This is a genomic window from Bosea sp. NBC_00550 (assembly GCF_026020075.1).
In the GTDB taxonomy this organism is placed as follows: domain Bacteria; phylum Pseudomonadota; class Alphaproteobacteria; order Rhizobiales; family Beijerinckiaceae; genus Allobosea.
Window position 1 is genome coordinate 3,406,399 of the sequence record NZ_CP102772.1, and the last position, 451,781, is coordinate 3,858,179.

The following is a 451,781-nucleotide window of genomic DNA, read 5'->3' on the forward strand; positions in this document are numbered from 1 at the left end:
GGAATTGACGACGCCCAGCACGGCGGCCGGCAGCAGGAGATGCCGCAGCCGCTCGGCGAAGCCGGCCTCCGGCGCGCCATAGCCGGCGACCGGGAACCAGCCGAGCTTGACCGCGAAGAGCTGGATGAAGATCAGCCCGAGCCAGAAGCTCGGAATATTCGCCGCCAGCATCGCAAGGCCGCTGACGGCCTGATCGACCGCGCGACCGCGCCAGACCGCCGAGGCGATGCCGGCGGGAATGCCGATCGCCGCCGCGATGGCGAGCGAGAACATGGCGAGGAAGAAGGTCGGCTCGGCGCGCTCGAAGAGCGCTTGCGTCACCGGCCGCTGCAGGAAGATCGACTGGCCGAGATTGCCGCTCGCGACCTCCTTCAGCCAGAGGAAGAACTGCAGCAGCAGCGGCTTGTCGAGGCCATAGGCGGCGCGCAGCCGCGCGATGTCATCGGCCGTGGCCTGATCGCCCAGCATCAAGGCGGCCGGATCGCCCGGCGCCAGCCGCGTCAGGAAGAACACCAGCGCGGCGACGATGAGGAGCACGAGCAGCAGGCCGGTGAACCGGCGCCCGATATGCGCGAGCATCGGATACGCTCCGTTTGCAGGAAGCAGGCGTGTCGGGGAGTGAGTTCCGGCGCAGTGTGTGCCGCGCCGGTCTCTCTCTAGTGCGGGTGATGCCGAGAGCCGGTTACTTGGCCAGGCTGACGTTCCAGAAGGACGGCCAGGGCATGGCGGCGAAGTCGTTCATCTTGGCCGAGGCGCCGGAAAGCGCGCCGAAATTGCCGGCACGGATATAGGGCACCTCGTCATAGACGACCTGCTGGACCTTGCCCCAGAGCGCGCCGCGCTTGGCCGGGTCGGGCTCCGCGTTGAAGGCGGCAAGCGCCGCATCCTTCGCCGGGCTCGACCACCAGCCGGGGGCGCCTTCGCCCAGCTGCGGCGGCGACAGCATCGGCTCGGGCAGGAAGGCCGAGTGCGTGATGTAGATGTCCCAAAGCGCCGCGTCGCCGCGACGCTGGATCAGTGTCGCCCAATCGACGACGTCGAGCTGCACCTTGAAGCCCGCCGCCTTCATCTGCTCGGCCATCACCAGCGCCATGCGGTGATGGAAGTCGTACTGCTTGGAATTGAGGATGCGGATCGGCGTGCCGTCATACTTCGCCTCGGCCAGCAGCTTCTTGGCGCCGGCGACGTCGGCCTTGCTGTACTTGTCCTTGCCCGCTTCCGAGAAGAAGGGCGAACCCTTGGGGAAGTGCTCGGCGGCGGTTGCGAAGAACTTCGGCTCGCCGAAGCCGGCCATCAGCACCTCTTCGAGATCGAGCGCCATCTGGAAGGCCTGACGGACCTTCAGATCGGCCATCGGCCCCTGCTTGGTGTTGGTCGGGAAATAGGGGAAGCCGAAGGGCATGGTCAGCACAGCGCGCGCTGCGCTGGCGGCAGACAGCTTCTTGAAGCTCTCGACCGGGAGCTGGTCGGAGAACTGATACTGGCCGGCGATCACGCCTTCGAGGCGGGTATTGGCGTTGGGCACCGGGATGAAGCGCAGCTCGTCGATCTTCGCTTCGCGCTTCCCGGCATAGCCGGAGGCCGGCTCGCTGCGCGAGGCATAGCCCTCGTGCTTGACCAGCACGACGAACTGGTCGGGCTTGCGCTCGCGGAACTTGTAGGGGCCAGTGCCGACGAATTCGGTCAGCGGGTTGGCGATCGATTCCTTCGCCATGATCGCGGCGAAGCCCGACGGCAGCGCCAGATGCGCCAGCAGCGCCGGCTCGACCTTGTTCAGGACGATCTCGACCGTCGTCGGCCCCTTCGCCGTCAGGCTGGCGAGGCTCTTCGCCAGCCCCTTGCCGCGCGGCGTCATGTCGAACCAGCGCTTCAGCGAGGCGACGACGTCCTCGGCATCGAGGTCGCGGCCGTTATGGAGCTTCACGCCCTTGCGCAGCTCGATCGTATAGGTCTTGCCGTCGGCCGAGACCGTGGGCAGCGCCGCGGCCAGCATGGGCTGCGTCGCCCAGTTGGCGTCGAAGGTGAACAGCGGCTCGTAGACATGCTGCATGATCGTGCCGACGAGGTCGGCGGTCGATGCCATCGGATCGAGCGACTGCGGCTCGCCGACCATGGCGAGGTTCGCACTCGATGCGCCCTGGGCCCAGCCTGCAACCGGAGCCAGCATGGTCGAGGCCGCGAGACCGGCCGCAAGCCCACCGAGGCCACGCCGCGTCAGGGCAGCGCGAGAGAAGGAATTGGTCTGCATGGTCACTCCCCAGATGAAACCGCTCTTAGCGGCGTTATGAAATTTTATTACGGATTATTTAGCCCAGCCAATTCGACGTGGCAACCTCGTGGTCGCAGCAGCCGCGCAGAATTGGCTTTAAACCAGAGAGGATCGCGTATGTGGTGCGATGCGGCCAGCGAAGAGCATGTAATTTAATTGCAAATCTGTCGCCGATCGAAAAGATATCGGCGCCCCGGCTGGGATGAATTGCCAGTTCTGTCGCTGGTCAGGCCGTGTCGATGCGGGCAGCCGCGAAGCGCTCGCGCAGCCAGGCCGCAGCCGGCCCACAGGGGCGCTGTTTGTGCCAGACCATCTCCAGCGCCACCGGAAGATCGAAATTATCGAACTGCAGGTCGGGCGTGACGAGATCGGCCGCCACCGGCGAATGCTCGATGACGTAGCTGGAGACGAAGGCCCAGCCGATGCCCTGCTTCACCAGTTGCAGGATGACCCAATGGCTTTCGACCCACCAGACCTCGGCCGCGACACGCAGGCGCTGCTTCTCCGGGCCGTCGCCGCGTGCCGCGACGAGGATCTGCCGATGTCGCTTGAGCTCTTCCCAGTCGACGCGGGTGCCGGCGAGCGGATGCCCCTTGCCGCAGACGAGCTTGATCGGCACCCAGCCGACGGTCTGGAAGCCGAGTTCCGGCGGCAGCACCTCCTGGCGCCACATCACCCCGATATCGGCCTGCCCCGCCAGAACGAGCTGGCTGACATCCTCCATCAGCGGGAACAGCAGCTCCAGCTCGACATGCGGGAACTGCCGCGCGAAATCCGCAAAGAGCGTACCCAGCAGATGTTCGGGATAAAGCTCGTCGATGGCGACGACGAGCCGCGTCTCGACATGGGCCTCGAAACCGCTGGCGACGCCGACCAGATGTTCGCGCCGGTCGAGGATCACCCTGGCTTCCCGCAACAGGCGCTCGCCCGCAGCCGTCAGCACAGGGTTGCGGCCCGCCCGGCTGAACAATGCGATTCCGAGATCATCCTCGAGATTGGCGACCTGCGTGCTGACCGCGGATTGCGCCTTGCGCAGAACCCGGCCGGCCGCGGAGAACGAACCATGTTCGGCCGCCGTGACGAAGGCTTCCAGCTGCTCGAAGGAAACACCCATCTATCTGATATCCAGATATCATCTAACTTGAGATACGTAGATTTGGAGATAGAAGACACGCCGTCAACAAGAACGGCAGGTTGTTTCATATGTCGATGCGCTCCTTTCCCGACCGGGTTCGCCATGCGCTCCTGTTCGAAGCGATCGGGCTGGCACTGGTGATTCCGGGCGGGGCTCAGCTTTTCGGCCTCCCCGCCACGCATATGGGCGTGATCGGCGTCGGCTCGGCGACGGTCGCGACGATCTGGAACTTCGTCTTCAATCTCGGCTTCGACCACGCCATGCACCACCTCGTCGGGCATACCCGCAAGAATGTCGCGACGCGCGTCCTGCATGTGCTGCTGTTCGAGGGCGGCCTGCTCCTGCTGCTCTTGCCGCCGATCGCCTGGTATCTCGGCATGAGCCTGTGGCAGACCTTCGTGATGGACCTCGCCATCGTCGTCTTCTACGTGGTCTACGCTTTCCTGTTCAATCTGGCCTATGACCGCGCCTTCCCGATCCCGTCACCGGCGCGGATGGCAGTCGCCTGAGCGCCCCCGGCAGCGAGCCCGTTTTTCTTCGAAGGCAGGGCTACCCATGCATCCCACCCATGGACATTCGCGGGCGATCGTATTCTGATCGGCGCCGGAAACTTTTGGCCCGTCCACCGCGACGGCCGGGCCATCGAAGCGAATGCCGCGGCGCCAAGCCGCGCCTATGGAGGATCGATGACGCACAAGATCTATGACAGCCCTTCGGCTGCATTGGAGGGGCTGCTTTTTGACGGGATGACGATCATGTCGGGCGGCTTCGGGCTGTCGGGCAACCCCGAGAGCCTGATTCCGCAGATTCGCGATTCCGGGGTGAAGAACCTGACGGTGATCTCGAACAATGCCGGCGCCGACGGCTTCGGCCTGTGGATGCTGCTGCAGACCCGGCAGGTCAAGAAGATGATCGCGTCCTATGTCGGCGAGAACAAGCTCTTCGAGCAGCAATATCTCGCCGGCGAGCTCGAGCTCGAGCTCAATCCGCAGGGCACGCTGGCCGAGCGCATCCGCGCCGGTGGCGCCGGCATCCCGGCCTTCTACACCAAGACCGGCGTCGGCACGGTGGTCGCCGAGGGCAAGCCGGTCGAGGAGTTCGATGGCCAGCTCTATGTCCGCGAGACCTGGCTCCGTGCCGACCTCGCCATCGTCAAGGCCTGGAAGGCCGACACCGCCGGCAATCTCGTCTACCGGCGCACCGCCCGCAACTTCAACCCGAACATGGCGACGGCCGGCAAGGTGACGGTCGTCGAGGTCGAGGAGATCGTGTCGGTCGGTTCGCTCGATCCCGAGGCGATCCACACCCCCGGCATTTATGTCGACCGCATCATCAAGAGCACGATCAACGAGAAGAAGATCGAGAAGCTGACCGAGCGCAAGAGGGAGGCGGCATAATGGCCTGGACCCGCGAAGAGGTGGCCGCCCGCGCCGCCAAGGAGCTGAAGGACGGCTTCTACGTGAATCTCGGCATCGGCATCCCCACGCTGGTGGCGAACTACATTCCCGATGGCGTCGACGTGACGCTGCAGTCGGAGAACGGCCTGCTCGGCATCGGCCCCTTCCCCTATGAGGGCGAGGCCGATCCCGACCTGATCAATGCCGGCAAGCAGACGATCACGGCGCTGCCGAGCTCCAGCTTCTTCTCCTCGGCCGACAGCTTCGCGATGATCCGCGGCGGCCATATCGACCTGACCATCCTCGGCGCCATGGAAGTGGCTGCCAATGGCGACATCGCCAACTGGACCATTCCCGGCAAGATGGTGAAGGGCATGGGCGGGGCGATGGATCTCGTCGCCGGCGTCAAGAAGGTCATCGTCGTGATGGATCACGCCAACAAGGCGGGCGAATCCAAGGTGCTGGAGCGCTGCTCGCTGCCGCTGACCGGTGCCGGCGTTGTCGATCTCATCATCACCGATCTCTGCGTCATGAGCTGTGACAAGGCCAATGGCGGCGGGTTGACGCTGATCGAGCTCGCGCCGGGCGTCGACCTCGCCGAGGTCAAGGCCAAGACGGGCGCTCCCTTCGCCGTCGCGCCGTCGCTCGCCAAGGCCGCGTGACCGGGCTCCTCCGCAGCAGGCCGGCGACAACCAAAGCGATGCTGGCCGTGTTCTCGGACACGGCCACATTGCGTCATGCGTTGGCCTTCGAGGCTGAGCTTGCGCGCGCCGAAGCCGCCGAAGGGCTGATCGGCCCGGCACAGGTCGAGGCGATCGCAAGGCTTTGCGCGGACATCGCGATCGACCCCGCCGAGCTCGCCGATGAGGCGGCGCTCGCCGGCACGCTCGCGATCCCGCTGGTGGCGCGGCTGCGCGCCGCCCTGCCGGATGCGGCAGCAGCCAAGGCCCTGCACAAGGGCGCAACCAGCCAGGACGTCGCGGATACCGTCCTCGCCTGCCAGATCCGTGCCGCAAGCGAACTGCTCGACGGCGATCTCGACCGCGTCGCGACGGCGCTCGCCGCGCTGGCGCAACGCCACGCAACAACCCCGGCCATCGGCCGCACCCTGCTGCAGGACGCGCTGCCGATCGGCTTCGGCCTGCGCATCGCGCATTGGCAGGCTGGTGTCAGTGAGGCCGCCGCCCGCCTGCGCGGCGAAGTCGCGACCGGAGCGACACTGCAATTCGGCGGTGCCGCAGGAAGCCGCGCCGGCCTCGATGGCAAGGGCGCCGCTGTGGCCGCGCGCCTCGCCGCTGCGCTTGGCCTGCCCGATGCGGCACCCTGGCACGCCCGTCGCGGTGGCGTCGCCGGCATCGCGACTGCCCTTGCCGTCACCATCGGCGCGCTCGGCAAGATGGCGCGCGACGTCTCGCTTCTGGCGCAGAATGGTGTCGGCGAGGCGCGCGAGCCGGCGGTCACGGGACGCGGCGGCTCTTCCGCGATGGCGCACAAACGCAATCCCACAGGCTGCCAGGTCGCACTTTCGGCCGCCATGCGCGCGCCCGGCCTGATCGCCGGCATCCTCGCCGGCCTTCCCGCCGAACAGGAACGCGGGCTCGGCGGCTGGCAGGCCGAAGGACCGGCCCTGGCCGAGCTTTTCCTGCTGGCGGCGGGCGCAGCCGAAGCCATGGCGACGGTCGCGGAAGGCCTGGAGATCGACGAAGCCGCCATCGCCCGCAATCTCGCGGCAGCGGAGGTCGGCACCGATATCGGCGAGAGCGAAATGCTTGTCGCAGCTCTGCTCGTGCCGCGCACCTGAAGGACGATTCCATGCCTTTCGCAGTCAGCAACGGCGCCCGCATCTATTGGAAACTCGAAGGTGCCGACGACAAGCCGGCGCTCGTGCTGCTGAATTCGATCGGCACCGACCTCTCGCTCTGGGATGCGGCGATGCCCGCCTTGCTCGCGGCCTTCCGCGTGCTGCGGCTCGACGCGCGTGGCCATGGCGCATCCGACGCCCCTGACGGCGACTACACGCTCGCCCAGCTCGCCGGCGATGCCGTGGCCGCAATGGACGCCGCCGGCCTCGACAAGGCCGCGATTGCCGGTGTCTCGCTCGGCGGCATGATCGCGATGGAGCTGGCGTTGACCCGGCCGGAACGCGTCTCGGCGCTGGCGCTGATCTGCACCTCGGCGACCATGGACCGGGCGGCATGGCAGGACCGCATCAACAAGGTCCGCACTGGGGGCACGGCGGCGATCGCCGACCTCGCCATGCAGCGCTTCCTCTCGCCAGCCTTCACGGCAGGCCAGCCCGCCATTGCCGAAAGCGTCAGGCGCAGCCTCGTCGGAATGGCGCGCGAAGGCTATGCGGGCGCCGGCGCCGCGATCCGCGACATGGACCTGATCGGCCGTCTCAGCCACCTCGCCTGTCCGACGCTGATCGTCGTCGGCGAGCGCGACGTCTCGACGCCCTTCGCCGGCCATGGCGAGAACCTCGTCGCCGCCATTCCCGCTGCGCAACTAGCGCGGCTCGATTGCGGCCACCTCGCCCCGCTCGAAGCCCCCGCCGCTCTGGCCGGCGCGTTGCGCGGCTTCCTGTCGCCTGGCCCCGATGTCGCGGATGCCGCCGATGCCCTGTTCGAGGCCGGGCTGAAGAACCGCCGCCGCGTGCTCGGCGACGCGTGGGTCGACCGGTCGCTCGCCGGCCGCACGCCCTTCAACGCCGAATTCCAGGCGATGATCACCCGCATCGCCTGGCAGGAGATCTGGAGCCGGCCGGGCCTCGACGACCGCACGCGGCGCCTGCTGGTCATCGCCATCACCGCGAGCCTCGGCCGCTGGGAGGAGTTCCGCCTCCATGTCCGCGCCGGGCTAACGCGCGGCGGCTTCACGCAGGACGACCTCAAGGAAGTGCTGATGCAGACGGCGATCTATGCCGGCGTCCCAGCCGGGAACACCGCCTTCGCCGAAGCCGCGGCGGTGATGAAGGGGATTGAGGCCGCGGGCTGACGGCCTCAGAGGCTGTCTGGCCGCTCAGGTCTTCGCCCGGTAGTCCGAGGGCGACACGCCCGCGCGCTTGGCGAAGAAGCGCGAGAAATAGGCCGGATCGGCGAAGCCCAGCCGGAAAGAAATCTGCGAGATCGTCATCGCGGTGTAGACCAGATCGCGCCGTGCCTCGATCATCAGCCTGTCCTGGATCACGCGCGCGGCGGAATGGCCGAGCAATTCCCGGCAGCTGCGCGACAGATGCGGCGCCGATGCGCCCAGCGCGCGCGCATAATCGGTGAGCGTGTCATGCTGCTGGAAGCGCGTCTCGACCCGCTCGACGAAGCGGCGCACGAGGCCGGCGCGCGCGTCCCTCGCCGGCTCTGCGCCAGCCTTGACGCCGCGCATTGCGCGCACGAACCAGGATGCAATGAGATCGGCATAGGCGCCGAGCGCGAACTCGCGCACCGGCAGGTTCGCGGAGAATTCGCTCATCGCCAGCCGCATGAGAGCCAGCAGCCCGACGAACTCCGCACCATCCGCCGGCACATGCAGCACCGCCGCGGCGCCGAGCAGGGCTCCCGCTTCCGGCTCACTGCCGAACAGGCGCTTCAGCGACGTCGCGGCCGCGCTGGCGACGAAGCCATCGGTCCCGTCGAGGAACGCGAATTCGTGGATGGTCGAGGGCGGCAACAACAGCACCGATCCTGGCGACAGATGATGGTCGCGGCCATCGACGCGTGTCCGGCCGCCCCCTTGCGCCACGAGGAAGAACTGGAACAGGTCGTGATGCAGATGCGGCTGGATCGTCCAGCCATGCAGCGAGCTGCGCGCCATGATCGGCTCGATGTGCAGCGCATCGGGGAAGCGGTCGCTCAGGCGCTCGCCATAGAGCCAATAAGCGGGGACGGTTCTGCCGGGCATCCAAGGCCTCAGGATCGATTAGTCCAAGACACTGCGCGAATCCTCCATTCCGTCAACTGGCTTTAATAGCTTAGCTGTGCCTTGCGGATCGAACGGTGCAAATCGGCGCTTCGCGGGAGGTCAATAACAATGCGAACGCAGGTCGCCATCATCGGCGCCGGCCCTGCCGGCCTGCTGCTCGGACAGCTTCTGTCGCGTGCCGGTATCGACAATGTCATCCTCGAGCGGCGCAGCGTCGACTACGTGCTGTCGCGCATCCGTGCCGGCGTGCTCGAACAGGGCATGGTCGATCTCCTGCACGAGGCCGGCGTCGGCGAGCGGCTCGATCAGGAGGGCCTGGTTCATGACGGCTTTTCGCTCGCATTCGGCGGCGCGCTCCATCGCATCGATCTGAAACAGCTGAGCGGGGGCAGGACGGTCACCGTCTACGGCCAGACCGAGGTGACGCGCGACCTCGTCGAAGCCCGGCAGGCGCTCGGCCATCCGACGATCTACGAGGCCGAGGATGTCGCCTTGCACGACATCGATACCGCTTCGCCGCGCGTGACCTTCCGGGCGAACGGGCAGGCCCAGGAATTGCGCTGCGATTTCATCGCCGGCTGCGACGGCTATCACGGGGTTTCGCGCGCCTCCGTCCCGCCGGCCGCGCTGCAGGGCTTCGAGCGAATCTATCCCTTCGGCTGGCTCGGCCTGCTGGTCGACCGTCCGCCGGCGGCGCATGAGCTGGTATATGCCAACCACGAGCGGGGCTTCGCCCTGTGCTCGATGCGCTCGGCCGAGCGCAGCCGCTACTACATCCAGGTCCCGTTGGAGGAGCGCGTCGAGAACTGGTCGGACGAGGCCTTCTTCGACGAGCTGCGCCGGCGCCTGCCGGCCGAGGTGGCCGATACGGTGACCGCCGGCCCTTCGCTCGAAAAGAGCATCGCCCCCCTGCGAAGCTTCGTCGCCGAGCCGATGCGCCACGGCCAGCTGTTCCTGGCCGGCGATGCCGCCCATATCGTGCCGCCGACCGGGGCTAAGGGCCTCAATCTGGCCGCGAGCGACGTGCGCTATCTCTTCGACGCCCTGCGCGAGCACTATCGCGACGGTTCGGATGCCGGTCTCGCAGCCTATTCGGCTCGAGCTCTCGCCCGCGTCTGGAAGGCGGAACGTTTCTCCTGGTGGATGACGAACCTGTTGCACCGCTTCCCCGAGCGTGACGGCTTCGACCAGCGCATCCAGCAGGCGGAGTTCGATTATCTGATTCACTCGCGCGCGGCTGCCACCGCCGTCGCCGAGAACTATGCCGGCCTGCCCTATTGAGAGCCTTGCGGCAGGGCGGAAATTGCGTTGGTGATAACAAGAGGCCCGGCGCCATGGCGGCAACCGGCCCGAACAGCTAGAGCATCGATCCGCGCAAAGCGCTTGCGGGATCGCCAGCAGCATTGGGAGGAGACGTAGATGAGCAAGGGATTGTTGGGCAGGCTGCTGCCCGCGGGCGCGCTGGCTGTCGCGGCAGCGCTGACGCTGAGCGCCGCATCGGCCGATACCATCAAGGTCGGCATCATCGGGCCGTTTTCCGGCCCCTTCGCCCTGCAGGGTAAGAATTTCCAGGCCGGTGCCGAGGCCTGGCTGGCGCAGAACGGCAAGTCCGTCGCCGGCCACGACATCGAGCTGGTCTATCGCGACCTGCCGACGGCCAACCCGCAGCAGGCCCGCGCCTTGGCGCAGGAGCTGATCGTCCGTGACAAGGTGCAGTATCTCGGCGGCGTCTATTTCACGCCGGATGCGATGGCGATCACGCCGCTACTGAAGCAGGGCAACGTCCCGCTGGTGATCTTCAACGCCGCGACCTCGGCGATCATGACCTCCTCGCCGCTGGTGGTGCGGACCTCCTTCACCACGGCGCAGACCGCGACCCCGATCGGCAAGGCCGCCGTCGAGCGCGGCATCAAGAAATTCGTCTCGGTCGTCACCGATTACGGCCCGGGCGTCGATGCCGAAGGCGCCTTCAAGAAGGCGATCGAGGCGGCGGGCGGCGAAGTCGCCGAATCGATCCGCATGCCCCTCAACACCACCGAATTCAGCCCGATCATGCAGCGCATCCGCGATGCCGGCGCGCAGGGCGTCTTCGCCTTCCTGCCCTCTGGCCCGCCGACGCTCGGCTTCGTCAAGGCCTTCAGCGACACCGGCCTGAAGCAGGCGGGCGTCAAGCTCTTCGCCACCGGCGACCTGACACAGGAATCCGATCTGCCGGCTCTGGGCGAAGCCGCTTCCGGCATGGTGACCTCCTTCCACTATGCCGTCTCGCACGACTCGGAGATCAACAAGCGCTTCGTCGCCGCCGCCGACAAGGCGATCGGCGCGCCCGATCTGCTCTCCTTCCCGGCCGTCGGAGCCTATGACGGCCTGTTCGTGATCTCCAAGATGATCGCGGCGACCGGTGGCAAGCAGGATGCCGAGAAGGCGGTCGAGGCGGTGAAGGGCCTCGCCTGGGAAAGCCCGCGCGGGCCGGTCAAGATCGACCCCGAGACCCGCCACGTCACGCAGACCATCTATCTGCGCGAGGTCGCCAAGGATGCGCAGGGCCGCTGGATCAACCGGGAGATCGCCAGCTTCCCGGACCAGAAGGACCCTGGCCTAGCGAAGTGAGCACGTCATTCTCGCTTGAACCGCGCCGTCATTCTCGGTCTTGACCCGAGAATCCCCGCCCGGAAGAGGCTCTGGCGCCTCTTCTTCATGAGATGCTCGGGTCAAGCCCGAGCATGACGGCGGCTTTCCCCGCCATGCGCCGCGCCAGGCAGCAACGAGGCCCGCAGATGCAGACCGCGCTTAGCATCGCCATGGACGCTTTCGCCTATGGCATGGCGCTGTTCATCATCTGCATCGGCCTGTCGCTGACGATGGGGCTGATGCGGGTGGTCAATCTCGCGCATGGCGCCTTCGCCATGATCGGCGGCTATATCGCCTCCTATGCGGCGCGCGATCTCGGCCTCGGCTACGGCTTCGCCATCATCCTCGCCATGGTCGGCACGGTGCTGATCGCCGTGCCGCTGGAACGCCTGCTCTATCGCCGCATCTATGATCGGAGCGAGCTCTCGCAGGTGCTGATGACGATCGGCATCACCTTCTGCGTCATTGGCATCACCAACTATTTCTTCGGCCCGACGCTGAAGACGATCCCCCTACCGGCGGACCTCGCCCGGCCGATCGATCTCGGCTTCCGCAGCATCGCCGGCCATCGGCTCTTCGTCATCGTGAGTGGCCTCGTCGTCGCCGGAGGGTTGTGGTTCCTGATCGAACGCACCGGCTTCGGCATCCATCTGCGCGCTGCCGTCGAGAATGCGCCCATGGCGCGCGCGCTCGGCGTTCGCACCGAGATCATCTATGCCGCGAGCTTCGCGCTGGCGATCGGGCTCGCGGCCTTCGGCGGCGTGGTCGGCGCCGAATTCCTGCCGATCGAGCCCTATTACGCCCTGCGCTACATGGTGACCTTCCTCGTCGTCGTCTCGGTCGGCGGCGCGGGCTCGATCCCCGGCGCGCTCGCCGCCTGCCTGCTGCTGGGCGCAATCGACGTCACCGGCCGCTATCTCGTGCCGGAATTCGGCAATTTCTTCTTCTATCTCGCGGTGATCCTGGTGGTCTGCGCCTTCCCGCGCGGCCTGATGGGGCGGGCGCAGTAGAATGACGGATGTCCTGCCCCCACGCACTGCCGCGTCCCGAACCCATTCGCTCAGCCGCGACCTCCTCGGCCTCGGCCTGATCGCGCTGGTCGGCCTCGGCGGCTATGTACTCTTCCCCGACAATCTCGCCTTCCTGACCCGCGTCATCTCGGTGGCGCTGCTGGTGCTCTCGCTCGACCTGATCATCGGCTATTGCGGCATCGCCTCGCTCGGACAGGGCGCGCTCTATGGCGCGGGCGCCTACGCCGCCGGCATCGCCTGCGTCCACGGCATCACCGAGCCCTTTCTGCTCGTCCTGATCGGCGCCGCCGCGGGCGCCGTCATGGGCTTGCTCATGGGCACCGTGATGCTGCGCGCCCACGGCCTGCCGCAACTCGTGCTCTCGATCGCCATCGTCCAACTCCTGCACGAGGCCGCCAACAAGGCCTCGTCGCTCACCGGCGGCAGCGACGGCCTCTCCGGCATGGTGCCCGCCCCGCTCTTCGGCATCTTCGAATTCGATCTCTGGGGCCGCAGCGCCTATTTCTTCGGGCTCGCGCTGCTGCTCGTCGTATTCGCGGCGCTGCGCTTCATCGTGCATTCGCCCTTCGGCATGGTCTGCCGCGGCCTCAAGGAAGACCCGCTGCGCATCAGCGCGCTCGGCATCTTCGCCTTCCCCGTGCTGCTCAAGATGTTCGTGATTTCCGGCGCGGTCGCCGGTATGGGCGGCGCGCTCGCGGCGATCGCGACCCAGGTCGTCGGCCTCGACAGCGTGAGCTTCGAGATTTCGGCCAACGCTCTCGTCATGCTGGTGCTGGGCGGCATCGGCAGCCTCTACGGAGCGCTGATCGGCACGGTAATCTTCATGGCGCTCGAACATATCGTCTCCGCCATCAACCCCTTCCACTGGATGACGCTGGTCGGCGCCGTCCTGATCGCCATCGTGCTGTTCGCCCCGCGCGGGCTTTCGGGATCGCTGGACGAGCTGGCTCGGCTGCTGACGCGCCGACGCTGGGGGGCAGGCCGATGACCGCCCTGTTCGAGGTTTCGCATCTCTCGAAGCAATTCGGCGGGCTCAAGGTCAATCACGACCTTTCCCTCGCGATGGCCGCGGGCGAGCGGCTGGCGCTGATCGGCCCGAACGGGGCCGGCAAGACCACCTTCGTCAACCTCGTCACCGGTCGCATCCCGCCAAGTGCCGGCAGCGTCCGTCTCGCGGGGGAGGACATCACCGCGCTCGGCGCCGTCAAGCGGGTCAGGCGCGGGCTCGTCCGCACCTTCCAGGTCACGCGCCTCTTCCCGGACATGACGCCCGAAGAGCACGTCGTCATGACCATCCTGCAGCGGCTCGGCCGCGCGACCCGCATCTTCGCACGCTTCCATGGCGATTCCGAAGCGCGTGACGAGGCCGCCGACATTCTCGCGACGCTCGGGCTCACCGAGGTCTCCGGCCGCAAGGTCGCGACCATCGCCTATGGCCAGCAGCGCCTGCTCGAAATCGCCATCGCGCTGGCGCAGCGCCCGAAGGTGCTGCTGCTCGACGAGCCGGCGGCCGGCGTGCCCTCCGCCGACACACCACGCATCGAGGAGGCGCTGGCCCGCCTGCCGCCCTCGCTCGCCGTGCTGATGATCGAGCACGACATGGACCTCGTCTTCCGCTTCGCGAAGCGGGTCGTGGTGCTGGCGGCGGGCGAGCTCATCTTCCAGGGCCTGCCGGCCGATGTCGCCAGGGACCCCAAGGTCCGTGAAGCCTATCTCGGGAACTACGCGCATGCCGGCAGCCACGCTTGACGTCCGCGCCCTGAGCGCCGGCTACGGCCAGACCCATGTGCTGGAGGATGTCTCGTTCTCCGTGCCTGCGGGCGGGCGCCTGTCCATCCTCGGCCGCAATGGCATGGGCAAGACCACGCTGATGGCGAGCCTGATGGGGCTGACGCGCCGCTATGCCGGCAGCATCAGCCTCGGCGGCGCCGATATCACCGCGTTCGGCACCGCCGCCCGCGCCCATAGCGGCATCGGCCTCGTCCCGCAGACCCGCGAAATCTTCAAGGGCCTGACGGTGGAGGAGAACCTCTTCGCCGGGCTCAAAGGTCGCCCGCGCAGCGCGATCGAGGAGGCCTATTCGCTGTTTCCGCGCCTGCAGGAACGCCGCCGCAATCTCGGCTCCCAACTCTCGGGCGGCGAGCAGCAGATGCTGGCGACGGCGCGCACCATCCTTGGCCAGCCCTCGGTGCTGCTGCTCGACGAGCCGCTGGAGGGGCTGGCCCCGGTGATCTGCGACATGCTGATGGAGGCCTTCACCCGGCTCGCCGGCAGCGGCGCGATGACGATCCTCTTCGTCGAGCAGCGCCTGGAGAGCGCCCTCCACTTTGCCGAAGATATCATTGTCCTCGAACGCGGACGGATCGTCTGGTCGGGCAAGCCGGCCGCGCTACGCGCCGATGCCGAGGTGCTCGAACGCTATGTCGGCGTCGGCGGGCTGCACTGAGCCGCTGAAGCCTCACACCACCAGATCGCGCTCCGGCACCGGCTCGCCGCGCGAAACGCGCGCCATGTTGTCGAACATCCGCTTCACGGTCGGCGCGAAATTATCGGCGGCCATCGCGGCGAGATGCGGCGTCACCACGAGATTATCGAGCGTCAGGAGCTCGCTGTCGGCCGGCAGCGGCTCGATCGAGAACACGTCCATCGCCGCGCCGGCAATCTCCCGCGCCCGCAGCGCCGCGACGAGATCGGCCTCGTTGACCACGCCGCCACGCGCGACATTGACCAGCACCGCCGTCTTCTTCATCGCCTTGAACGCTGCCGCATCGATCAGATTGGTCGTCTCCGGCGTCAGCGGGCAATGCAGCGAGACCATGTCGGACTGCGCCAGAATGTCCGGCAGCGATGCATGCCGGACGCCGAGCGCCGCTTCCGCCTCAGCGTCGAGCGGCTGGCGCTTGCTGTAGAGGATCGTGCAGCCGAAGCCCTTGAGCAGCTTCGCCAGATTCTGGCCGATCGCGCCGAAGCCGACGATGCCGACCGTCTTGCCCGAGAGCATGAAGGGATCGCCCGGCAGCTTGCCGGTCGCCCAATGCCCCTGCTTCAGCTCGGCATGACCATAGCCGATGAAGCGCAGCGCCGAGAGCGCCAACCCCAGCGCGAACTCGGCCACCGGCACGGAATTGGAACCGGTGGTGCGCGCCACGGTGATGCCGAGATCCTTTGCAGCGGCAATGTCGATATTGTCGTAGCCGACGCCCCATTTATGCAGCAGCTTCAGCTTCCTCGCTGCGCCCAGCACCTCCCGCGAGACGCCGACCTGGCCCGAGATCGCGTAATCGGCCTCGGCGATGATCTGCTTCATATGGTCGTCGCCGCGCGCCGTGCCGTGGGTGAACACGAAGCCGGGCGGGAGCAGCGCCCGCATGCGCTCGGCGCGCTCGGGGCTGGTCATGTCGAGGAGGACGATGGTCTCGGGCATTGAATTTTCCGGGAATACGGTCAGATGGTGAAGCGTGCGCCGGCACGGGCAAGCCCGCCCGAGATGGCAACCGGCGTGCCATCGGCGCGCCAGCAGGCGGCCCCGGTCAGCGTGCCATCCGCATTGAAGGCGATGGCGTTCATGCCGCCTGCGACGCGCGGCGAGCGCACGACGCGATGGCCGCGTGCCGCGAGTTCCTGTGCCACCGCCTCGGGGATGGCTTCCTCGAGTTCGAGCACGCCGCCCTCGGTCCAGACGCGCGGCGCCTCGACCGCCTCCTGCAAGGTCATGCGATGGTCGATCAGGTTGACGATCGCCTGCAATGCGGAGGGAAAGATGCGCAGCGCCCCCGGCAGGCCGAGCGCGAAGGCGAGCCTGCCCTCCTTCAGTGCCATCATCGGCGCCATCGAGGTGAAAACCCGCTTGCCCGGCGCGATCGAAAGCGCCCGACCGGGATGCGGATCGAAGTTGAACATGTAGTTGTTGGCGATCATCCCGGTGCCGGGAATCTGGACGCAGGCGCCGAACAGCCCGTTGATCGTCTGCGTCGCGCTGACGACGTTGCCCTGTGCATCGGCCACGGTGACATGGGTCGTATCGGCGGATTCGCCGCCTGACAGTCCGGCCGTCCAGCTTTTCGCCTCGCCCATCGCGATCAGGGCACGGCGCTCGTTCGCATAGGCCTTGTCGATCAGCTTGTTGACCGGGACTTTGACGAAGGCCGGATCGGCGGTTGCTACGGCCCGGTCGGCGAAGGCGATCTTCAGCGCCTCGGCCAGCAGATGCACCGCGTCAGTCGAACCGAAGCCGAGGGCGCCGATATCGTAGCCTTCGAGGATGTTGAGCATCTGCGTGATGTGCACGCCGGAGGAAGAAGGCGGCGGGGGGCCGACGATCTCGTAGCCGCGATAGGAGCCGCGAATGGGCTCGCGCAATTCGATGCGGTAATTGGCAAGATCAGCCTGATCGATCAGCCCGGCATTCGCCGCCATGTAGTCTGTCAGCGCCCGGCCGAGCCGCCCGCCATAGAGCGCCTGCGGCCCTTCTGCCGCGATCAGCCTCAGGCTCGCGGCATAGTCTGACTGGACCAGCCTTGCGCCGGGCTGGAGCGGCTGGCCGCCCGGCAGCAGCATCGCCGCAAGCCCCGGATCGCGGGCGAGATCGCCCGCATTGTCGGTGATGCAGTTCGAGAGATAGGGCGTGACGACGAAGCCGCGCTCCGCCAGCCCGATGGCCGGCTGCAGCACCTCGGCCAGCGGCAGCGTGCCGAAACGCGCCAACACCTCGCACCAGCCCTTCAGCGCGCCGGGTACGGCGACCGCCTTCGCGCCGACCACATTCTCCCGGTCGCGCGTATCGCGCTGCTTGCCGATCTCGTCTGAGAGGCAATCGTACATGTCCGCCGTCGCATGGCCCGGCGCTGTCGAGAGATTGTCGATCACGACATGGCGGCCATCGACGAGGCGGATATGGCTCAGGCCGCCGCCGAGGATGCCGACCATCATCGGTTCCACCACCGTCAACGCGAACAGCGAGGCGACCGCGGCGTCGATCGCATTGCCACCGGCTAGCAGCATCTGCGCGCCCGCCGCCGAGGCGAGCGGATGATTGGTGACGACCATCCCGCGCGAGCCGGTGGCCGGCTTCTTCTCGCAGGTGAAAGAGGCGATGCGGGGCGGCGGAGCGGAAACGTTCATGGGCGGCACATCAACGCTTTTGCGGCCCGACGTCGAGCCTCTTCTTCGGCATGCGCGCCATGTTCGGACCACTCACCCACAATTGGCGGCCCTGTGCCGGCAACGCTTGACAAGGCAGGGGCCGAGGCCCCACCTAAACCCTGTTCCCAGGGGGGCCTCGCTAGGAGGCTGAGATTCCGCCCGCGGGGCTTTCGAGCTCGGCAACGCGGTGACCCTCCGAACCTGATCCGGATCATACCGGCGTAGGGATGCGGGACAGGCGGCCATCGAGGCCCCGATTCCAGCTGCGCATGTGGTCCTCATCGCGATCGATTCCGTCCGGGCAAGCCGGCGGGTCGGGCAGGAGCGGGCTTAAGATGACGCAAGCCGAGATCATCGACGCGCTGTTGGCGTTCATCGCGCTCCCCGATGCGTCGGATGCCGAATTCGAGGCGATGGCGCTGAAGGTCTTCGCGTATCAGTTCCGCAACAACGAGCCCTACAAGCGCTTCTGCCTGCAGCGCGGCCGCACGCCGCTCTCCGTCAGGCGCTGGCGCGACATCCCGGCCGTGCCGATCACGGCCTTCAAGGATCTGACGCTGAGCTGCAGCCCGCCGGAAGCGGCCGAGCGCGTTTTCATGACCAGCGGCACGACGCAAGGGATACGCGGCCGCAGCTACCACCCGACGCTCGCCGTCTGGAGCCGCTCGATGCTGGTGAACTTCCGTGAGCGTTTCATGCGCGGCCGCGAGCGCATCCGCATGGGCATCCTCTTCCCCGACGAAGCCGCCCTGCCGAACTCCTCGCTCGCCTGCTATCTCTCGCTCGCCCGTCGCGAATGCGGCACGTCGGATTCCGAGGTGTTCATCGGCTCGTCGGGTCTCGACCTCGACGGCCTTTTGTCGGCGCTGGAGCAAGCGGAGAAGAGCGGCGAGCCCTATGCCCTGCTCGGCGCGAGCTATTCCTTCGCTCCCGTGCTGGACGCGCTCGCGGCGACCGGCCGGCGCTTCGCCCTGCCCGAAGGCAGCCTCATCCTCGACACCGGCGGCTTCAAGGGCCAGTCGCGCGAGCTGGGACTCGACGAGTTCTACGACGGTCTTAGCCTCGCCTTGGGCGTGCCCCGCTCGTCCTGCATCAACATGTACGGCATGACCGAGTTGAGCTCGCAGCTCTACGACGACGGCAATGCGATCTGCCCGTCGGTGAAATCCGGCCCGCACTGGATCCGCAGCCGCGTCGTCGATCCGCTGACCGGCACCGACCTGCCCGAGGGCGAGCGCGGCGTGATCGTCCATCACGACCTCGCGCATTTCAACTGCGTCTCGGCGATCCTGACCGAGGACGCCGGCGAGATCGTCCCGGGTGGATTCAGGCTGCTCGGCCGGGTCGATGGCGAGGCCTCCAAGGGTTGCTCGGTCGCGGTCGCCGAATTCCTGGCCGCAGCGCGAGGCTGATACGGTGATCGAATATGCGGGCCATCTGCCGGGCCTGAATCGCGAGGCGCTGCGCTGGCGCGAAGTCAGCTATAGCGCCTGGGGCGAGAGCGCGACCATCGCGCTGCCGGAGCTGGACGAGGCTCAGGCGGCTGCTCTCTGCGACCATGTGCGCAGCAATGCCCGCGCCCGGCTGAAGCGGATGGACACCGCGCGCATCGTCGCAGCGATCGACGCCGCCATTGCCCGCCTGCTCGACCGCGAGCATCCGCTGCGGCGCAAGGCCGAGCACCTTCTGCCGATCATCACCGGCTACGACCGCGAGACGGTGCGTCTCGGCCTCACGAGTTATCTGAAGACCTTCCGGCGCCCGCAGCTCCTGCGCTTCCTGGCCGAGGATTTCGCCAATCCCGCCATGCTGGACGGCTTCCAGCCGACGCCCAAGGGCGGCTACCTGCGCGCTCACGGCCCGGAGCTGCTGCTGCATGTCTGGGCCGGCAACGTGCCGGCGCTCTCGCTCTGGAGCCTGATCTGCGGGCTTCTGGTCAAGGCCGGCACGATCGGCAAACTCGCCTCGGCCGAGCCGCTGACGGCGGGCTGGTTTGCGGGCCTGATCGCCGAGATAGACCCCGAACTCGGCGAATGCCTCGCCATCACCTGGTGGAAGGGTGGCGAAGCGCCTGCCGAACCAATTTTCCTGCGCGCGGCCGACACCGTCATGGCCTATGGCGGCAACGATACGCTCACGGCGCTGCGCGCCAAGCTGCCGATCACCACGCGCTTCCTGCCGCATGGCCACAAGATCGGCTTCGGCGTCGTCGCGCGCGAAGCGCTCGACAGCCGCAGGGCACCCGCGCTGGCCCGCCTCGCCGCTCATGACGCCGCCCGCTACGAGCAGCAGGGCTGCTATTCCCCACAGATGCTTTTCGTCGAGCGCGGCGGGCGGGTTTCGCCAGCCGAATTCGCGCGCCATGTCGCGCAGGAACTGGCCGCCCTCGCCCATCGCCACCCCCGTCGCACGCTTTCGCCGGCCGAATCCGCCTCCATCACGGCCTGGCGCAGCGCGCAGGAGATGGGCGCACTGAAAGGCGCCGCAGAACTCCTTGGCGAGCCCACCGATTCGTGGAGCGTCGCCCATGTCGAGACGCCCGAGGACCTGAGTCCGACAGGCCTCAACCGCACGCTCAAACTGGTTTCGGTCGACAGCCTCGACGAGATCCCGGCCCTCGTCGCGCCCTATCGCAACTTCCTGCAGACGGCCGGGATAGCGGCGGCGCCGGAGAGGTTGTTCCAGCTCGCGGAGCAGTTTGCTGAGGTCGGCGTCACCCGCATCGCCCCGTTCGGCCGCATGGCGGCCCCGGAGGCCGGCTGGCACCATGACGGGCGCTTCAGCCTGCTCGACTTGGTCACCCTGACCGAGATCGAGCACGGCGCTGAAGCCGCGGCAGAAGGGTTCGCGCCCTATGTCGACTGACCCCACCACCCCCGGCTTCGTCGCGATCGAGCGGGTCGCCTTCCGTTATGACGCGGGCGGCCCGGCCATCGTCGACGGCGTCGACTGGATCAACCCGCGCGGCGAGATCCATTGCCTGCTCGGCCGCAGCGGCTGCGGCAAGACCACGTTGCTCAAGCTCGCCGCCGGCTTGCTCGTGCCGAGCGAGGGCGCCATCCGCATTGGCGGCGAGGCGCTGCATGGCCCGAGCCTCCGCGCCGGCTTCGTCTTCCAGGCCCCGACCCTGCTCGACTGGCTGAGCACTCTCGACAATGTCCTGCTGCCGATCTCGCTGAAGCGCCGCCCCACCGTCGCCGATAAGGATGCTGCGTTCGACCTGCTTGAGCGTGTCGGCCTCGCAGATTTCTCTAGCCGCCGCCCCACCGAACTCTCCGGGGGCCAGCAGAGCCGCGTCGCCGTCGCCCGCGCGCTGATCGGCGAACCGGATTTGCTGCTGCTCGACGAGCCCTTCGCGGCACTCGATGCCCTGACCCGCGAGGAATTGCAGGATGATTTGCTGCGGCTCTGCGCGCTCCACGGCACGACGGCGCTCTTCGTCACCCATGATATCGCCGAGGCCGTCTATCTCGCCGACAAGGTCGCGGTGATGGCGGCGGGCCGCCTCACCCATGCGCGCCGAATCGAGCTGCCGCGCCCGCGCCATCGCGACATGCGCTATGCACCCACGTTCACGGCGGCTTGCCGCGAACTGCGCGACGCCATGGATGGCGAAACCGGGGCTATCGCAAGCCGGAGGCCGGCCGCATGACCGCGCGCCTCCCCTCCCTCTTGCTGCTTCTCGCCCTGCTCGCCGGCTGGGAAGCCTGGTGCCGGCTCGGCGGGCTCTCCGCCCTCGTCCTGCCACCACCCTCGGCCGTGCTGGCGACACTGTGGAGCGAGATCGCCACCGGCCGGCTCTGGCCGCATCTCGCCGTCACGGCCACGGAGATGGCGCTGGGACTCGGCATCGGCACCATCGTCGGCCTCGGCGTCGGCATCCTGCTCGCGGAAGTCCCCATGCTCGGGCGCCTGCTGCACCCCTATGTGCTGGCGAGCCAGCTCGTGCCCAAGCTCGCGCTCGGTCCGCTCTTCATCATCTGGTTCGGCTTCGGCATGACGCCAACCGTCGTCATCACCGCGCTGATCTGCTTCTTCCCGCTGATGGAGAACACGCTGACCGGGTTGACCGAGGTCGATCCGGCCCGGCGCGAACTCTTCCGCATGCTCCGCGCCAGCCGCTTGCAGACCCTGCTGCGCCTGAAGCTGCCGGCGGCGCTACCCGTCATCATGGCGGGCCTGCGCGTCGCAGTCGTGCTCGCGCTGGTCGGCGCGGTGGTCGGCGAGTTCATCGGCGGGCGCGTCGGGCTGGGCGCCTCGATCATCGCCGCCCAGAGCGTGATGGATTCGAGCCTGATCTTCGCGCTCTTCGTCGTGATCACCGCACTCGGAATGCTGCTCTACGAGGCCGTGCGCGTGCTGGAGCGCCGCGTCCTGCATCGCTTCTCGAAAGGTTAGACCATGGCCATCTTCCCTGCTCTTGCTCGTATTCTCAGAACAGGGCTCGTCATCCCGGCCGCAGCGAAGCGGAGCGCCGGGATCCATCGCAGGGCTCCGCGCTCTACGATGGATCCCGGATCTGCGCGGCTTCGCCGCTTGTCCGGGATGACGGCGAGCGTAGCGGCAGCGGTCGCGCTCTTGCTGTCCGCTTGGACTTCGCCTCAGGCCCAACCCTTGGAGAAATTCACCATCGCCGGCTGGAGCCAGCCGATCAGCGAGATCACCAACCTGCTCGCCGAGCCGGACAAGGGCTTCTTCAAGGCCAAGGGCATCGCGCTCGACTATGTGCCCGGCAATGGCGGCGGAGCGGCGATTCAGAACATGCTGAGCGGCCAGGCCGACATCGCCTTCACCGACCCCGCCTCGCTCTATCTCGCGCTCGACAAGGGCGAGAAGCTGGTCGCGATCTACAACATCTATCCGCAGAACGTCTTCAACGTCGTCGCGCCGAAGGCGAGCGGCATCCGCTCGGCAGCCGATCTCAAGGGCAAGCGCATCGGCGTCTACAGCCTCGCCAGCGGCACCTATCAGAACCTCCTCGTACTGCTGCATCAGGTCGGGCTCGGCGAGAAGGACGTGACAGTCCAGGTCGCCGGCTTGCTCAACTTCGCGCCGCTGATGCAGGGGCAGCTCGACGCCACCGCCGCGACTGATACCGGTCTGCTCGTCGCCCGCGCCAAGGGGCTGGGCGAGGTCGACGTGATCGAGGTCCGCGACCAGCTCAACCTGCCGAGCGATCTCTTTGTCGTGACGCAGGCGACCTATGAAGCGAAGAAGCCGCTACTGAAGCGATTCCTCGCCGCCTATCGCGACTCGGCCGCCTGGATGATCGCCAAGCCCGAGGAGGCTGCCCGCCTCGCCCTCACCCGCGCCATCAACGGCCGAGATGAGGCGGTCAATCTCGAGATCATCAAGCTGCGCAACCGCTCCAGCGTCTCCCCGACGACCGAGCGCGAAGGCCTCGGCCGCTTCGATCTCGAAGCCCTGCAAAAGGGCGCCGACACCTTCCGCAGCCTCGGGCTGATCGCCCGCCCGCTCGACATGAAGGAGATCGTGAAGAGCGATCTCATCCCGCAGAAGGACGGCATGCCGTGAAATTCCGCGACCGCGCCATCCTCGTCACCGGCGCCAGCCGCGGCATCGGGGCCGCGATCGCGAAGGCCTTCGCCGCCGAGGGCGGCATCGTCATCGTCAATTACCTCCGCAACGACGAGGCCGCCGCAGCTGTCGCAGCGGAATGCCGCGCGCTCGGCGGCGAGGCGCTCGCCATCGCGGCCGACGTGACCTCTCCCGAGGCGGTCGTGGCAATGGCCGAGCGCATCTCGGAGGAGGTCGGCCGGCTCGATGTCGTCGTCAACAATGCCTTTGCACCGTATCGCTTCGACCCCGACAATCGCGCCCGCTTCTGGGAGACGCCCTGGGAGGCATACGGCCAGCAATTCGACGGCGCGGTGAAGGCCGCCTACACGGTCTGCCGGGCGATGCTGCCCTTGCTCCAGCGCCGCAGCGGCGCCAGCATCGTCAACATCGCGAGCGACCTCGTGGCGCGCCCGAGCATCCCCTATCACGACTACACCACCGCCAAGGCCGCGCTGATCGGCTTCAGCCGCAATCTGGCTGTTGATCTCGGCCCGCTCGGCATCCGGGTGAACTGCGTCGCTCCCGGTCTGGTCTACCCAACCGATGCGAGCGCTTCGACCAAGGAAGAGGTCCGCGAAATTCTGATAGCGCAGACGCCGCTGCGCCGCATCGCGACGCCGGCGGATGTGGCGGGCCCCGTGCTCTTCCTCGCCAGCGACTGGAGCGGCTTCGTCACCGGCCAGACGCTGCATGTCGATGGCGGGCTGGTGATGAGCTGATTCGCAGCGCCGCTAGCTGGGAACCACACCGTCATTCCGAGGCTTCGCGTCAGCGAAGAGCCCGGAACCCCCATGACCACGACATCGCGGGGGGAATCGAAGCGGCAGCCGCCACCCTTGTCCAGCCGCGACGGTGTTCATGGGTTCCGGGCTCATGCCTGCGGCATGCCCCGGAATGACGGCCTCGTTCAAGGCGATCCCGGCGCCGACGCTGCCGGCGGCGTGCCATGCGTATGGAAGCTCTCGATCGTCTTGAGCCCCCAGGCCTGGCCCTTCTTCCGTTCGGTCTCGGTCCAGGTCACGGTCTGCCAGTCCGGATCAAGGATCAGGCGCGCGCCGGCATTGGCGATCTCGACGCGGTTGCCGGCGGGCTCGTAGACATAGAGGAAGAAGGTCTGCTGCACCGCATGCTTGTGCGGGCCGGTCTCGATGAAGACGCCGTTCTCCAGGAAGAGATCGGCCGCCTCCAGGATGTGCTCGCGCTGGTCCACCGCATAGGTGACATGGTGGAAGCGCCCCTGCGCCGGCGTGTGGTCGCGCGTATAGGCGATGTCGTAGCTCTTGTTGTTGACGGTGAACCAGCAGCCGCCGACCTCGCCCGAATCCAGCACGATCTGCTCGGTGACGCGGCTGCCCAGCGCCTTCGGCATGAAGTCGCGGATCACCGCGACATCCTGCGCGAGCAGGTTGAGATGGTCGAGCCGGCGCACCGCGCAACCGCGGCCATGGTTGCGCTGCGCCTGGTTCTTCAGCGCCGGCCGCTCCGCTTCGGGAGCGACATACTTGTTCGTCTCGAAATAGATCTCGAAGACGTGGTTGTCGGGATCGCGGAAGCGATAGGCGCGGCCATGGCCGAGATCGCCCTCGCTCCAGCCGATGCCGGCCCCCATCGCCTCGATCGCGGCGACGCGGCGCAGGAGCGCTGCCTCGCTCGAGGCGCGGTAACCGATATGACCGACCCCGGTGTTATTTGAAGCGGTGAGCTTCAGCGTGTGGAACTCGTAATCGTCCCAGGCGCGCAGATAGACGGAATCGCCCTCCCGCCCACTCTCCGTCAATCCGAAGATGTTGACGAAGAAATCGAGGCTGGCCTCGGGCTTGTTGGTGAAGAGCTCGACATGGCCGAGATGAGCGACGTCGAAACAGGGCTCGCTGCTCATCCCCAGACTTCCCTGGCGGTTTCGAGGATGCGCGAGAGCTTGGCCCATTGCTCGTCCTCGGCCAGCACATTGCCTTCCTCGGTCGAGGCGAAGCCGCATTGCGGCGACAGGCAGAGCTGTTCCAGCGGGGCGAAATTCGCGGCTTCCTCGATGCGGCGCTTGAGATTGTCCTTGCTCTCGACCGAACCGAACTTTGAGGTCACGAGGCCGAGCACGACGTGCTTGTCGCCCTTGGGCAGGAAGCGCAGCGGCTCGAAGCCGCCGGAGCGGTCGTCGTCCCATTCCATGAAATAGCCGTCGACATCGATCTGGTTGAAGACGAGATCGGCCACCGGCTCGTAGCCGCCCGAGGCGATGAAGGTCGATTTGAAATTGCCGCGGCAGGTATGGGTGGTGATCTGCATGTCGGCAGGCTTGGCCTTCAGTGCGGCGTTAAGCACGTCGCGATAGATGAAGATGAGCTTGTCCGGGTCGTCGCCGCGCTCTGCCAGCATCTTGCGCTGCTCGGGATCGCAGAAATAGGACAGGCTGGTGTCGTCGAGCTGCAGATAGCGGCAGCCGGCATCGTAGAAGGCCTTGATCGCCTTGGCGTAGGCCTTGCCCAGATCGTCGTAGTAATCCTCCATCTTGAGATAGGCGCTCGGGTCGACCGCTTTCCGTCCGCCGCGGTAGTGCAGCATCGACGGGCTCGGAATGGTCATCTTCGGCACGCGGCTGGTGACCGACGCCAGGAACTTGAAATGCTGGAGATGCGGATGGTCGGCCGGGAAATCCAGCTTGCCGGTCACGCGGATGCCATGCCCCTTGGTGGCGACGCCCTTGAACTGAATCCCTGCGTCGGTCTCGTAGGTCGTGACGCCGTCCAAGCCGTCGAGGAAGTCGAAATGCCAGAAGGCGCGGCGATACTCGCCGTCGGTCACCGCCTGCAGGCCGATCTCCTCCTGCTTCTTGACGAGCTTCCTGATCTCCTCGTCCTCGATCGTGGTGAGCTCCGGATGGCTCATCTCGCCGGCGGCGACCTTGGCGCGGGCTTCCTTGACGGGCGCGCTACGCAGCAGGCTGCCCACCATATCGCCCCGGAACGGCGGCTTCTGTCTCTGGGTCATGTCTTGTCCTCCCGGTTCTTGATGGTCAGGCCGCGGCGGCGAGGCCGAGGTGATGTTCGAGCCGCTGCGGCTCGGCGATGAGCGTAGCACTGCGTTCCGCCAGGACCACGCGGCCGCGTTCGAGGACGATGGCGTCGTCCGTCAGCTCGAGGATCTTGCGCGCATGTTGCTCGATCACGATGGCGGAGAGCCCTTCGTCGCGGAACAGCGCCTTCAACGCCCGCAGCAGTTCCTCGACGATGATCGGCGCCAGCCCCTCGGTCGGCTCGTCGAGCAGCAATAGCTTAGGGTTGAGCATCAGCGCCCGGCCGATCGCCAGCATCTGCTGCTCGCCGCCGGAAAGCTGGTTGCCGAGATTGGCTTTGCGCTCGGCGAGGCGTGGAAACATCCGGAAGACGCGGGCGGTATCCCATGGCCCCGGACGCGCGACGGCGGTCAGGTTTTCCAGCACGGTCAGCGACTTGAAGATGTTGCGCTCCTGCGGCACCCAGCCGATGCCGGCCTGCGCTCGCTGTTCGGGCGAGACGCTGGTGAGATCACGCCCGGCGAGCACGATCCGCCCGCCACGCCGGCGCGTGACGCCGATGATGCTGTTGACCAGCGTCGTCTTGCCGACGCCGTTGCGGCCGAGCAGCGCAAGCGAATGCCCCTCCGCCAGCGTGAGGTCGATGTCGAACAGCACCTGCGCCTCGCCATAACCGGCGCACAGCTTCTCGATCTGCAGGAGTTCAGACATGGGCGCCCTCGCCGAGATAGGCGGCACGCACGGCCGGATCATGCGCCATCTCGTCCGGAGTTCCCTCCGCCAGAACCCGGCCATTGACCAGCACGGTGATCCGCGTCGCGAAGCGGAAGACGAGGTCCATGTCGTGCTCGATCAGCAGCACGGAGACGTCGTCGGGCAATTCGGCGACCGTCTGCATCAATTCGCGGCGCTCGGCTTCCGGCACGCCGGCCGCCGGCTCGTCGAGCAGCAGAACCGACGGCCTCGCGGCAAAGGAGGCGGCGATCTCGATCTGGCGCTGCTTGCCATAGGGCAGCGTCGCGATGCGGCTATCCATGATGTCGTCGAGCCTGAAGCGGGTCAGGATCTCGGCGGTCTCAGCCACGAGATCGGGATCGCGATCCAGCGCGCGGAAAGGATGCGTGCCCCGGCCGAGCCGCTCGGAGGTGACCAGCGCGATCATCTCCAGCGGCGTCATCGTAGCGAAGAGCTGGTTGATCTGGAAGGTGCGGGCGAGCCCGCGCTTCACCCGCGCCTCGCGCGGCAGCTTCGTGATGTCCTCGCCCATCAGTTCGACACGGCCCGATGTCGGCCGCAGCACGCCGGTGAGCTGGTTGACGAAGGTGGTCTTGCCGGCGCCGTTCGGCCCGATCAGCGCGTGGCGCGCGCCGCGCTCGAGAGTGAAGTCGACATGATCCGTGGCGGTGTTGCCGCCGAAGCTCTTGTAGAGGTCGAAAGTCTGGAGCGCGATCGTCATTGCGCCCCTCCCCGCCCGAACCGGGCGAAGCGTCCGGCGATCTTCTTGATCGCCCCATGGATCATCTCGCGCCCGCCGAGCACGAACAGCACCAGGAAGAGCCCGATCCAGAACATCCAGTATTGCGGGGTGAAGCTCGCGATCACGTCCTGCAGCAGCTTGAAGGCGATCGCGCCGACCAGCCCGCCATAGAGATAGCCGGCGCCACCGATGATCAGCACGAGCATCAGATCGGCCGAGCGGTGGAAGTCGAGCACGTCGAGCGAGACGAACTGCGTGGTCTGGGCGAGCAGCGCGCCCGCCGCCCCGGCATAGGCCGCCGCGAGCGCGTAGGCCGCGGCGAGGCGCCGGCCGTTCGGCACGCCCGAGGCCGAGGCGCGCAGCGGGTTGTCCCGCACCGCGCGCAGGCTCAAGCCGAAGGGCGAATGCATCACCCGCCGCGCGATCAGGAACAGCAGGAAAAGCACCGAGAGCGAATAGAGATACGCCGTGCGGCCGAAGATATCGAAGCCGAACAGCCCGAGCACCGGCGCCATCATGATGCCCTGCAGGCCGTCCGCGCCGCCGGTCAGAGAGCCGAAGGAGTTCGCCAGCTCGTAGAGGATGAGCGCGACGCCGAGCGTGATCATCAGCCGGGTGAGATCGGTGCCGCGCAGCACGAGCGGGCTGGTGACGAGGCCGAGCAGCCCCGCCGCACCCATGCCGACGGCAAGCCCGGCCAGCGGATCGGCTGTGACGTATTTGGCAGTGAGCCCTGCCGCATAGGCGCCCATGCCGAGGAAGGCCGCGTGCCCCAGCGAAACGATGCCGGCATAGCCGAGGATCAGGTCCAGCGAGAGGGCGAACAGCGCGAGGATCGCGATCTCGTTGAGCAGCAGCAGATTGCGCGGGAACAGCAGGAAAGCCGCGAAGGCCAGCACCCAGAAGGCGATCTCCGCCGGATGCCAGCGCCGCGAGGCGTACAGAGCCTGCCGGACGCGCGTCTCGAACGTGCCGGCGCTCATGCCCGCGCCCTCGCGAAGAGCCCGTGCGGCCGGGTGATCAGCAGCACCACCATCAGCGCGTAGATGATGAAGGCGCCGACCTGCGGCACGAGGTACTTGCCGACCACATCGGCGACGCCGAGCAGCATGGCGGCGAAGAACGGCCCGGTGATGCTCGAGGTGCCGCCGACCGTCACCACGATCAGGAAATAGATCATGAACTTCAGCGGAAAGCTGGGATCGAGCCCCATCAGCTCGATGCCAAGCGCGCCACCCAATCCGGCGAGCCCCGATCCCAGCGCAAAGGTCAGCGCGAACAGCCGGTTCACGGGAATGCCCAAGCCGCGCGCCACGCGGGCGTCATCCACCGCGGCCCGCAACCGACTGCCGAAGCGGGTGCGAGTGAAGCCCCATTGCAGCGAGAACGCCAGCAGACCGCAGACCGCGATCACGAAGAGCCGGTAGCGGCCGATGCCGATGCCGGCGATCTCGAAGCGCCCCTGCAGCCAGCCCGGCAGCCGAATGAACTGCTGGGTCGAGCCCATCAGCCAGTCGGTGCCTGCCACCGCCATGAAGACCAGCCCGATCGAGAACATCACCTGGTCGAGATGGCTTTTGGCGTACATGGGCCGGTAGATCAGCCGCTCCAGCACGATCCCGACCAGCGCCGCCGCGAGGAAGGCGAGCGGCAGGCTCGCCAGGAACGGCAGGCCGAGCCGCTGCATCGCCAGCACGGCGACATAGCCGCCGAGCATCGCGAAGGCGCCATGAGCGAGGTTGACGAAGTTCATCAACCCCATCGTCACGGACAACCCGCAACCGAGGACGAAGAGCACCATCCCATAGGCGATGCCGTCGAACAGGATGGTCAGCATGCGCTTCGATCCGGGCTGGCTGTCTGGCCCGTCACTTGCGGGCCTTCACCGGGTCCTTGACGTCCTTGATCGTCGCGAACTCGACATTGTGCAGCTCGGAGCCCACCTTCTGCGTCTTGCGGACGTAGATGTTCTGGATGATGTCGCGCGTGTCGGGGTCGATCTTGATCGGCCCGCGCGGGCTTTCCCAGGCCGCGCCCTTCATCGCCGCGATCAGCTTCTCGCCATCGGAATCGCCCTTGGTCGCCTTGAGCGCCTCCGCGATGAGCCGCATGCCGTCATAGCCGCCGACCGCCATGAAATTCGGCCGCATGCCGGGATTGGCCTTCTGGAAAGCCTCGACGAAGGCCTTGTTGGCGGGGCTGTCATGGGCGACCGAGTAGTGATGCGTGGTGATCGCGCCGACAGCGACATCGCCGATGCCTTCGAGGATGTCGTCATCGACGACGTCGCCGGGGCCGATCAGCTTGACGCCGGCCTTGTCCAGCCCGCGCTCGACGAACTGCTTCATGAACTGCGCGCCGGTCCCCGAGGGCACGAAGACGAAGAGCGCATCCGGCTTGGCTTCCGAGACGCGCTGCAGGAAGGGCGCGAAATCGGGGTTGCGCAGCGGCACGCGCACGCTCTCGACCGTGCCGCCCGCCGCCTTGAACTTCGCCGCGAAGGAGGTCTCGGCGTCGATGCCCGGCCCGTAATCGGTCACGACCGTGAAGACCTTCTTGATGCCGTTGGCCGCGGCCCAGTCGGCCATCGGCTCGGAGGCCTGCGGCAGGGTGAAGGATGTCCGCACGATGAAGGGCGAGGCTTCGGTGATCGACGCGGTCGCCGCGGCCATGACGACCTCCGGCACTTTCGCCTGCGTCGCGATCTGTGCCGTCGCCATGGCGAGCGGCGTCAGCCCGAAGCCGGCGAGAACCGCGACCTTGTCGTTGACGACCAGTTCCTGCGCCAGGCGGCGCGTCGCATCGGCATTGCCGGCGTCGTCCTTGAGGATCACCTCGAGCTTTCGCCCGCCATGAACCGCGCCCTCCTTGGCGAGGAAGAGCTTCACCGCCGCGTCGATCTGCCGGCCGGTCGAGGCGAAGGGCCCGGTCATCGGCAGGATCAAGCCGATTTTCACTGCCTCCTGCGCCAGCGCCGCGCCGCCGGCCGTGGCCGCCAGCGTGAAGCCGAGAATTCCACCCAGAACTGTCCTGCGATGCGTCATGTCGTTCCTCCCGAGATGCTTGTGGTCCCCTTGGCGGGGCTTTGCTTCTGTTTATTCGTCTTCGTCGTCGCGATAGACGAGGCCAGCCTTGGCGAGGCCTTCGCGCATAGCGTACATGTCCAGCCCGAGTTCGCCAGAGGCGAGGCGCCTGCGCTTCTCCTCCTCCGCTGCCTCTCGCTTGCGGCCGGCGGCGGCCACGGCCTCGGCATCGCGGCGCGGCACCACGACCACGCCATCGTCGTCCGCGACGATCACGTCGCCGGGATGGACCAACGCCCCCGCGCAGACCACCGGCACGTTGACCGAACCCAGCGTCGCCTTGACCGTGCCCTTGGCCGAGATCGCTCGCGACCAGACCGGAAAGCCCATCTCGGTCAGCACGCGCACGTCGCGCACGCCGGCATCGATGACGAGGCCGACACCGCCGCGCGCCTTCAGCGAGGTGGCGAGCAAATCGCCGAACATGCCGTCGGTGTTGTCGGTGGTGCAGGCGACGACGAGCACGTCGCCCGGCTGCACCTGCTCGATCGCGACATGGATCATCCAGTTGTCGCCGGGCTGTGCGAGCACCGTCACCGCCCCGCCGGCGATCTGCGCGCCGGCATAGATCGGCCGCATATAGGGCTTCATCAGCCCGCTCCGGCCCATCGCCTCATGCGTGGTCGAGACGCCGAGTTCTCCGAGATCGGCCATTGCGGCGGCAGGCGCGCGCTTCTTCGTGCGGATGACGACGGGGGTCATGCCAGCGCCTCCAGCGCTTCCGGGAAGAGCCGCTGATAGGCCTCGCCATAGGTCATCGCCTTGCCGGAGTTCCGGCCGCCCTGCATGCCGCGATTGAGCGCGACGCGGGTGTAGTATTCCCAGAGATGCTTCTGCGCGGCGAGGATCTCGAAGGCCTTGCGCTTGGTTTCCCAGACCTCGTCGATGTTGAGGATGACGTTCGGCTTGAAATTGCACTGCTCGGGCTGGTGCGGCTCGAACAGGAAGATCGGCGGGGCGGCATAGGCGCGCTCCGGATCGGGCTTGTGGCCGGCGGCCTGCGCGATGATGCGCGCCTCCTGCGCGAAGCGGGCCGCCTCGGGATGGTCGAAATTGTAGGGGTCTTCAAGCGCATGGGTCAGCACGAAGCTCGGATTGAGTTCGTGGAAGATGTCGATGGCGCGGTCCAGCATCTCGGGCGTGGTCCGCAGCGGATAGTCCCCGGCATCCATGAACTCGATCTCGGCGCCGAGCATAGCAGCTGCAGCTTCAGCCTCCTCGCGGCGCTGTGCCTTGACATCCTCCATCCTGACGCCGGCCTTCTTCCAGGCGAACTGGCTCTCGCCGCGCTCGCCATAGGACAGGCAGAGGATCTTCACGCGCATCCCGCGCTTCGCATGCAGCGCGATAGCGCCGCCGGCCCGCCAGACGAAATCGCCCGGATGCGCCGTGATCACCAGACCCGTCTTCTGCGTGTTGGCCATCGCCAGTCAGTCCTCTCGTCTCATTCGGCCGCGTGACGGGCGCTGCCCGCATGCGCCGCCATGACGCTCGCCGGCACGAAGGCGCGGCCTTCCATCAGGATGCGCGCAGTGCGCAGCAATCCGGCCCGCTCGATCGCCGGCCGCTCCGACGTCCCGCCGACCGTCAGCGTCACCGTGAATTCGCCCGTCGGATGCTCGACCGAGAGCGAGCGCTCACGGCCTTCAGGCATCACCACGACGGAAGCCGCGGGCGAGCCCGGCAAGGCGGCGGCAGTCGCCACCGTCACCGCCGCGAAGACGCCGATCGAGGCGTGGCATTCATGCGGGATGAAGCTGCGCGTGCAGATCGAACCGCCGGCAGCCGGCGGCGCGACGAGCGCGATCTTCGGCACGACCTTCTTCGCGACCTCGCCGAGATTCATCAGTGGCCCTGCGGCGATCCTGATGCGCTCGATCCGTGCTTTCAGCTCTATGTCCTTGTCCAGCTGCTCGCGCGGCTCATAGCCGCTGCACCCGACATCGACCGCCCGCATCACGATCACCGGCATGCCGTTGTCGATCAGCGTGCACGGCACGCCATCGATCTCATCGACCACGTTGCCGGTCGGCAGCAGCGCGCCGCAAACCGAGCCCTCGGCATCGAGGAAGCTGATATCGATCGGCGCCGAGGTGCCCGGCACGCCATCGATGCGCGCACTGCCCTCGGTGCTCGCCTCGCCATCCGGCGTGTCCATCGTCAGATCGGCGATGGTGCCGGTGTTGATCGTGCGGACGCGGATGGTCGTGCGCGCGCCGCTCGCCTTCACCAGGCCGCGCGCCAGCGCGAAGGGCCCGATCCCGGCGAGGATGTTGCCGCAATTCGGCGTCGTATCGACTTGCGCCGTCTCGATGCCGACCTGCGCGAACAGGAAATCGATGTCGCAGCCCGGCTCGTCAGATTTCGAAACGATCGCCACCTTGCTCGTCAGAGGATGAGCCCCGCCGAGCCCGTCGACCTGCCGCTTGTCGGGCGAGCCCATCACCGCGAGCAGGAAGACATCGCGCGCGGCCACATCGGCCGGCAGGTCGTCGCGCAGGAAATAGGCCCCCTTCGAGGTGCCACCGCGGATCAACATGCAGGGAACGGCGATCTGGCTCATCGCCTCACTCCGATGCCTTGATGCCGGCGCGCGTGATCACGTCGCGCCACAGCGCCAGCTCCGAAGCGATCAACTTGCCGAAGCCATCCGGCGACTCGGGCCGAGCGATCGCACCGTCGCGGGCCAGGGCAGCGGCGAAATCGGGCTGGCCGAGCAGCGCATTGATCTCGCGGTTGAGCCGATCGACGATCGCACGCGGCGTCTTGGCGGGCGCCACCACGCCGTACCACTGCACCGCCTCGAAATCCGGCAGACCGCTCTCGGCCAGCGTCGGCAACTCAGGCGCGAAGCCGACGCGCTCGCGGCTGGCGACGCCGAGCACCCTGAGCTGTCCGCCCTCGGACAGCGGCAGCACGGCCGGGCCGCCGGTCAGCGTGAACTGCACATTGCCGGCGACGAGGTCGTTTACCGAAGGCGCCGTGCCGCGATAGGGCACGTGCACGGCCTCGATACCGGCGCGATAGGTCAGATAGGCCGTTGCGATATGGGCCGCGCTGCCCTGCCCGCCCGAGCTGTAGTTCAGCTTGCCGGGATTTGCCTTGGCGTAGGCCACGAACTCACCGAGCGTCTTGGCCGGCAGCTTCGGATTGATCGCCAGGATGTTCGGCACCATCGCGACAAGCGGGACCGGCTGGAAATCCTTGACCGGGTCATAGGGCACATTGGGATATAGCGCGGGCGCGAAGGCGAGCGTCCCGATATGCCCCATCATCAGCGTATGGCCATCGGGCTCGGACTTCGCGACTTGGCCCGCCGCCGTCATGCCGCCGGCCCCCGGCCGGTTCTCGATAACGAAGCCCTTGCCCGGGATCGCGCGTTCCAGCTTGGCGGCGATCAAGCGCGCCAGCACGTCGGTGCTGCCGCCGGGGGTGAAGGGCACGACGAGGCGGATGATCTGGCTCGGCCATTCGGCCCGGGCTTGCGTCGGTGCCAAGCCGGAGAGCCCGGCCGTGCCGAGGCCGGCAAGAACGGAGCGGCGATCGGGCTGCATCAGGCGCCTCCCTTGCGGCGTGCCCCGCGCTGCTGCGCATCGGCGACGGCACTGGCGAGGCCGGGCGCCAGCCCGGCAGCCGCGAGCATCTCCGCCGCCTCGCGCATCTCGGCCGCACGGCGCACGCCATGGGTCGCGACGCGTTCGCGCATGTCGGATGCGAGCGCATGGAAATCGATCGAGGGGAAGGTGGCGTGCAGGCTCGCGAAGACCGGGTCCTTGACGTCCCATGCCTCGCAGGAGGCGGCGCAATCGACCATCAACGCCTCCAGCCCCTTGATGACGATGCTGCGGCAGAGCTTCATCGCCGATGCGCGGCCAAAGACTTCCGAAACCGGCGTCAGGCTCATGCCTAACCCGTTGAGCGCCTCGGCCGCCGCCTGCGCCTTCGGACCGCCGGCGAGGATCGGCACCTTGAGGCCGGGCTTCAACACTGGCGCCATCACGGCCGCCTCGACATAATCGGCGCCGCTGGCTTCCACCGCCTTGGCGGCGCGCTGCTTGGTCGAGGGTGCCGCCGAATTCACGTCGACGAAGATCTGGCCGGGCCTGAGCCAGCGCGCGGCCTCGGCAGCCACCGCCTCCGCACGATCGGCTGTCACCGCCGAGAAGACGAAGGACGCGCGCGCGCCGGCTTCCGCCGGTGACGCACCGCAGGTCACGCCGATCTGGCTCGCCGCATCCTCCAGCCGCCGTCCCGCCCCGCTGCCGAAAAGCAGATCATAGGCGCGGATTCCGGCAGCGCCATGGGCCAGCAGGCCGCGCGAAAAGCTCTGCCCGACCTCGCCAAATCCGATGAATGCGATCGTCGCCGGTGTCGAACCAGCCATCGTCGCCACTCCCTGCGCGTTTCTTCCCGCAGCAAGGGTGGAACAGGCTCATTGCTTCATCAAATGATAAGAATGCAGCGATTGATTAATTTCATTCATCTCATCGCGGCGAGACCGATCGCTTCAGCGCCTGGCTCAACAGCGAGAGAAGATCGCGCGCCGCCGGGCGCAGCGGCACGGTCTTTCGTGTGATGATGCCGAGCGTGCGCGTCACCGCCGGCGCGCGCAGCTGCACGGCGACGAGTTCGCCGTCATCGACAGCGTCGAGCGCGAACTGCGGCACGATCGCATAGCCGATGCGGGAGCGCACGAGACTGACGGCGGTGACGACCCGCTGCACCTCGTAGCGCCAGGTCAGGCTCTCGCGCCGCGCCCCCAGCGCATCGTCGATCAGGATGCGATTGCCGGTCTCGGCGCTGATGCGCACCAACGGCTCGCCCTGCAGCTGGGCCCAGGTCAGAGACGACGCCTGTGCCAGCGGCATGCTGCGATGGCTGACCAGCACGAAAGGCTCCTTCACGACCGGCTTCAGCTCCAGATCCCAGCGATTCGCCGCGACGATGGTGACACCGAACTCCGCCTCGCCGGACTGGACCTTCTCGGCGATCTCCGAAGCCGAATTGTCGTGGATCCTCACCCCAATGCCGGGATGGCGCTTCGCGAAGGCTGCAATCACCGGCGGCATGCAATGGACGGCGACCGTCGGCAGGCAGCCGACGGAGACCTGCTCGTCGCCCTCGCGGACATCGACCCTGACCTCGTCGAGCGCGGATCCGAGATCCTCGAAGATGCGGCGCGCCCGCGGAAGCAACGTCGTGCCGGCGGCGGTCAGCGAGACCTGACGCGTGGTGCGCAGGAACAGCGGCGTGCCCAGCGATTCCTCGAGCTTGCGGATGCGGTGGCTGAGAGCGGTCTGCGACAGGTTCAGATGCGACGCCGCGGCGCGGAAGCTGCCGCGCTCCGCGATGCTGATGAAGGCCTGAAGCCCGAGAACATCCACGCGCATTGGATTGTCTGACCCCTGCATGGCGACCGCTGACGGAAAAGCGATCCCCACCGGTACCAGCAAGCTCCCGGCTTACAAACACCTCGCTTTTCTAATCGCCGAGCTGCCGGATCCAGCCGATCTGCCGGTCGATGCAGCGCTCACGCTCGTAACCGGCGACGACCGTCTCACGTGCGGCCCGCCTTAGAGACCGCGTCGACAAGGGATGGGACAGCGCCTGCTCGATGCGCTGCGCCAGCAATCGCTCGTTGTGAAACGGCGTGAGCAACCCGTTGACCCCGTCACGAATCACCTCCTTCACCGGGTCGGTGTCCGATCCGACGACGAGGCAGCCGCAGGCCATCGCCTCGAGCAACGACCATGACAGCACGAAGGGAACGGTGAGATAGACATGGGCTGCCGAAACCTGGAACAGCCGGATCAGGCTCTCATAAGGCAGCCAGGGAATATGGATGACCCGATCGGCCAGGCCGGTTTCCGCGCACATCGCATCGCGCCAGCTCGACCCGTCGCTGCGTGGGCGCCCATAGCCCGAGCCATCGCCGCCGACCGCCACGAATATCAGGTCCGGATAGCGCTCGGCCAGGATCGCGGCGGCGCGCATGAACTGGGGATAGCCGCGATAGGGATCGAGATCGCGCGCCACGAAGGTGACGACCGGCGCACCCGATGAGAGCACGCGGCCATCGGGAAGCGCGAAGGAAGCCTGCGCATCGGGCCGGCAGAACGCCGTGTCGACCCCGTCATGGCAGACCGCGATGCGCTTGCGATAAGCCGCCGGATATTGCTGCCGCTGCCACTGCGTCGGAGCATAGGCCGCGTCGAGCGCATCGAGAGCGAGAAGCTGAGCAGCGTTGCGCATGCGGACGCGGTGGCGCTCCTCTGCCGGAATCGGCTCGGCCGTACCGAAATCCAGATCCGACCCGACGCTGCGATAATAATATTCGCAATAGCCGATCAGCGCCGCATTCGGCAGCGCGTCGCGGGCGAACAGCATCCCGCCCCAGCCGATATGTCCGAGGACGACATCGGGCGGATCGCTGTGTTTCAGGCGTTCCATCAACCCTGCAACCGCCTCGCCCGTCCGCAGATGATATTCGGTGGCGGCGAGCGCGGCATGCCGCGTCGACGTCTCCTCCACCGAATAGACGAGCTGGCTGACGCCCGGCTGCTCCTGCGCCGGGCGTTCCGTGATCAGCGTGACCTCGTCACCCTGGGCGACGAGGCTCGCGATCAGAGCAGCGAATTGACCAGATCCTGCGCGATGAACGAATAGGACATGCATGATGCGAGCAGGACCCCGCCATAACGGAGTGCGTCGTTCCACCACTGCTCGAGCTGGCGCAGGGTTTCATGGGTGGTGTTGAGATCGGTGTCGCGATTGCTTTCGAGGCGCTGGCCGACCTGGCTGGCTTCGTCGAGCAGACGTAGCCGCTCGCACAGCATCTGCCCCTTCAGGGAGAGAGATATCCGCGCCTGCCGGCGATCCCGCGGCGAGGCGCCACGGTCGAGATAGCCGCTTTCGACCAGCTGCTTGAGATTGTAGGACGCATTGGACCCCCCATAATGTCCGCGGTCCAGCAGATCGCGGACCGCGATCTCGCCCTGCCCGATCGTCATCAGGACCATCACCTGTGATGGCGAGATGTCGTCGATGCCGAGCTTGGTCAGCTCGAGGCGCAGATAATCCAGAAAGCGCCGGCTGACGCGTTCGACGACCCGCGCCAGGTCGAACGGGGAAATTCTGCGGTCGGGCCCCTCGTCGAGGTCGTCCGAACCGTTGGCCTGATGGTGGCCGTTCAAGGATCTGCCTAGGAATTGCTCGCCGCCATGCAATTTGAAGTGCATCCCTTACTCCGCCTGATCGAAAATTGAACAATCCACCCGTTTTGATCCCCTTCGCTCCTTAGAGCCTATAGGCAAAGCACATGCCACATACATTGGCTAACAATTAAGATTGCATCAATCCAGATATGACCGGAAACTAATTCGAAATTCAAAGTTTTGCATAGTTTTGCCCCATTTGCTTTCTTCCGACTCAATGGATTAGCGTTCTAATCTGTCATAATCTTGACACTCGTTCCGTATCACGTTTGCCTTGCTGATAGCGGGCATGCTTGCGGCGGCCGCTGTGTCGCTTCCCCGCGCCAAATTCTCACTCCTGGAGACATGCATGAAGGCGGTGAAGCCAGCGTCCGACGTTCTGATACGGAGTCTCCAGCGGTCCTTCGTCGGCGGCCTCGGCTATGCGGCGTTCCTCAGCCTCTGCGTGAATCTGCTGCTGCTGACCGTGCCGCTCTTCATGATGCAGGTTCAGGATCGGGTGATCGTCAGCCATAGCTACGACACGCTCACGATGCTGCTCGTCATCGCAGTCGGGGCGCTCGCCCTCTATGGAACGGTCGAGTTCATCCGCTCCCTGACTTTCCAGACGATGGCGAGCATTTTTGCACGCCGGCTCAATCTGCCGGCATTGCAGGCAGCCGTGAGCTCATCGCTGGAGCAGGGCTCCGGCCAGGCGACCCAGGCGATTCGCGACCTCAACGATATCCGCTTCTTCATCGCCAGTTCCGCGATCGCGACCCCGCTGGAGGCGGCCTGGTCGCCGGTCTTCCTCGCCGTCCTGTTCGCGCTCCACCCGGTCTACGGGCTGGTCGGCGTGGCCTCGCTGATCATCCTGCTCCTGCTCGGCGTGATGTCGGACATGCTGACCCGCAGGGTGCTCAAGGAGGCGAACGAGGCCGGCGTCGCCAGCATCAACGAAGTCGGCGCCAGCCTGCGCCATGCCGAGACGATCGAGGCCATGGGCATGCTGCCCGCTTTGTCCCGGCGCTGGCGCGCCCAGCAGCTGGCGATGATCGAGCAGCTCGACATGGGCACGCGCCGCGGCAAGTTCATCGCTGCGTTGACCCGCTCCTCACGCATGACGATGCAGCTGGCCGTCTATGCGACAGGCGCGGTGCTGATCATCCGCAACGAAGTCACCGCGGGCACGCTGATGGCCGCCAGCATCCTGCTCGGCAGGTTGCTCGCGCCGTTTGATTCGATGATCACGGACTGGCGGCAATGGGTCCTGGCCGCCGCCGCCTGGAAGCGCGTACGCGAACTCGTTCTCTCGCGCACCTCGCAGCGCCAGACGGTGCCGACCCCGGCCTGCCAGGGCGATCTCGTGGTCGACCGCGTCGTCTTCGCGCCGTCGGGCTCGGAGCAGACGGTGATCAAGAGCGTCTCCTTCTCGCTCGAGCCGGGCGAGGTGCTCGGCATCGTCGGCCCGTCCGGCGCCGGAAAATCGACGCTGGCGCGGCTGCTCGTCGGCGTCCTCAAGCCCAATGTCGGCGGCGTCTATCTCGACGGCCACAACACCTTCCTGTGGGAGCGCGGCTCCTTCGGCGCCATGGTCGGCTATCTCCCGCAATCGGTCTCGCTGCTGAACGGCACGATCGCCGAGAACATCGCCCGCATGCGCGAGCCCGATCCCCACGCCATTCTGGAGGCCGCCCGCATCGCCGGGGTGCACGAGCTGATCGGCCGGCTGCCGCTCGGCTACGACACCAATGTCGCGGACAGCGATTTCAACCTCTCGGGCGGCCAACGTCAGCGGATCGGCCTGGCGCGGGCGCTCTACGGCTCGCCGCGCCTCATCGTGCTCGACGAGCCCAACGCCAATCTCGATGCTGAGGGCGAACAGAGCCTGATCCGCGCCATCGCCGCCGCACGCGAGAGCGGCGCGATCGTCGTGCTGATCGCCCATCGTCCCTCGGTGATGCAGGTCGTCGACAAGCTCCTCGTGCTGCGCGAAGGCCGGGTGCAGCAATTCGGCCCGCGCGCCGCCATCGCCGGCATGATCACGCCCGGTGGCCGCGTCGAGATGGAGCCCACCGCCAACGCGCCGTCCGCACCGACCCCGATTCGCGAGGTGAAGGCATGACCGGACGTTCCCTGATCAAGCGCCCCGAGCATGCGCTCGTGGCGCAGGCGGAGCCGGAGACAGAGGACGAGCGCGTCCCGAGCCTGCGCAGCCTCGTGCTGGCAGGCGTCACGGCGATCGGCGTCGGCTTCGGCGGCTTCGGCGCCTGGGCAGTGACCGCGCAGCTCGACAATGCCGCCGTCGCGACGGGAATCGTCGCGGTCGACAGCAAGCGCAAGACCGTCAGCCATCTCGAGGGCGGCATTCTCAAGACCCTGCTGAAAGCCGAGGGCGAGCGGGTCGCCAGGGACGAGCCGCTGCTGCGGCTGGAGGATGCCCGCGCCCGCGCCGAGCTGCAGCAATTGCAGGCCAAGCGCATCGGCCTGGACGTCAAGCTCGCCCGGCTGCGGGCCGAGCAGACGGAGGCGAACGAGGTCGCCTTTCCAGAGGACATCGAGCGGATGGTGACGCCGATCGCGCGCGAGGTGCTGCGGGCCGAGCGCGGATTGTTCAAGTCGCGCGCCCAGGTCCACAACGGCAAGGTTCACATCCAGCAGCGCGTCATCGAGCAGCACCAGGCCGAGGCCGAGGCGCTGAAGGCGCAGATCGACGCGACCAACCACCAGCGCTCGCTGATCGACGACGAGGTCCGCACGGTCGGCGAGCTCTATGAGAAGCGCTACGCCAAGCGCAGCCAGCTCGTCGAGCTGCAGACCAAGCAGAGCGAGCTTTCCGGCCGGGCCGGCGAATTCGCCGCGCGCAAGGCCAAGGCCGAGCAGGCCGTGGCCGGCGCCAATCTGGAGATCCTGTCGATCAGCCTGGAACGCCAGAACGATATCGCCAAGGAGATCCAGGAAGCGCAGCTGATGCTGTCGGAAGTCACCGAGCGCATCGTCCAGGCCGAGGACGTGCTCCGCCGGCTGATCGTGACCGCGCCGCAGGAAGGCATCGTCGCGAATATCCGGATGCGGACGGCCGGCAGCGTGATTGCGGCCGGCGAGGCGATCCTCGACATCGTGCCGGAGAACGAGCCCCTGATCGTCGAGGCCAAGGTCGATCCGCGCGACATCGATGCGGTTCGCGTCGGCTCCGGCACGCGCGTTCGCCTGACCGCCTTCAACTCGCGCCTGCTGCCGCCGCTGCAGGCCAAGGTGACCTATGTCGCCCCCGACCAGCTCGTCGACGAGAAGACCGGCGTGCCCTATTTCGTGGTGCGCGCCGAGATCGATCCCGAGAGCCTGCGCGCCTACAAGGTCCCGCTCCATGCCGGGATGACCGCGGAGGTCATGATCGTCAACGGCGCACGCCGGGCGGTGGACTATCTGATCTCGCCCTTCACCGACAGCTTCAATCGTGCTTTCCGCGAGGACTGACCGGGCGCGGCGCGGCATCGACCGCGGCGGCATCTCGTACGCTCGACTTCATATTTCAATTTTGGAAGTATATTCACGCAATCATCGAAAGAATAATCTTTATAAAATAAAGGCTAAACTGTGCTGCATCGCAAAATCGTCACAATAAAAGCCTTGCTGCATCGCACTCATTGAGTAATTCTTAGATCGTCGAGCGACAGCATGACTATGCGGAGCTGTCGGAACCGTTCCTGAACTTCCATTTTCGGCGGCTTCGCCGCCAAGGGGTTCGGGTTCACCAGATCGCCTAGGAGGTGCCGGATGGCGACGATCGAAGGAAGTGCATTCGACGACTTTTTGATTGGAAGTCGATTCAGCGACGTGATCCTCGCCGGAGCGGGTGATGACATCGTCAAGGGCGGGGATCAGGTCGATTCGCTCTTCGGCGAAGAGGGCAACGATCTGCTCTACGGCGACGGCGGCAACGATGCCCTGTTCGGCGGCGAGGGTGACGATATCCTCTTCGGCGGGCTCGGCGACGATGTCCTGTCGGGCGACGCAGGGAACGATTCCCTGTTCGGCGGAGAGGGCAACGACGTGCTCACCGGCGGCGCCGGTGACGACATCCTGCGCGGTAACGCCGGCGACGACGTCCTGATCGGCGGCGAAGGCGACGACATCCTGCAGGGCGGTCCGGGTGACGACATCCTGCAGGGCGGCATCGGCAACGATGTCCTCCAGGGCGGCGATGGCGCCGACGTCCTCTACGGCGGTGCCGGCGACGACATCCTGCAGGGCGGCGCGGGCGACGACCTGCTGTTCGGCGGTGCCGGCAACGATACGCTGCATGGCGGCGCCGGAAGCGACGTCTTCGTCTTCGCCGGCGGCGGCGGCAACGACGTCGTCCTCGATTTCGAGGCCGGCTCGGACATCCTGCAGATCGCGTCCGACATCAACGGCACCGGTGTGGCCTCTGCCGAGGACGTGGCTGCGCGTGCGACCTCGGTCGGCGGCAACACCGTCATCGACCTCGGCCATGGCGACACCCTGACGCTCGTCGGCGTGTCGGCCGAAGACGTCCAGGCCGATCCGAACTCGTACTTCTCAGTCGCCTGATCGATCCAGAGTTCCGTCCGCCCGGCTGGAAACGGCCGGGCGGGCAGAATCCGTGCCCGATCTCCGTTCTGCAGCAACGCTCCCCGGGAAAGTGGCCTCCGCTTTCGCGAGGTGCGCCCCCAGGACCCTCCGTGCCGCAGGGATGCCTCCATGCTTTCACTTGCGCCCGTCACCATGGCCGTGACTGCCCCGACCCAGCTTGAGCTCCACCGCCTCGGCGGCTCGGTCTTCCTGCTCTGCTGGACGCTGGAGGCCTCGCCCTTCGGCAAGCCGTCGATTGCGCTGACGGGAGGCGGCCGTCGTCTTGCGGCGGCATCGGTCTCGCTGGGATTGCGCGATGGCCGCGAACGGCTCGCGATCGCCTTCCGCTCGTCGGGCCATGACAACATCGTCGCGACCCTGTCCGACCACGGCCCGCAGGGCGATGTCACAGCAGCATTCGACCCGGCGCTCGTCCATGGGCTGGTCGATCCCCGCGAACTTCTGAAGGAGCTCGCGCCGCAGGCTCGGCTGACATTGGCCAATGCACTCGTGCGGGCTTGGCCGCCTCTGTTCGGCCTCTCCGCCATTCCGAATTACCTGTCCTTTCTGCGCCAGCTTCTGCTGACCCTGTTTCCGAAGCCCGCCGCGATGCAGCCGACCGCGGCGCTCGTCGAGGGCCGGTGGCTGTTCGAGACCATCGTCCCGGCCGATTTCGGCGAATTGCGCACGGCCTCGCGCCTCGACGGCGCCGGCCTCGCCCGCCTCGACCTCGGCTCACGCCTCGGCACGCCCGATCGCAGCGGCAAGCGCGAGCTTCACCTCGTGCTGGAAGAGCCGCCCATTCGCGGCGGCGGATTGCTGATCCTCCAGGGCGAACGCTCTCTCGTCGTCCGCGCTCTCCCTGGGCGGCAGGCGGCGCCGTCGCTCGGCCGCTGGTGGGCCGGCAAGGCGGCGAGCCGCGACGGCCTGCGCAACTGGGTGGTCGAGCAGCTCGCGGGTTTGTCCGAGCAGGGCCGGCTGCTGGCCGTCGAGATGCAGCGCCGGGTTCCGCTCGCCGTCCAGCATGTCCGCCGGAACGACGATCTCCCGGCCGCCGAGCTCGATCTGGCGGTCTGCAACGGCGCCGGCCTGCTGATCGGCGGCTGGCTGCGCGATCCCGACGATCTGCTCGAGGAGGTGCTGCTGCATCGCGGCGCCGGCGAGCCGATCGCCATGCTCTCGCGCCTGCAACGCTTTCCGGTGCGCTTGCCAACGGGCGCGGAAGGCGAGACGCGCGCCGCCACGGGCTTCGCCGCCTTCGCCTCGGACTATGCCGCCGGCGCGCCGGTGCTGCAGCCGCGCTGCGAGATCAAGCTGAAATCCGGCACGACGCTGACGCTGCGCCCGCCGGTGCAGCCGGCCGACGCGACGACGATCCGCGCCAAGGCGCTGTCGGCGATCCCGCCGCAATACCTGACATCCGCGATGCTGGAGGCGACGCTCGCCCCGATCCTCGCCGCCTGCCAGGACGAGTTGCGGGAAAACCGGCCGGAGCCTGTGGTCAAGGATTACGGGCGGGCGACGGCAAGGCCGAAGGCCTCGGTCGTGATCCCGCTCTACCGCGTTTACGATTTCCTGCGCGTGCAGGTCTCCGCCTTCGCCGGCGATCCCTGGTTCGTCGAGAATGCCGAGCTGATCTACGTGCTCGATTCACCCGAGCACGAGGCGGAGGTCGCCCATCTCCTCGGCGGGCTGTTCCTCGCCTACGGCCTGCCGATGCGGCTCGTGGTGATGGGGCGCAACGGCGGCTTCTCGGCAGCCTGCAATGCCGGCGCCCGGCAGGGCCGCGGCGAGGCGCTCGCCTTGGTCAATTCCGATGTGATCCCCGCCGAAAACGGCTGGCTGCCGGCCCTGATCGAGAAACTCGACCGGCGCGGCCGGGTCGGCGCCGTCGGGCCCAAGCTGCTCTATGACGACGGCTCGCTGCAGCACGCCGGGCTTTACTTCAAGCGCGACAGTAAAGGCACCTGGCTCAACCACCATTACTTCAAGGGCATGCCGGGCGGCTATGCGCCGGCCAATGTCGAGCGCCCGGTGCCTGGCGTCACCGGCGCCTGCATCGTCATCTCGCAGGCGCTGTTCACCGAGCTCGGCGGTTTCGACGAGAGCTATGTGATCGGCGACTACGAGGACAGCGATCTCTGCCTCAAGGTCCGCCGCGCCGGCTTCGGCATCGTCTATGCGCCCGGTGTCGCGCTCTATCATCTCGAGCGGCAGTCCATCGCCCGCAGCGTCGACTACACGCGCGGCGCTGCCTCCCAGCACAATGCCTGGCTGCAAACGCGGCGCTGGGACGCGCAGATCGATGCGCTGATGCAGGCCTTCGAGACCTCGGCGGCGGAGCCCGCGCTCCACGAGCCGGCTCCGAGCGAGCCGAATCTCGCCCCCCGCTTCACCTTCAGGAGAGCGACCGCGGCATGACGGCAATGACGGCCTTGAGACAGATCGCGCCCGAGCCGGCGCCCGCGAGCGGCCCTGCGGGGCCGGAACTCGACTGGCTGCTGGCCTCGCTGCAGACCAACCGCTTCATGCCGCACCCGCCGCCGGATTCGATCTTCGTCGGCGATGGCGACTATCGCGCCATCGGCGCCGAATTCCTCGGCCATTTCATCCGCATCGGCCGTTTGCAGCCGCACGAGCGGGTCTTCGACATCGGCTGCGGCATCGGCCGCATGGCCGTGCCGCTGACGCAATATCTCGACCCCGCACGGGGCAGCTATGACGGCGTCGACCCGGTGATGGAAGGCATTCTCTGGTGCGCCCAGACGATCACGCCGGCCTATCCGCGCTTCCGCTTCCAGCGCCTCGACATCGCCCATCCCCTCTACAACCCGCAGGGCTCGCTGCCGGGCATCGAGGTCCGTTTCGGCTTCGCCAACGGCAGCTTCGATTTCATCACGATGATCTCGGTCGCCACGCATCTGCCGCCCGACGAACTCGTGGTCTATCTGCAGGAGGCCGCGCGCCTGCTGGCGCCGGGCGGGCGCCTCTTCCTGACCGCCTTCGCCATCGATGGCAGCACCGGGCTGGAACGCCTGTCGTTCAAGCGCTGGCAGGACGGGCCGGGCTGGTACGCCATCGACGAGGCGCCGCTTGCCGCTGCCGGCATCGATACGGCCTTCCTGCTGGAGCAGGCGGCGCAGGCCGGGCTCACCGTCGAGAACCTGCGGCCGGGCCATTGGCGCGGCATCAGCGCGGCGCATTACCAGGACGTGCTGATCGCGACGAAACCGGGGGGCGGCCGATGACCCGCCGCATCCTCGTCGTCGCGCACAACCACCCCGAGCTGCATCCCGGCGGGACAGAGATCTTCGCGCATGACCTGGCGGGCGCCTATCGCGAGCAGGGCTGCGAGGTGCTCTTTCTCGGCGCCACCAATGCGATCCACCGCCAGCCCCATCCCGGCACCGCGCTGCAATCCGTCGGCGAGGATGTCGTGCTCTGGAGCGGGCATTTCGACCGCTTCCACCTGAGTCAGATCGACCATTACGGCACGCTGCAGGACCTCGGAACGTTGCTGAACGAGTTCCGGCCGGACGTAATCCATGTCCATCATCTCGTGCTGATCGGGGCGGAGTTCCTGACGCTGGCGCGCCGGCTGCTGCCGGAGGCGGCGATCGTGATGACGCTGCACGACTATTATTCGATCTGCCACCATGACGGGCTGATGGTGCGGCCCGGCGACCGGCAGCGCTGCTCGGGCGCCTCCCCCGCCGGCTGCCATGGCTGCTTTCCCGAGATCGGCTCCGACCGCTTCCTGCTGCGCGAGCGCTTCATCAAGACGCATCTCGCCGCGGTCGACCGCTTCGTCGCTCCCAGCCGCTTCCTGCGCCAGCGCTACGCCGACTGGGGCCTGCCGGCCGAGAAGATCGAGGTCATCGCCAATGCGCGCCCGGCCCAGGAGCCGGCTCCGCATCGGGACGGCGCGGAACGGCGCGTCAGCTTCGGCTATTTCGGCAATCTCAACCCCTGGAAGGGCGTGCTGCCGCTGCTGCAGGCGGCGCGGCTGCTGCGCGCAGCCGGGGACAAGGATTTCTCGCTGCGCATCCATGGCGGTGCACCGTTCCAGAGCGAAGCCTTCACCACGGCGCTCGACGCCGCCCTCGCTACGACCGAAGGCGTCGTCACCCATTGCGGCCCCTATCGCCGCCAAGAGGTGCCGGCGCTGATGGCCGAGGTCGACTGGGTGGTGATGCCCTCGATCTGGTGGGAGAACGCGCCGCTCGTCATCCAGGAGGCGTTCCAGCATCGCCGGCCGCTGATCGTCAGCAATATCGGCGGCATGGCCGAGATGGTGCGCGACGAGATCGACGGGCTCCATGTCCGGCCGGGCGACCCGGCCGCGCTTGCCCGCGCGATGCGCCGGGCGATGGACGAGGACGGTCTCTGGCAGCGCCTCGTCGACGGCATCGCCGCGCAGCCTTCGCTCGCCGAATGCGCCGGCCGCCATCTCGCCCTCTTCGATAGCCTCAAGCTTGCGGAGGCCGCATGACCACAGCGCCCCAACAGGACAACGAAATCCGCCTGCCGCGCGTTGATTCGCCGGCCATCAACCCGGCGCGGCTGAACGGACGGGTCGACGCCCTCGACGGCAACCGCCTGCATGGCTGGATCTGGGACGAAACCCGCCCGGACCAGCCGATGACGGTGAAGCTCTATTGCGACGGCAAGCTCGCCCGCGAGATCAAGGCCGACCAGAGCCGCATCGATTTGCGCCGCAACGGCATCGGCGACGGCAAGCACGCCTTCTCGATGGAGCTCGACGACGCGCTGGTCGCGGCGCGCGCGCGCCTTACGGTCATCGGCGTCTCGCCGACGACCGGGACCCAGTTGGAGCTGCGTCTGCCGGCAGCGGACGAGCTGGCGGCGGAGGCGGCGATCGCCGTGCCGCTCGCGCGCTTCTTCGACAAGGTCGAGGTACTGATCGCGCTGAACCGGCGCGGGCAGCTCGCCCAGAAGGATCTGAGCGAGAAGCTCGATCGCATCGCCGCGCGTCTCGAAGAGAGCCACGCGCTTGCCGAGGCCGCCAAGATGGATGCCGAGACGCAGAGCGAGATCGCGCGGCGCCTCGGCGAGCTCGACGTCTTCCAGCTCCGCTTCGACGGCACGCTCCGCGCCTTCGACGAACGCCTGACCGCCATTCGCAAGGAGGCCCGCGCGCCGCTGCGGCAGGTCACCGTGATCCTCGGCTTCCTGTCGGGGCTCGCCGCCGTGATGTCCTTCGTCACGCTCGCCGTCACGATCTGGGGAGGCTGACGATGAGCGAGGTCATCGTTCCCGAAAGGACTGCCATCAGCCCGGCTCCGACCATCGCCTGGACGCCGCTCGGCGAGAACGCCATCCTCGTCCGCAGCGCCTGCGACGCGATTCCCGCGAAGGTCCCGGTCGCGGTCGACGGCAATCCGCGCAACCGCGCACAGACCATGGTCCTGAGCTGGCGCCGGCCCCAGGCCGAGTCCTCGGCGGCGACCGGCTTCCTTTGCCTCGCCCCGGCGCCGACCGTCGACAAGGATGGAAACGGCGCGCTCCTGATCGGCCGCCCCGGCCGTCCCCTGCGCCTGATCCTGGCGCCGAAGCCGCTGCCGCTGCAGGCCTTCCTGTCCGAGCTCGCCGAGGACGCCGGCCAGGCCTTTCCGAGCGTCGTCGACGGCCTGCTCGAAGTGCTGTTGACCGGCGCCGCCAATCCGCGCCGCCTGCGGGCGGTCGCCATGCTCCTGCAGACCGTCGCCCGGCCGGGCGGCTTCGTCGAGGTGATGGGTTCGCTCGATGGCGACGGCATCTTCCTGCAGGGCTGGACCTCCCATTTCGCGGCCGGGCGGATCAAGCTCCTGATCGCGCATGGCGGCCTCTCCCCCGCCAATCTGGAAGCGGGAACCTTCGAGCGCGACGATCTCGGCGAGGGCGCCCGCGGTTTCTACGGCCTGCTCGAGGATTGCCACGCTCAGCATCCCGGCGAGATCGAGCGGCTGTATTTCCGCGGCAATGACGGCTGGCGCGCGCTCGAGGTCTATGAGCGCTACGTCCTGCTCGACCCGATCACCGTCCCCGGCCATCTGCGCGACGGCTTGCAGCGCGGCACGGCCCCGCAGGCCACCGCGGACAAGCTGCGCCGCGCCTCCCAGCGCTTCGATGGCCGCGACACCGTCTGCCTGCTCGACGATCCCGTGCGCGCCGGCATCGACGCCGTGACCATCGTCGAGAACACCGGCGTCCTGATCATCGGCTGGCTCTTCGATCCCGAGCGCAGGGTCGATGCCGTCACGCTGCGCAGCGGCAGCCAGTCCTGCGCCGTCGACCGGCTCTGGACGCGCGTGCAGCGACCGGACGTGACCGCGGCCTTCATGGAGGACCCGCGCTTCGGCCCGGCCCTGGCCTCGCGGCGCAACAGCCACGGCTTCATCGTCTTCGCGCCGAAGCTCGTGCCGGAACCCGGCCAGCCGCTCCACCTCGCCTTCGAGGTCCAGGGCACCGGCCCGGCCTTCCTCCCGCTCGAACCCAATCGCGGCCAGGCGCGGCGCACGCTGGAACGCATCCTCGGCCTGCTCGACCCGCGCTCCTCGACCGCGAGCGCCGTGGTCGAACGCCAGATCGCGCCAGCGCTGCAGGCGGCGGAGATCGCGCCGCCACGCGCCGTCGAAACCGTCGATGTCGGCGCCTTCGATCCGGAGGCGGCGCTCGGCCTCGTTGTCGGACTCGACCACCGCCACCGCGAATTGTCGGCGCTTTTCGCGCTGATGGCGATGGATCCCGAGGTCCGGCCCCTGCCGATCGTGCTTGCGGCACCCTCCGAGAGCTTCGACCGCGTCGGCGCCGAGGCCCGCCGGCTCGCGCGCTTCTACGGGCTCTCGGTGCGCCTCGTCGCCGTCGAGGGTGTCGAGGATGCCTGCGACGCGCTGGAGGCCGGCGTCCGCGCCTGCCGCTTCCAGACGGTGGCGATGTTGTCGGGCGCCGCGCAGATCAGGATGCCCGGCTGGCTCGGCAGGCTCGAACGGGCCTATCGCGCCCGCGGCGGCCAATGCGTCGCCAGCCCGACGCTGCTCTTCGAGGACGATTCCATCCGCTGGGCCGGCGCCTGGCTGGAGGGCGAAGGCGCAAGCCGGCGCATCGCCAATCGCTTCGTCGGCTATCCGCTGGAGGCGGTCGGCAATCTCGGCCCAATGGAGGTCGCAGCGGGAGCGAGCGAATGCTGCGTGCTCTCGCGAGCCGCCTTCGTCGAGGTCGGCGGTTTCGCGCGCAATTATTTCACCACGGCGGAGAAAGGGCTCGATCTCTGCCTCAAGCTCAGGATGGCGGGATCGCCCTCGCTCTGGGTGCCGGAGGTCGAGGTCTACGCGGTCGATGACGGCGACATGGCGACGCCGCATGTCGGCACCCTCGCCCAGCTCGCCGACCGCACGAGTTTCGACCGGCGCTGGGCGCTCGCCATCTCCAACATGAAAGGCTGAGGATGCGGGTTCTCGTAATATCCCACGGCCATCCCTCGCTCTCGCTAGGCGGCGCGGAGATGGCGTCCTACAACCTGCACAAGGGTCTGCAGGCCAGCACCGACGTCGATTCCCACTACCTCGCCCGCATCGGTGCGCCGACGCCCCGCCATGCCGGCACGGCGCTGATGAGCCTGCGGCAGCGCGGCGGCGAGTTGCTCTACTACGCCGAGGATTACGACCACTTCCTGATCTCCAACCGCGCGACGGAAGAGATCGAGCGCGATTTCGTGCGCGTCCTGAACGATTTGAAGCCGGACGTCGTGCATTTCCACCATTTCATCGGGCTCGGGCTCGAATGCCTGTTCGCGGTGCGCGACACCCTGCCGGACGCCCTGATCGTCGTGACCTTCCACGAATATCTCAGCATCTGCCACCACCACGGCCAGATGGTGAAGACCGGCGCCTTCAAGCTCTGCTACCGGTCCTCGCCGACCGACTGCAACGCCTGCTTCCCGGACATCTCGCCGGCCCGCTTCCTGGCGCGCGAGACCTTCATCAAGGGCATGCTGGGCCTCGCCGACCACTTCGTCTCGCCAAGCCGCTTCCTCGCCGACCGCTTCACCGACTGGGGCCTGGCCGAGGAGCGCTTCTCGGTGATCGAGAACGGCATCGACGTCGCCGCGCCCGCCCCGCCGCGCGCCCTGCCCGAGGGCAAGACGCGGCGCTCGCGCTTCGCCTATTTCGGCCAGCTCACGCCCTACAAGGGCGCCGACGTGCTGATCGACGCGGTGACCCGCATTCCCGATTCGCTCTGGGACGACGATGCGATCCTGCTGGTCTATGGCGGCAACCTCGAACGCCAGCCGCAGGCCTATCAGGACAAGTTCGCCAAGCTGGTCGAGAGCGCCGGGCGCCGCGTCCGCTTCTGCGGCGCCTTCCAGAACCACGAGATGCCGAACCTGATGCGCTCGGTCGACTGGGTGGTGATGCCTTCGGTCTGGTGGGAGAACTCGCCGATCGTCATCCAGGAGGCGTTCTTCCACGGGCGCCCGATCCTGGCGAGCAATCTCGGCGGCATGGCCGAGAAGATCACCGACGAGGTCGACGGCCTGCATTTCCGCTCCGGCAGCCCGGAGGATCTCGTCGACTGCATGACCCGCGCGCTGACCGAGCCGAAGCTCTGGGACCGGCTGCGCGGCGGCATCAAGCGCCCGCTCAGCCATGTCGAATGCGCCGGAACGCATCTCGAGCTCTATCGCCGCCTCATCGCCGAACGGGGTCAGCCAGCGCCGGTGCGGCGCGACGCCGCCGCGATGATCGCCTGAAGCCAACAGCACCATAAAACAGGGGAGAACCGAACCATGGCCCGCATCCTCGTCATCAGCCCGTCCGGGGAGGTCTACGACCACGACAATGTGCGCTGGTATCGCTATGCCGATCTCGCCAGCCATATCGAGCACTATCACAACATCGGCGACGCCTTCGTCTTCGATTCCTCGCTCAAGCTTCTGAATTTCGAGAAGCTCGACGAGCTGCCGATCGCCCATGTCGATCCGGCCGCGATCGACCGCTTCAATGCCGAATACGACTACGTCTTCCTGCGCGGCTCGAACTACATCCACGCGCAGATGAACTGGTCGCGCACGGCCGAGGTGCTGCGCCGCCTCAAACTGCCGGTCATCGCTTTCGGCATCGGCGCGCAGGCCCCCGTCAGCGGCAAGCTCGAACTCAGCGAAGACACCAAGACCGTCCTCAAGCTGATCTCCGATTCCACCGCTTCGCTCGGGGTGCGCGGCACCTATTCGGCCGAAGTGCTCAACGATCTCGGCATCCGCAATGTCCGCATCATCGGCTGCCCGACGGCGTTCCGGAACAACAATCCCGACCTCGCCATCCGCCTGCCCGCGCTGGAACAGGTCAAGACGGCTGGTGTCACGCTGCGGCGCGAGGTCTCCAAGACCTATGCCCAGGACATCAAGCGCTACCTCACCTTCCACCGCTCGCTGGTGAAGGCGATGGCCGACCGTTTCGAGGTCACGCTGATGTCGCAGGGCGAGGTCGAGGAGAAGAAGCTCGCGCTCGGCACACCCGAGCAGAAGGCGCAAGCCATGGCGGCGCTGCGCGACAACGCTTGGGCGCGCGACTGGTATCTCGATGAGCAGGTCGAGGGGCTCTACCAGAGCCGCATGTTCTATTCCGACGTGGTCGCCGAATATGAGCGGCTGGTGCGCGGGCTCGACCTTGTCCTCGGCTACCGGCTGCACGGCAACCTGATGGCGCTCGCCAACGGCACGCCCTCGATCTACTTCACCTATGACAGCCGCACCGTCGAATTCGCGGATACCTTCAAGATCCCGAGCGTCGACGTCTTCTCGGGCCAGGACTTCAGGCTCGAGGATTATTGGGAGCAGTCACGCTTCGACCGCTTCAACGCGGCTTACGCCCAGGTCTACGGGCGGATGCGCGACTTCCTGGTCGAGAACCGCGTCGACAATAAGATGGCGGGCCGCGCGGCTGCGGAGCCGCAGCGGAAGGTGGCATGAGGACCGCCCGCAGCCTCCCACGCGCGGCGCTGCTCCTCGCGACGCTGCTGCCCGCCTCGTTCGCCGGTGCCGCGGAAGGCCCGCGCTACCGGCTGGAGATCGCCCCCGGCGCGCAGGAGGAGACGGTCTTCGACTGGTCGAAGGAGCGCTGCCAGGAATGGCACATCCCTGACGCGCCGCTGCGCGCCTTCCGGGACGACAAGGGCGAAGTCGTCGCCTTCGCCAGCCACCATCGCAACCGCGCGCTAATTGGCAACGGGCTCGACCGCATCAAGACCACCTGCGCGATCTCCTTCGAGGCGAAGAACAGCGCCGATCCCAGCCAGTTCAGCGACATGAGCTGGATCGCCGCGACCTGGACCAAGGACGGGCGCGACGTCTACGCGCTGATGCATGACGAGTATCACGCCGACCGCCACCCCGGCGCCTGCAAGTTCAAGGACGGCATGGCCTGCTGGTACAACGTCGTGACGGCGGCGCGCTCCGGCGACGGTGGCGCAAGCTTCAAGGTCGACGATCCGCCCACCGTCGTCGCCGCCCCGGCCTTCCGGCAGGAAGTCGGGCAGGGCCGTCATCGAGGCTTCTTCAACCCCTCCAACATCGTCGAGAAGGACGGCGCCTGGTATGCGCTGATCGCGACGACCGGCGGCGAGGGCCAGAAGGGCGGCACCTGCCTCTACCGCACGACCGATATCACTGATGCGAAGGCCTGGCGCGCCTTCGACGGGCAGGATTTCACCGTTCCGGCCGTCGACCCCTACCGTCAGGACACCGCGCAGGCAAAGCCCTGCCAGCCGCTGAAGGTGCTGCCGACGACGGTCGGCTCGGTGACGCGCCACGAGGCGAGCGGATTATGGCTCTCCATCTTCCATCTCGGCCCAGACGCGAAGCAGGGCGTTGCCGGCGGCCGCGTCGCCTATAGCTGGTCGAAGGACCTGAGGAACTGGTCTCCGCTGCAGACCCTGCTCACCCATCCGACGATGTGGAGCAAGGATTGCGGCGACAGCGTGCGCTACGCCTATGGCGCCGTCGCCGACCCCGCCTCGCCCTCGCGCAATTTCGAGACGACGGGCGATGAGCCCTACCTGTTCATGACCAAGATGCACGTCACCGGCTGCAAGATGGGGCCGCAGCGCGACCTCGTCCGCATCAAGGTCCGTATCGTGAAAGAGACACCATGAACGCGCCTGCTCACGATTTCACCGCCAGCCAGACCGTGCAGACCATGAAGATCCTGCGTGCGACCACCGAAGAGGTGGTCGTGCTCGTTGCCCGCGAACCGGGCGGAGGCTGGCCGTCCCTGAGGCTCCTGCTCGACGGGCAGGACTACGCCACGATCCATCCAGGCGCCCTCGTCACCGGCGACGCGACCGTCGCCGAGATCGCGATCCCGCTGCCCGCCCTGCCCGAGACGCGGCTGCGTGCCATTGCGGTCGCCGATGCGCGCACCGGCGCGCTGGCCCCCGGCTCGGAGCTGCGCCCGGTCGCGACGGCGAAGAACCTGCGGGCCCTCGTCATCTATCCCGCCGGCGAGGTCTACGAACACGACAAGGTGCGCTGGTATCGCGCCCCGCTGGAGCGGCTGCTCGCCGACTATTTCAACATCGGCGACATGATCGTCTTCGACTCCACGCTCAAACTGCTGCGCTATGCGCATCTCGAGCCGATGAAGATCATGAACCCGACCGAGGCCGACATCGAGCGCTATGCGAGCGATTTCGATTTCGTCTTCGTGCGCGGCTCGAACTTCATCCACGAGAAGATGGAGTGGTTCAAGGCCGTCGAGGTGCTGGAGAAGGTCAAGCTGCCGGTCTACGCCATCGGCGTCGGCGCACAGGCCAGCCAGAACCGCGCAATCGAGCTGTCCGAGGCCTCGAAGCGCTTCTGGCAGATCGTAGGAGACCGCTCTGCGGCCATCGGCGTGCGCGGCGCCTTCAGCGCCGAGACGCTCCGCCGCAACGGCATCGGCAATGTCGAGGTCGTCGGCTGCCCCTCGATCTTCCGCACCCGCAACCGCGACCTGCATATCCGCGTCCCCGATCAGCGCGAGATCCGCAAGGTCGCCTTCAGCCTGCGTCGCGAGGCCGACAAGAGCTACACGGTCGATCCGGAAGCCTATCTGCGCAACCAACGCGCCGCCCTGCTCAAGGTCGACGGCCAGAGCGAGATGGTGATGTCCTCCCATGGCGAGCAGGAGGAGAAGGCCTTCTTCCTGCGCGACGAGGAAGCGAAGGAGAAGGCCATCGCCGAATTCGCCAGGACCGGCTGGTGGGACGGCCCCGACGACCGACGCATGCGCGAGATCTACGAGCGCAAGCTCTTCACCTTCTTCGACGTCGAGGATTACGACCGCTTCGCGCAGAGCGTCGACCTCGCGGTCGGCTACCGCGTCCACGGCGTGCTGCCGGCCGTCGCACACGGAGTGCCGGGCGTTCTGGTCGCCTACGACACGCGCAGCCAGGAACTGGCGGAGACGCTGAAGATCCCGGTCGTGCCCGAGGAGGCGCTGGCAGAGGGCGGTTGGCGCGCGGTCTATCGCGAGGCGGCGCTGAACGGGCTCGCGAAGTCCTATGCGGCCTCCTACGACCGGATGCGGGCCTTCCTCGACCATAACGGCGTCCCACACCGGATGTGATCGGCGGAGACCAGCGATGAAGAAGGTCGCCGTGGTGACGATGCAGTACAACGAGGCGTTCTACGTCTCGCGCTGGATCGAGTATTATTCCGGGCTCGTCGGGCGCGAGAACCTCTATGTCGTCGATCACGACAGCGACGAGGAAATCCGCGAGACCCTGCAGGGGGTCAGCGTCGTGCGCTATCCCCGCTCTGCGCTGGACGATCAGGAGCGCGCACGCTTCATCTCGAAGCTCGTCGGTGCGCTGCTCGAACTCTACGAAACCGTGATCTATTGCGATTGCGACGAGTTCATCAGCCATGATCCCCGCCGTTTCGAGAGCTTCGGCGACTGGCTGGATGCCACAGATTTCGAGCACGCGACCTGCATCGGCTTCAACGTGACGCCGATGTTGCAGGAGGAGAACGCGGCTCTGCTCGACGGCCCGGTGCTGCGCCAGCGCGGCCATGTCCGCTTCGTCTCGCCGATGTGCAAGACGCTGATCGTGCGCAAGCCTGTGCGCTGGGGCGGCGGCTTCCACCACGCCAACCGCCCGCCGCATTTCTCCGGCGCCTATCTGTTCCACCTGAAATACGCCGATCTCGGCGAGCGCGTGCACCGGCAATCCCTGACGCGCGGGCTCGACTTCGCCCAGGCCGATCAGGGCCACCACCAGCGCAATAGCGATCTCGATCTGCTCAACCTCTACCGCAGCTTCGACAGGCTGGAACGCCGGGAGTGGGAGGACGAGGCGATCGAGCGCTACTGCCAAAGCTTCATCGAGGGCATCAAGCCCTCGGAGCGCGGCGGCGAGGTCGGGACGATGTATGTCGCGCCGCTCGACATCGCCGGCGGCGAAGCCTGGCGATTGCCCGACAGCTTCCGCGGCTTGTTCTGACGCGGACGCCGCAGGCGGTATCCCGATCTCAGGCGACCGCGGGGCTTGAGGGCGGAGCGCTCTGGGCGGCCTGCGCACCATGCAGGCTGCGATAGCGCCCGTCCTTGCGGGCGAGCAGCTGGGCGTGGCTGCCCTGCTCGACGACGTGCCCGTTCTCGACCACGACGATCCGATCGGCATTGGCGATGGTGGCGAGCCGGTGCGCGATCACCAGCGTGGTCCGGCCGCGCGAGAGTTCCGCCAGCGATTGCTGGATCGCCTTCTCGGTCTCGGTGTCGAGCGCCGAGGTCGCCTCGTCGAGGATCAGGATCGGCGGGTTCTTCAGGAAGATGCGGGCGATGGCGAGGCGCTGCTTCTGGCCGCCGGAGAGCTTGACGCCGCGCTCGCCGATCACCGTGTCGAGGCCCTGCGGCAGCGCCGCGATCACGCCGTCGAGCCGGGCGCGGCGGGCCGCCTCGACGATCTCATCCTCGGTCGCGTCCAGCCGGCCATAGGCGATGTTGTCGCGGATCGAGCCGGCGAACAGGAAGACGTCCTGCTGCACGATGCCGATATTGGAACGCAGCGACTTCAGCGTCATGTCGCGGATGTCGATGCCGTCGATCAGGATCGCGCCGCCCGAGACCTCGTAGAAGCGCGGCAGCAGCGAGCAGATCGTGGTCTTGCCCGCGCCGGAGGGACCGACGAAAGCGATCGTCTCGCCGGCGCGGATATCGAGGCTGAGATCGGCGAAGACCGGCCTCTCCGCACTGTACCCGAACCGTACGTCGCGATAGGCGATGTCGCCCTTCAGCCGCTGGATCGGATTGGCGCCGGGCCGATCGGCGACATCCGGCCGTGTTTCGAGGAAGGCGAGATAGCGCTGGAAGCCGGCGATGCCCTTCGGATAGCTCTCGATCACCGCGTTGATCTTGTCGACCGGGCGGAAGAACACGCCGACCAGCAGCAGGAAGCCGACGAAGCCACCCGCCGACAGCTCGCCGCGCACCACGAACCACCCGCCCGCCAGCATCACCACGACCTGCACGAAGCGCATCGAGAGATAGGAGAGCGAGGTCGACGCCGCCATCAGCTTGTAGGCCTGGAGCTTGGTGTCACGGTAATGGCGGTTGCTCTCGGCGAAGAGCCGGCGCTCGTGATCCTCGTTGGCGAAGGCCTGGACGACGCGGATGCCGCCGACATTCTCTTCGATGCGGGCGTTGAAGTCCCCGACCCGGCCGTAGAGCGCGTGCCAGTTCGTGGTCATGCGGCTGCCGTAGCGGATAGTGACGAACGCCGTGAGCGGCACGACGAGCGCGGTGATGATGGCGAGCGGGGCGTGCACCCACATCATCAGCGCGAAGGCGCCGATCAGCGTCATCACCGCGATGAACAGGTCTTCCGGGCCGTGATGGGCGACCTCGCCGATCTCCTCGAGATCCTTGGTCAGCCGTGCCACGAGATGGCCGGTCTTCTGGTTGTCGAAGAAGCCGAAGGAGAGCTTCTGGAGGTGGTCGAAGGCCTTGGCGCGCATCTCGGTCTCGATGCCGATGCCGAGCATGTGGCCCCAATAGGTGACCACGACCTGAAGGCCCGCGCTGGCCAGATACGCGACGAACAGGACGGCACCGGCGATGGCGATCATGCCGATCTCGCCGGTCGGCAGCAGCCGGTCGATGAACAGCGTCACCGCGACAGGAAAAGCGAGTTCGAGCAGGCCGGCCGCGACCGCGCAGCAGAAATCCAGCAGGAAAAGGCCACGATGCGGCCGATAATAGGCGGCGAACCGCTTGATCAGATCCATGTCGGTCTCCGCGGCGATCGCGCTCAGGCTGGCAGGGCGATCGGACGCTGTGTCTGCGGATGGGCGATGACGCTCATGTCGACGCCGTAGATACGGGCAAGCTGCTCGGAGGTCATCACGTCCTCGGGCGTTCCCCTGACGATCATCCTGCCGGAATGCAGCGCGATGATCTCGTCGCAGAATCGCGCCGCCATATTGACGTCGTGCAGCACGACGATGACGCCGAGCCCCCGATCAGCGGAAAGCTTGTGCACCAGAGACAGCACCTCGATCTGATGGGCGATGTCGAGGGCCGAGGTCGGCTCGTCGAGGAGCAGGCACTCGGCATCCTGGGCGACCAGCATGGCGAGCCAGACGCGCTGGCGCTCGCCGCCCGAAAGCGTGTCGACCAGCCGGTCTGCGAAGCGCTCGACATCCGTCAGCACCATGGCTTCAGCGACCTTCTCGCGATCCTTGGCGCCGAAGCGGCCGAGCGCGCCATGCCAGGGATAGCGGCCGAGCGCGACGAGTTCCTTGACCAGCAGCCCGGACGAGGGCGGCGTCTGCTGCGGCAGATAGGCGACCTTGCGCGCAAAGGCGCGGCCGTTCCAGGCATCGAGCGCCTTGCCTTCGAACCGGATCGCCCCGCCCGAGGGCGCCTGCTGGCGCGCCAGAAGCTTGAGCAGCGTCGACTTGCCCGAGCCGTTATGACCGATCAGCCCGATGACGCGCTGCGTCGGCAGCGACAATGTCAGCGGCTCCAGCAGCACGCGGCCCGGTACGCTGAACGTCAAACCCTCCAGCTCGAAGAGATCGCCCTGGCCGCCTGACAAGGAAACGCTCCCCGCCATCGACAGAGCTTGCGCTGCCAGAAGGCCGTCGCCGTGCGGAAATGCGGAAGCCTTGCTCTCCATGATCGAACTCGCCTTCGGGGGGTCGCTGGGGTTTCAGCCGTTGCGCCTCGCCCTACACCGCCGCGGCCGATGGCGGAAGTAGGGTGTTCCATTTCAGAATCGCATTGTCCGGTCCGGCCATGCGCCGGTCACCGTGTGCAGGGCTCTCGCGTACGGAACGCAAGAAAGGCCTGCGACAGATTGCCCGCCTCAGCCGAGCAGCGCCGAGCCCTGCACCGTGCCGCGCCGCCACGCGGCCGGCGTCTCGCCGACCATGCGCCGGAAGACGCGGGTGAAATGTGCCTGGTCGGAAAAGCCTGCTTCCACCGCCACCTCCGTCAGCGACCTGTCGCCGGCAGCAAGCAGGCGCTGGCCGCGCTCGATCCTGGCCTTGAGCTGCCACTGATGCGGCGGCAGCCCGGTCGAGGCCTTGAAGGCGTGGCTGAAATGCGATTGCGACAGGCCGACGAGCTCGGCGAGGTCCTGCAGGCGGATCGTGCCCGCCGCATGCTGGGTGATGTAGTCGGTCGCCGCCTTGAGCTGCCAGCTCGCCAACGGGGTCCTGCGGCGCGGCGCGCTGCCGCGCACGCCCAGCAGATCGATCAGCACGGCCAGAACCAGCCCGTCGCCATAGAGATCGTGCCGCCCATGGGGTTCGGCGCATTCGCCCGCGATGAGCCGGGCCAGCGTCTGGATACGCTCGTTCGAGAACATGATCCGCGGCTGCGTCAGCAGGTCGGGCGACAGGGCCTCCCCGAGGCGCTCGCTCACCTCGGCCGCATCGAAATGCAGATCGAGATGGCGGATGCGCATGCGCTGCTGCGTGTGCCCCCAGACCGGCACGCCGGCCGGCATGAAGCTGATCGAATGCGCCCGCCCCCGGCTGGAGACGCCGGGCTCCGATGCGTTCAGCCGCGTCTCGAAATTGCCCCCGACCTTGTCGAGCACCACGAACAGGCGCGGATGCTCCGAGACATACTCGCCTTTCGCCCCGGCCTGGCATTCCGCCTGCCAGAGATCGGCGACGACGCCGTTCCAGACGCGGTATTTGAGCGAGCCGATCACGCTGATGCCTTCGCGGACCGAATGCATGCGTGGCTGGAAACCCATATCTGCCTCTCCGATGGCCGGGCACTTGCGCCGCGGTGCGTGATCGAAATGCAACGCGAAGACCGCAATTGTACCTGCACGCCCAGAAACGTTCAATGCATCACAGGAACGATCAATCCAGAATTTCGCAACGATGATACGGCACATCGTGAAGCAGTGCCCCGATTTTGAATGGTTCTAAATTCAACCAATTCTGCTGAGGCACTCAATATTGGGGCTTGAACCGGTTATGTGCTATTTTACGAATATGAAGAGCCATTTTATTCTTTGCTCGACTGCATCGCTCGCAGCGCTCCTTTACGGCGGCGCGGCGCTCGCTCAAACCCCACCGGGGCCGACGGTCCAGCTCGACACCATCACGGTCGAAGGCCAGGCCGACACCGCGGCGGGGCCTGTCAACGGCTATGTCGCAACGCGCTCGGCCACGGGCTCGAAGGACAACACCCCGATCATCGCGATTCCGCAGGCCGTCTCCGTGGTCGGCCGCGAGGAGATCGACGATCGCAAGGCCCTCAAGGTCGATGAAGCCCTGCGCTACACAGCCGGCGTCGCCGCGCAGACCTTCGGGCCCGATCCCGATACCGACTGGTTCTACATCCGCGGCTTCCAGGCGACGCAGACCGGCGTCTTCATGGACGGCCTCCAGCTCTATTCCTACGGCTTCGGCGGCTTCCAGATCGACCCGTTCCTGCTCGAGCGCGTCGAGGTCCTGAAGGGCCCGGCCTCCGTGCTCTATGGCGGCGCCAATCCGGGCGGCATCATCAACCTCGTCAGCAAGCGCCCGAACGGCAAGAACTTCGGCAATGTCGAGGTCGGCATCAATAATTTCGGCAACGCCTATGTCGGCATCGATGTCGGCGTCAGCGACAAGAAGGGCATCTGGAGCACGCGCCTGACGGGCAGACTCTCGGGCGGCGACCAGTACACCGACTATTCCAAGGATTTCCGCGGCGTGATCATGCCGCAGATCACCTACCAGCCGACCGGCGCCACCCGTTTCACCGCCTACGGTATGTACGCGGCGCTCGATCAGGTCCGTGTCGGCGGCGGCTTCCTGCCCTATGTCGGCACGGTGGTGAACGCGCCCTTCGGCAAGATCCGCCGCGACGCCTTCTTCGGCGAGCCGGCGATCGACGATCAGGAGCGCACCCAGACGCTCGTCGGCTACGAGTTCCAGCACCAGTTCGCCAACAACTGGAACTTCACGCAGAACCTGCGCTACGGCGTGATGACGGGCTCGCAGCTCGGCCCCTACGGCTACGGCTACTTCGCTCCGGATTCGCCCTTCGGCAATCGCTTCCAGCCGGTGGGGCCGGACTACCAGCTCTACCGCATCGGCTTCCAGGAGCGGACGCGGGTCAGGACGTTCACGGTCGACAACCGCATCGACGGCAAGGTCGATACCGGACCGCTGCAGCATTCGCTGCTGTTCGGCGTCGACTACAGATACTTCAACATCGACCACACGCAGGCTTCGGGCGGCGCCACGCCGATCAGTGTGACCAACCCGATCTACGGCGCACCGCAGGGCATGCCCGGCGTCTATCTCGACCAGGACCTGAAGCATCATCAGCTCGGCTTCTACGCGCAGGACCAGATCCGCTTCGGCGGCGGCTGGCTGCTGACGCTGAACGGCCGCTACGACTATGTCGACAAGAAGTCGGTCAGCGCGCCCGGGCTACTATTCTCGCCGAGCTACGAGAAAGAGGAGGCCGCCTGGAGCGGCCGCGCCGGCCTCGCCTATGAATTCGCCAACGGGCTGACCCCCTATGCCAGCGTCGCAACCTTCTTCAACCCGGTCTTCGACGCGAACCCGAACCTCACCGGCGGAGCGGCCCAGCCCTTCCGTCCGGAAGAGGGCCGGCAGTTCGAGGCCGGCGTGAAGTACAAGCCGACCTTCATGGACGCGCTGCTCACGGCCTCGGTCTTCCACCTCACCAAGCAGAACGTGCTGAACCCGGCGCCGACGGCGATCAATCTCTTTGCCCAGCAGCAGCTCGGCGAAGTGACGTCGCGCGGCGTCGAGTTCGAGGCCAAGGCCAACGTCACCAAGGACCTGAAGCTGCTCGCCTCCTTCACCGCCTTCGACCTGAAGACGACCAAGGACACCCGCCCGTTGCTCGTCGGCAAGACGCCGATCGTCGTCCCGGAGGTCACCGCTTCGGCCTGGCTCGACTACACCGTGCCGGAAGGCTTCTTCAAAGGCGTCGGGCTCGGCGCCGGCGTGCGCTATGTCGGCCGCTCCTTCGCCGATGCCGAGAACACGCTGAAGGTGCCGGCCGCGACCCTCGTCGATGCCGCGATCCGCTACCAGATCGGCAACTGGGGCATGGCGGTCAACGTCACCAACCTCTTCGACAAGACCTATGTGAAGAGCTGCAACGGCTATTCCGGCTGCGGCTACGGCGATGCGCGCACCGTCACCGTCTCGGCGAATTACCGCTGGTAAGGGCACCATCAACCACCCAAGGCCGCAGCCACCCGCTGCGGCCTTGGGGCTGTGCTCGAACACATTGAATTTTCACGGAACCGCGCCGTCATCCCGGGCTTGACCCGGGATCCATGCCGGGTTTCTCAAGAGATCGTCAGGCATGGATCCCGGGTCTCCGCTTCGCCGCGTCCGGGATGACATGCGTTTCAATCAAAACGCAGCACGCACTAGACCCTGATAGATGATCGCCCTCCCTCCATTCCCGACACGACGCGGCGCACTCGCGCTTCTCGCGGCTGCGGGCCTGCCGCTGCCGGCCCGGGCGGCCGGCCTGCGCGTCGCAACCGTGGACTGGTCGGTGCTGGAGACATTGCTCGCGCTCGAAGCTCCCCCGGTCGCCGCACCGGAATTGCGGCAGTTCCGCGAGGTCGCGGTCGAGCCGGAGGTGCCGGCAGGGGTCACCGATCTCGGCCTGCGCGGCACCGTCAACTTCGAATTGCTGCTGCTGTCGCGACCGGAGCTGATCTACTCGTCCAGCTTCTATGTCTCGTCCGAACCACGTTTGCGTCGGATCGCGCCGGTCGAGAGCTTCTCGATCTATGCGCCGGGGCGAGCCCCCTATGAGCCGGCGGTCGCCATGACTCGCAGCATCGGCGAGCGCCTCGGCATCGCCGCCGGGGCCGAGCGCTACATCGCCGAGACCGAGGCCGAACTCGCGGCCCTGCGCGAACGGCTGAAGCCCCATGCCGCGCGCCCGGTGATCCCGGTCAATCTCGGCGACACCAGGCATTTCCGCGTCTTCGGCGCCGACAGCATGTTCGGCGAAGTGCTGACGCGTCTCGGCCTCGCCAACGCCTGGACGGACCAGACGAGCTATTCCGCCATGGCGCCGATCGGCCTCGAGGCGCTCGTTCGCATGCCCGATGCCTTCGTCGCGCTGATCCCGCCGGTGCCGCCCGGCGCGATGCGCACGCTCGCGGCCAGCGCCTTCTGGAACGCCCTGCCCAATCTCCGCGACGGGCGATTGCTGGAGCTCGGCTCGATCAATCCCTATGGTGGCCTGCCCGCGGCACGGCGCTTCGCGCGGCTGCTGGCAGAGGCTTTGCTCAAGGCGGAGACGGCGCGTGGCTGAAGCCGTCCAGCCCGCGCGGCCGCTGCGGAAAGGCCATCCCGGCGCCTGGCTCCTGGCCGCGCTGACAGCGGCAGCGCTCCTCGCCACCGTCGTGGCCACGCGGCCGCCGCTGCCCGGCTCGCCGGAGCTCGCCCGGGCACTCGAAAACATCCTGCTCTGGCAAAGCCTGATGCCGCGCGCCGTCACGGCGCTGATATGCGGCGCCGCGCTCGGGCTCGCCGGCATGCTGCTGCAGCGCGTTTTGCGCAACCCGATCGCCGACGCCTCGACGCTAGGTGTCGCCTCCGGCGCGCAGCTCGCGCTCACCATCGCCACGGCCTATGCACCCGCATTGATCGCCTTCTCGCGCGAAGGCGTCGCGCTGGTCGGCGCCATCGTCGCGGTCGCCCTCGTCCTCGGCCTGAGCTGGCGCCGCGGTCTCGACCCGATGACCGTGGTGCTCTCGGGCATGGTGGTCTCGCTGGTCTCGGCGGCGGCAAGCGCGACCGTCATCCTCGCCAAGGGCGAATATGTGCTGTCGCTCTTCATCTGGGGCGCCGGCTCGCTCAACCAGCAGAGCTGGGATGTGGCTCTGGCGCTCGGCCCGCGCTTTCTGCTGAGCGCGCTTGCCGCCGCGCTGCTGCTTCGCCCCCTCGCCTTGCTGGGGCTCGACGAGGATATGGCCCGCAGCCTCGGCCTCGCCCTGCATGCCACCCGCCTCGCCGTGCTCGGCATCGCCATCTGGCTCGCGGCCAGCGTCACGGCCGAGGTCGGCGTGATCGGCTTCGTCGGACTGGCCGCACCGGCACTCGCCCGTGAACTCGGCGCCCGTACGCCGCGCCAGATGCTGCTCGCGGCGCCCACGCTCGGCGCGCTGCTCCTGTCGATCACCGACAGCGCCGTGCAGCTGCTGGGCTCCGGCTTCAACGACCTCGCCCCGACCGGCGCCGCGACCGCCCTGTTCGGTGGGCCTTTGCTGCTGTGGCTGATGCGGCGCGTCCCGCCTGCCCTGCCGCCTCAGGCAACCGACGCCGTGCCGGGCGCCGACCGAACCTCGAGATCGTTCCGGGCTCTCGCGCCGCTTGCCGCGCTCATCATGGCGGTCGCTGCGCTCGGCCTTGTTCTCGGGCGCGGACCTGACGGGTGGGGCCTCGCGGCCGGCCCGCTCTTCTGGGAGCTGCTGCCCTTCCGCGGCCCGCGTCTCGTCGCAGCCGGAACAGCGGGCGCATTGCTCGGCGCTGCCGGCTGCCTGATGCAGCGCCTCACCGCCAATCCGCTCGCGGGACCCGAAGTGCTCGGCGTCAGCGCCGGTGGCGGCGTCGGGTTGCTGCTTGCGCTCAGCCTATTGCCGGCGAGTCCCTTTGCGATGCTGGCCGGCATCGCGGGCGGCTCGCTCGCCGTGCTCCTGGTCATGCTGCTCTTCGCCGCGCGCCCGGGGGTCGGGCCGCAACGCCTGCTGCTCGCCGGCATCGCCATGGGCGCGCTCTGCATGGCCGTGGTCTCGACCGCGATGGCTCAGGGCGATCTGCGCGCCTACATGCTGCTGGTCTGGCTGTCGGGCTCGACCAACCGCGCCGGCGAAGTCGAGGCCTGGACCGGCCTCATCGCCTGCATCGTGCTGATCGCGCCGCTCCTGCTCGCGGTGCGCTGGCTCGACCTGCTGCCGCTGGGAGAGGCGACGAGCCGCAGCCTCGGCCTGCCGGTCGAGCGCAGCCGGCTCTATCTCGCCGCGCTGGCTGCCCTGATGACGGCGGTCGCGTCGCTTCTGGTCGGACCGTTGAGCCTGATCGGGCTCATCGCCCCGCACCTCGCCCGTCTCGCCGGTTTCGCGCGCAGCCGCGACCAGTTGCTCGCGTCGGTCCTGATCGGCTGCGGCGTGATGATCCTCGCAGATTGGCTCGCGCGGCTCGTCGCTTTCCCCTATCAGGTGCCCGTCGGGCTGTTCGCCGCGCTGATCGGCGGCCCCTATCTGGTCTGGCTGCTGAACCGCGGAGGAAGCCGGCATGGCTGATGAGATCGAGCTCCATGCGAGCGCGCGCGTCGTGCTGGCCGATCCGATGGCCGTGCTCGATCGCGTCTGCGCTCATTTCACCGAGCACGGCAGCGTGACACGCCACCCGGAGGGCGCTCGTCTCGACGGCCCCTATGGCTCGGTCGAGATCGAGGTCGCCGACGGCGCGCTGGACCTGTCCGTGACCAGCGCGAACGAGACCTATCTCTTCGTCGTCAAATCCTCGGTCGCCGAGCATCTGTTCGAGTTCGCCGCGGGAGAAGCGTTCGAGCTGAGCTGGCAGGGGGATATCCCCGCGCAGATGCAGATCCCCTATTTCCGCGAGGCGGTGGTGCGCAGCGCCCATGACATCACGCCGACGATGCGGCGCGTCGTCTTGGCCTGCGAGGACACCGCGCATTTCGAAAGCGGCGGCCTGCATGTCCGGGTCCTGATCCCACCGCCGGGGCGCGCGCCGGTCTGGCCGAGCGCGGGGGCCGACAGCCGTGTCATCTGGCCGGAAGGCGAGGACGAACTGGTGAAGCGGGTCTACACCATCCGCGCCATCGACCATCAGCGCAGGGAGTTGACCGTTGACGTCGTGCTGCACGACGATTCGCCAGGCTCGGTCTGGGCGCGCAACGCAGGGGCCGGCGACCGTGTCGGCCTGCTCGGACCGGGCGGCGGCGACGTCGCGCCGGCCGACTGGTATCTGCTCTGCGGGGACGAGACCGCCCTGCCGGCGATCGCGCGCATCGCCACCTCGCTGCCCGCCACCGCCCGCGCGGCGGTGGTGATCGAGGTCGCCGACGGGGCCGAGGAGCAGGAAATCCTGTCCGACGCCGCAATCGAGGTCATCTGGCTGCATCGCAACGGCGCATCGGCCGGCTCGACGGATCTGCTGCCTGACGCTGTCCGCTCGATCGCGCTGCCGGAGAGCGGCGACCCGTTCGTCTTCGCGGGCTGCGAGCAGGCTGCCGCGCGCGCCATCCGCAAGCATCTGCGCCAAGAGCGCAAACTGCCGAAGGACCGCCATCTCGTCGCGGCCTATTGGCGCCGCGGCCATTCCGACGTGCACGACCACGGCGATTGAGAGCCCCGCCGGCCGCGCCCCGTAACGGGTACGAGGCCGGCCAGACCCTCGGTCGGTCGAGGCGCGGATCGGAGAGAGCGGCCGTCAGGCCGCCTTTTTGCCCGCGTCGAACGGGATCTCGATGTCGACAGCCAGCGTCGAGACCTGAGCGCCGCGTTCCATGCGGACGCTGACCTTCTCGTCGTCGACCTGCATGTGCTTCGAGATCGCGCGCAGGATTTCATCCCTGAGCTTGGTGACGAGGTCGGAGTCGCCGACGGCGGCGCGCTCATGCGCCAGCAGCACCTGCAGTCGCTCGCGCGCAGCCGGGGCCGACTGGGAGCGGGAGAAAAGACGGAGCAGGTTCATGCCGCTTTCCTTCCGAAGAACTTGCCGAAGAAGCCGCGCTTCTCCCCGGGGATGGTGATCGGCAGGGCCTCGCCCTTGAGCCGGCGCGCCGCTTCGAAATAGGCGATCGCCGGCGCGCTGCGCTCGTCCGCCAGCGTGACGGGAGAGCCGACGTTCGACGCCCGCAACACGTCCATGCTTTCCGGAACGATGCCGAGCAGCGGAATCGACAGGATTTCGAGGACGTCGTCCACCTTCAGCATGTCGCCGCGCTCGGCCCTGACGGGGTCGTAGCGGGTGAGGAGCAGATGCTTCTCCATGCGCTCGCCGTTCTCGGCCTTGAGCGTCTTGGAATCGAGCAGGCCGATGATGCGGTCGGAATCGCGCACCGAAGAGACTTCCGGATTGGTGACGACGATGGCGATATCGGCATGGCGCATCGCCAGCGTCGCGCCGCGCTCGATGCCGGCCGGGCTGTCGCAGATCACCCAGTCGAACGAATGCTTAAGGGCGCCGATGACCGCCTCGACGCCCTGCGCCGTCAGGTTGTCCTTATCGCGCGTCTGCGAGGCCGGCAGCAGGTAGAGCGTCTCGAGCCGCTTGTCGCGGATCAGCGCCTGGGTCAACTTGGCTTCGCCCTGGATCACGTTGACGAGGTCGTAGACCACACGCCGTTCGGCGCCCATGACCAGGTCCAGATTGCGCAGGCCGACGTCGAAATCGACGACCACGACCTTCTCGCCGTTCTGGGCGAGGGCTGCGCCAAGCGCCGCCGACGACGTCGTCTTGCCGACGCCGCCTTTGCCCGATGTGACCACGATGACCTTGCCCATTGACCTCTCCTGTTGATGTGGACGCGCCTTAGGCGAGTGATCCGACCTTGAAACTGTCGCCTTCCAGCCAGAACTGGACGGCCTTCCCGCGCAGGTCCGTTTCCAGGTCCTCGGCCGTCTTGTAGTAGCCGTCGATCGCGACGAGCTCGGCTTCGAGCTTGCGGCAGAAGATGCGCGCCGAGGCGTTGCCCATCGTTCCGGCCATGGCCCGGCCCCGCAGCGTGCCGTAGATGTGGATCGAGCCACCCGCGATGACCTCGGCCCCCGAGGCGACCGAGCCGACGATGGTCACGTCGCCTTCGGTGAAGATCACCGACTGGCCGGAACGGACGGGTTGGGTCACGACCAGGGAAGGCGCCGCCTTCGGCATTGGCATGGCCGGCGGGGCGGCGCTCTCGGGCGCATGAGGCTGGCCGCCCTCTTCCGCCGCGGGCACCTCGATATCCGAAGTCGGGCGGCCATCCGTCATCGCCGGCGGCAGATCCGCCCCGAGCAGCGAGGGGCGCGCGCCCTCGATGCCCATGATCCGCACGTTGCGGGTGCCGAGCCTGTCGATCAGGTCACGAAGCTGGGGACGGTCGACATCCAGCCCGGTGATGTCGAGGACCACCGGCCGCCGCATGAAGAAGCCGGTCGAGCGCGAGGCCAGGTCGTCGAGCCGCACCAGCCAGTCTTCGAAGGGAAGCTCCGGGGTCAGCGACAGCGCAAGGAAGCTGCGCCCCTTGAGACGAATGGGTCGGGGTTGGGTTAACACGCCGGTCATCTTGGTAAATTTTCGGTTTCTTCGGTGTATCGAGCGTATGGTTAACAAGCGGTAAACCGCTGGCTCGTATCCACGGGAGAAGCCGACGGCATGCGCCGGACCGTCCGGCCGAGGCCGGGGGCAAGAGCCGCTCGTTGCGCGCGACGGCGGCCTGAGTTTCAGCCGGAATTCGCCTGGGATAACCCGCTTATTCCGCCGGAGCGGCCGTCTCCGACGCTCCCTGCGCGAGACAGTAGAACGCCAGCGAAGCAAGCCAGACGATCAGGCCGAACACGGCGGCGCCAGCCAGGACCAATCCGAACCCGCCCTGCGCATGCAGGAGCGCCAGCATCGGAACGACGAAACCGCTCACGGTGAAGCCGAGGAAATATCGCACGCTGAACGCCTTGGCGCGGTGCTGGGCCGGCACGTAGCGGGCGACCATCGCATCGTTGACGACGACCTGCCCGTAGATCGCGGCGATCGTCAGAACGAGGCCGACCAGCAGCAGCAGGCCCTGCGTCGTGGCCGCGATCACAAGGCCGAGCGGCTGGAAGAGAGCAAGGCCGACGAACAGCGAAGGCAGCGTATAACCGTCCACCAATCGGCCCATCAGCCACTGCATTCCGGCCCCGAACACGAAGACCAGTGTCGCCAGGGAGCCGATGAGCGCCAGCGGCAGGTCGAGGCCGAGCCGTTCGTCGATGACTTTCGGCAGCGCGATCGTGGTGATGTTGAAGGTCATGCCGCCGGCGATGACCGCGACGGCGAACACGGCGAGAAGCGCCAGCGGACGGCTGACCGGGATGAGCTCGGTCTTCCCGGTCCGGCTCGCATGTGGCGTCCCGTCACCGGGAACGAGCGCGATGAAGGCCGCTCCAAGCGCGAGGCAGACGAGGCCGGGCAGCACGAAGGCAGCGCGCCAGCCGAGGCTTGCCGCCAGAAGGGCGGTGACGCCGGCCGCCGAAGCCGCGCCGAGATTGCCCCAGACCGCGTTGATCCCGAGATCGCGCCCGAGCTGGCGGGCATGATTGACCAGCATCGTCGAGCCGACCGGGTGATAGATCGCCGATGCCACGCCGAGCACGAGCAGCCAGGCCGCGAAGGCCGTCGGCCCGTTCGCGCTGGCGACGCCGAGGCAGGAAACCCCATAGCCGAGGAAGAACACGGCGAGCATGTTGCGCCGGCCGAAGCGATCCGAAAGCCATCCCATCGGCAGGGAACACAGGCCGAAGGCGACGAAGGCGCCCGTCGCAAGCCCGATGAGCTCGGCGTAGCTCAGGCCGGTCTGCGCCGCGATGGCGATCACGGCCGTCGGATAGATCAGCAGCACGAAATGATCGAGTGCATGCGCGGCATTGACGAAGAGGAGCGTTCGCTTGGACAGCGTCTCGGGGCTCATGGGCATGCTCTTGGCGGCGACGGACTCTTCTACCTTGACCCGCTGCGCCCGTCGGGCCGTTATTCGGCATGATCGGGCCAAAAGGAGCGCGCCCATGCGGAGCGAAAGCGACGCCTATCAAACGGTTCCGCGCGCAGTCGCCGTCATGCCCAGGACCTATGAGGCGGGCGCGAGCACCGGCTGGCACAGTCATCCGCGCGCCCAATTGCTCTACGCCACCACCGGCTTGACGCTGGTGACGGCGGAGGACGGCACCTGGATTCTGCCCGCGCGCCATGCGCTGTGGATTCCGCCGGGGCTTTCCCATGAGGTGAGAATGCACGGGCAGGTTTCGATGTGTTCGGCCTATATCGCGCCCGAAGCCGTCGGAATTCTGCCGAAGGGCTGTCGTGTGCTTGAGGTGACGCCGCTGCTTGCTTCCTCGCTGGTGGCACTGGCGGCCGAGCTCCTCCTCTATGACGAAGGCGGGCGCGGCGGACATCTCGCTGCGCTGATCCTGGACGAGATCGCACGTGCCCCCGAAACACCTCTGACCTTGCCTCTGCCGCGAGATCCGCGATTGCGGCGTGTCTGCGATGCACTGCTGAAGGACCCCGCCTCGAACCTCGATCTCGACGACTGGGCCCAGCGCGCGGGAGCAAGCCGGCGCACGCTGACCCGCAGTTTCCGCGCGGATACCGGCATGAGCTTCGGCGAATGGCGGACACGCATGCGCGTGGTGCGCGCGCTGGCTATGGCGACGGATGGCAGCCCTCCGCACCGCATCGCCCGCGCCGTCGGCTATGCCGATCTGCGGGCGCTGCGCACAGCCGCCTCGCGGGTCCTTGGCAGCGCAGACCTGTCCTGGTGAACAGAGCCGGCCTGCTTTCCGAGAGAACTAGCCGGGCTTCTTGAGGTCGATCACCTTGATGGTTCCGCTAGGCTCGCGCTCGGGAACCTCGCCGCCTCCGATTTCGACGGTGCCGGAGTGGTGCTTCTCGGCAGCAAGGCCTTCGGAGTCGCGCGGTTCATAGGGCGCATGTGGACCGGTCGGGTGAGCCGAGCGCGGGTTTGGGCCGGCTCGATGCTCGTTCTCCTCCCCGGGTTGCCCGGGGCGCCGAGCCGTCGAGTAGCCCGCGGGCGTATCGGTTTTGCGGTCTCGATCGATGTTCATGGGTTCACTCCTCCCAGAGTCGAACCTCCGCATCCGGATCAAGTTCCAGCATGGCGGCAGCAACCCTCCGGCTTGCAGCCCCAAGCCCGCCATTGGCGGATGGCTGACGTCCGCTGCGGTGCTCAGGAGAGGGCTCATTGTTTCAAATGATTATAAACTGAGCGATAATAATTGACAGCCGTGACCCATGGGAATCTAACGCCGGCCCATCGCGCAATCTGTATTGGCAGGAGAAGGTCGCCATGAGGTCCTATTCGTCCCTCGCTCTTCGAATTGGTGTTCTCGCCATCTCCCTCGCTGCGGCGGGCGCGGTTAGTGCCCAGGATGGCATCACGGTCTACAACGCCCAGCACGCCAGCCTGACCCAGGCCTGGGCCGATGGCTTCACCAAGGAGACCGGGATCAAGGTCACGATCCGCAAGGGCTCCGACACCGAACTCGCCAACCAGATCGTCCAGGAGGGCGCCTCCTCCCCCGCCGACGTCTTCGTCACCGAAAACTCTCCGGCCATGGTGCTGGTCGAGAAGGCCGGCCTGTTCGAGGCGCTGCCCAAGGACATCCTCGATCAGGTGCCGGCCCAGTTCCGCCCCACGAGCGGGCGCTGGACGGGCGTCGCCGCGCGCAGCACCGTCTTCGCCTATGACAAGCGCAAGCTGAAGGAAGCCGACCTGCCGAAGTCGATGCTCGACCTCGCCGATGCGAAGTGGAAGGGCCGCTGGGCGGCTTCGCCGTCGGGCGCCGATTTCCAGGCGATCGTCGGCGCGCTTCTCGTCCTCAAGGGCGAGAAGATCACCGCCGACTGGCTCAAGGCCATGAAGGAAAACTCCAGCGCCTATCGCGGCAACAGCGTCGCCATGAAGGGCGTGAACGCCGGCGAGGTCGAAGGCGCGGTGATCTACCACTACTACTTCTTCGGCGACCAGGCGAAGACGGCCGAGAACAGCAGCAACGTCTCCCTGCACTATTTCCGCAACCAGGATCCCGGCGCTTTCCTGAGCACGTCGGGCGCCGGCGTTCTCGAATCCAGCAAGCACAAGAAGGAGGCCGAAGCCTTCGTGAAATGGATGGGCGGCAAGCATGGGCAGGCCGTCCTGCGCGACGGCGATTCCTTCGAATACGCCATCGGCAACGGCGAGGCCTCCAATCCGAAGCTGGAGCCGATCGCCAAGCTCGACGCGCCGAAGGTCGAGCCTTCGCAGCTCGACAGCAAGAAGGTCACCGAGTTGATGACCGCTGCCGGCCTGCTCTGACGCAATTGTGCCGGCTGATGGCGTGTGCGAGAGCCCCTCGCACGCGCCTTCTCCCATGACCGTTTCGCTTTCCCTCGACACGCCGGCTCTGCCGGTCTTGCCGCTCAGGCGGCAGCGCCATCTCGCCGGCCGGGCGACGCTGCTGCTCGCCGGCGCCGTCTCGCTATGCGCGCTGCTGCCGCTCGGGTTCATCGCGTGGATTGCGATCGAGACAGGCTGGCAGACGGCCTTCGCCCTGATCTGGCGCCCCCGTGTCGGCGAATTGCTCGTCGACACGCTGCTGCTCGAACTGTGCACGCTGCCACCCGCAATCCTGCTCGCGGTCGCGCTGGCCTGGCTCACCGAGCGCAGCGACATGCCGGGAGCCAAGTTCTTCTCCTGGCTCACCGTCGCGCCGCTCGCCGTGCCCGCCTTCGTCCAGTCCTATGCCTGGTTCAGCCTGCTGCCCCGCTTTCACGGGCTGCCGGCGGCGGTGCTGGTGTCCGTCCTCGCCTATCTGCCGTTCCTTTATCTGCCCGTCGCCGCGCAACTGCGCCGGATCGATCCTGCGCTCGAGCATGCCGCCGCCTCGCTCGGGCAGTCTCCGTCTCGCGTGTTCATGAGGGTGGTCCTGCCGCAGCTGCGGCTCGCCATCTGCGGCGGCAGCCTTCTCGTCGGGCTGCATCTGCTGGCCGAATACGGGCTCTACGCGATGATCCGCTTCGACACCTTCACCACCGCGATCATTGATCAGTTCCAGTCGAGCTATAACGGCCCGGCAGCGAACATGCTCGCGGGCGTGCTGGTTCTGAACTGCTTCGGACTGATCGGGCTCGAATGGGTGCTGCGCGGCAACGCGCGCTATGCCCGGCTCGGTTCCGGCGCGCCGCGTCCCGCCCCGCCGCAAGGGCTCGGAGCCTGGCGGGTCCCGGCGCTCGCGCTGCCGCTCGCCTTCGCCGCGCTCAGTCTCGGCGTGCCCATGCTGACGCTCTCCCGCTGGCTCATGGTGGCGGGAGACGATGTCTGGCGGCAGGATGCGCTGGCCGCATCCCTCGCCGGGACATTGGGCTATGCCGGTCTCGGGGCGCTGGCGACCGTGGCGGCCGCACTGCCGATGGCCTGGCTGTCGGTACGCGCCCCCGGCCGCGCAACCCGTTTCCTGGAGAGCTGCCACAGCTATCTAGGTGCACTCCCGGGCGTCGTGGTGGCGCTGGCCCTCGTCACGGTGACGGTGCGCATCGCCCTGCCGCTCTACCAGACGGTCGCGACCGTGATCCTCGCCTATATCCTGATGTTCCTGCCGCGTGCGCTGGTGGGGCTGCGTGCCGGCATCGCGCAAGTGCCGGTCGAGCTGGAGCGGGCTGCGATGTCGCTTGGCCGCAGCCCGGCGCGAGCCCTTCTCGCGGTGACGCTGCCGCTAGCGGCGCCCGGAGTTGCCGCTGCGATGGCGCTGGTGGCGATGGGCGTGGCGACGGAGCTGACGGCCACGTTGCTGCTGGCGCCCAACGGCACCAGCACGCTGGCGACCGAGTTCTGGGCGCTGACAAGCGAACTCGACTATGCGAAGGCCGCGCCCTATGCCGTCCTGATGATCCTCCTGTCGCTGCCGATGACCGCGCTGCTGCACGCTCAGGCCCGCAAATCCCTCGGCTCATGACCCAGCTCGTCATTTCGGATGTCTCGAAGCGTTATGGCGCGATAGCGGCGCTGGACCGCGTGTCCCTCTCCGTGGCGGCGGGCAGCCGTGTCGCCATCGTCGGCCCTTCCGGCTCGGGCAAGACGACGCTGCTGCGCGTCATCGCCGGTTTCGAGGCTCCCGATACCGGCCGGGTGACGCTCGACGGGCAGACCCTGGCCGACGGACCGGCGATCGCGCCCGCGCACCGGCGCCGGATCGGCTATGTCGCTCAGGACGGGGCGCTGTTTCCGCATCTCGACGTCGCCGGCAACCTCGGCTTCGGCATCCCGCGGACCGAGCCGGACCGGGCGACCCGATTGCGTGAACTGATGGAGCTCGTCGAGCTCGATACCGCGATGCTCACCCGCCGGCCGCATGAGCTCTCGGGAGGACAGCAGCAGCGTGTCGCGCTCGCCCGGGCGCTCGCCCGGAAGCCGATCCTGATGCTCCTCGACGAACCGTTTTCCGCGCTCGATACGGGGCTGCGCGAGAATGTCCGGCAGGCTGTGGCACGCGTGCTGGCCCAGGCCGGAATCACGACGATCCTGGTCACGCACGATCAGGCCGAGGCTCTGTCCTTTGCCGATCAGCTCGCGGTCATGCGTGAAGGCCGCCTGGTGCAATCGGGCAGGCCGACCGAGCTCTATTGGCATCCGATGGATGTCGACACCGCGCTGTTCCTCGGCAACGCCGTCCTGCTCGAAGCCGAGATCGGAGGCGGCACCGTCACCTGCGGGCTGGGCAAGCTCCCAGCGGAGACGGGGGACCGCCGCGGAAGAGGCGTCATCATGCTCAGGCCCGAGCAGTTCCAGCTTTCGCTGGAGGGCTCGGGTCCTGAAGCTCATGTCGAGAACGTCTCTTTCCAGGGTGCCCAATGCACCGTGACGCTGCGGGTACATCACGGGGCGGAGGCGATCAGCTTCACCGCACAGGTTTCGAGTGTCGATCAGCCGCAGATCGGAGAGACCGTTTCGATATCGGTAAGAGGGGCAGCGTTTCTGTTGCCCCCCACCGTCTAGGGTCTCGATCGCAAACGTCCGCTCTCAGCCAGCGCGGCAATGATGTAGGGCCGGCGTCGGTCGGTAAATTACGAATTCAATACCGACCGCAATCCTACGATACGACCACCGAAGCGTAGGTATGCATCAGGATTTTTCCATCGCGTATGAGAAATGTATCGGTAGCGAAGGGCACGAAAGGTTTCGCATTCCAGGTAATGAACGCGTATTCGCCATCACAAACCTTGCTTTCGAGGACATAGGCGTCCCAGAATGCAGGCGCCGCACTATCGATGAACCCTTGGAAAAACAAGCGCAACTCCGCAAGGCCGCGAATGGCGCCCTTCGACGTGATCACCACTGATTCATCCGTATAGTCGGCAAGAACCTCGTCCACGCCCGCAGCAAACGCGCCCATATGATGTTCCAGGACTTTCCTGGACATCGATGTCACATCAGAATGGTCTATCGTCATCGAATACTCTCCGGTTATTCTGGTTGGGGCGGCGTAAAAGCACACCGAAATTTGCGAGATAAATATGTAATTTACAGAATCGAATAAGAAATTCGTATTATGAGTAAATCAGTCGATATACTTTATTTAGCAATTCCATTGCCATTTTATTACAGGGACTCGGGCTCATATTGAGAACAGATACGACGCCCCCCGAACAAAAATCTTCTGAAACTGTAGAACGCTACGCGTAAGAAGGTGTCTCAGGTCGACGCTATCTGACCTATATGCTTTGGAGAATCCGCCGGCGACGTAAGGGCGCAAGCACATTGACCTCAAGCGCGCCGACAGTTGTCGCCGCCAGCGCCGCGATGCAGACCGAGAGCTTGGAGTATTCCTCCATCACCCCTTCGATCTGAATGGCGTGTATCGCGCCGGCGCCGACAACAGCCACCGCCAGTACGCTGTGAAGGATGCGCCAGAGCCGATAGCCAAACCGTAGCAAACGCCGGGTCGCCACCAGCACGGCCATCAGCACCAGGCACCACAGGCTGATCACTCCGTAGAGCGAGAACGGCGTCGGTGCGACCAGCAGCAGCGCATCGGTCATGTCGTCCGGGCTGTAGGCGTAGAGCGCACCGACATGCAATGCCACCACGGCGACGATCGCTATTCCGCCCCAGCGGTGCCAATGGACGCCCTCTCTCGCCGCAAGCAGCGGCGGTGCGGCCGCCATCAGCAGCGGCTGAACGAACAGCAGGCATAGCGCCACCACCCCGGCCATGCCGCCCATGATCCAAAGCATCTCTCGCCCGCCCTGCAGCGGATTTGCCGCGGCGGCGATGACCGGCGCTGCGGCAATGCCCACCACCACGATCCATGCTGCAATGCGGCGCCCGTCAACTCCGGCGCGGCCCATTCAAAACCTCCGGCGCGAGGACAAAATCGGCCGTGATGCTCGTATCATGCCGACTGTTCAATACGGGTCGCAGGAACAGCGTCGCAAAGCCGGGGTCGTCATAGGCAATATGAATGTGCGGCTGTCCGAACTGGGGAACTATCGGCGAAATCTCAAGCCGGTAGCCGCCATCCGCCCCCGTCATGACGCTGCCGCGGTTGCTTGCAACCCGCTCCCCGCCGCGCTCGGTGGCGGCCCAGATCTGGATCCGGACATTGGGCAGAGGCGCGCCATCGCCCGCCCTGCGAACCACGCCCGACGCGACGAAGCCGGTGCCGAGATTCCGCACCACCGGCGCGTTCGGAACGTAGTTATTGGAGCCGCCGGGCATCGTCTCGGTTGGGGAAAACGTGCTGCTCACCGACGACTGCGCAATGGCGGATGTGAAGGAGCGCGGCAGCAATCCCGCAGCCCCCACGGCGGCCGCGCCCGCGAGAACAGCTCTACGATCGATGATCTTGCCGGTCATTGTCTGCTCCTTCAAACGTTTTGAATGTCTGCAGCCCTCCCCTTGGCGAGAAGGTTCCCGGGCGCCTCCTGCCGGCGGACGACCAGGGCGTCGGTTCCGCATTCAGCGAGAGCCGAGCTGACGAAGGAATGCGGCCCGCCGGATAACCGATCGGGGAATGATCTGACTTAAATTATCATATATCATATTTCTTTTTATACGGACTGCAAGCGAAAAAATTCTGTTCCTCGCCGAGATCGGTTGGATGGGTCGCGTTGACGGAAAAGGTGGCAAGTCTGAGATCAGCTGCTTGGCCTGCGCTTCCACCGCAGCAGGCCTTGGATGAGCGACCATAGGCCGGTTCGGCGCGCGCTATTCCCGAATTCGCTTCCCAACTGATGCGAAGCCTCGCCTGCTTCCGGGCATGACAGGGCCTCTGCAAGCTCCGGTGTGAAGGCCGTCACGTTTCGGCCCAACCGGAGATAGGAACATGCAGGTCAAGGCAGCCGTCTTGCGGCAGATGAACATCCCAGGGCCTTATGCCCAGAGCCGGCCGATCGTGATCGAAACGATCGACCTGGCCCCGCCGGGACCCGGCGAAGTGCAGGTCCGCATCGGAGCAGCAGGCCTTTGCCATTCCGACCTTTCCGTCATCAACGGCGACCGGCCCCGTCCCATGCCGATGGCCCTGGGGCACGAGGCCGCCGGCGTGGTCGAAGCGCTGGGCGAGGGCGTCGACGATCTTGAGCCCGGAGACCACGTCGTCATGGTCTTCATGCCGAGTTGTGGCCATTGCCGTCCCTGCGCTGAGGGACGTCCGGCCCTGTGTGAACCGGGAGCCGTCGCGAACGCAGCAGGTACGTTGATCGGTGGCTCGGTCCGGTTGAGCGGCAGTGGCGAGAGAATTCATCACCATCTCGGCGTTTCAGCCTTCGCCGAGCATGCGGTCGTATCCCGTAACTCTCTCGTGAAGATCGACCGCGACCTTCCTTTCGTCGAAGCCGCGCTGTTTGGTTGCGCGGTGCTGACCGGTGTCGGCGCGGTCGTGAATACGGCGAGGGTTCGAATGGGATCTACGGCAGTCGTGATCGGCCTCGGTGGTGTCGGCCTCGCATCAGTCCTGGGAGCGCGGGCTGCGGGCGCCAGCAAGATCGTCGCAGTCGATCTCTCGCCCGAGAAGCTTGCGCTAGCCAAGGAGCTGGGGGCGACCGCGGTGGTCAATGGCCGCGACGAGGATGCTGTTGAGCAGGTTCGCGAATGGACCGGAGGCGGAGCCGACTATGCTTTCGAGATGGCGGGTTCGATCCGCGCCCTCGACAACGCCTTCAAGATGACGAAGCGGGGTGGCACGACGGTGACGGCGGGGCTGCCGCCACCCGGTTCCGCGCTGGCGGTGAATGTGGTGCAGATGGTCGGCGAGGAACGCACCCTGAAGGGCAGCTATATTGGCACCTGCGTACCCGTCCGAGACATTCCGCGCTTCGTCGACCTTTATCGCGACGGGCGCCTCCCCGTGAACAAGTTGCTCAGCGGCAAGCTGAAAATTGAAGACATCAACGAAGGCTTCGACCGGCTGCATGATGGCAGCGCGGTGCGCCAAGTCATCGAATTCTAACGCTATAAAAAACTCCTGCCGATCCTCGAGCATTGGCAATGCGGGAACGGCATGCGCCCCGCTGCAACCGACACTCCACCAACCCGTGTGCGCTCGTCGGCCACGGCGGCATTCGTGGCTGTGCGCACGGCGCTCGGTTCTTGCCGGAATCCGCGCTTCGTATCCTCGGTCGCCGATGCCGTGGTCACCGGCTCGATGCCGATTCCGCTGGTGAAAGCCGGGCTTCCGTCCGGTCTTCGCCACCGGCGCCGCGAGGATGATCCCGCGCCGGGCTAGCGACTGATCATCTGTGCTTTCGGTTCTCAAATCCTGTTCGTCGCCACCTCATTCTGCCTGCGACTCGACGGGCCTAGGTTCGCTGCGGACCAGGCGCCGCTCAGCAAGGCGCCAGATGCAAAGGACTTCGCCATGGCCCCGACGCACCAACGCAAAAAGCTTGTAGAGGCGGCCCCTCACGCCGCCTTTGACCTCACTGAAATCATCACGACTTTCCCGGAGACTGCGGAATCGCTCCTCGTCGATGCGCGGCTGACCGACGAGGACGAAGCGAGCGCGCGCGTCTTCCGCGTTTATCGCCCTACGCCAGCGCATTACCACGCGACCTGCGACGAGTACCTGATCGTGCTGTCGGGCCGCGGGCGCTTCTTCATGGGCGAGCGCGAGCCCTTTGAAGTCGGCCCTGGCCAGATGCTGTTCTTCAAGAAGGGCACGGTGCACGGCATGCCCGAGATCATCGAGCACCCGCTGTTCATGGTTTCGGTGGATACGCCGCGCCGCGAACCGAGCGACATCATCTTTGTCGAACCGGCGGATGGAACGCCCGCCGGTTTCATTCAGCCGAAATCGTAAGGGGGCGATGATGAACAAGGGTCAATTGGAAACGGTCGCCATCTTTCCCGACGAGCGGCCGGGCAACCCGACGGTGATGCGCGACGGGCGGGTTCTGGTCTCCATCTCGGCGATCATCGCTCCCGAATTCGCGGTTCGGGCCATCGCAAGCGACGGCAACCACACCCCCTATCCCGATGAGTTCTGGGCCGGCAAGCCACGGCCCGATGGCCGAGGGATGGCTGGCGTAATTGGCATTCGGGCGGATGCGGACGGCATCGTCTGGATGCTCGATCTCGGTGATCGCACTCACCAGCCGAAGCTCGTCGGCTGGAATGATTACGAGAACCGACTTCACAAGGTGATTGTCCTGCCGCAAAACGTCCTGCGGCCGAGTTCCTTCGCCCAGGATTTCGTCATCGATCGCCGCCGCCGGCGCATCTACATCGCCGACATGACGTTGAATCCAGGCGGGGCCAGCGACTACCCGGCGATCATCGTTGTTGATCTCGATACCGGCCTGTCCCGGCGCATGCTCGAGGCGCACCCCACGCTGATGCCCAGCGAAGACCCGGTGCGGGTCGACGGCAAGACGATATCGCTTCGAATGGCGGACGGCGAACTCGTTCCCTATCGCTACGGGCTCAACCCGATCGCGATGGATCCCCTTGGGAAATGGGTTTATTTCGGCGCGATGTCAGGAACGTCCGTCCATCGGATCCCTGCCGACGCACTGGCTGACGAAAGCGACGTCGCGGCGCTCGCGGCGCAGATGGAGTACTGGTGCGCCAAACCGCGCTGTGACGGCTTCGACGTCGACGCCCTCGGCAACATCTATGTGACCGATGTCGAGAACAGCGCGATTGGATTGGCCTCGCCCATGGGCTACTCGATCCTCGCTCAAGATCGCGACCGGCTCGCTTGGCCCGACGGGGTCGAACTCGATAGCGAAGGACGCTGGCTCTACATTACCGCCAATCAATTGCATCGCCTCCCCGTCCTCAATGGCGGCGTGGATGAAAGCTCCCCGCCGTTCCGCCTGCTGCGCATCCGCGTCGATGCGCCGATGAAAGCCGAGAAGGTGGCCTGATCGTCACCTTCGACCACACGGCTTCACACGGGAAGATCGTGGCGAGCTTTGGCCGAAAGAGCGGGCGGTTCAGCCCGTTTTGAAAAGGAAAGAGCGATGATCGAGGTGAGGGTTTCCGTCGCGATTGCCGCATCCGCGGAACGCGTCTGGTCCATGGGCGGGTTCGACTTCCTGCCCCGCTGGCTGAATATGGTCATCAGCAGCGAGCTTAGCGACGGTGGGCGTGTTCGCCGGCTTGTAACCTCGAACGGCGCGACAATTGTCGAACGACTGCTGGAATTCAGCCAGACCGAGCACCGCTACAGCTATGCTCACCTCGACAGTCCGGACCCGGTATCGGGCTATGTCGGTGTCATGTCTGTCCGCGACGAGGAAGGCGGAGCGGTAGCAACCTGGTCGAGCAGCTTCAGCCCGATAGGTATCAGTCCGACCGAGGCCATCGCACGCTACGAAACGGTCTATCGCGAGGGCCTGGCGGCGCTGAAACAGCTTATCGAGCAGGGCTGACCGAGCCGCCGGCGGAGGCCGGCGCGCGTCCGTTCGCCATGAAGGCCTGCAGCCGCGGCACCATGAAATCGAGGAAGGCGCGCACGCGTTGCGGCACGCGCTGCCCGCCAAGATAAAGGGCATGGACCTCCTCGAAATCGGCCGTGGCAGGATCCGCGAGCACTTCGACAAGACGTCCGGCGGCGAGGTCGGGATCGACATGGAAGTCGGCCAGCCGTGCCAACCCCACGCCTTGGAGCGCCATCTGACGGACGGTCTCCCCGTTATTGGCGAGGAGACTGCCGCGAACCAACCGGTCAACGATATGCCCGTGTTGCCGAACGGGCCAGACCGGAGCCGCTCGCCGGAAATTGAAACCAAGGCAGTTATGCCCGTCGAGATCTTCGACCGTGAGGGGCACGCCGTGCTTTTCGAGGTAAGCTGGAGCGGCAACGATCCGCCGGGAGGCAGAGCCGATTTTGCGCGCCATCAAATTCGAGTCGGGCAGCACCCCGACGCGGAATGCGATGTCAGTCCGATCGAGATAGAGATCGACGATCTCGTCCGAGAGGGAGACATCCACGATGATGTTGGGATGTGCCTCCCAGAATGCCGGCAGCAGCGGCACCAATCCGTGCACTCCGAAAGCGACCGACACGTTGACGCGCACAGTGCCGCTGGCGTGACCCGCCCCCTGCGCGAGCTCGCGTTCGATATCGTTGAGCTCCGCGAGCAAGGCGCTGCTGCGCTCATAATAGAGCCGCCCCTCGTCAGTGAGCGAAAGGCGCCGCGTCGAGCGTTCGACGAGTCGCACGCCGAGCCGGTCCTCGATCCTGCCAATGAGCTTGCTCACCGTGGATGGCGTCGTCAGCAACTGCCGTGCAGCCTCGGAAAAGCTGCCGGCTTCAACAACCCGCAGGAAGACCTGCATCTCGCCTGCCCGGTTGTCCATGCGCTCGCCTTTGAAATTGAATCACAGATTAGATGAAGCGTGAGCGGATTATCAAGCAGGCGCCCCACCGCCATCTTGCAGGGCCAGGCGACATCGAGCCGCCATTTCCAATCCGATGAGGATTCTAGAGATGAGCAAATTGTTTGAGCCCTTCGCCATGCGCGGCCATACGCTCTCGAACCGCATCGCGATGGCCCCCATGACCCGGTCGCGAAACCCGGACGGCATCGCCAACGATCTCACTGCGCAGTATTACCGCCAGCGCGCGGGCGCCGGCCTGATTGTCACCGAGGGAACCCCGATCTCGCCCTCCGCCGAGGGATTCCTCTTCATCCCCGGCATCTACACGAGCCAGCAGGTCGCCGGGTGGCGCCGGGTGACCGAGGCGGTGCATGAAGAGGGTGGCACCATCTTTGCCCAGCTATGGCATGTCGGGCGGGTCAGCCATGTTTCCAATCAGCGGGGCGGCATCGCGCCGGTCAGTTCGACCGCACAGATCGCGCGCAACTCGCAGGCTTGGGGTCTGACCGCTGATGGCACGCCCGGCGCTGTCGACGTATCGCAGCCGCGCGCACTGTCGATAGAGGAGGTAGGAGGCGTCATTGCGGATTTCGCCAAGGCAGCACGCAATTCGATCGATGCGGGCTTCGACGGAGTCGAACTTCACGGCGCCAATGGTTATCTCATCGAGCAGTTTCTGAACCCGCTGGTGAATGACCGCACCGATGCCTATCGAGGTGACACGCTCGAAGGCCGCGTCCGCTTCCTGGTCGAAGCTGTCGACGCCGTCATCGAGTCGATTGGCCCCGAGCGGACGGCAATACGCCTCTCGCCCTATGGCGGCCTCTTCGACATGGGACAGTACCCGGAGATCGAAGAGACCTATCTGCACATCGCCGACGAACTCTCGAAACGAAACATCGCCTATGTCCATTTCATGGACCAGCGCTCGCGAGGGAGCTCGCCTATCCCGGCAGGCTTTCTGGCGAAATTCCGGGCCCGCTTTCGAGGCACGCTCGTGCTCGCCGGCGGGATGACCAGGGAGCTGGCCGAACGTTACATTGCGGAGGGGCTGATCGATATCGCCGCGTTCGGCGAACCCTTTATCGCCAACCCCGATCTGGTCGAGCGGCTGCGCAACGATTGGCCGCTTGTCACGCCTGATCGCGAGCTCAGCTACGGCGGCGGCGCGCGCGGCTACACCGACTACCCGACCTACGAAGACGCGAAAGTCGCCTGAGCCCGTGCCGCCTCGACGCCGGCCAGGATCGGACCCAATGCAAGGACAAATCCAGTGAAGATTTTCGTTACCGGTGCGAGCGGGTATATCGGCGGAGCGGTCGCCACATCGCTCGCCTCCCAAGGCCATCAGGTGCGCGGTCTCGTGCGGAGCGCGAGCAAGGCGGACAGCGTCCTCGCCAAGGGCATCGTGCCCGTCCTCGGTACGCTCGACGATCCCGAGCTGCTTGCGGCCGAGGCAACGGCCGCGGATGCCGTGGTCAACGCTGCCGACAGCGACCATAGAGGTGCGGTCGAAGCCTTGCTCTCGGGCCTCGCCGGATCGGGCAAGCCTTTCATCCATACAAGCGGTACCAGCCTCGTCGGCGATGAGGCGATGGGCGAGCCTTCGGACGCCACCTTCACGGAGGAGACGCCGGTCAAGCCTGAGCCCGACAAGGAGCCTCGTGTCGCGCTCAACCAGCTGATCGTCGATGCGGCCCCCGGGGTGCGTTCGATCGTATTGTGCAACAGTCTGATCTATGGCCACACGTTCGGCCCGCCGGCACAAAGCGTGCAGATCCCGCCCCTCGTCGCGCAGGCGAAGGAAAGCGGCATCCCCCGCTACATCGGGCGCGGGCTTAACGTCTGGTCGAACGTTCATATTGCCGACATGGCCGAGCTCTATATCCTGGCGCTCGAAAAGGCGCCGGCCGGCAGCTTCTACTATGTCGAGAATGGCGAGGCAGCCTTCGGTGATCTCGTCCGTGCGATCGGAAGTACGCTCAAGCTCGCCCCGGCACAGTCCTGGTCGGCGCAGGAGGCAATCGCGAAATGGGGCCGGGAGCTTGCTGTCTTCGCGCTCGGCTCGAATAGCCGCGTCCGTGCCGCGAAGGCCCGCAAGGAGTTCGGCTGGAAGCCAAGGTACGGTTCGGTGATCGAGTGGATCGAGAACGATTTCGTGCGCCCCTGACCTCGCGATCACAACGAGCAACGTGTCCTCCAGCCTGCGAGCGCTCACCCCCACGAGAAGCATAAGGTGACATAATACTCCGGCTCCCAAACTTCGCCTCTGAACGCCGGGCTGGCCGCAATTCAGGAACTCGACGCCGGCAGCCTCCAGCGCGATCTGGACCTTGCGGACAGCAAACCGGGATAGCCCTGACGCTCGCTTGCACCTCCTCAGCTCTCTTGCGGAAACAGCAGATAGAGGGGCACCTGCGGATGGCCACTGACGATTTCGACCGATCTGAAATAACCGCTTTGCGAGCTTTGATACTGGCCGTAGCAAAACGATTCGCAGCGTCAAAGCGTTCGCCGCATGATGAGTGCTAATTCTGCACTCCCAATCCCGCGACGCGCTAAAAGCGATTTCCGCGAAGGACAAGGATTTCGACGCCGAAGAAGTCCTGGACGACATCTTTATGCGCGTGGATCACGTGCTTTCCCAGGTGAGCCAGCCACGGGGGCGTTCAGTGCGTAGGGACTGAAATCCGAATGCAGCCCTATAGAGCCGTTTCCGTCCGAACTGATTTGCGTTTACTGTTGGGGTATGTTGGGTACCGCGGCCAATGACGCCGCAGCCTCAACAAGATCAGCTATTTATACGAAAGCCTTGGTGGAGCTGAGGGGATTCGAACCCCTGACCTCTGCAGTGCGATTGCAGCGCTCTCCCATCTGAGCTACAGCCCCAAGGCGCTGGCCTTCTAGGCCGTGCGCCGCGTGGATGTCAATCACCTCCGCCATCTGTTTTGGCGCCGGCGGACGATATTCCGCGACACCTTTCCGAAAAGGCCCAAGAGGAAGATCGATGCGTGCCGTTCTCGACGTGGTTCTGCTCGCCCTGCAGATCTATGTGTGGATTTTGATCGCCTCGGCGGTGCTGAGCTGGCTGATCGCCTTCAATGTCATCAACACCCGCAACCAGTTCGTCGCGACCATCTGGGACGCGCTCTACCGCGTCACGGAGCCGGCCCTGCGCCCGATCCGCGAGCGCCTGCCGAATCTCGGCGGCATCGACATCTCGCCGATCATCCTGCTGCTGATCATCTACTTCATCCAGAGCGTGATCGTCCGCTACATCTACCCGAACGTGTTCTGACGGCGTCTGCCCTGCGCGCCGCGCGGCTCCCCGGCTTCCACGACGCATTCGACGGCGCCGCGGCCGGCATGCAGTATGGCGACCTCCACAATCGATCGAGGTCGCCCGCATGGCCGCAGCCGCTCGCCCCTATCGCAGCCAGAACTGGGTTCTGACCAAGCCGGCCGCCCGCGGCAGGCACGGCATCGTCGTCTCGCAGAGCCGCGAGGCGGCCGAGGCCGGAACGGCGATCCTCGAGCAGGGCGGCAATGCCGCCGACGCAGCGGTCGCGGCCTGCTTCGCGCTCGCAGCGGTCGAACCCTGGAACAGCGGCCTCGGCGGTATCGGCTTCGCGGTGGTGCTGAAGGCTGGGGAAGGCCGAGCGCAGGTCGTCGATTTCGGCCCTGTCGCGCCACGCCGCGCCGATCCCGCCGATTACCCCCTCACGGGCGAGATGAAGAAGGACCTCTTCACCTGGCCGGAGGTGGTCGGCGACCGCAACATCCACGGCCCCCTCTCCTTCTGCATCCCGTCCTCGGTCGCCGGCTATGCCAAGCTCAAGCAGGCCTTCGGCTCAGCGCTGCCGCTGGCCGATATCCTGCAGCCCGCGATCGCGCTCGCCCGGCGCGGCCTGCCCGCGGATTGGTACACGACGCTGAAGATCGCCTCCTCCGCCGCGGTGCTGCGGCTCTATGAGGAGAGCGCGCGCATCTACCTGCCCGGCGGCCTGCCGCCGGTGCCGCCCTATCAGGGCTCGCCCGGCTTCATGACGCTCGGCAAGCTGCCGGAGACCCTCGAACACCTCGCCAGAGCCGGCCTCGACGACTTCTACAGCGGCGATCTCGCCCGCCGGCTCGCTGCGGACATCGCCGCCGCTGGTGGGGTCGTGGACGAGCAGGATCTGGCGGGTTGCAAGGCCGAGCTGCGCGAGGCGCCGACGATCGACTGGCGCGGCAGCCACGTCGTCCATACGGCCGGCGGCCTCACCGCGGCGCCGACGCTCGAGCGCGTGGTAGCCGGCATGGCCGATGCGCCGATCGATGGCGACGGCCCTTCGGCCGTCTGGTTCGCGCAGCTCTCCCGCGTCATGCGAGAGGCCTATCGCGAACGCCTCGACGGCCTTGGCGCCGCCACCACGGCCAAGGAACCGGGCGACACCTGCACCACGCACCTCACCGTGGTCGACGGCGAGGGCAATCTCGTCACCGTCACCACGACGCTGCTCTCCTCGATGGGCAGCCGCGTCGTGCTGCCGGGCACCGGCGTGCTGATGAACAACGGCATGATGTGGTTCGATCCGCGCCCCGGCAGCGCCAATGCGATCGCGCCCGGCGCCCGCCCGCTCTGCAACATGTGCCCGGTCGTGGTGACGCCCAGGGATGGCGGCTGGCCGCGTCTCGCCGCCGGCTCCTCCGGCGGGCGTCGCATCCTCGCCAGCGTCTACCAGACCCTCGCCTGGCAGCTCGATTTCGGCATGGATACCGAAGCGACGGCGCACCAGCAGCGCATCGACGTCTCCGGCCCCGACTCGACCAGCGCAGATCTGCGACTGCCCGCCGAGACGCTGGCGGCGCTGGAGCAGGCTGGCCCGACGACCCTCGTCGAGCATGCCGTGCTGCCGATCAACTTCGCCTGCCCGAACTTCATCCGGGTCTACCGTGACGGCGCCGAAGGCTCGAGCGACGCCGCCTCACCCTGGTCGGCGGCAGTCGCGGCACAGCACTGAAGCACCGAAGGCGGCACGGGATGGGACGTACCCGCCCCTGCCGCGAACCGCCCGGAGACCGTCCGGCCACTCGCTGCGGGAGTCGAATGGCGGCGTTTTCGAGAACCGGAGCGGAGCGTACATCAGTACGTGAGCACCGGAAGCGCAGAAAACGCCGTCAGGCGACCGCCGCAGTAGAGTTGCCGGACGGTCTCAGACCCGCTTCAAGCCCCAGGGATAGGGCGCGGAGCCTGGCAGCATGCCGGTCAGGTTCTTGCGATAGGCGGTGCGGATGACGAACTGGCCGAGCGGGATCGTCCCGCATTCTTCCAGCGCCAGCCGGCCGAGATCGACCGCCGTCTTCTTTTGCGCGGCCTCATCGGGCGCATAGAGCCACTGCTCGGCCAGTTCCTCGGCCTTGTCGCTCTTCCACCAGCCGAACCAGCCCTTGTCGCCCTGGCCGCGCACAAGGTTCGACAGCGCCGGGTTGCCCCAGCCGATTGCCGCGCCGGTGGTGTGGAAGATGCTCCAGCCGCCCTTCTCGACGCCCTCGCGGCTGTTGCGGCGCTGGATCACCGTACCCCAGTCGCTCGCCGCCATCTCCACGTTCATGCCGAGTTGCTTGAGCAGTTCGTAGGTCACCTCGCCGAGCGGCCCGATATCCGGGAAGTCGGTCGGATTGATGATGACGACCTTCTCGCCATTGTAGCCGGACTCCTTCAGCGCGGCCTTGGCCTTCTCGATGCTGCCCGGCATCAGATCTTCCTGCTCGCCCGTGTAGTACGGCGTGCCGCGCCACCAGAGATTGCGGCAGACCTGCCAGGTCGAGGTATCGTCGCCCTGGGCGGCGCGCATATAGTCTTCCTGCTTCACCGCCATGCGGACGGCGGCACGCACCTTCGGGTTGTTGAAGGGTGGCTGCAGATGGTTCAGCCGGATGATGGCGCCGCGCCCGGCCTTGTCGATGATCTCGCGCTTGATGTCGGGGCTCTGGGCCAGCATCGGCTGCAGATCGGCGAGCGGACGCTCCCACCAATCGACCTCGCCCGTCGTCAGGGCCGCGGCGGAGGTCGCCGGATCGGGCAGGATGTGCCACTCGATCCGCTTGAAGTTCGCGACCTTGCCGCCGGCATTGCGGCTCGGCGCCTCGCTGCGCGGCTTGTAGCCGTCGAACTTCTCGTAGACCACGCGGCTGCCGGTGACATATTCGCCGGGGACGAATTTGTAGGGGCCGGAGCCGACCATCTCCGTCACCTGCTTGGTGGCGTCGGTCTGGGCCAGCCGCTCCGGCATGATGAAGGGCGGGTTGTCCGCCTTGGAGAGCAGGTCCAGCATCATCGGGAAGGGTCGGGTCAACTTGATCTCGATGGTGCGTTCGTCGGGCGCGCTCCAGGCTTCGACGACCTTGGTCAGGAGCTGCCCGTATGGATCACGCTGGCACCAGCGCTTCATGCTCTGGATGCAGTCGGCCGGCTTGACCGGGGCGCCGTCATGGAAGGCGAGCCCCTCGCGCAGCTTGATGCGCCAGGTCTTGCCGTCGGCCGAGATCTCGTGGCCCTCGGCCATCTGCGGCTGCGGCTTGAGGTCGAGATCGCCGCCATAGAGCGTGTCGAAGACGAAATAGCCGTGGTTGTTGGTCACGGTCGCCGTCGTCCAGATCGGATCGAGTGCCGTCAGGTTGGCCTGTGGCACGAACTTCAGGGTCGTGGCGCTCTGCGCGGCGGCGGACCGCGTCAGGCTCGGGCCGGCGATGCCCAGCGCGGCCGTCCCCGTGAGAAAATCGCGACGCTTCATGCTTGCTCTCCCCTTTTTCTGGTTGATGATTGTGTCCGTTCAGGCGAAGCCCATGAAATTCGGGCTCTCGCTGATCGGCCGGGCCTTGGCGAGCCTGGCGAGGTCCGGCACCGGCCGCGCCGTCAGCGGGTCGCCTGCCAGCGCCGCCTCCAGCGCGGCGGCCACCGCCAGCACCTTGGCATCGCCGCCACGCGGCCCGACGATCTGGAGCCCGAAGGGCATGCCGTTGCGGTCGAGCCCGACCGGCAGCGAGATCGCCGGGTGTCCGACGATGGTCACGGCATAGGCCAGCGCCAGCCAGTGGAAATAGGTCCGCGTCGCCCTGCCGTCGATCTCGGCGGGGAAGAGCTCGGTCCAGGGACGCGGGCTCAACGTCACCGCCGGCGAGAGGATGACGTCGTAGCGCTCGAAGAACTGCTGCCAGCGCTGGTAGATCGCCGTCTGCTGCTTCAGCGCCCGCGTAACGTCGAGGGCCGAATAGCCCAGGCCTTCCTCGACATTGGCCCGCACATTAGGCCCGACCATGTCCGGCGTGTCGCGCACCTTGTCGAGATGGCCGGCGAGGAAGCCGACCGCACGCAGGATCTCGAAGACCTCGTCGGTGCCGTCGCAATCCGGCGTGGCTTCTTCGGCGGCGTGGAAGAGATGGCTGAACGCCCCGGCCTTCTCGGCGAAGACGTCCTTGATATGCCGCTCCGTCGGGGCGAAGCCGAAATCGGGCGTCAGCGCCACCTTGAGCGAGGCGAGATCGATGGCATCGGGTCGGGCGAAATCCTGCGGCCGGCGGATCGTCTGGCCATGCACGGTCGTGGCGAGCGGATCGGCACCGTTGTCGGAGACCATGGAGGAAAGCAGCAGGCAGAGATCGGGCACATTGCGCGCCATCGGCCCGAGCACCGGAAGCGGATACCAGCCGAGCGCCCGCTTCTCGCTCGGCACGAGGCCCGGCGTCGGGCGGAAGCCGACGATGCCGTTGAAGGCCGCCGGATTGCGCAGCGAACCGCCCGTGTCGGAGCCGGTGGCGATCGGCACCATGCCCGTCGCCAGCGCCACGCCCGAGCCGCCGGAGGAGCCGGCCGCGCTCTTCGACGGATCGAAGGGGTTGCCCGTCGCGCCGTAGACGGCATTGCGGGTATTGGCCCCGGCGCCCCATTCGGGCGTGTTGGTCTTGCCGGCGATGATCGCGCCGGCCTTGCGCACCGAGGCGACGATCAGCTGGTCTTCCTTCGGTACGAAATCGCGATAGAGCGCGCTGCCATAGGTGGTGCGCAGTCCCGCGGTGTTTTCGAGATCCTTGATCCCGACCGGCAGGCCGTGCAGAGCGCCCAGCGCATCGCCGCGCGCCGTCGCTTCGTCGGCCTCGGCGGCCGCCTTGCGTGCCGCCTCGTCGTCCCGCGCCACCATCGCGTTCACCGCCGGATCGACCTCGTCCATGCGGCGGATGCAGCTTTCGAGCAGTTCGCGGGCGGAAAGCTTCCGGGCGCCGATGAGGGCGCGCGCGGCGACGGCGCTGAGATCGCAAGGTTCGGTCAAGGCGGGTGTCTCCGTTGCGCAGGCGCCTTGGCAAGCGTTATGCCGCACAGGGCGCAGGCAGCCAGACTAGGCGACGCGACCGGTATGTCCATGACCCGGCGGCGCATGGCTGCCCCTTCCCGACGAGAGGGCCGAAGAGAGAGCCGATGAGCGATCCGACCAGCCGTCCCTGGCGGGAAACAGGCGAAGGCGTCAGCCTGACCGTCAGGCTGACGCCGCGCGGCGGCCGCGATGCGTTAGATGGTGTCGAGACCCTGGCCGATGGTCGCTCCGTGCTGAAGGCGCGCGTCCGGGCAGCACCGACGGAGGGTGAGGCGAACGCCGCCCTCATCCTGCTTTTGTCGGGTGAACTCAGGCTGCCGCGTTCGCAGATCGCCATCGTCGCCGGCGCCAGCGCGCGGCTGAAGACCGTGCTGCTGCGGGGTGAGCCGCGCACGCTCGTCTCCGTGCTCGAAGCGCGGATTTGCGGCGGCCGATAGGCGCTCGCCCGTATCGCACCGCAACATCGACTTGACGAAGCCCGCGCTTTCCTGTTCGAGAAGAGCCATGGAAAAGCCTGCAGAGCCGTTCCCGCAGCGCCTGACGGAAGGCTATCGGACCTTCCTCGACGACCGTTTTCTCCGCGAAAAGGGCCGATACGAAGAACTTGGCGAACACGGCCAGACGCCGAAGATCATGCTGATCGGCTGCTGCGACTCGCGCGTTTCGCCGGAAGTCATCTTCGATGCGCGGCCGGGCGAGATGTTCGTCGCCCGCAACATCGCCAATCTCGTGCCGCCCTTCCAGCCGGACAACCAGCTCCACGGCACGTCGGCCGCGCTGGAATATGCCGTGCAGGCGCTCAAGGTCCAGCATATCGTCGTGCTCGGCCATGGCCGCTGCGGCGGCATCCGCGCCTTCGCCGACGACAGCCAGGAAGCGCTCTCGCCCGGCGACTTCATCGGCAAATGGATCACCCTGATCGGCCCGGCGGCCGAGCGCACCGGCGGGCGCGGCCGCAACGAGAGCTTCGACGGCTACCTGCACCGGCTTGAACTGGCTTCGGTCCAGCAATCGCTCGACAATCTCCGCACTTTCCCTTGCGTCCAGATCCTCGAAAGCAAGGGCAGGCTGCACCTGCACGGCGCCTATTTCGCGGTCGCCACGGGTGTGCTGATGATCCTCGATCCCGCGACCGGCCAGTTCATCCCGGCCGTCGGCGAGATGCCCCGGCGCGTCCAGCAGATCCGCTGCTCTGAGGCGTGAGCGCTGTACGTCATGCGCGGGCTTGACCCGAGCATCTCGGAAACCAGCTTCTCTCGTCCCGATATCTCGGGTCTACGCTTCGCTCCGCCCGAGAATGACGCGGCGGCGGCCGTGCCTCACTCGCCATCCGCCAGCGGATGGAGATCCCGCACCATGCTCTTCAACCGCTCGTCGAGGACATGGGTGTAGATCTGGGTCGTCGCGATGTCGGCATGCCCTAGCAGTTCCTGCACCACCCTGAGGTCGGCGCCGTTCTGCAGCAGATGGCTCGCGAAGGCATGACGCAGCACATGCGGGCTGAGCGCCGCGGCCGAGAAGCCCGCCGCCCCGCCGAGCACCTTGAGATCGCGCGCGAAGACCTGCCGCGTCAGGTGGCCGCTTTCGCCATCCGACGGGAAGAGCCAACGCCCATCGGTCTCGCCCGCTTCCGTCAGCGCCTCCAGCCACTCGCGTGCAGCCTGCCTCGCCGCCTCGTTCAGCGGCACCAGCCGTTCCTTGTCGCCCTTGCCGCGCACGATCAGGAAGCGCTCGCGTGTCGTCGCGGCCGATCGCGGCAGCGCGATCAGCTCGGAAACACGCAGGCCCGTGGCGTAGAGCATCTCGACGAGGCAGCGCATTCGCAGCGCCTTCAGCCGGGCCGCCTTGGTCAGCCCCTCCCGCGAACACGCCGCCCGGGCGGTTTCGAGAAGCCGGTCGACATCGCCGACCGAGGCCACCTTCGGCAGGGGCCGCCCCTGGCGGGGGCCCGAGATCGCGGCGGAGGGGTCGGTTCCCGCCAACCCCTCGGTATAGAGAAAGCGATGGAACTGCCGCACGGCGGAAAGCCGCCGCGCCGCCGACGAAGCCTTGAGCCCGCGCGCCGAGAGATCGGCGAGCCAGCCGCGGATATCCTCCGCCGTGGCATCGGCCACGGCCTTGTTCGCAAGGAAGCCGAGATAATCCTCGACATCGCGCTCATAGGCTTCGAGCGTATTGCGCGCCGCGCCGCGCTCGGCCGCCAGCATGTCGAGGTAAGCGTTCAGCCGCTGGCGCGACAGCCGGCTCATTTCGGCTGAAGCTTCGAGGGCGGCACGATCTCGACCATCTCGCGCTGCACCGGCTGGACGAAGGTCACGAGCGCCACCATGCCCCCGAAGACCAGACCGGCGATGACCGCGACGAAGACGAGGAAACGGAATAACGTCGGCACTTCGGGCGAACTCTTGCAATCGCGCGATCTTGGGCCAGCCGACTATCCGCGATGCCGCCCGCGCCGCGCAAGGGCAGGCAGGCCACAGCCCCGCGCAAAGCGCGGCAAAACCATGACGGAGGCATGACGCGGCCGGCGCCTGCGTGCTACAGCGTGCCGAGGAAATAAGATCGATGACTGCCGCCGCCACAATCACCGCCCCGGATACGGCCGATCTCCGCGCTGCTCTCGGCGGCCGCGCCATCGTGCTCGTCGGGATGATGGGCTCCGGCAAGAGTTCTGTCGGGCGCCGGCTCGCCAGCCGCCTCGGCATGCCCTTCGTCGACGCCGATACCGAGATCGAGACGGCGGCGGGCATGACGATCCCCGAGATCTTCGCGCAGCGCGGCGAGGCCGAGTTCCGCGATGGCGAGCGCCGCGTCATCAGCCGCATTCTCACGACCCGCGCGCCGCTCGTGCTCGCGACCGGCGGCGGGGCCTTCATGAATGCCGAAACGCGCGAGCGCATCAGGCAGCTCGGCGTTTCGGTCTGGCTCAAGGCCGAGCCCGATGTCCTGATGCGCCGCGTCCGCAAGCGCTCCAACCGCCCGCTGCTTCAGACGACCGACCCCGAGGCGACCCTGCGCCGGATGCTGGCCGATCGCGAGCCCGTCTACGCGCTTGCCGACCTGACGATCCAGTCGAGCGACGAGCCTCACGAACTCGTGGTCGGCGAAACCATTGCCGCATTGGGCGGCTATCTGCGCCTGACGGCCGGAGAAGACACGCCATGAACGCCACCCTGACCGAGAAGGCCGGCGCGCGGATCACCGTCCCCGTCGCGCTGGAGGGCCGCGCCTACGACATCCATATCGGCCGCCACCAGCTCTGCGAGGCCGCCGCCTTGATCGCGGCCTTCGCGCCCGGCGCCAAGGCCGCCCTCGTCACAGATACCAGCGTCGCCGCCCTGCACGGCGCCGCCTTCGAGGCCTGCCTGCACCAGGAAGGCATCACGTCGAGCCGCATCACCATCCCGCCGGGAGAAGGCTCGAAATCCTATGCCCAGTTCATCGCGCTCTGCGATGCCCTGCTGGCGGCGAAGATAGAACGCAACGACCTCGTCATCGCCTTCGGCGGCGGCGTCGTCGGCGATCTCACCGGCTTCGCGGCAGCGGTGCTGCGGCGCGGCGTCCGCTTCATCCAGGTGCCGACCACGCTGCTCTCGCAGGTCGATTCCTCGGTCGGCGGCAAGACCGGCATTAACTCGCCATATGGCAAGAACCTGATCGGCGCCTTCCACCAGCCGGCGCTGGTCGTCGCCGACACCGCCCTCCTCGACACGCTGAGCGAGCGCGAGTTCAAGGCCGGCTACGCCGAGGTCGTGAAATACGGGCTGATCGACGACCCCGTCTTCTTCGACTGGTGCGAGGCGAACTGGAGCCGCGTTATCGCCGGCGGCCCGGAGCGTGACCATGCCGTCGCCGTCTCCTGCCGCGCCAAGGCGGCGATCGTGGCCCGCGACGAGCGCGAGGAGGGCGACCGCGCGCTCCTCAATCTCGGCCACACCTTCGCCCATGCGCTGGAGCGCCTGACCAACTACGATTCCGCGCGCCTCGTCCATGGGGAGGCCGTCGCCATCGGTCTGGCGCTCGCTTTCCGCTTCTCGCAGCGCCTCGGGCTCTGCCCGGGCCAGGATGCCGGGCGGGTCGCGCGCCATCTCGACCATGTCGGCCTGCCCAGCCGTTTGCAGCAGGTGCCGGGTGGGGCGGGAAGCGCCGAGGAGATCGTCAACGCCATGGCGCAGGACAAGAAGGTCAAGCGCGGCGTCCTGACCTTCATCCTCGCCCGCGGCATCGGCAAGAGCTTCATCGCGCCGGGTGTCGCGGCGGAGGAAGTGCGCGGCTTCATCGAGACCGAGCTCGCTTCGCACGGCTGATCGAAACGGATCAGGCAAGACCGGCCTTGGCGAGGAAATCGGTCGCGCGATAGCCGGCCTCCACGCCCTTCACGATCATCGCCATACTGAGCGAGTTCTCCGTCCGCAGCGGCAGGATTTCGCGATAGCCGGGCGAGTCGTACCAGGCGCGCGCCCGCTCCAGATCGGGAAAGGCGATGATGACGAGATCGCCGGGCCATGGCCCCTCGATGATCTCCGGCGTCGCGCCATGGATCAGGAAACGGCCCTCATAGGGAACAAGCGTCGCATCGATGCGCCGGATGTAGTCGATGATCTCCGGGCCGAGCCGGACTTCCTGCAGGTGGGCGATGGCATAGGCGGTCATGGTCCTCTCCGTCGAAGGGCCGCTCGAAAGCCGGCCGTTGCGGAGGACCATGACGTCGCAGATGGCGCGGGTCGATTACCTGCGGGGTTATCGCTTGCCCGTCAGGGGCTGAACACCAGCACGAGGAAGACGAAGAACACGGCGAGATGCACCGCGCCCTCCAGCATGGTGGTGCGCGTGCCAGTGAAGGTCAGCGTCGAGAGCAGCAGGGTCATGGCGGCGATCACCATGTTCGTCGCCGACAGGCCGAGCACCACCGGCTGGCCGGTGAAGACGCCGATCAGCAGCACCGCGGGCACCGTCATGCCCAGCGTCGAGGCGGCCGCACCCAGGCAGAGATTGACCGCGCGCTGCAGCTGATTGGCGGTGATCGCCTTGAGCGCGGCAATGCATTCCGGCGTGAACACCACCATCGCGATCAGGATGCCGCCGAGCGCGGCGGGCGCGCCGAGCTTGGCGATGCCGAAGTCGAGCACCGCCGCCAGGCTCTTCGAGAGGATGACGATCGGCAGGATATTGGCGAGCAGCAGCCCGACATGCGGCAGGATTTCGCGTGCGGAAGAAGACTCCTCCTCGACGCCGGCAGCCGCGACCGGCTTGCCGTCCTCCTCCGGCTCGCGGAAGAACATGCTGTGCCGCCCCGTCTGGAGCGCGAGGAAGGCGCCGTAGAGCGCGACCGTGAAGATCGAGAAGGCGATGGCCTGGAAGGAGGTCAGCGTGCCGTCCGGCGTCGAGGTCGTGAAGTTCGGCAGGAAGAGCGGGATCACCGTCAGCGGGATGATTACGGCCAGATAGGACGTGGCGCCCTTCAGGTTGTAGCGCTGCTGGAAATGCCTCAGGCCGCCGATCAGCAGGCCGATGCCGACCACGCCGTTGAGCACGATCATCAGCACCGCGAACATCGTGTCGCGGCCGAGCGTCGGCGCCCCCTTCGCGCCGAGCATGACGGCGCCGACCAGCGCCACCTCGATGATGACGATCGAGAGGGTCAGGATCAGTGTGCCATAGGGCTCGCCCAACCTGTCGGCCAGGTCCTCGGCCTCGTGCACGACGCCGAAGGACGACCAGATGATGACGCCGAGCAACCAGAGGAAAACGAGCAGGGACGGCAACGGCGCGCCGAGCTGACCGAGCAGAGTGTCGCCGAACAGCAGGAATACGGCAACCGAAGCCCAGGCACAGGCAAGGCGAAGGATCATCATCGTCGTCGTCACACGGAAGTTCGTTGCGGAAAGGGTGTGACCTACATAAGCGGGAAAGGCGACGCTGGTGCAACGCCTGACATCGACGCAGGGCCCTCGACGAACGATTTCTCGCGTTCAGCCCGGCAGAAGCGTCAACCCGGCAGGATCTTCTGCGCCAGCGGGCTCGCCGCCCCTTCCGCGAGCGGGGCCGGCTTGTCGCTGACGAGATACTGCGCCCGCGCCAGCGCCGCGAAGCGCCCGCCCTTGGCGACGAGCTCGTCGAAGGTGCCCATCTCCTCGACCTGCCCATGCTCGAAGACGAGGATGCGATCGGCGTTGCGGATCGTGGCGAGGCGATGCGCGATGACGAAGGTGGTGCGATCCTTCATCACCTCCTCCAGCGCCTTCTGCAGCTTGACCTCGGTGGCGGCATCGAGCGCCGAGGTGGCCTCGTCGAGGATCAGGATCGGCGGGTTCTTGAGGAGCGCGCGCGCGATCGAAAGCCGTTGGCGCTCGCCGCCTGACAGCGTCCGGCCGCGCTCGCCGACGAGCGTGTCGAGCCCATCCGTCTGGCGGGCCATCACCTCGCTCGCCTGCGCCCGGTCGAGCGCCTGCATCAGCTCGGCGTCGGTGGCGTCCGGCTTGCCCACGAGCAGGTTCTCGCGGATCGAACGGGCGAACAGCATCGGCTCCTGGAAGACGACGCCGATATTGCGCCGGAGCGACAGCAGGGAGATCTCGCGGATATCCAGACCATCGACCGTGATCCGCCCCGATTGCGGGTCGAAGGCCCGGTGCAGCAGGCCAAGCGTGGTCGACTTGCCCGAGCCGGTCGAGCCGACGACGGCGATCGTCTCGCCGGGCCTGACCGCGAAGGAGACGTCGCGGACCGCCGCGCGCTTGCCATCATAGGAGAAGGAGACGTCCTCGAAGGAGACGGCGCCCTGGAGCCGGCCGGGATCCTTGGCGCTCGGCAGGTCGCGCACGGTCGGCGGCGTGTCGAGCACCTCGAAGAACTCCCGCATCTTCGGCGCCTGCATGAAGATGAAGTTCACGAAGGCGACGATCTGCTCGAGACGCCCGACCAGCATGGTGGCGAAGCCCATGAAGGTGACGATCTCGCCGACGGTCGTCTGGCCATGCATCAGCAGCCAGGTGCCGACGACGAAGATCGCGAGCACTGTCAGCGTCGCCGAGGCCCGCGTCGCGACCGTCGCCATCGCCCACCAGGACAAAACCGGCAGCTGCGCCTCCAGCAGGCTGCTGATGGTGCTGCGCAGCCCCCGCACTTCCGCCTCGATGCGAGTGAAGCTCTGGATCACCGGCACGTTGCCGAGCGCATCGGAGGCACGTTCGGCGAGGTTCGAATGATAGGCCTCGACATTGCGCTGGAGTTGGTCGGTCTTGCGCAGCACGAAGGCGGTCAGCGAGCCGAACAGCAGCACGAGGCAGATCAGCAGCAGGCCGAGCTGCCAGTTCTTCCAGACCGTGAAGGGCAAGAGCACGAACAGCGCGACGATCGAGGCGCAGTGCTCGCGGAAGAAGGAGAGCCACAGCGCCCACATCGCGCTCGTGCCGTCGAGCATCACCTTGAGCACGCGGCCGGAATGGGTCTGCGTGTGATAGGCGAGCGGCAAGGTGAGCGCGTGCTCGAAATAGCGCGCCATCACGGCAAGCCGGCTGCGATGGGCGAGCTTGTCGGCATTGAGCGCGACGAAGACCCCGACGCCGATATTGGCGAGGCCGAAGCCGGCCCAGGCGAAGATCAGCAGGTTGATGCTGCTCCAGGTCAGTGAGCCGCCCGACGTCTGGATCGTGGTCAGCCGGTCGATCAGCGCGCCGAACAGCATCGGCTCGGCGAAGGCGACCGCCGCCAGCAGGACGTTGGCCAGCGCCAGGACGATGCCCAGCCGCCTTTCCGGGCCGAGTTCGCCGAGGACACGGGCATAGAGCGTGAAGAGCGACATCGGCCGATTCTTAACGGAGCGTTTCGCCGGGGCAAGCGTCTCAACCTTAACGCTTCGTTCAAACCACACATCTTATGGTTTCCGCACTGCGAAAAGCCCCGGCTCGCGATCCCGGAGCATCGCGCGCATCAGGGTGCTCTTATGGATCTCGCCACCGGCGCAGGCATTCTGGGGGGCATCGCGACAATCGTCGCGCTGATCATGATCGACGGCGGTAATTTCGCTGCCTATTGGGACAAGCACGCCGCGATCATCATCTTCGGCGGCGCCAGTGCGGCCACCATGCTGCGCTTTCCCTTTTCGGTGATCGCGCACGGCCTGCCGATGGGCGTCCGCTTCGCCTTCACCATGCGTTCGATCCATCCGCGCGAGCTGATCGACGAGATCACGCGCGTCGCCGAGATCGCCCGCAAGAGCGGCCCGGTCGCGCTCGAGAACGTCGAGGTCTCCGACCCATTCCTCGCCCAGGGGCTGCGCTACATCGCCGACGGCTACGACAAGGACTTCATCCGCGACACGATGGAGCGCGACCGCGACAACTTCCTGCAGCGGCTCGACGAAGGCTCCAAGGTCTACCGCGCCATCGGCGACTGCGCACCGGCCTGGGGCATGATCGGCACGATTCTCGGCATGGTCACGATGTTCGCCAACATGTCCGACCCCTCCAAGCTCGGCCCGGCCATGGCGACGGCGCTGCTGGCGACGCTCTACGGCGCCATGGTCGCCAACATGTTCACGCTGCCGATCGCCGACAAGCTGCACATCAAGCTTGAGGAGGAGGAGATCTCCCGCACGCTGATCATCGACGGCGTGCTGCAGATGCGCGACGCCAAGAGCCCGACGCTGGTGCGCGAGATGCTGCTGGCCTATCTGCCCGATCACCATCGCGCAGAGATGGCGCAAGCGGCATGACCGGGCTCTAGGCCATGGCGAAGAAGAAACGCGGCGGCCACGGCGGCCACGGCTGGTTCGTGACCTTCGCCGACCTGATGGCGCTGCTGATGGCGTTCTTCGTCATGGTCGCCGCCTATTCGAGCCAGGACAAGCAGAAGCTCCAGATCGTCGCCGGCTCGATGCGCGAAGCCTTCGGCACGCAGAGCGACGTTCGCCTCGCCGGCATCGTCGAACGCGACGGCATCCCGACCAAGAGCCATATCAAGAACGCCCATATCCGCCCTCTCGAGGACGCGACGGACACGCCCGGGCCCAGCCAGCACAACCAGAAGGACGACGGCTTGATGTCGGCGACCTTCGACCGCGGCTTCGCGCTGGCCGCCGCCTCGCTCAGGCAGGCGCTGCGCGACATGCCGGAGATCGCCGAAATCTCGCGCAACGTCCTCGTCGAGGTCACCGAGGCTGGCGTCGACATCCAGCTCGTCGATCAGGAGGGCCGCGCCATGTTCGCCGAGGGCTCCGCCCAGCCCAACGAGCGCATGCGCAAGGTCCTGGCCGCCGTCGCCCCGACGCTGCGGCGCATGCCGAACAAGATCGCGATCTCCGGCCACAGCGCGACGCCGCGGCCGGGTGCGGTGCCCGAGGGCGATCTCTGGGGGCTCTCGATCGGCCGCGCCAATGCAGTCCGCGAAATCCTCGCCAATGCCGGCATGCCGAGCGAGCGCTTCTCGTCCGTCACCGGCAAGGGCGACACCGAGCCGCTGATCAAGGACAATCCCTACCTGCCCTATAACCGCCGCGTCGGCATCGTGCTGAAGGCCGAAGCGCCGGCCATCCCGAACGGCTTGAAGCCCTGATAAGGCACGTCATGCTCGGGCTCGACCCGAGCATCTCATGACGAGAAGGTGCCTGTTTCCGAGATGCTCGGGTCAAGCCGAGCATGACGAAGCGCCTCGGCCAGCGCCTCCGCCGTCACCTCGGCCATGGCCATCTGCAGCTTGTAAGCCCGGGTCTTCTCACCGGGCTTCATCACCAGGATCACCGTCTCGCTGCCGGGGCAGGCAGGATCGGCGCAGATGATCTCGTTGACGGCGATCGCGGTCGCCTCGGCCAGGCCGAGCATCTCTCTGACCTGTACCTTCAAGCGCTCGGCCACAGCCTTCGCTTCGGCCTTCGCTTCGCCGCCCTTTCGGGTATCGGGCTTGCCGAAGAGACCGAAGCGCACGGGTCTCAGCTCGGCAGCACGAGCACGCCCGCTGCGCCATCCTCGGCGCCGAAGGCGAGGCGCTTGCCGCCCTTGTCCCAGGCGAAAGCGCTGATGCCGCTGTCGCGCACGGCCGGTCGCACCAGCAACTCGGAGCCATCGGTCAGCCGCACCAGCAGGATACAGCCGTCGTCATAGCCGATCGCCAGAACCAGCGCGCCGGGATGGAAGGCGACGCGGGTGACGCGCGCATGGCGCACGCCGCATTCGCGCGGCGCCTTGCCCTGCGGCCCGTCGCCCTGAAACGGCCAGACGATCGCGCCGTCCGCGCCACTGGAGGCGAGCCAGAGCCCGTCATGCGACCAGGACAGCGAACGCGGCTTGGCCGGATAGCCGGTCATCCGCATATGCCCGGGCTTGTCGCCGAGCTTCCAGCCATGCAGCGCATTCTCCTGCATCGAGCTGACGACGAAGCGCCCGTCCGGGGACCAGGCGACATCGAGATGCGAACCCTTCCATTCCAGGAATTCCGGCTTCGCCTCGGTGTTGGGATACCAGAGCGAGACACCGTTCATCTGGGCGATGGCGAGGCGATAGCCCTTCGGCGCGAAGACGAGGCCCTGCGGCGTGCTCGCCGCTTCCAATGTGCGCACGCGGCCCTTCTCGTCGCGGGCATGCACGCTCTTGCCAGTGTTCCAGGCGAGATTGCCGGAGGCCGAGAGCGTGATCGCATCGATCCAGCGCCGCTTCGGGTCCTTCGCCAGCTCTTCCGGCTCGCCTTCGATGCGGGTTGCGACGACGCGCCCGTCATCGCCGCCGGTGATGAGCCGCTCGCCATCGCCCGTCGCCGACAGGATACCGCCGGCATGCGCCTCGACGCTGTCCGTCGTGCCGTCGCGCCAGCGCAGCACGCGCCCGTCGGCGAGCGCGAAGGCAAGGCCCTGCTTCAACCAGCGGATGGCGACGACATGGGTCTCGGCCGCGATGGGCGTGACATGCTCGCGCAGCGAGACGGTTTGGGCGATGGTGCTCATGCGGCCGGTCTAGCGCAGCTCGTTATCCGTGAAAACCACTGCGTCATCCCGGGTGACCGAAGGGAAACCCGGGATCCATGCCCCAGCGCTTCCGATGAAGGCTCAGGCATGGATCCCGGATCGGCGCAGCTTCGCTGCTGGTCCGGGATGACGACGGCGAGAATTGAGGCCTCAAGCCGCGCAGGCTTCAAACCCCTTGCGCAACTCATTCTCGTTGAGACCGCGCCCGATGAAGACGAGGCGGCTCTCGCGCTTCTCGCCATCCTTCCAGTCGCGCTGGAGATCGCCGTCGAGGATCATGTGCACGCCCTGGAAGACGAAGCGGCGCGGTTCGTCCTTGAAGGCGAGGATGCCCTTGGAGCGCAGGATGTTCGGTCCCTGGATCTGGGTGAGGTCATTGATCCACGGCATGAACTTCTCGGGATCGACCTCGCCCGGCACGGTCAGCGAGATCGAGCGGATATCCTCGGCATGATGATGGTGATGGCCGGATTCGAGGAAGTCAGGCTCGATGTCGAGAATGCGGTCGAGATCGAAGGCGTTGCGGTCGAGCAGTTGGTCGATCGCCACGTCGCAACGCTCGGCCTTGTGCAGCTTGGCATAGGGGTTGATCTTGCGGATTTGCGCCTCGACCTCTGCCAGTTCCTCGGCCGAGACGAGATCGGTCTTGTTGAGGATGATGACGTCGGCGAAGGCGATCTGGTTCTTGGCCTCCGGCGCGTCCTTCAGCCGGTCTTTCAGCCACTTCGCGTCGGTCACGGTGACGACGGCGTCGAGCCGGGTCGCGTCGCCGACATCCTGGTCGACGAAGAAGGTCTGGGCGACCGGCGCGGGATCGGCGAGACCGGTGGTCTCGACGATGATCGCGTCGAACTTGCCCTTGCGCTTCATCAGCCCGTCGAGAATGCGGATCAAATCGCCGCGCACGGTGCAGCAGATGCAGCCGTTGTTCATCTCGAAGATTTCCTCGTCGGCACCGACGATCAGGTCGCCATCGATGCCGGCCTCGCCGAACTCGTTGACGATGACGGCGAACTTCTTGCCGTGGTCCTCGGTCAGGATGCGGTTGAGGAGCGTGGTCTTGCCGGCGCCCAGATAGCCGGTGAGCACCGTGACGGGGATTTTCTCGGACATGACTTGACCTGAATGGCTGCGACGCTAGCGACGGCGCCGCCCGGTCAAGCCGGGCCGGCGGTCAGCGCCTTCTCGATCTCGCTTATATTGTGCTTCATCATCCGGATGTAAGTCCCCGCCGGACCCGACGCGTCGGACAGCGCATCCGAATAGAGCCGGCCGCCGACCTTGGCCCCGCTTTCCCGCGCGATCTGCTCGACGAGGCGGGGATTGGTGACGTTTTCGAGGAAGACGGCCGGGATCTTCTGCCCCTTCACCTGCCGGATGATGCGGGCGACGTCCCTGGCCGAGGCCTCGGCTTCGGTCGAGACGCCCTGCGGCGCGATGAAGGCGATGCCGTAGGCCTTGACGAAATAGCCGAAGGCATCATGCGTGGTGATCGCCTTGCGCCGGTCGGCGGGGATGCGGGCGACAGCCGCCTTCACCTCGCCTTCGAGCGTATTGAGCTCGGCCAGATAGGCCGCGGCATTGGCCTCGTAATTCGCCTTGCCCGCCGGATCGGCCGCGCTCAGCGCATCGCGGATATTGGCGACATAGAGCTTTGCATTGGCGATGTTCTGCCAGGCATGCGGATCGTCATGGCCATGCGCATGCGCCGGACCGCCCTTGCCCTTGTCGTCATGGTCGTCATCCGCCTCGAGCGGCGTGATGCCCTTGGTCGCTTCGAAGAGCGTGGCCTTCGTGCCCGAGGATTTGACGAGGCGCGGCAGCCAGCCCTCGAAATGCAGCCCGTTGACCACGACGAGCTTCGCGCCCGCCATCGCCTTGGCATCGCCCGGCGTCGGCGAATAGACATGCGCATCGCCGTCCGGGCCGACGAGAGTCGTCACGCTGACGCGCTCGCCGCCGATCTGCCGGACGAAGTCGCCCAGGATCGAGAAGCTCGCCACCACCGGCAGCTTCTCCTGCGCGAAAGCGCCGAAGGGCGCGGCGACTGCGGTCAGCCCCACGACAAGCCCGGCGATGAGGGCGCGACGGTTAGGCATCGAAGGTCTCCGCAAATGAAACGATATAACGTTTCTATCTCTGGAGATGGGCGCGAGGCAAGAGGCGGCGCGCAAGTCCGTCCTGCGATCCGAACAGGAGCGAACCGAGATAGATCGCGCCCGCCGCCAGGATGACGGAGGGACCGGCCGGCAGGCTGGAGCCCGCCGCATAAGACAGGACGAGACCGACATAGCCGGAAACCATGCCGAAACCGGCGGCGAGCAGCAGCAGTCTGGTGATATCCGCCGTCCAGAAGCGCGCCGCCGCGGCCGGCAGCATCATCATCCCGACGGCCAGCAATGTGCCCAGCGCATGGAAGCCCGCGACGAGGTTGAGCACGACGAGGGCGAGGAAGGTCAGGTGCACGATGCCGCCGGAGCGGCTGACCGAGCGCAGGAAGCCGGGATCGACGCATTCCAGCACCAGCGGCCGGTAGAGCGCCGCGAGCGTCAACAGAGAGATGGTGGCGACGCTGGCGAGCAGGATCAGCACCTGGTCGTCGAGCGCTAGCACATTGCCGAACAGCACATGCAGCAGGTCGATGGCCGAGCCGCGCAGCGAGACGATGGTAACGCCGAGCGCGAGCGAGATCAGGTAGAAGGCCGCGAGCGAGGCGTCCTCCTTGAGCACCGTCGCCCGCGCCACCGCGCCGGCCGCCAGCGCCACGGCGAAACCGGCCGCGAGACCGCCGATCGTCATCGCCGGCAGCGAGAACCCCGCGACGAGATAACCCAGCGCCGCGCCGGGCAGGATGGCATGCGCCATAGCATCGCCGGTCAGGCTCATCCGCCGGAGCATCAGGAAGACGCCGATCGGCGCGCCCGAGACCGACAGCGCCACGACGCCGACCAGGGCGCGGCGCATGAAGTCGAATTCGGCGAAGGGGCCGATGAGGAGATCGTAGAGCATTGGCCCGATCTGTACGTTCAGGCAGCGTCGCGCTGGCAGGGAGCGGCGTGGCTGTCGAAGGATTCGACCATGCGCCGCGCCCTCAGCAGGTTCTCCGCCGTCAGCACCGCGCCGGTCTCGCCCCAGGCGACGGCCTCGCGCGCCAGCAACAAGGTCCGCGGAAAGGCCTGCCGCACCGTCTCGATATCGTGCAGCACCGCCACGACCGTGCGGTTCTCGCCATGCCAGCGCCTCACCAGATCGAGCAGATCGGCGGTGGTGCGCGCATCGATGGCGGTGAAGGGTTCGTCGAGCAGGATGACGTCGGCATCCTGCAGCAGCAGGCGTGCGAACAGCGCGCGCTGCATCTGGCCGCCTGACAAAGTCCCGATCGGCCGGCGCTCGAAGCCGGTCAGGCCCACCGCCGCGATGGCATCGTCGATCTTCTGAGCCGCCCCGGCGCCGATGCGCCCGAAGAGGCCGGCGCGGTTCCACAGCCCCATGGCGACGAGGTCGTAGACATGGATCGGGAAGGAGCGGTCGAGATCGGCCGATTGCGGCAGGTAGGCGAGGCGCTTGCCCTTGGCGAGCGCGATGCCGCCAGACAGCGGCGCGAGCGCGCCCGCGATGCCTTTGAGCAGCGTCGATTTGCCGGCCCCGTTCGGCCCGACGATGGCGGTGAGGCTGCCGGTTTCGATCTCACCCGAAAGGTGATGCACCGCCGGATGACGGTCATATCCCAGCGTCAGATCTGTCAGGCGGATGGCGGACATCGAACGCAACTCGATCAGAGGATGACGGCCAGCGTCGCCAGCCACAGCACGGCGACGATGAGCGCCGCGAAACCAAGTCGCGCCGGCGCGGAAAGCCGCAGCAGCGAGAAACCGGGCTCGATCGCAACGGCATGCGAGTGATTGTGACTCTGCGACGGCATATGCACTGCTATAATATTACATTCGCCGCGGCGCAATGGCGGTCTGCCGGGCTGCCCCGACATTACAGCGAAAACGCTTGCATCAAGCGAGGTTTTGTACTCTATCTGTTCTAGTTGGCCGGGGGGGCTTATCATGACGTTGCCGGTGCTTGCGGTCGCGGGCGCGACCTTGCGGATCTCGGGCGCTTTCTGCTGCGCCATCCCTTGATGGTTCTGGTCGTGACGATATGCACGATCCCGATCCACCATCGGCTCGTGCTGGTGGAACGGGCGGGACAAGACGCGCCATGCTCGAAAACTTCGCGACATCGTGGCTTCTGAACGTTTCGTCGACGATCCTCTGGCTGCCGCTCTGCGTCCTTGCAGTACGGGAGGTCATCCTGGGACGGAACGTGGATTTCCGGATCGGCCGGCCTTCATTCGCGACTTTGCGGTACGGCGCCTATAACGTCGTGGCGCTCTCGGCCATGCTGGTGATTTCAAGCGACGTTCCAGCATCTTCGGTCATCATGGCTGCGAAGTTGGTTTTCGCGATAGCGTTGGCCTGGGTCCTGCTGAGGACGACGCTGGCATTCAGCGCCCTGGCGCTCGGCAGGCAGGATCTCGGCCTCGCCCAGTCCATCGCGAGAACGGGTGGGCTGACATGGCAGCTCCTGGCCATCGTCGTCTTGCCGGTGGCCGCGACGATGGCGTGCATCTTCGCGATCATGATCACCATGACGGACGTCTTGGATGCCGTCGACGGCGACGCCTATATCTACCTGCTCGCCTTCGCGGGTGTCGCAAGCGAACTCGGCGTTCTCGGAATCGCGATCGCGGGGGCGCATGTCTATCGCCTGCTCGAAGCTGGAGTTCCTCAGAACGGCAGGTACTGATAAAGCCAGGTCTCGGTCAGCACCGTATCGCCGGCCTTGAGATAGCAGCGCATCTCGACCGGATCATTGCCATCGACGGTGAGGTCGAACTGGGCGCGCCAGTGCCCGGGGACATCGTCCGGCACGGCCTCGGCGAAGATGTAGGAGAACGAGCCGCGCGAGGCCGAGAGCACCACCTCGGGCTTCACGCCGAAGGGAATGCTTTCCAGCGCCGGACCGAGAAACTCGACCATGAACTTGCGCACGCCCTTGGGGCGCGTCGTGCCGGGCTGGCCGCCATTGCCCAGGCGCGTCGCCACGACCCGGCCGAGCGAGGTCGGGAACGGCTCGTCCGCCATCCAGTGCAGCTTGTAGCGGTAATTATAGGCGCTCCCGGCCCTGGCAGGAGCCTCTGGCACCCACATCGCGACGATATTGTCGTGGATCTCGTCGTCGGTCGGGATCTCGATGAGCTGGACCGAGCCTTTGCCCCACTCCCCTTGCGTCTCGACCCAGAGGCTCGGGCGGCGCTCATAGAACACGCCGTCGAGGTAGTGGCCGACTTCGCGGTCGCGCTGCATAAGGCCGAAACCGCGCGGATTATTGTCGACGAAGGCCGAGGCCGTCGTGCGCGAGGGGTTGTTGAGCGGCCGCCAGGCGCGCTCGCCAGAACCGGTCCAGAGCGCGAGCCCGTCGGAATCATGCACCTCCGGGCGCCAGTCGACGGCGGTGCTCTTCGCCGTCTCGGAATACCAGTACATCGAGGTCAGAGGGGAGATGCCGAGGCGCTCGACATCCTTGCGCAGGTTCAGCGCGACCTCGATCTCCATGGTGACGCCCTTGCCGCGATGCATGCGGAAGCGATAGGCGCCGGCCACGCTCGGCCCCGAGAGCAGCGCATAAACCACGACATATTCGGCGCCGTCCTGCGGCGTTTCCAGCCAGATATGGGTGAAGTCCGGGAACTCCTCGGACCGCCCCGCGACCGCAGGGTCGATGGCGAGCCCGCGCGCCGAGAGCCCATACTGGTAGAGCTCGCCGATCGCCCGGAAATAGGAGGCGCCCAGGAAGGCGACCCAGTCGTTCTTCTTCCAGTCCAGCGTCTCGCCCTTGCGCCCGGGATGGCCGCTGCGGCTTTCCTGGAAGCGGAAGCCGGCAAATCCGGCGCCGGTCGGCAATTCGCGCGCCGGCGAGTCTACCGGCATCTCGAAATAGCTCTCATCGTAGACGATCTCGCGCGCCTTGCCGCCCTCGACGACATGCATGCGCACCGGCTTCTGGAAGTAGCGGCCGAGATGGAAGAAGGTCACCGGCCAGGGCGACGGGCCGTTCGCCCACAGCGCCATCTCGGGCTTGAACCTGATCTTGCCGTGCGCATCGTAATCGATCCGCTGAAGCACGTCCGGGCGCGGGCTCGGCGGCGCCTCATAGGGCTGCGCGGCCATCTGCTTCGCCCGCGCCTTCAGCGCCTCGAAGGTGAAATCCTGCGCCTGGCTGAGCTTCAGCCCCTGCTGCGCCAGCGCCTCCGGCGAGAAACCAAGCGCGGCCAGCGTCGCTGTCGCGCTCGCGCCAGCGAGAAGAGTCCGTCGATCGAGGCGAAACCTTTGGCTGCTGCCCTGCCCGGCGCGGTCCTGCATGTCGATCCTGATCTCTCTCGGTCCCAATGCCCGGCTAGCCTGTCCCAGGGGCAAGGGCAACCGCGCGAGGCCAGAGATAGTCAGCCAATCATGGCGAAACCAGTCCGGCCGTTGGGCTAAAGACGGAAAGCTCGGGTTGCCCGAACGCTTCCCCTTTCCCTGGCAGCATGCTCTAAAAATGCGACAACCGGCCGCATGAGCCGGAACGCATCTAGGGAGTCATCATGAGAATGCTGTTTCGCGGCCGGCACCTCGCCGGCCTTGCTGCCGCTGTCGCGCTCGCTGCCGCCCCGGTCGCCGCGAGCGCCCAGGAATTCATCAACATCCTGACCGGCGGCACCTCGGGCGTCTATTATCCGATGGGCGTCGCGCTCTCGAAGATCTACGGCGAGAAGATCCAGAACGTGCGGCCGACCGTCCAGGCGACCAAGGCCTCGGTCGAGAACCTCGTGCTGCTCCAGCAGGGCCGTGGCGAGATCGCCTTCACTCTGGGCGATTCGCTCGACGCCGCCTGGAAGGGCGATGAGGAAGCCGGCTTCAAGACGCCGCTGAAGAAGCTGCGCGGCATCACCGCGATCTATCCGAATTTCGTCCAGATCGTCGCCTCGAAGGAGAGCGGCATCAAGACGCTGGCCGATCTCAAGGGCAAGCGCCTCTCGGTCGGGGCGCCGAAATCCGGCACCGAGCTCAATGCCCGCGCCATCCTCGCCGCCGCCGGCATCACCTACAAGGATCTCGGCAAGATCGAATATCTGCCCTTCGCCGAATCGGTGGAGCTGATGAAGAACCGCCAGCTCGACGCCACGCTGCAATCAGCCGGCCTCGGCGTCGCCTCGCTGCGCGACCTCGCGACCTCGGTCGAGATCAACGTCGTCGAGGTGCCGAAGGCGGTCATCGACAAGGCCGGCCCGCCCTTCATCAGCGCCCCGATCCCGGCCAACACCTATACCGGCCAGACCAGCGACGTGAACACGGCCGCCGTGGTCAACTACCTCGTCACCCATGAGGGCGTGAAGGAAGAGCTGGTCTACCAGCTGACGAAGAACGTCTTCGAGAATCTGGGCGATCTCGCCGCCTCGCACTCGGCCGGCAAGGACATCAAGCTGGAGAAGGCACTCGACGGCATGCCGATCCCGCTCCACCCCGGCGCAGCCCGCTATCTCAAGGAAAAGGGCCTGAAGGTCGGTTCGTAAGACGCGCCATCCCGTGCGCGCTGCAGCGTGCAACGCTGCGGCGCGGACACGGGACCGTGTGACCGGAAGGCACCTCGTCTCAAAGACGATCCCGCATCTGCGCCGCGGCACTGACGTGCCGCAGCGCGTGCGGGATGACACAATGACACCGCCAGGACTTCGAACATGGCCACCGCCGATACCGACCAGTTGGAAGCCCTCTCCGGCGCCACCCCAGTCCCGATCGAGCATCCCGATCTCGACAATTTCGAGCATGGCTTCCCGCCCGGCTTCGGGCCGGGCGGCTGGGGGCTGGTGGCCTACGGCCTCGCCCTCGCCTTCGCCGCCTTCCAGATCGCGATCTCGGCCTGGAATTTCCTGCCGAGCCAGGCGGCGCGCGGCGTCCATGTCGGCTTCCTGCTGCTGCTCTCCTTCGGCCTCGTCGCCAATTTCCGGGCGAAGGACACGCCCGGCCGGCTGCTCGGCTGGGCGCTCGGCATCGTCGGCTTCGGCGTCGGCCTCTATCAGTGGATCTTCTACGCCGACCTGATCCTGCGCGACGGCGATCCCTCGACGCTGGACCTCGTCGTCGGCACGCTGCTGATCATCCTGATCTTCGAGGCGGCGCGCCGGCTGATGGGCAACGCCCTGCCGATCATGTGCGGCGTCTGCCTGCTCTACTGGTTCTTCGGCCAGTATCTGCCGGCGCCGTTCAACCATCGCGGCTATGGCTTTGACCAGATCATCGGCCACCTCTCCTTCGGCACCGAGGGCTTCTACGGCACGCCGATCTACGTCTCCGCGACCTATATCTTCCTCTTCATCGTCTTCGGCTCCTTCCTCGAGAAGGCCGGCATGATCCATCTCTTCAACGATGTCTCGCTCGGCATCTTCGGCGGCACGCGCGGCGGTCCCGCCAAGGTGGCGGTGTTCTCGTCGGGCCTGATGGGCATGATCTCCGGCTCCGGCGTCGCCAATGTCGTCACCGTCGGCCAGTTCACCATTCCGCTGATGATCAAGTTCGGCTACCGGCGCGCCTTCGCCGCCGGCGTGGAGGCCACCGCCTCGATGGGCGGGCAGATCATGCCGCCGGTGATGGGCGCCGTCGCCTTCATCATGGCCGAGACGCTGGGCGTCCCCTATGCCGAGATCGTCAAGGCGGCGGCGATCCCTGCCGTGCTCTATTTCGCCTCGGCCTTCTGGATGGTGCATCTCGAGGCCGGCAAGTATGGCCTCAGGGGCATCGAGCGCGCGCTGCTGCCGAGCCCGCTCAAGGCCCTGCGCGAGCGCTGGTATCTCGCCCTGCCGCTCGCCGTGCTGATCTTCATGCTGTTCCACGGCTTCACGCCGCTCTTCGCCGGCACGATGGGCCTGGCGCTGACGGTCGGCCTGCTCCTCGGCGCCGGCATCACCGCCGGCTTCACCACGCAGACGCTGCGCATCATCTTCTGGGTCGGACTCGGACTGATCGCCGCCGCGCTCTTCCGCGACGGCATGGACATCCGCATCGTCGCCGGGCTGATCGCGGTGCTGATCCTGCTGAACGCCTTCACCCTCGGCGGACGCGCGACGCTGGCGATCAGCCGCGATGCGCTCGCCGACAGTGCCAAGACCGCTTTGCCGGTCGGCATAGCCTGCGCCATCGTCGGCACCATCATCGGCCTGATGACGCAGACCGGCATCGGCACCACCTTCGGCGCCTGGATCATCGGGCTCGGCCAGCACAGCCTGTTCCTGGCGCTTATCCTGACCATGATCCTGTCGATCCTGCTCGGCACCGGCATCCCGACGATCCCGACCTACATCATCGTCGCGGCGCTCGCGGCTCCCGCGCTGGAAAAGCTCGGCGTGCCGCTGATCGTCAGCCACATGTTCGCCTTCTACTACGGCATCATGGCCGATCTCTCGCCGCCAGTGGCGCTGGCAGCGCTGGCCGCCGCGCCGATCGCCAAGGAGAACCCCGACAAGATCGGCTGGGAGGCGATGCGCGTCGCGCTCGCGGGCTACGTCATCCCCTTCATCGCCGTCTATTCGCCGGCGCTGATGCTGCAGAACGGCGACCCGATGGCGGCCGTGATCGGTTTCTGGCCTGCGGTCGTCTACGCCACCTTCAAGGCGACGGTCGCCATCGGCCTCTTCGGCATGGTCGCGATCGGCTACCTGTTCGGGCGGCTGAGCCTGATCGAGCGGGTGCTGTCCTTCGGCGCAGCGGTGCTGCTGTTCGGCGAGTTCAGCTATAGCGACCCGCTCGGCTACGCGCTGGGAGCTGCCATCGTGCTGCGGCACTGGTTCGCGGCGCGCAAGGCCGAGACCGCCGCCGCATGAGCCTGTGCCTCGCGGCCGGCGCGCTCGTGGTCGTGCTCGGCCATGGCGAGATCACGCTCGGCTGGCGCCATTCGGTGCAGAAGACGCTGTGGGAAGAGGTCTGGCGCGAGACACCGGCCGGTCTCGAACTCGCGGAAGCGCGCATCGAAGGCTCGGGCGCCGGCATGGACCCGCCGGAGGGCGCCCGCCTGATCGACGGTTTCTGGCGCTGGCATCCGGCGTTGCCGCCGCTCAAGGAGGTGGTGATGCGCCGCTCAGGCGCCACGGCCGACTGGCGCATCTGCATCGCCGGCCAGTGCCGCCCGATGGGCGACTACCTGCCGGCGGACGCTGACCCGGTCACGCTGAAGCTCTGCGAGTAGAGGCCGTCATTCTCGGGCGAAGCGAAGCGCAGACCCGAGAATCTCAGGACGAGAAGAAGCTGGTTTCCGAGATGCTCGGGTCAAGCCCGAGCATGACGCAAGCTCAGTCGACGTCCGTCAGATGCTCGATCTTGAGCATGCGGCGCATCAGGTTGAGCATCCCATAGGCCGCGAAGACCGAGAAGATCGCCATCATGATGTATTCGAAGATGGTGCCGAGATCGAAAAGGCCTGCCAGCGCCCAGCCGGCCGCCAGGGCCACGCCGAACAATTCGACGGCGATCAGGATCCCGAACGAGGTCACCATGACCAGGTTGCGCCAGTTCGTGTGCCGTCCGGCCATGCTGTCCTTCCTTCGAGCGCGAGCACCTCAAGCGGTCATGCGCTGCACGCACCTAGCGGAGCTTGCCGCGCCATGCAACAAAATCGCGCCAGCCGACCAGATGGGCATGGCTTCGGAGATTGAAAAGCCCTGATGCGCGAAACGCCAGTCTTCGCTTCGGCCGCGGTCGCCGCGCCTCACCGCCTCGCCTCGGAGGCCGGGCGCGCCATTTTGGCCGAAGGCGGCAACGCCATCGAGGCCATGGTCGCGATGGCCGCCACGATCGCCGTGGTCTACCCCCATATGAACGGCATCGGCGGCGACGGTTTCTGGCTGGTGCACGAACCCGGCGGGCGGATGCACGGCATCGAAGCCTGCGGCCCGGCGGGCTCCCTCGCCACCATCGAGCATTATCGCCGCCGTGACTACGACGTCATTCCCTCGCGGGGGCCGGAAGCGGCTCTCACGGTCGCCGGAGCCATCGGCGGCTGGCAGCTCGCGCTCGACCTTTCCCGTTCGCTGGGCGGGCGCCTGCCCCTGCGCGACCTGCTCCTCGATGCCATCGGCCATGGCCGCGAGGGCTATGAGATCTCCGGCTCCGAGCTCGGCAACCAGCCCAACGAGCTGGACGCGCTGAAGGCCGCGCCCGGCTTCTTGCCCGCCTTCTGGATCGATGGCGCGCCGCCGAAGCCCGGCGCTCGCCGCAAGCCGGAGACCTTGGCCGCGACGCTGCAGCAGCTCGCCGATGCCGGCCTCGACGATTTCTACCGCGGCGATGTCGGCCATGAGATCGCCGCCGATCTCGAGCGCATGGGTGCACCGATCGCCCGCGCCGATCTCGATCGCTACCGCGCCCGGAGCGTCGCGCCACTGGCACTGAAGCTGCCCGGCCTCATGGTCTACAACCTGCCGCCGCCGACGCAGGGACTGGCCTCCCTGCTCATCCTCGGCATCTTCGAGCGGCTCGGCCCGGTGAAGCTCGACAGCTTCGAGCATCATCACGGGCTGATCGAGGCGACGAAGCGCGCCTTCGCCATCCGCGACCGCTACGTCACCGACCCGACCCAGCTCGATCATCCCCCAGCCGATTTCCTGAGCGACGCCGCTCTGGCGCGCGAGGCGGCCGCCATCGACAGGAAGCGGGCGGCGAAACTGCCGCTGCGCAACGGCGACGGCGACACGGTCTGGATGGGCGCCATCGACGCCAACGGCCTCGCCGTCTCCTACATCCAGTCGATCTATTGGGAGTACGGCTCCGGCTGCGTCCTGCCGCGCACCGGCATCCATTGGCAGAACCGCGGCGTCTCCTTCTCGCTGGACAAGAAGGCGGCCAATCCGCTGGCGCCCGGCCGCAAGCCCTTCCACACGTTGAACCCCGCCCTTGCCGGTTTCGCCGACGGCCGCATCCTGCCCTATGGCTCGATGGGCGGCGACGGCCAGCCGCAGTTCCAGGCGCAGATCCTGTCGCGCTACCGCGCCGGCCAGAACCTCGCCACGGCCGTGGACGCGCCGCGCTGGCTCTTCGGCAAGACCTGGGGCGCCAGCTCGACCAGCCTCAAATTCGAGAGCCGCTTCGAATCGTCGCTGCTGGAGCGGCTCGACGCCGCCGGCCATCCGATCACCGAGACCGGCCAGGCCTATTCAGAAGGCTTCGGCCATGCCGGCATGCTGGTGAAGCACGCCAAGGGCCATGTCGAGGCGGTGCATGATCCGCGCTCCGACGGCGATTCCAGGGGGATCTGACGCCAGATGACTTTCGACGATCCGTTCCGCTGTTTCGTCCCTTATCCCGACGCGCCGGTGAAGCATGCCGTCGCCGGGCCCCTCGCCGGGCTGACTCTGGCGGTGAAGGATCTCTTCGACGTCAAGGGCTATCCGACCGGGGCCGGCTCGCCGCTCGTGCTCGCGCAGTCCGGCATCAAGACGAAGACCGCGCCGATCGTGAAGGACCTGCTCCAGGCCGGCGCCCGCTTCGTCGGCAAAACCCATACGGACGAGCTCGCCTTCTCGCTCAACGGCCAGAACGCGCATTTCGGCTCGCCCATCAATCCCGCCGCGCCCGAGCGTATCACCGGCGGCTCCTCCTGCGGCTCGATGGCGGCCGTGGCGGGGCGCCTCGCCGATATCGGGCTGGGCTCGGACACCGGCGGCTCGGTGCGTGCGCCGGCGAGCTATGGCGGCCTCTTCGGCATCCGCCCCACTCATGGCCGGCTCTCGCTGAAGCGAAGCTGGCCACTGGCCGAAAGCCTCGACACGCCCGGCTGGTTCGCCCGTGACGGTGACGTTTTCGCCCGCGTCGCCAATGTGCTGCTTGGTCTGGACCGGACCGAACTGCCGGAAACCCCGCGCCTGCTGCTCGCCGACGACATGTTCGCCCAGGCCGTGCCTGAAGCCGAGACGATCCTGCGCAACGTCGTGCAGCGGGCGATTCCCACGCTCGGCCAGCCCGAGGGCGTCAAGCTCGTCCGCGACCTCGACCCGCTCTACTGGGCCTTCCGCTGGATCCAGGGCCGCGAGGCCTGGATCGCCGACGGCGCCATGATCGAGCGCTTCGCCCCGCCGCTCGGGCCGGGCGTGAAGGAGCGCTTCGCCTTCTCGAAGGCGGTGACCGACGCCGAATATGCCAGGGGCGAGGCCACTCGCAAGACCTTCCGCGCCAAGCTCTCGCGGCTGCTGGCGCAGGACGGCGTGCTGATCCTGCCGACCATGCCGGACGTCGCGCCGCTGATCGGTGCGAAGGAGTCGGAGCTTGAGGATTTCCGCAACCGGGCGCTGCGGCTGCTCTGTCTCTCCGGCCTTTCAGGCTTTCCGCAGGTCACCATCCCCGTGGCGCAGCGCGAGGGTGCCCCGCTCGGCCTGTCGCTGATAGGCCCGAAGGGCTCCGACCGGTCGCTCGTCGCCTTCGCCGTGCGCTACGAGCAAGCCGCCCGCATCCGGATCGCCTGAGAGGAGGTCGCCATGAGCGGACACCACCATGATCACGACCACAGCCACGACAACCACTTCACCGCCATCGAGGCGCGGGTGAAGGCGTTGGAGACGCTGATGGTCGAGAAGGGCTATGTCGATCCCGCCGCGCTCGACGCCATCATCGAGACCTACGAGACCAAGGTCGGCCCGCGCGACGGGGCCCGCATCGTCGCCAGGGCCTGGACGGACCCGGCCTATGCCGATCGCCTCAAGGCTGATGGCACGGCGGCGGCCGCCGAACTCGGCTATGGCGGGCGCGGCGGCGAGCACATCGTCGCCTGCTTCAACACCCCCGAGCAGCACAACCTCATCGTCTGCACGCTGTGCTCCTGCTATCCTTGGCCGGTGCTGGGGCTGCCGCCGGTCTGGTACAAATCCCCGCCCTATCGCGCCAAGGCGGTGATCGACCCGCGCGGCACCATCGCCGATTTCGGCGTGACGTTGCCGGAGAACCAGCGCATCCGCGTCTGGGATTCGACCGCCGAAACCCGCTTCATCGTCATCCCCCTGCGCCCGGCCGGCACCGAGGGCTGGAGCGAGGAAAAGCTGGCGAGCATCGTCAGCCGCGATTCGATGATCGGGACCGGCCTGCCCCACTTGGAGGATGCGGCGGAGGGCACAGCATGAACAGCGCCCATGACCTCGGCGGCCAGATGGCCTTCGGCCCTGTCGTGCCGGAGCCGAACGAGCCGGTCTTCCACGGCGACTGGGAAAAGCGCGTCCTTGCGATCAACGTCGCGGCCGGCGCCATGGGCGCCTGGTCGATCGACGAGATCCGCCACGCCCGCGAGAGCCTGCCGCCGGCGCAGTATCTCTCCTCGACCTATTACGAGATCTGGCTCGCCGCGCTCGACAAGGTGCTGGTCAAGCACGGCTTCCTCACAGCCAAAGAGCTCGCCTCCGGCAAGCCTGCGCCAGAGCGCCGCGAGCCGAAGCGCGTGCTCAAGGGCGAGGAGGTCGCTGGCGTGCTCCGCCGCGGCTTCCCCTATGAGCGCGAACCCAAGGCACCTGCGCGTTTCGCCGTCGGCGACAAGGTCCGCACCATCGTGATGCACCCGCAGCACCACACCCGCCTGCCGCGCTATGCCCGCGGCAAGGAAGGCCTGATCGAGCGCGTCACCGGCTGCCATGTCTTCCCGGATACGGGCGCCCAAGGGCAACCCGAGACGGCGCAGTGGCTCTACACCGTCGTCTTCGACGGCCGCGCACTCTGGGGCCGCGACGCCGATCCCACCTCCACCGTCAGCATCGAGGCCTGGGAGAGCTATCTTGAGCCGGCCTGAGACCGATCTGGCGCAGGCATTGGCCGCCGATACGCCGATCCCGCGCGATGCCGAGGGTCCGATCTTCGCCGAGCCCTGGCAGGCCCAGGCCTTCGCTCTTGTCGTCGCGCTCCAGAACAGGGGCGTCTTCACCGCCGATGAATGGGCGCAGGCTCTCGGTGCCGAAATCCGCGAGGCGCTCGCTGCCGGCGGCTGCCGTGACGGCTCGGATTATTACGAGCGCTGGTGCGAGGCGCTGGAGCATCTGCTGATCGAGAAGGGCCTCGCCTCGCATGACGGCGTCGATGCGCTCGCTGCCTCCTGGGCCCGCGCCGCCGAGGCGACGCCGCACGGCAAGCCGATCCTGCTGGAAAATGATCCGCAGCGTCAGACGGAAGCGCCATCGATCAGGTAAAGCGTTATAATCGGAGAGAACGCCGACAGGGCGTCGTCACAACCTGGGAGAACCCCGATGAAGACGCGCCTTGCCGCCGGGCTGCTCGCCGCCGCCCTCATGTCCTGGGGCTCCGCTCTGGCCGCCGATCCCGCACTCAACGACGCGATCCCGAAGCTGACTCGCGCGACGCCATGGCAGCAGAAGGCGGCGATAACCCTGCAGTTCCCGACCTTCCACCCGCAGGGCATGGTCAAGATCGGCGACGCCTTCTTCGTCTCCTCCGTCGACATCCGCAAGCCGACGACGCGCTTCCCGACTCCGCAGGGCGGCTATGACCGCGACACCGGCGAAGGCGTGGGCCATCTCTTCAAGGTCGATGCCGAAGGCCGCCTTCTGGCCGATCTCACGCTTGGCGAGGGCTCGATCTACCACCCCGGCGGAATCGACTTCGACGGCCAGCATATCTGGGTGCCCGTCGCCGAGTACCGGCCCAATAGCCAGTCGATCATCTACAAGGTCGACCCGGCGACGATGAAGGCCACCGAGGTGTTCCGCTTCAAGGACCATATCGGCGGCATCGTCCACAACACCGACGACAAATCGCTGCACGGCGTCAGCTGGGGCTCGCGTCGCTTCTACAAATGGCCGCTCGACACCGAGGACAAGGTGACCAATGCCGGAACGCCGCCGGAGCAGCTGCGCGTGCCCAACCCCGCGCTCTATATCGACTATCAGGATTGCCACTTCCTCGGTCGCAGCAGGATGCTCTGCGCCGGCCTCAACACCTACCGGACAGCACCGGATGCCCCGGTCTTCCGGCTTGGCGGGTTCGAGATCGTCGATTTGCGCGACAACCGACCGGTCTACCAGCTCCCGATCGAGCTCTGGTCGCCATCCGGGTTGCCGATGACGCAGAATCCGTTCTGGGTCGAGCCCGCCGGTCAGGGCGTGCGCGCCTACTTCATGCCGGATGACGACAAGTCGACGCTCTTCGTTTACGAGGCGGCGCCGTAGCGCTCAGCCTCCCATCCCGCCGACCCACAGGCCGGTGAAGAGCGCCGTGCCCAGCACGGCGACGAAGGCGGCGGCGAGGAGTTCGAGTCCGGCAATCAATCGCGCCGAGCGCAGGCTGCCGCCGCCGGCGAATTTCAGCGCCGCGAACTTGAAGAAGACGGCGAAGGCGGCAAGCGCCCCTGTGGTGATCGCCGTGCCCAGCGCCATTGCGAAAGTCGCGGCGACACCAGCCCAGAACAACCCCTGCGAGGCTGCGAAGACGAGGATGATCAGCGCCCCCGCGCAAGGGCGCGAACCCGCCGCCAGCACGACGCCGGCCATGTCGCGCCAGCCCGCGAGCCGCGCGACCGCATCGGCGTCCGGCATATGGACGTGGTCGCAGGCCGCCGGATCATGCGCGGACGCACCGGCTTCGAGCCCGACCAAGGCTCCCGCCTTCCGCCAGAGCATCAGGAACCCGACCAGCGCAACCAGCAGGAAGCTGCCCTGCTCGATCATGCTCGTCGCCGCGTTCATCTGCATGGCCGTGATCCTCAGCAGAAGCGTCGCCACGGCCACGATCGCGATCGCGACGACAGCCTGCAGCAGCGCCGCGGCGAAGCTCAGGCCGAGCCCCCGCTTCAGGCTGCGATTGTCGGCGACGATATAGCCGGAGATCACCGCCTTGCCGTGACCCGGCCCGGCCGCGTGGAAGACGCCGTAACCGAAGGAGAGCCCGAGCAGCCCCCATAACGCCCCCGGCGCCGTCGCGATCGCCTTCAGCGTCGCCGTCAGCTCGCGATAGAAGCTCGATTGCCAGGCGATGAGCAAAGCGCCGAAGCCGGTCGTCGAGGGCAGTGCCTCGCGCGGCAGGGCCGTGCCGAAAGGATTGCGCGGCGGAGGTGGAGGCGGCGGGCTCACCGCCGCTATCGCCATCGCCAAGGCGGTCAGCACACCGGCGACCAGCAGCAGCGCCAGCACGCAGGCGATCAGCCTGCGCGGCAGCAGAGCGCCGGCAGGGCGAGCGGTTTCGGCCGGCGTCAGGGACATGCAACCAGCGCCCGCGTCGTCACCTCAAGCCCGCTGACATCCGGCGTCGCGGTGATATCGGCCTCGGCGAGGCGCTTCTGGGTGGCATCGTCGAGCTTGGGCGGCCGGTTGACGCGCACCACGCAGCCCTGCGGCGCGTCCTTGGTGACGACCGCATCCGGGGCATCCACGATGGTGAAGGCAACGAAATAGGTGGGGTCGCCGATCTCGATGCCGAAGGAGCGCGCCTTCGACGGACTTTTCAGCGGCAGCGTGTAGACCAGCGTCAGGATCTTGTTTTCATAGGACATCACCTGCTCGCCCGGCGCGCCGAACTCCTGTTTCCGGCCGTTGAGCTTGGCGGCCGTGAAGAACTCGACATCCGGCAGCGATTCGACATTGATCTTGGCGAGTTCGGAGAGTTCGTCCGAGGTCAGCTTGCCATCGCCGTTCTTGTCGAGACCCTGGGTGATATAGGCCGAATAGGCCTCGTCGAAGCTCCAGTGATGCCGGATCGCCCGAACAGAGCCGTCCGGAGCAAAGACGATCTCGGCCTTGGCATTGACGAAGACATGCGGATGCGCCGCCGCCGGCCCCGCCATGGCGGCCAGCAGGAGCCCGGTCAGGGCTGTCAGATAGGCGCGTCGCATCATGGGCGAACCCCTCCAAGCTCCGGCACGCCGGGCGGATCATGACCGATCGTCAACGGCCACGACGACAGGCGTGCGACCGCGCGAACAGCCATCCCCGCCAAACGGGGCCAAATCGCGGCGCCTTCCGCATGACGCGCTTCGGCCGTTCCCGCAAGCCTCTGGACGCAGCCCCGAAAACTGGAATGATACCAAGTTGATTGACCGCCTCCAGCCGATATGTCAGCGTTGCTGACATATTTGCCGCGATGACGGCAGAGCACGAGGCCGGAACAACCGGCCCGTCGGCGGGAACGACGATCCGGGAGGCCGATCATGGCCGAGACACCGCGGAAATCCGGCACCGAGGCGGGCGCGCTGCGCCAGATCGGACTGCGCGAAGTCGCGCTCGACGACAAATACGACCTCGACAAGCGCGAAGTCTTCCTCACCGGCACCCAAGCGGTCGCCCGCATGCTGCTGATGCAGCGCGAGCGGGACCGGCGCGCCGGGCTCGATACCGCCGGCTTCGTCTCGGGCTATCGCGGCTCCCCGCTCGGCGGCCTCGACCAGCAGTTGATGCGCGCGGCCAAGCCGCTCAAGGCGGCCAACATCGTCTTCCAGCCCGGCCTGAACGAGGACCTCGCCGCCACCGCCATCTGGGGCACGCAGCAGGCCGGCTTGAGCGGCGAAGGCAAGCATGACGGCGTCTTCGCGCTCTGGTACGGCAAGGGCCCGGGCGTCGACCGCTCCGGCGACGTCCTGCGCCATGGCAACATGGCCGGCACCGCTCCCCATGGCGGCGTGATCTGCCTGATGGGCGACGACCATACCGCCGAATCCTCGACCAACGCCCACCAGACCGAATTCGTCCTCGTCGACCGGATGATGCCGATCCTCAACCCGGCCGGGGTGCAGGAGATCATCGACTACAGCCTGCACGGCATCGCGCTCTCGCGCTTCGCCTCGGTCTGGGTCGGCATCAAATGCGTCAAGGACAACATCGAATCGACGGCCTCGATCGATGGCTCGCTCGACCGCGTCACGATCGTCGCGCCGACCGATTTCGTCCCGCCGCCGAGCGGCCTCGCCATCCGCCGCGAGCTCGATTTCGTCGAGCAGGAGCGCCGGCTCCATCTCTACAAGCGCGACGCGATGCTGGCCTATCTGCGCGCCAACAAGCTGAACCGCATCGTCACCCATGGCGGGAAGAAGCCGCGCATCGGCATCGCCACGGTCGGGAAATCCTATCTCGACGTGCGCCAGGCCATGGAGGATCTCGGCATCGACGAGGTCCGCGCCAACGATCTCGGCATCCGCCTGTTCAAGCTCGCCTGCCCCTGGCCGATCGACCCGGCCGAGCTGAAGGCCTTCGCCAAAGGCCTCGACCTGATCATGGTGGTCGAGGAGAAGCGCTCGCTGATCGAGGTGCAGGTCCGCGAAGAGCTTTACGGCGCCAAGCACCAGCCGATGGTGATCGGCAAGAAGGATGAGAAGGGCGACTGGCTTTTCCCCGTCCATGGCGCACTCGACCCGAACGACATCGCCATCGCGCTCGGCGGCCGCATCCTGCAATACCGCGACGATCCCGGCCTGCGCGCCCGGCTGGAGGAGATCGCCCAGGCGCAGGGCCGCCTCGCCGAGGCGCAGGAGATCGCGAAGCGCACGCCCTATTTCTGCTCGGGCTGCCCGCACAACTCCTCGACCGTCGTGCCCGAGGGCTCGCGCGCCTATGCCGGCATCGGCTGCCACTACATGGTGCAGTGGATGGACCGCGACACCGCCGGCTTCACCCAGATGGGCGGCGAAGGCGCGAACTGGGTCGGCGAAGCCCCGTTCTCGACCCGCAGCCATGTCTTCCAGAATCTCGGCGACGGCACCTATACCCATTCCGGCTCGCTCGCGATCCGCTGGGCGGTCGCGAGCGGCGTCACCATCACCTACAAGCTGCTCTACAACGACGCCGTCGCCATGACCGGCGGCCAGCAGGCCGAAGGCCATCTCTCTCCCGACCAGATGGCGCGGCAGGTTGCGGCCGAGGGCGTGCAGCGCATCGCCGTCGTCAGCGACGACCCCGGCAAATACCCGCCCGGCACGCAATGGCCTGCCGGCACGACGCTGCACCACCGCGACGAACTCGACGCCGTCCAGCGCGAATTGGCGGTAGCGTCGGGCGTCTCGCTTTTGCTCTACGACCAGACCTGCGCCACCGAGAAGCGGCGGCGGCGCAAGCGCGGCGCCTACCCTGATCCCGACAAGCGCGTCCTCATCAACGAGCTGGTCTGCGAGGGTTGCGGCGATTGCGGCGTGCAGTCGAACTGCGTCTCGGTGCAGCCGCTCGAGACTGAGTTCGGGCGCAAGCGCCAGATCGACCAGTCGAACTGCAATAAGGATTTCTCCTGCCTCAAGGGCTTCTGCCCGTCCTTCGTCACCGTCCACGGCGCGCGGCCGAAGAAGGCCGATCCGCTCAAGCTCGATGCCGGCATGCTCGGCCAGGACGATTTGCCGGAACCCGTCGTGCCGGCGCTCGACCGCAGCTTCGCGGTGATCGTCACCGGCGTCGGCGGCACCGGCGTCGTCACTATAGGTGCCATCCTCGGCATGGCCGCGCATCTCGAAGGCAAGGGCTGCGGCATGATCGACATGGCCGGCCTTGCGCAAAAGGGCGGCGCCGTCTTCAGCCACGTCAAGCTCGCCCCCCGGCCCGACGACATCCACGCCATCCGTGTCGCCGCCGGCCAGGCCGATCTCGTCCTAGGCTGCGACCTCACCGTCACCGGCTCGAAGAAGGTGCTCGGCGCGATCCGGCCGGAGCGCGGCATGGTCATCGTCAACACCGCCGAGAGCCTGCCCGGCGATTTCACCCGCAACGCCGATTTCTCGCTGCCGACCGAGCGGCTGAAACGCGCCATCCTCTCGGCGGCCGGGCGCGACCGGACCCATTTCCTCGATGCCACGGCAGCTGCAGTCGCCTTCCTCGGCAATGCCATCGCCGCCAACATGTTCATGCTCGGCCATGCCTGGCAGCTCGGCACGGTGCCCCTCTCCCGCGAGTCGTTGCTCAGGGCGATCGAACTCAACGGCGAGGCCGTCGCCATGAACCGGCAGGCCTTCGAGCTCGGCCGCCGCGCCGCGCATGATCCGGACGCGCTGATGGAATTGCTGGCGCCGAACCGGGCGGCGACGCCCGCCCGCGAGCTTTCGCACACGCTCGAAGAGATCATCGCCCGCCGCGTCGCCCACCTCACCGCCTATCAGAACGCCGCCTATGCGGCGCGCTACCGCCATCTCGTCGCCCGCGTGCAGACCCGGGAGGCTGCGATGGCGCCCGGCCAGTCCGCGCTCGGCGAAACGGTCGCGCGCTACCTCTTCAAGCTGATGGCCTACAAGGACGAGTACGAAGTCGCCCGCCTCTACAGCGACGGCACCTTCCGCAGGCAGGTCGCAGCGACCTTCGAGGCCGACGGCGCGGACGGCAAGCCGTTGCGCTACGAGTTCCATCTCGCCCCGCCGCTGCTGGGCAGGCGCGACCCGAACACCGGCCTGCCGCGCAAAATCAGCTTCGGCCCGTGGATGATGGGCGCCTTCGGGCTTCTGGCAAGGCTCAAGGGCCTGCGCGGCACCGCCCTGGACCCCTTCGGCTACACGCAGGAGCGCCGCACGGAGCGCAGCCTGATCACGGACTACGAAACCCTGCTGAGCGAGCTGCTGACACGGCTTTCCCCGGAGAACCATGCACTCTGCGTCGCGCTCGCCGCGATCCCGGAGAAGATCCGCGGCTTCGGCCACGTCAAGGAGCGGCATCTGAACGCCGCGAAGGCCGAGCAGGCGGAGTTGCTGACCCAGTTGCGCGATGGACCGCCGGCCACGGCCCTACCGCAGGCGGCGGAGTAGCGCGCCGCTCCGCCTCGTCATGCTCGGGCTCGACCCGAGCATCTCGTGACAAGGAGGCTCCTGAGCCTCTTCCTGAAGGAGATTCTCGAGTCTACGCTCCGCTTCGCCCGAGAATGACGCCACGCCGCCCGAAGCCTGCCCCTTGCGAACCCGGACAGCCGCCATCTTGATCACCCCCGAGGAACTGCGCGCCATCGCCTCCTGGTCCCGCGACCTGTCGCAAGACGAGTTCGAGGAGGCGCGGCGCGGCATTTCCTTCAAGAGCTACGGCAAGGGCGCCTCGATCTGCCATGTCGGCGACCGGTTGGAATCCTGGACCGGCGTCGCCGAGGGGCTGGTCAAGATGGCGACCACGTCCAAGGCCGGGAAATCGGCGACGCTAGCCGGCCTGCGCGCCGGCGCCTGGTTCGGCGAGGGCACCGTGATCAAGGCCGAGCCGAGACGCTACGAATTGGTGGCGCTGCGCGAGTCGCGGATCGCCCTGATGCGCCGCTCGACCTTCCTCTGGCTGTTCGAGCATTCGGCGGCCTTCAACCGCTTCCTCGTCCACCAGTTCAACGAGCGCCTCGCCCAGTTCATCTCGCTCGCCGAGACCGAGCGCACGCTCGATTCCACCGGCCGCCTCGCCCGCAATCTCGCCTGGCTGTTCAACCCGACCCTCTACCCCGATCTCGGCCGCACCCTGGCGATATCGCAGGAGGAGCTCGGCATGCTCGCCGGCATCTCCAGGCAGATGGCCAATCAGGGTCTGGCGAAGCTCGCCGATCTCGGCATGATCGAGATCGGCCATGGCAGCATCACCATCCGCGACCTCAACAAGCTGACCCGCTACGAAGGTTGAGACGTCCTTCACGGCACCAATCCGCACTTCGCGCGTTGCCTTTCTCGAACAGCCCCGAGCTGAGTAAAGGAACGACGCGATGTTTGGCTTCTTCGACACGCTCATGAAACGGGTCAACGACCAGGCCGCCGAATACGCCGCCGCCCAGTCGAAGGTCGCGAGCCGCGCATGGGAAGGTTGGTTCGACCCCTTCCATGTCCTTCAACCGGCAAAGGTCACTGCCGAGCGCCCGATGCGTGGCAAGGCATCCCGCAGCGAACCCGCAGCGCGGGGCGGCCGGTCTTTCTGAACGGCAGCCAACCCAGCCGTTCAGGCTTTGTTGGGCCGAGGACTGGTCTGATCGGGTTCATCAACCGAAGGAGACGACCATGCGTAGCTTCCTGATGGCCGCCGGCCTCGCCCTCGCCGCGATCGCGGCAACGCCAGCCGGCGCGACGACCCCGTCCATTGCACAGACCGAAGCGCTGGACAGGCTGCCCGCCGAATATACTCGCCACACCCGCGAGCACCGCGAGTGGGAAATCCAGCACAACATGGAGCGGCAGCAGCGCCGTGACTACTATCGTCAAGGCCGTGGCTATGACCGCGGCTACGGCTATGAGCGCCGCTATGGCGGTCCGCCGCCGCATGCTCCGGCCTATGGCTACCGCCGGAACTATTACGAGCGTTACTGACCCTCGCCGCCGTCCTGGCCCGCCCGCAGTTCGTCCGAGCTGCGGGCGGTTTTTTTGCGTAAGACTTTCGTTGCACGCAATAGCGACGTGCCGCCGCCCTGCCGGCAGCGCCAGAAATCACGGTAAATTGAACGAGATCTGGGGCGAAACTCGGGGCAGCAGTCGCTGAGCAGACTTCGGCGGGATAATAGTCACCAAAAGACGAATTGTCTGTCAAGCGGGTCCTTGCGAAGATGATGGCCGCCTGCAAGTCTTGCATGACAACGAGACCGGAAACCGGCTCACAGGAAGCTGCCACGACGCATGGCGGCTCGTCAGGGGAGAACGCAATCGTGGCAAGCGGCACCGCCGGCCAGGCGGATACCTTTCCGAAATTGCTGTTGCGCAATGCCAGGGAGCGCGCCTCGCGGGTCGCGTTTCGTCACAAGGATCTCGGGATCTGGCAGTCCTGGAACTGGGCCGAGGTGGCTGAGCACGTCCGCAATTTCGCCAAGGGGCTGCAGGATCTCGGGCTGAAGCGCGGCGAGAAGGTCGCGATCATCGGCTACAACCGGCCGCGGCTGTACTGGTCGATGTGCGCGGCGCAGTGGATCGGCGCCATCCCCGTGCCGGTCTACGCCGATGGCGTCGCCGAGGAGATGGCCTATGTCCTCGACCATGCCGAGGCCGTCTTCGCCGTGGTGCAGGACCAGGAGCAGGTCGACAAGCTGCTCTCCATCGCCGACCGGCTGCCGCATCTCAGGCACATGCTCTATGACGAGCCGCGCGGCCTGCGCGACTACGACCACACCAAGCTTCACGCCATCGAGACGGTGATCCAGGCCGGCGCGAAGGCGCTTCAGGACCAGCAGGCCGAGGCCACGCTCGCCCGCGAGATGGAGCAGGGCAAGGGCTCCGACCTCGGCATCATCCTCTACACCTCCGGCACCACCGGGCGCCCCAAGGGCGTGATGCTCAGCCACTACAACGTCATCGTCGCCGCCGAGATCGGCTGCGGCTTCGATGGGCTGAACGAGAGGGACGAGGTCATCGCCTATCTGCCGATCGCCTGGGTCGGCGACCACATCTTCTCCTACGCGCAGGCGATGCTGGCCGGTTTCTGCGTCAACTGCCCGGAAAGCCCGGACACCGTCATCGACGACCGCCGCGAGGTCGGCACCACCTATGCCTTCGCCCCACCGCGCGTCTTCGAGAACATGCTGACCCTCACCATGGTGCGCATGGAGGATGCGAGCGCCCTGAAGCGCAAGGCGTTCCATTACTTCCTCGGCGTCGCCAAGCAATACGGCGAGAAGATCCTGAACGGCGAGAGCGTGCCGCTGAAGGGCCGGCTGCTCTACAAGCTCGGCGACATGCTGGTCTACGGCCCGCTGCGCAATCGCTTCGGCCTGACCAACATCAAGGTCGGCTACACCGCCGGCGAGGCCATCGGCCCCGAGCTCTTCCGCTTCTACCGCTCGATCGGCGTCAACCTGAAGCAGCTCTACGGCCAGACCGAGGCCGGGGTGTACATCACCATGCAGCCCAACGGCGAGATCAAGGCCGATACGGTCGGCAAGCCGGCGCCGCTGGTCGAGATCCGCATCGACGACAATGGCGAGGTGCTCTACCGCTCGCCCTCCATCTTCGGCGGCTACTACAAGGACCCGGACAAGACCGCCGAGACGATGACGGCCGACGGCTATGTCCGCTCCGGTGATGCCGGCTTCTTCGACGAGGGCGGCCACCTCAAGATCATCGACCGGGCCAAGGATGTCGGCAAGCTCAACAGCGGCGACCTCTTCCCGCCGAAATACATCGAGAACAAGCTGAAGTTCTATCCGAACATCAAGGAGGTCGTGGCCTTCGGCCAGGGCCGCGACTATGCCACCGTCGCGCTCAATATCGACCTCACCGCCGTCGGCAACTGGGCCGAGCGCAACAACGTGGTCTATGCCTCCTATCAGGAACTGGCCGGCCACGATCTCGTCTACGACATGATCGCCAAGCACGTCGACGAGGTGAACCGCTCGCTTGCCGGCGAGCCGATGATGGGCGGCGCTCAGATCAAGCGCTTCCTCATCCTGCACAAGGAACTCGATGCCGACGACGGCGAATTGACCCGCACCCAGAAGGTCCGCCGCGGCTTCATCGCCGAGCGCTACGCGCCGCTGGTTGCCGCGCTCTATGACGGATCGGAAGCGGCGGATATCTCGACGGAAGTGACCTTCGAGGACGGCCGCAAGGGTGCCATCTCGGCCCGCGTCAAGGTGCGCGACGCCACTCTCTATCCGGTGGCTCCGCAGGAGGCGCCGGCAGCGGCGAAGGCGGCATGAACGCGGAGCCGATGAACGTGACGGGCACCCCCATCAGCGCCAAGGGCGAAACCCTGCTCTCGGTCGAGAACATCTCGCTGCGCTTCGGCGGCGTGAAGGCGATCACCGACGTCTCCTTCGACATCCGCAAGGGCGAGATCCGGGCCATCATCGGCCCCAACGGCGCCGGCAAGACCTCGATGCTCAACTGCATCAACGGCTTCTACCAGCCGCAGGAAGGCCAGATCGTCTTCAAGGGCGAGCGCCGCGCCAAGATGCGCCCGCATCGCGCCGCCGCCGGCGGCATCGCCCGCACCTTCCAGAACGTCGCGCTGTTCAAGGGTATGTCGACGCTCGACAACATCATGACCGGCCGCACCCTCAAGATGAAGAAGGGCTTCTTCTGGCAGGCTTTGCGCCACGGCCCGGCGATGCAGGAGGAGATCGAGCATCGCCGCGTCGTCGAGGACATCATCGACTTCCTGCAGATCGAGCACATCCGCAAGCTGCCGGTCGGCAAGCTGCCCTACGGCCTGCAGAAGCGCGTCGAGCTCGGCCGCGCGCTGGCGATGGAGCCCGAGTTGCTTCTGCTCGACGAGCCGATGGCCGGCATGAACCTCGAGGAGAAGGAGGACATGTGCCGCTTCATCCTCGACGTGAACAACCAGTTCGGCACGACGATTGCGCTGATCGAGCACGATATGGGCGTGGTCATGGACCTCTCCGACCGCGTCGTCGTGCTCGAATACGGCCGCAAGATCGCCGACGGCACACCCGACGAGGTCAAGGCCAACCAGCGCGTCATCGACGCCTATCTGGGAGTGGCGCACTGATGACAGCTCTCCCCCTCTTTCTCAGCCCTCATCCTGAGGAGCGCTCCGCAGGAGCGCGTCTCGAAGGATGCTCCAGTGGGCTCTTCCCGCGCGAGCTGAACCATCCTTCGAGACGCCGCTTCGCGGCTCCTCAGGATGAGGGCTCGTTTGTGTTGCCGATAATCTGGAAGGCGCAGCCATGAGCGACGTCGCCACCCGCCCCGCGCCGAGCCTTCTTGCCAATCCCTGGATCAAGGCCGGCCTGATCCTCGCCGCCATCGTGATCGCCGCGATCGTCGGCGCGCGGCTCGACGGCTCCGGCACGCTTCATGCCATCTTCGTCGATCCGTTCCAGCAGATGGCGCAGGCGCCCGACCTGCTCGTGCAGACGATCTGGGAGGGCCTCGTCTCCGGCGTGCTCTACGCCCTGATCGCGCTCGGCTTCGTCCTGATCTTCAAGGCGTCGGGCGTGTTCAACTTCGCCCAGGGCATCATGGTGGTGTTCGCGGCGCTGACGCTGGTCGGCCTCTACGAGAAGGGCGTGCCGGCCTTCCTTGCCGTCATCATCACGCTCGGCGTCATGTTCGCGCTGGCCGTCACCATCGAGCGCGTGGTGCTGCGGCCCCTGGTCAACCAGCCCGACATCATCCTGTTCATGGCGACCTTCGGCATCACCTATTTCCTGATCGGCTTCGGCGAAGCCCTGTTTGGCGGCAATCCCAAGCAGATGATCGCCGACCAGCTTTATCTGCCCAAGGGCGCGCTCGATCTGCAGATTCTGGGCGGACTGGTCTCGCTGCAGAAGATCGACATCGCCGCCGCGATCATCGCCTCGCTGATGATCGCTGCGCTTGCCGCCTTCTTCCAGTACACCCGCATCGGGCGCGCGCTGCGGGCCGTCGCCGATAGCCACAAGGCGGCGCTCTCGGTCGGCATTTCGCTCAACCAGATCTGGGTCATCGTCTGGTTCACCGCCGGCATCGTGGCGCTGATCACCGGCATCATGTGGGGCGCGCGCTCGGACGTCTCCTTCGCGCTCGAGATCGTCGCGCTGAAGGCGCTGCCGGTGCTGATCCTCGGCGGCTTCACCTCAATCCCGGGCGCCATCGTCGGCGGGCTCATCATCGGCATCGGCGAGAAGCTCGGCGAGTTCTACTGGGGCCCGCTGATCGGCGGCGGCATCGAGAGCTGGCTCGCCTATTTCATTGCGCTGGGCTTCCTGCTGTTCAGGCCTCAGGGCCTGTTCGGCGACAAGATCATCGAGAGGATCTGACGGCGATGCGGACGAACCTCTCCGTCATTCCAGGGCGATCCGCAGGATCGAGCCCGGAACCCATAAACGCAGGTGGCGCCGGCAAAGGCGCGACCTCCTCGCAGCCGACAATGTTCATGGATTCCAGGCTCGGCGCTTCGCGTCGCCCCGGAATGACGGTGTAACCATGCTCTACCGCGAGGCCGGCCAGTACAAATCGACCTATTCCGCCGACATGGCCGTCTTCCCCCTGCGGGAAGACCGGATCGGGCTCGGCATCATCCTGGCGATCGCGCTCGTCGCGATCCCCTTCTTCGGCAGCGACTTCTTCATCGCCTCGGTGATGATCCCCTTCCTGGTCTTCTCGCTCGCCGCGATCGGGCTCAACATCCTCACCGGCTATACCGGGCTGATCTCGCTCGGCACCGCCGCCTTCATGGGTGTCGGCGCCTATGCCTGCTACAAGCTGACGACCGTCTTCCCGAACGTGAACATCATCGTCCTGATTCTCGTCTCCGGGCTGTTCTCTGCCGGCATCGGCGTGCTCTTCGGCCTGCCCTCGCTGCGCATCAAGGGCTTCTATCTCGCCGTCGCGACGCTCGCCGCGCAGTTCTTCCTGCAATGGGCCTTCGTGCGCGTGCCCTGGCTGTTCAACTACAATGCCTCCGGCGCCATCGAGGTGCCGCAGCGCACGCTCTTCGGCATCCCGCTCACCGGCGCCTCCGCCACGCCCGAGACGCGCTATTTCGTCTGCCTCGGCCTCGTCGTGGTGCTGACCTGGTTCGCCTCGAACCTGGTGCATGGCAAGCTGGGCCGGTCGTGGATGGCCGTGCGCGACATGGACATCGCCGCCGAGCTGATGGGCATCAAGCTGCTCAACGCCAAGCTGATGGCCTTCGCCGTCTCGTCCTATTTCGCCGGCGTCGCCGGGGCGATGATGATCTTCCTCTGGTACGGCGGCGGCGAGGCGGCAGACGTGTTCTCGATCCGCCTCTCCTTCAACATCCTGTTCATGGTCATCATCGGCGGCCTGGGCTCGCTGATCGGCTCCTTCTTCGGCGCGGCCTTCCTCTCGATCCTGCCGACGGCGCTGAAATTCGGCCTGCCGGCGCTCGGTGTCCCGATCGCGGGCGCCGCCGCCGAGCATGTCACCTTCATGGTGGTCGGCGCGCTGATCATCCTCTTCCTGATCGTCGAGCCGCACGGCCTCGCCCGGCTCTGGCAGATCGGGAAGCAGAAATTGCGCACATGGCCCTTCCCTTACTGAATCGGCCCTTGCCCTATTGAGGCTCAAGGGAAGGCCCAAGAAACGACCGGCGACATCGAAGCGCCGGCGCATAAAGACCGATCCGACAGCAGTCTGGTCGGGAGGAAACGAACGGAGGAAGTCCATGAAGACCAGCAATCTGATGAAGGGCGCGGCATTCGGAGCCCTGCTCGCGGCGGCCGGCGCGGTCGCCCCGGCTGCGGCGCAGGACAGCGTCTACTTCGCCAACAACGCCTATCGCACCGGCCCCTTCTCGGGTTCCGGCATCCCGATCGGCGACGGCATGCGTGACTACATCACCATGATCAATGAGCGCGACGGCGGCGTGAACGGCGTCAAGATCGTCTACGAGGAGTGCGAGACCGGCTACGACACCAAGAAGTCGATCGAGTGCTACGAGCAGGCCAAATCGAAGAACACGATCGTCTACTCGCCCTGGTCGACCGGGGCTACGCTCGCCGCGATCCCGCGCGCCCATGTCGACAAGATCCCGATCCTGTCGATGGCCTATGGCCTTTCGGCTTCGGCGGATGGTACCGCCTTCCCCTGGGTGTTCATTCCGCCCTTCACTTATTGGGACGGCGCTTCGCTGATGGTGAAGCACATGGCCGCCGAACTCGGCGGCATGGACAAGCTCAAGGGCAAGAAGCTCGGCCTGATCCATCTCGATGCGCCCTTCGGCAAGGAGCCTATCCCGGTGCTCGAGAACCTCGCCAAGAAGTACGGGTTCGAGGTCAAGCTCTATCCGGTTGCCGCCGCCGACATGCAGAACCAGGGCTCGCTTTGGCTCTCGATCCGCCGCGACCGGCCCGACTACCTCTACAACCAGGGCTGGGGCGCGATGAACCCGACCGCGGTCAAGGAGGCGATCAAAAACAACTTCCCGATCAACAAGCTGGTCGGCGTCTGGTGGGCCGGCGGTGACGACGACGCGCGCGCCGGCGGGCCGGAGGCGAAGGGCTACAAGTCGCTCAACCTGAATGCGGCCGGCACCAATTTCCCGGCGATTCAGGACATCCAGAAGTATGTCGTGGAGAAGGGCAAGAGCCTCGCGCCGAAGGATAAGGTCGGCGAGAACCTCTATAACCGCGGCGTCTACAACTCGATGCTCGTGGTCGAGGCGATGCGCAATGCCCAGAAGCTGACCGGCAAGAAGGTCGTCACCTCAGAGGACATGCGCCGCGGCCTGGAAACCCTCAACATCACCGAGGCCAGGCTGAAGGAAATCGGCATGGAAGGCTTCGCCACGCCGACCACGATCTCCTGCACCGACCATTCCGGCCACAGCAAGGCCTATGTCGCGGAGTGGGACGGTACGAAATGGACCAAGAAGGGCGACTGGCTCGAACCCCTCAAGGAGGAGGTCCGGCCGCTGATCGAGGCCAACGCCAAGGACTACACCGAAAAGGCCGGCACCTGGCCGAAGCGGACCGAGTCCTGCGAGAAGTCATCCTGATCTGACGAGGCGCCGCGGCTCCCTTCTCCCCTTGCGGGAGAAGAGAGCTCGGCGAAGCCGAGACGGATGAGGGGTCGCGCGTCCTTGGACGTTTGCGACTCTCCACGAGAAATCCCGACGCGCAGCGCGACCCCTCATCCGGCGCTGCGCGCCACCTTCTCCCGCAAGGGAAGAAGGGGAGGAGCTGCGATGTCCACCGCCACCCTCGAAAAACCCGCCGCTGCGACCGCGAGCGACACCATCCTGTCGCTCAACAATATCGAGGTCATCTACGACCATGTCGTGCTGGTGCTGAAGGGCGTCTCGCTCACCGTGCCGCGCCAGGGCATCGTCGCGATCCTCGGTGCCAACGGCGCCGGCAAGACCACGACGCTGAAGGCAATCTCCAACCTGCTCAAGGCCGAGCGCGGCGAGGTCACCAAGGGCTCAATCGTGTTCGACGGCGAGCGCGTCGACAAGCTGTCGCCGAACGAGCTCGTCAAGCGAGGCTGCATCCAGGTGATGGAAGGCCGGCACTGCTTCGGCCATCTCTCGATCGAGGAAAACCTGCTGACCGGCGCCTTCACACGCCGCGACGGCAACGCCGCGATCAAGCGCGACCTCGAGAAGATCTACGAGCTGTTCCCGCGCCTCAAGCAGCGGCGCAATTCGCAGGCCGGCTACACCTCCGGCGGCGAGCAGCAGATGTGCGCGGTCGGCCGCGCCATGATGTCGAAGCCGAAGATGATCCTGCTCGACGAGCCCTCGATGGGGCTCGCCCCGCAGATCGTCGAGGAGATCTTCGAGATCGTGCGCCGCCTCAACGCCGAGGACGGCGTCTCCTTTCTCGTCGCCGAGCAGAACACCAACATGGCGCTGCGCTACGCCACCTATGGCTACATCATGGAGACCGGCCGCGTCGTCATGGACGGCGAGGCCAAGATGCTGCGCGAGAACGAGGACGTGAAGGAATTCTACCTTGGCGTCGCCGAGGGCAACAAGAAGTCCTTCCGCGAGGTGAAGAGCTACAAGCGCCGCAAGCGCTGGCTCTCGTGACCGGCCGCATGTCTCCTGGACCATGTCATCCCGGACAAGCGGCGAAGCCGCGCCGATCCGGGATCCATGCCGGAGCATTGCTGAAAAGAGTTCAGGCATGGATCCCAGGTTTACGCTTCGCTTCGCCCGGGATGACCACGCTGGTTCATAGTTGATCTGAGGACGCTTCGATGACCGAGCATTACGACGCGCTCGAAACCCGCTCGGCGGACGAACGCGAGGCCGATCTCTTCGCGCGGCTGCCGAAGCTGATCGCCGCCGCCATCGACGCTCCGGCCTATGCCGAGCGCCTGCGCGGCGTCGACCCCTCCTCCATCACCGACCGCAAGGCACTGGCGCGCCTGCCCGTGCTGCGCAAGTCCGATCTGCCCGCGCTTCAGAAGGAGGCGCTGCCTTTCGGCGGCCTCGTCGCGGCCTCGCCCGGCTCCTTCGGCCGGCTCTTCACCTCGCCCGGCCCGATCTTCGAGCCCGAGGGCACTGCCGCCGACGCCTGGAATGCCGCGCGCGGTCTCCATGCCGCCGGGTTCCGGCCGGGCGACATCGTGTTGAACACGCTGAGCTATCACCTGACGCCGGGCGGATTCATCATGGATTCCGCCGCCCGCGCCGTCGGCTGCGCCGTGATCCCGGCCGGGCCCGGCAACACCGAGCAGCAGGTGGAAGTGATCTCCGCCTACCGCCCGAGCGCTTATACCGGCACGCCCGACTTCCTCAAGATCCTGATCGAGGCGGCGGATGCGCGCGGCGTCGACATCTCCTCGATCAGGCGCGCCGTCGTCTCAGGCGCCGCCTTCCCGCCCTCGCTGCAGGCCTGGGTCAGGGAGCGTGGCATCGAAGCCTATCAGATCTATGCCACCGCCGATGTCGGCGTCATCGCCTACGAAACCCCGGCACGCGAAGGCATGGTGCTGAACGAGAACCTGATCGTCGAGATCGTCCGCCCCGGCACCGGCGATCCGGTTCCGGAGGGCGAGGTCGGCGAGGTCGTCATCACCAATCTCGACCCGCATCACCCGCAGATCAGGCTCGCCGTCGGTGACCTCACTGCCGTCCTGCCCGGGCTGAGCGCATGCGGGCGTAGCAACACGCGCATCAAGGGCTGGATGGGCCGCGCCGACCAGACCGCCAAGATCAAGGGCATGTTCGTGCGCCCCGAGCAGGTCGCCGAAATCGCCAAGCGCCACGCCGAGATCGCCAAGCTCAGGCTCGTCGTCGGCCGCGCCAACGAAGTCGACACCATGACCCTCAAGGCCGAGATCTACGCCGAGCCGAAAGGTTTGATCGACGCGGTCTCGTCGACGCTGCAGCAGGTCACCAAACTGAAGGGAACTGTGGAAGTCCTGCCGCTCGGCGCCCTGCCGAACGACGGCAAGGTCATCGCCGATGAGCGCCCGGTGGGGTGAACTCGGCCGTCATTCTCGGGCGAAGCGCAGGTTCGACCCGAGAATCTCTCGCCGGACGAGGCGCCTTTTCTTGCACGAGATGCTCGGGTCAAGCCCGAGCATGACGGCAAGTCACTCACCAAGCGATCGCCTTTTCCCCCTGCCCTTCGAGCCACGCATTAGCTCGGCTGAACGGTTTCGATCCGAAGAAGCCGCGCCTTGCCGAAAGCGGCGAGGGATGCACGCTGGCAATGACGAGATGCCGGCTCTCGTCGATCAAGTTTCGCTTGGCCTGCGCCGGGTTGCCCCACAGCAGGAAGACGACGTGCTCTTGCTCGCGCGACACCGCTGCGATGATCGCATCCGTGATCGCCCCCCAGCCCAGCGAGAGATGCGAGCCGGCCTTGCTCGCCCCCTCCCGCACCGTCAGCGCCGTGTTGAGCAGCAACACGCCCTGTTTCGCCCAGCGCGTCAGGTCGCCATCGACAGGCGCGGGTTGGCCCAGATCCTCGGCTCGCTCCTTGTAGATATTGACGAGCGAGCGCGGCAGCGGCGGCGGGCCGACATAGGAGAAGGCGAGCCCGTTGGCATGGCCCGGCGTCGGATAGGGGTCCTGCCCGAGGATGACGGCACGGACCGCATCGAGCGGCGTCAGCGCAAGCGCCGCGAAGACCCGCTCCGGCACTGGGGCCACGACATGCCCGGCCGCACGCTCGGCATCGACCGCGGCGCAGGCGCGAGCAGCGTCTCCGCCAGTAGCGAAGACCGGCAGGTCGCGCCAGCCCCTGGAAGTCCCGCTCGCCAGGAAGGCCGCGAGCGCGTCGGTGCAGCTCACTTCAGGACAGCCCTGCCCTCGACCTTGGCGTCCACCGTACCGAGCCGGCGGACATAGACCATCACCTCGTTCGCCATCAGCTTGCCGTCGGTGAGGCCGATCAGCGTCCGGCCGCGGCCGAGCGCCGTGTAGCCGTCGCCGCCTTCCAGCATGAAATTGTTGGAGGCGACCGTGTATTTGCCGGCCGGGTCAATCGGCTTGCCGTCGACCGTGACCGCAGTGACGCGCGAGCCCTGCGGCTGCTTGAGGTCGGCCTCGAAGCTGAGGCCGGACACCACGGGGAAGCGGCCGGCGCCCTGCGGCGCGTCGCGCAAACCGTTCTCGATCGCGTCCTTCACATCCTTGCCGGTGATCTCGACCATGACGGTGGCATTGCCGAAGGGCAGTTCGCTCAGCACGTCACGGCGCGTCAGCTTCTGCCCGGCGGTGTATTGCTTGTTGGCGCGGATGCCGCCGGCATTGGTGATCGCAAGCTGCGCGCCGGTCGCGGCGCGGATCGCGTCGGCGATCAGGTTGCCGATCGCCGTCTCCTGCGTGCGGATGACGCCGGTGCGGGAATCGAGCGGCGTGGCGAGCGTGGCGATATCGACGTCGAGTTCCTTCGACAGCTCCGACTCGTAGCCCTTCACGATGGCGGCGACGTCAGCGTCCGGCGTGGCCGAGCGGGAATCGTTGACGCGGAAGGTCGGCGTCCACGTCACCTGCCGCGCGGCGCCCTCGCCCCGAACGCTGACGGCGATGTCGATGGCGGTGACGTAATTGCCCTCCTCGTTCGACTCGACCATCACGACCTTGCCGTCATAGGCGATGGCGAGATCGTGGTCGTGGCCGGTGAGCACGATGTCGACCACGCGCGAGCGCACGATCTCGTAATCCGTGGCGCGGTCGGCATGGACGACGGCGACGAGGATGTCGGCGCCCTGCCCCTTCAGCGCCCTGGCCTCCCGACGCAGCGCCTCCATCGTCGAGGAGAACTTCAGATCGCCGGGATTGGAGAGCTGCGGGGTCGGATCGAAGGTCGTGCCGATGACGCCGACCTTGATGCCGCCGAGCTCGAAGATCTGCGAATCCTTGTGGTGCGCCAGGGTGTTGCCGGCGGTGTCGCGCAGGTTCGCCGCGAAGGTCGGATAGTTCTGGGCCGCGGTCAGCTTGAGGTAGTTCTCCTTGCCGAAGTCGAACTCGTGATTGCCGGGCACGAAGACGTCGATGCCCATCTTGTTCTGCATCGCGACGATATGCGCGCCCTGGTCGAAGCCCGACATCAGCGAGGGCGAGTAGCAGTCGCCGGCGTGGCAGAACAGCACCGGCACGCCCTTGGCCCGCTCGGCCTTGGCGATGCCGGCCGCGCGCGCGAAGCCGCCGCGCCCCTTGTCGTCGCTCATCTTGTAGATGTCGTTGAGCAGCAGCAGCGTGAAGCTCGGCGCCGGCTGCTGCGCCATGGCGACCGGCGCTGTTGCGGCGAGCGTCGCCGGCGCCGCCAGGACCCCGAGAGCCTTGCGGCGGGTGAGCTTCGTCATGGCGGGTGCCCTTCACGTCTTGAGAACGGCTCCAGACTAGCAAAGGTCGGGCCGCGCTGACCAGAGCGTCTCCATCGCAAGGTCAGCAGTGTCGCACCCGGGTTTTCGACAAGCTTCAAGGCTGGACGAAAGCGCGAACTCGTCTAAATCACGGGGGCAAGGAGAGCATGCGCTCATGACTGCTGACATCGCTGCGGCGCCGGGCCGCGAGGCCGCCGCCCTGCCGCCCGATCATCCCAAGGTGAAGTACGGGCGCATCGGCGTCCTCCTGATGAATCTCGGCACGCCCGAGGGCACCGGCTATTGGCCGATGCGCGCCTATCTCAAGGAATTCCTCTCCGACCAGCGCGTCATCGAGGAGCCCCGCTGGAAATGGTGGCCGATCCTCAACCTCATCATCCTGTCGACGCGCCCCGGCCGGAAGGGCAAGGATTACGCCTCGATCTGGAACAACCAGCGCAACGAGGGTCCGCTCAAGACCATCACCCGTTCGCAGACCGAGCAACTCGCTGACCGGCTGAAGCCTCTGGCGGGCGAGCGCGTCGTCTTCGATTGGGCGATGCGCTACGGCTTTCCCGATGTGCAGAGCCGGCTGAAGGCCTTGCTCGACCAAGGCTGCGACCGCATCCTGCTGGTGCCGCTCTACCCGCAATATGCCGCTCCGACCTCGGCCACCGCCTGCGACCAGGCCTTTCGCGCCCTGATGCAGATGCGCTGGCAGCCCTCGGTGCGCGTCGCCCCGCCCTACCACGACGATCCCGTCTATATCGGCGCGCTCGCCCGCTCGATGCGCGCCTCGCTGGCGAAGCTCGATTTCGAGCCGGAGGTCATCCTCTGCTCCTTCCACGGCATGCCGAAGGAGTATCTGCTCAAGGGCGACCCCTATTATTGCCAGTGCGTCAAGACCTGGCGCCTGCTGCGCGCCGAGCTCGGCCTCTCCGAAGAGCGCTTCCCGCTGACCTTCCAGTCGCGCTTCGGCCCGGATGAATGGCTGCAGCCCTATACCGACGAGACGGTGAAGGCCCTGGCGCTGGCCGGCAGGAAGTCGATGGCCATCGTCGCGCCGGGCTTCTCGGCCGATTGCCTTGAGACGCTGGAAGAGCTCGACGGCGAGAACCGCGAGATCTTCCTGCACAATGGCGGCGAGAAATTCGCTTATCTGCCCTGCCTCAACGACTCCGCCGAAGGCATCGACGTCATCGCCGAAGTCGTGCAGCGCGAATTGATGGGCTGGCTCTGAGCTAAGCTCAGGCTGCGGTTCAAAAAAGGCGCGCCGTCATTCCGGGGCAGGCCGCAGGCCTGAGCCCGGAGCCTAGAACCGATGCCGACATGAAGCCAGGCCTCAGCTCGCCCCCGCGCCTTTCGTGGAAAAGCCTTCAGTTCTGGGTTCCGGGCTCTTCGCTACGCGAAGCCCCGGAATGACGGCGCGTTACCCTGCCCCAGCAACGAAGCGCGCGACGCTCTCCGCCACCGGCCGCGCCTTCAGGATGCGGCGGTGGCCGAGCCCCTCCGTCGCCTCCAGCGTGACGAAGGGACCGGCCTCAGCCAGCGCCTGCGCATGCTGGAAACCGAGCTCGCGATCCTCCCGGTCCTGGATCACCAGCGTCCGCAAACCGATCGCCGCCAGTTGCGCCGGCCCCTCGAAAACCTCGATCGGATTGCCCGCGACGATATGGATGCGCCGCTCCAGCGCCGCCTGCCCACGGCGGCCGAGGCCGAAGGCCGTGCCGAACTGGCGAGTGATCTCGGTGATCGAGGAAGGCGCCGAGATGAGCACGAGCCGGTCGGCGCTGACCAGGGGGTGCGCCCTGACCGAGCCCGCCAGCGCCGCGAGCGCGATCGCGCCGCCGAAGGAATGGGTGACGATCGCATGCAGCGGCTCGAAGACCCGGGCCACCGCCGCGAGGCTGGCCACGCCGAGCGGGATGTTCAGCTCCCGCCCGGTCGAGGCGCCATGCCCCGGTAGATCGAAGGCGACGACGCGGAAACCCGCCGCCAGCAGCGGATCGACGAAGCCGGCCATCGAGGCCGCCTCTCCCGTCCAGCCATGGATCAGCAGAACCGTCCGCGCCGGGCCGGTCGTTTCAGGCTCGAAGACATAGGCCTGCACGCTGCCGCAAGGGAATGGAATGGCGCGCTGGGCAGCGTGCTGCAGCTTGATGCTGGCGGCGGACGCAGCCGGCTTGCCGTTTCCGCTTCGCCTCGGCGGCCTTGGCGGGGTACAGAATAATCGGAAAGCCAGTCGACCGGCTGCCGAAGGAGCCACGAAGCTCGCGGCCAGGACCAGCGGGCGCATGTAACGGAGCGCGGAAGCGGCCATGGGAACGTCTCGATTTTGTTCAACGATGAACAAGTATGTTCAGCCATGAACAAAAAGCAAGACCTTTCCACTGCGACACAAGCGCAGCTCCTGCCCTGGGACCTTCCGCGCTTCCGCAACTGGCTCGCCGTCGCCCGCGTGCACAGCGTCTGGGAGAAGGTGTTCACCGAAGCGCTGGCGCCGCTGGACATCCAGCTCGCGCATTACGACGTGCTGGCCAACATCTTCCATACGCCGGGCCTGACCCAGCAGGCCCTCGCCGAAAAGCTCCTGGTCGGGCGCAGCGCGATGAGCATGCTGCTGCCCGTGCTGGAGCGGCGCGGCCTGATCGAACGACGCAACGACGAAGCCGACCGGCGTCTGCGCCGGCTCTGGCTGACAGCGCAGGGCGAGGCGTTGACGCGCAAGGCCATGGCGATCCATGTCGCCGAGATCGAGGCCATGATGACGGTGCTGAGCGACGACGAGTGCAGCGCCGTTGGTGAGTCGATGCGCCGTGTCGCCAAGGCTCTCGAGGCCCGCACCGTCGCGGGCCGCTGACCGGCTGAACCTCGACGGACGTGAAACCGAAGCCCCGGTCAGAGCGCGAGGATCACGCCTGCGACGGCATCCAGCGCCGCCTCCGCATCGGAGCAGGCCAGCGCGCCGTCGACGGTGGGCGCGCCGTCCAGCAGGAAGACCGGCCGCTTGAACTGCAAGGCGAAGGCGATCTCGGACAACGTGCCGTAGCCGCCTCCGATCGCGACGAGGCAGCAGGCCGCCCGGGCGATCAGGGCATTCCGCGCCACGCCGATGCCGGTCGCGAGGGGAACGGTGACATAAGGGTTGGCCGCCTCGGGCTCGTCATCGGGAAGCAGACCGATCGACAGCCCGCCCGCCTGCGCGACGCCGCGGCAGACCTCTTCCATCACGCCGGAGCGGCCACCGCAGAGCACGGTGACGCCATGCTCCGCGAGCAGCCGGCCCATCCTCTCCGCCGCAACGGATTGGGAAGGGGTCGGCGTGCGCGTCCCGATCACGGCGACGGGCGTGCGCAGCGGCGTCCCACTTTCGCGTTGCAGCCAGCGCAAGGCGCGGGCAGCCGAGACCGGCTCTCCGCCCCGGCTATCCGCCGCGTCGCGCCATTGCCGCATGGCCAGGTCGAACGCCCGGCCATCAGCATCGCGCAGCCGCCCACCCTCGATATCGAGGCGCAGTTGCGGAAGCTGCAGCACCGGCTCAGGCCGGCTTTTCTTCGCCGAAGGCCGAGATGCCGCCATGCTTGGCCGACCAGCTCGCCGGATCGTTCAGGAAGCTCTCGACCTCGGCGAGCACCTTCGGCTCGAAATGGCCGCTGTCCTTCGCGACCGCCAGCACATCCCACCACGTCGTGAGATAGTGCAGGTTGATGCCGATCTCGGTCATCAGCTCGCGGCTCTTCGGGAAGATGTCGTAGTAGAACAGCACGAAGCAGTGCTGGACGTCGGCGCCCGCATTGCGCAGGGCCTCGCAGAAATTCACCTTGCTGCGCCCGTCCGTCGCGAGATCCTCGACCAGAAGCGTGCGCGCGCCCTCGACGACAGAGCCCTCGATCTGGGCGTTGCGGCCGAAGCCCTTCGGCTTCTTGCGGACATACTGCATCGGCAGCGAAAGACGGTCGGAAATCCAGGCCGCGAAGGGGATGCCCGCCGTCTCGCCGCCTGCGATGGTGTCGAGCGACTCGTAGCCGATGTCGCGCACGATCGTGGTGGCGGCGAAATCGATCAGCGTCGAGCGCAGGCGCGGATAGGAGATGATCTTGCGGCAGTCGATATAGACCGGGCTCGCCCAGCCCGAGGTGAAGAAGAACGGCTTGTCGCTGTAGAAATGGACCGCCTTGATCTCGAGCAGCATCTTGGCCGCTTCGCGCGCGATCACGGTCCTGTCGGTGGGGGTGAACAGGTTGGGCATGGCGCGGTCTCTCCAGGCTGAGCGACGCCGCTCGCCGGGGACGGCAAGGGCGCAGGGGCAGGTCGAATTGGCAAACGGCCCCTTCTGATCGCCCGCGCCCGGCAGGTCAATCCCCGCGCCGTCATTTCCACCGCGACGCGCGAGGCGGCGCCTTTCTTCCTCGGTGGCCAGGAAATGCGGGCCCGAGCGCCGCGGCTCGGACGGCGAACGACGCGGCTTGAACAGCCATTTCCGGACACATCCACAGGCAGAAACCGTATCGATCGTTGCGCCGGCTCCGGCAGCGTGACAAGGCGGGCCGGTATCGCAAATTTGCGCGCGCCCCGACTTGGGCATGCGACTCGGCATCGCTTCGGCGTAACGGGAACGAGAGGCTGAAGTCATGAACGATCGTCTGGTGGCATCTGCGGCTGCACCATCGGCGCCGATCAGCGTCGACTCTAAAGCTCGCAAGGCGCTGTGGGGCGCGGCCATCGGTTATGCGATGGACGGCTTCGATCTCCTGATCCTCGGCTTCATGCTCCGGGCGATCTCGGCCGATCTCCAGCTCAGCCAGGCACAGGCCGCCTCGCTGGTGACGGCGACGTTGATCGGCGCCGTGCTCGGCGGCATCGGCTTCGGCATGCTCTCGGACCGCATCGGCCGCGTCCGCGTGTTGACCTGGACCATCGTGCTCTTCGCCGTCTTCACCGGGATGTGCGCGCTGGCCCAGGGCTATTGGGACCTGCTGGTCTACCGCACCATCGCCGGCCTCGGCCTCGGCGGCGAGTTCGGCATCGGCATGGCCCTGGTCGCCGAGGCCTGGCCGGCCTCGAAACGGGCGCGCGCCTCGTCCTATGTCGGCCTCGGCTGGCAGGTCGGCGTGCTCGCCGCCGCCATCGCCACGCCGATCCTGCTGCCGACGATCGGCTGGCGCGGCATGTTCGCCATCGGCATCCTGCCGGCAGTCGCCGCCTATTTCATCCGCCATTCCCTGCACGAGCCCGAGGTCTTCGTCGCCCGCAGCAAGGACCGCCCGAAGGAATCGGCGCTGCGCCTGCTGGTCAAGGACTGGGAGACCACCAAGCTCAGCCTCGGCATGGTCGTCCTCTGCTCGGTCCAGAACTTCGGCTATTATGGCGTGATGATCTGGTTGCCGAATTATCTGGCGACCCGCTTCGGCTTCGCGCTCACCCAATCGGCGGTGTGGACGGCCGTCACCATCGCCGGCATGGCGCTCGGCATCTTCGCCTTCGGCCATATCGCCGACCGCATCGGCCGGCGCCCGGCCTTCTTCGGCTACATGCTCGGCGCGGCCGTGATGGTCGTCGTCTATTCGCGCCTGACCGACCCGATGCAGCTCCTGGTCGCGGGTGCGGTGATGGGCTTCTTCGTCAATGGCATGCTCGGCGGCTACGGCGCGCTGATCAGCGAGCTCTTTCCGACATCCGCTCGTGCCACGGCCCAGAACGTCCTGTTCAACATCGGTCGCGGCGTCGGCGGCTTCGGGCCCGTCGTCGTCGGCGCCATCGCTGCGGCCTACGGCTTTCAGACCGCGATCGCGCTGCTGGCGACCCTCTATCTGCTCGACATCGTCGCCATGTGGTTCCTGATTCCGGAGCGACGTGGCGAGGAACTGCAGTAGGCGTTGGCCTCACATTTGGAGACCTGGCAGGCCAAGGCGGGCAAGTTGGCTTCGCCTCAATAATACATTTGTGTCATCAAACATTCATTTGTATGATCCATGGCAAAACTGCTGCCCCGCACGTCACGGAGGCAGTGCGTTGCCCGCTCGGGCAGCGTGTTCCGGAGGGAAGCCATGCAGCGGGTCGTGCAGATTTCCGACACCCATCTCAGCCCGGCCAAGCAGCATTTCGCCTGCAACTGGGAGCCGCTGACAACGTGGCTGACAGCGCAAGCGCCTGATCTCGTCATCCACACCGGCGATGTGACGGTCGACGGCGCGGATGTCGAAGAGGACATGCGCCATTGCCGCGCGCTGCTCGATACGCTTGGCGTGCCGGTGCTCAGCATTCCCGGCAACCACGATGTCGGCGAGGCCCATCACCCGCACCAGCCGGTCAACGACCGGAGGCTCGCCCGCTGGCGCGACCATATCGGCGAGGACTTCTGGGTTCATGACCTCGAAAGCTGGCGGCTGATCGGCCTCAACTCCATGCTGTTCGGCAGCGACGAGGCGGAGGAGCAGCGCCAGCTCGCCTGGCTCGACCGCCAGATTGCCGAGGCCCGGGGACGCAGGCTCGGCTGGTTCCTGCATCGCCCGCTCTTCGTAGCAGCGCCGGATGAGGGCGACCGGGGCTATTGGAGCGTGCCGCCGCAGCCGCGCGCGCATCTGCTCGATCTCGTTCGTCGCCATGACGTCGCCTTCGTCGCCAGCGGCCATCTGCACCGCGCCCATGATTTCACGGTCGAAGGCACGCGTTACATCTGGGGACCTTCCTCCGGCTTCGTCGTCGGCCCGGAGCTGCAGCCCGGCATGGCCGGAACGACCACCCTCGGCGCAGTCTCCTATGATTTCGACGGCCGGGATTTCTCCGCCGAGATTCACGAGATCGCCGCGCTGAAGACGCTCTGGATCGATGATGTGATCCAGGAGGTCTACCCGCCGCGCGCCGCCTGACGCTCCGCCCGGCCGCCTGCAGCGGCCGAGCAAGACACGCCCACCGAAGAGCCCTCAGGGCCCCAAAAGAGGCGAAACGAGATGGCCAAAGTCGCACTGTCCTCCATCGCGAAATCCTTCGGCTCGACGAAGGTTCTCGGCGGCGTCGATCTCGACATCGCCGATGGCGAGTTCCTGACGCTGGTCGGCCCCTCCGGCTGCGGGAAATCGACCCTGATCCGGATCATCGCCGGGCTCGAGCATCAGGACGGCGGCAGCGTCGCCATCGGCGGCAATCGCGTCGATCATCTGCGGCCGCATGAGCGGCGCGTGGCGATGGTGTTCCAGTCCTATGCGCTCTATCCGCATATGAGCGTGCGGGCGAACATCGCGCTGCCGCTGACGATGTCGCGGCTGAAGCTCAGGCAGCGCCTGCCGCTCCTCAAATGGCTGTCGCCGCGGCGGCGCGAGGTCATGCGCGGCATCGAGGCCGATGTCGGGGCGGTCGCGGCGCAGCTCCAGCTCGAGCACCTGCTCGACCGCAAGCCGGCGCAGCTTTCCGGCGGCCAGCGCCAGCGTGTCGCGCTCGGCCGCGCGATGGTGCGCAGCCCCGACGTCTTCCTGATGGACGAGCCGCTTTCCAATCTCGACGCCAAGCTACGCGTCCATATGCGCACCGAGCTGGCCGAGCTGCACAAGCGGCTGGGCGCCACCTTCATCTACGTCACCCACGACCAGGTCGAGGCGATGACGATGTCGGATCGCGTCGCCATGATGGATTCGGGCTCGATCCTGCAGCTCGGCACGCCCTCGCAGCTCTATGAGAAACCGGCCTCGCTGAAGGTCGCGCAATTCATCGGCAGCCCGGCGATCAACCTCCTGCCCGCGACCGTCGGAACCTCCGGGCGCCTCGAGCTCTTCGGCCGGCCGATGTCGCTCGCGGTCACCGAGGCGCACGGTCAGGCGGTCACGCTCGGCATCCGCTCGGAGGCGCTGACGCTCGTCCATGGCGAGCCCGGACCTGGACGCGCGTGGTTCTCGGCGCGGCTACGACGCAAGGAGAATCTTGGCTCCGAATACATCCTGCATTTCGATCTCGCCGGGCGCGATGCCGAGGGCGTGACCATGCGCACCTCGCCCGCGATCGCAGCCGGCGTGAACGAGGCCAGCGAAGTCACGCTCGGTTTCGACGAGGCCGCGGCCCATATCTTCGGAGCCGATGGCGATCGCATCGAGCCGCGCGGCCAGGGCGTCGCCACCGGCTCCGTCATCCCGCTGAGGGCCTGAGCATGACGCTCGCCCTCGCATCCCCCGCAGACTTTGCCCCGGTCGCCCGCCGCAGGCTTCGTATCGAGCGCTTCACCGGGCTCGGCTTCGCCCTGCCGGCCTTCGTCCTGCTTTTGCTGACCATCCTGATCCCGCTCGCGGTCCTGCTGCTGCTCAGCCTCACGAACTACGAATTCGGCGGCGTCGACATGGATTGGGTCGGCCTCGCCAACTTCCAGAAGGCGCTGGCCGATCCGATCATCCGGCGCTCGCTCGTCAACACGCTGCTCTATGTCGCGATCGTCGTGCCCGGCGGGGTGTTCGGTGCCTTGCTGATCGCGGTGCTCGTGCATCGGCGCCATCGCAGCCGCTCCTTCTACGAGGTGATCTACTTCCTGCCGGTGACCTCGACCCTGATCGCCATGGCGACCGTCTGGCAGTTCCTGCTCCATCCCTCGCTCGGCCCGGTCAACGGCTTGCTGAAATGGCTGGGCTTCAGTCCGGTCGCCTTCCTCAGCGAGCCCTCGACGGCGCTGGCGACGCTCGCCGTGATCGGGATCTGGCAGTTGCTCGGCTTCAACATGATCCTGTTCCTCGCCGGGCTGACCGCGATCCCGCGCGATCTCTACGAAGCCGCCGATATCGACGGCTGCTCCAGCGGCATCGACCGCTTCCTGACCATCACCTGGCCGCTGCTCGGCCCGACGACGATGTTCGTGCTGGTCACCACGATGATCACGGCGTTCAAGATCTTCGACACGGTGGCGGTGATGACGCGCGGCGGTCCGGTCGGCTCGACCGAGGTGCTGCTCTACAACATCTATCTCGAAGGCTTTCAGTACTTCCACACCGGCTACGCCGCAGCGCTGACCTTCATCTTCCTCGCCTTCATCCTCGTCTTCTCGGCCGCGCAGACCTTCGCCCTCGACAAGAAGGTGCATTACTGATGGCCGATCTCACGCTCGCTGCCGCCGCCCCGGTCACGCCCGCCCATTCGGTGCTGCGTCGCTTCCTCTCGCTCGTGCTGATCCATGGCGTCCTGATCGCCGGGGCGATCTTCATGCTGGCGCCCTTCATCTGGATGCTGGTGACCTCGATCAAGCCGCCGGCCGAGATCTTCAACGCCGAGATCTCGCTCTGGCCGAAGCAGTTCTACGGCATCCAGAATTACGGCTTCGCCCTGGAGAAAGCGCCGCTGCTGCGCTTCGCGCTGAACGGCGTCATCCTCTGCGGCGGCATCCTGATCGTGCAGCTCCTGGTCGCCATCCCCTGCGCCTACGCGCTGGCGAAGCTGAACTTCCCCGGCCGCAACGCGCTGTTCGTGCTGGTGCTGCTCGGGCTCTGCATCCCCGTGCAGGTGCCGGCGATGCCGCTCTATATCGCGCTCGCCCAGCTCGGCCTGCTCAACACCTATTTCTCGATGATGGTGCCGTTCTTCCTCTCGGTCTTCGCCATCTTCCTGTTCCGCCAGTTCTTTCGCAGCTTCCCCGACGATATCATCAACGCCGCCCGGCTCGACGGCATGAGCGAGTTCGAGATCGTCTGGCGCATCGTGACGCCGAGCGCTTGGCCCGCCATCGCCGCCTTCTCGGTATTCTCGGCGGTGGCGCACTGGAACGACCTCTACTGGCCGCTGATCGTCATCTCCGACACCAGGCTCGCGCCGCCGCCGCTCGGCATGATGTTCTTCGCCGATGCCGAGACCGGATCGAACTACGGCGCGCTCACGGCGGCGGCGACGATCCTCACCGCCCCGCTCGTCATCGCCTTCCTCGTCGCCAGGCGCCGGTTCATCGACGGCATCACCATGACCGGGGTGAAGTAGCCGGCGCCGCATGACCCGGCCGCGCCCCCCCGCAAGACGTTCAGGCCTGAAGCATCGTCCAACCCCGACAGCACCGCTGTCATGCCAAGGAGATCACGCATGAAACCTCTCGGCAAAGCATTTGCCGCGGCAGCACTCGCCCTCCTCGCCTCGACGGCGGCCAGGGCCGAGCAAGTCCCGCTCGACGTGCTCTACGCCTTCCCGGCCTTCGCCAAGTTCCACGAGCCGATCGCCGCGGAATTCATGAAGAAGAACCCGGACATCAAGATCAATTTCCGGGCGCCTGCGGCGAGCTATGACGAGGGGCATCAGGCGATGCTGCGTCAGTCCGTCACCAACCAATTGCCGGACGTCTATTATTCAGGCTTCCACCTGCTGACCGAGCTGGTCGAATCCCTCGACAAGCGCAAACAGATCGTCGATCTCGGCCCCCTGCTCAAGGCCGAGCCGGAAGCCTGGCGCAAGGCCAACTACTCCGACGCGCTGCTCTCGCTCGGCCAGGTCGCCGGCAAGCAGGCCGGCCTCGCCTTCAATGCCTCGACGCCGCTGATGTATTTCAACGCCGAGCTGGTGAAGAAGGCCGGCGGCGATCCCGAGAAGATGCCGGACAACTGGGCCGATCTCGTCGCGCTCGCCAAGAAGATCCGCAGCGGCGACACCGCCGGCCTCGCCTACAACATCCATGACTGGCCGGATGACTGGCTCTGGCGCGGCATCATCCTGCAGGGCGGGCATTCCATGCTGTCGGCCGACGGCAAGAAGGTCGCCTTCGGCGGCGATGTCGGCGAGAAGACGCTGGCGACGCTGCGCAGCTTCGTCACGGAAGGCGGCATGCCGCTGATCGACTGGGACCAGTCGCGCCAGCAGTTCATCGCCGGCAAGATCGGCATCTTCTTCGACACCCCCGCCCGCCTGCGCCAGGTCACCGACCTGATCGGCGACCGCTTCACGCTGAAGACCGCGCTCTTCCCGGTCGACGACAAGGCCAAGGGCAAGCTGCCGACGGGCGGCAACGCCGCGCTGATCACCGCCAAGGACGCTGCCAAGCAGAAGGCGGCCTGGGAGTTCATCAAGTTCGTGACCGGGCCGGAAGCCCAGAAGATCGTGGTCGAGACCGCCGGCTACATGCCGACCAATCTGCGCGCCGGCGAGGATGCGTTCCTCGGCCCGTTCTACAAGGAGAACGCCAATTTCCGCACGATCAACGGCCAGGTCTCCCGCGCTGCGCCGTGGGAAGGCTATCCGGGCGGCAATTCGGTGCGCATCTGGCGCCAGCAGCGCGAGGTCGTCGCCGGCGTGATGCGTGGCGAGATCCAGCCCAAGGCCGGCATCGAGCGCATCGTCTCCGAGACCGAAGCCCTGATGAAGTGAACCGCGATTTCGGCTGATGATACGACCGCTCGGCTTCGGGCCGGGCGGTCACGCTCTCTTCCATATGCGGGACGCCTTCCGATGATCATCGCCCAGCTCAGCGACTTCCATGCCCGGCCGCATGGCCGACCTGCCTATGGCATCGTCGATACCAATGCAGCGATCCGGGAGGCCATCGACGCCGTGCTGGCGATGGAACCCCGGCCGGATTGCGTGCTGGTGACGGGCGACCTGTCGGATTGCGGCCTGGCGGAGGAATACGGCATCGTTCCCGAGCAGCTCGCCCGGTTGCCGATGCCGGTCTATGTCGTGCCCGGCAATCACGATCGGCGGGAAAGCTTCGCGGCGGAGCTCGGGCAGGACCTTCCCTATCTGCCGAAGAGCGGCTTCCTGCACTACACGGTCGAGGACTTTCCGGTCCGGCTGATCGGGCTCGACACCGTGATCGCCGGCGAGGATGGCGGCGAGATCTGCGCCGAGCGCGAAGCCTGGCTGGCCGAGCGCCTCGCCGAGGGCCAGGGGCGCCCGACCCTGATCTTCATGCACCATCCGCCCTTCGCCGTCGGCGTCGACGGCATGGACATCATGCCCTGCCGCGTCTCGCCCGGCTTCGTCGACTTGATCGCCCGCCACCCGGAGATCGAGCGCGTGCTCTGCGGGCATTATCACCGGCCGATCCAGCTGCGCTTCGCCGGCACGATCGGCTATGTCGTGCCGGGAACGGCCCATCAGGTTGCGCTGGACCTGCGCGCCGGCACCGAGAACATGTTCGTCATGGAGCCGCCCGCCATCGCTATCCATGTCTGGAAGCCCGAGACGGGCGTCGTCAGCCATCTCCAGCCGATCGGGGATTACGGCCCGCGCCGGCCCTTCCTGCTCGACCCCGCCTATCCCGGCAAGCAGCAGGCGGCTCCGGCAGATGCCTGACACCCGCCTTCTCTCATTGCTGGATGAAGCCGGCGCCCTCGCGCGGCAGGCGGGCGAGTTGCTCGTCCGGATGCAAGGCGAACAGCTCGCCATCAGCCGCAAGGAATTCCGGGATGTCGTCACCGCCGCGGACCTCGCCGCCGAACGACTGGTCATCGACGGCCTGACGCGATTGACGCCGGAGGCCGCGATCCTGTCGGAGGAAGCCGGCTTCTCCGGTGCACACGACGCGCCGCGCTGGATCGTCGACCCGCTCGACGGCACGGTGAATTACGCCAGCGGCCTGCCCTGGTTTTCCGTGACCATGGCCTATCAGGAACAGGGGCGCACCCTGCTCGGCCTGACGCATGCGCCGCTCGCCGGCCTCGTAGCGCGCTATGTCGAGGGCGGCCCGGCAACCGTCAACGAACGCCCGGTCGCGGTCTCCGGAACGACGAGCCTCGCCGACGCCGTCATCTCGATCTGCCTGACCTCGCATTATTCGCCCGAGGATTCGGAACGGACCTGCGCCGTGATCCGGCGGCTGGCAGGGCTGTGCCGCGGCGTGCGGGTGATCGTCTCCGGGGGCTTGGAGATGTCGCTGGTGGCGGCGGGCCAGCTCGATGCCTTCATCGGGCTCAAGGCCGACATCGTCTCGCACGCCGCCGCCATGCCGCTGGTTCGCGCAGCGGGCGGCAGGGTGACGACGGTTGCGGGCATCGATTCACGCGACGAAGACCTGGAGAAGATCGTCTCGAACGGCTTGATCCACGAGGAGCTTCTGGAGGCGATCCGAAGCGCCTGACCGAAACCCTCGGCCCACGGTCTGGCCGGGTCTCGCGCGAACCCTGCAGCTTCAGCCCCGATGCAGCGCCAGCGCTGCTGCGGCGGCGTCTTCATCCGTGATCAGGACCGAGGCCAGTCTCGCCCGCAGCGCCGCCGCGATCACCGCGGCCTTGTTCTTGCCGCCGGAGGCCAGGATCACGGTGGGAATGCGGCGCAGCCCCTCAAGCGGCAGTGCGATGGCCCGGCGGTTGATCGAATGGTCGATCGGATCGCCGCGGCTGTCGATGAATTGCCCGAGCATGTCCCCGACGGCGCCATGCTCCGCCAGTTCGGCCGGGCTGACGTCGCGCGGAAGCCCGTAGCGCACGAGAAACGAGCGCTCGCTCAGGTCGCCGGCGCTGAGGATGGCGACATCGGTGGCCCGGATGCGCGCGAAAGCGGCTTCGAACACGTCCTGCGCCAGGATGGTGTCGCGCGATTGCGGCGTGCCCGCATAGATCGGCGCCGCGAGGTAATGGCATTCCGCCTGCCAGAGCTGGGCGAAGCGGCCGGCGATCTCGAAGGTGTTGAGCTCGATGCCGTAGGTCAGCCCGCCCATCATCGAGCTGACCGTGAGATCTCGGTACTGTCCGGCCCTGACATGCCGGGTCGTCTCGCGCAGGGTCCCGCCCCAGCCGACGCCGACGATGCCGGAAGGCTTCTCCTCGACGATGCGCGAAAGGACTTCGCCCGCAGCCTTGCCGATCTGCGCCGCGACTTGCTCGACATCATCGGGAGCGGGCAAGACGATCGCCTCCTTGAGACCGAAGGTCTCGACCAGGGCGTGCTCCAGCCGCACGCAGCTTTCCAGCCGCGAATTGATCGTGATGTTGACGAGGCCGCTGCTGCGCGCCTCGACCAGCAGGCGGTTGACCCTGAGCCGCGTCATCTTCAGGCGAGCGGCGATCTCCGCCTGGGTCAGGCCCTCCCTGTAATAGAGCCAGGCTGCTCTGACCTGGGTCTGCGAATCCTCCGGCATCACGGCATCCTGATCGGCTGTCCGCGGCATGCGAACACAACCAATGTAACTATGATTGATACATCTGTTGCAACGTCGCGGCACCCGGACTTGCCATTCACGGCGCATGCCCGATCCGCCTTCCGGCTCCGCGGGCGCCAGAAAGCATAACACCGGCTTATAGCTGCTCCCAAACAAAGCATATGAAGAATGGAAGGCGACGCTTTAAGGCTGGGCATGGTCCAACAATCAAGGGTCCGCCTTGGCAAAAGCCACGCTCGAATGCGACGCATCGGCCTTCGCGGGCCTGGCTTGAGACCCATCGGGCGATCCGCAACCATCATCTGATCGGGGAACGCCTCGTGCCACGTCTCGTCACCGTCGCTGCCGCTCAACTGGGTCCGATTCAACGGGCCGAAAGCCGCAGGCAAGTCGTCGACCGGATGGTCGCGCTGATGGAAGCGGCCAAGGCGCAGGGCGCGACCTTCATCGTCTATCCCGAGCTGGCGCTGACGACCTTCTTCCCGCGCTGGTACAGCGAGGACCGCGCCGAGGCCGATCACTGGTTCGAGCGTGCGATGCCGGGTGCGGAGACGCAGCCGCTCTTCGACAAGGCGAAGCAGCTGGGGCTGGCCATGAGCTTCGGTTATGCCGAGCTCACCCCGGAGGGGCGCCACTTCAACAGCTCGATCCTGGTCGACCGGACGGGGCGCATCGTCGGCAAATACCGGAAGATCCATCTGCCGGGCCATGTCGAATTCGATCCGGAGCGGGCGCATCAGCATCTCGAGAAGCGCTATTTCGAGCCCGGCGATCTCGGCTTCCCCGTCTGGGAGTTCGAGGGCGGTCTGTTCGGCATGGCGATCTGCAACGACCGGCGCTGGCCGGAGACCTACCGGGTCATGGGGTTGCAGGGCGTCGAGATGGTCGTGCTCGGCTACAACACCCCGTCAGTCAACTCGCAATCCCCGAACGAGACGGCGGCCGATCGCCTCTTCCACCACCGCCTGTCGGTGCAGGCCGGCGCCTATCAGAACTCGACCTGGGTCGTGGCCGTCGCCAAGGCCGGTAGCGAGGATGGTCACCATCTCTTCGGCGGCACGCTGATCGCGGCGCCCGACGGCAAGATCGTCGGCGAGCTCACTCATGAGGAGGACGGCGTGCTCGTCCATGCCTGCGACCTCGACGACACCCGTTTCGGCAAGGCGACGATCTTCGATTTCGCCCGCCATCGCCGCGTCGAGCACTATGGCCTGCTCACCGAGCGCACCGGCGTCGGCGCCCCGCTCGGAAAGCCGGAGGGCGCCTGAGCGCCCTCCTTGGCCGCGTTAGCGGAACGGGTCGAACGGCGTCGGAAACCGCCCCGTCGGCACGATCTCGGCATAGGGGCCGCGCGCCAGCAATTGCCCTTGCCCCGGCTGCGCCAGCACGCGCTTGCCGTCGAAGACGAGGCGGCCACGCTGGTAGGTGGCGGCCGGATAGCCCTGCAGCTCCATGCCTTCATAGGGCGTGTAATCGCTGCCGTGATGCTGCATGTCGTTGGTGAGCGTGACGCGGCGGTTCGGATCGAACAGCACGATATCGGCGTCCGCCCCGACGGCGATGGCGCCCTTGCGCGGCGCCAGCCCGAAACGCCGGGCCGGATTGGTCGCGACGAGGTCGACGAAGCGGCGCAGGTCGATGCGGCCCTTTGCAACGCCCTCCGAATAGAGAATGGGCAACCGGGCCGCGAGACCGGGCACACCGTTCGGGATCTTGTTGAAGGGCGCGTTCTCGCCGTGCTGCTTCTTGCCGCGCGGATCGTCGTAGCACAGCGGCGAATGGTCGGACGAGACGATGTCGATGACGCCGTCGCGCAGGAACTGCCAGAGCGCCTCGCGATCGGCGCCCGAGCGCAGCGCCGGCGAGATCATGAATTTCGCGCCCTCGAAGCCCGGCCTGTCCATGTCGGCCTCGTCCAGTACGAGATACTGCGTGCAGGTCTCGGCCCAGGCCTTCTGCCCGCGCATTTGGGCCCGCTTGACCTCCTCGCCCGATTGCGCGCCCGAAACATGGAAGATCTGGATCGGCGTATCCAGCGCCTCGGCCAGTGCCAGGATGCGATGCGTCGCCTCGCGCTCGACCACCATGGGCTTCGCCCAGGCGAGATGGCGTGGCGCCGTCAGGCCGGCGGCCAGCAGCGCCTGCGTCAGCCAGCCGATCAGTTCGTGATGCTCGGCATGCACGCAGACGAGCGCACCGGCACGGCGCGCGGCGGCGAGCGTCTGCAGGATCTGCGCATCGTCGAGGCGGTTGCTGTCATAGGTCATGAAGATCTTGACCGAGCGGTGCCCCGCCTCGACCAGCGCCGGCAGCTCGCGCTCCAGCACCTCCGGCGTCGGGTCGTTGACCAGCAGATGAAAGGCATGGTCGATCCGCGCCTGCTTCGCCTTCTCGGCATAGGCGACGACCGCACCGGCCAGCGAGCCGCCGCGGATTTGCGGCGCATGGCAGACGACCGTGGTCGTCCCGCCCGCTGCGGCCGAGGCCGTGCCGCTGTCGAAACCATCGGCGATCTCCGCCCCCGACGAGAACGGCTGGTCGAGATGGACGTGGGCATCGACGCCGCCAGGCAGGACGAGCAGATCCCGCGCGTCCACCTCGTCCCGGCCGCGCGGCAACCCCGCGCCGATCGCGGCGATGACGCCATCGGCAATGCCGATATCGAACGGCCCGATATAGGAAGCGGTCACCGCGGTTCCACCGCGGATGACGAGATCGAAATCGCTCATGGTCTTACTCCCGGGGCGGCCGGGCCATCGAGGCGATGGCAGCTCACAGCACGCGAAACGGCGACGAGGTCAGGATGAAAACGGAATTGCGCGTTGCGCTCGGCGACAGACTGTTCGGCATCGAGCGACCCTGGGGCGCCCTGCCCTCGACGCCGGGCCGGATCACCGATCTCGCAATCGACGAGGCCGGCTTCGTGCATGTCCTGCTGCGCCGCGACAGCGCCGTCGATCAGGAGGGGCCTTGCGTCGTTACGCTCGCGGCCGATGGCAGCTTTCGCCGGAGCTGGGGCGAGGCACTCTGCCTCGATGCCCACAAGATCGCGGCGATACCCGGCGGCGGCCTCGCCATCGTCGATCGCGATGCGCATCGCATCCTGTTCTGCGATGTCGAAGGCCAGGTGCGGCGACAGATCGGCGAGAGCCGCCGTCCTGGCCAGCCCTTCAACCATCCCAGCGACATCGCCTTCGCGCCCGATGGGGGCTTCTACGTCGCGGACCGCTATGGCAATGGCCGCATCCATCGCTTCGACGCCGATGGCGCCCCGATCACGAGCTGGGGCTCGGTCGGCACGGCACCGGGCGCCTTCCTGACGCCGCACGGCATCTGCGTGCTCAGCGACGGGCGCGTCATCGTCGCCGATCGCGAGAACAGCCGCGTACAGAGCTTCACGGCGGACGGTGAATTGCTGGCGGTATGGGACGCCTTCCTGCGTCCCCAGGATGTCGTCGCCGATGCGGAAGACCGGATTCATGTCTGCGATTCGATCCCGACGCTGAGCCTGCTCTCGGCGGATGGCACCCTGCTCGGCCGCTGCCGCCCGGTCCTCAACGGCGCCCATGGCCTCTGGCTCGGGCCGTCCGGCGACATCTTCCTCGCCGAGACCAACCCGAACCGCATCACGCGCCTCTTCCCCGTCGCGCCCTGACGCTTGCTGCGTTCTAAGAGAAGCGCCCGTCATCCCGGACGGAGCGAAGCGGCGAGCCGGGATCCATGCCTGAACCTTTATCGAGAGCGTTCTGGCATGGATCCCGGGTCAAGCCCGGGATGACCGCGTGGTTCCGTACAAAGCAGCAAGCTCGGCCAGGGTCGGTTTCACCTCACGCAGCCGACATGGCCGTGCGGTTCTGCAGGCGCGAGACCAGCCGCACGAAGGGCCAGAACATCAGGAAGTAGACGATCGCCACCGCGATCAGTGGCGTCGGATTGTAGAGCAGGCCCTGGGCGAGCTGGGCCGAGCGTAGCAGTTCCTGCAGGGCGACGGCCGAGGCGATCGAGGTCTGCTTCACCAGCTCGACCGTGTTGCTGATCAGGTCCGGCAGCACGTTGCGCGTACCCTGCGGCACCACGACATGGACCATGCTCTGGTACCAGCTCAGGCCGGTCGAGCGCGCCGCCTCGCGCTGGCCCTTCGGCACGGATTCGATGCCGGCGCGGAAGATCTCGGCGAAGTAGCTGGAGCCGTTCAGCGTCAGCGCCAGCACGGCCGCCGTGAATTCGTTGAGCTTCAGGCCGAGGAAAGGCAGGCCGAAGAAGATGAAGATCAGCAGCACCAGCGGCGGGATGGCGCGCATCACATCGACATAGGCGATCAGCAGGAAGCGCAGCAGCTTGCTCGGCACGTCCTGCGCCATGGCGATGGCGATGCCTGAGAGTACCGAGAGCGGCACGGCGACCACGGCCAGTGCCAGCGTCATCCAGAAGCCCTGCAGCAGCAGGGGCCAGACTTGGCGGAGGACGTCGAAGTTGAAGAAGGTCGTGACGAGCTCGTCCATCATGACCTCGGATGCGCGTAGACATGTTCCAGCCAGCGCGTGAAGCGCACGAAGGGCAGGAACAGCAGCAGGAAGAGCAGCGCGCCAACGGTCAGCGCGGTCGGATTGGCGACGTTGGACTGGATGCTCGAGGTCACGTTGAGCAGTTCGGGCACGGCCACGACCGAGCCCAGCGTGGTGCCCTTGCTGATGCCGATGGCGCGGTTGGTCAGCGGCGGGATCGACATCCGCACCACCTGCGGCAGGATGATGTAGGCGAGCGTCTGGGTGAAGCCGAGGCCCGTCGAGCGCCCCGCTTCCCACTGCCCCTTCGAGACCGCGTTGATGCCGGCCCAGAAGATCTCCTCGGCAAAGGCCGAGAGCACGATCGCGAGCGCCAGCACCGTCGCCGTGAAGGGCTCCAGCACCAGCCCGAAATAGGGCAGCGCGAAATAGGCCAGCACGATCAGCACGAGCTGCGGGATCGAGCGGAAGAAATCGATATAGAAGATGATCAGCCAGTTCAGCGGCCGGATGCCGTAAAGCCGCAGCACCGCCAGCGCGAGACCGAGCGGGATGCCGATCAGCACCGTCAGGATCGACATTTCGACGGTGATGAGGAAGCCGCGCAGGATGTCGGGCCAATAGGCCGACAACAGCCCGAAATCGAAGAAGTAGCGGACGATCTGGTCCATGGGTGCCCGTCAGCCGTGCGAGCGCATCACGAAATCGCGGATGCGCTGGTGCTGCGGGTTGATCAGGATGTCCTGGGGCGTGCCCTCGGCCAGGATCGCGCCATGGTCCATGAAGACGACGCGGTCGGCGACATCGCGCGCGAACTTCATCTCATGCGTCACCACGATCATGGTCATGCCCATCTCCTTGGTGCGGACCATGACGTTGAGCACTTCGCCCACGAGCTCGGGATCGAGCGCCGAGGTCGGTTCGTCGAAGAGCATGACCTGCGGCTCGAGCGCCATGGCGCGGGCGATGCCGACGCGCTGCTGCTGGCCGCCGGACAGCTCGGCCGGATAGGCATCGGCCTTGTGGGCGAGGCCGACGACCTCGAGATGGTGCCGTGCCTTGCGCTCCGCCTCCTCCTTGCTCAAGCCCACGACCTTGCGCAGCGCCAGCATCACGTTCCCCAGCGCCGTCTTGTGCGGATAGAGGTGGATGCCCTGGAAGACCATGCCGATCCGGCGGCGCAGGAGGTTGAGGTCCACCTTCGGACCGGTGATCTCCTGCCCGCCGACACGGATCGCGCCCGCCGTCGGTTCCTCCAGCCGGTTGATGCAGCGCAGGCAGGTGCTCTTGCCCGAACCGGAGGAGCCGACGATCACGACGGCCTCGCCCTTGCCGACCTTGAGATCGACACCGCACAAGACCTCGACATTGCCGAAGCTCTTGCGCAGCCCCTCGATCGAAACGATCGTCTCGGGCGGCGCGGCCGTCATGGCGGGCTGCGAGGTCACTTGCAGGCGGCCTTGTGCTCGGTCGTGTCGTAGCCTTCGAAGCCCGGCGCACCCGTGCCCGGATAGACCGTCGCGGTCGACGAGGCCGTCTCCGGCTTCACGCCGAACCATTTCTCATGGATCTTGGCCAGCGTCCCGTCGGTCTTGATGCATTCCAGCGCGACCTCGACCTGGGCGCGGAAAGCGGCATCCTCCTTGCGGAAGGCGATGCCGAAATTGCGGCCGCCGTCGAGCACGAAGGGCACTTCCGCCATCGGCGTCTGCGTCGCGACATAGCGTGAGACCGGCGCATCGGCGACATTGGCGAAGGCACGGCCGATCATGACCGCCTGCACGGCGTCTGCGTTCTTGTTGTAGCGCTGGATCGTGTAGCCGTACTTCGCCTCGTTGTCGGTCAGCCACTTGTCCGAGATCGAGCCGTTGTTGACGGACAGGGCCTTGCCCTTCAGGTCGTCGAGATTGGCGATCTTGCCGCCCTTCTTGACGAGGAAGCCGAGGCCCGTCGGCATATAGGGCTCGCTGAACAGCATCTGCGCGGCGCGCTCGGGCGTGATGTTGGTCGGCGCCGGGATCATCTCGTAGCGCTTGGAGAACAGCCCGGCGAAGATCGCCGAGAAGTTCGAATCCGTCACCTCGACGCCCGGGCGGCCGAGCTTCTCGGCCAGCGCCACCGACATGTCGTAGGTGAAGCCGGTGGTCTCGCCCGTCGGCGTCTTGAAGCAGAACGGCGCGAAGCCGAGATCGCAGGCCACCTTCAGCTTCTCGTTCTGCGGATGGTCGGCATCGTCAGCCATGGCCGGCATGGCGATGAGCGCGGCCAGCGCCACGCCCCTGATGGCGGCGCGCGCCATCCTGATCGAATTCAGCTTCATGCTTCCCGCTCCCGTTGTGCGACGGCCATGCCGCGATCGTTGCGCCCCTGTTCTTGCAACAATCCGGCCACGTCTGGAGCGAAGCTAACAGGGCGAAATCATGCCCTGCCAATCATTTGTTGTCGGGTTTCCATAACATGATGTTAAGCGCTTTCGATCGTGTCCGCCTCCTTGTCCTTCGGCGGGGGCGGCACCAATCCGCGCAGGATATCGACGAAAGCGTTCGCCGTCCGCGAGAGCGGCTCGAAGCGCGGTGTCAGCAGATGCGCGCGCACCCGCGTCTTGGGTGCGAGCGGGCGTGAGACCAGCTCCGGCCAGGTGCGCCCGCGCAGCACGAACTCGTCGACGACCGCGATGCCGGCCCCGGCCCGCACCATGGCGCAGGCAACCGGCGTGAAGCGCACGACGGTGCTGATCCGCAGCGGCGCCGATTTCAGCGCGAGCGCGCGCCCGACGACATCGCCATAGGGCGTCTGCGGCCCGAAGCCGATCAGCGGATAGGGCGCGAGATCGGCCGGCCGGATGACGCGCAGCCGCGCGAGCACGTGATCGCGCGGCATGATGACCATCAGGCGCCCTTCGGTCAGGATTTCCATGTCGAGCGTGGGCTCGTCGATCGGCAGGATGGAGACGCCAAGATCGGCCCGGCCGCTGACGATCTTGGCGAGGATCTCGAGCAGCGTCAGCACCTCGAATTCGACGCGCAGATCCGGGAAGCGCTCGCGCAGCCGGGCGATCGCGTCGGGCACCAGCGCCTGCCCGACGCTCGGGCTCGCGACGATGCGCACCGAGCCCGTGCCGCGCTCGCGCAGTTCCTCGGCCAGCTCGTTGACCCGGACCACGCCCTGATGGACCAGGTCGACCTCCTGGAACAGTCGGCGGGCCTCCGGGGTCGGCTGCACCCGGCCGCGCACGCGCTCGAACAGGCGCAGCGCCAACCTGTCCTCGGTATAGGCCAGCAGGCGGCTGATCGCCGGCTGCGAGACCGCAAGCAGCCGGGCCGCGCCACTGATCGAGCCGGTGATCATGATCGCCCGGAAGACTTCGATCTGCCTGAGGTTGAGGCGCATGGCGATAACATCCGATTATGGTCTGCCGCATAATAAGCATGATTCATTTCGCGCAATAGCGCTCTAAGCTCGGCCCGCGCCGGCAACGACCGGCAATGTCACGGGGACGAGGCCGGCCGATGAGACGCTTTCTGACGACGAGGGATGTCGAGGCCGCGGTTGCCGGCGGTTCGGTCTTCGCGGCGGGTGGTGGCGGCTGGGCCGATCACGGCCGCATGCTCGGCACCGCCGCGGTCAACACCGGCAAGCCCGAACTCGTCACCATGGACGAGATCCCCGACGACGCGATCATCGCGACGGCCGCCGCCATCGGCGCTCCCGCCGGCACGACCGAATGGGAGATGTGGGGCATCGACTACGTCAAGGCCGTCCAGCTGCTGCAGGAGGCGCTGGGCAAGCCGATCTACGGCCTGATCATCGGCCAGAACGGCATGTCGAGCACGCTGAACGCCTGGCTGCCCAGCGCCATCCTCGGCGTCAAGGTGGTCGACGCGGTCGGCGACATCCGCGCCCATCCCACCGGCGACATGGGGTCGATCGGCCTCGCCAACAGCCCGGAAGCGACGATCCAGGTCGCCGTCGGCGGCAATCGCGCCAAGAACCAGTATATCGAGCTGGTGACGCGCGGCGCCACGGCCAAGGTTTCGCCGATCCTGCGGACGGCCTCGGACATGTCGGGCGGCTTCATCGCCTCCTGCCGCAACCCGGTCTCGGCCGCCTATGTCCGCAAGAACGCGGCGCTCGGCGGCATCTCGATGGCGCTGGCACTGGGCGAGCGCATCCTCGACGCCAAGCCGAAGGGCGGCACGGCCGTGATCGACGCGATCTGCGACCAGACCGGCGGCTCGATCATCGCGCGCGGCACAGTCGCCAAGAAGGATGTCCGCTACACCAACGAGGCCTTCGATATCGGCACGATCCAGGTCGGGACCGGCAAGGCCGCGCGCGTCATCCACGTCATGAACGAGTACATGACCGTCACCGATCTCGACGGCGCCCGCCACGCCTGTTTCCCGGATGTGATCACCACTTTCGACACCGACGGCCAGCCGGTCAGCGCCGGCCATGTCCGCGAAGGCATGGAGCTTTCGGTGCTGCGCGTGCCCAAGAGCAAGATCCCGCTGAGCTCCAGCGTGACCGATCCGAGCGTCTATCCGATCGTCGAGAAGGCGCTCGGCATGAACTTCACCGAATACGCGCTCGGCCGCGAAGACTAGTCCGCGCCCGCCCTAACGCCCCCGCAGGATCAACCGGATACCCCCCGACCATGAGCGATTTCGATCTCGTCCTCCGCGGCAACATCGTGTTGTCCGACCGGATCATCGAGGATGGCTATGTCGCCGTCACCGGCGGCAAGGTCGGCAAGGTCGGGTCCGGCACGCCACCCTCGGCCCGCGAGACCCAGGATTTCCGTGGCCAATGGATCATGCCGGGCGTCATCGACGGGCAGGTCCATTCCGGCAGCCAGGCCAATCACGAGGGCATCGGCATGTGCTCGCGCGCCGCGGCGGCCGGTGGCGTCACCGTCATGGTCGACATGCCCTATGACGAGCCGGAGCCCGTCACCAGCGCCGAGCTCTTCAACGAGAAGGTCGCGGTGGTCGAACGCGACGCCCATGTCGATGTCGCGCTCTATGCCACGATCACGATCGAGAACGGGCTTCATGCCATTCCGGGCCTCGTCGAGGCCGGCGCCTGCGCCTTCAAGTTCTCGACCTTCGAGGCCAATCCGACGCGCTTTCCGCGCATCGGCGACGACACGCTCTACGAAGCCTTCAAGCTGATCGAGCCGACCGGCCTGCTTTGCGGCGTCCATAACCAGGACCAGGAGATGACCCGGCGCAATATCGCCAGGCTGATCGAAGCCGGCGATACCGGCCCGGACGCCTTCCTGCGCGCCCACACCCCGCTGATCGAGAACCTCGCCACCGCCCGCATCTACGAGATCGGCGCAGAGACGGGCGCACGCGCCCACGCCGTCCACGTCTCGACCTCGCGCGGCTTCGAGATCTGCAACATGTACAAGCGCGCCGGCTACAAGGCGACGGTCGAGAGCTGCGTGCAGTACTTCATGCTCAACGCCGAGGAGCATGTGCCGCGCTTCGGCGCGAAGGTGAAGCACTACCCGCCGATCCGCCCGAAGGCCGAGAGCGACCTGCTCTGGAGCCATCTCGCCGCCGGCCATTGCGACTTCATCTCGTCCGATCACGTCTCCTGGGGGTTGGAGAAGAAGGGCGATCCGATGGTCTTCAAGAACACTTCGGGCGGGCCGGGCATCGAGACGCTGCTGCCGGCGCTCTGGACCGGCTGCGAGGAGCACGGACTGTCGCCGACCATCGTGGTGAAGCAGCTCTGCGAGGGGCCGGCCAAGGCCTTCCTGCTCGCCGACAAGGGCCGGCTCGAAGCGGGCGCCGACGCCGACATCACCGTGCTGGAGCCCGGCCGCTTCATCCACGACCCCAGCAAGAGCCTGTCGGCGGTGAAGTGGAGCTCGATGGAAGGCCGCGAATTCCGTGTCCGCGTCGCCGCCACCTACGTCCGCGGCCAGCTCGCCTGGGACGGCACCGAGATCCGCAACAAGGCGGGCGACGGCCGCTTCCTGCGTCCGGCGGCGTAAGCGCATCATGTCGATCGATCAGGACCGGCTCTGGCGCCGCATCGAGGCTCTCTCCGGGATCACAGACCCGGAGCGCCCGTGGACGCGCCGTTCCTTCACGCCGCGCTGCCTCGAAGGCCGCGAATGGCTCGCAGCGGAATTCCGCGAGGCCGGGTTGGAGACGGAGCTCGACGCGGGCGGCAACCTGATCGGCCGTCTCGCCGGGGCCGATCCTTCGCTGAAGCCGATCCTGATCGGCTCGCATTCCGACACCGTGCCTTCCGGCGGCCGCTATGACGGCATCCTCGGCGTGCTCGCCGCACTGGAAGTCGCGCAGAGCTTCAGCGAGCGCGGCGACCGTTTGCGCCATACGCTTGAGGTCGTCGACTTCCTCGCCGAAGAGCCGAGCGAGTTCGGTCTCTCCTGCATCGGCAGCCGCGCTCTCGCCGGAGCCCTGGGCGAGCATCACCTTGCGCTGACCCGCCCCGACGGCATGACGCTGCGCGAAGGCATCGCCTTCGTCGGCGGCCGGCCCGAGGAGCTGGCTGCGGTCAAGCGCCCCGCCGGAAGCGTCGCTGCTTATGTCGAGGTCCATATCGAGCAGGGTCGCGTGCTCGAGAACGAGCGCATCCCGATCGGCATCGTCACCGACATCGTCGGCATCCGCCGCGAGCGCATCACCGTGACCGGTCGCGCCGACCATGCCGGCGCAACACCGATGCCGCTGCGCGCCGATGCGCTGGTCGGCGCCGCGAAGCTGGTCGAGGCCGCCTACAAGCGGGCACTCGCGACCGCCCGTGACAACCAGCCCCTGGTCGCCACCTTCGGGCGCATCGAGGTCAGCCCCAACGCGGCCAATGCCGTGCCGGGCGAGGCCGTGCTGACGCTCGAGGTGCGCTCCGGCAACGAGGCCGCGGTCAAAGCCTTCGGCGAAGCTCTGGTGCGCGATCTGCGCCCCGCGCTCGAAGACCTCAGGCTCTCCATCGCCGTCGAGCCGATCAGCCATGTCGCGCCGACGGCCTGCGCGCCGGAAATCCGGTCGGCCATCGCGAATGCCGCCACCTCGCTCGGTCTCGCCACGCGCGACCTGCCGAGCGGCGCCGGCCATGACGGCGTCTTCGTCGCGCAGACCGGCCCGATCGGCATGATCTTCGTGCCCTGCCTCGACGGGCGCAGCCATGCGCCGGAGGAATCGATCACGCCCGAGCAGGCCGGCGACGGCGCCCGCGTGCTGGCCGAGACGGTGCGCCTGCTCGATGTGAGCCTGGGCTGAGCCGATGGATTGGGCAGCGGGCGACCTTCCGGAACGCGACCTCTACAAGCTCCTCGTCAACACCGTGCTGCCGCGCCCGATCGCGCTCGTCACCACGGTCGACGCGCAAGGGCGCGCCAACGCGGCCCCCTTCAGCTTCTTCAACGTCTTCAGCCACGCGCCGCCGCTGGTCGTGCTCGGCATCGAAGGACGCGACAAGGCGCCTTCGCCGCTGAAGGACACGATGCGCAACATCCGCGAGACCGGCGGCTTCGTCGTCAATCTCGTCGACCGGGCGCTGGTCGAGGCGATGCAGGTCTGCGCGATCGATTTCCCCGGCGACATCGACGAGATCGAGGCGGCCGGACTTGAGACGGCTGCGAGTGTTTCGATCGCGGGGCCGAGGCTCGCCGCTTCCCCCGTCCAGCTCGAATGCCGCGAGACGGTCTCGCTCTCGCTCGGCACCCGGCATCGCAATCTCGTCGTCGGCGAAATCCAGCACATCCATATCCGCGACGGCATCGTCGACGAGCGCCTGCACGTTGATATCGACAAGCTCGATCTCGTCGGCCGCCTGCACGGCGCCGACTGGTACGTCACATTGCGCGACCGCTTCCAGGCGCCGCGCCAGACGCTCGATGGCTGGCGCGGGCGCGAGAGGGCTGCTGATGCGGCTGAAGGAGAGGCATCGTGAGCGGTACGATCTACGTCATCAATCCCAACTCGACCGAGCGCGTGACCAAGGAGATCGATGTCGGCGTCGCGCCGCTGCGCATGGCCGGCGGCCCCGCGATCGAATGCCTGACGCTGGCCGATGGCCCGCCCGGCATTCAGTCGCAACGCGATGTCGACGGGCTGATCCCGGCCCTGCTGAAGCGCGCGGCCGGCCTCGAGAACGAGGCCGCAGCCTTCGTTATCGCCTGCTTCTCGGACCCCGGCATGCACTCCCTGCGCGAGCAGAGCGAGAAGCCCGTGCTGGGCATCGCCGAATCCGGCGTGCTGACGGCGCTGACGCTGGGCCAGCGCTTCGGCATCGTAGCCATGCTGCAGAACTCGATCCCGCGCCATCTGCGCTATCTCGGCGCGATGGGAATGATGGATCGCTTCGCCGGCGACCTGCCGGTGAATCTCACCATCGCCGAGATGGCCGACGATGAACTGACACTGGGCCGCATGATCGGCGTCGGCCGCACGCTGCGCGACACGCACCATGCCGATGTGCTGGTCATGGGCTGCGCCGGCATGGCGCGCTTCCGCGAGCCGCTGGAACGGGAACTCGGCATCCCGATCGTGGAACCGACGCAGGCTGCCGTGACGATGGCGATCGGGCGCGTCCGGCTGGGCTGGGGCGGGCGCCCCCTGCGCAAAGGCTGAATCATGGATGATCTGATTGCCGAACTCGCCGGGGCTCTCGGCGAGGCAAATGTCCTCGTCTCCGAGCAGGACCAGGCGCCCTTCCTGACCGACTGGCTCGGCAAGTATCGCGGTGCCGCGCGAGCCGTCGTCCGGCCGGGTTCGACCACGGAGGTCGCGGCCGTGATGCGGATCTGCGCGCGTCACAAAATTCCTGTCGTCCCGCAGGGCGGCAACACCAGCATGTCTGGCGGTGCAACACCGGATACGACCGGCGATGCCATCGTCTTGTCGCTTATGAGACTGAATAGCATTCGCAATATCGACGCCATCAGCAACACCATCGTCGTGGATGCCGGCGTCGTGCTCGCGAAGGTGCAACAAGCCGCGCAGCAGGCCGGACGCTTCTTCCCGCTCAGCCTCGGCGCCGAAGGCAGCTGCACCATCGGCGGCAATCTCGCGGCCAATGCCGGTGGCGTCGCCGTGCTGCGCTACGGCACCATGCGCGAACTCACCCTCGGCCTCGAGGTCGTGCTCGCCGATGGGCGCATCTGGGACGGGCTGACGGCGCTGCGCAAGGACAATACCGGCTACGCCTTGCGCGACCTCTTCATTGGCTCGGAAGGCACGCTCGGCATCATCACCGGCGCAGTGCTCAAGCTCTTCGCCCGGCCCCATGCCCGCGCCACCGCCTTCGTCGCCGTTCAGGATGCGGCGGCCGCGCTCAATCTTTTGCCGGCGGTCCGCGACCGTTGCGGCGACCGGCTGACCGCCTTCGAGTTCATGACGGGCGAGTGCCTGGCGCTGATCCTGCACCATATCGGCGACGCCCGCCTGCCGCTTGCCGCGATGCCGCCCGCCGCGGTTCTGATCGAGCTGTCGGACCAGGACGACGAGCCAGGCCTGCGCGAGCGCCTCGAAGCCGCGCTGATCGATAGCGTCGAGGCCGGCCTCGTGCTCGACGCGGCCGTCGCGCAGGACGTGACCCAGGCCAAGGCCTTCTGGCACATCCGCGAAGGTGTCTCCGAGGCGCTGGTGCGGGAGGGCAAGGCGGCCAAGCACGACGTCTCGATCCCGGTCTCGGCCATGGCCGATTTCGTCACGTCGACTGACGCGGCCGTACGGGCCGCAGCGCCCGGCATCAGGCCGATCGTCTTCGGCCATCTCGGCGACGGCAACCTGCATTACAACCTGCTGCCGGCTGAGGGACAGACCCCGGCCGATTTCGCGGCGATCGCGCCGGACCTCACCCGCATCGTCCATGACGAAATCGTCCGCCGGCGCGGCTCGATCAGCGCCGAGCACGGCATCGGCCAGTTGCGCGTCGGCGAGATGAAACTGCGCAAGGCGCCGCTCGAACTCGAACTGATGCACCAGCTCAAGCACCTGCTCGATCCGGCAGGCCTGCTGAACCCGGGCAAGCTCCTGCCCGCTTCCCCCACCAACTGAGGACGATCATGGCTCTGCTCGATGAAACCGCTGAGGGTGTCTACGTCATCGCGGTGACACCCTTCACCGAGACCGGCGCGCTCGATCTCGAAAGCACCGACCGGATGGTCGATTTCTATCTGGAGAAGGGCGCGACCGGCCTCACCGTGCTCGGCATGATGGGCGAGGCGCCCAAGCTGACGGCGGATGAATCCCGCATCTTCGTACGCCGCGTGCTCAAGCGCGTACAGGGCCGCGTTCCGGTCGTTGCCGGCGTCTCCGCAGCCGGCTTCGCCGCTATGCGCGAGCTCAGCGAGAGCGTGATGGGCGACGGCGCCGCCGGCGTCATGGTCGCGCCGCCCTCCAACCTGCGCACCGACGACCAGATCACCTCCTACTACGCGATGGTGGCCGAGACGCTGGGCCCGAAGACGCCGTTCGTGCTGCAGGATTTCCCATTGGTCACGCAGGTGCAGATCACCCCGGCCGTGATCCTCAAGATCGTCGCCGCCCATCCGAGCTGCGTCATGCTCAAGCATGAGGACTGGCCGGGACTCGCCAAGATCTCGGCGCTGCGCGCGGCAAGTGACCAGGGCGGCCGCCGCATCTCGATCCTCGTCGGCAACGGCGGCATGTTCCTGCCGGAAGAACTCTCGCGCGGTGCCGATGGCGCCATGACCGGCTTCGCCTATCCCGAGATGATGGTGGACGTCTGGAAGGCCCATGCCGCCGGCAATGTCGAGCGCGCGCATGACCTGTTCGACGCCTATCTGCCGCTCGCCCGCTACGAGCAGCAGCCCGGCCTCGGCCTCGCCATCCGCAAGCATATCCTGGCGAAGCGCGGCGCCATCGCCTCCGGCGCTTTGCGCAAGCCGGGCGGAGCATTGTCCAAGGCGGATATCGCCGATATCGAACGGCTCATCGCGCGGCAGGAACAGCGCCTGAAGGAGATCGGCTGATGGATCTGGGACTTGTTGGAAAGCGCGCCCTCGTATTGGGCGCGAGCCGCGGGCTCGGCGCCGCGATCGCGCAGGCGCTCGCCACTGAGGGCGCGACCGTCATCGCCGCCGCCCGCAGCACCGATGTCACGGAAAGCTGGATCGCCGCCCTGCCCGCGGAGCAGCGCACCCGCGTCAGCGCCGCGAAGCTCGACCTTGCCGATCTCGCCTCGGTCGATGCGCTCGCGGAGCGTCTCGTCGCGGAAGGCGGCGTCGACATCCTGATCGGCAACTCCGGCGGCCCGCCGCCCGGCGAGGCCCGCGACGCCAAGCGGGCCGACTGGCTCGTTCATTTCGAGGGCATGGCCGCCAATCTCTTCCATCTCGCGCAGCAGCTTCTGCCCTGCATGACGCAGCGTGGCTTCGGCCGCATCGTCACCATCGCCTCCTCCGGCGTCGAGCAGCCGATTCCGCGTCTCGCCCTCTCCAACGGCATCCGCGCCGCCGTCATCGGCTGGTCGAAGACGCTGGCCTCGGAGGTCGCTGGCAGCGGCGTGACGGTCAATGGCGTCCTGCCCGGCCGCATTCATACCGACCGCGTCGACCAGCTCGACGACGCCGCGGCGGCCCGCAGCGGCGGCACGCGCGACGCGGTGGCGAAAGCCTCGATGGCGGCGATCCCGGCCGGCCGCTACGGCAAGCCGCAGGAATTCGCCGATGTCGTCGCCTTCCTCGCCAGTGAGCGGGCGAGCTATGTGACGGGCGCCAAGATCCGGATCGACGGCGGTCTGATCAGGGGCATCTGAGCGCAAATCCGCCTGCACCAGCTCGCTCGCGGTTGGCGCAGGCATTCCGCCAGCTTGATCGAGACTGGAAGCGGCGAGGAGGAGCCGGCGTAAGGCAGCGCCTCCCAGGAGCACCGATTGCGCCCCTCGCCGCTTCCTGTCACCCTGACTTCCCGGATTGTCCTCGATCGCGTTCTTCGCCGTGTCGTCCTGCGCGCTTACGACGAACGCTGCGCGATCTAAAGCTGATCAGTGGCGGCGGCGGGGCTGAAGTCGCTGCCGCTCACATCCGTCCCTGGCACCGAGAGAAATGCTTCAAACAGTGAGCTGTGTGAATCGCGCCGGAGAGAACTTGCAACCCGCAGGTAACCACGGGCTTTCCGACACTGTCAGAAATGGCGGCGGATTATCCAAGCCAAAAAGCAAAAAGCGCCGGAAGATCCGACGCTTGCATGCTTCTCAAGCCTTGAGATTGTCTGGAGCGGGCGAAGGGATTCGAACCCTCGACCCCAACCTTGGCAAGCGATTTAGCAACTTATCGCAGTAGTTCGTTCGCGTTCCGGAGTGTCGCTCTGGAACGTCGGAGTACGAATTGTACAGTCCGTAAGAGTTTGAGTGCCATGAACCCACGCGACTTCCGTGAACTGCAGTGGAGGGGGGAGACTGTAACCGCGGGGTAACCGCGAGCGTGGTGCATTTGCATTTTCCAGCCCGCGTTTCATACAACGCCACATGCTCACAACTGTGATGTGTCGTCCTGGTTCGCGTCGACAAATTTCTTTGCTTCGCTCACGAACAATAGCCACGTCGGAACATCGCTGCTCGGCAGGCTATCAATGAATGGCCTAGCGCCAGTGACAGCGGGTATCGCCCCGTCGAGCGGGCGGTCGGGATCCAATCGCTTCGCTCGATACATGGCCCGCGCGATCCGAATGATCCGGGCATGCTCATGCGCATCGTCCATAATGAACCTTCCAGATTCGCCAATCCGCGGCGTCGTCCGAGAAGTCAGGACATCAGAGTGCGATGAACTTTCACACGACCTGCGCCTTGACCGCCCACGCTCTCGCCTTCAGATGGATCGAACCGTCCTCCTGGCGGGGTAATGTCTCGGCGAGCTTCTGCCGCAAACGTTCGCGATGGTCGGGCTTCAGACTCATGCAGTAGCCCGGGGCTGGGCCTGCTCCGAGCGTGAACGGCTGCCAATAGTCGTCGAAGTCCTGGAATATCGTGGGCGCTTCGATCAGCGCATGATCGAGGACATCCAGGCCCGCATCCTTGACCAGCGCTGTCAGCTCATCTGGGGTGCAAAACGGGAAGCGTCGGCTTTCCATCAGATCGAGGACCTTTGAATCGAGTTGGATCGCAGCCCGCCAAAATGCTCGGATGAACTCGATGCCACCGCCGGGATAATCCCAAACATAGAACCCGATCAGCGCACCCGGACGCCCAACGCGCCGCATCTCGCCAAGCGCCATTTTACGATCCGGCACAAAATTCAGGACCAGAGCGGAGACAATTACGTCAACGCTTCCGGCCTCAGCCGGAAGGGCCTGGGCATCGCCTAGTCGAAATTGCACGCGCTCATCCGAGAGCGCGCCCTGCGCTGTCTGGAGAAAACCCTCTGAGGGATCGATGGCAAGCACACTTTTTGGCGAACACCGAGCGACAATGGCGGCCGAAAGCGCGCCGGTTCCGGACCCTACATCGAGCCAGTCCACACCGACCGGTGCATCGAGCCAATCAAGAAACTGTGGTGCGATCTGTCGGCTCCACCGGCCCATGTAGCGGTTGTAGCTGTCTCCGGCGCTCCAAGCGTCGTGTCGTGCACTCTCGGTCATGGCCACGCCCCCAAACGGTGAGTCTACACACCGTCCTGTCGAGGCGAAATGGCGGAGATGAGGCTAGGTTGGAGAACGGCCCACCACGATCAGGCGGGATCCCAAGCTACCAGCGGCCCAGGCGATCCCAATCGCCGACGCAGTTGTCGCTCTCCACCGTGCATTTAGGGGTGAGCGGCTTCAATAGCTGCCACGCCCGCCTGAATTGATGCCGAGCGAACGCTAAGCGGTTCCGTCTGACGTGCCGAATCGGAAGAAGCCGCGTTGGGGTCGAAGTATCCCCCTGCTACGTCCCAAATGAACCAGATCACGGACTCTGACGTCGATCACCTGCGCATACCGGTCACGCCGGAAGCGGACATTTTGCGACCAGGAACCATGTCCGCCTTCCTCACAGTAAGCTGCTCCTTCTTTTCCTCCCGCTCGCTCGAAAACTGGATAAGCTGCGTTTCACCAGCCAACTGAGCAGGGATTTACAGCAGACGGGGAGCGACATGAAACATGCAGCCGTAGCAATCGGCCTTCTGATGTCTTTCGCAACATGCACGGCAAACGCCGACACCGTCACAGACTGGAATCAGACAGCGATCGGGGTTCTCAAGGACGCGAACGTTGCCGGCAATCCGTGGACCCGCAGCATGGCGATGGTCCATGTTGCGATGTCCGATGCCGTCAACTCGGTGCAGGGTCGATATGGCCGATATGTTGCCACAGCGGATTTGACGCGCGATGCTTCGGCCGAAGCCGCAGCCGCGTCGGCCGCCCGGCAGATCCTGCTCCGACCCCATCCCGCTCAGAAGGTCATAATTGAGGAGGCTTTCACCACCTCAACCAAGGCGATCCCTGATGGTGCAGGGAAGACATCGGGCATAGCGCTCGGCGAAAAGGTGGCTACGCTCGTCCACGCCGATCGCGCGGCGGACGGTACCAGTGCCCCCGACACCTATCGACCCGTTGCCACACCGGGAATGTGGATACCCACGACGCCGCCATTATTGGCACAATATGCCCAAGCAAAACCTTGGGTGCTCAAGAGCGCTGACCAGTTCCGCCCGGGTCCACCGCCGCAATTGACGAGTGCGATTTATGCCCGCGATTACAACGAGACGAAAAGTTTAGGTGGCATCCGAAACACCACGCGTACAGCAGAGCAATCCGACATCGTGAAGTTCTGGACGCAAGCGAATATCAGCCCCGCCTGGCAGGAAGCGGCACGCCAGATCTCGGCGGCCAAGGGACTGGGACTCGCGGAGAATGCACGGCTCTTCGCATTGCTCAACATGGCCATGGCGAACACCTTCATTAACGACTGGGATGCCAAGTTCACCTATAACTTCTGGCGGCCAGTTACGGCGATACGCAACGGCGATATGGATGGCAACGATGCCACCGAACGCGATGCCGGCTGGACGTCGTCGAATGCAACGCCGATGCACCCGGAATACCCGTCACAGGCGGCGATTGTCGCCGGAGTGTCGGTACGCGTGTTGGAATTGGTTGTTCCGTCCGCGCAAAGCGTACCGGTGACGGCGACAGACTTAATCGATCCGACCAAGAAGCTTCAGTTTGCCAGCATTAAGCAATTGGCGGACGAGCAGTGTGATGTGCGAGTTTGGGGCGGAATCCATTTTCGCACCTCGCTTGAGGTCGGCGTGGACATGGGCAAACAGATCGCCGAGTACATGGTGGAGCACTCGCTCAAGCCCTTGCAATGATGCCGCAACACCGAAATTGGACGGCGCGGTTTTAGGAGGTTCGGGGCTGGCTTTTTTGGGTATGGAAGTCAGCCCCAAAATCGGAAATTTGAGAAATTCCTGACAAGACGCTCGATTTCAACTGATCCCGCTTGGGCCATGTAACAATTCAACGGGGCGTAGATCGCACGTTGTTTGGCGTCGCCCATCGCGCCGCCGGAATTGCCGACGACAAGCCTGGTGGCGCCAAACGCCCGCCCGGGGATGATGACGGCCGGTGCCGCAAGAGCCGCGACAGCCCCCTTCAGAACCGCGCGGCGGCCGAGTGCATTGGACGGGGAGGCTGGCATGTTGACAGGCCTTTCCAAGCTTGAGGATATGCTCGGCATCCCGAAGAACGCCGGTTTGGGCCAGGTCATCAGCGTTCGAGGAAGCGCCCCGTCTCTGCGGGCCACGAGACCTGCACGCGCAGGCCGGGTTCCAGCCGGGTGGTCGAGGGGTCGGTGAGCTCCTGGATGGAGACCGTCGCGCCGCTATCCAGGGTGACGAAATGCTTCGAGGTCGCGCCGGTCACGAGCGTATTGTCGAGATGGCCGCTCAGGACGTTGTGCCCTGCCGCAACTTGTCCGTTCTGGACGAGACGCAAGGCTTCCGGTCGCAGCAGCAGCTTGCCCGCAGCTCCGACCGATGCAGGACTGTGAAGGCGGACGCGGCAGCTTTCGCTCGCAGACAATCGCAGGAGAGCCGGCTCCCCTGTTTCGGCAACGGTTGCGTCGAGAAGCGTGGAGGCGCCGATGAAATCTGCGGCGAACTGCGTGCAAGGCTCGAAATAAAGTTCGTCGGGCGTGCCGATCTGCTCGACCCGGCCGGCATTCATCAACATGATCCGGTCGGACATGTTGAGCGCCTCTTCCTGATCATGCGTCACGTAGAGCATGGTGATGCCGAGCTCCTTGTGGATGCGCCGGATTTCGAGCTGCATCTGCTCGCGCAGCTTCTTGTCTAGGGCGCCCAGCGGCTCGTCCATCAGGATGAGATCGGGCTTGTAGACGATGCAGCGCGCGATCGAGATGCGCTGCTGTTGCCCCCCCGAGAGCTCTTTCGGCTTGCGGTCCCCGACATGCGGAAGCCGCACGAGTTCCAGCACCTCGGCGACCCGCCGGCGAATCTCCGCGCGCGGGACCCTCCTGATCTCGAGCGGAAACGCGATGTTCTCGGAGACCGTCATATGCGGCATGAGCGCGTAGTTCTGGAAGACCATGCCTAGGCCGCGCTTCTCGGACGGCACTTCGGTGACGTCGCGGCCGTTGATGACTATGCGGCCTCGCGTCGGCGCCGCCATGCCCGCGATGAGGTTGAGCAATGTGGTCTTTCCCGAGCCCGAAGGCCCGAGGAGGGTCAGGAACTCGCCTGTCGGAACGGATAGCTCGGTGTCGTGCAGGGCGACGACGGAGCCGTAATCTTTGCGCAGGCCGCTGATCTCGATCATCGCGGCTTTGGCTCCGCTGCTGTCAACCACTGCGTGCTTCCTTCTGAACGGTGGCGACGATCACGCAGACGACGATCGAAAGCGCCGTCAGCATCGTCGAGATCGCCGCCAGGACCGGCGAGACCTCGAACTGGATCGAGGAGAACATCTTGATCGGCAGCGTGGTGTCGCCGGCCCTGGCGACGAACCAGGAGATCACCACCTCGTCGAAGGAGATCAGGAAAGCGAAGAGGCCACTCGCGATGATCGAGGGTGTGAGCAGAGGCAGCGTCACCCGCCGCAGCACGATCAGGCGCGAGGCGCCCATGACGGTCGCCGCGCGTTCCAGCGCCGGGTCGATATGGCGCAGGCCGGCGCTCGCCGTGACGACGACGAAAGGCAAAGTCGCGATCGCGTGAGCGAAGATAAGGCGTAGCTCGCCATTGGTCAGCCTGATCTCGGTGAAATATATGTAGAGCGCCAGCGCGACCGCGACATGCGGCACCATCACCGGACTGAGCAGGAAAAGCGCGAGGATTTTCCGGCCCGGGAAGCTGCCGCGCGTCAGGGCATAGGCGGCGGGGATGCCGAGGAGCAGCGCCAGCAGCGTCGACCAGATCGCGACACGGAAGCTCAGCCAGGTCGACGCGACCCAGCCCTCCTCTGCAAAGAAGCGCCTGAACAAGGCCAGTGAAAAACCCTTCGGCGGGAAGACGATCTGATTGGAAGAGCCGAAGGAAATCACGGCGGTGATGAGGCTCGGCAGGAGCATGAAAACCAGTATGACCGTGACCACGGCGCCCAAGGCGATGCGCCAGCCGCTGATGCGCGTTTCCATCAGTGCCCCTCCTCGGAGAGGATCGACGAGCCGCCCCTGACCTTCGACAGCAACATGGCGGCGACCGCCGCGGCGGTGACCAGCAGCACCGCGACCGCCGAGGCCATCGGCCAGTTGAGCGCCTCGCGAGTGTAGAAATCGACGAGATTGGCGAACATCATGTCCTGCCGCCCGCCGAGCAGAGCCGGGATGATGTAGAAACCAAGGCTCAGGATGAAGACGAGCAGCGCACCGGCCATCACGCCCGGCAGACTGAGTGGGAGCGTGACCCGAAGGAAGATCCTGAGCTTTCCCGCTCCCATGATGGCGGCTGCCTTCGCCAATTCCGGTGGCTGGCTGCGCAGGCTCGTCAGGATCGGAAAGACGAAGAACGGGATGAGGAAATGGCTCATGCCGACCATCACGCCGAAGCGATTGAACAGCATCTTCACCGGGGCGATGCCGAAGGCACCGAGCATCTGGTTGATGATCCCGGCCTGTCCGAGCAGCACCATGAAGGAGAAGCTCTTGACCAGCGAACTCGTCCAAAACGGCACGAGCACAAGGATCATGTAGAGCGCGCGTCGCCGCGGCGACTGTTTCGCCAGGAAATAGGCGATCGGGTAGGCCAGCAGCAGCGAGAAGACGGTCGCGCTGACACTGACCTCGAGCGTCGTATAGGCAACGCGCAGGAACAGCGGCGTCGAGAAGATCTTGGCATAGGCCTGGAATGTCAGCCCATCGCCGTTCTCCTGCTGCAGGCTCTGCCGCAGGACGCTGAACAGCGGAAAGGCGAAGAGCAGGGCCATGAACAGCGCCGCCGGCATCGCATAAGCCGCGTCTCGGAAATGCGCCTTGGTTGCGCGAAGCTGCATGTAAGAACCCCGACCGATCACCTGCCGCGCCGGCAACGTAAGCGTTCCGCAAGGGAGTTCGCTACGCGCCGGGCGGTCGTCTCAAGGACTTCGACCCCCCGATGGGTCAGGTCAGCAGCCATTCCTTGAAGCGGGTATTGAGCTCCTCGATCCGGCTGTCCCACCAGGTCGCGTTGACGAACAGATTATCGGGGTCTGCAATGTTCGGCAGCCATTTCCGCGTCGCCGGATCGACCTTCGCCAAAGCGTCGGCATAGGTCGGTGCGTCGCCCGACAGATTGGACAGCTCGACCTGCCGGTCCTTGTCCATCGTGAAGGCGAGGAAGCGCATCGCCGCGTCGCGATTCTTGGTGCCCTTCAATGCGCCGATCCAGCCGATGCCGAGGATGTTCTGCTTGAAGGAGTAGTCGATCGGCACATTCGCCGCCTGGAGATCTTTGACGCGCGTCGTGTAGGTGTAGGTGAAATCGGTTTCGTTGCCCTGGATGAGCGAAACCGTCTGCGCGGTCTGGGCGATCCAGTGCGAAACGTGCGGCTTGATCCGCTCGAGCGCCTTGAAGGCCCGATCGATATCGCAGGGATAGACCTGGGACGCCGGCACACCGTCACCCATCAAGGCGATCTCGAGCGTATCCGTCACCCGGTTGCGCAAGCCGCGGCGGCCGGGAAATCCCTTCGCATCCCAGAATTCGGGCCAGGTCTTCGGGGCCTTGCCACCCAGCCGATTGGTCGGGAAGGCGATGCCGGCAGCATAGACGGTGCCGCCCACGGCATACTCGTGCTTCGACTGCGGAATGGCGTCGGCGCGGTTGACGATGCTCTCATCGACTTTTTCAAGCAGGCCGAGTCTTGCTGCTGCGGGAACCCAGGCGTCATTGAGATCGGTGATGTCCCATTCGACATCCTTGCGTTCGACCTGCGCCTTCATCTTCGCGAGATCGGGGCCCGAGGCGGTCACGATCTCGATGCCGGTCGCCTTGGTGAAGGGATCGTAGAGCGCCTTGCGCTTGGCATCGCCCATGGCACCGCCGGAGTTCACGATGACGAGACGTTTGCCCTGCGCCCAGCCGGGGCGGATATAGGCGGGGCTGGCGATGGCGCCGGCGGCGAGGCCACCGATCACGGAGCGGCGGGAAAGCGGCTGCAGGTCCGGCATTTTACGATCCCCTGTTTTTTGTTTGATGCCGCAGGTTCTCGCGGCACGGCATCGAAATCCATGGGCCGAATGATGGCTCTCGGCGGCATAAGCGACAATTCGCCGACGATAGCCGTCAGATTGACGGCCATGTTGCAGCTAGCGTTCCCCTGCCCTCTTGTTCGTCGATCGCCGGTGACAGCAGCTCGGCCAGCGCCAAAAGCGCCATATCGTCGAGACGCAGCCCGATCAGGCTGACACCGACGGGCATCCCGCCGGGACCTCGGCCAGCAGGGATGCCGACGCAAGGCGCGTGCAGGATCGACCAGTAGCCGTTGAATACCGAACTGCCGGTGTTCTCCAGCCCGACCGGCGCCTCGCCCGGCGCGCTCGGCGTCAAAACGACGTCGAGGTCCGGCCCGAACAGATCGTCGAATAGAAGGCGGCAGCGATCGGCCACCCCATAGGCTTCGCGCAGGCGCGCCTTGGTCAGGCCCCGTCGATTTTCCGCCTGTTCGCGCAACGGGAGCGCCAGACGCTCCGGAGCGGCGAGCCATTCGGGCTGGAAGGCCCTGCCGCCTTCGCTGTAGTAGATGTCGAGATAGGCCTGGAATAAGTCTTCGAACGCAGCCGGCAGGAGAAGGTCCTCGACGATCGCCCCGGCTCCGGCCAGCCGCGCCGCCGTCGTCAGGAGGGTCGCTTCTCCAGCCGGCTCGATCTTGCTCCATGATGGTGTCCGGCACAGCCCGATCCGCAATCCGCGAATGTCGCGCGCCGATGGCGGATCTTCGGCCAGGAAGCCGAAGGCGCTCGCGACGAGGCGCAGATCCGCGGCCGAACGGCCATACCAACCGATCGTGTCCATCGAACCGGCATTCATCTTGAGGCCCTCGCGGCTGACGGCGCCCCAGCTCGGCTTGAAAGCGTAGATTCCGGTGAAGGATGCCGGCCGCAGGTGCGAGCCGATCGTCTGCGATCCGAAGGCAAGCGGTACGTGGAAATCCGCGACGGCCGCGGCCGATCCGGAGGACGAGCCGCCCGGCGTCCGCGACAGGTCATGCGGATTGCGCGTCAGCGCCTTTCGCCCATTGGCCGCGAATTCGACCGTGTCGGTTTTGCCGAGAATGAGGCCGCCGCAGTGCCGGACCGTTGCCACGCAAGGGGCGTCTCGGCCGGCTTGGGTCCCGTGATAGATGGCTGAATTCTGCGTCGTCGGCAGGTCGATGGTGTCGAAGACGTCCTTCACGCCCCAGGGCAAGCCATGGAGAGCGTGGCGGGCAGGCGTCTTGTCGATCTCTCGCGCGGCGCGCAACGCCCGTTCCGGCTCGATATGGAGCCTGGCGCGAATGTCGCCATCCCGCTTCTCGATGCGCGTGAGGCAGGAGCGCAGCAGTTCTTCGCAGCCGAGACGGCGGGACCGTATGCTTGCCGCGGCAACGCTCGCCGTCAGAAGGCAGGGCTCCGTGGCCACATCGGGGTGGGATAAGGCGTCTGCCGTCATAGAACAATCCTCTCCAACGTCGTGTTTGGCCCTGCCCGGCGGGCACCAGATTCGGTCCTGCGCATGCAGCGGTTCCGCAGAGCCGCACTCCGCGGCATGACAGCGATGTTCAGCCGAACTCGCCGCGTCCAAGCGCCGTCGCCTGCTTGGTCGCGAGCGTCGAGGGCTCGGAATGGCTGTGATCGAATGCCGTCGAGAGGACCATGATCGAACGCAGCCTTTCGATGCCGGCGATATCGCCTATGCTGTCGAGAACCGGCTGGACATCTTCCATATGAGCCACGCGAATGCGGCAGATCAGCTCGAAATCCCCGCTCGTCGCCTGGCAGAGAACGATTTCCGGGAATTCCCGCAACTGGTCGATGACCGTCTTGGCCTTGCGATGGGCGGTCGCGATCAGGACGACGGCTTCGACATATTGATTGAACGGGTCGCGCCGCAGCACGACGGAATAGCCGGCGATCGTGCCGTTACGCTCCATGCGCGAGATTCGCTCCTGCACGGTCGTGCGGGCAATGCCGAGCTTGCGCGCGAGCGTGGCGACAGTGGCCCTCGCATTGGTCTGGAGCAGCGCCAGAAGGCGCCGGTCGGTCGCATCGTTGTCCCGTGCCATGAGCTTCTCACGAACCCGATGGCTCAGCGTAACGTGCAACTGGGCGATGCAAAAGCCGCTCTGTAAAATGTGCCGGACAACTCCGTCATTTCGACGGATTATCAGCTGGAATTGTCGAATTGGAGCCTGTCGCATGAAACGGACGCGTGGTGGATTTCAAGCATCGAACCAGGGTGTTTCGACTGCCGTGACAAACGTTGTCGCCGATCGCATTTTCGGGCTGACCGAAGACCTTCCGACCACCGGCCGGCATGCCGGCTTCGTGAAGATCCCCTACTCGTCGGATCGCTCGGCCTATGGCTTCGTGCCGGTGCCGCTCGCGATCGTCGGCGGCGGTACAGGGCCGACGCTGCTTCTCCTGTCCGGTATCTTCGGCGACGAGATCGACACGCAGATCGCGGTGGCCCGGCTGCTGAGATCGCTAGACCCGGACACCATGAATGGCCGGGTCATCGCGATGACCATGGCGAACCTGCCGGCTGCGGCGGCCGGGACCCGGCATTCGCCGATCGACGGCCGGAACCTGAACAAATCGTTTCCGGGCGATGTTTTCGGCACGCCGACCAGCATGATCGCCGATTATATCGAGCGCCACCTGATGTCGCTGTCGGATCTGGTGCTGGACCTGCACAGCGACGGGCAGTCGCTGCGATATTTGCCGAGCGCGACCTTGGTCGATCACCCGGATCCGGAAATACAGGGCCGGCGACTAGCCATGGCCCGTGCGTTCGGAGCGGACAACCTGCTTCGCTTCCGCAGCTTCGAGGATCGGAGCACCTCTGGTGCAGCGCGCCGCGCCGGCGCGACGCGGATCGGCACGGAAATCGGTGGGCCGACCCCTATCGAGACGATCATGGCGGGCATCATGCGCCTGCTCAATTGGGCGGGCATGATCGCTGGACCGGCTCCGGCAGCAGGCGAGGCGCGCCTGCTCCTGAACCAGCGTGAGGACGATTTCGTCTACGCCCTGGCTAATGGCATATTCGAGCCGGCGGCGCAGCTCGGCGACGTCGTGGCAGCCGGTGACCTTGCCGGGCATATCCACGACCTGACCCGCCCCTTCGCGACACCGGTAGCCGTCATCTTTGCCGCCCCCGGAATCGTGGTCTGCACGCGCGGCCGGGGGCATGCGGCACGGGGCGACTGCTTGATGCATCTCGCGATCGAAGCCGACGCCGAAGCCTTGGCCGAGCGAGACGAAGCTGCCGGGTTGCGCTGGTTGAGCACGCAGATCGCCACGCCTGCGAAGCGCCCCGGCGCTGCCATGCCGCGCAAGCCATCGGCCAAGGCCGACCGAAAGCCAGACAAGAAGACACGTCACAAGGAATGAAGGTCATGACGCAGATGCCAGCCTATCGCTGGGCGGAAAGAGCCCAGAACACCGTCGCCTCGGCGGCGCCCGCAACGGCGCATGGGAACACGATCCAGCTCGGCGGCGGCTATGGCTTCCCGGATGAGCTGCCCGACATCGTCACTGAGGCGATCGAGGCCGGCAATGCGCGCGAGGAGACGCTCCAATACGGCCCGCTCTACGGACTGGACGATCTGCGCGACGCAATCGTCGACTACCTACGCGATGACGGTATTACCGCCGTTCGCGAGAACATCCTCATCGTCAACGGCGCCAAGCACGGGCTCGATCTCGCCTGCCGCGTCTTTCTCGAGCAGGGCGATGCGGTGATCGTCGCCGCTCCCAGTTATCTCACGGCGATCTCGATCCTGAAGGCAGCGGAAGCGAGCTTCATCTCCATTCCCCAGGATGAGGAGGGCATGCAGACCGAAATCCTGGAACAGACCCTGCTGGAGCGCCGCGACAGCGGCCTGCCCATGCCGAAATTCCTTTTCGACATTCCCGATTTCCACAATCCCAGCGGTATCACCATGTCCGCCGCTCGACGTGTGAAGCTGGTGGAACTGGCCGAGACCTTCGATTTCATCATCATCGAAGATGACCCCTATCGCCGCATCCGCTTCGAGGGCGAACCCGTTCCGCCGATCAAGACCTTCGACAAGACGGGCCGCGTCATCGGGCTGGGGACCGTTTCGAAGATCCTCGCACCGGGGCTGCGCATCGGCTGGGTCAATGCCGACCCGGCGATCGTCCGGCGCATGGCCGCCCATAAGTCGGACCATGGTACCAGCCCATTGCTACAGCGGATCGTCGCGCAGCTCTTCCAGAACGGAAAGGTCGCCCACCATATCGAGTCGCTGTCGCATATCCTGCGCGAGCACCGCGACGCTATGGTCGAGGCCCTCGAGCACAACCTGCCGGGCGCCAAGGTGCGCAAGCCGAGTGGCGGCTACTTCCTCTGGGTTGAGCTGCCCGAGAACGTCGATGCCGACGAACTCGTCCGCCGGGCGGGGAAGGAAGGCGTTGCAATCTTCACCGGCAAGCTATGCTTCGCCGATGAGCCTCCAGGCCAGTTCCTGCGGTTGGCCTACAGCTTCAGCACGCCGAGCAAGATCACCGAGGGCGTGAAGCGGATCGGGCGGGTCTATGCCGCCATGCGCACGGATGCCACGGAGACGCGCGTCGCGGTGTGATCTCGGTGGATATCCGTATCGATCTCGGCAGCGACACGGCGACGAAGCCGAGCAAGGCCATGCTCGGCTTCATGCTGGATTGCCCTGTCGGAGACGACCAGAAGCAGGAAGACCCCACGGTCAACCGCCTCCAGTTCCAGGTCGCCGAGCTGCTCGGCATGGAGGCGGCCCTTTTTCTGCCATCGGCGACGATGGCCAACGCGATCGCGCTCAAGGTCCATACACGGCCGGGGGACGAGGTGATCGTCGAGGCGGGCGCTCATTTCGTTACCGCCGAAGCCGGCGGCCCGGCCTTCCTGTCGGGCGTGATGATGAGCCGGCTGGATGGAAGGCGCGGCATATTCGACGATGGCCAGGTCGAGCGGGCCATCCGTCCGGACGGGCCGCATTATCCACCCACGAGCCTGGTCTGCGTCGAGCAGACCACCAATCTGGGCGGCGGAGCCGTCTGGCCGCAGGAGCGGCTGCGGAAGATCGTCGCGATCGCCCGCCAATACCGGCTCGCGACCCATATGGACGGCGCCCGGCTGATGAACGCCGTGGTCGCATCCGGCGTCCCCGCGCATCTCCATGCGCGGGGCTTCGACTCGGTGACTCTCTGCTTGAGCAAGGGCCTGGGTTGCCCGGTCGGCGCGTTGCTGGCGGGTGGAGAAGCGTTCATCCGGGAGGCGCGCCGCTACAAGCACCTCTTCGGCGGAGCGATGCGCCAGGCCGGCGTGATTGCGGGCGCTGGCTTGTTCGCGCTCGTCAACAATATCGAGCGGCTGTCTGAGGATCACGAGAACGCGCGGCTGCTCGCGACAATGTTGTCCGAAATTCCCGGCATCGCCATCGACCCATCCGGTGTCGAGACCAACATCGTCTTCTTCGATGTGGCCGGGACCGGCCTGTCGGGCCAGGAGCTGGTAGATGCGCTACGCCTGCGCGGTACGCGGGTAGGGGCGCGCTGGCGCGGCACCACGATCCGAGCCGTGACCCATTGCGGTGTCAGCCGCGCCGATATCGAGACTGCCGCCAGCCAGATTCGGGAGATCGTCGCCGAGCGGGTGCGATAGCGCGCGCAGCGTCGTCTCCGCTTATGCCGGCAAAGGTGCGATGGCTGGGTCCAGCGCCGCCCTGACCCGCTCGATCTTGCGCTCGTCGTCCTGAAAGGACATCACCAGCCGGTGGCGTGTCGGATGGCGGTGATCCCAGGCGCGAAAACGGAAGCCGGACTTCTCCAGCAGGGCCGTCACTGCGGGGGCGATATCTGCGAAGATCTGGTTGGTCTCGACCGGATGGTTCAGGCGGATGCCAGGCACCCTCTGAAGAATGTCGGCTACGGCCTTCGTCACCTCATTGGCCTGCCGCGCATTGCGGAGCCAGAGATCGCCGTCGAGAAAGGCGAGAAGCTGGGCCGAGACGTAGCGCATCTTGGACGTCAGCAGGCCGGCGCGTTTCTGCCGATGAGCGAGATCGCGCGCCAGCACCCGGTCGAAGACGATCACGGCCTCCGCGTTCATCGTGCCGTTCTTGGTCGTGCCAAGGCTGAGCACATCAATGCCGGCGCGCCAGCTCATCGCTGCCGGACTCGCCTCCAGGGCGACGAGCGCATTGGTGAAGCGGGCGCCGTCCATATGCACGCGCAGTCCCTTCGCGTGGGCGATCTCCGCCAGGGCCTTTAACTCGGCGATTGTGTAGAGCGTCCCGAATTCCGTCGCCTGGGTCAGCGAGAGAGAGGAGCAGGCATAGTGGTGACGGCTTGGGCGCATCCGCTCGTCCAACAGCGCGCGGAGATCATCCGCTGCGATCTGGCCGTCGCGACCAGCCATGCCGACCAGCCGCGAGCCGCCGGCATAGAATTCCGGCGCCCCGCCTTCCGTCGTGAGGATATGTGCTGCCTCGTGGCAGATCGTCTCGCCATAGGGCGGCGTGATCGCCGCGAGGCCGAGCGCGTTGGCGGCGCTGCCGGTGGTGGCGGAGAAGACAAAGGCATCGTGCTCGAAGATCTCGGAGAAGGCGGCATCGAGCCGCGCACTGTAGCTGTCGTCGCCATAGGCGATAGCGATGCCTTCGTCGGCGCGTTGCATTGCCACCATGATCTCCGGGCTGACCCCGGCCTGATTGTCGGAGCCGAAGAGAATCTCGGTCATCGTTCGTCCTTGTCCCGCGCTGGCGGGAGGCCGAGCATCTTGTCGATGCCGTAAAGACCCGGAGGTCTGCCCGCTAGCCATGAAGCCGTCCTAACGGCTCCCGCGGCAAATATCCCGCGGTCGAAGGCGCGATGCGACAGCGTGATCTGCTCGCCGGCGGCGGTGAAGCTGAGGGCGTGCTCACCGACAATCTGGCCGCCGCGCAGGGAAGCGAAGCCGATCGCGCCGGTCGCTCGCGCGCCGCAATGGCCGTCGCGGCCGCTCTCCATCACGGCGGAGAGCGACGTGTGGCGCCCTTCGGCGACGGCTTCGCCGAGCAAAAGCGCGCTGCCCGAGGGCGCATCGACCTTCTGGCGATGGTGCATCTCGACGATTTCGGCATCGTAGCTCTCGGCCGGCAGGAGCGCGGCGAGCTGGCGGGCGAGGTTCGCGAGGAGGTTGATGCCGAGCCCGAAATGGGCGGCCTGCAGGATTGCGACATGGCGAGACGCGACTGCAACGGCTTCCTGCTGGCCGACTGAGATGCCGGTCGTGCCGAGAACCCAGGCCGCCCGGCCTGCCGATAGTGCTTCCGCGTGGCCCGCGACCGCATCGGCATGAGTGAAGTCGATCACGACATCGGCCCGGGCCGCCAGAGCAGGCAACGACATGATCGGGACATCGCCTCGATAGGGACAGGCCGAGGCGGGATTCAACGTCCCGCCGACGACATCATGCCCTGCTGCACGCGCCTCAGCGACGAGCTCGCCGCCCATTCGGCCGGCGACGCCAAGAATTCCGATCCGCATCACGTCCTCACCGCTTTTCCAGACTTGCCGCCGTACGCGGCCAGAAGCCGTTGAAGCGCTGCGGCGAATAGGGCGCAAGTGGACAGGCCGAAGGCGCGCAGAGCAGCAAGTCGCAGACGATCCGCGCCGTCATCGGCGCGCTCGCCATGCCGACATGCCCGTGGCCATAGGCATGGACGATATCGGTGCTGGCGCTGGCGAAGCCGATAACCGGTAGCCCATCGGGCGTCGAAGGGCGATGGCCCATCCAGCGCCTGACGCGATTCTCAGGAAGCGGATCGGCGAGTTCGGGATAGGATCGCTTCAGATGGGCCTCGACGATGCTGGCGCGGCGCCAGTCCGGCGGGGCGTCGACGCTGCACAGCTCGACCTGCCCGGCGCCACGCAGGCCGGCCGCGACGGGCGCCGTGCCGATCCGACTGTCGCTAGTCTGGACCGGCATGGTCGGAACCGCTTCCGGCTCGGAGAGAACGACATGGTACCCTCTCTCGCTTTCCAGCGAGACACTGTCGCCGGCGGCGCGGGCGAGGAGCTTGGAATGAATGCCGGCGCAGATCACCGCCTTGTCGGCCGATATGGCGCCGCCATCGGTGAGAACGGCGGCGAGCCGCCCTCGCCGGAGATCGAACCCGCTTACCCGTGCCTGCCTTCGGGTGACGCCGAGCCGTTCCGCATAATCGGCCAGCATCCGGACATAGGTGCCAGGGTCTAGGCAATGCCCGGTCGCGCCGACAAGCACGCCGAAGGCGTATCGTGGCGAGAGTGCGGGTACGGCTCGCCGCAGGGCCTCGTCCTCCAACTCGGTCCAGGCCACGCCATTGTCGCGGCGCAGGCGCCAGGCCAGCGCGTCGGCCTCGAAATCAGAGCGACTCGGATAGGCGTAGAGCGCGCCGTCGCGGCGAACCAGTTCAGGGACGCCGGCAGCGGCCGCAAGCTCGGCCTGCAGCGTCGGCCCCGGCTCAAGCAGCAGGCGCAAGGCACGCGCAGTCGCCTCGACGCGCCCGATGGTCGCGCCGGCATAGAGAAACCGCAGCAGCCAGGGCAGCAAGCGCGGCAAGGCGCTCCAGCGGATGGCGAGGGGGCCGAGCGGATCGCTCAGCATGCCCGGCACCTTTAGCCAGAGCCCCGGCATCGACATCGGCACGACGGATGCGGGGCTGAGCCAGCCCGCATTGCCATAGCTGGCCGCCTGCTCGCCGCCGGGCTCGCCCGGCTCGATCAGGCAGACCGCGAAGCCCGCCTGACGGAGCGCGATCGCGGTGGTGACGCCGATGATGCCGGCGCCAATGATCGCGACGGTGGTGTCCCGGGGCTCCGGCCCACTCATGCCGAGCGCCGCAGCGGCGACTGGATGCCCTCGACGATCCTCATAACCAGTCGAACCTGGTTGATAGTCGAGGCCTCAGTCCAGAAGCCGCAATGCGCTGTCAACGTGACATTGGGCGCCGTGCGCAAGGGATGGTGCTCGGGCAGGGGTTCAGTCTCGAAGACGTCGAGCGCAGCATGGCCGATCTGGCCGCTTTCGAGGGCCTGCACGAGCGCGGCCTCGTCGAGCAGCGCGCCGCGGGCCGTGTTGACCAGCAGCGCTCCGCGCTTCATCGCGGCGATCTTCCGCGCATCGAAAAAGCCTCGCGTGTCGTCGTTGAGAGCCATGTGCAGGCTAACGACATCGGAGGTCGCCAGTAGCTCGTCGAGCCCGATGCTGGCCGCATGCGGATCGGCAACGGACGAGCGGTTCCAGGCGACCACCTCGAGGCCGATCCCGGCGCAGATGCGGGCCATCTCGCGGCCGATGCCGCCGAGCCCGATCAGCCCGATCCGGCGTCCGCGTAGCTCGATGCCCTGCATCTTCGTCCAGCCGCCGCCGCGGATGAGATGGTGTTGCGGCGCAATCTGGCGCGCGGCCGCCAGCACGAGCCCGGCCGCAAGTTCAGCAACGGTGGTATCGCCGTAATTTCGGATCGTGTGGACCTCGATACCCATCTTCGCCGCCAGGGCAAGATCGAGAATACTGGCAGCGCCCGTGCCGAAATAGACGAAGTGGCGCAGCTCGGTACAGCGCGTCAGTACCTCCGGTGGGATGCGCGTATGATCGTCAATGCAGATTTCATAGCCCTCCAGGATGGAAGGCAGGTTTTCGACTGAGAAGGGCTCGGTGTTGACGTCGACTTCGATATTGAAACCAGCGAGCGCCGCGCGCCAAAGAGGAAGCTGGTTGGGTCCGCAATCGATATACTTGGCGCGCATTGATTGTCCTCTGAGTATTCAGATCTAGGCGGATGGGCCGATCAGCCGAGCGTCAGCCCACCGTCGACATGCAATAGCGCGCCGGTAATTTGCCGAGCTGGCGCCGAAAGCAGGAACTCGATCGCGGCGGCGACCTCGTCGGCTTCGTTGAGGCGCCCCGTGGGCGTCCTGGCCGCAGCTTCGATCCAGCCTTGGGCAGATAGCGTTCCCGCCTTGCCCGCATCTTTGCGGGTGAAGCCCGGGACGACGGCGTTCACGGTGATGCCTTGACTTGCGAATGACAGCGCAAGGCAGCGGACCAGCGTCTCCATCGCGGCTTTGGCGATGGCTGATGCAGGCGCAAGTGTTTTGGGCTCGATCTTGTGGGCAATAAAAGAACTTACCGCGACAATCCGACCGACTCCGCTCGCGGCAAGCGCCGGAAGCGCCGCCGTTGCAATCTCCAGCAACGCACCCGGCATCAGCGAAATACTGCGATCGAGACCAGCCCGATTGAGTTCCCCGATGGGGGTCTTGTCGACATGGCCAGCGCAGTGAACGACCTTATCCAGTCGCCCAAATGCATCCAACGCCTCCGCGACGATGGGCGCGCCGTGCCCAGGCTCAGCGAGGTTGCCTCGCGTTACGAGGCATCGAGCCCCCGCCTGCTTGCAATCGGCAACGACGGTTTCGAGGCGCGCCCCGCTCTCCGGCGTGCTGCCTCCTCCGTGCAATGCCATCGAAATGCCGGGAGCCGCGAGGCGTCGTGCCAGGGCAGCGCCAATTCCAGAGGCGGCGCCTGTAATCAGGACAGCTGCGTGAGCATCATTCATTTCAGGAGACTGCATTCGTGCGTTGGATTGAAAGACCAATCCCGAAACTGAAGGCAGTACCTCCCGCCTCAAACCTACTTTCTGATCGCGTTTCGCTGAAATCCCGGCAGATCGCAGGGTAGCAGGCGGCAGTTCGGCGGATTAGCCCCGCCGCAGCCATACTGCCGTCATGACCCCGTGACGCCGCCAGCTTACATACCGCCGTACTCGAAGCGCGGCGGCAACGCGTCCGCGTGCGCGCGCGACCCTTCCCGGCGGGGCGGCCGTCGCCTTTCCGCTGCGACTTCGCAGATGGGTGCGCGGCTCAGCTTCGTGGCTGACTCAGAGGTTTCCGCTATCTATAAGACGGCAACCACGACAAGTTCTTCCCAGCGCTCGTGTGGCCAGAGCCGGGGCGGATCTCGCGAGAACCCCCACCGCACCGGCTCGCACCCTCCCCTGCATCATTCGGGGCTTCGGCGGACCGCGAGCTTCGCGTGGGTAACCGCGCCTGCCGAGCATGTGCCGCGGTTGCGCCTTGCGCCGCCATCGTTGAATAGGAGCTGGCATGTCGCGAGAGGAGGCTGAGCGCCATCCTTGCATCCAGATCAGCATGACCAGACATAGCGTGTGGCCCCACGCTACGAAAAACTAACCCGGTGCCGCTGATTGAGATGTTCGAAGCCAGGCCTCCATTGACTGCTTGCGCGACCAGTCTGTGGCCTCGACGATGCGAATATCTCGGACGACAGCGTCGCCCAAGAGCTTACGCGCGGCCTGATAGTCCGGGCTCTCATACGCCGCGATGGCGCTTGTGACGCTGTCGAACTCTATAATGACCGTGCGCAGGTTCAGTCCTTCCTCCAGCGTTACGGCAGGAACGCCTCGTACTAGATTGCGCCCGCCGGCCGCCCAAATCGCGGGACCGGCTAGCTCAACATATGCCGCAAGGGCTTCAGGGTCCTTGATTTCGCGGTAGGCCGCGATCCAATAGGCTTTAGCCATCGTTGCCTCCGCGAATTGATCTCGTGGTTGCACTGCAAGCGCTGCGAACAAAAATGGTCATGGCTGCGGCTCTAAAATCGCCTATCCGATCCTTGTCTGGTGATTGGCTGCTAGGGTTTCAGTGCTCGTGCTCGTGAGCATCGTCGGCTACCCGACACTGCGCCATAGAGGCGCGGGCTAAGGAGATGGGACTGGAGCACCAATCGACGAGCAAACGCCCTTTTAGACATCACGACGTGAACCGTGGCGAGTGCCGCGCAAACGTCTCGACGTCCTTACCCAAATTGGGCGCCGGCATTGCCGATGCGAGCACGGCAAATAGCCCCCCACTAGAAACTCATTGCAACCTCCCGCTTTGGAGTGTGCAACGCAGCATAACTGATTTTAGTCGTCCGTGAAGAACTTTGATCGCACTCGACGTCGTGCAGGTTTCGTATCCGAACGGCCAGGGGCGAGACGATCCTCCACATAGCGAACCTGGTCGCGCTCATCGTGTTTATCGAGTTGTTGACCAAAGGGTGACGGGATATGCCCCGCCAGCCCGCACCGGCTGGGGTGCCGAGGAAGGATGACCGTATGAGCCTGCCCCGCTTCGCCCTTGGCTGCTGGCATGAGCGCCAGCGCCAGAGCGACATCGACATACTCTGGCCGCTCTGCCTCAAGCACGCGCCAGACAACGCCACCGCGCGCCAGGCATTCAGCCTCCACGCCGCCCGCGCCAGCGCCTGGGCCGTGCTGCCTGACGACGAGCGCCGCCGACAGATCGAGATGCTGGCGCGACACGATGCAATCCCCGGGGAGGTCGAGAAGCAGATTCGGGCGCTATGAGCCTCATCCTCCGCTGCGCCTTTCCCGCCCATCAATCGCCCCTGCCAGGAACCGCAGCGCAAGCACGCGCTGGTCGGTCAACCGCGGCCGCGACCATCGCCGCGGCATCAAGGGAAATCTCGGCCTGCGCCCTGCTCGGCAAACGCAGCGCCGGATCGTACTGTGCGTCATATCCAGCTGCCACCCACTAGCTCCGTCGCGGCCGTACTCCACCAGTGGGCAGCTACGCGCGCGCGGGCGCGTACGCGCGGGGGATCCCCATCGTTACGGCGGGGCCGAGCTGAGCCCCTACAGCCCGGCACGGCCGCCACTGCGTAACATTTTTGCGAGGATGTGACGGTGTGACGGGTGTGACGGGCCCTGGCGGCTTCGACGGCGCAGCGTATATGGGGAGGGGATGTTGGTAGATCCTGGTCTCTCTAAGATAGGTTTGCGGCCATGTTTCAAGACGAGTTCACAATGCCGCCTCGTGACGAGGAACATTTCTGGGAACTAATGGAGCAGAACTTTAGTTTCGCGATGGATACGCTGCGCCTGCGCCTGCAAAGCCGTGAGGAAGCTCGGCTTGCAAAGAAGACTAACCAGAATTCTCAATTATTAATACGATATAGCGCAGCATCCGTCGAAAATGACCAGCGGGAACATTATTACGACCTTGGCCGGGGGCTTTTAGACCGAGTTTGGGAACTGATTAAGAAGCGGGAGCTTTCGCCTGAATTCATCCAACTCTGGGGTGTCCTGATGTTTAGCTTTGGCCACACGGTCAACTATCAGATGGACGATAACCCTGTTCTGGAGGCGGTGCGCGCGGCAAGCGCGCCAAGGCAGGCGCTGAACCTGCAAAAGAAATGGCTTGCGCGTGTCATGGTCGAAAAGGCCAGCGTGCGGGCGAATCGCCGCGACGCAGAGGATCACGCCATAAGTCTGATCGAGCGGATCATACGGCAGGGCGGCGTCGGTAACTTCCCGGCTGTTTGGTTCGAGCTGATGCTGGATGAGGAGAATCCGAAAATGCTGCGATCTATGTTCCAGCAAAACAACTTTCCCCACGCCGCAATGGTCAGAATTTGCGAGAATAAGACCGATGGGCTCCCGCCCACTGATGAAAGTTCACTATTTAGCGGCTAAGGGCCAAGCTCTGGCTTCAGCTACATGTTTCAATCCGTCCTGTTCGAGCCCTTCCGGCTCGCGGAGACAGATATGGCACAAGTTTTCGACCACCCACCGGACAAACTAATTACGTACAAACAGGCCGCCGAAGCGCTCGGCTTGCCGTACTTCAAGATACAGCGCGCTGCGGCGCGTGGTGATCTACCGACATACTCTATTCTTAATGGCCGGAAGTACGTGAAGTTGCGCGACATCGAAGCGCGCATCCGCGTTCACAACTAGCCGACCCCTGAAATCATTGCCGTCTTTCACGAGGAAGCAGGTGCTTCCGCGCACGGGAGCGGCTTGCCTGAAAGAGACTGAAAATGGACTCCAACGCTTTTGCAACCACCCCCCCGAAGCTCTGGAATTTGAGCTGTCGCGCGGTCGCGGTCATCGACGCGTCCCGGAAGGGAGGCGAATAATGACTGACAAGCAGCTCTCTCTGTTCAACAATCTCGATAAGGAGGACGCGTTCCTCATTCCACTGGGCCAGCCCGGATCGCTGGTCGACGAACTAGCCTCGGGTCCCCTTCATATACCTCAGGCCGTTAGCGATGTCCGGATTCGTCTCACCGTCATTGTTCGTATCGCGATCGAGGAGGGCGAGTGATGATCAATCGCGAACCCTCGACCTATGGTGAGGCCGAGCCCCTTTATCGTGTCAAGAATGGCGTCGTCGTTGCCGTATTGGGCAAGAAGCCGCAAGGGAAGGGTTGGGCAAATCGGTCGCCCAGCGAGGCAGAAATCGCCGAACGCCACCGCCGACACGGAAGGTCCGCATTCGGGCTGCTGTCGGGTACCGACGCCGGGAATAATAGCCAGCTAGGCTTCATCGATGTCGACCACAATGCGGCGGTAGCGTTTGTTCGCGCCTTTCTCGGGGGAGGCGCAGTCGAGAAGGTCGGCTCAAAAGGTGGAACGTTCTTCGTACGCTTCGATCGCACCTCCAAGAGCAGCAGAATCAAGCGCAAGGAGACGACGCAGCCGATCGTCGAGATCATGGCCAACACTGGTATGACGGTGTTGCCGAATTCGCCCCATCCATCCGGTGGGAACTATCGGTGGGTCGGCCGCTCACTGCTCGAAGTCGATTTCGCAGAACTTCCTTTCGTGTCACGCGAGACAATCGACACCATCAAAGCCGTCCTGGAAAACGAGCACGCTTGGGCCGTTATAGACGGTGGGGCAAATGTAGCTGGCCATAGCCCTATGTTGGCGCTGACAGCATCCGGCATCGCGAAGATGACTGATGACCTGCCACACCTCGCGGGCGCTTTGGGCGATCTCTTTCACCCCAACTACGCAGGCAATACCAAGGGCGAAATCCTTGGCATGCTCGAAAGCGCTCGCGCGAAGAATCTCGGGAGACGCAAAGTTCGCCCTTATGATCCCGGCGAGATTGGACCACGGCCATTGGGGTTCACCCCCGAGGGACTTTATGCCCTTCTCGATCCGGTCCGCCAGATTATCGTCCTCTATTCAGCTCAACAATTGTTGTCGACTCAATGCCTGATGGGGCTGGCGCCGTCCGGCTTCTGGCATGAGCGCTTCCCGGCAGAGAAAAGCATATTCAACGCGACGGGTGCCGGCGAAGCACTCATCGCCGCTGCGCGCACAAAGGGGCCGTTCCGACCCCAAAAAGTCAGAGGTCGGGGCATCTGGCGGGAGGGCGAGCGTATCGTCATCAACTTCGGCGATCAGATCGACAGCAAGCATTTCCTCTATCTTTGCTTCGAGCCGATCCCGTTGGCTCTCGGGAGCGCGTTCGACACTGCTCGCCTCATGACGCTCTTGGAAGCGTTCAGCTGGCGGGGTGCCCAGGACGCTATTTTGTTGCTGGGCTGGCTTGCCTTCGCGCCAATCTGCGGCGCATTGAACTGGCGCCCGCATGCATTCGTCTACGGGCCGCCGCGTTCTGGCAAGACGACCTTACACTACCTTGCTGGAGCGTTGCTTGGACCGCTCGCGATCAAGGCTGATGGCCAGAGCAGCGAGGCCGGCATCAGGCAGTCGCTCGGTCCCGACAGCTTGCCGGTTATGCTGGACGAGTTCGAGAGCGACCAGCGGGGCAATCAATTAAAGGCCGTCTTGCGGCTTGCCCGTAGCGCCTCGTCGGCCGACACGCCGGTTCTGCGGGGCACTCCGGAGGGCCGTGCGATGCAGTTCAGTCTGCGGACAACGTTCTTCTTTGCCGCCATCAACCCGCGAGGAATGTCCCCGGCCGACCAAAGCCGAATAATCATGCTTGAACTCCTGATGCATGACAACGACTCGGCAAAAGCGAAGTTTATCCTGTCTGAGGAGTTGTACTTCCGCTCGCAAGGAGAAGACTGGTGCAGCTATATGATTGGGCTCGCTGGCGATGTTGTGAAGGCGATCGACTTGCTGGAGCCGCTTATGCCCTCCGGCGATCGGCGGCATCGCCAGAATATTGCGACGCTTCTTGGGGCAGCCTTCGTCGCGTTGCACGGTCGAATACCTGAGGCGGAAGAGGCCGAATCTTTCGCTCACGAGTATGGGCCGGCTGTTGAGCGCCACGCTCTAGAAATCGAGCGTGACGATGCCCAGGAGTGTCTCGATCATCTGTTCGCGCATGCCTTCGATCGAAATACTCTCGGGATGTGGATCCCGAGGGCGTTGGCGGACTCTCTCGTTCCGCTTGCGCGCAGCGACGCAATTCATGTCCTGGGCATGTTTGATATGCAGCTGCACGATAAAGACGGGCGCTCGGGTCTCTTAATCCGAAATAACTCCCCCGCGATCGAAAAAATCTTCAAAGATACGCGTTGGGCAGATGGCGCCTGGCAGCGCGCTTTACGCAAGCTTCCCGGAGCCTTTAGCCTCAAAGATCCAGTTCAGTTCCGTTCATCGGGAGTGAAATCGAGGGTGATCGGCATTCCGATGTCATATGTTGCCGATCGAGTGACGCTCCGCGAAAATCCATAAAACCACGCTCGGACGGACGGACGTAGGCCAGGGATATATGGGGGAGGGGTATGTAGCAACTCGAGGCAGCCATATCCCCCTACCTGCCCCCGCACCGCGTCCGTCCGTCCGGCTACACTCGCCGATCGCGATTTCAACCTCGGCGAGGCAATAATGCGATGTATCGCAAGCTCCGCCGGGACGGCATTCGAGGTGTTCCCGAGAAGTCGTGGTTACACCGCTGGTTACAGCGCAATCGCTTCCAGATATTCCGCGCGCCGATGATTAATTGTGTCGGTTACATCGCCGTGATTTTCTGAGCGCTTTTTTCATTCTTCGAGGGCGTCATGACTTTCAAGGCCAACATCACAAAGCGGGTGCGCAAGCGCAAGCTGATCTCGGGCGAGGTCGTCAAGCAGCAGCGCTATGTGCTGAACTATGCCGAGCCACATTCCGGCCAGCGCCGGCAGGAGTTCTTCGAGACGCTGCGCGCCGCCGAGGCCCGCCGCGCCGATCTCACCGCCAAGGTGGCGGCGGACGCCTATGTCGACGAGCGCGCTGTCCCGACTGTCGGCGGCGCCATCGATCATTGGATCGCCGACCGCACTGGCAAGGTGAAGGCGAACACGCTGGTCGGCTACAAGGTGGTGGTCGAGCACATCCGCGGGCCCTATTTCGATGGGCCGGCAAAGGCGAAGCTCAGCTGGAAGGTTTCGGGCAAGCTGCCCAAGGGCTGCCGGCTCGTGCCGATGCTGGGTGATATCAAGACCAGCGAGCTAACGACGGCGCGGATCCGCATCTGGCACCGCGAGCTGACCGCCCTGTCGGGCCAGTACACCGCCAATCGCGCCAAGTCGCATCTGATCTCGATCCTCGCGCTCAACGAGGAGGATTTCCGGGTGCGGGCGCCGTCAATGCCCCGTGGTCTTGGGCGCAATCGCGTCAAGGTCAAGAAGGCCATCCTGGAATCGTCGGAGATCGCCACGCTCGTCGCGGCGGCGCGCAACGATCTCGAGCATGGCATCTACTACGCCTTCCCGTTCCTGGCTGGGACGCGCCCGTCGGAGCAGCTCGGGCTGCTCTGGGAGGACGTCGATTTCGAGGCTGGCGTCATCCGCATCCGTCGTATCCAGGAGCGGACGGGCGAGTTGACGGGCATGACCAAGACCGAAGCCGGCATGCGCGACATCCCAATGGGCGCGATGCTGCGAGCCATGCTGCTGGAGTGGCGGGTTCGCTGCCCGCGCCTCGGTAAGGAGCTGCACCGCGTCTTCCCTGGTCCCGGCCGGCTCCAGCCCTGGCCCAAGCAGGGGCGCACCGGTGGCGGCGGCCCGCTCCTCTATCAGAACTTTCGGCGTCGCTACTGGGAGCCCCCGTTCAAGGCGCTCGGGTTGCCCTATGTGACGCCGCACTCGGCGCGGCACTCATACATCTCGACGCTGCAGGCTGAGGGCATCGAGGTCGGGCTGGTCGCCAAGCTCGCCGGCCATGCCAACGCCACGGTCACGCTCGGCCATTACACCCAGGCGGTTCGCGGTGGCGCTGCCGCCGCTGAGGCGCTGGACCGGGCCTACGCCACGGCCAGGTAGAACGCGCCTGCATGTGCGGGCGTGGACAGCCGGAGACGGCGGTTCGGATAGCCCTCGCTAGTCGTCATCCGGGGTCCGCGTCGCCCGCTGTCAGTCTGCGTCCGGCGCAGCATCACCCTGTCTCGCGCAAAATTATGCGCCGCTTCTCCGCGTGGTCCAATCGGTCGAGACGCGGGGAGAGCCCTTATGGCGTACGACATCTGGCAGGACGGCCGCAGGCTCGAATGCGGCATCACGATCGGCGAGGCGGCGCGCATCTGCGAGCTCAACCATGCCGACATCGAGTGGGCCATCGAGGACCACGGCCGGTGCGATGATGACCAGGGCCGCACGGTCGTCGAGGCCGCCAGCCCCGACCCCGGCCCGATCACGGACGACATGCTGGAGTGCTGGTCGGCCGGATGAGCCCTCTTCCCCTCCACCATCGCATCGTCGCCCGCCTGATCGCGGCGCGGCGATCGCAGCGTATCACCCAGGCCGAGCTTGGTCGCCGGCTGGGCCGCTCGACGAACTTCGTCTTCCGCTACGAAGTCGGCGCCCGCCATCTCGACGTTGCCGAGTTTATCCTGATCGCCCGCGCGCTCGAGATCGATCCCTACGAGCTTCTCCGGCTGGCCGAAGCGGAGGGCTGACCGGCGCCCGCAGGCACGCGCGCCGCGCGGACATGCCCGCCCAGGTGCCCGCTGCCGCCGGGTATGTACCCGGAGCCCGCCGCGGGGCCATGCCGGCACACGTTGAGCCACGACCCGCCGCCTCAGGGCGCGTTGCTTCGCACCCCCCATCCCCGTGGGGTTGGCGTTCCTGCGGGAGGACCCGGGAGACAACCGCAAAGCACTCCCGGGCCGTACCATGGCACCGCCGCCGATGGCCGGCCGTGGCTCGGGTGAGGTCCGCTGTCCGGCCCATCTCAAACATTAGCGGCCGTCCAGCCCAATTGCCGGAAACGACCCGTTGCGGCCTCGCCTCGATTGTCGCTGGGATTTGCTTCCGTAGCTATTTCCGTCGCTGAGACGGATCGATCCGCAAATTGCCAACCAGGGTGGCAACCTGATCCAGAGCTTCGAAGGCACATCGCTTCCAAAGCCGTTCGCCCGCCGAAAAGCCAGTCAGGTAACCGGCTGTAAATGCAATAACGAGCAGGGCAGCCACCATGACGCGAGCCCTCACCATATTGCCACGACACAGATGCCGGCCCAGGTTGTGGGCAAGGATTCGCTTCGTCGGGCGCAGCATCATGAAGCCCGAACGCGTAAAGCCAGCCTTTCGCACATCTCAGAAAGTCCGGCCTATCGGTACAAATTCCGACATCGAATCCGCAAGCACGCAACGTCAGACGCGATGGGTTGTCTGTCGGGTCTGGCCTGCCAAAGGGCCTAGCTGGCCCTGGGCCGGAGAATGGGCATCCTTGGTCGGACTTTAGCTTCCGACCCAATCTGCTTGTGTGACACAACTTCGAGGCCCATAAACTACGCTCCATGAGTGACGCGGATGGGTTCTCACCGTGGTTTGCGAACGCAGGTGAGGCTTCAAATACGTCGGTCTGGATGGGCGGCGGGGGCAGGAAAAGCGGTTCATTGAACGCGAGGAGCCTGTACATGAGCGAATTCGCCATTTCGGACGGGATCACACGTCGACGCAGCCTGTCATTCTTGTGGTCGGCGGCCACACTGGCCCTTGCAGGGACTGCAGCGGTACTGAAGTCATCACCGTCTCAGGCCGAAACCACGGGCATGGACCGACGTCAGGATCGGCGCGGCGGACGTGACGATCGACGCACTGATCGCCGTACCGGCCGCACCACAAGACGTGAAGACCGTCGAAACTGACCGGCGAAGCTGCCGAATTTCGGGGCTCGACCCAGTTCCCGCTCAAGGCCGCGCCCCGGTCTCTCAGGCCGTTGGACGACAAACTTCGGCTTCCCACATTAGCCGACGTATTCCAGTTCGCCGGCGTGCTGCGAGAGTACGCGCTCGTGTTGAGTCATTTGAGCGCTTGTCAGCGGCGCTGCGTTCCCGCGGCGATCAGGGCAAGACCGTCGCCAATTTCGTTCAGGCGCCGCTGCGTATCGATCTGTTGGGCGACAGGCAGCAGGGTGCGCATGCACTCGGCGTGACGCGGCGAGGTTTCGCCATAGCCGGCCTGGAAGCAGGCCAGTTTGGTGCGAGCCTCAGTCGCCTGCTGCGCCGTCTGGCAGCCGCCAAGCATGAGCCCAGCCACCGTCATCATTCCCAACATCCTGATCGCCATAATCCGTTGCTCCAGCAAAAAAGCCGGAACGGAAACACGACGAAAATCAGTGCACAATCATGGGCTCGCAGCGTGCTCGATCAGCCGCGCATGCAGGAAGTCTGGATCGGCGGTTTCGCGGGCGTGATGAGCGGCAGCGGACAGTGCCGCGCGGTGTCGTGGCTGAATCACCAGCATAAACACAACGTGTGCGGTCCGGATCGCCCAAATCTCTGCATCGGCAGCGATGCGCCGGAGATCGCCCGCGACATCGCGCATGAAGCTCTCGCGCTCCTTTCGCTGGAAGTGCTGATAGATCAACAACGAGTGACCATCGCGATAGGTCGCGGCCAGCTCATCGCGATAGACGTATTTCGAGGAATTGCGCCGTCCCTTCGCGACTGAGCCGACCTCGACGCCGTTGTCGGGATCGAAGAAGATCAGATCGGTATCGGCCAGCACCGCGCTCGCCTGCTTGAACCAAAGCTGCCGCTCGAACAGTGTCTCGGGAACGATGGCGTTGACGAAAACCGCGCCCGGCAGGGTCTCGCTGGCTTCGATCAGGATCAGCCGGCGGGCGTCAGGCTCGTTTCTCACCCGCCGCAGCAGCGTGAACAGTTCGGGATCATGACGCTCCTGCTTCGCCTGATCGAGATAGCCGAGCTTGTTGCCGTCGCTGCGCCCGTCGTTCGGCGTCAGCATCCAGCACACGCCAAGCTTCAAGCCTGACCGGCTCAGCAGCCGCAGGAGCGCATATTTCCGATAGTCGTTGACGTCCCCGACATACTGCTCCTTCACGCCGCGCCTCCCCGATCGTCGATCCCGGAGGCAGCATGACCGAATACCCTATTTTGGGGTATCCGAATTTCGGGTCTCTTTGGAGCGCCGGTCCATCCGCATTGGGCGCCGGCTTTGGCTTCAACCCGCTCCGAACTCTACAAGGTCTTGCTCGCGGCGCTGATCCAGGCGCGCAAGGATGCCGGCATCACACAAGTGAAATTGGCCGCCCGCATCGGCCAGCGACAGACCTTCGTGTCGAAGTATGAACTGGGAGAGCGGCGCCTCGATGTGGCGGAATATATCGCCATTGCGCGGGCGATCGGCGCCGAGCCGTTCGAGCTGATGCAGAAGGCCGAAGAGCGGGGGCTGCGTTAACATGGAGCAGAACCGCGAAACCGGGGCGGCGGGAGACGCCTATGGCCGCCGCATGGGCACGGCAATCGCGCGGGCCATGCATCTCGAAAGACTTTCCGACAGCTCTAATGAGGTGAAGTGGCGGGATGGCTTCGCGGTCATCAAATGTTGCGGGCCGCGAACGAACTCGTTCGGCATCACGGCCCAGATGCTAGAACGGATCGACGCAGTTATCGTCGGTTGCGAGGATGAGAGCGGCAACGTCGAGATCTTCGAGCTGACCACCGATCGATTTCGTCAGAGTATGGTCGATAGTCGTAGTTCGAGCGCCGCTGGTGGACGAGTCAAACAGGTTCGCCGTTCTGTGGCCCGTCGAGACGGCGTGCGATTGTGCGTGCTTAGAGCAGCTGAACTGCTCGTTTTCGGCCGCTAATGGCGGTGGTCTCAATCGGTAATCGCAACACGCTACTTTTCCTTTGGAGATGGAGCGTGGGTGATGAAGCAGCGGCGGCGGATCTACTATTCGGCGGCCCAGCGGGCTGAGATCTGGGATCGCTGGAAGGCCGGCGAGTCGATGAGTTCGATTGGGCGGCGGTTCGATCGGGAGTCCTCTTCGGTGTTCTCGGTGCTTTCGCCGACGGGCGGCATTCGGCCTCCAGACCGGCGGCGGGCGCCGCGGGCGCTCACTCTCAGCGAGCGGGAGGAAATCTCCCGAGGGCTCAGCACCCGCCGGTCGCTGCGCGTGATCGCTCGGCAATTGGGCCGATCACCGTCCACGGTCAGTCGCGAGGTTCAGCGCAACGGCGGGCCGGATCGCTACCGCGCGGCGCGCTCCGATCAGGCGGCCTGGGACCGGGCCTTGCGTCCCAAGCCGTGCAAGCTGGCTTGCCGACCCGGTCTGGCCCGGACAGTATCCGGCAAGCTGCAGCGGAACTGGTCGCCCGAGCAGATCGCCGGCTGGCTCAAGCGCACCTGCCCCCGGGAGCCACACAATCAAGTGTCGCACGAGACGATCTACCGCAGCCTGTTCATCCAGACCCGTGGGGTGCTGAAGAAGGAACTGCTGGACCACCTGAGGGCCCGGCGAACGATCCGCCGCTCCCGGCACGCCAGCCTGAAGCGGAACGGCCTGGGCCAGATCAGGGACGCCGTCTCCATCAGCGAAAGGCCGGCCTCCGTCGAGGATCGTGCGGTCCCTGGTCACTGGGAAGGCGACCTGATCGGCGGCTCCCGGAACAGCTACGTCGCCACGCTGGTCGAGCGGCATTCGCGCTACGTGATGCTGGTCAAGGTCGCCAACAAAGACACCGGGAGCGTCATCACCGCCCTGATCAAACAGTCGAAGAAACTGCCCGGCGAACTCTATCAGTCCCTGACCTGGGACCGAGGCAAGGAGTTGGCCGACCACAAGCGGCTGGCCCTCGCTTCGAACGTCGAGGTCTACTTCTGCGATCCCAGGTCACCCTGGCAACGTGGCTCGAACGAGAACACCAACCGGCTCCTGCGCCAGTATCTTCCCCACGGAACCGACCTGTCCCTGCAAAGCCAGGCCCAGCTCAGCGCCATCGCCCGTCAGCTCAACGAACGGCCCAGAAAGACCTTGCTCTATCAAACCCCAGCCGAGAGGTTCGCCGAGTGTGTTGCGGCGATCAGTTGAGCCCGCCGCCCATTCCGGACACTGACAACGTCTGCTCCCGGGCGCTTCAGGAGCGCACTGGCTAAGGGCGAGCTTGGCCCGTTCCCTACTCTCGCTACGTCGGCGTTCGGCGGTCTGAACGGCACGTTAATGCAGACGCCGAAAGCGGTCTGGAAGAGACTCTGCTCCTGTCAAAGCGCCGGATCATCGAGAATCACATCCGCAGTTTGTTGATAGTGGCGCTCGAGCAATGCGACGGCGCGATCGACCTCCCTGTCCAGCACGGACGTCACGATTGCCTGGTGTTCGTCCGCGACCTGGCGGGTGGGGAAAGCACGACGGATCGAGATGCGTCGATAGCGATAGAGTTGGTCGGCCAAATGATCGCAAAAGCCGATCAACGGGGTCGATCCGCATTGGCTGATCAGCGTGCGATGGAAGATCCGGTGCAGACGCTCCCAGTCGGGATTGTCCTCAAACTGATCAGGATCCAGCGAGCGTGATGTCCGGCTGAGCCGATGATGGGCGACGACCAGCGCCTCTTCCCAGGCAGGTGTTGCCGCCTCCATCGATTTGCGCAGGGCAAGCCCTTCGAGCCAGCAGCGCGTCATCGTGAGTTCCCGCAGTTCCGACCGGCTGACTGGCGAGACCAGAAAGCCGCGCTGCTCCCGCGCCTCGACCAGGCCCTCCGACGTCAGCCGGTTCAGCGCTTCGCGCAACGGCGTCTGCCCGGCCTGATACGCGTCCATCAGAAAGCGCATCTGCAGCTTCTGCCCCGGCTTCAGACGGCCGGAGAGAAGATCCTCGCGCAGCTTGTCATAGAGGTCGAGAGTTCGGGTCGAGGGAGCAAGCGAGGTCATGCGAACGGTTTCGGCCTCCGTTGGACCGGACCCTGAGACCATTCTCAGGGCCGCGATTGCGGAGGGTGATCTGTACACGCGACGCCTCCTTGACATAATTTATAAATTTAAATTCCAATCGAGAGATTACCCATTATAAGAGACGCAAAGCAAGAACGTGCATTTTGGAGGGATGGAGAGCGATGGTGCCTGCGGCAGCCGATAAGCGGTACGGGACAAGGCGCTGCACATGCGGCGTCGATATCCATGCCCACATCGTCCCGGCTACCTTCCCGTCCTATCTGAAAGGTCCGCGGCCCACCGGCTGGCCCTCGACCGAAGCGGCCCAGCCCTGCCACCGGCATGTCGTGATCGACGGCCGCAACTACCGCACGGTGTCCGATCGCTGCTGGGACGTGCCCAAGCGGTTGAGCGATATGGAGCATATGGGGCTGTCGCTACAGGCGATCTCCGCCATGCCCGAACTGATGTCCTACTGGATGGACGCAGCCCCGGCCGACGAGTTGCTGCGCTATATCAACGATCAGATCGCCATCATGGTCGACGATTCCGCCGGGCGGCTGGTCGGGCTCGGCGCCGTCCCCCTGCAGGACATGGATCTGGCGCTGGCCGAACTGCGGCGCCTGATGGGAAACCCCGGCTTCGCCGGTGTCCAGCTCGGCAGCAACGTCAACGGCAAGCCGATCGGCGCGCCGGAGTTCGATCCCTTCTTCGAGGCGGCGGAAGAGCTGGGCGCAGCCGTTTTCGTCCATGCGGTGCGCCCCGCAGGGCAGGACCGGCTGGTCGGCCCGACGCAACTCCAGCAGGTGCTGGCCTATCCCGGCGAGGTGGGCCTGGCGGCGGCTTCCGTGATCTGTTCGAACCTGATGCTGCGCTGGCCCAGGCTGCGCATCGCCTTCAGCCATGGCGGCGGTACGCTCGGCCTTCTGCTCCCTCGCTTGGAAGAGGGGCGCCGCGTCTTCCCAGCCTTGCAGGACAGCATCGCGATGTCGCCGACGGAACAGGCGCGCCGGCTGTTCTACGATGCGTTGGTCTATGACGAGCCTACGCTTAGGCACCTGACCAGCCTGTTCGGCGAGACGCAGATCATGGTCGGTACCGACTACCCCTTCAATTTCCACGAGCGGAACCCGGTGGAGCGCATCGAGGCGGCCTTCGCCGACGAGGCGACGCGCCGGTGGCTGCTGCACGACAACGCCGCGACCTTCCTCGGCCGGAATGCGAGGCCCGCGACATGACCCGTTTCCCGATCAGCAGCCTGCGCAGCGTCGAGATCGACACGCCGGATATCGCCGTGTCGGAGCGCTTCTATACGCAGATCTGGGGTCTTTCCGTCGCCGCGCGGCAGGATGGCGTCGTCTATCTGCGGGCGACCGGCGCGGACCATCATGTCCTCGCGCTTCATGCCAGCCAGAGCCCGGAAATCCTGTCGGTAACCTTCAGGGTCGATGAAGACAGCGATCTCGCCGCCGTCGCCGAGCGCGCCGTCGCGCAGGGCGCGACCATGCTCGTGCCCCCTGGCCCCAATGCGGAGCCGGATGGCGGCATGATCGCCACGCTCGCCGAGCCGCAGGGCGGGGTCTACCGCCTCGTTCAGGGCGACCGGCACCATGCCGATGCCTGCGAAATCCGCGACCGGCCGTCGCGACTGGCCCATGTCAATCTCAACAGCGTCGATGTCGATGCGCAGGCGGCGTTCCATGAGAAGGCGCTGGGCTTTGTCTTGACCGACCGCTCGAAGCTGATGGCCTTCCTGCGTTGCAACAGCGACCATCACGCGGTGGTTCTCGCCGAGGCGAAGGCCAACGGCCTGAACCACATCGCCTTCCTCGTGCCCGACTGGGAATCGGTGATGAGAGCTTCGGGCCGTCTCGTCGATGCCGGTTATCCCATTGGCTGGGGCGTCGGGCGGCACGGCCCCGGCGACAATGTCTTCGCCTATTTCGTCGACCCCGTCGGCTTCGTCGTCGAGTTCACCGCCGAGGTGCTGCAGGTCGACGATGACTACCGCGTCCGTGGTCCCGACGAGTGGGTCTGGCCGCCGGGCCGAACCGACCACTGGGGCATCGCGCCGCCGAAACCCGACCATGTCAAGGCCGCCCAGGCGGCGATCACCTATCGCCCGGCTGCAAAGCCGCCGGGCTCCCGATGAACCTGTGTCAAAGGCAGTTGCGCAAGTGAGCCAGGCGGACCTTCCAAACCCCGACCATTATCAGGTCGTCGTCGTCGGTTTCGGCCCAAGTGGCGCCGTTGCAGCGAGCCTGCTCGGCCATCACGGCATCCGCAGCCTGGTGATCGACAAGCAGCGCGAGGTCTATGACAAGCCGCGCGCCATCGCGATCGACCACGAGATCATGCGGCTTTTCGACAATCTCGGTGTCGCCGGTCAGGTCCTGCCGCATGTCGCGCCGTTCCATGCCTCGGAGCATTTCGGCGCTGAGGGCCAGTTGATCCGGCGCATCGACACGGTGCCGGAGCCTTATCCGCTGAGCTATGTCCCGACCATGGTCTTCACCCAGCCGCCGGTCGAGGCGGCGCTGCGCGCCCATGCGCGGGCCTATGACGGCATCGAGGTTTCGCTGGGGACCGAACTCGTCGATCTCACGCAGTCCGACCATCACGTGACCCTGACCCTGCGGGCGGATGACGGCACCATGCGGACGGTCACGGCCGACTATGTCATCGGCTGCGACGGCGCCTCGAGCGGCATTCGCGAGCGCCTGGGCATCCCGCTCGACGACCTCGTTTTCGACGAGCCCTGGCTTGTGGTCGATGTGCTGGTGGACGATGTGGCGCTGACCAAGCTGCCGCAGACGGCGGCGCAGTTCTGCGACCCGAAGCGTCCGACGAGCTTCATCATCGGACCGGGCAACCATCGGCGCTGGGAGATCATGCTTCTGCCCGGCGAGGATCCGCGCGCCGCGCAAACGCCTGAGCGGGTCTGGGATCTGCTGGCGCGCTGGCTGACGCCGGAGGACGGGACGCTTTGGCGCGCGGCCAGCTACCGGTTCCACGCGCTCGTGGCGCAACGCTGGCGTGTGGGGCGTGTCTTCATCGCGGGCGATGCGGCGCACCAGCAGCCGCCCTTTATCGGGCAGGGCATGTGCCAGGGCGTTCGCGACGTCGCCAACCTGATCTGGAAGCTCGCCCGCGTGATCGAGGGCAGCTCTGGCGGGGCTTTGCTCGACAGCTATGAGCCCGAGCGCAGCCGCCATGTCCGCGAGTTGACGACCCGGATCAAGGCGATCGGCCAGGTGATCTGCGAACGCGATCCGGTCGCTGCGCGCGAACGTGACGCCCGCATCCTCGCCGAGGGCGGCGGCCAGCCGCGCACCATCACACGACAGGAGATCGTCCCGCCACTGGCGACCGGCCTGCTCACGCAGCAGGACGATCCGGGCCGAGGCAAGCTGTTCCCGCAGCCCTGGGTAACGACGCAGCAGGGACGCGCCCGGCTCGACACCGTTGCGGGCGGGGGCTTTCGGCTGGTGATCGAGGCTGCGCTGGCGGCGCGGTTGTCACCGGGCATGCTCGCAAGCATCCACTCATGCGGCCTGCGGTTGGTCGTGCTGTCGCGCCTCGGTGAGCAACCTCTGCCAGGCGCCGACGTCACGGTCGAGGAATGCGATGGCGTGCTGCGAGCCTGGTTCGCCGCCTCCGGGCGCGCCGCCGCGGTCGTCCGGCCGGATCATTATGTCTTCGGCACCGCCGCCGCCGAAACCGAAATGGCTGCGCTTCTCGACGAACTCGAATCCGGCCTTGCTCCCCTGCATCCAGCCCCGATGGGGGCACAAACCGCACCCGCCCTTCTCTGAGAGGACATGTCTTCATGCGTTTCGCGACTTTCCAACTTCAAGGCGCCCCGAGCTGGGGCATGATCGACGGCGAGGAGGCGGTCGATCTCGGCGCCGTGCTCGGCGAGCGTTACCCCGACCTCAAGAGCGTCATCGCCGCCGATGCGCTGGCCGAAGCGGCTGAGGCCGCGGCCCGGGCGCCCCGGCATCCGCTTTCGGCCATCGGCTGGCTGCCGGTTCTGCCCAACCCGGACAAGATTCTCTGCGTCGGGCTGAACTACGAGATGCACCGCAAGGAGACCGGCCGCGCCGTGGTCGAGAATCCGACCATCTTCGCGCGTTTCGCGAATTCGCAGATCGGCCATGCTGTGGATCTCGTCCGCCCGCGCGTTTCGCAAGAGCTGGATTTCGAGGGCGAACTCGCGATCATCATCGGCAAACCCGGCCGCTACATCACAAGAGCAGACGCCTTTGATCATGTCGCCGGCTACGCCTGCTACAATGACGGCAGCATCCGCGACTTCCAGCGTCACACCCACCAGTTCACGCCGGGCAAGAACTTTCCCGGCACTGGCGCCTTCGGTCCCTGGATGATGACGCCCGACGAATTGGGCGAGCTGCCCTCGCTGCGGCTTCAAACGCGGGTGAACGGCCAGGTCGTGCAGGACGCGACCTTCGCGCAGATGATCTTCGATATCTCGCACATCATCGAATATTGCTCCTCCTTCACGCGGCTGGAGCCCGGCGACGTCATCGCCACCGGCACACCCGGCGGTGTCGGCGCCAAGCGCACGCCGCCCCTTTGGCTGAAGCCGGGCGATATCGTCGAGGTCGAGATCGACCGCCTCGGAACGCTGCGCAACGGCGTCGCCGAGGAAGCCTGAGAATTCCGCTTTCGCCTGCAGCGTGGCTTCGAGGCTCACGAAGCGCGGGGTGAAAGCGCCACGCCATCCATCAAAAAGAGCCCGGAGGAAACGATGTTCAAGCTCTCTTGTCTGGCCATGACGGCCGCGGCCGCGCTCATGGCGTCGACCGGTGTTCAGGCACAGTCATGGCCGCAGCGCCCGATCGCGCTCGTGGTGCCGCAGGCCCCGGGCAACAGCCCGGATATTCTCGCGCGCGTTCTGGCCGACAAGCTCTCGCGCAGCCTCGGCCAGCAGGTCTATGTCGAGAACCGCACCGGCGCCGCCAACATCGTCGGAACGCAGGCCGTGGCCCGCGCCACCCCGGACGGCTACACCTTCCTGTTCGCCACCTCGGCCTCTCTCTCGACCAACCCGCACACCTTCAAGAAGCTGCCCTACGACCCTCTCAAGGACTTCGTCCCCGTGGCCATGGCCGCGCGCAGCCATCATGTCCTGCTCGTCAATCCCAACCTCCCGATCACATCGCTGGCCGAGCTGATCGCGCAGGAGAAGGCCAAGCCCGGCGAGATCAGCCTCGCGGTCGACAGCGAGCGCAACATCTCCGGCCTGATCGGACAGACGATCAACCGGCGGGCCGGCATCAAGATGGTGCTCGTGCCCTATGCGTCGGCAGCGAATTCGATCCAGGATACGATCGCCGGCCGCGTCCAGGCGACGATCCAGTCGGCCTCCGTCGCGGAACCCTTCATCAAGGAAGGCACGCTTCGGGCCATCGCGGTTGCCGGCACGAAGCGCCTGGCCTCGCTGCCCGACGTTCCCGCGATCGGGGAGACATTGGCGAGCGCCGATATCGGGGGCTGGTTCATGGTGATGGCGCCGGCGGGCACGCCGCCCGAGATCATCCAGACCATGGGGCAGAAGATCGGCGAAATCCTCCAGCAGGCAGACCTGCGCGAGCGGGCGCCGACATTGGGCTTCGATGTCGACATCGGCCCGCTGGCTACACCGGCAGGTGCGAACGCTTTCCTGGTGAAAGAGGTCGCCGCGATGGGTGCACTGATCAAGGAGTTCGGCATCGAGCCGCAGTGATCGAGGGCGCCGGCGGGGGTCGGCGAGCCCTTACTATGCCGGATCGCGATGTCTGGTTGCGGGCGGAATGCCAAGATCAGGAAGTCGCGATTGCCCGCCGCCCGAGGTATTGGCAAGCCTGCGAACGTTTGCCGATGAAGATCCGCGATAGGGATAGGTCTGAAGGGCAGCTTGTGGCGCCGAGGGGACGAGCCCGATCGATGGCCGATGCGCCTCGCTCACGCAGAGATGGATGCGCCCTAAGCGTGCGTGGCCATGCCATGCCGAGTGTCGGAGCGAAGGGTGTCCCTCGGCAACGGTCGTCACGAAGCCGTGTGCCCCGCTGGCTGACGAGATTTTGCCGAATAGCTTCAGTAGGACTGCAGTGAATGGGAGGCTCGTGGCCTTGACCGACGGGCTGCCACCTCGATCCACGGAGCAAGCGATGCTGCCAATGTTCACGACACGCCGCGGCCTGCTGGCTGCCGGGGCCGCCTTTGGCGCGACGGTGCTGACAGAGGGAGCGCCGGCCATCATTCAGCCGGCTCAGGCACAGGGATTGGCGCCGACGGGCTCGATGCGCGGGGGCGCCAACAATTACCGTCCGGGCGCGCCGATCGTGCAGCGGATCGGCAATGGCGGCTTCTGGATGTCCGGGACGGTGCGCCGGGCCGGCGATGGCGCGCCACTGCCCGGGATCCGCATCCAGATCTGGGCCCATACCACGGAGGGCTACGAGACCGATGCACAAAGCCACGGCGCGACGCTGACCGACGCCAATGGCATGTTCCGTCTGGAGATGCCGCAGATCATCCCGGCCTTCGGGCAGGCGCACGGCCATCTCGCCTATGACGATGCAGCCTTCAAGACGGTGTTCCTGCGCCCGGTGATGCAGAGTTCCCGAGACAAGAGCCTGAAGGCCGAATTCGTGCTCCAGTCGGCGTGAACCGCATCCCATCGATAAGGGCGGCCCTGATCTGGGCCGTGGTCGCGGGCGCGATCGTCGTGTCGCTCGCCCTCGCTGCAACAAGCCCGCTGCTTGCATGGCGTGGGCCGATCTATGTCGTGGCCGGTTTTGCTGGCGTCGTGGCACTGGCGCTCGTTCTGCTGCAGCCTCTGCTCGCGGCCGGATACCTGCCTGGGCTCCCGGTCCCGCGCGGGCGTCGGGTGCATCGCTGGGTCGGCCCCGCGCTTGTCGGGGCGATCATCATTCACGTCGCCGGGCTGTGGCTGACCAGCCCGCCCGACGTCGTCGACGCGCTTCTCTTCAACTCGCCGACGCCTTTTTCGGCTTGGGGGGTCGTCGCCATGTGGGCCGCATTCGCCGCGGCGCTGCTCGCCGCGCTGCGCCGGCCCCTGCGCATCAGGCCGCGAGCCTGGCGTCTCGGCCATACCGGGCTCGTGGTGCTGGTCGTGCTCGGCGGGGTCGTCCACGCTCTGCTGATCGAGGGGACGATGGGGAGCGTCTCCAAGCTCGTGCTCTGCGCTCTCGTCGTCTCCGCCACCGCGGTCGCGCTGTTCGATCTTCGCGCCTGGATGTTGCTGACACGGCGAAAGCCGCAGGACCGGCGCCTATGATCCTCGCGGCTCCCAGCGAGCCCGCAGCGGGCTAACGGCCCTCCAGCCACCCCGTCGGACGCGTGCGCGGCAGCGCGAGGGGCCAAGGCGATGAGCGAAGAGCGTGACTGCCGCCGTGGGTTGGACGCTCACAGCCGCGAATCGTTGATCGGATACGTCCGCTTTCCGGCATCGGCCGAATGTCGGCATTTGGCGCGCTACTGAAGTATTGACCTCGGCATCCGACCTTGCTCAGTTGCCTGCTTCGACGAGATCAGAGCGGGTATGGCCTTCGGCGTCTTCATCCATCGGCAGGATTCGATCTACGACGACAGCCCGGCTGAGCGGTATCAATTCCCGCGTCAATATCTCGGCCGCGCGCAGGTCTGCATCGGCGACTGGATCATCTACTATGAGCCGCGGAAGATCGCCGGGACGCGCGGCTACTTCGCGGTGGCCAAGGTCCAGCAGGTGATTCCCGATCCGGTCGCACCGGGCATGTACATCGCCATCATCGAGCCGGGCAGTTATCTCGACTTCGCCAATCCCGTCCCCTTCGCCGATGCTCAAGGCGTGATCGAGCGTGGCGTTCTAAATGAGGAAGGGCGCATTTCTGGTCGTGCTCAGTCGGCAGTGCGCCCGCTCTCGCCAGCGGACTTCGATCGAATCACCAGTCTCGGCTTGGAAGATCGGGCCTCGCTTTTGCCCCGGCTCGATGAGAATGTGGCGTCGGATGGCTTCGCAGAGGAACAGGTTCCGTTCGTGTTTGAACAGGATCGCGAACGGGCCAAGTTCCTTCCCTCGCGGATCGTCCGCGATCGCGTTTTCCGTCGCGTCGTTCTGCGTGCCTATGACGAACGCTGTTCGATCACTGGTCTCAAGCTAATCAATGGCGGCGGCCGAGCCGAGGTCGCTGCGGCTCACATCCGCCCCGTCGAGGCGAAGGGGCCGGATATCGTCAACAACGGCATTGCCTTGTCAGGCACCGCTCACTGGATGTTCGACCGCGGATTGATCAGCCTGTCCGACGAGCTCGATATCCTCATCTCCCGACAGGCCAACGACGCTGACGGGATACGTAGCTTCATCAACAAGACGGGTCGAGCACTACCGCCACTGCGAGCTCATGACCGCCCGCACCCGCATTTTCTGCATTGGCATCGGGAAAACTGCTTCAAACAGTAAGGATTATCGGGCGCGCGCCGAGAGGTCCTGTGCGGCTCCGGATCGTACTTGTAACCGCCATGTAACCACGGGCTTTCGGAGCCCTCTGGAAATGGCTCACGATGCGCAAGGCCCAAAAAGCAAAAAGCGCCGGAAGATCCGACGCTTGCATGCTTCTCAAGTCCTGAGATTGTCTGGAGCGGGCGAAGGGATTCGAACCCTCGACCCCAACCTTGGCAAGGTTGTGCTCTACCCCTGAGCTACACCCGCATCCGAGACAGTCGCGCCGTGCGGCGCGGTCGGGTTATTGCCCCAAAGCGCGCCGGAGTGCAAGCGCCTGTCGAAAGTTTTTTGCCGGCCGTTGATGAAACCGCGCCCTCGGCGGCACCTTGCCGCCGGCTTTGCGGGAAGCTAGGCATCGGGGGTGGCATGCACGTGGGTCCGATCAGCCGATCGGGGCCGGGCATCGCGCCATGCCGACCGGCCCCGCCGTTTGCCGCCCCTCCGCGATCATCGACCGTCTCGCCATGAACACCCCCGTGACCCCCGAAGCGCTCTGCGATCATCTCACCGCGCAGGGTATCGCCTTCCATCGCATCGATCATCCGGCGGTCTTCACCGTCGCCGAATCGACAGCCCATCGCGAGCCGCTGCAGGGGCTGCACACCAAGAACCTCTTTCTGAAGGACAAGAAGGGCCGGCTGTTCCTCGTCTCCGCCGAAGCCGACGCGCGGATCGACCTCAAGCGCCTGCACGAGCGCATCGGGGCCAGCGGCAGGCTGTCCTTCGGCTCGGCCGAGCTGCTGATGGAAAGGCTCGGCGTGACGCCGGGCTCCGTCACCGCCTTCGCCGTCATCAATGATCGGGAGAAGGCCGTGACCATGGTCCTCGACGCCAATCTGGCGACGGGCGAGGACGTCAATTTCCACCCGCTGATCAACACCGCGACGCTGCGGGTCAGCCGCGACGATCTCCTCGCCTTCTTCCGGGGGACCGGCCATGAGCCGCTGATCGTCGATTTGCCGGTCCCGCCCGATGGACAGAACGGCTGAAGCATCCCATCTATGACGCGACTGCGCCGGCGGCCACATGGCACGCGGGCGCCACAGCGAGCATCACGAAGGACGACCCATGCTGGTCAATGGCGAGGCAGCCGGGCAACCCGGCCTGATCAAGGACACCACGACGCAGGGGTTCCGCGACGACGTGGTGGCTGAATCGATGAAGCAGCCGGTGCTGGTCGATTTCTGGGCGCCCTGGTGCGGCCCGTGCAAGCAGCTCACGCCGGTCATCGAGAAGGTGGTCAAGGCGGCCGGCGGCAAGGTCAAGCTCGTCAAGATGAACATCGACGATCACCCGCAGATTCCCGGCCAGCTCGACATCCAGTCGATTCCGGCCGTCATCGCCTTCAAGCAGGGCCAGCCGATCGACGGCTTCATGGGCGCCCAGCCGGAAAGCCAGGTGAAGGCCTTCATCGAGCGCCTGGTCGGGCCGATGGGGCCGGGCGCCACCGAGGAGCTGATCGCAGAGGCGCAGGCCGCCGCCGAGGCGGGCGACGCAGCTGGCGCCAGCGAGCTCTATGCTGGCGTGCTCCAGCTGGAGCCCGAAAATCTCGCCGCCATCGCTGGGCTGGCGCGGCTGCATCTCGACACCGGCGATATCGAGGGCGCCAAGGGCATTCTCGCCATGGTGCCGGAGGACAAGGCCGGCGATCCGACGATCGCGGCCGTGCGCGCCGCGATCGACCTGGCCGAGCAGGCCGCCTCGCTCGGCGACACCGCCGAACTGGAAGCGAAGGTCGCCGCCGACCCGAAGGATCATCAGGCCCGCTTTGATCTCGCGCTGGCGCTCAATGCCCGCGACCGGCGCGACGAGGCGGTCGACCATCTGATCGCCATCATCAGGGCCGACAGGAATTGGAACGACGACGGCGCGCGCAAGCAGCTCCTGCAGTTCTTCGAGGCCTGGGGCCCGATGGACGAGGCGAGCGTGGCCGGCCGCCGCAAGCTGTCGACCCTGTTGTTCTCCTGACCACCGAGAGGACGGAAGCGCTGATGGGCATGAACGCCGTCTATGGAAGCGCCAAGGATTGCCCTGAGGTGATCCCGCTCTTCCCCTTGAGCGGCGCCCTGCTCCTGCCGCGCGGCCAGATGCCGCTCAACATCTTCGAGCCGCGCTATCTCGCCATGATCGACGACGCGCTGAAGGCCGAGCGCGTCATCGGCATGATCCAGCCCGAGCCGGAAACCGGCCGCCAGCCGGAGATCCCGCCGCTGCTGAAGGTCGGCTGCCTCGGGCGCATCACCCAGTTCTCGGAGACCGGCGATGGCCGCTACATCGTCACCCTGACCGGGATCAGCCGGTTTCGGCTGCTCGATGAGCTTTCGGCGATGACGGCCTATCGGCAGGCCCGGGTCGATTACGAGGTCTTCGCGACGGATTTCGTCGCCCGCACCGGCGAGGATGAGGTCGACCGCAAGGGCCTGCTCAAGGCGCTCCGCGACTTCGCCAAGGCCAACGATCTCAAGATCGACTGGAAGGGCGTCAACGAGGCGCCCAACGAGGCTCTGGTCAACGCGCTCTCGATGATGTGCCCGTTCGGGCCGCGCGAGAAGCAGGCCCTGCTGGAGGCGCAGACGCTGAAGGATCGCGCCGAGGTTCTGGTCGCGATCACCGAGATCGAGCTCGCCCGCGGTGGCGGCGATCCGGATACGACGCTCCAGTGAATTCCGCCGCTCCCGCCATTGCGCCGGCGGCCCCATCCGCCGGCTATCCGCCGCGCCGTGCGGTCACGGCCTGGCTGTTCTTCGATTGGGCGGCGCAGCCCTTCTTCACGCTGATCACCACCTTCGTCTTCGCCCCCTTCTTCGCCTCGGCGCTGGCGCGGGACGCGACCGAGGGCCAGGCGCTCTGGGGCTACGCCACAGGCTTCGCGGGCTTGTGCATCGCGCTGCTCTCGCCGCTGCTCGGGGGCATCGCCGACCGGACGGGGCCGCGCAAGCCATGGATCGCCGCGTTCGGAGCATTGCTCGTCATCGGCTCGGGGCTGCTCTGGTTTTCCGTGCCGGGTTCCAAGCTGGCCGTGCCTATCGCACTGGCCGGCTTCATCATCGCGACGATCGGCGCCGAATTCGCCACCACCTTCAACAACGCCATGATGACGCGGCTCGTGCCGCCCGAGCGGCTCGGCTGGCTCTCTGGCACCGGCTGGGCGATCGGCTATCTCGGCGGACTGCTCTCGCTGGCGATCACGCTGGGCCTGCTGGCGGCCGACCCGCAGACCGGCAGGACGCTGGCGGGCATCGCGCCGATCTTCGGGCTCGATGCCGCCGCACGCGAGGGCGACCGCTTCTCCGGCCCGCTCACGGCGCTCTGGTTCATCGTCTTCGTGACGCCGATGTTCCTGTTCACGCCGGATTCGGCCCCGACCGGCATGCGCCTCGCCGAGGCTGCCAAGGGCGGCGTCGGGCGGCTGAAGGACACGCTGGCCGAATTGCCGAAGCTGCCGTCGCTCGGCCGCTTCCTGCTCGCCAACATGATCTATCAGGATGCGCTGGTCGCGCTCTTCGCCTTCGGCGGCATCTATGCGGCCGGCGTCTTCGGCTGGCAGACCATCGAGCTCGGCGTCTTCGGCATCCTGCTCACCGTCACCGGCACGCTCGGCGCCTGGCTCGGCGGCAAGCTCGACGATGCCATCGGCGGCAAGCCGGTGGTGCTCGGCTCGATCGCCGCCCTGCTCTTCGCCTGCCTCGGCATCCTCTCGCTCGGTGCCGACCATGTGTTCTTCTTAATCCCCGCGACGCCGGCCACACCCGGCGACGGGCTGTTCGCCTCGCTGCCGGAGCGGGTCTATCTCGGGCTCGGCCTTCTGATCGGCCTCGTCGCCGGCCCGTTGCAGGCGGCCTCGCGCAGCCTGATGGCGCGGCTGGCGCCGGAGGGACGCATCGGCGAGTTCTTCGGGCTGTTCGCCCTGTCGGGGAAGGTGACGTCCTTCATGGGCCCGACGCTGGTCGCGCTGGCGACGACCGCTTTCGCCAGCCAACGCGCGGGGCTCGCGGTGCTGATCGTCTTCTTCCTGGCCGGGGCGTGGCTGCTGGCGGGCGTGAAGGTCGTCCGCCGGATGTAGCGTGTCACCCCGCACGCGCCGCGGCATTGCATGCCGCAGCGCGCACGGGATGACGCCCTCGTTCACCGCACCAGAATGTTCCGGAACTGCCAGGGATCGCTGGTGTCGATGTCTTCCGGGAACAGCCCCGGGCGACCGTCGAGCGGCGTCCAGTCGGTGTAGTAGCCCTTCACCGGCCCGAGATAGGGCTGCTGGATTTCGAGGCAGCGGTTGAAGTCGATCTCCTCGACCTCGACGATGCCGGCGCGCGGGTTCTCCAGCGCCCAGACCATGCCGGCGAGCACGGAAGACGTCACCTGCAGGCCGGTCGCGCTCTGATAGGGCGCGAGCTGGCGCGCTTCCTCGATCGAGAGCTGCGAGCCGTACCAGTAGGCGCCCTTCTCGTGGCCGTAGAGCAGCACGCCGAGCTCGTCGATGCCGTCGACGATCTCGCCCTCCTCGAGGATGTGATGCTCGCTTTGCGGGCGGCCGACATTGCCGAACATCTCGTGCAGCGAAAGCACCGCATCGTTCGTCGGATGATAGGCGTAGTGGCACGTCGGGCGGTAGACCGCCTTGCCGCTCTCGTCGCGCACGGTGAAATAGTCGGCCAGCGAGATCGACTCGTTATGCGTCACCAGGAAGCCGTATTGGGGCCCCGGCGTCGGGCACCAGCTGCGCACCTTGGTCTCGGCGCCGGCCTGCATCAGATAGATCGCGGCCTGCGAGCCCACCTCATGCGTATGGGCATTCGCCGGCATCCAGCGCTCATGCGTGCCCCAGCCGAGCTCGGCAGGCTGCACGGCTTCGGCGATGAAGCCCTCGACCGACCAGGTGTTGACGAAGACGCCCGGCGGCTTGGGGTTGCGCGAGCGCTGCGTGTCCCGCTCGGCGATATGGATGCCCTTGACGCCGACGCGCTGCATCAGCCCCGCCCATTCGGCGCGGGTGGTCGGCTCCGGCGCGTTGAGGCGCATCTCGCCGGCGATGTTCATCAGCGCCTGCTTCACCAGCCAGGAGGCCATGCCGGGATTGGCGCCGCAGCAGGAGATGGCCGTGGGCGATCCCGGCGCGAGGGCGCGCTTGGCCGCCAGCGTCATCTCGCGCAGCGCGTAGTTCGAACGCTCGGCCGCGCCCTTGCTGTCGTCGAAATAGAAGCCGAGCCAGGGCTCGTTGACCGTGTCGATATAGAGGGCACCGAGGCTGGAGACGAATTCCATCAGGTCGCGCGAGCCGGTGTCGCAGGACAGGTTCACGCAGAAGCCCTGCCCGCCGCCGGCGGTCAGCAACGGCTCGAGGATGTCCTTGTAGTTTGCCGGCGTCAGCGCTTCCTGGACGAAGCGGATGCCGCGTTCGTCGAGCAGGTGGCGATTGGAATCATCTGGAGCAATGACGACGAAGCGGCTCTTGTCGAACTTGAAGTGCCGTTCGAGCAGCGGCAGCGTACCGCGGCCGATCGAGCCGAAACCGATCATCACGATCGGGCCGGTGATCTCGCCGTAGACGGGCCAATTCGTCATTCTCTGTAACTCCTGGGTTCGTGGGGAAAGCGGTAAAAAGGGTCGTATGGGCGCAAAATCGCGCCGTCAATCGCCGCGGCGCTCTCCACGCGGCCATCGCATGGAAAGCGCCGGGCGATGACGGCGCGATGACGGGTCGTGAATGTCAGGCGGCCTGCGCCACCTCCGCCGCCTCGGCGGCGGCCGGGATCGGCGCGCCGGCGGCGGCCAGCACGCCCTCAGCGCCGTCGAGCGCGCCATCGCGCAGCTCGATGGCGAGGAAGCGCTCGCGCTCGACCGGGCCGGGCATGGCGAGATCGCGCGTCAACGCCGGATCGAAACCGAAGCGGGCATAGTAAGGCGCATCGCCGACGAGGATGACGGCGCCATGGCCGCGGCAGGCGGCGCGCCAGAGCGCCTCGCGGATCATCGCCTTGCCGAGTCCCTCGCCCTGCAACTCGGGCTTGACCGCCAGCGGGCCGAGCAGCAGCGCGGGCACCCCGTTTGCCTCGACATGCCAGAGACGAACCGTCGCCAGCACGTCGCCGTCACGCTCGGCCGTGAGCGCCAGGCCTTCGGCCGGGATCCGGCCCTCGCGCAGGCGCTCGCTCGACTTCGCGGTGCGGCGCTCGCCGAGGCAACGGTCGAGCAGCGCCTCGCGGGCGGGGATATCGGTGGCGATCTCGTCGCGGATCGTGATCATGACGTACCTCCTGCCGGAGCGTTCGCCTCGCGCTTTCCGCCGGCCGGAACGGCCGGCGATCAGAATTCGCGCAAGAAACCGACGAACCTTCCCGGCGCCGCGCAAGCGCGGCCACAAGCGGATGGTGTGGAAGGGGGTCCGGCGGGAGCCACGCCCGCATGCTCCATTCTTGGAGATGCGCACGCTCCGCCCGGATTTCGCCGGGCAGCCTGCCGAATTCTGGCAGGGCGCTTCGCCGGACCCGATGGGTTGGGAAGGGGCTCTCGCCCCTTCCGACGTCAGATGACGTACTGCTTCAGCGGCGGGAAGCCATTGAAGGCGACGGCCGAATAGGTCGTCGTATAGGCGCCCGTGCCCTCGATCAGCACCTTGTCGCCGATCTCCAGCGAGAAGGGCAGCATGTACGGGGTCTTCTCGTACATGACGTCGACCGAGTCGCAGGTCGGGCCGGCGAGCACGCACGGGACGGTCGCATCGCCATCATGCGCGGTGCGGATGGGGTAGCGGATCGCCTCGTCCATGGTCTCGGCCAGACCGTTGAACTTGCCGATATCGAGATAGACCCAGCGGACCTCGTCCGACTCGGCCTTCTTCGAGATCAGCACGACCTCGGCCTCGATCAGGCCGGCCTCGCCGACCATGCCGCGGCCCGGCTCGATGATCGTCTCGGGCAGCTGGTTGCCGAAATGCTTCGACAGTGCCCGGAAGATCGCGTCGCCATAGGACGGCACGCCCGGAATCGGCTTCAGGTAGCGCGCCGGGAAGCCGCCGCCGAGATTGACCATCGACAGCGAGATGCCGCGGGTGGCGCACTCCTTGAAGATCGCCGAGGCCGAAGCGAGCGCCGAATCCCAGGCGTTCACGTTCGCCTGCTGCGAACCGACATGGAACGAGATGCCATAGGCGGTCAGCCCCAGGCGATGGCCGTGCTCGAGCACGTCCGCGGCCATCTCGGGCACGCAGCCGAACTTGCGCGAAAGCGGCCAGTCGGCGCCGGCACCGTCGCAGAGGATGCGGCAGAAGATGCGCGCGTCCTTCGTGCCGGTCTTGTCCGCCGAGCGGGCGACCTTCTCGACTTCGGCCGTGCAGTCGACGGCGAAGAGGCGCACGCCGAGCTCCATGGCGCGCACGACGTCGCGCTCCTTCTTGATGGTGTTGCCGAAGGAGATGCGGTCGGCAGTGGCGCCGGCAGCGAGCGCGAGCTCGATCTCGACGACCGAGGCGCAATCGAAGCAAGAGCCAAGCTTGGCCAGCAGCGCGAGCACCTCCGGCGCCGGGTTCGCCTTCACCGCGTAGAACACGCGGGTGTCGGGCAGAGCGCGGGCGAAGGCATGATAGTTCTCGCGCACGACATCGGTGTCGATGACGACGCAGGGCCCGTCCTCGCGGCGGGTACGAAGAAACTCACGGATGCGGTCGGTCATGAGACGCGACTCCCCTTCGACGCAAGCGGCGTCGATGCGATGTATCGCCGGAATGAATCGTCGCAGTCGCGAGGCGCTTTGGAGACGCCTGCTACAGCGGACGAACCGTCCGGACCCGAAACACCGTTCGATTGGGGAAGACCCCGCACGGCCGGCAATGAAGGACAAGCCTCTTCGGTGCCGGCCTGTGGAAAGCCGGCGAGACCAAAAAAGCCCGCTCCGTCGTTGCTTTAAGCTGCGTCCCCCGTGGAGATTCGGGGTTCGCCGGTTTTGCCTCCGGCTGCTGGTCTGTGTCGGGGAACAATCTCCTTGCGGAGACTGGGAGGCGTGATTTGAGGGATGTCCATCCCCTCCATCCGTCCTCCAACCCCTGGCGGCTGTCCGGCCTCTTGTCCGGATGCCCACCGACCAGCACGCGGCCACAGGCACGTGCGAATTGGGTGAACGCGATATACGGATGCAGACCCCGGACCACAAGTGTTTTGTGAGTCCGGAGCCGCATTTTTTTGCAGGGCCGATCTGCGCTTATCCGGAAGCGGGTTGAGCGCGGAAAGCGCTTCGCCGGCTATGGGTTAGCCGCGCTTCTCGCAGAAGCGAATCCGGTTGCCGAACGGGTCGGGAACCTCAAGTGTTCGCCCGCCCGGCCCCTCCTCCTGGATGCCGGGTTTCGAATAGGTATAGCGCTTGCCGATGAGCTCGGCGCGGAAGGCGTCGACCCCCTGCATCCAGACGAAGACGGTCGAGCCCGGGCTGGCGTCGCCATGATGCTCCGAGAGATGAAGCTGCAGGCCCGACCGCGAAACCTGCATGTAGAGCGGCATGTTCGGCCCGAAGCGGTGGTCCCAGTCCATCGTGAAGCCGAGGAAATCGAGATAGAACTCCTTCGCCTTGGTCTCGTCGAAGATCCTGAGGATCGGAATGCCCATCTGAAGCCGGACGGCTTCATTGGGCTGATCCTCCGGTGCTCCTAGCCCGGACTCGCCGATCTTCGCCGCCCGCACGTTCCAGTCGTCATAGCCGAACTGGCGGGCGACGATCTCGAGGGTTTCGGAGTGGGACAGCGGAACCTGCCTTGCGGCCATGGTCTCGCGCAGGCTTTTCGCCATCTGCTTCGCATCGCGGAAGCTACGCATCGTCGTGATCCTTCTCGCTCGGACGGGATCGATCGGGGCTCGCCTTGCCGATATCCGTCCACGAGTCGATCGGGATCAGGACAGGGACTTATCGGGATGCGTTCACCTTGCCCTTGCGGGCGCGAGCGGCTGGCCGCATCCGGCCGGTCGCGAAGGTTGCGGCATCTTCATCTCCTGTCAATGGCAGATGCCCTAGACCGGCCCCATTTGATGGCCTTAAGTCACGGCTGCCGCGCATGTTTCGCCGCCGGCCCGACGGGAACACGGACCACGCATGACAACGACAGACCGCCGCCGGGTATTGGGTGGACTCTCAGCCGCGCTCTGCCTCTCGGCAGCGCCTTCCGTCCTGCTCGCGCAGCAGCCTCAGCCCCAGGGCGCGCCCCAGCCGACGCCGCCCGCCGCGCCGCCGCAGCCGCGCTTCGCCTTCGAGGATGTCCAGCGCCGGGCCCGCGAGATAGCCGCCGTTCCCTATGAGCCGAGCCCGGCCCTGCCCGAGGCGCTGGCCAGGCTCGACTACGATTCCTGGCGCGACATCCGCTTCCGGCCCGAGCGGGCGCTGCTGGCGCAGAACGGCTCGCCCTTCCGCATGCAGATGTTCCATCCGGGCTTCCTCTTCACCCGGCCCGTCACGGTCAACGTCGTGCGCGACGGCGTGCCGACGCCCGTGCCCTACGCGGCCAACCTGTTCGATTACGGCAAGGTCAAGTTCGACAAGCCGCTGCCGGTCAATCTCGGCTTCGCCGGCTTCCGCCTGCACTTCGCGCTGAACGACCCACGCATCCTCGACGAACTCATCTCCTTCATCGGCGCGAGCTATTTCCGCGTGCTCGGGCGCGGCCAGCGCTACGGCCTCTCGGCGCGCGGGCTGTCGATCGGCGCCGGCACGGCGAGCGAGGAATTCCCGGTCTTCCGCGAGTTCTGGATCGAGTCGCCCACCGCCGATGCGGAGCGCGTCATCGTCCACGCCCTGCTCGATTCACCCTCGGTGACCGGCGCCTACCGCTTCACCATCTACCCCGATCTCGACACGGTGATCGACGTCGCGGCGACGTTGTTCCCGCGCAAGCCCGTCGAGAAGCTCGGGCTAGCACCGCTGACCTCCATGTTCTTCACTGGCGAGAACGACCGCCGCTTCTTCGACGATTTCCGCACCGAGCTGCATGATTCCGACGGGCTGATGATCCATTCCGGCAGCGGCGAATGGATCTGGCGTCCGCTCCGCAATCCGAAGCAGCAGGCGGTCTCCTCCTTCGTCGAGCGCAATGTCCGCGGCTTCGGCCTGATGCAGCGCGACCGCACCTTCGAGCATTACCAGGACCTCGATCTCGCCTATGAGCTCAGGCCCTCCTACTGGATCGAGCCGCAGGGCGATTGGGGCGAAGGCGTCGTCGAGCTGATCGAGCTGCCGACCACCGACGAGACCAACGACAACATCGTCGCGCTCTGGGCGCCGAAGACGCCGCTGGAGCCGGGCCGCGAATTCTCCTTCGGCTACAAGCTCATCGCCATGATGGATTCCAGCGAGCTGCATCCGGGCGGGCGCGTGATCAACACCTATCAGGCGCGGCCCAAGGCGCTCGGCTCCGGCGAGCCGGTGACGGACGGAGCGCGGCGCTTCATCATCGACTTCGCCGGCGGCGATCTCGACTACTTCCTGAAACAGCCGGAGAAGGTCGAGATCGTGCCCTCGATCGCCTATGGCCGCATCGACCGCGCCTTCATTGTGCCGAACCCGAAGACCGACGGCTTCCGCGCCTTCATCGATGTCGTGGTCGAGCCCGGCCAGCTCGCCGAGATGCGCGCCTTCCTCAGGAGCGGCAACAAGACATTGACGGAAACCTGGAGCTATCCGTGGCGTTCGGAAGCGCAAGGCTGAGCCGAAGGAGCTGAACATGGATGTCGTCGAGAAGCCCGAGCAGAACCGCTTCGAACTGACGCTCGACGGCGGCACGGCCCTCGTCGCCTATCGGCGCGACGGCAACCGGCTGGTACTGCTCCATACCGAAGTCCCCGAGCAGTTCGCCGGGCAGGGCATCGGCTCGCGGCTGGCGAAGGGCGTCTTCGAGCTGATCCGGGCGAGCGGGCGCAAGGCCGTGATCCGCTGCGAGTTCCTCAAGGGCTGGATCACGAAGCATCCGGAATACGACGACATCGTCGACGGCTGAAGCGGCGGCGAAGACGGGGAAGTCTCGAGCACGCCGGTTTAACACGGAACCACGCCGTCATTCCGGGGCGGCCCGCAGGCCCAAGCCCGGAACCCATGAACACGACAGCCCGTCAAAAGGGCTCCCGATCCACCGCGCCTCTCGTCTGATCCCGCGTTCATGGATTCCGGGCTCTTCGCTGACGCGAAGCCCCGGAATGACGGCGTGGTTCCGTCAAAACCCAGCAGGCTCTAGCTGCGCTTGCGCGGCGACGATTTTCTCACCGGCTGCTTCTTGCGGCCGTAGAGCTCGAGCCTGTGACGAACCAGCTCGTAGCCGAGCTCGGCCGCGATGCGCCGCTGCAGCTCCTCGATCGCATCCGAGGAGAACTCGATCACCTGGCCCGACTCGATATCGATCAGGTGGTCGTGATGCTCCTGGTCGGCATGCTCATAGCGCGAGACGCCATCTTCGAAGGCATGGCGCTCGATCGCGCCCTGCGATTCCAGAACCTTCATCGTGCGATAGACGGTCGAGAGCGACAGCGTCGGATCGAGCGCGAAGGCGCGGGTGAAGATGCCCTTGGCGTCCGGGTGGTCGTCGGCCTCCGCCAGCACGCGCAGGATCAGCCGCCGCTGCTGCGTCATGCGCAGCCCGGCCCCTTTGAGCTGGCTCTCGAACACGGCAATGCGCCGATCCACTTCGGTCATGTCACGGAGATACCGCGAACGCGCGGTTTTGCAAATTCCCCTATCTGATAATCACTCTCATTTGCATTTTTATTGCAAATGCATCTTCATCGCAGAAGCAAACATGTTGCGCGTGTTGCGCAACATAATGCGGTCCGACGACTGGCTGCGCAGCCTCAGGCTGCCCCGCGCACCCTGCCGAACTCCGACGCGATTCCCGCCACGAGTTCGAAGGAGCGCTTGCGCTTCTCATGGTCGAAGATCGGCGCCGTGATCATGATCTCGTCGGCGCCTGTCTCGCGCACGAAGGCCCCGAGCGAGCGCTTCAACGTTTCGGGTGAGCCGATGAAAGCGTAGCGCAGCATCTGCGAGACATGCGCATTCTCTGCCGGCGACCAGTATTGCTCGATATCGTCGATCGGCGGCTGGAGCTTGCCGCGCGCACCGCGGACCATGCCGACGAAGCGCTGCTGCAGCGAAGTGGCCAGATGGCGCGCCTCCTCGTCGGTCTCGGCGGCGACGACATTGATGCCGGGCATCGCATAGGAGCTTTGCAGCTGCTCCGACGGCTTGAAGCGCTCGCGATAGACCGCGAGCGCCTGCATCAGCGCATCCGGCGCGAAATGCGAAGCGAAGCTGTAGGGCAGGCCGAGCTCCGCCGCGAGCTGCGCACCGAACAGGCTCGACCCGAGAATCCAGAGCGGCACGTCGAGCCCCTCCCCCGGCACCGCGCGAATCGCCTGGTTCGGTCCCGCCGGCGCGAACAGCGCCTGCAGCTCCAGCACGTCCTGCGGGAAGCTGTCGGACGACATCGGGCTGCGGCGCAGCGCCCTCAGCGTCAGCTGGTCGGTGCCGGGCGCCCGGCCGAGGCCGAGATCGATGCGTCCCGGGAAAAGCGCCTCTAGCGTGCCGAACTGCTCGGCGATGACGAGCGGGGCGTGGTTCGGCAGCATGATGCCGCCGGCGCCGATCCGCATCGTGCTGGTGGCGGCTGCGAGCTGGCCGATCACCACCGACGTGGCGGCGCTGGCGATGCCGACCATGTTGTGGTGCTCGGCCACCCAGTAACGGTTGTAGCCGAGCTTCTCGGCATGGCGGGCGAGATCGATCGACTTCAGCAGGGCCTCGCGCGGTCCCTCCCCTTCGACGACGGGAACGAGATCGAGGACGGAGATCGCGACCATGGCGGGTCCTGCTGGCTGGCGCCGGGAGGAAAGCCGGCGGGAAGACGTGGCTTCACCAGATGGGAAGGCTGCATGCCCGGGTCCAGAGGCATGCCCGCTTCCTCATGGCGCGCCTGCGCTGGTGTTCTGGCGGAACGGCCTCGGCTCTGCCGCGTTGCTCCTACAAGCCATCCACGCCGAAGGAGACCGACATGACGACAACGGCCAATCCCGCCAATGAAAGCCTGCGTCAGGAGCAGAAAGAGCAGCGCAAATACGCGCGCGAGCACGGCAAGGATGCCGAACTCGACCGGGCCTTGAAGGACACCTTCCCCGCCAGCGACCCCGTCGCGATACAGACGCCGATCAAGCCCGGCGCCAAGGCAAAGAAGACCTGACGCTCAATCGCGCTGGTAAAGCAGGCGGGCGCGGATCGTGCCGTCGAGGGCACGAAGCTCGCGGAGGATGTCGCGCGCCTCGTCGATCGACACCCCGTCCGCTTCCATCACGACATAGCCGACCTCACCGTCGGTCTGGTAGTTTTGCGCGGCGATATTGACCTGCCGGCTGGCGAAGACGTCGTTGAGGCGCCGCAGCATGCCCGGCACATTGCGCTGGACATGGATGAAGCGCGTGCCGATGGCGCGCGCGGGCAACTGCACCTGCGGGAAATTGACCGCGCCGACGGTCGATCCAACGTCGGAATAATCGACGAGCTTGCGCGCGACCTCCGCGCCGATGCGCTCCTGCGCCTCCTCGGTCGAGCCGCCGATATGCGGCGTCAGGATCACGTTCGATAAGCCCTGCAGCGGCGAGACGAAGCGCTCCGCATTGGAGGCGGGCTCGACCGGGAAGACATCGACCGCCGCGCCGGCGAGGTGCCCGCTCTTCAGCGCCGCCGCGACCGCGTCGAGATCGACGACGGTGCCGCGCGAATTGTTGATGAGATAGGCGCCCTTCTTCATCGCCGCGACCTGGGCCGCACCGATCATGCCCGCCGTCTGCGGCGTCTCCGGCACGTGCAGCGAGACGATGTCGGCGACCTCGAGCAAGGCGTTCAGGCTGGTCGTGGGCTCGGTGTTGCCGTGGCGCAGCCGGTCGGTGTGATCGTGATAGACCACGCGCATGCCCATCGCCTCGGCCAGCGTCGAGAGCTGGCTGCCGATATTGCCGTAGCCGACGATGCCGAGCGTCTTGCCGCGCACCTCGAAGGAGCCGTTGGCCGATTTGTCCCACCCGCCCTCATGCGCCGAACGCGAGCGATCGGGAATCCGCCGGAGCAGCATGACGATCTCGCCGATCGTCAGCTCGGCGACGCTGCGGGTGTTGGAGAAGGGCGCGTTGAAGATCGGCACGCCGCGCTGGCGCGCCGCCTCCAGATCGACCTGATTGGTGCCGACCGAGAAGCAGCCGACGGCGAAGAGCCGGTCGGCGGCGGCGAAGATTTCCGGGGTGAGCTGCGTGCGCGAACGGATGCCGAGGACATGCACGCCCTGGATCGCCTTGAGCAGCGCATCGCGATCGAGCGCCTTCGGCAGCCGCTCCAGATTGGCATATCCGGCCTGCTGCAGCAGCTCGACGGCGGAATCATTGATGCCTTCCAGCATCAGGACCTTGATGCGGTCCTTCGGAAGGGAAAGGCGTTCGCTGGGGCTGGTCATGGCTGCTGCGCTCGTGAAGGAGCGGTTGCTATAGTCCTGATGGCGCGGGAGGCAAACGCTTTCGGTTCGAATGCGCCGCGAAAGCGCGGCGCGGCGTCACGCCTTCTCGACCACGAGCGTCGCGCCGTCGACGCGCACCACCTTGACCTCGCTGCCCGCGAGCAGCTCCGGCCCGATGACCCGCCAGGAGGAATCGCCGACGCGGATGCGCCCCTCGCCGCCGGTCATCGTCGCCTCCAGCCGGAAGACCTTGCCGATGAGCTGCCGGCCACGATCGTTGAGACCGGTCGCGGCGTCGGGCTCCTCGCTCCGGCGGCGCGTCAGCATGCGCCCCGCGGCGACGCAGGCGACCGCAAGGATCGCGAAGACGATTCCGGCCGCCTGCCAGCCGAGGCCGGCAATGCCGACGATCGCGCCGGTGATGAGCGCGGCGAGGCCGAGCCAGATCAGGAAGACGCCGGGCGCCAGCATCTCCCCGCCGATGAGGAGGAGGCCGAGGATTGCCCAGAGCCAGCCGCTATGGGTCGTGAGCCAATCGGGCATGACGGGCTCAGCCGCTGGTCCGGCCCGAGGCCGGAACCGTCCCCGGACCGCGACGGGCCGCGACGGCGTCCTCGCCGAAGACGGCCTTGGTGAGCTGCGCGATGCCGCCGACCGTGCCGGCGAGCGCCGCGGCCTCGATCGGCACGATCACCACCTTGCTGTTGTTGCTGCTGGCGATCGCCTTCAGCGCATCGGTATAACGCTCCGCGATCAGGAAGTTGGCGGCCTGGATGTCGCCCTTGCTGATCGCCTCCGAGACCATGGCGGTGGCCGCGGCTTCCGCCTGCGCCAGCCGTTCCCGGGCCTCGGCATCGCGCAGCGCCGCCTCCTTGCGGCCCTCGGCGGCAAGGATCTGCGATTGCTTCTGGCCCTCGGCCTTGAGGATTTCGGCCTGCCGGAGGCCTTCGGCCTCGAGCACGGCAGCGCGCTTCTCGCGCTCGGCCTTCATTTGCCGGTTCATCGCGCCGGCGATATCGGCGGGCGGGAGGATATCCCGAATCTCGATGCGCGTGACCTTGACGCCCCAGGGCGAAGCGGCGGCGTCCATGACGCGCAGCAGCCGCTCGTTGATCTCGTCGCGATGCGAGAGAAGCTGGTCGAGATCCATCGAACCGACCACCGTGCGGATATTGGTCATCGTCAGGACCATCAGCGCGTCGTTCAGCGAGGAGACCTCGTAGCAGGCCTTGGCAGCGTCGAGCACCTGATAGAAGGCGGCGGCATCGATGCGCACGCCGGCATTGTCCTTGGTGATCGCCTCCTGCGAGGGAATGTCGAGCACCTGCTCCATCACATTCACCTTGTGCCCGATCCGGTCGATATAGGGCACGATCAGGCCCAAACCCGCGCTGAGCGTGCGGGAATAGCGGCCGAAGCGCTCGACGGTATAGTTGTAGCCCTGCGGAACGGTGCGGACGCCGCGCGCGATCGTCAGGACGACCAGGGCCACGACGACGATGACGGCGATATTGTAGCCCGACAGATCCATTCCGCTTCCCCCGCGGCGCCATTGCGCAGCCTCGTATCCAGACGGCGCCCAAACTGGCCGTTGCAGCCGGCGGATGCAAGCCGGAGACGGAACCGCCTCGTATCAGCCATCATCCTCGGGCGACCGCGGGGCAACCGGGGAATCGGGGGCCGAATGGGTTCCCGAGTTCGCGAGGAGCCGCGGGAACCCTCTCCCGGATGGGAGAGGGGTTCTATGTCGCGGTTCACGCATGCGTCTTCACCCGCCCGCACTTGCGCGCGAGCGTTTCGAAATATCGAGGGGCAGCGGAGCGCCGCGAGGCGCGGGTCTATTCAGCCGCTTCCATTGAGCCAGGATGCGGCGCGGAAGGATTGAGCCACCTTCCGCACGCCCCGTGGCGCTCCGCCTATCGGCGTTCTCATCTAGACTTCGGGCCGCGCTTCTACGGCTCTCCGGTTCCGGTCCCGCTCGCCTCGACGCCAGTTCGGCACGGAACGCGCTGCGCTCCGCTTTGTCTCGTGCATCGGATGGTCCCGAAAAGTGGTTCGCACTTCCCGGTCCGATGCCGGCCTCGTCGCGTCTCGGGTTGCAGGACCTTTCCCTTCGAGCCTCCCAGCGAGCTCCTCGCGCAGGGGCCGTAGTACCCCCAGAGCGGTGCCCCGAAGCCTCCCGGGACTGGTTCGTAACACCAGCCGCAGGCGCCGCCCTCACCCCGCCACTGGCATACCTCCGGATGGCTGCCCCTCGGGGATGAGGTGGGTCGAGAATAGGCTTGGGTTGAAAGGGCGGGGATAAGTTTTGTGAGGGCGACGCAGCATCGCTGGCGTAGCAGGGCACGATCCAGCCCAGACGCGCTGGTCGGTGCGCGAGTATTACGACACTCGACGAGGTGGCCTGGGGCGCGGCCAGCGAAACGAAGCCCGAGTTTGTGGCACGTTCCGATCCGGCGGCGCGATGGACGGGAGCCCTGAAGGACACGGCCTCCTTCGCCTATGTAGCCAGGGAGCCGTTTGGCAATTGTGCCCGCAGGGCGTCGACCAGTTCCGTCGTCCCGTGGCGGAGTTCTCCGGCATTCGGCTCGATCTCTATCAGATTGCCTCTGCTGTGGGCGTCGTAAAGCTTGAACAGGAGCTCGGAAGCGCTCGCGCTCACGAGGCGCTCCAAGCTCTCCTTCCGTTGAGAGCGAGAGATGGCCCGAGCCTCGATCGGCCGGCCTAACAGCAGGCTCAGCGCGGCCGCCACATCATTGGGACTGTAGCGGCGCGCTCCTTCGGCATGGATGACCTCCAGCTCTTTCGGGGTCGCACGCCGCGACAACAAATCGGCCGCGATTCGGCCGAGATCCCGGGCAGAGATCATCGGAAGCGGCTTGTCGACCGGCTCGTGAAAGCTGGGCAGGATGCCGGACGCCATGGTCATTGGGACCACGCGCGCCCAGCCTTCCATATGTTCGGCAGAACGCAGGAACAGCTTCTGGCCGGCGAATTGGCCGAGGCGCTCCTCGAAGGTCCGGAACATCGAGGGCATTCCGATGTCCTCGGCGACGTGAGCGCCATAATCCGAGATTGCCAGCACCCGTTGTGGGCGCGCCTGTTTCAGGGCGGCGACGAGATGTTCGATCGATCGTCGCATGTTTCCGGCCGTGTCCATCGCTTGCGGCGACACCGGAAGGATGATCTGTACGGCTTCCGCCTCGGCAATCGCACCGGCAAGGGCTGTGGAATCCTGCAGATCGGCCAATGCAACGTCGCAGCCGATCTCTGCGAGCCGCGCCGCCTTTGCCGGATCACGCAGGATCGCTCTGACCGGAAGGCCCGCCTCGCGTAACGCCAATGAGGTTGAGTAGCCGACCTTTCCGGCCGCGCCGACAATTGCGAACATGCTCGATTCCCTGATTGCGATGCGCAACGCTAGGCGATCGAGCAGGCGGCATCGCGCAGATTCAGGCCGATCCTTGCAATTTCGGCCGGAATTTGCGCAAGGGGCCAGCGATCTCGCCTGGAGTCTGGCCCAAAACGCGCCGCATCGTCGAGGCCATATGGCTCTGATGCGCAAAACCGGTGGCCAGGGCGATCTCGCTGATCGGCATGGCCGTCGTGGCGATCAGCCCACGTGCATATTCAATGCGACGACGGATCACGTACTGATGCACAGACGATCCGGTGCTGTTTCGAAACAGGGATTTGAGACGCGTCGAGCTGATCCCCGCCGTTGCCGCCAGATCGGCGAGAAAAAGCTTCTGATCGAGATTAGCCTCAATGAACTCGGTCAGCATGCTCAGTTGGCGCGCGGACAACCTCGGCCCATCCGAGCCTTCCGCCTGGTGGCGACGGGCAGTGGCGATTTCGATCAGCCGGACCGCCAGCGCATTGGCGAGAAGATCGACGTAGAGCGGATCGGATGGCGTATCAGCGTCGAGATCCGCCTTGATGGCCCAGCCTATCGCTTCGATCCGCGCATCACGAATCTGAAGCCGCGGAAGGAACTCGATCTTTGCGGAATCCTTTCCGAGTTCCCCCGCGACCTGCTCCAGCAGCGATGCATGAAAGCCCAAGCGCAGAATCCGGCAATCCGCATCGTCCTCCCAGACGCCGTCGACTCCCGCCGGAACGAAATCGATATCGCCATGCTTCTGCAGGCGCCGCATTCGCAGGCCGCCGACAGAGCATTCCGCGTTTACCGGTGGACCAAAATGGATACCTATTCGGTGACGTTCGCTGGCGGGCGCTCGCGACACCCCGCGTGGGACATGGACGAGCGCGGCTTCGAGCGTGTGCCGCGCTCCTCCAGCACTCGAACCGAGAATCAGAGGCGACGGCTTTGGGCCGGAAAGGTTCATGGGGATAAGTTCGGATCTAGAGGTCGAGAATGCTACCCCCCTCAAGCTCCGTCGCGCTTGAAGACGGTGCGCCCTTGGACGACACGAAGTTCCAAGCCAGCGGCCGGAGATTCGTTATCGCGCCGGCAGGCGGCATGATCTACGCTGGCGGAATATGACCCCGCGCCTGCTCCAGACTTTCCTTGCCGTCGCGCGTTGCCGGACGGCGACTCGGGCGGCCGGCGAGCTCAACCTTGCCCAATCCAGCGTAAGCGACCAGATCCAGATCCTCGAGGATGAACTGGGGGTGCGCCTGTTCCAGCGCTCCAGGCAGGGCTTTCGGCTCACGACCGCCGGCGAGGCGCTGGTGCCTTATGCCCAGGACATTCTGACCACGACGGATGACGCATTGGCTGCGGTGAAGAGCGCGAGCCTCTCGGGCGACCGATCGCTGGTCATAGGCGCGCTGGAAACCGTTGCCCGGGAGGTTCTGCCGGCGCTGCTCGCGGACCTTCGGCAACACCAGCCCGAACTCCGGATACGTGTCGAGGTGGCGGGCAGCGATCATCTGTTGCAACGCCTTCTCGACGGCTCGAACGACATCGCCTTTTGCTTTCGCAAGGGCGCTCTGGATGCACGTCTCGCCCGGCGGGAATTTGCCCGGGAGCCGCTGGTCATGATTGGACCGCCGGCCGCAGGAAGCGTGTTCGATCCTGCGTCGGGGCCGGACGCGCTCGCAGCCCAGCCGTTCATCGCGACCGAGCCGGCTGCGTCTACCGGCATCTGTTCGATCAGGCCTGGCGCCGGGCCGGTCTGACGCCACCAAGGCCTGTCGCCGAAGTCGGCAGCATCGAGGCCATCGTGCGTCTGGTTGCGGCCGGCAGCGGCTATGCCCTCGCGCCCCGGATCGCGGCGCGGGAAGCGCTGGAGCGCGGTGCCGTCGTCGCGCTCCCATCGCCTGGATTCGAGCTTGCGGCGACGCTCGACATGGTATGGCGCCGCCGGCGCGTTCAGCCGCCCGGCCTCGCGCTTCTACTGGCCCGGGCGGGGCGGGCGCGACGTTTTCTCAAACGAGACGATGACCGCCTTCGACGTGAAGAACCGTGCCTGTCGTGAAGCCATTGCCGATGAGAAAGGCCACGGCATCGGCGATATCGTCCGGCTGACCGACGCGACCGACCGGCAGGCGTTCCGCCATCCCGGCGAGAACCTCGGCCTTCCGTTCGCCCGCCACCGCTTGCCAAATCGGCGTGTCGACCCAGCCCGGCGATACGGCATTCACACGCACCGGCGCCAGTTCGACAGCCAGGGCCCGGACGAGACCTTCCAGTGCCGCATTGATGGTCGCGACCACCGTTCCCCGGGCCATCGGCCGGTAGGCCGCGATGCCGGAGGTGAAGGTCAGCGATCCCTTGGGAGCGAGCTTCGGGCTGCCGTATTTGGCAAGCAGGATGGGGCCGATGATCTTGCTGTCGATGGCGCGCCGGGCTGCATCCAGGTCCAGCGCGGGCAGCCTTTCGTAGGCGCCCGTAAAATCCGCGGCCGTACAGACGATATGATCGAGCGGCTCGCCGTTCGCGAACAATGCCCGCACCTCCCCTTCGGAGGTGATGTCGGCCATCCGTGCCGCGAGCAGCGGCGAGGCCCCGAGGTCATCCTGCGCGCGCCTGAGCCGGGAAGCGTCCCTGCCGACGATCGTCACATGGTCGCCGGCCGCTATCAGCCGCCGCGCCAGGGCGAAGCCCATGCCGGAGCTTCCTCCCGCGATAAGGACGCGGCGCAGGTTCGTGTCCTGATTGGTCATCTTGGTCTCCATTTCCGATCTAGCGGCTGTGTTCCAGCTTTCCGCGCTCGTTGGGAAACGGAAGGATCCGATGGTGTTATCGGCGATGCCGATCGAAGACGAAGGGGCTGGCGCCCGTGAATGCCACCGGCCGCTCTTTTGTGGGACTGACGGTCAAGGCGGGCAATACGGCATGCTCCGGCTTCAACACCACCGGGCTACCCAATCTGCCGGCGGTTTTTGATCGCATCGAGCGACCTCCACCGACACCGTCCAGGCGCCCCGTATCATCAGCGTTCCCGGACGATCTCTACGAAGCGAGCGGCCAATCGAGAGAGCGGCCTGCTGCGCACGGTCATGAGGCAGATCGTTATGGGAATATGAGGCTCGACCGAAAGCTGAACGAGCCCGTCGAAACGCTGCGCCTGCGTCAGCAGGCTGTCGATCAACGTCACGTCGCCAGGTCCGGCCAGGAGATGCGCCGCCGAGATGCTGTACGGAACCGTCATGAACGGTGCATATTCGAGCCCCTCCCTCTCATAGGCCTGGGCGATCAGCCAGCCCAGCGGCGACTTCTCGCGATCGAAGCAGATCAGGCGACGTGCCCTCAGGTCATGCAGGCTGACCGTGCCCTGCTTCGCAAGGGCATCGCCCGTCCGGACCAAAGCGATGATCTCCCCTCCGGCAAGAGGCGTCAGCGCGATGTCGTCGGTCACGCGCGGGGAGAACATCAAGCCGAGATCGGCCGTGCCGAGCGCTAGTTCCGTGGGCGCGTCGCCCATGATCAGCTCGACACGCGCCTGCGGGTATTCGTTCGTCAGCCGGCCCAGAGCGCGCGCAATGACGCCATGGCCGATACTGGGTGTCGAGGCGATGCGCAGCGGCGTCTCCTGGCCGGCACGCAGCCGCACTGCGACGTTCCGCAAACCCAGCCATTCCTGCTCGACGGAATCGAGGGCTGCCATCAGGGCGCTGGCCTCGGCGCGCAGCGTCAGACGGCCGTCGCGTCGCTCGAAGACGAGGACGCCCAGGCTCGTCTCGCTCCGCGCGACGATCTTGCTGATGGCCGACTGCGTAAGGTTGAGCTGGCGTGCGGCCTCCACCGTCGTGCCGCAACGATGGACGGCGCGCAGGACGGCGGCGTGTGCGGGCGTGAATTGCGTCATTGCTGCGGATTCTCCTGCAGATGCGCCAGCAGCACCCGCGCCGCGCGGTCGAGCGCAACGCCCTGCCGATGATGGGCATAGGCTGTCACCAGAGGACTCGCCTCGAGCGGGCGCACGGCGAGCCCTTCGACGAGATTGCTGCTGATGACGAAGCCATCGACGAGCGCGATTCCAACGCCTTCGCGCGCCAGATGGCAGGCGGTGTCGGTATGGCGGACGGTGATCGCGATGCGATCCGCCAGCCCTATCCCGCTGAGAGCCTCCTGGAAGCTGTCGCGGGCGCTCACGCCATCCGGACCGTAGCTGATCAGCCGGGCGCCATCGAGATCACCGCGCGAAATGGTTGCGCATGCAATAAGCGGATGTTCGGGCGACAGGACACAGACCAGGGGACTGCGCCGCAGCGCCACATCCGCGATCGTCTCGCGCGACATCGGTCCATAGGAGATGCCGAGATCGGCTTCGCCCGCATCGAGATGCTCGCGGACGTGATCGAACATGATCTCGACGGCCGCGGCCTCGTCGAGGCTGCGTCGGGTCTGCTTGATCGCCGGCGGCAAGATGCTGTGCGCAAGGCCCGGCACCGTCGCCACCCGCAAGCGATCGGCCATGCCGACCCGGATCATGTCCGCCTCGTGCCGCGCGCGCTTGAGCACGCCGAACAGGGATTTCGCATGCCTCACCAGGAGCTGCGCCTCCGGCGTCGGCACGAGCCGGCCCTGGATAGTCGTGGCGAGGCTGAGCTCCAGCTCCTGCTCGGCCTGCTTGAGCGATTTGATCACCGCCGACTGGCTGATGCCGAGGCCCTGCGCCGCCTCGCCAGTTCCGCCGAGCCGCACGAACGCATCGATCGCGAGCAGCGAGCCGAGTTTCATCTCTATTCCGCTTGGTTGGTAAACCTGCCGAATGTTTCATTGGCAGGAATAGGATGGCTCATGGAAGGATGCAAACCGCCGACGCAGAGCGGCCAAGGAATCAGGGGATCGGTATGACCAAGCTTCGTTCGATGATTTCGGCTGGCGCGCTCGCGCTGGCGCTCAGCGCCCCGGCTCTCATGGCCGCGCCCTCCATCGTTCTCGCCAAGGGCACGTTGCGGCTGGCGCAGACGCAGGATCTGGTTTCGCTCGATCCCATCGCAACCAGTGACAACGCCTCGATCTACGCACAGCTCCTGATCTTCGACACGCTGCTGCGACCCAGCAAGGACGCGACGAAGCTCGAACCCGGTCTGGCCGAGAGCTGGAAGGTCAGCGACGACGGAATGACCTACAGCTTCAAGCTGCGCCAGGCGAAATTCTCGGACGGCACACCGGTAACGGCCGGCGACGTCGCCTTTTCGTTGAAGCGCGCCGGAAGCGACGCATCGAGCTGGAAGCGCTTCTTCTCCGGCATCGACGTGATCGAGACGCCGGACGATCGCACCGTCGTGCTGAAGCTCAAGAAGGTGTTCACGCCGCTCCTCAACAACCTCGCGCTGTTCTCTTCCGCGATCCTGCCGCAGAAGGCGTTCGAGGCGGCCGGCGACAAGTTCTTCGAGAAGCCGATCGGCAGCGGCCCCTTTTCCGTGGCAGCCTGGAACAAGGGCCAGGGCCTGTCGCTGAAGAAGAATGCGAATTACTGGCAGGCCGGCAAGCCCGACCTCGACGGTGCCGAGCTGATGGTCATCCCGGAAGGCAACAGCCGCGTCCTGAAGCTGCAGGCCGGCGAGGTCGACGCCGCCATCGACATTCCGCTCAACCAGCTCCAGGCGCTCGGGCGCGACGGCAAGATCAAGACGGCGGTCGCGAATGTCTTCCGCACCGATTTCATGCTGATGAACACCAGGAAGAAGCCGTTCGACGATCTTCGCGTGCGGCAGGCGCTGAACTACGCGATCGACAAGGACGGCTTGGTCAAGGCGCTGCTCTACGGAACCGGCAAGGTCTCGAATTCGCCGATGCCGCCGATGGCCTATGCCGATGCCGGCCTGAAGCCCTACCCGCACGACCTCGCCAAGGCCAAGGCGCTGCTGGCCGAAGCCGGCTACAAGGACGGCTTCAAGACCTCGCTGCTGGTCGATTCCAGCCGTCCGCTGCACCGCCAGCTCGGCCAGGCCCTGCAGGCTGCGTTGAAGCAGATCGGTATCACCGCCGATATCCGCCTCGTCGAGGGCGGCACGCACTGGACCACGACCAAGGCGGGCGACTACGAGATGGCCGTCGCCTATGCGACCAGCGACACGATCGACCCTGACCAGCTCGTCGGCTTCCTGCTCGTCAATCCCGAGCGCGCGAACGCCTATCACACCGAATGGAAGAGCGAGCGCGTCAACGAGCTCTACGACAAGGAGCGCGTGACGGGGGATGGGCCGGAGCGCGGCAAGATGTTCCAGGAGATCATCAAGCTCGCCCATGACGGCGCGCCCTCGGTCTTCCTGTTCTATCCCGGCACCTCCTATGCCTATCGCAGCAATGTCGAGGGCTTCGAGGTTCTGCCGACCTCGAACTTCCGCCTCGAGGACGTCAAGCTGAAGTAAGGGAAGGGCATCTGCGCGCCCGTCTTCCTGCCCGCCATGCTCATCTATATCGTCAAGCGCCTCGTCCAGCTGGTGCCGGTTCTCTTCGGCATCACGCTGGCCTGCTTCCTGCTGCTGCGCGCCCTTCCCGGCGACCCCGCGACGCTGCTTCTCGGCGCGCGCGGCGGCGCCGAGGAGATCGCGCTGATGAAGCAGCGGCTCGGCCTCGACCTGCCGCTATGGCGGCAATACCTGCTCTTCCTTGCCGATATCGGCTCGGGCAGTCTCGGCCGCTCGGTCGTGCATGCCCGGCCTGTGATGCAACTCGTGCTCGAGCGGCTGCCGGCAACGCTGTGGCTCGTCGCCTACTCGACGACGCTTGCCGTGCTGATGACCGTGCCGCTGGCCCTCTGGTCGGCGATGCGGCGTGGCGGACCCGTCGATCTGGCGATCAAGCTCGCCTTCACCATCGTGATCGCGATGCCCTCCTTCTGGCTCGGGCTGATCTTCGTCATCCTGTTCGCGATCTGGCTGCCCTTGTTCCCGACCTCGGGCTATGGCGACGACCTGCTCTCTCGTCTGCATCACACGACTTTGCCAGCTCTCGTTATCGCGCTTGCCACGGCCTCCCTGACAATCCGCAGCCTGCGCAGCGCCATCCTCGGCGTGCTCGGCTCCGACTACGTCACCACCGCGCGCGCCAAGGGCGCGGGCACGGGCCGGCTGATGGGCGTCCATGTGCTGCCCAATGCGCTGATCAGCTCGATCTCCGTGCTCGGCGCCCATACGAGCTGGGTGATCGGCGGCACTGTGGTGATCGAGACCGTCTTCGCGCTGCCGGGCCTCGGCTCGCTGTTCGTCGAGTCGATCTTCGCCCGCGATTATCCGCTGATCCAGGGGCTCACCATCGTCTTCGCCGTCCTCGTGGTGCTGATCAATCTGGCGACCGATCTCGCCTATGCGCTCGCCGATCCGCGCATCAGGTTGGAGTGAGCCGATGAATCGCCTCCGCTCCAATCCGAGCCTGTCGGTCGGGCTCGCCATGCTCGCGTTGCTCGGCGCCTGCGTCGCGCTCGGCCAGATCTGGACGCCGCATGATCCCTTCGAGATCGACTACGGCAACACGCTGCAGCAGCCCTCCCTCGCCAACTGGTTCGGCACCGACGACCTCGGCCGCGACGTTGCCTCGCGCGTGCTGGCCGGCGGCTATGTCGATCTCAAAGTGGCGCTGATCTGCGTCATTGCGCCGGCCATTCTCGGCGTCGTGATCGGCGCGATCTCGGGCTTCATCGGCGGACGCGTCGACACCTTCATCATGCGCATCACCGATATCTTCTGGGCCTTCCCGTTCTATGTCCTCGTCATCGCCATCGTCGGCGTGCTCGGCCCGGGCGAGGCCAATCTCTATCTCGCCTTCCTCCTGGTGAACTGGATTTCCTTCGCCCGCATCGTGCGGGGCGAAGTTCTGGTGCTGCGCAATCTCGAATTCGTGCAGGCGGCGCGCAGCCTCGGCTGCTCGACCCCGCGGATCGTCACCGCCCATATCCTCCCTAATGCGGTCAACCCTGCCATCGTCTATGCGATGGCGGATGTGGTGCTCACCATCCTCGCGGTTACCTCGCTCAGTTTCCTCGGCCTCGGCATCCAGCCGCCGACGCCGGAATGGGGGCTGATGATCTCGGATGGCCGGCAGTTCCTGTTCGACGCCTGGTGGATCGCAACCTTCCCCGGGCTCGCCATCATCTACACCGGCGTTACCTTCGCGTTGATCGGCGAGGGCCTCGACACCGCGCTGCGGCCCAAGGGCTGAACCCTCCTTGTCTCCATCGGCCTTTCACAGGTGGTCCATGAGCTTCTTCGACGACGATCCGGAATTGCAGCGCATTGGATCGCTGATCACCGACAAGGCCGAGACCGCCTTCGGAGCGCGGGGCGTCCCAAGCGAGCAGTTCGGCTACGTCCTGCTGCGGCCGGGTCGGGATGGTGAGCGGCCGAAAGGCGCCGCCTTGCGCCCTGAATGGCGCAGCTATCCCTGCTCGCTCGTGAAAGTCTTCTTCGTCGTCGCCGCGCAGGCCGCACTGGAATCGGGACAACTCAGCGCCCACGAGGAACTCGACCGCGCCATGCGCGACATGATCCTGTGGTCGTCCAATTCGGCAACGAATTACATCATCGACCTGTTCACGCAGACGACGGGTGACACCCTGCTCGACGAACAGGACATTGCCGCGTGGTGCGAGCGTCGCGAAGCGGTCAATCGCTTCTTCGCCCAGCTCGGCTGGCCCGAGCTGAAAGACATCAACCTCAACCAGAAGCTGATGGACGATCTCCGCTATGGCCGCGAGAAGATCGGCCTCGACCGCTCTCCAGGCGGCCACAATGCGCTGACGCCGATTGCCATGGCCCGGCTGATGCACGAGATCTTCCATGGCTCGGTGCTGAGCGAGGCCGGGCGGAACAAGGTCCGCGGCCTGCTCGCACGCGACCTCGCGAGTTCGTTCGTCAGCCGCGGCGCCTATCAGGTTCAAGGTTATCTCGCCGGCGGCATGCCCGAAGGCACGCAGATTTGGTCGAAGGCCGGGCGCACGCGCTGGCTCGGCGACGAGCGCGCCGATTTCCGCCGCCATGATGCCCTGCGCGCCATTCTGCCGGACGGGCAGGAATTCATCCTCACGGTCTTCGCCCAGGGAGAGGCGATCGCCGAGGATGACGGTTTCGTGCCGGCGCTCGGCGCGATCGTCGCAGGCGAGATGAAGTCAAATGCGCGAGTCGGCATCGCGCCATGAGCCGACGATGGCCAGTCGCCCGGACGCAGTGCCGAGATTCCGCCTGACTTCGGTTAGCGACCTGTAGGCGGTCCTCTTGTCTCGCAGCTGCGCTGCTGGCGTTGACCCTTGGTGGATGCCTGCACCGGCACGGTGAGGACGGCCTCGTTTATGCCGAGGCCGCTGCTACGCCTGCCCAGGGACTGGTCGGATGCGCCATGCCTGTGAAGCCGCCTTCGGCGGCCATCACGGCCGAGGGGATCGAGAAATTCACGGGATACAACGTGTCCTCGACGACCTCGACGGGGAAGGCGCCGGCGACGGTCGCCGCCACGTCGGCCTCGGCACGGGCGTCGATCTTGATGCGTGGCGTCGAGGCGTCGAGGCGCGGGCGGTGAAAGACCTCCTCCAGCGACAGGCCGAAATCGACCATGCCGGAGATCAACTGCAGGATCGTCGGGAAAATGGTGCGGCCGCCGGCCGCGCCTATCGAAAGCACGGGGCGGCCCGCCCGGCTCAAAATGAGCGGACACATATTGGCGAGCGGCTTCTTGCCGGCCGCGATGGCGTTGGGCTGGCCCGGGCGCGGGTCGAACCACATCATGCCGTTGTTCATGATGATGCCGGCCCGAGGCAGGGCGACCTTGGCGCCGAAGCGCGAGAGCAGCGTGTTGGTCAGAGAAACCATCGTGCCCGTGCGGTCGACCACGCTGACATGCGAGGTGCATCCGGCCTGCGGCGTCGCGGCGTGGCCGAGCGTGGTCAGGCGCTTTTCATAGGCCTGGCGGATGGCTGTAGCATAGAGAAGGGCCGTCCGGGCCGGTGACGTTTCGCGGGATAGTGGGCCGCTGGCAAGTCGTTCCGCTGCGTCGAAGAAGGTCGGCCCGCCACTCAAGCCAGGCACCGCCGCGATGTCGAAGTCGCGATAGCGCCCGGTCAGCGCCGGAGCCCAGACCACCTCATAGGTGGCAAGGTCGCCGGCGCGCAGCGGCGAACCGCCAGCTTCGAGATCGCCTGCGATCAACGCGGCGCTCTCGCCTTCATAGAAGTCGCGCGCTCCCGCCTTGGCGAGCCGGCGCAACAACTTGGCCTTCAGCGTCATCGGCTTGAAGCGCCTTGTGTCGGCGCCGGCCTTCGGGCCGTGGCCCTGGTCGAGCAGGATAGCCGAGAGCGTGGGGTCGCGCGCAAGGCCCGGCGCCTCGATCGCGATGCAAAGCGCGGCATACCAGTCGATTTCCAGACCGCGCTCGGCATGCTCGATCGCAGGCTGGAGCGCTTCCTCCCAGGAGATCGAGCCATGACGCTCCAGCGCGGCGGCAAGCCCGGCGATCGCGCCGGGTACGCAGATCGAGCTATAGCCGGAGACGTTGCGGTCTCCGACGACCGAGGGCCAGCTGAACCAGTTCCCTGCCTGGGCATCGGCAAGCGGATAATCGGCCGGGTCGAGCCCGGCGGCCGAGCGTACATTGAAGTCGAGCGTCTCGGTCGCTCCCGTCGCGCCATCGGCATGGACCAGAAAGCCGCCGCCACCGACGCCCGAGAGCCAGGGTTCGACGGTGCTGAGCACCAGCGCGGCGACGACGGCCGCATCCATCGCATTGCCGCCGCGCGACAGTACATCGGCGCCGGCTTGCGCCGCGTGACGGTTCTGGGCCGCGACAAGGCCGTGAGCCGAATGCACGGCGGGCCGCTGGATGGCGAAGGTCTGCATCAGCGCGGCGCCTTGAAGCGATGGGGCGCGCTAGCCTCGGGCAGATGCATCGGCACACTGAAGCGCTCGGCATTGGCGCTGGCGGCATGATGCGCGGCGAGTTCACCGACCGTCGCGATCCAGGTGCCCGGCGAGGTGGTGATCACATCGAGCAGCTTTTCCAGCATGCAGACGCGGCCCGCGCGGCCCGAGATCCAGTCATGGATCGTCAGCATCATCATACGGCCCTCGCGATGCAGCACATGCCACTCGTCGAGCCAGGCTTCGAGGATGCCGCCCTGCGGCGAGGGCGGTGCCTTGTCCGTGGGGCTGCCGGTGAAGCGGAAATAGATGGCGTCATCGACGGCCCAAAGCACCGGCACCTGCGTGACGCCGTCGATGGTGTAGGGGTGGTCGAAACCCATAAGCGAGGAATCGTAGAGGCCGCGACGCTTGATCTCAGCCAGCATGAAGGGCGTCATCTCCCAGGCTGGCGAACGAAAGCCGGTCGGGACGATACCAGCCTGGCTCTTGAACAACGCCAAGGATTCATCGAGCGCGCGGGCGAATTCCTCTGGACCGGCCTCGGTCGCGAGCTCGTGGAAATAGCCGTGCAGGCCGATCTCGTGCCCGCGCGCGACGAATGCCGGCAGCAATTCGGGATGGTTCTTCGCGACCAGCCCCGGCACGAACATCGTCGCCTTGATGCCGTAGCGGTCGAGCAGGTCGAGGATGCGCCAGATGCCGATGCGGGGGCCGAACAGGCGCTGCTCGATCTGGCCGAGCGTCTGCGGGGCATCCGTCGGCAGGCTCCATTGATAGGGGCTCTCGGCGTCGACATCGACGGTGAAGCAGAAGGCACTGCTCTTGCCCTGCGGCCATTCATAACCGGCGTTCGGGAAGGCTGCCGGTGACAAGGTGGTCGGGTTCATCACAGCGCGCTCTTCTTGTCCTGATGGACTGCGAGCGTACCGGCCGAGCCACCGCCATCGACCGTCAGCGTCGCGCCGGTGACATAGGACGACGCGTCGCTGGCGAGATACAGCAGGGCGTTGCCGACATCCTCGCGCGAGGACGGGCGGCCGAGCGGGATCTGCGCGATGGTATTGCGGATATGCGCCTCGGAGAGATTGCTGACCGTGCTTCCGGCGGCAAAACCAGGCTCGAGCGCGTTCGAGCGGATGCCGTATTCGGCGAGCTCGACGGCAAAACCCTTGGTCAGACGGTCGAGCGCTGTCTTCGAGGTGGAATAGACGGTGGCCGTCCGCCGCATCTTGCGCGAGGCGCCGGACGAAATGTTGATGATCGATCCCTTGACGCCCTTGCGCACCATCTGCGTCGCCAGCTCGCGGCTCAGGATGAAGGGCGCGCGCAGGTTGATCGAAAAGATGCGGTCGAACTCTTCGGTCGACGTATCCAGCAGGAAGGCACTGGGGTAGATTCCGGCGTTGTTGACGAGGATGTCGGCGGCGCCCCAGCGCGTTCCGATCTCTGCCGTCAGCTCCTTGATCGAAGCTTCGTCGGTGAGATCGGCCGCCTTGCAGAAACTCTCGCCGCTCAGCCCCAGCGTCTCGGCGAAAGCCGAGAGTTCATCACCCTTGGCGTCAGTCAACGCCAGGGTCGCACCGGCTTGGTGAAGCGTCTCCGCAATCCATTGGCCGATCACGCCGCAGGCCCCGGTGACGAGCGCGCGCTTGCCCTTGATGTCCTCGAACATGGTCCGGTCCTCAGCGAAAATGGGGATCTAGACGGTCGCGCACGGCGTCACCGGTCAGGTTGACGGTCAGCACCAGCACGAACAGACAAAGCCCGGGCAGAGTGGCGGCCCACCAGGCGGTTGCGACGTAGTTGCGGCCAGTGGAAAGCATCGAACCCCAGCTCGCGGTCGGGGGCTGCACGCCGAGGCCGAGGAAGGAAAGGCCCGCCTCGAACAGGACCATCAGGCCGAATTCCAAGGTCGCCACGACGATCAGCGTGCCCGCGATGTTGGGCAGAATGTGCCGGAAGAGAATACGCGGCGTGCCGGCACCCGCCAGCACCGCATTCTCGACATAAGCCATGCCGGCCGTGGCCAGTGTCTGCGCATGCGCCACGCGGGCATAGCGCGGCCAGCGCGTGAGGGCGAGCACCAGGACGACGTTGACAAGGCCGGGGCCGAGAACCGCGACCGTGATGATGGCGAGAAGCACTGCCGGGATGGACAGGAAGACGTCGGCGATGCGCATGACCGCCGTTTCGACCCAGCCGCGCCGATAGCCGGCGACAAGCCCGAGCGCAGTTCCGACGACCCCTGAAAGCAAGACCGACAGCACCGCGACGAGCAGCGAAACGCGCGTGCCATAGATGATCCGGCTGAGGAGATCGCGGCCGAGTTCGTCCGACCCAAGCCAGTAATGGAAACTGCGCGAGACGGTCCCCGGAGGCTTCAGCCGCCCGACCAGGTTCTGAACATTGGGATCATAGGGTGCGAGCAGAGGCGCGCAGAGCGCGGCCATGACGAACAGCGCGAGGACGGCGATCGGCCACCAGCGTTTCAGCGGGAAACGGCGGCGAGGCTGCGGCAGAGCCGGGTCGCTCATCGCCCGGCCCCAAGGGCGATGCGCGGGTCGACGATGCTGTAGAGAAAGTCCGAAAGCAGGTTGAGCCCAACCGTGACGAGGGCTCCCAGCATGACGACGCCCTGCACCACCAGGAAGTCGCGGGCGAGGATGGCCTGCACCGTGACCTGGCCGAGACCGGGCCAGGCAAAAACCGTCTCGACGATGACGGCGCCGGCAAGCAGGTTCGAAATCTCGAGCGCGGCCACGGTGATGATCGGGATTGCAGCGTTGCGCGCGACATGGCGCAGAAGCAGGCGCGTAGGCCCGACGCCGCGGGCGCGCGCGGTGCGGACATAGTCGCGGGTCAGTTCCTCCATCAACGCCGCCCGCGTGATCCGCGCGAATGTCGCCATCGAAAGCAGCCCGAGCGCGACGGAAGGCATGACGAGATGGGAAAAGCCGCCCGTCGAGGAGGGCGGCAGCCAGCCCAGGGTGACGGCGAAGAGCAGGATGAGGAGGATGCCGCTCCAGAAGGTCGGCATGCTCTGTGCGGCGAGCACGAGGCCCGCGGCGACCTTCGCGGCGGCGCTGTCCCGGAACAGCGCGAGCAGGATCCCGACGGGTATTCCGATGCCGCAGGCGACCGTCAGCGCTCCGCCCGCCAGCATCAGCGTATAGGGCAGGCGCGAGGCGATGATGTCGATCACCGGCACACGCTGCACCACCGACTGGCCGAGATCGAAACGGGCGAGATCGGCGAGGAAGCCGAGATACTGGACGAAGAGCGGCCGATCGAAGCCCAGCGAGTGGCGGAGGGCGTCGATATCGGCCTTGGTCGCCGTCTCCGGCACCAGGAGATAGGTCGGATCCCCCGTCAGCCGCTGGATGAAGAAGATCAACGTCGCCACGCCCAGGATCGTGACGAGCGCCTGTCCGGCGCGCTGCAGGAGGAAGCCAGGCACCTAGGCTCAGTCCTTCCAGCTCATGCGATTGACGAAGATGCTTTCATTGGGCGTCGGCGTCCAGACGAGGTTCTTGGCGGTGCCGTACATCTGCGCCGCCTGATAGAGCGGGATCACGTAATTCTCGCTGGCGATGCGCTCATGCACGATCTTGTACGCGGCCAGCCGCCTGGCCGGGTCGAGCGTCTGGCGGCCGGCCTCGAGCGCGTCCTCGATCGTCTTGTCCTTGGCATTGGCCCAGCCGCTGGCGCTGTGCAGGATCGGGAAGAGCACGCCGTCGGCATCCTGGCAGCCGCAGGACCAGCGGCTGAAGGCGAGAACCGGAATGGAATCGGGCCCGCTCTGCATGCGCTTCAGCCAGGAGCCCATGTCGGTCATCTCGATCTTCACGTTGAGACCGGCATCGACGAGCATCTGCTGCAAGGCCTGCACGACGCGCTGGTCGTAGACCGGCGCGGTCACCAGCGCGATCTCCTGCCTGGCTTTCGGGCCGACCGCAGCAAGCTCCGCCTTGGCCTTGGCGACATCGAACGGCAGATCCTTGATGCCCTCGACGAATCCCTCATGGGCCGGCGAAAGCATCTGCGCCAGCGGCTTCTCGGTGCCGCCGAGCACGCCATCGGTGATCGCCTGCTTGTCGATCGCCTGGGCGATGGCGCGGCGCACGCGCGGATCGTTCAGCGGTTCCTTCTGGACGTTCATCGCGAGATAGGCGACGCGCTCGGTCAGCACCGGCACGGGCATCGCGCGCTGCGAGGTCTTGAGCTGGGCCGCGAGATCGCCATCGAGATTGGCAGCGAGATCCGATGTCCCCGCCATCAGATTGGCGACCCGGGTCGCGGCATCGGGAATGGCGCGGAAGACCACGCTCGGGAACGGCGCCTTGGTGCCCCAATAGGCGTCGTTGCGCGCAAGCGTCACCGCGACGCCGCGCTGCCATGCACCGAATTTGTAAGGGCCGCTGCCGACGGGTGCGAGATTGAAGGCATCCTTGCCTACTGTTTCGACGACCTTCTTGGGTACGATCGAAAGCTTGGCCAGTTGCGCCAGCAGGGCCGGATAGGCGCCGTTGGTTGTGAGCGTCACTGTCTTGGCGTCGTTGGCGACGGCGTCGGTGATCTTGTCGAACTGGCCCAGCTGCGGGCTGGCGAATTTGGGATCGGTGATGCGCTTGACGCTGAAGACGACATCTTCGGCGGTCAGCTTCGAGCCGTCGTGAAAGACGATGTCGTCGCGCAGCTGGAACTGAATCTGCGTGTCGGAGAGCTGCTTCCACGCGGTCGCGACCTGTGGCGCGATCAGGCCCTTGTCGTCGCGGGTGACGAGATTGTCGAAGATGTTGCGGTAGACGTAGTAGCTGTCCGGGTTCCATTGGACATGCGGATCGAGCGAATTAGGCTCGCCCACGAGATCGATCGTCAGGCGCTCCTTGGCGGCAAAGGCCGCGCCGCCCGGAAGAACCAGGCAGGTGGCGAGCAGCGCGCCAGCGAGAATTATGCGTGTTCTCTTCATGACACCGTCCCCTGTTTCATGTTCGCGGCGCCGGTCTCCTTCCGGCGTTGACAGCTGCGGCATGCTCGGCTGCCGCTCTCTGTCGTCAGTCGCTCCAGCTCATGCGGTTCAGGAACAGGCTCTCATTTGGGGTCGGTTGCCATTTCAGGCTCTTGGTTGCGCCATAGATGACGGCGGCCTGATAGAGCGGCACGAAGGGCGCGTCGGCCGCGATGATCTCCTGGACCTGCTTGTAGGCGGAGAGTCGCTTCTCCTTGTCGAGGGTCTGGCGGGCTTCCTCGAGCAGCGCATCGGCCTTCGGGTTGCGATAAGCCGACCAGCCGCTGCTCTTGTGGATCAGCGGGAAGAGCGTGCCGTCGGCATCCTGGCAGGCGCAGGACCAGCGCCCGAAGCTCAGCGTCGACGTGCCTTCGGGGCCGGCCTGCGAGCGCTTGAGATAGCTCGCCATGTCCGACATCGCGATCTTCACGGTGAAGCCGGCATCGCCGAGTTGCTGCTGGATCGCCTGCACGATGCGCTGGTCGAAGACCGGCGCGGTCGCAAGCTCGATCTCTGCCTTGGCGGCGGGGCCGGCTTCCGCCACCAGCGCCTTGGCCTTGGCGAGGTCATAGGTCGGGCCCGTCAGACCCTCGATCCAACCGAAGCTTGCCGGTGTGCCCAATTGCGAGACAGGCTTGTCGTAGCCGCCGAGCAGGCCGTCGACGAGCCCCTCCTTGTCGATCGCATAAGCCGCGGCCAGGCGCAGCTTGACGTTGTCGAAGGGCGGCTTCGACGCGTTGAGCCTGAGATAGGCGACGCGCTCGGTCAGACCGATCAGCGCCTGCGCCTTGGCAGCGGATTTGAGCTGGCCGGCCTGGTCGGCGTCGAGGGTGACGCCGAAATCGCTGGTGCCGGACTGGAGGTTGGCAAGTCGTGTCGCTCCATCGGGCACGGCGCGGAAGACCACGGTCGGGAACGGGCCCTTCGCGCCCCAATAGGCATCGTTGCGGACAAGCGTCACGGCAACGCCGCGCTGCCAGCTCTCCAACTTATAGGGCCCGCTGCCGACCGGCTTCAGGTTGAAGGCATCCTTGCCGACGGCCTCGACGATCGCCTTGGGAACGATCGAGAGTTTCACGAGCTGGGCGAGCAGCGCCGGATAGGCGCCGTCCGTGGTCAACTTGACCTTGGTCGGCGAGAGTGCCGCCGCATTGATGATCTTGTCGAACTGCCCGAGCTGGGGACTGCCGAATTTGGGATCGGTGATGCGCTTGACGCTGTAGACGACGTCGTCGGCCGTCAGCTTCGAGCCGTCGTGAAAAGCGATATCGGGGCGGAGCTCGAACTCGATCTCGGTGTCCGACAGATATTTCCAGGAGGTCGCGACCTGCGGGACGATCTCGCCCTTGTCGTCGCGGGTGACGAGATTGTCGAAGATGTTGCGGTAGACGTAGTAGCTGTCGGGGTTCCACTGGACCTGCGGATCGAGCGAGGACGGCTCGTTCACGAGGTCGACCACGAAGCGCTCCTTCGAGGCTTGCGCCGGAGCAACGCTTCCCAGGGCAAGTATCGCGGCACAGGCTGCCGCGAGAGGATAGGTCCGCCAGGCAACGGTCATGACTGCTTCTCCTTCGGTGAAGGGATCGGCTGATCGGCTGCGACGAGCGGCTGATGGCGCGCGCCGCGTCGGCGGGCAGAACGCGCTTGCGGCCGAGGCGGCTGCGCCGACATCGCAAGAAAGCCGTGGGCAATCGCGTCAGCGAAAAGCCTATGGTCTCGCTCGATCGCCTGTGCAGCAAGATTGGCATCACCCGCCCTGAGCGCCGCGACCAGTTCACCGAGGTCGGCCGGCGGGATGGCATGACCGCGGAGATCGAGCATCCGCACGATCCGGTCTGCATGATCCCAAATCCCACCGAGCCAGTCTCGGGCGAAGGCGCCTGCTGCGGCAGCGAGCAGATCGCGCAGCTGGCGCTCTGAGGCGCGGGCGGTCGCAATCGCTGCAGGCTCGGTCCGCCCGGAGACGGATTGGATCGTCCCCAGGAGGGTCGTCGCCGTCGAGAGCGCGGGTTCTGCCAGCTTGTGCACAGCCAGCGAAGGCTCGAGCCTGCGGCGTCCATCCAGCACTGCGGCGATCAGCGCTCCGTCGATCGGCGCGATCCGCCACCCCTGGCGCGCATGCCTGCTGACGAAGCGAGCCGCTGCGAGTTCGGTCAGTGCGACACGAACGCTCGCGCGGCCCAGCCCGAAGCGATCGGCGAGCGCCGCCTCATGGACAAAGTCGCCCGGAGCGATCTCACAGGTGACGATGGCTCGACGCAGCCGCCGCGTGGCGACGTCGAGCCGGGGTTCTGCGGTCGGGGCAGACGCAAATGGAGAGGCGGTATCCAGCATGCTGCGAAGTCTGAAACGTCTTGTGAGATTTCACAAGACGTTTGTGGGGCTTTACGCGCGATCGGCAGTTTGCCCTACGGTGACCTCCCCGGGCGAGAGCCTGACGTTCTCGGCTGCCCAGCGCAGGAACGAAGTCACTCGGGATACCGAGGTTCGATTAGGCCGATCGGGGACAAGCTCTCGCCGCTTTCACCTCAGAGCTTTTCCCCCCAACGCCCGGTAGAGCGCCTCCACCCCGTCGCTGTAACTCGAAGAAGGGCGATTTTTGCAGAACGAGCGCATGAAGTTCATCTGCGCCGCGATCGGAAACCCCTCAGGAATAAGAAGAAGATTATCATCGACGTTCGGTGGCGCGCCAATCAGAACACCGCTCATATAGCCCTGAGCCCAGGCGAAATACTCGCGCTCTTCCTCTACTCGAACCACGATGGAATCATTGAACTGCGAACATTTCGCCGTGCCTGTTCCAACCACGGCGACGAGCTGAGCTTGCGCGCCCGACACCCCCGCGAGATACGCAGACGCCACAAGGATTGCCCGGAGGGCACTCGCGAATGCTCTCGTCGAAACTCGAAATTCTCTCTTGGTCGAGACGTTTTCAGACATAGACCCTCAGGACGGCTCGTTGAATCTGGCAACACTAGTTGAATTCGACCCAATAAGAATCAAAAGTTTGCACTCAGGACGATTATTCGGCTATTCAATGTAAAGAATTGTATTTTGAAAAACAAATGTTTCAGTATTTGCGATCGTAAATTGCAAAATCTGAACTTATAGAAAAAAGGAGAGGCCGGATCACAGACCCGGTCCTCTCCAAAGTATGGGTCTCTTTTGGAGGTCGACGCCCATTGTAGGGCCTCAACCCAAATCTATGCTGACATTTCGATCGGCAATCTGTCTGTGACCATTTTCACCGGTCCTGAATTATCGAACCGAAGGCATCCCGGAGCACAGCGTTTGAGTTCCGCAGGCGGCAGGCGCCCGCATTCGCTAGCAATGGCGCTGCGGGCGATGGCTCACGCAGGGAAGGTCACCCAGAAAACCGCTGACGCGGTGCCGCAACTCGTCGATGCGTTCGATAATCATCTTGTTTCCGGATTGGCGCAGGATGCCGTCCTTCGCCAGCGCGCTTATCTGTTTCGTCACGGTCTCACGTTGAGAAGCAATTCTACGGGCAAGTTCAGCGTGGGTCGGGGGCGGCGAAATGGAAATCTCACCATCGTCCGAGCTCGAACTCAGACGAATCAGCTCGGCGTAGAGCCTCGCCTTCATCGGTAGAACGCGGTTTTCGATATAGAGCCTGTTCAAGGTCCTAAGCCGCTCGCACAAGCGCCTGGCCACATCCCAAGCGAAATCCGGCGAGTTTTTCAGGATTTCGAGAAACTGGTTTCGGCGCAGAACGAAAACCGTCGTCTCAGTGATCGCCTCGAAATATATGTCCAGGCTCTGGCCGTCGATCGCGGTCAGATCGCCAACGAAGTCGCCTGAAGACAGATCGGCGAAAAGCGCATCGAGGCCATGGGGACTTGTGAAAAAGGGCCTGACCGTACCGGTATCGATCAGATAAACCGTATCCGGTGTCTCGTCCGGGCGCCGCAGAAGGGGCCGCTCCATGTGAACGGTCGTTAGCATTTGAACGAATCGATGATTTTCTGCCTGCGAGCCGTTCGTTACCCGCGATTGGACAGGACATGCTTGAGGCGCGCGGTGTGTGCTGCACCTCACCTGAACCTGCTCATCGAGATATCCCGTTCCGCGCCTGGGCGGTTGGTCCCGGCATTTAATGGAGCGGACTGAGCTTGAATCGTTCGGGCTCGGTTGTCTCTGCTTTGCAGATGAACTCTTGGGGTGGAGGAAATCACCGGGCCCGCCGCCGAATTCTTCGACGCGCCGAGGACGTTCATCGCAGCACGGTGCGGTTGGCTGCAGCCGAGAAGGGATCGCGGAATTGACGGCTGCCGACGAACGCACAGCCACCAGGCAGAACGAGGCGGCTATCGACCCGGTTCAGAATTTCATTGTGCCCGCGGCCTCGGTTTGCAGAGCGCCACAACCGGACATTGGCTCTTGCCCAAAACCGGTCAGGTGGGCTGTGAAGCGAAGGTCGGCTAACAATCCCAAATTGCGGAAGAGGCAGACACCTGCCTCTTCCAGCGTCAATTCGCGAGACTTGCGGTTCCAACGTCCGCTTGGGTAGTTGCCATCTCGTCTTAACACGTCGTTTTCAACGCTCGAATGTATCGATCCCGGCGAGGAAACCAACGAGCTCAGCCTGGCGGCATGCCCGATTTCTGAAGTATCGGCCGGATTTGCGACCTGACGGTCTCAACGGATACGCCGCATGTCCTGGCGATCTCGGCCGCGCTCTGTCCCGATGTCAGCAGGCGCGTGACGCGTGCCTCGCCCGGCGCGAGATCGAAGAGAGCATGTCGGGATCGAGGTCGCCGCTTCGGCCGTCGCCGATGGCCTCCTGAATGGGATCCCCTTTCGCCATTGCCGCACTAGCCGTCGTTCGAAGAGTTCACCTCGTCGGGCATGACCGCTTCATCTCCACCGATGCCCGCGGCCTGCCGCAGCGCGTTGTTGATGCGATCCTGCCAGCCTGGTCCGCCACTCTGAAAATGGTCAAGCACACTGCGATCGATCCGGAGCGAAACGAGTTCTTTCGCTCCGGGAACGCTCGGCCGCGTGTCGACAGGCATCGGTGCTTTCGGAACGGCCGGCTTGAACAGTGCCTCGGCCTTGTCCCGGGCGCTGGTGGGCCTGCGAGTTCTGTCGCTGTTCATGGAGCCTCTTTGTCGTTGGTCGCCGTGTCGGCCGGTGTCGCTTTATCGAGCAAGCGTCTCGGTCAGGCCTTGGCCTTCACACGCCGTGGGCTCTTGGCAATTGCTCCCTTGCCTACAGCGGTTGCAGCCTTCCGACCAAGACCCATCGACTTGGCCAAGGCGGAGCGCGCTTCGGCATAGTTGGGTGCCACCATCGGGTAATCGGAAGGCAGGCCCCATTTCGCTCGGTACTGGTCAGGCGTCATATCGTACTTGCTGCTGAGATGGCGTTTGAGCGATTTGAACGCCTTGCCGTCCTCGAGGCAGATGATCGCATCCGGGGTAACCGACTTCCTGATCGAAACGGCTGGGGCAAGCGGCTGGGCAGCAGGCGCCGCAGCTTCAGCTCCCAAGCCAGCCAGTGCTGCATGAGTCTTCGCGATAAGCTCGGGCAGATCGGCGCGGGTGACATTGTTATGTGCCACGTAGGCCGCAACGACCATCGCTGACAGATCGATAAGCTGGTTGTTGTCTTCAGACATTGGTTTTTGTGATCCCAGGAGATGATCGGAATGGATAGCGACGCAGACGTTGCCCTCGCCGAGGTTGCGGGTGAGCTAGCCGCTACGGCGAGCGGCTCGCAACAATTTTCGAGGTTTCCTCTGAATATATCATACTGAGCTAGAAGCCTGCAGCCTGCCGATTTCTTCCAATCGCCCGCGAAATAAGTGGCACTCGTCAGTGCCACGGGCGTGCCCCGGGGCACTGCGCGCAGCGCTCGCGAGACGGCAAGTAAGGCCGACTACGCGTCGACATCGGGTCATCATACAGTTCGGCTGAAGTCAGCACGATTTGCGCCAGAAGCGGAAGTTGGGCCACTGCCCGAAAGCGGACGTGCCCCATGTTAGGGGGAACGTCCATTCCCGACCCATAGCAGAGATTGCACAGCTCTGCTTTCGGGCTCCAACAATTCCGTAAGCCAGCGCCCAAACAAGAACTTCCGGAATATGTGCCGCTATCAAGAAAGATACGGTAGCAATCATAACGACTATCAATGGGAGCGTGTGGCGATAATTTGCGTTGGCGACAGTGATTCTCGCCGCTGCATGACAGTAGCGATCAAAAAAACGCATGGAGGGCGATATTGCACGCGCTGACTAAAGCGCCCACGAGAACCTGGCGAAGTATCCGGAACGCTCCGGCGGGGGCGATCACACGACCGGAGGCGGCAACAGGTAAAGGGTGATCGCGAAGATCAGGTACACCAACAGCAAGAGCACTCCGACAAACCAGGCCGAGCGTCCGCTGTTGGTCACCAGGGACACGGTCATGGTCGCGATGATCATCATGATGACGACACCCGGCCAGAACTGCAGGCTCATCGGCGCCGGCCCGATGATATAACTGAGCAGAACCAGCACCGGCGCGACGAAAAGCGCGATCTGAGCCGCGCTCCCCAGCGCGATGCCCACGCTGAGATCCAACCGGTCTTTGCGCGCGCCGGAAAACGCCGAGGCCATCTCCGCTGCGCCCCCCACCAGCGCCACGATGACGAAGCCCACAAATGCCTGGCTCATCCCGAACGATAACGCCGCCTGTTGAACCGACTCGACGAAGACCTCGCTCACCAGCGCGACCAATACCGTGACTCCGGCCAGCGTGGTCAGAGCCAACCCCATCGGCCACGGCACCTCGCCGGCTTCCGCGTGTTCCGCCCCGCCGAAGAGTTCACGATGTGTCTTGAGCGAGAACAAGAGGCCCAATCCGTAGGCCGCAATGAGCAACACAGATAGACACACGCTCAATTTCGCGGTGAAGACGGACCCCGCCGTGGAATCGGCTCCAGAGACCGCCGACGGAACGAGCAACGCGACCGTTGCCAGAAAAAGCAAGCACGCCTGGAGGCGGGCGCTGCCCCGATTGTATTCCTGCACATGGTGCTTGAGTCCGCCGAGTAGAAACGACGCCCCCAGCATGAACAACGTATTGGTGACAATGGCTCCCGCGATGGATGCCTTGACCAGCGCGTATTGCCCGGCACGCAACGCGGCCAGTGCGATGATAAGCTCAGTCAAGTTTCCCAGAGTGGCGTTGAGCAGTCCTCCGACCGTATCACCGGTCTTGGCCGCTACGGATTCAGTGGCGTGGCTCAGAAGGACAGCCAGCGGCACTATTGCCAGGACGGACAGGATGAAAAGCAGAGTATGAGCTTCAGGCTTGAGCTTCTGCGCGGCAAATACGACCGGTACGATGGCTAAAAGCCAGAGTATGGGATTATGACGAATTTCTTTTAGCAAGAGGTTCATAGGGGCCACCTTGCAAGTAACGGTGCGGTCGATATCGCCCGACCAGATTGGCAGAACAGGATATGCGAATAGGAGAGTCAAGTTTCTTGAACAGACACATGCGCAAAGCACAGCTCCTCCCGTTAGGAGAGCAAAGATCATGGAGCGCGATCGGCCGCTGAACTGCATGGAGCTGGCCGCACGCCGGCTGCCACCCATCGCGGCCCCCCGGCGCTGGCGCCGCACCGCCTCTTGAATCCGCATCGGGCACCGCGCGCCCCGGCCACGCAAGGCGCGGATAGGGCCCGAGTTCGACCGTGACGCTTGCGCCCTTGCTGAAAGCTTACCGGCGGCCGATCCTGTCCGGCGGCGATCCTAACCCGGTGCTAAGCCGAGTGTGCGAGGCTCCGGTCGGAGGAATCGGCATCATGGCTGAAACGACTGCACCAGCTCATCGCCCGGCCGCGCGCATCGGCTGGGTCGATACGGGCAAGGGCATCTGCATCATCCTGGTCGTGCTGATGCATGTGGCTGGCGGACTCGAACTCAGCGACGTGGAAGGCAGCTGGATCGACCCGCTGATCGCCTGGGCGAAACAGTTCCGCATGCCCGGCCTCTTCCTGCTCTCGGGGCTGTTCGTACCGCGCCTCGTCGGCCTCGGCTGGAGCGCCTTCCTCGATCGCAAGGTCGTGCCGCTCGCCTATTTCTATCTGCTGATGCGCGTTCCGCCCTGGGGCGAAGCCGGCGTCACCGGCTTCGCGCAGAACTATGTGCTCGGCCTCGTAGACCCCTTCGGCGTGCTCTGGTTCATCTATCTGCTCACCATCTTCTTCGTCGTCGCCAAGGCGGTTTGGCCCTGGCGCCGTGCCGCGCTGGCCGCCGCCGCGCTGCTGGCCCTCGCCCCGCTGAGCACCGGCTGGATGGTGCCCGACCAGTTCACCGCCTATTTCGTCTTCTTCCTCGCGGGGGCAGTGTTCTCCGCCGGGATTCGCGCCGCCGCCGATCGGTCTGCTGCTCATCGCAGCAGAACCCTCCTGCTTTGGGGCGTCTGGTTTGCGCTCAGCGCGCTGGCGACGCCCTTCCTCGGCCACGACATCCTGACGGCGCCGCCGGGGGTGCATCTGCTGCTGGGCATCGCCGGAGTGGTCGGCATCCTGCTCTGCTCGGTGCTGCTGGCCGGGCACCTGCCCTGGCTCGACTATTGCGGGCGCAACTCGCTGCCGATCTACCTCGCCTTCTTCCTGCCGATGGCGGCCGGACGGATGGTGCTGCTGCGCTCCGGCGTTCAGCTCGATCTCGGTGTCGCCGCGCTGCTTCTGACGGCGGTCTCCGTCGCCGTGCCGCTGCTGCTGCATCGGCTGGTCAGACACACGCCGCTATCCTTCCTCTTCGCGCGGCCGGCCTGGCTCGGCGCCCGCGGCCACGGCGCAGGCCAGCGGGAACTCGGCTCGTCGCTCTGAGCGCCAACCCGTCACCGTCGCTGCGCGTGCGGGTATCCAGAACGCATGACGCCCGGCGCAGGGCCGGGCGTGAGGCAGGGAACCAAAGAGCGCTGCGTCAGACGAACTGGCCGTGGCAGTGCTTGAATTTCTTGCCCGAGCCGCAGGGGCAGGGCTCGTTGCGACCGACCTTGCCCCAGGTGTCGGGATCGGTCGGGTTGCGGTCGAGCACGGCGGTGTCGGCATCCGTGGCAGCGAATTGCAGCCCCGTCCCGCCATAATCGCCGCCGAAGCCCGAGCCGGAACCGTCCTGCATCTGGAGCGGCGCCTGCTCTTCCGGCTGATCGAAGCGCACCTCGACGCGCGAGAGGTGCCCGGTGACCTGCTGGCGGAGCTGGCCGATCAGCCCGTCGAACAGCTCGAACGCCTCCTGCTTGTATTCCTGTAGCGGGTCGCGCTGGGCGAGGCCGCGCCAGCCGATGACCTGGCGGAGATGGTCGAGCGTGACGAGATGCTCACGCCAGAGATGATCCAGCGACTGCAGCAGCACCTGCTTCTCGACATAGGTCATGACCTCGTCGGTGTTGCGCTCGATGCGGCCGGCATAGTCTTCGTCGGCGAGCTTGCGGATGCGCTCGCGGATCTCGCTATCGGCGATGCCCTCTTCCTTGGCCCAGTCCTCGATGGGGAGATCGAGGTTGAAGGACTGGATCACCTCCTGCTTGAGGCCGGCGGTGTCCCACTGCTCGGGATAGGCTTCCTCGGGGATGTGGCGGGCGACGACGTCCTCGACGACGCCATGGCGCATGTCGTCGATCGTCTCGCGCACGCTCGCCTGGCGCATGAAGTCGCGGCGCTGCTCGAAGACGACCTTGCGCTGGTCGTTCATCACGTCGTCGTATTTCAGGATGTTCTTGCGGATGTCGAAGTTGCGCGCCTCGACCTTGCCCTGCGCCTTCTCCACCGCCTTGTTGATCCAGGGGTGGACGATGGCCTCGTCCTCCTTGAGGCCGAGCTTCTGCAGCATGCCGTCCATCCGGTCGGAGCCGAAGATGCGCATCAGGTCGTCCTGCAGCGACAGGAAGAATTTCGAACGGCCGGGGTCGCCCTGGCGGCCGGCGCGGCCGCGCAGCTGGTTGTCGATGCGCCGGCTCTCATGGCGCTCGGTGCCGACGATGTAGAGGCCGCCGGCCTTCAGCACGCGCTGCTTGAAATCGGCGACCTCGGCGCGGATGGCGGCGGCCTTCGCGTCGCGCTCCGGGCCCTCCTCGATGCCGGCGAGATCATGGGAAATCCGCATGTCGGCATTGCCGCCGAGCTGGATGTCGGTGCCGCGGCCGGCCATGTTGGTGGCGATGGTGATCGCGCCGGGCACGCCGGCCTGCGCGACGATATAGGCCTCCTGCTCGTGGAAGCGGGCGTTCAGCACGGCGAAGGCCTTGACCGTCCGGCCCTCGCGGGCGGCCTGGTAGACCGGCTCCAGCGCGGTGGGATCGGTAAAGTCGAGCAGCTTGTAGCCCTCCTTCCGCAGCATCTCGGCAACGAGCTCGGAGCGCTCGATCGAGGTGGTGCCGACGAGCAGCGGCTGGCCGTTCTCCTGCGCCACCTTGATCTCGCGGATGACGCCGCGGACCTTCTCCTCGAAGGTGCGGTAGACCTCGTCATCCTCGTCCCTGCGCGCGACGGGCACGTTGGTCGGGATCTCGACGACCTCGAGCTTGTAGATCTGGAAGAACTCGTCGGCCTCGGTTGCGGCCGTGCCGGTCATGCCGGCGAGCTTCTTGTAGAGTCGGAAATAGTTCTGGAAGGTGATCGAGGCGAGCGTCGCGTTCTCGGGCTGGACGGTGACGCCTTCCTTGGCTTCGAGCGCCTGGTGCAGGCCCTCCGAATAGCGCCGGCCCGGCATCATGCGGCCGGTGAACTCGTCGATGATGACGACCTCGTCGTTGCGGACGATGTAGTCCTTGTCGCGGGTGAACAGGGCGTGCGCCCTGAGCGCCTGATTGACGTGGTGGACGAGGGTGACGTTGTGCGCGTCGTAGAGGTCGCCCTCCGTCAGCAGGCCGGCCTCGCGCAGCAACTCCTCGATATGCTCGTTGCCAGCCTCGGTCAGCGCGACCGTGCGCTGCTTTTCGTCGACCTCGTAATCGCTGGCGATCAACCCCGGCAGCACCTTGTCGATCGAGACGTACAGATCCGACTTGTCGTCGAGCGGGCCGGAGATGATCAGCGGCGTGCGGGCTTCGTCGACCAGGATCGAGTCGACCTCGTCGACGATGGCGAAGTGGTGGCCGCGCTGGCTCATCTGCGCGACCTCGTACTTCATGTTGTCGCGCAGATAGTCGAAGCCGAATTCGTTGTTCGTGCCGTAGGTGATGTCGCAGGCATAAGCGCTCTGGCGCTCCTCGTCGTCGATGCCGTGGACGATGATGCCGACGCTAAGGCCGAGGAAGTTGTAGAGCTTCGCCATCCATTCGGCGTCGCGGCGGGCGAGATAGTCGTTGACGGTGACGACATGGACGCCCTTGCCTTCGAGCGCATTGAGATAGCTCGGCAGGGTCGCGACCAGCGTCTTGCCTTCGCCGGTCTTCATCTCGGCGATCGCGCCCTCGTGCAGCACCATGCCGCCGACGAGCTGGACGTCGTAGGGGCGCTGGCCGAGCACGCGCTTGGCCGCCTCGCGCACCGTGGCGAAGGCCGGCACCAGGAGGTCGTCGAGCTTGGCGCCATTGGCGATCTGCTGCTTGAACTCCTCGGTGCGCGCCTTCAGCGCGTCGTCGCTCAGCGCCGCTATCTCGTTCTCGAGAGCGTTGATCGCGGCGACGCGGGGCTGATAGCCCTTGACGCGGCGGTCGTTCGACGAGCCGAAGAGTTTCTTTGCGAGCGCGCCAAGCATGTTGGGCCTTTCAGGTGATGCTGGTCCTCCGGCCGGCGCGGCTGTGGTTTCGCGCCCGGGTCGGAGGTCCGGTATTCTCGAATGCGACCGCGTGTTTAGACGCGTGCGCGGGCAGGGTCCAGCGTGCGTTTCGTCCAATCGGCAGCGAAACGGCAAGCGAATTCGGCTCCGGATGTGGGGTTTTGCCCGGCCTCTTCCAAGATGCGCGGCGGCAGATGGTGCGACACTGCGGCAGCTTCGGCCTCCCGGACGGTGCAAAGCTGCGTGATCGGACCCGCAATCGCCTGATCCGCCTTGCCTTTGCCGCGTTCAACTGGCAGTGCAGCCGCCAAAGCGTCTCGGGTTTTCCGACGAAAGGCCGTCACCCATGAACTCAGCCCGTTTCATCGCCGTCCTCGGCTTCACGCTGCTCGCGGCGCCGGCCTTCGCCCAGGCCGACAAGGTCGTTGCCAAGGTCGACGGCATCGCCATCACCGAGAAGGACATCCAGCTCGCATCCGAGGATCTCGGCGAGCGCCTGGCCCAGCTCCCCGAGGATCGCAAGCGCGACGAGGTCATCAACTATCTCGTCGACCTCAAGCTCGGCGCCAAGGCGGCCATCGACGCCAAGATCACCGATACGCCCGATTTCACGGCCCGCCTCGCCTATTACCGCGAGAAGGTGCTGCTCGACGAATATCTGACGCGCGAGAGCAAGAAGGCCGTCACCGCCGACGCTGCCAAGAAGCTCTACGACGAGACCACCAAGGCGATGGCTCCCGAGGAGGAAGCCCATGCCCGCCACATCCTCGTCGAGGACGAGGCTCAGGCGAAGGCCGTGGTCGAGCGCCTTAAGAAGGGCGAGGATTTCGCCAAGATCGCCGGCGAGATCTCGAAGGATCCGGGCTCCGGCAAGGAGGGCGGCGATCTCGGCTGGTTCAGCAAGGACCGCATGGTGCCGGAATTCGCCGAGGCCGCCTTCAAGCTGAAGAAGGGCGAGGTCTCCGAGCCGATCAAGAGCCAGTTCGGCTGGCACGTCATCAAGCTCGAGGACAAGCGCTCCAAGCCGCTGCCGGACTTCGCCGCCGTGAAGCCGCAGATCGACCAGTATCTCGAGCGCAAGGCCCAGCAGGACCTCGTCATCGCCATGCGCGAGAAGGCCAAGGTCGAGCGCCTCGACAAGCCGGCTGAGGCCCCCGCGGCCAAGCCCGACGCTGCCAAGCCGGCCGAGCCGAAGAAGAACTGATCGGCCACGTCATTCTCGGGCGAAGCGAAGCGCAGACCCGAGAATCTCCGGGAAGAAATGCCCGGGACGAGCCGAGCATGACGTAAACCCTCGATTTCGTGGGCGGCCCTTGCGGCCGCCCTTCTTGTTTTCGTCATCGGCCTGCGGCAGAGGGACTCTCGAACGAGACGCACTGCCCGGCCAACGAACGATTCGCCGGTCTTCCAGCAGTGTTCCGCAGGAGGAAGTCGCGATGGCCGGCAAGGATGTCCCCGTTTCCCCGCTCGCGCCGAAGCGCCAGCCCAAGGTTCCGCCGATCCCGGGCGTGCGCTTCGCCACCGCCGAGGCCGGCATCCGCTACAAGGGCCGCCAGGACGTCTGGTTCGCGCTGCTCGACGAGGGCACGCAGGTCGCGGGCGTCTTCACCCGCTCGAAATGCCCGTCGGCCCCGGTCGACTGGTGCCGCGAGAATCTGAAGCAGGGCTCCGCCCGCGCCGTCGTCGTCAATTCCGGCAACGCGAACGCCTTCACCGGGCTGAAGGGTCGCGATGCGGTCAGGCTCACCGCCGAGATCGCCGCCAAGGCTGCGGCTTGCAAGCCGGAGGAGGTTTTCATCGCCTCGACCGGCGTGATCGGCGAGCCGCTCGACGCGACCAAGTTCAAGGGCGTTCTCGACGAATGCGCCAAACGCGCCGCTGACGGCCCCTGGCTCGACGCCGCCAGGGCGATCATGACCACCGATACCTTCCCGAAGGCCCTGACCCGCAAGGCGAAGATCGACGGCAAGGAGGTCGTCATCGCCGGCATCGCCAAGGGCGCCGGCATGATCGCGCCGGACATGGCGACGATGCTCTCCTTCGTCTTCACCGACGCGCCGATCGCCGCGCCCGTCCTGCAGGCCCTGCTCTCCAAGGGCGTGAAGGGCTCGTTCAACGCGGTCACGGTCGACAGCGACACCTCGACCTCGGACACGCTGATGCTGTTCGCCACCGGCAAGGCGGCGGCCCGCGGCGTGCCCTCCATAACGGAAATCAACGACGTCAGGCTTTCCGGCTTCAAGCGCGCCCTGAACGCGATCCTGCTCGAACTCGCCCATCTCGTCTGCAAGGACGGCGAAGGCGCGCGCAAGTTCGTCGAGATCCGGGTCAGTGGCGCGACTTCGGCCCGCTCGGCCAAGCGCGTCGCGCTCTCGATCGCCAATTCCCCGCTGGTCAAGACCGCCATCGCCGGCGAGGACGCCAATTGGGGCCGCGTCGTCATGGCCGTCGGCAAGGCTGGCGAGCCGGCCGATCGCGACAAGCTCGACATCGGCTTCGGCGACATCCTCGTGGCGAAGCACGGTGCCCGCGCCCCGTCCTATGACGAAGAGGCGGTATCGAACTATATGAAGGGCGACACCGTCGTCATCACCGCCGATCTCGGCATCGGGCGCGGCAAGGCCACGGTCTGGACCTGTGATCTGACGAAGGCCTATGTCGAGATCAATGGCGATTATCGCTCCTGAGGCCGCGCCACCGCAGGAGCCAAGCCGCAGCTTCATCGCCGTCAACCTCGCGATGTGCTCCCTGCTCTGGGGGTCGAGCTACCTGTTCATCAAACTGATGAGCGGCGAGGTTTCAGCGCTTGCGATCGCCGCGAGCCGCGGCGTACTCGGCGCTGCCGTGCTGTCGCTCTGGAGCCTCGGACGCGGGCGCAATCCGCTGCCGCGCCGGGCCGAGATCGTGCCCTGGATCATGCTCGGCACCACCAATGGCTGGTTGCCGAACGTGCTCGTCAGCTATGCGCTGGTCCAGCTCGCCAGCGGCCCCGCGGCGATGATCCAGGCCGCCGGCCCGCTCGTCACCGCGCTCGTCGCTCATCTCGTGTTTTCCGAGGAACGGTTAAACCGGCGCCGCCTCGGCGGCATTCTGCTCGGGATGATCGGCGTCGCCCTGCTGATCGGCCCGCGTCTGTTCGAGGGCGGCGGCACCGCGCTGAGCGTGCTCGCGATGATCGGCGCAACGCTCAGCTACACCGTCGCCAACCTCTATGTCCGCACCGTGCCCGCCGCGACCGGCGACCCCGCCCGGCTGGCGCTGGGTCAGCAGATGTTCTCCGGCTCGATCGCGACCATCCTGGCGCTCGCCGTCGTCGGCCCGACGGCCTTCGCGCCGCTGCGCGACCATCTGCCGGCCATGCTGGCGCTCGGCATCTTCGCCACCGCAATCCCCGTCACGGTCTTCATGCGTCTGATTCGGGCCGCGGGCCCGACGCGCGCCGCGATGACCGGCTATCTCGTACCGACGGTTGCGGTAATCCTCGGCATCCTCGTCCTGCATGAAGACTTGGAGTTGCGGCAAGTCCTTGGCGGTTGCATCATCCTCGCTGGCGTCTTCCTGGTTACGACGGCGCCGCGCAGGCTGGGGGAGACATGAAGATCGGATTGTTCGCGGCGGCGGCTCTGGCCGGCGTCATCATAGCTGGTTGCGTCGAGCGCAAGCCGGCAACGGTCGCTTTCTCCACGGAGGAGGCGGCTTTCATCAAGAAGCACGGAACCGGCGTCGTCACCGGCCATGCCTTCCGCACCAAGCCGAGCGGCGTCGTGGTCAATGCCGCCGGCCAGGTCGTACACCTCGTCCCGGCCACCGCCTTCGCCCGGGAGCGTTTCGCCAACCTCTACGGCCAGGGCAAATACGTCCCGCATCGCAATTATCCGGCCAATGACACGGTCGATCCCGCCTATGCCGAATACACCCGTGCGACCAAGGCCGAGGCGAATGGCCGCTTCGTCTTCGAGCATGTCGCACCCGGCAGCTATTTCATCACCACCCAGGTGATCTGGGGCGATGAGAGCGCCTTCACGCGAGAGGGCGGCTTGGTCTATGACAGCGTCACGCTGACGGGCAAGGAAACCGAGCCCGTCCAGGTCATCCTCTCCGGCAACTGAGACACCCCGTGAAGCTGCTTCTCGTCGTCGCCTGCGCCCTGATCGATGCCGACAACCGCGTCCTGGTCACGCAGCGCCCCGAGGGCAAGGCGCTGGCCGGGCTCTGGGAATTCCCGGGCGGCAAGCTAGAGGCCGGCGAGCGGCCGGAGCCCGCGCTGATCCGGGAGCTGTCCGAGGAGCTCGGTATCACCGTGAAGGAGGATTGCCTGGCACCGCTGACCTTCGCCAGCTACGCCTATCCGGAATTCCACCTGCTGATGCCGCTCTATATCTGCCGGCGCTGGGAGGGGACGGCGATCTCCGGCGAAGGGCAAGCGCTGAAATGGATGCGGCCCGGCAAGCTGCGGGAGCTGGCCATACCGCCGGCCGACGAGCCGCTGATCCCGCCGCTGATCGACCTGCTCGGCGCCTGACCTCAGTGGACGGCCGGCAGGCCGAGCGCCTGCCAGCGCGCTGACGGTATGGGATCGCCGACATGGAAGGCGAAGGCCGTGACGCGCTTGAGATCGGCCGAAACCGTGCATTCGAAGCGCAGCGCATACCAGCGCCGCCTGCTGCGGAAGGCCGCTCCCTCCGCCCGCAGGATGTGATCGGCGAGCCGGATATCGGCCATCGCATAGGCGCTCACCCGGTCGGGCTCGAAATCCTGGCGCCAGGCATGGATCTGCCCCATCGCCTCCACCCCGCAGAGTTGTTCGATACGTTCGTCCGGCGCCAGGCGCGGGAGCATGGCCAGCGTGTCGCGGCTGCGCGCATTGGCCAGGACATCAGCAGATAGCAGGCGCCGGGGCCGCACGAGACCATCGGCTTCAAGCTGAACGGGCGTTGGCGGTGGCTCGACCGGAGGCCGCTCGATGGGGGCGGGAACCGGGATGATCGGAGGCGGCGCTGGCGGCGGCCGCGTCAGGGCCTCGAATTGCTCCGGGCTCTGCAACTCGACCTCGACGCTCTGCTCCGTGACGGCCGGAAAATCGGCAAGTTGCTGGACGCCGAGCGACGCCAGCCATGCCAGAAGGGCCGCATGAATCAGCGATGCGGCCGGGAGGCCGGGATCGGGCAGTAGCCGCCGCGTTCCTGTCGCCGCCAGCATGCTTCAGGCCGACGATGCCGGGCGCGCCGGCGCATCGGGCCGGAAATTCGGTGCCATCCGCCTGCTCGCGCCCCGGTTGTGACGGACCGCAACAGCGCCGATCAAGCCGGCATTTTTGTGGTCGTCTCTTCCACGACCGGCTCGATCTCGCCCTGTCCCAGCTGGAAACGCTCGAAGCGCTGAAGCTCGTCCTCGATGGCGCGTTTCAGCTCGGGGGTTTCGTGGCCGTCGAGCCAGGTCCATTGCTGCATCAGGAGCTTGCCCGCCGCACGGTCGGTCTTGAGGTCGAGCACGGCGACGACGCGGTCTCCCGCCAGCACCGGCAGGCCGAAATAGCCGTAGAGGCGCTTTTCCTTCGGCAGATAGGCCTCGAAGACGTGGCCATAGTCGAAGAAGAGCTTCGCCCGCTTGCGCTGGATGGCGAGGGGATCGAAGGGCGACAGGATGTGGATCAGCGTCGCGTCCGGTTCGGATATTGGCTCCAGCATCGCCGGCGCCGCCCAGTGCTGGGTCTTGCCGGCGCCTTCCACCGCGACGGGCACCAGTTCCTTGCGCCGGACACGCGCGGCAACCAGCTCCGCCACCACCTTCTTGCTCGGTGCATCGAGATGGCAGACGGAACCGAGGCTTACGAGCCCCTGCGAACGCAGCGCCCGGTCCAGCTTGTAGGCCGTGATCTGTCGCTCGCTCGCCGGCGTCGGCTTCTTCTCCCACTGGAAGTGCCGGTCGAAGAGTTCGTAGGTCTTGAGCATCCCCGCACGCGCCGCGATCGCGAGCTCGCCGTCGTAGAAGGCGCGCTCCAGCAGGCCCTTGGACGGCTTCTTGCTGGCCCAGAGATGCGCCTTCTCGATCAGCTCCTCCTCGATGTCGCGGATCGTCAGCGCTCCGTCCCGGCGGATGCGGCGCAGGAGCTTGCGCGTCTCCTCGCGCGCGCCGACGGCCGACCAGCGCTTCGGCTCCTCGCGATGCGCCTTCATCTCCGGCAGAAAATAGCGGATGTCGCGGGTCGCCACATAAGCCAGCGCATGCGTCCAGTACTCGAAGACGCTCTTCTCGACCGACTGCAGATGCGCGAGATCGCTGCGGCGATAGCCGGGGATGCGGGCATAGAGAATATGGTGGTGACAGCGCTCGATCACGTTGATCGTGTCGATCTGGACATAGCCGAGATGCTCGATCGCCGCGTGCGCTGCAGCTGGACCGGAGCCAAACGGCTCGCGCGTATCGAGCCGCTGCGCATGCAGCCAGATGCGGCGGGCCTGTTCGGTCGTCAGGGAGAGCGGCTTGCGGGGGCGCGGAGGCATGATCCGCAGGCTAGCTTCGTCTGCTCCCGGCGGTAAGGGGGCCACGGCGGCACCGCTGACAGGATGTGGCGGGAGCCGCCGCAAGCCGTTCCGGGTTCGGAACGCTCCGGCACTCTGTCAGAACTCCCCGCTCAACCCGAAGCGCGAAGCTGTTGCCCGCGAGGCTGACGCCGGCATTGATCGCGACGGGGATCGCGACATCGAGGCGATGCGCCACCGCGAAGCCCGCCGCCCATTCGCACGCGCGACAGACCGGACAGACCTATGGCGCGACGACCAGCGCCCAGTAGACCTGATATTTCGAGCCCGGCGCATAGGCCGTCGCGATACCCATGCGCTTGGCCTTCGCATCCTTCATGACGCGATCGTGCTGGGGCGAATCCCGCCAGCCGGAGAAGGCCTCGGCGAGGCGGCGGTATCCGGCCGAGAGATTGGCCTCCGCGCCGGGCTGGCCCTCCTTTGCGAGACGCGCCTTGACCGCGTCGGCCTGCGCCGGCTTGTCGGAAGCCGCCATGTTTGCCGCTTCGCGCTGCGCCGCCTCGACCAGCGCGGGATCGAGCGCGAGAGCCCCAAGGCCTGCATTGAGCCGATAGGCCGAGATCATCGCGCGCGCCTGCTCGGCATCGACCTGGGCGGATGAGGAGCCGAGGTCGCGATAGAAGGCCGGCTGCCCCTGCCGCTGAGGCTCGGTGCAGCCGGCGACGCCAAGCAGGGCGAGCGCGCCCGCCAGCGCGGCCGGGCAGGTCATCGCGCGCGAACCGGCGGCGCGGCGCAGAAAGCTGGGCATGCGATCATTCCTTGCTGTCTTCCTTGGCGGGCTCGGGCGCTGGAGCAGGCGCGGGCTTCGTCGCCCCGGCCTCTTCCTCCTCATCCTCCTCCACCACAACCGGCTTGCGCGACCGGCGCGTTGCAGCGGGCGATGCCACCGGCTTCGCGGGCTCCCAGCCAGTACTGCTGCGCGCGCCCCCGCCCCGGCCGACAGCCACTGCGATGCTTTCGAGTGAATACTCGACGCCTTCCAGCCCGCGCACCACCAGTTCCGGCGTGCCGGCGGCAGGTTCCATATCGGCGAGGCGCTTGTGGATGGCGAAGTTCATGTCGCTGGTGACGCGCCCAACGATCTCGACATCGGCCACGACGCAGACCAGCTCAAAATCCATGGTCGTGGTGCCGAGCTTCTTGAACTGCACCACCGGTGGCGGCTTCTGCATGACGTCGCCATGGTTCGAAGCCACTTCGGAGAGCATTGCCCGCACCTGCCCGGCCTCGAGCGTGCGTGGCACCGATAGCGCGATCAGCACGCGGCCCGTCCGGTCGCTGCGGACGCGGTTGCGCACCACGCCGGAGATCAGGTTCGAGTTCGGCACGATCACCGTCGAGCGGTCGAAGGTCGCGATCTCCGTCGAGCGGACATTGATGCGCTTGACGATGCCTTCGGTGTCGCCGACCACCACCTGGTCGCCGACGCGGATCGGCCGCTCCCAGAGAAGGATCAGGCCCGAGACGAAGTTTGACACCACCGACTGCAGGCCGAAACCGATACCGACCGACAGGGCCGAGGCGACGAGGGTGAGACGTTCGAGGCTGAGGCCCACAGCCGAAACCGCGATCGCCACCGCGCCGATATAGCCGACATAGCCCGCCGCTGTGGTGATCGAGTTGCGCAGCCCCGGATCGAGGGCGGTCGTCGGCAGGAACTGGTTGTCGAGCCAGCGCTGCATCGCCCGCGTCGCCGCGATGCCGAGGCCGAAGACCAAGGCGAAGACGACGATGGTCGAGATCGAGATCGTGACGCCGCCGACCTGGAAGCCGAAGAAAGCCGCGCTCAGCGAGACCAGGAAATCGGTCGATTCCAGCCCCCACGGCGCGAGCACCATCAGGACCGTGATGACGATCAGCAGCAGCTTCAACGCGCCGACGCTGATCACCGCGACCTTGTCGAGCGTTGTGCTGCGCAACCCCATGCCGGCCTTCAGCGTCAGCGCGAAGCGGCCCTTGCCGGTCAGGAGCCGCGGAAGGCCGAGATCGATGAACTGGAAGGCCAGCAGGAACAGGCAGGCGACGATGCCGATCCAGAGCGTCTGCTCGGCCAGGAAGGCCGCGAAGATCACATAGCCGGTGAGTGTCGACAGAATGATCAGGAAGCCGATGATCCAGCCGAATATCCGAACCGGGCCGAGGCTCGCCCCGTCCACCGGCACGTAAGGGCCAAGACAGGCTTCCTGCTCGACCTCGTCGTCATCGCGTATCTGAAAAAGGCCGGCGATCAGTGTCAAGGCGAAGAGGATGGCGAAGAAGGCCTTGACGATGATCGAGACCGCAAGGCCTGCGGCGATCGCCTGGAGCCAGGCCTCGAAGACCTTGCCCACCGCCATCACCAGCGCGAGCGACGAGGCGATCCACACGACACTGCGGGCCGTCGGATCCATGACGCTGACCAGGCGCCGCTGCGGGCTGGACGGTGCGAACACGGCATCGGCCAGAGCCTGAACGAAGGCGAAGAAGGCGAGCCCGGCGACCAGCGCCCAGATCACCGGCTGAATGCGCGGCGGCAGAAGCCCCGTGGTGCTCAACGCCTGGTAGATCAGCCAGCTCGCCAGCACCGGCGGCGCCGCGCCGGCGACAATATGAGCGAGCGCCACATAGAGGCAGTGCAGATTGCCGGTGTCCTGCGTATTGCCGTAGCGCGCCTTGAAACGCGGCAGATAGCGGGCGCGGGCAACGTAAAGCAGGATGGCGCCGATCAGGGCGAGCGCCACCACGGCGCCTCGCGAGCCGGAGAACGCATCGCGCACCCCTTCCAGCCAGCCGCCGAAGATATATCCAGACGCCCGCAGATCCTCCGGAGCCGTGGTGATGGCGTTGCTCCAGACTTCGGGATTGGCGACCGAAGGCCCGGCAGCGAAAAGCGCCTTGGCGAAGATTTCACGCCGCTTGTCGCCGATGCGGCTCTGAAGCTGCTCGGCTTGAAGCAACGACGCTTTGGCGATCTTCAGCGTCTCGTCGGCATCGGCATAAGCCTTGGCCCGGGCCTCGCGATCACGCGTGATCTCGGCGCTCTCGGCCGGCGCGCTGGCCTCGGGTTTTGGGCCGAGCTGGTCGAGCCGGAGCTTGGCTTGGTCGACGCGCGGCGTCTGCTCGTCGACGATGACGCGCAGCTGGTCGAGCGAAGGTTGAAGGCGGATCCGCTGCCTCTGCAGCTCGGCATCGGTGGCATCGGGCGAGGCCAGCGTCGTCTCGATCTGCGCCAGTTCGCTGCGAACGGCATCGAGCCGCGCCCGCGCGCTGGCTGGATCGGCCGGCGTCGCCGCCGTCTGGGCGAACGAGGAGGTTGCAGCCGCCATCGCCAGCACGAGCCAGAGCAGGCACGTCGCCAAAAGCCCCCTGAGACTTTGGAAAGGCGTCTGCGCCACGCGTGCTGCCATGGTGGTGCGACCCTGTCCCACGTGATTCGGCTGAAGCTCGACCCTCGGCACAGCCGTGCCCGCAAGGCAAGATGGAGAGCGGAATTCGGCGGCCGGCAAAACGGTGCTCCTCGGATCGCGGACGGGCGTCTCTGATGAGCCGGTCGGCGGCTCCGGGTCAGCTCATCGCCGCAAAACACGACCTGAAGATGGCACCGCGGTCGGTTCTGGCGCCTCAGCGCTTATCGGAAGCCCTGCTTCTCGACCGGTTGCGATAGCTCGCATTGCCCAATCCGGTCCCGATCGTCAGCACCGCCCAGTTCTCGACATCCTGCATCGCCGGCATCTCGCTCAGGCCCTGGATGACGGCATCGTTGTGCATCACGACCTCCGTCTCGTGCCTGCCGATCTCGGGAACGAGCTGGCGGATGCTGTCGACGAGGTTGAAGCGGCTGCTTTCCCAATTGCCAGGGAGATTTTGGGCTCCGCGCTCGATCGCACCGTCCGGCTCGATCAGGCCGGGGCAGCCGACGCCGATGAAGGGCGCGACCTTCAGGCCCTCCTTCTCCGCGTTCTGGATCTGGTCGCGCAGCATCTTTCCCATTCGCTTGATCGCCTCGTCGCGGCTCGGCTCCTCATCGGCATGGCGCCAGAGATCCGACTTCCAGACGCGCGCCCGGCTCAGATCCGGCGCCTTCGCCTGACGGAGTTCGACGATCCCCGCGCGGATGTTGGAGCCGCCGATATCCACGGCGACCAGGCTGTCATAGGCCTCGAAGATCCATTTAGGCGCGAGATGGGCGCTGCCGACGAGCCCGGCCTCGTCCGGATGATGACTGACGGGCACGAGATCGAGATCGCGGCCATCGGTGCGCAGGATGATGGCGGCGCGCGCAATGACGAGTTCGCCGACGCGGCTCTCGCGGAAGCCGCCGCCGACGACGATGCGCTCGACCGCGGCCCAGCTCTTCAGGCGCGCGAATCTGCGGATGACGAAGGCGAGGGACTGCGCGAAGCCCTCGACCGCGCTGAGCACCAGCGCAGCCTCCTTGGCGGCGCCCTCCTTCAGCAGCGTGTCGAGTTCCTTCTTGCTGATCTCGGCGGTCTTGCCCTTCAGTGGGTCGTCGCCGTTGCGCTTGAGATGGCTGCGCAGCGCGTCGAGATGCTCGACGAAGGCGCGGCGGCTCGCCTTGTCCCCGACGAAGCCGTCATCGTCCCGGACCTCCAGATTATAGCTGGTGACGACGACGGACGGCAGTTCGGCCGCGCCATGCGGCCCGGTTCCGGCATTGCGTGGTTTGGCGGCAGTCGCCGTGGCCATGATGGATCTCCCCCGCGGATTCGCGAAGGCAACCCCTCAGGGGCGCGCGGGGTTCCGCGGCAGAGGCGATGCGCCGCATGCAGCGCGCCTCTGCGCGATCCGGCCGGCCAGGCTGTTGACCGCCGCCGCAATCGCCGCTCCAACGGACGGGAAGCCGCCGTGAAGCGGGCTGGGGGAACGAAACGTGTCGGATCTGATCTTTCGCATGGTCGTCATCGGCGTCGGCGCGACCGCGCTGTCCGATCTCTGGGCGCAGTTCCTGCGGCTTTTCGGCCTGCCGAAGCCGAACTGGGCGATGCCGGGCCGCTGGTTCGCCCATCTGCCGCGCGGGCGCCTGTGGCATGACGACATCGCCAAATCCGAGCCCGTGGTGGGCGAGCTCGCGATCGGCTGGATCTGCCACTATCTGGTCGGCATCCTCTTCGCCGGCATCGTGCTTGCCATCTGGGGCGGGGACTGGGCGCGCAATCCGACCTTGCTGCCGGCATTGCTCGTCGGCTGGGCTACGGTCGGCTGCGGCTGGTTCATCCTGCAGCCCGGCATGGGCATGGGCGTCGCTGCCTCGCGCCGGCCGAACGCCGGCCAGATCCGGCTGCTCAATATCGTCAGCCACACCATCTTCAGCCTGGGGCTTTACGGCACTGCGCTGCTGACGCGGTAATTCACCCTCGTCATGCCCGGGCTTGACCCGGGCATCTCGTGACGCAGGGGCGCCGGGGCCTCTTCCGGCCTGAGATTCTCAAGCCCGAGAATGACGCCGTCAATCGAGAATGCGCGTCTCGTACTGGTAAAGCTGGCGGAAGCCGAGGCTGCCGTAGAGGTTGATCGCGACCGCATTGCCTTGTTCCACCTGCAGGAAGGCGTCGGCGCAGCCCATCGCGCCGGCCCAGCCCATCAGCCCCTGCACGATCCTGCGGCCATAACCATGGCCGCGATGGTCGGGATCGACGCAGATCAGACCGATCTCCGCCATACCGCGCTCGGCCACGCCCATGCCGAAGGCCACCGCCTCGCCCTCGACCAGCCAGGTGGCGAAGGCCGCGGGAAGCCTGACCTTCTCGACGATCGCCGCCAGATTGGCGACATGGGTCTTGTTGCCGCTCTGCAGCGCCGCGACGCCGGTGAGCCATTCCAGGCTCGGCCGCGCCTCGATCTGCAGTTCGGCCTCCTCGGACGGCGCGACATCGGCAAGCGGCGCGATCTGGCCGAAGGACTTGTCCTTGACGCGATAGCCGCGCTCCAGAACGGCGGCGCGCGTTGTCTCGGAAACGAGCGGTGTCAGCCTGATGCTCGGCACCAGCCCGTCGGCACGATAGAGCTCCTCGATCAGGTCGAGCATGTCGGCATCGAGTTCGGCGCCATAGACGAGAGGCGTCGCCGCGTTGGCCCGGCCGGAATAGCCATTGGCGAAGCGCAACACCCAGTCGCCGACGATGAGCGTCGACAGCGCCGGCCAGGCATTGATGATCCGCCGCTCGCATCCGAGCACAAGCGCGCTGTCTTCGGTCTTCATCAGCATGTCATCCCCCCATCGGCTTGCGCGGCGTCGGCCGCCAGCCCGGCGGCGCCATCTCGAAGCCCTTGAATTCGAACCCCGGCGCGACCGTGCAACCCACCAGCGTCCAGGCGCCGAGCGAGGTCGCGCTCTGCCACCAGCCGGCCGGCACCACGAATTGCGGCCGCTGCCCGGCGGCGAGATCGGTCCCGACATGATGGGCCGCGGCGTCATGACCATTGGGCGATACGGTGATGACCAGCGGCGCGCCGGCATAATGATGCCAGATCTCGGCGGCATCGACGCGATGCCACTCCGAGGTCTCGCCGGTATCGAGCAGATAATAGATCGCGGTCGAGAAGCCGCGTCCCTCCGGCCCGGCCGGATCGCGGAAGGTTTCGCGGTAGTGGCCGCCCTCGGGATGGGGCTTGAGCTCGAGCAGCCGGATCACCTCGGCCGCCGTCAGGCCGTCGAGCCGCATCGTCATGGTCAGAACCGGTTCTTGGCTTCGCGCAATGCCGTGAAGACCTTGTCGGCCGGAGCGCCGACGAGCCCCACCGCAGCGGCCAACGCGCCCTCTCCGGCACGGAAGAACGGATTGGTCGCCTGCTCTTCCCCGACCGTGGTCAGGGCCCAGAAGCGGCCTTCCGCCTTGGCCGTCTCGGCTTCGGCGAAGCGGGCGGCGAGCGCGGCGTTGGCGGGATCGACCGAGCGGGCGAAGCGGGCATTGGCGAGGGTGTAGTCATGGCCGCCGAGCAGCCGGGTGTCGCCCGGCAGCTCCATGAGCCGCGACAGCGAGGTCCACATCCGCCCCATCTGGCCCGGCTGGACGCGCCCGCAGCCCATGACGAAGACGACGTCGCCGACGAGCGCAAGCTTCGCTCCACGCCCGACATAGCTGAGATGGCCGTCGGAATGGCCGGGCGTATGCCAGATCTCGAAGCGCTCGCCACCGAGCGAGACGCTGTCGCCCTGGCCGATCACCTTGTCGAGCGGCGCGCTGGCGCGGGCATCGGCCGGTCCGACGACGGTGGCTCCGGTCGCCTGCTTCACCTCGTCGACGCCCTGTGTGTGGTCGTGATGGGCATGGGTGATGAAGATGTCGCTGATCGTCCAGCCCTTCTCCCGGGCGGCCGCCATCATCTCGCCGGCATCGGGCACGTCGATCGCCGCGCAGGCTCCCGTCGCGGGATCGTGGAGCAGCGCCCCGGCATTGTCGCTGAGCGTGCGAAAGACGTGAAGGTCGAGCGGCATGGCTTCCTCCGGCAGGGTCGACCCATCGGGTCGAACGGACGATCGGCCCCCTGCATGGGCCATGCCCGGCGCTCGATCAACCCACCGCAGGCGCAGCCGGTGGTTGCGGCAAGAGCGGACGGCAAGTGCGGGCGGTCTGTGCGGGCGATCTCTGCGGACATTCCCTTGCGTTCGGCGCTTCAGCGCTCCATGTCAGGCGCCATGCCTCTCGACGTCGTCGACCTGCGCGCCTTCTATGCCAGCCCGCTCGGCCATGTGGCCCGGCGCTTCATCGGCCGGGCGATGCTTCGTTTCTGGCCCGACTGCGCGCGCCAACGCCTGCTCGGCCTCGGATATTCGACGCCTTATCTCTCCGTGCTCGGCCTGCAGGCCGAGCGCACCATCGCCTTCATGCCGGCCGCGCAGGGCGTGGTGAACTGGCCCTCGCCCGGCCTCACGGCCTCGGCGCTGGTCGAGCCCACCCTGCTGCCGCTGCCGACGGCCTCGATCGACCGGGTCGTGCTCGTGCACGCACTGGAGGAGACCGAAAGCCCCGACGACCTGCTTGAGGAGGTCTCGCGCGTCCTCAACCCCGGCGGGCGCATGATCCTCGTCGTGCCGAACCGGCGGGGGCTCTGGGCCCGGATGGACGGCACGCCCTTCGGGCAGGGCCGGCCCTTCAGCCGCCGCCAGCTCGGCGCCCTCATGCGCGCCGCCGAGTTCTCGCCGGAGCACTGGGTCGAGGCGCTCTACGTCCCGCCGCTGCACAGGCGTCTGCTGATGCGCTCGGCACCGATCTGGGAGCAGATCGGTGCCGGCCTGTCGCTGCCCTTCGCCGGCGTCCACGTCATCGATGCCACCAAGCAGTTCTACCGGCGCGCGCCCTTGCGCGCGACGCGGCGCAGCTTCGCATTGAGACCGGTCCTGCTGCCGCAACCGACGCCGACGCCCCGCGAGGCAAACCCGCCGGAGACGGCGCGGACGGGTTGACAATTTCGCCGGGGCGCGGCCAAGGTCCGCCGCCTTTCATGCCGGTTTTGCCCTAAACCGCCGTTCCGCCCGATTTTCGCGCGGATTCTGAACTGGATCACGATGCGTAGCTATCTGGATTTCGAGAAACCGGTCGCCGAGCTGGAGGCGAAGTCGGATGAATTGCGGGCCCTCGAGGCCCGCGGCGACGGCATTTCCCTGTCGGAAGAGATCGGCAAGCTCGACGCCAAGGCTAGCCAGACGCTGAAGGACATCTATGCGGCGCTGACGCCCTGGCAGAAGACGCTCGTGGCGCGCCATCCGCAGCGTCCGCATTTCAAGGATTACTGCGCCGGGCTGATCGCGGAATTCACCCCGCTCGCCGGCGACCGCGCCTTCGGCGAGGACGAGGCCATCATCGGCGGCTTCGGCCGCTTCCGCGGCGAGCCGGTCTGCGTCATCGGCCAGGAGAAGGGCGATTCGACCGAGACCCGCATCCGGCACAATTTCGGCATGCCCAAGCCCGAGGGCTATCGCAAGGCCGTGCGCCTCGCGGAGCTGGCCGACCGCTTCGGCCTCCCGGTCCTGAGCTTCGTCGATACCGCCGGCGCCTATCCCGGCATCGAAGCCGAGGAGCGTGGCCAGGCCGAGGCTATCGCCCGCTCGACGGAGGCCTGGCTCGGGCTGCGCAGCCCGAGCGTCGCGCTCGTCATCGGCGAGGGCGGCTCCGGCGGCGCCATCGCCATCGCCGCCGCCAGCCGCGTGCTGATGCTGGAGCATGCGATCTATTCGGTGATCTCGCCCGAAGGCGCGGCATCGATCCTCTGGCGTGATACGGCGCGGGCGCAGGACGCGGCCACCGGCATGAAGATCACGGCGCAGGACCTGCTGAAGTTCGGGGTCATCGACCGGATCGTGCAGGAGCCGACCGGCGGCGCCCACCGCGACGCCCAGGCCGCGATCAGCCGCGCGGGCGATGCCATCGCCGCCGCGCTCGGCGATCTCGCCGGTCTCGGAGCCGAGGATATCGTCGCCAAGCGGGCGGAGAAATTCCTCGCGATCGGGCGCAATCTCTAGGCAACATCGGAGCTAGATATCTCGCACCAGCGAAGGCGAGGCTTCTTTACCGGCCGTTGACCATGTGGCCAGACTCACCCTGCCTATGGTAAGGAACCCTCAAGCCTAACGCTTCTACAACGAGTCGACGGGCACAATTTGGCCGTCTTGCGAAGTCACAGGTCGCACCCCGGCCTGCCGTTCGAGGGATTGACGACGTGGCACTCAAGCAACTCGCACTCGTGGCTTTTGTTGCATTGACCGTGGCGGCCTGCGAGGAGGACCGCTATCGCGGCGCCGCGCGCCACAACATTCCGATTCCGAGCGCGACCTATGCGCTGATGTCCGAGAAGGGCATGAGCAAGGACCAGCCGATCCTGATCCGCTCCTACAAGAAGGAGTCGGAGCTCGAGGTCTGGAAGCGCAAGGCCGACGGTCAGTACACCCTGCTCAAGACCTTCCCGATGTGCCGCTGGTCCGGCCAGCTCGGCCCGAAGGTCCGCGAGGGCGATCGCATGGCGCCGGAAGGGTTCTATGCCATCGCTCCCCAGCAGATGAACCCGAACTCGTCCTATTACGTCTCGTTCAACATGGGCTATCCCAACGCCTATGACCGGGCTCATAATCGCACCGGCGCCCATCTGATGGTCCATGGCGCCTGCTCCTCGGCCGGCTGCTATTCGATGACCGACGACCAGATCGGCGAGATCTATGCGCTGGTGCGCGAGGCCCAGAATGCCGGCCAGCGCGCCGTGCAGATGCAGGCCCTTCCGTTCCGGATGACGCCGGAAAACCTGGCCAAGCACCGCCTCGACCCGAACATCGCCTTCTGGAAGAACCTGAAGGAAGGCACCGACTATTTCGAGGTCGCCAAGGACGAGCCCGCGGTCTCCGTCGTCGGCGGCCGCTATGTCTTCAACGGCGGCTCGACCCCGGCAGCCGTCGCCGAGAAGCGCCAGAGGGACGAGATCCAGGTCGCTTCGCTCGTCGCCAAGGGCACACCGGCGATCAAGCTGATCTATGACGATGGCGACCAGCACGCCTCCTTCAAGCAGGCGCTGATGACCGGCGGCTCCGACGCGCTCAACCGCTCGGCTTCCTGGGCCTCGAAGGATGTCGGCGTCAGCCGTGCCGATGCCCTGTCGGTCGGTCCTCGGGTCGTCGTCCTCGACGACAAGGGCAAGGCGAAGGCGACCGTCCGCGCCGCTTCGGCCGATAACGACGCCGTTCTCGCCGCGATCGCCGCAGCCCCTGCGGAAGAAGCTGCAAAGCCCGACGCTGCCAAGGTCGAGGCGAAGCCGGCCGCCGCACCGCGCCCGGCGGCAGCCCCGGCCGCTACCCAGCTCGCCAAGGTCGCACCCGGCAACGCCCTGCAGGCGCCGGTGCTCGCGAGCGCGGCCTCGAACCCGGTCGCGCCGACCGAGGAGAAGCCTCTGCTGCAGCGCGCCCTCAGCTTCATGCCGGTCTTCGGCGGCGGCTCCAGCGCCACGGCCGATCAAGGCGTGGCCAGCGCTCCGGTCGCGTCCGTCGCGCCCGCGACACCGGCCGCCACCAGCGCGCCGCTGCCGCCCCGCCGCGCCAACGGGCTGAAAACGTCGAGCCTCGACCAGTCGACGGCGGGCTATGCGAGCCAGCCGGCGATGCGTTGAGGCCCTGCCCGGCCGCCGTCACGTCGTGACGCAAATGCAACAGCCGGACAGATAATCGAGACTGCCTGTTTTGCAGGCGCGAAGACCTCCCCCTGGGAGGTCTTTTGCTTTTTCCGTGAGCGAAGCGCCCAAAACCTCGTCTTGCCGCCAAGCCGGGCTCGCCCGTTTCATGGTGCGACAGCGCAAATCAACGCGCGGCGAGGGGTTTCCGTAGATGTCCGATCTTTTCCGTTCCTCGATTATGGGACTGGCTTTGGCTGCCGCCGTCGGCGCGGCGCAGGCCTCCGACCTGCCGAGCAAGAAAGGGCCGCCGCCCGCGCCCGTCGTCCCCGCGATCACCTGGTTCGATATCGCGGTCAGCGTGAAGGGCATGACCGATTATAATTTCCGCGGCATCTCGCAAACGGACCGCAAGCCGGCGATTCAGGGCGGCGCCGAGCTGCAGATCTACAACAACATGTTCTATCTCGGCGTCTACGGATCGAGCGTCGACCTGGCCACCAGGCCCGATGCCGAGATCGACTTTTATGCCGGTGTCCGCCCGAAATTCGGCGATCTCGCCTTCGATTTCGGTGTCTGGCAGTACTACTACCCCAGCGAGAAGCAGCTGATCGACGCTGCCGGCGTGTTCTGGACACCGAAGAACACTGACTTCACCGAGGTCTACGGCAAGGTCTCCTACACCTTCGCCGAAAGCCTGACGGTGGGCGGCAACGTCTTCTACGCCTGGGACTGGCTCGGCACCGGCGCGAGCGGCACCTACGCCTCGGTGACGGCGAAGTACAACCTGCCCTTCCTGGAAGGTCTCTCGGTCTCCGGTGAGTTCGGCCACTACTGGCTCGGCACCACCAACCTCGCCATCTGGTCGACCGTGCCGCCGACCAATCTGCCCGATTACAGCTACTGGAACGCCGGCGTCTCCTACACCTGGAAGAACGTCACCGCCGACCTGCGCTACCACGACACCACCCTGTCGAAGAGCGAGTGCTTCCTGCTGACCGCCGATCCGCGCGGAATCTCCAACGGCACGGGTCGTTCGAACTGGTGCGGTGCGGCTGTCGTCGGAACGCTCTCCTTCGACATCACCGCCAGCAGCGTCGGCATCTTCGCGCCGAAATAAACCCCGCTCCATCCGGACAAGCACAAAGGCCGCCTCAAGGGCGGCCTTTTCCGTTTCGGCGGATGCAGCCCGCCGTCAGACGATCTCGGAAACCAGCTTTGCGATCATGCCGTTGGAGAGGATGACCGGCAAGCCGGCTTCCGCCGCCTCGCGGCGATGTCTCTCCACGAAGCCCATGCAGTCCATCAGCAGGATTTGCGCGCCGCGTCCGGCCAGCTCCCGCGCAGCCTCCGCGATCGAAACGCCCGCACCACCATAGGGCGACGCCGCGGCATAGAGCGGCGCGCGGCCGAGCGGCGCCCATTTGCCGGCCTCCGAGGAAATCTGCTCGGCCAGCGGCACGATGATGCCGAGCTGCGCGCCCTGCGTCAGTGCCGCCACGGCCGGCGGCAGGATGCGGTCGGGTTCGACGAGGCGCGCCTTCTCAGTCGACAGGCTCGCAAAATGGCCGGTGCAGAGCATCAGGATGGTGCTGCAGCCCTCGGCCTCGAGCATGGCGAGCTTGTGCTGTGCCGCAGCTTCCGTTCGGGCGCGGTCGATGACGACCGCGCTGCCGTCGAGGAGCTTGGTGATCAGCACTGGCTGGCCCGGCTCCGTTGCGAAATCCCGTTCGATCTTGATGCGGCTCAGGCCGTCGAGAACGCCGGCATGGCGCTGTGGCACACTGGCGCCGATCACCGCGTCGAGGATCGGCGTGATGTCGGCGCGTGGCGCCTGGCCGATCGTGAGGGTTCCCAGCTTGCTCATGATCCCGTCCTCCATAAAAGCGAAGGACCCGGGTGGCTTTCCGCCCAGGTCCAACTTGTTCAGCGCTTCCAGAAGTTCTTCGAGACGGAGTCGAAGAACGAGAAGATCGCATCGCCCGCGATGACGCCGGCGGCAAAGACCTCCATGTCGCCCTCGCCGCTCGCGCCGCGCAGCTTCTCCCAGATGACCCGGCAGAGGATGCCGGCCAGCACCGCCCAGCCCGCCATCGGGAAGTTGATCAGCAGGCCGGTGGCAAAGAGCACGCCGATCTGCCGCTTCGGCCCCCCGATGAATTGCAGGATCGCGCCGGGTATCGCCCAGAGGAAGAGCTGCCAGGCGACTCCGGGCGCCACGCCGGCCTTGATCGTCGCGGCATAGACCTTGTTCACGGGGGCGACGAGGTTCTGGTCGAAGAAGGACTGGTAGGAGAACAGGACGACCGCACCGGCGATGACGAAGGCGAACATCGCGGCGAAGAGCTGCTGGCGGCGGCCTTCGCGCTCGAAGGCGGGATCGGCGCCGTTGCCGCGCAGCAGGTAGCCGGCCTTCAGATCATAGCCCATATCGGCGAAAGCGGGCCCGGTCGCGGCGGAGAAGCCGACCAGCAGCGCCAGCGCCGGCATCGGAAAGCCGATCAACATGCCGATGATCAGCGTGATCAGCGCGACCGCGAAAGCCGGGAACCAGCCGGAATGCATCGCGGCGAGGCCGACGATCAGCTCATGCACATAGGCGGCGAAGGCGGCATAGAGCACGAACAGGATGAGCATGCCGATCGACATGTCGCTCATCAGCCCGCCGACCAGCGCGATGAACACCGCGATGACGAGGTAGCCGACGGTGCCGAGACCGAGCGCGCGCTTCACTTCAGCGTCCGAGACGCCTGCGCCCACCTCGCCGGGCTTGGTCGGTTCCGCCCGCCGGAACAGCAGCAGCGCGACCTGCAGCAGCGCGACGAGGCCGGCGCCGATCATGAAGCCGTGCGGGATATAGGCGGCCATCAGGTCGCCCTTGGGAATGATGGTCTCGAAGAGCGGCCCGCCGAAGAGCTGGCCGGAATAGCCGCGCAGCAAGAGGCCGATGCCGAACATCAGCAGCGCCCAGATATTGCCGATGAAGGCGACGCCGAAGGCCGACATCGGGATGCCCGAGACGGCGGCCGAGCCGGCGAAGCCGATCCAGGCCAGCGGAATCTTGACGAATGAGACGAGGATGCCGGTGCCGAACCCTACGCCCATCAGCACTGCCTTGCGTCCACCCTCGTCGCCGGCCTTGATCGCCTCGGCAGCAGCGACGCCCGGCGGCCAGGCGCCCGTCGCGGGGAAGACGCGGGAATCGAACATCCGGTAGAGCAGATAGGCGTCGAGCAGCATCGCGAAGAAGGCGCCCGCCAGCATCGGCAGCACGAGGTCCGGCCGCCCGAGCAGCCAGGGAATGCCGACTGGCAGGAGCAGGCTGTTCGCCGCGCCGAAGGTGGCCGAGGAGATCGCGCTCTGGGCCAGGTTCTGCACATGGATCGAGCGGTAGCGCGTGAAGGCGGCAAGCGGCACGCGCGCCAGCGCCATGGCAGCAAGTGCGCCGATCAGCGAGGTGTTTGCGTGATGCCGAGCGACACCAGCAGCTGCATGCCGATGATCGCACCGAAGACGCAGAGAATCGCGATGAGCAGCAGCGTCGCCGGTTCGAACAGGCTGGGGTGCCGCTGAGGCACCCCTTCAGTCGGATTGTTCATGCCTCAGTCCCCTATTCGCCCCTTACGGGCTGTTTGCGTTTCGATCCTTGTCGTCAGGCAACCAGGATGCCGGCCTTGGCCTCGCCTACGTCCTGCGTGGCATGCGCCCCCTGCACGCCGTAGTCGCGCTTGGCGGCTTCCGGCGAAACGAGACCGAGCGCGATGTCGCGGGCGATCGCCTCTCGTGAGCGCTCCGAAGCGGCCCCGTATCCAGCACCACCGGCGAGCACGAGCTCGACGATCTCATGCGGCTGCTTGACCTGGACCAGCTCGCCGGTGCCGACGTCCTTCAGCACATGGCCCTGCTCGTCGATGACGCGGCCCGAGGCGCTGCCTCCGGCCTTGCCGCCGAACAGGCCCGGGATCGGGTTGTTGACGCCTTCCGGATAGAGCGAGACCAGCGTCGGCAGGCCGTCGTCGGAAAGCTTGCGCAAACGCACGCGCTGGCCGAGGCCGCCGCGATGCTGGCCGGCGCCGCCTGAGTCGGTGAGATAGGTCTTCTCGACCACCAGCACCGGCACGCGCGATTCGAAGGTCTCGATCGAGGTGTTCGCCGCCGAGGTCGGGTAGAGCAGACCCGACTTGCCGTCGCCATGGGCCGAGCCGCCCTGGCCGCCGCCGACGAAGAGCATGTCGGAATAGGTGTCGCCGGCCTGGTCGCGGCCATAGACGCTCGCCGCCACCGGCAGGCCGGTGAAGGCCTGGACCTGCTTCGGCGCTGCCTTGGAGAGCGCGCGGAAGATGTTCGGCGCCAGATACCAGCCGGTGCGGGTGCGCAGGTTCACCGCCAATGGCTTGTCGCAGTTCAGGATCGAGCCCTTCGGCGCATCGATCGAGAAGGCGCGATAGCAGCCGGCATTGCCGCGCACGCCCGGCGTCAGCATGCATTTCAACGGGTAGGTCGCATGCGCCATCGTGTAGTTCAGCGTGCAATTCAGCCCGCCCTGCGGCAGCTGCGGCGGCGCGCCCGCGAAGTCGAGATGGATGGTGTCGCCCTTCACCGTCAGCGCCAGCGGATAGGTCATCGGCGTGCCCAACGGGTTGTTCGAGACCGTGCCGTGATAGGTGCCGTCAGGCAGCGCGCGAATGGCCTCGCGCATCGCCTTCTCGGAACGGCTCTGCACGACATGGGCGAGCGCCCGCAGATCCTGCATGCCGTAGTCGCCGAGGAAGGACTGCAGACGCTCGGCGCCGATGGCATTGGCCGCGACGAAGGAGTCGAGATCGCCGAGCACCTGCTCGGAATTGCGCACGTTCTCGGCCAGCAGGCGCACCAGCGTCTCGTTGATCTTCCCGGCTTCGTAGAGCTTCATCGGCGGGATCTGGAAGCCTTCCTCGTAGATCTCCCGGGCCCGCAGGGAATCCTTGGTGCCGCCGATGTCGGAGACATGGCCGACCGTGCCCATCAGCCCGACGACGCGGTCGCCGAGGAAGACCGGCGTCACCACCGCGATGTCGAAGAGATGGCCGGCGCAGAGCCAGGGATCGTTGGTGATCAGCACGTCGCCGGGCTTCAGCGTCTCGGCCGGATAGCGCTCCAGCAGCGCCTTCACCGCGCGGGGCAGGGTCAGGTTGAACACCGGCATGGCACGGGGCGAATGCGCCAGCGTCTCGCCCTCGGGATCGAGCAGTTCGCAGGCGAAATCCTGCGCTTCCGAGATCACCAGCGAGAAGGCGGTGCGGCAGACGGTCAGCCACATCTCCTCGACGACGTTGATCATCCGGCTCCACATGATCTCCAGCGAGATCGGATCGGCCTCGATCCGGCGCGCGGCTTCGGCCAGCGGCATGTCCTCGGTGATCGAGGTCTCGACCGCATTGGCCTGACCGACATGGACGATGAGGTTCAGCACATCGTCGATGGCGACGCTGTCGCCCGGTGGCACGATCGTGGTCGCCTCGCGCTCCTCGATGATTGCCGGGCCCTTGACGGTGTCGCTGGAGCGGAGCGCATAGCGGTCATAGACGGTGGCCTCGCTCCAGCCGCCCTCGAACCAGGCCTTGCGGGTGCCCTTGACCTTGGCGGCGGCATCGCCGCCGCCGGCCGCGCCGGAGAGCGACAGGGTCGGCACTGGGCCGGCGCAGCGGACGCGGAAGTTGATCGCCTCCAGCCGGGCGCCCTCATAGACCGAGGTGTAGCGGGCCGAATAGGCCTTGCCGAAGGCGGCGCGGATGGCTTCGAGGCTCGACGCATCGATGGTGCCGGCCGGCAGCGGCACGGCGATGTCGTGCATCTGGCCGACGAGGCGCATATCGGCGGAGCGCTCGACCGTGACGTCGGCGGGTTTCACCCCGGCCTCGATCAGGTGCTTGCGGCCTTCCTCCTCGAGCTGGCCGAGCATCGCATTGACGGCGCCGGCGTCGAAACCTTCTGAGAATTCGACCGGCAGCGAGCGCACCATGTCGAAGGAGAGCGGCGCGGCGAGGAAACCGAGCGCCGAAGCCGCGCCCGAGGCCGGCGGGATGATGACCTGCTTGACGCCGAGCACCCGGGCGACGTCGACGGCATGCGCCGGCCCGGCACCGCCGAAGCCGACCATGGCGTAATGGCGCGGGTCCTTGCCCTTCTCGACGAGATGGACGCGGGCTGCCGCGCCCATGCTCTCGACCACGACCTTGTGGATGCCCCAGGCCGCTTCCTCAATGGATAGGCCGAGCGGTTCGGCCACGGTCGAGACGGCCTTGCGCGCCGCTTCGAGGTCAAGCGCCATGCGCCCGCCCAGGAAGAAGCTCGGATCGTAATAGCCGAGCACGAGATTGGCGTCGGTCACGGTCGGCTTCGCGCCGCCCATGCCGTAGCAGGCCGGGCCCGGATCGGAGCCGGCCGAGTGAGGGCCGACCTTGAGCAGGCCGACCTCGTCGATCGCGGCGATCGAGCCGCCGCCGGCGCCGATCTCGATCATGTCGATGACCGGGGCCTTGATCGGCAGGCCCGAGCCCTTGGCGAAGCGGTTGACGCGGCCGGCCTCCAGCATCGGCGCGATCTTGGCGCGGCCGTCCTCGATCATGCAGGCCTTGGCGGTGGTGCCGCCCATGTCGAAGGAGATGACGTCCTTGTGGCCGGCGAGCTCGCCGAACAGCGCCGTGGCGAGGCCGCCGCCGGCCGGGCCGCTTTCGAGCAGGCGGATCGGGAAGGTGCGCGCCGTCTCGGGCGAGACGAGGCCACCGGCCGAATGCATCAGCCTGAGCGCGCCGGTGAAGGAGCGGGCCGCAAGCTCGCGCTCCAGCCGCTGGAGGTAGCGGCGCATCAACGGCTGGACATAGGCATTGGCCGCCGTGGTGACGAAGCGCTGGTATTCCCAGATCTCGGCGACGACCTCGCTCGACAGCGAGACGGTGAGCTCGGGGCAGGTCTCGCGGACGATGCGGCCGGCTTCCTGCTCATGCGCCGGATTGCGGTAGCTGTTGAGGAAACAGACCGCGATCGCCTCGCAACCGGCAGCGGCGAGTTCGCGGGCTGCCTTGCGGACGGCTTCCGCATCGAGCGCGGTGACGACCTTGCCGTCGCGGTCGATACGCTCGGCCACTTCGAGGCGCAGTTCGCGCGAGACCAGCGGGTCGGGGAAGGTCAGGAACAGATCATAGATGTCGTAGCGCTGCTCCGTCCCCATTTCGAGGATGTCGCGGAAGCCCTTGGTGGTGATCAGCCCGAGCTTCGAGCCCTTGCGCTCGATCACGGCATTGGTGACCAGCGTCGTGCCGTGGACGATGTCGCCGACATCGGCGAGCGTGATGCCGGCCATCTCGACGAGTTCGCCGAGGCCGATCAGCGCGGCCTCCGAGGGATCGTGCGGCGTGGTCAGGCGCTTGTGGAGCCGAACCGAGCGCTCCTGCCCGTCATAGAGGATGAAATCGGTGAAGGTGCCGCCGATGTCGAAGCCGATGCGCCAGCGATTGCTCATGGAGCGGTCTCCGCGGTTGAGAGATTCAAGGGTGTGAAGCGCTTGTCCTGGGTCAGGGCCGCGATCTCCGCGGCGCCCTCCCCCAGCGAACGGATGATGGCGAGGCGCTCGGCCGGCTCGACGGTCGCCGCCGGGAAGGAAATGCAGATCGCAACCTCGTCCCCCGTGGCGGGGTCGCCGACCGCGACCGAGATGGCGCGCACTCCGCGCACGGCCTCGTCATGGGATTCGGCGAAGCCGGCACTCCGAACAATGGCGAGGCGGGCGAGCAGCTCGTCGATGTCCTGCGGCGCGGTCTCGGACGGCGCGGTGAGGCCGTCTGGATAAAGCGCGCGGACCTCGCCATCCGTGAGCCGCGCGAGGAGGGCACGACCGGTACTGGAAGCGAAGGCGGGGAGACGATCTCCGATCGCGGTGACGACCCTGAGCGCGTGGCGCCCCGGATGGGCGGTTACCCCGACGATCTCATTGCCGCGCCGGACGCTGATATAGCCGGTATGGCCGATCTGGTCGGAGATCCGCCCGACGACGATGTCGGCCCGGTCGATCAGCGAGGCGGCGAAGCGGTAGAGATGGCCGACCTGGTTGAGCAGCAGCGACGGCCGGTAGCGCTTGCTGTCGCCGACGGTCTCCAGAAGTCCCTCGTCGCGCATCGCCCGCAGCAGGCGCGACGCGTTGCTCTTCGGCATGCCCAGAAGCGAAACGAGGTCGGTCACGGTCACGTCGTGACGCGTGCTGGAGAAGCAACGGAGAACATCCACGGCCGACGACAAGATGGACATCGCGGTCACCGATAAAGTTCCATTAAATGGAACTTGAGTTGCAATAAAAGGAACAATACGCAGGTTGATGAAGATGTCAATCCTGTGACCGGCTCGGCTGCGTGCCTGCCTGGGGAGCGTCGGCATGCCTCGACGCGGGCCGGGCTTGGCTGTATCCCGGCCTCCTCGCCAGTTCGGGCGCCCACGCCTGCCTTGCCGCCACGGAGTTCACCGGATGAGCGACACGCTGCTCTACCTTTCGCGCGGCGACATCCGGGCGCTGGCCATTTCGCCCGGCGAGGCGCGCGAGGCTGTTCTGCAGGGCTTTCGCGACCATGCCGCCGGGCTGAACCGCAGCCTGCCGAAGAACACGCTCACGCTGGGACCGGGCCATGGCTTCCAGGCGATGACGGCGGCGTCCTCCGCTCAGGGGATCGCCGCGATGAAATGGGCGGCGATGGCCCCGGTCGCCGCCGGTTCGCCGCTTCCGGCCGTCAGCGCGCTGATCTGCGTCAGCGACTATGCGACGGGCCTGCCGCTCGCCGTGATGGACGGCGACGAGATCACCCTGATCCGCACGGCTGCGATCAGCGCCGCTGCCGCCTCGCGGCTGGCGCCTGGCGCCTGGCGCGCCGCAGACCATCGGCTTCGTCGGTTGCGGCTTGCAGGCCCACGCCCATCTCGCCGCCTTCCGCGATCTCTATCCGGGCCTGAAGACCGCCCTGATGCTGAGCCGCAGCCGCGCCTCGGCCGAGCGACTCGCCGAAGCCGCACAGGCCGCCGGAATCTCGGCGCAGGTCCTGGATGATGCCGAGGCGCTGCTGTCGCGCAGCTACATCGTGATCTCGATGGTGCCGGGTACGGCGCGCATGACGCCCTTCCTCGATGCAAACAGCATGAAGCCGGTGGCCTTCGCTGCGGCCGTCGACACCGGCCGGAGCTGGAAGCCCGAGGCGTTGCCGGCCTTCGACGTGCTCGCCACCGACAGCCTCGAACAGTCTCATGCGCCCTATGGCGCCGACGGCAACCCCGTCACGACGGTCGCCTTCCAGCACGATCTGATCGAACTGGCCGCGGCCCCGCATCCGACGGCTTCGAGCGGCCGATCGTTCTTCGCCTTCCGCGGCGCCGCCCTCGCCGATCTCGCCCTTGCCCATCTCGTCGTCACGAAGGCCCGCGCGCAGGGTTTGGGGACGAAGCTGCCGCGCTGAGGGACTAGTCTTTCCCGATCAGCTCCAGCGTGCGCGGATCGCACGCATCGTCGAAGAAACCACGCAGGACCGCGCGATAAGGGTTGTCGCCTTCTGCGCTCGCGGCATCAAAGAGCGTCATCGAGGAACGCAGCTTCATATCATCAGGCGAACCGAAGATGGCATGGGCGCTTCGCCCTTCATGGGCCAGCACCGCCTCGGTGCAGCGCGCCAGCCTCGCGCCGAGGACCGGATGCGCCAGGTAGGCCCGCGCCTCGTCGAGCGAAGTCACGCCATAGGTCGGTGACAGGCCCAGCCCGCGCATCTGCGGGAAGAGGAACCAGATCCAATGCGTGCGCTTGCGGCCATCCTTCAGCTCCGCCAGCGCGGTCTGCCAGACATCCTCCTGCGCATCGAGGAAGCGCTGCAACTGGAACGGATCGCGCATCGGCGCACTCCCTGGTCGGGTGTCGGCTACGAGCTGGCGCTCATACTCTCCAAACGCGCATGGAGCTTAGGCGTTCGACGGAGCTCTGCGCCCCGCGCTTGTGCCGGCAGGCGTCCATGCTATTCCCGCCGCACGCTCATCGAGACCCCGCACCATGACTCAGCGCCTGCGCGACTTCGGCATCACCTGCGGCATCATGCAGCCCGGCCCGCTCAACGCGATCACCGATGTGCCCGACGTGAAGATCGGCCACCGCACCTTGCATGAGGGCGATATCCTCACCGGCTTCACCGCCCTGCTGCCGCATGACGGCAACCTCTTCCGCCGCAAGGTCCGCGCTGCGGTCGATGTCATCAACGGCTTCGGCAAGAGCGCCGGGCTGATGCAGCTCGCCGAGCTCGGCCAGATCGAAACGCCGCTCCTGCTCTGCAACACGCTGGCGGTCGGCACGGGCTTCGACGCGCTGGTGACACGCGCACTCGCCGCCAATCCCGACATCGGTCGCGAGACCGGCACGGTCAATCCGGTCGTGCTCGAATGCAATGACGGCTATCTCTCCGACATCCGCGCCCGCACGCTGACCGAGGCGCACGCCTTCGCCGCGCTCGACGCCGCCGCATCGGGCCCCGTCGCGGAAGGTGCGGTCGGCGCCGGCACCGGCATGAGCGCCTTCGGCTTCAAAGGCGGCATCGGCACGGCCTCGCGCCGCTTTACTCTGGACAGCACCGATCACACGCTCGGCGTGCTGGCGCTGGCGAATTTCGGCAATGCCGGCGACCTCGTCCTGCCCGATGGCCGCCGCCCAGTTCCGCCGGAGGTGAACCTGCAAGCCGAGCGTGGCTCGGTCATCCTGGTCATTGCGACCGACGTGCCGCTGGAATCACGACAGCTTCAACGAATTGCAAGGCGCGGTGGCGCCGGCCTCGCCCGGCTCGGCGCCTTCTGGGGCAATGGCAGCGGCGACATCGCCGTCGCCTTCACCACCGCCGATCCGATCGACCACGACCAGCCGGGCGATCTCGTATCGCTCCGCGCCCTCAACGAGAACCGCATCGACACTCTCTTCCGCGCCGCCACCGAAGCGACCCAGGAAGCCGTGCTCAACGCGATGGCGGCCGCACCCGCCACCACCGGGCGGGCCGGGCATTATCGTCCGTCGCTGGGCGACTGGTTGCACGCCAATCCGGCCTGAGCCGAAAACCTTCGACGTCATTCTCGGGCGAGGCGAAGCGCAGACCCGAGAACCTCATGCCGGAAAAGGCGCCTTCTGGTCCTGAGATGCCCGGGTCAAGCCCGGGCATGACGGCTCGGGAGACTCAGGCCCATTCGCCCTTGCGGAACACCGGCACACGGCGCCCGTCGGCGTGGACGCCGTCGATATCGACCTCGCCCGAGCCGATCATCCAGTCGATATGGATCAGGCTCTTGTTGCCGCCCTGCGCCGCGATCTGCTCCGGCGTCAGGTTGGCGCCGTCGACGAAGCATTTCGAATAGCACTGGCCGAGCGCGATGTGGCAGGAGGCGTTCTCGTCGAAGAGCGTGTTGTAGAACAGGATGCCGCTCTTCGAGATCGGCGAGGAATGCGGCACCAGCGCGACTTCGCCGAGCCGGCGCGAGCCCTCGTCGGTGTCGAGCACCTTGTTCAGCACGGCTTCGCCGCGCGAGGCCTTGGCCTCGACGATCCGTCCGCCCTCGAAGCGCACCTGAATCTGGTCGATCAGCGAGCCCTGATAGGAAAGCGGCTTGGTGCTTGAGACATGGCCGTCGACCCGGCGCGCATGCGGCGTGGTGAAGACCTCTTCGGTCGGGATATTGGGATTGCAGACGACGCCGTTCTTGGCCGGCGAGGCGCCGCCCTGCCAGTCATGCCCGTCCGCGAGACCCACGGTGAGATCGGTGCCGGGCCCGGTGAAGTGCAGCGAGGCGAAGCGCTGGCCGTTCAGCCAGTCGCGGCGCGTGCGCAGCGCCGCGTTATGGGCCGCCCAGGCCGCAACCGGGTCGGCCTCGTTGATGCGCGACGCCGCGAAGATCGCTTCGGCCAGCTTGCCGACAGCGACCTCCTCCACATCATCCGGGAACACCTGCTTCGCCCAGGCCGCACTGGGGTAGGCGAGGATGTTCCAGTTGATGTCGAAGCCCGCGATCTTCTCCAGCGCCGGCTGATAGGCGACTGAATTGGCCTTGCTGGCGCGCCCGACCTTGGCCGGGTCCTCGTTCGCCAGCAGCATCGGATTGTCGCCGACGACGGCGAGACGGGCCGTATTGGCGGAAAACGCCTTGGCGACGCCCTCATAGAGCCAGCCCGGCGCCCTGTCGAAGCTCGCATCGGGCGCGAAGCGATAGCGCGCCAGCGTAATCTCCTCGTCCGCGAGCATCGGCGTCACGATGCCGGCGCCGGCCTTGTAGGCGTGCTCGGCGATGCGCCGGACCAGCGGCAGCGCCGCGACCGGCGCGGTCAGGAAAAGGTCCTGCCCCGGCTGGAGGTTCAAGCCCACGCGGATGGCGACCTCGGCCAGTTTGTCGAGCTTAGCGGGATCGATGGCTTGCGGGCGCTGATGAGCAGTCATGGCATTCGACCTGTCGGATTCGGGATATCAGCCATTGCTCGCCCAAATCGCCGCCGGGTCAACCGTCCCGGCGGCAGGGCAGCCATCCGGTGATCGGGCGACGCGCTTTCACGCGGTCGGTTCAGCCGGCTTAGTGCCGAGCCTGAGCTTGCTTGCCCGCAGCAGATGGCTGCGCATCAACGCCGAGGCGACCTCGTTCTCGCCGGCTTCCAAATGGTCGAGCATGCCCAGATGCTCCATGCAATTGACCTGCACGCGCTCGAAGCCGAGGCCCCAGTCGTAGTTCGAGAGGCGCCTGAGCTGGTTCTGGCGCCGCACGGCCGAATGGAAATAGCGATTGCCCGTACCGGCGGCCAAGCCCTCGTGAAAGTCGGCGTTCATTTCGTAGAAGGCGATGCTGGAGGATTCGCGCCAGGGTCGTTGCAGCGCCTCGGCATGCCGCGCCCTCATCTCGGCGATCCAGCCGGGATCGAGGTGGAATCCTGGTTCTAGCATCGCCATCGGCTCGACGATCATGCGGAAGCGATAGCTCTCGTCGCGCAGGCGCTTGTCGCGCGGCTCGTGCAGGAAGCGCCAGCCATAGCCCGCCTTGCGCTCGACCATGTCGAGATCGGCGAGCCGGGCGAGCAGCTTCTGCGCCTCCGGCCGGCCGAGCTCGTAGCGCCGCATCACTTCCAGTTCGGAAACCTCGTCCGGCAGGAGCCCGTTCTCCCGCTCATGCGCCAGCCGCACCATCGCCAGCTCGATCGCCTCCGGCGGCAGCGCGCTGTCGGCGGCGACGGGCAGCTTCAGGATCTCGATGCCCTTGTTGAGTTGGCGGCGCACGATGCCCTGCTCGGCGAGATGGTCGAGCGCGGCGCGCACCGGCGTGCGCGAAACGCCGAGGCGCCGCGCCGTCGCGTTCTCGTTCAGCCAGGCGCCGGCACTGAGCGCATCGTCGCGCACCAGTTGCAGGATGCGCTCGGCGATCTCCTGCTGAAGCCGAGTCGGCATCGCCATCGGAAGAGCCCTTGATTGTTTTAGTTAGCAATGAAATACATTAGAGAACAGTCTCACGCCAGCATATCGGAAAGTTGTGCGCCATGGTCCAGCCCTGCCCCTTCGTCGACGTTTCGGGCTCGCCCTATGAGCGCGGCCGCCAGCATGGCGCGGCCGTGCCGCAGCGCGTGAAACGCTCGATCGAGCTCTATGGCGGCCAACTCGGCGATCTCGGCTACGACGCCAAGGCGAAATCCGCCCTGATCGGCGAGTTCGCCCGCGAGATCGAGGCCTTCGGTGCTCATTACGTCGAGGAGATGCGCGGCATTGCCGACGGCGCCGGCGTCGCGCTCGAAGACGTCATCATGATCAATGCCCGCACCGAGGTCATCGCCAAGGCGCGGATGGTCAAGAACAAGCCGGTCGAGGCGACCGAAGAACTCGACGACGGCTGCACCGGCGCGATCATCCTGCCGGAGCGCAGCGCCACCGGCGAGCTCATCCATGGCCAGAACTGGGATTGGCGCGCCGAATGCGCGGAGACGGCGATCGTGCTGCGCGTGCGCCGTGACGACGGCCCGGATTTCCTGACCTTCGTCGAGGCCGGCGGCCTCGCCCGCTGCGGCATGAACGCGGCCGGCGTCTCGATCACCGCCAACTATCTGGAATGCGAGCGCGACTTCACCCAGACCGGCGTGCCGCTCGCGCTGATCCGCCGCAAGGTGCTGGAGCAGGAGCATCTAGCCTTCGCAATCAAGGCGGTGGCGGCCACGCCGAAGGCCTGCTCCAACAACATGATGCTCTCGACCGTGAAGGGCTTCGGCATCGATTTCGAATGCGCGCCGGACGAGGCCTTCCCGATCTATCCCGAAGACGGCCTGATCGTGCATGCCAATCACTGGGTGGGCCAGATCGCGCTGACCAAGGTGAAGAACACCAGCATCCCCCGCGTGCCCGAAAGCTTCTACCGCGACTGGCGGGTGAAGAAGCTGCTCGACGAGGCCGGCCGCAAGCTCACTGTCGACGACCTCAAGCAGGCCTTCTTCGACGATTTCCTCTCGCCCTACTCGGTCTGCCGCCCCGCCCGCCCCAACGAGGCCGGCAATCTCTCGGCGACGGTCGCGATGGTGATCATGCAGCCGGCGAAGGGGATCATGGAGGTGGCGCCGCTGCCGGCCGAGAACCGCGTCTTCACCCGCTACAGCCTGACAGAGGATCCGATCCTGCTCGCCGAAGCGGCCGAATAACCCGCCCCGGCCCCGCGTCACAACCGAAAAAACAACAGGGGAACATGATGCGCCGACCGATCCTGAACGCCACCGCCCTCGCCGCCGCACTGCTGTGCGGCGGTCTGGTCCAGTTGGCCGAGGCAAGCACGCTGCGTATCCAGCTGCGCGCCGACATCCGTTCGATCAATCCGGGCGTCAATCGCGACGCCAATACCGATGGCGTCGTCCTGCAGATGGTCGAAGGCCTCGTCGCTTATGGCGAGGACGCGCTGCCCAAGCCGCTGCTGGCCGAGAAGATCGACATCTCCCAGGACGGCAAGAGCTACAGCTTCACGCTGCGCCCGGGCGTGAAGTTCCACAACGGTGCGCCCCTGACCGCGGCCGACGTGCTGTGGAGCTGGAACCGCTACATGGATCCGAAGACCGACTGGCGCTGCCTCTCGGAATTCGACGGCCGCGGCCAGGTCAAGGTTGAGAAGGTCTCCGCGCCGGACGAGAAGACGGTCGTGTTCGAGCTGGAGAAGCCGAGCGCGCTCTTCCTCTCCTCGCTCGCCCGCACCGACTGCGCCATGACCGGCATCCTCCATAAGGATTCGCTCAAGGCCGATGGCAGCTTCGACAAGCCGATCGGCACCGGCCCCTTCAAGCTCGGCGAATGGAAGCGCGGCGAATACATCAAGCTGGAGCGCTTCGCGGGCTACGCCTCGCTGCCCGGCAAGATCGACGGGCTGACCGGGGCCAAGCGACCGCTGGTCGACGAAGTCCGCTTCCTCGTCATTCCCGACAACGCGACCGCCAAGGCGGCCCTGCTGCGTGGCGACATCGACATCGTCCCCGACATCGCCAACACCGACATCGCGGAGCTCAAGAAGAACGACAGGGTCAAGACCTCCGTCGTCACCAGCATGGGCCTCGTCGGCCTGATCATCCAGACCCGGGATCCGCTGCTGCAGAACGTCAAGCTGCGCCAGGCGATCGCCGCCGCGATCGACTCCAAGGAGCTGGTCGCCGCCGTCAGCGACGGCATCGGCACGGCCAACAATTCGATCGTCCCGGCGCTCTCCGCCTATTACGGCCCGGTGCAGAAGGAAGGCTGGAAATACGATCCCGCAGCCGCCAAGAAGCTCGTCGCCGAGGCCGGCTACAAGGGCGAGAAGCTCGTGATGCTCGCCAACAAGCGCTATCCCGAGAGCTTCGACGCCGCGGTCGTCGCGCAGCAGATGCTGCAGGCGGTCGGCCTCAATGTCGAGATCGAGGTTCTGGAATGGGCGACGCAGCTCGACCGCTACTCCAAGGGCAACTACCAGATCCAGGCTTTCCCCTATTCGGGCCGCATGGATCCGGCGCTGAGCTTCGAGTCGATGACCGGGCCGAAGGACAAGCAGCCGCGCAAGCTCTGGGACGATCCGCAGGTCCAGGCCCAGCTCGACAAGTCGATGGTGGTGACCGACCGGGCCGAGCGCCAGAAGATCTTCGACGATCTGCACAAGCGCTTCCTCGCCGATGTGCCGATGGTGATGCTCTATAACGGCATCGTCGGCGGCGCGATGGGCGCCAAGACCAAGGGCTACGTCTCGACCGTCAGCTCGCTGCCGCGCGCCTGGGAAGTCACGGTCGGCGAATAGCGGCCCTTCCCTCGCCTTCGGGCTTTCGCGCAACGGCATGCCCTTTCCGGGCATGCCGGACGACAGAACAACAAGGGGAACGGGAATGATCCGCATTTCGGCTTCTGCCCTGGCGCTCGCGCTGATCGGCAGCGCGGCGCAGGCGCAGACGATCAATGTCGCGCTCAACGCCGACATCCGCTCGACCAATCCGGGCGTCAACCGCGACGACAACACCGACGCCGTCGTGCTGCACATGGTCGAGGGTCTCGTCGGCTATCGCGAGAACGGCGCGGTCGCGCCGCTGCTCGCCGAGACGATCGACATCGCGCCGGACGGCCTCACCTACACCTTCCATCTCCGCAAGGGCGTGAAGTTCCACAACGGCGCCGAGATGACCTCGGCCGACGTGCTGTGGAGCTGGAACCGCTACATGGATGCGAAGACCGACTGGCGCTGCAAGGCGGAGTTCGACGGCGCCATCGGGCTCAAGGTCACGGAGGCGACCGCCCCGGACGCCTCGACCTTCGTGATGAAGCTCGCGAAGCCGAGCGCGCTGTTCCTCGACACGATGGCGCGCACCGACTGCGCGATGGTCGCGATCCTGCACAAGGATTCGGTCAAGGCCGATGGCAGCTGGGACAAGCCGATCGGCACCGGCCCGTTCCAGCTCGCCGACTGGCGTCGTGGCGAATATGTCCTGCTGAAGCGCTTCGATGCCTACGCGTCGCCGCCCGGCGACAAGCGCGACGGCTATGTCGGCTCCAAGCGCCCGCTGGTGCCGGAGGTCAAGTTCCTGTCGATCGCCGATGGCGCGACCGTCAAGGCCGGCATGATGTCGGGCGCGCTCGATGTCGCCGACGTGCCGGATCAGGACGTGCCGGAGATGAAGAAGACCGGCCTTCAGGTGCTGACCGCGCCGAGCGCGACCAAGCACACGATCTTGCTCCAGACCCGCGACCCGCTGCTGAGCGATGTGCGCATGCGGCAGGCGATCGCTTCCGCGCTCGACCTCGACGAGATCGTCGGCGCCGTCTCGAACGATCTCGGCAAGACCAACAACTCCGCCGTCTACATCACCTCGCCCTTCTATGACGAGGTCCAGATGAAGCGCTATGCGCACGATCCCGCCCGGACGAAGAAGCTGCTGGCCGAGGCCGGCTACAAGGGCGAGACGATCAAGCTGATCGCCAACAAGCGCTCGACCGTGCCGAGCTACCCCGTCGCGATCATGGCGCAGGCGATGCTGCAGGCCGCCGGTATCAAGGCCGATATCGAGATCCTGGAATGGGCGACGCAGCTCGACCGGTTCTCGAAGGGCAACTACCAGATGATGTCCTTCAGCTATTCAGCCCGGATCGACCCCGCCCAGAGCTACAACCAGTTCTCCGGCCCCAAGGACAAGCTGCCCTCCAAGGTCTGGGACAACCGCGAGGCCGATGCCCTCATCGAGAAGGCGACCCTGATCAACGACGAGGCCGAGCGGAAGAAGATCTTCGACCAGCTCCACGTCATGATGCTGGCCGATGCGCCGCTGATCTTCCTCTACAATCAGGTCGATACGGCCGTCGTTTCCAAGCGCCTGCAGGGCTTCGCCCCCTGGGTGGCCTCAAAGCCGCGCCTCTGGGAGGTCAGCGTCGCCAAGTGACCTTCGCGGCTATGTGCCGGTCAGGCGACCCCGGTCGCCGCCGGCGCGCGCGTACCGCCCGTCACGATATGCTCCGCGATCACCTTGGCGAGACGCGGAGCATCCCCGGCCTGCAGGGCCTCGATCATCGCATAGTGCTCGCGATCGCTGCGCAGCAGCGATTCATGCGAGCTCCAGACCGTCATCTGCGTACCGCGCTCCCTGTCGCGCAGTCCCCAGATCATCTCCACCAGCACGGCATTGCCGCAGAAGGAATAAAGCAGCTGATGAAAGACGCGGTTGATCTCGCTTTGCTCGGCACGGCTGCCGGTCAGCACCACGGCCGAGAACTGCTCCGCGACCGCCGTCAGCCGAGCGACCGCCGCCGCGTCGATATGCGCGACGATGCCGTGCGCCGCCGCCGTCTCGAGGATGACCCGCGTCGCCTGGATCTCCTTGTAGGTCTTCATGTCGATCTCGGCGACGCGATAGCCCCGGTTCGGAACATGCTCGATCGTCTTGCGCACGGCGAGTTCGTCGAGGGCGCTGCGCACATCGAAACGCGTCGCCTGGAAACGCTCCTCGAGGTCGATCTGGCGCAGCCATTCGCCGGGCCTGAACATGCGCAGCCGGATCGCCTGCGCGATCTCGTTGGCGAGGATGGCCCGCCGCGGGCTGGTGTTTTTGCGTTTCCGCTCGGACGTCATGGAAGGCTCTCTAGCAGGATTCGGACGGCGCGACAGAAGTTGGTTGCGGATCGAACCATAACATGCGACATAATTGGCGCCAATAAATTCGCCAGAGGAGAGAGACCGTGAGCGCCGTGGCAGAACAGACCGGCAAGCCCGAGATCGAGGCGGCAGCGCGTGCCAAGGCGCTCTACGAATACGGCCCGACCTCGATTTATGCGTCAAAACACGATCCCCGCTTCGCTTACTGCCTGTATGTGCCCCCTGGCCTCGGCAAGACCGGCGAGGCGCCCGAGCTGGTCGTGGCGATGCACGGCACCGGCCGCGGCTTCACCGGCTATCGCGACGCCTTCTCGTCCTTCGCCCGTTGGAACAACTGCATCATCCTGGCGCCGCTCTTCCCGATCGGCGTGATGGGCGACGGCTATCGCGACGGCTTCAAATACATGCGCGAGGGCAATCTCCGTTACGACCATGTGCTGCTCGCCATCGTCGAGGAGATCTCCGAACGCTACGGCATCGCCTTCGACCGCTTCGGCCTCTTCGGCTATTCCGGCGGCGGCCATTTCGCCCATCGCTTCCTGATGCTGCAGCCGCATAAGCTCTGGGGCGTCTCGATCGGCGCGCCGGGCTCGGTGACCCTGCTCGATCCGACTCGCGACTGGTGGGTCGGTACGCGCAATTTCGCCGAGCTCTTCGGCCAGCAGCTCGACATCCCCGCCATGAAGAAGGTGCCGGTGCAGATGGTCGTCGGCGCCGCCGATCTCGAGACCTGGGAGATCACCCACAAGCCGGGCGGCCGCAACTGGATTCCTGACGCCAACCATGCCGGCGCCACGCGGCCCGAGCGGCTGGCGAGCTTGCGCGATTCCTTCAAGGAGAACGGCATTGCCGCGCGGTTCGACCTGGTGCCGAACACGCCGCATGACGGGGTGAAGGTCGTGCCGGTCGTCGAGGATTTCTTCGCCGCCGAGCTCATCCGCCTCCGCGCCGCCCGCAAGGCGGCCTGACGATCGGCGCCGGCACGAACGCCTAACGAGAATGTCGCCCACGACAACAGGGGAATGACCATGAACCGCCTGCTCGCTTCCGCCCTCGCGCTCGCCTTTTCGGCGGGCGCGGTGCACGCGCAAACGCTGACAGCTGTGCTCAATGCCGATATCCGCTCGACCAATCCCGGCGTGAACCGGGACGGCAACACCGACGCGGTCGTGCTGCACTTCGTCGAGGGGCTCGTCGGCTATGCCGAAGACGGTTCGGTCGGCCCGCTGCTCGCCGAGAAGGTCGACATCTCCGCGGACGGCAAGACCTATACCTTCCGCCTGCGCAAGGGCGTGAAGTTCCACAACGGCGCCACGATGACCTCGGCGGACGCATTGTGGAGCTGGACCCGCTACATGGACCCGAAGACCGATTGGCGCTGTCTCTCCGATTTCGACGGTCGCAACGGCCTCAAGGTCGTCTCGGCCACCGCTCCGGATGCCGACACCTTCGTTATGGAGATCAACGAGCCGAACGGTCTTTTCCTCGACTCGCTCGCCCGCGCCGACTGCGGTGGCACGGCCGTCATCCACAAGGACTCTGTGAAGGCCGACGGCAGCTGGGACAAGCCCATCGGCACCGGTCCCTTCATGCTCGGCGAATGGAAGCGCGCCCAGTCGGTCCAGCTCCTCGCCTTCGACCAGTACACATCGCCCAAGGGCGACAAGCGCGACGGCTATATCGGCTCCAAGCGCCCGCTGGTGAAGGAAGCCCGCTTCATGGTCATCCCCGACGCCGCGACGGTGAAGGCAGGCCTGCTCGCAGGCTCGCTCGACATGGCGCTGATGCCGGAATCGGACGTGCCCGACCTCAAGGGCGCGCCCAACGTCGCGCTCGCGATCGCCCCTAATCCGGTCCGGCACAGCCTCATCATCCAGACCCGCGATCCGCTCCTGAAGAACCAGGCCCTGCGTCAGGCGATCGCCGCGTCGATCGATTTCCCCGAGCTCGTCGCCAATGTCAGCAACGGCCTCGGCAAGCCCAACAACTCGCCGGTCTACACGACCTCGAAATATTACGGCGAGGCAGAGAAGCAGGGCTTCAAATACGACCCCGCCGCGGCCAAGGCCCTGCTGCAGAAGGCCGGCTACAAGGGCGAGAAGATCGTGATCCTCGCCAACAAGCGCTCGAGCGTGCCGAGCTTCAACACCGCCGTCATCGCGCAGGCGATGATGCAGGCGGCCGGCATCAACGCCGAGATCGAGGTGCTGGAATGGGCGACGCAGCTCGACCGCTACAACAAGGGCAACTACCAGATCCAGGCATTCTCCTATTCGAGCCGCTTCGACCCTGCGCTGGGCTTCGAGCAGATCGCCGGCCCGAAGGACAAGCAGCCGCGCAAGGTCTGGGAGGATCCCGAAGCGCTCGACCTGATCCAGAAGTCGATGGTGGTGACCGACACGGCCGAGCGCCAGAAGATCTTCGACGAGCTGCACAAGCGCTTCATCGATCAGGTGCCGACCATCTTCACCCATAACGACCTCGACATCATCGCCCATTCGAAGCGCGTGACCGGCGTGACGCCGTGGGCGTCGCAGCTGCGGCTCTGGGAAGTCGGCGTCGCGAAGTAAGGCGGCGCAGCCGGCCGCGGCATCGGACGGGGCCGGCAACAAGGCTTGGGAGGGTCTTCGATGTTTCGATTTGCGTTGACGCGGATCGCGATGGCGTTGCCGACACTGCTGATCGTGTCGGTCTCGGTTTTCGTCCTGATCCGGCTGATTCCCGGCGATCCCGCCCAGCTGATGCTGGGCGACCTGGCGACGCCCGCGAGCCTGGCCGACCTGCGCGCCCGGCTCGGCCTCGACCAGAGCCTGCCGGCGCAGTTCGGCATCTGGTTCGGCAAGGTATTGACCGGTGATTTCGGCCAGTCGATCTCGTCGCAGCAGGCCGTGCTGCCGCTCATCCTGCAGCGCTTCTGGATATCAGCGCAGATCGTGCTCGTCGCCGTGCTGCTGGCAAGCTTCGTCGCCGTGCCGGCCGGCGTGATCGCCGCCTGGAAGCAGGACACGCCGATCGATCTCGGCCTCGTCGCCACGGCGACGCTGCTGCTTTCGATCCCGACCTTCTGGCTCGGCCTGCTGCTCCTGCTCTTCTTCGGCCTCAAGCTCGAATGGCTGCCCGTCGTCGGCTATGTCTCGATCGCCGAGAACCCCTGGGCCGGCATTCTCTACCTCGTCATGCCGATCATGACGTTGTTCCTGCACGAGATCGGCGTGATCCTGCGCATGGCGCGCGCCTCGACGCTGGAAGTGCTCAGGCTCGACTACATCACCCATGCCCGCGCCAAGGGCCTCTCCGAGAGCGCGGTGCTCTGGCGCCATGCCTTCAAGAACGCCTTCGGCCCGACCTGGACGCTGATCGGCCTCGTGCTCGGCAACCTGCTCGGCGGCATCGCGGTGGTCGAGACGGTCTTCACCATCCCCGGCCTCGGACGCCTCCTGGTCGATGCGATCTTCGCGCGCGACTACCCCGTGATCCAGGGCTGCATGCTCTTCGTCGCCTTCACCTATGTGCTGGTGAACCTCGTCATCGACCTCTGCTATCCGGTCTTCGATCCAAGGGTGGCTGCGCAATGAGCAGCGACAGCACAACGAGCGGTGGCGGCACCATGAAGAAGCCCGGCCGAATGAAACTCCCCGCCCCCAATGCGATCGTCGGCGGCACGCTGATCGGCATCCTTCTCGCCGCCGCCGGCACCGGCGCGCTCTGGACGCCCTACGATCCGCTCAAGCTCTCCTTCCGCGAGAAGCTCGTGGCGCCCGGCGCCGCCCATTGGCTCGGCACCGACGAATTCGGCCGCGACGTGCTCTCGCGCCTGATGGCGGGCGCCGCGACCTCGGTCTGGATCAGCCTGCTCACCGTCTCGCTCGCCGTCGTCTTCGGCACGCTGATCGGCCTGTTCTCCGGCTATATGCGCGGCTGGATCGACCGGGTGATCATGGCCTTCAACGATGCGCTGCTCGCCTTCCCCGGCATCCTGCTGGCGCTCGGCCTGCTCGCGGTCGTCGGCGCCAACAAATACGGCATCATCGTCGCGCTCGGCATCGCCTACACGCCCTCGGTCGCCCGCGTCGTGCGCGGCACGGTGCTCTCGCTGCGCGAGCGCGAGTTCATCGCCGCCTCCCGCGTCATGGGCAACTCCGAGGCCTTCACCATGGCCCGCCATATCCTGCCGAACTGCATCGCGCCGCTGACCGTGCTGGCGACCTCGATGTTCGGCTATGTGCTGCTGGCCGAGAGCGCGCTCTCCTTCCTCGGACTCGGCGTGCCGCCGCCGGCCCCGACCTGGGGCAATATGCTCGCCGGCTCCAGGCCCTATATCGGCCAGGCCGTCTGGCTCGGCATCTTCCCGGGCCTGTGCATCTCGCTGACCCTGCTCGGCATCAACCTGCTCGGCGACGCCGTGCGCGACAGGCTCGACCCGCGGATGAGGGGCTCGCGATGACACAGGCGTTTTCAAGCGAAGTGGGCATCGGTTCGCGTCAAGACAACGCGTTGAACAAGAGCGCCGCTCCCCTCCTCGACGTCTCCGGGCTGACGCTCAGGATCGGCGCCTCCGGCCGCAGCGTCGTCAACGACGTCTCCTTCCAGGTCTTCCCCGGCGAGATCGTCGGCATCGTCGGCGAATCCGGCTCGGGCAAGACGCTCGCCGCCCGCGCCGTGATGGGCTTCATCCCGCCGGCAGTCGCGCTCACCTCCGGCACCATCCGCTTCGACGGGCAGGATGTCATGGCGATGAGCGGCAAAGATCTGCGCGCCATGCGCGGCTCCCGCGTCGGCATGGTCTTCCAGGAGCCGATGACCTCGCTCAACCCGTCGATGCTGATCGGCCGCCAGCTCGACGAGGGCCTGGCGCTGCACCGCAAGCTCGACGCACCCGCGCGCCGCGCGCTGATCCTCGACATGCTCCGCCGCGTCGGCCTGCGCGATCCGGAAGGGGCGCTCACCGCCTATCCGCACCAGTTCTCCGGCGGCATGCGCCAGCGCATCATGCTGGCCTCGGTGATGCTGCTGAAGCCGGCGCTGCTGCTTGCCGACGAGCCGACCACGGCCCTTGACGCCGTCGTCCAGCGCGACGTGATGGAGCTGATGGTCGACCTGACCAAGGCCAACGACACCGCCGTGCTGCTGATCTCGCATGATCTCGGCATGGTCGCGCGCTATTGCAGCCGCATTGTCGTGATGTGCCAGGGCGACGTGGTCGAGCAGGGCAAGGCCGAGGACCTCCTCGCCCGGCCGCAGCACCCCTATACGCGCAAGCTGCTCTCGGCGATGCCGCATCGGCTGCCGGCGCGACTCCTGCCGCAGGCAAAGACGCCGATCGTCTCTGTGCGCGACCTCGTCGTCGAATATCCCGGCCGGCAGGGCTTCTTCCGCAAGGAGGCAGCCAAGCGCGCGCTTCACGGCATCAGCCTCGACGTCCAGCCGGGCGAGGTCGTCGCCGTGGTCGGCGGCTCGGGCTCGGGCAAGACCACGCTCGGCCAGTCGATCGCCGGGCTGGTGAAGCCGGCCGGCGGCGAGATCCGCTTCAATGGCAAACCGATCACCCGGAGCGAGACGGCCTATTGGGACTATCGGCTGAACTGTCAGATGGTCTTCCAGGACCCCTATTCCTCGCTCGACCCGCGCATGACCATCGGCCAGCTCGTCGCCGAGCCGCTGCGCCTCGTACCGGACATGACTCCGGCCGACAGGAAGGCGCGCGTCGCCGAGGTTCTCACCGAGGTCGGTCTGAAGGACGGCTTCGCTGACCGCTATCCGCACGAGCTCTCCGGCGGCCAGCGCCAGCGCATCGCGATCGCGCGTGCCATCGTGCGCCGGCCGGGCTTCGTGATCGCCGACGAGCCGGTCTCGGCGCTCGACGTCACCGTCCGCGCGCAGGTGCTCGAGCTCTTCGACGAATTGCAGAAGAAGCACGGCTTCTCCTGCCTGTTCATCAGCCATGATCTCGGCGTGGTCGAGCAGGTCGCCGACCGCGTCATCGTCATGCAGGACGGCCGCATCGTCGAGGAAGGTCCCCGCGACGACATCTTCGACAATCCGCAGCACGCCTATACGCGCAAGCTGCTTGCCGCCGTTCCTGGCCTCGAAAGCACCGAAAACGGCGGCGTCAGGCTGTTCTGGCGGCTGGGCGAGGCCGAGGCGCCGGCCTCAGTCTGAATTGCGCGATGCTCGGGCCAGACCCGAGCATCTCATGCCGGAGGAGGCTCCAGCCTTCTCGTCCGGAGATTCCCGGGTCGCCGCTGACGCGGCGCCCGGGAATGACGGCGTAGAGTAACTCAGCGCTTGCGCTTGGCGCCGACCAGCTCGTCCCATTTGCGGAAGGCGACGACCATCTTGTCGGGCTTCAGCGGCAGCTCGATCGGGTTCTTGGCGATCAGATCGGCATATTCGGGCCGGCCGAACTCCGCGATCACCTCCTGGCTGCGCTTCGGCGCGAGCGAGAGCGGCACATCCTTCACCGCCGGGCCCGGATAGAGATAACCCTCGTCATAGGAATAGGCCTGCATCTTCGGCGTCAACACATGCGCCATGATGTCGAGCACGACGGCGAGGCGATCGTTCGGAATGCCCTTCGGTACGCACATGAAGAAGGCATCCGAGACCCAGTGGAAGCCCTTCAGCGTCTGGATCTTGGCTTCCTTCGGCACGATGCCGAGCGCGCGCGGGTTGATGTCCCAGCCCGTCGTCGAGATGATGATGTCGCGCGAACCGTCGCCGAACTCCTTCATCGTCGCGCCGGTGCCGGCCGGGTAATACTCGATGTGCTCGCCGAGCTCCTGCAGATAGGCCCAGGTCTTGTCCCAGCCATTGACCGGATCCTGCGGGTCCTTGTCGCCAAGCAGATAGGGCAGGCCCATCATGAAGGTGCGGCCCGGGCCGGAATTGGTCGGGCGCGCATACATGAACTTGTTGGGGTTGGCCTTGGCCCAGGCCAGCAGCTCCTCGGCCGTGGTCGGCACCTGCTTGACGCGGTCCGGCATGTATTCGAGCAGCGGGCCGGAAGGGTAGTAGTTCACCACCGTGCCGAAGCCCGCGCCCTGCGCCTTGTGCAGGTTGAGCGCTGCCGGCTCGTAATTCTCCTCGATCTTCGGGAATTTGTCGGCGAAATCCGGGAAGATCTTGAGCCAGAGATTCTGCTCCAGCCCGGCAGCGAGGCCGTCGGAGCCGGTCAGGATGAGGTCGAGATCGGCGCGGCCCGCATCCTGTTGCGCCTTGATCTTGCTCGCCAGTTCGGGGGCCGGCGCCTTCACATAGGTGATGCGCGAGACCAGCTTGGGATTGGCGCTGCGATAATCGTCGAAGGCCTGCTGCATCAGTGCCAGCGCGCCGCCGACATCGATGATGTTGATGCCGACCGGTGCCGAAGGCAGCGGCGGCGAGGCGGCGAAGGCGCCGCTGCCGCCGACGGTCAACGCGCCGAGCCCGCCCAGAACGGTGCGGCGATCCACGCCCTTGGAAAATTCAGTCATTGTTCTCCCCTTCTTGCTTTGGATGGTGACGTCTTCAGGCTGCCGCATGGGCGGCGAAGTCGCGGGTGAGGTCGCCGATCCGCGCGCCGCGGACGTGCAGCTCCGGCGACCATTCGATCTCGCTGTTCGGCAGGGCGATGCCCGCCGCTTGGAGCGCTGCGGCGATGCAGGCCAGCGCATGGGTCGAGGCCATGGCGACCGCCTCCTCCGGCGTCGCGAGGCCCCAGGCCACGACGTTGCGCACGGCATCGTCGAGCTTCAGTGCCGAACCCGCCAGCGAAGCGCCGCCCGGCTGGCGCACCGAGCCATCGGCAGCGAGGTCGACCGGCATGCCGGCGAAGCTGTAGCGCCCCGGCACGGCGCCGGCTGCGACCACCGCATCGGTGACGAGGATCGAGCGTTCGAAACCCTTGGCCCGGATCAGGCTCTTGAGGGCTTTCGGGTGGATATGGATGCCATCCGCGATGAAGCCCGCCATGAGCCGATCTTCCGCGAGCTGCGCGAAAAGCGGATTGACGAGCTTGTGCAATTGCTGCGGCAGGCCGTTGCCGAGATGGGTCGAAAGCGTCGCGCCTGCATCGGCAGCGACCGCGACGGTCTCGAAATCCGCGGCGGAATGCCCGATGGCGACAACCTTGCCCATTCCCGCCAGCTTGCCGGCAAGCGCGACGCCGCCCTCGACCTCCGGCGCCAGCGTCACCATCAGGATCGGCCGCGACAGCAAGGTTTCGAGATGCGCGACCAGTTCGGCGGTTGCGGCCGTCATCGCCTCCGGCGGATGGCAGCCCGCATAGCCGGCAGACGGGTTCAGGAATGGCCCTTCGAGGTGATAGCCCGGGCACATCAGCGGCCCGAGCCGGCTCTCGCTCACCGCCCTGTCGAGCGCCCGGAAGCGCTCTTCCAGCTCCTGCGGATGCGCGGTGATGATCGTCGGCAGGCAGATGGTGACGCCCGTCGCCAGCATCGCCTCCAGCGCCCGGTCCAGTTCGGCGGCCGTGATCGTGCCGGAGTTGAAGTCCACTCCGGCAAAGCCGTTGACCTGCAGATCGACGAGACCGGGCGTGCGCATCGTCAGCCCTTCCGCTCCAGCAGCGAGGCCGCCGCCGGATCGATGAACAGCACCGTACGCTTATGCGTCTGCAGGATCGAGGCGGGCGCGAGATTGCTCACCGGGCCTTCCAGCGCCGCCTTGGCGGCCTCGGCCTTGCGCGTGTCGGACACCGCCAGGATGATCAATTCGCTCTTCAGGATCTGGCGGATGCTCATCGAGATCGCCTGTTGCGGCACCGCCTCGAAGCTCGGGAACCAGCCCTCGCCGAATTGCTGCTGCCGGCAGGCCTCGTCCAGCGACACCACCTGATAGGGTTGCTCGGTCTCGAAATCGGCCGGCGGGTCGTTGAAGGCAAGGTGGCAGTTCTCGCCGATCCCGGCGAAGCAGACGGCGATGCGCCGGCCAGCGATCAGCGTATTGAGCTGCTCCACCGCCGCCTGCGGGTCGCCCTCGCCGTCGACGGGGATGAAGCGCGGCGCGTTGTTGAGCGGCGCCATGAAACGCTCGCGCAGATAGCGGCGGAAGCTTGCGGGATGGCTTTCGCTCAGGCCGACATATTCGTCGAGATGGAACGCCGTGACTTTGGACCAGTCGATGCCCTCGGCCGCCACGAGATGCTGCAGCATCTCGAACTGGCTCGCGCCGGTCGCCACGATGATCGTCGCCTCGCCGTGGCGGGCAAGCTCATCCCGGATCGCCTGCGCTCCGAGCGCCGCTGCCTGCCGGCCGAGCGTCTCCTTGTCGGAGGCGAGATGCATCTCGATCATCGATTTTTGAACCTTTTACGTCAGGAAATTTTCGATATTCTGGCAACGAGCTTATGAAGCTCAGCCCGAAACGCAATGATTAATTTTGAACGCAACCGTTCTTAATAGAGCCCGCCGTGTCGCTGCTGACCCTCGACGAGAACCGCCTCTCCCTCGCCCATGACCGGGACTGCGCGCGCATCTACCGGCTGATCCTGAACGGCCAGGCCCATTCGCGCACCGATATCGGCCGCATGCTGGAACTGCGCTCGACCAGCGTCTCGCGCGTCGTCGGCGATCTCATCGCGCGCCGCCTCGTCATCGAGACCGTCGGCGAGGCCGCCGGGCGCGGGCGGCCGCCGGCGATTCTCGTCGCCCATACCCGCCGCATCGGCGCTTCCGTCATCTATGTCTCCAGCCAGTCCCTCTCGGGCGCATTGGTCGATCTCAACGGCCATCTCGTCGCCGAACGCCGCCGCGCCATCGCCGGCGAAGCCGACAATGCCGCGATCGCCGAGGCCATGGCCGAGCTGGCGCGCGACCTGCTCGACGCGATGCCGCCCGGCATGAGCCATGCCGGCACCGCCGTTTCGCTATCGGGCCTGATCGATCTGAAGCGCGGCCAATGGCTGCTGGCCTCGCGCTGGCCGCGCATGCGCGGGCTCGACATCGGCGCCGTGCTCGCGCCAGTCGCCGGTCCCGTCGAGATCTGCCGCAATCTCGACGCCGAATTGCGGGCCCGCGCCGCGCGCGAGCCCGAGCAGTTCGCGGGTGGGACCATCCTGCTGCACTGGGGCTGGGGCATCGGCCTCAGCTTTGCCGTCGACGGCGAGCCCTTCGCGCCGGCAGGTTCCTTCGGCGAGATCGGGCATTGGCGCTTGGCGGCTCTGGACGGGCGCCCCTGCGGCTGCGGCAACACCGCCTGCCTCGAGACCGGCGCCGCGCTCTGGTCGCTGCTGCCGGCGCTGCGGCGCCATTGGCCCGACCTCGACCAGGACGAAATCCGCCTCGCCCGGCAGCTCGCCGGTCTCGATCTGCTTGCTCTGCCGGAGATCGAGACGGCGGCACAACTCCTCGCCCGCGCGCTTGCCAATGCCTGCCGCCTGCTCTTCCCCGCGCGGATCGCGGTGAGCGGCCCGTTCTCCGCCAATCCCCAGCTCTGGGCCCGGTTCAACACGCTGTTCCGCGCCGAAGGCACGATGGACGGCTTCGCGGTACCCGACCTCGCAGGCGTGCCAGCCAGCCATCTCTATGAGATTCACGGCGCCGCAGCGCCTTTGCTCAGCCGCGCGACCGAGGCGCTGCTGCTGGAAAGAGGCTGATCCACTCGCGCCATATGCTCCAATCCGATGCCCGCCATGCCGCGGAATGCGCTGGCGCACGCACGAGTGGTGCACTAGTATCCCAGGCTAGAGCTCCCGATGCCGCGGACGGCATCGACACAAGAGAGCCGTGAACCCAGGGAGAGAACATGACTTATCCGACACGCCGTACCGTCATGGCCGGAGCAGCCGGCCTCGCCGCCTTGAAAGCCGGCGGAGCGCTGGCGCAGAGCGCCCCCGTGGCACTCAACATTATCGACGTAGCCGGCAACCTGCAGCTGACGCAGGCGGCCATCGAGAAGTTCGCCAAGGACAATCCGAAGCTGATCTCGCGGCTGAACTTCTCGCGCGCGCCTTCGCCCGAGCTGCCGGCCAAGCTCAAGGCACAGCAGCAGGCCAACCGCGTCGATATCGACCTCGTGCTCACCGGCCCCGGCGCCATGTCGGACGGCATCCAGCAGGGGCTCTGGGTCGACGTGTGGAAGTCCCACGCCAAGGACCTGCCGAAGCCGGAGGAGGTCTATCACGAGCAGGCGCTGATGATGCAGCGCAACTTCGGCCAGAACGAAGGCGTCGCCGTCGTGTATTCCCCGTCGGGCCCGCTCTTCGAATATGCGCCCGAGCGCCTCAAGAGCGTGCCGAAGACGGCCGAGGACCTGCTCGCCTATGTCAAGCAGAACCCGAAGCGCTTCACCTATGCCCGCCCCGTCAATTCAGGCCCCGGCTGGACCTGGCTCATGGGCCTGCCCTACATCCTCGGCGATGCCGACCCGACCGACCCGATCAAGGGCTGGGACAAGAGCTGGGCCTATCTCAAGGAGCTCGGCACCGGCGTCGACTACTATCCGGGCGGCACCGCCGCGACGATGAAGGAGCTCGGCGAAGGCACGCGCGACGTCATCGTCTCGACCTTAGGCTGGGACATCAATCCCCGCGTCCTCGGCATCGTGCCGAAGGAGGCCAAGGTCTTCGTCCTCGCCAACACGCACTGGATTCCCGACACCCAGTTCATGTGCATCCCCAGGGGCGTGGGAGCCGACAAGATGCCGGCCCTCGTCGCGCTGATGGCCCATATGCTCAAGCCCGAGGCACAGGCCGTGACCTACGACAAGGGCTATTTCTATCCGGGCCCGGCCGTGAAGGGCGTGACGCTCGCCATGGCGCCGCAGGAGAGCCGCGACATCCTCGCCGAATATGGCCGGCCGGAATATGATGGGCTGATCACCAGCCTGCCGACCCGCCCGCCGCTGACGCCCGAGCGCCTCGTCGCCGCCTTCCGGCGCTGGGACCAGGAGATCGGCGTCGGCCACGGAGCTCCCCAGTAGCCATGCGCTTTGCCGCCATCGGCCTCGACCACCGCCATATCTACCATATGGTCGGTGGTCTCCTCGAAGCCGGCGCGACCTGCGTCGGCTTCGACCCCGCGACCAGCGATGAACGCGTCCTCACCGGCTTCCGCGAGCGCTTTCCCGATCTGGCGGAGAGCACGGCCGACCGGCTGATCGAGGACGCGTCCATCGACCTGATCGTCTGTGCCGCCATTCCGGCGGAGCGCGCCGACATCGCCATCCGCGCCATGCGGGCCGGCAAGGACGTGATGGTCGACAAGCCCGGCGTCACCAGCTTCGATCAGCTTGCCGCGGTGGAGAAGGCCGCCGCCGAGACCGGGCGGATCTTCTCGATCTGCTTCTCCGAGCGCTTCATCGTTCCCGCCACGATAATAGCCGGCAAATTGATTGCCGATGGCGCGATCGGACGCGTCGTGCAGACGCTTGGAGTCGGCCCTCACCGCCTCAACCGCGCGATCCGGCCGGATTGGTTCTTCGACAAGCGCCATTATGGCGGCATCCTCACCGACATCGCCTCGCACCAGATCGACCAGTTCCTGCATTTCACCGGCTCTGAGGGCGCCGAGATCATAGCCTCCGGCGTCGGCCATTTCGGCGTTCCCGATCTGCCCGACTTCGAGGATTTCGGCGAGGCTCTGCTGCGCAGCGACAGGGCCGGCGGCTATGTCCGCGTCGACTGGTTCACCGCCGACGGGCTGTCGACCTGGGGCGACGGCCGCCTCACCATTTTGGGCACCGAAGGCACGATCGAGCTGCGTAAATATGTCGACATCGCCGGCCGCCCCGGCACCGACCACGTCTTCCTGGTCGACAAGGCCGGCACCCGCCACATCGACGCTTCCAGCGAGCCCCTGACCTACTTCCGCAATCTGATCGCCGATATCGGCGCCCGCAGCGAAACCGCGATGAGCCAGCGCCACGCCTTCACCGTCTGCCGGCTCGCGCTGGAGGCGCAGGAGAGGGCGGCCTGGCTGCCGGCTCGACCGAATAACGCATGAGTGTCATCCCGGGTCGCAGCGCAGCGGAGACCCGTCCATGCCTGAACCTTTGCCGGAAGCGCTCCGGCATGGATCCCGGATCGGCGGGCTTCGCCGCTTGTCCGGGATGACCGCGGTTGAAACGATTTAACGAGGACGGGGATCGCCTGACATGACACGCAAGCTCGGCATCGCCGTGATCGGGCTCGGCCCGGCTTCCTTGCCGCACTCCAAAAGCCTCCTCGACCTCGCCGATCGTGCGGATGTGCGCTGGGCCGTGAGCCGGACGCCGGATCGCGCCGAAGCCTATGCCAGACAATTCCCCTTCCCGACGACCACCGATCTCGATGCCGTGCTGACAGACCCTGCCGTCGATGCCGCCATCGTCCTGACCCCGCCGAGCAGCCATCTCGACGTCTCCGCACTCTGCCTTGAAGCCGGCAAACATGTTCTCGTCGAGAAGCCGCTGGAATTGACCAGCGAGCGCGGCCAGCGCCTCGTCGACACCGCGCGCCGCACCGGCAGGACCTTCGGCGTCGTGCTGCAGCACCGCTTCCGCCCGGCAAGCCTGCGCCTGAAAGCCGCCCTGCAATCGGGCGAACTCGGCACGCTCGAAGCCGCTTTCCTCTCCGTCCCATGGTGGCGCCCCCAGAGCTATTACGACGAACCCGGACGGGGCACGATTGCCCGCGATGGCGGCGGCGTGCTGCTGACGCAGGCGATCCACTCGCTCGACCTGTTCCGCTCGCTCGTCGGCGTCTCCAGGGTCGTCGCGGCGCAGGCTCGCACCACCGCGCTCCACCGCATGGAGACCGAGGACTACGTCTCGGCGTTGCTGGAAACCGGCAATGGTGCACCCGCCACGCTGGTGACGACGACCGCCGCCTATCCCGGCTATCCCGAGCGTATCGAGATCACCGGCACCAAGGGTTTCGCGGCCCTGATCGGCGGGCGCTTGCGCCTCGCTTTCCTCGACGGAATCGAGGAGATCGTCGAGGCCGAGGGCTCGACCGGCAGCGGCGCCAACATCATGGACTTCCCGCATGATGCCCACCGGGCCGTCATCGCCGACTTCATCGATGCGATCGCGCAAGGCCGCGACCCCATCGTCACCGGTGAGGAGGCGCTGAGCTCGCAAAGGCTCGTCGACGATATTTTGCAGGCGGCGCGGCGCAGCGCTTGACTTGTATCTGATTTGTATCTTCCTATGCGGCATCCCGCCGGGAGTGTCGCATGGTTCGCTATCAGGAGATCGCCCACAGTCTCGAACTCGGCCTTGCGGCCGGGGGGGACGCTGCCCGGGCGATTCCCTCGGAGCATGAGCTCTGCGAACGCTACGGCGCCAGCCGCACGACGATCCGCGCGGCACTGAAGCAATTGCAGGACCAGGGGCTGATCGAGCGCCGGCAGGGCAAGGGCACCTTCTACCGGCCGCGCCACATCACCAAGCATCTCGGCAGCATCGTCGACTTCCACAGCGAGGCCCGCATGGCGGGCCGCGTGCCGAAGACGCAGGTTCTCGCTCTAACCTCCCGCGGGGCGACGCCGGCCGAATTCGCGCTGTTCGGCGGCGATATCGCCAAAGACGGCATCGTCGAGCTCCTGCGCCTGCGCAGCCTCGACGATCAGCCGGCCGTGCTGCAGCGCTCGCGCCTCGGTGCCGCCGTGCTCGGCGAGGCGAAGGCGGACGCGCTGATGAACGCCTCGCTCTATCGCTATCTCGCCGAATGCCGCGGCATCCATGTCGCCACGGTCGAGGAAACGCTGGAGCCCCTCGCTGCGGGCGTCGAGGATGCCGGCCATCTCGGCATCCCCGCCGGCACGGCGATCTTCCGCTCGCAGCGCGTCGCCCGCGATGGGATCGGAGCCGTCGTCGAGGTCAGCGACAACCTGATCCGCGGCGACATCTACCGCTTCACCATCCGCCGGCAGGTCGGGAGCGCCGCATCATGAGTGTGGTTCTTGCCTGCGACCTCGGCGGCACCAGCTTCCGCGCCGCGCTCGTCGACGCGCAGGGCCGTACGCTTGCGGAAAGCGTCATCATCGGCCCGACGCTGATCGACCGCATGGGCTGGTCGGAGGTCGATGCCGAAGCCTGGTGGACGATCTTCAGCGAAGCGGCCGACCAACTCGCCGAGGCCGAACCGGAGCTGTTCGGCGCGGTCGAGGGCATCGCCATCTGCGGCGTCACGCGCACACAGGTCTTCCTCGGCCGTGACGGGCGCCAGCTCCGGCCGGCCATCACCTGGAAAGATACCCGTTCGGAAGCCGCGGCGGCGCGGCTGCGTGGCCGGCTCGGCAGCCATCCCGAGGCCGAGCGCATCAACGCCTTCCACCCGCTGGCTCGCCTCGCCTGGCTGGCCGAGGAAGAAAGCGCGTGCTTCAGAGCCCTGGCCAGCGTGCTGGAGCCGAAGGATTGGCTCAATTTCCGCCTCACCGGCAAGCAAGGGGGAGACCCCGTCTCGATGGCCCGGCTCATGGCCTGCACCGAAGGGACGGAAAGCGGCGCCCCCCTTGCGGCCATCGGGCTGACGGCCTCCGTCATCCCGCCAGTGCTGGAGCCCTGTGCGGTGCTGGCACCGGTTCAGCCCGGTCTGCCGGGTGCGCTCGGCCGGCTGGCGGGCGTCCCCGTCTTCTGCTCGTCGAGCGACACATGGGTCGCCGTCACCGGGCTCGGCGCGATGCGGGCCGGATTCGCCTACAACATCTCCGGCACCACCGAAGTCCTCGGCGTCGTCGGCGAGAACGCCGCTGCCGCGGAAGGCCTGCTGACGGTTGACTGGCGCGGCCTCTGGCAGCTTGGCGGCCCCAGCCAGAACGGTGCCGATACCGCCGCTTGGCTGGTCTCGCTGCTCCACGGCACAGAACGCGGTTTCGCCAGCGTCGGCGACGGCATCGGCAAGCTCCTCGCCGGGCGCCGGCATCCGCAGCCGCTCGTCTTCCTGCCCTATCTCCAGGGTGAGCGCGTACCCTATTGGAATCCGGCTTTACGCGGCGCCTTCCTCGGCCTCGGCCGCCAGCACGGTGCGACCGATCTCGCTTACGCCGTGCTGGAGGGCGTCGCCTTCCTCAACCGCATCGTGCTCGAACGGGCCGAGGCCGCACTCGGCGGCCCGGTCGGCGAAATCCGCTTCGGCGGCGGTGCCGCTTCCAATCCGGTCTGGGCGCAGATCAAGGCGGATATCTGCAACCGCCCGGTCGTGGTCGGCGCGGCGAAGGAACCCGGCCTGCTCGGCGCCGCCATCATCGCCTGGACCGGCCTCGGCCGCTTCCCCTCGCTCGCGGTGGCGCAAGAGACACTCGTCGCTCCCGCCCGCCGCTATGAGCCGAGCCCCGCCCGCCGCGACGCCTACGACGCGCTCTTTTCCGTCTTCCGCCGCGCCGAGGCCGCGCTCGCTCCCGTCTCGGCCGATCTCGCCGGGCTCTCGCGCAGCGCCGGCAGCCTGCCCGGCATCCATACCCCGCCATCGCTTCCGTAAGGACCCGACGCCATGAAGACCCTCGTTCAGACCGAATATGGCCGCGACCACCTACTGGTCGGCTGCGTCCATACGCTCGCCTTGCCCGGTACGCCGCTCTACGACCGCAGCGGCGGCATGCGGAAGATCGTCAACCAGGCGAAGGAAGAAGCCAGGATCCTGGAGGAGGCCGGCTTCCACGCTCTGCTCTACACCAATGAATCCGATATGCCCTATGAGTCGAACATGCCGGTCGAGGTCGTCGCGGCGATGACCGAGGTGATCGCCGAATGCCAGGCGCGGACGAAGCTGCCGCACGGCGTCAACATGCTGATCGACCCGCCAGCCTCCATCGCCGTCGCCCATGCCACCGGCGGGCGCTTCGTGCGCGCCTTCCTGACCGGGCTGCTCGCCGGCGACATCGGCATGATGACGCCGGATGGCGCCCGCGCCCTGCGCCTGCGCGCCAATCTCGGCGCCGAGAACATCCGCATCATCTGCAACGTCACGCCGGGCTTCTCGATCAATCTCGACAATCGCCCGGTCGAGCAGCTCGCCTCCGGCGCGGTCTTCATCGGGCTTGCGGATATCGTCTGCGTCGGCGGGCCCGCTGCCGGCAAGGAGGCCGATATCGCGGTGATCGAGCGCGTCGCGAAGCAGGTCTCGGACACGCCCGTCGCGGTCGGCACCGGCGTCGCCGAGGAGAATATCGCACGGCTCGCGGAGGTCGCCGAGATCTTCATCATCGGCACCTCGATCAAGAAGGACCGCCAGACCCTGAATCCGGTCGACCCGAAGCGCGCCGAGGCGCTGGTGCGCGCCTATGAAGCCCGCAAGGCCGCCTGAGATGGACAGGCCCGCACCCGCAAAGCCCGTCACCCTCGTCACCGGCGCCTCCGGCGGCATCGGCTCGGCGCTTGCCTTGGCGCTTGCAGCGGCAGGCCATCGCCTCGTGCTCTGCGGGCTCGATCCGGGCGGGCTCGACGCTGTGGCCGCGGAGGTCGCGGCCGCAGGAGGCGAAGCGGCGACGCTGGCCGGCGATGTCCGCGAGCGCGACTTTGCGCAGGCCGCCGTCGATCTCGCCACCTCCCGCTTCGGCCGGCTCGACCATCTCGTCACGGGTGCCGGCGCCTCGCGCCCGGTGCCATTGGTCGAGATGGAGGATGACGAGTGGGACAAGCTCGTCGACATCAACCTCTCGGCCGTCTTCCGCATCTCGAAGGCCGCCGCGCGGCAGATGATCGATCAGGCCGAAGGCGGCGCCATCGTCCACATCTCCTCGATCGCTCATGCCAATGGCGGCGCTAATCTCGCCTATGGCTCGGCCAAGGGTGGCGTCGCGACGCTGACCTACGGCATGGCCCAGCAGCTCGGCCGGCATGGCATCCGCGTGAATGCAGTTGCGCCCGGCATCATCGATACGCCAATGGTGAGGAACGGATTCGCCCAGCAGTTCAACGCGCTGGTCGAGGGCGCGGCGTTGCGCACGCCGCTGGGGAGATTGGGACGGCCCGAGGATGTCGCCAACGTGATCGCTTTCCTGCTCTCGCCGGGCGCCGCCTTCGTCACCGGGGCGCTGATCCCGATCACCGGCGGCATCGAGATTCTCTCGCCGATCTCCACCATCGCGAAGGGGGCCTGAATTGGGCCGCATCGACCCGCGTGAGGTGATCGGGCGCTATGGCACGGCTCTCGCCGGGCTGGCCCTGATCCTGTTCTTCCTGATCTTCGCGCCGAACTTCGCCAGCGCCACCAACATCATCAACGTGCTGAAGGATACGAGCTTCCTCGCCATCCTGGCACTCGGCTTCGCGCTCGCCTTCACCGTGGCGGAGCTCGATCTCTCCGTGGCGGAGATGGCGAGCCTGGCCGCCGTCGTCTGCGGCTGGCTGGTGCAGTTGCAATATCCGCCCATCGTCGCCGTCGCGGCGGCGCTCGGCGTCGGCATCGTGCTCGGCTCGCTCAACGGCTACGGCGTCACCGTGCTGCGCATCCCCTCGCTGATCATGACGCTCGGCACTGCCGCGATCGCCAAGGGCCTCGCCTTCATGATCACCCAGGGCGTCGCCTTCGTCGGGCGCTGGCCGGTCGGCTTCACCGGGCTGGCGCGCGGCTATACCTTCGGCATCCCAAATCTCGTGCTCTGGATGGCCGGCGCCACGCTCTTCGCCTGGGGGCTCGTTAAATGGACCAGGACTGGCGCCCATATGGTCGCGACCGGCGAGGCCGATGAAGCCGCACGGCTCGCCGGCATCGCGACGGCGCGGATGAAGCGCATCGGCCTGCTGCTCGCCGGGGTCTTCGCCAGCATCATGGCCGTGCTGCTAGCCGCCAACCTGTCCTCGGCGGCGCCGAACATGGCCGGCGACTACCTGCTCTACGCCATCGCCGCCGTTCTGCTCGGCATGACCATGTTCGATCCGGGCAAGCCCAACATCCCGGGCACGGTCTTCGCGGCGCTGGTGCTCAAGGTGCTCGGCAACGGCTTGGTGCTGCTCGGCGCGCCCTATTACATTCAGGACATCGTGCTCGGCGCGATCATCATCGGCTCGGTCGCCTTCTCGGCCAGCGCGATGAAGAAGGCGGCGTTCAAGGTCTAGTGCGGATATAAATGATCCATAACGAGGGGAGTGGTTTCGATGTTCGGCAAGAGTGGGCTTGGTTTGAGGAACATGCTGGCCGCCGCCGCGCTCGTCGCGCTCGGGCAACCGGCCGGGGCCTTCGAGGTCGGCATCATCGGCTTCCAGTTCTCGTCGGAGACGCATGCCCGCGTCGCCAACGCCGCCGCGGCCGCCGCCAAGGCCAAGGGCTGGGGCGTCACGCTGCTGAACTCGGAAGGCGCGCTGCCGAAGCACGCCGAGCAGTTCGACGCGCTGATCGCCAAGAAGGTCGACGCCATCATCATCGCCATGGGCAAGCCGGTCGAGGCCGACGCCCAGTTCAAGGCGGCCAAGGACGCCAAGATCCCCGTCATCACGGTCCAGTCCGGTTCGAGCCCGCACGCGCTCTTCGACATCCAGACCAACGAATACAAGGTCGGAGCCGAGGCCGCGCTCTATCTGCTCGGCCAGCTCGGCTATCTGGGCAACATCGTCAGCGCCCGCTTCGACCTCAACGTCGCCTCGCGCATCCGCGGCCGCCTGCTCGACGCCGTCCTCGCCGAGAACCAGGCGGTGAAGGAGCTCGGCAAATTCTCCATGGCGCGCACCCAAAGCTGGCGCGACGACGTCCGCGCCGGCATGCAGGCGCTGCTGCTGCAGAACCAGGGCAAGATCAACGGCATCTGGGCATCCTTCGACGGACAGGCCTACATTATCGACGACCTGCTGCAGGCGCAGGGCGTGAAGAAGGGCCAGATCCCGCTGATCTCGGTCGATGGCGGCAAGGAGAGCTACGAGCGCATCGCCGATCCCGCCTCGACTTTCGTCGCCACGGTCGCGATCCCGTTCGAGGAGATGGGCAAGCAGGCCGTCGACGCGATCCAGGCGATCGTCGTCGAGAAGAAGCCGAAGGAGACCATCGCGTCGGGCCCCTATCTCTTCACGGAAGCCGTGCTGGTCGACAAGAACAACGTCCAGCAGTTTCTGAAGAAGTAAGGACGCGAACCGTCATGCTCGGGCTTGCCTCGAGCATCTCGGAAACCTGCGCCCTCTCGTCCTGAGATTCCCGGGTCGAAGCCTGCTTCGCCCGGGAATGACGGCAAGCCGTTCCGCAATCCCCGGATGATCCATCCATGACCCCCACCCCCCTCCTCTCGCTGCGCGGCATCGGCAAGAGCTACGGCCCGGTCGTCGCTGTCAGCGACGTTGATCTCGACATCTTCCCTGGCGAGGTCGTGGCCTTGTGCGGCGACAACGGTGCCGGCAAGTCGAGCCTGATCAAGGTGATCTCCGGCGCGGAGGAGGCGACGGCCGGCACGATCAGCCTGCGCGGCAAGCCCGTCACCTTCGCCTCGCCGCATGATGCGCTCGAGAACGGGGTCGCGACGATCTATCAGGACCTAGCGCTGGCCCCGCGCCTCTCCATCGCCCAGAACGTCTTCATGGGCTCGGAGCTGACCAAGCCGGTGCTGCTGCCCTTCCTGCGCATCCTCGACAAGAAGCGGATGATCGCGGAATCGCAGCGCTACCTGTCGCAGCTCTCCGCCGCCGTCACAGACATGACCCGCCCCGTCGAGCGGCTCTCCGGCGGCCAGCGTCAGGCCGTCGCGATCTCCCGCGCCCTGCGCTGGAACGCCGAGATCATCATCATGGACGAGCCGACCGCCGCACTCGGCGTCAAGGAGAGCGCGCTCGTGCTCGACCTCATCCGCAAGCTCAAGGCCGACGGGCGCACCGTCATCCTGATCAGCCACAACATGCGCGATGTCGTGGCGCTGGCCGACCGCGTCATCATCATGGGCGCCGGGCGCAAATACGTCGACCGCCCGCTTGGGGACCTCACCGCCGACGACATCGCCCATCTGATCATGGCCGGCAACGCCAAGGCGGCCTGACAACCATGCGCGAGACGATCATCGTCGATACCGATCCGGGGCAGGACGACGCCGTCGCGCTGCTGCTCGCCTTCGCCAGCCGGGATCAGCTCGATGTCAAGGCGATAACGACGGTCGCCGGCAACGTCCCGGTCGCTCAGACCACGGCGAATGCGCTGCGCATCCGCGACCTGGGCGAACGCGCCGACATCCCCGTCCATCGCGGCGCCGAAGGCCCCCTCGTCTTCCCGCTTGAAACGGCCGAATTCGTCTGCGGTCCGGATGGGCTCGCGGGGGCGGGGCTTCCTGCGCCTGCAAGCGAAGCCGCACCCGGCCATGCCGTGCAGACGATCATCGACATCTGCCGTGCGGCCCCGGAGGGTGGAATCACGCTCTGCCCGCTCGGGCCGCTGACCAATCTGGCGCTCGCCTTCCGGCTCGCGCCGGACATCCTACCGAAGGTGAAGCGCATCGTGGTGATGGGCGGCGCCATCGGGCTCGGCAACATCACGCCCGCGGCCGAGTTCAACACCTATGTCGATCCGCACGCCGCCGCGGTCGTCTTCGGCTGCGGCCGCCCGATCGTGATGTTCGGCCTCGGCGTCACGCTCCAGGCTATTGCCAGCCACGCGCAGATCGCGTGCATCGGCACGCTCGGCACCAGAACGGGCACGGCGATACACGGGATGCTCGACCGCCCACGCCCCGGCGGACTCGGCTCCGACGGCCATCCGATGCACGACCCCTGTGTCATCGCCTTTCTGCTCTGGCCGGAGCTGTTCGACGGGCGTGATTGCTTCGTCACGGTCGAGACCGGCGATAACCCCTTGCGCGGCCGCACCACGATCGACTGGAACGGACGGCTGAAACAGGTGCCCAACGCCCATGTCGTCTCGGCCGTGAAGGCCCATGAGCTGTTCGAGCGCCTGATCGAGCGCCTCGCCACCTTGCCCTGAGAGTTAAAAGCCATGCCGCATTTCGTCGAAGCGCTGCAACTGGAGGCCACCGAGGCCATCGCGCAGATGCAGGAGGCCGCATTGCGGGCACGCCACGCCCATGCCCGCGCCGAGCTGATGCGGCACATGCTGACCACCGCCCGCAAGGTCAGGGACAAGCCGAAGGCGGAAGCCGTCGAGACCGTCGTGCGCGAATGGATGGACGCCTGGAACCTCGGCCGCGCCGAGTGGCCGCACATCGCCCGCGAGATGGAGGCCTTCACCGAGGCCTTCCATGACTACGCCAACGATCCCGGCGAGGCGCATGACACGCGCTTGCGCGAAACCTGCGCCACGCTCGACGCCGCCCTCGAACAAGAAGGCACCTCGATCTCTGACCAGATGGCCTTCCGCTCGCAATGCGCTCATGGCTGGTGGGAGCTGGTGAAGCCGGTCCCGGACGATCTGCCCGGCCGCAAGCCGCGCCCCTCGATCCCCCCGCTTGAATCCGGCAAAGCATTCTGGGAAGCCGGCTGCGCCGAGTTCTGCAAGTAGGCTGCGTTCTCACGGAAGCGCGGGTCATCCCGGCCGGAGCGAAGCGCGGAGCCGGGATCCATGCCTGAACCTTGCTCGGAAACGCTCCAGTATGGATCCCGGGTCAAGCCCGGGATGACCGCGTATTTCCGCGACAGAACAGCGAGCCCGGTGCTCAGCTCTCCAGGAACTGCATCCTGTACAGCCGGGCATAGGCTCCGTCGCGGGCCAGAAGCTCGTCATGGCTGCCGGTCTCGACGACCTTGCCCTCGTCCATCACGACGATCAGGTCGGCCTCGCGAATGGTCGAGAGCCGGTGCGCGATGACGATGGTGGTGCGCCCCTTCATCAGCTTCGCCAGCGCCTGCTGGACGAGGCGTTCGGATTCGGTGTCGAGCGCGCTCGTGGCTTCGTCGAGCAGCAGAATCGGCGCATCCTTTAGGATGGCGCGTGCGATGGCGATGCGCTGGCGTTCGCCGCCGGAGAGCTTGTGGCCGCGCTCGCCGACCGAGGCGCCGTAGCCGCCCGGCATCGCCATGATGAAGTCATGTGCGGCCGCGGCCTGGGCGGCGGCGACGATCTCCTCCTGTGTGGCATCGGGGCGGCCGAAGGCGATGTTGGCGCGCACCGTGTCGTCGAACAGCACCACGTCCTGGCTGACCACGCCGATCCGATGGCGGAGGCTCTCGAGTGTCACATTGCGCAGGTCCTGACCGTCGATCTCGATGCGTCCCCCGCTCGGATCGTAGAGGCGCGGCACCAAAGCGAGCAAGGTCGACTTGCCCGAGCCGGAGCGGCCGACCAGTGCCGTCATCTTGCCGCCCTGGGCGACGAGTTCGATACCCTCCAGCGCGCGCTGATCCTCGCGATAACGGAAGCGCAGATGCCGGAAGGCGACTTCGCCGGTCTTGATCGCCAGGGGCTTGGCGCCCGGTCTTTCGACGATCTGCGGCTTCTCGTCGATTAGCGCGTAATAGCGCTTCAGAGAGGCGCCGGCTTCCTGGACGATGGCGTTGAGGTTGCCCAGCGAACGCATCGGCTGCGCCGCGAGCAGCAGTGCCGAGACATAACCGGTGAAATCGCCCACAGTCGATGAACCCGAAGTGATGCGCACCCCGATCGCGGCGAGCACGCCCGCGACCGCGATGCCGCCGCCGACCTCGAGCAGCGGATCGAGACGGCCGCGCGCATTGGCGGCCTTCATCTTCAGGGTCCTGATGGTCTCGAAGGCGCTGCCCGCACGCTGCTTCAGATAGGGTTCGAGCGAATCCGTCTTGGCGACGCGGGCTCCCTGCAGGCTCTCGGTGACGAGGCTTGCCATGATGCCGGTCTGCTCCTGCTGCGAACTCGCCATGCGCCTGAGCTTGCGACCGATCCGGCCGATCGGATGAGCCACCACCGGCGCGATCAGCAGGACCACCAGCGTCATCTGCCAGTCAATCCAGAACAGCGCGCCGACGAGCGCGATCGCCGTCACCACGTCGCGGATGGCGATGTTCACGATCCGCGTCAGCGCCTCCTTCACGAAAGTAAAGTCGGTCGTGAAGCGTTGGGTCAGCGAGGCTGGGTTCTCTTTCTGGAGCTGCGCGAGGTCGGCATCGATCAGATGGCCATAGAGCGCGGTCTGCATGTCGGCTTCGATGCGGCTGACGACATTGTTGGTCATCACCGTCTGGGCGAGCAGCGAGAAGCCCTTGATGGCGGTGACGATGACGACCACCGTCGCGATCGCGTTCACCACGCCGATCTCGTAGTTGATCGACTTCGAGACCAGCCGCTCCATGCGCCTGACGAAGCCGGTCGATTCGGCCGTCAGCGGATCGGCGAAAGCGTCGAAGGCCGCCTTGATCAGGAGCGGATAGAAGCTCGTCGTCGCGGCGATGATCACCACGAGCGCGAGGATCATTGCCATCTGTGGCAGGTAGGATTTGATCTGCTCGCGCCAGACACGGGCGAAGAGCGCGAGGGTATCGTCGGTAACGCGTCCGATCTTCATGGGCCGCGCCTATCACGGCAGGACGGCAAGCGCCACCGGGCGCATGCCCGCATCGAGGCCGGAGGCCTTGCTACGGACACGAAGCTGTCTTCCCATGGCCACAACCGATTCAGGAGACTCCATGCCGCTATCGCCGCCGGCCCAGCCCGGCCAAAGCCTCGCCGAAATCGAAACGCCGTCCCTCGTCCTCGATCTCGATGCCTTCGAGCGCAACCTCGTTGCCATGGCAGCCTTCACCCAGGCGCACGGCGTCCGGCTTCGGCCCCATTCGAAGACCCATAAGAGCCCCGAGATCGCCCTGCGCCAGATCGCGAACGGGGCGGTGGGGCAATGCTGCCAGAAGGTCTCGGAAGCCGAAATCCTGGTCGCGGGCGGCGTCGGCGACGTGCTGGTGACCAACGAGATCGCGAGCCCGGCCAAGCTCGACCGGCTGGCCCGGCTGGCCCGCAGCGCCCGCGTGGGCCTCTGCGTCGATCACCCCGACGGCGTGCGCGAGGCGGCGGAGGCGGCAGCCCGGCAGGATGTCACGCTCGACGTCTATGTCGAGATCGACGTCGGCGGCCGGCGCTGCGGCGTCGCCCCCGGCGAAGGCGCCGTCAGGCTCGCGGAAGCGATCGCCCGCTCCAACACGCTGCGCTTCGCCGGCATCCAGGCCTATCATGGCTCCGCCCAGCATATGCGCTCCATCGACGAGCGGCGCGAGGCGATCGAGCGATCGGGGCTCGCCGCGCGCAACACCGTCGAGCGGCTCGCCCATGCCGGGCTGAACTGCGAGATCGTCAGCGGCGCCGGCACCGGCACGCATGAGCTGGAGACGCAATCCGGCATCTGGAACGAGATCCAGGCCGGTTCCTACATTTTCATGGACGCGGATTACGCCCGCAACCGCCAGGCCGACGGCACGCCCTTCCGCAGCTTCGAACATGCGCTCTTCATCCTCGCCGGGGTGATGAGCAAGCCGGTGCCGGACCGCGCCATCGTCGATGCCGGCCACAAGGCCGCCGCCATCGATTCCGGCATGCCGACGCCATTCCGCCGCGACGGCGTCGTCTACACCAAGCCCTCGGACGAGCACGGCATCCTGACCGGCGATCCGATCGCGCTGCCCCATCGCGGCGACCGGCTGCTGCTCGTGCCCGGCCATTGCGACCCGACGGTCAACCTGCACGACTGGTATGTCTGCGTGCGCGGCCTGCACGGGCCGGACGCCCATGTCGAGGCGCTCTGGCCGGTGGCGGCGCGCGGCGCCCTGACCTGACGCATCGGCCCGCAAAGTGGGAACCGGTTTTCGGAAGCGGCCGATGCGAAACGCAAGCGCATAGCCATGCTCGCGGAACTCGCCCTGCGGCTGGCGACGCCGGCCGCGCGGATGACGCGCAAGCTCGGCCTGGTGACCGAGAGCGTCGCGCTCTGGTCGCGCGGCCTCCGGCAGCGCCGCGCCTGGGCCGAACATCACACTCGCTGCCGGGCCGTAGTGGCGCAAGCCGTGGCCGAGCTGCCCGCGCGACGGACCGCCGTCATCCTCGGCTCCGGCCTGCTGCGCGACATCCCGCTCGGCCTGCTTTGCGCGAATTTCGAGCGTGTGCTGCTGGTCGATGCCGTCCATCTCCCGCAAATCCGGCTTCGCATGCGCTTCCGGCGCAACGTCACGCTGCTGACCCGCGACCTGACCGGCATCGTGGGCTGGCTCGCCGGCGAGAGCGACGGCCGCAGCGATCCGCTGGTCGACCTTGTCGCCGATCCGGAGCTGGACCTCGTCGTATCAGCCAATCTGCTGTCGCAGCTCGCCTGGCCGATCGAGGACTGGCTTGCCGACAACCCTGACCGTGCGGAGACGCTGCCACCCGATCTGCCGGCACGCTGCATCGCCTGGCACCTCGCCGATCTCGGCCGCTTCCGCAGCCGCGTAATCCTGCTGAGCGATGTCGACATGATCGAGCGCGATCGCTCAGGCGCGATCGTCGACCGGCTCGATCTGACGCGTGGCGTCGAACTGCCTGCGCCGGACGAAAGCTGGGACTGGCCCGTCGCGCCCTTCGGCGAAGCGGCTCGCGACCGCGAGAGCATACACCGCGTCGGCGCCTGGCCGGATTTCCGCTAGAGTGCGCTGTCGTCCGACGCTTTCAGGATGCATGCGAAACCGCGCCGTCATCCCGGGCTTGACCCGGAATCCATCGAAGGACACCGGAGCTCTATGATGGATCCCGGATCAGCGCCGCTGACGCGGCTTGTCCGGGATGACGAGGCGGTTCCACAGGATACTAGACCTTACGGCCGCCAACCGGTTTCCTCGACAGGAGCGCTCTCGCGCTCCTCCTGGCGGCGCGCCTCCTCGACGATGGCGAAGAGCGCCCGCAACGACGCATCGACGCCCTCGCCCGAGGCGGATGACAGGATGATCGGCATGCGCTTCGCCGCCCGCTTCAGCCGCGCGACCTGCTCCTTGAGCAGCTCCGGCGTCAGCGCGTCGACCTTGGAGAGCGCGACGATCTCCGGCTTGTCGGCCAAGCCCTCGCCATAGGCCTCGAGCTCTTCGCGAACGGTCTTATAGGCCTTGCCGGCGTGTTCGCTCGTGCCCTCGACCAGATGCAGCAGCACGCGGCAGCGTTCGATATGGCCGAGGAAGCGGTCGCCGAGGCCATGCCCCTCATGCGCGCCCTCGATCAGTCCGGGAATGTCGGCCAGCACCATCTCGCGCCCGTCGACCCGCACGACGCCGAGGCCGGGGTGGAGCGTGGTGAAGGGATAATCGGCGATCTTGGGCTTCGCCGCCGTAACGGTGGCCAGGAATGTCGACTTGCCGGCGTTGGGCAGGCCGACGAGCCCGGCATCGGCGATCAGCTTCAGCCTCAGCCAGACCCAGCGCTCCTCGCCGGGCAGGCCGGGATTGGCGTGGCGCGGCGCCTGGTTCGTCGAGGTCTTGAAATAGGCATTGCCGAAGCCGCCATTGCCGCCCTTGCACAGCACGAAGCGCTGGCCCGGCTCGGTCAGGTCCGCGATCTTGGTCTCGCCGTCCTCTTCGAGGATCTCGGTGCCCGGCGGCACCTTCAGCACGATCGCCTGCGAATTCGCGCCATGGCGGTCCTTGCCCATGCCGTGCTCGCCGATCTTCGCCTTGAAATGCTGCTGGAAGCGGAAATCGATCAGCGTGTTCAGCCCCTGCACGCATTCGACGACGATATCGCCGCCGCGCCCGCCGTCGCCGCCATTGGGCCCGCCGAATTCGATGAACTTTTCGCGGCGGAAGGAGACGCAGCCCGCGCCGCCGTCACCGGCCTTCACATAGATCTTGGCTTGGTCGAGGAATTTCATGCCGTTTCAGTAGTGATGACAGAAGGAAAGGGCAATGCCGCCTTTCCTTCTCGCCCCTCGCGTCAGGAGGAATGGTGTCAAGCCGCAAGCCGCAGCATGCTCATTTCCTCGCGAAGCGCGTCGGCGAAGCGCCGCGCCGCGAGATCGGGATGCGGCGCCATGATCAGCCCGACGGAGAGCTCGAACAGGGGCGGCAGGCCCTCGGCCGGGCCGAGCCGGCGGAGCGAGGGCGGCATCGCGCTTTCGGTGATCGCCGCCACGCAGAAGCCGGCTTCCACTGCCGACAGCACGCCCGACGTATGCGAGCAGGAAAAGACGAGCCGATGCGCCTTGCCGGCCGTGTTGAGCGCAGCAAGGATGCGCGGCCGCGCCCGGCATCCCTCGGCAAAGAGCGCGAGCGGCAGAGTCTCCTGTAGTTCCGGCCGGTGGCCGCGCGCCGCCACCCAGACCAGCGGCTCGCGCCGCAGCATCTCGCCCATCGGCTTGTTCGGATCCTGCGTGACCACGGCGATGTCGAATTCTCCGGCCAGCAGCGCCGGCTCGATGCGCTTCGACAGATCGCAGCGCACTTCGAGCTCGACCTTCGGATGCTCGGCGGCGAAACGCGCGATCAGCGGCCTGAGATAGGCATCCATGTAGTCGTCGGGAATGCCGATGCGCAGCCGGCCGGACGGGGTGTCGCCACTGAGATCGGCCAGCGCCTCGCGCTCCACTGCAAGCAGGCGCCGCGCATGGGCGATCAGCCGTTCGCCGGCATCGGTCGGCGTGACGCCGCGCCGGGAGCGCTCCAGCAGCTTGTGGCCGAGCTGGTTCTCAAGATCCTGGATCCGGACCGAGATCGCCGACTGGGTGCGGCCGAGCCTGGCGCTCGCGGCGGTGAAGCCGCCGGTTTCGGCCACGGCCACCAGCATGCCGAGCGCGGCAAGGTCGAAATGAACGGTCATGACGTGCCTCCCTGGAACGAGGGCCTTCGATCGATTTTAAGAATGGTTAAATCAGAATAATCCGTTTTTCCGATGGAAGGAAGCGCCCTATATCCACGCCTGAACGAGGCTCAGCCCCGCCGCATCGTCGCGACCGAAGCTGGCTTCAACATCAGTCAGAAACACCATGTCAGCTCCCGCCATTTCCGTCCGGCCTGCCTCGCCCGCGCTCGCGATGTTCCTTACGCTGCTCGCCGGCGCGACGTTCATCGGCTTCTCCGGCATCTTCGTGCGACTGGCCGATGTCGGCCCCGCCGCGGCCGGATTCTGGCGCATGGTGTTCGCCCTGCCGGTCCTCGCCGCCTGGACGGCGCTGGAGCAGCGCAAGCCGGCGGGCGACAAGGTGCGCGGCGGCGCCTTCGGCGCGGTCGCGCTGGCAGGCCTGACCTTCGGCATCGACGTCACGCTCTACAACGCCGCTCTCGGCCATACGACGATCGCCAACGCCTCGCTGCTCGGCAATCTCGCCCCGGTCGGCGTCGTGCTCGGCGGCTGGCTGCTGCTCGGCGAGCGCCCGTCCCGACGCATTCTCGGCGCGCTGATGCTCGCGATCGCCGGCGCGCTGCTGCTCGTCCTGCCGAAATTCACCGGTGCCGCCCAGGTTTCGGGCAATCTGCTGGGCGACAGCCTCGCCGTCGGTGCGGCGATGTCCTACGCCACCTATATCCTCGCCGTGCGCCGTGCCCGCGACCGGGCGGATGCCGGATATGTCAGCCTCGTCTCCAGCGTGGTCTGCGCCGTCTTCTGCCTCGCGGCAGCGCTGGCGCTCGGCGAGCAGATCATTCCGTCGAGCCTGCAGGGGTGGCTCGCCGTCGCCGCGCTCGGCCTCGTCTCGCATGCGCTCGGCCAAGGGCTGATCACGCTCTCGCTCGGCAGCTATGGCGCGAGCGCCGCCTCGCTCGTCATGGTCTGGCCGGCGCTGGTCAGCGTGCTCGCCGCCTGGGCGCTCTTCGGCGAGCAGCCGACGCCCGTCCAGGCTTTCGGCGGCGTCGCCATCCTCGCCGCCGTGCTGATGGTCCGGCGCGGCTAAATCGCAAGACTTACTTACGCCATTGCCTTGACGCCGTAGTGCAGGATCACGGTGCCGTTCTTCAGCGGGCGGGCCGTGATCAGCGAGAAGCCGCGCTTGTCGGTGCCTTGCTTGAAGAAGGGCGTGCCCCGGCCGATCGTGAGCGGCGCGACCCCGAGCATGATCTCGTCGACCAGCCCGGCGGCCAGCAGCGATTCCGTCAGCTCGGCGCTGCCGAAGACATAGATATCCTTCCCCGGCACGGCCTTGCGCCGGGCGATCTCGTCGGCGATGTCGGCCGTCACCGTCGTGTTGTTCCAGTCCGAGCCCGTCAGGCTGCGCGAGGCGACGAGCTTCGGCAGGCTGTTCATAAAGGCTTTGGTCTCGCCCTCCTCCTCCGCGCTCGTCCAATAGGCCTTCATGCCCTCATATGTGACCCGGCCGAAGACGAGCAGCCCGGCCTTGTCTCCGAACTCGCTGCTCATCTCGTTCAGTTCCTCGCCCCAGGCATCGCTGTGGAAGGCCAGATCCCATTTTTCCGGCCCTTCGAAGAAGCCCTCCAGCGTCATCAGATTCCAGACGATCAGCTTGGCCATCTCACCTCTCCTGCCGCGCTCGGATAAACCAGTTGTGAATTGCAATTGGTTGATGATTATCCAAACCGATCCTACATTGCAATCAGTTTGGAGACGAGCATGCGCGAGACCGGCCGTTCGGGCTGTCCGATCAATCTGACACTTGAAATCCTGGGCGATCGCTGGAGCCTGATCGTCCTTCGCGACATCATGTTCGGCAATCGACGGCATTTTCGCGAGCTCCTGTCGAAATCGGAAGAGGGCATCGCCTCGAACATCCTCGCCGATCGACTGAAGCGACTGGTCGAGAAGGGCCTGCTCTCGCGCCGCGACGATACCAGCCACAAGCAGAAGGCGATCTACAGCCTGACCGAGATGGGCATCGCGCTCGTTCCCGTCTTCGCCGCGATGGGCGAATGGGGCCGCCGCTTCCTGCCGGTGACGGAGGAACTCTCGATCCGGGCCGAACTCCTGAGCGAAGGCGGCCCGGCCTTGTGGGAGCGCTTCATGCAGGAGCTCAGGCACCTGCATCTCGATGCAAACAAGCCCGAGCACTCCGTGCTCGGCGAGCTGACGCAGGCCTATCAAGCAGCGCTGGCGCGGCGGAAGGCTCTGGCAGGCTGAGCCGCACGGACACCGGCCGACTTATCCCCGGTGGCCAGGACTACCGGACAATAGGGCTCCTCTCAGGAGCCCGTCATGCCAGCCCACCATCGCTTTTCTGACCGCGGGAGCGAGCTTCGCACCCTGCGCATGCGCTTGCTTCGCCTGCGAGACGAACTCGGCCTGATCCGGCGCGATCACTGGCTTCGCAAATACAATCCTTCCCAACCCCGCGTGCCTGCCGGCGGCCCTGGCGGTGGACAGTGGACCAGCGGCGCGGGAGGTGGCGGCGGTTCAGGCGGCGGAAACCCAGATTTTCCCGACGGCACATCGCTCGACGCAGATGCCGGCTGGTCCTCGCTCGGCGAGGGCTGGAACGAGGACGGCTCGGTCTTCGAGCAGGCCGTCACGGACGGCCAGGGCACGACGATCCAGTCGGAATACGCCGCCTCGCGCGCCGCCGGCTTCGACGAACGCCAGACCGTCATCGACCGCGATGGCAACACGGTAAGCTTCGAAACGACGGACAAGGTCCAGTTGATCCGCGACGGCGGCCCAGACGGAGAAATAGTCAGCCAATCGGTCTGGGGAGAAAATGGACCAGACGTGGTCGAGGCGAGATGGCGACGCGGCGGAGGATCAGGAGGTTCTCGGTCGCAAGCGGCCGGCAAATTGTTCGACTGGTTCAATAGCCTGGGAGAAAGCAGCGGCGCTCTACCCGTTCTAGGGTTTCGTGCCCACGATTATGCACCTGGGAAGGCCGATTCTTTCAGCACGTCATGGGTCGGCAAGGTTGATCGTGCCGAAGTCGAACAAGCCTGCCCTTACCTCCCAAAAATCCAGGAAATGTTGGATGATGCGGCACGCGAGGCCGGACCGCCGAGCAATTTCTCAACGATGCAGAAATACGGCACAGACGTTCATCTCCGACTCAAGAATCGCGTCGATGTCTGGAACAATCCTGCCGTCGTCGCAGAACGGTCCTACTTCAAAGAATTGCGCGAATTGGGGGAGCAGCCTTATGGAACAGCCGGAACCAAACGTTTTGATGTCTTTGAAAGAGGAATCAATGGGACCCGTTGCCTTTACGATATCAAGACGGGCCGCGAGCTCTCACGTTCTGAGGCGGACATTACCGCCGATGCCGCTATGCGCATTCGCGGATCAGTGAATCGCCCTCTCGTAATCGAGTTGAGGCCTCGACTTTGACAACGCGGCGACAGATCGACGAGCTTCTTCGTCCCTATCGGCAGCGCAAAGACCTTCATGTCCGTGGGCATGAGATTTATCTCGTGCCTATCCATCATGTCACCCGCGGCCTCAGAATATATCGGACGGGTGAGGCCGATCGTTTTGACATCGCCTTGTTCGTCGGCCTCAGCTTTGACCCGGCGTTGGGGTCCCCACGTGCGGTGTCCCAGGTTTTCAGATACGAGAACTGGCTAGCCCGCTGGACGGAGCCGAATCTTCAGCAGCATTTCGAACGCATTATCCGAGAATACGTCTTGCCGTCGCTGAGGCCCCTGAACTTAGCAACTTTTGCCATTGAACAGGACCCACCTCGTCAAGGGCCGGAACTCCCGCTCGAAGATGCGTTCGAGCTCGTGCATATGAAGGCCTTGCTCCATACCGCTCGGGGCGATTTCAAAGCTGCAGCCGCAAGCCTTGAAGTTCTAACTGAAATCCCGCGCGGTCACCGCGTGATGGAGCCGGTCCTGAGTGCCCTTCTGGACCATCTCCGGCCACTGATCTTGGCCAATGACCGCACCGCGGTGGCTGCCATGTTGCACGATTGGGAAGCGGACTCGATAGGGCGCTGGGAATTGTCCGCGCATCACGAACGCACGCCCTTCCCGCTCGAACTTCAGCCGCAGCCCTGATACCTCACTCCGCCGCCAGCCGCGGCGGCGCGGGCTTCGACATCGCCTCGGCCGTCGCGATCGCGGGGGCCGCGTGCTCGTCGATCGGCTCCCAGTTGCTCTCGTCCTCGGCCTTGCTGAAGAAGCGGCCGAAGAGCCAGCCCGTTGCGCGAGAGAGATCGTCCATCACCATGTAGAAGGATGGCACGAAGACGAGCGACAGCACCGTCGAGACGAGGAGGCCGCCGATGACCGCGATCGCCATCGGCGCGCGAAACTCGCCGCCGTCGCCGACGCCATAGGCCGAGGGCAACATGCCCGCCGCCATGGCGATGGTTGTCATCAGGATCGGCCGCGCGCGCTTGCGTCCCGCCTCGATCAGCGCCGTCAGCCGGTCCTTGCCGCGCCCGACCTCCTCGACTGCGAAATCGACGAGCATGATCGCGTTCTTGGTGACGATGCCCATCAGCATGAGCAGGCCGATATAGACCGGCATCGACACGGCATTGCCGGTCGCCAGCAGCGCGATCACGACGCCGCCGAAGGAGAGTGGCAGCGAGAGCAGGATCGTGATCGGCTGGAAGACCGACCCGAACAGCAGGATCAGCACGGCCAGCACCAGCATCAGCCCGGTCGTCATCGCCGTGATGAAGCCTTCGACGACCTCGCCCTGGATCTCGGCATCGCCGGTTGCGGCGATCCAGACGCCGGACGGCAGGCCGACCTCCTTGACGATCTGCTGGAACTTCTCCTGCGCCGTGCCGAGTTCGAAGCCGCGCTTGAGATCGGCGCCGATCTGTGCCCGGCGGACCCGATCGTAGCGGTCGATCGAGCTCGGCCCCTCGCCGAAGCCGATATCGGCGACGGCGGTGAGCGGAATCGAGACGCCGCTCGTGTTGGTCACGCGCAGCGCGGCGATGTTGCGGATATCGGTGCGGGCATCTTCTTCGAGCTGCACGCGGATCGGCACCAGCCGGTCGCCGGCGTTGAACTTGGCGAGATTGGCGCCGACATCGCCGATCGTCGCGACGCGCACGGCTTCCGAGATCGCTTCGGGCGTGACGCCGAGATTGGCGGCCTCCTCCAGCTTCGGCGTGACGCGCAGCTCCGGGCGGCTCAGCGAGCCAGCGGTCGCGACGTTGAGATAGCCGTCGACTTGGCGCATCCGCGCCTCGATCTTGGCGACGGCGGCATCGAGCGCATCGCCGTCCTTCGACATGATCGAGAAGGCCATCTCGCGTTCGCCGCGCTCGTTGACGTACCAGGCGCGCACATCCGGCACGCTGGCGAGCTTCTCGGCGATCGTGACCTTGAGCTCCTTCTGCCTGATGTCGCGCTCGGCCTTGGGCTTCAGCAGGATGAAGACGGCGGCGCGGCGGACCTCGCGCTGGCCGGTCGGCGATGCCCCGCCCAGCACGAAGACGTTGGTGACCTCGGGAATCGCCTTCAGCGCGTCGACGAGATGGTCGGTGGTGACGCGCGTATCCTCGAGCGTCGAGCCGGGCGGCAGCTCGACCGAGGCCACGACGCGGGAGGTGTCCTCGTCCGGGATGAAGCCGGTCGGCAGCAATTGCGTCGCCTGGATCGAGCCGACCAGGAAGAGGAAGCCGACCACCAGCGTCGCATAGGCGGTGTTGAACGGCATCGTCCGCCAGCGCCGCGAGCCGTCGAAGCGCGGGAAGAACGGGATGCGCCGCTTCTTCAGCGTGCCGTTCAGCAGGCCGACATAGGCCCGCATGATCCATCCGTCCTTCGGATCGGCATGCTTCACGGGGCGCATCAGATAGGCGGCCATCATCGGCGTGATCAATCGCGCGACGAGCAGCGAGAACAGCACCGCAACCGCCACGGTCAGGCCGAACTGACGGAAATACTGCCCGGCGACGCCGCCCATGAACGAGACCGGCGCGAAGATCGCGACGATGGTAAGCGTGATCGCGATGACAGCCAGGCCGATCTCGTCGGCCGCCTCCATCGCAGCGCGATAGGGCGATTTGCCCATCTTCATGTGCCGGACGATGTTCTCGATCTCGACGATGGCGTCGTCGACGAGGATGCCGGTCACCAGCGTGATGCCCAGCAGGCTGACGAGGTTGAGCGAGAAGCCCATCAGCTCCATCGCCCAGAAGGTGGGGATGGCCGAAAGCGGCAGGGCGATCGCCGTGATCAGCGTCGCGCGCCAATTGCGCAGGAACAGGAAGACGACGACGACGGCGAGCGCGGCACCCTCGATCAGCGTCTCCATCGCCGCCTTGTAGTTGCCGTGCGTATAGGCGACGGCATCGTCGATCGGGGTGATCTTGATGTCGGGGAAGCGCTTGTTCAGCTCCGCCACCCGCTGCGCGACGACATCCTTGACGGAGAGTTCGCTGGAGCCCTTCGAGCGGAACACCGCGAAGGTCACGACCGGGCTCTTGTTCAGCCGGCCGAAGGCGCGCGGCTCCGAATTCGAATCCTCGACGCGGCCGAGCTCCTTGAGGCGCACCTCGCGCCCGCCGGTCAGCGTGATCTTGGTTTCGGCAAGCTCGGCGACCGTGCGCGCGCCCGCCAGCGTGCGGATCGCCTGCTCCTGCCCGCCGACCTCGCCCCGCCCGCCGGCCAGATCGACATTGGTGGCGCGGATCTGGCGGTTGACCTCGCCCGCGGTGATGCCGAGCGCCAGCAGCCGGTCGGGATCGAGCGAGATGCGGATTTCGCGGTCGACGCCGCCATAGCGCTCGACGCGCCCGACGCCCTTGAGGCCCTGCAGCTCGCGCGCCACGACATCGTCGACATGCCAGGAAATCTGCTCCAGCGTCATCCCGGCCGAGGCCGCGCCATAGGTCAGGATCGACTGGCCTTCGACGTCGATGCGCTGGATGATCGGCTCGTCGATCGTCCGCGGCAGATCGGCCCGGATCTTGGCGATCGCGTCCTTGACGTCGTTGACGGCCCGGTCCGTGTTGGTTTCGAGCCGGAACTCGATGATGGTCTGCGACTGCCCGTCGGTCAGCGTCGACATCACATGCTTCACGCCGGTGATGTTCGCGACCGAATCCTCGACGCGCTTGCTGACCTGGCTTTCGAGCTCGGCCGGTGCGGCGCCAGATTGCGTCACGGTGACGGAAACCAGCGGCACGTCGATGTTCGGGAAGCGCGTGACCGGCAGCTTCGAGAAGGAGAGCAGCCCGAGCACGCAGAGCACGACGAAGAGCAGGATCGCCGGAACCGGCTTTCGGATCGACCAGGCGGAGAAATTCACGTTCATGGCCGAATCCGTCAATTGGTCGCGACAGGCGTGACGAGATCGCCGTCGCGCACGAAGGTGCCGGCGCGTGCCACCACGGTCTCACCCTCCGCGAGTCCGGTCGCGATCTCGGCCCGTCCACCGCCGGCCAGGCCGATCGTCACCGGCTTGGTCGTGACCTTGCCGTCCTTGACGGTCTGCACGGTCGCGCCCGAGCGGCTATAGGTGATCGCCGAAAGCGGCAAGGTCACGGCCCGCTTGCGGCCTGTCTCGATGATGCCGCGGGCGAAGCTGCCGAGCGACACGGGCGGGTTGCCGTTGAGCGCGACGCGGACGCGGCCGAGGCGCGAGGCCTTGTCGACCTCAGGCGAGATCAGCCGGATCGTGCCCGCGAGCGCGTCCTTGGCCCCTGCGGGCAAGACGGAGACGCCCTGACCCACCTTCAACCCCGGCAGCTCGACCTCGGCGACCTGCGCTTCCAGCTCGACCGCCCCGTCGGCAATGATCCGGAAAAGCGGCTCGGCTCCGGCGCCCATGCCGGCCGTTGCGCCGAGACGCGCGGTGCGGCGGCTGACGATGCCTGCATGCGGCGCCTTGATATCGGTCCGCGCGAGCTTGACCGTGATGTCCTTGCCCTGCGCCTGAGCGAGCGCCAGATCGGCCGTGGCGATGGCGAGCGCCTGCCGGGCCGAGTTCGCCCGCGCCTGGCCCGAGCGCGCAGCGGCCGCACGCTGGTCGAACGTCTCGATGCTGGCATTGCCGGTGTCGCGCAGCGCCTTGGTCCGATCGAAGGCATTGTTGGCCTGGACGAGATTGGCGTCGGCCTCGGCGATCTGGGCATTGGCCTGAGCGACCAATGCTTCCGCGCGGGCGATCTGCGCGTCGTTCTGCACCTTCTGGACGTCGAGCGTCACGCGGTTCAGCCGGGCCAGCACCTGCCCTTGCGCGACCTTGTCGCCCTCCTCGGCCAGAAGCTCGACGATCGACAGCCCGTCGACCTCCGGTGCCACCAGGATCTCGTCGCGCGCAACCATCGAGCCCGAGACGACCACGCTCTGGACGATCTCGGTCATCTGCGCCTGCGTCACGGTGACGGACGGCCCGGCAGCAGCCGCGGCCGGGGCCGGCGTCTGCGCGACGAGCGGCAACGGGATCGCCAGGAGAGCCGCTGCCAGCGCCATCGGGGCGACCAGGCGAAAAACGGTCATGCGAACGGGCATCGGGTGTGGTCCTGTTGCGGCCTTGAAGCCGGAGGAAAAGGCGAGAAGCCCGGCGGGTGCAGACATCATGGCTGCACGTCCGCTTCGGGCAGGAGCATGGTCTGCGCGAGCTGGCGCATGCTGGCGAAAAGCGTGTCGGCGGCAGTTGCCTCGTCGAAGGCCGGATCCATCCCGCGCCGACAGAAGAAGCCATCGGCCATCATCGAAACCGCCAGCAGGAAGCGGTGTTCGTCGAGCCGCGGCGGCAGCTCGCCGTTGTGCTTGGCCTCGCCGATCGCCGCCGCAAGCCCTTGGGCCACCGTGCCTTCGATATCCGCACACATGCGCGCCATCTCCGGGTTGCGCGCCGCCTCTGCCCATATCTGCAAGGCGATGACCGCCTTCTCGCGCGGTTGGCGGACGAGATGCTTGCGGCCGAGCTCCTCAAGCTGATCGAGCAGCGCGCCGTTGTCGGGGCAGAGCTCGCCGAAATCGGTCGCGATCAGGGAACGGTCGCGCTCGGCCATGCCGGCGATGATGGCGTCCTTGGAGCTGAAATAGCGATAGAGATTGCCAGGGCTCATGCCCGCCTCGGCCGCGACATCCTGCATCGTCGCCGCGTGGAACCCGGCGCGCGCGAAGACGCGCTCCGCCGCGTCGAGGATGCGGATATGTCGCTCCGACAGGGCGGGATCGGGCTGCGACGTGGAAACCAGAGGTGGCATCAGAACTCGGGAAAATGAGAATGAACGTTCATTCTCATCTCAGAAAGCGGAAGCGCGGTCAAGCGATTTGCCATCGGGGGTTGCGATTCCGCCGGGCATACCGCCCGAAGCTTGCCGGATCATTGCAGCGATCCCGGCGCACAAATTGCTTGCGTCGTCCCGTGTGGAACCTCATGTTTAGGGGCGATCTGGCATGGCTTTGCGCGCATCTACCCCGTCCGCCGAAGCGCGAGCGACCTTGAAGTCCGTGATGAACGACCACGCCTTCCCTTTCCGCGCGACCCGCAGAACCCGCTCGCCGCTATCCACCCGGCCCGTCCGCCCCGTCCCGAAACCGGTCCTGATCGTGCTGCATCAGGAGCATTCGACCGCCGGCCGTGTCGGCCGGCTGCTGCAGGCGCGCGGCCACGCTCTCGACATCCGCAAGCCGCGCTTCGGCGATCCGCTGCCGCAGACGATGCGCGATCACGCCGGCGCCGTGATCTTCGGCGGCCCGATGGGCGCCAACGATCCCGAGAATTTCGTCAAGGCGGAGATCGACTGGATCGGCACCTGCCTGAGGGAGGATGCAGCGTTCCTCGGCATCTGCCTGGGCGCGCAGATGCTGGCGAAGCATATGGGCGCGCGCGTCTACACCCATGGCGAGGGCCGCGCCGAGGTCGGTTACTATCCCCTCGCCATCACCGAGGCCGGCGCCGCCCATGCCGGCATGGCGGGATTCGCCTGGCCGGGCACCGTCTATCAATGGCACCGAGACGGCTTCGACTGCCCGGGTGGCGCCGAATGCCTCGCCACGGGCGGGGACTTCCCGGTGCAGGCGATTCGCGCGGGATTGAAGGCCTACGGCATCCAGTTCCATCCCGAGGTGACCCCGGCGATGATGCATCGCTGGTCGGTGCGCGGCTATGAGCGCACGCTGATGCCCGGCGCCCAACTCGGCCACACCCATGTCCCCGGCTGGTTCCAGCACGATCCGGCGATCCGGCTCTGGCTCGACGCCTTTCTCGACCACTGGCTGAAGGAACCGGCCGAAGCCGGAACAACATCCGCGTGACCAAATCAGCACTCGTCCTCGGCGCCGGCATGGTCGGCGTCTCCTGCGCGCTCGCGCTGCAGAAGCGCGGCATCACTGTGACGCTCGTCGACCGGCGGGAGCCCGGCTGCGAAACCTCCTACGGCAATGCCGGGGTGCTGGCACTCTCGTCGATCGTGCCGCTCAACAATCCCTCGCTCTTCCCCAGTATCGCCGGCTATCTCGGCAACCGCCACCCGGCGCTCAATCTGAGCTGGCGCCGCGCCCTGGCCCGGCCCGGCTGGCTGCTGCGCTTCCTCTGGGAAGCCCGCCCCTCGCAAGCCGCGGCCCGCATCGCCGCCCTCGAATCCCTGACCGCCTGCACCGTCGAGCGGCATCGCGCCCTGATGACGGAGGCCGGCGTGGCTCACCGCCTGCGCGAGACCGGCACGCTGAAGCTCTGGCGCACCGACGCCGGCCATGCCGCGGCCAAGGCCGAGCATGATTTCCTGAAGAGCCACGGCATCGAATCCGAGATACTCGATCGGCAGGGTATCTCCGCCGTCGAGCCGAGCCTGAACCCGATCTTCCCGGCCGGGCTGCTGATTCCCGCCGTCGGCTCGGTCGATTCCCCCGGCGCCGTCACCGCGGCCTATGCCGCTCTCTTCGCCGATCGCGGCGGGCGCATCGAACAGGCCGAGGTCACGGGCCTCGCCCGCCAGGGCACCGGCTGGCGCGCGAGCACCGCGACGGGCGCCTTCGACGCCGACATCGCCGTGGTCGCGCTCGGTCCCTGGAGCGGCGACCTGCTGAAGCCCCTCGGCCTCGACCCGAAGCTCGATGTCGAGCGCGGTTATCATCGCCACCTGAAGGCGCGGGCCGGCGCCCGCCTGTCGCGGCCGGTCTACGACGCCGACGCCGCCTATTACATGGCGCCGATGGAACAAGGCTACCGCGTCACCAGCGGCGTCGATCTCAGCGATCGCGACGCACCCGACGACCACCGCCAGATCGATGGCGTCACCAAGGCCGCCCACGAAGCCTTCCCGTTCGACGGCGTGACCGGCGAAACCTGGCGCGGCGCGCGGCCGACCCTGCCGGATTCACTGCCGATGATCGGCGAAGCGCCTGGTAATCCCGGCCTCTGGCTCGCCTTCGGCAACCAGCATATCGGCTTCTCGACGGGGCCGATCACGGGAGAGATGATCGCGGCGATGGTTTGCGGTGAGACGCCACCGGCCGATCCCAAGCCGTTCAGGCCGGGGCGGTATATCGGCTGAAAGCCGTCCCGCCTGCCGTCATGGTCGGGCTTGACCCGACCATCTCTGGCCGAATGGGGCTCCAGCGCTTTCCTTCACGAGATTCTCGGTTCTGCGCTTCGCTCCGCCCGAGAATGACGCCCTGACTGAGCCGAGCGCGAATGCGCTGGCGTGAGTCGGCTGGCGTGATGGTCGAGAACCGGAGCGGAGCGTACATCAGTACGTGAGCACCGGAAGCGCCGGCCGTCGCGTCAGACGGCCGCGCCAGTAGCATTCGCGCCGTCTCAGACCTGCCGCGCGACCATCATCTTCTTGACCTCCGCGATCGCCTTGGCCGGGTTCAGCCCCTTCGGGCAGGCATTCGCGCAGTTCATGATGGTGTGGCAGCGGTAGAGCCGGAAGGGGTCTTCCAGATTGTCGAGGCGGTCGCCGGTCGCCTCGTCGCGCGAGTCGATCAGCCAGCGATAGGCCTGCAGCAGCGCGGCCGGGCCGAGATAGCGGTCGCCGTTCCACCAGTAGCTCGGGCAGGAGGTCGAGCAGCAGGCGCAGAGGATGCACTCGTAGAGGCCGTCGAGCTTCTCGCGGTCGTCCTTGGCCTGGCGCCACTCCTTCTCGGGCGCCGGCGTCGTGGTCTGCAGCCAGGGCTCGATCGAGGCGTGCTGGGCGTAGAAGCGGGTCAGGTCCGGCACGAGGTCCTTGACCACCGGCATATGCGGCAGCGGGTAGATCGCGACGCGGCCCGCATTCTTGCCGGTGCCGCCGCATTCGTCGATGCCGGTGGTGCAGGCGAGCCCGTTCTTCCCGTCCAGGTTCATGGCGCAGGAGCCGCAGATGCCCTCGCGGCAGGAGCGGCGGAAGGTCAGCGTCGGGTCGACCTTATTCTTGATCCAGATCAGCGCATCCAGCACCATCGGCCCGCAATCGTCGCGGTCGACATAATAGGTGTCGGTGCGCGGATTGGCGGTGTCGTCCGGGTTCCAGCGATAGATCTTGAACTCGGTGACGTGCTTGGCATTGGCCGGCTTCGGCCACGCCTTGCCCTCGGTCAGACGGGAGTTCTTCGGGAGATTGAATTCAGCCATGACGCATTCCGATTCCAGAAAGGCGCTTTCTCGCGGCGTGTCCCACCAGCCATCCTCCAGCGAGAGGTATAGTGAGACACGACATCAACAACGCAAATTTTGAAGATCGATCAGTCACGCCCGCAACACCGTAGCTGCCGATCGCCAGCACCAGCCCACCAACCCAGATAGCGGCTATGAGCGCCGCCAGAGATTTGCGGGATAGCTTGCGAAAGGCGAAGCCAAGCGCGGCGGGAATGCTGACGATCAGAACACCAAACAACGTCGGCATGTCGTCGCCAGCAGCATGAGCAGGAGTGCAAATCACCATTCCCGCCAGAGCCCAACCGACTGGAGCTGACATGTTGGTCGCCGACACAGTCAGTACACCCGCGCCTTGGGCTTAATGTACTCGATGTCGTTGGACATCGTGTAAGTGTGCACCGGCCGGTCATCGAGCGTGACCGAACGCTTCTCGTCGTCGATCCAGGCCAGGGTGTGCTTCATCCAGTCCTTGTCGTCGCGGTTCGGATAGTCCTCGCGGGCATGCGCGCCGCGGCTTTCCGGACGGTTCAGCGCCGAATCCATGGTGACGACCGCCTGGGTGATCAGGTTGTCGAACTCCAGCGTCTCGATCAGGTCGGAGTTCCAGATCAGCGAGCGGTCCTTGGTGCCGATGTCGGTGATGCCGCCCCAGACCTCGTGGATGAGCTTGTGGCCCTCTTCCAGCGTCTCGCCGGTGCGGTAGACGGCGCAGTTGTCCTGCATCGTCCGCTGCATCCGGTCGCGCAGATCGGCCGTCGGCGTGCCGCCCGACGCGTTGCGGTATTTGTCGAGGCGGGTCAGCGCGAGATCGGCCGAGTTCTTCGGCAGCTCCGGCTGCTTCTCGCCGGCCGTGACCGTCTCGGCGCAGCGCAGGCCAGCCGCGCGGCCGAAGACGACGAGGTCGATCAGCGAGTTGGAGCCTAGACGGTTGGCGCCGTGCACGGAGACGCAGGCCGCCTCGCCGATCGCCATCAGGCCGGGCACCACCGTATCCGGATCACCGCCGACCTTGGTCAGCACCTCGCCGTGGAAGTTCGTCGGGATGCCGCCCATGTTGTAGTGCACCGTCGGCAGAACCGGGATCGGCTCGCGCGTCACGTCGACACCGGCGAAGATCTTGGCGCTCTCGGAGATACCGGGCAGGCGCTCGTGCAGAATCTTCGGATCGAGATGGTCGAGGTGCAGGTAGATGTGGTCCTTGTTCTTGCCGACGCCGCGACCGGCCCGGATCTCCATCGTCATCGAGCGCGAGACGACGTCGCGCGAGGCGAGGTCCTTGGCCGAGGGCGCATAGCGCTCCATGAAGCGCTCGCCCTCGGAGTTGGTGAGGTAGCCGCCCTCGCCGCGCGCGCCCTCGGTGATCAGGCAGCCCGAGCCGTAGATGCCGGTCGGGTGGAACTGCACGAACTCCATGTCCTGCATCGGCAGGCCGGCGCGCAGCACCATGCCGCCGCCGTCGCCGGTGCAGGTATGGGCCGAGGTCGCCGAGAAATAGGCGCGGCCATAGCCGCCGGTCGCCAGGATCGTCTGCTGCGAGCGGAAGCGGTGCAGCGTGCCGTCATCGAGCTTGAGCGCGATCACGCCGCGGCAATGGCCGTCTTCGTCCATGATCAGGTCGATGGCGAAGTATTCGATGAAGAACTCGGTATTGTAGCGCAGCGCCTGGCCATAGAGCGTGTGAAGCATGGCGTGGCCGGTGCGGTCGGCCGCGGCGCAGGTGCGCTGGGCCGGCGGGCCCTCGCCGAACTCGGTGGTCATGCCGCCGAAGGGGCGCTGGTAGATCCTGCCGTCCTCGGTGCGCGAGAAGGGCACGCCCCAGTGCTCGAGCTCGTAAACGGCGGCCGGCGCGTTGCGCACGAGATATTCGATGGCGTCCTGGTCGCCGAGCCAGTCCGACCCCTTCACGGTATCGAACATGTGCCACTGCCAGGTGTCCTTGCCCATGTTGCCGAGCGAGGCCGCGACGCCGCCCTGCGCCGCGACGGTGTGCGAGCGGGTCGGGAACACCTTGGTGATGCAGGCGGTGCGCAGGCCGGCCTGCGAGCAGCCGACCGTGGCGCGAAGGCCGGCGCCGCCGGCGCCGACGACGACGACGTCGAAGGTGTGATCGGTGATCGGATAGGCAGCGCCGGCATAGGCCGGGACCGGGCGGGACTTGGTGATCGCCATCGGATCAGCCTCCAAAAGACAGCTTCAGCACCGCGTAGACGCTGGCCGCGCCGATCGCGAGGGCGAAGAAGGTGTTGCCCATCACGGCGAGGATCTTGAGACCTTCATTCGTGATGTAGTCCTCGATGATGACCTGCATGCCCAACCGCATATGGACGCAGGCCGAGAGGATGAAGAGCAGCATCAAAATCGCGACGAGCGGATGCGACAGCAGCGCCACCGCCGCCGGATAGGGGCGGCCGACCAGCGCGATGACGATTCCGATGAAGATGACCGTCAGGATGACGTTGGCGACCGCGGTGACGCGCTGCAGCCAGAAATGCCCGGTGCCCGACTTCGCCGAACCGAGGCCGCGGACGCGGCCAAGCGGGGTGCGCATGGAGGAGTTCGATTGCATGGTTTCAGCTCCTCAGCGCAGGACGAGGGCGACGATCCAGACCAGGACCGTCAGACTCGCCGAGGCGACGAGGGAGAACTTCGCCATGTTCATCCGCGTCTGCGGGTCATAGCCATGGCCCATGTCCCAGACGAAATGCCTGAGACCGCCGACCATGTGGTGGATCAGCGAGAAGCTGTAGAGGAACAGCACCAGACGGCCGAGCAGAGAGCCGGCGATCCACTGCGCCGTGTCGAAAGCGGCAGGGCCCGAGGCGGCAGCGACCAGCCAGGCGGCGATCAGCACCGTGCCGAGATAGAGCCCCGTGCCGGTGACGCGATGGGCGACGGACATCGCCATCGTCCAGGACCAGCGGTAGATCTGCAGATGCGGCGAAAGCGGGCGAGCCGCGGGCTTGACCTCGGCCAATATCATTCTCCGATCAAGCGGCCCGCCGGAAGGCGGACCCATTTGGGATCATTCTAGAGTGGTTGGTTCTGTAGCGAAACCGCCCCTGCGCTGCAATGCGGCATGCACGGAACGAAGTTACAGATTCTGAAATTCGTCATTTTGTTACGAAAACCTTAGCGCGGCAGCAGCGCCCAATAGTCGAAATCGAGGATCACGCTCGGGTCGTATTGATCGCCGAACTTCAGCGGAAAGCCGCTGCAGGGCTGGTCCTTGGTCGCGACGAGCCGGAGCCGGAGCGCGCCGACATCGCCGCGTCCGGGCAGCTCCGCGCTCGCCAGCACCTCGCTCCAGGCATAGACCGTATCACCCGCGAAGAGCGGCGCGACATGTCGCCCGCCATTGATCGCCGCAATGTGAAAGGCGTTGCCGAGCCCGTTGAATGACAGCGCCCGCGCGAGGCTGATGACGTGGCCGCCATAGATCAGCCGCTTGCCGAAGCGGCTGCCCTGCGCGGCATGCGCGTCGAAATGGACTCTCGCCGTGTTCTGATAGAGGCGGGTCGCGAGCTGATGCTCGGCTTCCTCGACCGTCATGCCGTCGACATGGTCGATCCGCTCGCCCGGCGTATAATCTCCCCAGCGGAACGCCGAGCCGGCCAACGCATCGTCATAAGCCGCGAGTTCGATCGCGGGGCAGCCTTCGCCGAATTGCTCCGGCAGGACGCCCTTTGCCAGCTCCGGCACCTGCTCGGCATGGGCCGGCGTACCGGGGATGCGCTTGCGGACCAGCACCCAGCGCGCATAGCTCAGCACGATCTCGCCATGCTGGTTGCGGCCGATGGACCGGACATAGACGATGCCGGCATCGCCCGACGACGCCTGCTTGAGCCCGATGACCTCCGAGGTCGTCGAGAGCGTATCGCCGGGGAAGACCGGCTTCAGGAAGCGGCCATCGGCATAGCCGAGATTGGCCACCGCATTCAGCGAAATATCCGGCACGGTCTTGCCGAAGACGATGTGAAAAACCAGCAGATCGTCGACTGGCGCGGCGGGATAGCCGACCGCCCTTGCGAAGGCATCCGAGGACTGCACGGCGAAGCGCGGGCCGTAGAGGGCCGTATAGAGCGCGACGTCGCCAGCCGTCACCGTCCGCGGCGTCGCGTGTACGATGGCGTCGCCGAGATGAAAATCCTCGAAGAAGCGGCCCGGATTCGTCTTGCTCGTGCTGATCGACATGAGGGCCATCCATCCGGCTTCGCTGGGGCGAGCATGCGCAGCCGCACGCGACATCGTCCAGCCCCGACGGCAACGACCAAGGGGCGGAGGCTCAGCCGACGATGGCCGCGAGCTTGCCCAGATCGACATTGGCGCCGCAGACCAGCACGCCGAGCCGCTCGCCTTGCGCCGGCTTGTAGGCGCCGCAGAGAAGCGCGCCCAGCGCCGCGGCCCCGCCGGGCTCCACCGCCAGGCGGAAATCGCGCCAGAGCACGCCCTGCGCCTCGGCAATCGCTGAATCCGGAACCAGCACGATGTGATCCACGCTGTCCTTCGTCGCATCGTAGACGAGCTGGCCGACATTGCGGGCGCCCAGCGAATCAGCCGCGACAGATGCGACCTTGACCTCGACCGGCCCCTTAGCCTCGAAGGCCGCCTGCAGGGCGCGCGAGCCCTCCGGCTCGACGCCGACGACCTTCACCTTGCTGCCGGCAAACCAGCTGGCGATACCCGAGATCAGGCCGCCGCCGCCGACTGCGACGAGCACGGTATCGAGATCGGGCTCCTGCAAATCCCACTCGCGACCCAGCGTTCCCTGTCCGGCGATGGTCTCCAAAGCCGCGAAGGGATGGATCTTGAGCGCGCCGGTCTCGGCGACGAAGCGATCGCAGGCCGCCTGGGCGTCATCATATTGCGCACCGCCGACGACGACTTCGGCGCCGAAGCGCTTGATCGCCTCGATCTTCGCGGCCGGCGAGATCTCCGGCACGAAGATCGTCGCCTTCACGCCGCGTGCCCGCGCCGCATAGGCTACCGCAGCACCATGGTTGCCGCCCGAGGCCGCCGCCACGCCGGCAGCCGGAATCGGCAACGAGAGCAGGTTGTTGAAGGCGCCGCGCGTCTTGAACGAGCCCGCATGCTGCAGGCATTCGAGCTTGAGCGAAATGTCCCCCACCGAGCCGAAGGCGCCTGCCCCGAGCCGCATCACCGGCGTGATCCGGGCATGACCGGCGATGCGCCCGGCCGCTTCCTCGATCATCGGACGGGAGACGGGCGAGGCGCTCATGACGGTATCCTGTAGGGGCTGGCGCGGGGACGAAAACGTCCAGATCGCGATCGGCAGCCCGTGGCTATCGCGTCCCGGCGGATCGGGGAAGGGCTTCCCGCGCCCGGCAGCAATGTGCCGGGCGACGACCAGGGCCGCCAGCGCATCGAGCAGATCGTCGGCCGGAATCCCCGCCTCAACCAGCAGACCGCATCGTTCCGCCAGTCCCGATGGATTGATCACGCCCTTGATCTTCTTGGGGTGGGAGAGTGGCGCGCCCTTCATCGTGCGGAACGCCAGCTCGGGATGGACCTCGAAGACACGCTCGCACAGCGCGGCTTCGGAGCGCAGCAGCCCGTCGATCTCGCGGATCTTCGGGAAGAGGTGAAACCCCTGCTTCGAGACCTTGCGCGGCGGTTCGGAAGCCGCGAGCGCGAGCCTGCAGGCTTCGGCATAGTCCAACGCGGCCACGGCAGCGCGCGCCGGAATCGCGAAGACGGAGGATTGCCGCTCACCGAGCAACGGCCGCACCAGCCGCTCCGGCCCGCGACCGGAGCCCGTCACCCGATCCGGCAAGCCGATCGGCATGTCGACCGCCACGATGTCGGGCAGGATTTCGCCCGAGAACAGATCCCCGAAACGAGAAAGGACCCGCGCCACCGGGGCGTGGTCCGGCTTCTGCGTATCGGTGAAAGCCGCGATCCAGCCGCCACGGCAGCCATCGACGCCTGCCACCCACGCCATCCCTGTTCTCCTCCGCCTTTCGCAGCGCTGGCATTGCATCTGCGTTGGTCTACTGTGCAGCGCAGCACAGCCGGCCGTGTCAGGAGAGACAATGACCACGATCCGCCCCCGCCGCAGCGCCCTCTATATGCCAGGCTCGAACGCGCGTGCGCTCGAAAAGGCGCGCGACATCGCGGCCGACGTCCTGATTCTCGATCTGGAGGACGCCGTCGCTCCAGATGCCAAGGCCGCTGCGCGCGAGCAGGTCTGTGCCGCGGTGAAGGCCGGCGGCTATGGCCGGCGCGAGCTGGTGATCCGCGTCAACGGCGTCGGGACGCCCTGGTTCGCCGATGATCTCGCAGCCGCCACGGAAGCGAAGCCCGATGCGATCCTGATCCCCAAGGTTTCCGCGCCCGAGACCCTGGGGGAGATCGGGGCACAGCTGACCGGCCTATGGGCCGACCCCGCGATCGCGATCTGGGCGATGATCGAGACGCCGCTCGCCATCCTCGATGTCGAGCGCATCGCACGCGTCGCAAGCGATCCGGCGACGCGCCTGTCCTGCTTCGTCATGGGCACCAACGATCTCGCCAAGGAGACACGTGCCCGCTTCGTGCCGGGCCGGGCGCCGATGCTGCCCTGGCTGACGAGCGCCCTGCTGGCCGCCCGCGCCCATGGCATCGACATCCTCGACGGCGTCTACAACGACATCAAGGACGAGGTTGGCTTCCGGGCCGAATGCGAGCAGGGGCGCGACCTCGGCTTCGACGGCAGGACGCTGATCCACCCGTCGCAGGTCGACGTCGCCAACGCGGTCTTCGCGCCCGACGAGACGGAGCTGGCGCGGGCGCGGGCCGTCATCGCCGCCTTCGACCTGCCGGATAATGCCGGCAAGGGCGCGATCCAGCTCGACGGCCGCATGGTCGAGCTGCTGCATGCCGAGATGGCGCGCCGCACGGTGGCGCTGGCCGAGGCGATCGCGGCCTGACCAGCGTCGTCATTCTCGGGCCGCGCCTTGCGCGGACCCGAGAATCTCATGACGAGAGGGCGCTGGTAGCCGAGATACTCGGGTAAGCCCGAGCATGACGAACCTTTCCGTCCGGCTCAGGCCTTCGCAGCCTTGGCCCGCTCGATCGCCTCGACGATCAGCTTCTTGGCCATGACGGCATCGCCCCAACCCTTGAGCTTCACCCATTTGCCGGGCTCGAGATCCTTGTAGTGCTCGAAGAAGTGCTGGATCTGGTCGAGGGTGATCTGCGGCAGATCGGTGTAGTTGTGGACGTTCTCGTAGCGCTTGGTCAGCTTCGGCACGGGAACGGCGATGATCTTCTCGTCGCCGCCGCCCTCGTCTTCCATCAGCATCACGCCGATCGGCCGGACCGCGATATAGGAGCCCGGCACCAGCGGGCGCGTATTGGCCACGAGCACGTCGCAGGGGTCGCCATCCTCCGACAAGGTGTGCGGGATGAAGCCGTAGTTTCCGGGATAGCGCATCGGCGTATAGAGGAAGCGATCGACGAAGAGCGTGCCGGCTTCCTTGTCCATCTCGTACTTGATCGGCTCGCCTCCGATCGCCACTTCGATCAGGACATTGACTTCGTCAGGCGGATTCTTGCCGATGGAGATGGCGTCGATGCGCATGGGGAACCTGTCGTTGCGAAATTTGCCGGGCCTTATGCAAGTTCGGTGCGAAAAGTCCAACCCCTTCCTTGGTTTTCAGTTTCGCAATGATTTGCGCTGGGGGAGTCACGCTGGTATCGGGCGCTGCATGAAATCGACCGAAGCCCTCCCATGCTGACCCGGCTGCGCTCCGACGAAGAGCGCTATGCCCGCCGCATGGCACGCATCGCACGCTGGGACCGGCCGATCGAGGGCCGCGGCCAGCGCCTGCGCGCCTGGGCCAACATGCTGCTCGTCGACCACGGCATCTTCCGCATTGCCTATCTCAACGCGCATCGCGTGACGCCGGGCCTGTGGCGCTCGGCGCAGCCTGCTCCGCATCAGATTGCCCGCTTCGCCCGCCAGGGCCTCAAGACGATCGTCAACCTGCGCGGCGGCCGCGAGCACGGCTCGTGGCCCCTGCAGAAGGAAGCCAGCGAGCAGCACGGCATCGCGCTCGTCGATTTCGTGCTGCGCTCGCGCGGCGCGCCCGACCGCGAGACCATCCTGAGCGCGAAAAGCTTCTTCGAGAACCTGCAGGAGCCGGCGCTCGTGCACTGCAAGTCGGGCGCGGACCGGGCCGGCTTCTTTTCTGCGCTCTATCTGCTGATCCACGAAAAACGGCCGCTGGATGAAGCCACGCGCCAGCTTGCGCTGCGCTACGGCCATTTCCGCTTCGCCAAGACCGGAATCCTGGATGCGTTCTTCGATGCTTATCGCCGGGAAGGCGACGCGAAGGGTATCGGCTTCCTGACCTGGGTCGAAACGATCTACGATCCCGCAAGGCTCGAGCGCGAATTCAAGCCGAGCCTGTTTTCGTCGATGATTGCTGACCGGCTGCTTCGCCGGGAGTAGGCCGGCCAGCTGTCAGCGGTGGAGGCGGCTTCCTTCAGCGAGCCGCGCTCCCAGCGGCGAAGCCGTCCATCGTCGTCGTCTCGTCCTCTCCGAGATGCAGCCAGATGAAGAGGGTGTGCGCTAGGGCGCGCAGCATCGAGATCGCGCCGATCGCCTGCAGCAGTCCGGCGGAGAGGGAGCCGAACCAGATCATGGTCGCTATGATCGCGGCCAGCGCCGCCGCATTGACCAGCACCTGCCAGAATGGCTGGCGCGACAACGTGGCCATGTCCTGAAGCGGCGTCAGAATGGCGATGCCGGCATAGAAGGGCGCGAGAAGCGCGATCACCGTGCCGAGCTGCTCCCAATGAGTCCCTTCAAGGAAAGTCTCGATCACATCGGCGGCAACGGCAATCGCCCCGAACAGCGCAGCCGCAACGGCGATCAGCCCCAGCGCCATGATCCGCGCCGCGAAGCGTCGGCGCGATCCGGCATAGGAACGGAGCCGGTTCAAGGCGATGGGTGTCGAGACCGTGCCGAACATCTGCGCGGGCATATCGAGGAGCCGCATCGACAGTGCGACATGGGCGGCCAGCAGCGTGTTCGCGGCGTAGGGCAGCGCCAGCACCGGCGCGATCGCGAAACCATAGGCGAGCAAGGCGCTCGGCAGCAGCGTCACGGGCACGGCGCGCCAGCGGTAAGCCCCCTCGAACAGGCTGCGCCGTGACCAGAGCCGCGGTTCGACAAGCGCGGAGACCGCGCCCCGCCGCCGCCACAGCAGATAGCCGGCCGCGAGCATATGGCCCAGCGCGTCGGCCATGAACAGGGCGAGAGCCTTCGGCCCGAAGAGGCCGATCAGGATCAGCATGATCGCGGGCTGGAGCATCGCCTGCACGACGTTGCTGTTGCCGATCGCGCGGAAATCCCCTTCAGCCGTCGCCTCGGTCCAGAGCAATCTGAGGACAGCGCGGGCGGCCAAAGAACAGAGAAAGAGCACGGCGACAGCCGGAGCGACCCAGCCGGATATGGCCAGCCCAGCCAATGCGACGGCCGTTGCGCCGCAGAATGCCAGACCGACGGCGATGGCGAGCCGGAAGGCCAGACCGAGCCGGGCGCGATCCCCATTCCGGAAGAACACGGCTTCCAGCCGCAGCAGCGCGGCCATCGAAACGAAATTCACCACGGAGGAGAAGACGGCGAAAGCGGCGAAGACGAAAGGCGGGCAGAGCGCGGCCGCGATCAGCAGGCCCCAGACCGAGATCATTCGTGCCTGGATGAAACGCAGGCCAAGGAGCACCGCGGAACCCAGGCTCGAGCGCAGCATCGGCTTGCGCGCAGCCACGAAGCGCCGCCCCGCCGCAACAGCCAGGGCGGGCCGGCTGGGCGGAAGCAGCGCCCGTTCCATCGCGACACGAGCGGCCATATCGACATCCACGACTGAGCCATCGGGCAGCCGATCGCCGACCGGACCTATATTCCCCTTCAAGGGGAGCTCAGGCGAGGCGGTCACGGGCGACGGGCCTTCTGTCGCGAAGGCTGCGCCCGAATGGTTAATGGTCCGTAAATCTCGGTCATGGTCAGCCGTGGGCGGGGCAACGGCCCCGCGGACACGGCGCATTAACTGCACCATGTCGCCTTTTTTGCGGCTCAGACGAACGTTGTCTTGAGCGCCTCGAAGCGTCCTAGCTGATCCGTCAGGAGTTCGCGCGCGGCATCGCGCCGCACGAAGATCTTGAACATCACCTCGCCGGCGCCGTTGAAGAACTGCACCGAGCAAGCGCGCCGGCCCTGCGCCGTGCTGCGGTCCACGAGGTAGATCGCACGGCAGTTCTCGGCCTTGATGTGACCGCCGATCGGGCTGTCGCCATGGATGTTGTAATAGCCGTGCCCGAAGCTGCCGACCGGCAGCGAGCCTTCGCATTCCAGCACGATGTCGGGCGTGTGCATCAGGAAGAGCACGGTGCCCCAGGCCGCGAGATCCTTCCAGACATCCTCGAAGCGCTCGGGCGCCACGAAGAGCCGCTGTTCCGCTGGCAGGAGCTCGAGCACCGCACGCGTCGAGACGTTCGCCTCGCGCGCCACGGCCTCGATCAGGCCGTCGGGCTTGGCGGCGAGCAGCGCGCGGGCGCGCTCGATCGGGTCGCGGGTCGCGATATCGGCAGTCGTCATGGTCACTGCCTCACTCGGCCGCCTGGCGGGGCAGGTGCGGATTGGTTTCGCTCAGCACCGTCTCGAACCCCTCGAATTCGGGATGGCCGAGGTAGATCGGCGTCGGGCGCGGCTGCCCGGCGTTCCGGTGGGACTCGCGAAACTGCTCAGACTTGGTCCAGGCGGTGAAGTCGTCCTTCGAGGCCCAGCTCGTATGCGACGAATAGAGCGTGTGATCGTCCTTTTCCGGACCCTTCAGCAGGTGGAAGGAGAGGAAGCCGGGCATTTCGTCGAGCCGGCTCTTGCGCGAAGACCAGACCGTTTCGAAGGCGGCTTCCTCGCCCTTGACGACCTTGAAGCGATTCATGGCGATGAACATCGACAAATCCTGCAGTGAAACGCCGCGAGGCGGCTGAAACGAATGGTGCCGCGACGCGGCCGGTCATCGCCGGTTCCGGATGAGCGCCTTGCAAAGCGTTGTATCCGAAGGAGCGCACGCCGGAGGCGGCCGCACGGCAATGCGTCGCGACCGAAGCCGGCCGCGCTCAGGCGCTGCCCTTGACCCCTTGTAGTAAAGGCGAATATCACCGTCAACAATATGCACGAGTAATTCTTGTTTTGAATAATTAAAAACAGGAATTACTTGGCGTCGAATCCTTCTAATCACAACCGATCTTAGACGATCGGGCCGATCTGCGGTGGCCGCGGCCCATCGCCTGCGCCCGAATAGGAGTGGCAACATGTCTGGCTCGCGCGACCAAACGGCATATTCCGGCCTCATGCGGCCGAACCGGCGCGAACTGACCGCCACGGCTCTGGCATTGCTCGGCCTCGGCGGGCTTGCTCCCCTCGCCCCCGCTTCGGCCCAGACATCCGAGCGCATCGTCGTCGCCGGCGGCGTCATCACCGAGGTCATCTATGCGCTTGGCCTGCAGGGCCGGGTCGTCGGCGTCGATTCGACGAGTCAGTTTCCGGCCGATGCCCTGAAGGACAAGGCCAATATCGGCTATGTCCGGGCTCTCTCGGCCGAGGGCGTTCTGTCACTCAAGCCGACGCTCGTCATGCTGATCGACGGCGCCGGCCCGCCGGACGCAGTCTCCCTGCTCAACGAATCCGGCGTTAAGCTCGCCCGCATCTCCGACGGGCTGACGCCGGACGGCGTCGTCACCAAGATCGCGGCGATCGGTGCAGCCATCGGCGCCGCCGCCCCGGCGGAGCGCCTCGCGGCGCAGACGCGGGCGCGCTTCGACGAGCTGGCGGCCCTGCGCTCCGGCATCACCAAGAAGCGCCGCGTGCTCTTCGTGCTCTCGCTTCAGAACGGCCGCGCCCTCGTCGGCGGCCGCAACAGCTCGGCCGATGGGATCATCGCGCTCGCCGGCGGCATCAATGTCGCCGACGCGATCGAGGGCTACAAGCCGATGACGGATGAGGCGATCGCCGCCGCCGCCCCGGAGATGGTGCTGATGATGCGCAACAGCAGCGCCCACAACACCACGCCCGAAGAACTCTTCGCCATGCCGTCCTTCTCCCAGACGCCCGCTGCCAACGGCAGGCGCCTGGTCCACATGGACGGCCTCTATCTGCTCGGCTTCGGCCCGCGCACACCGATGGCCGCGCGCGATCTCATGGCCGCGATCTATCCGGAAGCCGCCATCCCCGCATTGAAGACGGCCGCCGCCCCGTGACGCTCGCGGCACCAGCCCCGTCGATGACCTCCACCGCCCTGACGACGCTGATCGCCGGCCGGCGCCGCGTCGGCCTGCTCGCCGTTATCGGCCTCTCCCTGGCCTGCCTGCTGCTTGCCATCGTCGCGATCGGCCAAGGGGCCATTTCAATCCCGCCCGGCCGCGTCGCCGAAATCCTGATGGCCAGGCTCACAGGCGATACGACATTGCTGGAAGGGCGCGACGTCCTCGTCGTTCTCAACATACGCCTGCCGCGCGTCCTGCTCGGCCTGCTCGTAGGCGCGGGCCTCGCCGTCTCCGGCGCGCTGATGCAGGGGCTGTTCCGCAATCCGCTGGCCGATCCCGGCCTCGTCGGCGCCTCGAGCGGCGCGGCCCTCGCAGCGGCCGCCACGATCGTGCTCGGAGACCGGTTCCTCGCGGGGACCATGATGAAGCTGCCCTTCGCAGCCCTTCCCATGGGTGCCTTCTGCGGCGGGCTGGTCGCGACGCTGGCGCTTTACCTCATCGCCACGCGCGGCGGGCGCACCTCGGTCGCCACCATGCTTCTCGCCGGTGTCGCGCTGGGCGCGCTGGCGAGCGCGCTGACCGGCCTCCTCGCCTTCATCTCGGATGACCGCCAGCTGCGCGACCTGACCTTCTGGTCGCTCGGCAGCCTCGGCGGCGCGAGCTGGACCAAGCTCTCAGCGGTCGCGCCGATCATCCTGCCCATGCTCCTGCTGATGCCGCTGCTGGCCCGCGGGCTGAACGGGCTGATGCTGGGCGAGGCCGAGGCCTACCATCTCGGCATACCCGTCCAGCGCATCAAGGCGCTGGCGATCCTATTCGTCGCCCTAGCGGTCGGTGCGAGCGTCGCCTCGGCCGGGCTGGTCGGCTTCGTCGGCATCGTCGTGCCGCATCTGATCCGGCTCTCCGTCGGCCCCGATCACCGACTGCTGCTGCCCCTCTCGGCGCTCGGCGGCGCGATGCTGCTCGTCGGCGCGGACATCGTCGCGCGTTTGATCGTCGCCCCGGCCGAGCTGCCGATCGGCATCGTCACGGCCACGATCGGCGCGCCCTTCTTCCTCTGGCTGCTGCTGCGTCGCTCGAGCGTCCTCGATGTCTGAGTCCGTACCGATCCTCTCCTGTCAGGAGCTGAGCTTCGTCGCCGGCGGGCGCCGGCTCGTTGCCGACGCCACGCTCGAACTCGCCGGCGGCACGACGACGATCCTGATCGGGCCGAACGGGGCCGGCAAGTCGACGCTCCTCAAGCTGCTGACCGGCGAGATCAAGCCGGCCGGCGGCGGGATCCGCATCGCCGGCGAGCCGCTCGCGGCGGTGCCGGCCTGGCGCATGGCCTGCCTGCGCGCAGTCATGGCCCAGCATGCCCGCATCGCCTTCCCCTTCAGCGTCTACGAGGTCGCGAGCCTCGGCGTCGACGGCATCGGCCGGGCGCTGACGCGCCAGCGGCGCGAGGCGATCGTCGCCGAGAGCCTTGCTTCCGCCGGCGTGATCGATCTCGCCGGCCGGCGCTACCAGACACTCTCGGGCGGCGAGCAGCAGCGCGTGCAGTTCGCCCGCGTGCTCTGCCAGCTCGAAGCCGGCAGGAGCGTCGCCGAACGGCAGGTGCTCTTCCTCGACGAGCCGATCGCCAGCCTCGATCTCTGCCATCAGCTCTCGTTGCTCGACATGGCGCGCAGCATCGCCGCACGCGGCGTCGCGGTGCTGATCGTGCTGCACGACCTCAACCTCGCCGTGACCTATGCCGATCATCTCGTCGTAATGGATCAGGGCCAGATCATCGCGCAGGGCCCACCGGCACGCACGCTCGACGACGCCTTGCTGCGCCAGGTCTTCAAGGTCGATCTGACGCTGAGCCGTGCCCCGGCGCCCGGCCTGCCCTTCCTCCTGCCGCAGCAGCACCGTTCGCGGCCGGCAGCGTAAACCCGCGCTCCCCGTGGGTTCACCGGCGATTCATCCTGAATCGCCGCTTCACCATATCGCTCAACCCGCGCTTCACGGCTCGGGGGCCTAACTCCCGCTCACCAGCGAACGGGAGTTTCGATCATGGCCAGATATGTTGCCGCCCTCGGCCTCGCCGCCCTTCTGGCGCCGGGCCTGATTGTCGCCACGAACGATGCCGCGCAAGCGCGTGAGGTCGTCGGCATCCGCGATGCACGCTTCGAGCCCGGCACCATCGTCATCCGCACCGGCGAGCGCCGGCTCTACTACGTCGTCGCTCCGGGCGAGGCGATCCGCTACACCATCGCCGTCGGCAAGGCCGGCAAGCAATGGCGCGGCGTCAAATATGTCGAGGAGTTGCAGGTCGACCCGGCCTGGGCGCCACCGGCCGAGGTCAGGCGCGACAATCCCCGCCTGCCCGACGTCATTCCCGGCGGCTCGCCGCGCAACCCGATGGGCGCGCGCGTCATCGGCCTCGGACCCGGCGGACAATACGCCATCCATGGCACCAACATGCCGAACACCATCGGCACCGCAGCCTCCTATGGCTGCTTCCGCATGCACAACCAGGACGTGATCGACCTCTACGCCCGCGTCCAGATGGGCACGCCGGTCGTCGTCATGCCCTGAGACGATCTAGAGATCGACTTCCGACAGCAAGGGGCGCCCGGCGAAGAACGTCTCGAGATTGCCGAGCAGGAGCCGGAGTTGCCCCTGCTTGGCATCCTGCGAGCTGGCCGCGATATGCGGCGTCAGCACGACATTCTCGAGCTTGCGCAGCCGCTCCGGCACATGCGGTTCGGCGGCGAAGACGTCGAGCGCCGCACCCGCGATCCGCTTCTGTTCGAGGGCATCGCATAGTGCGTCTTCATCGATGGCGAGGCCGCGCGAGATGTTGACGACGTAGCCCTGCGGGCCGAGCGCATTCAGCACCGCGTCATCGACCGCATGACGCGTCTCGGCATTGGCGCGGACGGCGACGACGAGCACATCGGCCCATGCGGCTAGGCCGAGCAGGCTGTCATGGAAGCGATAGGGCAGCTCCGGCTTGGCGGAGCGGTTGTGATAGCCGACCTCCATCTCGAACGCGGCGGCGCGGCTCGCGATGCGGCTGCCGATGGCGCCGAGCCCGTAGATGCCGAGCTTCCGGCCGGCGAGATCCGGCGTGTTCGCTACCGGCTCATGGCCCCGATTGCTCCAGAGACCCGCGCGTACGAAGCGGTCTCCCTGTCCGATCCCGCGCATGACGCAGAGCACGAGGCCCATGGCGAACTCCGCGACGCTGCGCGCATTGGCGTCGGCAGCGTTGCAAAGCCTGATCCCACGGGCCTTGACCGCAACGCGATCGACCCCCTCAATGCCCGTCCCATAGCAGGCGATCAGCTCGAGATTCGGCAAGGCGTCCATCAGCCCGGCGCTGGTCGGCCGCCCGCCATAGGTCAGCAGCACGCGCGCCTGTCTCGCCTCCTCGGGCACCGCAGCCGCATCGTCGCCCTCGATCGGCCCGATCACCGTATAGAGCTGCTTCACCTTCTCGATCGCGTCGTCGGCGAGACGCGGCACCATCAGAATCGTCGGCTTCATTGCATCGCTCCAGAAGATGCTGCATCGCAACACTGCGCAGCCCCGTGCTCAACCCACATTTGCGAATGCCCCGCCATCCGCGCCGCGCATTCCCGACTTCGACCAAAGACGGCATCAAACCGTTCCAAAAGCCTGAAATGGCGCGCGTTTCCCACTCGCTCCCCGCAAAGAACCGCGTTAACCTTCCCTCGCGACACGCAACCGCCCGTGCCTCCCACGGGCCAGGAAGGGGCTACCAGATGGATCACCTCGCCGACGTGAAGAAGTTCGCCAAGAAGCCGTTGAACGATGCTGCCTTCGCCGGCATGTCGAAGGCCTATGCGCTGGTGATGAGTAAGCCGGACACACGTTACGTCGCCTGTTCGGATTCGGCCGAGATCGACCGTGTCCGCGAGAACTTCCTGAAGAAGAAGCTGGGCCTGAAATCCGGCGATCTCGACGGTTCGATCAAGGCGATCTGCGAGCACATGAAGGCGGACAGGACCAAGTCGCGCCTGACTTTCTATTATCTGCTGGCCGAGCATCACGGAAAACTCGACCTTTTCATCAAGAAATAAGTCCCCGGCCCGGCCTTCGCCGGGCATTTTTTCATCCGCACATCGTGGCTGAACGAATGGCGTGGCCGGCGCGGAGCCGGCCGTGAAGCCGTTCATCGCAATCGATTTCAATCGCGATAGAGGTCCGCCCGCGTCAGCGGCAGGCCGGACGGACCTTTTCGCCGCTTCGAGACCAGCGTCTGGTTGACCATCGCCCCGCCACGCTCGAAGGCGAGCGAGCAGCCGGCGAGATAGAGCAGCCACATCCGCGTCCGCTCCGGCCCGATCTCGGCCTCGGCTTTCGCCTTGTTGGCGTCGAGCCGCTCCCACCACAGCCGCGTCGTGCGCTGGTAGTGCTCGCGCCAGCCCTCGACGTCGTGGATCTCGAAGCCGTGGCGCTCGAGATTGGCGATCGACATGCCGAGATGGTCGAGCTCACCGCCCGGAAAGATGTAGCGCACCAGCGCGCGATATTCCGCCGGCATCTTGTTGAACGCCTTCTCGGTCTTCTTGGCGCGGCGCGAGATGGTGTGGTGCAGATAGAGCCCGCGCGGCCGCAGCAGCCGGTTCACCGCCCGGAAATAGGACGGGTGGTTGCGGATGCCGACATGCTCGAACATGCCGATCGAGGAGATCTTGTCGAACTCCCCTTCCATCTGGGTGAAGTCCTTGAGGTGGAGCGTGACCTTGCCGGCGAGCCCGAGCTTCTCGACCTTCTCTCGCGCCAGGGCGAGCTGCTCCTCCGCCAGCGTCACGCCATGCGCCTCGACGCCGTAATGGCGCGCGGCATGGCAGACCAGCGCGCCCCAGCCGCAGCCGATGTCGAGGAAGCGATCGCCCGGCTTCAGCCGCAGCTTCCGGCAGATCATGTCGAGCTTGTCGCGCTGGGCGCGTTCGAGATCGCCATGGTCCTCGGTGAAATAGGCGCAGGTGTAGACCATCTCCTCGTCGAGGAAGAGCCGGTAGAAATCGTTCGAGACGTCGTAGTGATAGGCGATGTTGGCCTTGTTGGTCGCCGGCGCGCCGTCGCGCGCGATCTCGTCGCCCCTGCGATGATCGACGGCCTCGGCAGCCTTGCCCGGCGCGAAGATGAAGCGCCTGACGACGTCGAAGACCGCGCCCTTCGGGATGTCGCGCGCCAGCCGGCCGACCTTGCCGTCGGGCCGCGCCGTCGCAAGATCGAAGATCGAGCCGTTCCGGATCGAGATGCGGTCGGTGATATGCAGATTGAGCAGCGTGTCGAGCTTGGGCTTGCGGATCAGCGCGGCCAGGACGCCGGCATCGGCGATGGCGATGGCGAGCCCGTCCGATGGCCAGGCCGCCGGCACCGAACTCCCGTCCCAGAGCCGGAAGCCGAGCTTCAGGCCGAGCTTGTCATGCGCCTCGTTCAGAAGGCGGCGCAGAGCCGCGAGGCGCTTGTCGTTGCTGTCCATGACCCGAGAATCCGCTGCTTTCCGCTGCTGTTTGAACGCAAGCTCGCAGCTTGGCAATATTCGGCGGGTCCGGGCGCGTCGGCACCTCAGAAGTCGCTGGCGATACCCTTCACTTCCCAGTCGTCGTAGCGCACCGGTTCGAGCCCGCCGCGTCCGTTGACCTCGCGCTGCTTCGCGACCTCGGCCGCATGCGCATCGATCGCCGCACGCCGGGCCGCCGCCTCGGCCAGCGCGCGCTGCGCGGCCGGCGACAGGCTTTTGGGCTCGGTGCCCGCCAATGGCACATCGTCGTCGACTTGGTCAGGCATTTCGGCTCGTTTCCTTGCAGGCTTTCTCTTGCAGGATCAGGATCGCCCCCACCACATAGGGCACGAACCCGGCATTCGCGAGGGGGTTGCGCCCAAGCGAAGCCGACGACGAAGGGGAACCGATGAACTACGTTCGCACCGGCATGTTGATGGCAGGCCTCACCGCGCTGTTCGGCGCGGTCGGCTATCTGATCGGCGGCGGCGGCGGCATGCTGATGGCGCTCGGCTTCGCCGCCGTGACCAATCTCTTCAGCTACTGGAATTCCGACCGGCTGGCGCTCTCCGCCCATAATGCCCAGGAGGTCGACGAGCGCAGCGCGCCCGAACTCTACCGCATGGTGCGCGACCTAGCGGCGCGCGCCGACATGCCGATGCCGCGCGTCTACCTGATCCAGGAAGACCAGCCCAACGCCTTCGCCACCGGCCGCAACCCGCAGAACGCGGCGGTGGCGGCGACGACCGGCATCCTGCGCACGCTGACCTATGAGGAACTGGCGGGCGTGATGGCGCATGAGCTGGCGCACATCAAGAATCACGACACGCTGACGATGACGATCACCGCGACCTTCGCCGGTGCGATCTCGTCGCTCGTCACCTTCGGCATGTTCTTCGGCTCGCGCGACAACCGCCCGAACTTCATCGTCCAGATCCTGCTCTCGATCCTCGCGCCAATGGCCGCGGCACTGATCCAGATGGCGATATCGCGCTCGCGCGAATACGAGGCGGACCGGCTCGGCGGCGAGATTGCAGGCAATCCGGTCTGGCTCGCCGATGCGCTCGCCAAGATCGCCGGTGCCGTCCAGCACATTCCCAACGAGACAGCCGAGGCCAAGCCTGCTACGGCGCACATGTTCATCATCAATCCCCTGACCGGCGGCGGCATGGATAATCTGTTCTCGACCCATCCCGACACCGGCAACCGCATCGCCGCGCTGATGGAGCAGGCCAGCGCCATGGGCATCCGCCGCAGCACGGGCGGCGCGAGTTTCTCCGCCCAGACGGGCAACAGCCCCTGGGGTCAAGCCGACGGCGGCCCTTGGGATAATACGCCCCGCCAGCCCGGACCCTGGGGCTGAAAAATGGCTGAGCACCCCTCCCCCAGCCGCCCCGCGCCGGAACCCGTGGAATCGGGACGCAGCGATGCGCCCGGACTGCCGGCGCGCCGCTTCGCCGCCACCATCATCGACGAAGTCCTGCGCGCCCGCGTCGCCCTCGATGAGACCTTCGAGCGGCTGCTGCCGGATTCGGGCCTGGATGCCGCCGATGCCGGGCTGGCACGCGCCATCGCCGTCACCGCCTTCCGACGGCTCGGAACGATCCAGCACGCCGTCGATCAGCGCCTCGAACGCGGCAGCCCGCGCAAATCCGGCCCGTTCGAGCCGATCCTGACGGCCGCGGCCGCGCAGATCCTCTTCCTCGACGTGCCCGATCATGCCGCCGTCGATCTCGCGATCCGAAATCTGCATGAGGACCTGCGCTCGGCCCGCTACGTCGCTCTCGGCAATGCCCTGCTGCGCCGCATCGTGCGCGAGCGCGACGCGATCCTGGCCGAGGCGCAGGCCGACCCCTTCCTCGACACGCCCGACTGGCTGGCCGAGAGCTGGAGCGAGACCTATGGCGAGGCGGCGGCTGCGGCGATCGCAGCGAGCCATCGCGAGGAACCCCCGCTCGACCTTTCCGTCAAGGCCGACCCTGCCCGCTGGGCGGAAGCGCTGGAGGGTATCGCGCTGCCGAACGGTTCGGTACGCCTGCGCGAGCGGCACGCCATCGCCGGGTTGCCCGGCTTCGACGAAGGCGCCTGGTGGGTGCAGGACGCCGCAGCCGCGCTGCCGGCGATGCTGCTGGCGCCGGCCCCCGGCGAGCGGATCGTCGATCTCTGCGCCGCCCCCGGCGGCAAGACCGCCCAGATCGCGGCGGCGGGAGCGAATGTGACTGCGCTCGATCGCTCGGGCCCGCGCCTGCGCCGCCTCAAGGCCAACCTCGCGCGTCTCGGCCTGACGGCCGAGGTCGTGACCGCCGATGCGACGAGCTGGAAAGCCGAACCTTTCGACGCCGTCCTGCTCGATGCACCCTGCAGCGCCACCGGCACGATCCGGCGCCATCCCGATGTTGCCTGGACGAAGCTCCCGGACGATCGCGACCGGCTCGCAGGCTTGCAGGCGCGCCTGCTCGATGCCGCCGCCGGCCTGACCAAGCCCGGCGGGCGCCTCGTCTACTGCACCTGTTCGCTGGAAGCGCAGGAAGGCGAAGCGCAGATCGAAGCCTTTCTCGCGCGTCATCCCCAGTTTCGGCGCAAGCCCGTCGAAGCGGCGGAAATCGGCGGTTTGTCGGAAGCAATCGACGCGAACGGCGATATTCGGACCCTGCCGCACCAGCTCCGCGGCGAAACCCCGCGCCTTTCGGGATGGGCGGGATTTTACGCAAGCCGCCTGATCAGGCTATGACGGAACAGGGATTCGCGCAGTGGGACGGCGCGATTCCTCTGGCAGTATCCGCGCGGCACGGCGTCGCGCACGGGGACGGAGCATACGGGAGATTTGAGCGGCTGGTCTGAGCGACGGGGATTGGCCCAGGCCGCGATCGGACGGGCGGCGCGGCGGACCCGTGGCCAGTTCGTCGGCGCAACGCGTAGGCTCTGGCCCTTCGGGCGCAACACCGCGACCCGCCTGCTGTTCGCCCCCCACGACCTGCGCACCGCCGATCCGACGACGGCCGGCGATTTCTACGCCGGTTACTACACCTTCGCCGGCCGCACGCTGCGCAGCCATGGCGAATCCCCCTTCGATGTCGAGCCCCCGAGCGAGGCCTGGGCGGAGGCCCTGCACGGCTTCGGCTGGCTGCGCCACATGCGGGCCGCCGATACCGCGATCGCACGCGCCAATGCCCGCAGCCTGGTCGAGGATTTCATGGCCAAGCGCCGCGACCGGGACGATATCGGCCGCCGCCCGGCCGTGGCGGCCCGCCGGCTGATCGCTTTTCTCTCGCATTCCCCGCTGCTGCTCGAAGGCGCCGATCATGTCTTCTACGAGCGCTTCCTGCGCCATGTCGCGCGGCTGGCGGACCGGCTGAGCCTCGCTCTCGCCGGCGCGGTGGAAGGCGCGGATCGCCTGAACGGCCTGATCGCCGTCACGCTCGCGGCGATCTGCCTCGATGGGCAGGATGCACGCCGGCGCCGCGCCGAGACGATGCTCTCCGACGAGCTGGACGAGCAGATCCTGCCCGATGGCGGGCATCTCTCCCGCAATCCCCGCCTCCTGATCGAGCTCCTGCTCGACCTGCTGCCGCTGCGCGAGACCTTCGCCGCGCGCGGGCTGGAGCCGCCGCGCGGCGTGCTGACCGCGATCGAGCGGATGATGCCGCATCTGCGCCTGTTCCGGCATGGCGACGGTTCGCTCGCCCTGTTCAACGGCATGGGGACCACCGCCCCCGATCTGATGGCCACGCTCGCGGCTTACGACGATGCGCGCGGCCGGCCGACCGAGCATGCCGCCTATTCCGGCTACAGCCGCCTCGCCGCCGAGCGCAGCATCGTCGTCGCCGATGCCGGCGCTCCGCCGCGCGGCGCCTATTCGGTCGAGGCGCATGCCGGCTGCCTCGCCTTCGAATTCTCCAGCGGCCCGCAGCGCATCATCGTCAACTGCGGCGCCAGCCGCTTCGGCCCGCCCGAGCTGAAGCTTGCGGCGCGCAGCACCGCGGCCCATTCGGCCCTCGTCCTCGACGATCGCTCGAGCGCGAATTTCGGGATGGTGCTCGGCGAGATGCGGATCGTCTCCGGCCCGCGCGATGTCCGGGTCGCGCGCCAGGATGGCGCTGACGGCCCGGAATGGGTGGCGAGCCATGACGGCTATCGCCGCAGCCTCGGGGCCGTCCATACGCGCCGGCTCCTGCTCGCCCGCGACGGCGCCACGCTCTCGGGCGAAGAGGAGGTCACGTTGACCGGTGCGCGTGCCGCGCTGCAGGCCGCCGTCCGCTTCCATCTTCACCCCAATGTTCGCGCCAGCCTGGTGCGCGAAGGCAGCGGCGCGCTGCTGGCGCTCGCTTCCGGCGAAGTCTGGAGCTTCGAGGCCGGCGGGCTGCCGATCGCGATCGAGGAAAGCCTTTTTCTCGCCGCCTCCGACGGGCGCCGCCGCACCGAACAGCTCGTGGTGGCCTTCGATGCCGTGACGACGCCGCGCATCGCCTGGCGCCTGAGCCGGATCAGCACCGCCAATCCGCGCGCCGGAAAGACCGTTGCCGCCGCCATCGCCGAGCGCGAGGCCACGGAATCCGCCCCCGACGCGTGACGTTCTGCGGCGGCGCGCTTTGCCTTTCGCGGCGCAGCATGATAGCCCGCGCGCGGCTGCTCCAAGAACCGCCTGCCCTTGCAATCCAAGCCGGACCTGACCCGATGCCGAATGAACTTCGCCGCGTCGAACGCGCTCTCCTTTCCGTCTCCGACAAGACGGGGTTGATCGACTTCGCCCGCGCCCTCCACAAGCTCGGCATCGCGCTGGTCTCGACCGGCGGCACGGCCAAGGCCATCGCCGAGGCCGGCCTGCCGGTCAGCGACGTCTCCGATCTCACCGGCTTCCCCGAGATGATGGACGGCCGGGTCAAGACGCTGCATCCGAAGGTGCATGGCGGCCTGCTGGCGATTCGCTCGCACCCGGAGCATCAGGCCTCGATGCTCGGCCACGGCATCCAGCCGATCGACCTGCTGGTCGTGAACCTCTACCCGTTCGAGGCGACGGTCGCCGCGGCCAAGCCCTATGACGACTGCATCGAGAACATCGACATCGGCGGCCCGGCGATGATCCGCGCCGCCGCGAAGAACCATCATGACGTCGCCGTCGTGGTCGAGCCCGCGGATTATCCCTCGGTGCTGGCCGATCTCGAGGCCCAGAAGGGCGCGACCACACTGACGCTGCGCCGCAAGCTGGCCCAGAAGGCCTATGCCCGCACCGCCGCCTACGACGCGGCGATCTCGAACTGGTTCGCGAACGAACTCGGTGACACCGCGCCGGCCTTCCGCGCGCTTGGCGGCGCGCTCGCCGAGACGATGCGCTATGGCGAGAACCCGCATCAATGGGCCGCCTTCTATCTCACCCCGGAGAACCGCCCGGGCGTTTCGACCGCTCGCCAGGTCCAGGGCAAGCAGCTCTCCTACAATAACATCAACGATACCGACGCCGCCTTCGAATGCGTCGCCGAGTTCGATCCCAACGCTTCGGCCGCCTGCGTCATCGTCAAGCACGCCAATCCTTGCGGCGTCGCGGCCGGCGGCTCGCTGCTGGAAGCCTATGAGCGCGCGCTCGCCTGCGATCCGGTCTCGGCCTTCGGCGGTATCGTCGCGCTGAACCGAAAGCTGGATGCCGCCGCCGCGAAGAAGATCGTCGAGGTCTTCACCGAGGTCATCATCGCGCCGGATGCCGACGAGGAAGCGATCGCGATGATCGCCGCCAAGAAGAACCTGCGCCTGCTGCTGACCGGCGGCCTGCCGGATGTCCGCGCGCCCGGCCTCGCGCTGCGCACCGTCTCCGGCGGCTTCCTCGCCCAGTCGCGCGACAACGCCGTCGTCGATGACATGGAGCTCCGGGTCGTGACCAAGCGCCGGCCGAGCGAGCGCGAGCTCGCCGATCTGCGCTTCGCCTTCCGCGTCGCCAAGCACGTCAAGTCGAACGCCATCGTCTATGCCAGGGATCTCGCCACGGTCGGCATCGGCGCCGGCCAGATGAGCCGCGTCGATTCCTCGCGCATCGCCGCCTGGAAAGCCGCCGAGGCAGCGAAGGCCGCAGGCAGCGCGGAAAGCCTCGCCAAGGGCTCGGTCGTCGCCTCCGACGCCTTCTTCCCCTTCGCCGACGGCCTGCTCGCGGCGGCGGAAGCCGGTGCCACCGCGGTGATCCAGCCCGGCGGCTCGATGCGCGACGACGAAGTCATCAAGGCCGCCGACGAAGCCGGCCTCGCCATGGTCTTCACCGGGCACCGGCATTTCCGCCATTGACGGAAACGCAGGCCGCGGGACACCCTCGTCGGCCGGCTGCGCATCGCAGTCCGGCCGGCGGTTTCAGGGTCGATCCGGCTCTGTGCGCAACCGCGTTCCTGATGCTGGTGGCCGCCTGAAGAGCGGCCTCGCTGCGAGCTGACGAGGCCCGGGACATGCACACCGCCAAGGTCATCGGCATCGGTTTCGCCTTGCTTGGCATCCTGCTCGTCGCGGCACCGCGTCTTTCCATCTCGGCCGGGCGGCCGATCCCCTTCGCCGTCAGGCTCTTCCTGCCGCTCTGGTTCGCCGGCGCGCTGATCAACCTCTGGATCGGCGTCAGCCGCGCGGGCTATACCGTGATGGAGGAAGCGCCGATCTTCCTCGTCGTCTTCGGCGTGCCGGCGATCGCCAGCCTGCTGATCCTGTGGCTGACCTCCCGAATTGTCCGATGAGCCTCGATTCCGTCCGCGCCTTCTTCGCCCAGCACGCTCCCGACATCGCCGTCATCGTCACGCAGGAGAGCAGCGCGACCGTGCCGCTGGCCGCCGCCGCCCATGGCGTCGAGCCCGGGCAGATCGCCAAGACGCTCTCGCTGCGCATCGGCGAGGACGTCGTTCTCGTCGTTACCCGTGGCAATGCCCGACTCGACAACAAGAAGGCGAAAGCCGCCCTCGGCGGCAAGCCGCGCATGCTCGGCCCCGATGAAGTCGAGGCGCTGACCGGCCATCCGGTCGGCGGCGTCTGCCCCTTCGGGCTCGCCACGCCGCTCAAGATCTATTGCGACATCTCGCTGCGCGCTTTCGACATCGTCGTGCCGGCGGCCGGCTCGACGCATAGCGCGCTGCGCATCGCGCCGCAGCGCATGGCAGAGCTGACGCAGGCCGAATGGGTGGATGTCTGCCAGGAGGCCGTGCTGGAGGCAGCGGCGGCGGAGTAGGGCTCAGCCCTCCGTCCGCGCAATCAGCTCCATCGCGGCAGCGGGATTGCGCACCTTGTCGCCGCTGATGACATAGAGGAAGACGTCGCGCTTCTGCTTTGGCGCCGCGGCTCCCACTGCTTCGAGGCCATCCGGCACGCCGCCCTCCGCCCAGACATGCGCAGCCTTGGCCCAGCGGTCGAGACCGGACTCGGAATAGCCCTTCGGCTCGGCTTCCTTCGTCCCCATGATCCGCGCATAGACGAAGGGCGCCGTCACATCGGCGATCTGGGTGTAGTCGGCATCGGCCGAGGTGATGGCCGCTACGCCATATTCGCGCAGGAGCGCGACGAAATCCGGCGAGCGGAAGCTGTCATGCCGAACCTCGACCGCGTGGCGCAGGGCGATGCCATCGAGCTTCTTCGGCAGCAGCTTGAGGAAGGCCTCGAAATCCTCGGGATCGAATTTCTTCGTCGGCATGAACTGCCAGTTGATCGGACCGAGCTTCTGTTTGAGCTCGGTCAGCCCGCTGGTCAGGAATTTCTCGACCGACGGCCCGGCTTCGGCCAGCACGCGCCGGTTCGTGCAGAAGCGCGAGCCTTTGAGCGCGAAGACGAAATTTTCCGGCGTCTCCTCGCGCCATCGGGCGAAGCTCTCCGGCTTCTGCGACCCGTAATAGGTGCCGTTGATCTCGATCGAGGTCAGCTTGCCCGCCGCATATTCGAGCTCGCGCTTCTGCGGCAGGCCATCGGGATAGAAAGCGCCACGCCACGGCTCGAACACCCAGCCGCCGATGCCGATATGGATTTGACCTGCCTCACGCGCCATGGCTTGCTCCTTCGCTGGGCCGTCATCCTGACGCGGGGGCTGGTTTTGCACCACCCGTTTCCAGCGATCGCCTTCGTCTAATCCCGCCGGGCGCGCAGGCCTGTCAGGAGGACGTGACCTGCCCGGCAAATGGACGCTTCGGCAAGGAGCTGCCGGCGTTCAGGCTTTCAGATGGAATGTCACGAGCACGGTGATCTCGGAGCCATCCTGCAGCGTCGCGGCCACTCGCAGGAAATTGCCGAAATGGGCGAGGCGCTGAAATGTGACGGCGTCCTTGGCCGCAGGCAGCGCGAACTCGGAACCCTCCGCGCACCAATGCATGCCGTCGGCGGAGATCTCGATGCGCGCCTTGGGCAGTTCGCCTTTCGGCTCCTTGAGTGCGCGCACGAAGACGATCGCCTCCTTCGCCCAGCCGGCCTCATAGGGCTCGCTCGCGCTCTGCCCGGTCCAGGTTTCGTTGCGGGCGACGACCGCGGTCAGGTTCTCGGGCAGCATCAGAAATCCCCCGATAGGCAGACGGAGTCGAGATAGGCGAAGGCGCGCTTGTCGGTGTCGGTCTCGGCGAAGAAGCCGAGGTTCAGCATGCACCACAGGTTCTTCATCGCGGGGATGCGGATGCAGTCATAGCTGCTCATGTCGAAGACGCGGTCGTTTACCTGGAAGCGCGTCGCCTGCATCGAAGCCAGATCGAAATCGAAGCGCAGATAGTGCCAGTTCACCTTGGTTGGGATCTCGTTGTAGCAGAGCCGCTGCTCGCCGCCCGGGAGATCCTCCCAGTCATCCGGCGCGAGATGGTAATGGGTGATCGTCTTGCCGGCGGTGCCGATCGGCTTGATCGGCGTCGTCTTCCGTTTGAACTGCCAGCGCTGGATATGCTGGCCGTCCTGCGCATTGAGGAAGCGCAGATGCGGCATCACACGGTCGCCGGGCCCTGAGCTGTCGCCGATCTGGAGATCGTAGAGGAAGCCGAAGGAGCGGATATCGGTCTCCGAGAGCTGCAGATCGGTCGCTTCGGGCTTGAAGGTGAAATAGGTCTCGAGTCGGATCGGCCCGGCCTTGCGGAAGGTCAGCCGCTTGATCGCGACATTCTGCGCGCCCTTCTTCGGCCGCGTCGCGATCTTCAGCGCATAGGAGCCGTCGACGCCGCCATGCGAGCCGAAATCCCAGTTCGGCAGGGTCGAGAGCATGGCGTGGCTGTGCTGGGCATAGCCCGGCAGCATCGCATCCAGCGTGTCGTCGTAATTGCCGACGAGCTGCGTCCAGCCGCACATGCCGCGGTCGAAATCGTCGAGGCAGATGATGCGCGGCAGCGGGTCGAAGCGGCTGAGCTGTGGGTCCGCCTCGCGGATGGCGCGGCGCATGTCGTCGAGCTGGGAGTTGGGAGCGATCATTGGGCTTTACCCCTTCACTGCGCCGGCGGTGAGACCCGCCACGAGATGCTTCTGCATGAGGATGACGAAGGCGAGCACCGGCACGAGCTGCACGGTGGAGGCCGCGAAGAGCACGCCCCATTCGACGCCTTCGACGGCGCCGATCATCTCGGAGATCACCAGCGGCGCGGTCTTGGCCTTGGTGGTCGTGAAGATGAAGGCGAAGAGGAACTCGTTCCAGGCGTAGACGATGACGAAGACCGAGACCGCCAGCATGCCCTGCGCCGCCATCGGCAGGATGACGCGGGTGATGATCTGCATCTGCGAGGCGCCATCCATCATCGCGGCCTCGTCGAGCTCGCGCGGGATCTGGTCGATGAAGGTGCGCATCACCACCGTGCCCAGCGAGACGAAGAAGGTGGCGTAGAGCACGATCAGCACGAAATGCGTGTCGTTGAGTCCCAGCCAATTCACCACCGGAAAGAGCGGCAGCGTGATCACGATCGGCGGGATCAGGCGGATGAAGATCAGGAAGAAGGCCGAGGCTTGAAGCCCGCGCGAGGCAAAGCGCGAATAGGCGAAGCCGGCAAGCAGGGAGACGCCGACCGCCAGCACGGTCGCCCCCACCGTGACCAGAAAGCTGTTCCAGAGGCCGAAGAAGAAATCGCCCCAGCGGCTCCACAGCGCCTGATAATTCGCCAGCGTCGGTGCGAAGGAAAAGGTGCCGGTGGTCGAGAAGATGTCGCGGTCGGCCTTGAAGGACGACATCGCGATCAGACCGATCGGGATGAGCGACCAGGCAACGACCGCCAGGACACCGACGAGCTTCAGGAGGTGACGCAGAAGCGTGGGCAAGGAGAGCTTACGCACGAGCGAACATCTCCTTGTAGAGCCGGCGGAGATAGAACAGCGCGAGCAGGAGCGAGGCGAGGACGAGTAGCCAGCCGGTGGCGGCCGCCGGCCCGAAGGCGTTGTAGCGGAAGGCCTCGAGGTAGAGGTAGACCGCCATCACCTCGGTGGAGCGCGCCGGCCCGCCGCCCGTCATCAGCCAGACTTCGGAAAACAGGCGGAAGGCGAAGATGTAGCGGAACAGCGCGGCGATAAGCAGCGCCGGCATCAGGAGCGGCAACGTTATCCGGCGGAAGGACGTCCAGGCCGAAGCCCCGTCGATGGCAGCCGCCTCATAGAGATCGGTCGGGATCGAGAGCCGGGCCGCGTAGAGGATGATGAACGAGAAGGGCAGGTGCAGCCAGACCGAGAGCAGGCTGACCATGGCGAGGCCGTGGCTCGGATTCACCGCCCATTCGATCGGCGGCAATCCGATGGAGGCCAGGAGCCGGCTCATCATCCCGACATCGGGCTCGAAGAGATAGCGCCACATCACCACAGCCGAGACCTCGCTCACCGCATAGGGCGCGAGCACGATGGCGAGCAGCAGGGCGCGGGCCGGCACGCCGGAGGCGAAGAACAGCGCCATGCCGAGCCCGATCAGGAGTTCGACATGCACGACCACGGCGACGACGATCACCGTATTGAGCAGCGCCTTCCAGAAATAGGGATCGCTCAGCACCTTTGCGTAGTTGGCGAGGCCGACGAAGCTCGCCTGCTGGCCGAAGGTCGACTGGTTGAGGCTCAGCCAGAACACATAGATCGCCGGCAGGAAGATGATGCCGCCGATCATCAACTGGACCGGAGTGACGAGCGCGATGGCGGAGAGAGGCGTGCGCGTGGTCATAGTCGTCCTCGCAACGTCTCACCAGTTCGCGCCGTCATCCCGGGCAAGCGAAGCGCAGACCCGGGATCCATCGTAGGGAGCAGAGGCCTCCGATGGATCCCGGATCGGCGCCGCTGCGCGGCTTGTCCGGGATGACACGGTGGTTCATGAGCGCAATGGACGAAAGGTAGGGAGAGTCGCATCCCCGGCCTCACGCGATCCTGAAGCGCTTCAGCGCCTCGCGATCGATCTCGATGCCGAGGCCCGGTCCCTGCGGGACGGCGAGCTTGCCGTCGACCAATTGCGAGCCTTCGCCGACGATAGGCTGCGTGAACGCGTCGCGCAGCGGGTTCTCATAGACCATGCATTCGAAGGTGCGGAAGCTCTCGGCCGCCGCTGCCAGTTGCAGGCTCGCAGCCACGCAGATCGCGCCCGACCAGCCGACATGCGGCGCGTAAGCCGTGTTGAAGGTCGCTGCCAGCTCGGCGATGCGCCAGGTCTCGGTGATGCCGCCGGAGCGCGTCACGTCGGGCTGGATCAGTCCGAGCGAGCGATCTTGCAGCATGACCAGCGCTTCGCCCGCAACGAAGTCGCTCTCGCCGGCAGCGAGCCGGATCGGCAGGTGCTGGGCGAGGCGGCGATAGCCCTCGCGATCATGGGGAGCGATCGGTTCCTCGAAGAAGCCGTAGCCGAGATCGGCAAGCGCGCGGCCGACGATCATGGCGTCGTCGACGTCATAAGCCCAGTTCGCGTCGACATAGAGCGCGATGTCGTCGCCGGCGAGCCTGCGGACCAGCTTCGCCCGCGCCACCGCATCCCTGAGCGGATGGCCGAGCTTGACCTTGATCTCGCGGAAGCCGGCCCTGAGCACGGCCGCCACCTCGGCCTCGACCGTCGCATCGTCGAGCCAGTTGATCGAGGAGGCATAGGCGGCGACCTCCGTGCGCCCCATGCCGCCGAGCAGCTTGTGGATCGGCTGCCCAGCCTGCTTTCCGGCGATGTCCCAGAGCGCGATGTCGACCGCCGCGATCGCCTCGACGATCTGGCCGCCGGGGCGCCCCGACAGCGCGGCACGCATCGCTTTCCAGAGCGCCCTGCGATCGGCCGCGTCGCGTCCGAGCAGTCGCGGAACCAACGCCTCCTCGATGAAGCGCGCATAGCCGGCCGCACCGCGGCGGCACAGCCCTTCGCCGAAGCCGACGATGTCGTCCTCGGTCTCGACCTCGACGACGACCAGCTCGATCGCGGGATAGTCGCCCTGCGACGTCCGCTGAACCTTGGGCAGCGTCGCACGCAGCGGATGCACGACGATCTTCGATATGCGGCCGGCCGACATGAGGCGGCGTCCTCCCTGAAGGACATCATCTTATCTGATAGGTTGAACAGTTGCCAAGGAACGCGGCATCTGTCAATGATCACTACCGGAGGAATTTGATGAGCGATATCGCCCGATCGGTGCTGGACGACGAAGACCCCTTCGCGGGCGGCGATGTCGTGCCGATGCGCCTCGGCGATGCGGTGATCCAGCGCATCACCCAGGCGATCCATGACGGACGGCTGAAGCCGGGCGACTTCCTGCCTTCGGAAGCGCGGATCGCCGCTTCCTTCGGCGTCAGCAAGCCGATCGCGCGCGAAGCCATTCGCCAGCTCGCCGCGATGGGCGTCGTCCACATTCAGCAGGGCAAGCCAACCCGCGTGCGAGCGCTCGATGCCGCTCCGCTCGACCGCTTCTACCGCTTCGCCGTGCGTGGCCGCAGCAATGGGCTGACCGAGGCGGTGGAGCTGCGCCGTATCCTCGAGCCGCCGACCGCGGCCCATAGCGCCGAGCGGCGCTCGGCCGAGGACCTCGAGAAGCTCGACCTCATCCTCGCCCGGATGGAAGATGCGCTCGGCAACGTGCCGCGCTGGATCGAGGCCGATCTCGATTTCCACGAGGCCGTCGCCGCCTCGTCCGGCAACCGCCTTGCTCGACTTCCAGATCCGGGGCCTGAGGCCGGTGATCCGCGAGGTGATGGAGATCTTCAATTCGCGCGAGGCCCGTGGCCCCGAGGACTGGCAGCGCACCTTTGCACGCCATGTCCGGGTCGTCGATGCGATCCGGGCTGGCGATGCGGCCGGGGCTTTCGCCGCCATGAACAAGCATTTCGAAGCGGCAGAAGCCGCCATCGCGGAACTCGCGAACCACAGGGAGGATCACCATGAGCCAGAGGACCACGCTCGACCGTAGGCAGTTCGGGGCGGGCATTCTGGGCTTGAGCTTCGCCGGGCTCGGCGCCGGGCAGGCTCACGCGCAAAGCGGCCCGTTCAACGTCTTCACTCATCGCGTCATGCAGACGGTCGCGACCGGCGCGCAGGGCGGCGACATCACCAAGGACTGGGCGCAGAAGAACGGCGTCACCGTCCAATGGACGACCTTCGACACCGGCCCTCTGCAGGAGCGGCTGTTCCGCGAAGCCAGCCTCGGCGAGACCTCGGTCGATGTCGGCTTCGTCGTCAACACGCAGGTCGTGCCCCGCGCGGCGACGCTGTTCGAGCCGCTCGACGAGTATCTGAAGAAGGACCCGGTCGAGGACATCGCCGACATTTTCCCCGGCCTGATGGAAGGCATGAAGGTCGGCGGCAAGCAGCTCGCCATCCCCTTCCGCCATGCCTCCTCCGGCCTGCACTACAATGAGGAGATCCTGGCCGAGAAGGGCTTCTCCAAGCCCCCGGCGACGATCGAGGAGATGATCGAGATCGCCAAGGCCTGCAGCTATCGCCGCGCCGACGGCACGCAGGTCGTCGGTCTCTGCACGCCGGGCGTCACCTATCCCAACGTGATCGACCTCGCCCGCGCCTGGGACGGCGACTTCATCACGCCCGACTTCAAATGCGTCGCAGACCAGCCGCCGATGCTGAACGCGGTGCGCATCTTGCGTGAACTCTTCCAGGCCAACGCTTTCCCGCGCAATTTCGCGACGCTTTCGCCCGAGGACGTGAATGTCTGGATGCAGCAGGGCCGGGCAGCGATGAGCCTGCAGAGCATGGGTCGCAACCGCATCTACAACGATCCGCAGAAGTCGAAATTCCCCGGCAAGATCAAGACGATCGCGGTTCCCGCTTCGAAGACGCTCTCCGGCAAATACGATGCCGCCCCCGCGAAGGTCGAGTTCTGGGGCATGGTCATCCCGAAGAATGCCAAGCGCAAGGATCTCGCCTGGAGCTTCATCAAGGCGATGACCGCCAAGGATGCGACGCTGAAGGCCGCCCTCAACGGCAACGGGCCGGTGCGCGCCTCGACCTATGCCGACCAGAGCTTCGCCGGAACGGTGCCCTACGCCGCCGAGGAGCTGAAGGTGCTGAAGGTGGCGCGCGTGCCCCTGCCGGCCTTCGACGAGGCGGCACGGGCCGGCGACTTCTTCAAGGAAGAGGCGGAGGCCGCCGTGCTCGGCATGAAGACGCCGGAGGAGGCGATGGCCTCTCTGGTCAAGCGCGTGCAGCCGCTGCTGCCGGCCTGAACGATCGAGAATACGGCGCGGTAACGGCGCCGGAGACACAATCCCGGAGGACATCGATGACGTTTCGGATCTCGCGCCGCCGGTTCGGCGCTCTCGCTGGTGCCGCCGCCACTTCGGCACTTCTGCCGAAAGGCGCCCTCGCCCAGGCAAAGACGCTGACGGCGCTCGGCCATCGCGTCCACCAGACGGCGGCGACGACGGGCCCCGGCGGTGACGCGACCGAGGGCTTCCGCAAAGCCAATGGCGCCGATGTGAACTGGGTGACCTTCGGCGACGTCAACGCCGTGCTTGAGCGGCTGCTGCGCGAAGCCTCGTTGTCGGAGACCTCGATCGACGTCGCCTATCTCGTCAATGGCCGCGCTGTGCCCCGCAATCTCCAGCTCTTCGAGCCGCTCGACGCGCTGATGAAGCAGGCGCCGATCGAGGCTTTCGACGATTTCGCGCCCGGTCTCATCGGGCCGCTCAAGGTCGGCGATGCCTTGCACGGCATCCCGGTGCGCCATGCGACGAACGCGCTGATCTACAACGAAGCGTTGCTGGAGGAGCGCGGCGTCACCAAGCTGCCGACGAATTTCGAGGAGCTGACGGAGCTCGCCCGCAAGCTCACCTTCAAGCGCGAGGACGGCACGCAGGTCTACGGCCTCGCCTTCACCGCCGTCTTCGCCTCGAACTTCCTCACCCTCGCCCGCTGCCTCGGCGGCGACTACATGACATCGGACGGCAAGATCGTCGCGGCCGAGCCGCCGATGGTGAAGACGCTCTCTTTGCTCGCCGATTTCTACAAGGCCGGCGTGCTGCCGCGGAACTTCGCCACCGTGAACAACGAGGAAATCACGACCTGGATGCAGCAGGGCCGGGCCGCGATGACGATCAACCCCTTCGCCCGGCTCGTCACCTATAACGACCCGTCCAAGGGCAAGTATGGCGGGCGCTTCAAATCGCTGCTGCCGCCGATGGCGGCCGATCTCGCCGGCAAGGTCGCCTTCGCGCCGACGGTCGAGTTCTGGTCGCTGATGATCCCGAAGAACGCCAAGCAGAAACCGCTGAGCTGGGAGTTCATCCGCGCGCTCTCCTCCAAGGCCGGCACGACCGCGATGGCGTTGAACGGCAACGGCCCCGTGCGCATCTCGACCTATGCCGACGAGAAGCTGAAGGCGGCGATGCCCTATGCCGCCGACGAGGCCGCAGCGCTCAAGGCCTCGCGCATCCATCTCCCGGCGTTCGACGAACAGGCACGCGCTCACGACATCTTCATCGAGGAGACGCAGGCCGCGGTGCTCGGCCGCAAGCCGGCGCAGCAGGCGATGGACGATGCGACCGCCCGTGTGAAGCCGCTGCTCGGCTGATGACGGGCGCACTTTCGGGACGCGTCGCGCTGGTTACCGGCGCGGCGCGCGGGATCGGCCTCGCCATCGCGACGGCCCTGGCCGGCGCGGGCGCGCATATCGTCATCCACGATCGCGACGAAGAGGCCGATGCGGTCGCCCGTCGCCTTGGCAGCGGCGGACAGGCGACACCGCTCATCGCCGATCTCGCCCAGCCGGACGCCATCGGCCGGATGCACGCCGAACTCGATAGGCAGGCGCTCGCGCCCGACATCCTCGTGCTCTGCGCCTCGGTCGAGATCCGCCAGACGCTTGCCGAATTGAGCGACGAGGCTCTGGCAGTGCAGAGCGAGGTCAATCTGCACGCGACGGCGCGGCTCCTGAAAGCCTTTCTCCCCGCAATGCAAGCCGGCGGTTTTGGCCGCGTCATCGCGATCGGCTCCGTGCAGGAGGCGCGCGCCAACGCCGACTGCCTTTATTACGCCGCCACCAAGGCCGCGCAGACGAACATGATCCTGAACCTCGCCCGGACCACGCGAGCCGGGGACATCACCTTCAACGTCATCCAGCCCGGCGCCATCCGCACCGATCGCAATCGCTCGATCCTGGCTCAGCCCGGCCGCGAGGAGCAGGCTCTCGCACGCATCCCGCTCGGCCGGATCGGCCTCCCCGATGATTGCGCAGGTCTGGCGCTGCTGCTCTGCTCTCCAGAGGGAAGCTATATCAACGGCGCCGAGATCGCGGTGGATGGCGGCATGCGGCTTTGATGGGAGCCGCCGCTTCCTGCGAGCGCAGGGGCTTACTCTGAGACCTTGATATCCAGTTCCCGGATCAGCCGACCGAAGCGCTCGACGTCCGCGTTGACGAGACGCGCCATGTCCGAAGGCGAGCCGGGCGCGGGAACGAGGCCGCTGGCTTCGAGCTTGGCCGCGATTTCGGGAGCGGTGATCGCTTTCGCGGCAGCCGCATTCAGCCGCTCGACGATCGGCGCAGGGGTCCGGGCCGGGGCGACGAGACCGAAGAAATTCGGGATCAGGGGGTCGTCGGCGAGGCCGAGTTCCGCCATCGTCGGCACGTCGTTCATCTGGGGCAGACGGCGGTCGCTACCGACCGCAATCGCCTTCAACTTCCCATCCTGCATCAGGGAGATCGCGGCCGGCGGCGTGGTGATGGTCAAGGCGACTTCGCCCGTCGCGACCGCGGTGACGGCTGGCGGCGCCCCGCGATAGGGCACATGGACCATCTTGACGCCAAGCCGCCGCGCCAGCGCCTCGATGTTGAGGTGGGCCATGCTGCCCTTGCCGAAGCTGGCATAGGCGAGTTCGCGCTGCTTCGCGAGCGCAGCCAGCTCCGCGAAACTGTTCACGCCGAGCCCGGGATTGACGACGAGAACGTAGGGGCCCGTAGCAACGACGCCGATATAGGCGAAATCGCGCTTCCCATCGATCGCCTGCTGCGGCATCAGGATCGGATTGATCCCGAACACCTCCCGCGGCGCCATCAGCAGCGTATAGCCGTCAGGCTGTGCCCGCGCCACGGCTGCCGCTCCCACCATGCCGTTGGCGCCGGGCCGGTTCTCGACGACGATCGACTGGCCGAAATCGAGACGCAGTTTTTCCGCGACCAACCGCGCCGCAAGGTCGACAGCGCCTCCGGCGGGATAGGGCACGACCAGCAGGATCTGCTTGGCCTTGGCCTCCTGTTTGACGGCATCGTCGGATTCGGTGGTCAGGAAGACGATCGGCACGCCCGTGAAGGACGGCAGCGCACGCAGGCCGCGGATCATCTGCATGCCGTTCATCACCGGCATGTTGAGATCGGTGACCACCAGATCGAAGCTTTCGGCCTTCGCCTTCTCAAGCCCCTCGGAACCATCGCCGGCCTCGACGATGACGTGCCCGTTTGGAGCGAGCACCAGCCGGATCATCTGGCGGATGCTCGGAGAATCATCGACCGTGAGTATCGTCGCCATGGCCAGCTCCTTCCCCTTCAAAAGGATTGAGATGCGCGGGCAGCACTACGCCGGCGCGGGCGAATGCCGCGCTGGCGGGCTTGGAAGCGCGCAGGATGGAAAACGGCAGCCTGCACGCTTCGAAGGACTTCGCTGCGGAAACGACGAGCTGGACGAACGTCAGATCCGCGTGCTTGACACGGGAAGCGTCGAGTTCGAGGGGTAGGCGAGCCGAAAGCGCCGCATCTAGACTATGTCTCGACGCCCCGGCATTGCCGATCGTATGGGAAGCCTCCAACAGAAGCGCCTCTGTTCTTGGTTGATCAGGAATCAAGCTCCGCTTCCGCAACTGTCGTTGACATTCCGTGAGCGAAAACTGGCAATAATCTGACACTAAATAGTTAATTCGCTGAATTAGCTGGCTATTTTTATGAATTGATATTCGCTTTATGGATATACTGTTCGTTTTCTTGCTAGATGGAAGGCTAAAGTTACAATATTTTGATACCCGATGCGCTGACTCCTCCTGCTTAGAGGCGATAGTGACGCTTGACACCCATCGGGGCCAACAGGGTATATTTAAGAGGCAAGTTGAAGATGTCCCTGGCGGCTTCTCCGGAGCGCACGCCAGAGTGCGCACCTCGGAGACAACGCCAACGTCGCTGTTTCCAAGGCAGGCTCTGCGTCAGGTGGTTGGCTTGGAAGACGATATCGTCGATCTACCGGTGATATCGGCGCACTTTATGGCGATGGCTTAGAGCCGGCGGTTAGGGCACGCGTGAAGCTGTTAGCGGGGACCGCCTTGACCGAAGAGAAATCAAACTGGAAAATCAATATCGCGTCGGATGACGTGGATTATGTTTCGGAGACGCCGAGCCGCCTCTTCGCTCCCTGTATTGCAACTCCAGTCGAACGCTCAAGACTCGATGTCCGCTCCGACCTCGTCGCCTATGATGATTTCGTCATGGGGCGAAGCGAATTCACCAACGGGATCAGATTTAATCCGTCGACTGAAGGTGATTTCGTACTTTGCCATGTTCCGATTTCCGGATCTTCCGAAATCAGATTTTCAAAACACGATTCCATAAGCAATGATAATCTGATAACATTCTGCAACGCGAGAACAATAAAATCCATCGCATACTCTGCTGGCCGCCGCGATATAATATTCATGGCGCGCGTCGACACCGTGCGAGCCAATCTCGCTACCCATCTTGGGTATCCGATTCGCAGTTTGAGCGATTTTGTATTCGTTATCGACAAAAGCAGCTTATTGGGATCGGCGTTTTTCAACTACACGAACATCATCATGGATCTGCTTTTCAGCCATAATATGCTCGAGTCATCCAATATCAAACTCAGAAGATGCAAGGATGCTTTTATCGAGCTGGCAGTGGCAAGCTTGGGCAAAGACCAACTCTTGGGATTATCTGCGCGCGGAGAAACCATCGCCTTGGCGGAGGTGGCAAAGGCAGAGGACTTCATGTTTGCCCATCGCAAGGAGCCCATCGGCGTAAGCGATGTTGCCGCGCACCTCGGCATCTCGGTGAGAGCTCTGCAGTACTCTTTCAAACGCTATCGCGACGAAACCCCTCTTTCCACATTGATGCGTTATCGCCTCGAAGGGCTCAGGGACGAGCTTGTAGCAGGTGGCGACCGGAGCGTTGCCGAGATCGCCGCCAGTTGGGGCTTCGTGCACCCGAGTCGCCTGTCATTGACCTACCGAAAGGCTTTCGGAGAAAGCCCGCGCGAGACCGTGAAGCGAGGCAGGCTCGCGCGCTGACCCCAGCACGGGACTGATCTCGTCGTCACCTGGACCGCATGCGTGGATCGGATGCATCGCGCAGGGCATCGCCGAGCAGGTTGAGCGCCAGCACCGTCGCGAGGATCGCGAGACTCGGGAAAACCGCGAGCCACCAGGCGTCGAGGATGTTCTCGAAGCCCTCGCGAATCATGCTGCCCCAGGTCGCGGCGGGGGGCGGCACGCCGAGCCCGATGAAGCTCAGCGAGGCCTCGGTCCGGATCGCGGATGCCAGCCAGAGCGAGCTCATCACCACCACGTCCGAAAGCATGTTGGGCAGGATGTGCCGGGTCATGATCCGGAACGGCCCGCAGCCATAGGAGCGGCTGGCCTCGACGAAATCGCGCTGGCGCAGCGTAATCGTCGGCGCGCGGGCGACGCGAGCGAAAGGCGCGATCTCCGTGACGGCGATCGCGATTATCAGGTTCTCAAGGCTGGCGCCCAGCATCGCCGCGATCATCAGGCCGAGCAGCAAGGTCGGGAAGGCGAGCAACACGTCGAGCACGCCCATCACGAGCTGGTCGAAGATTCCGCCGATATAGCCGGCGGCCACGCCGATCGCGGTGCCGATCAGCATGGCGATGAGGATCGCGACGAAGCCGACGAAGAGCGAGATGCGGGCGCCGTAGATCAGGCGCGAGAGCACGTCGCGGCCGTAGGAATCGGTCCCGAGCCAGAATTCGGCCGATGGCGGCTCGAGCCGCGCGACGATGTTCTGCTCCAGCGGATCGTAAGGCGCAAGCCAGGGCGCAAAGGCCGCCACGAAGACGATGAAGGCGAGAAGGACGAGGCCGATCCAGGCGAGCTTGTTCTGGCTGAAGGCGAGCCATAGGCCACCCGGCCGCAGGTCGACGGTCGTGCTGGGGACGGCGCTCATGTGTATTTCACCCTGGGATCGACGAGGCCATAGGCCATGTCCGTCGCCGTGTTCACGATGATCACGCAGATGGCGAAGATGATCATCAGCCCCTGCAGCAGCGTGTAGTCGCGGGAGTTCAGCGCGCCGATGATCAGCTTGCCCAGCCCCGGCCGGTTGAAGATGATCTCGGTCAGCACCGAATTGCCGATCAGCGTGCCGAAATAGAGCCCCACCACCGTGATGATCGGGATCAGGCTGTTGCGCAGGGCATGCGTCACGACGAGTTGGCCGGGGCTCACGCCCTTGGCTCGGGCCGTCCGGATATAGTCCTCGGTCAGGACGCCGAGCATCGCCGCGCGGGTCACGCGCATCACATAGGCGGTCATGATGATGCCGAGATTGAGGGCCGGCAGCGCCAACGCACGCAGCCTGTCGGTCAGGTCGCCGGAACCGCTGGTATTGCCCAGCACGGGGAACCAACCGAGCTGGATGGCGAAGATGATGAGCATCAGGATGCCGGAGACGAAAGCCGGGAAGGACAGTCCGACCAGCGAAACGACGCGCGCGACATAGTCGACCCAGCCGTTGCGGCTGAGCGCGGCCGCGACACCGAGCGGCAGGCCGAAGACGAGGCCGATCGCGATGGCGGCGATCGTCAGCTCGATCGTCGAGGGCAGGACGAGCAGGACCTCCTGGACGACGCTGCGGCCGCTGCTGAGCGACTGGCCGAGATCCCCGGTGAGGAGGTTGCCGACGAAGGCGAGATACTGGAGATGGACCGGCTGGTCGAGGCCGAGCTTTTCGCGCAGCGCCGCGAGCGATGCGGCGCTTGCCTGGTCGCCGAGGATGACGGAGGCCGCATCCCCCGGTACGAGCCGCACGAGCACGAATATCGCCGTCAGCATCACGAAGAGCGTGGGTATGGCGAGCAGGAGACGCCTGAGAACGAAGCTCGTCATGCGGCGGCCCTTTCCTGCATCAGGCGCTGGGGAGCGAAGGCGGTGATCTCGCGCCGGGTCCGGCCCTCGACGACGAGTTCGGCAAGGATGGCCCCGACGACCGGGACGAGTTGGAAGCCGTGCCCCGAGAAGCCGAAGGCATGGTACAGCCCGGGCGCGTTCGGCGAAGCGCCGATCACCGGCAGATGGTCTGATGTCTGCGCCTCGATGCCCGTCCAGCAGCGGGCGATGCGAACGCCCCGTACCGCCGGGAAAAGGTCGCTCGCGGCGCGCGCACCCTTGGCGAGCTCGCTGAAGTTCACCGTGCTGCGTTCGAGGTCGAGATCGGCCGCACCCTGCAGGCCGCCCCCGATCACCAGCGTGCCCTGGTCCGACTGCTTGAATGACAGCGCCCGGCCGACCACGCTGGCGACCGGGTCAAGCAGCGGCGCGAGGCGTTCCGTCACCATCATCATCGAGGCGCGGACGCCGAGCGCGATCCCGTCGCCGAACAGCGCCGCCAGCCGGGCGGCCCAGGCCCCCGCGGCGTTGACGACGACCGGAGCGCGGAAGCGGCGCTCGCCACAGATGAGCAGCCAGTCCGATCCCTGCCGGTCGAGCGCCTCGACGCCGCAGCCCTCGGCGATGACGACGCCTTCCGCGAGGCAGGCGCGGCGGAAGGCGAGGATGGTCCGATGCGGATCGGCGGCGCCATCGCGTCGCGCCACCAGAGCCCCGACGCAATGCGGACTCAGCGCCGGCACGAGACGGCGAAGCTCCTTCGCATCGATCATTTCTTCGTGGCCATAGCCGAGCGAGTGCATCTTCGCCTCGCGCCGCAGCAGGTCCGGCATGTGCTCCTCCCGTTCCGCGATGCGGAGCTGCCCGTGCGCATGAAAGCCGCAGTCGTCGCCGACGATCTCCGCGATCCGGTGCCACATCGCCATGGCTTCGAGCGAGATCGGGATCTCGGCGATGTCGCGGCCGAGCGTCCGCACGCCGGCTGCGGTGGCGCCCGATGCATGCCGTCCCGTCCAGCGCCGCTCGATCACCACGACACGCCGGCCGGCGCGAGCCAGATGCAGCGCGGCCGACAGGCCGTGCAACCCGCCGCCCACCACCGCGACATCGACCGGTTCGGCGGTCATGCGGCCGGCTCCCGCTCGTCGAGGCTGGCGAGTTCGCCCAGCGTCACCGGCTTCAGGGGCGGTCGGATACGATAGAACCCGACCTCCTCGACCGGCCGGTTCTGAGCCGCGGCGAGGATATGCGCCATCGTGTAACCGCATTGCCGCCCCTGACAGGGGCCCATGCCGGCGCGGGTGAAGGCCTTCAGCTGGTTCGGGCCGGGGCGCCCCTGCTTGGCGAGGATGCGCAACTCGCCCGCCGTGACCTCCTCGCAGCGGCAGACCAGCGTCTCGTCGGCGGGGGCGAAGACCTGCCGGCGCGGCGCGTAGAGCGCATCGAGGAAGGGCCGCAGGGCGAGCGCACGCGAAAGCACCGCCCGTTCCGTGCGTGCCGCTGCCGCCGCCGCATCTTCTCCGAGCCTTCCCAATTTGGCGGCGACGCGCAGTGCCGCGATCCGCCCGCGCGGCTCGGCCGCCTCGGCGCCGCCGATGCCCGCGCCGTCGCCTGCGACGAAGACGCCCGCTTGCGAGGTCTCGCCCCAGGCATCGAGGGTCGGGATGTAGCAGGACTGGCCGGGATGCCAGCTGACCGCACAGCCGAGCGCGAGCGGCGCGTGGATGTTGGGCACGATGCCTTCATGCACGAGCAGCACCTCGGCGGCGACGCTGCGTTCGATGCCGTCCTCCGTGCGGTAGCGCAGCTGTTCGAGATGACCGGCGCCCTTGGCGTGAAGCTCCGTGACATGGCGGATGATCGGAAAGCCGGCCCGCCTGAGCGCCAGCGACCAGGACAGGCCCTTGGCGAGGTCGCCGAGGCGTCCGAGCGCCTGCGGCAGATGCCGGAGCGCCGCACCTAGCCGGCCGCGCGGCGTGGTATCGAGAAAGCCCGCGATCCGCCCGCCGGCGGCCAGAAGCTGCGTCATGTAGAGCAGGGGCAACGGCCCGCAGCCAGCGATCCAGACCGGCTTTTCGGGCACGGAATCGGCCGTTTTCAGCAGGATTTGCGCGGCGCCCACCGTCAGCACGCCCGGCAGCGTCCAGCCCGGGAACGGCACCGGGCGTTCCTGCGCACCGGTGGCGAGGATGACGGCCTCTGCAGTCACGCTGCGGGCCCGCCCTTCCCGCGTCAGGAAGGCGCGAAAGCCCGGTTCGATCTGCCAGAGTTGGCTTTGCGCCTCGTAGAGCGCGCCGCAGGCACGGAAGGCGGCGGCGCGATCGACGCCAGCACGATACGCGTCACCGAGCCTTGCCAGGCGCGGCGTCGCAGCGACGGTCTCGATCGCGCGCCAGATCTGGCCGCCGGGCGCCGGTTGCTCGTCGATGACGCGCACCGAGAGGCCATGGCGGCGTGCGGTCACGGCGGCGGCCATGCCCGCCGGCCCCGCGCCGACGATGAGGAGGTCGGTGTGGGCATCGCTCATGCCGAGAGGCTCCGGCGTCCTTGCTGGCGCGTGACGGACATGCCGTCCTGGACCGGCGTCAGGCAGCCCTGCACGGAGCCCTGTCCATCGACCTCGACAAGGCATTCGAAGCAGACGCCCATCATGCAGTAGGGCGCGCGGGAGCTCTCCGACACCGGCGTGGTCCGGCTCCAGCCTTCTGGCTGACGCAATAGCAGGGCGGCGACGCTCTCCCCGGCCTCGGCCAGCAAAGGGTGCCCGTCGACATAGACCGTGACAGCGGCCGGCCCCGGATCATGCAGCTTGCGGAACATCGAAGCGTCTCTGGTGAAAAGGAAAAAGGGTCTCAGGCAAGGAGCCGTCCATGATCGCCCGGGCCAGAAGCTCGGCGTGGATGGCAGCGAGCGTCACGCCGGAATGGCAGAGCGCGATGAAGGCGCCGGGATGGCTCTGTGATTGGGCATAGATCGGGTAGCCGTCGGGCGTCATGATCCTCAAGCCTGCCCATTGGCGGACGAGCCTCGCCGCCGCGAGCGCCGGGACCACCTTGACGGTTTTGCGGCTCAGCTCGGCAGCCGCCGTTGCCGTCGTCGAAGTATCGAGGCCCACCTCATCCTTGGTCGCGCCGATCATCACCGTGCCTTCCGCCGTCTGGCGCAGGCCGCTCGCCGGCAGCGGCAGGAAGGGGGCGAGCCGCTCGGTGACGAGCACCTGGCCGCGCTCGGGGTGAACAGGCACATCGAGGCCGACCTGCCGGCCGAGCTCCGCCGAGCCGAGCCCGGCGGCAATGACGATGCGTGGCGCCGTCAACGTTTCGCCCTCCAGGACGAGACGGAAATCCGGGCCCGCCGGTTCGATGCGCTCGACGCGTGAACGGTGGCGAATGCGACCGCCAAGACGTGTCAGCCCGCCATGCAGCGCCGCCAGAAGCCGCAACGGATTGGCATGGCCGTCGTGCCGGCCGAAGCTCGCTCCCGTCACCTCCGGCCCCAAACCCGCCTTGGGCAGCAGGCGCTCCAGCGCCGATCTGTCGAGCATCTCCCAGTCGGGCTCGCCTTCGCCGCGCTGGTTGTGCAGGCGCAGCAGATCGAGGCGCCGCTTTTCAAAGGCCTGTTCGCCGAGACAGAAGGCAAGGCCGCCATTCTGCTCGTATGACAGGTCGGTTCCGGTCTCGGCCTGGAGTGCATCGGAAAGGCAACGCCACAGCGCGATGCTCCGGCGTGTCAGGGCCTGGTAGGCGGGCATGCCGAGCCCCTTGCCCTGCAGCCAGACCAGGCCGAAATTCGCACGCGCCGCGCGGAAGTCGCCATCGTCGCCATCGAGCAGCAACACGTTCTGGCGTCGCTTGGCGAGGCCGTAGGCGATGGCTGCCCCGACAGTTCCTCCTCCGATGACGACGATGTCGGGCCGCATGCGATTTTCCCTTGCCGGCTTCGACGTTAGGGAGCCATGTTGTATTTCGTCAAAGTCGTTTTTATCGGCCTCCTATTCCGCAGGGTTATGCAATGGTCCGACGGCTCAACCTGCGGCAGATCGAGGCCTTCAAGGCGGTCATCGAATACGGCACGGTGAGCCGCGCCGCCGATATGATGAACATCTCTCAGCCGGCGATGAGCAAGCTGATCGCCCATCTCGAAGCGGATACGGGCCTGCAGCTGTTCGACCGGGTGAAAGGGCGGCTGACGGCGACCCGGCGCGGCATGCGGCTCTACGAGGAGATCGACCGCATCTTTGCCGGGGTGCGCCAGGTGGAGAATGCGGTGGAAGCGATCCGCCGTGACGAGCAGAGCCGGCTGCTGATCGGCGTCATGCCGGCGCTCTCGGGCTCCTTTATCCAGCAGGCGACCTCGCGTTTTCTCGCCAGCCAGCCGGGGGTGTTCTGCTCGGTGCAGTCGCGCAGTTCGCAATGGATCGCCGATGGGCTCGTCACCCGAAAGCTCGATGTCGGATTCACCGTCGCGCCGATCGATAATCCCTACATCGTCGCCGAGCCGCTGATGGCCCATCCGCTCGTCTGCATCCTGCCGCTCGACCATCCGCTGACGGAAAAGAGCGTGATCACCCCGGCGGATATCGACGGCGTCGCCTTCGTCTCGTTCGATCCGGAGAGCTTCACGGCCCGGCGTATCGGCCAGGTCTTCGACGCACACGGTGTCGCGCCGAATATCGTCATGGTCGTGAGCATTTCGCCGACGCTCTGCGAGTTCGTCTCCGCCGGCGTCGGCATATCGCTGGTTCATCCCTCCGCCATCGGGGGCTTGCGGGGCAAGGTGGCGATCCGAAGCTTCGATCCCGCCGTTCAGCTCGATTTCCAACTCTGCCGCATCCGCGACAGCCGCAATGCCCGGCTCGTCGAGGCGTTCCTTGACGGCGCCCGACAGGCAGCAGCGGAGATATCGCGGACGATCCTTACGCCGGGGTGAGCCTCACCGTCGCCAGGGCTTGCAGCAATGGCGCGTGATCGCCCTCGCGCAGGCGGCGAAGCGCGGCGATCACATCATGCCGCTGTGCCGGCGCGGCGACGAAGCGGCAGGCCCGCTCCAGCTTGTCTTCGAGATCGGCCCATGACGGGGGATCAGAGGCCTCCCCGCGCGGCGCCGTAACCGGAGAGACGAATGCGCGGCCCTCGGCCCTTATGGTGACGCGGGACAGCGTCTCGGCCGGAAAACGGGCGTCGAGCTCGGGATCGAGGTGCAGCGAAACCTTTTCCGCCAGCGCGACGATATCGGGCCGATCGACCGCCGCCTCGGTCAGCGGCAGGAGCGCCTCCGGCCCGTCGATCGCGATCAGGCCGAGGCAATACGGGATGCTGAACTGGATGTCCGTGAAACCCTGCGGGCGCGGCCGGTTCGCCAGGCGCAGCGCGCCGCTATAGGTGGCGACGTCGATGGAGTCGATGCGGCGCGGGTCGATGCGATTCTCCGCGAGAAGACCGAGGAATGCATCGGCAGGGGCATGGACATGCCGGCAGCAGGCAAGGAATTTCATATAGTTGCGCATGATGTAGTGTTGCCGGCCGAACCCGTCTGCCAGCCCTTCGAGCCGGAAATGCTCGTGATTGTCGAGCAAGGTCAGCGGGCCGGTATGCCCGGCTTCGGCCAGCAGCACGGCGTGCGCAGCCGTGACGCTCGACCAGGCGATACCCTCCTTGACGTCGCTGCCTTCCTGGGCGCGGAAGGCAGGACCCGCCCCGGCATAAAGCTGGTTCGGCGCGCTCATGCCGCTGATGGCGAGCGCGTGCGCCAGTTGTTCCGCAGGGGTGTGTCTCAGAAAGCCGAGGGCCGCGACCACGCCGTAGCCCGACCACATGCCGGTATTGGCATAGAAGCGCCGGGCGGCCCCGACCGCGACGCCAACCTCGTAGCCGACGACAATCGCCTGCAGCAGCTCGTCCGTGGTTGCGGCCGTCTCCTGAGCCGCGGCGAAGGCGGCTGGAATGATCGCGGCTCCGGGGTGCCCGCGCGCGATCCGGTGCCCGTCGTCGAGATCAAGGGCCGCCGCTGCCGAAGCATTGCACCAGATCGCGCCGGTAAGACCCGAGCTCTGCCCGGTGAACCAGACCGGAAGGGCGCCATCGGCCATCGTCGCGCGGGCGGCTTGCCGAACCGCGCGGGGACCCGGCGCCCCGATGCCGGCGGCTGCAGCCGCGACGAGGTCGAGCACGCTGCGGCAGGCCGCCTCCCGCAACTCCGGCGTCAAGGGCCGGCGGGTGGCCGCGATATAGCTCGCGAGCCGACGCACCGTCTCCATAGTCGGACGTCCTCGGCGCCGGCCGCCCTCAGCGTGCTTTCAGCGTGGCCGCTTCGGTGATCGGCGGGGCGAGATTCATCGCGCCCTTCAGCTCGTAGCCGAAATCGAGCCTGTCGCTGCGCGCCCAAACCTGTCGGAGCTCGAAGAGCGGGATGGCACAGACGTCGTCCATGATCTTGTGCTGGGCCTCCTTCCAGAGAGCCTTTTGCGCCTCGGCGTCCGAGGCGGTGCGGGCCTGCTCGATTTCCTTGTCGGCGACCTTGCAATGCGAGAAATTCGTCGCCGCGGTCGGCGTATTCACCGTGGCGCGCGAGTGGAAGAATTCGCTGAGATAGGTATCGGCGATCGGGAAGCGCGCCGCGCCGTAGAAGACGAGGCCGCTCAGGTCCTTGCGCGTCTGGCTCTGATAGGTCGCGTGGTCGACGACCTGCATCTCGAGCTTGATCCCCGCCTTGGCGAGCTGCGCCTGGATGATCTCCATGATCGGCTGCTGCGCCGAGATGTTCGAAACGATCGCCTTGATCGTGATGCCGTCCTTGTGACCGGCTTCGGCCAGCAAAGCCTTCGCCTTGGCGAGGTCGAAACCGTAGCGGACGGAGCAGTCTTCTCCGAGATAGCCGGGCGGCACGACCGAGCAACCTTTGGGACCCACATCCTTGCCGACATAGCGCACGAGGTCGTCGACATTGACCGCGGCGGCGATGGCACGGCGCACCCGGATGTCGTCGAGCGGCGGCACGCTCTGGTTGATGTGAAGCAACCGATATTCGCCGGGTCGGAAGATCTCGACGTTGAAGCCGGGGCGGCGGCGGGCGGAATCGACCCATCGCTGCTCGCGCTTGGCATACATCAGGTCGACCTCGCCCGAGGTAAAGGCGAGTTCGCGGGCGCTGTCCGAGGGGATGACGCGAACCATGATCGTGTCGATCTTCGGCTTGCCGCGGAAATAGTTCGGGTTGGCGGCGAGCTTGACGTATTGCTGGGTCACCTGCTCGACGAAGGCGAAGGGGCCGGTGCCGACGGGGCGCCCGCCGAACTTGTCTCCCAGTTCCTCGGCAGCCTTGCGGCTGACAATATTGCCGCCGTGATAATTGGTGACGCGGCCGAGGAAGTTGACGTCCGGATATTTCAGCGTGACCCGTACGGTCAGGTCGTCCAGCTTCTCGACCTTGTCGACTGCGGCGAAATCCGAGGAGAAGGTCGAGCGCTTGGGGTCGGCCGAGCGCTGCAGCGAATAGACGACATCGTCGGCGGTCAGCGTGCCCCAGTCGCCCTGGAACTTGACGTCCTTGCGCAAATGGAACGTCCAGACCTTGCCGTCGGGCGACTGCTCCCAGCGCTCGGCGAGATCGGGCTCGATATCCTTGGGATCGGCACTGCCCGGCTTGAAGCGGACGAGACCGTTATACAACCAACCGATGACGGTCTTGTCGCTGGTGGCGCTGGCACGATGCGCGTCGAGTGTCGAAACATCCCCATCGCCGGCGACACGCAGCACGGTTTCCTGAGCCGAGCCCGCGACAGGCAGGCAGGCGGCAAACACCAGGCCGGCAAGCCCGATGACAGAGTTCCTGATCATGTAATCCCCTCGATTTCTGTTCTTTGCCCGAATGTGGGCGCAGCGATCCCAGGCTGTCCAAGTCGAAATCGGGGATGGGGTATTCTGAACGGTTATGAATCACCCCGGAACTGCACGGGATGACGGTGAAGCATCGAGATGTGCCGCGGCTCGCGCCGAGTTGATCTGAAGGCCCCAAAGCGGACGATCTCAGTTGAGCACCACCTCTGCTTGAAGTCCTCCGTCCGGGCGGTTTGCCAGCGTCAATCCACCGCCGATCGCGACTGCGAGCTGCTGAGCGATGGCGAGGCCGAGGCCCGTGCCGCCGGTGTCGCGGCTGCGGGATTGTTCGAGCCGAAAAAAGGGCTGCAGGACGGCATCGAGCTGATCGTGGGGAACGCCGGGGCCGCGATCGAGGACCAGGATCCGCAGCTTTCCACTGGGCGCCCTTTCAAGCTGGATTTCGGCGGCTCCGGCGAATTTCAGGGCATTGTCGATCAGGTTGGTCAGGATGCGCCGCAGGGCATGGGGACGCGTCATCACGACGGCATCGACCAGACGCGACACCGCGACCGATTTGCCGGTGTCCTGATAATCGAAGGCGATGCTCTCGACGAAGGAGCCGAGGTCGATGCGCGCCGGCTTTTCCGTGTCGCCATGCGCGCTCTTCGCATAGGCCACGCCTTCGCGAACGAGACGCTCGATCTCGGAGAGATCGTTGACGAGCTTGTCCTTCTCCGGGCTGTCCTCCGCCATCTCCGCGCGCAGCTTCATCCGCGTGATCGGCGTCTGCAGATCATGGGAGATCGCGGCGAGGATCTGGACGCGCTCCTGCAGGTAATGCGCGATCCGGTCCCGCATGGCGTTGAAGGCCGTCGCCGCATGCGCGACCTCGGCCGGGCCGTTCTCTTCGAGCCGCGCGGTCTTGCGGTTGGGGTCCAGCGCTTCGGCGGCATTGGTCAGCCGCAGCAGCGGCCTGATCGCCAGCCGCACGGCGAACCAGGTGCAGAGCACGAGCAGGCAGAGCTGGGCGAAGAGCACATAGGGCAGCCAGGTCGCCAGCGGCATCAGCGCCGGCAGCACGTCGATCGTCACCGGCGAGCCGTCGCTGAGCGTGACATGTGCCTGGAGATGCTCCCGCTCGCCGGGAATGCTTTCGACACGGACCGGGAAGCGCTTTCCGGCAGCGACGTTGATGGTCTCGGCCACTTCCGCCGCGCGCCGGCTCAGTTCCGGAATGCCGGGCAGCCCCGGCCCAAGCTCGTAGCGATAGGTGCGCCGCGCCAGCAGGTCGAGCCATTGCGCCCGCTCCTCCGGCGGCAGGCGGTCGAGCAGCGCGATCGAGGTGGCGACGTCGTTCTCCAGCGTCGTGTACATCGTCGCCTTGGCGCTCATCGTGCGCTCGTAGAACTGCACGCCGAACGACAGGGCATGCGCCACGGCGAGGCCGGCGAAGAGGATGAGGAAGAGCCGCCAGCGCAGCGTGCGCGGCAGATGCAGGAGCCCTCCCATTCTGGTGGCGACGCTCATTGCCGCGCCGTGACGATCTCGACCGGCATGGCGAGGACATAGCCCTCGCTGCGCACGGTCTTGATATAGGCGGGCTCGCGCGCATCGTCGCGCAGGCGCTGCCGGACGCGGCTGACGAGCAGGTCGATCGAGCGATCGAACAATTCGGTTTCGCGCCCCTGTGTCAGATTGAGCAGCTGGTCGCGCGAGAGCACACGCTGGGGATGGTCGAGGAAGACGCGCAGCAGGCGATACTCCGCCCCGCTGAGCGTGACCGCCGTGCCTTCCTTGTCGAGCAGGTGGCGTGCGGTAGTGTCGAGCTGCCAGTCGCCGAAGGCGATAAGCTGGCCGGCTTCCGTCACCTGCAGATTGGGCGGCAGCATGCGCGTCCGGCGCAGCACGGCCTTGATCCGGGCCAGCAGTTCGCGGGCGACGAAGGGCTTGGCGAGATAATCGTCGGCGCCCATCTCCAGTCCGACGATCCGGTCGGTGTCGTCATTGCGCGCGGTCAGCATCAGGATCGGCGTCGCCTTGTGCTTGCCCGCGCGCAATTCGCGGCAGAGCACGAGCCCGTCATCGCGCGGCATCATCAGGTCGAGGACGATGAGATCGACCCGGTCGGCGTCGAGGAAGGCGCGCATCTGCCGCCCGTCCGCGGCCGTCGTCACGCGCAGGCCGTTCTTCTTCAGATAGCCCGAGACCAGATCCCGGATCTCCCGATCGTCGTCGACGACGAGCACATGGTCGATATGGTCCATCAGCAAGGGCTTTCCGCTTCCGTCGCCGTAGAAATAGCAGAGCCTCCGCGGTTTGCTCGGGCCTTCCGCGGGAGAATTGTAAGCGCGTGTATCGGCTGTCAGGCCCGATACCGGCGCGGACAATAATCCCGTCGAACGCTTCGTCCTGTTTAGGCAGGGTGCGCCCGCACGCAGCCGCCCATCATTCGGCCTGCCTGCCTTCATCGTCCTCGACTGCGCAGGAAGGAAGCGTCAATGCACAAGCGTCTCATCTCGGCCGTCATCGGCGGGCTCATGCTGCCGATCGCCGGCACATGTTCGGCGGTGGAAGCCGCAGCCATCCGCAACATCGTCATCGTCCACGGCGCCTTTGCCGGCGGCTCCGGCTGGCGCAAGGTCTCGAAGCCGGTCGTCGAGGCGGCCAAGGCCGTTTCCCCATAGCGGAACCAACTACCGGGCGGGCTTTCGCAACCGCTCGCCCGGCACCGTCGATACACGCCGTTACAGATCGGCCTCCTCGGGAAACACGGGAGATACGTCGGCAAGGTCGAGTGCTGGCGCATCCGGCGGAGGCTCCATCAGGAACGCCTCCGCCGCCCTGAAGAGGACCAGCCATGACCTTGTTCGTCATTTCCTATCTGGCCGGCGTGCTGACGATCCTCAGCCCCTGCATCCTTCCCATCCTGCCTTTCGTCTTTTCGCGCGCCGACCGGCCCTTCCTCCGTGGAATCCTGCCGATGCTGATCGGCATGGCGGCGACCTTCTCCGCCGTCGCCAGCCTTGCCGCCATCGGCGGCAGCTGGGCAGTGCAGGCGAACGAGATCGGTCGCCATGCTGCGCTCGCCTTGCTAGCCCTGTTCGGCATCACGCTCATCTCGCAGCGCGCGGCCGCGATCTTCGCCCGCCCCATCGTCGCGCTCGGCCATCGGCTTTCCGGCAACGTCGAAGGGCCGCGCTCCGTTGGCGGATCACTTCTGCTCGGCATCGCGACCGGTCTGCTCTGGGCGCCCTGCGCGGGCCCGATCCTCGGCTTGGTGCTGACCGGGGCTGCGCTGCACGGAGCCAACGCCGAAACCGCCCTGGTCCTGACCGCCTATGCAGCCGGTGCGGCGACATCCCTTGCCTTGGCCTTGCGGGCGGGCGGCCCGATCTTCGCGGCGCTGAAGCGCTCTCTCGGGCTTGGCGAACGTATCCGCCAAGGCGTCGGTATCGCGGTTCTGGCAAGCGTGCTCGCGATCGGCTTCGGGCTCGATACCGGCCTCCTGACCCAGCTCTCCTTTGCCGGTACCGTCGGCGTCGAGCAGAGCCTGCTGGACAAGCTCGGCCCGCGCCCTGCGGAAGCCGGCGGGCTTCGCACGGCCGAGAATGCCGTTCAGCCCTATCGCAGCAATCTGCCGGACCTCGGCGCGGCTCCCGGTTTCGCCGGCGCGACGGGCTGGCTCAACTCCGGCCCGCTGACCGCAGAGCAGCTGCGCGGGAAGGTCGTGCTGGTCAATTTCTGGACCTATTCCTGCATCAACTGCATCCGCACCCTGCCTTATATCCGTGCCTGGGCCGAGACGTACAAGGATGAGGGCCTGGCCGTGGTCGGCGTCCACACGCCGGAATTCGCCTTCGAGAAGAAGGTCTGGAATATCCGGCAGGCGATCGCCCGTTTCGGCATCGCTTATCCGGTTGCGGCCGACAATGATTTCCGGATCTGGCGCGCCTTCCGCAACAGCTACTGGCCCGCGCTCTATGTCGTCGATGCGCAGGGGCGGATCCGCTACAGACAGTTCGGCGAAGGCGGCGAGGCGCGCACGGAACGGGTCATCCAGGACCTCCTGGCCGAAGCCGCGGGTCATCGCGGCGCGGAGAGCGCGTCCGTGACGCCGCAGGCGCCGGGCGCGCAGGCTCCGGCCGACCTCGCCAACGCCCGTTCGGGCGAGACCTATCTCGGCTATCTGAAGGCAGCGGGCTTCGCCTCGCCCGAGGGCGTGGCAAGCGATCGGCCGCAGGATTACAGCGTCCGGACGCTCAGGCTCAATCAGTGGGGCCTTATCGGCAGCTGGACGATCGGCCCTGAGAGTGCGGGGCTCGAACGGGCAGGTGGCGGCATCGCCTTCCGCTTCAGCGCGCGGGACCTGCATCTGGTGCTCGGGCCGGGTCCGGCCGGCAAGCCCGTGCGCTTCCGGGTCACGGTCGATGGCGCAGCACCGGGGGCCGATCGCGGCGCCGATATCGACGCGGAGGGCAACGGTACGGTCGCGGAAACGCGGCTCTACCAGCTCGTCCGCCAGTCCGGCGAGGTGCGGGAGCGCGTCTTCGAAATCCGCTTCCTCGACGCGGGCGCGGAAGCCTACGCCTTCACCTTCGGTTGATCGGGAAGAGCAATCGGGCTCCGCCGCACGGTCGAGTCCGGCCTCGGTCCTCGTCGTTGCCCAAGGTCACGGGCAAGGTTGGACGAACGCCGTCATGGTACGACCCCATTCGCCATGGTGGCGTTCTACGCGACCAGCGGCCTCTGCCGCATTCATGCTTCCCAAAAACAAGGAAGCGGCCCTGAAGGGTTCCGCGTCGCCTGCAAACAGAAGGAGCCGCCACAAGGGCGGCTCCCGGAGAGGAAGAACGAAGGCGTCAGAGCCTGTCGGCGTCGATCACAGCCTTGGCGAACTCCGCTGGCGCCTCCTGCGGCGGGTTGTGGCCGATGCCGCCCTTGAACAGACGGTGCTCGTATCTGCCGGTGAAGCGCTTGGCGTAGGCGGCCGGCTCCGGATGCGGCGCGCCGTTGGCATCGCCCTCGATGGTGATCGTCGGCACGCCGATGCTCGGGAAGGCGGCGAGCTTCTTCTCCAGCGCGTCGAATTGCGGTTCGCCCTGCGCCAGGCCGAGCCGCCAGCGGTAGTTGTGAATGGAGATCGCAACGTGGTCGGGATTGTCGAAGGCAGCCGCCGAACGCGCGAAGGTCGCGTCGTCGAAGGTCCACTGCGGCGAGGCGAGCTCCCAGATCAGTCGGGCGAAGTGGTGGGTGTACTTCGCATAGCCGGCCGCGCCCCGCTCGGTCGCGAAGTAGTACTGATACCACCACTGCAATTCCGCCTTGGGCGGCAGCGGTGTCTTGTTGAGTTCCTGGCTGCCGATGAGATATCCGCTGACCGAGACCATCGCCTTGCAGCGCTCGGGCCAGAGTGCGGCCAGGATGTTGGCGGTCCGCGCGCCCCAGTCAAAGCCGGCGATGACCGCCTTCTCGATCTTCAGCGCATCCATGAACGCGACGATGTCGGTGGCAAGAGCCGCCTGCTGGCCGTTGCGCGGCGTCTCGGATGACAGGAAGCGGGTGCCGCCATAGCCGCGCAGGGAGGGTACGATGACCCGGTAGCCGGCTTTGGCCAGGATCGGGGCGACGTCGACATAGCTATGGATGTCATACGGCCAGCCATGCAGCAGCAGCACCGGCGGGCCATCGGCCGGGCCGTCCTCGGCATAGCTCACATTAAGCACGCCCGCCGCGACCTGCTTCAGCGTGGCGAAGGTGGTGTGGCCGTCCCGCCCGGCGGCGGCAGGCGAGGTGGGAGAGGGCGAGAGCGTCTGGGCTCCGGCCCCGCTCATCGCGCCGAACGGGGCGAAGGCTGCTCCGAGCGCCAGGGTGCTCAGGAAGCTGCGGCGCGGCTGATCGATCTGTTCCGACATGGTTCTGTTCCCGATTGCGTGGACTGCAAGCGAAGAGAGCCCGTCCGCTGTATCCGCGTTGTGTCCTCCCGGACCGGAACTGCAAGCCTGCGTAGGATCGGGTGCTCCGGATACGAACGGATACAATCCGCCGGCCGGCTTCCGCGCCCTCGGCGCCCGCGAAACGCCGCAAGACATCGTATCGCACTGTATCGCAGCGGGAAAAGCAGACGCTTCCTTGCAGATCGGCCCGATCCGCAAACAAACCGGACATCTCGGCTTGGGAAACACCCCATCGCCAGCCGCCGACAGGAGCGGCAACAGAGATGGAGTGTTCCATGAGCAGAATCGACAAGGTTCTCTATACCGGCAAGACCCATACGACGGGTGGGCGCGACGGCGCCTCGCGCAGCTCCGACGGCCGGCTCGACATCAAGCTGTCGCCTCCGGGTGGTTCGGGGGCGGGCACCAACCCCGAGCAGCTTTTCGCCGCCGGCTGGTCGGCCTGCTTCATCGGAGCGATCGGCCTCGCCGCCGGCAAGCGCAAGGTGGCTCTCCCGGCCGATCTCGCTGTTGATGCCGAGGTCGACCTGGGCATGACCGACGGGGCCTACTTTCTGCAGGCCCGCCTCACTGTCAGCCTGCCCGGCCTCGATCCGGAGCTGGCGCGGGAACTCGTGGACGAGGCGCATCGGACCTGCCCCTATTCCAAGGCGACGCGAGGCAATATCGATGTCGAGCTGAAGCTCGTCTAGGCGTCGAGGAGAGCCGAGGCCGGTCGATGACTGGCCTCGCATCGGCTTTCCATCGAGCCGCTGCTTTGCCGATGCCAGCGTTTTCGCCTGGGGATCGTCCAGCCGTCAGCGACCACTCGCCAGCGCGGCTTCCGCGGCCGCGGCGATCGAGAACAATGCGGCATCGCCTCCCCCGGCCCTGGCCAGCATCAGCCCGGCCGGCGCCTCGCCCGCAGGATGCATCGGCAGCGAGATCGCGCAGCCATCCATCATGTTGATCAAGCTCGGGTTGCGCAGCATCAGCAGGTTGATGCGGGTGAACGCCTCGTCGTCCTCCGCCAGTTCGGCGATCGTCGGTGCGATCGTCGGCACGGTCGGCATGGCCAGCACGTCGAAGGCCGAGGCCTCCTCGCGCATCGCCGCGACGAAGGCGGCGTGGGCGTGCGTGAGCTGGATATAGTCGGCGCAATCCTGGTTGCGGCCGCGCAGCACGCGCATCCGCACCCGCGGATCGTAGCCGTCGCCCTTTTCCTCGATCAGCGCGCGGTGATGGGCATAGGCCTCGGAAGCCGCGAAGCCGCCTTTGGCGTTCAGGCGCGCAACCTCGGCGAAACCGGCAAAGGGCTCCTCGGTGACGATGGCGCCGGCCCTGGACAGCGTATCCAGCGCCCGCGCGAAGCTCGCAGCGACATGCGCGTCGAGCCCGTCGAGCGCGACGGTCTGCGGCACGGCGATGCGCAAGCCCTTGAGGCCGGTCGGCCCCTCCTGGGTCAATTCCGCCCCGCTCATGATCTCATGCAGGACGCGGCAGCATGCGACGCTGTTGGCGAGCGGCCCGATCGAATCGAGCGTCTGCGACAGCGGAAAGGCGCCCTCGCGCGGCACGCTCGACGCGGTCGGCTTGTAGCCGACGATCCCGCAGAACGCCGCCGGGATGCGGCAGGAGCCGCCGGTGTCCGACCCGATCCCGGCGAAGGCCATTCCATCGGCCACCGAGACGGCAGCCCCCGATGAGGAGCCGCCCGGAATGCGGCGCGTCGCGCGGTCATAGGGCGAGGCCGGCGTGCCGTAATGCGGGTTGAGACCGAGGCCCGAGAAGGCGAATTCGGTCATGTTGGTGCGGCCCATGACGATGAAGCCCGCACGCCGCAGCCGCGCGATCGCCGGCGCATCGCGCTCGGCCGGCGCCGCATCGGCGAGCACGGTGGAGCCTGCCGTCGTCGGCTCGCCCGCAAGGTCGAACAGGTCCTTCACCGAGATCGGGATGCCGGCGAAGGGTGATGGCGCGAGCCCCGCGGCGCGCAGCCTGTCCATCGCCTCGGCCGCGATCAGCGCAGCCTCGCGATGGACCTTGATGAAGGCGAGCCTGCCCTCCCCGTCGGGCGCGTCGATCCGCGCGAGCGCCTCGCGCACGAGGGCAAGCGAGCTCGTCCGTCCCGAGGCGAGATCGTCGGCAAGAGCGGAGAGTGTGCGGGCCATGGGCATATCAGACCGGATCGACGTCGTGGATTTCGAGGAGCTGACAACTGCTCTCGGAGGTGAGCGGTCCCTATTTGGCACGCGGTGGGCGCACCGCATAGCTGCGCAGCGGGAAGGCCGTTCCACTCGGCCGGACTATCCGGTCGGCGCAGCACTTGGCCTGCGGCAAAGGGCGAACGCGCCGAAAACGATCAGCTGACCGGCAACAAGCACGAATGGCCATGTGAAGCCTCCGGTTTTACTGGCGACGATGGCGAAGGCCAGCGGCCCACAGATCGAGCCGACGAAGCCGAACAGGCTGGCACCGGACGTGATCTCCCCGATCAGCGCAGGAGGTGAGGCCCGGGCCAATTCGGCCATGTGCACGCCGTTCCACCCCATCGAGGTTGCGCCGACCAGCGCCATGCAGCCATATATCAGCCAGGGGCTGGCGGCGGCGGACCACACCAGCAACAGGATCGAACCGCCTGCCCCCAGCGCGAGAACCGACAGGAGCAAGAGGCCAGCGCCCAGGCGGTCCGCCAGCCATCCGAAGAAGATGCGGGCGACGGTGCTCGCCGCCAGCAGCGCCGACATGTAGAAGCCCGCTTCCGCCAGGCTCTTTCCGTGCTGCGTGACCATATAGGTCGCCGTGAACGCCGTAATGCATGCCTGGGTGATCGAGAACGACACGCCCATGGCGGTGAGCATCGGCAAGACCGGGTGCGAGTTGAGAACCCGGGCCGATCTCGTCAGCGACGAGGGCGACAGGAACAGGCGAGCCCAAGCCTTGTTTTGCGGCCCTTTTTCCGTATCGAGACTGTGCCGAAAAGCTTGAACCGACAACGTGCAGAGGAGCACGATGGCGACGAGCGCCGAAACGGCACCGACGAAGCCGAATGCAAGGACCAGCGGGGCGACGGCGATGCCGGCAATGGCTCCCCCGAGCGGCACTCCCGCTTGCTTGATCGAGAAAATGAGGGTGCGATGGTCCGGCGGCGCGGCGCGCATCAGGATCTGACTGCCGGCAGGCGTGTTTGGCGCCAACCCCAGCCCGACCAGCAGCGCACCGATGAAGCCGACCGAGGCCATCGGCTGCGCCAGACACGCCAGGCCCGCGGCAACGAAGACGAGGCCGAACTGCAAGGTGCGGATGGGTCCGTAGCGATCCAGCATCGGGCCGCCACATGCCAGAAACCAGCAAATGCCGGTCGAGACCACGGCCGAGACATACCCGATATCCTGAGGCGCCAGGCCCCAGCGCCGGGTCAGGATCGGCCCCAGAAGCGGGATCGCGGCGGCAGCGAACGAACTGACGACTTGCACAACGAGAGTCGCGCTCAGGGCGCTCACCCACAATGGCAGCTTCAATCCCGCTCCTCCAAGCCGCATGCCCACGACGGTGCGTCCGCGAACGTCCGCAACGCGGATTCGGCGGATGGCAGCCTTGGACGGGTCTTCTTGCAATGCAGAGGCGCGGTCGAGACCGGTTGAGAGCGGGCCGACCTGCACCAGATGCATGTGGCACCGGAGGGCGGCCGATCGGAACGTTTGCGCGCTGTTCGCGCCCGCTGCTCGCCGCCGGGAGCCGACGAGCCCCTTCGACTGCGTCATGCAGCACGCGCGTTGCTTTCAGACCGGCTAACGAATTGTCTGCGCCCTCGGGATCGTCTAGAGCCCGTCTTGCTGTCTACCGGAAAGCTTTCCTGCCGGAGACCTGCCGGAAGTTTCCGAGATGACCGCCAGCGCACCGACCGCCTCCCCGACCCAAAGCGCCATGATGCCCGTGCTGATCGCGCTCAGCCTGACGCATCTGCTCAACGACATGATCCAGTCGCTGATCCCGGCGATCTACCCGATCATCAAGGAAAGCTACCGGCTGGATTTTGGGCAGATCGGCCTGATCACGCTGACCTTCCAGGTCTCGGCCTCGCTGCTGCAGCCCGCGGTCGGTCTCTACACCGACAAACATCCGATGCCCTATTCGATGGTCGTGGGCATGGGGTTCACGCTCGCGGGCCTCGTGGGCCTGTCCTATGCCGGCAGCTACGGGCTGCTGCTGGCTTCGGCCGCATGCGTCGGCGTCGGCTCCTCGATCTTCCACCCGGAGGCGACGCGCATGGCGCGCAATGCTTCGGGCGGGCAGCATGGGCTGGCGCAAGGCATCTTCCAGGTCGGCGGGCAGACGGGCGGAGCGCTCGGGCCGCTGCTGGCGGCTTTCATCATCGTGCCACGCGGGCAAGGCAGCCTCGCCTGGTTTTCGGTCGCGGCTCTGATCGCCATGGTCCTGATGGTCTGGACCGCCGCGAGCTATGCCCGGCTCGACAAGGCGCGTCCCGCCAAGACTGCGGCCCCGGCTGGCGCCGCGCCGGCCAGGCCCGGTCGGCGTTCGGTCGCCTTCGCGATCACGATCCTGATCGTGCTGCTGTTCTCGAAGAACGCGTATACGGCGAGCTTCACCTCGTTCTACACCTTCTACCTGATCGGAAAGTTCGGCATTTCCGTGCAGAACTCGCAGGTGATGCTGTTCCTCTTCCTGGCCTCCTCGGCGGCGGGAGCGCTCGGTGGCGGCATGCTGGGAGACCGGATCGGCCGCAACAAGATCATCTGGTTCTCGATCCTGGGCGCGCTGCCGTTCACGCTGATCCTGCCCTATGCCGATCTGTTCTGGACAGGCGTGCTGACGATCCTGATCAACCTGATCATGTCGAGCGCCTTCGCGGCGATCCTGATCTACGCGCTGGAACTGCTGCCCGGCCGCGTCGGGTTGGTGGGCGGCTTCTTCTACGGCCTGTCCTTCGGCCTCGGCGGCCTGGCCGCAGCGCTGCTCGGCGAGTTCGCCGACATCATCAGCATCGAGGCGGTCTACAAGATCTGCTCGTTCATTCCGCTGATCGGATTGCTGGCCTGGTTCCTGCCGCGATTGAGCACCAACCCGGCCGGCGCGCGGGCCGGGCATTGACCCGCCCAGGCAAGGTCAGGCGTCGCGACACATAGCGGCGCCTGGGGCTCGACGCTGTCCCCGACCATGGATACCCTGGAACATAGAGTGTCAGCAGTCGCAGAGCGTTTCGCGATCCGGACTTAGCCGTGTCTCGAGGCTTGACCCAGCCGTCACGGCAGGTGCTGGTTCTCGAAGAAGCCGTCCAACGGAATCTGCGTCGTCTTCTCGAAATCATCCATCGCGTCGACAAGCCGCTGCCGATAGCTCAGCAAGGCCAGCAGCAGCTGCGCGGCGTCCCGCGAAAGCCCGTACCGGGCCCAGCTTTCTGCCGTCCGCCGTTCCAGCCCGATCTGATCGCCGAAGGCTTCGACCGTTTCAAAGCCGAGGCCCCGAACGACGTCGAGCAGCTCTTCCGGCGACATCCGCGGCTTCACAACGTGCGAATGCACCCGTTCCAGGACAAGGCGGATATCCGACGGCCGAAATTGCAACGAGTTACGAGCAAACTGCTCGAAGTTGTTCGCCATGATACCTGCTCCCTATGCGCTGATTCGCGCTTCTTTTTGAATCTGCGAGGCGCTGGTTTTCAGAAGCGCCTCGGCGGCACGTTCGTCCGTTATCAGCACCTTCGCGTCGCTTGCCCGCAAAGCCGCGCGGATCGACGCCTCCTTGTCGGCACCGCCGGCCGCGATCGCGACGAGCCCGATCCCCTTCAGATCGGCGGGGCTTACAGCCATGACCCGCCGGTTGACCGGGTGGTCGACCAGCTGTCCCTCTGCATCGATGAAATGACAGACCAGGTCGCCGACGGCTCCGGCCTTTCTAAGAGACGCCAAATCCGATTGCGGCAACAGGCCTTCGCGAAACAGGGTCGAACCCGGAACGAGGTCACCGACGCTGACCAGGGCGATATCCGCCGCCCTGGCGCGTTCGCGCAACTCGCGCAGCGTCGGCTCGCGCCAGAGCGCATCTCGCAGCTCGGCATTCGAGACGAAGACCGGCGCCGTGAGCTGGAAGCAATCCGCCCCGAACATGTCGGCGACGCGGCGCGCCACGGCGGACGGGTTGATGCTGCGCGAATGGGTGAGCCCGCCGAGCAGCGAGACCACCGACATCGCCTCGATCTGGCGCGGCTGGATGCCGCGCAGGGCCTGATTGAGCGTCTGGCCCCAGCCGACAGCGAGCGACATGTTGTCCGTCAACTTGTCGGAGAGCCACAGGCCGGCCGCGTAGCCGACGAGCGACGAAACATTGGCCGGATCCCGTGCCGCCGGCACCACGACAGCCTCATCCAGGCCGAAGGCCGTGACGAGGCCGCGCTCCAGCCCGGCCTGCCGCGCCGAACGCGCATCGATCCTGATCTTGACGAGGCCTTCGTTGCGGGCCGCCGCCAGCATGCGGATCACCTTGATCCGGCTCAGGCCCAGAGCCTCGGCGATATGCTCCTGGGTCAGCCCTTCGACATAGTAGAGCCAGGCGGCGCGGACCTTGGCGTCCGCGACCGGCACATCGCCGTGAATCTGTCCCGCTCCGAATGCGTCTTCCACCGTTGCTCCCGCAGCCTCGCCTCCGGCTGTCTCCCTGCAGCATCACAGCATCACGCCCCCGAAGGCAACCTGTTTGAACATCTGTGCGCTTGACAGCACCAAAGCTATGTTCTTTTGTGCCAATCAAAGAACATATGTCCTAGGGAGATGTCACGACATGGCCGCGATCCTGACGCAGCCGCCTCTCGGCGCGCCCGCCGCCGGCCTGTCCCTGGCCGAGGCGCTGGACCTGCGCGACAAGGCCGGCAAGCCTGTGCGCGTCGGTCTGATCGGCGCCGGCCAGATGGGCACCGACATCGTCGTGCAGATCTCGCAGATGACCGGCATCGAGATCGCGGCGGTGGCCGACATCGCACCTGACCGCGTCACCGAGGCCGCCGCGCTCGCCGGCCGCAAGGGCGAGGTCGATTCGATCTCCGACGAAGCCGGGCTCGAAGCCGCCCGCCGCAAGGGTCGCATCGCCGCGACGACTTCGCTCGACCTGATCTGCCGCTCGCCCTCGGTCGACGTCATCATCGACGCCACGGGCAATCCCGAGGCCGGCTCGCGCGTCGCGCTGACCGCGATCGCCGCGCGCAAGCACATCGTGATGATGAATGTCGAGGCCGACATCACCATCGGCTCCTATCTCGCGGTCGAGGCGGCCAAGGCCGGCGTCGTCTACACGCTGGGCGCCGGCGACGAGCCCGCCGCCGCGATGGAGCTGATCAACTTCATCCGCGCCATGGGCTACCCGGTCGTCGCTGCCGGCAAGGGCAAGAACAATCCCTTCCGCATCGACGCCGTCCCTGCCGATTATGTCGAGGAAGCCAAGCGCCGGAACATGAACCCGCGCATGCTCGTCGAGTTCGTCGACGGCTCGAAGACGATGGTCGAGATGGTCGCCATCGCCAATGCCTGCGGCTTCACCCCCGATATCCCCGGCATGCACGGCCCGGCCGCGCCGAAGGACGAATTGCAGAACTATTTCTGCCCGAAGGAGGAAGGCGGCCTGCTCTCGCACAAGGGGGTGGTCGATTTCTCGGTGGCCAAGGGCGTCGCACCAGGCGTCTTCGCCATCGCCGAGATGCGCCATCCCCGCGTCCGCGAGCGGATGAGCGACCTGCATCTCGGCCCCGGCCCCTACTACTCCTTCTTCCGGCCCTATCACTTGACCAGCTTGGAAGTGCCGCTCTCGGCCGCCGCAGCCACGATCTTCAACCAGAGCCATATGCGCCCACTGCCGATACCGACCTCGGAAGTCGGCTGCGTCGCCAAGCGCGACCTTGCCGCCGGCGAGACGCTCGATGCCATCGGCGAATACGGCTATCGCGGCTTCGCCTTGTCGCGAGCCGATGCGCAGGCGCGCAAGGTCCTGCCGATCGGCCTCGCCCAGGGCGCGACGATGACGCGGCCCGTCCGCAAGGGCGCGCTGATCACGCTGGCCGACGCCACCCCCGACGAGCGGCTCAAGATCGTCGAGGTGCGCCGCGCCCAGGACGCGATGATCGCCGCGCTGACCTCCGGAGCCCAGGCATGAGCGCACGCAAGACAGACGAGATGGCGAGCGCCGGGCTCAAGCCGAACCAGCGGCCGGAGCTCGCCGCGCTCGACGACGAAACGATCGCGCGCGCGCTGATGCGCATGCACCTCATCCGCAAGTTCGAGGAAGCCGCCGAGGCGAGCTATATGCGCGGGCTGATCCACGGCACGATGCATCTCTCGATCGGGCAGGAAGCGAGCGCGGTCGGCACGACGCTGCCGCTCGAAGCGCACGACTACATCCTCTCGACCCATCGCGGCCATGGCCACTGCATCGCGCGCGGCGCCGAGCCGAAGCTGATGTTCGCCGAATTCTTCGGCAAGGAGACCGGCTACTGCAAGGGCCGCGGCGGCTCGATGCACATTGCCGATGTCGAGGGCGGCAACCTCGGCGCCAACGGCATCGTCGGCGGCGGGCTGCCGATCGCGGTCGGCGTCGGCATGAGCATCAAGGCCCAGAAGAACGGCCGGGTCTGCATGGTCTTCTTCGGCGACGGTGCCTCGAATGAAGGTGCCTTCCACGAGGCGCTGAACATGGCCTCGATCTGGAAGCTGCCGGTGGTCTTCGTCTGCGAGAACAACAAATACGGCATGTCGATGGACATCAACCGCGCCATGGCCGTGGCGAACGTCGCGGACCGCGCGAGCGCCTATGGCATGCCCGGCCATTGCCTCGACGGCAACGACCTCGCCGGCGTCGCGGCGGTGGCGAAGGAAGCGATCGCGCGGGCCCGCTCCGGCGATGGCCCTTCCCTGATCGAGTGCAAGACCTATCGCTGGCGCGGCCATTCCAAGAGCGACCGCAATCTCTACCGCACCAAGGAAGAGATCGAGGAGTGGCGCAACCAGGACCCGATCCGGCGGCTGGAGGACGAGCTCAAGGCGCATGACCGCTTCGACGCCACGGCGCTGATGAAGCTGGAAGAGGACGCCCAGCGCGACATCGACGCCTCCGTCGAATTCGCCCGCACCTGCCCGGACCCCGATCCGAAAGACCTGACCCGTGACGTCTATGCCCTCTGACACGCTCGAAGCCGCAAACGAGATCCGCGAGCTGTCCTATGCCGAGGCGGTGCGCGAGGCGCTCGGCCAGGCGATGGAGGCCGATGAGCGCGTCTTCCTCTTCGGCGAGGATGTCGGCGTCTATGGCGGCGCCTTCGGCGTCTCCGGTGACCTCGTCCACCGCTTCGGCAAGGACCGCGTGATCGATACGCCGATCAGCGAGCTCGGCATTGCCGGCGCCGCGGTCGGCGCCGCGATCACCGGCATGCGCCCTGTGCTGGAGATTCAGTTCTCGGATTTCGTCACGCTGGCCATGGAACAGCTCGTCAACCAGGCGGCCAAGATCCGCTTCATGTTCGGCGGCAAGGCGAGCGTTCCGATGGTGGTGCGCCTGCCCGGCGGCTCCGGCACCGGCGCCGCTGCCCAGCACAGCCAGAGCCTGGAAGCTTGGTTCGCCCATGTGCCGGGGCTGAAGGTCCTGCAGCCGAGCACCCCGCATGACGCCAAGGGAATGCTGCTCGCCGCCATCGACGACCCCAACCCCGTCCTGATCTTCGAGCACAAGCTGCTCTACAAGACCAAGGGCCACGTCCCGGCCGAGGCTTATCGCGTGCCGATCGGTCAGGCGGCGATCCGCCGCGAGGGCGGGGACATCACCATCGTCGGCTCCTCGATCATGGCCCGCAAGGCCGAAGCCGCCGCCGAGCGGCTCGCCGCCGATGGCATCTCGGCCGAGGTCATCGACCTGCGCTCGATCCGGCCGATCGACTTCACCACCATCGCCGAGAGCGTGCGCAAGACGCACCGCCTGCTCGTCGTCTACGAGGGCGTCAAGACCATGGGCATCGGTGCCGAGATCTCGGCGATGATCGCCGAGAGCGAGGTCTTCGATTTCCTCGACGCGCCCATCATCCGGCTCGGCGGCGCCGATGCACCGATCCCCTATAATCCGGTGCTGGAGAAGGCCGCCGTCCCGCAGGAGGACGACATCGTCGCCGCGGCCACCAACCTCGTCCGCCGCGGGGAAGCCTGATGCCGGTCGAGGTCATCCTCCCCAAGGTCGACATGGACATGGAGACGGGCACGATCGAGGCCTGGCATGTCAAGGAAGGCGACCTCGTCCGCCAGGGCGACACGATCTTCGAGATCGGCACCAACAAGGCCGTGATGGAGGTCGAGGCGCCGGCAACAGGCGCAATCCGCGGCCTCAAGCTCGAAACCGGCGTGCCGATCACGGTTGGCACGCCCGTCGCCTGGATCTACCTCGACGGCGAGGCCGCCACCACGCCGTCCGAGCCGGCAGCCGCTGCGGCTCCCGTAGCGGCTGCCACACTCGCACCGCCGGAGGCACCGGTCGCTCCGGCTCCGACCGCATCCACCACGTCCGGTCTGCGCGCCACGCCGCTCGCCCGCCGCATCGCGCGTCAGAACAGCCTCGATCTCAGCATCGTGGCCGGAACCGGCCCCCGCGGACGCATCGGCGAAGCGGATGTGAAGCGCCATCTGGAACAGAAGCCCCGTTGCGCTCCCGCGCAGGAGGCACGCCCGGCTCCGCCTGCACCCGCGAGCGCTTCCGAAGGCCGGCTGCAGCCCTTCTCGGCGATCCGCCGCATCGTCGCGAACCGGCTCTCCGAGAGTATGCGCACGGCGCCGCATTTCTATCTCACCTCCGAGATCGAGATGAGCGCATCGCGCGATCTGCTGCGCCGCCTCGCCGCCCGTCATGAGCGCATCGGCGCGCCCAAGCCCAGCATCACCGTACTGATCGCCCGCATCGCCGCCCGCGTCCTGCGCGACCACCCGGTCATCAACGCATCCGTCGAGGGCGAGGCGACACGCTTCCACGAGCGCGTCGACATCGGCATCGCCATGGAGCGTGACGGCAATCTCGTCGTCCCCGTGCTGCGCGATGCCGGCAGCATGGACATGCCGGCGATGACGCGCGAATTCGCGAGGCTGCGCGATGGCATGGCGAACCGCACGCTCACCCCGGCGGAGCTCGGCGGCGGCACCTTCACCATCTCCAATCTCGGCATGTACGGCGTCGACAGCTTCACCGCGATCATCAACCCGCCGCAGGGCGCGATCCTCGCGGTCGGCCGCACCGTCGACAAGCCGGTGGGTCGGGACGGGCAGATCGTGCTCAGGCCGATGGCGAATTTCACGCTGTCCTCGGATCACCGGATCGTCGACGGCGTCGCCGCCGCGCGCTTCATGGCCGATCTGCGCGAGGCGCTGGAAAGCCCCGAGGTACTTTTGTGATTGAAGGGCGTTCGCGGCCGAGCAAGGACGCGAATTGCCGGCTATAGATCATCGCAGTGCAAGATCGACCATCGCAACGGGCGTAAAGGTCGACGGCGAACAACGGAGGAGATGAAATGATGACCCAGACGAGACGCAAATTCATAATGGCGGCGGCCTTCGGCGCGCTGATCGCCGCTGCTCCGGCCTTCGCGCAAGCGCCTTCGGGCAAGCTCGTGCTCTACACCTCGCAGCCGGAGAAGGATGCGGCACAGACGACGGCGGCCTTCAAGAAGGCCTACCCGAATGTCGAGATCGATATCTTCCGCTCCGGCACGACCGAGGTGATGGGCAAGCTCGCCGCCGAGATCTCGGCCGGCCAGCCCAGCGCCGACGTGCTGCTGATCGCCGATGCCGCGAGCATGGAGATCCTGAAGGGCCAGAAGCAGCTTCTCGCCTATCCCGGCGCCAAGACCGACGGCCTGCAGGCTGGCTCCTTCGACGCCGACAAGACCTATTTCGGCTCGAAGCTGATCACCACCGGCATCGCCTACAACACCGCCGCCAAGGAGAAGCCAACCTCCTGGACCGATCTCGACAAGCCCTCCTACAAGGGCCAGATCTCGATGCCGAGCCCGCTCTATTCGGGTGCGGCCGCGATCATGCTCTCGACCATGACGGCCCGGCCCGATCTCGGCTGGAAGCTTTTCGAGGGGCTGAAAGCCAATGAAGCTGTCGCCGTGCGCGGCAACGGCGCCGTGCTGCGCTCGGTCGCCACCGGCGAGAAGGCTTACGGCGTGCTGGTCGACTTCATGGCCTACAACGCCAAGAAGCAGGGCTCGCCGATCGACTTCGTCTTCCCGAAGGAAGGCGCTCCGGCCGTGACCGAACCCGTCGCGATCGTGAAATCGACCAAGAACGAGGCGGCCGCCAAGGCCTTCGTCGACTTCATCCTCTCCGATGACGGGCAGAAGCTCGCGCTCTCGATGGGCTACATCCCGGCCAAGCCGAGCGTCGGCTCGCCCGCCTGGCTGCCGGAGGGCACCAAGATCAACGTCATGGCCTCCGACATCGCGGCGGTGGTCAAGGCGACCGAGGCCGACAAGGCCCGCTTCGCCACGATGTTCGGCAACTGAGCTCCGGACGGGTGCGCATGTCCCTCGCCGATACCGCGACGCTGCGCACGCGCGTCGAGGAGACGGGCCTCCTCTGGGGGCTCGTCGGTCTCGTCGCGCTGCTTTCGCTGCTGCCGATCGGGCGGCTGGTCGTCGAGGGGCTTGCCCCCGGCGGCCAGTTCTCGACGACGGCGCTCGGCAAGGTCCTCGCCAGCCCGGCGACCTGGACGGCGACCGCCAACAGCCTGATCACCGCGATATCCGGCACCGTGCTTGCCGTCCTGATCGGCGGCACGGTCGCGCTGCTGGCGACGCTGACCGACATCCGCGCCCGCAACGCCTTCACCTTCTGCTTCGTGCTGCCGCTGATGATCGCGCCACAGGTCACGGCGCTCGCCTGGCTCCAGCTCTTCGGCCCGTCGAGCACGCTGCTCAAGCTGATCGGCATGGCGCCGCCGCTCGGCAGCCGCAACCCGCTCTATTCGCGCGAGGGCATCATCCTGCTGCTCGGGCTGCAATATGCGCCGCTGGTCTTCCTGACGCTGCGCGCCGGCCTGCGCGCCCTGCCCAAGGAATTGATCGAGGCCGGCCTTGCCGCCGGCGCCAGCCCGCTCACCGTGCTGCGCACCGTCGTGCTGCCGCTGATGACGCCACCGCTCGTCGCCGGCATTGCGCTCTGCTTCGTCTCCTGCCTCGGCAATTTCGGTATTCCCGCCTTCCTCGGTATTCCCGGAAACTTCCTCGTCCTGCCGACACTGATCTACCAGCGCCTCGCGGGCCTCGGGCCGGGCGTGCTCTCGGAGGTCGCGATCCTGTCGCTGCTGATCGGCATCATCGCCATGGTCGGCATCCTGCTGCAGGATTTCATGATGCGCCGCCGCGATTTCCGCATCACCACGACCTCGAGCGCCGCGCGGCCCTTCGAGCTCGGGCGCTGGCGCGCGCCGGTCGAGACGCTGATCTGGACCTTCGCCATCCTCGTCCTGGCGCTACCCTTCCTCGGCCTGCTCTCGACCTCGCTGATCCCGGCCTTCGGCGTGCCGCTCAACGCGGCGACGGCGACATTCGCGAACTACGCCTATGTGCTGTTCGAGCACGCCGCCTCGAAGCGCGCCTTCGTCAACAGCTTCCTGATGTCGGCCGGAGCCGCGATCCTGATCGTGCTGATCTGCGTGCCGCTCGGCTACTTCATCGTCTGGAAGAAGTCGCGCGCTCTGCGACTGCTCAACCTCGCGGCCGAGCTGCCCTACGCCATGCCCGGCGTGGTGCTTGCCATCGCCGCGATCCTGCTCTTCCTGAAGCCGCTGCCGGTGCTCGGTGTCTCGATCTACAACACGGTCTGGATCATCGTCTTCGCCTATCTCGCCCGCTTCCTCGTGCTCGGCCTGCGGCCGATCGTCAGCGGCTATCTGCAGATCGACCGCACGCTGGAGGAGGCCGCGCAGATCGCCGGTGCCGGCCTTCCGCGTCGCCTCGTCACCATCATCTTCCCGCTGGTCGCGCCGGCGGCCGTGGCGGGCGCGCTCTTGATCTTCCTCACCGCCTTCAACGAGTTGACGGTTTCGGCGCTGCTCTGGTCGTCCGGGGCCGAGACGCTCGGCGTCGTCGTCTTCTCCTTCGAGCAGGGCGGCGATTCCACCTACGCCTCGGCGCTGGCGACGATCACCGTGCTCGTCACGGTCGCCCTGATGGCTTCGACGACCCTCTTCGCCCAAAAACTGCCCCAGGGAGTCCTGCCGTGGCGCGACTGACCATCGAGCGGGCGCAGAAGCGCTTCGGCTCCTATATCGCCCTGGACGACGTCTCGATCGATGTCGAGGACGGCGAATTCCTGGCCGTGCTCGGCGCTTCCGGCTGCGGCAAGACCACGCTGCTGCGCCAGATCGCCGGCTTCGACAAGCTCGACGGCGGTGCGATCCGCATCGGCGACCGGCTCGTTTCCTCCCCCGAGCAGCATGTTCCGCCCGAGCATCGCAAGCTCGGCATCGTCTTCCAGTCCTATGCGCTCTGGCCGCATATGACGGTGGCGGAGAACGTCGCCTACGGGCTGACCGTCGCCGGCGTGCGCGATCCCGAGCGAGCACGTCGCGTCGCGGCGGCCCTCGATCTCGTCGGCTTGAACGGCTTCGCCGAGCGCCGGCCGGGCATGCTTTCCGGCGGCCAGCGCCAGCGCGTCGCGCTCGCCCGCTGCCTCGTCACCGAGCCCTCGCTGGTGCTGCTCGACGAGCCGCTCGCCAATCTCGACGTCCACCTGCGCGCCTCGATGGAGGAGGAATTCTCCCGTTTCCATGAGCGCACCGGCACCACCATGGTCTACATCACCCATGACCAGGCCGAGGCGATGGCGCTGGCCGACCGCATCGCCGTGATGGATCGGGGCCGTTTGCTCCAGCTCGCTACGCCCTCGATGCTCTATCGCGAGCCCGCCAACGTCACCGTCGCCGGCTTCATCGGCGACGGCATGGTGCTGCCCGCGACCGTGCTGTCGGCGCCCCAGGCCGGCCGCTGCAAGGTCAGCGTGCTCGGCGTCGAGGCGGTGGTGCGTTGCCGGCCGGACCAGGCCGTGACCGACCAGGCGAAGCTCTGCCTGCGGGCGCGCGACATCGGAATTGCCCCTGCGGGCGCTGAAGGGCTCACCGGCACGGTGGAGCGCCTGTCCTATCAGGGCGGTTTCTTCAGGCTCGAAGCCCGCCCCGCCGCCAGCAACGACCTCGTGCTGCATCTCGATGCCGCCGAACCCACGCCGGCCCAGGCCGGCGACGCGATCCGCATCGCGATCCATGACGGCTGGGTTATCCCCGAAGCCGGAATCATGGACAAAGCCGCGTGAGACCGGCCGCATGAAACTGAAGATCCACGGCGGGATCGGCGAGAAGGGCCGGACCTGCATCGGTATCGAACACGGCGGAACCCGGCTTCTGCTCGATGTCGGCGTCGACACCAGCGCGCCGCGAGGGCCCGGCTACTATCCCGCGATCACGCCTGACGAACTGAAGCGGCTCGATGCGATCGTCGTGACGCATGCGCATGAGGACCATGTCGCGGCCCTCGGCTGGTGCGTCGCCCACGGCTTTTCGGGCCGCATCCTGATGACGGCCGAGAGTGCCGCCGAAACCGACGCGACACTTGCGGCGTATGCGACGCCGCAGGAGCGCGCGCTCGCCGCGCAGGCCACGCCCGAGATCATCGCCGCTGGCGAGGATTTCAGGATCGGCCCGATCGCGGTCCGGACCGGCCGCAGCGGGCATGTCGTCGGCGGCGTCTGGTGCCATCTGAGTGCGGATGGCCGCAGTGTCGGCTATTGCGGCGATGTCGTGCCGGCGAGCCCGGTCTTCGCCATGGACCCGCTGCCGCCCTGCGACCTGTTGCTGGTCGATGCCTCCTATGGCGAGGACCGTATCCCGGCGGCCGAACGCGGCGCTGCCATCAGGCGCTGGCTCGCGGGGCATCCGCAGGGCGCCGTACTGCCGACGCCGTTATCCGGCCGTTCCATCGAGCTGATCGGGCTCATCGAAGGCCCCATCGCCATCCACCAGTCGATGCACGCCGCACTGGCTCAACAGATAGCGGCCTCCGCCTGGCTGAAACCGGGGAGCGTCGACCTGCTGTCGGCGCGCTTCGCCGAGGCGTCACTGTGGGAAGAAGGGCAGAAGCTGCCGCCGGCGGCGCTGCTGTGCGACGATGGCATGGGGCTCTCGGGTCCGTCCAAGGCCGCGCTTGCCCAGGCACGCCGCGACGGGCACCCGGTGCTGCTGACCGGCCATGTCCCCAAAGGCAGCCCCGCCGATGCCATGCGTGCTGCCGGAGCGGCGGACTGGCTGCGCTTCCCGACCCATCCGACCCTGGCCGAGAACGCGGCCATCGCCGCGGCGAGCGGGGCTGGCCGCGTCCTCGCCCATTCCTGCGATGCGGCGACGGCCCGCGCGCTCGCAGCCGACATTCCAAACCTCATCGCCGACCTCAAGCCCGGCGATATCATCGAGATCTGACCCATGCGTATCCTGATCGCCAATGACGACGGCATCGACGCCCCCGGCATCGCGTTGCTGCGACGGGCAGCCTCCCGTGTCGCCACCGACATCTGGGTCGTCGCGCCCGAGCGGAAATGGACGGCGGCCAGCCATCACCTCTCCTTCGACCGCGATCTGACGCTGACGCGTCGCGAAAAGCAGGTCCATGCGCTCGACGGGACGCCGGCCGATTGCGTCGTTGCCGCGATGACCGTGTTGTTCCGTGACGGCGGCAAACCGGACCTCGTGCTTTCCGGCGTCAATGACGGCCGCAACGCCGCCGAGGACGCCGCCTATTCCGGGACGCTCTCGATCGCCCGCGAGGCGAGCTTCTGGGACGTTCCCGCCATCGGCTTCTCCCGCACCAAAGGCGGGACATCCGAGGAGCAGGATGTCGCCGCGCTGGCGGCCCTGATCGACAATCTCTGGCAGCGCCGCGCCGCCTGGAGCCGCGAAGGCGCCTATCTCAGCGTCAACCTGCCGAAGGAGCTTCCGGCCACGATCGGCCTCGCCACGATCGGCCGCGACAAGATCGCCGGCGCCGCCGACGTACAGGCCGAGGACGGGGACCGCATCGTCTGGCGCATCCGCCGGGGCCGTCCGCATACCAGCCGCCCGGGCGACGAGAACAGCCTGATCGACTCCGGCCGCATCGCCATCGTCCGGCATTGCTGGATCGACGGCGCCCCGCTGGACGCCGACCTTGCCGCCGATCTCAACACAGCCCTGTCTCGGACCTCCGCTTCACCGGTCTGAGAAGAGGATCTCCATGGCACCGAGCTCCTGAGCGGGCATCGCGAGCGATTCAGGCCGCTCCGGCCTCCGCCCGCGTTTGTCTTTGGAATGCCATGCCTGTTGGCCGTTGAGCCGACAGGGCGCCCGGTAGACAGCCTCAAACTGATCTCTGCGCTGATCTCGTCAATCGCCCACCGGAGTGGATTGGCATGACGAATTCGGCCACGACGCTCTCTGGACCAGTATCCGCGCGCCTGGCACTCGCGATCGGTCTTGTTGCACAGCCCGCAGTCGCAATCTCTAATATTCTAGCGATTTCAGCGGCAAATAGCGTCTCGATGACGGATCGTTTTCGCGCAAAACCTGATTAATCAATTGGATTGATGAGGAAGTTACCAGATAAATCGGAATATTCGGCCTCAGCTTTAAAAGTGAATTATTATAAATATTTTGCGCCGCAATGTGCTATTATGTTCTTCGGAAGGTATTTTCTTCCGTAGAACGGAAGGCTGTGCCATGAAAATCCCCACACAAACCAAGCCTGCCATCTGGGGCGCCGTTGGTGGTGCGATTGCCCTTGCCGTTGTCGGGTTCACCTGGGGCGGCTGGTCAACGGCCTCGTCAAGTGAACGCCTGGCGAAACTGAGAGCCGAGAACGCCGTTGTCTCCGTCCTGTCGCCGATCTGCGTGAGCAATTTTCAAAAGCAACCCAATGCCGATGCCGCACTCTCTGAACTGAAGAAGATCAGTTCGTGGAGTCAGGGCGATTTCATCGCCAAGGGCGGCTGGGCCACGATGGTCGGCAGCACGTCGGCGGACTCGGCGGTCGCAAAGGCCTGTGCCGAAACTCTCGGCATGCCCAAGACCTGAGCCCGATCGCTGCGATCGCCGCGAAGGATGCGACGTCTATCGAGCTGGCATGCGCTGCTCCGTGCGATCCGCGCGGAGCATTGGCCATGCTGGGCACCTGCAAACCCGACATTCGGAGATCACAATGGCCAAGGGACAGACACGCGGGAATCGAGAGGCCAAGAAACCCAAGAAGAAAAAGGAAGCCGTGGCGGTGGCCGTAGCGGTCAGGGGAATGCCGGCACCGCTCGAACTTGCGAGCAAAACCAAGAAAAAGAGCTGAAGTGAACATTCGCAGCCGGGAAACCACAGTCACATTCAACAACCCTTTCAGGCTGAGCGCGCTCGACCACGTGCAGCCTGCAGGGACCTACCGCGTGGTGGTCGACGAGGAGGAGATTCCGGCCGTCTCCTTCCTCGCCTATCGCCAGATTGCCACCATGCTGCACACCCCGGCGCTGTCTTCGTCCGGCCGTTCCCAGGTGTTCACGGTGAACTCCGGCGAGCTGGCGAGCGCGCTGGAGGCCGACGTCGGCGCTTAAACGGACGTCTGCGAGGCGGCGCCGCGCGGACAACCTCTGCGAAACCCGTTGAATGCGGTTTCGCGCAACTGGCAGTTCGCCCCTCACCTGCCATCGCGTATGTCGCCGCTGCGTCGAAAGCGGCTCGCTCAGCACGATCGCTCGGAAGACTGCTCCAACATGTGGAGCGCAGGCGGCGCCCTTCCGACGCGCGCCGGCCGCCCGGCACCGCCCGTGAAGGGTGGCAGCCCGCACCGGTGTCACGACACGCCGCCGCCGACCATGGCCACATCGCGCGACAATCCGTCGAGCGATTGCCGGCCTGCGAACCAGGAGCCCAACATGGCGCTCGAACAAGCCTGCATAGAGATGATGCCTAAACCCTGGGGGTCTACCGACCTCCTTCCCTGGAGCACGACCGGGCACCCCAGCGTTCCGATCGGCGAGCTCTGGTTCCAGCGCTGCGACCCGCATGCGCCGGAGCCGGCCTTGCTGCTCAAACTGCTGTTCACCAGGGAGGCGCTGTCCATCCAGGTGCATCCGGACGACGCCACCGCCCATGGGATGGGGCTGCCGCGCGGCAAGACGGAAGCCTGGTACATCCTGTCCGCGGCGGCTGATGCCACAGTCGGTGTCGGCCTCACATCGGTCATCACTCCGGAGCGGCTGCGTGCGGCCATTGCCGATGGCTCGATCGGCCAGCTTGTCGCATGGCACCAACCGCTGAAGGACGACGTCATCGCCGTCCCGGCCGGAACCATCCACGCGATCGGCCCGGGCCTCGTGCTCGCCGAGATCCAGCAGCGCAGCGATACAACGTTCCGGCTGTTCGACCATGGCCGTGCCCGCGAACTTCATATCGAGCAGGGCGTCGCGGTCGCTCATGCCCGGCCTGCGAAGCCTGCCGTGCCGGTGCGGCGGCTGGGCGATGTCCGGACCGTGCTCGTCGCAAATCCTTACTTCGTCTTCGAGCGGATCGACTTGCCTGCCGGATCGATCTGGGATCTCGATGCCCGCCGCGAGACCTGGCTGGCCGCCATCGCCGGCGACGCCACGATCGACGTCTTGCAGATCGGCATCGGCCAAGGCTGCTTCATCGAGGCGCAGACCGTGCGCATCGTGCCGGGCGAGGGCGGGCTGTCCTGCCTGGTCGCCTACGACGCCGCAACGCCCGGCCGCGATCTCCTGCATCGTGTCGACGGCCACGGCATCCCAGCGCTCCGGGAGACGGTCGCCCCGCCGACCGGACCGCCTCCGACATTCGCGCAATCGCCGGTTCCGTCCACGGAGGTAAGATCATGAGTCCGACCAAACGCATCGCCTTTATCGGCAATTCGCTGCCCCGCCGCTGCGGGATCGCGACCTTCACCACGGATCTGCAGCAGGCGATCGCGTCCTCCGATGTCGATACCTCCATCATCGCCATGAACGACCATGGTGATGGCTATGACTACCCGATCTCCGTGCATTGCCAGATCGCCGACGACCGGCTCGAGGACTATGCCCGCGCCGCCGACTTCCTGAATGAGGGCCGTTTCGACGTCGTCTCCCTCCAGCACGAGTTCGGCATCTTCGGCGGTGAGGCCGGCGGCCATATCATGACGCTGCTGTCGCGCCTGACGATGCCGGTCGTCACCACGCTCCATACCGTGCTGGCCGAGCCGACGCCGCTGCAGCGCAACGTGATGGAACGGGTCGTCGATGCCTCGGCGCGCGTCGTCGTCATGGCCGAGAAGGGCCGCGATCTGTTGCGCACCGTCTATCGGCTGCCGGCCGACAAGATCGAGGTGATCGCACACGGCATTCCCGAATTCGCTTTCGTCGAGCCCGATGAGGCGAAGAAGCGGCTGGGTTTCAGCGGCCACTCGGTCATCCTGACTTTCGGCCTGCTGTCGCCCAACAAGGGCATCGAGGTCATGATCGACGCGATGCCCTCGATCCTGAGGCGCCGTCCCGATGCGATCTATGTCGTTCTGGGTGCGACGCATCCCAATCTCGTCCGCGAGCGTGGCGAGGCCTATCGGGAGAGCCTGATGCGGCGCGTGCGCGAGCTGGGGGTCGAGGACCATGTCGTCTTCCTCGACCAGTTCGTCGATCAGGCGACGCTGCTCGGCTTCATCTCGATGTGCGATGTCTATGTCACGCCCTATCTCAACGAGGCGCAGATGACATCGGGCACGCTGGCCTACAGTTTCGGGCTCGGCAAGGCCGTGGTTTCGACGCCCTACTGGCATGCCAGGGAATTGCTCGCCGACGGGCGCGGCATCCTCGTGCCGTTCGGCGATCCCATCGCGATCGGCAACGAGATCGCCAGCCTGCTGACCGATGCTCCCCGGCGCCAGGCCATGAGGCTGCGCGCCTATGCGAGCAGCCGCTCGATGACCTGGGAGCGGACCGCGAAGCGTTATCTCGCCGCCTTCGAGACGGCCCGTCGGGGCCGCATGCTGAGCGTCATCGCGGGCGACGGCGAGCCGAGGCCTGTGCCGGCAATGACGGCACCGCCCAAGCTGCAGACCGGCCATCTCCTGAGCATGTGCGACGATACCGGGCTGTTCCAGCACGCCGTCCATTCCGTGCCGGATCGTGCGCATGGCTATTGCGTCGACGACAATGCCCGTGCGCTGCTCCTCGCCAGTGTCTTGAACGGCACCGGCGAGCCGCCTCTGGCGGACGTGCTCACGGCGCGCTTCGCCTCCTTCGTCCAGCATGCCTGGAATCCCGATCGACGGCGCTTCCGCAACTTCATGAGCTTCGACAGGCGCTGGCTCGAGGATGCCGGCTCGGAAGACAGCCATGGGCGCACGCTCTGGGCGCTCGGTGTCTGCGCGCGTGACGACGCGAGCGTTTCGCGGCGGCGATGGGCCGCCGCCCTCTTCGCCGAAGCCTTGCCTGTCGTCGAGAGCTTCAGCTCGCCGCGCGCCTGGGCCTTCGCCCTGCTGGGCCTCGATGCTTACGGCACCATCGCCGGTGGGTCGGCCATTGCCGTCTCTTCGTTGCGCACGCTGCTCGCCGACCGTCTGCTCGGCCTGATGGCGGCGGTCGAGACGCCGGACTGGGTCTGGTTCGAGGACGGGCTCTCCTATGACAATGCGCGCCTGCCGCAGGCCCTGATCGCGACGGGGATATCGATGAAGGTTCCAGCCTATGTCGAAGCCGGCCTGCGCTCGCTGCGCTGGCTCGCGCATCTCCAGACCACGCCGGCGGGCCTGTTCAGGCCGGTCGGCTCGGAGAGCTTCGGCGACAGGCGCAGCGCGCCGAAAGCGTTCGACCAGCAGCCGCTGGAAGCGACGGCGACGATTTCCGCATGCCTGGCGGCCTGGAGTGCCGATGGCGACCCGCAATGGCGCACCGAAGCAGCGCGCGCTTTCGCCTGGTTCCTGGGCGATAACGATCTCTCGGTACCGTTGGTCGACCTCGACACCGGCGCCTGCCGCGACGGGCTGCATCGCGATCGGCCGAATGAGAACCGCGGCGGCGAATCCGTGGTATCCTATCTGCTCAGTCTCGCCGAGATTCGCCAGCTTGCCCGCATCAGCGGGGATCGCCCGAAACTGGCGCCGCTTCGGGTCTTGCACGCCTGAGCCTTCGGCGAACTTGCACAAACAGATCGGCGGACGTCTTGTCCCAGCCCACTTTTCTGAACAGGCAGGCCCTCTCCCTGCACCCCGACCCTTCAAGGGTCGTCGTGCGCCGGTTCGGCCCCGCGGCCGAGCCGCGGAATTTCAACGCCGCCGAGAAGGCCAAGGCGAACCATATCGTCGAGCGGGTGCTGTCGCTCGACCCGGCGGCGGCGGCAAGCCTGCTTGCCGAGGTGCTCGAGAATTTCAACGGTCGGCACCGCAACCTGCTGGAGAGGTTCGAGGCGCGGGCCGACGAAATGGAGGACGCCTTCGCCACGCATGGCGCCTTCACAGGGGTTCAGCGCCAGCTGGTCGGAGCCTATTTTCTGCATGAGTATTCGTTCGAGGCGGCAGCACTCTTCAATCCCAGCATCGTGCTGCATCCCGACCAGTCCGGCGCTCCCGCAGGGGGGTGCCGCTTCATCCTGAGCGTTCGTGCCGTTGGCGAGGGGCATATCTCGTCCCTGACCTTCCGCTCCGGATCGATCGCGGCCGATGGCGGCATCACCATCGACCCGACCTCGCGCCTGGCGACGATCGCCACCCTGCACAACCGCATGGCGCGCCTCGACGGCGAAGATGTCGAGGTCGTCTTCGCGGCCGATATCGACATCAGCGAACGCGTGATCTTTCCCGTGACCGCGCCCCAGTCGAACGGCATCGAGGATGCGCGCTTCGTCGCATGCGAGGAGGACGGCGAGACCGTCTACCGCGCCACCTATACCGCCTATGACGGCAGGGCGATCCGCTCGGAGCTGATCGAGACGCGTGACTTCCTGTCGTTCCGGCTGTCGCCGCTGCGGGGCTCCGCCGCCGTGAACAAGGGCATGGCGCTGTTTCCGCGCAAGCTCGACGGCCGTTACGCCATGATCGCGAGACAGGACAATGAGAACCTCTACCTGATCTATTCGGACGATCTCCTCCTCTGGAACGGCGGGGTCGAGATCCTGACGCCGCGATTTCCGTGGGAGTTCGTTCAAATCGGCACCTGCGGCTCCCCGATCGAACTTGACGAGGGCTGGCTGCTGCTGACCCACGGCGTCGGAGCGGTGCGGAAATACACGATCGGCGCCGTTCTGCTCGACAAGGCGGACCCGTCGAAGGTGCTGGCTCGCCTGCGCGAGCCTTTCGTCCAGCCCGAGCCCTCGGAACGGGAAGGCTATGTTCCCAACGTCGTCTACACCTGCGGCGCGATGCGCCACGGCGATATGATCGTCCTGCCCTATGCGGTCTCGGACAGCTTCTGCCATTTCGCCACGGTGAGGATCGCCGCGCTGCTGGACGCGATGGAGATTTCCGATGCACCCTTGGGTGCCCGCGACCAAGACGAGCGGCTTCCCGCCGGGGAGCCCATCTTCGAAAGGGAAAAATCATGACCGAACAACCCATCAAGGTCGGCGATATCGTCCGCCTTTCATTCGGCTTCGCCGACCGGTCCGGAACGGGCGAATATGAGATCGTTCGCTTGATGCCTGTGCAGCAAAGCGGCGAGCGTCAGTACCGGGTCCGCGGCGCCGACGGTCGCGAGCGAGCGATCGAGCACAACCAGATCGTGGTTTCGAAATCGGCGGCGGCCGACTCCCCGCAGCAGCCGCAGCTACTGTGACGGCTCGGGGAGCCGCCAATCAGGAGAAAGCAGATGACCGCACATTCCAAATCGCGCACGCAGGCTGAAGCCGCGTTCCTCAAGACGCAAACCCAATCTTTGTCGCGGAATCGCATCCTGTCGGAAGTCGAAAGCGTCAATCAGACCCGCGACGCCAATACCGCCCGGCTGAAGGAACAAAGGCTGTGCAAGGAGGCTCTCGACCGCGCCGCGGCTCCGCCCGAGGCGAAGGCCGGCAAGACCTCGAAGTGAGCCCAAAAAAGCCGACGCTTGCGAGCTGCTAACCGAAGGAATCTGCCTTGGACATCGACGTGACTTCAAAACCGGACGAGGCAGCCTGGCTGCTGACCGACCTGCTCGGCCGGGAGATGGGGCGTGTAGTGGAAGAGACCTCCGGCGTGTTTCGGATTCGTCCCGCCGGTCATGCGATGCAGACGATGGCGACCATGAAGCTCGAACCCTACCGGACACTCGACGAGGCGCTTGCCGAGATCGAACGCTTCACCCGCGGAACCTGCAGGCGGGCGCAGCCTTCCCAGAGTGACGAGGAAACGGCATCGTGATGAGCCGCCTCGCCTCCGTCGCCGCCAAGGATCGAGGCTGAGCCTTATGTCGGCCGCTTGCCGCGCCGCTTGTCCGGCGTACCTGCGGGCACATCGATGAGCTTCGCCTTCCGTGAAGCCTTGGTGTCGTCGGAGATCGGCAGGTCGGAGAGTGCTTCGTCGATATGCCGCCCCGCAACGGCGCGCGCCTTCAGCTGCTGGTTCTTGCGCACGACATTCTTGCGGGAATCGACGGGAAGAGACCGGTCCATGTCATGAACGGGCGCAGGGGCTGCGCTCCGGATTGGGTCGTCCTGTGATTTGATCGGATTCGTCATGAACGGCAAACGACCCGCAGCATCGTTTGTTCCCGTCGATGCCCGTTCCCGAGCATCGCGTTAAGGCTGGATCGTTGACCGGCCTTCAGTCCTTGCCGGGGCGGACGCCGCCGAATCCGCGGACCCCGCCCCGAAGTCGCCGACGTTTTCTCAGGCCTCGAGGAAAAAGCGGATCATCTCCCGCGAGGCGTCGGGGCCCGTCGCATCCGCATAGCTTCCCAGACGGTCGCCTCCCGACCAGGCATGGCCGCCGCCCTTGATGAGCCAATGCTCGGCAATCGCCGGCCGATCGCCGTTTCCGAGCAGCGTCCGGGTCACGCCTTTGCCATTGATCACTGCATCGGTCTGAAATTCCGCCGGTTCGCCATGGGCGGAGCGCGTGAGATCGAACACCTGTTTGCCGTTCGACGGATGGACCGTGGCATCGGCAGCCCCGTGGAAAACGATCTTTCTGATCGGCGAACCACCTTTCACCGCTGCTTTCGCAGTCCCTTTCATCGCGGCAAATGCAGACATGACATCGCAAGCCGCGCCATGAGGCAGGCCGGAATGGATACCCGCTGCGGAAAAGACGTCGGGATAGGCCGATGACAGGATGTCGGCCATGGCACCGCCCGCCGACAGGCCGGCAACGAAGATGCGCCTGCGATCGATCTTGAACTCTGAAGCCAGTTCCTGAGCAAGCCCGGCCAGCACGGCCGGCTCGCCGGCGCCGCGCTGCTGATGTCGGGTGTCGAACCAGTTCCAGCAGCCTTGGGCGTTGGCCGATTTCGGCTGCAAGGGATAGGCGACGATCAGGCCGAATTCGTCGGCCAATGCGTTCATCCGGGTCCCGCGCGCGAAATCGTCGGGATCTTGCGTGCAGCCATGCAGCATCAGGACCAGCGCGAGCTCCCGGCCGGCATGATCGGCGGGCATGTAGAGCTTGTATGCCACCGAGCCTGCCGCCGATTGGAAGCGGCGCGCGCGAAAGTTCTCACTGTCCCCGGCTCCTTCAGCGGCCGCTGGGCCATGGCTGGGGGTGTGAACGAAGCTCGGCCGCTCATGGCGAAGCTTCTGCAGGACCGCCCTGAGACCCCGCGCCGGAGGCGCTTCGAGGCCGGCTCTGCCCTGGCCGCCGCTATCCGGATCTGCTCCCCGCAGAGGCTGCTGTCCGGCAAGAGCGCGCTGGACCGCAGCCGTTGCGCCCGCCACATCGGCTGTTCGCAGGCGGCTCATGGCTTCGCCGATGGCGGCGTGAAAGCGCGGGTTCATGGCTGATGTCCTTTGGGTCATGTCAGGCGGTCGGCCAGGGCGGCCTTGATGTCGGGGGATGCGTGCAAGGCACCGAGGACCGTGAGGGATGCGATGGCTGTCCTCGCCAGTTCCGGCGAGACGTCGTTGTCGATCACGGCCAGGCCGAGGACCCGGATTTCGAGTTGTTCACCGGCGGCCACCACCGCCTCCAGGTCCCGCCGCGTGAATGTCCGAAGTCCCAATTCGAGCGCCAATCGTGTCGTCGCCTTGGCCGCGATCTCCGAATGGGACGAAAGCTGGTTGCGGATTGCGGTGCGAATGAAGTCCGACCGGTTGGAATAGAAGCCGTCCCTGACCAGCAGGTCGATGCGGCCGAGGTCCACGAAGCCGAGATTCAGCGTCAGCTTTTCGCTATCGGGCGCTTTCATAATCACATCCATATACCATCCGGGTGGATGGTATATGGATTGCGCAGGCCGCATATCAAGAGGGTCGATCGACGGTTCTTAAACCGGCTGCGCGGCCAAGATCGGTCTTGGCTGACTGGGAATTGGATATCGCGCGGCCTCAGGACACGCGAAAAACCCCCGCACCAAACTCCGGTTTGGGTCAGGTAGCGTGCCCACGATCGGTCTTGGCAACCGAGCGTTACGAGGTGTTCGCGCCATCGCTCTTGAGAGAAGGCTCCATCGGCGTCCGCGGAGCCTTGTCCCAGAGCTTACGCCATAACCCGAGCCGTCCTTCGGCTCGCATGGATGAACGCCACGACGAAAGCGATGGAAAGCAGAAGCACGATGGTCGGTGCCGGGGCGCTGTCGATGAAGAAGGACAGGTAGACGCCGAGGAACGAGCCGGCCACGGCGATGGCTACGGACAGGAGCAGCATGGTGCTGAATTGCCGGGTCAGCAGGAAGGCGATGGCACCCGGCGCGATCAGCATGGCGATAGCCATGATGATGCCGACGGCCTGCAGGGCGCCGACGATGGTCAGGGAGATCAGGCTGAGCAGGCCATAGTGCAACAGGTTCACCCGCAGGCCGACGGCCCGCGCCTGCGCGGGATCGAAGGCATGCAGGAGAAAGTCCTTCCATTTGACGCCGATGACGGCGGCCGTGAGCGCGGCGATCAGCGCGGCCTGGCCGATATCGGCCCAGGAGACGCCAAGCATGTCGCCGAACAGGATGTGGTCGAGATGCACATCGGACCGGATCTTGACGTAGAGAACCAGCCCGAAGCCAAACATGCCGGAGAACACGATGCCCATCACCGTGTCCTGCTTGATGCGGCTGTTCTCCTTCAGGAAGCCGGTGGCGATGGCGCAGAACATGCCGGCGACGAAGGCGCCGATCGCGTAGGGAAACCCGACGATATAGGCGATGACCACGCCCGGAAACACGGCGTGCGAGATCGCGTCGCCCATCAGCGACCAGCCCTTGAGGACGAGGAAGCAGGAGAGCAGGGCCATCGGGATCGCCACCAGCACCGAGATGATCAGGGCATTGATCATGAACTCGAACTGGAAGGGGGCCAGAAGCGTGTCGAGGAAGCTCATGGCCCTACCTCCAGCGCCTGCGCGGCGCGGCGGCGGGCCGCCAGCATTCCGTGCTTGGGGGCGAACAGGAATGCGATCAGGAAGACCAGCGTCTGCAGGCAAACGATGATGCCGCCGGTTGCACCGTCGAGGAAATAGCTCGCATAGGCGCCGGTGAAGCTGGTGGTCGCGCCGATCGCCACGGCGATAGCGAGCAGCCGCGGAAAACGATCCGTCAGCAAATAGGCGGTCGCCCCGGGCGTGACGACCATGCAGATGACGAGGAAGGCGCCGACCGTCTGGAGCGCCGCCACCGTCGAGGCCGACAGGAGCGTGAAGAACATCACCTTGAGCGCGGTCGGGTTGAGGCCGATCGAGCGCGCATGGCTCTCGTCGAAGAAGACCACCATCAGGTCCTTCCATTTGACCAAGAGGACCGCGAGCGAGACGAAGCCGATGATGGCGAGCTGGATCGTGTCGCCCGGCGTGATCGCCAGGATATTGCCGAGAACGATGGTCTGGATGTTCACCGAGGTCGGCGAGATCGAGACCATGAACAGGCCTAGCCCGAAGAAGCCCGAGAAGATCAGCCCGATGATCGCGTCTTCCTTCAGCTTGGTGCGCTGATTGAGGAAGAGCATCGCGGCGGCGGCCAGCCCGCCCGAGAAGAAGGCGCCGATCGAGAAGGGCAGGCCCAGCATGTAGGCGCCGGCAACACCGGGAACGATCGCGTGAGACAGCGCATCGCCGATCAGCGACCAGCCCTTGAGCATGAGATAGCAGGACAGGAACGCGCAGACGCCGCCGACGAGGGCGGAGACCCACATGGCGGTCAGCATGTAGTCATAGGTGAAGGGCTCGATCAGGCCGGCCATCGGTTCGGCCCCTCAATGCCCTGTTCCGCCGCACACGCCGTTGCCCTGCCGTCCTGCAGGACGAGCGGCCGCTCGTCATCGGTGAAGACGCGGACAGGCGTCGGCTTGCCGCTCTGCGCCTCGCTGAGGACGAAATGCCTGAGCACGCCGCCGAAAGCCTTCTCCAGGTTCTCCTGCGTGAAGGTCTCGACGGTCGGTCCGTAGGCGAGCACGGTGCCCTTGATCAGGATGGTGCGGTCGCAGAACTCCGGCACGGAGCCGAGATTATGGGTCGAGACCAGCATGACGCGGCCTTCGTCGCGCAGTTCGCGCAGCAGCGTGATGATCTGATCCTCGGTGTTGACGTCGACGCCGGTGAAGGGTTCGTCGAGCAGGATGACGCGGCCGTCCTGCGCGAGAGCGCGGGCGAGAAAGACGCGCTTCTTCTGTCCGCCGGAGAGCTCGCCGATCTGGCGCTTGCGGAACTCGCCCATATTGACGCGGGCGAGCGCGACCGAGACGGCCGCGCGATCGACCGCGCGGGGGATGCGCATCATGCCCATATGGCCGTAGCGGCCCATCATAACGACGTCCTCGACCAGGACGGGGAAGTTCCAGTCGACCTCTTCCGCCTGCGGCACATAGGCGACGAGGTTCCGGCGCAGCGCTTCCGCGACCGAAAGGCCGAGCACGCGGATGTCGCCCTTCGCCAGCCGCACGAAGCCCATGATCGCCTTGAACAGCGTCGACTTGCCGGAGCCGTTGACCCCGACGAGGGCCGCGATCGTGCCCGTGGGGATCTGAAAGCTCGCATCCCGAAGCGCGGTATGACCATTGCGATAGGTCACGGTCGCTTCCTTCACCGCAATGCCCGGCCCCGCATCCGAAGATGCGGGGTGGACCGGATTTCTGACGGGCGCGTTCACTGCGCGAGCCCCTTGGCGATAGTGTCCGACGTGACCCGGAGCAGATCGATATAGGTGGGCACGGCCCCGTCCGCCTCGGTCAGCGAGTCGACATAGAGCACGCCGCCATATTTCGCCCCGGTCTCGCGCGCCACCTGCTCGGCGGGCGCCGAAGAGATCGTGCTTTCGGAAAAGACGACGGTGATCTTGTTCTTGCGCACCGCGTCGATGACCTTGCGGACCTGCTGGGGCGTGCCCTGCTGATCGGCATTGATCGGCCAGAGATAGAGTTCCTTCTGGTCGAAATCGCGGGCGAGATAGGAGAACGCTCCCTCGCTCGATACCAGCCAGCGCTTCTGCTTGGGGACCTTGGCGAGCTCCGCCTTGATCGGGTCGACGATGGCCCTGATCTTCGCCTTGTACGCCTCGGCATTGGCCTTGTAGGTCTCGGCGTTCTTCGGATCATGCTTCGCGAAGGCCTGGCGGATATTGTCGACATAGATCAGTGCCGCGGTTGGCGACATCCAGGCATGCGGGTTCGGCTTGCCGGTGTACGGACCTTCGGCGATGCCCATCGGCTCGATACCCCGCGAGACCACGACACTCGGCACATTCTTGAGGTTCCGGAAGAATTTCTCGAACCAGAGTTCCAGATTGAGACCGTTCCACAGGATGAGCTGCGCGCCCTGGGCGCGCTGGATGTCGCCCGGCGTCGGCTGGTAGTTGTGAATCTCGGCGCCGGGCTTGGTGATCGACTCGACGACCGCCGCGTCGCCTGCCACGTTCCTTGCGATATCGGCGATCACCGTGAAGGTCGTGACGGCCTTGAGCTTTTCCTGGGCGGCCGCCGGCATGGTGCTCAGCGCGGCCGCCAGGCCGACCGCCATCAGTCCGGCCAGAACCGATCGTCGCGCATTAACCAGCATGAACGCCTCTTATTGATAATGGGTTGCAAGAGCATTTCCTGTTACCGCGATATCCGACGACCTTGCAAGTGCGAGTTATTTGCAATTAAGCTCACAGCGTGTGCGGGGGCGGAGGCCAGCGCCTTTCGGCTTGGCGCGCGCGGGCTGTGCCGTATCCCCGACAATCCTGGAGGCCTCTCCTGATCGAAGCGATCTTTCGCGCAGCATGTACCAGGGCGCGTCGAGGTAGCTTCAAGGTCGTCGCGGGGACTGAAAGTAGTCGAACTTCACGTCGACACTTTCGACGGGCCTGCTGGAGTTCCGTCCCTTGTCTGGACACGATCGATCCAGAACGTCCGATACCGCGCAAATACCCAGGGCTGCCGTTGGCGCGCCCTGCGGCTTCCCCGGCAGAAGAATCGACAGTCTCGGCGGGCGTCGGACACATCGCGGGGTGAGATCACGCGATTGCTCGAGCGAGTCGTCGTTGCCGCCAGACTTCGCTAGGGCATCATGAGTTCGTTTTCCGGGTCGAGCGCATCGCCTCGCCCCGCCCGCCGCCATGCGAGCTATGCGTCAGCCGGCTTCAACCTTGACTGTAACCAATGTAAATATCTAAATACATTTGTTGAGCGGGCTTGCGAAGCCGGAGCTTTATGCGGAATGTCCCACGCCATTTTTCTACACGCCGCGGGCGACGCGCGCTTCGCCCCGTTTAATCTGCGCGAGGGCGCGCCCGGGGAAACGCTCCTCGATGTCGCCGCCGTCGGACTGTGTGGCAGCGATCTGCACTACTACAAGGACGGCGGCATCGGTTCTGCCGTGATTGCCGCGCCCTTCGTCCCCGGCCACGAGTTCAGCGGCTGGCTGACCGAGGATCTCCCGGAGTTGGGGCTAGCACGCGGCGAGCTGGTCGCAGTCGACCCCAACCAGTCTTGTGGCCATTGCGAGCATTGTCGCGAGGGCCATCCCAATCTCTGCCCCGACGTCGTCTTCATCGGTGCGCCACCGCATGACGGCGCGATGACGGAGCGCATCTGGGTGCCGAAATCGCAGATCGTCGCCGTCCCCCAGCATTTCACGCCCAGCGACGCCGTGATGCTCGAGCCGCTCGGCGTGGCGATCCACGCCGTCGACCTCGCCAAACCGCGCCTGCTGGAACGCATCGCTCTGCTCGGCTGCGGGCCGATCGGCCTCCTGATCCTGCAAGTGCTCAGGGCGGCCGGCGCCGGCGAGATCCTGGTCTGCGATCCGCAGCCGCATCGACGCGCGCTGGCGCTCCAGCTCGGGGCGGACAAGGCCGGCGCGAGCGTGGCCGACATTGCGGAATGGACACGCGGAGAGGGACTGCCGCTCGTGATCGAGGCCACCAACGCGCCGGAGGGCTTTCGCGACGCCGTGCGCGCGGCGCGGATCGGCGGGCGCGTCGTGCTCGTCGGCATCCCGGATGGCGACAGCTATGTGGTGCCGGCGGCGGAGGCGCGCCGTCGCGGCCTCAGCCTGAAATTCTCCCGGCGGATGGGCCATGTCTACCCCAGGGCCATCGAACTCGTCGCGCGTGGCAAGGTCGATGTCGACGCCGTCGTCAGCCATCGCTTCGCATTGGCCGAAGGGCCGGAGGCTTTTCGCCGGCACGCCGCCAATGAGGGGGGCATGGTGAAGAGCCTGATCTATCCGCGCGGTTCCGTGAGCCGCGGCTGATGAGTCCGCTGCCCAGCAGTGTCGGCAGCTTTATCGGCATCGATCTCGGCACCTCGTCGCTCAAGGCCATCCTGGTCGACGATCGTCAACGCCTGCTGGCCGCGGCGACGCGCGATCTCCACGTCCACCGCCCCGAGCCGCTATGGGCGGAACAGGACCCCGCCGATTGGATCGAGGCTGCGCTGTCAGCGCTGCGGGAACTCAGGCAGATCGCCCCTGCCGCCTTTCGCGGCTGCCGGGGCATTGGCTTGTCCGGGCAGATGCACGGCGCCGTCCTTCTGGATCAGGCCGGCAGGCCGCTACGCCCCTGCATGCTCTGGAACGACGGCCGCTCGGCCGCGGAATGCGCGGAAATCGAGACAGCCGAGCCGGCGTCCCGCGATATCACCGGCAACATCGCCATGCCCGGCTTCACGGCGCCGAAGCTCCTTTGGGTCCGCAGGCATGAGCCGGACATCTTTCGCCGGATTCAAAAAGTCCTGCTGCCGAAAGCCTATCTGCGCCTCGCACTGACGGGAGAGGCCGTCGAGGAGATGTCCGACGCGGCGGGAACACTCTGGCTCGATGTCGCCAGCCGGGACTGGTCGGATCGCATGCTCGCCGCCACCGGCCTCGACCGCAGCCACGTGCCCGGTCTCGTCGAGGGCTCGCAACCTGCCGGAAGGATGCAAGCGGAACTGAGTCGGGAACTCGGTTTCGACACCCCACCGCTTTTTGCCGGAGGCGCGGGCGACAACGCGGCCGGGGCCGTAGGCCTCGGCGCCATCGCGCCGGGAGCGAGCTTCCTGTCGCTCGGCACCTCCGGGGTATTATGGCGCACGACCGGCCGCTTCGAGCCCCGGGCGGACAGCGCGGTTCATGCCTTCTGTTATGCCTTGCCGGGCCTCTGGCATCAGATGTCCGTTCACCTCTCCGCGGCTGCGAGCCTGAGCTGGTGGGCCCGCGTGACGGGCTGCGCGGAGACCGATCTGCTGGCGCCGCTCGGCGAACGGCTGGACGCTCCATCGCCCGCCCTGTTCACGCCTTATCTGTCGGGCGAGCGCACACCTCACAACGATCCCCGGATGCGGGGCGGTTTCGCCCGCCTTGGCCACGACACCGACCGGAACACCATGACCCAGGCCGTCATGGAGGGCGTCGCCTTTTCCTTCCGCGATGGCAAGGCGGCGTTGGAGAGTGCCGGCTCGCCGATCGGGGAAGCCATCGTCATCGGCGGCGGCTCCCGCTCCGATCTCTGGCTTTCCATTCTCGCCAATGTGTTGGACATGCCGCTGCATCGCCATGCAGCCGCCGAGACGGGCGCAGCCTTCGGCGCGGCGCGCCTCGCGCGCCTCGCCTGCACCGGCGAAGACCCGCGCGAGATCTGCCTGAAGCCGGAGGGCACGCCCGAGACTTTCCGTCCCGAGCCGGCACTCGTGGCAGCCTATGCGGCCCGCTATCCTGTCTGGCAGCGGGCCGCCGCCTTCAGCCGCGAACTGCAGTAGGTCCCGGCCTCGGCATTTGACAGGAAATCGAGCGGATGCTCTTGATTTGAGCATCCGTTCACGGTTGTCTATGTCTCATGCATCCGCTTCCCCATTTCGACCTCATCATTCTCGATTGCGACGGCGTCCTCGTCGACAGCGAGACGATCAGCTGCCGCACCCTGGTCGACATTCTCTCTCCGCTGGATCCGGATTATGATCTCGAAGGGGTGATGCGGCGCTATCTCGGGCGTCCCGCGAGCGCCGTCATCGAGGACTATGAACGAATGACCGGCCGCCCGGCCCCGGAGAGCTTCAAGCGGGACTGGCGCGCGCGCCTCTTCTCCGCCTTCAGCGCTACGCTGAAACCTGTCGAAGGCGTGCGCGAGGCTGTGGAGGCCTTCGACGCCGATTACTGCGTCGCCTCTTCCAGCGACGAGGAGCGCATCGAGCACTGCCTGCGCAAGGCCGAGCTATGGGACCTGTTCGAGGGACGGATCTTCAGCACCACGCGTGTCGCAAACGGCAAGCCGGCACCCGACCTGTTCCTGCTCGCGGCGCGAGAACGCGGCGTTGCTCCTGAGCGCTGCCTGGTGATCGAGGACAGCGTCAGCGGCGTGCTGGCGGCCAAGGCGGCCGGAATGGCCGCTTTCGGGCTGACGGCGGGCAGCCATTTCGCCGTCCTGGATCAAAGACGCGCGCTGCTCGATGCAGGCGCCGACAGATTGCTCGGCTCATGGCGTGAGCTCGCCATCCCCGCAGCAGCCGGCTGAACCCATGGCCGACAGCGACAACGCCCGCCTCGACGACGCTGCCCGCGCCGGCTGGCTCTATTACATTGCCGGCCGCACGCAGGACGATATCGCCCAGATCCTGAACATCTCGCGCCCGGCCGCGCAGCGCCTCGTCTCGCTCTGCCGCAGCGAAGGGCTCATCAGCTTCCGGATGAACCATCCGATTGCCGATTGCATGGAGCTTGCCGCGCGCCTGCGTGATCGTTTCGAGCTGCAGCATTGCGACATCGCCCCATCCGACGGATCGGGAGAAACGGCGGCCGCGGGCGTTGCCGCGCTCGGCGGCGTCTTGATCGAACGCTGGCTGCGCTCGCGCAAATCGCTGGTGATGGCGCTCGGCACGGGCCGCTCGATGCGGGCCAGCATCGAGCGCGTCTCGCCGATGTCCTGCCCCCTGCACCGGCTCGTCTCGCTCGTCGGAACCATCTCCCCGGACGGCTCGGCAAGCCCGTTCGACACCTTGGTGAAGCTGGCCGAGATCACCAAGGCTCAGCATTTTCCGATGCCGCTGCCGCTCTACGTCTCGAGCCCAGAGGAACGGGCGCAGCTGATCGAGATCGAGTCGATACGGCGCATCCGCGCCATCGCCGGCGAGGCCGACCTCTGGCTGATGGGCATCAGCCAGATCGGCGACGACGCCGTGCTCTACCGCGACGGCTTCATGACGCGCAGCGAGCTGCTCGAACTCGTTCGCCTGGGCGGCGTCGGCGAGGTGACGGGCTGGGTCTTCGATGTCGAGGGCCGGATCATCGACGGCGGCACCAACCGGCGCGTGACCAGCGTGCCGCCGGAGCCGGGGAGCGACCGGCTGCGCATCTGCATCGCCCAGGGCGCCGCGAAGGTGGCGCCTCTGCGCGCCGCCTTGAAGGGCCGAATCATCAACGGCCTGATCACCGACGAAGAAACCGCCCGCGCGCTTCTCGCCAACTGATCCGCTCCGCGCCCGCAAGCCGCGCCTCCTCTTGAAAGCACCGACACGGCGCCTGTCATCCGTTCGTCACCGACGGTTGACATAAGAAGCCAGTGTGCGAGCATATGCTTCAAGCAAGAGCATATGCTCATATAAATTCACGAGGGAGGTTTTGAATGCGACCTTTATTTGGTGCGCTCGCCGGCGCCGGCGCATTGCTCCTGGCGGGGCTGTCCTCCGCCCAGGCTGCGACCGAGATCGAATTCTGGCATGCGATGAGCGGCGCGCTCGGCGACCGCGTCGACGAGCTGGTCAAGAAGTTCAACGACTCGCAGAAGGACTACGTGGTCAAGGCGATCGGCAAGGGCACCTATGACGAGGTCCTGAACGGCACGATCGCCGCCTACCGCGCCAAGCGCCAGCCAGAGATCGTGCAGTCGAACGAGCGCTCGTTCCTGACCATGGTCAATTCCGGCGCGATCGTCTCGACCAGCGAGCTGATGGCGCAGCAGGGCCATCCGGTCGACACCTCGAAATTCATTGCGCCGGTCGTCAGCTACTACGCCATCGACGGCAAGCTGCAGGCGATGCCGTTCAACTCCTCGACGCCGATCCTGTTCTACAACCGCGACCATTTCAAAGCCGCCGGCTTCGACAAGCCCGGCGCGACCTGGCAGGAGCTCGAGCCCCAGCTCGATGCGATCAAAGCCAAGGGCGTCTCGAAATGCGCGATGGTGCTCCCCGGCGACTACGAGTGGAGCTTCCTCGAGAACTACAGCGCCGTGAACGACATCCCCTACGCCACCAAGCGCAACGGGATGGACGGTCTCGACACCAGCTTCGTCTTCAACAAGGGCAAGCTCGTCGGACAGGTCGAGCGGATGAAGCGGCTGATCACCTCCGGCGTGATGCAGATCGCCGGCCAGGGCATCATCCCGATCCAGCTCTTCACCTCGGGCGAATGCTCGACGATCATCGCCTCGACGGCCTCGCACGCCGCCGTCGTCGCCGCCGCGAAGTTCGACTGGAGCGCAGCCGAGCTGCCCTACGAGCAGGGCGTCACGCCCAAGAACAGCGTCATCGGCGGCGCTGCGCTATGGACCCTCAAGGGCCATACGCCGGAGAAGTACAAGGCGATCGCCGCCTTCTACGATTTCCTCGCACAGACCGACACACAGGTCTGGTGGCATCAGGCGACCGGCTACGTCCCCGTGACGACCGCCGCCTATGAGGCCGCCAAGGCGCAGGGCTACTATGCCAAGAACCCGACGCGCGAGATCGCGGTGCTGCAGCTGATGCGCGGCACGCCGAGCGACAATTCGCTGGGCTTCCGCATCGGCAACAGCAACCAGATCAACGTCGCGATCATGGATGAGGTCTCGGCCGCCTTCCTCGGCCGCAAGCCGGCGCAACAGGCGCTCGATGACGCGGTCTCCCGTGGCAACGAAGCGCTGCGCCGCTACGAGCAGCTCAATGCGGGCAAGAAGTAACGCGGCGGAACTCCCCGTGGTGGCCGGCGGCGGCGGAATGGGCCTGCGCTGGCCGTTCCGGCGCCTTTCGGCAAAACCGGCCGATGACGGACGGGCGGAGAGCGGGCTGAAGCGGGCCCATTTCAAGGACTGGCGCCTGCCGTTCTGGCTGTTGGCACCGCAGCTCTTCGTCCTGCTGCTCTTCTTCTTCATCCCGTCGATCCGGGCGCTGATCCAGGCGTTCCAGCTCACCGACCCCTTCGGCGCCACGACGCAATGGGTCGGCTTCCAGAACTTCGAACGGCTGTTCCGCAGCGGCGTCTACTGGTCGTCGGTGCAGGTGACGGTGCTGTTCACCATCGCGCAGAACGTGCTGACGCTGTCGACGGCGCTGCTGCTCGCCTTCGCCACGAACCACATCCTGCGCGGCCGAGGCGCGTACCGGACCGTGCTGCTGCTGCCCTATGCGATTGCGCCCGCCATCGCCGGCATCATGCTGGCCTTCCTGTTCAACCCGCGCGTCGGGCCGGTCGCCCATATGCTGCAGGGGCTTGGCTTAGACTGGGATCCCAACCGCAACTCGTCGCACGCGCTGGCGCTGATCGTCATGGCCGCATCGTGGAAGCACATCTGCTACAACTACATCTTCCTGGTTGCCGCACTGCTCTCCGTTCCGCACTCCATTCTGGAGTCCGCCTATCTGGACGGGGCCGGGCCGATCCAGCGCTTCCTGCGTATCTCGCTGCCGATGATCGCGCCGACCTTGTTCTTCCTCATCGTCATCAACTTCGTCTACGGGCTGTTCGAAACCTTCGCCATCGTCGACGCGACGACCCGCGGCGGGCCTGCGGGCGCCACCTCGATCCTCGCCTACAAGGTCTATCAGGACGGCTTCGTCACGCTCGATCTCGGCTCCTCCGCCGCGCAATCCGTGGTGCTGATGGCGCTCGCGCTCTTCCTCACCTTCGCCCAGTTCCGCTTCATCGAGCGGCGCGTGAACTACAGCGTCTGAGGGACCGGGCATGAACGAGCGCACCCCCGTCCTCGATGTCGTCTGCCATCTCATCCTGCTGGCGGGCGCCGCGCTCGTCTGCCTGCCGATCTATTTCGTCTTCGTCACCGGCACGCTCTCCCAGCAGGAAATCATGCGGGTGCCGATGTCCTGGCTCCCCGGCGACCAGTTCTTCGTGAACCTGCAGACCGTGCGCAGAAGTGCCAATTTCGGCCGGCTGCTGCTCAACTCCTTCATCGTCGCCTGCGGCATCACGATCGGGAAGCTGTCGATCTCCGTGATCGCGGCCTTCGCCGTGACCTATTTCCGCTTCCCCTTCCGGATGACGGCCTTCTGGCTGATCTTCATGTCGCTGATGCTGCCGATCGAGGTGCGCATCGTGCCGACCTATGAGTCGGCAGCAAATGTCGCCCTGCCGCTCAATATCCTCGGTTCCTGGCTCGGCGTGCAGACGCTGGTCGATCTCGACTGGAACCTGGTCAACACCTATCCCGGCCTCATCCTGCCGCTGATCGCCTCCGCGACGGCGACATTCCTTTTCCGCCAGTTCTTCCTCACCGTGCCCGATGAGCTCTGCGAGGCGGCGCGCATCGACGGCGCCAGCCCCTGGCAATTCTTCCGCCTGATCCTGCTGCCGCTGTCGCGCTCCAACATCGTCGCGCTGGCGATCATTCTCTTCCTGATGGGCTGGAACCAGTATCTCTGGCCGCTGCTGATGACGACCGAGCAGGGCATGACGACGGCCGTGATCGGCCTGAAGAAGCTTCTGCCCCAGGCCGATGGGCTGCCCTCCTGGCATCTGCTGATGAACGCCTCGCTCCTGACCATGCTGCCGCCCGCCATCGTCATCCTTCTCCTTCAGCGTTGGTTCGTGAAGGGGCTGGTCGACAGCGGCAAATAACGACCAAGACATACGAACAGGGCTTCCATCATGCGGATCATCGGACATCGCGGCGCGCGCAACATCTGGGCGGAGAACAGCCTCGGCGGCTTCCGCAACGTCTGCGGCCTGAAGGTCGACGCGGTCGAGCTCGACGTGCACCTGTCGAGCGATGGCGAGATCATGGTCATCCATGACCCGCTGCTCGACCGCACAACCGACCACAAGGGCCCGGTCGGGCAGCTCTCCAGCGCCGCGCTGGGCAAGGTCCGGCTCAACGACACGCTGGGCGAGACGATCCCGACGCTCGCCGCCGTGCTCGATGTCTTCGCCCCGACGGGCATCGAGCTGGAAATCGAGATGAAGATGGATGCCTTCGGCAATCCCTATCCGGGCCTGCTGGACAAGGTCATCGCCCTGGTCGAAGCGCGCAAGCTGGCGTCGCGCGTGGTGCTGACCTGCTTCGTGCCGGAGGTGATCGAGGAAATCCGTGCCAAGGCGCCCGGCATGCGCCGCCTCGCCTCGGTCGACCGCCGCTCCTGCGAGGCTTTCGGCGGGATCGATGCGACGCTGCGACGCTTCGTCGATCTCGGCTGCATCATCGCGGTCGACCAATCGATGCTGCGCCTCGCTCTCGATCGCGCCCTCGACATCGTCGGGCGCGACAAGCTCGGCGTCTGGGTGCCCAACACAGTGGCCGAACTCGATCATTGGCTTGGCCAGCCGGTCTCGCAGATCACCAGCGATCGCCCCGATCTCGCTTTGCAATTGCTGGCCGCCAAGGCGAGATGAGGCCGTGACCGTCGCAGTGTCGCGTGCCCGGCCGGGCGAGGTCGGGACGTCGATCGCCGTCCGCGCGACCAGCCGCGGGATTTGACGGCCGGAATCGTCCATCTCGACGTCGGTAGTTTCCACCGCCCCATCAGGCCGTCTATCTCGGCGAGCTGTTCGACGGCTTGATCGAACGGGACTGGGCGATCATCGCCACGGGCGACCGCTATCTCGCCCGATAGGACCGGTGACGTACGCCCAAGTCCCGTAGGCGAGCGGTCGAAGCGATAAAGCCCGAGGCGGTGCGGGATGGCTGCGCGCCGCGGACGCAGCTCACGCAGGGCAGGCCGGGATCGTTCGGTTTCAGGCGATTGCCGGCCTTGAGCAGGCCCCCGGGACAGCGGCTGTGCCACATACCCTGGAACAGCGCTGGCAAGACGCTCCGACCGCTCGCCCACTCCGAAATCATGAAGTATTATTTGTGGAACCATATCCCGACTGAGAAGTTTATCTCATAATCCACAAAATATTATGCAGATATCGGGATAGTAAAATGAAAAAGCTGCTGTTCGTTACGATGATCGCTTCGGCGATTTCTTTTGGCGCCGTGGCCCAGACGTCCACGACCGCGCCGACGCCTAACTCTCCGGTGGACGCGAATGCCCCGCTGCCAGGGGCGAACAGTTTCACCGAGGGGCAAGCCAAGAGCCGCCTCGAAGCCAACGGTTATTCGGACGTAACGGGGCTGAAGAAGGACGAGAACGGTGTCTGGAAAGGCACCGCCATGAATGCCGGCGCGAAAGTCGACGTCTCCGTCGATTACCGCGGCAACATCGTCCGCCATTGATCAAATTTCTCCCCTCAGGATTTTCTGGAGACGTTTATGACCCGTACAATCACCCGTTCTTACGACACCTATGAGATCGCCGCCGCCGTGGTCGAAAACCTCGAAGCGTCAGGCATCTCGGATTCCAGCATCAGCGTCATCGGCAAGGATGAACGCGTCAAGGAAAGCAATGCGGCCGAAGGCGCCGGCATCGGTGCAGGCGTCGGTGGTACGGCCGGCCTGCTAGCCGGTCTTGGCATCCTGGCCATCCCCGGTATCGGTCCGGTCGTGGCTGCGGGCTGGCTTGCCGCCGCGGCGGCCGGCGCTGTCGCCGGCGCGGCTGCCGGGGGTCTCGTCGGCTCCCTGACCTCAGCGGGCGTCGACGAGGACGAAGCGAACTATCATGCCGAAACGGTCCGCCGCGGCGGAACCGTGGTATCCGTGAAGGCTCCGGACGAGCACGCGGCGACCGTCGAGGCCATCATGGACAACGCCACGCCGATCGATCGCGATACGCGCCTTGCAAGCTACCGAGAAGAAGGCTGGACGAGCTTCGACGAAAACGCTGCCCCCTATAACAGGCCTGCATCCCCTAATGGGCGCGCCCAATTCCCGGTCGACTGACGTCGCCCACTGACACGTCGCGAGAGGGCCTCCGGATTATCGTCTGGAGGCCCCTTCCGTTATTTATCCATGCCCGTTCTTGATGACGACTTAGGCGGATCGGACGGCTTGCGCAGTTAGGGAACACCTGAGGTCCAGGTTCAGCCTCCGCGCGGGGCTCGATCGCAAGGATTGTTCCGCTCGGCGTCACTGCATCAGAGACCGAAATCATCGCGAGGGCCAATGAACTGGATAGTCGCCATAGGCTCCCTGGCCGCTTTGTGTTCGATGATCAGCTTTGTGCCTCAAGCCTGGCGCATCGTCCGCAGCCGCGACACAGCTTCCATTTCGCCCGTGACCTACAGCCTGACGGTGACAGGTTTTGCCCTTTGGACAGCATATGGCCTTGGCCTGGGCGAGTGGCCGCTCATCGTCACGAATAGCGTCTGCTTTGGACTATCCGCGTTTATTCTCCTGATGACCTTGCTTCCGCAGGCGAAAAAAGACGCCTTAGCGGACACGATCGATCCGAAGATGTGATTCCGTCCCGGGCGCCAAGCAGCCAACCCCAAACTCGCAAAGCCAATGATCGCGCCCGTCCGCGCCCCCGAGGCGGCCACAGCGGATGGCAGGAGTTGGAACGACTGCAAAGCTATTCAACAGAAGATGAGGCCGCCAACTGAGGCGGCCTCTCGGACTGAGCGGCTAGTGGCGCTACTTCAATTGAAGCACGATTGCGCCCTCCGCGACTGCGGGGGCACCAACACCGATGTTGGACGCGTTCTCCTTTATCCAGTCTCGCGCTTTCTGTAGGCTTTCATCCGTGCCGGCCTTGTCACTGCAGACCGTGACGGAAATGCCGCCATCTCCAGTGTGGATGAGCGAGTAACTCACAAATCCCTTCACCGACCGGATGAGGCTCTCAACGTCCGTCTTCCGCTTCTCTAGCACGTCGAAAAGCTCTTTCGCTCCCTTGCCGGAATAGGTTCTTACGACCGCGTGCATGGCCATTCCTCCCTTTTGGCCCGCCAGCCGCGATAGTTATGCTCCCATCCCCCGCGATAGCCTAATTGGGACAGCGTGAAATTTGAAACTGGGTTATCTCCATTTGCGAGAAAACCGGGCTTAATGCTGCGGATTGCGGAACACTTGGGAGCGCACCGCATTCTGCGGTGATGGCTCGTTATTTCTTCCACACTCGCGATGGCGAGAAAGCAGACATCGACGATGAAGGTATTGATCTGCCCGACGACAAGGCCGCGACAAATGCGGCCAAAGAGCTACTATCCGCAATGACCACGGAGAAACTTCCGAATGGCGACCATATGGCCATTTCGGTAACGGTCCTGAACGCACAGGGCGCAGAAATCTATATCGCGAAGCTGACCCTCGATGGGCACTAGATCGAGGCCTCCGACACGCGGCCTGTGACTGCCAGATAGCGGTCACTCGAGTGGGTGACCGCAGCCACAATGGCTGTTCCGTCTTCGCAGATAATCCTGACGCAAGTCATCAGGGCGGCCGGATCGAGCCCTGACGTATCGCAAAGCAAATACCCGGTGCGAGTATCGTCGTACGCGTTGCCGAACTGGTAGCGGAGCGGGAGCTCGCGACCGTCGCGCGTAATCAAGATTCCATGTCCCAATTTCATGGCGATGTGTCTCCGCCTGGCGGCATCAATGTGTGCCGCGAGCGGTCATGTCCAAATAGGCTGTGGAGACAACTGCGCCAGCAGTATGCGCCGGCTCCTCCCCCGAGGCTGTGTCTTTTGACAGGCCGTTCCGGCGACGCGCGTCATTCGAGAGGGCGGCGTCTTACGCAAAAGCCCCGCCTGCGAAGCGGACGGGGCTTTCACACTCAGCGGTTGCGGGGGCCTGAACCACCACCGCGATCTCAATTGCAAAATACCAGCTGCCTGCTCTCCACGCCACATCGTCGGGCTCGACCATGCGCTCCGAGCAGCCTCGCCAGGTCAGTTCGCTCTCCGATCAGGTGTTGACCGGGCAGCCTCAACTCAATCGGGATATCAGTTCGTCAACGACTGAGGCTGGGCCCACCAGCATGGGCTGGCGCGTCGGAAAGCCGTAATCCGGCTTGAGAAGATCGGAGAGCTCCAGGGCGGAACCATCGAGATAGCGTTCCACATGGCCGAGCGCCCTGGTGAACGGAAGGGCAGGAGCGAGATCCCACAGATAGCATGGGCCGGTGATGATGGCATCGCAGCGACCCGCCGCCAGCATCATCAGGTGGTAGAGATTGGAACCGAGGTTATGCAGGCGGTAGCCTTCAACCCGGCGGACATCGATCGCGTCGTGGATCGAGGTGATCATGATGTTGCGGGTATCGGCCGCGACCGATGCCGGGCGGACCGGCATCGGCTCGCCGTTGAGGAGAGCCTTGCCGCCCTCGAAGACGAAGCTCTGGCGCGGGATGGGAAAATGCAGATACCCGCTGACGGGTTCCGTGCCGTCGATCAAGCCCATGCCGAGCCCCCAGACCGGCAAGCCCCGAGCGAACGACGCCGTGCCGTCGAGAGGGTCGATCGCCCATTGGCGGCTGGCGCCGGGCAGATACGACTCCGCCTCCTCTTCCGATATCACTCCGATGTCGGGGGTGTGGGCCACCAGACGCTTGAGAACATGCGTGGACGCAGCCTGGTCCGCTTCGGTCACAGCCGAGCCGTCGCTCTTGTCCTGCGCACTCAACCTGCCATGGAGCGGCAGGGTGATGTCGTCGTATTCGCGGAATAGGCGCTCGACGAAGTCGAGATGACTGGTGGCGCGGCTCGAATGATGGATGGTCACGACATGCCTTTGACGAGATATTTCTGGGCGACGAAACAGAGGACGATGACGGGGAGCACGGCGACGACGCCGAGAGCGGAGACCTCGCCCCACAGGATTCCCCGCTCGGTCTTGAAGAAGACGACCGCGGTCGAGACCATGTTGACCTTGGAGGAGCTCAGGAACAGGGCGTAGGTGAACTCGTTCCAGGCGGCGAGGAAACACATGATCGCCGTGGCGAACAATCCCATGCGCACCTGTGGCAGCACGATCCTGACGAGCACCCCGAGACGGCTGCATCCATCGAGCATCGCCGCCTCCTCGACCTCCGGCGCCAGCGCGGCCAGGTAACTGCGCATCATCAGCACGACGAAGGGCAGGTTGAAGACCATGAAGGTGACGATGAGGATCGCGTAGGTGTCGAGCATCTCGAAGGTCAGGCCGATGACGTAGAACGGCAGAACCAATGCGATCGAAGGGAATATCCGCGACGAGAGGATGGCGAAAACGACGGCTTCCTTGCGCGGGAAGCTGAACTTGTGAATCGCGTAGGCTGCCGCCGTGCCCAGCGTCAGGCACACCGCGACATTGCAGAGCGACACGATCAGGCTGTCGACGATGTAGCCATACAGGCCATGATTGATGATCGCGGCCCGGTAGTTCTCGAGCGTCGGGCTGAAGATGAAGCGCGCCGGCTCATACAGCATCGCCCGCGTCTTGAACGACGTCACCAGCATGTAGAGGACGGGGAAAGCCGCGAAGACGCAGGCCAGCGCCAGCCAAACATAGTCTCGCAAGCGAGCCGGCATCATGTCGGTTGGCCCCTGCGACCGGTCGTCACCATAAGGGCCGAGAGAGCGGTGATGATGAGCACCAGTATGACGGCCGCAGCTGCGGAAAGACCGATCGAGCCCAGCGTGAAGGCCGTCTTGTAGACAGACGCGGCGCTCGTCGCTTCCCTGCGCGAGCAGATCGGCATCGCCGATAGCGTCGCCCAGTTTCCCAAGCTGACGCGCGTGCTCTTCTCGGTCGGCGCCTGGAAGGAAGGCGGTTCGGGCCTGTTCGAAAGCCTGGATCAGAAGAGCCGCGACAAGGCGGCGGATGCCGGCGCTATCGCGGAAATCCTGGGGCATCTTTTCGATGCCCGCGGACGACGCATTTGCCAATCACTGTCCGACAGATGCCTCACGATCCCCTTCGACGATTTCAGCGCCGTCGCGGACCGGGTCGCGGTCGGCGGCAGCGCGCGCGCCCAGGCCGTCCTCGCCTGCGTCAAGGCCAAGGCCGCGACGACGCTCGTCACCGATTCCAGGACGGCGGAATTCGTCCTGTCGGAGCTGGGGTGACGCTTTGCCCCTCGACACAGCACCTGTACTCGCATCGCCCTGCATGGTTGGGTGCGCCATGCCACCCCGCGCCGTGATCGGTGGCGCTGCCGGCAGATTTCCCACGAGGCTCGAGACATGACGATTTTGGTATGCGGCGAGGCCCTCGTCGATCTGTTCGTCCAAACTGGCCCGGAGGGACTTGCAACCGAAGCCGTTCTCGGCGGCTCGCCCTTCAATGTCGCGATCGGTCTGGCGCGGCTGGGTGCGCGCGCGTCGTTCCTCGGCGGGATATCCTCCGATGCCTTTGGCGATGCGATCCGAGCCCGCCTCTCGGCCGAGCATGTCGATCTCGACCATGTCGTCAGCTCCGATCAGCTGACCACCATAAGCGTGGTCGCGCTCGATGCGGCGGGTCATCCGGCCTATGCATTCCACGGTGAGAACAAGGCCGATCGGCAGATCCGCGTCGAGGACCTGCCGGGAGCGCTCGGCCCGGACGTGGCCGCGATCGTCTTCGGCTCCTATACGCTCGCGGTCGAACCGGTCGCGTCCTCGCATCTTGCTTTGGCGCGCCGGGAAGCCGGCAAGCGCCTCATCTCGATCGATCCGAATCTGCGACCCACCGTGACGCCCGATCTTGCGCTCTGGCGCGAGCAGTTTGCGAAGTTCCTGCCTTTCGCGACGATCATCAAGGCGAGCGAGGAGGATCTCGCCGCTGCGTTTCCGGGGATAGCTCATCAAGAGCTGGCGGAAGCGTGGTTCCGGCAGGGCGTGAAGCTGTGCGTGGTGACGCGCGGGGCGAATGGAGCCATGGCGCTACGCCCCGGCCGGTCACCGCTCGCAGTAGCTGGTGTGACGATCGATGCCGTCGATACCGTCGGAGCCGGCGACAGCTTTCATGCCGCACTTCTGGCCCGCCTTGACCAGCTCGGCCATTTATCCCCGCATGCGGTTTCAGGCATGAGCGATGCGACGCTAGCAGACGTGGTCGCATTTGCCGTCGCGGCCTCTGCGATCACCTGCTCACGGCGAGGTTCCGCTCCGCCGAGACTCGAAGAAATGACGTCGGGAACGATCTCATCGTTCCGGGAAACCAGCGCGGGTGCTACGGCGCAATCCTGACCCCGTCGTTCTTCATCGCCGGATTCCGGCCCAAACCTCACCCTACCGATCGGCTGACAGGCTCACGATGGCACCGACAGTTTTGAATCGCCGCTCCCTTGCGGATCTACCGTCATCGGTCGAAGCGCCGGGTTTCGATCCGTCCCGGGTTCGGCCCGGCATCGTGCATATAGGCCTCGGCGGCTTTCATCGCGCCCACATGGCGCGCTACAGCCATGAACTGATGGAGCGTGATGACCAGGCGCTAGGCTGGGGCATTCTCGGCGCGGTGCTCATGCCCAACGACCGGCGTATGGTCGAAAGCCTCGTGCCCCAGGATGGGCTCTACACGCTGATCGAGCGCGAGGGCACACAGGAGCGCGCCCGGATCATCGGCTCGCTCGCAGGCGTGGCGGATGCGACCGAGTCCAGCGAACCACTCCTGGCGGCGCTCGACGACCCTGCAATCCGGATCGTCAGCCTGACCGTCACGGAGAACGGCTACTGCCTCAATGCGGCAACCAAGCGCCTCGATCCCGAGCATCGCCTGATCCGCGCGGATCTTGCCGCACCGGAACGCCCGCGAAGCGCGATCGGCGTCATCGTCGAGATGCTGCGCCGGCGACGGGAGCGCGCCCTGCCGCCTCCAACCGTTCTGTCCTGCGACAACATCCAGCACAATGGCGAGGTGCTGCGCCAGGCCGTTCTCGACTTGGCGAGCCTCAGGAACGATGCGCTTTCTTCCTGGATCGAAAGCGCCGTGAGCTTTCCGTCGACCATGGTGGACCGCATCACTCCGGTGACGGCGCAAGCCGATATCGATGGGCTGGCCTCGCGCCATGGGCTCATCGACCGCTGGCCCGTCGTTTCCGAAACCTTCAGCCAATGGGTCATCGAGGACCGCTTCCCGCAGGGCCGGCCAAGCTGGGAGGATGTCGGAGCGCAGTTCGTCGAGGACGTCGCGCCCTACGAATTCATGAAGCTGCGGCTGCTCAACGGCAGCCATCTCGCGGTTTCCGGCCTCGGCCAGCTCGCGGGCTATGTCACGATCGACGAATCCATGGCCGACGCGCGGATTCAGGCGGTGATGAGGGCGCTGATGGACCGGGAGACCGGGCCGACGCTCCCTGCGATTCCCGGCGTCGACATCGCCGCATACAAGGCCCGGCTGATCGAGCGCTTTGCCAATTCGGCGATCCGGGACACGGTGCAGCGCGTCAACTCCGACGCGCCCATCAACGTGCTCGTCGACCCTATCCGGGATCGGCTGAAGACTGGCGGCGACGTCACTTTTCTCGCGCTCGCGCTGGCAGCCTGGCTGCGGCGCGTGCGCGGCGTGGACGAGAGAGGCGCCCCGCTTGTGGTGACGCATCCTCTCGCCGTGCTTTTGCGCGAGAAGGCCTTGGAGGGTGATGCCGATCCGAGACCGCTGCTGTCGATAAACTCGCTCTTCGGCGAACTGCGGAATGATCCACGTCTCGTCGATGCGGTGGGATATTGGCTCGCCAGTCTTTATCGCGACGGCATCGAGGCGACGCTCGACGAAGCGGCGCGCCGCGCGAGTTAACGCTCGGGGCCTCCGATAGCCGCGGTGAGCTGTCGAAACGAAGCGGGTGGGCAGCGGCGAACGCCGCTCACCTATGCAAGCTTTTCCAGCGCCCGTTCATGCAGTTGGCGGTCGCCGGCGGCGGCGAATTCTTCACCACCGTCAGATGTGGAAAGAGGTTCAAGCTCTCGAACACCATGCCGACCTCACGGCGCACGGCGATGGCGCTGCGCTCATCCGCGAGCAAAGTGCCGTTGACGGTGATGTGGCCGCTGTCATGGCCCTCCAGCCCGTTGATGCAGCGGATCATCGTCGACTTGCCTGAGCCCGAAGGCCCGCAGACGACGAACTTCTCGCCTTGGCGACGGTCAGACTGACCTCCTTCAGCGCCCGGAAGCTGAGTCCGATCGGCTGCTGGCATGCCTGCCGATCGTCGGATCGTGCCCCTGGTTCCGGCTTGGACGATTTCTTCCAATTGCGAGGGTGACAGCCGGCGAGGTTCTATGACAGCTTCATGACAGAAGGCTGCGAAACAGCAGCTCGTCGGCGCGCCTTGTGCGCGCCGAGCTCAATCACAGGGAGAGGACCAGGATGTTTACCCGCAGGGTCGCGCTTGCGACCGCAGTTGGCCTAGCCGTTGCCGCCTCGGGCGCGGCGGCACAATCGCCGTCCGGAAAGGTCACGGTCGTCACCTCCTTCTCCAAGGACGTCACCGATCCGATCAAGAAGGCGTTCGAAAAGGCCGTTCCGGGCGTTTCGCTCGAAGTCCAGAATCGCAACACCAATGCGGGCGTCAAATATCTCGAGGAGACCAAGGCCAACAACCAGGTCGACCTGTTCTGGGCCTCGGCGCCCGATGCCTTCGAGGTGCTGAAGGGCAAGAACCTGCTCTCCGCCTACAAACCCAAGGCGACCGGCATTCCCGACAAGATCGGCTCCTATCCGATCAACGATCCGGCAGGCTTCTATTTCGGTTTCGCGGCGTCCGGCTATGGCATCATGTGGAACGAACGCTACGCCAAGGCCAACAAGCTGCCCGACCCCAAGGACTGGCAGGATCTCGCCAAGCCCGTCTTCTACGACCATGTCGCGATCGCGGCGCCCTCCCGCTCGGGAACGACGCATCTGACGATCGAGACCATTCTGCAGGGTGAGGGCTGGGACAAGGGCTGGCGCACCATCAAGGAGATGGCGGGCAATTTCCGCGCGATCAACGAACGCTCCTTCGGCGTGCCCGAGCAGGTGAATTCGGGCCAGGTCGGCGTCGGCATCGTGATCGATTTCTTCGCCTTCTCCGCGCAGGCTTCAGGCTTCCCGGTCAAGTTCGTCTATCCGACCGTGACGACCGTGGTTCCCGCCAATGTCGGCATCGTCGCCAATCCGCCGAACAAGGCAGCAGCCGAGGCCTTCGTCGAATTCCTGCTCTCGCCGGCCGGACAGGAGGTGCTGCTCGAGCCCGGCATCCGCCGCCTGCCGGTGAACCCGGCGGTCTATGCCAGGGCCGGCGCGGACTATCCCAACCCCTTCACCGATCCGCGCTTCCAGAAGATGATCGGCTTCGATGTCGACAAGTCGGAAGCCCGCACGGCGGTGGTCGACACGCTGTTCGACCAGCTGATCTCCTTCCAGCTCGATGCGCTGAAAGGCGTCAACAAGGTGCTGCACGAGGTCGACGCGGCGCTGGCCAAGAAGCCCAACGACAAGGCCAAGGCGCTCGCCGAGGAGGCACGCGTGCTGCTCGCCGCCATGCCGGTGATGGAAGCGCAGGCCGCGAGCGCGGAGCTGCGCGGCGCCTTCACCGGCGGCAAGGAAAAAGGCGCCCGCCAGGCCGAGGTGGAGAGCCAGTGGGCGAGCTTCGCCCGGGACAATTACGCCAAGGCGAAGGCCAAGGCGGAAGAGGCCCTCAAGGCGGCGAAGTAAGCTCGCGCGTGTCATCCCGTGTCTGCGCTGCAGCCTGAGACGCTGCGGCGCAGACATGGGACCGCGCGACGAGCAGGCGCCTTTTCCTGAAGACGATCCCGCATCTGCGCAGCGGCACCTGAGTGCCGCAGCGCGTGCGGGATGACACCCGGCCACACACCCATGACCGCCATCCCGACCTCGGCTCACCGCCCCCGTCGCATCGCCGGCACGCCCGGCCAGATCGCGCTGGCGCTGGCGATCGCCGCCTTCCTCCTGGCGTTCCTGGCGCTGCCGGTGGCGACGGTGATCTATGTCGCCTTCACCGAGAAGGGTACCTCGACCTTCACGCTGGTCAATTTCTACGACTTTGTCCGCACCGAGCTCTTCATGCGCTCGCTGTGGAACTCCTTCTATGTTTCGGCGATGTCGGTGGTCTGGGCCTCGGTCTTCGCCCTGCCGTTGGCCTATCTGACCACGCGCTTTGTCTTTCGCGGTGCGGCCGTCGTCCAGACGCTCGGCTTCCTGCCACTGATCATGCCGCCCTTCGTCGGCGCGGTCGCCATGCAGCTCTTCTTTGGTCGCAACGGCTCGATCAACCTGCTGCTCGACGACTGGTTCGGCTTCAAGATCGACTTCATGGAGGGGCTGAACGGCGTCATCTTCGTCCAGTCGGTCCATTATTTCCCGTTCATCCTGATCAATCTCTCGGCCGCGCTGCGCAACATCGACCGCGCCATGGAGGAAGCTGCGCAGAACCTCGGCTCCTCGGGCTTCCGCCTGTTCCGCCGCATCGTCTTCCCGCTTGCCATGCCGGGCTATCTCGCCGGCGCCTCGCTCGTCTTCGTCAAGGTTTTCGACGACCTCGCCACGCCGCTCCTGCTCAACGTCAAGGACATGCTGGCGCCGCAGGCCTATCTGCGCGTCACCTCGATCGGCATTGCCGACCCAATGGGTTACGTCATATCGGTCGTGCTGATCATCGCCTCGGTGATGGCGATGTGGCTCTCGGCCGCGGCGCTCAAGGGACGCGACTATGCCACCACGCAACGCGGCGGCGGCGGCCTCGCCAAGCGGGTCATGACGCCCTGGGAGGCGTTCTTCGGCTATGGCGTTGTCATTCTGATCCTGGCGCTGGTGCTGGCGCCGCATCTCGCCCTGTTGCTGCTTTCCTTTGCGACGATCTGGTCGTTCTCGCCGCTGCCCGACGCCTTCACGCTGGCGCATTACGCCCGCGTCTTCGGTGAAAGCTCGATCTACATCAAGAACACGCTGATCTACGCCAGTCTCGCCGGCGCCATCGACATCGTGCTCGGCGTCGCCATCGCCTATCTCGTCCTGCGCACCAGGCTGATCGGCCGTGAATGGCTCGACTGGATGGCGACGGCCGCGCTCGCCATTCCCGGAGTCGTGCTGGGCATCGGCTATCTCAGGACCTTCTACGGGGTGAGCTTGCCGGACGGGACGCCATTGGCCTCGCTCTGGATCACGATCGTGCTGGCGCTGGCGATCCGGCGCCTGCCCTATGCGCTGCGGGCCTGCTATGCGGCGCTCCAGCAGATCTCGGTCTCGCTCGAGGAGGCGGCGGAGAACCTCGGCGCCACCAAGGCCCGGACGGTGCGCCGCATCGTCGTGCCGCTGATGGCCGGCGGCATCCTTGCAGGCTTCGTCACCTCGTTCTCGACGGCCGCGGTCGAGCTTTCGGCGACGCTGATGCTGGTGCAGTCGAACTCCGATGCGCCCCTCGCCTACGGGCTCTACGTCTTCATGCAGTCGGCCGCAGGGCGCGGTCCCGGCGCGGCGCTCGGCGTCATCGCCGTCATTCTCGTCGCCGCCTGCACCTTTCTCTCCCATTTCATTATCGAACGCAGCCAGAAGGCCAAGGGAATGGGCCATTGACCATGAACGCGACCGCCCCCCTGACCACGCCCGCCGTCGCCGTCGACATCGAAGACGTCAACCTCTCCTACGGCGCCAATCACGTCCTCAAGGGCATCAATCTCGCCATCGAACCGGGCGAGTTCTTCGCCTTCCTTGGCCCCTCCGGCTGCGGCAAGACCACGCTGCTGCGGCTGATAGCGGGTTTCAACCAGGCCGATACCGGGCAGGTCCGGATCGGCGGCAAGGCGATCACCGGGTTGCCGCCCTGGAAGCGCGATGTCGGCATGGTCTTTCAGTCCTACGCGCTCTGGCCCCACATGACGGTGCGCCGCAACGTCGCCTTCGGGCTGGAGGAGCGCGGCATCAAGCGCACCGAGATCGACCGGCGCGTAGAGGCGGCGCTTGGCCTCGTCGGCCTGGCCCACCTTGCCGAGAGGCGCCCTTCGCAGCTTTCCGGCGGCCAGCAGCAGCGCGTCGCGGTAGCCCGTACGGTCGCCGTCGAGCCGAAGGTCCTGCTGCTCGACGAGCCTCTCTCCAACCTCGACGCCAAGATGCGCGTCCAGGTTCGGCGCGAACTGCGCGATATGCAGCAGCGCCTCGGGCTGACCACGATCTTCGTCACCCACGACCAGGAGGAAGCGAACACGATCTGCGACCGGATCGCGGTGATGAACGACGGCATCGTCCAGCAGGTCGGAACCCCGATGGAGCTCTACGAGCGGCCGGCGAATCTCTTCGTTGCGAACTTTCTGGGCACGGCGAACATTTTAGATGGCCGCGTTGTCGAGGCCGGCGCAGGGCGGCAATTCGTGCTCGATGGCGGGATTGGAATTCCGATCGGCGATGCGCATGTTCCCATCGGAGCGAAACTGGTCTTTCGTCCGCAGCACGCAAGACTGTCGCTTCACGGCCTTCAGGACAGCGGAGTATCGCTGCCGTCCGTGGTCAACGCCCGCGAATTCCTCGGCTCGACGGTTCGCTATTTCGTGTGCGTCAACGAAACGGAAGTAGCCGTCGACATGCCCTTCAGATCAGGGCGCGAGCTTTTCGAAACCGATGCGAAGGTCGTGCTGAGTTTGCCGCAGGACTCCCTCCTCTGGCTGGCCGATTAGCGGTTCGATTCCGGCCAACGGAATCCCGTAAAACAGTTACTTTGAGTGGGGGGCTGTCGGGGCTCTGGGCAGCGGGGCATGGCACCGCGAACGATAAAGCCGGAGCAACGGCATTCGCCGCGACATCAACCTCCGGGTAGCTCCCGCGCAATTCAGGCGAGAGGCGAAGTCAGGCGCGTCCCTGATACGCGCCGACGCTGTTTTCAGAGCCCATACCGTACATCGATCCACGAGCGCCTGAACGGAATCGACGAGCTGAAACGCCGCTTTGCCAACACCAAGAGCAGATTGGCCGACGCAGAGGGCCGGAGCGGCTGTCTCCGGCCCCTGCCGCCGACAGCCGCAATGACCCTCATGAACGGGCCCGTTCTCTTTTTCACTGCCCGCATCGACACGCCCGGGCCGGGCGACACCGGTGCCCTAGGCTGGCAGGACGACAACCTTCGTCTTGACCGGCGTCTTTGAATACAGGTCGATCATATCCTGGCTGAGCAGGCCGACACAGCCGCTCGTGACGCCGGAGCCGATCGAGTCCGGATCGCTGCTGGCGTAGATCGTGTAGAGCGTGTAGGCGCCGTTCTGGTAAAGATGGAGCGTGCGTGCGCCGAGCGGATTGTCGAGCCCGCCCGGCATGCCGCGCGCCCATTTCGCCGCCTCGGGCTGGCGCTTGATCATCTCCCTGGGCGGTGTCCAGGTCGCCCATTCGGACTTGCGGCCGACATAGGCGTCGCCGTTCCAGCGGAAGCCGTCGCGGCCGACATTGGCGCCATAGCGGGTGGCGTTTCCGTCGCCCTCGATGCGGTATACGTAGTAATTGCCGGGATCGACGATGATCGTGCCGGGTGCTTCCTTGGAGTCGTAGCGGACCGTCCGGCGGAAATATTTCGGATCGACCTTGCTGACGTCGACCGCCGGGATCGGGAATTTCTCTTCGGGCACCGGGCCGTAGACCCTCTGCGCCTCGGCGAAGCTCATCCCGTCGGAGGTCGCGCAGCCGCCCAGCCCCAGCGCGCCGATACCAACAGCTGAGCCGACCAGAAACGACCGGCGGCTGAGGAGCTCCGAGCGACGCCCGAGCAAAGCGATCTCGTCCATACCACCGTCCATGATCATGATTTTGAAGCTTCCGATGCTCTGTTGCCCGACGAGATAGCACTCCGGCATAAACCTGTCGAACGTCTTTGCCGATCCGAGACTGCCGTCACATGTCCCGATTGGCAAGCTCGGGTCTTCGCTGCACGAGTTTTCCGTCCTCCAAAGTCGTTACCGTACACACGGTCTCGCAGTCTCACTTCGGACCGGAACAGCGCGTCAATCGAGCGGATTCCCGCATGTCCGCTGCCGGCTTGATCCTGCGTGGAATTCGCGATCGGCGGCAGTGAAACGCGTGACTCGCCGTCGTCGGGCCTCAGCGATAGCGGCGCTGGACGACGAGATTGGCAACGACCGTGAGCAGCAGTGTCGCCGTCATCAGGATGAAGGAGATAGCCCCGCCGAAGGGCCAGTTGTTCTGCTGGGCGAACTGCCCGTAGACCAGCGGCCCCATCATCTGGAATTTCGGCCCGCCGAGCAGGACCGGCGTCGCATAGGCATTCATGGCGAGGATGAAGGTGAGGATCGTGCCAGCGAGAACGCCGGGCATGGCCAGCGGCCAGAGCACGCGCCGCACCATCGCGGCCGGCGCCGCACCGAGGCTGAACGCCGCCTCCTCGACATTGCGCGGAATCCCTTCGATCACGCTCTGCAACGTCAGCACCATGAAGGGCAGGTTGACCGCAATGATGCCGATCAGCACCGCGGTCTCCGTGAACATGATCTCGATCGGCTGGTCGATCAGGCCAAGCCCCATCAGCGAGACGTTGAAGGCGCCCTTGTTGCCGAAGGCTGTCATCCAGCCGGCCGCGCGCACCGCGTTGCCGACGAAGAGCGGCAGCACCACGGCGATGATCAGCAGGTTCTTGAAGCGGCTTTGCGTGCGCGCCAGCACATAGGCCAGCGGAAAGCCGAGGATCAGGCACGCCAGCGTGCAGATCACCGCGACGCGCACCGTGCGCAGCAACACGTTGAGATAATACGGGTCGGTGAAGAACTTGACGTAGTTTTCGATCGTCAGCCCGTCGACCATGAACTGGCCCGGGATGAACTGGTTGAGCGAATAGCGGAACAGGATCGCGATCGGCCCGATCAGGCCGACCATGACGAGGATCGTCGCCGGGATAACGAGCAGCCCGGCAAGATGGGTCCGGGAGCCGGCAACCGGCTCAGGCGCGGCGGTGCTCATGACAGCCTCCCCGTTCTTTCCGGGGGCGCTCCTGCGGAGCGCCCCCAACCCTTGAACACGACACGGAACCAGGCAATGTCGCCGCCTCCCCGAGGCGCGAGCCGGACCGACGTTTCGAGCCCGACCAGGATGCCGAAGCGATCGTGGTCAGCGGCTGCGGGCCTGCGGCTCGCATCGGAATGGCGAGGCGGCGCATCCTCACGCCTTGAAGACCTTGTCCCACCATTCCTTCATGGCCGCGTCGTTCTTGGCGAGGAAGGCGTAGTCGAGATCCTTGAGGCGCTTCTCCTCCTCAGGGGTGAAGCCGATGCGCTTCTGCAGGTCCGCAGGGACCGCGAGCCCCGATACGGTGCCGTTGTAGCCCATATCGGCGGCGAAGGCCTCCTGCGGCGCCTTCTCGAGCATCGCGTTCATGTAGGCGTAGGCGTTGTCCTTGTTCGGAGCGTTCTTCGGAATGACGAAGCCCGAAACGTAGATCGGAATGCCCTCGATGGGCGCGATCGCCTCGCAGGGGATGCCGGCATTCTGCCACTGCACCACGCGCGCCTTCCAGATCGCGCTGATGCCGACCTCCTCGTTCTTCATCGCCTGGGCGAAGGCCTCATTGGTCGGATAGACGCGCCCGCCGGCCTTCTTCACCGCAAGCAGCACCTCCTTGGCCTTGTCGAGATCGTTCATGCTGGCGCCGTTGGTGGCGGCCATCGAGGCGGCGATCATGATCGACTGGTATTGGATGTCGATGAAGCCGATCTTCGACCCCCATTTCGGGTCAAGCCAGTCCTTGAAGCCGGTCGGCGCGGGGCTGATGATCTTCGGATTGTAGATGACGACGTTGCCCGAATAGATGTGCCCGACGCCATACGGATACTTCATGGTCGGCAGCAGGCTTTTGGCGTTCGGAAGCTTGGAATAGTCGATCTGCTCGACGACGCCGGCCTCGTTCATTTCGAACATGTTCGCAGCCGAGAGGCCGTGAATATCGACGGTGCCGCGCGGCAGGCGCCTCTCCGCGATCATCTTGGCGCGGCGCGGCGCGTCGCTGGCCTGGTCCTGCACCACCTCGACGCCCTTCGGCTTCAGCAGCGGGTCTTCGATGTTCTTGGTCAGCAGGCGGGCATAGTCGCCGCCCCAGGTGCCGACGACGACCCTGCCGCCGGATTGCGCCCGTGCTGGCAGGCCCGATACGGCAAGGCCGCCCGCCAGGCTCATACCCGCCAGAAGGCTGCGGCGATCGATTGTGAATGTCATCTCTGTGACTCCCCTGATTGGATGTCTGGAAACGCGCGGCTCATACCGCGCGCGGATAGACGAGCCCGACATCAGCGGCCCAGCCTATGGTGAGGGTGTCGCCCGTCTTCGGCTCCACCATGCCGCGGCGGTTCGGGATCTGCAGAAGCATGCGGTCCTGCTCCGACAGCGCGACATCGATCTCGAGCAAGGCGCCGAGATAGGAAACGTACTCGACGCGCGCCTGGAAGCCGTTCGGCAGGGCTTCGCTCTCGGCGCCGACCGCGACCCGCTCGGGCCGGAGCGCAAGCGTCGCCGGCCCCGGCACGGCGGCGGCCATGCAGGCGATGTCGAGTCCGCCTGCGCTGCGGAATCGGCCGGCCTCCGCAACAGACCCTTCCAGGAAGGCGCTGCGCCCGATGAAGCCCGCGACGAAACGGTCGGCCGGCTTCTCGTAGAGCTCGCGCTGGGTGCCGATCTGGCGCACCTGCCCCTTCTCCATGACCACGAGGCGATCGGCCATGGTCAACGCCTCTTCCTGATCATGCGTCACCATGATCGTCGTCAGGCCGAGCTTGCGGGTGAGATCGCTGATCTCGACCCGGACCTCCTGTCGGAGCTTGGCGTCGAGATTAGAGAGCGGCTCGTCGAGCAGGAGCACATCCGGCTCCATGGCGAGCGCGCGTGCCAGCGCCACACGCTGCTGCTGCCCGCCGGAAAGCTGCCGAGGATAACGGGAATCGAAACCGGTCAGGCGCACCAGGCGCAGCGCCTCGGCGACGCGTGGGGTGCGTTCGGCGGCCGAGACCTTGTGCATTTCCAGCCCGAAGGCGACGTTCTCGGCGACTGTCATATGCGGGAAGAGCGCGTAGCTCTGGAAGACCAGCCCGCAATTGCGCTTCCACGGCGGCAAGCCAGTCACGTTGCGCTCACCGATCGTAATCGAGCCCGCCGAAGGCGGCATGAACCCGGCGATCATGCGCAGGGTCGTGGTCTTGCCGCAGCCGGACGGGCCGAGCAGGACCAGGAACTCGCCATCGGCGACGTCGATGGTGACGTCGTCCACCACGGTGAGGTCGCCATAGCGTTTGTTGAGATGATCGATCGAAAGGCGTGCCATCAGACGACCCGGCTCAGTTTGACGTAGCGGTCGGTGACGATCATCGCCACGGCGATCAGGACGATCTGCATCAGCGACGCCGCAGCGACGGCCGGATCGATCTTCCATTCCAGATATTGGAGAATCGCGATCGGCAGGGTGATCCGGCCCGGCCCGACGAGGAACAGGCTCATCTCCAGATTGCCGAAGGAGGTCACGAAGCCGAACAGCGCCGCCGCGACGATACCGGGGCGGATACCAGGGAGGGTCACCCGGCGGAAGGTGGTCCAGGGGCCGGCGCCAAGGTTCTGGGCGGCCTCCTCGATGCTGCGGTCGAAACCGGCGAGGCTCGCGGTGACGAGCCGCACCACCCAAGGCAGCACCACCAGTGAATGCGCCGCAACCAACCCGGCGAGCGAGCCGAGGAGTGGCCACCCTGTCGCGATCTCCGTCTCGATCTGGAAGACGTAGATCGAGGTGCCCAGCACGATGCCGGGCATCACCAGCGGCAGAAGCAGCAGCGTGTTGATGCCGGGGCCGAGCGGGATGCGGTGACGGACGAGCACAAGGCTCGCCGGAACCCCGAACAGGAGCCCGATCAGGGTCGAGAGCACCGCGACCTGCGTGCTCAGCACGAAGCCTTCCCGGAACGACTTGTTGGCGATCGCCGCATCGAACCAGCGCAGCGAATAGCCTTCGGGAGGAAAGGAGGGAATCTCCTGGCGAAAGAAGGCGAGCCAGGTCACGAAGAACAACGGCATCAGGATGAAGCCGAGGGTGAGTGTGGCGGCGCCGTTCAGAGCGTAGCGCCCGAGGCTGGATCCGGACGCGCTCATGCTCGCCTCCCGCGGCGGCGGCCGGCCGCAATCCCGGCCCGGCGTCGTCTTTCCCTGCCCCAGTCGCTCATTCGCCTTCGTCCCCAACTCGCTGTTTGCGCGCGCGCCTCAAGCCCGCAGCGGCCATGCCGGCATCCGGATCAGTGCAGCGTGTTCTTGTGAAAAACGCCGCCCTTCATGATCGCCGCCAGATGGCGGCCCTGATCCTGAAACAGGCCGAGGTCCTTGAGCGGATCCCCGTCGATCAGGATCAGGTCGGCGAGGGCCCCGGCACGAAGCGTGCCAAGCTTGCCTTCCATGCGCAGGAGCTGTGCGCCGATCGTCGTGGCGGAGCGAATGATCTCGATCGGCGACAGCACCTCCCGGCGCAGCAGGAACTCCCGCGATTGCTCGACCTGGAGCTGCCCGAGCAGATCGCTGCCGAACGCCACCGGCACGCCGGCGCGCTTGCAGATCTCCAGGGAGCGCAGGCCGCCATCGATGACGAGGTCGTTCTTGGCCAGCATCTCGCCGGTCATGCCGAAATCGGCGGCACGCTCCTTCATCGCATAATACGCCACCAGATTGGCCGTCAGGAACATGTCCTTCTCGGCCATCAGCGCAGCACTGGCCTCGTCGATCAGATTGCCGTGCTCGATCGCCCTGACGCCGCAATTGGCCGCGCGCGTGATCGCTTCGGGCGTATAGGCATGGGCACAGACATAGCGGCCGAAGGCCTTCGCCTCCTCCACCGCGGTGCGCACTTCATCCTCGCTGAACTGCATCGAGTCGAGCGGGTCGTAAGGCGAGGCGACCCCGCCGGACATCATGATCTTGATGTGGTCGGCGCCGAGCCGCATCTGCTCGCGCACCGATTTGCGGACCGAGGAAACTCCGTCCGAGACGTTCATCGTATAGCCCATCGCATTGCAGCAATGGCAGCGCGCGCCGAAATCGGTACGCCGGCGCGGATCGCTGTGGCCGCCCGTCGGCCCGATCGCCTGGCCGGCGATGAACAGGCGGGGACCGGCGACATCGCCCTTCTCGACAGCCTCCTTGATGCCCCAATCGGCCCCGCCCGTATCGCGGACGCTGGTAAAGCCGCGATCGAGCATGCCCTTCATCAGCCTGACCGCGCGGGCCGTCATCAGCGTCAGCGGAACGGATTCCAGCAGGCGGATATAGACCTCCGACAGGAAGACATGGACGTGGGAGTCGATCAGGCCGGGCATCAGCGTGCGACCCCCGCAGTCCAGTACCGCGGCCTTTTCGATCTTCAGCGGCTTGTCGGAGAGTTCCCGGATCGTCTCCCCTTCGATCAGCAGTTCATAGCCTCGGCGCAGCTCGCCGAATTCCGGCTCCAGAAGGACGAAGTTCCTGAGATGCAGCATGGTCATCGGCAATGCCTCCCAGCTCGGCGTGGAACAATTCTTCCGCGCCTCCTGCCATCGTGAGAAGAGTGTTTCCGCTTGTCCATGCCGAACCCGCCAGCCGGCGACAATTTCAGCTCCGACAAGTCGGGGAACATGGAGAGCAGCCTCGTCGAGGAATGGAACGACAGGCTCAATTCAGGCTCGTGCGCTTGAGGAAGACGCCACTCTTCATGATCAGCGGCATGTGCTTGCCCTGGCGGGTCAGCAGCGAGAGGTCCTTCAGCGGGTCGCCATCGACGACGATCAGGTCGGCATGGGCGCCGGGCGCGACCGTGCCGATCTGCCCCTCGAGCCGCAGCAGCTTCGCCGCGACATGGGTCGCCGAGGCGATGACCTCATGCGCCGGCAGGGCGCGGCCGCGGATCACGAACTCCTCCGACTGGTACTTGTGCATCTCGCCGAGCAGGTCGCTGCCATAGGCCATGGCGAGGCCCGCCTTCTTCATGATCGCGAGCGACTCCATCCCGGCCGAGCGGACGACATCCACCTTGGCAACCGAATCCGGCGGGAAGCCGAGCTTCGGCCCGTCCGAGACCAGCTTGTCGTAGGTCACCAGCGTCGGCACGGCGACGGCCCCCTTGCTGGCGGCGAGCTTCGCCGTCTCGGCCTGGATCAGGTTGCAATGCTCGAGCGAATGCACGCCGGCCTCGACGCAGCGGCGGATCGCGTCGTCCGTATAGACATGCGCCGAGACATAGGTGCCGGCCATCCGCGCTTCCTCGACCACGGCCTCGAGCTCGCTGACGGAGAAGCCGAGGAAGTGGATCGGGTCGGTCGGGGAGGCGCAGCCGCCATTGGCCATGATCTTGATGAAGTCGGCGCCGCCCTTCAGCTCCTCACGCGCGGCGCGGCGGACCTGGTCGACGCCGTCGCAGATGCGGCCGAGCGCGCCCAGCCGATGGCGCTCGATCACGCTCGGGCGGTCGTCGTAGCGGCCGCGGAAATCGGCATGGCCGCCGGTCTGGCTCAGCGCCTTGCCGGAGATGACGAGGCGCGGCGTCGGGAAATGGCCTTCCTCCGTCGCCTGCTTCAGGCCGAAATCGGCGCCGCCGACATCGCGCACCGTGGTGAAGCCGCGCATCAGCATCGCCCGCATAATGCCGAAGGAGCGGGCGGTGACGAGCGAATCCGGCAGGCGGGCATTCGCACCGAGATCGGCGACGCCGGCGACGACATGGACATGGGCGTCGATCAGGCCGGGCATCAAGGTCTTGCCCTTGAGGTCGACGACCTTGGCCTTGGCCGAGGTCACGGACTTGCCGACCTCCCGGATGGTGCCGCCCTCGACGAGGACGCTGACGGGCGCGCCCGCTTCCGGCGCCGAGCCGTCGACGATGCGGGCATTGGTGAAGAGGGTGGAAGCCACGGGCATGTTCCTTCGGGCAGGCTCAGGAGGATTGAATCAGGCGGCCTTGTTTGCGGCGCGCGCGGCGAGGAAGGCCGGCACCAGCATGGGCGCCAGCCGCTCGACCGGCGCGACATGCTCCTCGCGGTAATGGTGCTCAGAAGCGAGCAGGTTGATCGTGCCGACGACCTTGTCGTCATAGATCGCGGGGATGTTGATGACGGAACCCAGCCCCATGCTTTCGATCAATTCATGATCGAAGAAGGCCCAGCGGATACCGGCCTTGTCCTTGCCGAGATAGGGCTGGCGGCCGTCCAGCACATGCTTGCCCCAGGGCGTCGGGCCCATCGTCTTGCGGCCGGAGACCGGGTACTCGTCCGGCCGGTTGGAATAGATGCGCGCGACCTCCTGCCCGTCGACATAGAGCAGGGTGAAGAGCTCATGCCCGACGAGCCGCCTGGCGATGTCCTCGAAAGCCTTGAAGGCAGCCTCGGGCTGACCCGGCTCCTTGAGCAATGCGGCGAGGATGGCGAGATCGTCTGACATGGCGGGCCTTCGGTTTCAGGCGGCAGCCGGCGGGACCGGCGCCTTCGGGATTCGCTCGGGCAGGATGCCCTGCGGCTTGAGGTGCAGGACGAGGATGAGCGCCAGGCCGATCAGCATCTCGCGCGTGGCGGCAAGCTGGACCGGCTGCAGCCCGGGCACCCACTCGGTGAGGAAGCGCGTCGCCTCCAGGAAGATCACGACGCTATAGGCGCCGAGCACCGCCCCGCTCGGGCGGCCGACGCCGCCGGCCGTGACGGCGAGGAAGATGTAGATCGTGATCAGCGGCTGGAAGTGATCGGGCGAGATATAGGATTGGAAATGCGCGTAGAGCGCACCTGCCAGCGCCGCGATCGCCGCCGAGAGTGCGAACGCCTGGAGCTTGAAGCGCAATACGGTCTTGCCGGCGAAGGCCGCGAGCTGCTGATCCTCGCGGATGGCCTTCATGGCGCGGCCATAGGGGGAGCGGTCGAGCCGGCGCAGCAGCGCCCAGACGACGATCAGCACCAGGGTGACCACCGCGAGATAGAAGAAAGCGAAATTCTGCGTGCCGAGCTCCGCCTTCAGCGGTGCCTTTATGCCGGAGATGCCGTCCGAGCCGTTGGTCAGCCAGCGTTCGTTCAGCGCGACGAGCCGGATCACTTCGGCGAAGCCGAGCGTGACGATGGCGAGATAGTCGTCGCGCAGGCGCAAAGTCGCGAAGGTGACGATGAGCCCGACCGCCGCGCCGACGATGAGTGCCGCTCCCCAGCCGATCAGGACGGGCGCACCGGCGCCGGTCGCGAGCGCCGAGGCATAGGCACCGACAGCGAAGAAGCCGGCGAGGCCGAGATTGACGAGGCCGGCCCCGCCCCAGATCAGGTTGAGGCTGAGCGCCAGAAGCCCATAGATGCCGCAGAGCGTCAGGGTGAAGATCAGATAGGACAGCATCAGGCGGCCCTTTCACCGAGGATGCCGCGCGGGCGGAAGGTCAGCATCAGCAGGATGGCGACGAAGCCGACGGCGGTGCGGTAGGTCGCGGGAACGGCCAGCAGCGCGAGCTCCTCGGCAACGCCGAGCATCAGCGCACCGAGGACGGCGCCGGGGATCGAGCCGAGCCCGCCGAGTACGGAGGCGGCAAAGACGGAGAGCAGCACGCGATAGCCGGTCAGCGGGTCGATCGAGGTGTCCAATCCGATCAGTACGCCGCCCATCCCGGTCAGCCCCGCGCCGAGGAAGATGGTGACGATCGCGATCCGGGCCGGATCGATGCCCTTGAGCCGGGCGAGGTCGGGATTGTCGGCGACGGCCCGCATCGCCTTGCCGAAGCGGGTGTAGCGCAGGAAGGCGAACATGGCGGCCATGATCAGCACCGCGAGCAGGAGGCTCTGGAGCTGCTGCGGACCGATGCGCAATTCGCCGAAGCGCAGATCGCGCGCGATCGGCAGATCGTAGCCCCGCATATCGTTGCCGAAGATGAAGCGCACGATGTTCTCGAGCACGAGATTGAGCGCGATCGAGGCGATGGCGACGATCAGCGCACCGTTGTTCCGCAGGCGCTTGAGCGCAGTCTCCTCGGCGACGACGCCGACCGCACCCGTCACCACGAAGGCGACGACGAGCGCGGCCATCACCGGCAGCCCCATCTGCGCATTGGCCCACCAAGCCGCGAAGGCGCCGATCGTGGCGTAAGCGGCAATGGCGAAGTTCGGATAGCGCAACACCGCGAAGATGGCGGAGAAGCCGATGGCCGGGACAGCGATCAGCGTCCCGGTCATCACCCCGTTGATGAGCGCCTGGAGAAGCTGGGTCACGCGATCTTCACCAGCGCGAGCTTGCCCGATTGCACCTGTTCGTAGCGGAACCGGCAGTCGCTGATATCGCCGGTCTCTGTGAAGTCGCAGGGGCCGCTGGCGCCGTCATAGTCGACCGGCTGCTTGGCGGCGATCGCCTTGAGGCCGTCGACCGCGTTGTCGACTTTCACCCCGCCGGGAGCCTGGCTGACCTTGCGGATCGCGTCCTTGATCGCAGGGCCTGAGGCCTCGCCCGCAAGCGCGATCGCCATCAGCACGAGATTGATCTGGTCGTAGATCTGGGTGGTGTAGGGATCGGGCGAGGCGACGCCGATCATCTTCACCAGCCGCTCGTAGGCCTTGGAACCTTCGGCCGGCGACGGCGCGATGGTGAAGGTCTTGTCGACCACCTCGGCCGGCACGCTCTCGACCAGCTTCTGGTTCACCGAATAGGCGAAGGCGACCTTCAGCCCCGAGAAGCCGGCGCGGTAGATGTCCTTGAGCATCACGGCGGTGTCGGGGGTGTAGCCGCTGAAGATGATGGCATCCGGCTTGAAGCGCAGCGCCTCGTCGATCTCGGTGCGGTACGCCGGCTTCTTGTCGTCATAGATCAGCGAGCCGGTCTCCCCGCCGGCGGCCTTGACGGCGGCGGTGATGTTGTCGAACTGGCTCTTGGCGAAGGGCGTCTGTGGCGAGAGGAAGAAGACCCGCTTGGCCTTCTGGTCGATGCAGAACTCGCCGAACTTCTTGCCCTGCAGCGTGGTGTTGGGCTGGGTGCGGATCAGATAGCCCTGATGCGGCAGCAGCGTGATCGAATCCGCGCCGGAGACCGTCGCCAGGAAGGTCTTCGATTCCCAGCACAGCGGCGCGACGGCGGTCGTCACCGAGGAGGCCCAGGTGCCGAGGATGGCCGAGACCTTGTCGACGTCGATCAGCTTGCGGGCGGCGCGCACGCCTGCTTCCGGATTGGTCTGGTCGTCTTCGGAAACCAGCTCGACCTTGCGGCCGAGCACGCCGCCGGCAGCATTGACCTCGTCGATCACGGCCTTGACCGCCTTGACCATGACCGGGCCGTAGGGGCCGCCGGAGCCGGTGAGCGGCGTCAACGTGCCGATCCTGATCGGGGCGCCCTGCGCGAGGGCGCGGCCGGACAGGGCCGAGAGGCTGGCGAGGGCGGCGGCTCCGGTCAGGAGCCTGCGGCGGTCAGTTGCGAACGGCGTCATGATGGTCCCCTGCTTGTTTTGCTTGATTGTTACGGCGTGGTTTCGTCCTAGCCGCCGAGGAAAAGCGGGCGGATATCCGGATCGTTGGCGAGCGCCGGCCCGGCGCCCTCGCGGCTGTTGCGGCCGGAAACCAGCACATAGCCCCGCGTCGAGATTTCGAGCGCCTCGAGAGCGTGCTGTTCGACCATCAGGATCGGCAGCCCACCTTGGTTGAGCTTAACGATCGCGTCGAACAATTCATCGGCCGCCCTTGGCGACAGGCCGGCCGTCGGCTCGTCGAGCAGCAGCAGCGAGGGCGCGTTCATCAGCCCCATCGCCATGGCGAGGATCTGGCGCTGGCCGCCCGAGAGCGTGCGCGCCAGCGCCTTGCGCTTCTCCGTCAGCATCGGATAGCGCGCATATAGCTCCTCGCTGCGCTTGCCGACCTTGCCCGGCTCCTGGAAGCCGCTGATCTCCAGGTTCTCGGCGACCGTCATCGCGCCGAAGACGTTGCGCTCCTGCGGCACGAAGCCGATGCCGGCGCGCGCCCGGCCGAGCGCATTCGCGCGGGTGACGTCGGCGCCGTTGAGCCGGATCGCCCCTTCGCGCGCCGGGACGAGGCCGGCGATGGTCTTGAGCAGCGTCGACTTGCCGGCCCCGTTGGGACCGATGATGGAGACGATCTCGCCGGGAGCGACCCGCAGCGATGCGCCCTTCAGGATCTGTTCGGCCGCGCCGTAGCCGGCGACGATGCCGTCGACGGTGAGCAAGTCTCCCGGTGCCGGGCTCAATGCCGCCTCCCGAGATAGGCTTCCTGCACGCGGCTGTCGGAGGCGACCTCCTCGAAGCTGCCCTGCGTCAGTGTCCTTCCCTCGGCCATGACGATGACCGGCGCGCAGAGCTTCCGGATCAGCCCCATGTCGTGCTCGATCAGGCAGATGGTCAGCCCGTTGCGGTTGAGCGCGACGAGGTGCTCGGCGATCTGTTCGGTCAGGCTTGGATTCACGCCGGCCATCGGCTCGTCGAGCAGGAGCAGCTTCGGCGCGGCCATCAGGGCACGGCCGATCTCGACGAGCTTCTTCTGGCCGCCGGAAAGCGCAGTGACGGGATTGTCGAGCACATGGTCGAGCTTGAGCCGCCGGGCGATCTCGAAGGCGCGTTCGGCCAGTTCCGCCTCGCGCCTGCGTGCAGGGCCTGTACCGAGCAGGGCCGCCAGCAGATGCTCGCCGGGCTGGTCCGCGCCGTAGAGCATCAGGTGCTGGAAGACGCTGAGCTTGGGAAAGCCGCGGGCGAGCTGGAACGAGCGTACAAGGCCGGCCGCGACCAGCTTCTCCGGCGGCAGGCCGGCCGTCTCGGTCTGGCCCAGCCGGACAGAGCCTGCGCTCGGCCGGTAAAGGCCCGACACGGCGTTGAACAAGGTTGATTTGCCGGCACCGTTCGGCCCGATCAGCCCGGTGAAGGAGCCTTGCGGCACCGCGAAATCGACGCCACGCAGCACCTGCACGCCGTAGAAGCCGAGCTTCAGGCCCTCGATGGTCAGGGCAGCCGTCATGCCGTGGCAGCCTTGCGCGCTTTGGCGGCGACGATTGCGGGCTTGATCGGGAAATGCTGGCGCACCTGCTGCTTCCAGAAGTTCAGCATGCTCTCGTAGTAGACGGGGTCGTTGGGACGCAGCACGGTCTGGCTGATCATGCCGCGCACGAGACACATGGTGGCGTTCATCACGATCCGGGTATGGTCGGGGTCGGTACCGGCGCGGGTCGCGAGCGCTGTCCAGACCGCGTCGAGGCCGGCATGGAATTCGCGGACGGTCGGGATGAGCTCCGCGCGGAAATCGGGATTGTGGCGGGCCTCCGGCAGGTATTCCATCGTCACGTAGAAGAGCCGGTCGTCCATCATCCGCCAGATGTAGTCGACGATCTCGTCGCTGGAGCCGCCCCGCTCCATGAAGTCCTCGGCGAAGCGGTGCAGGTCGCGGGCCGCCTTGCTCAGCAGGTCGGCAACGGAGGCGCTGATGATTGCCTCGCGGCCGGCGAAATGATGGGTCAGCGCGCCGCGGGAGACACCCGCATGCAGGGCGATTTCCGGGGTGGTGGTGCGGGAGAGGCCTCGGTCGTGAAGCAGGTCGATGGTCGCAGCCATGAGACGCGTCGAGGTCTCGGCGCTGCGCTCCTTCTGCGATCGTCTCTTGCCGGTTTCGCTCACGCCAACCTCGCTGCCGGGATCGTGGGGAGGTTGTGTTCTCATTTACAAACAGTCAAGCCTGTTTTTATCGAATCTGTATGCGCCTGCTTTCACGGGGCGGCGCATTGCGCGTGAAAGAACAACGGGCGGTTGCAGCCGCGGCGAGTCAGAGCGCCCCGGCCCTTTTTGAGGGCGGTGCATTGGGGCCGAGGCGATGGAGGCGCCTGGCTCCATGCCGGGATCAATCGAAACGATCTTCAGGGAACAACCATTGGGCCAGGCAGAGAATGTTCCCTGGAGAGCGCTCCAGGCTGTCCTGCTAATCTGCTCGGTTCGTTGAGACCTTCTCCCAGCCCTTGTCTGGATTGAAGCTCTGCATACGCGCCGCGATGCGGTTGGTGCCGGAGCCAAGGTCCTTCTGATAGACCGTCCCGGCGTGATTGAGCATGAAACTCGTTACACCGGAGCGGCCATACTCGGCCGGATACGCCAGCAGGGCGAAGCCGCCGAGCATCTTGCCGCCGGCGACATAGTCGATCGCGCCGCCCGGCGCCGAGGACCCCTGGCGCTTCAGGACCTTGTAGTAGTAGCCGTGGAAGGGCCGGCGCGTCTCACCCGCCTTATAGCCTTCCGCCGCAGCTTCAGCGGCGAGTTCGCCCAGGGGACTCGGCTCCTCTCCAGCGGCGCTGTTCCAGTAGAGGCCATCCTTGGCGCCCGGCCTGCTGACGATCCTCTGCGCATAGACGCCCGCGCCCTGGCCGGTTCGGTCCTTGGCGGCGTATTCCTGCTGTGCGTCGAAGAATGCAAGGCTCGCCTGGATCGCCGCGAGCTCGTTGCGACCGATGCGCCTGGCGAGGATCTCGTCGCGGCCGGATACGCCATCGAACTTCCAGCCCTCGCCCCGGCGCACGATCGGGATCGGGAAGGGAAAATCATCCGGACCGACGAGCAGCGTCGCCTTGTCGCCCCGCTCGTTGATCGAATGCCGGCTGTCATAAGCTTCGAGGAAGCGCTTGCGATCCGCTGCATCGGCGACGTGGTCCCCGGAATGCAGGCTATCCCGCCCGACAATTCCGAGAACGGCGCGCAAGCGCTTTTCCTCGTTTCCGCGCGCCGCCTCGATCAGCGCCGTCGCAGCATCCGACGGCGTCTTGAAGGGCTCCTGCGCTTTCGCGGCCGTCGCCGCCGCGAGAATGCCGAATGCGGCCGCGCAGATCAGGCGAAATACTGATCGCTCCATTGGCGATGCGATGGTCATGGCCTTGCATCCTCGACATGCGAGACATGGGCGGGAGCCGGCGATCCTTCCCGGTGGCCTTGGCCTCCGGCCGGAACCCGCGCGCCCGACGATTTCCACTGTTCAAAAGTCTGGAACGGCACGCCCAGTTGACGGTAATCGACCCTCAGATAGCCATCCGAGCCGCGACGCACCGCCCAGGGCGCGACGCCTTGGACCTCCTGCGCGATCACACCGACATAGCTTTGCTGCGAGCCGTTATAGGCGAAGCGGTAGAAACCCAGCCCGTTATCCAGCCGGCCGATCAACATGATGTCATGCTTGAGCTGGATATCGGAGCGACGTCCGCCGCCGCCTCCACCGCGGCCTCCGCCTCCGCCAACCCGGCCGCCGCCGCCTCCGAAGCCGCCGCCGCCGACCCGGCCACCGCCACCACCGACCCGGCCTCCTCCACCGCCATAGCCGCCGCGCATCCCGGGGCCGCCGGCATGCATCGCGCGGCCTCCTCCCGGACGGGCGCCCATGCTCGCATGCCCGCGTTGCGACTGAAGGTTAGCGCTGCGACCGGATTGCATCCTGTATGCGCTCTCGCGCGATGCCGCGGCGCGGTTCGCGCCGCTGGACGGACGCCGGGCCTGCTGGGACGCCCGGGCCTGACCGCCGCGTCCGGCTTCCGGCCGCCGCTGCTGCGTCGCCGCCCGTGGCTGACCGCCGCGTCCACCATCGGGCCGCGCGCGGTCGCCGCCCGGGCGGTCGGGCCTGGCGCCCGCGCCGGGGCGGTCGCCCGGCCTTTGTTCCGGGCGGGCACCTGCTCCCGCCCCGCCGCGGCCGCCTTCGGGGCGCAGCACCTGGTCCCCGCCGCGTCCGCGGAAATCCATCCGTCCATCCGCCCCGGCCCGGATATTGTTGTTGCCCGCGAAACGCTGCTGGACCGCGTTGTTGCGATACTGCACGCCATGGCGATGCTGCGGGTTGTGCTGCCAATGCGTTACCCGGTCGCGGTTGATATTGATGTTGTTGTTGTTCCAGTTGACGTTGCCGCCCCAGTAATTGCCGTTGTTCCAGCGCCCGAGCGCATAGCCGGCTCCGAAAGCGAGACCCGTCGCCACGACGCCGGCGGCGACATAGCCGGTGTAGGGGAAGTAATAGGGCGGGTAAGCGGGTTCGGGCCAGGCGCCGTAGACCACGCCTGGATCGTAATAGGGCACGTAGACGGTGTCGGCCACGGCCGGCTCGATCGCGATCGTCTGCCGCCCGCTCTCCTGCCGGACCGCAACCACCTGCTGGGGGCCCGAGGACAGCTTCTTGTTGTCATAGGCTCGCGTCCGCATCCGCTGGACGCCGTCCATCACGTCGGGCTGCTGGGCCAGCACCGCGTCGCCGAGCTTTTGCGTCCAGTCGAGATTCTTGCTCATCATCTCCAGCACCGAAGGCGTGGCGACGAGCGACTTGACGCTGACGTCCCAGGCCTGCTTTTCGGCCTCCACCTTCAGGGCGTCACCCTTGAGCTTGTTGTTCGTGGCGAGCCAACGATCCGCCTGCACGACTTCGAGCGGATAGGTCGAGGCCATCAGAACCTGCGCCAGCAGCGTATCCGGATAGAGCGCGATCGGCGCAACGAGCGCGTCGAGTTGCGCCTTGTTCAGGAGTTGGTCGGCTTGGACGGGAGTGCCTGCCGATGGCTGCGGTTGCCCGAGTGGCTGGACCTGCGGCGTCTGCGCGAATGTCTGGGAGGTAAGGCCGCCCGCGATGATGCAGGCCAGCAGGATCCGGACAGGCATGGCGTTCTCCCGACAAAGACGTCCGGGGCGATGGGCGCTCCGGCGCAAAACCCCCTCACTTTCTGGCGTAACCATTTTGCTGCGCTGCCTGCAGCGCGCGGAAG

General features: G+C 66.3%; 429 protein-coding genes, 2 tRNA genes, 9 pseudogenes and 1 riboswitch (1 of these 441 running past the window's edge). Of the genes and pseudogenes, 237 read left to right on the forward strand and 203 right to left on the reverse strand.

The annotated features are described in order from the left end of the window. The 3 genes from NWE53_RS16355 to NWE53_RS16365 form a co-directional block, all read right to left on the reverse strand. Positions 1-579, reverse strand: the 5' portion of a protein-coding gene (locus tag NWE53_RS16355) for an ABC transporter permease (protein WP_265050433.1). It extends 363 nt beyond the left edge of the window; 579 of the gene's 942 nt are visible here — the first part of the coding sequence; it begins with the start codon at positions 577-579; its stop codon lies off the left edge, out of view. Positions 580-682: 103 nt separating this feature from the next. Then, positions 683-2,248, reverse strand: a complete 1,566-nt coding sequence (locus NWE53_RS16360; protein WP_265050434.1) for an ABC transporter substrate-binding protein — start codon at positions 2,246-2,248, stop codon at positions 683-685. 247 nt (positions 2,249-2,495) lie between these two features. Continuing rightward, positions 2,496-3,383, reverse strand: a complete 888-nt coding sequence (locus tag NWE53_RS16365) for a LysR family transcriptional regulator (RefSeq protein ID WP_265050435.1) — start codon at positions 3,381-3,383, stop codon at positions 2,496-2,498. Positions 3,384-3,472: 89 nt separating this feature from the next. Here NWE53_RS16365 and NWE53_RS16370 point away from each other — a divergent pair, with 89 nt between their 5' ends. From NWE53_RS16370 to pcaDC, 5 genes are all read left to right on the forward strand, one after another. Next, a complete protein-coding gene (locus NWE53_RS16370; RefSeq protein WP_265050436.1) occupies positions 3,473-3,913 on the forward strand; it encodes a PACE efflux transporter in 441 nt (146 codons plus the stop codon). 177 nt (positions 3,914-4,090) lie between these two features. Further along, the gene (locus NWE53_RS16375) at positions 4,091-4,801 is read left to right on the forward strand and encodes a CoA transferase subunit A (protein ID WP_265050437.1); all 711 of its coding nucleotides are present in this window, start codon (positions 4,091-4,093) and stop codon (positions 4,799-4,801) included. Continuing rightward, on the forward strand, positions 4,801-5,463 hold the full coding sequence (locus NWE53_RS16380; protein ID WP_265050438.1) for a 3-oxoacid CoA-transferase subunit B: 663 nt from the start codon (positions 4,801-4,803) through the stop codon (positions 5,461-5,463). The genes NWE53_RS16375 and NWE53_RS16380 overlap by 1 nt, the downstream gene beginning before the upstream one ends. Before the next feature lie 38 nt (positions 5,464-5,501). Next, positions 5,502-6,602, forward strand: coding sequence for a lyase family protein (locus NWE53_RS16385; RefSeq protein WP_265050439.1), 1,101 nt, complete (start codon positions 5,502-5,504; stop codon positions 6,600-6,602). An 11-nt stretch (positions 6,603-6,613) separates the two neighbouring features. Further along, positions 6,614-7,795, forward strand: coding sequence for a bifunctional 3-oxoadipate enol-lactonase/4-carboxymuconolactone decarboxylase PcaDC (gene pcaDC / locus NWE53_RS29865; RefSeq protein ID WP_320109514.1), 1,182 nt, complete (start codon positions 6,614-6,616; stop codon positions 7,793-7,795). 24 nt (positions 7,796-7,819) lie between these two features. Here the strand turns inward: pcaDC and NWE53_RS16400 are convergent, their stop codons facing one another. Next, positions 7,820-8,695 (reverse strand): helix-turn-helix domain-containing protein, encoded by an 876-nt coding sequence (locus tag NWE53_RS16400; RefSeq protein WP_265050440.1) that lies wholly within the window; start codon positions 8,693-8,695, stop codon positions 7,820-7,822. A gap of 129 nt (positions 8,696-8,824) precedes the next feature. Between NWE53_RS16400 and pobA the strand changes: the two genes are divergently transcribed. The 6 genes from pobA to NWE53_RS16430 all read left to right on the forward strand — a co-directional run bounded on the left by pobA (position 8,825) and on the right by NWE53_RS16430 (position 14,824). Continuing rightward, positions 8,825-9,997: a 4-hydroxybenzoate 3-monooxygenase gene (gene pobA, locus NWE53_RS16405; RefSeq protein WP_265050441.1), complete on the forward strand. Its 1,173-nt coding sequence runs from the start codon at positions 8,825-8,827 to the stop codon at positions 9,995-9,997. 138 nt (positions 9,998-10,135) lie between these two features. Beyond that, positions 10,136-11,326: an ABC transporter substrate-binding protein gene (locus tag NWE53_RS16410; RefSeq protein ID WP_265050442.1), complete on the forward strand. Its 1,191-nt coding sequence runs from the start codon at positions 10,136-10,138 to the stop codon at positions 11,324-11,326. A gap of 167 nt (positions 11,327-11,493) precedes the next feature. Then, entirely contained in the window at positions 11,494-12,357 is an 864-nt protein-coding gene (locus tag NWE53_RS16415; protein ID WP_265050443.1) for a branched-chain amino acid ABC transporter permease, read from the forward strand. Between the two features lies 1 nt (position 12,358). Next, complete coding sequence (locus tag NWE53_RS16420) at positions 12,359-13,366, forward strand: branched-chain amino acid ABC transporter permease (RefSeq protein WP_265050444.1); 1,008 nt, start codon at positions 12,359-12,361, stop codon at positions 13,364-13,366. After that, positions 13,363-14,127: an ABC transporter ATP-binding protein gene (locus tag NWE53_RS16425; RefSeq protein ID WP_265050445.1), complete on the forward strand. Its 765-nt coding sequence runs from the start codon at positions 13,363-13,365 to the stop codon at positions 14,125-14,127. Before NWE53_RS16420 ends, NWE53_RS16425 begins: the two co-directional genes overlap by 4 nt. Then, a complete protein-coding gene (locus NWE53_RS16430) occupies positions 14,108-14,824 on the forward strand; it encodes an ABC transporter ATP-binding protein (protein ID WP_265050446.1) in 717 nt (238 codons plus the stop codon). Before NWE53_RS16425 ends, NWE53_RS16430 begins: the two co-directional genes overlap by 20 nt. A 12-nt stretch (positions 14,825-14,836) precedes the next feature. On the opposite strand, the gene NWE53_RS16435 is transcribed toward NWE53_RS16430, so the two are convergent. Both NWE53_RS16435 and ggt read right to left on the reverse strand, forming a co-directional pair. Further along, entirely contained in the window at positions 14,837-15,802 is a 966-nt protein-coding gene (locus tag NWE53_RS16435; RefSeq protein WP_265050447.1) for a 2-hydroxyacid dehydrogenase, read from the reverse strand. A 20-nt stretch (positions 15,803-15,822) separates the two neighbouring features. Further along, positions 15,823-17,499 (reverse strand): gamma-glutamyltransferase, encoded by a 1,677-nt coding sequence (ggt, locus tag NWE53_RS16440; protein ID WP_265050448.1) that lies wholly within the window; start codon positions 17,497-17,499, stop codon positions 15,823-15,825. A gap of 138 nt (positions 17,500-17,637) precedes the next feature. Continuing rightward, positions 17,638-17,766: riboswitch (TPP riboswitch) on the forward strand. Between the two features lie 89 nt (positions 17,767-17,855). Here ggt and NWE53_RS16445 point away from each other — a divergent pair. The 6 genes from NWE53_RS16445 (at position 17,856) to NWE53_RS16470 (ending at position 23,819) form a co-directional block, all read left to right on the forward strand. Beyond that, on the forward strand, positions 17,856-18,932 hold the full coding sequence (locus NWE53_RS16445; protein WP_265050449.1) for a LuxE/PaaK family acyltransferase: 1,077 nt from the start codon (positions 17,856-17,858) through the stop codon (positions 18,930-18,932). 4 nt (positions 18,933-18,936) lie between these two features. Next, positions 18,937-20,385 carry an acyl-CoA reductase gene (locus NWE53_RS16450; protein WP_265050450.1) on the forward strand — a complete coding sequence of 483 codons (1,449 nt, stop codon included), beginning with the start codon at positions 18,937-18,939 and terminating at the stop codon, positions 20,383-20,385. Continuing rightward, positions 20,375-21,172: an ABC transporter ATP-binding protein gene (locus NWE53_RS16455; RefSeq protein ID WP_265050451.1), complete on the forward strand. Its 798-nt coding sequence runs from the start codon at positions 20,375-20,377 to the stop codon at positions 21,170-21,172. The genes NWE53_RS16450 and NWE53_RS16455 overlap by 11 nt, the downstream gene beginning before the upstream one ends. Continuing rightward, positions 21,169-21,918 (forward strand): ABC transporter permease, encoded by a 750-nt coding sequence (locus tag NWE53_RS16460; protein ID WP_265050452.1) that lies wholly within the window; start codon positions 21,169-21,171, stop codon positions 21,916-21,918. Before NWE53_RS16455 ends, NWE53_RS16460 begins: the two co-directional genes overlap by 4 nt. A gap of 216 nt (positions 21,919-22,134) precedes the next feature. Beyond that, the gene (locus NWE53_RS16465) at positions 22,135-23,055 is read left to right on the forward strand and encodes an ABC transporter substrate-binding protein (RefSeq protein ID WP_265050453.1); all 921 of its coding nucleotides are present in this window, start codon (positions 22,135-22,137) and stop codon (positions 23,053-23,055) included. Next, positions 23,052-23,819 carry an SDR family oxidoreductase gene (locus tag NWE53_RS16470; RefSeq protein WP_265050454.1) on the forward strand — a complete coding sequence of 256 codons (768 nt, stop codon included), beginning with the start codon at positions 23,052-23,054 and terminating at the stop codon, positions 23,817-23,819. The genes NWE53_RS16465 and NWE53_RS16470 overlap by 4 nt, the downstream gene beginning before the upstream one ends. Positions 23,820-24,007: 188 nt before the next feature. Here NWE53_RS16470 and NWE53_RS16475 read toward each other — a convergent pair whose 3' ends face one another. From NWE53_RS16475 to NWE53_RS16545, 15 genes are all read right to left on the reverse strand, one after another. Further along, on the reverse strand, positions 24,008-24,979 hold the full coding sequence (locus tag NWE53_RS16475) for a catechol 2,3-dioxygenase (protein ID WP_265050455.1): 972 nt from the start codon (positions 24,977-24,979) through the stop codon (positions 24,008-24,010). Next, a complete protein-coding gene (locus tag NWE53_RS16480) occupies positions 24,976-26,085 on the reverse strand; it encodes a 5-methyltetrahydropteroyltriglutamate--homocysteine S-methyltransferase (RefSeq protein ID WP_265050456.1) in 1,110 nt (369 codons plus the stop codon). Before NWE53_RS16480 ends, NWE53_RS16475 begins: the two co-directional genes overlap by 4 nt. Before the next feature lie 25 nt (positions 26,086-26,110). After that, positions 26,111-26,821 (reverse strand): ABC transporter ATP-binding protein, encoded by a 711-nt coding sequence (locus NWE53_RS16485; protein ID WP_265050457.1) that lies wholly within the window; start codon positions 26,819-26,821, stop codon positions 26,111-26,113. Beyond that, on the reverse strand, positions 26,814-27,566 hold the full coding sequence (locus tag NWE53_RS16490) for an ABC transporter ATP-binding protein (protein ID WP_265050458.1): 753 nt from the start codon (positions 27,564-27,566) through the stop codon (positions 26,814-26,816). Before NWE53_RS16490 ends, NWE53_RS16485 begins: the two co-directional genes overlap by 8 nt. Next, a complete protein-coding gene (locus NWE53_RS16495) occupies positions 27,563-28,570 on the reverse strand; it encodes a branched-chain amino acid ABC transporter permease (protein ID WP_265050459.1) in 1,008 nt (335 codons plus the stop codon). Before NWE53_RS16495 ends, NWE53_RS16490 begins: the two co-directional genes overlap by 4 nt. Beyond that, positions 28,567-29,424: a branched-chain amino acid ABC transporter permease gene (locus NWE53_RS16500; RefSeq protein WP_265050460.1), complete on the reverse strand. Its 858-nt coding sequence runs from the start codon at positions 29,422-29,424 to the stop codon at positions 28,567-28,569. The genes NWE53_RS16495 and NWE53_RS16500 overlap by 4 nt, the downstream gene beginning before the upstream one ends. A 31-nt stretch (positions 29,425-29,455) precedes the next feature. After that, positions 29,456-30,631: an ABC transporter substrate-binding protein gene (locus tag NWE53_RS16505; RefSeq protein WP_265050461.1), complete on the reverse strand. Its 1,176-nt coding sequence runs from the start codon at positions 30,629-30,631 to the stop codon at positions 29,456-29,458. A 51-nt stretch (positions 30,632-30,682) separates the two neighbouring features. Continuing rightward, positions 30,683-31,372, reverse strand: coding sequence for a 4-carboxy-4-hydroxy-2-oxoadipate aldolase/oxaloacetate decarboxylase (locus tag NWE53_RS16510; RefSeq protein ID WP_265050462.1), 690 nt, complete (start codon positions 31,370-31,372; stop codon positions 30,683-30,685). Continuing rightward, the gene (locus tag NWE53_RS16515) at positions 31,369-32,094 is read right to left on the reverse strand and encodes a PIG-L deacetylase family protein (protein ID WP_265050463.1); all 726 of its coding nucleotides are present in this window, start codon (positions 32,092-32,094) and stop codon (positions 31,369-31,371) included. Before NWE53_RS16515 ends, NWE53_RS16510 begins: the two co-directional genes overlap by 4 nt. Before the next feature lie 20 nt (positions 32,095-32,114). Continuing rightward, a complete protein-coding gene (locus NWE53_RS16520; protein ID WP_265050464.1) occupies positions 32,115-33,233 on the reverse strand; it encodes a 4-oxalomesaconate tautomerase in 1,119 nt (372 codons plus the stop codon). 4 nt (positions 33,234-33,237) lie between these two features. After that, the gene (locus NWE53_RS16525) at positions 33,238-34,224 is read right to left on the reverse strand and encodes a Bug family tripartite tricarboxylate transporter substrate binding protein (RefSeq protein WP_265050465.1); all 987 of its coding nucleotides are present in this window, start codon (positions 34,222-34,224) and stop codon (positions 33,238-33,240) included. Continuing rightward, positions 34,224-35,054, reverse strand: coding sequence for an NAD(P)-dependent oxidoreductase (locus NWE53_RS16530; protein ID WP_265050466.1), 831 nt, complete (start codon positions 35,052-35,054; stop codon positions 34,224-34,226). Before NWE53_RS16530 ends, NWE53_RS16525 begins: the two co-directional genes overlap by 1 nt. 100 nt (positions 35,055-35,154) lie before the next feature. Next, on the reverse strand, positions 35,155-36,060 hold the full coding sequence (locus NWE53_RS16535; protein WP_265050467.1) for a LysR family transcriptional regulator: 906 nt from the start codon (positions 36,058-36,060) through the stop codon (positions 35,155-35,157). A gap of 91 nt (positions 36,061-36,151) precedes the next feature. Continuing rightward, complete coding sequence (locus tag NWE53_RS16540) at positions 36,152-37,345, reverse strand: glycosyltransferase (RefSeq protein WP_265050468.1); 1,194 nt, start codon at positions 37,343-37,345, stop codon at positions 36,152-36,154. Then, positions 37,294-37,908, reverse strand: a complete 615-nt coding sequence (locus NWE53_RS16545; protein WP_265050469.1) for a MarR family transcriptional regulator — start codon at positions 37,906-37,908, stop codon at positions 37,294-37,296. The genes NWE53_RS16540 and NWE53_RS16545 overlap by 52 nt, the downstream gene beginning before the upstream one ends. Positions 37,909-38,233: 325 nt before the next feature. On the opposite strand from NWE53_RS16545, the gene NWE53_RS16550 reads away from it, so the two are divergent. From NWE53_RS16550 to NWE53_RS16610, 13 genes are all read left to right on the forward strand, one after another. Next, positions 38,234-39,988: a type I secretion system permease/ATPase gene (locus NWE53_RS16550; protein WP_265050470.1), complete on the forward strand. Its 1,755-nt coding sequence runs from the start codon at positions 38,234-38,236 to the stop codon at positions 39,986-39,988. Then, a complete protein-coding gene (locus NWE53_RS16555; RefSeq protein WP_265050471.1) occupies positions 39,985-41,340 on the forward strand; it encodes an HlyD family type I secretion periplasmic adaptor subunit in 1,356 nt (451 codons plus the stop codon). Before NWE53_RS16550 ends, NWE53_RS16555 begins: the two co-directional genes overlap by 4 nt. Positions 41,341-41,640: 300 nt before the next feature. After that, the gene (locus NWE53_RS16560) at positions 41,641-42,435 is read left to right on the forward strand and encodes a calcium-binding protein (protein ID WP_265050472.1); all 795 of its coding nucleotides are present in this window, start codon (positions 41,641-41,643) and stop codon (positions 42,433-42,435) included. 150 nt (positions 42,436-42,585) lie between these two features. Further along, positions 42,586-44,877: a glycosyltransferase gene (locus NWE53_RS16565; protein WP_265050473.1), complete on the forward strand. Its 2,292-nt coding sequence runs from the start codon at positions 42,586-42,588 to the stop codon at positions 44,875-44,877. Continuing rightward, positions 44,874-45,704 (forward strand): class I SAM-dependent methyltransferase, encoded by an 831-nt coding sequence (locus NWE53_RS16570; RefSeq protein WP_265050474.1) that lies wholly within the window; start codon positions 44,874-44,876, stop codon positions 45,702-45,704. The genes NWE53_RS16565 and NWE53_RS16570 overlap by 4 nt, the downstream gene beginning before the upstream one ends. Next, positions 45,701-46,948: a glycosyltransferase family 4 protein gene (locus NWE53_RS16575; protein WP_265050475.1), complete on the forward strand. Its 1,248-nt coding sequence runs from the start codon at positions 45,701-45,703 to the stop codon at positions 46,946-46,948. Before NWE53_RS16570 ends, NWE53_RS16575 begins: the two co-directional genes overlap by 4 nt. Continuing rightward, a complete protein-coding gene (locus NWE53_RS16580; RefSeq protein ID WP_265050476.1) occupies positions 46,945-47,712 on the forward strand; it encodes a hypothetical protein in 768 nt (255 codons plus the stop codon). The genes NWE53_RS16575 and NWE53_RS16580 overlap by 4 nt, the downstream gene beginning before the upstream one ends. A 2-nt stretch (positions 47,713-47,714) precedes the next feature. Further along, on the forward strand, positions 47,715-49,901 hold the full coding sequence (locus NWE53_RS16585) for a glycosyltransferase family protein (protein WP_265050477.1): 2,187 nt from the start codon (positions 47,715-47,717) through the stop codon (positions 49,899-49,901). A 2-nt stretch (positions 49,902-49,903) separates the two neighbouring features. Then, the gene (locus tag NWE53_RS16590; RefSeq protein ID WP_265050478.1) at positions 49,904-51,208 is read left to right on the forward strand and encodes a glycosyltransferase family 4 protein; all 1,305 of its coding nucleotides are present in this window, start codon (positions 49,904-49,906) and stop codon (positions 51,206-51,208) included. 36 nt (positions 51,209-51,244) lie between these two features. Beyond that, positions 51,245-52,426: a polysaccharide pyruvyl transferase family protein gene (locus NWE53_RS16595; RefSeq protein WP_265050479.1), complete on the forward strand. Its 1,182-nt coding sequence runs from the start codon at positions 51,245-51,247 to the stop codon at positions 52,424-52,426. After that, complete coding sequence (locus tag NWE53_RS16600) at positions 52,423-53,607, forward strand: hypothetical protein (protein WP_265050480.1); 1,185 nt, start codon at positions 52,423-52,425, stop codon at positions 53,605-53,607. Before NWE53_RS16595 ends, NWE53_RS16600 begins: the two co-directional genes overlap by 4 nt. Then, positions 53,604-55,061, forward strand: a complete 1,458-nt coding sequence (locus NWE53_RS16605; RefSeq protein WP_265050481.1) for a polysaccharide pyruvyl transferase family protein — start codon at positions 53,604-53,606, stop codon at positions 55,059-55,061. The genes NWE53_RS16600 and NWE53_RS16605 overlap by 4 nt, the downstream gene beginning before the upstream one ends. Positions 55,062-55,077: 16 nt before the next feature. After that, positions 55,078-55,938: a glycosyltransferase family 2 protein gene (locus NWE53_RS16610; RefSeq protein ID WP_265050482.1), complete on the forward strand. Its 861-nt coding sequence runs from the start codon at positions 55,078-55,080 to the stop codon at positions 55,936-55,938. Between the two features lie 28 nt (positions 55,939-55,966). Here the strand turns inward: NWE53_RS16610 and NWE53_RS16615 are convergent, their stop codons facing one another. From NWE53_RS16615 to NWE53_RS16625, 3 genes are all read right to left on the reverse strand, one after another. Then, on the reverse strand, positions 55,967-57,721 hold the full coding sequence (locus NWE53_RS16615) for an ABC transporter ATP-binding protein (RefSeq protein WP_265050483.1): 1,755 nt from the start codon (positions 57,719-57,721) through the stop codon (positions 55,967-55,969). A 23-nt stretch (positions 57,722-57,744) separates the two neighbouring features. Then, the gene (locus tag NWE53_RS16620) at positions 57,745-58,551 is read right to left on the reverse strand and encodes an ATP-binding cassette domain-containing protein (RefSeq protein ID WP_265050484.1); all 807 of its coding nucleotides are present in this window, start codon (positions 58,549-58,551) and stop codon (positions 57,745-57,747) included. A 252-nt stretch (positions 58,552-58,803) separates the two neighbouring features. Further along, positions 58,804-59,703, reverse strand: coding sequence for an AraC family transcriptional regulator (locus NWE53_RS16625; RefSeq protein ID WP_265050485.1), 900 nt, complete (start codon positions 59,701-59,703; stop codon positions 58,804-58,806). A gap of 229 nt (positions 59,704-59,932) precedes the next feature. On the opposite strand from NWE53_RS16625, the gene NWE53_RS16630 reads away from it, so the two are divergent. The 4 genes from NWE53_RS16630 (at position 59,933) to NWE53_RS16645 (ending at position 66,328) form a co-directional block, all read left to right on the forward strand. Then, the gene (locus tag NWE53_RS16630; protein ID WP_265050486.1) at positions 59,933-62,152 is read left to right on the forward strand and encodes a TonB-dependent siderophore receptor; all 2,220 of its coding nucleotides are present in this window, start codon (positions 59,933-59,935) and stop codon (positions 62,150-62,152) included. 223 nt (positions 62,153-62,375) lie between these two features. Then, the gene (locus NWE53_RS16635) at positions 62,376-63,266 is read left to right on the forward strand and encodes an ABC transporter substrate-binding protein (RefSeq protein ID WP_265050487.1); all 891 of its coding nucleotides are present in this window, start codon (positions 62,376-62,378) and stop codon (positions 63,264-63,266) included. Further along, the gene (gene fhuB, locus NWE53_RS16640; protein WP_265050488.1) at positions 63,259-65,256 is read left to right on the forward strand and encodes a Fe(3+)-hydroxamate ABC transporter permease FhuB; all 1,998 of its coding nucleotides are present in this window, start codon (positions 63,259-63,261) and stop codon (positions 65,254-65,256) included. The genes NWE53_RS16635 and fhuB overlap by 8 nt, the downstream gene beginning before the upstream one ends. Continuing rightward, a complete protein-coding gene (locus NWE53_RS16645; RefSeq protein ID WP_265050489.1) occupies positions 65,249-66,328 on the forward strand; it encodes a siderophore-interacting protein in 1,080 nt (359 codons plus the stop codon). Before fhuB ends, NWE53_RS16645 begins: the two co-directional genes overlap by 8 nt. Positions 66,329-66,412: 84 nt before the next feature. Here NWE53_RS16645 and minE read toward each other — a convergent pair whose 3' ends face one another. The 4 genes from minE to NWE53_RS16665 form a co-directional block, all read right to left on the reverse strand. After that, positions 66,413-66,676 carry a cell division topological specificity factor MinE gene (gene minE, locus NWE53_RS16650; RefSeq protein WP_265050490.1) on the reverse strand — a complete coding sequence of 88 codons (264 nt, stop codon included), beginning with the start codon at positions 66,674-66,676 and terminating at the stop codon, positions 66,413-66,415. Further along, positions 66,673-67,488, reverse strand: a complete 816-nt coding sequence (minD, locus tag NWE53_RS16655) for a septum site-determining protein MinD (protein ID WP_265050491.1) — start codon at positions 67,486-67,488, stop codon at positions 66,673-66,675. The genes minE and minD overlap by 4 nt, the downstream gene beginning before the upstream one ends. Positions 67,489-67,516: 28 nt before the next feature. Continuing rightward, positions 67,517-68,251 (reverse strand): septum site-determining protein MinC, encoded by a 735-nt coding sequence (gene minC / locus NWE53_RS16660; protein ID WP_265050492.1) that lies wholly within the window; start codon positions 68,249-68,251, stop codon positions 67,517-67,519. Positions 68,252-68,438: 187 nt separating this feature from the next. Continuing rightward, entirely contained in the window at positions 68,439-69,632 is a 1,194-nt protein-coding gene (locus NWE53_RS16665; protein ID WP_265050493.1) for an MFS transporter, read from the reverse strand. Positions 69,633-69,726: 94 nt separating this feature from the next. Between NWE53_RS16665 and NWE53_RS16670 the strand changes: the two genes are divergently transcribed. After that, positions 69,727-70,482, forward strand: a complete 756-nt coding sequence (locus NWE53_RS16670) for an AraC family transcriptional regulator (RefSeq protein ID WP_265050494.1) — start codon at positions 69,727-69,729, stop codon at positions 70,480-70,482. Positions 70,483-70,509: 27 nt separating this feature from the next. Here NWE53_RS16670 and NWE53_RS16675 read toward each other — a convergent pair whose 3' ends face one another. Next, positions 70,510-70,785 (reverse strand): hypothetical protein, encoded by a 276-nt coding sequence (locus tag NWE53_RS16675; protein WP_265050495.1) that lies wholly within the window; start codon positions 70,783-70,785, stop codon positions 70,510-70,512. 242 nt (positions 70,786-71,027) lie between these two features. Between NWE53_RS16675 and NWE53_RS16680 the strand changes: the two genes are divergently transcribed. From NWE53_RS16680 to NWE53_RS16690, 3 genes are read left to right on the forward strand one after another with little or no spacing between them, the layout of a single operon-like run. Beyond that, the gene (locus tag NWE53_RS16680) at positions 71,028-72,035 is read left to right on the forward strand and encodes an iron ABC transporter substrate-binding protein (RefSeq protein WP_265050496.1); all 1,008 of its coding nucleotides are present in this window, start codon (positions 71,028-71,030) and stop codon (positions 72,033-72,035) included. Between the two features lie 55 nt (positions 72,036-72,090). After that, positions 72,091-73,671 (forward strand): ABC transporter permease, encoded by a 1,581-nt coding sequence (locus NWE53_RS16685; protein ID WP_265050497.1) that lies wholly within the window; start codon positions 72,091-72,093, stop codon positions 73,669-73,671. Further along, entirely contained in the window at positions 73,668-74,711 is a 1,044-nt protein-coding gene (locus NWE53_RS16690; protein ID WP_265050498.1) for an ABC transporter ATP-binding protein, read from the forward strand. Before NWE53_RS16685 ends, NWE53_RS16690 begins: the two co-directional genes overlap by 4 nt. A gap of 94 nt (positions 74,712-74,805) precedes the next feature. On the opposite strand, the gene NWE53_RS16695 is transcribed toward NWE53_RS16690, so the two are convergent. The 3 genes from NWE53_RS16695 to NWE53_RS16705 all read right to left on the reverse strand — a co-directional run bounded on the left by NWE53_RS16695 (position 74,806) and on the right by NWE53_RS16705 (position 76,571). Then, entirely contained in the window at positions 74,806-75,165 is a 360-nt protein-coding gene (locus NWE53_RS16695) for a nuclear transport factor 2 family protein (RefSeq protein WP_265050499.1), read from the reverse strand. Positions 75,166-75,427: 262 nt separating this feature from the next. Then, complete coding sequence (locus tag NWE53_RS16700) at positions 75,428-76,063, reverse strand: ferric reductase-like transmembrane domain-containing protein (RefSeq protein WP_265050500.1); 636 nt, start codon at positions 76,061-76,063, stop codon at positions 75,428-75,430. Then, positions 76,044-76,571 (reverse strand): peptidase associated/transthyretin-like domain-containing protein, encoded by a 528-nt coding sequence (locus tag NWE53_RS16705; RefSeq protein ID WP_265050501.1) that lies wholly within the window; start codon positions 76,569-76,571, stop codon positions 76,044-76,046. Before NWE53_RS16705 ends, NWE53_RS16700 begins: the two co-directional genes overlap by 20 nt. 469 nt (positions 76,572-77,040) lie before the next feature. Here NWE53_RS16705 and NWE53_RS16710 point away from each other — a divergent pair, with 469 nt between their 5' ends. The 5 genes from NWE53_RS16710 (at position 77,041) to NWE53_RS16730 (ending at position 80,590) form a co-directional block, all read left to right on the forward strand. Then, positions 77,041-78,165: a zinc-dependent alcohol dehydrogenase family protein gene (locus NWE53_RS16710; protein WP_265050502.1), complete on the forward strand. Its 1,125-nt coding sequence runs from the start codon at positions 77,041-77,043 to the stop codon at positions 78,163-78,165. A gap of 114 nt (positions 78,166-78,279) precedes the next feature. After that, positions 78,280-78,441, forward strand: coding sequence for a hypothetical protein (locus tag NWE53_RS16715; RefSeq protein WP_265050503.1), 162 nt, complete (start codon positions 78,280-78,282; stop codon positions 78,439-78,441). Between the two features lie 132 nt (positions 78,442-78,573). Beyond that, positions 78,574-79,014, forward strand: a complete 441-nt coding sequence (locus NWE53_RS16720; protein ID WP_265050504.1) for a cupin domain-containing protein — start codon at positions 78,574-78,576, stop codon at positions 79,012-79,014. Next, positions 78,977-80,083 (forward strand): major royal jelly family protein, encoded by a 1,107-nt coding sequence (locus NWE53_RS16725; RefSeq protein ID WP_265050505.1) that lies wholly within the window; start codon positions 78,977-78,979, stop codon positions 80,081-80,083. Before NWE53_RS16720 ends, NWE53_RS16725 begins: the two co-directional genes overlap by 38 nt. Positions 80,084-80,179: 96 nt before the next feature. Next, a complete protein-coding gene (locus NWE53_RS16730) occupies positions 80,180-80,590 on the forward strand; it encodes an SRPBCC family protein (RefSeq protein ID WP_265050506.1) in 411 nt (136 codons plus the stop codon). Here NWE53_RS16730 and NWE53_RS16735 read toward each other — a convergent pair. Then, positions 80,574-81,521 carry a LysR family transcriptional regulator gene (locus NWE53_RS16735; RefSeq protein WP_265050507.1) on the reverse strand — a complete coding sequence of 316 codons (948 nt, stop codon included), beginning with the start codon at positions 81,519-81,521 and terminating at the stop codon, positions 80,574-80,576. The two genes, NWE53_RS16730 and NWE53_RS16735, sit on opposite strands and share 17 nt — an antisense overlap. A 157-nt stretch (positions 81,522-81,678) precedes the next feature. On the opposite strand from NWE53_RS16735, the gene NWE53_RS16740 reads away from it, so the two are divergent. Both NWE53_RS16740 and NWE53_RS16745 read left to right on the forward strand, forming a co-directional pair. Beyond that, entirely contained in the window at positions 81,679-82,761 is a 1,083-nt protein-coding gene (locus tag NWE53_RS16740) for an alkene reductase (protein WP_442864843.1), read from the forward strand. A gap of 54 nt (positions 82,762-82,815) precedes the next feature. Beyond that, complete coding sequence (locus NWE53_RS16745; protein ID WP_265050509.1) at positions 82,816-83,712, forward strand: NAD-dependent epimerase/dehydratase family protein; 897 nt, start codon at positions 82,816-82,818, stop codon at positions 83,710-83,712. 643 nt (positions 83,713-84,355) lie between these two features. Here the strand turns inward: NWE53_RS16745 and NWE53_RS16750 are convergent. Then, a tRNA-Ala gene (locus tag NWE53_RS16750) sits at positions 84,356-84,431 on the reverse strand. 118 nt (positions 84,432-84,549) lie between these two features. Here NWE53_RS16750 and NWE53_RS16755 point away from each other — a divergent pair. Together NWE53_RS16755 and NWE53_RS16760 are read left to right on the forward strand one after the other, a co-directional pair. Beyond that, complete coding sequence (locus NWE53_RS16755) at positions 84,550-84,840, forward strand: YggT family protein (RefSeq protein WP_265050510.1); 291 nt, start codon at positions 84,550-84,552, stop codon at positions 84,838-84,840. A 109-nt stretch (positions 84,841-84,949) separates the two neighbouring features. Further along, positions 84,950-86,545, forward strand: a complete 1,596-nt coding sequence (locus NWE53_RS16760; RefSeq protein ID WP_265050511.1) for a gamma-glutamyltransferase — start codon at positions 84,950-84,952, stop codon at positions 86,543-86,545. Positions 86,546-86,737: 192 nt separating this feature from the next. Here the strand turns inward: NWE53_RS16760 and NWE53_RS16765 are convergent, their stop codons facing one another. Both NWE53_RS16765 and NWE53_RS16770 read right to left on the reverse strand, forming a co-directional pair. Continuing rightward, a complete protein-coding gene (locus NWE53_RS16765) occupies positions 86,738-88,318 on the reverse strand; it encodes an ABC transporter substrate-binding protein (RefSeq protein ID WP_265050512.1) in 1,581 nt (526 codons plus the stop codon). Between the two features lie 39 nt (positions 88,319-88,357). Beyond that, on the reverse strand, positions 88,358-89,851 hold the full coding sequence (locus NWE53_RS16770) for an amidase (RefSeq protein ID WP_265050513.1): 1,494 nt from the start codon (positions 89,849-89,851) through the stop codon (positions 88,358-88,360). 146 nt (positions 89,852-89,997) lie between these two features. Here NWE53_RS16770 and NWE53_RS16775 point away from each other — a divergent pair, with 146 nt between their 5' ends. Both NWE53_RS16775 and NWE53_RS16780 read left to right on the forward strand, forming a co-directional pair. Next, the gene (locus tag NWE53_RS16775) at positions 89,998-90,330 is read left to right on the forward strand and encodes a DUF167 family protein (protein WP_265050514.1); all 333 of its coding nucleotides are present in this window, start codon (positions 89,998-90,000) and stop codon (positions 90,328-90,330) included. 67 nt (positions 90,331-90,397) lie between these two features. After that, entirely contained in the window at positions 90,398-91,096 is a 699-nt protein-coding gene (locus NWE53_RS16780; RefSeq protein ID WP_265050515.1) for a carbonic anhydrase, read from the forward strand. 116 nt (positions 91,097-91,212) lie between these two features. Here the strand turns inward: NWE53_RS16780 and NWE53_RS16785 are convergent, their stop codons facing one another. Together NWE53_RS16785 and NWE53_RS16790 are read right to left on the reverse strand one after the other, a co-directional pair. Next, the gene (locus tag NWE53_RS16785) at positions 91,213-92,142 is read right to left on the reverse strand and encodes a site-specific tyrosine recombinase XerD (RefSeq protein WP_265050516.1); all 930 of its coding nucleotides are present in this window, start codon (positions 92,140-92,142) and stop codon (positions 91,213-91,215) included. Next, a complete protein-coding gene (locus NWE53_RS16790) occupies positions 92,139-92,285 on the reverse strand; it encodes a histidine kinase (protein ID WP_265050517.1) in 147 nt (48 codons plus the stop codon). The genes NWE53_RS16785 and NWE53_RS16790 overlap by 4 nt, the downstream gene beginning before the upstream one ends. Positions 92,286-92,458: 173 nt before the next feature. On the opposite strand from NWE53_RS16790, the gene NWE53_RS16795 reads away from it, so the two are divergent. Next, positions 92,459-93,058 (forward strand): shikimate kinase, encoded by a 600-nt coding sequence (locus NWE53_RS16795; RefSeq protein ID WP_265050518.1) that lies wholly within the window; start codon positions 92,459-92,461, stop codon positions 93,056-93,058. Then, positions 93,055-94,200 carry a 3-dehydroquinate synthase gene (gene aroB, locus NWE53_RS16800; RefSeq protein ID WP_265050519.1) on the forward strand — a complete coding sequence of 382 codons (1,146 nt, stop codon included), beginning with the start codon at positions 93,055-93,057 and terminating at the stop codon, positions 94,198-94,200. Before NWE53_RS16795 ends, aroB begins: the two co-directional genes overlap by 4 nt. Positions 94,201-94,210: 10 nt before the next feature. Here the strand turns inward: aroB and NWE53_RS16805 are convergent, their stop codons facing one another. From NWE53_RS16805 to NWE53_RS16815, 3 genes are all read right to left on the reverse strand, one after another. Continuing rightward, on the reverse strand, positions 94,211-94,546 hold the full coding sequence (locus NWE53_RS16805) for a DUF1330 domain-containing protein (RefSeq protein WP_265050520.1): 336 nt from the start codon (positions 94,544-94,546) through the stop codon (positions 94,211-94,213). A 101-nt stretch (positions 94,547-94,647) separates the two neighbouring features. Next, a complete protein-coding gene (locus NWE53_RS16810; RefSeq protein ID WP_265050521.1) occupies positions 94,648-95,748 on the reverse strand; it encodes a calcium:cation antiporter in 1,101 nt (366 codons plus the stop codon). A gap of 134 nt (positions 95,749-95,882) precedes the next feature. Further along, positions 95,883-97,697, reverse strand: coding sequence for a glucan ABC transporter ATP-binding protein/ permease (locus NWE53_RS16815; RefSeq protein ID WP_265050522.1), 1,815 nt, complete (start codon positions 97,695-97,697; stop codon positions 95,883-95,885). Between the two features lie 141 nt (positions 97,698-97,838). Between NWE53_RS16815 and NWE53_RS16820 the strand changes: the two genes are divergently transcribed. Next, complete coding sequence (locus tag NWE53_RS16820) at positions 97,839-98,609, forward strand: motility protein A (RefSeq protein ID WP_265050523.1); 771 nt, start codon at positions 97,839-97,841, stop codon at positions 98,607-98,609. A gap of 14 nt (positions 98,610-98,623) precedes the next feature. Continuing rightward, positions 98,624-99,448 carry an OmpA/MotB family protein gene (locus tag NWE53_RS16825; RefSeq protein WP_265050524.1) on the forward strand — a complete coding sequence of 275 codons (825 nt, stop codon included), beginning with the start codon at positions 98,624-98,626 and terminating at the stop codon, positions 99,446-99,448. A 35-nt stretch (positions 99,449-99,483) separates the two neighbouring features. On the opposite strand, the gene NWE53_RS16830 is transcribed toward NWE53_RS16825, so the two are convergent. The 7 genes from NWE53_RS16830 to NWE53_RS16860 all read right to left on the reverse strand — a co-directional run bounded on the left by NWE53_RS16830 (position 99,484) and on the right by NWE53_RS16860 (position 105,051). After that, entirely contained in the window at positions 99,484-99,816 is a 333-nt protein-coding gene (locus NWE53_RS16830; RefSeq protein ID WP_265050525.1) for a hypothetical protein, read from the reverse strand. A 5-nt stretch (positions 99,817-99,821) separates the two neighbouring features. Continuing rightward, positions 99,822-100,829 carry a WD40 repeat domain-containing protein gene (locus NWE53_RS16835; RefSeq protein WP_265050526.1) on the reverse strand — a complete coding sequence of 336 codons (1,008 nt, stop codon included), beginning with the start codon at positions 100,827-100,829 and terminating at the stop codon, positions 99,822-99,824. 171 nt (positions 100,830-101,000) lie between these two features. Further along, positions 101,001-101,963, reverse strand: coding sequence for a CobW family GTP-binding protein (locus tag NWE53_RS16840; protein WP_265050527.1), 963 nt, complete (start codon positions 101,961-101,963; stop codon positions 101,001-101,003). A gap of 44 nt (positions 101,964-102,007) precedes the next feature. Continuing rightward, a complete protein-coding gene (locus tag NWE53_RS16845) occupies positions 102,008-102,949 on the reverse strand; it encodes a metal ABC transporter substrate-binding protein (protein ID WP_265050528.1) in 942 nt (313 codons plus the stop codon). A 34-nt stretch (positions 102,950-102,983) separates the two neighbouring features. Beyond that, positions 102,984-103,859 carry a metal ABC transporter permease gene (locus tag NWE53_RS16850; protein ID WP_265050529.1) on the reverse strand — a complete coding sequence of 292 codons (876 nt, stop codon included), beginning with the start codon at positions 103,857-103,859 and terminating at the stop codon, positions 102,984-102,986. A gap of 17 nt (positions 103,860-103,876) precedes the next feature. After that, entirely contained in the window at positions 103,877-104,611 is a 735-nt protein-coding gene (gene aztA, locus NWE53_RS16855; protein WP_265050530.1) for a zinc ABC transporter ATP-binding protein AztA, read from the reverse strand. A gap of 14 nt (positions 104,612-104,625) precedes the next feature. Further along, the gene (locus NWE53_RS16860; protein ID WP_265050531.1) at positions 104,626-105,051 is read right to left on the reverse strand and encodes a hypothetical protein; all 426 of its coding nucleotides are present in this window, start codon (positions 105,049-105,051) and stop codon (positions 104,626-104,628) included. A gap of 8 nt (positions 105,052-105,059) precedes the next feature. Between NWE53_RS16860 and NWE53_RS16865 the strand changes: the two genes are divergently transcribed. Continuing rightward, the gene (locus tag NWE53_RS16865) at positions 105,060-105,647 is read left to right on the forward strand and encodes a hypothetical protein (RefSeq protein WP_265050532.1); all 588 of its coding nucleotides are present in this window, start codon (positions 105,060-105,062) and stop codon (positions 105,645-105,647) included. Here NWE53_RS16865 and NWE53_RS16870 read toward each other — a convergent pair. Further along, on the reverse strand, positions 105,629-107,263 hold the full coding sequence (locus tag NWE53_RS16870) for an OpgD/OpgG family glucan biosynthesis protein (RefSeq protein WP_265050533.1): 1,635 nt from the start codon (positions 107,261-107,263) through the stop codon (positions 105,629-105,631). The two genes, NWE53_RS16865 and NWE53_RS16870, sit on opposite strands and share 19 nt — an antisense overlap. Positions 107,264-107,487: 224 nt before the next feature. Here NWE53_RS16870 and NWE53_RS16875 point away from each other — a divergent pair, with 224 nt between their 5' ends. The 3 genes from NWE53_RS16875 to NWE53_RS16885 all read left to right on the forward strand — a co-directional run bounded on the left by NWE53_RS16875 (position 107,488) and on the right by NWE53_RS16885 (position 111,122). Continuing rightward, the gene (locus tag NWE53_RS16875; protein WP_265050534.1) at positions 107,488-108,456 is read left to right on the forward strand and encodes a TAXI family TRAP transporter solute-binding subunit; all 969 of its coding nucleotides are present in this window, start codon (positions 107,488-107,490) and stop codon (positions 108,454-108,456) included. A 165-nt stretch (positions 108,457-108,621) separates the two neighbouring features. After that, positions 108,622-110,760, forward strand: coding sequence for a TRAP transporter permease (locus tag NWE53_RS16880; RefSeq protein WP_265050535.1), 2,139 nt, complete (start codon positions 108,622-108,624; stop codon positions 110,758-110,760). Continuing rightward, positions 110,757-111,122 (forward strand): DUF1850 domain-containing protein, encoded by a 366-nt coding sequence (locus NWE53_RS16885; RefSeq protein WP_265050536.1) that lies wholly within the window; start codon positions 110,757-110,759, stop codon positions 111,120-111,122. The genes NWE53_RS16880 and NWE53_RS16885 overlap by 4 nt, the downstream gene beginning before the upstream one ends. A 103-nt stretch (positions 111,123-111,225) precedes the next feature. Here the strand turns inward: NWE53_RS16885 and NWE53_RS16890 are convergent, their stop codons facing one another. Next, on the reverse strand, positions 111,226-111,465 hold the full coding sequence (locus tag NWE53_RS16890) for a hypothetical protein (RefSeq protein WP_265050537.1): 240 nt from the start codon (positions 111,463-111,465) through the stop codon (positions 111,226-111,228). Positions 111,466-111,597: 132 nt separating this feature from the next. Between NWE53_RS16890 and NWE53_RS16895 the strand changes: the two genes are divergently transcribed. From NWE53_RS16895 to NWE53_RS16920, 6 genes are read left to right on the forward strand one after another with little or no spacing between them, the layout of a single operon-like run. Then, positions 111,598-113,187 carry a gamma-glutamyltransferase family protein gene (locus NWE53_RS16895; RefSeq protein WP_265050538.1) on the forward strand — a complete coding sequence of 530 codons (1,590 nt, stop codon included), beginning with the start codon at positions 111,598-111,600 and terminating at the stop codon, positions 113,185-113,187. 6 nt (positions 113,188-113,193) lie between these two features. After that, a complete protein-coding gene (locus NWE53_RS16900; RefSeq protein WP_265050539.1) occupies positions 113,194-114,390 on the forward strand; it encodes an amidase in 1,197 nt (398 codons plus the stop codon). 12 nt (positions 114,391-114,402) lie between these two features. Beyond that, positions 114,403-115,041: a nitrile hydratase subunit alpha gene (gene nthA, locus NWE53_RS16905; protein WP_265050540.1), complete on the forward strand. Its 639-nt coding sequence runs from the start codon at positions 114,403-114,405 to the stop codon at positions 115,039-115,041. After that, positions 115,038-115,697 (forward strand): nitrile hydratase subunit beta, encoded by a 660-nt coding sequence (gene nthB, locus NWE53_RS16910; protein WP_265050541.1) that lies wholly within the window; start codon positions 115,038-115,040, stop codon positions 115,695-115,697. The genes nthA and nthB overlap by 4 nt, the downstream gene beginning before the upstream one ends. After that, positions 115,684-116,091 (forward strand): nitrile hydratase accessory protein, encoded by a 408-nt coding sequence (locus NWE53_RS16915; protein ID WP_265050542.1) that lies wholly within the window; start codon positions 115,684-115,686, stop codon positions 116,089-116,091. The genes nthB and NWE53_RS16915 overlap by 14 nt, the downstream gene beginning before the upstream one ends. Before the next feature lie 57 nt (positions 116,092-116,148). After that, positions 116,149-117,087: a DUF6454 family protein gene (locus NWE53_RS16920; protein ID WP_265050543.1), complete on the forward strand. Its 939-nt coding sequence runs from the start codon at positions 116,149-116,151 to the stop codon at positions 117,085-117,087. Positions 117,088-117,090: 3 nt separating this feature from the next. On the opposite strand, the gene NWE53_RS16925 is transcribed toward NWE53_RS16920, so the two are convergent. Further along, complete coding sequence (locus NWE53_RS16925) at positions 117,091-118,116, reverse strand: nickel/cobalt transporter (RefSeq protein ID WP_265050544.1); 1,026 nt, start codon at positions 118,114-118,116, stop codon at positions 117,091-117,093. Beyond that, entirely contained in the window at positions 118,107-118,748 is a 642-nt protein-coding gene (locus NWE53_RS16930) for a DUF1007 family protein (RefSeq protein WP_265050545.1), read from the reverse strand. Before NWE53_RS16930 ends, NWE53_RS16925 begins: the two co-directional genes overlap by 10 nt. A 312-nt stretch (positions 118,749-119,060) precedes the next feature. Here NWE53_RS16930 and NWE53_RS16935 point away from each other — a divergent pair, with 312 nt between their 5' ends. From NWE53_RS16935 to NWE53_RS16985, 11 genes are all read left to right on the forward strand, one after another. Continuing rightward, positions 119,061-122,618: an indolepyruvate ferredoxin oxidoreductase family protein gene (locus NWE53_RS16935; protein ID WP_265050546.1), complete on the forward strand. Its 3,558-nt coding sequence runs from the start codon at positions 119,061-119,063 to the stop codon at positions 122,616-122,618. A 166-nt stretch (positions 122,619-122,784) separates the two neighbouring features. Then, positions 122,785-123,459, forward strand: a complete 675-nt coding sequence (locus NWE53_RS16940) for a Crp/Fnr family transcriptional regulator (RefSeq protein ID WP_265050547.1) — start codon at positions 122,785-122,787, stop codon at positions 123,457-123,459. A 79-nt stretch (positions 123,460-123,538) separates the two neighbouring features. Further along, a complete protein-coding gene (locus tag NWE53_RS16945) occupies positions 123,539-123,748 on the forward strand; it encodes a hypothetical protein (RefSeq protein WP_265050548.1) in 210 nt (69 codons plus the stop codon). Positions 123,749-123,827: 79 nt separating this feature from the next. Beyond that, a complete protein-coding gene (locus tag NWE53_RS16950) occupies positions 123,828-124,133 on the forward strand; it encodes a hypothetical protein (protein WP_265050549.1) in 306 nt (101 codons plus the stop codon). A 329-nt stretch (positions 124,134-124,462) separates the two neighbouring features. Beyond that, positions 124,463-126,448: an AMP-dependent synthetase/ligase gene (locus tag NWE53_RS16955; protein WP_265054932.1), complete on the forward strand. Its 1,986-nt coding sequence runs from the start codon at positions 124,463-124,465 to the stop codon at positions 126,446-126,448. 11 nt (positions 126,449-126,459) lie between these two features. Further along, positions 126,460-127,260, forward strand: a complete 801-nt coding sequence (locus NWE53_RS16960) for an ABC transporter ATP-binding protein (protein ID WP_442865039.1) — start codon at positions 126,460-126,462, stop codon at positions 127,258-127,260. 337 nt (positions 127,261-127,597) lie between these two features. Continuing rightward, positions 127,598-128,512 (forward strand): branched-chain amino acid ABC transporter permease, encoded by a 915-nt coding sequence (locus NWE53_RS16965; RefSeq protein ID WP_265054933.1) that lies wholly within the window; start codon positions 127,598-127,600, stop codon positions 128,510-128,512. A gap of 166 nt (positions 128,513-128,678) precedes the next feature. After that, positions 128,679-129,758 carry a branched-chain amino acid ABC transporter permease gene (locus NWE53_RS16970; protein WP_265050551.1) on the forward strand — a complete coding sequence of 360 codons (1,080 nt, stop codon included), beginning with the start codon at positions 128,679-128,681 and terminating at the stop codon, positions 129,756-129,758. A 124-nt stretch (positions 129,759-129,882) separates the two neighbouring features. Further along, the gene (locus tag NWE53_RS16975) at positions 129,883-131,214 is read left to right on the forward strand and encodes an ABC transporter substrate-binding protein (protein ID WP_265050552.1); all 1,332 of its coding nucleotides are present in this window, start codon (positions 129,883-129,885) and stop codon (positions 131,212-131,214) included. 189 nt (positions 131,215-131,403) lie between these two features. Next, positions 131,404-132,249 (forward strand): ABC transporter ATP-binding protein, encoded by an 846-nt coding sequence (locus tag NWE53_RS16980; RefSeq protein ID WP_265050553.1) that lies wholly within the window; start codon positions 131,404-131,406, stop codon positions 132,247-132,249. 170 nt (positions 132,250-132,419) lie between these two features. Next, the gene (locus tag NWE53_RS16985) at positions 132,420-133,652 is read left to right on the forward strand and encodes a phenylacetate--CoA ligase family protein (protein ID WP_265050554.1); all 1,233 of its coding nucleotides are present in this window, start codon (positions 132,420-132,422) and stop codon (positions 133,650-133,652) included. A 115-nt stretch (positions 133,653-133,767) separates the two neighbouring features. Here the strand turns inward: NWE53_RS16985 and ung are convergent, their stop codons facing one another. After that, a complete protein-coding gene (gene ung, locus NWE53_RS16990; protein ID WP_265050555.1) occupies positions 133,768-134,466 on the reverse strand; it encodes a uracil-DNA glycosylase in 699 nt (232 codons plus the stop codon). Next, positions 134,463-135,983, reverse strand: a complete 1,521-nt coding sequence (locus tag NWE53_RS16995; RefSeq protein WP_265050556.1) for a bifunctional metallophosphatase/5'-nucleotidase — start codon at positions 135,981-135,983, stop codon at positions 134,463-134,465. Before NWE53_RS16995 ends, ung begins: the two co-directional genes overlap by 4 nt. A 175-nt stretch (positions 135,984-136,158) precedes the next feature. On the opposite strand from NWE53_RS16995, the gene hemH reads away from it, so the two are divergent. Then, complete coding sequence (gene hemH, locus NWE53_RS17000; RefSeq protein ID WP_265050557.1) at positions 136,159-137,223, forward strand: ferrochelatase; 1,065 nt, start codon at positions 136,159-136,161, stop codon at positions 137,221-137,223. Positions 137,224-137,412: 189 nt separating this feature from the next. Here hemH and NWE53_RS17005 read toward each other — a convergent pair whose 3' ends face one another. Next, positions 137,413-138,303 (reverse strand): alpha/beta fold hydrolase, encoded by an 891-nt coding sequence (locus tag NWE53_RS17005; RefSeq protein WP_265050558.1) that lies wholly within the window; start codon positions 138,301-138,303, stop codon positions 137,413-137,415. 45 nt (positions 138,304-138,348) lie between these two features. Between NWE53_RS17005 and NWE53_RS17010 the strand changes: the two genes are divergently transcribed. Beyond that, the gene (locus NWE53_RS17010; RefSeq protein WP_265050559.1) at positions 138,349-138,843 is read left to right on the forward strand and encodes a MarR family winged helix-turn-helix transcriptional regulator; all 495 of its coding nucleotides are present in this window, start codon (positions 138,349-138,351) and stop codon (positions 138,841-138,843) included. Between the two features lie 38 nt (positions 138,844-138,881). Here the strand turns inward: NWE53_RS17010 and NWE53_RS17015 are convergent, their stop codons facing one another. Together NWE53_RS17015 and NWE53_RS17020 are read right to left on the reverse strand one after the other, a co-directional pair. Next, positions 138,882-139,517, reverse strand: coding sequence for a TIGR00725 family protein (locus tag NWE53_RS17015; RefSeq protein WP_265050560.1), 636 nt, complete (start codon positions 139,515-139,517; stop codon positions 138,882-138,884). A gap of 4 nt (positions 139,518-139,521) precedes the next feature. Beyond that, the gene (locus NWE53_RS17020) at positions 139,522-140,232 is read right to left on the reverse strand and encodes an orotate phosphoribosyltransferase (RefSeq protein WP_265050561.1); all 711 of its coding nucleotides are present in this window, start codon (positions 140,230-140,232) and stop codon (positions 139,522-139,524) included. Between the two features lie 382 nt (positions 140,233-140,614). On the opposite strand from NWE53_RS17020, the gene NWE53_RS17025 reads away from it, so the two are divergent. From NWE53_RS17025 to NWE53_RS17060, 8 genes are all read left to right on the forward strand, one after another. After that, positions 140,615-141,856: an MFS transporter gene (locus NWE53_RS17025; RefSeq protein ID WP_265050562.1), complete on the forward strand. Its 1,242-nt coding sequence runs from the start codon at positions 140,615-140,617 to the stop codon at positions 141,854-141,856. A gap of 174 nt (positions 141,857-142,030) precedes the next feature. Next, complete coding sequence (locus NWE53_RS17030; protein ID WP_265050563.1) at positions 142,031-142,852, forward strand: metallophosphoesterase family protein; 822 nt, start codon at positions 142,031-142,033, stop codon at positions 142,850-142,852. Between the two features lie 81 nt (positions 142,853-142,933). After that, positions 142,934-144,118: an ABC transporter ATP-binding protein gene (locus NWE53_RS17035; RefSeq protein ID WP_265050564.1), complete on the forward strand. Its 1,185-nt coding sequence runs from the start codon at positions 142,934-142,936 to the stop codon at positions 144,116-144,118. A gap of 2 nt (positions 144,119-144,120) precedes the next feature. After that, positions 144,121-145,044, forward strand: coding sequence for a carbohydrate ABC transporter permease (locus NWE53_RS17040; protein ID WP_265050565.1), 924 nt, complete (start codon positions 144,121-144,123; stop codon positions 145,042-145,044). After that, complete coding sequence (locus NWE53_RS17045) at positions 145,044-145,922, forward strand: carbohydrate ABC transporter permease (protein WP_265050566.1); 879 nt, start codon at positions 145,044-145,046, stop codon at positions 145,920-145,922. Before NWE53_RS17040 ends, NWE53_RS17045 begins: the two co-directional genes overlap by 1 nt. Before the next feature lie 99 nt (positions 145,923-146,021). Continuing rightward, positions 146,022-147,293 carry an extracellular solute-binding protein gene (locus NWE53_RS17050; RefSeq protein WP_265050567.1) on the forward strand — a complete coding sequence of 424 codons (1,272 nt, stop codon included), beginning with the start codon at positions 146,022-146,024 and terminating at the stop codon, positions 147,291-147,293. A gap of 81 nt (positions 147,294-147,374) precedes the next feature. Further along, complete coding sequence (locus NWE53_RS17055) at positions 147,375-148,220, forward strand: phosphodiesterase (protein ID WP_265050568.1); 846 nt, start codon at positions 147,375-147,377, stop codon at positions 148,218-148,220. Further along, a complete protein-coding gene (locus NWE53_RS17060) occupies positions 148,213-149,004 on the forward strand; it encodes an inositol monophosphatase family protein (protein ID WP_265050569.1) in 792 nt (263 codons plus the stop codon). Before NWE53_RS17055 ends, NWE53_RS17060 begins: the two co-directional genes overlap by 8 nt. A 51-nt stretch (positions 149,005-149,055) precedes the next feature. Here NWE53_RS17060 and NWE53_RS17065 read toward each other — a convergent pair whose 3' ends face one another. Next, complete coding sequence (locus NWE53_RS17065) at positions 149,056-150,033, reverse strand: sugar-binding transcriptional regulator (protein WP_265050570.1); 978 nt, start codon at positions 150,031-150,033, stop codon at positions 149,056-149,058. A gap of 311 nt (positions 150,034-150,344) precedes the next feature. Between NWE53_RS17065 and NWE53_RS17070 the strand changes: the two genes are divergently transcribed. Continuing rightward, entirely contained in the window at positions 150,345-151,292 is a 948-nt protein-coding gene (locus NWE53_RS17070) for an N-carbamoyl-D-amino-acid hydrolase (protein WP_265050571.1), read from the forward strand. An 18-nt stretch (positions 151,293-151,310) separates the two neighbouring features. Here NWE53_RS17070 and hydA read toward each other — a convergent pair whose 3' ends face one another. Beyond that, complete coding sequence (hydA, locus tag NWE53_RS17075; protein ID WP_265050572.1) at positions 151,311-152,753, reverse strand: dihydropyrimidinase; 1,443 nt, start codon at positions 152,751-152,753, stop codon at positions 151,311-151,313. 74 nt (positions 152,754-152,827) lie between these two features. Between hydA and NWE53_RS17080 the strand changes: the two genes are divergently transcribed. After that, positions 152,828-153,679 carry an NHL repeat-containing protein gene (locus tag NWE53_RS17080; protein WP_265050573.1) on the forward strand — a complete coding sequence of 284 codons (852 nt, stop codon included), beginning with the start codon at positions 152,828-152,830 and terminating at the stop codon, positions 153,677-153,679. Between the two features lie 172 nt (positions 153,680-153,851). On the opposite strand, the gene NWE53_RS17085 is transcribed toward NWE53_RS17080, so the two are convergent. From NWE53_RS17085 to NWE53_RS17105, 5 genes are all read right to left on the reverse strand, one after another. After that, entirely contained in the window at positions 153,852-154,526 is a 675-nt protein-coding gene (locus NWE53_RS17085) for an amino acid ABC transporter permease (RefSeq protein ID WP_265050574.1), read from the reverse strand. Continuing rightward, complete coding sequence (locus NWE53_RS17090; protein ID WP_265050575.1) at positions 154,526-155,200, reverse strand: amino acid ABC transporter permease; 675 nt, start codon at positions 155,198-155,200, stop codon at positions 154,526-154,528. Before NWE53_RS17090 ends, NWE53_RS17085 begins: the two co-directional genes overlap by 1 nt. A 9-nt stretch (positions 155,201-155,209) precedes the next feature. Further along, a complete protein-coding gene (locus NWE53_RS17095) occupies positions 155,210-155,959 on the reverse strand; it encodes an amino acid ABC transporter ATP-binding protein (RefSeq protein ID WP_265050576.1) in 750 nt (249 codons plus the stop codon). Between the two features lie 14 nt (positions 155,960-155,973). Continuing rightward, entirely contained in the window at positions 155,974-156,849 is an 876-nt protein-coding gene (locus NWE53_RS17100) for a substrate-binding periplasmic protein (protein WP_265050577.1), read from the reverse strand. Between the two features lie 143 nt (positions 156,850-156,992). Further along, entirely contained in the window at positions 156,993-157,919 is a 927-nt protein-coding gene (locus tag NWE53_RS17105) for a LysR family transcriptional regulator (protein ID WP_265050578.1), read from the reverse strand. Between the two features lie 119 nt (positions 157,920-158,038). On the opposite strand from NWE53_RS17105, the gene NWE53_RS17110 reads away from it, so the two are divergent. The 9 genes and pseudogenes from NWE53_RS17110 to NWE53_RS17150 form a co-directional block, all read left to right on the forward strand. Then, positions 158,039-159,136, forward strand: coding sequence for a DUF917 domain-containing protein (locus NWE53_RS17110; protein ID WP_265050579.1), 1,098 nt, complete (start codon positions 158,039-158,041; stop codon positions 159,134-159,136). A gap of 50 nt (positions 159,137-159,186) precedes the next feature. Then, entirely contained in the window at positions 159,187-160,536 is a 1,350-nt protein-coding gene (locus NWE53_RS17115; protein ID WP_265050580.1) for a dihydroorotase, read from the forward strand. Between the two features lie 7 nt (positions 160,537-160,543). Beyond that, positions 160,544-161,788 carry a Zn-dependent hydrolase gene (locus NWE53_RS17120; protein WP_265050581.1) on the forward strand — a complete coding sequence of 415 codons (1,245 nt, stop codon included), beginning with the start codon at positions 160,544-160,546 and terminating at the stop codon, positions 161,786-161,788. 4 nt (positions 161,789-161,792) lie between these two features. Beyond that, positions 161,793-162,461: a flavin reductase family protein gene (locus NWE53_RS17125; RefSeq protein WP_265050582.1), complete on the forward strand. Its 669-nt coding sequence runs from the start codon at positions 161,793-161,795 to the stop codon at positions 162,459-162,461. Then, positions 162,458-163,141 carry an aspartate/glutamate racemase family protein gene (locus tag NWE53_RS17130; protein WP_265050583.1) on the forward strand — a complete coding sequence of 228 codons (684 nt, stop codon included), beginning with the start codon at positions 162,458-162,460 and terminating at the stop codon, positions 163,139-163,141. The genes NWE53_RS17125 and NWE53_RS17130 overlap by 4 nt, the downstream gene beginning before the upstream one ends. 3 nt (positions 163,142-163,144) lie before the next feature. Beyond that, positions 163,145-164,569, forward strand: a complete 1,425-nt coding sequence (locus NWE53_RS17135) for an FAD-binding oxidoreductase (RefSeq protein ID WP_265050584.1) — start codon at positions 163,145-163,147, stop codon at positions 164,567-164,569. 8 nt (positions 164,570-164,577) lie between these two features. Next, the gene (locus tag NWE53_RS17140) at positions 164,578-165,507 is read left to right on the forward strand and encodes a dihydrodipicolinate synthase family protein (protein ID WP_265050585.1); all 930 of its coding nucleotides are present in this window, start codon (positions 164,578-164,580) and stop codon (positions 165,505-165,507) included. Further along, positions 165,507-166,292, forward strand: coding sequence for an SDR family oxidoreductase (locus NWE53_RS17145; RefSeq protein WP_265050586.1), 786 nt, complete (start codon positions 165,507-165,509; stop codon positions 166,290-166,292). The genes NWE53_RS17140 and NWE53_RS17145 overlap by 1 nt, the downstream gene beginning before the upstream one ends. Before the next feature lie 147 nt (positions 166,293-166,439). Beyond that, positions 166,440-166,567 (forward strand): annotated as a pseudogene (locus tag NWE53_RS17150) (HNH endonuclease); the annotation flags it as partial. 440 nt (positions 166,568-167,007) lie between these two features. On the opposite strand, the gene NWE53_RS17155 reads toward NWE53_RS17150, so the two are convergent. Together NWE53_RS17155 and NWE53_RS17160 are read right to left on the reverse strand one after the other, a co-directional pair. After that, a complete protein-coding gene (locus tag NWE53_RS17155; RefSeq protein ID WP_265050587.1) occupies positions 167,008-167,235 on the reverse strand; it encodes a hypothetical protein in 228 nt (75 codons plus the stop codon). Between the two features lie 70 nt (positions 167,236-167,305). Further along, on the reverse strand, positions 167,306-168,112 hold the full coding sequence (locus NWE53_RS17160; protein ID WP_265050588.1) for a class I SAM-dependent methyltransferase: 807 nt from the start codon (positions 168,110-168,112) through the stop codon (positions 167,306-167,308). A gap of 494 nt (positions 168,113-168,606) precedes the next feature. Here NWE53_RS17160 and NWE53_RS17165 point away from each other — a divergent pair, with 494 nt between their 5' ends. Then, positions 168,607-169,827, forward strand: coding sequence for a vanadium-dependent haloperoxidase (locus NWE53_RS17165; protein WP_265050589.1), 1,221 nt, complete (start codon positions 168,607-168,609; stop codon positions 169,825-169,827). A 68-nt stretch (positions 169,828-169,895) separates the two neighbouring features. Here NWE53_RS17165 and NWE53_RS17170 read toward each other — a convergent pair whose 3' ends face one another. The 7 genes from NWE53_RS17170 to NWE53_RS17200 form a co-directional block, all read right to left on the reverse strand. Next, positions 169,896-170,225: a hypothetical protein gene (locus NWE53_RS17170; RefSeq protein ID WP_265050590.1), complete on the reverse strand. Its 330-nt coding sequence runs from the start codon at positions 170,223-170,225 to the stop codon at positions 169,896-169,898. After that, positions 170,225-171,295, reverse strand: coding sequence for an ABC transporter ATP-binding protein (locus tag NWE53_RS17175; protein WP_265050591.1), 1,071 nt, complete (start codon positions 171,293-171,295; stop codon positions 170,225-170,227). Before NWE53_RS17175 ends, NWE53_RS17170 begins: the two co-directional genes overlap by 1 nt. Positions 171,296-171,317: 22 nt before the next feature. Beyond that, positions 171,318-172,112, reverse strand: a complete 795-nt coding sequence (locus NWE53_RS17180) for an ABC transporter permease (protein WP_265050592.1) — start codon at positions 172,110-172,112, stop codon at positions 171,318-171,320. After that, on the reverse strand, positions 172,112-172,966 hold the full coding sequence (locus tag NWE53_RS17185; RefSeq protein ID WP_265050593.1) for an ABC transporter permease: 855 nt from the start codon (positions 172,964-172,966) through the stop codon (positions 172,112-172,114). The genes NWE53_RS17180 and NWE53_RS17185 overlap by 1 nt, the downstream gene beginning before the upstream one ends. 106 nt (positions 172,967-173,072) lie before the next feature. After that, positions 173,073-174,122, reverse strand: a complete 1,050-nt coding sequence (locus tag NWE53_RS17190) for an ABC transporter substrate-binding protein (RefSeq protein WP_265050594.1) — start codon at positions 174,120-174,122, stop codon at positions 173,073-173,075. Positions 174,123-174,237: 115 nt separating this feature from the next. Then, complete coding sequence (locus NWE53_RS17195) at positions 174,238-175,602, reverse strand: amidase (RefSeq protein WP_265050595.1); 1,365 nt, start codon at positions 175,600-175,602, stop codon at positions 174,238-174,240. Between the two features lie 109 nt (positions 175,603-175,711). Beyond that, positions 175,712-176,215, reverse strand: coding sequence for an Lrp/AsnC family transcriptional regulator (locus NWE53_RS17200; protein WP_265050596.1), 504 nt, complete (start codon positions 176,213-176,215; stop codon positions 175,712-175,714). Between the two features lie 46 nt (positions 176,216-176,261). On the opposite strand from NWE53_RS17200, the gene NWE53_RS17205 reads away from it, so the two are divergent. The 3 genes from NWE53_RS17205 to NWE53_RS17215 are packed head-to-tail and all read left to right on the forward strand — an operon-like array spanning position 176,262 to position 179,814. Further along, positions 176,262-177,545 carry a M14 family metallopeptidase gene (locus NWE53_RS17205; RefSeq protein WP_265050597.1) on the forward strand — a complete coding sequence of 428 codons (1,284 nt, stop codon included), beginning with the start codon at positions 176,262-176,264 and terminating at the stop codon, positions 177,543-177,545. A gap of 5 nt (positions 177,546-177,550) precedes the next feature. Continuing rightward, positions 177,551-178,759 carry an aminotransferase-like domain-containing protein gene (locus NWE53_RS17210; protein WP_265050598.1) on the forward strand — a complete coding sequence of 403 codons (1,209 nt, stop codon included), beginning with the start codon at positions 177,551-177,553 and terminating at the stop codon, positions 178,757-178,759. Positions 178,760-178,764: 5 nt separating this feature from the next. Next, entirely contained in the window at positions 178,765-179,814 is a 1,050-nt protein-coding gene (locus NWE53_RS17215) for a threonine aldolase family protein (protein WP_265050599.1), read from the forward strand. Between the two features lie 21 nt (positions 179,815-179,835). Here the strand turns inward: NWE53_RS17215 and NWE53_RS17220 are convergent, their stop codons facing one another. The 6 genes from NWE53_RS17220 to NWE53_RS17245 form a co-directional block, all read right to left on the reverse strand. Continuing rightward, entirely contained in the window at positions 179,836-180,891 is a 1,056-nt protein-coding gene (locus NWE53_RS17220) for a threonine aldolase family protein (RefSeq protein WP_265050600.1), read from the reverse strand. Beyond that, the gene (dapB, locus tag NWE53_RS17225) at positions 180,888-181,679 is read right to left on the reverse strand and encodes a 4-hydroxy-tetrahydrodipicolinate reductase (RefSeq protein ID WP_265050601.1); all 792 of its coding nucleotides are present in this window, start codon (positions 181,677-181,679) and stop codon (positions 180,888-180,890) included. Before dapB ends, NWE53_RS17220 begins: the two co-directional genes overlap by 4 nt. A 7-nt stretch (positions 181,680-181,686) precedes the next feature. Continuing rightward, the gene (locus tag NWE53_RS17230) at positions 181,687-183,006 is read right to left on the reverse strand and encodes an NAD(P)/FAD-dependent oxidoreductase (protein WP_265050602.1); all 1,320 of its coding nucleotides are present in this window, start codon (positions 183,004-183,006) and stop codon (positions 181,687-181,689) included. Next, complete coding sequence (locus NWE53_RS17235) at positions 183,003-183,926, reverse strand: 2-hydroxyacid dehydrogenase (RefSeq protein ID WP_265050603.1); 924 nt, start codon at positions 183,924-183,926, stop codon at positions 183,003-183,005. Before NWE53_RS17235 ends, NWE53_RS17230 begins: the two co-directional genes overlap by 4 nt. 41 nt (positions 183,927-183,967) lie before the next feature. Further along, the gene (locus tag NWE53_RS17240; RefSeq protein WP_320109582.1) at positions 183,968-184,753 is read right to left on the reverse strand and encodes an SDR family NAD(P)-dependent oxidoreductase; all 786 of its coding nucleotides are present in this window, start codon (positions 184,751-184,753) and stop codon (positions 183,968-183,970) included. Positions 184,754-185,368: 615 nt separating this feature from the next. Continuing rightward, a complete protein-coding gene (locus NWE53_RS17245; protein ID WP_265050604.1) occupies positions 185,369-185,722 on the reverse strand; it encodes a DUF1330 domain-containing protein in 354 nt (117 codons plus the stop codon). Positions 185,723-186,298: 576 nt separating this feature from the next. Here NWE53_RS17245 and NWE53_RS17250 point away from each other — a divergent pair. From NWE53_RS17250 to NWE53_RS17285, 8 genes are all read left to right on the forward strand, one after another. Then, positions 186,299-186,550 (forward strand): hypothetical protein, encoded by a 252-nt coding sequence (locus NWE53_RS17250; RefSeq protein WP_265050605.1) that lies wholly within the window; start codon positions 186,299-186,301, stop codon positions 186,548-186,550. A 438-nt stretch (positions 186,551-186,988) separates the two neighbouring features. Then, positions 186,989-187,678 (forward strand): hypothetical protein, encoded by a 690-nt coding sequence (locus tag NWE53_RS17255; RefSeq protein WP_265050606.1) that lies wholly within the window; start codon positions 186,989-186,991, stop codon positions 187,676-187,678. Between the two features lie 72 nt (positions 187,679-187,750). Next, on the forward strand, positions 187,751-187,942 hold the full coding sequence (locus tag NWE53_RS17260) for a helix-turn-helix domain-containing protein (protein ID WP_265050607.1): 192 nt from the start codon (positions 187,751-187,753) through the stop codon (positions 187,940-187,942). Positions 187,943-188,123: 181 nt separating this feature from the next. Beyond that, positions 188,124-188,312 carry a hypothetical protein gene (locus NWE53_RS17265; RefSeq protein ID WP_265050608.1) on the forward strand — a complete coding sequence of 63 codons (189 nt, stop codon included), beginning with the start codon at positions 188,124-188,126 and terminating at the stop codon, positions 188,310-188,312. Continuing rightward, positions 188,312-190,648, forward strand: a complete 2,337-nt coding sequence (locus NWE53_RS17270; protein WP_265050609.1) for a bifunctional DNA primase/polymerase — start codon at positions 188,312-188,314, stop codon at positions 190,646-190,648. The genes NWE53_RS17265 and NWE53_RS17270 overlap by 1 nt, the downstream gene beginning before the upstream one ends. A 326-nt stretch (positions 190,649-190,974) precedes the next feature. After that, positions 190,975-192,216 (forward strand): site-specific integrase, encoded by a 1,242-nt coding sequence (locus NWE53_RS17275; RefSeq protein ID WP_265050610.1) that lies wholly within the window; start codon positions 190,975-190,977, stop codon positions 192,214-192,216. A 186-nt stretch (positions 192,217-192,402) separates the two neighbouring features. Continuing rightward, positions 192,403-192,621 (forward strand): protein kinase family protein, encoded by a 219-nt coding sequence (locus tag NWE53_RS17280; RefSeq protein WP_265050611.1) that lies wholly within the window; start codon positions 192,403-192,405, stop codon positions 192,619-192,621. After that, entirely contained in the window at positions 192,618-192,848 is a 231-nt protein-coding gene (locus NWE53_RS17285; RefSeq protein WP_265050612.1) for a helix-turn-helix domain-containing protein, read from the forward strand. The genes NWE53_RS17280 and NWE53_RS17285 overlap by 4 nt, the downstream gene beginning before the upstream one ends. 1,363 nt (positions 192,849-194,211) lie before the next feature. On the opposite strand, the gene NWE53_RS17290 is transcribed toward NWE53_RS17285, so the two are convergent. After that, entirely contained in the window at positions 194,212-194,463 is a 252-nt protein-coding gene (locus NWE53_RS17290) for a hypothetical protein (RefSeq protein ID WP_265050613.1), read from the reverse strand. A 57-nt stretch (positions 194,464-194,520) separates the two neighbouring features. Further along, a complete protein-coding gene (locus NWE53_RS17295; RefSeq protein ID WP_265050614.1) occupies positions 194,521-195,240 on the reverse strand; it encodes a hypothetical protein in 720 nt (239 codons plus the stop codon). A gap of 147 nt (positions 195,241-195,387) precedes the next feature. Between NWE53_RS17295 and NWE53_RS17300 the strand changes: the two genes are divergently transcribed. The 3 genes from NWE53_RS17300 to NWE53_RS17310 all read left to right on the forward strand — a co-directional run bounded on the left by NWE53_RS17300 (position 195,388) and on the right by NWE53_RS17310 (position 197,233). Next, the gene (locus NWE53_RS17300; protein ID WP_265050615.1) at positions 195,388-195,597 is read left to right on the forward strand and encodes a helix-turn-helix domain-containing protein; all 210 of its coding nucleotides are present in this window, start codon (positions 195,388-195,390) and stop codon (positions 195,595-195,597) included. Between the two features lies 1 nt (position 195,598). Next, a complete protein-coding gene (locus NWE53_RS17305) occupies positions 195,599-196,009 on the forward strand; it encodes a hypothetical protein (protein ID WP_265050616.1) in 411 nt (136 codons plus the stop codon). Positions 196,010-196,072: 63 nt separating this feature from the next. Then, positions 196,073-197,233: an IS30 family transposase gene (locus NWE53_RS17310; protein ID WP_265050617.1), complete on the forward strand. Its 1,161-nt coding sequence runs from the start codon at positions 196,073-196,075 to the stop codon at positions 197,231-197,233. 170 nt (positions 197,234-197,403) lie between these two features. Here NWE53_RS17310 and NWE53_RS17315 read toward each other — a convergent pair whose 3' ends face one another. After that, positions 197,404-198,072 carry a GntR family transcriptional regulator gene (locus NWE53_RS17315; RefSeq protein ID WP_265050618.1) on the reverse strand — a complete coding sequence of 223 codons (669 nt, stop codon included), beginning with the start codon at positions 198,070-198,072 and terminating at the stop codon, positions 197,404-197,406. A gap of 182 nt (positions 198,073-198,254) precedes the next feature. Here NWE53_RS17315 and NWE53_RS17320 point away from each other — a divergent pair, with 182 nt between their 5' ends. The 8 genes from NWE53_RS17320 to NWE53_RS17355 all read left to right on the forward strand — a co-directional run bounded on the left by NWE53_RS17320 (position 198,255) and on the right by NWE53_RS17355 (position 206,542). Further along, the gene (locus NWE53_RS17320; RefSeq protein WP_265050619.1) at positions 198,255-199,310 is read left to right on the forward strand and encodes an amidohydrolase family protein; all 1,056 of its coding nucleotides are present in this window, start codon (positions 198,255-198,257) and stop codon (positions 199,308-199,310) included. Then, positions 199,307-200,224 carry a VOC family protein gene (locus NWE53_RS17325; RefSeq protein ID WP_265050620.1) on the forward strand — a complete coding sequence of 306 codons (918 nt, stop codon included), beginning with the start codon at positions 199,307-199,309 and terminating at the stop codon, positions 200,222-200,224. The genes NWE53_RS17320 and NWE53_RS17325 overlap by 4 nt, the downstream gene beginning before the upstream one ends. A 25-nt stretch (positions 200,225-200,249) precedes the next feature. Next, positions 200,250-201,887: a bifunctional 3-(3-hydroxy-phenyl)propionate/3-hydroxycinnamic acid hydroxylase gene (locus tag NWE53_RS17330; RefSeq protein ID WP_265050621.1), complete on the forward strand. Its 1,638-nt coding sequence runs from the start codon at positions 200,250-200,252 to the stop codon at positions 201,885-201,887. A gap of 14 nt (positions 201,888-201,901) precedes the next feature. Beyond that, a complete protein-coding gene (locus tag NWE53_RS17335; RefSeq protein WP_265050622.1) occupies positions 201,902-202,750 on the forward strand; it encodes a fumarylacetoacetate hydrolase family protein in 849 nt (282 codons plus the stop codon). A gap of 93 nt (positions 202,751-202,843) precedes the next feature. After that, a complete protein-coding gene (locus NWE53_RS17340) occupies positions 202,844-203,821 on the forward strand; it encodes a Bug family tripartite tricarboxylate transporter substrate binding protein (protein ID WP_265050623.1) in 978 nt (325 codons plus the stop codon). Positions 203,822-204,245: 424 nt separating this feature from the next. Then, positions 204,246-204,746, forward strand: coding sequence for a peptidase associated/transthyretin-like domain-containing protein (locus tag NWE53_RS17345; protein WP_265050624.1), 501 nt, complete (start codon positions 204,246-204,248; stop codon positions 204,744-204,746). A gap of 5 nt (positions 204,747-204,751) precedes the next feature. After that, the gene (locus NWE53_RS17350) at positions 204,752-205,378 is read left to right on the forward strand and encodes a ferric reductase-like transmembrane domain-containing protein (RefSeq protein WP_265054935.1); all 627 of its coding nucleotides are present in this window, start codon (positions 204,752-204,754) and stop codon (positions 205,376-205,378) included. 264 nt (positions 205,379-205,642) lie between these two features. Continuing rightward, positions 205,643-206,542, forward strand: coding sequence for an HNH endonuclease (locus NWE53_RS17355; protein ID WP_265050625.1), 900 nt, complete (start codon positions 205,643-205,645; stop codon positions 206,540-206,542). 174 nt (positions 206,543-206,716) lie between these two features. Here the strand turns inward: NWE53_RS17355 and NWE53_RS17360 are convergent. Then, positions 206,717-206,791: transfer RNA gene (locus NWE53_RS17360), tRNA-Gly, on the reverse strand. Positions 206,792-206,994: 203 nt separating this feature from the next. On the opposite strand from NWE53_RS17360, the gene NWE53_RS17365 reads away from it, so the two are divergent. The 4 genes from NWE53_RS17365 (at position 206,995) to NWE53_RS17380 (ending at position 210,647) form a co-directional block, all read left to right on the forward strand. Then, the gene (locus NWE53_RS17365; RefSeq protein WP_265050626.1) at positions 206,995-207,573 is read left to right on the forward strand and encodes a prolyl-tRNA synthetase associated domain-containing protein; all 579 of its coding nucleotides are present in this window, start codon (positions 206,995-206,997) and stop codon (positions 207,571-207,573) included. Between the two features lie 79 nt (positions 207,574-207,652). Beyond that, on the forward strand, positions 207,653-208,552 hold the full coding sequence (trxA, locus tag NWE53_RS17370; protein ID WP_265050627.1) for a thioredoxin: 900 nt from the start codon (positions 207,653-207,655) through the stop codon (positions 208,550-208,552). Between the two features lie 23 nt (positions 208,553-208,575). After that, positions 208,576-209,247, forward strand: a complete 672-nt coding sequence (locus NWE53_RS17375) for an LON peptidase substrate-binding domain-containing protein (protein WP_265050628.1) — start codon at positions 208,576-208,578, stop codon at positions 209,245-209,247. Beyond that, complete coding sequence (locus NWE53_RS17380) at positions 209,244-210,647, forward strand: MFS transporter (protein ID WP_265050629.1); 1,404 nt, start codon at positions 209,244-209,246, stop codon at positions 210,645-210,647. Before NWE53_RS17375 ends, NWE53_RS17380 begins: the two co-directional genes overlap by 4 nt. Positions 210,648-210,709: 62 nt before the next feature. Here NWE53_RS17380 and NWE53_RS17385 read toward each other — a convergent pair whose 3' ends face one another. From NWE53_RS17385 to NWE53_RS17400, 4 genes are all read right to left on the reverse strand, one after another. Beyond that, positions 210,710-212,146 (reverse strand): homospermidine synthase, encoded by a 1,437-nt coding sequence (locus tag NWE53_RS17385; RefSeq protein ID WP_265050630.1) that lies wholly within the window; start codon positions 212,144-212,146, stop codon positions 210,710-210,712. 145 nt (positions 212,147-212,291) lie between these two features. Beyond that, entirely contained in the window at positions 212,292-212,828 is a 537-nt protein-coding gene (locus NWE53_RS17390) for a GNAT family N-acetyltransferase (protein WP_265050631.1), read from the reverse strand. Positions 212,829-213,106: 278 nt separating this feature from the next. Then, complete coding sequence (locus NWE53_RS17395) at positions 213,107-214,252, reverse strand: type III PLP-dependent enzyme (protein ID WP_265050632.1); 1,146 nt, start codon at positions 214,250-214,252, stop codon at positions 213,107-213,109. A gap of 572 nt (positions 214,253-214,824) precedes the next feature. Further along, positions 214,825-215,385: a VOC family protein gene (locus tag NWE53_RS17400; protein WP_265050633.1), complete on the reverse strand. Its 561-nt coding sequence runs from the start codon at positions 215,383-215,385 to the stop codon at positions 214,825-214,827. 274 nt (positions 215,386-215,659) lie between these two features. On the opposite strand from NWE53_RS17400, the gene NWE53_RS17405 reads away from it, so the two are divergent. Beyond that, the gene (locus tag NWE53_RS17405; RefSeq protein WP_265050634.1) at positions 215,660-217,264 is read left to right on the forward strand and encodes an OpgD/OpgG family glucan biosynthesis protein; all 1,605 of its coding nucleotides are present in this window, start codon (positions 215,660-215,662) and stop codon (positions 217,262-217,264) included. Between the two features lie 16 nt (positions 217,265-217,280). Next, positions 217,281-217,553, forward strand: a complete 273-nt coding sequence (locus NWE53_RS17410; RefSeq protein WP_265050635.1) for a GNAT family N-acetyltransferase — start codon at positions 217,281-217,283, stop codon at positions 217,551-217,553. Between the two features lie 230 nt (positions 217,554-217,783). Here the strand turns inward: NWE53_RS17410 and NWE53_RS17415 are convergent, their stop codons facing one another. Then, positions 217,784-218,242: a Fur family transcriptional regulator gene (locus tag NWE53_RS17415; protein WP_265050636.1), complete on the reverse strand. Its 459-nt coding sequence runs from the start codon at positions 218,240-218,242 to the stop codon at positions 217,784-217,786. 155 nt (positions 218,243-218,397) lie between these two features. After that, positions 218,398-219,405, reverse strand: a complete 1,008-nt coding sequence (locus NWE53_RS17420) for an LLM class flavin-dependent oxidoreductase (RefSeq protein ID WP_265050637.1) — start codon at positions 219,403-219,405, stop codon at positions 218,398-218,400. Between the two features lie 191 nt (positions 219,406-219,596). Here NWE53_RS17420 and NWE53_RS17425 point away from each other — a divergent pair, with 191 nt between their 5' ends. Then, positions 219,597-219,782, forward strand: a complete 186-nt coding sequence (locus NWE53_RS17425; protein ID WP_265055062.1) for a hypothetical protein — start codon at positions 219,597-219,599, stop codon at positions 219,780-219,782. 3 nt (positions 219,783-219,785) lie between these two features. Here the strand turns inward: NWE53_RS17425 and serA are convergent, their stop codons facing one another. The 3 genes from serA to NWE53_RS17440 all read right to left on the reverse strand — a co-directional run bounded on the left by serA (position 219,786) and on the right by NWE53_RS17440 (position 222,576). Further along, positions 219,786-221,045, reverse strand: a complete 1,260-nt coding sequence (gene serA / locus NWE53_RS17430) for a phosphoglycerate dehydrogenase (protein ID WP_265050638.1) — start codon at positions 221,043-221,045, stop codon at positions 219,786-219,788. Between the two features lie 96 nt (positions 221,046-221,141). Further along, a complete protein-coding gene (locus tag NWE53_RS17435) occupies positions 221,142-221,588 on the reverse strand; it encodes an NfeD family protein (RefSeq protein ID WP_265050639.1) in 447 nt (148 codons plus the stop codon). Between the two features lie 7 nt (positions 221,589-221,595). After that, positions 221,596-222,576, reverse strand: a complete 981-nt coding sequence (locus tag NWE53_RS17440) for an SPFH domain-containing protein (RefSeq protein WP_265050640.1) — start codon at positions 222,574-222,576, stop codon at positions 221,596-221,598. Between the two features lie 813 nt (positions 222,577-223,389). Here NWE53_RS17440 and NWE53_RS30060 point away from each other — a divergent pair. Then, positions 223,390-223,549 (forward strand): annotated as a pseudogene (locus NWE53_RS30060) (IS5/IS1182 family transposase); the annotation flags it as partial. Here NWE53_RS30060 and NWE53_RS17445 read toward each other — a convergent pair. Together NWE53_RS17445 and NWE53_RS17450 are read right to left on the reverse strand one after the other, a co-directional pair. After that, positions 223,546-224,436 carry an NmrA family NAD(P)-binding protein gene (locus NWE53_RS17445; RefSeq protein WP_265050641.1) on the reverse strand — a complete coding sequence of 297 codons (891 nt, stop codon included), beginning with the start codon at positions 224,434-224,436 and terminating at the stop codon, positions 223,546-223,548. The pseudogene NWE53_RS30060 and the gene NWE53_RS17445 sit on opposite strands and share 4 nt — an antisense overlap. Before the next feature lie 61 nt (positions 224,437-224,497). Continuing rightward, the gene (locus NWE53_RS17450) at positions 224,498-225,202 is read right to left on the reverse strand and encodes a helix-turn-helix transcriptional regulator (RefSeq protein ID WP_265050642.1); all 705 of its coding nucleotides are present in this window, start codon (positions 225,200-225,202) and stop codon (positions 224,498-224,500) included. Positions 225,203-225,548: 346 nt separating this feature from the next. Between NWE53_RS17450 and NWE53_RS17455 the strand changes: the two are divergent. After that, positions 225,549-226,489: pseudogene (locus tag NWE53_RS17455) on the forward strand (LysR family transcriptional regulator). On the opposite strand, the gene NWE53_RS17460 reads toward NWE53_RS17455, so the two are convergent. The 3 genes from NWE53_RS17460 to NWE53_RS17470 all read right to left on the reverse strand — a co-directional run bounded on the left by NWE53_RS17460 (position 226,440) and on the right by NWE53_RS17470 (position 229,197). Continuing rightward, positions 226,440-227,177, reverse strand: coding sequence for an SDR family oxidoreductase (locus NWE53_RS17460; RefSeq protein ID WP_265050644.1), 738 nt, complete (start codon positions 227,175-227,177; stop codon positions 226,440-226,442). The pseudogene NWE53_RS17455 and the gene NWE53_RS17460 sit on opposite strands and share 50 nt — an antisense overlap. Before the next feature lie 269 nt (positions 227,178-227,446). After that, entirely contained in the window at positions 227,447-228,322 is an 876-nt protein-coding gene (locus NWE53_RS17465) for a LysR family transcriptional regulator (protein WP_265050645.1), read from the reverse strand. Next, complete coding sequence (locus NWE53_RS17470; protein ID WP_265050646.1) at positions 228,319-229,197, reverse strand: LysR family transcriptional regulator; 879 nt, start codon at positions 229,195-229,197, stop codon at positions 228,319-228,321. The genes NWE53_RS17465 and NWE53_RS17470 overlap by 4 nt, the downstream gene beginning before the upstream one ends. Before the next feature lie 113 nt (positions 229,198-229,310). Here NWE53_RS17470 and NWE53_RS17475 point away from each other — a divergent pair, with 113 nt between their 5' ends. The 4 genes from NWE53_RS17475 to NWE53_RS17490 are packed head-to-tail and all read left to right on the forward strand — an operon-like array spanning position 229,311 to position 233,602. Next, positions 229,311-230,837, forward strand: coding sequence for an ABC transporter substrate-binding protein (locus tag NWE53_RS17475; RefSeq protein ID WP_265050647.1), 1,527 nt, complete (start codon positions 229,311-229,313; stop codon positions 230,835-230,837). A 36-nt stretch (positions 230,838-230,873) separates the two neighbouring features. Beyond that, the gene (locus tag NWE53_RS17480) at positions 230,874-231,809 is read left to right on the forward strand and encodes an ABC transporter permease (RefSeq protein ID WP_265050648.1); all 936 of its coding nucleotides are present in this window, start codon (positions 230,874-230,876) and stop codon (positions 231,807-231,809) included. Positions 231,810-231,813: 4 nt separating this feature from the next. Continuing rightward, the gene (locus tag NWE53_RS17485) at positions 231,814-232,626 is read left to right on the forward strand and encodes an ABC transporter permease (RefSeq protein WP_265050649.1); all 813 of its coding nucleotides are present in this window, start codon (positions 231,814-231,816) and stop codon (positions 232,624-232,626) included. 37 nt (positions 232,627-232,663) lie between these two features. Further along, positions 232,664-233,602, forward strand: coding sequence for a serine hydrolase (locus NWE53_RS17490; protein ID WP_265050650.1), 939 nt, complete (start codon positions 232,664-232,666; stop codon positions 233,600-233,602). A gap of 148 nt (positions 233,603-233,750) precedes the next feature. Here the strand turns inward: NWE53_RS17490 and NWE53_RS17495 are convergent, their stop codons facing one another. From NWE53_RS17495 to NWE53_RS17525, 7 genes are all read right to left on the reverse strand, one after another. Continuing rightward, complete coding sequence (locus tag NWE53_RS17495; protein ID WP_265050651.1) at positions 233,751-235,292, reverse strand: gamma-glutamyltransferase; 1,542 nt, start codon at positions 235,290-235,292, stop codon at positions 233,751-233,753. After that, the gene (locus NWE53_RS17500) at positions 235,292-236,203 is read right to left on the reverse strand and encodes a polysaccharide deacetylase family protein (RefSeq protein ID WP_265050652.1); all 912 of its coding nucleotides are present in this window, start codon (positions 236,201-236,203) and stop codon (positions 235,292-235,294) included. Before NWE53_RS17500 ends, NWE53_RS17495 begins: the two co-directional genes overlap by 1 nt. Next, positions 236,203-236,988, reverse strand: coding sequence for an SDR family NAD(P)-dependent oxidoreductase (locus tag NWE53_RS17505; RefSeq protein WP_265050653.1), 786 nt, complete (start codon positions 236,986-236,988; stop codon positions 236,203-236,205). The genes NWE53_RS17500 and NWE53_RS17505 overlap by 1 nt, the downstream gene beginning before the upstream one ends. 10 nt (positions 236,989-236,998) lie before the next feature. Beyond that, entirely contained in the window at positions 236,999-237,850 is an 852-nt protein-coding gene (locus NWE53_RS17510) for an ABC transporter permease (protein ID WP_265050654.1), read from the reverse strand. Further along, entirely contained in the window at positions 237,847-238,773 is a 927-nt protein-coding gene (locus tag NWE53_RS17515; protein WP_265050655.1) for an ABC transporter permease, read from the reverse strand. The genes NWE53_RS17510 and NWE53_RS17515 overlap by 4 nt, the downstream gene beginning before the upstream one ends. Positions 238,774-238,779: 6 nt before the next feature. Next, positions 238,780-240,285 (reverse strand): ABC transporter substrate-binding protein, encoded by a 1,506-nt coding sequence (locus NWE53_RS17520; protein WP_265050656.1) that lies wholly within the window; start codon positions 240,283-240,285, stop codon positions 238,780-238,782. Between the two features lie 85 nt (positions 240,286-240,370). Then, entirely contained in the window at positions 240,371-241,882 is a 1,512-nt protein-coding gene (locus NWE53_RS17525; protein WP_265050657.1) for an ABC transporter substrate-binding protein, read from the reverse strand. Between the two features lie 53 nt (positions 241,883-241,935). Between NWE53_RS17525 and NWE53_RS17530 the strand changes: the two genes are divergently transcribed. After that, complete coding sequence (locus tag NWE53_RS17530) at positions 241,936-242,244, forward strand: hypothetical protein (protein ID WP_265050658.1); 309 nt, start codon at positions 241,936-241,938, stop codon at positions 242,242-242,244. A 189-nt stretch (positions 242,245-242,433) separates the two neighbouring features. Here NWE53_RS17530 and NWE53_RS30065 read toward each other — a convergent pair. The 7 genes and pseudogenes from NWE53_RS30065 to cax form a co-directional block, all read right to left on the reverse strand. Further along, positions 242,434-242,658 (reverse strand): annotated as a pseudogene (locus NWE53_RS30065) (GntR family transcriptional regulator); the annotation flags it as partial. 189 nt (positions 242,659-242,847) lie between these two features. After that, the gene (locus NWE53_RS17535; RefSeq protein WP_265050659.1) at positions 242,848-243,264 is read right to left on the reverse strand and encodes a hypothetical protein; all 417 of its coding nucleotides are present in this window, start codon (positions 243,262-243,264) and stop codon (positions 242,848-242,850) included. 384 nt (positions 243,265-243,648) lie between these two features. Beyond that, positions 243,649-244,272, reverse strand: coding sequence for a Crp/Fnr family transcriptional regulator (locus NWE53_RS17540; protein WP_265050660.1), 624 nt, complete (start codon positions 244,270-244,272; stop codon positions 243,649-243,651). 653 nt (positions 244,273-244,925) lie between these two features. Then, positions 244,926-245,054, reverse strand: a pseudogene (locus tag NWE53_RS30070) (helix-turn-helix transcriptional regulator); the annotation flags it as partial. 105 nt (positions 245,055-245,159) lie between these two features. After that, positions 245,160-245,444 carry a BrnA antitoxin family protein gene (locus tag NWE53_RS17545; protein WP_265050661.1) on the reverse strand — a complete coding sequence of 95 codons (285 nt, stop codon included), beginning with the start codon at positions 245,442-245,444 and terminating at the stop codon, positions 245,160-245,162. A 62-nt stretch (positions 245,445-245,506) separates the two neighbouring features. Beyond that, on the reverse strand, positions 245,507-245,965 hold the full coding sequence (locus NWE53_RS17550) for a Ros/MucR family transcriptional regulator (RefSeq protein WP_265050662.1): 459 nt from the start codon (positions 245,963-245,965) through the stop codon (positions 245,507-245,509). A 669-nt stretch (positions 245,966-246,634) separates the two neighbouring features. Continuing rightward, on the reverse strand, positions 246,635-247,729 hold the full coding sequence (cax, locus tag NWE53_RS17555) for a calcium/proton exchanger (RefSeq protein ID WP_265050663.1): 1,095 nt from the start codon (positions 247,727-247,729) through the stop codon (positions 246,635-246,637). 407 nt (positions 247,730-248,136) lie between these two features. Between cax and NWE53_RS17560 the strand changes: the two genes are divergently transcribed. Beyond that, the gene (locus tag NWE53_RS17560; RefSeq protein WP_265050664.1) at positions 248,137-249,168 is read left to right on the forward strand and encodes an acyltransferase family protein; all 1,032 of its coding nucleotides are present in this window, start codon (positions 248,137-248,139) and stop codon (positions 249,166-249,168) included. A 97-nt stretch (positions 249,169-249,265) separates the two neighbouring features. Here NWE53_RS17560 and secA read toward each other — a convergent pair whose 3' ends face one another. Beyond that, complete coding sequence (secA, locus tag NWE53_RS17565; RefSeq protein ID WP_265050665.1) at positions 249,266-252,043, reverse strand: preprotein translocase subunit SecA; 2,778 nt, start codon at positions 252,041-252,043, stop codon at positions 249,266-249,268. Between the two features lie 367 nt (positions 252,044-252,410). Between secA and NWE53_RS17570 the strand changes: the two genes are divergently transcribed. From NWE53_RS17570 to mutT, 5 genes are all read left to right on the forward strand, one after another. Further along, complete coding sequence (locus NWE53_RS17570) at positions 252,411-253,268, forward strand: peptidylprolyl isomerase (protein ID WP_265050666.1); 858 nt, start codon at positions 252,411-252,413, stop codon at positions 253,266-253,268. 232 nt (positions 253,269-253,500) lie between these two features. Beyond that, entirely contained in the window at positions 253,501-254,751 is a 1,251-nt protein-coding gene (gene argJ, locus NWE53_RS17575) for a bifunctional glutamate N-acetyltransferase/amino-acid acetyltransferase ArgJ (RefSeq protein WP_265050667.1), read from the forward strand. Beyond that, positions 254,732-255,661: a DMT family transporter gene (locus NWE53_RS17580; RefSeq protein WP_265050668.1), complete on the forward strand. Its 930-nt coding sequence runs from the start codon at positions 254,732-254,734 to the stop codon at positions 255,659-255,661. Before argJ ends, NWE53_RS17580 begins: the two co-directional genes overlap by 20 nt. After that, the gene (locus NWE53_RS17585; protein ID WP_265050669.1) at positions 255,658-256,173 is read left to right on the forward strand and encodes a carboxypeptidase regulatory-like domain-containing protein; all 516 of its coding nucleotides are present in this window, start codon (positions 255,658-255,660) and stop codon (positions 256,171-256,173) included. Before NWE53_RS17580 ends, NWE53_RS17585 begins: the two co-directional genes overlap by 4 nt. Continuing rightward, complete coding sequence (mutT, locus tag NWE53_RS17590) at positions 256,170-256,586, forward strand: 8-oxo-dGTP diphosphatase MutT (protein WP_265054936.1); 417 nt, start codon at positions 256,170-256,172, stop codon at positions 256,584-256,586. Before NWE53_RS17585 ends, mutT begins: the two co-directional genes overlap by 4 nt. Positions 256,587-256,588: 2 nt before the next feature. Here mutT and NWE53_RS17595 read toward each other — a convergent pair whose 3' ends face one another. The 5 genes from NWE53_RS17595 to NWE53_RS17615 all read right to left on the reverse strand — a co-directional run bounded on the left by NWE53_RS17595 (position 256,589) and on the right by NWE53_RS17615 (position 263,292). Continuing rightward, a complete protein-coding gene (locus NWE53_RS17595) occupies positions 256,589-257,263 on the reverse strand; it encodes a DUF930 domain-containing protein (RefSeq protein WP_265050670.1) in 675 nt (224 codons plus the stop codon). 101 nt (positions 257,264-257,364) lie between these two features. Then, positions 257,365-258,567, reverse strand: coding sequence for a winged helix-turn-helix domain-containing protein (locus NWE53_RS17600; protein WP_265050671.1), 1,203 nt, complete (start codon positions 258,565-258,567; stop codon positions 257,365-257,367). Between the two features lie 262 nt (positions 258,568-258,829). Next, positions 258,830-259,354: a CAP domain-containing protein gene (locus NWE53_RS17605; protein WP_265050672.1), complete on the reverse strand. Its 525-nt coding sequence runs from the start codon at positions 259,352-259,354 to the stop codon at positions 258,830-258,832. Between the two features lie 4 nt (positions 259,355-259,358). Then, the gene (locus NWE53_RS17610) at positions 259,359-262,091 is read right to left on the reverse strand and encodes a DUF3772 domain-containing protein (protein WP_265050673.1); all 2,733 of its coding nucleotides are present in this window, start codon (positions 262,089-262,091) and stop codon (positions 259,359-259,361) included. 115 nt (positions 262,092-262,206) lie between these two features. Further along, the gene (locus tag NWE53_RS17615; RefSeq protein WP_265050674.1) at positions 262,207-263,292 is read right to left on the reverse strand and encodes an ROK family protein; all 1,086 of its coding nucleotides are present in this window, start codon (positions 263,290-263,292) and stop codon (positions 262,207-262,209) included. Between the two features lie 205 nt (positions 263,293-263,497). Between NWE53_RS17615 and NWE53_RS17620 the strand changes: the two genes are divergently transcribed. Next, positions 263,498-263,953 carry a DUF2938 domain-containing protein gene (locus NWE53_RS17620; RefSeq protein WP_442865040.1) on the forward strand — a complete coding sequence of 152 codons (456 nt, stop codon included), beginning with the start codon at positions 263,498-263,500 and terminating at the stop codon, positions 263,951-263,953. A 99-nt stretch (positions 263,954-264,052) separates the two neighbouring features. Here NWE53_RS17620 and NWE53_RS17625 read toward each other — a convergent pair whose 3' ends face one another. From NWE53_RS17625 to gloB, 3 genes are read right to left on the reverse strand one after another with little or no spacing between them, the layout of a single operon-like run. Continuing rightward, entirely contained in the window at positions 264,053-264,805 is a 753-nt protein-coding gene (locus NWE53_RS17625) for a GNAT family N-acetyltransferase (protein WP_265050676.1), read from the reverse strand. A 7-nt stretch (positions 264,806-264,812) separates the two neighbouring features. Then, positions 264,813-265,268 (reverse strand): cupin domain-containing protein, encoded by a 456-nt coding sequence (locus NWE53_RS17630; RefSeq protein WP_442865041.1) that lies wholly within the window; start codon positions 265,266-265,268, stop codon positions 264,813-264,815. An 8-nt stretch (positions 265,269-265,276) separates the two neighbouring features. Continuing rightward, the gene (gene gloB, locus NWE53_RS17635) at positions 265,277-266,041 is read right to left on the reverse strand and encodes a hydroxyacylglutathione hydrolase (protein ID WP_265050678.1); all 765 of its coding nucleotides are present in this window, start codon (positions 266,039-266,041) and stop codon (positions 265,277-265,279) included. Positions 266,042-266,242: 201 nt separating this feature from the next. Between gloB and NWE53_RS17640 the strand changes: the two genes are divergently transcribed. The 4 genes from NWE53_RS17640 to NWE53_RS17655 all read left to right on the forward strand — a co-directional run bounded on the left by NWE53_RS17640 (position 266,243) and on the right by NWE53_RS17655 (position 270,814). Then, the gene (locus NWE53_RS17640; RefSeq protein ID WP_265054937.1) at positions 266,243-267,010 is read left to right on the forward strand and encodes a class I SAM-dependent methyltransferase; all 768 of its coding nucleotides are present in this window, start codon (positions 266,243-266,245) and stop codon (positions 267,008-267,010) included. A gap of 102 nt (positions 267,011-267,112) precedes the next feature. Further along, a complete protein-coding gene (locus NWE53_RS17645) occupies positions 267,113-268,066 on the forward strand; it encodes an acetyl-CoA carboxylase carboxyltransferase subunit alpha (protein WP_265050679.1) in 954 nt (317 codons plus the stop codon). A 197-nt stretch (positions 268,067-268,263) separates the two neighbouring features. Further along, positions 268,264-269,694 carry a L,D-transpeptidase family protein gene (locus NWE53_RS17650; RefSeq protein WP_265050680.1) on the forward strand — a complete coding sequence of 477 codons (1,431 nt, stop codon included), beginning with the start codon at positions 268,264-268,266 and terminating at the stop codon, positions 269,692-269,694. A 214-nt stretch (positions 269,695-269,908) separates the two neighbouring features. Then, the gene (locus NWE53_RS17655; RefSeq protein ID WP_265050681.1) at positions 269,909-270,814 is read left to right on the forward strand and encodes a TorF family putative porin; all 906 of its coding nucleotides are present in this window, start codon (positions 269,909-269,911) and stop codon (positions 270,812-270,814) included. A gap of 75 nt (positions 270,815-270,889) precedes the next feature. On the opposite strand, the gene NWE53_RS17660 is transcribed toward NWE53_RS17655, so the two are convergent. From NWE53_RS17660 to NWE53_RS17680, 5 genes are read right to left on the reverse strand one after another with little or no spacing between them, the layout of a single operon-like run. After that, positions 270,890-271,561, reverse strand: coding sequence for an AroM family protein (locus NWE53_RS17660; protein ID WP_265050682.1), 672 nt, complete (start codon positions 271,559-271,561; stop codon positions 270,890-270,892). Between the two features lie 59 nt (positions 271,562-271,620). Then, a complete protein-coding gene (locus NWE53_RS17665; protein WP_265050683.1) occupies positions 271,621-273,126 on the reverse strand; it encodes an OPT/YSL family transporter in 1,506 nt (501 codons plus the stop codon). A gap of 17 nt (positions 273,127-273,143) precedes the next feature. Beyond that, entirely contained in the window at positions 273,144-273,293 is a 150-nt protein-coding gene (locus NWE53_RS17670; protein ID WP_265050684.1) for a hypothetical protein, read from the reverse strand. 53 nt (positions 273,294-273,346) lie between these two features. Beyond that, positions 273,347-277,195, reverse strand: coding sequence for a hydantoinase B/oxoprolinase family protein (locus tag NWE53_RS17675; RefSeq protein WP_265050685.1), 3,849 nt, complete (start codon positions 277,193-277,195; stop codon positions 273,347-273,349). Next, complete coding sequence (locus NWE53_RS17680) at positions 277,192-278,103, reverse strand: IclR family transcriptional regulator (RefSeq protein WP_265050686.1); 912 nt, start codon at positions 278,101-278,103, stop codon at positions 277,192-277,194. The genes NWE53_RS17675 and NWE53_RS17680 overlap by 4 nt, the downstream gene beginning before the upstream one ends. 88 nt (positions 278,104-278,191) lie before the next feature. Here NWE53_RS17680 and NWE53_RS17685 point away from each other — a divergent pair. Beyond that, positions 278,192-278,554 (forward strand): annotated as a pseudogene (locus NWE53_RS17685) (hypothetical protein); the annotation flags it as partial. 64 nt (positions 278,555-278,618) lie between these two features. After that, positions 278,619-279,167 carry a Rossmann-fold NAD(P)-binding domain-containing protein gene (locus tag NWE53_RS17690; protein ID WP_265050687.1) on the forward strand — a complete coding sequence of 183 codons (549 nt, stop codon included), beginning with the start codon at positions 278,619-278,621 and terminating at the stop codon, positions 279,165-279,167. A gap of 4 nt (positions 279,168-279,171) precedes the next feature. Here NWE53_RS17690 and NWE53_RS17695 read toward each other — a convergent pair whose 3' ends face one another. After that, on the reverse strand, positions 279,172-279,576 hold the full coding sequence (locus NWE53_RS17695; RefSeq protein WP_442864844.1) for a DUF1810 domain-containing protein: 405 nt from the start codon (positions 279,574-279,576) through the stop codon (positions 279,172-279,174). A gap of 172 nt (positions 279,577-279,748) precedes the next feature. On the opposite strand from NWE53_RS17695, the gene NWE53_RS17700 reads away from it, so the two are divergent. Then, entirely contained in the window at positions 279,749-280,786 is a 1,038-nt protein-coding gene (locus NWE53_RS17700) for a DmpA family aminopeptidase (protein ID WP_265050689.1), read from the forward strand. 124 nt (positions 280,787-280,910) lie between these two features. Here NWE53_RS17700 and NWE53_RS17705 read toward each other — a convergent pair whose 3' ends face one another. Together NWE53_RS17705 and NWE53_RS17710 are read right to left on the reverse strand one after the other, a co-directional pair. Beyond that, on the reverse strand, positions 280,911-282,161 hold the full coding sequence (locus tag NWE53_RS17705) for an aminopeptidase (protein ID WP_265050690.1): 1,251 nt from the start codon (positions 282,159-282,161) through the stop codon (positions 280,911-280,913). Positions 282,162-282,269: 108 nt separating this feature from the next. Next, positions 282,270-283,160, reverse strand: a complete 891-nt coding sequence (locus NWE53_RS17710; protein WP_265050691.1) for a GntR family transcriptional regulator — start codon at positions 283,158-283,160, stop codon at positions 282,270-282,272. Between the two features lie 83 nt (positions 283,161-283,243). Here NWE53_RS17710 and NWE53_RS17715 point away from each other — a divergent pair, with 83 nt between their 5' ends. From NWE53_RS17715 to NWE53_RS17725, 3 genes are all read left to right on the forward strand, one after another. Continuing rightward, positions 283,244-284,386 carry a C45 family autoproteolytic acyltransferase/hydolase gene (locus tag NWE53_RS17715; protein WP_265050692.1) on the forward strand — a complete coding sequence of 381 codons (1,143 nt, stop codon included), beginning with the start codon at positions 283,244-283,246 and terminating at the stop codon, positions 284,384-284,386. A 47-nt stretch (positions 284,387-284,433) separates the two neighbouring features. After that, positions 284,434-285,993: an ABC transporter substrate-binding protein gene (locus tag NWE53_RS17720; RefSeq protein WP_265050693.1), complete on the forward strand. Its 1,560-nt coding sequence runs from the start codon at positions 284,434-284,436 to the stop codon at positions 285,991-285,993. Positions 285,994-286,078: 85 nt separating this feature from the next. After that, on the forward strand, positions 286,079-287,620 hold the full coding sequence (locus NWE53_RS17725; protein ID WP_265050694.1) for an ABC transporter substrate-binding protein: 1,542 nt from the start codon (positions 286,079-286,081) through the stop codon (positions 287,618-287,620). Between the two features lie 20 nt (positions 287,621-287,640). Here NWE53_RS17725 and NWE53_RS17730 read toward each other — a convergent pair whose 3' ends face one another. After that, a complete protein-coding gene (locus tag NWE53_RS17730; RefSeq protein WP_265050695.1) occupies positions 287,641-288,306 on the reverse strand; it encodes a GntR family transcriptional regulator in 666 nt (221 codons plus the stop codon). A 107-nt stretch (positions 288,307-288,413) separates the two neighbouring features. On the opposite strand from NWE53_RS17730, the gene NWE53_RS17735 reads away from it, so the two are divergent. The 5 genes from NWE53_RS17735 to NWE53_RS17755 are packed head-to-tail and all read left to right on the forward strand — an operon-like array spanning position 288,414 to position 294,489. Further along, complete coding sequence (locus NWE53_RS17735; protein ID WP_265050696.1) at positions 288,414-289,298, forward strand: alpha/beta hydrolase family protein; 885 nt, start codon at positions 288,414-288,416, stop codon at positions 289,296-289,298. 60 nt (positions 289,299-289,358) lie between these two features. Beyond that, complete coding sequence (locus tag NWE53_RS17740) at positions 289,359-290,900, forward strand: ABC transporter substrate-binding protein (protein ID WP_265050697.1); 1,542 nt, start codon at positions 289,359-289,361, stop codon at positions 290,898-290,900. A gap of 60 nt (positions 290,901-290,960) precedes the next feature. After that, a complete protein-coding gene (locus NWE53_RS17745) occupies positions 290,961-291,905 on the forward strand; it encodes an ABC transporter permease (RefSeq protein ID WP_265050698.1) in 945 nt (314 codons plus the stop codon). Positions 291,906-291,955: 50 nt separating this feature from the next. Next, positions 291,956-292,774: an ABC transporter permease gene (locus NWE53_RS17750; protein ID WP_265050699.1), complete on the forward strand. Its 819-nt coding sequence runs from the start codon at positions 291,956-291,958 to the stop codon at positions 292,772-292,774. A 50-nt stretch (positions 292,775-292,824) separates the two neighbouring features. Beyond that, positions 292,825-294,489, forward strand: coding sequence for an ABC transporter ATP-binding protein (locus tag NWE53_RS17755; RefSeq protein WP_265050700.1), 1,665 nt, complete (start codon positions 292,825-292,827; stop codon positions 294,487-294,489). 119 nt (positions 294,490-294,608) lie between these two features. On the opposite strand, the gene NWE53_RS17760 is transcribed toward NWE53_RS17755, so the two are convergent. From NWE53_RS17760 to NWE53_RS17770, 3 genes are read right to left on the reverse strand one after another with little or no spacing between them, the layout of a single operon-like run. Next, positions 294,609-295,802, reverse strand: coding sequence for an extracellular solute-binding protein (locus NWE53_RS17760; RefSeq protein ID WP_265050701.1), 1,194 nt, complete (start codon positions 295,800-295,802; stop codon positions 294,609-294,611). A gap of 34 nt (positions 295,803-295,836) precedes the next feature. Continuing rightward, positions 295,837-296,871: an N-acetylglucosamine-6-phosphate deacetylase gene (locus tag NWE53_RS17765; RefSeq protein WP_265050702.1), complete on the reverse strand. Its 1,035-nt coding sequence runs from the start codon at positions 296,869-296,871 to the stop codon at positions 295,837-295,839. A 2-nt stretch (positions 296,872-296,873) separates the two neighbouring features. After that, a complete protein-coding gene (locus NWE53_RS17770) occupies positions 296,874-297,620 on the reverse strand; it encodes a glucosamine-6-phosphate deaminase (protein WP_265050703.1) in 747 nt (248 codons plus the stop codon). Positions 297,621-297,736: 116 nt separating this feature from the next. Between NWE53_RS17770 and NWE53_RS17775 the strand changes: the two genes are divergently transcribed. From NWE53_RS17775 to NWE53_RS17835, 13 genes are all read left to right on the forward strand, one after another. Further along, complete coding sequence (locus tag NWE53_RS17775) at positions 297,737-298,921, forward strand: ROK family protein (protein ID WP_265050704.1); 1,185 nt, start codon at positions 297,737-297,739, stop codon at positions 298,919-298,921. A gap of 149 nt (positions 298,922-299,070) precedes the next feature. After that, positions 299,071-300,246 (forward strand): extracellular solute-binding protein, encoded by a 1,176-nt coding sequence (locus NWE53_RS17780; RefSeq protein WP_265050705.1) that lies wholly within the window; start codon positions 299,071-299,073, stop codon positions 300,244-300,246. Between the two features lie 2 nt (positions 300,247-300,248). Next, the gene (locus NWE53_RS17785) at positions 300,249-301,268 is read left to right on the forward strand and encodes a Gfo/Idh/MocA family protein (protein WP_265050706.1); all 1,020 of its coding nucleotides are present in this window, start codon (positions 300,249-300,251) and stop codon (positions 301,266-301,268) included. A 151-nt stretch (positions 301,269-301,419) separates the two neighbouring features. Further along, positions 301,420-302,430: a Gfo/Idh/MocA family protein gene (locus NWE53_RS17790; protein ID WP_265050707.1), complete on the forward strand. Its 1,011-nt coding sequence runs from the start codon at positions 301,420-301,422 to the stop codon at positions 302,428-302,430. 50 nt (positions 302,431-302,480) lie between these two features. Then, positions 302,481-303,200, forward strand: coding sequence for a GntR family transcriptional regulator (locus NWE53_RS17795; RefSeq protein ID WP_265050708.1), 720 nt, complete (start codon positions 302,481-302,483; stop codon positions 303,198-303,200). Then, positions 303,197-304,726 (forward strand): xylulokinase, encoded by a 1,530-nt coding sequence (locus NWE53_RS17800; protein WP_265050709.1) that lies wholly within the window; start codon positions 303,197-303,199, stop codon positions 304,724-304,726. The genes NWE53_RS17795 and NWE53_RS17800 overlap by 4 nt, the downstream gene beginning before the upstream one ends. Positions 304,727-304,738: 12 nt before the next feature. Continuing rightward, positions 304,739-305,551, forward strand: coding sequence for a BtpA/SgcQ family protein (locus NWE53_RS17805; protein WP_265050710.1), 813 nt, complete (start codon positions 304,739-304,741; stop codon positions 305,549-305,551). A 1-nt stretch (position 305,552) separates the two neighbouring features. Continuing rightward, positions 305,553-306,347, forward strand: a complete 795-nt coding sequence (locus tag NWE53_RS17810) for an SDR family NAD(P)-dependent oxidoreductase (protein WP_265050711.1) — start codon at positions 305,553-305,555, stop codon at positions 306,345-306,347. A gap of 1 nt (position 306,348) precedes the next feature. Next, on the forward strand, positions 306,349-307,305 hold the full coding sequence (locus NWE53_RS17815) for an ABC transporter permease (protein ID WP_265050712.1): 957 nt from the start codon (positions 306,349-306,351) through the stop codon (positions 307,303-307,305). 39 nt (positions 307,306-307,344) lie between these two features. Further along, entirely contained in the window at positions 307,345-308,301 is a 957-nt protein-coding gene (locus NWE53_RS17820; protein ID WP_265050713.1) for a sugar ABC transporter substrate-binding protein, read from the forward strand. A gap of 137 nt (positions 308,302-308,438) precedes the next feature. Next, positions 308,439-309,200, forward strand: a complete 762-nt coding sequence (locus tag NWE53_RS17825; protein WP_265050714.1) for an ATP-binding cassette domain-containing protein — start codon at positions 308,439-308,441, stop codon at positions 309,198-309,200. A gap of 5 nt (positions 309,201-309,205) precedes the next feature. Then, positions 309,206-310,135: a nucleoside hydrolase gene (locus tag NWE53_RS17830; protein WP_265050715.1), complete on the forward strand. Its 930-nt coding sequence runs from the start codon at positions 309,206-309,208 to the stop codon at positions 310,133-310,135. Positions 310,136-310,147: 12 nt separating this feature from the next. Next, positions 310,148-310,669 carry a hypothetical protein gene (locus tag NWE53_RS17835; RefSeq protein ID WP_265050716.1) on the forward strand — a complete coding sequence of 174 codons (522 nt, stop codon included), beginning with the start codon at positions 310,148-310,150 and terminating at the stop codon, positions 310,667-310,669. A 154-nt stretch (positions 310,670-310,823) separates the two neighbouring features. Here NWE53_RS17835 and NWE53_RS17840 read toward each other — a convergent pair whose 3' ends face one another. Further along, positions 310,824-312,644 carry an ABC transporter ATP-binding protein gene (locus NWE53_RS17840; RefSeq protein ID WP_265050717.1) on the reverse strand — a complete coding sequence of 607 codons (1,821 nt, stop codon included), beginning with the start codon at positions 312,642-312,644 and terminating at the stop codon, positions 310,824-310,826. A 121-nt stretch (positions 312,645-312,765) separates the two neighbouring features. Here NWE53_RS17840 and NWE53_RS17845 point away from each other — a divergent pair, with 121 nt between their 5' ends. Both NWE53_RS17845 and NWE53_RS17850 read left to right on the forward strand, forming a co-directional pair. Beyond that, the gene (locus tag NWE53_RS17845) at positions 312,766-313,902 is read left to right on the forward strand and encodes a DSD1 family PLP-dependent enzyme (protein ID WP_265050718.1); all 1,137 of its coding nucleotides are present in this window, start codon (positions 312,766-312,768) and stop codon (positions 313,900-313,902) included. 66 nt (positions 313,903-313,968) lie between these two features. Beyond that, a complete protein-coding gene (locus tag NWE53_RS17850; RefSeq protein WP_265050719.1) occupies positions 313,969-314,745 on the forward strand; it encodes a hypothetical protein in 777 nt (258 codons plus the stop codon). Between the two features lie 167 nt (positions 314,746-314,912). On the opposite strand, the gene obgE is transcribed toward NWE53_RS17850, so the two are convergent. After that, on the reverse strand, positions 314,913-315,956 hold the full coding sequence (obgE, locus tag NWE53_RS17855; protein ID WP_265050720.1) for a GTPase ObgE: 1,044 nt from the start codon (positions 315,954-315,956) through the stop codon (positions 314,913-314,915). Positions 315,957-316,033: 77 nt separating this feature from the next. After that, on the reverse strand, positions 316,034-316,900 hold the full coding sequence (locus tag NWE53_RS17860; protein ID WP_265050721.1) for a LysR family transcriptional regulator: 867 nt from the start codon (positions 316,898-316,900) through the stop codon (positions 316,034-316,036). 166 nt (positions 316,901-317,066) lie between these two features. Here NWE53_RS17860 and NWE53_RS17865 point away from each other — a divergent pair, with 166 nt between their 5' ends. Further along, positions 317,067-317,969, forward strand: a complete 903-nt coding sequence (locus NWE53_RS17865) for a DMT family transporter (RefSeq protein ID WP_265050722.1) — start codon at positions 317,067-317,069, stop codon at positions 317,967-317,969. Positions 317,970-317,983: 14 nt separating this feature from the next. On the opposite strand, the gene NWE53_RS17870 is transcribed toward NWE53_RS17865, so the two are convergent. Then, positions 317,984-318,544 carry a dihydrofolate reductase family protein gene (locus tag NWE53_RS17870; protein ID WP_265050723.1) on the reverse strand — a complete coding sequence of 187 codons (561 nt, stop codon included), beginning with the start codon at positions 318,542-318,544 and terminating at the stop codon, positions 317,984-317,986. Between the two features lie 99 nt (positions 318,545-318,643). On the opposite strand from NWE53_RS17870, the gene NWE53_RS17875 reads away from it, so the two are divergent. The 3 genes from NWE53_RS17875 (at position 318,644) to NWE53_RS17885 (ending at position 321,006) form a co-directional block, all read left to right on the forward strand. After that, positions 318,644-319,147, forward strand: a complete 504-nt coding sequence (locus tag NWE53_RS17875; RefSeq protein WP_265050724.1) for a winged helix-turn-helix transcriptional regulator — start codon at positions 318,644-318,646, stop codon at positions 319,145-319,147. 75 nt (positions 319,148-319,222) lie between these two features. Then, the gene (locus tag NWE53_RS17880; RefSeq protein WP_265050725.1) at positions 319,223-320,335 is read left to right on the forward strand and encodes a hypothetical protein; all 1,113 of its coding nucleotides are present in this window, start codon (positions 319,223-319,225) and stop codon (positions 320,333-320,335) included. Beyond that, complete coding sequence (locus NWE53_RS17885; protein ID WP_265050726.1) at positions 320,332-321,006, forward strand: hypothetical protein; 675 nt, start codon at positions 320,332-320,334, stop codon at positions 321,004-321,006. Before NWE53_RS17880 ends, NWE53_RS17885 begins: the two co-directional genes overlap by 4 nt. 4 nt (positions 321,007-321,010) lie before the next feature. On the opposite strand, the gene NWE53_RS17890 is transcribed toward NWE53_RS17885, so the two are convergent. The 3 genes from NWE53_RS17890 to NWE53_RS17900 all read right to left on the reverse strand — a co-directional run bounded on the left by NWE53_RS17890 (position 321,011) and on the right by NWE53_RS17900 (position 326,135). Continuing rightward, complete coding sequence (locus tag NWE53_RS17890; protein WP_265050727.1) at positions 321,011-324,232, reverse strand: efflux RND transporter permease subunit; 3,222 nt, start codon at positions 324,230-324,232, stop codon at positions 321,011-321,013. A gap of 11 nt (positions 324,233-324,243) precedes the next feature. Continuing rightward, positions 324,244-325,419 carry an efflux RND transporter periplasmic adaptor subunit gene (locus NWE53_RS17895; protein WP_265050728.1) on the reverse strand — a complete coding sequence of 392 codons (1,176 nt, stop codon included), beginning with the start codon at positions 325,417-325,419 and terminating at the stop codon, positions 324,244-324,246. Positions 325,420-325,496: 77 nt separating this feature from the next. Further along, positions 325,497-326,135 carry a TetR/AcrR family transcriptional regulator gene (locus NWE53_RS17900; RefSeq protein ID WP_265050729.1) on the reverse strand — a complete coding sequence of 213 codons (639 nt, stop codon included), beginning with the start codon at positions 326,133-326,135 and terminating at the stop codon, positions 325,497-325,499. Between the two features lie 250 nt (positions 326,136-326,385). On the opposite strand from NWE53_RS17900, the gene NWE53_RS17905 reads away from it, so the two are divergent. Both NWE53_RS17905 and NWE53_RS17910 read left to right on the forward strand, forming a co-directional pair. After that, positions 326,386-327,189, forward strand: a complete 804-nt coding sequence (locus tag NWE53_RS17905; RefSeq protein WP_265050730.1) for a glutamine amidotransferase — start codon at positions 326,386-326,388, stop codon at positions 327,187-327,189. Continuing rightward, the gene (locus tag NWE53_RS17910) at positions 327,186-328,427 is read left to right on the forward strand and encodes an NAD(P)/FAD-dependent oxidoreductase (RefSeq protein WP_265050731.1); all 1,242 of its coding nucleotides are present in this window, start codon (positions 327,186-327,188) and stop codon (positions 328,425-328,427) included. The genes NWE53_RS17905 and NWE53_RS17910 overlap by 4 nt, the downstream gene beginning before the upstream one ends. Positions 328,428-328,690: 263 nt before the next feature. Here NWE53_RS17910 and NWE53_RS17915 read toward each other — a convergent pair whose 3' ends face one another. The 7 genes from NWE53_RS17915 to NWE53_RS29870 form a co-directional block, all read right to left on the reverse strand. Next, positions 328,691-329,488, reverse strand: coding sequence for a succinate dehydrogenase iron-sulfur subunit (locus tag NWE53_RS17915; protein ID WP_265050732.1), 798 nt, complete (start codon positions 329,486-329,488; stop codon positions 328,691-328,693). Further along, complete coding sequence (locus tag NWE53_RS17920; RefSeq protein WP_265050733.1) at positions 329,481-329,831, reverse strand: hypothetical protein; 351 nt, start codon at positions 329,829-329,831, stop codon at positions 329,481-329,483. The genes NWE53_RS17915 and NWE53_RS17920 overlap by 8 nt, the downstream gene beginning before the upstream one ends. Positions 329,832-329,848: 17 nt before the next feature. Further along, positions 329,849-331,681 carry a succinate dehydrogenase flavoprotein subunit gene (sdhA, locus tag NWE53_RS17925; RefSeq protein WP_265050734.1) on the reverse strand — a complete coding sequence of 611 codons (1,833 nt, stop codon included), beginning with the start codon at positions 331,679-331,681 and terminating at the stop codon, positions 329,849-329,851. A 4-nt stretch (positions 331,682-331,685) separates the two neighbouring features. Next, on the reverse strand, positions 331,686-332,078 hold the full coding sequence (gene sdhD / locus NWE53_RS17930) for a succinate dehydrogenase, hydrophobic membrane anchor protein (protein ID WP_265050735.1): 393 nt from the start codon (positions 332,076-332,078) through the stop codon (positions 331,686-331,688). A 12-nt stretch (positions 332,079-332,090) separates the two neighbouring features. Next, on the reverse strand, positions 332,091-332,492 hold the full coding sequence (gene sdhC, locus NWE53_RS17935) for a succinate dehydrogenase, cytochrome b556 subunit (protein WP_265050736.1): 402 nt from the start codon (positions 332,490-332,492) through the stop codon (positions 332,091-332,093). Positions 332,493-332,641: 149 nt separating this feature from the next. Beyond that, on the reverse strand, positions 332,642-333,703 hold the full coding sequence (locus tag NWE53_RS17940; RefSeq protein ID WP_265050737.1) for a MaoC family dehydratase: 1,062 nt from the start codon (positions 333,701-333,703) through the stop codon (positions 332,642-332,644). A gap of 91 nt (positions 333,704-333,794) precedes the next feature. Continuing rightward, positions 333,795-335,570, reverse strand: a complete 1,776-nt coding sequence (locus NWE53_RS29870; protein ID WP_320109515.1) for a serine/threonine dehydratase — start codon at positions 335,568-335,570, stop codon at positions 333,795-333,797. Between NWE53_RS29870 and NWE53_RS17955 the strand changes: the two genes are divergently transcribed. Continuing rightward, positions 335,563-336,438, forward strand: coding sequence for an HpcH/HpaI aldolase/citrate lyase family protein (locus NWE53_RS17955; RefSeq protein WP_265050738.1), 876 nt, complete (start codon positions 335,563-335,565; stop codon positions 336,436-336,438). The genes NWE53_RS29870 and NWE53_RS17955 overlap by 8 nt on opposite strands. 116 nt (positions 336,439-336,554) lie before the next feature. On the opposite strand, the gene ppa is transcribed toward NWE53_RS17955, so the two are convergent. After that, positions 336,555-337,091 (reverse strand): inorganic diphosphatase, encoded by a 537-nt coding sequence (gene ppa / locus NWE53_RS17960; protein ID WP_265050739.1) that lies wholly within the window; start codon positions 337,089-337,091, stop codon positions 336,555-336,557. A 150-nt stretch (positions 337,092-337,241) separates the two neighbouring features. On the opposite strand from ppa, the gene NWE53_RS17965 reads away from it, so the two are divergent. Next, entirely contained in the window at positions 337,242-337,964 is a 723-nt protein-coding gene (locus NWE53_RS17965) for a fused DSP-PTPase phosphatase/NAD kinase-like protein (protein ID WP_265050740.1), read from the forward strand. Positions 337,965-337,998: 34 nt separating this feature from the next. On the opposite strand, the gene NWE53_RS17970 is transcribed toward NWE53_RS17965, so the two are convergent. The 3 genes from NWE53_RS17970 to hmuQ form a co-directional block, all read right to left on the reverse strand. Then, positions 337,999-339,366: a hypothetical protein gene (locus NWE53_RS17970; RefSeq protein ID WP_265050741.1), complete on the reverse strand. Its 1,368-nt coding sequence runs from the start codon at positions 339,364-339,366 to the stop codon at positions 337,999-338,001. Positions 339,367-339,590: 224 nt separating this feature from the next. Next, entirely contained in the window at positions 339,591-340,112 is a 522-nt protein-coding gene (gene hutX, locus NWE53_RS17975; RefSeq protein ID WP_265050742.1) for a heme utilization cystosolic carrier protein HutX, read from the reverse strand. Positions 340,113-340,122: 10 nt separating this feature from the next. After that, positions 340,123-340,470, reverse strand: a complete 348-nt coding sequence (gene hmuQ, locus NWE53_RS17980) for a heme-degrading protein HmuQ (protein WP_265050743.1) — start codon at positions 340,468-340,470, stop codon at positions 340,123-340,125. A 361-nt stretch (positions 340,471-340,831) separates the two neighbouring features. Between hmuQ and NWE53_RS17985 the strand changes: the two genes are divergently transcribed. The 4 genes from NWE53_RS17985 (at position 340,832) to NWE53_RS18000 (ending at position 344,344) form a co-directional block, all read left to right on the forward strand. Further along, positions 340,832-341,776 carry a heme/hemin ABC transporter substrate-binding protein gene (locus NWE53_RS17985; RefSeq protein WP_265050744.1) on the forward strand — a complete coding sequence of 315 codons (945 nt, stop codon included), beginning with the start codon at positions 340,832-340,834 and terminating at the stop codon, positions 341,774-341,776. A 23-nt stretch (positions 341,777-341,799) separates the two neighbouring features. Beyond that, the gene (locus NWE53_RS17990) at positions 341,800-342,879 is read left to right on the forward strand and encodes a FecCD family ABC transporter permease (RefSeq protein WP_265050745.1); all 1,080 of its coding nucleotides are present in this window, start codon (positions 341,800-341,802) and stop codon (positions 342,877-342,879) included. Further along, positions 342,872-343,696: a heme ABC transporter ATP-binding protein gene (locus NWE53_RS17995; protein ID WP_265050746.1), complete on the forward strand. Its 825-nt coding sequence runs from the start codon at positions 342,872-342,874 to the stop codon at positions 343,694-343,696. Before NWE53_RS17990 ends, NWE53_RS17995 begins: the two co-directional genes overlap by 8 nt. Positions 343,697-343,819: 123 nt before the next feature. Continuing rightward, entirely contained in the window at positions 343,820-344,344 is a 525-nt protein-coding gene (locus tag NWE53_RS18000; protein ID WP_265050747.1) for a L,D-transpeptidase, read from the forward strand. A gap of 6 nt (positions 344,345-344,350) precedes the next feature. Here the strand turns inward: NWE53_RS18000 and NWE53_RS18005 are convergent, their stop codons facing one another. Beyond that, positions 344,351-345,298: a 2-hydroxyacid dehydrogenase gene (locus tag NWE53_RS18005; RefSeq protein WP_265050748.1), complete on the reverse strand. Its 948-nt coding sequence runs from the start codon at positions 345,296-345,298 to the stop codon at positions 344,351-344,353. A 239-nt stretch (positions 345,299-345,537) separates the two neighbouring features. Here NWE53_RS18005 and NWE53_RS18010 point away from each other — a divergent pair, with 239 nt between their 5' ends. Continuing rightward, positions 345,538-345,855 (forward strand): DUF2853 family protein, encoded by a 318-nt coding sequence (locus NWE53_RS18010; protein WP_265050749.1) that lies wholly within the window; start codon positions 345,538-345,540, stop codon positions 345,853-345,855. 107 nt (positions 345,856-345,962) lie between these two features. Here the strand turns inward: NWE53_RS18010 and NWE53_RS18015 are convergent, their stop codons facing one another. Both NWE53_RS18015 and NWE53_RS18020 read right to left on the reverse strand, forming a co-directional pair. Then, complete coding sequence (locus NWE53_RS18015; protein WP_265050750.1) at positions 345,963-347,267, reverse strand: class I SAM-dependent methyltransferase; 1,305 nt, start codon at positions 347,265-347,267, stop codon at positions 345,963-345,965. 86 nt (positions 347,268-347,353) lie between these two features. Beyond that, the gene (locus NWE53_RS18020; RefSeq protein WP_265050751.1) at positions 347,354-347,575 is read right to left on the reverse strand and encodes a DUF1674 domain-containing protein; all 222 of its coding nucleotides are present in this window, start codon (positions 347,573-347,575) and stop codon (positions 347,354-347,356) included. 122 nt (positions 347,576-347,697) lie between these two features. On the opposite strand from NWE53_RS18020, the gene htpX reads away from it, so the two are divergent. From htpX to NWE53_RS18050, 6 genes are all read left to right on the forward strand, one after another. Beyond that, positions 347,698-348,651: a zinc metalloprotease HtpX gene (gene htpX / locus NWE53_RS18025; protein ID WP_265050752.1), complete on the forward strand. Its 954-nt coding sequence runs from the start codon at positions 347,698-347,700 to the stop codon at positions 348,649-348,651. Positions 348,652-348,654: 3 nt separating this feature from the next. Beyond that, positions 348,655-350,019, forward strand: coding sequence for an RsmB/NOP family class I SAM-dependent RNA methyltransferase (locus NWE53_RS18030; RefSeq protein WP_265050753.1), 1,365 nt, complete (start codon positions 348,655-348,657; stop codon positions 350,017-350,019). Positions 350,020-350,139: 120 nt separating this feature from the next. Then, positions 350,140-351,858 (forward strand): heparinase II/III family protein, encoded by a 1,719-nt coding sequence (locus NWE53_RS18035; RefSeq protein WP_265050754.1) that lies wholly within the window; start codon positions 350,140-350,142, stop codon positions 351,856-351,858. A 104-nt stretch (positions 351,859-351,962) separates the two neighbouring features. Then, complete coding sequence (purH, locus tag NWE53_RS18040) at positions 351,963-353,555, forward strand: bifunctional phosphoribosylaminoimidazolecarboxamide formyltransferase/IMP cyclohydrolase (RefSeq protein WP_265050755.1); 1,593 nt, start codon at positions 351,963-351,965, stop codon at positions 353,553-353,555. Between the two features lie 155 nt (positions 353,556-353,710). Then, positions 353,711-353,989 (forward strand): hypothetical protein, encoded by a 279-nt coding sequence (locus tag NWE53_RS18045; protein WP_265050756.1) that lies wholly within the window; start codon positions 353,711-353,713, stop codon positions 353,987-353,989. Next, a complete protein-coding gene (locus tag NWE53_RS18050; protein ID WP_265050757.1) occupies positions 353,986-354,474 on the forward strand; it encodes a YbaK/EbsC family protein in 489 nt (162 codons plus the stop codon). Before NWE53_RS18045 ends, NWE53_RS18050 begins: the two co-directional genes overlap by 4 nt. 3 nt (positions 354,475-354,477) lie before the next feature. Here the strand turns inward: NWE53_RS18050 and NWE53_RS18055 are convergent, their stop codons facing one another. From NWE53_RS18055 to NWE53_RS18080, 6 genes are all read right to left on the reverse strand, one after another. Next, positions 354,478-355,281, reverse strand: a complete 804-nt coding sequence (locus NWE53_RS18055; RefSeq protein ID WP_265050758.1) for a DUF72 domain-containing protein — start codon at positions 355,279-355,281, stop codon at positions 354,478-354,480. A 159-nt stretch (positions 355,282-355,440) separates the two neighbouring features. Further along, positions 355,441-355,776 (reverse strand): hypothetical protein, encoded by a 336-nt coding sequence (locus tag NWE53_RS18060; protein WP_265050759.1) that lies wholly within the window; start codon positions 355,774-355,776, stop codon positions 355,441-355,443. Then, complete coding sequence (locus tag NWE53_RS18065) at positions 355,776-356,672, reverse strand: DUF6772 family protein (protein WP_320109516.1); 897 nt, start codon at positions 356,670-356,672, stop codon at positions 355,776-355,778. The genes NWE53_RS18060 and NWE53_RS18065 overlap by 1 nt, the downstream gene beginning before the upstream one ends. 6 nt (positions 356,673-356,678) lie before the next feature. Continuing rightward, positions 356,679-357,521: a carbohydrate ABC transporter permease gene (locus NWE53_RS18070; protein ID WP_265050760.1), complete on the reverse strand. Its 843-nt coding sequence runs from the start codon at positions 357,519-357,521 to the stop codon at positions 356,679-356,681. After that, entirely contained in the window at positions 357,514-358,386 is an 873-nt protein-coding gene (locus tag NWE53_RS18075) for a carbohydrate ABC transporter permease (RefSeq protein WP_265050761.1), read from the reverse strand. Before NWE53_RS18075 ends, NWE53_RS18070 begins: the two co-directional genes overlap by 8 nt. Before the next feature lie 190 nt (positions 358,387-358,576). Then, positions 358,577-359,701 (reverse strand): mandelate racemase/muconate lactonizing enzyme family protein, encoded by a 1,125-nt coding sequence (locus tag NWE53_RS18080; protein WP_265050762.1) that lies wholly within the window; start codon positions 359,699-359,701, stop codon positions 358,577-358,579. 164 nt (positions 359,702-359,865) lie between these two features. On the opposite strand from NWE53_RS18080, the pseudogene NWE53_RS30075 reads away from it, so the two are divergent. From NWE53_RS30075 to NWE53_RS18100, 5 genes and pseudogenes are all read left to right on the forward strand, one after another. Beyond that, positions 359,866-360,318 (forward strand): annotated as a pseudogene (locus NWE53_RS30075) (FadR/GntR family transcriptional regulator); the annotation flags it as partial. A 58-nt stretch (positions 360,319-360,376) separates the two neighbouring features. Next, entirely contained in the window at positions 360,377-360,592 is a 216-nt protein-coding gene (locus tag NWE53_RS30080; RefSeq protein ID WP_442864845.1) for an FCD domain-containing protein, read from the forward strand. Beyond that, positions 360,564-361,862, forward strand: a complete 1,299-nt coding sequence (locus NWE53_RS18090; RefSeq protein ID WP_265050764.1) for an ABC transporter substrate-binding protein — start codon at positions 360,564-360,566, stop codon at positions 361,860-361,862. Before NWE53_RS30080 ends, NWE53_RS18090 begins: the two co-directional genes overlap by 29 nt. Before the next feature lie 56 nt (positions 361,863-361,918). Further along, complete coding sequence (locus NWE53_RS18095; protein WP_265050765.1) at positions 361,919-363,208, forward strand: ABC transporter substrate-binding protein; 1,290 nt, start codon at positions 361,919-361,921, stop codon at positions 363,206-363,208. Beyond that, positions 363,208-363,954: an SDR family NAD(P)-dependent oxidoreductase gene (locus NWE53_RS18100; protein WP_265050766.1), complete on the forward strand. Its 747-nt coding sequence runs from the start codon at positions 363,208-363,210 to the stop codon at positions 363,952-363,954. Before NWE53_RS18095 ends, NWE53_RS18100 begins: the two co-directional genes overlap by 1 nt. A 32-nt stretch (positions 363,955-363,986) precedes the next feature. On the opposite strand, the gene NWE53_RS18105 is transcribed toward NWE53_RS18100, so the two are convergent. Next, entirely contained in the window at positions 363,987-365,159 is a 1,173-nt protein-coding gene (locus tag NWE53_RS18105; RefSeq protein ID WP_265050767.1) for a tripartite tricarboxylate transporter substrate-binding protein, read from the reverse strand. Between NWE53_RS18105 and NWE53_RS18110 the strand changes: the two genes are divergently transcribed. Together NWE53_RS18110 and NWE53_RS18115 are read left to right on the forward strand one after the other, a co-directional pair. Further along, on the forward strand, positions 365,143-365,364 hold the full coding sequence (locus NWE53_RS18110; RefSeq protein WP_265050768.1) for a hypothetical protein: 222 nt from the start codon (positions 365,143-365,145) through the stop codon (positions 365,362-365,364). The two genes, NWE53_RS18105 and NWE53_RS18110, sit on opposite strands and share 17 nt — an antisense overlap. Before the next feature lie 576 nt (positions 365,365-365,940). After that, positions 365,941-366,921 (forward strand): AraC family transcriptional regulator, encoded by a 981-nt coding sequence (locus NWE53_RS18115; RefSeq protein ID WP_265050769.1) that lies wholly within the window; start codon positions 365,941-365,943, stop codon positions 366,919-366,921. 25 nt (positions 366,922-366,946) lie between these two features. Here NWE53_RS18115 and NWE53_RS18120 read toward each other — a convergent pair whose 3' ends face one another. Genes NWE53_RS18120 through NWE53_RS18145 form a run of 6 tightly spaced genes read right to left on the reverse strand, consistent with a single transcriptional unit; the run spans position 366,947 to position 372,676 of the window. Next, complete coding sequence (locus NWE53_RS18120) at positions 366,947-367,816, reverse strand: ABC transporter permease (RefSeq protein WP_265050770.1); 870 nt, start codon at positions 367,814-367,816, stop codon at positions 366,947-366,949. Then, on the reverse strand, positions 367,813-368,757 hold the full coding sequence (locus NWE53_RS18125; protein WP_265050771.1) for an ABC transporter permease: 945 nt from the start codon (positions 368,755-368,757) through the stop codon (positions 367,813-367,815). The genes NWE53_RS18120 and NWE53_RS18125 overlap by 4 nt, the downstream gene beginning before the upstream one ends. After that, positions 368,754-369,884, reverse strand: a complete 1,131-nt coding sequence (locus NWE53_RS18130; RefSeq protein WP_265050772.1) for an NAD(P)/FAD-dependent oxidoreductase — start codon at positions 369,882-369,884, stop codon at positions 368,754-368,756. The genes NWE53_RS18125 and NWE53_RS18130 overlap by 4 nt, the downstream gene beginning before the upstream one ends. Then, complete coding sequence (locus NWE53_RS18135; protein WP_265050773.1) at positions 369,881-371,284, reverse strand: FAD/NAD(P)-dependent oxidoreductase; 1,404 nt, start codon at positions 371,282-371,284, stop codon at positions 369,881-369,883. The genes NWE53_RS18130 and NWE53_RS18135 overlap by 4 nt, the downstream gene beginning before the upstream one ends. Further along, positions 371,281-371,577, reverse strand: coding sequence for a (2Fe-2S)-binding protein (locus tag NWE53_RS18140; RefSeq protein ID WP_265050774.1), 297 nt, complete (start codon positions 371,575-371,577; stop codon positions 371,281-371,283). Before NWE53_RS18140 ends, NWE53_RS18135 begins: the two co-directional genes overlap by 4 nt. After that, complete coding sequence (locus NWE53_RS18145; RefSeq protein ID WP_265050775.1) at positions 371,558-372,676, reverse strand: NAD(P)/FAD-dependent oxidoreductase; 1,119 nt, start codon at positions 372,674-372,676, stop codon at positions 371,558-371,560. The genes NWE53_RS18140 and NWE53_RS18145 overlap by 20 nt, the downstream gene beginning before the upstream one ends. 92 nt (positions 372,677-372,768) lie before the next feature. Between NWE53_RS18145 and NWE53_RS18150 the strand changes: the two genes are divergently transcribed. Beyond that, a complete protein-coding gene (locus NWE53_RS18150; RefSeq protein ID WP_265050776.1) occupies positions 372,769-373,686 on the forward strand; it encodes a LysR substrate-binding domain-containing protein in 918 nt (305 codons plus the stop codon). On the opposite strand, the gene NWE53_RS18155 is transcribed toward NWE53_RS18150, so the two are convergent. From NWE53_RS18155 to NWE53_RS18170, 4 genes are all read right to left on the reverse strand, one after another. Further along, positions 373,673-375,013 carry an MmgE/PrpD family protein gene (locus NWE53_RS18155; protein WP_265050777.1) on the reverse strand — a complete coding sequence of 447 codons (1,341 nt, stop codon included), beginning with the start codon at positions 375,011-375,013 and terminating at the stop codon, positions 373,673-373,675. The two genes, NWE53_RS18150 and NWE53_RS18155, sit on opposite strands and share 14 nt — an antisense overlap. Before the next feature lie 28 nt (positions 375,014-375,041). Continuing rightward, complete coding sequence (locus NWE53_RS18160) at positions 375,042-376,592, reverse strand: ABC transporter substrate-binding protein (protein WP_265050778.1); 1,551 nt, start codon at positions 376,590-376,592, stop codon at positions 375,042-375,044. 189 nt (positions 376,593-376,781) lie between these two features. Continuing rightward, entirely contained in the window at positions 376,782-378,101 is a 1,320-nt protein-coding gene (locus NWE53_RS18165; protein ID WP_265050779.1) for an ATP-binding protein, read from the reverse strand. Beyond that, complete coding sequence (locus NWE53_RS18170) at positions 378,098-378,838, reverse strand: response regulator (RefSeq protein WP_265050780.1); 741 nt, start codon at positions 378,836-378,838, stop codon at positions 378,098-378,100. The genes NWE53_RS18165 and NWE53_RS18170 overlap by 4 nt, the downstream gene beginning before the upstream one ends. A gap of 234 nt (positions 378,839-379,072) precedes the next feature. Here NWE53_RS18170 and NWE53_RS18175 point away from each other — a divergent pair, with 234 nt between their 5' ends. Continuing rightward, entirely contained in the window at positions 379,073-379,258 is a 186-nt protein-coding gene (locus NWE53_RS18175; protein WP_265050781.1) for a hypothetical protein, read from the forward strand. 173 nt (positions 379,259-379,431) lie between these two features. Further along, positions 379,432-381,177 carry a cytochrome c biogenesis protein DipZ gene (locus NWE53_RS18180; protein WP_265050782.1) on the forward strand — a complete coding sequence of 582 codons (1,746 nt, stop codon included), beginning with the start codon at positions 379,432-379,434 and terminating at the stop codon, positions 381,175-381,177. A 256-nt stretch (positions 381,178-381,433) separates the two neighbouring features. Here NWE53_RS18180 and NWE53_RS18185 read toward each other — a convergent pair whose 3' ends face one another. Then, positions 381,434-382,486, reverse strand: coding sequence for an alpha/beta fold hydrolase (locus tag NWE53_RS18185; protein ID WP_265050783.1), 1,053 nt, complete (start codon positions 382,484-382,486; stop codon positions 381,434-381,436). 317 nt (positions 382,487-382,803) lie between these two features. On the opposite strand from NWE53_RS18185, the gene NWE53_RS18190 reads away from it, so the two are divergent. Continuing rightward, complete coding sequence (locus NWE53_RS18190; protein WP_265050784.1) at positions 382,804-383,220, forward strand: organic hydroperoxide resistance protein; 417 nt, start codon at positions 382,804-382,806, stop codon at positions 383,218-383,220. A gap of 105 nt (positions 383,221-383,325) precedes the next feature. On the opposite strand, the gene NWE53_RS18195 is transcribed toward NWE53_RS18190, so the two are convergent. Both NWE53_RS18195 and NWE53_RS18200 read right to left on the reverse strand, forming a co-directional pair. Continuing rightward, the gene (locus tag NWE53_RS18195; protein ID WP_265050785.1) at positions 383,326-384,684 is read right to left on the reverse strand and encodes an amidase; all 1,359 of its coding nucleotides are present in this window, start codon (positions 384,682-384,684) and stop codon (positions 383,326-383,328) included. Between the two features lie 129 nt (positions 384,685-384,813). Further along, on the reverse strand, positions 384,814-386,271 hold the full coding sequence (locus NWE53_RS18200; RefSeq protein ID WP_265050786.1) for an MFS transporter: 1,458 nt from the start codon (positions 386,269-386,271) through the stop codon (positions 384,814-384,816). A gap of 121 nt (positions 386,272-386,392) precedes the next feature. Between NWE53_RS18200 and NWE53_RS18205 the strand changes: the two genes are divergently transcribed. Beyond that, positions 386,393-387,619, forward strand: a complete 1,227-nt coding sequence (locus tag NWE53_RS18205) for an MFS transporter (protein ID WP_265050787.1) — start codon at positions 386,393-386,395, stop codon at positions 387,617-387,619. A 152-nt stretch (positions 387,620-387,771) separates the two neighbouring features. On the opposite strand, the gene NWE53_RS18210 is transcribed toward NWE53_RS18205, so the two are convergent. Further along, entirely contained in the window at positions 387,772-388,128 is a 357-nt protein-coding gene (locus NWE53_RS18210; protein ID WP_265050788.1) for a hypothetical protein, read from the reverse strand. Between the two features lie 12 nt (positions 388,129-388,140). After that, positions 388,141-389,148 (reverse strand): sugar-binding transcriptional regulator, encoded by a 1,008-nt coding sequence (locus NWE53_RS18215; RefSeq protein WP_265050789.1) that lies wholly within the window; start codon positions 389,146-389,148, stop codon positions 388,141-388,143. 157 nt (positions 389,149-389,305) lie between these two features. Here NWE53_RS18215 and NWE53_RS18220 point away from each other — a divergent pair, with 157 nt between their 5' ends. From NWE53_RS18220 to NWE53_RS18305, 18 genes are all read left to right on the forward strand, one after another. Then, entirely contained in the window at positions 389,306-390,667 is a 1,362-nt protein-coding gene (locus NWE53_RS18220; protein WP_265050790.1) for an NAD(P)H-dependent oxidoreductase, read from the forward strand. Further along, positions 390,664-391,692, forward strand: coding sequence for a thiamine pyrophosphate-dependent dehydrogenase E1 component subunit alpha (locus tag NWE53_RS18225; protein WP_265050791.1), 1,029 nt, complete (start codon positions 390,664-390,666; stop codon positions 391,690-391,692). Before NWE53_RS18220 ends, NWE53_RS18225 begins: the two co-directional genes overlap by 4 nt. After that, positions 391,682-392,704 carry an alpha-ketoacid dehydrogenase subunit beta gene (locus NWE53_RS18230; protein ID WP_265050792.1) on the forward strand — a complete coding sequence of 341 codons (1,023 nt, stop codon included), beginning with the start codon at positions 391,682-391,684 and terminating at the stop codon, positions 392,702-392,704. The genes NWE53_RS18225 and NWE53_RS18230 overlap by 11 nt, the downstream gene beginning before the upstream one ends. Beyond that, entirely contained in the window at positions 392,704-393,933 is a 1,230-nt protein-coding gene (locus tag NWE53_RS18235; protein WP_265050793.1) for a dihydrolipoamide acetyltransferase family protein, read from the forward strand. Before NWE53_RS18230 ends, NWE53_RS18235 begins: the two co-directional genes overlap by 1 nt. Before the next feature lie 116 nt (positions 393,934-394,049). Next, entirely contained in the window at positions 394,050-395,048 is a 999-nt protein-coding gene (locus NWE53_RS18240) for an ABC transporter substrate-binding protein (protein ID WP_442864846.1), read from the forward strand. 17 nt (positions 395,049-395,065) lie between these two features. Further along, a complete protein-coding gene (locus NWE53_RS18245; RefSeq protein ID WP_265050795.1) occupies positions 395,066-396,778 on the forward strand; it encodes an ABC transporter permease in 1,713 nt (570 codons plus the stop codon). Beyond that, positions 396,766-397,857, forward strand: coding sequence for an ABC transporter ATP-binding protein (locus NWE53_RS18250; protein WP_265050796.1), 1,092 nt, complete (start codon positions 396,766-396,768; stop codon positions 397,855-397,857). Before NWE53_RS18245 ends, NWE53_RS18250 begins: the two co-directional genes overlap by 13 nt. 10 nt (positions 397,858-397,867) lie before the next feature. Continuing rightward, positions 397,868-399,016 (forward strand): MBL fold metallo-hydrolase, encoded by a 1,149-nt coding sequence (locus tag NWE53_RS18255; protein WP_265050797.1) that lies wholly within the window; start codon positions 397,868-397,870, stop codon positions 399,014-399,016. Positions 399,017-399,019: 3 nt separating this feature from the next. Beyond that, positions 399,020-399,793 carry a 5'/3'-nucleotidase SurE gene (gene surE / locus NWE53_RS18260; RefSeq protein WP_265050798.1) on the forward strand — a complete coding sequence of 258 codons (774 nt, stop codon included), beginning with the start codon at positions 399,020-399,022 and terminating at the stop codon, positions 399,791-399,793. 495 nt (positions 399,794-400,288) lie between these two features. Next, positions 400,289-400,642 carry a hypothetical protein gene (locus NWE53_RS18265; protein ID WP_265050799.1) on the forward strand — a complete coding sequence of 118 codons (354 nt, stop codon included), beginning with the start codon at positions 400,289-400,291 and terminating at the stop codon, positions 400,640-400,642. 124 nt (positions 400,643-400,766) lie between these two features. Further along, positions 400,767-400,904 carry a hypothetical protein gene (locus tag NWE53_RS18270; RefSeq protein WP_265050800.1) on the forward strand — a complete coding sequence of 46 codons (138 nt, stop codon included), beginning with the start codon at positions 400,767-400,769 and terminating at the stop codon, positions 400,902-400,904. A gap of 1 nt (position 400,905) precedes the next feature. Next, positions 400,906-401,163 (forward strand): hypothetical protein, encoded by a 258-nt coding sequence (locus tag NWE53_RS18275; protein ID WP_265050801.1) that lies wholly within the window; start codon positions 400,906-400,908, stop codon positions 401,161-401,163. A 321-nt stretch (positions 401,164-401,484) separates the two neighbouring features. Then, a complete protein-coding gene (locus NWE53_RS18280; protein ID WP_265050802.1) occupies positions 401,485-402,444 on the forward strand; it encodes a class I mannose-6-phosphate isomerase in 960 nt (319 codons plus the stop codon). Continuing rightward, complete coding sequence (locus NWE53_RS18285; protein WP_265050803.1) at positions 402,441-404,723, forward strand: glycosyltransferase family 4 protein; 2,283 nt, start codon at positions 402,441-402,443, stop codon at positions 404,721-404,723. Before NWE53_RS18280 ends, NWE53_RS18285 begins: the two co-directional genes overlap by 4 nt. Before the next feature lie 38 nt (positions 404,724-404,761). Further along, the gene (locus NWE53_RS18290) at positions 404,762-406,138 is read left to right on the forward strand and encodes a glycoside hydrolase family 130 protein (RefSeq protein WP_265050804.1); all 1,377 of its coding nucleotides are present in this window, start codon (positions 404,762-404,764) and stop codon (positions 406,136-406,138) included. Then, positions 406,135-406,368: a hypothetical protein gene (locus tag NWE53_RS18295; RefSeq protein ID WP_265050805.1), complete on the forward strand. Its 234-nt coding sequence runs from the start codon at positions 406,135-406,137 to the stop codon at positions 406,366-406,368. The genes NWE53_RS18290 and NWE53_RS18295 overlap by 4 nt, the downstream gene beginning before the upstream one ends. A gap of 33 nt (positions 406,369-406,401) precedes the next feature. Then, positions 406,402-406,620 (forward strand): hypothetical protein, encoded by a 219-nt coding sequence (locus NWE53_RS18300; protein WP_265050806.1) that lies wholly within the window; start codon positions 406,402-406,404, stop codon positions 406,618-406,620. Positions 406,621-406,667: 47 nt separating this feature from the next. Beyond that, positions 406,668-406,931, forward strand: a complete 264-nt coding sequence (locus NWE53_RS18305) for a hypothetical protein (protein ID WP_265050807.1) — start codon at positions 406,668-406,670, stop codon at positions 406,929-406,931. A 44-nt stretch (positions 406,932-406,975) separates the two neighbouring features. Here NWE53_RS18305 and NWE53_RS18310 read toward each other — a convergent pair whose 3' ends face one another. Both NWE53_RS18310 and NWE53_RS18315 read right to left on the reverse strand, forming a co-directional pair. After that, positions 406,976-407,182 (reverse strand): hypothetical protein, encoded by a 207-nt coding sequence (locus tag NWE53_RS18310; protein ID WP_265050808.1) that lies wholly within the window; start codon positions 407,180-407,182, stop codon positions 406,976-406,978. A gap of 216 nt (positions 407,183-407,398) precedes the next feature. Beyond that, complete coding sequence (locus NWE53_RS18315) at positions 407,399-408,391, reverse strand: extracellular catalytic domain type 1 short-chain-length polyhydroxyalkanoate depolymerase (protein WP_442865042.1); 993 nt, start codon at positions 408,389-408,391, stop codon at positions 407,399-407,401. Here NWE53_RS18315 and NWE53_RS18320 point away from each other — a divergent pair. Continuing rightward, positions 408,293-408,508, forward strand: a complete 216-nt coding sequence (locus NWE53_RS18320; protein ID WP_265050810.1) for a hypothetical protein — start codon at positions 408,293-408,295, stop codon at positions 408,506-408,508. The two genes, NWE53_RS18315 and NWE53_RS18320, sit on opposite strands and share 99 nt — an antisense overlap. Positions 408,509-408,519: 11 nt before the next feature. Here the strand turns inward: NWE53_RS18320 and NWE53_RS18325 are convergent, their stop codons facing one another. The 5 genes from NWE53_RS18325 to NWE53_RS18345 form a co-directional block, all read right to left on the reverse strand. Further along, positions 408,520-408,912, reverse strand: a complete 393-nt coding sequence (locus NWE53_RS18325) for a CopG family transcriptional regulator (RefSeq protein ID WP_265050811.1) — start codon at positions 408,910-408,912, stop codon at positions 408,520-408,522. Between the two features lie 290 nt (positions 408,913-409,202). After that, complete coding sequence (locus NWE53_RS18330) at positions 409,203-410,036, reverse strand: metal ABC transporter permease (RefSeq protein WP_265050812.1); 834 nt, start codon at positions 410,034-410,036, stop codon at positions 409,203-409,205. Next, a complete protein-coding gene (locus NWE53_RS18335; protein WP_265050813.1) occupies positions 410,033-410,890 on the reverse strand; it encodes a metal ABC transporter permease in 858 nt (285 codons plus the stop codon). The genes NWE53_RS18330 and NWE53_RS18335 overlap by 4 nt, the downstream gene beginning before the upstream one ends. Further along, entirely contained in the window at positions 410,878-411,795 is a 918-nt protein-coding gene (locus NWE53_RS18340) for a manganese/iron ABC transporter ATP-binding protein (protein WP_320109517.1), read from the reverse strand. Before NWE53_RS18340 ends, NWE53_RS18335 begins: the two co-directional genes overlap by 13 nt. Continuing rightward, positions 411,792-412,700, reverse strand: coding sequence for a metal ABC transporter substrate-binding protein (locus NWE53_RS18345; RefSeq protein ID WP_320109518.1), 909 nt, complete (start codon positions 412,698-412,700; stop codon positions 411,792-411,794). Before NWE53_RS18345 ends, NWE53_RS18340 begins: the two co-directional genes overlap by 4 nt. A gap of 642 nt (positions 412,701-413,342) precedes the next feature. Between NWE53_RS18345 and NWE53_RS18350 the strand changes: the two genes are divergently transcribed. The 11 genes from NWE53_RS18350 to NWE53_RS18400 all read left to right on the forward strand — a co-directional run bounded on the left by NWE53_RS18350 (position 413,343) and on the right by NWE53_RS18400 (position 423,648). Next, a complete protein-coding gene (locus NWE53_RS18350) occupies positions 413,343-414,380 on the forward strand; it encodes a zinc-dependent alcohol dehydrogenase (protein ID WP_265050814.1) in 1,038 nt (345 codons plus the stop codon). Further along, positions 414,380-415,864 (forward strand): xylulokinase, encoded by a 1,485-nt coding sequence (gene xylB / locus NWE53_RS18355; protein WP_265050815.1) that lies wholly within the window; start codon positions 414,380-414,382, stop codon positions 415,862-415,864. Before NWE53_RS18350 ends, xylB begins: the two co-directional genes overlap by 1 nt. Before the next feature lie 77 nt (positions 415,865-415,941). Then, entirely contained in the window at positions 415,942-416,616 is a 675-nt protein-coding gene (locus NWE53_RS18360) for an HAD-IA family hydrolase (protein WP_265050816.1), read from the forward strand. A 4-nt stretch (positions 416,617-416,620) separates the two neighbouring features. Next, positions 416,621-417,568: a sugar-binding transcriptional regulator gene (locus tag NWE53_RS18365; RefSeq protein ID WP_265050817.1), complete on the forward strand. Its 948-nt coding sequence runs from the start codon at positions 416,621-416,623 to the stop codon at positions 417,566-417,568. Positions 417,569-417,723: 155 nt separating this feature from the next. Further along, entirely contained in the window at positions 417,724-419,037 is a 1,314-nt protein-coding gene (locus NWE53_RS18370) for an extracellular solute-binding protein (protein ID WP_265050818.1), read from the forward strand. Positions 419,038-419,074: 37 nt separating this feature from the next. Continuing rightward, positions 419,075-420,028 (forward strand): ABC transporter permease subunit, encoded by a 954-nt coding sequence (locus NWE53_RS18375; RefSeq protein WP_265054942.1) that lies wholly within the window; start codon positions 419,075-419,077, stop codon positions 420,026-420,028. A 10-nt stretch (positions 420,029-420,038) separates the two neighbouring features. Then, positions 420,039-420,929 carry an ABC transporter permease subunit gene (locus tag NWE53_RS18380; protein ID WP_265050819.1) on the forward strand — a complete coding sequence of 297 codons (891 nt, stop codon included), beginning with the start codon at positions 420,039-420,041 and terminating at the stop codon, positions 420,927-420,929. Positions 420,930-420,959: 30 nt separating this feature from the next. Beyond that, the gene (locus NWE53_RS18385) at positions 420,960-421,700 is read left to right on the forward strand and encodes a glycerophosphodiester phosphodiesterase family protein (RefSeq protein WP_265050820.1); all 741 of its coding nucleotides are present in this window, start codon (positions 420,960-420,962) and stop codon (positions 421,698-421,700) included. Positions 421,701-422,232: 532 nt separating this feature from the next. Then, positions 422,233-422,526 carry a PepSY domain-containing protein gene (locus tag NWE53_RS18390; protein WP_265050821.1) on the forward strand — a complete coding sequence of 98 codons (294 nt, stop codon included), beginning with the start codon at positions 422,233-422,235 and terminating at the stop codon, positions 422,524-422,526. A 36-nt stretch (positions 422,527-422,562) separates the two neighbouring features. Beyond that, on the forward strand, positions 422,563-423,129 hold the full coding sequence (locus tag NWE53_RS18395; protein ID WP_265050822.1) for a hypothetical protein: 567 nt from the start codon (positions 422,563-422,565) through the stop codon (positions 423,127-423,129). Between the two features lie 222 nt (positions 423,130-423,351). Continuing rightward, positions 423,352-423,648 carry a SemiSWEET family sugar transporter gene (locus tag NWE53_RS18400; RefSeq protein ID WP_265050823.1) on the forward strand — a complete coding sequence of 99 codons (297 nt, stop codon included), beginning with the start codon at positions 423,352-423,354 and terminating at the stop codon, positions 423,646-423,648. 174 nt (positions 423,649-423,822) lie between these two features. Here NWE53_RS18400 and NWE53_RS18405 read toward each other — a convergent pair whose 3' ends face one another. Next, complete coding sequence (locus tag NWE53_RS18405) at positions 423,823-424,113, reverse strand: hypothetical protein (RefSeq protein WP_265050824.1); 291 nt, start codon at positions 424,111-424,113, stop codon at positions 423,823-423,825. A gap of 170 nt (positions 424,114-424,283) precedes the next feature. Between NWE53_RS18405 and NWE53_RS18410 the strand changes: the two genes are divergently transcribed. Next, the gene (locus NWE53_RS18410) at positions 424,284-424,511 is read left to right on the forward strand and encodes a DUF6894 family protein (RefSeq protein WP_265050825.1); all 228 of its coding nucleotides are present in this window, start codon (positions 424,284-424,286) and stop codon (positions 424,509-424,511) included. On the opposite strand, the gene NWE53_RS18415 is transcribed toward NWE53_RS18410, so the two are convergent. From NWE53_RS18415 to NWE53_RS18425, 3 genes are all read right to left on the reverse strand, one after another. After that, the gene (locus NWE53_RS18415) at positions 424,508-424,759 is read right to left on the reverse strand and encodes a hypothetical protein (protein ID WP_265050826.1); all 252 of its coding nucleotides are present in this window, start codon (positions 424,757-424,759) and stop codon (positions 424,508-424,510) included. The genes NWE53_RS18410 and NWE53_RS18415 overlap by 4 nt on opposite strands. Before the next feature lie 358 nt (positions 424,760-425,117). After that, entirely contained in the window at positions 425,118-425,912 is a 795-nt protein-coding gene (locus NWE53_RS18420; protein ID WP_265050827.1) for an inositol monophosphatase family protein, read from the reverse strand. Next, the gene (locus NWE53_RS18425) at positions 425,909-426,703 is read right to left on the reverse strand and encodes a carbohydrate ABC transporter permease (RefSeq protein ID WP_265050828.1); all 795 of its coding nucleotides are present in this window, start codon (positions 426,701-426,703) and stop codon (positions 425,909-425,911) included. Before NWE53_RS18425 ends, NWE53_RS18420 begins: the two co-directional genes overlap by 4 nt. 141 nt (positions 426,704-426,844) lie before the next feature. Here NWE53_RS18425 and NWE53_RS18430 point away from each other — a divergent pair. From NWE53_RS18430 to NWE53_RS18440, 3 genes and pseudogenes are all read left to right on the forward strand, one after another. Continuing rightward, positions 426,845-427,237, forward strand: a pseudogene (locus NWE53_RS18430) (sugar-binding domain-containing protein); the annotation flags it as partial. Between the two features lie 117 nt (positions 427,238-427,354). Next, positions 427,355-428,341 carry a carbohydrate kinase family protein gene (locus NWE53_RS18435; RefSeq protein ID WP_265050829.1) on the forward strand — a complete coding sequence of 329 codons (987 nt, stop codon included), beginning with the start codon at positions 427,355-427,357 and terminating at the stop codon, positions 428,339-428,341. A 163-nt stretch (positions 428,342-428,504) separates the two neighbouring features. Continuing rightward, the gene (locus NWE53_RS18440) at positions 428,505-429,887 is read left to right on the forward strand and encodes a mannitol dehydrogenase family protein (RefSeq protein WP_265050830.1); all 1,383 of its coding nucleotides are present in this window, start codon (positions 428,505-428,507) and stop codon (positions 429,885-429,887) included. Between the two features lie 127 nt (positions 429,888-430,014). On the opposite strand, the pseudogene NWE53_RS18445 reads toward NWE53_RS18440, so the two are convergent. Then, positions 430,015-430,274, reverse strand: a pseudogene (locus NWE53_RS18445) (ATP-binding cassette domain-containing protein); the annotation flags it as partial. A gap of 183 nt (positions 430,275-430,457) precedes the next feature. On the opposite strand from NWE53_RS18445, the gene NWE53_RS18450 reads away from it, so the two are divergent. From NWE53_RS18450 to NWE53_RS18460, 3 genes are all read left to right on the forward strand, one after another. Then, on the forward strand, positions 430,458-431,786 hold the full coding sequence (locus tag NWE53_RS18450) for an ABC transporter substrate-binding protein (RefSeq protein ID WP_265050831.1): 1,329 nt from the start codon (positions 430,458-430,460) through the stop codon (positions 431,784-431,786). Between the two features lie 162 nt (positions 431,787-431,948). After that, on the forward strand, positions 431,949-433,664 hold the full coding sequence (locus NWE53_RS18455; RefSeq protein WP_265050832.1) for an ABC transporter permease: 1,716 nt from the start codon (positions 431,949-431,951) through the stop codon (positions 433,662-433,664). A 2-nt stretch (positions 433,665-433,666) separates the two neighbouring features. Next, complete coding sequence (locus NWE53_RS18460; RefSeq protein WP_265050833.1) at positions 433,667-434,758, forward strand: ABC transporter ATP-binding protein; 1,092 nt, start codon at positions 433,667-433,669, stop codon at positions 434,756-434,758. Between the two features lie 420 nt (positions 434,759-435,178). Here the strand turns inward: NWE53_RS18460 and NWE53_RS18465 are convergent, their stop codons facing one another. The 16 genes from NWE53_RS18465 to NWE53_RS18540 all read right to left on the reverse strand — a co-directional run bounded on the left by NWE53_RS18465 (position 435,179) and on the right by NWE53_RS18540 (position 451,677). Beyond that, a complete protein-coding gene (locus NWE53_RS18465) occupies positions 435,179-435,871 on the reverse strand; it encodes a L,D-transpeptidase family protein (RefSeq protein WP_265050834.1) in 693 nt (230 codons plus the stop codon). A 295-nt stretch (positions 435,872-436,166) separates the two neighbouring features. After that, entirely contained in the window at positions 436,167-437,039 is an 873-nt protein-coding gene (locus tag NWE53_RS18470; RefSeq protein WP_265050835.1) for an ABC transporter permease, read from the reverse strand. A gap of 198 nt (positions 437,040-437,237) precedes the next feature. Continuing rightward, positions 437,238-438,287 carry an ABC transporter substrate-binding protein gene (locus NWE53_RS18475; protein ID WP_265050836.1) on the reverse strand — a complete coding sequence of 350 codons (1,050 nt, stop codon included), beginning with the start codon at positions 438,285-438,287 and terminating at the stop codon, positions 437,238-437,240. Between the two features lie 40 nt (positions 438,288-438,327). Next, positions 438,328-439,386: an ABC transporter ATP-binding protein gene (locus tag NWE53_RS18480; RefSeq protein ID WP_265050837.1), complete on the reverse strand. Its 1,059-nt coding sequence runs from the start codon at positions 439,384-439,386 to the stop codon at positions 438,328-438,330. After that, complete coding sequence (locus NWE53_RS18485) at positions 439,386-440,201, reverse strand: ABC transporter permease (protein WP_265050838.1); 816 nt, start codon at positions 440,199-440,201, stop codon at positions 439,386-439,388. The genes NWE53_RS18480 and NWE53_RS18485 overlap by 1 nt, the downstream gene beginning before the upstream one ends. A 140-nt stretch (positions 440,202-440,341) precedes the next feature. Continuing rightward, positions 440,342-441,577, reverse strand: a complete 1,236-nt coding sequence (locus NWE53_RS18490) for a metal-dependent hydrolase family protein (RefSeq protein ID WP_265050839.1) — start codon at positions 441,575-441,577, stop codon at positions 440,342-440,344. Positions 441,578-441,743: 166 nt separating this feature from the next. Beyond that, a complete protein-coding gene (locus NWE53_RS18495; RefSeq protein ID WP_265050840.1) occupies positions 441,744-442,979 on the reverse strand; it encodes a metal-dependent hydrolase family protein in 1,236 nt (411 codons plus the stop codon). A gap of 36 nt (positions 442,980-443,015) precedes the next feature. Beyond that, positions 443,016-443,504, reverse strand: a complete 489-nt coding sequence (locus NWE53_RS18500) for a GAF domain-containing protein (RefSeq protein ID WP_265050841.1) — start codon at positions 443,502-443,504, stop codon at positions 443,016-443,018. A 15-nt stretch (positions 443,505-443,519) separates the two neighbouring features. Then, on the reverse strand, positions 443,520-444,431 hold the full coding sequence (locus tag NWE53_RS18505) for a branched-chain amino acid ABC transporter permease (protein ID WP_265050842.1): 912 nt from the start codon (positions 444,429-444,431) through the stop codon (positions 443,520-443,522). Then, positions 444,431-445,294, reverse strand: coding sequence for a branched-chain amino acid ABC transporter permease (locus NWE53_RS18510; RefSeq protein ID WP_265050843.1), 864 nt, complete (start codon positions 445,292-445,294; stop codon positions 444,431-444,433). The genes NWE53_RS18505 and NWE53_RS18510 overlap by 1 nt, the downstream gene beginning before the upstream one ends. Continuing rightward, on the reverse strand, positions 445,291-446,496 hold the full coding sequence (locus tag NWE53_RS18515) for an ABC transporter substrate-binding protein (RefSeq protein WP_265050844.1): 1,206 nt from the start codon (positions 446,494-446,496) through the stop codon (positions 445,291-445,293). The genes NWE53_RS18510 and NWE53_RS18515 overlap by 4 nt, the downstream gene beginning before the upstream one ends. 47 nt (positions 446,497-446,543) lie before the next feature. Next, on the reverse strand, positions 446,544-447,266 hold the full coding sequence (locus tag NWE53_RS18520) for an ABC transporter ATP-binding protein (protein WP_265050845.1): 723 nt from the start codon (positions 447,264-447,266) through the stop codon (positions 446,544-446,546). Beyond that, complete coding sequence (locus tag NWE53_RS18525) at positions 447,263-448,027, reverse strand: ABC transporter ATP-binding protein (protein ID WP_265050846.1); 765 nt, start codon at positions 448,025-448,027, stop codon at positions 447,263-447,265. Before NWE53_RS18525 ends, NWE53_RS18520 begins: the two co-directional genes overlap by 4 nt. Further along, on the reverse strand, positions 448,024-448,680 hold the full coding sequence (locus NWE53_RS18530; RefSeq protein WP_265050847.1) for a TetR/AcrR family transcriptional regulator: 657 nt from the start codon (positions 448,678-448,680) through the stop codon (positions 448,024-448,026). Before NWE53_RS18530 ends, NWE53_RS18525 begins: the two co-directional genes overlap by 4 nt. A gap of 298 nt (positions 448,681-448,978) precedes the next feature. Continuing rightward, positions 448,979-449,917, reverse strand: coding sequence for a DUF2950 domain-containing protein (locus tag NWE53_RS18535; RefSeq protein ID WP_265050848.1), 939 nt, complete (start codon positions 449,915-449,917; stop codon positions 448,979-448,981). Then, positions 449,914-451,677 (reverse strand): DUF3300 domain-containing protein, encoded by a 1,764-nt coding sequence (locus tag NWE53_RS18540; protein ID WP_265050849.1) that lies wholly within the window; start codon positions 451,675-451,677, stop codon positions 449,914-449,916. The genes NWE53_RS18535 and NWE53_RS18540 overlap by 4 nt, the downstream gene beginning before the upstream one ends. Positions 451,678-451,781: the final 104 nt, after the last annotated feature.

Bases quoted from the DNA above. Each gene is read 5' to 3' on its own strand.
- NWE53_RS16360 (WP_265050434.1), bottom strand. From the start codon at position 2,248: ATGCAGACCAATTCCTTCTCTCGCGCTGCCCTGACGCGGCGTGGCCTC.
- NWE53_RS16365 (WP_265050435.1), bottom strand. From the start codon at position 3,383: ATGGGTGTTTCCTTCGAGCAGCTGGAAGCCTTCGTCACGGCGGCCGAA.
- NWE53_RS16370 (WP_265050436.1), top strand. From the start codon at position 3,473: ATGTCGATGCGCTCCTTTCCCGACCGGGTTCGCCATGCGCTCCTGTTC.
- NWE53_RS16375 (WP_265050437.1), top strand. From the start codon at position 4,091: ATGACGCACAAGATCTATGACAGCCCTTCGGCTGCATTGGAGGGGCTG.
- NWE53_RS16380 (WP_265050438.1), top strand. From the start codon at position 4,801: ATGGCCTGGACCCGCGAAGAGGTGGCCGCCCGCGCCGCCAAGGAGCTG.
- NWE53_RS16385 (WP_265050439.1), top strand. From the start codon at position 5,502: ATGCTGGCCGTGTTCTCGGACACGGCCACATTGCGTCATGCGTTGGCC.
- pcaDC (WP_320109514.1), top strand. From the start codon at position 6,614: ATGCCTTTCGCAGTCAGCAACGGCGCCCGCATCTATTGGAAACTCGAA.
- NWE53_RS16400 (WP_265050440.1), bottom strand. From the start codon at position 8,695: ATGCCCGGCAGAACCGTCCCCGCTTATTGGCTCTATGGCGAGCGCCTG.
- pobA (WP_265050441.1), top strand. From the start codon at position 8,825: ATGCGAACGCAGGTCGCCATCATCGGCGCCGGCCCTGCCGGCCTGCTG.
- NWE53_RS16410 (WP_265050442.1), top strand. From the start codon at position 10,136: ATGAGCAAGGGATTGTTGGGCAGGCTGCTGCCCGCGGGCGCGCTGGCT.
- NWE53_RS16415 (WP_265050443.1), top strand. From the start codon at position 11,494: ATGCAGACCGCGCTTAGCATCGCCATGGACGCTTTCGCCTATGGCATG.
- NWE53_RS16420 (WP_265050444.1), top strand. From the start codon at position 12,359: ATGACGGATGTCCTGCCCCCACGCACTGCCGCGTCCCGAACCCATTCG.
- NWE53_RS16425 (WP_265050445.1), top strand. From the start codon at position 13,363: ATGACCGCCCTGTTCGAGGTTTCGCATCTCTCGAAGCAATTCGGCGGG.
- NWE53_RS16430 (WP_265050446.1), top strand. From the start codon at position 14,108: ATGCCGGCAGCCACGCTTGACGTCCGCGCCCTGAGCGCCGGCTACGGC.
- NWE53_RS16435 (WP_265050447.1), bottom strand. From the start codon at position 15,802: ATGCCCGAGACCATCGTCCTCCTCGACATGACCAGCCCCGAGCGCGCC.
- ggt (WP_265050448.1), bottom strand. From the start codon at position 17,499: ATGAACGTTTCCGCTCCGCCGCCCCGCATCGCCTCTTTCACCTGCGAG.
- NWE53_RS16445 (WP_265050449.1), top strand. From the start codon at position 17,856: ATGACGCAAGCCGAGATCATCGACGCGCTGTTGGCGTTCATCGCGCTC.
- NWE53_RS16455 (WP_265050451.1), top strand. From the start codon at position 20,375: ATGTCGACTGACCCCACCACCCCCGGCTTCGTCGCGATCGAGCGGGTC.
- NWE53_RS16460 (WP_265050452.1), top strand. From the start codon at position 21,169: ATGACCGCGCGCCTCCCCTCCCTCTTGCTGCTTCTCGCCCTGCTCGCC.
- NWE53_RS16475 (WP_265050455.1), bottom strand. From the start codon at position 24,979: ATGAGCAGCGAGCCCTGTTTCGACGTCGCTCATCTCGGCCATGTCGAG.
- NWE53_RS16480 (WP_265050456.1), bottom strand. From the start codon at position 26,085: ATGACCCAGAGACAGAAGCCGCCGTTCCGGGGCGATATGGTGGGCAGC.
- NWE53_RS16485 (WP_265050457.1), bottom strand. From the start codon at position 26,821: ATGTCTGAACTCCTGCAGATCGAGAAGCTGTGCGCCGGTTATGGCGAG.
- NWE53_RS16490 (WP_265050458.1), bottom strand. From the start codon at position 27,566: ATGACGATCGCGCTCCAGACTTTCGACCTCTACAAGAGCTTCGGCGGC.
- NWE53_RS16495 (WP_265050459.1), bottom strand. From the start codon at position 28,570: ATGAGCGCCGGCACGTTCGAGACGCGCGTCCGGCAGGCTCTGTACGCC.
- NWE53_RS16500 (WP_265050460.1), bottom strand. From the start codon at position 29,424: ATGCTGACCATCCTGTTCGACGGCATCGCCTATGGGATGGTGCTCTTC.
- NWE53_RS16505 (WP_265050461.1), bottom strand. From the start codon at position 30,631: ATGACGCATCGCAGGACAGTTCTGGGTGGAATTCTCGGCTTCACGCTG.
- NWE53_RS16510 (WP_265050462.1), bottom strand. From the start codon at position 31,372: ATGACCCCCGTCGTCATCCGCACGAAGAAGCGCGCGCCTGCCGCCGCA.
- NWE53_RS16515 (WP_265050463.1), bottom strand. From the start codon at position 32,094: ATGGCCAACACGCAGAAGACGGGTCTGGTGATCACGGCGCATCCGGGC.
- NWE53_RS16520 (WP_265050464.1), bottom strand. From the start codon at position 33,233: ATGAGCCAGATCGCCGTTCCCTGCATGTTGATCCGCGGTGGCACCTCG.
- NWE53_RS16525 (WP_265050465.1), bottom strand. From the start codon at position 34,224: ATGCAGCCCGATCGCCGCTCCGTTCTTGCCGGCCTCGGCACGGCCGGG.
- NWE53_RS16530 (WP_265050466.1), bottom strand. From the start codon at position 35,054: ATGGCTGGTTCGACACCGGCGACGATCGCATTCATCGGATTTGGCGAG.
- NWE53_RS16535 (WP_265050467.1), bottom strand. From the start codon at position 36,060: ATGCGCGTGGATGTTCTCGGGCTTCAGGCCTTCATCAGCATCGCGGAG.
- NWE53_RS16540 (WP_265050468.1), bottom strand. From the start codon at position 37,345: ATGCATGTCCTATTCGTTCATCGCGCAGGATCTGGTCAATTCGCTGCT.
- NWE53_RS16545 (WP_265050469.1), bottom strand. From the start codon at position 37,908: ATGCACTTCAAATTGCATGGCGGCGAGCAATTCCTAGGCAGATCCTTG.
- NWE53_RS16550 (WP_265050470.1), top strand. From the start codon at position 38,234: ATGAAGGCGGTGAAGCCAGCGTCCGACGTTCTGATACGGAGTCTCCAG.
- NWE53_RS16555 (WP_265050471.1), top strand. From the start codon at position 39,985: ATGACCGGACGTTCCCTGATCAAGCGCCCCGAGCATGCGCTCGTGGCG.
- NWE53_RS16560 (WP_265050472.1), top strand. From the start codon at position 41,641: ATGGCGACGATCGAAGGAAGTGCATTCGACGACTTTTTGATTGGAAGT.
- NWE53_RS16565 (WP_265050473.1), top strand. From the start codon at position 42,586: ATGCTTTCACTTGCGCCCGTCACCATGGCCGTGACTGCCCCGACCCAG.
- NWE53_RS16570 (WP_265050474.1), top strand. From the start codon at position 44,874: ATGACGGCAATGACGGCCTTGAGACAGATCGCGCCCGAGCCGGCGCCC.
- NWE53_RS16575 (WP_265050475.1), top strand. From the start codon at position 45,701: ATGACCCGCCGCATCCTCGTCGTCGCGCACAACCACCCCGAGCTGCAT.
- NWE53_RS16580 (WP_265050476.1), top strand. From the start codon at position 46,945: ATGACCACAGCGCCCCAACAGGACAACGAAATCCGCCTGCCGCGCGTT.
- NWE53_RS16585 (WP_265050477.1), top strand. From the start codon at position 47,715: ATGAGCGAGGTCATCGTTCCCGAAAGGACTGCCATCAGCCCGGCTCCG.
- NWE53_RS16590 (WP_265050478.1), top strand. From the start codon at position 49,904: ATGCGGGTTCTCGTAATATCCCACGGCCATCCCTCGCTCTCGCTAGGC.
- NWE53_RS16595 (WP_265050479.1), top strand. From the start codon at position 51,245: ATGGCCCGCATCCTCGTCATCAGCCCGTCCGGGGAGGTCTACGACCAC.
- NWE53_RS16600 (WP_265050480.1), top strand. From the start codon at position 52,423: ATGAGGACCGCCCGCAGCCTCCCACGCGCGGCGCTGCTCCTCGCGACG.
- NWE53_RS16605 (WP_265050481.1), top strand. From the start codon at position 53,604: ATGAACGCGCCTGCTCACGATTTCACCGCCAGCCAGACCGTGCAGACC.
- NWE53_RS16610 (WP_265050482.1), top strand. From the start codon at position 55,078: ATGAAGAAGGTCGCCGTGGTGACGATGCAGTACAACGAGGCGTTCTAC.
- NWE53_RS16615 (WP_265050483.1), bottom strand. From the start codon at position 57,721: ATGGATCTGATCAAGCGGTTCGCCGCCTATTATCGGCCGCATCGTGGC.
- NWE53_RS16620 (WP_265050484.1), bottom strand. From the start codon at position 58,551: ATGGCGGGGAGCGTTTCCTTGTCAGGCGGCCAGGGCGATCTCTTCGAG.
- NWE53_RS16625 (WP_265050485.1), bottom strand. From the start codon at position 59,703: ATGGGTTTCCAGCCACGCATGCATTCGGTCCGCGAAGGCATCAGCGTG.
- NWE53_RS16630 (WP_265050486.1), top strand. From the start codon at position 59,933: ATGTGCTATTTTACGAATATGAAGAGCCATTTTATTCTTTGCTCGACT.
- NWE53_RS16635 (WP_265050487.1), top strand. From the start codon at position 62,376: ATGATCGCCCTCCCTCCATTCCCGACACGACGCGGCGCACTCGCGCTT.
- NWE53_RS16645 (WP_265050489.1), top strand. From the start codon at position 65,249: ATGGCTGATGAGATCGAGCTCCATGCGAGCGCGCGCGTCGTGCTGGCC.
- minE (WP_265050490.1), bottom strand. From the start codon at position 66,676: ATGAACCTGCTCCGTCTTTTCTCCCGCTCCCAGTCGGCCCCGGCTGCG.
- minD (WP_265050491.1), bottom strand. From the start codon at position 67,488: ATGGGCAAGGTCATCGTGGTCACATCGGGCAAAGGCGGCGTCGGCAAG.
- minC (WP_265050492.1), bottom strand. From the start codon at position 68,251: ATGACCGGCGTGTTAACCCAACCCCGACCCATTCGTCTCAAGGGGCGC.
- NWE53_RS16665 (WP_265050493.1), bottom strand. From the start codon at position 69,632: ATGAGCCCCGAGACGCTGTCCAAGCGAACGCTCCTCTTCGTCAATGCC.
- NWE53_RS16670 (WP_265050494.1), top strand. From the start codon at position 69,727: ATGCGGAGCGAAAGCGACGCCTATCAAACGGTTCCGCGCGCAGTCGCC.
- NWE53_RS16675 (WP_265050495.1), bottom strand. From the start codon at position 70,785: ATGAACATCGATCGAGACCGCAAAACCGATACGCCCGCGGGCTACTCG.
- NWE53_RS16680 (WP_265050496.1), top strand. From the start codon at position 71,028: ATGAGGTCCTATTCGTCCCTCGCTCTTCGAATTGGTGTTCTCGCCATC.
- NWE53_RS16685 (WP_265050497.1), top strand. From the start codon at position 72,091: ATGACCGTTTCGCTTTCCCTCGACACGCCGGCTCTGCCGGTCTTGCCG.
- NWE53_RS16690 (WP_265050498.1), top strand. From the start codon at position 73,668: ATGACCCAGCTCGTCATTTCGGATGTCTCGAAGCGTTATGGCGCGATA.
- NWE53_RS16695 (WP_265050499.1), bottom strand. From the start codon at position 75,165: ATGACGATAGACCATTCTGATGTGACATCGATGTCCAGGAAAGTCCTG.
- NWE53_RS16700 (WP_265050500.1), bottom strand. From the start codon at position 76,063: ATGGGCCGCGCCGGAGTTGACGGGCGCCGCATTGCAGCATGGATCGTG.
- NWE53_RS16705 (WP_265050501.1), bottom strand. From the start codon at position 76,571: ATGACCGGCAAGATCATCGATCGTAGAGCTGTTCTCGCGGGCGCGGCC.
- NWE53_RS16710 (WP_265050502.1), top strand. From the start codon at position 77,041: ATGCAGGTCAAGGCAGCCGTCTTGCGGCAGATGAACATCCCAGGGCCT.
- NWE53_RS16720 (WP_265050504.1), top strand. From the start codon at position 78,574: ATGGCCCCGACGCACCAACGCAAAAAGCTTGTAGAGGCGGCCCCTCAC.
- NWE53_RS16725 (WP_265050505.1), top strand. From the start codon at position 78,977: ATGGAACGCCCGCCGGTTTCATTCAGCCGAAATCGTAAGGGGGCGATG.
- NWE53_RS16730 (WP_265050506.1), top strand. From the start codon at position 80,180: ATGATCGAGGTGAGGGTTTCCGTCGCGATTGCCGCATCCGCGGAACGC.
- NWE53_RS16735 (WP_265050507.1), bottom strand. From the start codon at position 81,521: ATGGACAACCGGGCAGGCGAGATGCAGGTCTTCCTGCGGGTTGTTGAA.
- NWE53_RS16740 (WP_442864843.1), top strand. From the start codon at position 81,679: ATGCGCGGCCATACGCTCTCGAACCGCATCGCGATGGCCCCCATGACC.
- NWE53_RS16755 (WP_265050510.1), top strand. From the start codon at position 84,550: ATGCGTGCCGTTCTCGACGTGGTTCTGCTCGCCCTGCAGATCTATGTG.
- NWE53_RS16760 (WP_265050511.1), top strand. From the start codon at position 84,950: ATGGCCGCAGCCGCTCGCCCCTATCGCAGCCAGAACTGGGTTCTGACC.
- NWE53_RS16765 (WP_265050512.1), bottom strand. From the start codon at position 88,318: ATGAAGCGTCGCGATTTTCTCACGGGGACGGCCGCGCTGGGCATCGCC.
- NWE53_RS16775 (WP_265050514.1), top strand. From the start codon at position 89,998: ATGAGCGATCCGACCAGCCGTCCCTGGCGGGAAACAGGCGAAGGCGTC.
- NWE53_RS16780 (WP_265050515.1), top strand. From the start codon at position 90,398: ATGGAAAAGCCTGCAGAGCCGTTCCCGCAGCGCCTGACGGAAGGCTAT.
- NWE53_RS16785 (WP_265050516.1), bottom strand. From the start codon at position 92,142: ATGAGCCGGCTGTCGCGCCAGCGGCTGAACGCTTACCTCGACATGCTG.
- NWE53_RS16795 (WP_265050518.1), top strand. From the start codon at position 92,459: ATGACTGCCGCCGCCACAATCACCGCCCCGGATACGGCCGATCTCCGC.
- aroB (WP_265050519.1), top strand. From the start codon at position 93,055: ATGAACGCCACCCTGACCGAGAAGGCCGGCGCGCGGATCACCGTCCCC.
- NWE53_RS16805 (WP_265050520.1), bottom strand. From the start codon at position 94,546: ATGACCGCCTATGCCATCGCCCACCTGCAGGAAGTCCGGCTCGGCCCG.
- NWE53_RS16810 (WP_265050521.1), bottom strand. From the start codon at position 95,748: ATGATGATCCTTCGCCTTGCCTGTGCCTGGGCTTCGGTTGCCGTATTC.
- NWE53_RS16815 (WP_265050522.1), bottom strand. From the start codon at position 97,697: ATGTCGCTCTTCACGCTCTATGCCCGTGTCCTCGGCGAACTCGGCCCG.
- NWE53_RS16820 (WP_265050523.1), top strand. From the start codon at position 97,839: ATGGATCTCGCCACCGGCGCAGGCATTCTGGGGGGCATCGCGACAATC.
- NWE53_RS16825 (WP_265050524.1), top strand. From the start codon at position 98,624: ATGGCGAAGAAGAAACGCGGCGGCCACGGCGGCCACGGCTGGTTCGTG.
- NWE53_RS16835 (WP_265050526.1), bottom strand. From the start codon at position 100,829: ATGAGCACCATCGCCCAAACCGTCTCGCTGCGCGAGCATGTCACGCCC.
- NWE53_RS16840 (WP_265050527.1), bottom strand. From the start codon at position 101,963: ATGTCCGAGAAAATCCCCGTCACGGTGCTCACCGGCTATCTGGGCGCC.
- NWE53_RS16845 (WP_265050528.1), bottom strand. From the start codon at position 102,949: ATGCCTAACCGTCGCGCCCTCATCGCCGGGCTTGTCGTGGGGCTGACC.
- NWE53_RS16850 (WP_265050529.1), bottom strand. From the start codon at position 103,859: ATGCTCTACGATCTCCTCATCGGCCCCTTCGCCGAATTCGACTTCATG.
- aztA (WP_265050530.1), bottom strand. From the start codon at position 104,611: ATGTCCGCCATCCGCCTGACAGATCTGACGCTGGGATATGACCGTCAT.
- NWE53_RS16865 (WP_265050532.1), top strand. From the start codon at position 105,060: ATGCTCGAAAACTTCGCGACATCGTGGCTTCTGAACGTTTCGTCGACG.
- NWE53_RS16870 (WP_265050533.1), bottom strand. From the start codon at position 107,263: ATGCAGGACCGCGCCGGGCAGGGCAGCAGCCAAAGGTTTCGCCTCGAT.
- NWE53_RS16875 (WP_265050534.1), top strand. From the start codon at position 107,488: ATGAGAATGCTGTTTCGCGGCCGGCACCTCGCCGGCCTTGCTGCCGCT.
- NWE53_RS16880 (WP_265050535.1), top strand. From the start codon at position 108,622: ATGGCCACCGCCGATACCGACCAGTTGGAAGCCCTCTCCGGCGCCACC.
- NWE53_RS16885 (WP_265050536.1), top strand. From the start codon at position 110,757: ATGAGCCTGTGCCTCGCGGCCGGCGCGCTCGTGGTCGTGCTCGGCCAT.
- NWE53_RS16890 (WP_265050537.1), bottom strand. From the start codon at position 111,465: ATGGCCGGACGGCACACGAACTGGCGCAACCTGGTCATGGTGACCTCG.
- NWE53_RS16895 (WP_265050538.1), top strand. From the start codon at position 111,598: ATGCGCGAAACGCCAGTCTTCGCTTCGGCCGCGGTCGCCGCGCCTCAC.
- NWE53_RS16900 (WP_265050539.1), top strand. From the start codon at position 113,194: ATGACTTTCGACGATCCGTTCCGCTGTTTCGTCCCTTATCCCGACGCG.
- nthA (WP_265050540.1), top strand. From the start codon at position 114,403: ATGAGCGGACACCACCATGATCACGACCACAGCCACGACAACCACTTC.
- nthB (WP_265050541.1), top strand. From the start codon at position 115,038: ATGAACAGCGCCCATGACCTCGGCGGCCAGATGGCCTTCGGCCCTGTC.
- NWE53_RS16920 (WP_265050543.1), top strand. From the start codon at position 116,149: ATGAAGACGCGCCTTGCCGCCGGGCTGCTCGCCGCCGCCCTCATGTCC.
- NWE53_RS16925 (WP_265050544.1), bottom strand. From the start codon at position 118,116: ATGTCCCTGACGCCGGCCGAAACCGCTCGCCCTGCCGGCGCTCTGCTG.
- NWE53_RS16930 (WP_265050545.1), bottom strand. From the start codon at position 118,748: ATGATGCGACGCGCCTATCTGACAGCCCTGACCGGGCTCCTGCTGGCC.
- NWE53_RS16935 (WP_265050546.1), top strand. From the start codon at position 119,061: ATGGCCGAGACACCGCGGAAATCCGGCACCGAGGCGGGCGCGCTGCGC.
- NWE53_RS16945 (WP_265050548.1), top strand. From the start codon at position 123,539: ATGTTTGGCTTCTTCGACACGCTCATGAAACGGGTCAACGACCAGGCC.
- NWE53_RS16950 (WP_265050549.1), top strand. From the start codon at position 123,828: ATGCGTAGCTTCCTGATGGCCGCCGGCCTCGCCCTCGCCGCGATCGCG.
- NWE53_RS16960 (WP_442865039.1), top strand. From the start codon at position 126,460: ATGAACGTGACGGGCACCCCCATCAGCGCCAAGGGCGAAACCCTGCTC.
- NWE53_RS16965 (WP_265054933.1), top strand. From the start codon at position 127,598: ATGGCGCAGGCGCCCGACCTGCTCGTGCAGACGATCTGGGAGGGCCTC.
- NWE53_RS16970 (WP_265050551.1), top strand. From the start codon at position 128,679: ATGCTCTACCGCGAGGCCGGCCAGTACAAATCGACCTATTCCGCCGAC.
- NWE53_RS16975 (WP_265050552.1), top strand. From the start codon at position 129,883: ATGAAGACCAGCAATCTGATGAAGGGCGCGGCATTCGGAGCCCTGCTC.
- NWE53_RS16980 (WP_265050553.1), top strand. From the start codon at position 131,404: ATGTCCACCGCCACCCTCGAAAAACCCGCCGCTGCGACCGCGAGCGAC.
- NWE53_RS16985 (WP_265050554.1), top strand. From the start codon at position 132,420: ATGACCGAGCATTACGACGCGCTCGAAACCCGCTCGGCGGACGAACGC.
- NWE53_RS16995 (WP_265050556.1), bottom strand. From the start codon at position 135,983: ATGACGAAGCTCACCCGCCGCAAGGCTCTCGGGGTCCTGGCGGCGCCG.
- hemH (WP_265050557.1), top strand. From the start codon at position 136,159: ATGACTGCTGACATCGCTGCGGCGCCGGGCCGCGAGGCCGCCGCCCTG.
- NWE53_RS17005 (WP_265050558.1), bottom strand. From the start codon at position 138,303: ATGGCCGCTTCCGCGCTCCGTTACATGCGCCCGCTGGTCCTGGCCGCG.
- NWE53_RS17010 (WP_265050559.1), top strand. From the start codon at position 138,349: ATGAACAAAAAGCAAGACCTTTCCACTGCGACACAAGCGCAGCTCCTG.
- NWE53_RS17020 (WP_265050561.1), bottom strand. From the start codon at position 140,232: ATGCCCAACCTGTTCACCCCCACCGACAGGACCGTGATCGCGCGCGAA.
- NWE53_RS17025 (WP_265050562.1), top strand. From the start codon at position 140,615: ATGAACGATCGTCTGGTGGCATCTGCGGCTGCACCATCGGCGCCGATC.
- NWE53_RS17030 (WP_265050563.1), top strand. From the start codon at position 142,031: ATGCAGCGGGTCGTGCAGATTTCCGACACCCATCTCAGCCCGGCCAAG.
- NWE53_RS17035 (WP_265050564.1), top strand. From the start codon at position 142,934: ATGGCCAAAGTCGCACTGTCCTCCATCGCGAAATCCTTCGGCTCGACG.
- NWE53_RS17040 (WP_265050565.1), top strand. From the start codon at position 144,121: ATGACGCTCGCCCTCGCATCCCCCGCAGACTTTGCCCCGGTCGCCCGC.
- NWE53_RS17045 (WP_265050566.1), top strand. From the start codon at position 145,044: ATGGCCGATCTCACGCTCGCTGCCGCCGCCCCGGTCACGCCCGCCCAT.
- NWE53_RS17050 (WP_265050567.1), top strand. From the start codon at position 146,022: ATGAAACCTCTCGGCAAAGCATTTGCCGCGGCAGCACTCGCCCTCCTC.
- NWE53_RS17055 (WP_265050568.1), top strand. From the start codon at position 147,375: ATGATCATCGCCCAGCTCAGCGACTTCCATGCCCGGCCGCATGGCCGA.
- NWE53_RS17060 (WP_265050569.1), top strand. From the start codon at position 148,213: ATGCCTGACACCCGCCTTCTCTCATTGCTGGATGAAGCCGGCGCCCTC.
- NWE53_RS17065 (WP_265050570.1), bottom strand. From the start codon at position 150,033: ATGCCGCGGACAGCCGATCAGGATGCCGTGATGCCGGAGGATTCGCAG.
- hydA (WP_265050572.1), bottom strand. From the start codon at position 152,753: ATGAGCGATTTCGATCTCGTCATCCGCGGTGGAACCGCGGTGACCGCT.
- NWE53_RS17080 (WP_265050573.1), top strand. From the start codon at position 152,828: ATGAAAACGGAATTGCGCGTTGCGCTCGGCGACAGACTGTTCGGCATC.
- NWE53_RS17085 (WP_265050574.1), bottom strand. From the start codon at position 154,526: ATGGACGAGCTCGTCACGACCTTCTTCAACTTCGACGTCCTCCGCCAA.
- NWE53_RS17090 (WP_265050575.1), bottom strand. From the start codon at position 155,200: ATGGACCAGATCGTCCGCTACTTCTTCGATTTCGGGCTGTTGTCGGCC.
- NWE53_RS17095 (WP_265050576.1), bottom strand. From the start codon at position 155,959: ATGACGGCCGCGCCGCCCGAGACGATCGTTTCGATCGAGGGGCTGCGC.
- NWE53_RS17100 (WP_265050577.1), bottom strand. From the start codon at position 156,849: ATGAAGCTGAATTCGATCAGGATGGCGCGCGCCGCCATCAGGGGCGTG.
- NWE53_RS17105 (WP_265050578.1), bottom strand. From the start codon at position 157,919: ATGCGCCTCAACCTCAGGCAGATCGAAGTCTTCCGGGCGATCATGATC.
- NWE53_RS17110 (WP_265050579.1), top strand. From the start codon at position 158,039: ATGAGACGCTTTCTGACGACGAGGGATGTCGAGGCCGCGGTTGCCGGC.
- NWE53_RS17115 (WP_265050580.1), top strand. From the start codon at position 159,187: ATGAGCGATTTCGATCTCGTCCTCCGCGGCAACATCGTGTTGTCCGAC.
- NWE53_RS17120 (WP_265050581.1), top strand. From the start codon at position 160,544: ATGTCGATCGATCAGGACCGGCTCTGGCGCCGCATCGAGGCTCTCTCC.
- NWE53_RS17125 (WP_265050582.1), top strand. From the start codon at position 161,793: ATGGATTGGGCAGCGGGCGACCTTCCGGAACGCGACCTCTACAAGCTC.
- NWE53_RS17135 (WP_265050584.1), top strand. From the start codon at position 163,145: ATGGATGATCTGATTGCCGAACTCGCCGGGGCTCTCGGCGAGGCAAAT.
- NWE53_RS17140 (WP_265050585.1), top strand. From the start codon at position 164,578: ATGGCTCTGCTCGATGAAACCGCTGAGGGTGTCTACGTCATCGCGGTG.
- NWE53_RS17145 (WP_265050586.1), top strand. From the start codon at position 165,507: ATGGATCTGGGACTTGTTGGAAAGCGCGCCCTCGTATTGGGCGCGAGC.
- NWE53_RS17155 (WP_265050587.1), bottom strand. From the start codon at position 167,235: ATGGACGATGCGCATGAGCATGCCCGGATCATTCGGATCGCGCGGGCC.
- NWE53_RS17160 (WP_265050588.1), bottom strand. From the start codon at position 168,112: ATGACCGAGAGTGCACGACACGACGCTTGGAGCGCCGGAGACAGCTAC.
- NWE53_RS17165 (WP_265050589.1), top strand. From the start codon at position 168,607: ATGAAACATGCAGCCGTAGCAATCGGCCTTCTGATGTCTTTCGCAACA.
- NWE53_RS17170 (WP_265050590.1), bottom strand. From the start codon at position 170,225: ATGACCTGGCCCAAACCGGCGTTCTTCGGGATGCCGAGCATATCCTCA.
- NWE53_RS17175 (WP_265050591.1), bottom strand. From the start codon at position 171,295: ATGATCGAGATCAGCGGCCTGCGCAAAGATTACGGCTCCGTCGTCGCC.
- NWE53_RS17180 (WP_265050592.1), bottom strand. From the start codon at position 172,112: ATGGAAACGCGCATCAGCGGCTGGCGCATCGCCTTGGGCGCCGTGGTC.
- NWE53_RS17185 (WP_265050593.1), bottom strand. From the start codon at position 172,966: ATGCAGCTTCGCGCAACCAAGGCGCATTTCCGAGACGCGGCTTATGCG.
- NWE53_RS17190 (WP_265050594.1), bottom strand. From the start codon at position 174,122: ATGCCGGACCTGCAGCCGCTTTCCCGCCGCTCCGTGATCGGTGGCCTC.
- NWE53_RS17195 (WP_265050595.1), bottom strand. From the start codon at position 175,602: ATGACGGCAGACGCCTTATCCCACCCCGATGTGGCCACGGAGCCCTGC.
- NWE53_RS17200 (WP_265050596.1), bottom strand. From the start codon at position 176,215: ATGGCACGGGACAACGATGCGACCGACCGGCGCCTTCTGGCGCTGCTC.
- NWE53_RS17205 (WP_265050597.1), top strand. From the start codon at position 176,262: ATGCAAAAGCCGCTCTGTAAAATGTGCCGGACAACTCCGTCATTTCGA.
- NWE53_RS17210 (WP_265050598.1), top strand. From the start codon at position 177,551: ATGACGCAGATGCCAGCCTATCGCTGGGCGGAAAGAGCCCAGAACACC.
- NWE53_RS17220 (WP_265050600.1), bottom strand. From the start codon at position 180,891: ATGACCGAGATTCTCTTCGGCTCCGACAATCAGGCCGGGGTCAGCCCG.
- dapB (WP_265050601.1), bottom strand. From the start codon at position 181,679: ATGCGGATCGGAATTCTTGGCGTCGCCGGCCGAATGGGCGGCGAGCTC.
- NWE53_RS17230 (WP_265050602.1), bottom strand. From the start codon at position 183,006: ATGAGTGGGCCGGAGCCCCGGGACACCACCGTCGCGATCATTGGCGCC.
- NWE53_RS17235 (WP_265050603.1), bottom strand. From the start codon at position 183,926: ATGCGCGCCAAGTATATCGATTGCGGACCCAACCAGCTTCCTCTTTGG.
- NWE53_RS17240 (WP_320109582.1), bottom strand. From the start codon at position 184,753: ATGCAGTCTCCTGAAATGAATGATGCTCACGCAGCTGTCCTGATTACA.
- NWE53_RS17245 (WP_265050604.1), bottom strand. From the start codon at position 185,722: ATGGCTAAAGCCTATTGGATCGCGGCCTACCGCGAAATCAAGGACCCT.
- NWE53_RS17250 (WP_265050605.1), top strand. From the start codon at position 186,299: ATGAGCCTGCCCCGCTTCGCCCTTGGCTGCTGGCATGAGCGCCAGCGC.
- NWE53_RS17255 (WP_265050606.1), top strand. From the start codon at position 186,989: ATGTTTCAAGACGAGTTCACAATGCCGCCTCGTGACGAGGAACATTTC.
- NWE53_RS17260 (WP_265050607.1), top strand. From the start codon at position 187,751: ATGGCACAAGTTTTCGACCACCCACCGGACAAACTAATTACGTACAAA.
- NWE53_RS17265 (WP_265050608.1), top strand. From the start codon at position 188,124: ATGACTGACAAGCAGCTCTCTCTGTTCAACAATCTCGATAAGGAGGAC.
- NWE53_RS17270 (WP_265050609.1), top strand. From the start codon at position 188,312: ATGATCAATCGCGAACCCTCGACCTATGGTGAGGCCGAGCCCCTTTAT.
- NWE53_RS17275 (WP_265050610.1), top strand. From the start codon at position 190,975: ATGACTTTCAAGGCCAACATCACAAAGCGGGTGCGCAAGCGCAAGCTG.
- NWE53_RS17280 (WP_265050611.1), top strand. From the start codon at position 192,403: ATGGCGTACGACATCTGGCAGGACGGCCGCAGGCTCGAATGCGGCATC.
- NWE53_RS17285 (WP_265050612.1), top strand. From the start codon at position 192,618: ATGAGCCCTCTTCCCCTCCACCATCGCATCGTCGCCCGCCTGATCGCG.
- NWE53_RS17290 (WP_265050613.1), bottom strand. From the start codon at position 194,463: ATGGCGATCAGGATGTTGGGAATGATGACGGTGGCTGGGCTCATGCTT.
- NWE53_RS17305 (WP_265050616.1), top strand. From the start codon at position 195,599: ATGGAGCAGAACCGCGAAACCGGGGCGGCGGGAGACGCCTATGGCCGC.
- NWE53_RS17310 (WP_265050617.1), top strand. From the start codon at position 196,073: ATGAAGCAGCGGCGGCGGATCTACTATTCGGCGGCCCAGCGGGCTGAG.
- NWE53_RS17315 (WP_265050618.1), bottom strand. From the start codon at position 198,072: ATGACCTCGCTTGCTCCCTCGACCCGAACTCTCGACCTCTATGACAAG.
- NWE53_RS17320 (WP_265050619.1), top strand. From the start codon at position 198,255: ATGGTGCCTGCGGCAGCCGATAAGCGGTACGGGACAAGGCGCTGCACA.
- NWE53_RS17325 (WP_265050620.1), top strand. From the start codon at position 199,307: ATGACCCGTTTCCCGATCAGCAGCCTGCGCAGCGTCGAGATCGACACG.
- NWE53_RS17335 (WP_265050622.1), top strand. From the start codon at position 201,902: ATGCGTTTCGCGACTTTCCAACTTCAAGGCGCCCCGAGCTGGGGCATG.
- NWE53_RS17340 (WP_265050623.1), top strand. From the start codon at position 202,844: ATGTTCAAGCTCTCTTGTCTGGCCATGACGGCCGCGGCCGCGCTCATG.
- NWE53_RS17345 (WP_265050624.1), top strand. From the start codon at position 204,246: ATGCTGCCAATGTTCACGACACGCCGCGGCCTGCTGGCTGCCGGGGCC.
- NWE53_RS17355 (WP_265050625.1), top strand. From the start codon at position 205,643: ATGGCCTTCGGCGTCTTCATCCATCGGCAGGATTCGATCTACGACGAC.
- NWE53_RS17365 (WP_265050626.1), top strand. From the start codon at position 206,995: ATGCCGACCGGCCCCGCCGTTTGCCGCCCCTCCGCGATCATCGACCGT.
- trxA (WP_265050627.1), top strand. From the start codon at position 207,653: ATGCTGGTCAATGGCGAGGCAGCCGGGCAACCCGGCCTGATCAAGGAC.
- NWE53_RS17375 (WP_265050628.1), top strand. From the start codon at position 208,576: ATGGGCATGAACGCCGTCTATGGAAGCGCCAAGGATTGCCCTGAGGTG.
- NWE53_RS17385 (WP_265050630.1), bottom strand. From the start codon at position 212,146: ATGACGAATTGGCCCGTCTACGGCGAGATCACCGGCCCGATCGTGATG.
- NWE53_RS17390 (WP_265050631.1), bottom strand. From the start codon at position 212,828: ATGATCACGATCCGCGACGAGATCGCCACCGATATCCCCGCCCGCGAG.
- NWE53_RS17395 (WP_265050632.1), bottom strand. From the start codon at position 214,252: ATGACCGACCGCATCCGTGAGTTTCTTCGTACCCGCCGCGAGGACGGG.
- NWE53_RS17400 (WP_265050633.1), bottom strand. From the start codon at position 215,385: ATGCGTAGCTTCCGCGATGCGAAGCAGATGGCGAAAAGCCTGCGCGAG.
- NWE53_RS17405 (WP_265050634.1), top strand. From the start codon at position 215,660: ATGACAACGACAGACCGCCGCCGGGTATTGGGTGGACTCTCAGCCGCG.
- NWE53_RS17410 (WP_265050635.1), top strand. From the start codon at position 217,281: ATGGATGTCGTCGAGAAGCCCGAGCAGAACCGCTTCGAACTGACGCTC.
- NWE53_RS17415 (WP_265050636.1), bottom strand. From the start codon at position 218,242: ATGACCGAAGTGGATCGGCGCATTGCCGTGTTCGAGAGCCAGCTCAAA.
- NWE53_RS17420 (WP_265050637.1), bottom strand. From the start codon at position 219,405: ATGGTCGCGATCTCCGTCCTCGATCTCGTTCCCGTCGTCGAAGGGGAG.
- NWE53_RS17425 (WP_265055062.1), top strand. From the start codon at position 219,597: ATGACGACAACGGCCAATCCCGCCAATGAAAGCCTGCGTCAGGAGCAG.
- serA (WP_265050638.1), bottom strand. From the start codon at position 221,045: ATGACCAGCCCCAGCGAACGCCTTTCCCTTCCGAAGGACCGCATCAAG.
- NWE53_RS17435 (WP_265050639.1), bottom strand. From the start codon at position 221,588: ATGCCCGATTGGCTCACGACCCATAGCGGCTGGCTCTGGGCAATCCTC.
- NWE53_RS17440 (WP_265050640.1), bottom strand. From the start codon at position 222,576: ATGGATCTGTCGGGCTACAATATCGCCGTCATCGTCGTCGTGGCCCTG.
- NWE53_RS17445 (WP_265050641.1), bottom strand. From the start codon at position 224,436: ATGTTCGCAATTGTCGGCGCGGCCGGAAAGGTCGGCTACTCAACCTCA.
- NWE53_RS17450 (WP_265050642.1), bottom strand. From the start codon at position 225,202: ATGCGGCGCCTGCAGAAGCATGGCGATATCGATTTCGTTCCGGCGGGA.
- NWE53_RS17460 (WP_265050644.1), bottom strand. From the start codon at position 227,177: ATGACCAATCAGGACACGAACCTGCGCCGCGTCCTTATCGCGGGAGGA.
- NWE53_RS17465 (WP_265050645.1), bottom strand. From the start codon at position 228,322: ATGACGCAATTCACGCCCGCACACGCCGCCGTCCTGCGCGCCGTCCAT.
- NWE53_RS17470 (WP_265050646.1), bottom strand. From the start codon at position 229,197: ATGAAACTCGGCTCGCTGCTCGCGATCGATGCGTTCGTGCGGCTCGGC.
- NWE53_RS17475 (WP_265050647.1), top strand. From the start codon at position 229,311: ATGACCAAGCTTCGTTCGATGATTTCGGCTGGCGCGCTCGCGCTGGCG.
- NWE53_RS17480 (WP_265050648.1), top strand. From the start codon at position 230,874: ATGCTCATCTATATCGTCAAGCGCCTCGTCCAGCTGGTGCCGGTTCTC.
- NWE53_RS17485 (WP_265050649.1), top strand. From the start codon at position 231,814: ATGAATCGCCTCCGCTCCAATCCGAGCCTGTCGGTCGGGCTCGCCATG.
- NWE53_RS17490 (WP_265050650.1), top strand. From the start codon at position 232,664: ATGAGCTTCTTCGACGACGATCCGGAATTGCAGCGCATTGGATCGCTG.
- NWE53_RS17495 (WP_265050651.1), bottom strand. From the start codon at position 235,292: ATGCAGACCTTCGCCATCCAGCGGCCCGCCGTGCATTCGGCTCACGGC.
- NWE53_RS17500 (WP_265050652.1), bottom strand. From the start codon at position 236,203: ATGAACCCGACCACCTTGTCACCGGCAGCCTTCCCGAACGCCGGTTAT.
- NWE53_RS17505 (WP_265050653.1), bottom strand. From the start codon at position 236,988: ATGTTCGAGGACATCAAGGGCAAGCGCGCGCTCGTCACCGGGGCCTGC.
- NWE53_RS17510 (WP_265050654.1), bottom strand. From the start codon at position 237,850: ATGAGCGACCCGGCTCTGCCGCAGCCTCGCCGCCGTTTCCCGCTGAAA.
- NWE53_RS17520 (WP_265050656.1), bottom strand. From the start codon at position 240,285: ATGAAGAGAACACGCATAATTCTCGCTGGCGCGCTGCTCGCCACCTGC.
- NWE53_RS17525 (WP_265050657.1), bottom strand. From the start codon at position 241,882: ATGACCGTTGCCTGGCGGACCTATCCTCTCGCGGCAGCCTGTGCCGCG.
- NWE53_RS17530 (WP_265050658.1), top strand. From the start codon at position 241,936: ATGGCGCGCGCCGCGTCGGCGGGCAGAACGCGCTTGCGGCCGAGGCGG.
- NWE53_RS17535 (WP_265050659.1), bottom strand. From the start codon at position 243,264: ATGTCTGAAAACGTCTCGACCAAGAGAGAATTTCGAGTTTCGACGAGA.
- NWE53_RS17540 (WP_265050660.1), bottom strand. From the start codon at position 244,272: ATGGAGCGGCCCCTTCTGCGGCGCCCGGACGAGACACCGGATACGGTT.
- NWE53_RS17545 (WP_265050661.1), bottom strand. From the start codon at position 245,444: ATGAACAGCGACAGAACTCGCAGGCCCACCAGCGCCCGGGACAAGGCC.
- NWE53_RS17550 (WP_265050662.1), bottom strand. From the start codon at position 245,965: ATGTCTGAAGACAACAACCAGCTTATCGATCTGTCAGCGATGGTCGTT.
- cax (WP_265050663.1), bottom strand. From the start codon at position 247,729: ATGAACCTCTTGCTAAAAGAAATTCGTCATAATCCCATACTCTGGCTT.
- NWE53_RS17560 (WP_265050664.1), top strand. From the start codon at position 248,137: ATGGCTGAAACGACTGCACCAGCTCATCGCCCGGCCGCGCGCATCGGC.
- secA (WP_265050665.1), bottom strand. From the start codon at position 252,043: ATGCTTGGCGCGCTCGCAAAGAAACTCTTCGGCTCGTCGAACGACCGC.
- NWE53_RS17570 (WP_265050666.1), top strand. From the start codon at position 252,411: ATGAACTCAGCCCGTTTCATCGCCGTCCTCGGCTTCACGCTGCTCGCG.
- argJ (WP_265050667.1), top strand. From the start codon at position 253,501: ATGGCCGGCAAGGATGTCCCCGTTTCCCCGCTCGCGCCGAAGCGCCAG.
- NWE53_RS17580 (WP_265050668.1), top strand. From the start codon at position 254,732: ATGGCGATTATCGCTCCTGAGGCCGCGCCACCGCAGGAGCCAAGCCGC.
- NWE53_RS17585 (WP_265050669.1), top strand. From the start codon at position 255,658: ATGAAGATCGGATTGTTCGCGGCGGCGGCTCTGGCCGGCGTCATCATA.
- NWE53_RS17595 (WP_265050670.1), bottom strand. From the start codon at position 257,263: ATGCTGGCGGCGACAGGAACGCGGCGGCTACTGCCCGATCCCGGCCTC.
- NWE53_RS17600 (WP_265050671.1), bottom strand. From the start codon at position 258,567: ATGCCTCCGCGCCCCCGCAAGCCGCTCTCCCTGACGACCGAACAGGCC.
- NWE53_RS17605 (WP_265050672.1), bottom strand. From the start codon at position 259,354: ATGCCCAGCTTTCTGCGCCGCGCCGCCGGTTCGCGCGCGATGACCTGC.
- NWE53_RS17615 (WP_265050674.1), bottom strand. From the start codon at position 263,292: ATGGCCACGGCGACTGCCGCCAAACCACGCAATGCCGGAACCGGGCCG.
- NWE53_RS17620 (WP_442865040.1), top strand. From the start codon at position 263,498: ATGGTCGTCATCGGCGTCGGCGCGACCGCGCTGTCCGATCTCTGGGCG.
- NWE53_RS17625 (WP_265050676.1), bottom strand. From the start codon at position 264,805: ATGAAGACCGAAGACAGCGCGCTTGTGCTCGGATGCGAGCGGCGGATC.
- NWE53_RS17630 (WP_442865041.1), bottom strand. From the start codon at position 265,268: ATGCGGCTCGACGGCCTGACGGCGGCCGAGGTGATCCGGCTGCTCGAG.
- gloB (WP_265050678.1), bottom strand. From the start codon at position 266,041: ATGCCGCTCGACCTTCACGTCTTTCGCACGCTCAGCGACAATGCCGGG.
- NWE53_RS17640 (WP_265054937.1), top strand. From the start codon at position 266,243: ATGCCTCTCGACGTCGTCGACCTGCGCGCCTTCTATGCCAGCCCGCTC.
- NWE53_RS17645 (WP_265050679.1), top strand. From the start codon at position 267,113: ATGCGTAGCTATCTGGATTTCGAGAAACCGGTCGCCGAGCTGGAGGCG.
- NWE53_RS17655 (WP_265050681.1), top strand. From the start codon at position 269,909: ATGTCCGATCTTTTCCGTTCCTCGATTATGGGACTGGCTTTGGCTGCC.
- NWE53_RS17660 (WP_265050682.1), bottom strand. From the start codon at position 271,561: ATGAGCAAGCTGGGAACCCTCACGATCGGCCAGGCGCCACGCGCCGAC.
- NWE53_RS17665 (WP_265050683.1), bottom strand. From the start codon at position 273,126: ATGGCGCTGGCGCGCGTGCCGCTTGCCGCCTTCACGCGCTACCGCTCG.
- NWE53_RS17670 (WP_265050684.1), bottom strand. From the start codon at position 273,293: ATGAACAATCCGACTGAAGGGGTGCCTCAGCGGCACCCCAGCCTGTTC.
- NWE53_RS17675 (WP_265050685.1), bottom strand. From the start codon at position 277,195: ATGAGCAATCGCTGGCGCATCGGCTTCGACATCGGCGGCACCTTCACC.
- NWE53_RS17680 (WP_265050686.1), bottom strand. From the start codon at position 278,103: ATGCCGACGCTCCCCAGGCAGGCACGCAGCCGAGCCGGTCACAGGATT.
- NWE53_RS17700 (WP_265050689.1), top strand. From the start codon at position 279,749: ATGACTCAGCGCCTGCGCGACTTCGGCATCACCTGCGGCATCATGCAG.
- NWE53_RS17705 (WP_265050690.1), bottom strand. From the start codon at position 282,161: ATGACTGCTCATCAGCGCCCGCAAGCCATCGATCCCGCTAAGCTCGAC.
- NWE53_RS17710 (WP_265050691.1), bottom strand. From the start codon at position 283,160: ATGGCGATGCCGACTCGGCTTCAGCAGGAGATCGCCGAGCGCATCCTG.
- NWE53_RS17715 (WP_265050692.1), top strand. From the start codon at position 283,244: ATGGTCCAGCCCTGCCCCTTCGTCGACGTTTCGGGCTCGCCCTATGAG.
- NWE53_RS17720 (WP_265050693.1), top strand. From the start codon at position 284,434: ATGCGCCGACCGATCCTGAACGCCACCGCCCTCGCCGCCGCACTGCTG.
- NWE53_RS17725 (WP_265050694.1), top strand. From the start codon at position 286,079: ATGATCCGCATTTCGGCTTCTGCCCTGGCGCTCGCGCTGATCGGCAGC.
- NWE53_RS17730 (WP_265050695.1), bottom strand. From the start codon at position 288,306: ATGACGTCCGAGCGGAAACGCAAAAACACCAGCCCGCGGCGGGCCATC.
- NWE53_RS17740 (WP_265050697.1), top strand. From the start codon at position 289,359: ATGAACCGCCTGCTCGCTTCCGCCCTCGCGCTCGCCTTTTCGGCGGGC.
- NWE53_RS17745 (WP_265050698.1), top strand. From the start codon at position 290,961: ATGTTTCGATTTGCGTTGACGCGGATCGCGATGGCGTTGCCGACACTG.
- NWE53_RS17750 (WP_265050699.1), top strand. From the start codon at position 291,956: ATGAAACTCCCCGCCCCCAATGCGATCGTCGGCGGCACGCTGATCGGC.
- NWE53_RS17760 (WP_265050701.1), bottom strand. From the start codon at position 295,802: ATGACTGAATTTTCCAAGGGCGTGGATCGCCGCACCGTTCTGGGCGGG.
- NWE53_RS17765 (WP_265050702.1), bottom strand. From the start codon at position 296,871: ATGCGCACGCCCGGTCTCGTCGATCTGCAGGTCAACGGCTTTGCCGGA.
- NWE53_RS17770 (WP_265050703.1), bottom strand. From the start codon at position 297,620: ATGATCGAGATGCATCTCGCCTCCGACAAGGAGACGCTCGGCCGGCAG.
- NWE53_RS17780 (WP_265050705.1), top strand. From the start codon at position 299,071: ATGACTTATCCGACACGCCGTACCGTCATGGCCGGAGCAGCCGGCCTC.
- NWE53_RS17785 (WP_265050706.1), top strand. From the start codon at position 300,249: ATGCGCTTTGCCGCCATCGGCCTCGACCACCGCCATATCTACCATATG.
- NWE53_RS17790 (WP_265050707.1), top strand. From the start codon at position 301,420: ATGACACGCAAGCTCGGCATCGCCGTGATCGGGCTCGGCCCGGCTTCC.
- NWE53_RS17795 (WP_265050708.1), top strand. From the start codon at position 302,481: ATGGTTCGCTATCAGGAGATCGCCCACAGTCTCGAACTCGGCCTTGCG.
- NWE53_RS17800 (WP_265050709.1), top strand. From the start codon at position 303,197: ATGAGTGTGGTTCTTGCCTGCGACCTCGGCGGCACCAGCTTCCGCGCC.
- NWE53_RS17805 (WP_265050710.1), top strand. From the start codon at position 304,739: ATGAAGACCCTCGTTCAGACCGAATATGGCCGCGACCACCTACTGGTC.
- NWE53_RS17810 (WP_265050711.1), top strand. From the start codon at position 305,553: ATGGACAGGCCCGCACCCGCAAAGCCCGTCACCCTCGTCACCGGCGCC.
- NWE53_RS17820 (WP_265050713.1), top strand. From the start codon at position 307,345: ATGTTCGGCAAGAGTGGGCTTGGTTTGAGGAACATGCTGGCCGCCGCC.
- NWE53_RS17825 (WP_265050714.1), top strand. From the start codon at position 308,439: ATGACCCCCACCCCCCTCCTCTCGCTGCGCGGCATCGGCAAGAGCTAC.
- NWE53_RS17830 (WP_265050715.1), top strand. From the start codon at position 309,206: ATGCGCGAGACGATCATCGTCGATACCGATCCGGGGCAGGACGACGCC.
- NWE53_RS17835 (WP_265050716.1), top strand. From the start codon at position 310,148: ATGCCGCATTTCGTCGAAGCGCTGCAACTGGAGGCCACCGAGGCCATC.
- NWE53_RS17840 (WP_265050717.1), bottom strand. From the start codon at position 312,644: ATGAAGATCGGACGCGTTACCGACGATACCCTCGCGCTCTTCGCCCGT.
- NWE53_RS17845 (WP_265050718.1), top strand. From the start codon at position 312,766: ATGCCGCTATCGCCGCCGGCCCAGCCCGGCCAAAGCCTCGCCGAAATC.
- NWE53_RS17850 (WP_265050719.1), top strand. From the start codon at position 313,969: ATGCTCGCGGAACTCGCCCTGCGGCTGGCGACGCCGGCCGCGCGGATG.
- obgE (WP_265050720.1), bottom strand. From the start codon at position 315,956: ATGAAATTCCTCGACCAAGCCAAGATCTATGTGAAGGCCGGTGACGGC.
- NWE53_RS17860 (WP_265050721.1), bottom strand. From the start codon at position 316,900: ATGACCGTTCATTTCGACCTTGCCGCGCTCGGCATGCTGGTGGCCGTG.
- NWE53_RS17865 (WP_265050722.1), top strand. From the start codon at position 317,067: ATGTCAGCTCCCGCCATTTCCGTCCGGCCTGCCTCGCCCGCGCTCGCG.
- NWE53_RS17870 (WP_265050723.1), bottom strand. From the start codon at position 318,544: ATGGCCAAGCTGATCGTCTGGAATCTGATGACGCTGGAGGGCTTCTTC.
- NWE53_RS17875 (WP_265050724.1), top strand. From the start codon at position 318,644: ATGCGCGAGACCGGCCGTTCGGGCTGTCCGATCAATCTGACACTTGAA.
- NWE53_RS17880 (WP_265050725.1), top strand. From the start codon at position 319,223: ATGCCAGCCCACCATCGCTTTTCTGACCGCGGGAGCGAGCTTCGCACC.
- NWE53_RS17890 (WP_265050727.1), bottom strand. From the start codon at position 324,232: ATGAACGTGAATTTCTCCGCCTGGTCGATCCGAAAGCCGGTTCCGGCG.
- NWE53_RS17895 (WP_265050728.1), bottom strand. From the start codon at position 325,419: ATGACCGTTTTTCGCCTGGTCGCCCCGATGGCGCTGGCAGCGGCTCTC.
- NWE53_RS17900 (WP_265050729.1), bottom strand. From the start codon at position 326,135: ATGCCACCTCTGGTTTCCACGTCGCAGCCCGATCCCGCCCTGTCGGAG.
- NWE53_RS17905 (WP_265050730.1), top strand. From the start codon at position 326,386: ATGAACGACCACGCCTTCCCTTTCCGCGCGACCCGCAGAACCCGCTCG.
- NWE53_RS17915 (WP_265050732.1), bottom strand. From the start codon at position 329,488: ATGGCTGAATTCAATCTCCCGAAGAACTCCCGTCTGACCGAGGGCAAG.
- NWE53_RS17920 (WP_265050733.1), bottom strand. From the start codon at position 329,831: ATGTCAGCTCCAGTCGGTTGGGCTCTGGCGGGAATGGTGATTTGCACT.
- sdhA (WP_265050734.1), bottom strand. From the start codon at position 331,681: ATGGCGATCACCAAGTCCCGCCCGGTCCCGGCCTATGCCGGCGCTGCC.
- sdhD (WP_265050735.1), bottom strand. From the start codon at position 332,078: ATGCAATCGAACTCCTCCATGCGCACCCCGCTTGGCCGCGTCCGCGGC.
- sdhC (WP_265050736.1), bottom strand. From the start codon at position 332,492: ATGATATTGGCCGAGGTCAAGCCCGCGGCTCGCCCGCTTTCGCCGCAT.
- NWE53_RS17940 (WP_265050737.1), bottom strand. From the start codon at position 333,703: ATGTCGATCAGCACGAGCAAGACGAATCCGGGCCGCTTCTTCGAGGAT.
- NWE53_RS17955 (WP_265050738.1), top strand. From the start codon at position 335,563: ATGACCACGATCCGCCCCCGCCGCAGCGCCCTCTATATGCCAGGCTCG.
- ppa (WP_265050739.1), bottom strand. From the start codon at position 337,091: ATGCGCATCGACGCCATCTCCATCGGCAAGAATCCGCCTGACGAAGTC.
- NWE53_RS17965 (WP_265050740.1), top strand. From the start codon at position 337,242: ATGCTGACCCGGCTGCGCTCCGACGAAGAGCGCTATGCCCGCCGCATG.
- NWE53_RS17970 (WP_265050741.1), bottom strand. From the start codon at position 339,366: ATGGCCGCTCGTGTCGCGATGGAACGGGCGCTGCTTCCGCCCAGCCGG.
- hutX (WP_265050742.1), bottom strand. From the start codon at position 340,112: ATGACGACTGCCGATATCGCGACCCGCGACCCGATCGAGCGCGCCCGC.
- hmuQ (WP_265050743.1), bottom strand. From the start codon at position 340,470: ATGTTCATCGCCATGAATCGCTTCAAGGTCGTCAAGGGCGAGGAAGCC.
- NWE53_RS17985 (WP_265050744.1), top strand. From the start codon at position 340,832: ATGTCTGGCTCGCGCGACCAAACGGCATATTCCGGCCTCATGCGGCCG.
- NWE53_RS17990 (WP_265050745.1), top strand. From the start codon at position 341,800: ATGACCTCCACCGCCCTGACGACGCTGATCGCCGGCCGGCGCCGCGTC.
- NWE53_RS17995 (WP_265050746.1), top strand. From the start codon at position 342,872: ATGTCTGAGTCCGTACCGATCCTCTCCTGTCAGGAGCTGAGCTTCGTC.
- NWE53_RS18000 (WP_265050747.1), top strand. From the start codon at position 343,820: ATGGCCAGATATGTTGCCGCCCTCGGCCTCGCCGCCCTTCTGGCGCCG.
- NWE53_RS18005 (WP_265050748.1), bottom strand. From the start codon at position 345,298: ATGAAGCCGACGATTCTGATGGTGCCGCGTCTCGCCGACGACGCGATC.
- NWE53_RS18010 (WP_265050749.1), top strand. From the start codon at position 345,538: ATGGATCACCTCGCCGACGTGAAGAAGTTCGCCAAGAAGCCGTTGAAC.
- NWE53_RS18015 (WP_265050750.1), bottom strand. From the start codon at position 347,267: ATGGACAGCAACGACAAGCGCCTCGCGGCTCTGCGCCGCCTTCTGAAC.
- NWE53_RS18020 (WP_265050751.1), bottom strand. From the start codon at position 347,575: ATGCCTGACCAAGTCGACGACGATGTGCCATTGGCGGGCACCGAGCCC.
- htpX (WP_265050752.1), top strand. From the start codon at position 347,698: ATGAACTACGTTCGCACCGGCATGTTGATGGCAGGCCTCACCGCGCTG.
- NWE53_RS18030 (WP_265050753.1), top strand. From the start codon at position 348,655: ATGGCTGAGCACCCCTCCCCCAGCCGCCCCGCGCCGGAACCCGTGGAA.
- purH (WP_265050755.1), top strand. From the start codon at position 351,963: ATGCCGAATGAACTTCGCCGCGTCGAACGCGCTCTCCTTTCCGTCTCC.
- NWE53_RS18045 (WP_265050756.1), top strand. From the start codon at position 353,711: ATGCACACCGCCAAGGTCATCGGCATCGGTTTCGCCTTGCTTGGCATC.
- NWE53_RS18050 (WP_265050757.1), top strand. From the start codon at position 353,986: ATGAGCCTCGATTCCGTCCGCGCCTTCTTCGCCCAGCACGCTCCCGAC.
- NWE53_RS18055 (WP_265050758.1), bottom strand. From the start codon at position 355,281: ATGGCGCGTGAGGCAGGTCAAATCCATATCGGCATCGGCGGCTGGGTG.
- NWE53_RS18060 (WP_265050759.1), bottom strand. From the start codon at position 355,776: ATGCTGCCCGAGAACCTGACCGCGGTCGTCGCCCGCAACGAAACCTGG.
- NWE53_RS18065 (WP_320109516.1), bottom strand. From the start codon at position 356,672: ATGATCGCTCCCAACTCCCAGCTCGACGACATGCGCCGCGCCATCCGC.
- NWE53_RS18075 (WP_265050761.1), bottom strand. From the start codon at position 358,386: ATGACCACGCGCACGCCTCTCTCCGCCATCGCGCTCGTCACTCCGGTC.
- NWE53_RS18080 (WP_265050762.1), bottom strand. From the start codon at position 359,701: ATGTCGGCCGGCCGCATATCGAAGATCGTCGTGCATCCGCTGCGTGCG.
- NWE53_RS30080 (WP_442864845.1), top strand. From the start codon at position 360,377: ATGGAGATCTTCAATTCGCGCGAGGCCCGTGGCCCCGAGGACTGGCAG.
- NWE53_RS18090 (WP_265050764.1), top strand. From the start codon at position 360,564: ATGAGCCAGAGGACCACGCTCGACCGTAGGCAGTTCGGGGCGGGCATT.
- NWE53_RS18095 (WP_265050765.1), top strand. From the start codon at position 361,919: ATGACGTTTCGGATCTCGCGCCGCCGGTTCGGCGCTCTCGCTGGTGCC.
- NWE53_RS18100 (WP_265050766.1), top strand. From the start codon at position 363,208: ATGACGGGCGCACTTTCGGGACGCGTCGCGCTGGTTACCGGCGCGGCG.
- NWE53_RS18105 (WP_265050767.1), bottom strand. From the start codon at position 365,159: ATGGCGACGATACTCACGGTCGATGATTCTCCGAGCATCCGCCAGATG.
- NWE53_RS18120 (WP_265050770.1), bottom strand. From the start codon at position 367,816: ATGAGCGCCGTCCCCAGCACGACCGTCGACCTGCGGCCGGGTGGCCTA.
- NWE53_RS18125 (WP_265050771.1), bottom strand. From the start codon at position 368,757: ATGACGAGCTTCGTTCTCAGGCGTCTCCTGCTCGCCATACCCACGCTC.
- NWE53_RS18130 (WP_265050772.1), bottom strand. From the start codon at position 369,884: ATGACCGCCGAACCGGTCGATGTCGCGGTGGTGGGCGGCGGGTTGCAC.
- NWE53_RS18135 (WP_265050773.1), bottom strand. From the start codon at position 371,284: ATGAGCGATGCCCACACCGACCTCCTCATCGTCGGCGCGGGGCCGGCG.
- NWE53_RS18140 (WP_265050774.1), bottom strand. From the start codon at position 371,577: ATGTTCCGCAAGCTGCATGATCCGGGGCCGGCCGCTGTCACGGTCTAT.
- NWE53_RS18145 (WP_265050775.1), bottom strand. From the start codon at position 372,676: ATGCGGCCCGACATCGTCGTCATCGGAGGAGGAACTGTCGGGGCAGCC.
- NWE53_RS18150 (WP_265050776.1), top strand. From the start codon at position 372,769: ATGGTCCGACGGCTCAACCTGCGGCAGATCGAGGCCTTCAAGGCGGTC.
- NWE53_RS18155 (WP_265050777.1), bottom strand. From the start codon at position 375,013: ATGGAGACGGTGCGTCGGCTCGCGAGCTATATCGCGGCCACCCGCCGG.
- NWE53_RS18160 (WP_265050778.1), bottom strand. From the start codon at position 376,592: ATGATCAGGAACTCTGTCATCGGGCTTGCCGGCCTGGTGTTTGCCGCC.
- NWE53_RS18165 (WP_265050779.1), bottom strand. From the start codon at position 378,101: ATGAGCGTCGCCACCAGAATGGGAGGGCTCCTGCATCTGCCGCGCACG.
- NWE53_RS18170 (WP_265050780.1), bottom strand. From the start codon at position 378,838: ATGGACCATATCGACCATGTGCTCGTCGTCGACGACGATCGGGAGATC.
- NWE53_RS18175 (WP_265050781.1), top strand. From the start codon at position 379,073: ATGCACAAGCGTCTCATCTCGGCCGTCATCGGCGGGCTCATGCTGCCG.
- NWE53_RS18180 (WP_265050782.1), top strand. From the start codon at position 379,432: ATGACCTTGTTCGTCATTTCCTATCTGGCCGGCGTGCTGACGATCCTC.
- NWE53_RS18185 (WP_265050783.1), bottom strand. From the start codon at position 382,486: ATGTCGGAACAGATCGATCAGCCGCGCCGCAGCTTCCTGAGCACCCTG.
- NWE53_RS18190 (WP_265050784.1), top strand. From the start codon at position 382,804: ATGAGCAGAATCGACAAGGTTCTCTATACCGGCAAGACCCATACGACG.
- NWE53_RS18195 (WP_265050785.1), bottom strand. From the start codon at position 384,684: ATGCCCATGGCCCGCACACTCTCCGCTCTTGCCGACGATCTCGCCTCG.
- NWE53_RS18200 (WP_265050786.1), bottom strand. From the start codon at position 386,271: ATGACGCAGTCGAAGGGGCTCGTCGGCTCCCGGCGGCGAGCAGCGGGC.
- NWE53_RS18205 (WP_265050787.1), top strand. From the start codon at position 386,393: ATGACCGCCAGCGCACCGACCGCCTCCCCGACCCAAAGCGCCATGATG.
- NWE53_RS18210 (WP_265050788.1), bottom strand. From the start codon at position 388,128: ATGGCGAACAACTTCGAGCAGTTTGCTCGTAACTCGTTGCAATTTCGG.
- NWE53_RS18220 (WP_265050790.1), top strand. From the start codon at position 389,306: ATGGCCGCGATCCTGACGCAGCCGCCTCTCGGCGCGCCCGCCGCCGGC.
- NWE53_RS18225 (WP_265050791.1), top strand. From the start codon at position 390,664: ATGAGCGCACGCAAGACAGACGAGATGGCGAGCGCCGGGCTCAAGCCG.
- NWE53_RS18230 (WP_265050792.1), top strand. From the start codon at position 391,682: ATGCCCTCTGACACGCTCGAAGCCGCAAACGAGATCCGCGAGCTGTCC.
- NWE53_RS18235 (WP_265050793.1), top strand. From the start codon at position 392,704: ATGCCGGTCGAGGTCATCCTCCCCAAGGTCGACATGGACATGGAGACG.
- NWE53_RS18240 (WP_442864846.1), top strand. From the start codon at position 394,050: ATGATGACCCAGACGAGACGCAAATTCATAATGGCGGCGGCCTTCGGC.
- NWE53_RS18245 (WP_265050795.1), top strand. From the start codon at position 395,066: ATGTCCCTCGCCGATACCGCGACGCTGCGCACGCGCGTCGAGGAGACG.
- NWE53_RS18255 (WP_265050797.1), top strand. From the start codon at position 397,868: ATGAAACTGAAGATCCACGGCGGGATCGGCGAGAAGGGCCGGACCTGC.
- surE (WP_265050798.1), top strand. From the start codon at position 399,020: ATGCGTATCCTGATCGCCAATGACGACGGCATCGACGCCCCCGGCATC.
- NWE53_RS18265 (WP_265050799.1), top strand. From the start codon at position 400,289: ATGAAAATCCCCACACAAACCAAGCCTGCCATCTGGGGCGCCGTTGGT.
- NWE53_RS18270 (WP_265050800.1), top strand. From the start codon at position 400,767: ATGGCCAAGGGACAGACACGCGGGAATCGAGAGGCCAAGAAACCCAAG.
- NWE53_RS18280 (WP_265050802.1), top strand. From the start codon at position 401,485: ATGGCGCTCGAACAAGCCTGCATAGAGATGATGCCTAAACCCTGGGGG.
- NWE53_RS18285 (WP_265050803.1), top strand. From the start codon at position 402,441: ATGAGTCCGACCAAACGCATCGCCTTTATCGGCAATTCGCTGCCCCGC.
- NWE53_RS18295 (WP_265050805.1), top strand. From the start codon at position 406,135: ATGACCGAACAACCCATCAAGGTCGGCGATATCGTCCGCCTTTCATTC.
- NWE53_RS18300 (WP_265050806.1), top strand. From the start codon at position 406,402: ATGACCGCACATTCCAAATCGCGCACGCAGGCTGAAGCCGCGTTCCTC.
- NWE53_RS18310 (WP_265050808.1), bottom strand. From the start codon at position 407,182: ATGGACCGGTCTCTTCCCGTCGATTCCCGCAAGAATGTCGTGCGCAAG.
- NWE53_RS18320 (WP_265050810.1), top strand. From the start codon at position 408,293: ATGGCGAAGCTTCTGCAGGACCGCCCTGAGACCCCGCGCCGGAGGCGC.
- NWE53_RS18325 (WP_265050811.1), bottom strand. From the start codon at position 408,912: ATGAAAGCGCCCGATAGCGAAAAGCTGACGCTGAATCTCGGCTTCGTG.
- NWE53_RS18330 (WP_265050812.1), bottom strand. From the start codon at position 410,036: ATGAGCTTCCTCGACACGCTTCTGGCCCCCTTCCAGTTCGAGTTCATG.
- NWE53_RS18335 (WP_265050813.1), bottom strand. From the start codon at position 410,890: ATGGCCGGCCTGATCGAGCCCTTCACCTATGACTACATGCTGACCGCC.
- NWE53_RS18345 (WP_320109518.1), bottom strand. From the start codon at position 412,700: ATGCTGGTTAATGCGCGACGATCGGTTCTGGCCGGACTGATGGCGGTC.
- NWE53_RS18350 (WP_265050814.1), top strand. From the start codon at position 413,343: ATGTCCCACGCCATTTTTCTACACGCCGCGGGCGACGCGCGCTTCGCC.
- xylB (WP_265050815.1), top strand. From the start codon at position 414,380: ATGAGTCCGCTGCCCAGCAGTGTCGGCAGCTTTATCGGCATCGATCTC.
- NWE53_RS18360 (WP_265050816.1), top strand. From the start codon at position 415,942: ATGCATCCGCTTCCCCATTTCGACCTCATCATTCTCGATTGCGACGGC.
- NWE53_RS18365 (WP_265050817.1), top strand. From the start codon at position 416,621: ATGGCCGACAGCGACAACGCCCGCCTCGACGACGCTGCCCGCGCCGGC.
- NWE53_RS18370 (WP_265050818.1), top strand. From the start codon at position 417,724: ATGCGACCTTTATTTGGTGCGCTCGCCGGCGCCGGCGCATTGCTCCTG.
- NWE53_RS18375 (WP_265054942.1), top strand. From the start codon at position 419,075: ATGGGCCTGCGCTGGCCGTTCCGGCGCCTTTCGGCAAAACCGGCCGAT.
- NWE53_RS18380 (WP_265050819.1), top strand. From the start codon at position 420,039: ATGAACGAGCGCACCCCCGTCCTCGATGTCGTCTGCCATCTCATCCTG.
- NWE53_RS18385 (WP_265050820.1), top strand. From the start codon at position 420,960: ATGCGGATCATCGGACATCGCGGCGCGCGCAACATCTGGGCGGAGAAC.
- NWE53_RS18390 (WP_265050821.1), top strand. From the start codon at position 422,233: ATGAAAAAGCTGCTGTTCGTTACGATGATCGCTTCGGCGATTTCTTTT.
- NWE53_RS18395 (WP_265050822.1), top strand. From the start codon at position 422,563: ATGACCCGTACAATCACCCGTTCTTACGACACCTATGAGATCGCCGCC.
- NWE53_RS18400 (WP_265050823.1), top strand. From the start codon at position 423,352: ATGAACTGGATAGTCGCCATAGGCTCCCTGGCCGCTTTGTGTTCGATG.
- NWE53_RS18405 (WP_265050824.1), bottom strand. From the start codon at position 424,113: ATGCACGCGGTCGTAAGAACCTATTCCGGCAAGGGAGCGAAAGAGCTT.
- NWE53_RS18410 (WP_265050825.1), top strand. From the start codon at position 424,284: ATGGCTCGTTATTTCTTCCACACTCGCGATGGCGAGAAAGCAGACATC.
- NWE53_RS18415 (WP_265050826.1), bottom strand. From the start codon at position 424,759: ATGAAATTGGGACATGGAATCTTGATTACGCGCGACGGTCGCGAGCTC.
- NWE53_RS18425 (WP_265050828.1), bottom strand. From the start codon at position 426,703: ATGATGCCGGCTCGCTTGCGAGACTATGTTTGGCTGGCGCTGGCCTGC.
- NWE53_RS18435 (WP_265050829.1), top strand. From the start codon at position 427,355: ATGACGATTTTGGTATGCGGCGAGGCCCTCGTCGATCTGTTCGTCCAA.
- NWE53_RS18450 (WP_265050831.1), top strand. From the start codon at position 430,458: ATGTTTACCCGCAGGGTCGCGCTTGCGACCGCAGTTGGCCTAGCCGTT.
- NWE53_RS18455 (WP_265050832.1), top strand. From the start codon at position 431,949: ATGACCGCCATCCCGACCTCGGCTCACCGCCCCCGTCGCATCGCCGGC.
- NWE53_RS18460 (WP_265050833.1), top strand. From the start codon at position 433,667: ATGAACGCGACCGCCCCCCTGACCACGCCCGCCGTCGCCGTCGACATC.
- NWE53_RS18465 (WP_265050834.1), bottom strand. From the start codon at position 435,871: ATGATCATGGACGGTGGTATGGACGAGATCGCTTTGCTCGGGCGTCGC.
- NWE53_RS18470 (WP_265050835.1), bottom strand. From the start codon at position 437,039: ATGAGCACCGCCGCGCCTGAGCCGGTTGCCGGCTCCCGGACCCATCTT.
- NWE53_RS18475 (WP_265050836.1), bottom strand. From the start codon at position 438,287: ATGACATTCACAATCGATCGCCGCAGCCTTCTGGCGGGTATGAGCCTG.
- NWE53_RS18480 (WP_265050837.1), bottom strand. From the start codon at position 439,386: ATGGCACGCCTTTCGATCGATCATCTCAACAAACGCTATGGCGACCTC.
- NWE53_RS18485 (WP_265050838.1), bottom strand. From the start codon at position 440,201: ATGAGCGCGTCCGGATCCAGCCTCGGGCGCTACGCTCTGAACGGCGCC.
- NWE53_RS18490 (WP_265050839.1), bottom strand. From the start codon at position 441,577: ATGACCATGCTGCATCTCAGGAACTTCGTCCTTCTGGAGCCGGAATTC.
- NWE53_RS18500 (WP_265050841.1), bottom strand. From the start codon at position 443,504: ATGTCAGACGATCTCGCCATCCTCGCCGCATTGCTCAAGGAGCCGGGT.
- NWE53_RS18505 (WP_265050842.1), bottom strand. From the start codon at position 444,431: ATGCTGTCCTATCTGATCTTCACCCTGACGCTCTGCGGCATCTATGGG.
- NWE53_RS18515 (WP_265050844.1), bottom strand. From the start codon at position 446,496: ATGACGCCGTTCGCAACTGACCGCCGCAGGCTCCTGACCGGAGCCGCC.
- NWE53_RS18525 (WP_265050846.1), bottom strand. From the start codon at position 448,027: ATGACGGCTGCCCTGACCATCGAGGGCCTGAAGCTCGGCTTCTACGGC.
- NWE53_RS18535 (WP_265050848.1), bottom strand. From the start codon at position 449,917: ATGACCATCGCATCGCCAATGGAGCGATCAGTATTTCGCCTGATCTGC.
- NWE53_RS18540 (WP_265050849.1), bottom strand. From the start codon at position 451,677: ATGCCTGTCCGGATCCTGCTGGCCTGCATCATCGCGGGCGGCCTTACC.